Below are 348,576 nucleotides of genomic sequence, written 5' to 3' on the forward strand. Positions count from 1 at the left end.
AGCTTGAACCCATCATACTCATTTGATTGGCCACCAGGGTTGCTCCTGCATAGGAATCCTTTACATCACGAACATAATCGATGAAGCCTTGCGCATCTGCACCTTTTTTCATAACAACGGTATAGTCCACTAAGGTCTCTGAGCTGACACTCCCCCATTGTGCTGCGTCCGCACTATTCCCAGACTGCATGATCACTGTTTCTGCTTCTGGACGTTTCATCAGATCTTGCTCTAGCTGCTTTCCTTTTTCCAAAATCTCTTTAACAGGAACATCCTTCGGATAGTTCAACTGAACAGAGACATAGCTGGCATCTGAAGCATCAAGCGCACCTTTTGGCATCGTCACATAGGCTACGATGGAGCCAATCAGAAGCAGAAGACCTAGGGATAAAGTGATCCATTTTCGGCGAAGATTCCAATCAAGGAATCGGGTAAACCATTTAGATGGCTCATGTTCTTTCATAGAAGTTCTTCTGAGCAGCCATGAGCTTAACAATGGAACCACCGTCAAGGCTACAACGAGTGAAGTAAGCAATGAATACGTTACAGTTAAGGCAAACGGAAGCAGGAAAGCCTGCAAACTACCACGCAGAAGACCCATCGGCAGAAATACCGCTACCGTTGCAATCGTAGATGAAGTAATCGCTCTAGCCACTTCCCCAGTTGCACTTATGATCATTTCACGGGAGAAGGGTTCTTTTTGCAGCCTACGGTAAATGTTCTCAATGACTACGATACTATCATCCACCAAGCGACCGACCGCAACAGCCACACCACCGAGCGTAATAATATTCAGACTTATACCGGATATATCCAATAGATATAAAGTAACTGCTAAGGAAAGCGGGATAGAAACCGCCGTAATCAGAGTTGCCCGCAGGTTGCGCAGGAACAACAGAATCACGATCGTAGCGAACAACGCGCCAAGCAATACTTCACGCATCATACTGTTCACCGAGGTAACCACCATATCTGATGTGCTGAATACCACCGCTGCTTCTGCATTTGGAATGGTTTTATTAATATGAGCTACAGTATCTTGGATATGATCTCCGACACTTACTGCATTTGCGTTAGCTTCTTTGGTTACTATGGCGAAAAGAACATCTTTCCCATTCGAGCGGCTAACGCTTTCTTGATCCTGCTTCAATTCAACGGCAGCAATATCCTGCAGCTTAACGCCCGCGGAAACAGGAAGTTTTTTTAACGTATCGATACTATCTATCGCAGAAACCACGTTAACATTCCCTGTCTGACCCCCAATCGTCTGCTCGCCAAGGGATGCTGATACATTACGTCCTTGAAGTAACCCTAACACTTGAGGCGTCGTAATACCTTTTTCAGCCATTAATTTCGGATCTAGCTTCACTCGCACTTGCGGAGTTACTTTGCCATATAAGGCAACGTTGGCTACACCCTCTGCTTGTTGCATTTCTGGAATGATCGTTTCTTCCGCAAGCTTAAGGTTTTCTTTAGTCAGCCCTTCATCAAACGAAAGCGTAACCTGCGACACGGGAATCATGGAAGTATTCAATTGAAGTACAAAAGGAGCCATCACCCCTTCAGGGAACTGCAACGAATCTACAACCTTTTGTACCTCCCCAGCAGCATCCTTCATGTTCGTTTTCGAATCATAAAAAATGTTCACCTGTGCGTATCCGTCTCCGGAAGTAGACAATATTTCTTTCTTTCCCTTTACAAAAGCAGCCCCAGCCTCAATCGGCTTCGTAACCTTTGTCTCCATTGCATGGGCATCCTGACCCGGACCAAGCACCGTAACAGTCACTTGAGGATTATCAGCCTCTGGCATAAATTCCATCGGTAGTGAAGTATAGCTCAGCCCTCCCACTACAAGAGCCATGACCACTAAAAGTCCCACTGCTGCCTTGTTACCGAACGACCATTTGGTTAACCACTTCATTCTCGTTTCCCCTTCCACCCCGTATATTTCTGGTACTCCTTTTATGACTGCCCCATTATGTATTATTTTCCATCCCGAGATTTAGTTTAGACATTTTTAGCCGAAGTCAAAACAGCCCTACGGCTGGTTTTATACTCCGTCTTGAGGCGGGGAACTTTCTCCTTCTGAAGTACAGGAAACTAGAGCACAAAAAAAAGCGCCTCATAAGCCATGTAAATGACTTATGAGGCGCCTTTTTGTTTTGCTTTATTTCTCTCCAGCGCGCACTGGATCGCGGAACATATATTTTAAGAGTGGTGGTGTTACAAGTGTAGTTACAATGACAACAATAATTACCGAAGTAAAATACTGCTGCTGCAACAATCCGCTACTCAGACCTGTTGCCGCGATAATCAATGCAACCTCACCCCGTGAAATCATCCCTGAACCAATGATCGCCGACGAACGATTGTCAAAACCGGTAAGACGCGCACCCAGACCGCCACCAATCAGCTTGGTCAGAATGGCAATAACGGACAGCAAGAGGACAAACCCGATTTGACTGCCAACCCCTTCAAAGGAAACATTAAGTCCGATACTTACAAAAAAGACCGGAACAAAAATCGAATAGGCTACAGGCTCCAGCTTAGTTTCCACTTTGTGCTTAAAGGGGGTTTGAGAAATAGCAATCCCAGCCGCAAAAGCACCGATGATACCAGCCATCCCCATAATTTCAGCAAAATATGCGAACGCAAAGCAAATCATTAGCGCCGTTGCGATAACAGCCTCTGTCACCTTTAGCGGAGCCATCCATTTCATCACCCGCGGCACAACAAACCAACCCACAACAAGCGCTACAGCGAAGAACAGCACTTTTTTCGTAATTAAAAGACCAATGGATACTGATTCTCCTGTGCCGAAAAAGCTCATTAATACAGCGAGCAAAATAACAACCAGAATATCATCCACTACAGCCGCTCCCAGAATGGTAGAACCTTCCCGTGTATTTAGCTTATTCATATCCTTCAGCACCTGTACTGAAATGCTGACCGATGTTGCACTAAGAATGACGCCCATAAACATAGCATTATGATAAGCAAATCCAAACATTTCTCCGATGGCGAATCCACCTAGAAAAGGTAAAATAATACCTCCGACGGCTACTGCGAAAGCTGACTTCCAGTTCTTGCGCAGTTGCTCCAAATCCGTCTCAAGCCCTGCTATAAACATTAACAATAGAACACCGATCTCCGAAAAATAATGAATAAACTCTCCATTTTGAATCCAACCCAGTACCGCAGGACCCAGTATAATACCGACAATTAGCTTACCCAGTACCGACGGTTGTCCCAGTCGTACAGATAAATCACCAGCTAGCTTGGTGAATAGTATAATCAGCATAAGATATAGAACAAACTCCATGTTTCATCCACTCCCTTGTTGTATATAAGAACTGCCAACCAGGGACTTCTCCAAGCCAAAAAAAGACAAAGAGGAGCCCTTGTTGACAGGCTCCTCCAAAAAACAAAAAATTATTCAATTTAACATTATTAAATATATTATAACCGTAATATAAAAGACTGTAAACAAGATATGCCGATAATATACAATATGCAAATTTTGGGGAATGCAGAATCGTCTTCGTTATTTTAAGTAGAACACTTCGCGTAAAGGCAACATTGGCACCTCGTCATTGAAATCAAATGAGCCCTCAACCATCTTCGAGGTAATGGCATTCCATCGGTTGCAGGCGTCGCTTTTGGCAATATAATCGAAAGCTGCTTCCGTATCCTCACATTCAAAGCAATAAAAAAACTGATTCCCATTCTGAAAGATAGAATAGTTAGAAATACCAGCCTTACTGTGCTCTTCCAGAACTTCTGCCCAAGGATTTAAATGCATTGCTACATACGCTTCCAGACATTCTTCCTTCACCCGCCATGTCCAAGCCAATTTATTGCTGCTCATCTGTTCATCCTCCTAGAAATGTCCTCTACTGCACATTATAAGAATCAATTACATTGGATACCTATTATTGTACCTGAAGGTAACAGGCCAAGCTACGAATATCTCCCCTTCTGTTGCAAAATCGCTATGCATTAATTCCAGCTTCACTTGGGCGGAGAATGGCTGAACCTATCGCCAGCAGTACAGCCGCCATAAGGCCTAAGATGGCAAAAGGTAACCATAACTCATTCCAGCCCCCGCCGGTTGCAGCGATGTCGATCGCTTGAATGGCCCATTTTTGCGGAACAAAGTTAGCTGCCTTCTGCATATAGTCCGGCATAATGGATAAGGGCCAAAAGCAGCCGCCAAGCATACAAGTCGGTGTGATAATTAGGGAATTCAGCATACCCGCATTATTAGGATTTCGAATTAATCCTGCCACCGTACTCGCGATCCCCATGGACACCAGCATAAATGCCGCAAGAACGAGGAAATATAGATAGATTGGAACTTCATAATCATAATGCAGCACCCAGCGACCTAAAGCGAGCACTACGAGGATCTGAATCAATCCGACCATGAAGCTGCCCAGAAAATTACCAATCGCAATTTCATAAGAACGAACCGGAGCACTGAACATCCGCATCATGGTCCGGCCTTTTCGATCATCCATAATTAGAGATACAGAACTCGTGACGAGGCTCATGAGGAACATTAACGTTAAGCCTGTTACGACTCCCAGTCCCTCCCGAGGATATAAATTATAATCGGTTCGGATGCTGCCAATACTGTGCTGTTCCGCCCTTTGCATAACAGTAGTAAACTGTGCGTCATCGTCGCTAGATCCTTCATTAGCTGCTCCAATGATTGTGGCGGTACTCCGCATTTCATCCGCAATTGCGCTCGCTTTTAATTTAATCATAACGGAAGTTTCATTCGTCTTCAGCTCATACACACTAATTTGTGGCTCTTCTCCGGCAAGGAGTGCCGAGGTGAAGCCTGCTGGGATTAGAATCCCCGCTTCTCCATTCTGAGCAACTACGCCTTCCCTTAAAGCATTCTCGTCAGCTTTTTCTACAAATTTATATTCTCCGGAATTGTTTAAATCAGTGAGCAAGTGCTTACCTGCAGTCCCGTTATCCATATTGGAATACAGCACAACAGCTGGGTTCTCCCCTATCGTTCCAGTAACGGAAACAATACCGGCGAGCACAATACAAGGAAGCAAAATATATATGAGCACACCCTTCCTAGTACCAATGGTTCGTTTCACCATGTTCCAGCCAATTGTTAAGATTTTATCCATGATAACCCACCTTCCGGTACGAAATGGCCGCTGCACTGAACAACACAAGACAAATCAGCGATAACACTCCCAAATTCGGCATGATTTGCGATACATCGGCATGCAGCATCATTTTCAAGATTGCTTGCATGGCCCAATGATTAATCGTGAAAGCCCCTATAGAATTCACCCATGATTCTGGAAGAGGTGCCATGCCTCCACTAATAAAGGTCATACTTACTGTGAGCAGAGTTACGATACTCCTTGCGCTTGCTCCAGTCTTGCTGAACATAGAAATAACGATAGATAATGTCATGGAGGCCACGATCATCAGCAGGCAGAATAGGAACAATAAGCCCGGCTGATTCCCCCAATTTACCCCGAAAAGCACATTCGTTAGAATAATAATGGCTGCGCACTGCACTATACTTACAACACCTACGCCAAGCATTTTACCTATGAATAATTCAGATCCTTTAACGGGCATTGCGTTTATCCGGAAGAGGGTATGATTCTCTTTTTCATTAAAAAGAGAAGTACAAACCGTCAAGCCGCTATATAGCAGAAACATCAGCATCATGGACACCGCATAGAACTGTGAAGAAGTATACGAAACCCCTCCCTCACTCAGTTCTCCAAGCTTTACAGAAGGCAGATTACTCGTAGAACTAGATGCCATAACGTTCATAGCTGCCGGACCCAGTGTCATCGCCACAGACTGCTTATAATTAAGACTCCTCAGAAAATTATCGAATACCGTCCCAGCCACCAGGTTATCTGTACTTTTTTTGCCCAGTATAAATTCCAGCTGTGCTTCTCCACCGCTCTGTACCTTACTATCAAAGCCTGGCGGGACAATCACCGCATAACCATATTTTCCTGTTCGCAGACCGCTTTCTGCTGCATCCCGACTATTTACGGTAATCGGAGTAATGATTTCCTTAAGCTCAGATGATTTTAACAAACTGTCCATCATCGACGAGCTCTCGTAACCCTCCCCAGAAGGATTAACAACAGCCACTCGAACAACATCAATCGTAGAGGGACCGTTGTCACCAACGACACGGGAGAGGGAAGCACCTAAGAGAAAGATCAATAACAGGGGCAGCAAAAACATATTTAATATCATAGAACGTGAGCTAAATAGTCTTCGCAGCTCATAGATCATAATCGTCCAAGTATTCATCAGAATAATCCCCCCTTTAATCTCTTAAGGTCCTTCCGGTCAAGTTTAGAAACAACGTCTCCAGATCAGGTTCTTCAATATTTAGCGAGCCGATAATCCCTTTATGCTTAGCAAAAATAAAAAGGATGTCCTGTAGCTCCCCTTGTGAAGAAGGAAGATACAGCTCGACTACTTCTTCCTTTGCTTCTACGCGTCTAATTCTAGGGTGAAGCGTCAGCTCTTGGACAAGCTCTGGTGTGACATTAGTGGCTTTAATGACGATTTTTTCTTCCTTGGCAACGCGTTCCCGCAGTTCTTTTTCCGTGCCGCAAGCAATGATATGCCCTTTATCCATAATGGCTACCCGATCACAAATGGCCGCAACCTCCTCCATATAGTGACTGGTATAAATAACTGTTGAACCGAGTCGATTGAGCTCTTTAACTGATTCAAGGATATGATTACGAGATTGCGGATCAATCCCCACGGTAGGTTCATCCATAATAATCAGCTTAGGACGATGCATAATCGCGCAGGCAATGTTCAGACGTCTCTTCATCCCTCCGGAGAAGGTTGAGGGTTTCTCTTTAGCTCGGTCGCTAAGCCCTGTGAACACAAGAGCTTCTTCTACCCGTTCCTTCAAGAGCTTGCCACGCAAACCATACAATCTTCCGAAAAAGGTAACGTTATCCGCCGCTGACATCGTGTCGTATAAGGCTAACTCCTGTGGAACCAAACCAATTCTTTTCTTCACCTCAAGCGATTTCGAGGACACAGGCAGACCGTCGATCACAATGTCTCCTCCGTCAATCTTAAGTAGACCACAGATCATACTGATCGTTGTACTTTTACCCGCTCCGTTCGGGCCCAGCAAGCCAAAAATTTCTCCTTCTTCTATCGTCATATTTACATGATCTACTGTTAGCTTACCTTCATATCGTTTCACCACATCGGTTAATACGGCGATTGCCATCCGTTCATCTCTCCTGTCATTTACGCTTTTATAGTTCCAATTCTAGCTTAAAGCGAATGTTCAAGGAGGTACGAAAGGTCATCTTTTGAAGGTGACTTAAGTCATCTCCTGAACTATATTAGTTGAACTTAAGATTTTTCTATTAAGGTAAGTCCGTGACTGCGGTGAATGTTTTTTAGTTCAACTTATATAGTGAGAAAATATGCTAAGATTAGAAAAAAACATAAAGGATGACACAGGCGTGACTAGAGAGCTAGCCCTATTGCGTTACTTACTCATCATAGTTCCTTCATGTATTAGCATTTACATCTACCCATATGCCGACTATGGGATTTTCACGTTACATATTCTGATGCTTCTATTCCTTGTAGTCATGGTGCCAAAGCTGCCCCTGTCCTATCATGCCTTGATAAGCATTGTGGAAATACTGTTCACCGCCTGGTTATGTTACCAGTACGGCAGCATAATGATTTTCCCCGCGATTTCAGCATTGCTTTATTATTCTAGACTTCAGCCTCAAGCAGTGCCTCTCGTGTTTACGGTTGTGCATCTGATTACCTTAAACATCGCGCTCCGGGATTCCCCACAGCTTATAATCACTATCATCAACATTATGTTTCTGCTCATTGCTTATCTCAACGAATTGCTACAGAGGGCGGGGCGGGGCCGTGAGAACACCCTCCATCTATACGACGAGCTGCGAAAAAAGCATTTCGAGCTGGATGAAGCCCGCAACCGACTGCTGGAGTTTAACGCCCAAGTAGAAGATGCAGCCGAGTCCAAAGAACGGGTTCGTATCTCCCGCCAACTCCATGACGATATCGGCCACCGTCTCATTCGTATTAAAATGATGATGGAAGCTGCGTTACTTACCTTACCCACCTCCCCAGAGAGCGGGATGCAAATGATGGAGCTCATTCGAGATCAGTTGTCAGCCAGCATGGACGATATGCGCTCCGCAGTGAAGCGTATCAACTATACGCCACAATTAGAGGGCGCTTACGCGTTAGACCGACTGCTCGAAGAGACAGGGCGCGATACAGGAATTGAGACCTCATACCAAGTGCTTGGGATACCTTATCCGCTATATCCTAGTATTCAAGTGATCTTGTATAAGAACGCCCGGGAAGCCATAACCAATGCCCTACGTCATGGAAAAGCAACAGCCATTTGGATTGAAATCTACTTCAGCGATACTGGAGTTACTATGGAGGTCAGCAACAACGGGACAGTTCCCGAAGGCAGTAAGCTAAGCAAACTGCCGGAAAGTGGAGGGGTGGGAATGAAAGGAATGTTAGAACGAACGCAGCTGATTGGCGGAACCTTGGAACTACTGCAGGAGCCACATTTCACCATTGTTACGCGGTTGCCCATTTATAAGCAGGGAGAGATTGTATAGGGAACGTAGGACTCGAGGCAAAGATGAAATCTAAATTATGAAAAAGGAGCCACGCTAATGATTAAGGTGATGATTGTAGATGACGATCCTTTTATTCGTCAAAGTCTGCAAGTGCTGCTAGGGATGGACCCCGATATTGAAGTGATCGGAGCGGCAAGTGAGGGGAATGAAGCCTTGCGTTTGCTTCAAGCGGGGGACATAGCCGATGTGATTCTAATGGATATTCGGATGCCCGGCTGTGGTGGGGTTGAAGGGACAGAGAAGATTAAGCAGGCTTTCCCTCAAGTTTCGATACTGATGCTAACCACCTTCGATGACGATGAGTATATCATTGAAGCGCTTCGCAACGGAGCCAGTGGATATTTGCTCAAAAACATACCGCCAGACCGTATCATACAAGGCGTCAAAACAGTCCATGAAGGTAATATGCTGATTCACCCTGATATTGCGCGCAAGCTTGCCACCTTTCTACAGCCCGCTGCTCGCCCTGAATCTCCACAGGTACAGCCATTGGAATCTTTTGGACTAACCAAAATGGAACTGGCCGTTGTCGCCTCTATCGCTGAGGGGCATAGCAACAAAGAAATCGCCGGACAGCTGTTTCTTAGCGAGGGTACGGTCAAAAATTACATAACAGATATTCTGAGTAAATTAGAGCTGCGGGATCGGACGCAAATCGCTATTTTCTATTTGAAGGGTGGGCGGGGATAGAAGTTCTACAAAAAAAGCCCGGACTCCATATTTCCAGAGTCCGGGCTTAACTTTATCTATCCTTCTGCCGATTCCTTCTTGGCTTTATCGACTTTATCGGCTTTGTTCTGTTTGATTCGCCCAATCGGCAGATTCCGGCTGCGAGTACCTGTCTTCATTGCGATGATGCTGAAGATGCTAGAAGGCTTCGCCTCCGCTGTAACCGCTCCATCTGTCTCCGGTACCAGAATGATGCCGAGCTGATGATGGTCCCCGTCGTAGATCGGGCTCTGAAGGTATTTGCTCTCCCCTTCACGGTTCTGCACCTCCAGCTTGCAGAACGCTGGATTCATGCGCAGCGCCTCATGTAGCTGCGCGGCATCGGTCAACAGAACCCCGTTGACCTTCAGTAAAATCTCGCCGGGCAAGATGCCCAGCTCCTGCCCGGGACTGCTCGGCAGCACGGCCAGCACTTTGCGGCCGTGCGGTGGATGCACGAAGATGGGGCTGATGCTGCGCTCTTCCAGAGCGCTGTACCAGCTTAACCCTTCGTGCAGCACCATCGCTGCGAGCGCCGCGAGCAGGGTCAGCGGGCTCCACCAAGCGGCAAGCAGGCTTAAGCCCAGCAGGACGATGCTGTACATCAGCAGCCGTCCTGAAGTGCGGGCCGCCTTGCGCCCGGGCAGCATGCCCTGCGTCATCTCGCTGAAGCCGATGATGACGGGCAAAGAGACCATGCCAAGCCCGCCGCCCAGCAGCGGCTGCCATGGCAGATCCGTTCCTGCCCCCGAAGGGATCAGCAGGAACAGCGGCAGCGGCCAGAAAGCCTGCAGCTGATAGCCGCCGACAACCATGCCGCGCTTGCCCTTCAAGAAGAGGGGCGTCGCAAGCTTCGCTCCTTGCCAGCGGGCCAGCAGCGCCTCCGCCATGTGCAGTAGCGCAGCTAGCACTAGCAATGCGGGAATATCCATCTCCCGTATGGCTGTTGTAATATTCCCGACCATTCCGCTATGTAAGGCATCCGGAAAGAAAGACAGTACAAATTGAATCACACCTAGCAAACCTATAGAATAAGCGAAGCACAAATACCGTACACGCAATAGCGATAACAGGATACTGACTACCCAAATGCAGGCCACAGCTGTACCTGATAAGGATACTCCTAACAATGTGGCTGCAATAGAAACCACTAGTCCCATCACCAGCCCACTCCACACCGTTCGCCACGTTTCTTGACCCCAGCTATGCAGCTTCACATGAATTAGCTTACGTTCTAATGCCACCTGCCGACGGTAATACAACGCAATAAATATAATAGCAATATAGTAATATGGCTGGATCAATAAGTGTAAGAACGCAGTGCCCAAGCTTCCTAATAATTCCTGAATCACATTCAAACTGTTCGTCACACTCCTTTTCTTCCCTGAATATTAGCCCTTGCTCTTTTTAACAGAAAAAAAGAAGGCTGAATTCAGCCTTCTTACTTTTTCGACGCTGCCGCCTTAATTTCCTTCTGAATCTCAGCAATCCCTCTATTCCGTTGGTTGTCCTTGGCAGGGTCCTGAATCACTTTGATCAGTGCCACCTCCAGCGCCTCTGCGGTCTTGGCATCAATCATGCCTGTGACTTGAAGTTTCGCTTCACTCTGGAATTTCTTTACTGCATTCTTAGTGCCTGTATCGAAATAGCCATCTTTGCGACCAGGCTTGTAGCCTAAGCCATCCAGCATCGTTTGTGCACTCTTTACATCACCGTTGTTCATGTTATATTGCAGCGTCACGCTCTTGTTAATCGGAGCCACTGAGAAGTAATCCGGCTGCGATACCGCGATATCCGGTTTAATTCCCTTGCCGTGGATCCATGTGCCGTCCGGTGTAAGCCATTTAGCAATGGTAACCTTCAGCAAGCTGCCATCTCCAAGCTGTTTGTCAAAACTTGTCTGCACCGTGCCTTTACCAAATGAATTATCACCAATCAGCTTGGCTCCCGCTGACTGCTGCAAGGCACCCGCCAATATTTCCGAGGCGCTCGCGCTACCTTTATTCATTAGCACTACCACTGGATAAGCCTTGCTCGACCCCTTGGAGGTGCTAACTTCGCGTTTTTTATCTTTGTATTCTATTTGAACTATATTTTTACCAGCTGGAACGAACTCTTCAGCCATCTCAATAACAATCGGGAGGACACCGCCTGGATCATTACGGACATCAATGACCAACCCCTTCATGCCTTGCTTCTCCAGCTTCCCAAGCTCTTCCTTGAATCGTTCTGCGGTATTTAGGGAGAACTGAGTGACCTCGATTACCCCTACTCCGTCTTTTTCCATAGTTGAGTATACCGTCTCAAGCTTCACATCATCCCGAGTAAGAGCGAACTCCAGAGGCTCTACAGAGCCAGAACGTTGTATTTTCAAAGTGGCCTTACTGCCTTTAGGTCCGCGTATCTTCGCAACAGCAGCATTCAGATCCATGCCTTCTAACGATTCTCCGTTAACGGAAAGAATGATATCTTTGGCCTGAATTCCTGCTTTTTCAGCAGGTGAACCCTTGATTGGGGAGACCACGACTACCTTACCGTTATCCGAAGAGACTTCTGCACCAATACCTGAAAAGGAACCCTCAATGCTCTCTTCAAATTTCTCAGCAGTTTCTTTTCCCATATAGTTGGAATAGGGATCGCCTAGCGCTTCCATCATACCGTTGACAGCACCATCTATCAGCTTCTCCCGATCTACCGTCTCGTAGTAATTGCTCTCAATCAAACTGAGCGCAGTCCCAAGCTTCTGGGATTCCTTCTGCTGTAGACCTGCAACCTGCAACGCAGAGGCTAATCCTTGTCCTGCAGCTTGTCCAAAGACATGAGTATAACCCGTCACGCCCAAGGTTACTAAGCTACCGCATAGCAGGGCGGCGATAATCATAAACGCCGCGGTGCTTTTTTTTAACATGATGTTCCCACCGTCCCTTCTTGTCCATCTTGTAAACAACATCCTAAGTCCGTCCTGAAAGGTACGGTATCTCTTCCAGTATATGCCGTACAAGCAAATAATATGAGTGATAAGTTCGTTAAAAATTAGAGATAAGGCATAGGATTTACAATCTTACCGTCAATCCGTACTTCGAAGTGAAGGTGGGGACCCGTTGAATTACCTGTGGAACCAGATTCAGCAACCACATCACCGCGATTGACTTTATCCCCGGCACTAACTCTAAGACCGCCTTTACGTATATGTCCGTAGAGCGTCCAAACTCCGCCTCCATGATCAATAATTACACAATATCCGTAACCGCTCCACCATTCAGCCAAGATAACCGTTCCGGAATCCGCCGCATGAATATTGGTTCCTTGTGGAACCGCAAAATCGACGCCGGTGTGTACTTTCCCCTTCTCACCCGTGATTGGATGTGTCCGTGGTCCATAAGGGGATGAGATTCTTGCGGATCCTACAGGAAGTAGAAACGGCCCATCTCCACCTGAATATCCCGTATCACTAGAGCTGGAGCTAGAACTACTGCTTCCCTTACTAGCTGCAGCTGCAGCCTTCTTGGCAGCCGCCGCAGCTCTACGAGCCGCTTCCGCCTTAGCCGCTGCTGCTCTGCGAGCGGCTTCCTCTGCCTTAATCTTATCCTTTTGCGTTTCCAACGCAGAGCGTTCGCTTGCCAGTTTGACTAGCTTTTCATTCTGCTCTTCACTTAAATCATCACTTTCTTGAATTTGCTTATCATAGAATGCGATAAGCTCCTGTTTCTCAGCTTCTTTATCCTTCAGCAGACTTCTCTGTTGTTCCAAAGAAGTATACAGCTGCTTGGCTTGGGCATATTGCCCTTCAAGCTCTTGTTTCTTCTCTATCACCGTCTGCTTGTCCAACTTATGTTGAACTAACAGCTCCTGATCCTGATCCACAATCATCTTAAGTGAATCCGCGCGATCCAGAAAATCAGCGAAGCTTGTCGATGAGAGCAAAACATCCAAGTAAGAAACCGCTCCATCGGTATACATCAACCGAACACGGGACCCCAAGACTTCCTCTCTGGAGGCGACTCGCGCCTCTGCTTTATCCAATTCCGTTGCAGTAACATTCAAAGATTGTTCTGTATCGGAAATTTTAGTAGAGATTTCCGTCATTTTGCCCTTAACTTGATCCACTTGCTGTAAGACATACTGCAGATTAAGATTCGTTTTATTCTTATAATGCTGTGCTTCCTGCGTTTGGGACGCCGCTTTTTCCTGCTGCGCCTTAGCTTCCTGCACCTCTTTTTGCAGCTGCTTTAACTGCTTGTCGATTTCGGCAACACTTGTTTTTTTGGCATATCCGTCAGAGGGCTGGAATATAGTGACAGCTAGTAACATTACGGCTAGTCCGGCGGCAATCTTCTTCAACTCGCACTCCCCATCCTTCACTTTTTAGTATTAAACTTTCAAGAACCTACGAATAGAAACGGTACTTCCCCAGACGCCGATCAGCACGCCTAGTCCAACTAGTACACCAACGACCAGCATCCAAATACTATCGAACGGAATTAGCTGCAATTGGAGCATAGGATCTCCCTGTACAGTCGATTCCAAAGTGCTGTAACCCAAATACAAGACAATGGAGGTAATGAGCGATCCGATCAGACCGATCAGTGCTCCTTCTATAAAGAAAGGCCAGCGAATAAAATAGTTTGTCGCACCTACGAGCTTCATAATGCCAATCTCTTTACGACGAGCGAGAATCGTTACTCGAATGGTGTTAGAGATGAGGAACATAGACATGAGCCCCAGACCTGCTACAAAAATAAAACCAATGTTCCGTACAGCGCGTGTTATTTTGAACAAGGTTTCTATCGAGCCCTTGCCATATTTTACTTTGTAAATGGGCTGATCAGTATGTGTCTTGTTGAGTGCTTCAATCTTCTCAGCCACAAAGGATACCGTAGTAGGTTCGACCACTTCTACCTTAAGCGTATCTGGGAGAGGGTTATTGTCTTCATCGAACCCTTCCAGAAGCTCAGCCGCGTCCTCACCCATATCTGCACGGAGATCTTTAAGCCCTTGATCCTTAGAGATAAAAGTAATCTTGCTGACCTCCGGCATATTGCCAATTTCAGTCTGCAAAGTCTCACGCATCTTCTGATCTACATTTAGTGCCAAATGCACATTAATCTGTACCTGGCTGTCTGCCTCATCGGCTACAGCATTCACATTAAGAACAAGAAGAATAAATACACCTAAGACAAAAAGAGAGACGACGATGGAAGTGATGGAAGCAATCGACATCCAGCCATTACGGAATACGCTTTTGAAGCCTTCCCGCAAGTGTCGCAAGAAGGTCTTAAAACTCATAGCCATATTCCCCTCTCGCCTGGTCTCTCACAATGTTTCCGTTCTCAATCGCAAGCACCCGCTTGCGCATTTTGTTCACGATATCTCTATTATGGGTAGCCATTACAATGGTTGTTCCACGAAAATTAATTTCGTCCAGCAACTGCATAATGCCCCATGAAGTCTCAGGGTCTAAGTTTCCTGTAGGCTCGTCCGCAATAATAACAGATGGGTTGTTAACGATAGCCCGGGCAATTGCAATCCGCTGCTGCTCTCCACCTGAGAGCTGTGAAGGTTCACGATTTGCTTTATTTTTGAGTCCCACCAGATCGAGGACTTCATTCACACGTTTCTTGATGACCTTCTTCGGTGCTTCAATAACTTCCATGGCAAAAGCAACATTCTCATACGCTGTCATCCTTGGCAATAACCGGAAATCTTGAAACACAACGCCGATATTACGGCGCACATATGGGATTTTACGTTGTTTAAGCTTCCCTATGTTAAAGCCTCCCACAGAAATTTGGCCTTTAGTTGGCACTTCTTCTCTATAAATCAATTTCATAAAAGTAGATTTACCCGCGCCGGATGGACCGACAACATACACGAATTCATTGCGGTCAATTTTTACTGAAACTCCTTGCAGTGCGTGAGTTCCGTTAGGGTACGTCTTCCATACATCTTGCATTTCAATCATTTTCTCACTTCCCAATTATGACATTTTCCACTTGTGTGAATCGACAGAGTCCAGCTTAAGTTTCCATAAACTTCAATATTTCCGCAATGTATCTATTGTAACAAATCTGTAACCGATTGAGTACCCCGTAACTGCCCCACTATTCGAAAGTTTTGTAATGTCTGTACATATACATATAAAAAGCACCTACTGTGCTGCTCGCAGAAGCCATCCAGGAAGGAGATTATTCATGAAAAAAATCCATCTTACCCTCATAATAGTCATTGCACTCATTCTTATCGGCTCATTAATCTATGGGGGATTTCAACTATATGGCCATAAAAACACGCTTCCAAAAGGTACAACCCTTGCCGGATGGGAAGTGGGCGGGCTGAATATCTCAGAGGTACGTTCCGAACTGGAGAACAAGCTACAGGCCCTTGAATCTATCCCCCTTGTGTTGCAGGTCGAAGGGAATTCTGAGCTTACCCTCAAACTTAAACAAGCTGGAATGACCTATGAAGCCGCTGCTTTTGAGCAAGGTCTACAAGATCTTACAGAAGGGCGGCTATGGGATCGGGTAAAAACCCGGTACAACTTCCCCCAAAATTGGAGTCTTGAAGCCCATCTGGATATTGCTCAATTACAGTCCATCCTGAGTCCCGCTTGGGAGAGAGAATCCTTCGGAGATCCTGTGGATGCTACGCGGCGAATTACCGGAGATGATCGTGTAATATATACGTCTGAAAAGACTTCCCTTGAAGTGGACTGGACAGGAATGGTGACCTCACTATGGGCTGCTGCCCCCACACGGTTTAATCGTCTGATCACGCTGCAAGAAAAGGGGATTACACTGGAAGTTCCTTTAACCATATTACAGCCAGACATCACTCTAAACGCTTTAAAGGAACAAGGCATTGAGCGAAAAATCATGCAATTCAGTACTTCTCTCGGTGCAAGTGGCCCTGGGCGAATCTACAACGTTGAATCAGCGGCCAAAGCAGTGAACGGAACCGTGCTCCCACCTGGAGCCGTTTTTGACTATGGCAAGGCTATTGAAAAAGCAAAAATTGAATATGGCTTCCGAGAAGCGCCAGTCATTGTGAACGGTAAGCTTCAAGCCGGCATCGGCGGCGGAATCTGCCAAGTTTCCAGTACGCTGTACAATGCCGCTCTGCGCACCGGACTGGAGATTGTGGAGCGCCGCAATCACTCCTTGCCGGTCAACTATCTACCCAAAGGCCAGGATGCCACCTTCGCTGAAGGCTATATCAACTTCCGTTTTCGCAATACGACTGGCAAATATCTAGTCATTAAAGCGGCTGTGCAAGGCCGATCACTAACGATTAAGCTCTTCGGTACTTTTCCGAAAAATGTTACATATAAGGTCCATTCACAAATCGTAGAGGTGCTGCCTCCAGTAGACAAGTATGTAAACGACCCTTCCCTCCCTCGTGGCGGCTCACGCGTTATACAAAATGGAAAAACCGGATATGTTGTTGAGACTTACAGCACCCGGTTTGTTGACGGTAAATCCACTGAGGTAAAGAAATTATCGCGTGACGTGTATTACGCTCAAAAACGATTAATCGCTATCAATCGTGGAGGCGTAAGCAAATCTGTTATTCCAGAAACACCTAGAAAGCAGTTAGTAGAGGATGGCGTTCGAAGTGAATAAATTACCTACAAAAAAACGGTCAGACCTCGTGAGGTTCTGACCGTTTTTGCCTGTGCATCTATTTTACCTGTAGATGATCTTTGTCGCCTTTAAAATTTACGATTCGGGGGTACATTAGAAATAGACCTATAATCAGAAAGGATGAACATCATGTCAACAACTCTTGTAAATGATCTTTCTAATATTGTCCGCAGTGCCCCTGCTATTTTTGCCTCACGTACTTGCAGAGAAGCCCTTCGCGTCATGTTCCAGCATCCAGAATCTAAATGCATCGTCGTCTGTAACGCCACGAATGAACCGTTTGGATTGTTAATGAGCGAACGTTTCTTTTTAAAAGCCACAGGAAGATCAGGAGTAGATCTGTTCTACAGAGAACCTGCCATGAAGCTTATGAACAAAACTCCACTTATTTATGATATCTCCACTCCACTTGAAACTGTATTAGCTAATGCTATGAGTCGTCCAGATCCTATGAAGAATGACTGTGTCATCATTACCCGTAAAGGCAAATTCGCAGGTGTTGTTTATATCTCTGACCTGAAGCGCAGTTAGTTCATAGCCCCTGCCATCCTCTTTCCTCTAATACCTTCCCCTTTCCTCAGAAAAGAATATCCGGTGACGTGTCGATTCTCCAGTATCCCTCCACTTTCTTCAGCTTCACATACACCGACTCACTGCTTTCCTGCGCATCTGGATAAGGAACGGTCAGTTCAAATTCAGCGGTTGTTGCAGTTTTGGAGAGCATGCGGGCGGTGGCTTTTTCATACATCAATAGATTGCCCACATCTGCATTAACCTGCGACATTCTTCCGTTATACTCCAAAAATTGAGTCTGCACATAATATGCCGCTGCATTATGAGTGTAGGCTTTTTTTATGTAATTCATCAGCTTCGTCTTTGTGCCAATGTCACTGGACAGATAACGGTACTCCTGCGCTTTATACGTGAAGGTTTCTATCGGGAAGATGTTTCCGCCACGATTACTATAGAAATAAAGAGCTCTTGCATGGACTACCAGCGGAATGATGCTTTTCACCGTCAAATTATTGATGGTAGCAGGGCCCTCTTTCCCAGGCGCAGACACAGCCACCTTCTTGATTGCCGTACTTCCTGCTGACGGCGAAGCCGCCATAGCTCCCCCACTTGCTGAGATAAGGCCTATGGAAAGGGCCAACGAACCAATCATCCACTTTTTGTTCATTCGGAATTCCTCCTTTGTCATCCAAGCTAAAACGCCTTCGGCGTCCCTAAAGGACGGTAAGCGTTTATGCGAGAAATATAAAAATAATGTAAAGCGTGAAACGTATACTTTTTATATTTTGAAAAATGCAGGCGATAGCCACTGTTCCAGCTTATGCACCCCGCAAGCTAAAATACCCAATAAACAGAGGAATGAAAACGGATTTATAATTTATAGTAAAAAAAAAATTCCACCCTCCTGATTTACAGGAAAAGTGGAGTCTTATAATGGTGTTATTATAATGATGAGACCTAGTTCGATAATGGAGTGACAGCCTCATAATAAGCTGTGAAAGCTACGTTAGCAGTCAAAATACTTTCAGTTCTGTTCGCAGAACGCTCTTCATAGGATTGCTGGAAATTAAATGAGTCTACATTCACTATACGGGACAGCTTCTGCAACTCGTCCATCCATTGTCGTATACCCGTATACGTACCTTCTATTACTGCATTCATTTTAATCTGTTTAACCGTCGGGAACAGCACTTCAGCCGAGCCTGTCATTTGCTGAATCGGATTAGCCTCATCCAGAATAAAGCTGACATCCTTTAAGCGTGCTTCTGAGGAAGTGCTAACGCCCCATAAATCAACAATCAAGCCTTCGCTGTCATCGCCTTTCGGGAGTGCTGCCAGGAGCTCCTGTTGTTCCGAATCCACAGAAGTAGCACTGCTTTTTAGTTCATTAATTTTAGTTTGGAGAATCTCTGCTTCTTTTTCCAGCTGGCTGATCTCGGCGTTCTGTGCGGATATTTCCTTATTGGTCGGCTGAACACCTAACATATAAAAGGCAAACAGCATCAAGAACAGAATCAATACACCTAATACGATTGGAGAACGATACTTATTAATCTGTTCCATCGCTGTTCACCTCCTCTTGGTTTACATCTGTTCCAATTTCCTGCTGCTTATTTTCTACTAAGTTTACTTTATAAATGGCTGTATACATATTTAAGGAAGTGGCTGCATTCGTTGGCCCCGCACTCTGATCCACAGTTCCTTCTGTCAGCTTCGAAATAGAAGCATCCACAGTAAAGGACATCTGACGTAGTTGTCTTAAATAGTTAGAGGCATCTACCATAGTAGGTACATTTACAGTCAGGTCAATCGATGTCCGGTAGGTGTAGTTAATATCACGGAGAAAAGCACCCGGTGGTAACCCTTCGACTAATTCATCCAGAATCGGAACAGCAATTACCTTATTGTTCTGAATCTCTGCAATTGCCGTCTTCCGATCTAACTGCCCAGGTCCGCTGTTTTTAAGTTTCCCAAGCTCTACCTGTAGCATTAAACTGCGATCCTGTAAGCCTTGCAGCTCCTCTTTACCATTAGAGAGTTGACCCTTATTAGCCGAGAAATAAACCCCCGTCCCAATCGTTCCCACCAGCCAGATCGCCACAAGACCCATGGTCACATAAGGGAATAATAACGTCTCCCGATCCTCTCTTGGCAGTAGGTCAATCGTGTCCACGCTGATGATGCTTTTTAGAGCCGTCCCTGCGGCTACTCGGTAATCATTTAGCTCAAGATCAGATACAGCATCGTTACCCATCTGGTCTAGACTTATCGGTGTAATGTCGAGTTCTGCCAGCGACTGCTGAAGCTCTAGATCTAGCTGTTTACGAATGGATGGGGCACCTGTTATAACTAAGTTTTTAATACGAGTCGAGCCATCGTGCAAGCTGTATTGGTAGAAGCTGAGCATCCGTGAGATTTCCGCAGTGATTTCCACCATTTGTTCAGGTGATAATTGCTCTTCCACAGCAACTGCTGTTTCTGCCAAAACCTCACTGTCTGCCATGAACCCCAATGCTGCAACATTTCTACCCTTATGAAGATCAAGCAAGTTAATCGTACGAATGAACACCGGATTTCCGTTTCTGAACATGTAAACGTCCATGACGGATGGCTCTAAATTAATTAGCATCGTTTCTGCAAAGCTTTCCCCATGTCCAGTCGTTATACTGCGCGCCAAGGCGGTTGCCGAAATTTCAACACTGCTTATACGGAGGCCCGCACGCTCCAAAATTTCCACATAATCCTGTATCGATTTCCGCGGAGCGGCAAATACGAGTAAATGACTATGCTCCTCATCCACTTCGAGCGTCACATAGTCATAAACAGGATTTTCAAATGGTAAATGCAGCCCCGTCTCCACTTCCAGCTTCACGAGCTGCTCTACCTGCTTATCGTTGGTACTTGGGATGCTCATTTTGCGGATGATGATCTGCGAAGGTGGAATAGACAAGGAAACCTTACTGCCCCTTAACCCTTCCTTCTTCACCCACTGTCTTACCCGATCATAAAGCGCTTCGCTATCCGCCACCTGATTCTCAATGATCATGCCTGGAAGGAGCGGGAGAAACCGTTTTTTGCGGACTTCCCATGACTGTTTATTCTTAAAACTAATATAACGAATTCCGGTAGCTTCAATTGAAATTCCGGCCACTTTAGAGCCTAATCCAAGCATATAATCGATGTCCTCCTATCCGATGAGCGAGAGATACGCGCCAATGATATGTGAACCATATCCGAAACTAATTAAAGCCCCTATTGCTAACCATGGACCAAAAGGAATCGGTTGTTTTCGTTTGATGATTCCGAGCAGCATCAGCAGTCCTCCGACCACACTTCCAAGCAGACAAGCCATCAGAAAAGCCAGAATAACATTAGGAAATCCAATCACCAAGCCCAGCAGCGCAAATAACTTCATATCCCCGGCACCCATCCCTCCTAACAGAACAAAAGGAATAAGGGACCCTCCCCCAAGCACAGCTCCCAGCAAGTGATGCCATAACGGCCCCTCTGGAAAGAGCAATACAAGAATGAGCAGCAGCGGCAAAAAGAATAACAACACCTTGTTCGGAATCAGCATGTACTTCAAATCCGCAACCGTCACTATAACCGCTAAACTCACAAACACGAACCCGAGGATTCCCTTCCCCGTCAAACCAAATTGCAAATATACCCATAGAAAAAGCAAACCCGTCGCCACTTCTCCTAATGGATATAAAGGCGACACCTTTGTGCCGCAGTAACGACACTTGCCTCCTGACAGCAGGTAGCTTATCACCGGAAACAAGTCCCGCGCCTTCAGCCGCGTATTGCAGTTCGGGCAATGTGACGGTGGATTGAGCAAAGATTCCTTAGCTGGCACCCGCAGTGCCACTACGTTATAGAAGGAGCCTAGAATCAGGCCCAGTAAGGTGATGTAACTTGCGATGATTATCGTCATGGATGTCCTCTGTTGGCTTTTGGATTTTAAAAAAGGAATCGGGAAGTCCGATTCCAAGATGGAAAATATATTCTATGGATAGAAATAATTCTTATTTTTTAGCGCTTAAGACACTAACAGCTGGGAATTTTTTCAGATCCGGTGTTGTATTAGTTCCAACGTCTAACGTAACAGCGTCACCATCTGAAGTTGTAGTATCCACCAACTGACCTGTAGTAGTACTAAAATTAACAGTTCCCTTAATAATCTCAGCTTTTGTACTAGGAAGATAAATTTTATCTAAATAACCTTTAGTTATGATCTCTTCAACTTTTACCGATCCTGCAGTCTTAAAATCCCCATTATTCTCACCCATTACATATAACCTAGCAGCATCATAGACTTGACGAGCCGTTGCCACATCAGAATCCTTTTTTGCACCGGAAATTACATTTCCAATCAAAGGTATCGCAATAACCGCAATAATCCCCAAAATAACGATAACCGCCAGCAACTCGATCAGCGTGAACCCCTTTTGATTTTCCTCTTTACTTAATCTTCTTTTAATCGCTTGTGCTAACATTTGTTTTCCCCCTCTAAGTGGTGTGTGGTAATACAGTTTATATCTTTTATTTCCGTGAATCCCGCTACAATGCTCGTTCTTCCTTGTCTAGCGCCAACAAAAGCTCTGCAATCCTGCCCCGCCTCCCCGGCGACACCCCTCTCAATATCTTCAAGGAACCGTAAGGTTCACATATTGCCGTACAGACTGAACATCGGCAGCATAATAGCGGCCACAATCACACCTACAACACCTGCTAGAAAAGCAATCAGCAATGGTTCAAGCAGTGACTTCAGACGATCAACGGTATTCTCCACGTCCATCTCATAAAAATCAGCTACCTTAGACAACATTGTGTCGAGCGCCCCCGTCTCTTCACCAATCGCAATCATCTGAGTAACTAGCGGCGGGAAGACCCAAGCTTTTTTTAGCGGCTCAGATAGTGGATTTCCTTGTCGCAACGAATCGCCCGCACTTCGGATGAATTTCCCAATCACCTTATTTCCGGCTACTTCCTCTACAATCACCAAGGATTGCAGAATCGGGACTGAGCTAGCATAAAGAGAAGAAAAAGTACGCGTAAACTGAGCAATCGAGCCTTTTTGATTCAGCTTGCCGAACACCGGAATCTTAAGCTTGGCATAATCGAGTGCGTAGGCACCCTTTTCTGTATGTTTTGTAATCTGAAAAGCTATCACTAGGAGAAGAACTCCGAGTATCCAGAAATACCATTGCCCTTGAATGCTTTTACTCAGTGCCAATACCATCTTTGTAATCGCCGGAAGCTCTGCATTCATCGATTCGAACATCGTTACAAACTGTGGAACAATCGCCCAGAGTAGGTATATAACCGCTCCAATCGCCATGACCCCGACCGTAATCGGGTAAGTGAGCGCAGACTTGATCTTCTCTGTCGTGGTGTGCTGTTTCTCAAAAAACATCGCCAGCCTGTCCAAGGTTCCCTCAATATCACCGGATTCCTCACCTGCTCGGATCATGCTGACGAATAGCTGTGGGAAGATTTTTTTATGATCCTGAACGGCTTGTGAGAACGAGATCCCGCGCATCAGGCTAGCGTTCACATCTACTAGCGCTTTACGTAGTGGTTTACTCTCTGTTTGCTCTGCTAGAATACGCGTTGCATCCACAATCGACACTCCAGCACGCATTAGCGTGGCGAACTGCCTACAATAAATAATGAAATGAAGCGGCTTAACCGGATTACCGATATAAATGTCCATCGATAGAATCGTTGTTTTGCGTTCGATCAGCGAGAACACTGTAAGCCCCCGCTTACGCAGCTCTTCCATCGCCGTAGGCTTATCTGTTGCGGTTAGCTTTCCTTTAATGGACTTACCTGCAGTTGTCTTTACTTGATATTCAAAAAGAGGCATCAGTTACCCACCTCCGTCATAAATGCTTTTACGGTAGTCGAGTCAATCAGACCTTGAGATAAATAGTCGCGGATACTCATGTCCAACGTATGCATGCCTTGCGCGCGTCCGGTTTGCATTACATTTTTAATCTGATGTGTCTTTTCGGTACGAATGAGATTGGCTACGGCAGGTGTATTCACTAAGATCTCTGTTGCACATATCCGCCCCCGTCCCCCTGCTCTTGGAAACAACCGCTGACTGACAACTGCCAGTAATACTGAGGCTAGCTGTGAACGAATCTGTCCCTGCTGATGACCCGGAAAAGCGTCAATAATTCGATCAATTGTCTGTGGTGCGTCTGTTGTATGTAAGGTTGCCATCACAAGATGACCTGTCTCCGCGGCAGTAACTGCTGCTGTAATGGTCTCCAGATCCCGCATCTCTCCAACGAGAATAACATCCGGATCCTGACGTAACGCGGCACGTAGTCCGCTCGCAAAGCTTGCCGTATCGCTGCCCACTTCACGTTGATCGACTAAACAGGTTCCATGACTATGCAGAAATTCTATAGGATCTTCAAGTGTCACAATATGCTTGCTTTCGGTCTTGTTAATGTAATTCAGCATAGCTGCTAACGTAGAGGATTTACCGCTGCCCGTAGGCCCTGTAACAAGAATCAAACCTTGTGGTTTGATTGACAAAGTGGACAAAATCGGAGGCATCGACAGCTGTTCCAGACTCGGAATCTCTGCGGGAATTGCCCGGGCAGCGATACTAATCTCACCCCGCTGACGATAGACATTCACCCGAAATCTTACGCCGCCATCCAGCGGATAACAGAAATCTACCTCACCTGCATTTCGAAACACTTCATTTCGTTCACTGCCAAGCAGCGCTTCTGCCATTTCTGCCGCTTCATCGGCTGTTACTGGTGCACCCTCAAGTGGGTGAAGCGTTCCATCCATACGTATAACTGGAGGCGAGCCTACAGAAATATGTAAGTCGGAAGCTTTGGAGGAGTAAGCCGTCTGCAAAAGCTGTCTAATATCCCGCGTATACGTTGGCATCCGCTGCTCCCCCTATTTTAAAATGAAAAACACCTAACAGACCCTAATGTGAGACCGTCTCGCGCATGACCTCTTGTAACGTCGTGATTCCCTGACTTACTTTGAGTAGTCCGTCATCCATCAGTTGTACAAGTCCGCGCGCTTTTCCTGCGACACGCAGTTCTTCTACCGAAGCAGTGTTCGTAATAAGCTGCCGCAAATGATCGTCAATACTGAGTACCTCATGAATCGCTATTCGGCCACGATAACCGGAACTGCTACAGCTACCGCAACCTCGACCACGATGTAATTCGTCCGCTGGCAACCCCAAGCTACGTAACATAATCGCTTCCTGCTCAGACGGTTTGTAGGTTTCTTTGCAGTCGGTGCAGATTTTACGAACGAGCCGCTGCGCTACCACACCTATTAGTGAAGAGGCAATCAAGTAAGGCTCCACCCCCATATCTCGCAAGCGAGAGACGGAGCTAATCGCATCGTTTGTATGTAAAGTAGACAACACTAGATGACCTGTTAATGAGGCACGAACTGCAATTTCAGCAGTTTCTGCATCCCGTATTTCACCCACCATTACAATATTCGGATCTTGTCGGAGAATCGAACGTAGTCCCGCCGCAAAGGTTAACCCAATAGCCGAGTTTACGTGCACCTGGTTTACGCCCTCAAGCTGATATTCCACTGGATCCTCAACCGTGATAATATTTGCACTTTCTACATTGAGTTGATTCAGTGCTGAATATAAAGTCGTTGTTTTTCCACTACCTGTAGGTCCAGTGATTAGCAGAATTCCATAAGGACGAGCGATCATTTCCTTAAAAGCTTCCGCATTCCCCTCACTGAATCCCAAAGCATCTACAGATTTAACCCCAGTGCTTAAATCTAGCAACCGCAGCACAATCTTCTCTCCGTGCATCGTAGGTAATGAGGACACGCGAATATCTACCATTTTGAAATCAAACTGCATTTTGATTCGGCCGTCTTGTGGCAAACGCCGTTCTGCGATATTCAGTCGGGCCATTATTTTCAGACGAGCGGTTATAAAGCCCTGCATTTGCTTAGGAATAATCCGCTCTGTCCGTAAAGTTCCATCAATGCGGTAGCGGATGGTTAGATTATTTTCACCTGGATCCATATGTATATCAGACGCCCGCAGGGCAACTGCCTGCTGAATCATCTGATTGACCAAACGAACAATCGGAGAGTCCTCGTCTGTAATCTCTGTTTCTTCTATTTCTTCCTGTGTCGGGAGTTCTACTAGCATCTGATTCATAGAATCACGCATCCCATAATGACGCGCAATCGCCCGCTGCAGCTCATCCCTCGTAGAAATAGCAGGTTCGATCCGGAACCCTGTACTCATTCGTAAATCTTCTATCGCAAAATAATCCAGCGGATCAGCCATCGCAACCATCAGCTTACCGCCTTCTTTTAAGAAGGGAAGTACTTGATAACGCTTAGCCATACTTTCAGGAATAATCTGCGTAATCGCAGGATCAATCTGGTATTTAAATAAACTGACATGCGGAATACCGAGCTGGAATTCAAGCACTTCAATCAGCTGCTGCTCCGTGATATAGCCTTGAGAGATTAGCAGATCGCCAAGCTTACGCTTGCTTTTACGCTGTTCCGCAAGTGCTTCAAGCAGCTGCTCCTGCGAAATAATATTATTTTCTACCAGCAAATCTCCAAGTCTCTTTTTGGCGATAGCCATGTCCGTTCAGCTCCGTATGCCGTTATTGGTTATACTTTTACACTGACCTCAATAATGGATAATACTAGGAATAACCAAAGATAAATTACCAGTTCTATTTCTGCAAAATATGAAAATGATTTTTTCCATAATTACGGATTCATCATTTTTGTCAAACTAGCGTATTTTTCAATATACTTGGGACTTTAGTAATGAATTTATAGGTATATTTCAATAGATTTATGTTGTCTATCAATGCTGAATGTCCTAGAATGTATATAACATAGATTGGATAATTTTACAACGAATTCAGCTGAAAAGGCTGTCGGAAACTAGCATACACAACATACAATTCGACCATATCTACCAATAGTTAACAATCAGGGAGAGATGAACATGAAATTTTCCAGTAACAAATGGATCTATCTTTTTACAGTAACGATCTTGCTTCTCCTTCTGCTTGTTCTGCCACTCAAAAATCACTTCACGAATGTCGAAGCCAGTTCAAATGATTATCAGATTCGTATGCTTGAGGTTACTGAGAGTGGGGTTAGTGAGCTTGCGTCTCTAAAAACGGGAATATCTGGCCTTACCATTGATACGATGAGTATGAAGCGCTTTGTGGCGCTGCGGGATGATCTGGATGGAAAATACGATGCGATTTATATCGGAAAGGGGACTTACAATAAAAGTGGAGTTTCCGGAAAAGATCATAATACCAAAGCAGTTATGAATGACATAACTAATTTAAAAGCGAAAGAAATCACCGATTATTTTGTTAATAAAGGGTTATATGTAATTTTCCACAAGCAGCCCTTCTTAGCTCCAACACAGAACGGAATTTTATATAATACCTTTAATACATACCAGGCATTAACCCCAAAATCCAATGTTCTATTCTGTAATGACTCTGAGTTAAATGCCTTTATCTCCGAATTGAAAAAAAGTAATTCCACTTATTTATCCAAAATGAAGCAAAGACCTCAACTAGAGATTACTAACAAGAGTCAAATTATCGAATACGGTGCGACTGTGCCCAAGATCTATACGCCCGGCGACGAGCTCACATTCAAGTTCAATGTTTCAAATGTTAATTTAGGAACGAATCCTATACTTGTTAAGCTCTATCTGGGCTTAGATAAGTCCATAAAAATGACTGAAGATCAAGTCGTTGCAACCACCTCCTTAAGTACTTCGACAACCGGAGAAATAAAATACAAACTTCCCAAGACTTATTCAGGCCTACTTTATTGGAAGCTAGAAGCAGTAGATTCTCTGAATCAAAAATCTCTAAGCGATTTCACTACCGGTACTATTCAATTTAAGGGCAAGAAGACAGTGGTCAATGTATTGCAGATCTTACCAGATGGAAATAATGACAGCAAACTTATTAATAATGAATTAGTTATGGATCCTAGCTATCTACAAAACGTATCTAAGGACTACGAACTAGTTATCGAAACAAAATCAATGACTCAGTTCAATGAATACATTAAAAGTAAGGAAAACTCTACTCCAAAATACGGCTTGAATGGCACATATGATATGCTCCTGTTTGGATTCCGGGATGTATACAATGAAAAATCTCTAATTGATGAGCTCTCCTCGAATGCTGTATTAAATTTCATCAATGATACCAAGCAAAGTGTTATGTTCACGCACGATACTATTTATATTGCCAGCAACAACAAGAGTAGCCAATGGATTAATAAGTTCCAAGGAATCACAGGTCAAACCAGCCCTCAAACCAATTTGGGCTTAAATGCTCCGAGTATATCAACCTCTGTTACTCCTGTGAACGATGGATTGCTAACTCAATATCCTTTTAATTTAAGCGAGCAAGATGATAAGAATAAGGTAGCCAACACACATAATCAATACTTTACCCTTGACTTAGAAGATTCCACTGTCATTCCTTGGTACAACATTACTGGAAGTAATCGGGATATTAACGACAGCTGGAACCACTACTATACGTACTCTAAAGGGAGTGTAACTTACTCAGGAACCGGACACATCATCGGAACATCTTATAATAGAACTCAAGCAACCTCTTTCCCAAAATGGGAACAAAAGTTGTTCGTAAACACGATGTACCGTGCATTTACAGGTGCCAATCATGCTCCAGAAATTACTGTGCATACACCTATGGACAAAAGCATTAAACCTTCTTACCAGAACCAACTGGTCGTCAGCTATACAGTCGATGACTGGGATTTGAAAGACAAGAACCTATTTACCAGTATTAAATTTAAACAAAACGATAATGTAATTACCGGCTATACAATGAACGAGAAAGCAATTTTATCTGGAGAGACCGTTACGCAAACTTTTAACAATCCTCTTCCTGCAGGGGGAAATCTTCAAATTGAGATTACTGCCAGGGACAGACAAGGTGCAATCTCTACTAAAACTATAAATGTAACCGTTCAAAAAATCGAATCAAACCTTACGATTCAACGTACACAGTCTAACTCTACTGTTGAAAAAGGGAATCCGATCACTTTTACGTACACAGTAACGCCAAACGCTGTTCCTTATCTTGCTGTTGATCCAGGTGAGCAAGGGATTGAAGATCTAGTGATCTCAAACGTTCAATTTGAAGAGAAATTTCCGCCTAATCTGGAATTTAGTGATCCTCTTCCAGAAGGCATGAGTAAAAGCGGTACTTTAATCGAGGGATATACTCTATCTAAAAATTTAGGGAACATTAACTATAAGTTAACAGAAAGTAACAACGTCAAATCTTATACACCGATAAACAATTCTGCTAACACTTTTAGTCTTACTGCAATTCCACAAGAAAAGAAGACATACCTATTGGATAATTCTAAGATTTATTATGATGAAATCCATGCAGCGACATCTTCATTCCCTGGCTCCAATGCTCCAGTCTCATCACTGGGTATAGCTAATGATTATTCAATCTTTATGCTAGAGAACATTGATTTCCCAAACAATGGATTCACAAATAATTGGCGTATAGCAGCAGGTGGGAATATAAATATTGCATCATTTAGTTTAGGAGGTTCATTAACAAATGCCGATACTACTGCAACTGTTGTGGCAGGTAGAAACTTGACCTTAAATGGTGGTTCAATGAAAGGGATGGCCTATTACGGTGGCAATATAACGGCTCCAGCCTACCTTATTAATCAAACTCAGCATAAAGAAAACTATATTGATTTTACTGAGGTTGGGAAAAAACTTAAAAATCGTTCATTGTATTATGCAGCAATACCGGAGACGTCCAAATCAACCGATCTGTATCAGACCATTACTCTAAAGGGAACCGATCCTAAACTTAACGTATTTCATTTAAATCCAACCAATGGAAGTATTAATAGCCTGAGCATTGATACTCCAAGCACTTCCACTACTGTTATCAATATTTCCGGGGAAAATGTAACCATCAGCAATGGCACCAACACCCTTACAGGTGTAAGTAGTAAAAACGTGTTATACAATTTTTATGAAGCAACATCATTTAGCCTACACGGATACAATTTATATGGTACTGTTCTGGCTCCATTAGCAAATATATCTTTCACTGGTGATATTGTTGGCTCATTTATCGGAAAATCAATCTCAGGTTATAATGGTGGGCACAGTATCGATCTGTCTCCATTCACCGGAGATTTACCGAACCCTACACCAGTCACCCGAGAACGGGTAACAATAAGTTTCTCTCCGATTTCCTTTGAAGCTATCGTTAAAGTAGCGAACATTCAACTTCAAGATACAGTGATTCGGGTAGATAGTGAACTGAAACTGCTACCGGTCATAACACCTGAAGATGCCAACAATAAAGAAGTCAGTTGGTTGTCTAAACAGCCGGATATAGTCTCTATTAGTGACACCGGAGTAATAAGAGGTCTAAAAGCCGGAGAAGCAACATTAGTGGTTACAGCTAGAGATGTAAGAAGCGATGGTAGCCACGTCTTTACTACTGCAAAAGTAAAAGTCGTTTCAGCTGATTTAACGATTACAGGAGCTAAGGACGCTATAGTCGGTGAGAAAGTACCCTTCGAAGCTAGTTATGAGCCCTTTGATGAAACCATAATTGGCTACGAATGGTCCATCAAACCAGGGGCGAATTCAGCCAATGCTACAATAACTAAAAATACCGATCCATCTATTGGAAGTAAAGCAACCTTGCTGGCTAATCGATCTGGATCAGTGACAATTGTGGCCACAGTCAAAACTGATCGGAAGCCTAACGGTGCTATCTATTCAAAAGAACATACCGTTACAATTACAAATCCTGTTCGTGAGATACAAATTAATGGGGATTCTTTTGTGAACATCGGAAATGAAATACCGTTAAATGTGTCTGTCGTTCAACCTGTAGAGAATTCCGATCCGGTTGAATACGTGTGGAGCCTGGAAGGGAATGGAAGTAATTATGCAACATATGTCCCTACCCCTGATAACAAAACTATAAAGTTAAAGGGCAACGTGTTTACCAAATCAGTCAAGGTCAAAGTGATTGTAAAAGGATCCTCCCCTGTTATTGAAGCCTTTAAAGAAATAGCAATTGGCGTTAAATTAACTAACCTATCCTTACCCGCGCCATTCAAAATAGGAGTTGGACAGGATAATTCCAGAGATTTATTTAATAACGGTCTTGTACTTTGGCCAGAAAGCTTAATCAAAAATGACTTTAAAGATAAACTCCTCTGGACAAGCAGCAACACAGCCATCCTGACGGTTTCAGGTGATGGTAAAATAACCGGTCTAAAGAAGGGGAAAGCCACTATTACTGTTTCGTATATTGAAGACCCTAAAATCCAAGATTCTGTAGAGGTAATTGTAGAGAACGAAGATCGTTACTAAAAAGGCAAAACCCCCGATTCGCAAAGATACTGCGACTCGGGGGTTTTATATTCCACATTTATATCAAACGCTACTCCAACTGCATGTCTTCTACGCTAATATTCACTGTCTTCACACGAGGAAGTCCGGCCTTCTGATCTTCAAAGATCTGATCGTTATAAGCTGCCTTGAACCGGATTAAATTGCTGTTGCTGTCTATTACAATATTATTATCTTTGCCTATAGCTGTTCCCCGCACAGCATTTATAGTAAGATTCCCCTTTGCAAAGAATCCTCCGCTAAGCGAGAATATAGATCCTACACCATATAAATCCGCATCCGAATCAGTATAGAAAAAAGCATCTAACTGAGTAGGAGTGTTACTGAAGGCAGCCAAACGATTAATAAGTATTGGACCACGGGAGATCAATACTAGTTCCTTACCATCCAATCCTTGAAGTGTTGCATCTTCTACCAATGTAGTATGTTCGGGAATTCCATTAATAGTCGAGGGTTCTTTAAATACAAACATAGTGGAATCAATTTGAACATTCCCCCGAATTTCTACCTTTCCAGTCACTAAAATATTCGCTCGTATCTGTACTGGTTTTTCATTACCATAGTTATCAACGATTAGATTTCCGTCTACAATGAGCCACTTACGGGATGACGTTGAGTTTTTGTCATCTTCTGAGTATAAGACACCCGGAAAATCATCACTGCCGTCCAGATCCAGATTTCCATTATAAATAACAGATTTGGTTGGATGCTTTATAGTGTTTAATTTTTTAGTATATTCCCTCATTTCCTCCTTATAATCCTTCTGAGCCTCAGGCGAGTCATCCCTGAGAATTGGCTTGATCAAGCCAACCTGATCAATAGCATCAAAATTATATAGATTCATACCCGCTAAATAGGATGCTAGTTTGCCTTCAGCAAGCTTATTTCGAATCGTAGTTCTGTCGGCGGCCCCTGCCCCTATTGCTTCCGCCACTTTATCCACAAATGAACCCTCAACATTAACTTCTACGAATGTACGACGATTTCTAATTTCCACCTTATCATGAGGGATTTTCCCAGTCATGGAGGTTTCTTTAGTAATTTCAGAAGCCTTCAACTCACTTTTGCCTTCCTCTCGATATATCAGCTTATCAAGAGATTGAACATGCGCCTCACCATCTATTTCAAAGGGACTTGATACAAGTGTATGGAATTTTTTCTTATACGTGTACTCAGCCTTGTCGCTGATAATTAGTATGTCTCCTGCGTAAATGTTCCCAATAATTAAGGGTGCTCCATTAATCGTAAGATTCTTCTCTGACCCAATAGTGTATTTAAGAAAATCTGGAAAAGTGTCTATAAACACCCTTTGCTTAAGATTACGCTTGACCCCGTTAACTTCAGCCTCCGAGTTGATAGTCACTATGTATTTGACCAACGTTCCTGTTCCAATCGTCCCCTCTACCGCATATGTAATTCCACTTATTTTTCCAGTTGCGTTTGCCAAATCAGTACTTGTCTTAAGACCTGCTGGAAGTGTGGTTGGAAGTGCAGTCAAAAAATTCTTTATGGACTGATCCAGTTCTGCTTGGCTAATATCTATATTACTCTCTATTTTTTTATTTAAGCTCGATGTAATATACGCCACAGCCTCATCAAGCGTTTTTTCAGCTAAGTGTAGACTTTGCACATCATTTTTACGCGTCTCCGTCCGTTGTGCACCGCCCACTGTAGCACTAAGTACACTCAATCCAAGAATAGTAAGAAGTAGTAGAATGAACATTACCAATACAAGTGCCGAGCCTCTCTCTTCCTTTAAGCATTGCAAACTAGTATGAGCTATTCTGAAGCGGGTAGACCGTGATAATTGTCCTGTCATGGTGTGATTCCTCCTAAAAACCAAATTTGCTCACCATCTCCATATCATATGTCCTTCCATCGTAATGCTGAGTTAGAAGTAGTTTTATATCGACTAGTCCGCTTCTACAAGGTGCGTTAACCTTGCAACCCGTACCATTAGAATTGGTAGAAACAATCGTAGAACCAGAAAGATCGGAATGAATTGAGGTACGAGGATCGTTTATGACACTATTAATGGTAAGTGTAGTAATGCCACCTTTCCCGCCCTGAGAAGTAACAAATTGAATAGTTCGCGTAGATATCACACCATCTGAATCCTTTATCAAATTCAATCCACCTGTCGTATTCTCCACTCTAGTAGGCCCAAATACATATAATTCATTAATGATAGATGACATAATCAAATCTGCTTCCTCACGAAGTGAGTTCTCAATCGTTATTTTATGATAGCTGCGAAAACCGAACATCATCAACATAGAAATCATTCCTGCAACCATAGCGAAGAGGGTAATTGCGGCGATCATCTCAATCAGTGTGAAGCCCTGCTGGTATTTTAGGCGGTCAGCGAATCTTCTCATCCGTAATATATCCCTCCACCACCGTAGTATAAGCTGTTCCACCAGGCCCACCATTACCACTAACTTCTACCTCCACAGGGATAAGATAAGGTGCCATCTCGCTCTTACGGGTATCTCCCCCTCCACCACTGTTCTTTCCACCCTGCATCTCCTGATGTAATTGAAACTGGTATCGAATATTAATCTCATATTTGATGTTGTTAACGACTGGATTTAATACATCTGGTAAAGCTCCACCATTTACAAAATTATTGCTATAAACACATGTTATATTCGTCGTGCACTCAGAAGCCTTAATCATGGGCAGTTCCCCACCTGCATCTACAATCTTCTTATGCTCTAATGAATCTGTTACAAAAAAATTACTCATTTCCTCAAAATCCTGCTTCTCCACATAAAACAGCGCGTTCCGCGCCAGATTGACCATAATTGTCTTGTTCTGGTTCGATTTAGAGTAACTCATGGCGTTTGTAAAGTAAGACGTAAGTACCAGTGAAACTATCGATAAGATCACAATAGCGGCCAGCACTTCGATCAATGTAAATCCTTTTTCCTGCTTTAGGCCTGATTTCATCCTACTTTCTTCCTCCTGCCTACGAGAATGCTTTCATATTTGCACGTTTTTTCCTTAATTTTCTACTTCCATTATATTCTCTCATATCGAGCTACAGCAATCCTCAAAACCCTAATAATTCAGATATTTCTACAATATCTCTCACTTTTACTCTATGCTATCATTTGGAAAGAGAGGGGATGGATGAAATGGCTTTAATAGAGTGCAAATTTTATTCGGAAGTACTAGGATTGAATACCTCAATGACTGTAATTTTGCCGCAAAAAACAACCACACAAATCGGGATGAGCAACGTGACTAGAGGCGAACTTCACCCTACGCTTTATTTGCTGCACGGTTTGTCAGACGATGATTCGATCTGGCTGCGCCGGACTTCTATAGAACGATATGTAGCAGAGATGGGGATAGCTGTAGTAATGCCGAATGTACACCGCAGTTTCTATACAGATATGGCGGTTGGCGGTCGTTATTGGACCTTTATTAGTGAAGAGTTGCCGATGCTTGCACGCTCGTTTTTCCCACTGTCAGATAAACGCGAGGAAAACTTTGTAGCCGGGTTATCCATGGGTGGTTATGGAGCGATCAAGCTGGGACTGCGTAAACCGGAGTCTTTTGCAGCGGCAGCTAGTTTGTCGGGAGCACTGGATATGGTGCATAATTTTATGAACGGGGAAAATCCAAACGTCAGAAGCAAAGAATACGAAATGATTTTCGGAAAAGAAGATATCGCCGGAACGCCCGAAGACCTTTTATGGTTGCTTGAGGAAGTAAACCGCTCCACGGGACCAAAGCCAGCGTTGTATCAATGCTGTGGCACAGAAGATTTCCTATATACCGATAACTTGACATTCCGCGATGCCTGCCAAGCAACCTCACTTTCTTTAACCTATGAGGAAGGTCCAGGGACTCATGAATGGGGCTATTGGGATACCAAGATCCGCGATGTACTGGCATGGCTGCCGTTAAGTAATAATTAGCTTTTTCTAATAGACAACAAAAAGGTGCAGCCATAAGCTACACCTTAATATCTGTGCTATGCAGATTGCCCTCTTCGGAGGGTTCTTTTGTTGCCTTATGCCTTTTATTTAGTGATCTTTTTAAATAATCCTGTCTGTTCCGTAATTCCTTTTTCAGCAGCAAATCTTTCAATACTCGATGCACCAAAGAATCCGTCTATGCCTTCTGTCCGTTCAATTACGTACGCCGCATCTTCCGGCTCTGCAATCGGTCCACCGTGACAAATCACCATAATATCGGGATTTACTGCTTTCCCTGCTTTAATAATCGCTTCAATTCTTTCTACACAATCATCCAATGTCAGAGCGGTCTTAGCTCCAATCGTACCTTTGGTAGTTAAGCCCATATGTGCCACCAAAATATCTGCGCCTGCTTCTGCCATGGCTTTTGCTTGCTCAGGATCAAATACATAAGGAGTGGTGAGCATATCCAATTCATGTGCTGCTCTAATCATATCTACTTCTAAACCATATCCCATCCCGGTCTCTTCCAGGTTCTGTCTGAATACGCCATCGATCAAACCAACGGTTGGGAAGTTTTGCACGCCGCTAAAACCTTGATCCTTAAGCTGTTTCAAATACACCTCCATCACTCTAAAAGGGTCCGTTCCACACACGCCTGCTAGAACAGGAGTATTTTTCACAACAGGTAATACTTCAGAGCCCATTTCGACTACGATTTGGTTGGCGTCTCCATAAGATAGTAGCCCTGCCAATGATCCACGACCTGCCATTCTGTATCTTCCTGAATTATAAACAATCAGCATATCCGCTCCGCCAGCTTCACTGCTCTTTGCAGTAATCCCTGTACCGGCTCCCACGCCTAAAAGAATTTTTCCATTTGCTACTTCTTCTCTAAACTTCTCCATGATTTCAGTTCTTGTATTTTTGTTCATGTGAAACGCCTCCATCATTAATTAAATGTTCTGTGTTAGTGTTATTTGCTCATGAGATCTATTAGCTTCTGCGCTGCTGCTTCTGCAAACTCAACATCATTAATGGCACAATCCATTTCGATAATCTCAACAACATTTCTGTTTACGCCATTTCTTAAGGTATCAAATAACATTTGATCTTCCTCTACGCCATAAAAAGCTTCGCCTGCAACATCAATGCCGGATATCCCTTTAAGCGGCAGCATTAATACCGTTTTTTCTTTGGCCATATTTAGTTTCTCGACAAGCTTCTTGCCGATGGCTTCATTTTCTTCTACCGTGGTTCTCATCAAAGTAACTGTCGGGTTATGCTTATAGAACTTATGTCCAGCAAATTTCTCGGGTACCGTATCATAAGGGCCAAAGTTACACATATCAAGCGCACCTACCGACACAACCTGTGGAATATGATGTTTTCCAGCAGCTTCTAACCGATGAGGTCCAGCATTTAGCACACCGCCAATAATTTCGTCCGCCCATTCTGTTGTGGTCAGATCCAATACACCTTCAATAAAACCAGCCTCGATTAGTGCTTCCATGGACTGGCCGCCTACACCTGTTGCATGGAATACAAGCACTTCATATCCTCTAGCTTCAAGATAGTTACGGGCTGCCGTCACACAGGGGGTTGTTACCCCAAACATTGTTGTAGCTACTAATGGTTTTTTCTCTATCACTTGTTTATTCTCAAATTTAAGCATACCGGCGATGGCGAAGGCTGCATTCGTAAAAATCTTCGTCGAAATGGAGTTCAGTCCTGCAACGTCTACTACAGATGGCATCATGACAATATCACTAGTGCCTACATATGGAGCAGTATTCCCTGAAGCTACGGTCGAAACCATCACTTTTGGTACACCAATAGGCAGTGCCCGCATACCAGGAGTGACAAGCGAGGTACCTCCAGTACCCCCAAAGGAGATAATGCCATCAAACTTGCCTTGCTTATATAATTCAGGTACTAATTTTTCCATACCTTTAGCTAATAATTCTGTCGCTAACGCTCTATCTTTCTTGGCAACGAGCTCGTCTATACTTACACCCGCGGCTGCTGCTACTTCTCGGTTAGAGATATCCGGTGTAAAAGTGGGCTCAAACACACCCGTATGAATCGTAAACGTACCTAACTCCAAGCCTTCAAGCAAATTTTTAATGTAGAGATATTCTTCACCCTTGGTGTCAAAAGTTCCGGCAATGGCAATCGTCTTCATTTCTTCAACCTCCTCTTCAGATATCTGCAACAAGTATAAATGCCTTCGGCGTCCTTTTGAGGACGGCAAGCGTTTAAACGAGAAATATAAGGATAATGTATAATGTGAAACTTATACTTTCTTATATTTCAAAAAAGCATGATCAACTTATGAGTTAATCATACTTCTTTGAATTATGAATGAAAACGCTTTTATGTCTTATGTTTTTGTGTTTATGTTAGATTTATATTGTTTGGGAGAATAACCTTTATACTTCTTAAACATTTTGCTAAACTGCGCATAGTCTTGGTAGCCAACTAATGGCGCCAGCTCAGATAACTGGATAGGGTCTCTATGTAATATTTCCGCTGCCTTATCCATCCGAAATTGCACGAGATACGTTTGGAAGCTGCAGCCTACTTTTTTGGTAAACAAGCTACTTAAGTAACTTCGGGATACATGGGCCACCTTAGCTAAATCTGCAAACAAAATCTCATTCATATAATTTTGAGCTATGTATTCTTTTACAAATTCAACATAATCATAGTGCTTGGTGATGCCGTCTAACATTTTGACCATAAAATCATCTTCATCCAGCGTCCCCGATACTTTAAAAGCTTTGGTTATATTCGTAATGGACTTCTCCGAGGGAATTCTTTCAAAAGCAGAGCCCCCGATATACCCCATCAAGTTTTGATTATTACTGTACATATACTGCACATCAATTGGCGTTTTCACAGGACCACCATACACCAATTTAATTAAATCTGGCTTTAGCGCATTGCATCTATTAAAAATCTTGTCCGCCTTAGCCTTGGCAGCTTCCAGAGAGAATACTTTTTTGGCTCCTAATAATCCCCCTTCGGTTAAGCCTAAATGTGTACAAATAATATCTGCTCCTGCCTCGATCATCTGAGCGGCTTGGATTTCGTCAAATACAAAGGCTATGGTAAACAAATCTTTTTCGTGAGCTATTCTTATAGCTTCTACTTCGAGTAGATAACCATTCCCTTCTTCTTCGAGCGCTTCTCCAAATTGACCATCTATTAAGCCAACCGTGGGATAGTTATTAATTCCGGAAAATCCCTTATTCTTTATTTCACTGATATAGCTCTCCATATCTTTTGTCGGATCGGTTGCATTAAGGCCAAAAATAATAGGAATGTCTCTTACCAAAGGGATGATCTCCCTAGATGCAAAGTCCATCACCATATCATTGCTATTACAAAAAGGCAAAATCCCAGCAAGAGAGCTCCTCCCCATCTGGCGGAATTTACCCGAATTTAACATCAGTAGAAAATCAGCACCACCCTGCTTCGCATACTTTGCGGTTATTCCAGCACCTGTGGCTACTCCAATAATATGATTGCCCAGCTCTAATTGGGATCTAAGCTCGTCTAGGATTTGCTCTCTACTCATACTTACGCCCCCTCCTATCCCTACTCTAAGGATAACCGTAAAGAACACTGCGAATCCAGTTATGTTGTACTTAGAGCCCTTTTAGATAAAAAAATCCCGCCTGCGACCTATAACAGTCTGAGGCGAGATTCGGTATTGATACGGTTTACAATATAGCGTCACCGTGTTTTACAACCCATTCATTAGCTTCGTGCAGTGCCTGCTCCGCGCGTTCGATTGCAGCTTTCACCTGAACAGTAGCTGTGCCGCCATAAACGTTACGGGCGTTGACTACCGCTTCCGGTTGAAGAACAGCATAGATATTCTCGTCAAACAGCGGTGAGAATTGCATGAACTCTTCCAGCGTCAGATCCAGCAGGAACTTGCCTTCGTTAATGCAGTAGAGCACTGTTTTTCCGATGACTTCATGTGCTTGGCGGAAAGGAAGACCTTTGCCTACCAAGAAGTCGGCGATATTTTGGCTTGGCTGCCGTTGAAGAGTGTATAGTTCAGAGCTCGGGTACATCTTCATTTGATCATGATATCTGCCGATAATAAACCTACATGGCATTCTAAACATTAAGGGAGAAATTATCATGATAGAAAAAAAGCGCGTTGTTCTTGTGCCAGAATACTTAGAGAGGTTCTCTTGCATTGGATCTGATTGTGAAGATACTTGCTGCGTAGGCTGGCGAGTAGATATTGATAAAAAAACCTATAAGAAATATAAAAACGTAAACGATAGAGAAATGAAACCTCTACTAAACAAACATATAAAACGCAGACGTTCCAATGCATTAGAAATTAATTATGCAAAAATAGTGATGGATTCTAATACAGCTTGTCCCCTTCTAAATGAAGAAAAATTATGTTCTATTCAAAAGACACTAGGAGAGGACTATCTGTCTAATGTTTGTAGTACTTACCCTCGAACCACAAACCAGGTTAATGAAACATTGGAGAAATCGGCCACGTTGTCATGTCCTGAGGTGGCTCGTTTGGTATTGTTAAACCCAAATGGTATTCAATTTAATGAGATTGAAGAATCCATAGATGTCCGGAATTTTATGAATATGCAAATAAATACAAACCGAGAAATATCCTCAACAAAAATAGATAGTTATTTTTGGGATCTGAGAATTTTTACAATACAAGTCTTACAGAATCGAAGTTATTCCATTTCACATAGATTAATAATCCTCGGAATGTTCTACCAGAAAATACAGGGGTACCATTTAGAAGGACGACTAGATGATATCCCTCAGCAAATTTCTTCCTACAGTAGCTTGATCGAAGATGGAAGTTTCCATGATGCTTTGGCAGGTATCACTACATCAACAACTATTCAAATGCAGCTCTTAAAAGAACTGACTGATATTCGTGTGAACAAAGGGGTACAGAGTTTTCGATATATCGAGTGCTTTGGTGAATTACTTGAAGGTATTCAATATACAAACGATTCAACGGTTGAGGAGATTACAAAAAGATACCAACTGGCGTACAGTGAATATTATGCTCCCTTTATGACACCTAACGAATATATACTAGAGAACTATTTAGTGAATTATGTGTACAAAAATCTATTTCCAAGTACAAATACTATTACGGATGTTTTCGATTCCTATATTCTGCTTGTTGTTCACTTTTCTTTAATCAAATTACATTTGATTGGCATGGCAGGACATCATAAGGAAGATTTCGGAGTAAACCACGTGATCAAACTAGTTCAGTCTTTTGCCAAGACAGTTGAGCACGATTCCTTGTACTTAGATAGGGTCATTGAATTGCTTAAGAGAAATGAGTACACTTCTATGGCATATATGGCTATTCTAATAAATAACTAATCGATAGATTAACAAAAAAATCTCGCCTGGCGATACCTCAAAAGGTATTGCCAGGCGGGATTTATGTTGAAAATCACTTACAATATAGCGTCACCGTGTTTTACAACCCATTCATTAGCTTCGTGCAGTGCCTGCTCCGCGCGTTCGATTGCAGCTTTCACCTGAACAGTAGCTGTGCCGCCATAAACGTTACGGGCGTTGACTACCGCTTCCGGTTGAAGAACAGCATAGATATTCTCGTCAAACAGCGGTGAGAATTGCATGAACTCTTCCAACGTCAAATCCAGCAGGAACTTGCCTTCGTTAATGCAGTAGAGCACTGTTTTTCCGATGACTTCATGTGCTTGGCGGAAAGGAAGACCTTTGCCTACCAAGAAGTCGGCGATATCCGTTGCATTCGAGAAGTCCGTGTTCACGGCTTCACGCATACGCCCCTTGTTCACCTTCATGGTGGAAATCATCGGCGCGAACAATTGCAGCGCACCAGTCAGCGTAGTAACAGTATCGAACATGCCCTCTTTATCTTCCTGCATATCCTTGTTGTACGCTAGTGGCAAAGATTTCAGAACAGTCAGCAAGCCAATCAGGTTGCCGTATACACGACCTGTTTTGCCCCGTACCAATTCTGGTACATCCGGGTTCTTCTTCTGCGGCATAATGCTGCTGCCTGTACAGAAAGCATCATCCAGTTCTACAAAGCTGAACTCTGTACTGCTCCACAGCACCAATTCCTCACTAAGTCTGGAAAGGTGGGTCATTACAAGGGCTGCATTCGCCAAGAACTCAACAATGAAATCGCGGTCGCTGACAGCATCCAGACTGTTCTCATATACACTGTCAAAGCCCAGTTGTTCCGCTACAAAATGGCGGTCAATCGGGAAGGTCGTTCCCGCAAGCGCTCCTGCTCCGAGCGGCAGAACGTTGATCCGTTTGTAGCTGTCCGTCAAACGCTCCGCATCGCGGCGGAACATGGAGACGTAAGCAAGCAAGTGGTGAGCAAAGAGGATCGGTTGTGCCCGCTGCAAATGCGTGTAACCAGGGATGATCGTCTCTACATTGTCTTTAGCTTGCTCGATCAAAGCTTCCTGCAATGCATGCAGCAAGCTAACTAGCTCAACTACACGGCCACGTAAATATAGATGCATGTCCGTTGCCACCTGATCGTTACGGCTGCGTCCTGTGTGCAGTTTACCACCGACCGGACCGATTTCCTCGATCAGATGTTTTTCAATATTCATATGGATGTCTTCATCCGCTACGGAGAAAACAACCTCTCCAGCGTTAACCTTGTCCAATACTTTGTTCAGACCTTGCTTAATCGTCTCCACATCTTCTTGTGGAAGGATTCCGCATTTGCCCAGCATTGTGACATGCGCCAGACTGCCTTGCACATCTTCTTTAGCCAAAGCCTTATCAAATCCAATGGAAGCCGTATATTCCTCCACCAGCTTGTTTGTTCCTTTAGTAAACCGTCCGCCCCAAAGCTTGCTCACCTGTAGTTTCCTCCTCTTGGACGCCAGAGGGCCGCTCCTATCCTGACGGGAGGAACGGCCTTCGGGGTTGCCCGTTTAAGTTTATGTTATCGTTCTATTTCGAAGCTCCATTTACACCTGTAGAAACCTTAAGGCGCAATGCGTTCAAGTGGATAAAACCAGTTGCATCCCCTTGATCATAAGCTTGTGTAGGATCAGCTTCCATCGTTGCAATTTCAGGATTGTACAGGCTAACCGGGCTCTTCACTCCAGCGCCAATGATGTTGCCTTTGTAGAGCTTAAGACGAACAGTACCCGTTACATTTTGTTGGCTCTGTGTTACAAGAGCTTGCAGTGCAATACGCTCTGGTGCGAACCAGAAACCGTTATACACCAAAGTGCTGTAACGAGTGATCAGGCTGTCACGCAGGTTCATCACTTCACGGTCCATCGTGATGGATTCCATTTTGCGATGAGCGACGAACAGGATGGTTCCACCCGGAGTCTCATACACGCCGCGGCTCTTCATGCCGACAAAACGGTTCTCAACCATATCCACACGTCCAATACCGTGTTTACCGCCTAGCTCATTCAGTTTATCCATCACTTGCAGTGGGGATAAGGACTCACCATTCAGGGCTACGCAGTCTCCCTTAACGAAATCGAGTTCCAAATATTCCGCTTCATCCGGAGCATCTTCAGGAGCGTTGCTCAGCAGGAACATTCCTTTGTTCTCCGGTGCACTTGGATCAAACCAAGGATCTTCCAATACGCCGCTCTCATAGCTGATATGCAGCAGGTTACGGTCCATCGAATACGGCTTAGCCGCAGATGCTTGTACAGGAATATCATTAGCTTCCGCATAAGCGATCATTTCCGCACGGCCTGGGAATTGATTGCGGAATTCTTCCAGACGCCAAGGTGCGATTACCTTGATGTCTGGTGCCAAAGCAGCTACACCAAGCTCAAAACGGACTTGGTCATTCCCTTTGCCTGTCGCGCCGTGTGCGATAGCTGTTGCACCTTCAGCGATGGCGATATCCACCATGCGTTTAGCGATCAGCGGACGAGCAATACTAGTTCCAAGCAAGTACTGACCCTCATAGAGTGCGCCGGATTGGAACATTGGGTAGATGAAATCGCTAGCGAATTCATCGCGCAGGTCATCGATATATACTTTCGATGCACCGGTTGCTAGTGCTTTTTCCTCCAAACCGTCGAGCTCTTCCTTCTGGCCGATATCGGCTGTGAAGGCGATGATCTCCGCGTCATAGGTTTCTTTAAGCCATTTCAAAATAACAGATGTATCTAGTCCGCCTGAATAGGCGAGTACAATTTTTTCTTTAGCCATGGTGTGGCAACTTCCTTTCGTGTGGGAGGTATAAGATTCGCTAAAGTGCGCTTATAGAACTCCGGTGATAAGGTGCAACTGCGTGAAATGTTTGGACTTCCGGTCGCTGTTATAATCAGATTTCTATGATTTAAGTCTGCGTTTCGCAGATGAAATCTGATTATAAAGGCGAACGCTAACGCTCCTACAGTTCCAAACTTTCAATCCGTTGCTCCGCACCGAAATTCCAACGCTACTTAATAAGTTCATCTTATATAGTATTTTATATAATCTTAGACCAATATAAGTTCAATCCTAATTTTCTTTATGAATTTTTTATCTCATCAGCGCAGCCATTAAAGCCTTCTGCGCATGCAGGCGGTTCTCAGCCTGATCAAAGATGACCGAGTTAGGGCCGTCAATCACACCTGTGCTGACCTCTTCCTCACGGTGGGCTGGCAGGCAGTGCAGGAAAAGATAATCGCTCTTCGCGCCTTTTACAAGCTCCTCATTGACCTGATAGTCTTTGAATGCCGCTTCACGCGCCTTTTGCTCCTCTTCGAAGCCCATGCTCGCCCACACATCCGTATAGATGACGTCAGCGTCTTGCACAGCTTCTTGCGGGCTGTGAGTGACCACAATCTTCGCTCCGGTTTCCTTAGCGATCTCACGAGCTTCTGCTACAACCGCTGCATCCGGCTCATAACCTTCCGGTCCAGCAATAGATACGTCCACACCCAGCTTAGCTCCGCCAATCATCAGGGAATGCGCCATATTGTTACCGTCGCCGATATAAGCCAGCTTTAGACCTTTAAGCTTCCCTTTGTGCTCGTAAATCGTTTGGTAATCCGCCAGCACTTGGCAAGGATGTGCCAGGTCGCTTAGGCCGTTGATTACTGGAATAGAGGCGTAACGTGCTAGGTCCTCTACTTTGTCATGGCCGAAGGTACGGATCATAATGCCGTCGAGGTAACGCGACATTACTTGTGCTGTATCTCCAACGGTTTCACCGCGTCCAAGCTGAATGTCATTTTTGCTCAAGAAAAGGGCATGCCCTCCAAGCTGATACATACCAACCTCAAATGATACGCGAGTACGAGTTGAAGATTTCTCAAAAATAAGACCGATTGTCTTCCCTTTCAGCGGCTGGAATTCTTCGCCATTTTTCTGCTTCTTCTTCAGCTCAATCGCAGAATCTATTAAGTACGTAATTTCTTCCGGGCTGTAATCGTTCAGCTCCAGTAAATCACGGCCTTTCAGTTGCTGTGCAATGGTGATCTTATTACTCTGTACGCCCTGACTCATGAGCTTACCTCCCCGTTTGCTTGTTTAGCATAAGTATGAATGAGTTCGGATAGGATGTCCACCGCCTGGTCGATCTCCTCTTTGCTTACATATAGATTAGGCAGCAGGCGAAGGACATTAGGACCCGCTGTCACGAACAACAGGCCTTTCTTTTGTCCAGCCAATACAATATCGCCCGCTGGTGATTGACATTCAATCCCGATCAACAGTCCTTTACCACGGATATCCTTCACAAAAGAACAGTCTGCCAGCTTCTCTTTCAAAAGACCTGTCAGGTACTTACCCATTTCTTCGGCACGTTGTGGAAGCTCATCCTCCAGCATCGTTTCAATCGTCGCTGCCATAACCGCTGTTGCGAGCGGTGTTCCCCCGAAGGTGGACGCATGGCTGCCCGGTGAGAAAGCCTCACGCAAATAGCCTTTGCCAAGCATTAAGCCTGCTGGAAACCCACTAGCAATCCCCTTAGCCAAGGTGAAAATATCCGGTTCAATTCCATAATGCTGATGAGCGAACAACTTGCCTGTACGTCCCATACCGGTCTGTACTTCGTCTACAATTAGAAGCAGTCCGTGTTTCTCACATAGCGCCACAACAGCGTTCAAGAACTCAGGTTCTACCTCAAGCACGCCACCCTCTGCAAGTACCATCTCCAGCATAATAGCAGCTGTGTGATCGCCAATAGCAGCCTCTAACGCTGGGAGATCATGCAAAGGTACCGTCTTAAAGCCTGCTGGAAGCGGCAGGAAGCCTTCTTTTACCTTTTGCTGACCTGTAGCAGTCAGTGTAGCTAGCGTACGACCATGGAAAGATTGTTCAAACGTAATGATTTCATAACGATCAGCACCCTTTACCTTCTGGTGGTAACGGCGAGCCAGCTTAATAGCAGCCTCATTCGCTTCTGCCCCACTATTGCAGAAAAAGACTTGATCAGCGCAGCTATTCTCTGTCAAAAGATTTGCAACTTTGTCCTGTCCCGGAATATGGAACAGGTTCGAGACATGCCAGAGCGTGTCAATCTGATCCTTCAGCTTCGCACCGACTTTTTCAGGAGCATGACCTAGACTGGTCACAGCTAATCCACTTGTAAAATCAAGATACTTATTGCCCTTATCATCCCATACCCAGGTGCCCTTGCCTTTAACTAAGCTAAGATCATATCTGGCGTAAGAAGGGAATACCGCGCTAAGCTTGCCTGCTGCAACATCCGGTGTACCTGATCCTACGGTATCGGTCTGCTGTGCCCCTGCTTGCGAATCCAATTCCGTTTGTGTAAGCTTGCTCATTCTAAGTCACTCTCCCATCTTGTGCTCCTGTGTACCAGGCTGCACCTCTAAATGATATTCATCTATGATTCTACGAACGAATAATACGTGTGCCTATCGCTTCACCTTGCAGTACTCGGCTAAGCACCCGCGGTTCTTTTCCATCCACAATAATAACCTCTGAAACGCTGCCTTGAATGCAGTCGATAGCTGCCCGCACTTTTGGGATCATGCCGCCGTAGATTTCTCCACTTTCGATTAAGGCTTCAATTTCCTGTACGGTAACGGATGGAAGTACAACCTTTTGGCCTTCCACCGTACTCATAATGCCAGGGACATCTGTGACTACGATCATTTGGGGAGACTCTACATAAGAAGCGACTGCCCCTGCTGCTGTATCTGCGTTAATATTGTAGCGCTGACCTGCAGCATCAACTCCGATAGGCGCAATGACTGGGATATAACCCATGCCAATAATTCCTGTTACAATCTCAGCCTTTACTTCCGTTACTTCTCCTACCAAACCTACTTCAGCGCTATTAGCTACAGGTCTAGCAGTAATCATATTTCCATCAATGCCGGATAGCCCTAGAGCTAGACCGCCACTTTCTTGAATTCGTCTTACAATCGCCTTGTTAATACTCCCTGCCAACGTCATCTCAACGACATCTAGCACGGCTTCAGTAGTTACTCGCAGACCGTTCACGAAGCTGCTTTCAATGCCCAATTTTGCTAGATTCTCTGAAATAGCTGGCCCTCCGCCATGAACAATTACAGGCTGAATGCCTTCTTGCTGCAAATCTCGCAAATCCTCGAAAAAAGAATCCGGAAGCGCAGCTAACGTACTGCCGCCGCATTTCATCACAAACAATCCACTGCCATCTAATGCATCTATAAGTTCAAGCTCGCTGTTTAGCGTCATATAATCGATATCCTTCCCTTGTGGGCTTAAGCACGCCACAAATTAGGTACGATATGCAGCGTTAATCCGCACATAATCGTAAGTTAGGTCACAGCCCCAAGCTGTAGCCTTTCCGGTTCCATCATGCAAATCTACAGTGATCAGCACAGTTTCACTTTTTTGCAAATAGGCTAAAGCCTCTTCCTCGTCAAAAGCAACTGGCTTCGAGTGCAAGAGCACCTCAATCTCACCTAATGAAATATTTACATGCTCTGGCGATACCGGAACACCCGCACGCCCAACCGCAGCAATAATTCGTCCCCAGTTCGCATCCGCTCCAAAAATAGCAGATTTCACTAGACTAGAACCGACCACCGTCTTGGCAATCGCTGCCGCCGCCTCATCATGAACAGCACCATTCACTTGCACCTCAATCAGGTGAGTCGCACCTTCGCCATCCCGCGCAATAGCCTTGGCTAGCGTCTGACAGACATACGTGAAGCCAGCAGCAAAAGCGTCCCAATCCGGATGAAGCCGAGTCAGCTTCTCATTACCTGCAAGCCCACTAGCCATCGAAACTAGCATATCATTCGTGCTTGTATCTCCATCCACTGTAATCATATTAAAAGTAACGTTCGTAGCAGAACGAAGTAGACTGTGTAAATCCTCCGCTGAAATATCAGCATCTGTAGTCATAAAACCGAGCATGGTAGCCATGTTAGGATGAATCATCCCGGAGCCCTTCGCGGCTCCAGCAATAATAACTTCTACACCACCAACAAGCACCTTTACGGCAACCTCTTTTTTAACTAAATCAGTTGTAAGGATGGCCTGACAGAATTCTTCCGCTCCAGCAGCCCCACCGTCCAGCTTCTCTGGCAGTACAGTAATACCACTACGTACGCAATCCATCTTCAGCAGCTCACCGATCACACCAGTCGAAGCGACAGCAACATCATTAACCTCTACGCCCAAATGTTGAGCCGCAGCAGCGCGCATCTCATAAGCATCGGCCTCACCTTGTTCACCTGTGCAGGCATTAGCATTCCCGCTGTTCACGATTACCGCCTGCAACGTTCCGTTCACAAGACTTTCCCGTGTCACCTTCAGAGGAGCCGCCTGAAAAACATTCGTCGTATACACAGCCGCCGCCGTTGCCGGAACCTCGCAGACAATCACTCCGAGATCGTTACGATCTGTTTTTTTCAGACCACAGTGCAGACCTCCGGACTTAAAGCCTTTAGGTGAAGTAATGCTGCCACTATCCATGGTAGTAAATAATTCAATCTCGTTCATGTTATTTGTACCGCTGAACCTTATGGATACACAGGTGTGTAGCCGAGGCCAAGGGTTTCCTCCCATCCCATCATCAAATTAAGGTTCTGTATTGCCTGCCCTGCCGCACCTTTTACAACGTTATCAATGACGGAGACGATCGTCACCCGCCCTGTACGAGCATCTGTTGCAAATCCGATATCACAATAATTAGAGCCGCTAACTTCTTTTGTCGCTGGAATCACACCTGCATCGCGCACCCGCACATAAGGTCTGCCCGCATAATATTCACGATATAAATTCACAAAATCCTGCTCCGTATAATTGCCCGTCATTCCTGCATACATCGTACTCATAATACCTCGGCTCATCGGCACGAGATGTGTGGTGAACGTTACGGTTACCTTTTCTCCAGCAATCTCCGTGAGTGTCTGCTCAATTTCTGGTATATGTTGATGTTTATTTATTTTATAAGTTTTTAAGTTCTCGTTTATCTCTGCATAATGCACCATCAGACTCGTTCCGCGTCCTGCTCCGGTAACCCCTGATTTGGCATCAATAATAATACTGTCATGCTTAATCCAGCCTGCCTGAATGGCAGGAATTAGTCCAAGAAGTGTAGCCGTAGGATAACAGCCTGGATTAGATATAAAATCAACCCCAGCCGCGCGCTCTCCGAACACCTCACAAAGTCCGTATACAGCCTGCTCTAGGTATTCATCAGCCGGAGCCGGATGTTTATACCAGTGTTCATACTCTGCGCCATTCTTCAATCGGAAATCACCGGATAGATCTACGACCTTTAGTCCAGCTTCCAGCAGCTGCGGCACCAGCTTTGCACTTACACCAGACGGTGTAGCCGTAAAAACCACATCCGCCCGCTCAGCCATCTGAGCCGGATCAACGCCATCCAGCCTTCGGTCAATAATGCCCGTCAAATGAGGAAACCCTTCCTCTATTGCATCCCCTGCACTTGATGAGGAAATCACCGAAGTAATCTCTACCTTAGGATGACTTTGTAGTAGCCGAATCAGCTCTACGCCTCCATAACCCGTTGATCCAACAATCGCCGCCCTCAGCTTGCCTTCCACTGTCATCCCCACTTCCTGCTTATCATGAATATATTATTTAATATAATGCATACCGTCTTAGAAATATGTATTATTATACATCCCAATTAATATAAATACAACACAATATGTGAACTTTATTTCCTCCTAAATATAACCTCATTTACAAAAAAAGAGAAGCGCCGCCTCCCCCGTAGGTGAGATTACGCTTCCCTTTTAAACCCTTCGCCCAGCACTTCATGAGCTTCGGTAATAATCACAAATGCACTTGTATCTACAGATTGGACAATCGCTTTCAGTCTCGACACTTCATTCTGGCCTACCACTACCATCAGAACGGTACGTGCATCACCAGTATACCCGCCATGTGCGTCCAGCTTCGTCAGACCACGATCTAAATCATTTAATATCGCTTCAGATATTTCTTCCGTCTTGTCAGAGATTATGTACGCAACCTTCGTATAACGAAAGCCTACCTCTATCGCGTTAATGGCCTTACCTGTCACAAATAATCCGATCAGCGCATACAGTGCTTGCTCCATACCGAGTATAAATGCAGCTAACACAATGACTGTCCCGTCTAGCAGCACTACAGAAATCGAGAAGCTGAGACCGGATATCTTTTGAATAATCTGCGCCAAAATCGTGAGTCCACCTGTCGATCCACGTCCACGGAACACAAGACCTAGTCCCACTCCGACACAGATACCGCCATAAATGGAGGCTAAGAGTGGATTGGTTGTAGGTGCAGGTAAATCTTTCGTCACAAGGATGAACAACGGCAGTACAAAACTCCCAAGCAGTGAGCGTACTCCATATTGCTTACCTAGGAAAATTACCCCGAGCACAAACAGTGGAATATTAAGTGCCCATTGCGTGTAAGCCGGTTCAGCTCCAAACCAGGCTTCAGCCAATACAGACAGACCGGATACACCACCAGAAGCAATATGATTCGGCAGAAAAAAGAGATTAAACCCCAGCGCTGTCACTAACGAACCGAGCAGAATTAGCGTTGTATCCACTACATGTCGGAGTGGTCCATTTAGAGGAATTAGTGGGGGTTTATTACGTGAATTGATTTTTTGCATTTCAAGGCGCTCCTTAAAGTGTCATCTTGCTTTACGTAAGAAGAAACGGGTACACCATCCATATCAAAGAATGGGATCCGTTTCCTCAAAAAATCAATATAAAGATAGTATGGAGTTACCTTATACTTTCCTATATTCCCGAAAAAATCCCTTAGTCCGCCTCAATCTTGATCTGGCTACGTAAGTAACCATCAATGAATGCATCCAGGTCTCCGTCCATGACTGCACCCACATTCCCTGTTTCTACGGAAGTGCGGTGATCCTTGACCATGTTATACGGATGAAATACATAGGAGCGAATCTGACTGCCCCAGGCAATATCGGATTGCTCGCCGCGAATCTCATCCAAGTGCTGCTGCTGTTCTTGCAGCTTACGCTCATATAGCTTGGAACGTAGCATCTTCATGGCTTGTTCCCGGTTTTTGATCTGTGAACGTTCATTCTGACAGGTTACCACCACACCCGAAGGTAAGTGAGTAATCCGCACCGCAGAGTCTGTGGTATTGATATGCTGTCCACCGGCGCCGCTCGCACGATACGTATCGATCTTAAGATCCTCAGTCCGAATCTCAACGTCTACATCATCCGTGATTTCTGGAACCACATCACAGGATACAAAAGAGGTATGCCGTCTACCTGAAGAGTCAAACGGGGAAATCCGCACCAGTCGGTGTACACCCTTTTCGGCTTTCAGATATCCGTAAACATTGAAGCCTTTAATAAGTAGTGTGACACTCTTAATTCCAGCCTCATCACCAGGTAAGTAGTCTAGCACTTCAACCTTGAAGCCACGTTTTTCAGCCCAACGGGTGTACATCCGCAGTAGCATTTGGCCCCAGTCTTGGGATTCCGTTCCGCCTGCACCCGGATGAAGCTCTAGAATAGCATTCAACTTGTCGTATGGCTGATTAAGCAGCAATTGAAGCTCAAATTCATCCACTTTTCTGCCTAGGCTGTTAATTGTCTCCCCAATTTCCGCCGCCAGATCTGCATCGCCCTCTTCATCCGCAAGCTCTGCCATCATCGCAGCATCATCGTATTCCTGTTGAAGCTTCTCGTATTGATCTACGGAAGATTTCACAGCATTCATCTCGGCGATTACGCTTTGCGCTTGCTCACTATTATCCCAAAATCCTGGAGCCGCCATTTTCTCTTCAAAGTTAGAAATCATCTCTTGCTTAAGATCTAAGTCAAAGAGACCCCCTAAGGTCAGTTAGTTTCTTGCCTATTTCACGCAAATCCTGCTTTACATTTGGTTCTATCATAGGTCACTTCACCTTTCAAAATAGTGTTACGGTCGTCGCTCTATTGGAGATTTAGTGGGATATAGTGATCAAAGTTCGCTTACGCCTTGCGGATTATTCTTCCGATCGCTGTTGTTTCCAGATTCCTTGAATGGATAACCGCATCGCGGTTGGAATCTGGAAACAAAGGCGAACGCTACGCTTCTACAGAACAATTCCGCCTGCTCCGCTCCATGATCACCAAACTACTAAAGATCCAAAAAAGCGACTGGGCCGTAAACGGGGGATACCCCCGGGCCCAGCCGCTCTTTATGGATAGTATACCCATGAAAGCGATAATAAGGACTAGATAAAAGGCAAGAACAGAGAAAAACACATTCCAATACCAACTTAATCTATACCTTAACACGCTATTTATGCGTATTTCAAAACGTTTGTCTTATGCGTTTTGACCATGGCAATTCTTGTACTTCTTGCCGCTTCCGCAAGGGCAAAGATCATTACGGCCAGTCACAGCCTCAACATGAACCGGACGTTTCTCAACAGGTTCGCTGTTTGTAGAGATCTTGTCTTCATCAATAACGGATTGACGTTCCTGATTCGCTTCGATGTGAGCCTTCATAATATAAGTAGCTACTTCTTCTTGAATCGTAGCAGTCATAGTATTAAACATCTCAAAGCCTTCGAATTGATATTCACGAAGTGGATCCGTACCACCGTAGGCACGCAAGTGAATCCCTTGACGCAATTGATCCATTGCATCAATATGATCCATCCATTTGCTATCTACGGAACGAAGTACGATTACCTTCTCGAATTCACGTACGAGCTCTGAACCCAGACGTTCTTCACGTGCTGCATATTTCTCAAGCACACGCTCGAAAATAAACTCGATAATCTCCTCAGCTTCCTTACCCCATAGAATATCACGGGTCAAAGCACCTTCTTCAAGCAGCTTGCTGTTTACGTAATCAGCAACTTCTTGCAGTTCCCAGTTCTCAGGAATATCATCGCTACAGTGTGCGAGAACGATACGCTCAATTACAGGCTTGATCATTTCAAGCACGATATCTTTAATGTTATCGGACTCCAGAATCTCACGGCGTTGTTTATAAATAATTTCACGCTGTTGATTCATCACGTCATCATATTGCAATACGACTTTACGGATATCAAAGTTATTGCCTTCAACACGTTTTTGAGCAGATTCTACAGCACGCGTGATCATGCGGCTCTCAATCGGCTGATCTTCCTCGAATCCGAGACGATCCATCATAGTCAGAACGTTGTCAGCACCAAAACGCTTCATCAGCTCATCGCCAAGCGACAAGTAGAATTGTGTAGAACCAGGGTCACCTTGACGACCCGCACGACCGCGCAGCTGGTTATCAATCCGGCGCGATTCATGACGCTCTGTACCAATGATATGCAGACCTCCAAGATCTGTCACACCTTCACCCAGAACGATGTCCGTACCACGTCCAGCCATGTTGGTAGCAATCGTAACTGTACCTGGCTGACCTGCATGGGTAATGATTTCTGCTTCCGCAGCGTGATGCTTCGCGTTAAGCACTTGGTGCCTAACACCTTTGCGCTTCAGCATTTCAGAGACGAGCTCTGAATTCTCGATCGACACTGTACCAACCAGTACAGGCTGGTTCTTTTTGTGACGTTCTACGATTTCTTCCACAACAGCCTTGAACTTACCGTTCTCACTCTTGTAGACGACATCCGGCATATCATCGCGCTTGTTCGGCTTATTCGTAGGAACCTGAAGAACTTCAAGACCATAAATCTTCTTGAATTCCTCTTCCTCAGTCTTCGCAGTACCTGTCATACCGCCCAGTTTGCGATACATACGGAAGTAGTTCTGGAAAGTGATCGTAGCAAGAGTCATACTCTCATTCTGTACTTCGATTTCTTCCTTCGCTTCAATCGCTTGGTGCAACCCATCGCTATAACGACGACCTGACATTAGACGTCCTGTAAATTCATCGACAATAACGACCTCACCCTCGTTTACAACGTAGTCTACGTCACGACGCATAATTACATTTGCTTTTAGGGCTTGGACGATATGGTGATTCAAGGTTACATGACTGTGATCATACAAGTTCTCAATACCAAAAGCGCGCTCAGCAGTAGCCACACCTTTTTCAGTCAAGGCTACAGACTTCACCTTAATATCAACTGTGTAGTCTTCTTCAGCCTTAAGCTTTTTCACGAAACGGTCTGCTGAAAAATACAATTCTGTAGACTTCTCAGCTTGTCCGGAAATAATAAGAGGTGTACGTGCTTCATCAATAAGAATAGAGTCCACTTCATCAATAATACAGAAATACAGAGGGCGCTGAACCATTTGCTCTTTATAAAGCACCATGTTGTCACGCAAATAATCGAAACCAAATTCGTTGTTCGTGCCATACGTAATATCGCAGGCATAAGCAGCTTGTTTATCAGCATGGTCCATACCGCTTAGGTTAACCCCAACCGTCATGCCCAGGAAGTTATAGATTTGTGCCATTTGTGCGCTGTCGCGCTGAGCCAAATAGTCATTGACCGTTACAACGTGTACGCCTTTACCTAGCAAAGCATTCAAATACACTGGCAATGTACCTACTAGTGTCTTACCTTCACCAGTCTTCATCTCGGAGATTCGGCCTTCATGCAGAGCCATACCACCAATTAACTGCACATCAAAATGCCGCATACCAAGTGTCCGCTTGGAAGCTTCACGTACGGTTGCAAATGCCTCAGGAAGAATTTCTTCCAGAGTTTCGCCTTTTTCAATACGGGCACGGAATTCTGCTGTCTTCGCTTGTAACTGTTCATCAGATAGCTTTACAAATTCCGGTTCCAATCCATTAATTACATCGACTGTCTTCATGAGACGTTTAACGTCACGATCGTTGGTGTCTCCGAATATTTTCTTTACAAGTCCTAGCATGGTTAACCCCTTTCATGCAACACAGATGGTGGAACCGAGCCCATCCTCACAAAATTGAAAGGGCCATTTATAAATTCGATTCCGCTGCTTCATAAATTGTAACAGTTTGTAAGAGATGCCGCAATACAAGGTGTATCAGCCACATTTTTCAAATATAGTCGCTTATACGCACAAGAGCCCTATTCGCTGCAAGCGAATAGGGGCTCGGTTTAAATTTCTTAGGTTCTGACTAACTCTCGAGGCCCTTTATACTTAGAGCATAACTGGCATCATTGTATCTTAGCCCTGTTCAATCAATCCATATTTACCATCATCACGTTTGTAAACTACGCTTACTTCCGAGGTATCGATATTGGAAAAAACAAAGAAAGTATGTCCTACCATGTTCATTTGAAGAATAGCTTCTTCTACATCCATCGGCTTCATCGTAAAGCGTTTGTTCCGCACAACTTCTAAATCATCATAATCTTGTTCTTCTACAGCAACAGCGGTACTAGCTCCATCCACAAACAGCGTCTTGAGTCCCTCTTGACGGAACTTACGATTGATCTTCGTTTTGTGTTTGCGAATTTGACGTTCTAGCTTGTCCACAACGGCATCTATGGAAGCGTACATGTCATCGCTGCGGTCTTCCGCACGAAGCGTCACACCAGCAAGCGGAATGGTTACTTCCACCGTATGAAGGCCGCGAACTACGCCAAGCGTCACAGACCCTTCAGAGGTAGGGGGTGCTTCGAAATACTTCTCAAGTTTGCTGAGCTTCTTATCAACATACTCTCTCAAAGCGTCGGTCACGTCAATTTGTTGACCTCGAATGGTGAATTGCATGGCCACTCCTCCTTTAGTTACACCTTCATTATACCAAATTGTTAAGGCTAAGTAAAAAGTAATTCCTTACAGCCCTTACAATTAGATAACAAATATTGTCGTAGTGTTCACAAATAAAACAAGTCCGGTAAGAGCAACTATTCGCCTCACCGGACCAATTGTAAACCTGTCGTTATTATAGTACGAATTCCATTCTTATATTCCCAAACTGAGACAGTATAAGATTAAGTTACTTGGTATGAATTTGAATGATTTCGACAGGTGACAATTCTGTACCCGATCCTGTAATAACGTATACCTTATAGGCAGTATTGGCTGTCAATCCAGTCAAAGTATGCGTATGTTTTACACCAGGAGCGAACGTAAGCGTGTCCGTCCATGGAGCAGTCAACGCTGTACCAGTACTATTCTGTCCTAAAGAAATTTGTGCTGCGCTAGGTGCTTTTTCATTAGCTGGTAATACTACATATCTTACTGGGGTTGGAGCGTAACCTGTCACACCATATTTAACATATACATCGGCTGTAACAGTACCTACTTGTCCTGGTTCAAAAAGTGTAATCGACTTTTCAGTTGCCTGAGCAGTAGTTAATCGAACTGTTGTCACAGTAGACAGATTACCAGATGCATCCGCTGCTACGATATATGTTGCGTATTCTGTCCCAGGATTCAATCCGTAAACCGAGAATGTAACCGTTGTGTTCGGTACAGTTGCAACACTACCATGAATTTCGCTTGCAGTTCCATTGCTGATCTGTCCTTTTTCCACCTGCAATGCACTCGGTGCACTTACGTTAGCAGTATAAGGAGCTACAACATAGTACACTGAGCCTGTTACGGAAGATGTCAGGTATACATCGGCTGTTACCGAACCAACGTTACCATAGGTTGCCCCACTTACGGTTGGTGTAGTGACAGTTCCGCCATCACCGTTACCTCCACCAGATCCACCACCACTTCCTCCACCAGTACTACCACCTGGAGTAGCTGTTGGCGTTGGGGTAGCTGTTGGTGTCGGAGTTGGCGTTGGGGTAGGAATTACTCCACCACCTGTGCCGCTACCTGGGTAATAGATGACCGAGGTATTGATGATACCTACAGCCTCTGCACGTGTTAACGATCTCTTAGGACCGAAGGTTCCGTCCGGATAACCGTTAATAATCTTCTTATCTGCTGCAGCGGCTACTGCACCTTTTGCCCATGTTGCGATTTGTGCATTGTCTTTAAATTTGCTAGTAGTGGTATTAGTGCTCAATTTAAGTAATTTCGCAGCCATTACAGCTGCCTCTTGTCTTGTGAGCGGAGTATTGGGACGGAACGTATTGTCCTCGTATCCCCCGATATAACCAGCTTCCACGGCTTTAGCCACTTCACTGTAGTTCCAGTTTGTGCTTTTCATATCTTTAAAGCTTACAGTTGCTTTTGCTGTAAAACCGAACAGGCGATTTACCATAGTCACATACTCACCGCGCGTAATGGCCTTGTTTGGTTTAACTGTACCGTCTGGGTATCCTCCAAGGTATCCTCTATCTAGCCATTGCTGTAGCTGAGCTTGAGCCCAGTGACCTTGAATATCCTTAGGTACGGAGGCGGCAGATACGCTGCCAAGAGATCCTAATAACATACTAACTCCTAAAACTCCGGTCATAAGACCGCGCAACTTCTTTTTCATCCTGCTAATCATCCTCCTAAAAGTTTTGATAGCTTAGGCTATTTGAATCTCTCATGGAAGTGTTGGCCTAGGCTAACATAGTGTGCGTCGAGGTAAGATAAACAGCTCAACGTACAACTATTACCCACATTTCGAAGAGTTCTAACATTTTCCATATTATAAATTTACAAAGTGCGCTATTTTCTTTCTATTAACTGCATTGATAGAGCCTTATGAGCACACAAAATCTCCCCACAAAGTGGAGCCTAAATCGATGCATACTCAGGTACTTTGCGGGGGCCCCAAACACACAAAAAAAGGACCTTGGGAGAATTCCCAAGATCCTTGCTAGCGCTGTCTAAATTGCTAACCATCTACTTATATGTAGGTCGGCTTAGCCGTATGATTATAATTTGATTACGTTAGCTGCTTGTGGTCCGCGTGCGCCTTCAACGATATCGAATTCTACGGATTGGCCTTCATCCAAAGTCTTGAAACCGTCAGTTTGAATCGCGGAAAAGTGTACGAATACGTCGCCACCGTCTGCAGTCTCGATAAAACCATAACCTTTTTCTGCGTTAAACCATTTTACTTTACCTTCCATTGATTAAACATTCCCTTCGTCATCAGATGAACGTGAGTCTTGCTCACAAATCGACTATACCACCGTAACTTCTTCATTGTCAATTGGAAAAGTAAATGTTTACATGCAATAATTTACCACGTAAAATAGGACGTTTAATTTACCATAATCAAGAAATAGCTGCGGTGTAAAGATCAAAAAAAGAGCAGACGGTATTTAATACCCGTCTACTCCTATAGTGAAACACCGAAATAAATTATTTTTTGCGGTCCATTAGAAAACTATCTGGGGTGTAAGCAGCCTCGTAGGCGCTGCGCTGTGCTTTGGCTTGATTGCGCTTCTGTAACCAGTCTTGTGCTTCCAAACGAAGAGTGTTCATTCTGTCTAGGATCACATTGTCATACTCCAAAATTCGATTAATTTCTTGTTTTTGTGCAGTCGTCGACTTACAAATTTCGGCTTGTTCTGCAATAGAGTCGACAAGCTCCTGACGATCCTCGACAAAAAATTCTAACTCTTCATAGGTAGTCTCATAGAGTCTATCCGTGATATCTAAGGTTAGTTCCTTCAGGCTTTGAATTAACTCATCCATGAGCACTTTCAGCCTGTCCCTGGGCTGCAGCGATTTTGGATGCTTGTAGCCAAGTTTCCCGAAGTTCTGTAAGGTAGCCAATGGCCTCTTCCGCTTTTTCTGGGCTCTTGCGGATGTTGGCTTCAATTAATAGATGATTTGTATATTCGTAAAGTGAGAACAAGTTCTTAGAAACTTCATAGGAATGATCTAATGTAGACATCAGCTCACTCATAATTGTCTGGGCTTTCCCGAAATTAAGATTTGTTTTCTCAAAGTCTTGTTTTGTAAGTCCATCAATTGCCGTTCTTACAAAGCGGATTGCTCCGTCATACAGCATGATCACTAACTGCGCAGGGGTTGAGGTTTGGACTGAAGACTTGCGGTATGTCTCATATGGAGATCTAATCAAAAAACTCACCCTCTTTATAATAATTATATTAACTGGAGAACAGACTGGAAGATTGTGTCGTTAGTTTATTCATGGCTGTCTCCATCGCTGAGAACTGTTTATAATAACGTTTTTCAGTATTTGTTAATATTGTCAGCATGTTATTTATTCGAGAATTGTAGTCTTTGAGCTTTTTGCCCATAACACTCTCTTCTTTGAATGTACTAGTGACGTCAGCAGTATACTTGTTAGTACCCGCACGTATAGAGATACTTTCCAATGGTTTAGCTAATGTATCTCCTAATTTATCAAAAAGCCCCTCATTTGGCTGACTAGCAGAACCTTGGAATAAATCTATTACACTTTGGGGATTATTACTAATCGCTAGTTTGAGCTTCGCTTCATTAATTATTAATTTTCCGCCCTCTGAATAACTCCCCGTTGTAATACCCAACTCACTCAGTGTACCCATTTTCTCAGAGATAACCATACGCATGGACGATATGGTTGATCTTAAGATGTCATCATTTTTAAGAAGCCCGCTTTGGGCCTTCTGAGTCCAAGTTAGAATTTCACTTTCTTTCATTTCCTTCTTTTGTTCATCCGTCAGAGGAGTAAAATCACTATATTTAGCTTCATTCACTTTCTTGTTAAACAATCCCAGTAAACTGTTATAATCTTCGATAAAACTTTTTATTGTTTTAATAGAATTATCTGGATCGGATTGGTTACTGATCTTAGAGGTTCCATTTGTACCAGTTTCAGCGAGTAGTGTTAGTTGTACTCCATTTATAGTGAACGTATTACTCTTTTGTTTTATATCGTTTGAACCATTTATGCTAATAACAGCATCTTGTCCAGGTTTTGTGTCCGACAAACTTCCATCTTGATTGGTATATTGCTTTATGCCCTTAAATACTTCACTGAGTATGGTGTTATCTGATCCTAATACTATTTTACCGTCTACACTTGTCGGATCATCACTCGGAGCACCACTTGTCTTAGATCGAATTATCAACTTCCCTGTAATCTCATCAAAGCTAGCTATAACACCGGCTTTACTGTCAGCATTAATTGTTGAAACTAAAGTAGAAATAGAGGTAGCACCTGTGAATAAAGATTTCGTTGCATCATTCAAGCTACTGAAACTGACACCATTAATATTTATAGTATAATCTTTTTCCTTTTCTGCATCAGTAAGGTCACTGAAAGCTTTGCCTGTTGCCAGTTCTGCCAATGTTGTTTTCCCAGTTTTATTTAGCCCTACTCCATTTGTCTCCAACGTAGTACTTGTTGCTAACTGCTTTACTGTGACATCCATATCTATTCCGTTCGCGGTAGCTGTCGACTCAGCCTTTACTGCACCGGTATTACCAGTAACAATTGCTTTATTTGAGTTTAATGCAGATGACAAATTATATTTATCCGATAACTTATTAACTCGAAAATCATATAGTTTACTACTGATCTCACGGTAGCTATCTCTGGTCCAATTTAAAATTTCTTTTTGTTGGTATAGTTTGTCCAAGGGGGCACGCTTGACGGCCATCATACTCTTGACCATACTATCTATGTCCATCCCTGAAAAACCATTAATTCTTGTAACCAAATTAGTCCCCCCCTACATTATATTTTTTCGTCTACAAGAATACCTGCAATTTCCATCATTTTAGCCACTAAATCAAGAGTCTTCTCTGGTGGTACTTCACGAATAAGTTCTCCTGTTTCCTTATTAAGCACTTTGACAATAATATCATGCGTTTTCTCGTGGATACTGATTGCTAGCGCGGTTTGGGGACCCTGTAGAGATTTCACTGCTCGTTCAATGGTGCGGATAAGCTGTTCCTCAGCAACAGTTATGTTATCACCTTGCTTCTCTTTCAGACTGATATCTTTAGCATCGCGAATAATAACCGGATTACTTTGGACCTTTTCCGGTTCAGCGCCAGATGTTACCTCATGCCTGCTTTGTCCGACCGACATAGAACTAGCAGAAAAAGAAAACTGTACATTCATATACCCCGACCTCCAACAACGCTCATATTATACTTTATATATCGGTTAGTTTCAGGGATACTTTAGAACTTATCCTTGAGAATATAGAAATATATGTTTCTTTAGATTAGGGATCAACTTATAATCTCCGGATCGTCCAGTCTGAAATATTGGTAATATTGTCAAGGTTAGTAGTTTTCTTTATGGGAGTTTATTTTCGAACATAAAAACAAAACAAGCCTCTCCGAAGAGAAGCCATAAAAGATGAATAGATGTATAAATTTTAAATATAATATTCTCACAAAAAAACAATATACCTAATCCTTGTTCATCATCCACTCACACAACAAAAAATCTTCTTCGGTATCAATATCATAAGATCTGTTATTAGGCATAATAAATGCTGAAGTTTCTTCTGTTATAAATGACTTAACTTTAAACAGCCATTCTATCTCTGCAACATAAACCGCACCATTCAAAATATAAACTGGTGGTAAATCTTGGCGCCTGATCCCGATTTCTTTTTTTGTAATAATAGGTTTTATAGATCCATTATCTTGCAAAGTATACATCCAATAGGGTAATATTTCCGTCTCCGCCATACTGACGCATGCAGGTACCGCTGAATCTATTAGTTGTTCAATACAAGCATCAATATCCTCAGTTAAGCGCAATGGTGATGTCGGTTGTAGCAGAACTACAATATCATAGCCAGGTAACTCACTCAATGCATGAAACACCGGATCCAATCCTAAGGATTCATCCTCTGCAAGATGCTTCGGGCGTACAAAAGGGATCTCTGCTCCATATTCCTTCGCTACTTCGATTATTTCGGAATCTTCTGATGATACAATTAACCTATCTATATATTTAGATTTTCGCCCAGCCTCTATCGTCCATGCAATCAAAGGTTTCCCTGCTAATTCACGAATATTTTTTCTTGGAAGCCCTTTTGAGCCACCGCGTGCGGGGATAATGGCTAGTATTTTTTTATTTTTTATCATACTAAGCCTCCATAAAATTCATAGTTAGCCTTTTCATAATCGTCCAAGCGTCCTATATCAAGCCAATACTCTCTCAAGGGAAAAGCTGAGGCTTCTATTTGTTCATTCATCAATTTCTTAAAAAGATCCGGCATATCATAAAATTCATTTTGAGGAATATTTTTTAAAACCTCAGGACTTAAAACGTAAATACCTGCATTAACAAAACTTTTATGAAGCGGTTTCTCTTCAATTGATAACAAGCGGTGATTCTCCATCTCTAAAACACCATATGGTATCTGATACTCATACTCCCTTACACACATTGTCGCAACAGAATTGGTTTCACTATGAAAATTGAGTAGCTGCTCATAGTTAACTTTAGTCAAAAGATCTCCATTCATCACAAAAAAAGGATGCTCGGGCTTCTCCACTATAAGTGACAATGCACCTGCTGTACCGAGCCTCTTTGTTTCTTCTATATATGATATATTTACATCGAGATGAGATCCATCTTGAAAATAATCTTTAATTATTTCCTTCTTATAATTTACCGACAAAATGAAATTAGTAAATCCAAAACCTTTAAAACTTTCAATAATTGTTTCTAAAATAGGTTTGTCTCCAACTTTCAACATAGGTTTCGGCACATGATCCGTCAAAGGACGAAGTCTCGTCCCAAGACCGCCAGCCATTAATATAACGGTGTTCTCTTTTTGCGACGTTTCTACTACATTATCCACAAAAATAACATCTAGAATCTGCTTTTCTTGATTTACAATCGGCAGCTGCTTTAATTTCAACTTTTTCATTACTTCTTTATAATAAAACTGCTTCTTTCCAGCGTTTTCGTATATAGGAGTTTCATTCATGACTTTTTGAATTGAAGTATCTAAAGATAAACCCTTTAGGAGTCCTCGGCGAATGTCGCCATCTGTAACCGTCCCAAGTAAACACCTGTTTTCATCCACGACTATTGCGAATTGTAGTGCAGAATCATCAATTAATTTCATAGTTTGCAAAATCGTAACTTGAGGGCTTATCAAAATTTTTCTCCACTTTGTCATTATTCTACACTTCCTTAGCGGGAGTTCCGTATGCCTTGCTTCTATCCTTTATCGTTTGCAAAACTAGAGATCCTGCTCCAATTATTACTTGACTTCCAATCTGAACGTTTTGAATAATTGTCGATCCTGCTCCAATATGTGTTAAATCACCGACTATCACGCTTCCAGAAAGTGTAACTCCCGGCGCAATATGACAACTTCTTCCAACTGAGCAGTCGTGGTTGATACTTGAAGATGTGTTTATAATAGTATTATCGGCAACACTTGCAAAAGATTCAATAACAGCACTCGCCATAATTTGCACACCCTCACCTAATTTTGAGTAAGGAGAAATAATTGCATTTCGATGAATGACTGAGGAAAATGTATACCCCTTTGTTTTAAATTGCTGAAATATATCCGCTCTAATATAAGGTACTCCAATAGAACCTAAACAAAGTACAAGTTCAATATCAGAAATATTGTATGAGTCAATGACTTTATCTGTGCCAAGATATGAAAGTCCAAAACGATTCTCTTGTTTTTCAGGTGCTGTGAAACCCATAATTGAGCGTTTTTGCTGTAACAAAATATCAGTTATGACCGCGGCGTGGCCACCGTTTCCAATAAGGATAACAGGCTTACTCATCAATTAGCTCATCATCACTATAGCTTTTCGATGCTTTTTTACCGATTAGTGACCAATATTGTGAAGGAGCCATACCACTTCCCGGTCTTTTGACAGTTAAATTTTCTTTAGTAATAGTATCTCCAATCATAATTGACTTCGCAGCTACTAAGCTTTTACGAGCAGCGATTTGATTTGTCTGCTCCTTGATAGTTGGCTTTTTATTTCCATCTCCTAATGAGAGTTCAATAATGCGGATTGCCTTCACCATCTCTTGTAATTCATCTGGTTCTAAGGATGCGAGGTGGTCTGGTCCGGGTAAAAGCCTGCTAGTTGTAAAATGTTTTTCAATAACCAGAGCACCACGGGCAACCGCAGCTACAGGCACGTATATCCCCTCTGAATGATCAGATAAACCCACATCTAATTGGGTCTCTCTTGTTAAATGATCAATCGCCTGCAAATTAATATCTCTGTACGGAGTTGGATATTCAGTTGTACAGTGCAATACCGTTACATAATCCTTCAACCACTTCTTTGCCTCAGAGGAGGGGTAAAACTTTTGCACAGCTTCTATTTTCACTTCATCTGTTGGATACGCCAGACCGTAAGCAATAAAGGACAAAGATTCATGTATATCCTCAATAGTTGCCATACCTGTTGATAAAATTATTGGTTTACGTTTTGTAGCAATATAATGAACGAACGGTGTGTTTGTTAATTCACCAGACGAAATTTTCACAGTACGAATCGCGAGTTCATCTACTAAAAAATCGATACTTTCACGATCAAAGGGTGTAGATAGAAATTCAATTTTTTTCTCATCGCAATAAGCCTTAATTTGAAAAAACTCTTCATACGAAAGTTCTAATTTCTTTAACATTGCAAATTGTGATGTCTCTTCTCCAATGTTCTCCACTTGATACTCTGCCTGTTTTGCATTTTTGGTGACAAGATTTTCTGTCTTATAGGTTTGAAATTTTACCGCATCTACTCCAGCTTGCACTGCTGCATCAACTAGTCTAAAAGCAAGATCAAGAGAACCATTATGATTCACACCAGCTTCGGCGATTATATATACTTGATTGTTCATAAGTCATAAAACTCCTTCTGAATCAAATAGGAAGGTATTTCTTTAAGAATTTCCACTATTTTGCGAGAAGCATTTCCATCACCAAAGATCTGTTCATAAGGCCCAGCATATTGCAGAGCTTGTTCAATGCCATTTTTAATAGATTTTTCATCTAACTCAACATCAAAAACCGATGACGGTCTTTGTCTCCCCACCTGCCTATTACCACAATTTACAGTAGGCGTTTGTAGATAGGGTACTTCAATGAGCCCACTGGATGAATTACCAATAACAGAATCAGCATGTTTAACTGCACTCAAGTATCGCAATTGCCCTAGCGAATCAAACAAGAAGGCAGTCTCATTTTGTTTAGTATACTTTTCGATCTCTTCGTTAATATAACGTCCACCATTATCGGCATTCGCTTTTGTAAAGAGCAAGTTCACATTTGAATATTCGCTTAAAGCCCTTAATAACGGATGAATTCCATCCCTATCTCCATGTGTTTCAGGATGATATGTAATAAGCAAAAGTGACTTTTTTTTATCAAGACTTAACTGATTGTATAGCTCATCTTTTGATAAAAGTGGCACCTTTAAAATATTCTCAATTCCTAACGCACCAACATTCCACACTCGATCTGGTGATTCACCAAGTTGAATTACTCGTTGTTTATGTTCTTCGGTACTAGTGAAATGCCACGTAGCCAACTTCGTGATAGAGTGACGAATAGAGTCATCAAATGCGCCAAAGGTTAACTCTCCACCATGTAAATGTGCAATCGGGATACCGATGATTAGTGCAGCCTGTGACACAGCCAACATTTCAAATCGATCTCCTAAGATAACAATTAAATCAGGCTTTAATTGATCAAGTACATCCGCAAATCCTATTGTGGCAATTCCAATTGATTTAACTACACCTACAGAGGTATCTGATGACAAAAGTATCTCTACTTTTTTATCAATTTTAAATCCATCTTCCTCAATTTGCTTATAAGTTAGGCCAAACTCCGGAGATAAATGCATCCCAGTAACAACTAATTGTAGTTCCAATTCAGCATCAGAATGGATTTCTTTCATCAACCAATACAACAACCCATATTCAGATCGTGTTCCAGTGACAACACAAATTTTACGTTTATTCATAGTTGATTACCCCTTTCAAAGAGGAGTCGATGGAATGTTAATAACTCTTTTATTCAGCTCATTTGTCACTGTCAAATCCCCTTTTGGGCAATGCATATAAGGAGTTAACTCATTCATTGGCGTCCAAATTGGCCTTGCCATTGCTCCATCCTTATTCAATAAATCTAGCACGACATCACGACTATGTTGCTCCGAATCAAGGATAATGGTTTGAAGCCAGTAATTACTCGTTCCAAAAGTAGGTTCTACAAATAAATCCACTCCATCTATTTGCTCAAATAACTTTTTATAACTTTGAGTTAACGCTCTTTTTTTCGCAAGAAATACATCCATCTTTTCAATTTGAGCACATCCTAGAGCCGCATTAATATTTGGCATTCGGTAATTATACCCTATCTCATCATGACGGTATTCCCAACGATGCGGTATTTTGGCAGTTGTAGTAATGTGTTTTGCATAATCTGCAAGTTGTTCGTCATTCGTTAATATCGCTCCACCGCCACCAGTGGTCATGATTTTGTTACCATTAAAACTGAGCGCGCCTACAAGGCCAAATCCCCCCGTGTGCTTTCCTTTATAATAAGAACCCAGTGCTTCCGCTGCATCTTCGACAAGAACAAGATTATACCGTTTACAGATATCAATTAACGGATCAATATCTACAGGATGACCAAATGTATGCATGGGAACTATAGCCCGTATTACACGGCCCGTCATTTTATTAATGAGCTGATTATTGTGTATCTCACCAATCTCCCGAATATGTTCTTCGAGTTTTATCGGGTCAATACCTAATGTTTCCCCTGAAACATCAACAAAATGAGGAACTGCCTGTAAGTATGAAACTGCGTTTGCTGTTGCAATAAAGGTAAGCGCTGGCATAAAAACTTCATCATTCGCCTGCACACCAGCAATTTTAAGCGCAATATGTAAAGCAGCAGTACCATTAACAACAGCAACAGCTCGTTTCACACCTGTATATTCTACAAGCCTCTTCTCAAACTCATCGACATATTTACCAACAGATGAGACCCACCCTGTTCGAATACAGTCCGTTGCATACTCAACTTCTTTGTCACTGAAGGTCGGCTCATGTAAGGGAATAAAATCTTTACTACCATAAATTTCTTTTATGCCCTGAATTATTTCCTGCCACTGCTTGTTCATATGTTATATGCATCTGCCTTATATTTTGATAAATTCGTGGGATCTGTGAACCAATCAACTGTCTCTTTCAATCCGCATTTAAATCCTTCTATTCCACCGTATGATGGTTCCCAGCCGAGCAGTTCTTTCGCTTTTTGATTATCTGCCCACAATCGTTCCACTTCACTTTTTTCAGGACGAAAGCGAACTTCATCTGTTTCAATCTCAAGTTTTTTGCCCATTACATCAGCAATAGCCTTAACTGTATCTCCTATTGAAATCTCATAATTACTACCTATATTAATCACTTCACCAAGTGCTTTTTCACTATTCATGATTGAAATAAACCCACTGACAGTATCTTTAACATAATTAAAATCTCTCGTCGGACTTAAAGCACCCAGTTTAATTTTCTCCTTACCCGATGCAAGCTGTGTGATAATCGTTGGGATAACAGCACGCGCAGATTGACGTGGCCCATACGTATTAAACGGTCTGATAATTGCTACTGGCGTTTCAAACGAACGATAAAAAGATAACGCCATTTGATCCGCACCAATTTTCGATGCAGAATACGGTGATTGTCCCTGTAAAGGATGTTCTTCATTAATAGGTACATATTGAGCAGTACCATATACTTCACTAGTTGACGTATGAACTACTTTAGATACGCCAAGCTCACGTGCTGCTTGAAGTATATTTAATGTTCCTTTTATATTTGTATCTACATACGTATCTGGAGAATGGTAAGAATAAGGAATTGCAATTAATGAGGCCAGATGTAAAACCATATCACAACCCTTCATGGCTTTTTTTACCCCATGTGGATCACGAATATCACCTGAGAATACATCTAACTCTCTCTTAACATCATCTGATGATGAGTCAAGCCACCCCCACGAGTTGAATGAGTTATAATAGACGAATGCTCGTACATCATATCCTCGTCGTATAAGTTCTTCTACTAAATGTGAGCCGATAAATCCATCCGCTCCTGTTATTAATACCTTATTCTTCATTTACATTCACCCTTTGAATAAAACTTTTGAATCTCTTCATCGTTTAATAATAGTTCTAAATATTTCTTTAGTTTTATAAACAGTACGTGAATACTATCTCTCATTTCTTTTCTTTGATCATTTGTAGTCTGGGTCTCATTATAATTGTATTCAAAATGATTACTTATTCTTTGAACATCGTCTATTAGCTGATTTAATAAAGAACCTTCAACCAGCGGCTCTTTTCTTAACTTCTTCACGCTTTTCAACAATGTTCTTATATCGGAAATATTGACTACATTTTCACGTATTTTTTTCATTTTTCTTTCTTCTACTTTTACTAAATCAAGAATTTGATATAGATTTTTTATTACTTCAATTGCTTTTTCTTTTCCCTTGTTATTCTTTATGTTTTGATTAACAGAGAAATCCACATCTTTTACAAACCTTTGGTAATCAATCTTCTCGGCGTTGATATAAGGGACATGATTAATTTTTGCACCTTTTTTCGAAAGATTGTACATTTTTATATGATCTTTTATAAGATTCGTTAATTGATTGAATGAATCTATCTGTGCATATAATGTCTCAGAAGTTAATACCTTTCCTCCGTCATTACTATCCACCAATAATTCTTCTTCTATCGTTACCCCTTCGTGAACTGTTATACCTTCGGCATAGTACTTTTTATCAATATAAGACAAATCTTGCCCAACTAAGTACACCTCTTGAAATCCTAATTGACCAATTAGATTCAAAGTAGAAATAGCCACCGAAGCAACAGAAAAGAACCGCGTCATCTCAGGAAATAAGCTTCCTGTAATACCATCCATCTCACTTAACAATTTCAGAGCTTTTCCTTGATGGTTCTCCAAAATCAAATGATGGGTCATCGTGTCAAAAATAGCAATACCTTTGTAATCGAGTCCTTTGAAATGAGCTTCATAATTTGTTAAACTAGAGTCCATAGAGACCACAAAATCCGGATGTACGTCATATTTTAACAGCGCCCTTAAAGCAGAGCCTACACAAAAAACATACATATGATCTTGAACTTTTTTTATAAGATCAATATTTTCTGTTAATGATGGCCCTGAGGAAACTAATATTGCTCCTTTTCCTCGAAATTCTCCCATAAGTCTATCTATTGGATCCATTTCATAGGTGTAGATTAAATTCAGTATCGGCTCTATGATCCAATTTTTTTTAAAAAAATTCACTGTATTATTATTGATTACATACAAACTCAAGCTTTTCTCTATTAACTTTAAAGTATCATTTATAAGTTCCGAATTAGTTTGGTCATATTTAGGATGAATAATTATTTGCGAAGAAAGCCCTCTAAATTGCTCTAAAATAGAAGTTATCATTATTGGTAGTAAATCTTTTAAATAATGAAATTCAATGTTTTCACTTATTTTTATTTTATTTAATGTGAAATCGTTTAATACAACTTCTTGAAAGGGCTCAATAATAATTATCTTAGGAATATCTTGATACTCTGATTGAAGCGTTTCAACAATCTCACCATTTCCAATACCTATTACAAAAGTAATTTTATTTTTCTCCGATATTTCCTTATTTAATAGCTTAGCTATCTCCCTTTTAGGGGAGATTTTAGAATTTAACGGAATATTTATGCCCTCTGATTTATAAATGAATATCAAACTTCCATCATCGGCTGTTCCACTTGTTATTTCATATATACTCACTGAATAATTCCCTTTCTGGTTTCTAATTCCTCTATAAAATCCTCAATCCATTCTGAGTAGATTAGTTCGATAATCTCAACAACAGATGAGTAATCATTTTCCACTATTTTTTGTTCTGCTTGTCTCACAGTTAATTCTATATTTGTCTTGTTAATCTTATTGAAATTAAAATAACTATCTACATTCGATAACTCTAATAATGTGGCAGACAACTCAGAAAAGGCTGACAATATATCTTCAATGCTTTTCAAATTCAAGCTCTCAATTGTTAATAAAAGCTCTTTTGAAAACTGATGCACGTTTTGGAGTACTTCTTGTTCGTGATCTTTAATCAACTTTGTTTCGAATATTAAATTGTTATTTTGCACCAAGAGATCCTTTATCTCAATTTCATCTAGAGGTATCCCTGTATTATTCACAATAATAGATGAAATTTGATTTAGATACAAAACCAAATCTTGATAAGTTTCTTGGAGGCTTTCTTTCTGGTTAAACTTTTCTTCATTTATATAATATGTCATTTTTTTCATTCTCCTCATTAGCAAACAAGGTAGATAGCGATTACGCCATCTACCTCATTATAATCTTAACTCACACTATTATCTAAGAAGTTGAAGAACCCCTTGAGGTTGTTGGTTGGCTTGAGCCAACATCGCTTGTGCTGCTTGAGCTAAGATGGAGTTCTTAGTTTGGTTCATCATTTCTTTCGCCATATCAACGTCACGAATACGTGATTCAGCAGCCGATAAGTTTTCAGAAGATGTACCTAAGTTATTAATTGTGTGCTCCAAGCGGTTTTGAATCGCACCCAAAGATGAACGTTGTGCTGATACACGTGAGATTGCCTTAGCAATTGCGGTGATTGCTTTGTTTGCTGAAGATTGTTTAGACAAGCTCAACCCACTAATTCCGAGAGCTTTAGATCCCATAGTTGAGATTTTAATTGACAGGGTCTGCCCTTGGTTTGCACCGATATGAATTTGTTTACCTGTAAACTTACCGTCAAGCAAGTTCTGAGTATTGAATTCTGTAGTAGTAGAAATACGATCAATTTCAGCCGTAAGAGCTGTAACTTCTTTTTGAAGCTCTGTACGATCGGCATCAGTGTTCGTATCATTCGAAGATTGTACCGCTAACTCACGCATACGTTGCAGGATAGAGTGAGTTTCGTTCAATGCGCCCTCAGCTGTTTGAATCAACGAGATACCGTCTTGAGCGTTACGAGTAGCTTGATCCAAACCACGGATTTGTCCACGCATTTTTTCGGAGATTGCTAGACCAGCTGCATCATCACCTGCACGGTTGATACGAAGACCGGAAGACAACTTTTCGATGTTCTTACTAGTTGCAGCAGTATTCGCACCCAACTGACGGTGAGTGTTCATTGCAGCGATATTGTGGTTAATAATCATTTAATATTTCCTCCCTGAAATTAAGTTAGTTCCACATCCATGTGGTAAACGCCGAACCTTTAAGGTCGGCCGCCCTGCAGGTTCAACGTCTACTACATATATCGACGGCGTATGCCCAACAGTTTAGAGTAATTCAAAGTTTTTTTAAAATTTTCTTGAGAAACACCCCCAAAACAAATAAAAACCTAAGTCTGCCATTGGGAGCCTTAGGTTCTAGATTCAATGTATATAAATATGTTTGTTAGTCGTTCTTTTGCTCTTCACGAAAACGATGGATCAAGGCATTCAAATCAGTCTGTATAGGTGCAACAGACTCACGATTAGCCTCTTGTATAGAAAGATATACCTCTTTGCGAAAAATATCGACATGCTTAGGAGCCGAGATGCCCACCTTTACTGTATCACCTTCCACACTTAGGATTGTCAACTCTATCTGGTCCTGAATGACGATGGACTCGCCTTTTTTGCGGGTAAGTACAAGCATATCATCCACCATCCTTTCCATCGATAGCTGAAAGTTCCTGCAAGAGGCTATGCTTCGTATGATAAGGAGCTCTATGCAGAACGATCTGTTTCCCGGAATGCTTCACTGGATTCAATACAATGGGTGCCAGAAGATTAACCGTAGACTGATCAACTTGTTCCTTCAGAGTAATGATACAACGAACGATAACCTCTCTGTCGATCCCTAGCTCTTCCGCTTCATCATCTGGAAGATCAAATTCATAAGATGGATAAAATACAAATGGATCACTTAGCAAAAAGGACAATCCCTTTTCCTTCACAGACTGTAAGTACCAGAAAGGTGTCTCCTCCACAGCAATCAAAGCGAAGTCTGTTTCTACATCAAAACCGGGCAATCCTTTAGGGAAATGATATAACTGTTCCTCATCCACATCAATTTTGCCCCAAGATAGTGTTTCTATAATCAATGTTGTTCACTCCTCATAATAACCGGTATCATAAAAACACTACTACCAAACCATATATAGCACAAAAGCTATAGAGGCGCTTCCCAGCACTTCTATAGCTTAAAGACTTACAATTGAACGTTAATTTCAGGTAAAAAAAACTGTATGGTTGCATATTGCTGCATATATATATTTAACTTGCCTCGGGTATACTCAATCTCAGGACTACGTCTTTCAACCCGTATATCAACATGGGCAGCCCTAAAATTAACTTGAGGGGCTCTAGTCTCAAAATGAATATCCACATTATCGTACGATGCAGGCCCACGAGTCTCTGGAAATGAATTAGGTTCTGTATCTGTGCCGTACACTTCTGCAATCGTATTACCTGGTTTAAAAAACTCTGCCATCCGATTCCCCTGCTCAACCTTTTTAGCTATTCCCTGAAGATACAGCTGCTGGATCCCAGTATAGATTCGTTTGTTCATATCAAACATATTGCCGCCATTATAGGCTGCCCATGCACGAGATTGATCTATGGTAAGTTCAGGCTGAGTGGATTGAACCGTTAGTTGTCCTGGTGTCGTTGTTACATTGACTTCAGCTTTAGGCTGAGAAATCGAATAGGCACCCGGATCAGCATCAATTCCAATCACAGCAGGCGTCTGACGGATTTGCAATATCGGCTGAAGCAACGAGAACCACCTCCGTTATCTGATAAAGTCTACGAGAGTTGTGGATATTATCTTTGCACCCACGGACAAGGAAGCATTATAGATATTCTCTTGAATCTTGGAATTCATAATCAAGCCTTCATAGTCGGCATCTTCCGTCTTGGCTTGAAGATCCGTTAGGTTAATATTCAGATCACTAAGCCGTTCCTGCATCAATTCAACACGGTTAGTCTTTGCCCCTATTTCGGAACGTGCCGATAAAATAGTCTCCATGCGCGTATCGATTGCATCAAGTTGACCCGATACAGACTTGAGGTCACCAGCTTTTAACCCAGCAGAAATATTATTAATAATTACAAAAAGATTGTCTGCATCCCCAGTATTACCGAATACGTCATTGCCAGTCATACTGATTGGCATACGCACATCTTCACCTACGATAAACTGAATCTGCCCAGTATCCGTAGTAATTGGCTTAGATACATCGTATGAGCCATCTGCACCTTTAACGAAATCATAAGGTTTCGTGTTATATTGCTCGCCATTAAAGATATACTTACCGTTCAGCGTACTGTTCGCAATATCCACAAGTTGGTCTTTTAACTGCATCACTTCGGCATTAATACTGTCCAGTGCTGACTGTGGATTAGTCCCTGTCGCAGCCTGTACAGACAGTTCACGAATCTTTTGAACGACATCTCCGGCTTGACCAAGGACCGTATCATTATAATCCAGCCATGAAAGAGCGCTATCTACATTTTTAGTATATTGCTCGTTAGAAGAAAGCTCAGCGCGATAGCGCAGGGAATACGTAATCCCTACCGGATCATCGGAAGGCTTGTTGATTTTGCGGCCGCTAGAAAGCTGTAATTGTGTATCGTTCATTGTACGCGCGTTACGGTTTAGGTTAAGCAGAAGCTGTGAATTCATCATGTTAGAGGTTACTCTCAACATATGCTATATCTCCTTTTATCTGCCGACTGTGCCGGTGGAATTAATCAATTTGTCGAGCAGTTCATCAAAAGTAGTCATAAAACGCGCAGCGGCACTATAAGCATGCTGGAATACGAGCATATTCGACATTTCTTCATCCAGAGACACACCGCTAACAGATTGACGACGGGAATTAACCTGCTCTACCAGATAATCTGAGTTATCGGTCTGACGAGCAGCCTCCTGTGATTGAATACCAAGTTGGCCAACCATAGAGCCTAGAAGCCCACCCACAGTATTGCTAATTTTGCCGTCCGGCGTAGTGAATTTACTATCCTTCAGATTCGTAAGCAAGAGAGCCAAAGTGTTATTCCCTTTAACGACCTGTGTGTTGCCAGCTGCATCTACAGTAGTACGCAGTGAGGTTGCGAATAAGCTAACATCTGCAGCAATTTCCGGATTCAACTTGATCGTTCCAGCATCACCAGAGGTTACAAAGAAATCACGACCGGAGCTTCCATCCATCGCATAACCTAACTTGTGAAGTCCGTTCAAACCTTTGACAATGGTTTTAGCGTCCTCATACATCGTTGCTCCCTTAGGCATTGCTTGACCAGCGGCCAGAGTAACTACAGTGCCATCTGCTTGCTTAATCTTGGCATCATTTGTCAATATGGTACCCTCAGGAAGATTGGAACCTGCCGGTATTGTAATTTCAACGTCACCCGTAGCAATCGTACTAGCCATATCGTTGAGTTGTTTCTTGTAGTCGGTAACATAAGTATTTTTGGAGAAAATCATTCCGTAAGCCTCGCCGCCCTTCAAAGTTCCAGCGGCATAAGCATTATTAAGAAATGCACTATCTACGGTTGCAGTAACTTCTCCACCCTCTACCAGTGGCTGTCCACCTAGTGAAACGTTATAACCAGCTTCCGTCTCTACAACGGTAATATTAGCAATCTTAGATAGCTTGTCCGCCATCAGATCGCGTTGATCGCGTAAATCATTCGCCTGATCACCCATACCCTCAATCTTATAGATCGATTTATTCAGATCTGCGATAGCGGTCAGGTAGCCCTGAGCTTCTTTGGCTTTAACGTCAATATTAGTAGCTAGATCCCGATCGAGATTATCTAATTGCGTGCTCATATAGTTCATAGCATCAGTTAAAGATTGTGCGGTTTGTACTACAATTTTGCGCGCTGTTGGATCTTCAGGATTTTTACTAAGGTCAGACCATGATTTCCAGAAGTTGTCCAGCACCGTACGAATACCTGTATCCGATGGTTCATTAACAATCGCTTCTAGTTTAGAGAGGGTATCTGCTTGAAGTTTCCAGTTTCCAAATGCAGAATTCTCACCACGGTACTGATCATCCAGAAACATTTCCCGAATCCGATCGATAGATGAGAATTCCACCCCTGTGCCCATTTGACCAGGAACGGTAGATTTATTAAATCCGTACGCTTCAATAGGTAAAGCAGCCTTCATATTTACACGTTGACGAGTATAACCCTCGGTATTCGCATTTGCGATGTTGTGTCCAGTCGTATTAAGAGCTGCGGTCTGAGTAAAAAGGCTGCGTCTCGCCGTCTCTATTGAATGAAATGTGGATGTCATGCTGCTTACTCCTCCTTATGTTCTGCTCTGACAGAACACTTCATCAGTACAATTCTAGCCTCGTGCATCAAATATCCCGGACCGATTTACGCCATTGCCTTTGTCGGACGGACGATGATACGTGATATCCTGATTCGGTCTTCCGACCAGCAGATCCAAAGAATAATCTATAAAAGTAAGCGACTGCTCTATCAGCTTCTGATTAAGCTCATTTGCTTCTTTCAAGCGGTGCAAAGTGCCAGAAAGCTTCTGCTGAATATGCAGCAGTCGTGCCTTATCTTCAGGGTCAAATATAAGTCTGGACAGCTCAGTTAGGTTCAGGTTCAGGTTGGAACGAATACCTACGCCTTGCAGAACGGTATATGCTGCCGCGATTCGCTGTTCCTCGAGCTGTCCAATCAGCTTCATTAACTTGGACTCACGGTTCAGGATGTCGATTAAGGCATCCACCTTGTTGTCCATAATCGTCTGTTTTTTCTCAGCGGCCAGCTCCAGCATTTGGTTATGCACTTCGTCCAGCCGCTCCAATAGTTCTATTAATGTCGTCAATGCCATGGATGGTTTCACCTAATTCTCGGAGGATTGCTTAAAGTAAGGGGCGAGTTTCTCTGCTAGCTTAGCTGCATCTACTTGATAGGTACCTGCGGAGACCTGTTGCTTCAAACTGTCGATCTTAAGTGCACGTTCAGCATCATTACCAGAATTCTGTGCTTGCAAGAGCTGAATTGCTTCATCAGAAATCGAAACCTCATCCTTGCGTGAACTTTTCTTCATTTGTTCCTGCCTTTGCGCATCCGCGCTGCGTTGATACGGATTCATCGCGTTAATTCGTCCGGTCTCGTTAATTTTCATAACTTCACCTTCCTCCTAATATAAAAAAGCCGATAATCTTTACTAAGTTTATCGGCGTAGACTGAAACATACTTTATAGCTGCAAACGTTTTTTTGCAGATTTTATAGCTCACGCAACTTGTCTATGGCACGATATGCGCCGTCTGTTGTCTTTTTGGTAGTATCCTCAGCAGCATTATCCTTGGCGGCATTGGTGAGATCCTTTCTAAGCCGAGTACGGCAGCTATCACACATATGCCCATCGCGAATCAGTGTTCCACACACCTCGCAGGGATACATCATATTAGGAGCATTTGCTATAGATATCCGGCCCTCTCGAATAAAGCGAGTGATCTCCTTAATCGAAATCCCCGTAGCATCGGACAGCTCTTGAATGTTGGTTCCTTTGTTCTCCCGCAAATAATCGACGCAGATCTCATATTCATGCTCCAGCTCTTTGATGCAGGGCTGGCACAACCCCATAAGATTCTTAACAAACAACCGGCCGCACCTTGGACAATTGTCTAGATTCATAACAAGCAGCCGCTCCTCTCCGTACATTCTGTACAATGCATAATATCCTTATGCTCCTAGATTACATGATTGCAAAGAATTCGTCTATGGGACGGAAGAAACGCTATTACGGGCATGGATCTCTTCAAAAAGTGAATGGGCTGTTCACAATCATGCATTTCGCTCTCCTCAGGAACGTGCCCAAGTTAGGCTATATACCTCTATCGTATAACCATAATCTAAACCTATTTGTTGAATGATCTCAGCGCATGCACGAATGGTACTGCCCGTTGTATAAATATCATCAACAATAATAATCCGAACAGGACGATTTAGAGGTACCTCCCGTTTCATCAAATCCGCAAACTGTGTTGTTACTGCCGGATTCTCCGCAAAAGCGTGCTTCATATCCGCTAGTCGTTCCGCCCGGCTCTTAAAGCTTTGCTTTCCCGTATGATGTGTACGGATTAGCAGTGGAAGCTGTTGAACCTTTCTACGTCTAGACAGCACATCCGCCAATCTTTCTGCTTGATTAAACCCCCGCTCCATAAGCCGGGAATCACTGACAGGCACTGGCACTAACAAATCAGCAGACCAAGAGCGATGGATGATGGATGGTTCTCGGGATAAAAGAGTGCTCTGCTTCTCTTTTTTTAGGGTTAGATAGGCTCTATCCAGCATAAGGCCAAGTAAAAGGGCATATCGTTCATTTCCGCGATATTTATACTGACCTAGCCATTCTCGCATATCACTATTGTAAGCAACTGCACTCCTGTTACAAATAATCGGTGATGGTTCGGTGCTGCGGGTACAGTCAGGACAGCCCACATGCCGACCACATTTCAAGCAACGCGGGGAACGTATCCATGGAATAGATTCTGCGCAAATCCTGCAAACTCCAGGAAATGGTGAAGATCCAGAGATGCGCTTGCCGCAGGTTAAACATGGAGATGCCGAGGGGGAGAAGAGTGACTGAGCTTTGGTTAACCATGAGAACATAGCACTCATGTCGGCGTCTCCTTACTAATAAATCCTTTGCTACGAGCGATTTTGTTCATAGTACGGATCTGAGAGATCGCTCCGCGCTGAGATCGGGTCCACTGTGGAGAGGCGAATACAACACGCCCAGCAGGATCATCTTTAGATCGCCCGGCACGTCCCGCCATCTGAACCAATGAGGCTTCGTCAAAAAGATCACTGTCTGCATCTAAAATAAATACATCGCTGCGTGGTACTGTAACTCCACGTTCCAGGATAGTAGTCGTTACTAACAAGGAAACAGCGCGGTTACGAAAAGCAATTACTTTTTCTGCCCGGGATGGATCTTTGGAGGAAGTCCCCTCGATAACTACGCCGGGAAAGCTCCGGCGAAGCAGAGCCAGCAACCCGTCAATATGAGCGATACGAGAAATAAAACAAAAGATTTGCGCCTTGCGCTCGAGCGACTTACGAAGCGTATGTACGAGAGATCTAGGTAAATTCCCACGCTTTAGGCATGTATGAACGGATGTCATGGTCAAATGCTGCGGTACAGGCAAAGGATGACCATGGAAGCGAACAGGTACTCTGGCATGTGGAAGTCTACCTGAGCGTACCAACCGCTGCATTTCTTGTGGTGGTGTGGCTGATAAGTAGATAAAAGAGCCATCTACCTTACAGGCTTCTTCAGCGGCATAAGCCAGCATAGGATCATTGTGATAAGGAAATGCGTCCAGCTCGTCTATGATAACGAGATCAAAGGCTCGATGGAAGCGCAGCAGCTGATGGGTGGTCGCGAGCGTCAAGCGACCACTCACCCAGCGTTCTGTGCTGCCGCCGTAAAGCACGGCGAGAGTCTCCGCCGGGAAAGCTTTGGCGAGCCGCGGAGCGAGCTCAAGTACGACGTCGCGGCGCGGCGTCGCTACGAGCGCCCGCCCACCGGCGGCGAGCACGGCCTCTAGGAGCGGGAAGATCATCTCTGTCTTCCCGGCTCCCGTCACCGCCCAGAGCAGGAACCGCTCTGGGCACGAATTGGCGGAGCGCTCACGCCGCTCCGCCAGAAAACCCAGCGCAGCGCCAGCGGCTCCCGCCTGCGCTGGGCTAAGCCCCCACCGGCCTGCGGCCGCGGTGGGGTCAAGGGCGGCCGTGCACCGCACGGCCGAAAGCGCTGCACTGCGCAGCAGCAGCGCACAAGCCCGGCTGCGCCCAAGTGCGAGGCAGGCCTCGCAATAGGCGCAGCCCATAAGGCCGCACGCGGCGCATGCCGTGCGGCCGGTGGGGGCGCTGCCGCAGCGCAGGCAGCGCGAAACGGCGCGGCGGGCGACAGCGCCGCGCCACCACACGTGCGGCAGACTAGCCGCCGCACGCGCTAGAGCGCCAGCACCCGCAGGGAGCTGGCGGGCCCACGCCCCAAGCGTAGCCGGGGCGTGACTACCAACGGCGGCGGCAAACGTAAGCCGCCCCTGCAAATGCGCCAGTTGTGCCGCCTGGCGCCAACGACCTGTCAGCTCTGGCAATCCTTCTGCCAGCAGCGCTTCTATTTCCGGCTGCAGTAAAGAGCGGCCGGCCACCGCCCACGATAGTTGTTCTGCTTCCGATTCAAGTAAAGCATAATCGAGATCATTTCCTCCGCAATAATTTCCTCCTTCATTGTTCTTCTTATCCTGTTCAATAAAAATCTTTCTTAGTTCAGAAACCCGCCATAGCGATACCCCATCATTAGGCCACCCTTCCTTTCCCATTCCTCCCGCTTCCCTTTCCTCCCTCAACTCAGGCTCAAGAACAGTGCTTACGTATTCACCCCATTCCTTAGCTCCCCAGTTCCTCATTCCATCTCTTGGTTTAAAATAATCGCGCAGCTTCACCGCCCATCCCAGTGGCAGCGCAGGAGATAATAAAACCAGCTTGTCCTCCGTTATTAAGCCCCTACCTTGACTCTCTGATCCAGCCCCAGACCACCACCATACATCTACTGTAAGATCTAAAGAAATCCAAACACTCCAGATCCCTCTACATTCCAAGACATACACACCCACTCGCATAAAAACCGCCTCCTTAACTCTTAACTCTCACCATTAGTCGCTTTTGCCCACTCCACTTTCCCTGCCTCAAACGCAAAAAGCACACTCCCCCATTTCTTGGAGAGTGTGCTTCACCCGTTACTCACATATTCACTTAAAATCTGTCGCGCTTTGATTCGCATCCCCTACTTCCTGCCATCCCCATAAAGGGCAACGAAACAGATTGCCCTGACAACCGCAAGTCTACCACAATCCCTTGTTGCTGAAGCTCTTCTTCACTCATCTGAAAAGTGTACGTAGATGTTGCAAGATCGATAGAGCAGCCACTATCAGCCAGCCTGGAAACAATTCCAAGGGTTCCATCGCTCGAGCCATCATCCATGAACGTTACTCGAAATCGTTTTCCGGTTAAAAATGCTTGAAATGTCAGCGTCCGAATGTACCATTCCACAACAGATGCATGATTGCGAGTAATCAAAATATAATGAATCCATTTCACGGACTGCGGTGTCTGCCGCACCTTCTGCCGATTATGCAGCATATGAATAATCACTGCAGCGGATACATAAACAGCCGCAATCCATATCAACTGGGCTACCATGGAGATGCACCTCCTCTGTATACCAACACTATATGCCGGCTTTAAAAGGTCGGTGACTGCCCAGCGTTCCTATCAAGCATATACGCCTTCGGCGTCCTTGGAAGGACGGTAAGCGTTTAAGCGAGAAATATAAGACATAAAGTATGGTGTGAAACTTATACTTTCTTATATTTCAGAGGAACAAGCTGTGCTCTCCTTGATTTCATTCCTATATGTACCGTAAATCTGTAAATTTTTTTATAAAGTTACCCAACCATACTTGATCGAGTTGATTACTGCTTGGGTACGATCATCCACTTCCATTTTTTGCAAAATACTGCTAACATGGTTTTTGACCGTTTTTTCACTAATAAACAAATACTCACCGATCATTTTGTTACTCTTACCTTCCGCCATCAACCGCAGTACTTCTGCTTCACGACGTGTTAGAGGATTGTTGTCACCGGCCACAAACTTAACACCGGCTTCCTTCACTACCGTATCTGCAGCTACGCCAGTCTCATTAAGGTAAGTCATGCGCCGCAATTGATTGATTAGCTTTCCGGTAACCTTTGGATGAATAAAAGCGTGACCCTCACAGACCGAACGGATCGCATTAATAAGGGACTCGGCCTCCATATCCTTCAATAAGTAACCATTAGCGCCCTTACGAAGGGTTTCAAACACATAACTCTCATCATCATGAATCGATAAAATAATTACCTTAACCTCCGGGAACATTTCCCGCAGTTTTTGAGTGGCCTCCACGCCATTCTCAATAGGCATATTAATATCCATTAGTACGATGTCTGGTTTAGTTCCGTTACAGAACTCTAATACCTGGATACCGTCACCACATTCACCGATGACTTCGATATCCTCCTCCATGTTCAAAATACGTTTCAGCCCTTCACGAAAAAGCTGATGATCATCCGCCAAAAGAACTTTAATGGGCGTTTTAGTAGAGTTTAAGTTCTCCATCACATTACTCCTTCCCTTTCTCCACGTTCGTCGGAATGTGGATCACGATTGTTGTCCCCTGATTCTCGGCTGATATGATTTCCATTCTGCCTTCAAGCAGCTCTACACGTTCCCGCATACCTACTAGCCCGAAGCTTTCACGATTGCCCTGCGGATTTTTTAATTTCTGCACATTAAAACCTAATCCATTATCCTTAATCACAATCTTAATTAACTGCGCTTGGTAAGTAATCTCTACCAATACGAAACTCGGGTAGGCATGTTTAGCAGCATTAGACAAAGCTTCCTGGACCAATCGGTATACCGCTGCCTCCATGGCTGAAGATAGTCGATGTTCCTGACCTCTGGTTTCCAAGGTCGTCCTCAGCTTCGTCTTCTCCTCAAAATCATGCACATATTTCCGCAAAGTCGGAATCAATCCCAAATCATCGAGAGCCATCGGTCGTAAATTAAAGATGACCTTACGCATTTCTTCCAGGCTGTATCGAACCTGTCCTTTCAAATCTATTACTTCGTCCTGCACTAACCCAAATTCCTGCTTTACCAGCATTCTTTCTACAATTTCCGTCCTAAGGACTAGATTCGCCAGCATTTGAGCAGGACCATCATGAATTTCCCGGGCAATTCTCTTCCGTTCTTCCTCTTGAGCCAGGATTATCTTGAGTCCTATCATCTGTCTGTTCTTGGCAGATTCGACAATTCTCGTCACCTGACCTAGTTCTCCCGACAAATATTCGAGCACTACGCTCATTTGCGAACCAATTGACTCTGCACGTTCTACAGAATTTTCGACACTGCGCACTCGCATTTGTAATTCATCACGTCTTGATCGAAGATAAACCTCTCGCTCACGCGTCATCATGAGTTCGAGCTGTAGCTCCGTAGCCTTCTCATAGGCAATACGGATATCCTTCTCGGAGTAGCGGACAAAGTCCCGGCTGACCTCTGTCAGCCGGATTCTGGAGCGATGATACTGCAGCTCCAGCTTGTCTACTTTTTTCAATGTCTCATCCGTTTCGTCCATGACCCGCTGCAGTTCTTTGTTGAGTGCAGCAAGTTCATCACGCGCAACCTGCAATATTTCAAAAATCTGATACTTGCTGCTCTCCATCACGTCGATGGTATTTTTAATGACGCGATCAATCGCATCGGTTTGAAATTCCACGGATGCTTGCCCCTTTTCTATCGAATCGTTTTAAAGGTTTTCCTTTATATTAACATATCACGATTCGATAGTTACGGTCTTCGTTTTCTGTTCCCATTTTACAGTTAATCCTAGCTGTTCAGAAACTAGTCTTAACGGTACTAAAGTCCTACCTTGTAAAATGATTGGTGCTACTTCAGCACTCTGACGTTTACCGTTCAGCAGATATTCCTTTTTATTTACGGTAAGATCCAGTGCCTTGGCTCCGCGTAATACCATGATCTTCTTATTCACCTGATCCCAAGTAGCGCTGCCTCCGAAAGCATCAAGGACATACCGAATTGGCACATAAGTACTGCCGTCTTTAACAATTGGGGCTACATCAATAGCTTTCTTTGTTCCGTTTACGGTCATTGCTTTCGAGCCAATGCTCATGGAAGCCGTACCTTTCGGTAAGCCTGCATCACTAGAAAGCGATGGCATTGTAAACTTGATATTATCAACGGCAACTGTACCCGTCTTCGCCCGTTCATCTTGGCCTTCCTCTACGTTGACTACATAGAGTCTCTTCAGCGTTGCTGGGAATTTAATGCCTGAGCCTGACAAGTCAATGTTAATGTTCTTCCAACCATTCCAATCGATGATCTTCGCAAGATCCACATAAGCTGTAGCTCCACTGTTGTCTACAAATTCAGCACGCAGCCAATTCAAGCTCATATCGCCCATCACATCAACCGACATCGAAGTTGCAAGCGCTGGAACTGTTTTTCCGCTTGTACCATTAAGCTGAGCATAAGCATACATTTTGCCGCTGCCAGCCGTCATATCATAACTGAGTGACAGCACCTTGGACCCTACTCTTTCAGCCGTTCCATCCACTATTGTTGCAGTACCCTGTACCGCTGGAACATTGGTAGTAAAGTCGATTGGATAGCTTACCTTCTCGAAATCTTCCCATGTTGTAGCTGCTGCTGTTGATAATACAACCACTGCACTAAATCCATCATAACGGGCAATAGCATAACCTGTAGTAACCCCTGCATCCACAGCGTTTACAGTAAGCTTGCCATCTTTCACGGCTCCCTTAAAGCCTACAAACTCCCACTTCAATGCTGAATCCGGAACATTGATAGTTGTTCCACTCTTCGTTGCCGCTGTAACAGGGACAGACACAGTATTACCGGCTGTCAGTGGCGCTGTAGCTGTTCCTACACTCATACTGGATAGATCATTACCACCTAGAACTGTAACAGTTGTAGAGGCGCTTGCGGCACCGCTTTTAGCCGTTAAGGTTACGGTACCTGGCTTCACTGCCGTTACTTCACCTGCACTTACAGTCGCGCTTCCGCCGCTTGATACCCAAGTAGGATTACCTGCTGCTACATCAATAGGGTTGTAGTAAGTGTCATAACCTTTTAAAGAATACGTTGCCTTTTGTCCAACCAGCAGTGCGGAACTTCCGCTAATTTTGATTCCTTTCACTTCACCTTGCGGTGCGTTAGTGTAGACACCAAGCCCGTTAACGATGTTACGCTGCTCTGTGCCATACTCTGTATTAAAAGTGAGTGTAGTAGAGGTTTCACCGAGGGGCCGGTCTACCATCGTTGTAGAGCCGCCTCCATCGAGATTAAGACCTTTCCAGACTCCGATATTGGTCATAAATGATTGCAATTCGGTTAAAGACATCCCTGAACTATTACCATTTTTCTCAGCAGCTATGATATATACATAACGTCCGTCTTGAGAATATCCTAAAGCTGTGCGTGCACGATAGCCTCCAATGCTGCTAGTAGAACGAGAGAACGTTGCTGCTTTTCCGTTATTTACTAGAATCGTATGTCCGCCGATCATGGTTTGCAGATTCGCAGGGTCTAGCGATTGCTGTGTAGTCTTAGATTTCAGGGAATACACACTTGTTACAGGTTGTCCTACCGTCAAATGGGCAGTAACATATCGTGCGGCTAAGCCATGTGCCCGCAAAATATAAGCTCCCTTTGGAACCGCCGTAGGGAGTGCAGCATTTTCTGAAATTTGAGTAACTACACCATTCTCAACAAGTACCTCTGTTGGAGTGGTAGAGCTATTTTTAGGGCGGTCGAGTGCAGTCCATACATCTGTGTAGATATACATAGCATTAGCATGACTATAAGTCGAGCTTCCGCCTTCAGGGCTATAAGCACCTTTATTGATACCGGAGATCTCAAACTGTGCGCCATCTGGCGCGGTTACCATCCCCTCAAAACTGTACTCGTCAATAATAGGTTTGCGGTCTTTTGTCACTGCAAAGGCATACATTCCATCCAATTGTGAAGGGGTAGACACCAGTACTCCACCTGATACTTGTCCACCAATAGGAGCACCCTCTCCACCGGTATTAAAATAATCGCCATTTACTGCCGCCACGGCTCCAGTTTCCTTGGCCATTCCGCCTGTACTTTGCCGAGTAGTCAGGTTTCCACCTTTTCCAGTCATCACATCTAAAGAAACGTATGGATTGTTAAGATCTATACGAATGACATCCGCAAGCCCAGAAGCACTCGCCCCAGAACGTGTAGTAGTATATTTATATTTCATCATAATGGCGCCCGAAGTAATCACTTCTTCTCCCAGCTTACTTACTTTAAAAGGAGCTGTGGCTGCAGCTGCAATTGGTGCAGACCCCTGACCAAACAGCATCATACCTTCACTGCCGATTACCGGCATAATCCATAACACACCAGCCAATGAAGCAGCAATCCACTTTTTAGTGGAAGATAATCTTATTCCCCGTACAACCTCGCTACTCTTCTTCTCCAAAACTTCATTCATTTCAACGTAACTCTCCCATCTCTTTTGTACTCTATCAGTCCGTATCAGTGTCTGGAAACTGGTTCCTATTTTTCTAGTACTCTTTTAATAGACTGAAAATAAGCCAAAAAGTTGCGAAGTTGAGAGATTTCAAGCTTTATAGAGTCAAAACTGTCATTATTAAACGACAAAAAAAGCCCGGTATATTTACCGGACTTTACCAATTGTTTCATTGTTTATGAGAGTTGCTTACAAGTAATCTGCCTGTTTCAACATCCGCTGCAGCATCACAGCAGCTTGAGCACGTGTGGCATTTCCTTGGGGCTGGAATTCACTTGTTGTCATGCCCAGAATAATGCCAGATTGCACTGCCTTTGCGACGAACTCAGCGCTTTGATTCTGAATCTTCGACTTATCCTTGAATTTTGCAAGTGTTGAGGCAGAAGTGCCGCTTAGCGTAATCGGATGATTGGTATATTCCATCGCACGAATCATCATAATCGCCATCTGTTCACGTGTTATATTATCATTCGGACGGAAGGTCCCATCCGTATTCCCTGTAATAATACCGGCTTTAGCCGCTGCGCCAATATAGTCTCCAGTTTGTGTGGAAGGCTGCACATCCCGGAAGCGCTGTGCGGTCTCACGATCGCCCAGCAAACCTAGACCTCGACTGAGCATAATAGCAAACTCAGCACGGGTAATTTTTTTCTCCGGATTAAACGCACTACCGTAGCTGCTATCAATAATATTCTTTGCGTTAAGCTCAGCTACGATCGCATTACTCCAATGCTTACTCATATCCGTGAAGGCTCTGGTGGACAAGAAAGTCCCTAATATCTGATTGCCAGCGGTACGAGCACGGATAACTGTATAGTTGCCAACCGTACTGATTTTTGTAGGGAGATAAGCTGCATCGTAATAGGAAAGGTCTAATCTGGCCGCAGATGTCTGCGCACTATTCAATGAAGCAGTAGTCCGTACGGTATATTCTCCAGGTACATTCAGTGCCTTGGCATTTGAATAATTACCGCTAACGATCGCCGTCACCCGAACATCCATAAGGCTAGTAATAGTTCGCATACCCATTGTTTGCAGCTTTTGCTCAAAAGGTGTAAATGTACCTGCTGGGACTTTATCCAAGCGGAACACGAGCGAGATATTTTTACTATCCGAGATCAGGCTACTCGCCAGCCCATTCATATCAATATCATCGAGCCCTACGCTAAATAGGTTATCTCCATGACGAATCAAAAACTTAGTATTTTTATTACGGTTCACTGCGTCTAGTAATGGTTTTAAAGGAACAGTCACAAAAGCTGCTTGCTCCGTGGAAGGAACCTCAAATGCCAATACATCATTATTCATCTTATACAGATATTCATAACTGGCAGCTATTCGATCTGCGTTTAAAGTATATCTTTTTACAGATTGATTATATACAGAACGATCATCCACAATTTGCGAGGAATCGCTCTTTAATAGTGCATACTCTTTTCCAAACTCACTCGTTGCAAGTGTTCCTAGGTAGGATGGACGATTTCCAGTTCCACTGGTCACGCCAGTTAGATTCTGAACTGATAAAGCTGAGAATGAGGATAGTGTATTCCCACTCAAATCCTTAATCGTCCCGGTACCAGACATATAGGACAAGTCCACTGTTTGACCGGTCTTTACAACCGAGGATAACGTTATTTTTAGAATATTGCCTGAGATATAGTAGGATTGCACGCCCAAGCTGCTGCCATCTGCTCTAACTCCAAACTGGTTCGCGTAGAGGGAACCGGATGCCTGCATATTCTTTGCAAAAGTAACTGTTAACTCGTCACCTGAAACGGTCGCTGAATTAATCTCCGGTATAGTAGTGCCGCTGTTTTCTGAGATGGATACAGGCTGCAGGTTAATATACGCCGCTCGGTTTCCATTCAAATCACTTATCCCGGCAGAACCCGGCACATATGATATAGTCACATTCTGATTAACCGCGAGCGCTGTCTGAAGCGTTAAAGTGACCTGAGTGCCGCTGACCGATACATTAGTCACATAATTAGGCGTGCTGCCCACTAACACAGAGAATTGGCTATTCAGCGGGAGATTGGTTGTAGACAAGCCTTCATTATAATTCAGAATGATTTTAGTACCGCCTCCGGTTGCACTTTGAAACACTGGCGCAATCGTATCGTTACTGTTACGGATATTAAAATCAGTAAAGTCCGCAATATTTTGTCCATAAGAATTCAGCAAAGGATACGAACCTGCATAGTAGGACACCCGAACGTTCTGTCCATTCGATGCTTCACTGCCCAATGTTAAATATACTGTATTGCCACTGGAACTGATCGAGTTGACCCCGAGTGAGCTTCCATCTGCTGTCACTAGGAACTGGTTATGAGCGTAATAAGAAACCGGTTTTAGTGTATCGTTAAAATTTAACACTACGGATCTTCCCGTGATTCTCCCATCTTTAGGTGTCGGCATGGAGGACTCAATGGAGTTCGTGATCTGTTTAGAGCTAAAAGTGCTCGCTGCATTTCCGCTTGGATCCTGAATCGTCCGCAGTCCGCCATTATAGCTGACCTTAACAATCTGCCCAACAGCTACACCTGTACTCAGCACCAGATAAGCGCTGTCTCCCTGAATATAGACGCTTTCAATCGCTCGATTCTCGTCATTCACCGTAACTCCAAAGCTTGAGGTCAACAGCGCTATGGACGAATTGAGAGACTCATTATATTTCAGACGAATGGTTCGGTTGTTCTCAAGCTGTGCAGATGTGAGCTGTGGAGCAGTTTTGTCCAAAGACAAGGTCTTGAAGCTCCATGAATTCTTACCACTTAATCCGTCATATAGAACGTTGGCATCACTTGCATCTACAAAAGCCCCTTTAGCGATATCAATGTAATAAGTTGAATCACTATCTAACGCTACGGAAGGTGTGATGATATATTCTTTAGCTGTAGTGGTACTCCGGGTAACGTTAACCGGCACCTGAGATCCTCCGTTTTTATATAGAGCCACACCATTGGCCACTGCACTGTTGTAATTCACATCCCGATTAAAAGCGATCGAAAAGGATCTGTTGTTAGCAATAGATTCACTTCGATCAGATGGATTCAAAGCACTTACGCCAAGTCCAGTCAAAGATACCGTTGTGAAGGTCCAAGTGTACGGTCCCGAGGCAGGAAATACATTTCCATCTTGATCATAAAAAGCACCTTGGGGGATCGTAACTGTATATTGCGTGCCGTTTAGCAGAGGTGAGGCTGATGACGCTGGATTCAATGTTATGGTTCTGCTGCTTCCTCCAGTAACGGCTGGGGAGTTCACATTAAGCCATCTTGTTCTAGCATCGTTAGCTGCCCCTGGGGACACCGTAATTACACCAGATGCAGGCATCATAGGACGGTCAAAAGTGAGCTGTAGCGCTCCTGTGGTAGATATACCACCTGCACCGTTAGCCGGTGATGGAGTCATCGGAATTTCAGCTACACCTTTTGTAGAGAAACTCCATACATTGCCGCTAGAAATACCAGAGAACGTTCTATTATCAGCATCCTTAAAAGCGTAGACATCAATAAGAACATAGTAATTCCCTCCGGCTGCCAATGCTTTCTCCAACGTTAATTTAACTGTAGTAGAGTTAGCATCAGTCATAACGTTAACTCTAGTGTCATCATCCTTTGTTCTGAACTCTTGCACTGTTGTATTATCTACTGAGGACAGGATTCGGATAGAGCCCCCACCTTTTAACAGCTGCTTATTTAGTGTCAGACTAAGTTCCTTTAAACTCCCGGCATCTACTCTTGCATTACTAGCCGGTGAAAAATTGCCTGCCGTGATAGCCGTATTACTCTCAGGAGCGGTGGTAAATGCCCATGAAGTAAGTCCTGATTCATTCCCCTCATTATCCTTGAACAATCCTTTGGGAATTGTGACCGTGTATGCCTTATTCGGAGTGAATTGTTGGTTTGGCCCTAACTTAAGCTCGTAGTCTTTTGAACTACCAATTAAACCATAGCTACCAATAGGAATCGTCACAAAAGGTGTACTATCACCCTGACCCGTGATCGTAATTTCTCCAGCCTGCGGGTTTACTTGACGATCAAAGCTTAGTTTAAGAGATGATCCGATATTTACATAGGTTGCTCCAGGTGCTGGCGACACACTAATGCCAAATTCCGCTGCAGCATGTACTGCCGATATTCCAATTCCGATAGAAGGATACCCTGCTCCAAGTACCAGTTCTCCCGCTAGAAATAGTGCCGTCCATATTGAAATTTTTCTTTTCATGCCGTGATAGACTCCTCTCAAAACCATACTGACGTCTTTATGTATATTCTTATATTTCGGTTAAAGGGCTTACAAAGTTTAGTAGTCTACTTCTCTATGAATAGAATCAATAGCGATTACTGTCCATTCCATAAAAATAGCCCGCAGAGCTGACACTAAGTGCCAACTTGCGGGCTTAACGAATTATAAGAGCATATAATTAACTACAATCCTGCTTGACCTCTGAGTAATTCCGCTTTATCTACGCGTTCCCAAGGAAGATCAACATCAGTCCGTCCAAAATGGCCGTATGCTGCAGTCTGTCTATAGATTGGTTTACGCAAATCAAGCATGGAGATAATACCCGCAGGGCGAAGATCAAAGTTGTTGCTGATCAGTTGAACCATTTTTTCCTCGCTGATTTTACCTGTTCCGTATGTATCCACATTAATCGAGACAGGAGTAGCCACACCGATGGCATAAGCAAGCTGAATCTCACATTTATCAGCTAGACCTGCAGCTACAAGATTCTTCGCCACATAACGAGCTGCATAAGCCGCAGAACGGTCCACTTTAGTTGGATCCTTACCAGAGAATGCGCCGCCGCCGTGACGAGCATATCCGCCATACGTATCAACGATAATCTTCCGTCCAGTCAGACCGGCATCCCCTTGAGGACCACCAATAACAAACCGTCCTGTTGGGTTAATAAAATACTTAGTTTCAGCATCGAGCAGTTCCGCAGGAACAATCGGCATAATTACATGCTCTTTAATATCTGCTTGAATTTGTTCAAGAGAAATTTCTTCCGCATGCTGTGTAGATACTACGATAGCGTCTACGCGTACAGGCTTCTCATCTTGATATTCGATCGTAACTTGTGTCTTCCCGTCCGGACGCAAATATTCCAAGGTTCCGTTCTTACGAACTTCAGATAAGCGACGAGCAATACGGTGAGATAAAGCGATCGGTAACGGCATCAGTTCTGGTGTCTCATTCGTAGCAAAACCAAACATTAAGCCTTGATCACCCGCACCAATATTTGCTGTTTCTTCAGCCAATTGTGCTGGATCACGGTGCTCGAGAGCAGAGTTTACGCCTTGAGCAATATCAGCTGACTGCTCATTAAGTGAGCTCAACACTGCACAAGTATTATAATCGAAACCATATTTTGCACGTGTGTAGCCAATTTCTTTAATGGTATTGCGTACGATGGCAGGAATATCTACATACTCAGATTTGGTACTGATTTCCCCGATCACCAAAACAAGACCAGTTGCTACTGCTACTTCGCAGGCTACACGTGCATTTGGATCATTAGCTAAAAACGCATCCAATACCGCATCGGAAATTTGGTCACAGATTTTATCCGGATGCCCCTCCGTCACGGACTCGGAAGTAAACAAATGACGCCCTTTAATAGACAAGTATAACAACCTCCCTTATGGTTAGTCTGACACTGTATAAGGAGTTCCTTAATAATCACAGGCCAAATTAATAAAAAATATAAAACAAAGAAACTCAGGAGCCTGTTCTTTTTATGAAGGATGATTGCAGTATTTCATATTTATATTCACTAAACTCTTCAAAAAAATGAACCTTTCCCATATGGAAAAGGTCTAAGGCTTTCCTCAAAAGTCATATTATCTTATTTGGGAGGTGGTGTCAATTACTCCGAAGCCCCTCCATCACAGTATAAATATTGATTCTACGGTATTAAAATGAAATATCAGATAGGATTAATAAGAATTCCTTCACCCTGATATTATTAAAGAAGAGACTGTTCTGCTTGCTTAATGAGTCTCTTCGTGATTTCTCCACCAACAGAGCCATTATCTCTTGAGCTAAGATGTCCAAGATACTGGCTACGGCCAGAACCACTACCTCCGATTGCTCCTAATTCAGAAGCAAACTCTGTGTCTGCTCCGCCTCCATAATGCGCTCCATATAAACCAAATTCAGCTGCAATCTCATATTGCATTTGCTTTAGCATTGCCCGACTTTCCGGTACCACTGTACGATTGTTACGTGCCATGTTTCAGCACCTCCTGTGAATTTGTAAGATTACAGGAATATTGTGCGTCCAACATCTACTCTTCAATCGCGCCAATGATTTGTAACTTTGGAAATCAGTTTGCAGGTATGATTAAGTACTTTTACGGGCATTATGAATATATATTATTACAAATTATTTTAGTGTATATCCACCACGAACCATGACAACAAGGCCAAGAGTTTGTCCTGATTGCACAGTAATACCACGACCATCACGAGGGAAAGATAATAAATGGTTAGTCGGTGCAGCTACTCCATTGGCAAGATCCTTACCATCCGTTAAATCAGCAACACCATTTGTATCCTGAGAGTAGATAACTGCTTTACCCGCACGAACGATAAATTCAGCGCCTGCGGAAGCAATTAAGGTTTGTCCTGGTTTTACATCGACAATTACGGATTCATTACTGCTAGTAGTCGGATTTGTTGGAGCTGTTGGAGCTGAGCTAGGACTCGGAGTAGCTGTAGCTACTGGAGCTGTACTTGTACCACCTGTAAGTGCTTTCTGAATCTGCTGATCTACATAGCTTTTGGTAACCACTGGATCATCTGCTGTGCCAGGCTGTGAACCAACACCTGCACCTTCAGCAGTAACATTCAACAGTGACCCAGCCCATACACCACCAGCCAGTAATACAGCAGCTGTTGTTACTTTCCATACCGATTTCAATGAAGTTCCTCCTCTTATGGGGGTAAATGCCTATAAAAAAAGAATAGCCTCCGAAGAGGCTATTCTTGCTTCGTAAAGGAAGCTAATTATCTTACAACTTGTTTGTTACCACTAACAACTTTAAGACCATCTTTGTCGGTGGATTTAGCATCTGCCTTAACTTCAACAGTAAGGGAATCAAGAGTGTTCAAATCAGTGATGTCTTTACCGTCAACACTGATTTGCAACAATACTTTACCTTCTTCGCTACCAGTACCAACAGTCGCTTTTACTCCTACTTTTGCTGATGATGGTTCAGAACCATTCAAACCTACAACGACAACAAAGTCTGTAGGATCAACATTTGTAATTTTATTTGAGAATGTCAATGTCAGGTAAGCAGCATTGCTGTTAATAGCTGCTTCAGTCAATTTAGGAGCAGTTGTGTTCTTAAGTGCTTGAACTAACGAAGCTGAAGCAGTATTTTCCATTCCGTTACCAGCTGCATCAGAGATACCAACAACTTTGAATGTGTAATCTTTAGACTCTGTAATTCCGCCTACTGGAATGAATACTTTCACTTCAGCAGATGTTGGTTTAGTAGCAGTACCTACAACCTTAGTTGGATCAACAACAGCGTAAGAACCAGAAGGTAGAGCAGCACCGTTCAGGACATAGCTGCTAGCATCACGAAGCGAAGCTACATTCAAACCAATGTTATCAGTAGCTGTTACTGTAAATTGGTGGTAACCAGCTTCTGAAGAAGCAGCTGTGTAAACTACAGAAGTAACAGTAGGTCTCTTGTCATCGTTAGTGTTGATTTTTTCAGCTGTAAGAGCAACAGTTGCTGCGTCAGAAGCATTAGCTGTTCTTGCTTTATCTTTCACCAAGCCAGCAGTCAAACGAACTGTGTAGTCTCCGCTCAAAGCACTGTTAGTCTTAATGGTTACTTTTGCACCTTTTACAGTCATATCAGCTTGAGTAATCGCTGGACCAGTAACAGCACCAGTGGATTCATCAATGATGCTAACAGATCCAGTTGCAAGTACTACATCTTCGCTGAAAGTCAGTACAAGACCACTAGTACCATAAGTAGCAGATACTACAGTTGGTTTAGTAGTGTCTTTAACAAAAGTAACTGCTTGAGTCACAGTAGATCCAAGAGTGTTACCCAATGTATCACGTACAGATGCTGCGAATGAAAGTGTACCAGTGAAAGTTCCGGATGATGGGAAGTTGAAGGCACTAGGTACTTGCAATTTAATTGTGTCGCTATCGTCAGTTGTAATAACATTCATGTTACCAACTTTGTCGCCGTCAGCTTTCAGCAAGGAAACATTACCCTTGAAGGATGCAGCGTTAACTTTTTTGTTGAATTTAACTTTTACATAGTTGTCACTCTCAGGAGTAACGCTAACGATCGTTGGAGCAGCTGTATCAGCAACTACAGTTACACTTGTTTTAAGTGTGCTTGCAACGTTGCCAGCAAAGTCAGTAACTTTGTTAAGCACTACATCATTAGCTGTACCAGTTTTCAGTGCAGTATTTGTAGTCAATTTAAATGTATCAGCGGATTCTTTTGATACAGATACAGACGCACCGTTAACAGTAGCAGTAAAGCTGTATTGTTTTACTGGCTCGCTGAATTGTACGAATACTTCTTTAGTAGAATCTTTAGCTACGGCATTGATAGCCTTAACTGTAGGAGCTACTGTATCAGCAACAGTCAACAAAGTAGTGTAAGAAGCAACTTTAGTTCCAGCAGAAGTTAGAACAGCGTCGCTTACTACTACAGTGTATTGACCTTTCAGATAGTCAGTATCAACTTTATCCAAAGTGATAGTCAACTCAGTACCAGCTTCGTTCAAGCTTGCAGCTGCACCAACAACAGTTACAGCAGTTCCGCTTACAGGTACTACCTTAACAGTGTCAGCAAGCAATTTGCCATCTTCAATCACAGAATCAGCGCTAATTACACGGTTGAATTTAACAACCACTTGTTTAGCGTTTGGAGCTTCTACGGAAAGAACCTTAGGAGCTGCCAAAGTTACTTTAGTTGTGTAGTCGTGATTGTTGTGTTTGAAGGAAATTGAAGTTTCAACGCCTTCTACAAGTGCAGTAGTCAAAGTTACAGTAGTAGTAGTTTTGTCAGAGAAAGTTACAACTACGCTAGTTGGGCTTACTGCTTCAGCAGAAGCTACAGTAGGAGCTGCTTTCAATTGATCAACTGCATAAGCTGTTTCAACTACCAAAGAACGGCTAGCGTTAGCTTTGAAGTTAGTGTCTTTAGCAATCAGACCAGCATTGATTACCGCTTGAGCATAACCTTTAGCCCATGCAGATGCAGTGTTGTCAGTTGTAGTTGGTTGTTCCAGTTTCAAAGCGCGGAACAATACAGCCGCTACTTCTTCAACAGTTACTTTACCGTTGTAATCGAAGATACCTTTAACAGTATCTTTACCTTGCATCAAGTTAGCTGCAGTAACAGCTTCGATGTAAGGAACTGCCCAGTTACTAGCGTTGTAACCTTTGTCTTTGTAAGACAATTTGTTAGTTACTTCAGTAAGATCGAACAATTTAGTAACGATCTTCGCGAATTCAGCGCGAGTAAGATCTTTTTCAAGGTGAGCTTGACCATCTGGGTACCCATTGAGAATACCTTTTGCTGCCAAAGCGTCAAATTTTTGTTGCGGAGTTGCTGCTGCGTCACCAAACGCTACAGAGGCAAACATCGAGAATGCCATTGCTGTAGATAATGCTACGGATAAAATTTTCTTCATAACCTTTTTTTCTCCTCCTTGGACGTTCATAAACTTAGATTTTTCTTTAGTTGAGTAGCTCGTGTCACTCATTAGCCGATGCACCCCCTTTCCAGAGTTGAGCAAATTAAGTATAAATAATGTCTGTGACGGGTATCACAGAAACTGGTAAACAATGATCAGGACATGACAATACTAGATTCCTAATTATACCTAAGTATTATACAATGTGCCTCAAGTCACGTAAAGCTAATTTTTCCATTTTGTTAAATTCGCTTTACCACCGGTTAATTTCAACTGCCTGTGTAAATGACTCTACACCTTAAACGCAGAAGATTTGGAAAAGTTGCGGTTTCTCAAAAAAATTCTTTTCTTTTTTTGTTTCCCGGTACAATCCCAATAGAAGATACATATGTATGTTCTACTAACTATTGTTAATCTTGGGTTGCCACGGAAAATAGTATACCATAGTCGTTTTCTAAACGTCATTATGCAATATTTACTAAGTATCATTAACACTAGTGCCATTTATTTAAACATTCCTACAAATTTTGAGTATAAAGGGTCAGAAAGATCTGATTTCTCACATTCACCATAGGTTGTTTATATGGCAGCTCCCCTTCTGACCTACAGCTCATAAAGCTATAACCTAAAAACCTTCGCTTATAGGTTCGATTAAACATGTTCTTTTTTCGGGTCGCCTCCTGGTTCAATGCTTTGATGATTCGTAAGCTGATAGCTACTACTTACCGTCACCATCCGGAGATCCGCTTTATAGATAGTATCATGCTGAACGCAACAAAAAAGCGCCGTTGTCGGCGCTTGCTTCTATTACAGTAGGGTCTAACGAATCTTCATAGATAACTGGATCAATTCCTGACGCTTTTCAGGACTTGAGTTTACATTGTCGTACATTGCATCAATAGCTGCGCGATTCTCGCGGTAGCTCTTTTCATGCTTAATCGTAGTATGAGACCATTCGATAAGGGCATTCTCAGCCACAACAAGCTCGTTGTATGAATCATGGAATCCTGTAGCCTGCACAAGCTCCTCCATGACCTCTTGTGTAATTTCCTGTAGTGCCCGTTTAGCCGCGATTTCCTTCTCTAACACTTTTGCTCTATTCTCAAACATATTCTTGGCTTTCATGTAATCCAACTGTGCTTTTGCTAAAATCGGTTTCATGGTTGGCTTTCACCTTTCAGAAAATAATATTTTCTACGTTATTGTATCGTAAATCTAAGAAGAATACAAAATATATGTCTTTGGTAATTGCTCTCATTACATTAAAACACCGGTCTGCGAATATTTTTTCGCAGGCCGGTGAACATTTTATTTGCTTTAGTTAAAGTTCTTCGGGAAGATGCTTGTACTCTTTTGCAAGAGTGCAACTGTAATCTTTCCAGCCTCCGCTCTAGTCAATTTACCCTTTGGATTAAAGTTATATACAGGTTTCTTCTGTCCTGTAACCGTCACGGCGCTTCCTTCCATAATCTTAGCTTTAGACACAGCCTCAATGGCAGGGCGTGAATAGAAATCCATATTACTTGTATCAACAAACGATTTACTTAAGGTTGCCAAGAGTTTATTGTCATTCAAAGACATCTTCAACTTCAGCGCCCTAGCGATCATTACTGCCGCTTGTTCACGTGTTAAAGCTTGGTCAGGTCCAAAGAAGCCATCACTTAGTCCTGTAACAATACCCGCCCTAGCAGCAGTCTCAATATGTTTGAAATCCCAGGTAGCCGAAACCGCTTGTGGGACAATATCGAAGAATGTTTGCTTATTGGCATCATAGTTTAAAGGAATACTCAGAGATTTCACCAGTAATGTAGCGAATTCGCCACGTGTTGTTAAATCATCTGCGCCAAATGCATCTGCACGAAGATTAGTCATGAACCCTTTCGAATACAATCCATTCATAATATTTCTACCCCATGGGTGATTTGTAATATCAACAAAACCACGACGTAGCTTCATAACAGTGTAATAACCAAACTCATCAAATGGAACTGTGATGGTGTGCTTCTTCGTATCAACTTCTCCACCTATGTTTTCCCATTTCCCAGCATCGGTATAGCGGAATACTGTTATTGTCGACCCCACTTCATCCACAATGCTGGAGTTAAAAGTAAGCGTCAATTCACCGCGTTGAGAAGGTACAATTTTACGAGTTTGACTGTACTGCGTAAAATACCCCGTCTTCCCGCTAGCGTCCACAAAATGCGGAGTAACGCCATTGGTTTCAATATTAACACCATCTTCTCCTAGACCACCACTGAGCCAGTAGATATCAGATACTCTTGAAAAATTATTTGTAGAGACGGTTGATGTAAAGCGCAAAGCGAGATCCTGCGGGATCACAAGTTGGCCTCCCCCACCTTCTGTTCTGTCATCGCTACCAGTGACGTTAATTATATTCCCGTAATCATTCTTTCGTTCAACGACACCGTCAGCGGGGTCAGCAATACCAAACAATAATTTTGTATTAGGATAATATTTCGCAGCACCAGAGCTCGTAAATCCCTTCATAATAGTCCCTTTAGGGAAATTCAATTCCAGAGCTTTATTGAAAACACTATACTTCGTAGCTACCTTCTCTGCCATATACTGTGTATCGATCTGTACCGCACTGGCATAATAAACATCTATAGTATCGCTAATTGTAGAGTTAGCACGTACGATTTGTATCTTAATTGGCGTGGATTTGTCTGCCTTCAAACCTACATAATCATAGGTAAAACGATCTGAATTCGGAAAATCCGTACGTTTTTTGGCTTCATCCTTACCAATTATTACTTTGGTAGCGCCTTCTGCCTCAATATCAAAACGAACAAAGTTCTTGTTAACAACAATTTGTTTACCTACCGTTGGTACAGGTGAGAGAAGACGATATGGAGCTACTTCACGTACTACCTCAAGACGCTGTGTAGTTCTTGCCCCAGTCTTATTAATAAGCTCAAGGGTATAAACTTGACTTCCTGGAGCATCAAATTTAATGTCACGTAATCGTAAGATAAAGTTCTTAGCGCTACCGATGTACTCATAGTACAGGCCATTTGCAGTCAACTCATCAGGGTAACGTTTTGGACCAATAGGTCCCTCAGAATTATCTGTGAGGAGCTTATCTTGTCCCGTTGAAGTAAATACCAAAGTTGAGCCCTGATATAGATTTAACGTCGAAGCTCCGCTTCCTTGTAGCACCAAGTCAAATTTATCTTTGCTTGTTGTATATTTCTCGTCCTTATAAACAATTTCAGCTGGCAATGCAAGAATTGCATTACGCTCTACTTCATTAGTAAGAGTTGTTGTTGTAAAAGGTAGACGATTATCTCCTAAGGTTGGGTGGAACTGCTTCAACCCAGAAATGTTGGTATCAATGATATAGAGTTTCAGTTCTTTTTTAATAATCCGCTGATTCCCTGTACTATCTTTAGAGATACCTGTAAACACGATTTTATTCTCACCGTACACCAAAGGTCCCGACTGGCTAATTCCTAAATTAAAATTGAAGGTTGTCTTGTCACTAGTTGAACCATCCTTCACTACACCAAGTGCAAATTTATTTACAATAACTGTACCCGCTGAATTCTTGGTATCAGGTAAATAATTACTATCAATACCATTAATTTGAACTTGTGCACTCTCAATATTCTCAAATCCGATATATTCACCATTAACGTTTAGCGTTCTATCGATACTTGAATCGAATTCATAGGTTTGTCCATCCTGCAAGTTGCTTACGTAAATATAATTTTTAGATACATATGAAATATCAGCATTATAATAAGACTCTGATCCTGTATATCGGAACTGTACTTTCTGCTGACCGTTAGAGAAACCCGTTATTTTATAAACGTATTCGTTTGTACCGGTAACCGCTTCTGGAACAGGAGGTATACTTAACGGTTTATTACTCAAAGGTAAATAGTTAGCAGTTAAAATAGCTGAAGTTGATTTATTTGTTTTTGCTAAAATATAAAAGGTATCACTTTCTAATTGTTGACCATTTAAAGGCAATTTAGAGATATTAGTAAGAGCTCCTGAACCTGTATATCCAGGGAGATAGTACATTTCTGTTATAACAGTCTCATCTTTTAAGAATTTATAAGAATAGATATGAGAACTACTGTGGGTACCATAATCAACGGATAGCTTAAAGTCATTTACACCTGGGAGAATATCTAGATTTGTGTTAGTCGTAAATTTAACCAATTTGTACGTTGGAGTAACGCCATCAGGACCAGGAATAGTTAATTCCTCATCCACGCTTTTTATCGTAACAACTTTTTCAGTACTGGTAGTACCTTTGTTAAGAGTTAGTACAGCACTTGTTTTGAATGGAGCTACATTGTAAGGCACCAATATTTGTCCTGTAAAACCTGCAACACTAGGTGTCAGGTCAGCAGTTAATGTCGGTACTTTGTCATTTAGAATATTATAGTCGACTGAATTATGATTGATGTTCAAAGAAGCAAACGGTTGATCCTTATCAAAGAAATAAACCGATCTGTCTATGGTTATTGAATCCGAAGCATTTTGAATTACGATTTTAAGAGTACTTAATCCCGGATTCAAATTCAAAGCAGGTGTAAAAAATGTTCCGTCTTCCAATAAGGAGGTTTGCAGAGCTGTTCCGCCATTCACGGAGACACTAACTTTCGTTGCATTCGCTACTTTACCTTGGAGAGTAACTGTAGATACCGGCACAACTACTTGCGTTCCTTCATTTAAATTAAGTGCAGAAGGTCCACCCAATACTTTTAATTCGGTTACGTAAGGAACTTGATCATAGAGCACATAGAAAGATTCTGAGCGTTGGAGATTACCTTGCATACCAGAGAAAGTAATCTTATTAAAGCCTGTATACAAAACAAGACCAGACGCTACGAAGCGATTGTCCGGACTATTGTTATCTGTTGTAACTGTTCCCGTAGTCAATCGAGTCGAATCCGTTACCCATTTTTTAGATGAGCTATCCTGAGTCAACTGCTCAACAGTAACCTTCATTGTAGATGAAGTTACCTGTGAGTAAGTCCCTGTAATCGAAAAGGTAGGATTACTTATTTTGTAGACACTAAAACGACTAATTAACCCCTCTGGGTTTTGATTATCTGTTGTTGGCACAACGTCCTGCTTCAACAAAACAGTATTACGTAATGTGAGATCATCCGGACTGAAGAAAGTCGTAGAGCTCGTGGTAGCCGCTGCCGCTATCGGCGTGTATTTACCTGGGAACATAGAAACGATCAAAGCCGCCAGCATCAGCCAAACGAACGGTCTCTTAAAGCGTTGCATGTGTTATATCTCTCCTTTGATTATAAGTTCTCGTAAACCTTCACTTTGTTCTTTATCGGTCATAAGTAGCGATATTTTTAGGGAAAATAACAAAAAACTCATCCGAAATCGGATGAGTTTTGTTAAGTTTAGAAAATTTTAGAATAATTGCTTAGTCGTTTAAGACTTAGAGCCTCTTTCCGGATCAGCCTTCATGCGCATTCTTAAAAAGAAATCAATCAGTGGACGTTTAGTCTTACCAATCAAACCTGTGATTTCAGCACCGATCTGCAAGAAGAAGAGCATGATGCAGATAACCACGAATGTAACCCAGTTCGCTTCATAAAGAGCTGCGGATGATTGAATAACAGCTAAAATACCGAAAAATGCAGCAATACCATAAATAATGAGTACAGTCTGGCGGTGGCTAAAGCCAAGCTCGCGTAGACAGTGATGCAAGTGACCTTTATCTGGTGCAAAGATTGGTTTCTTCTGCAGCTTACGGCGCACGATCGCAAAGAACGTGTCCGACAAAGGTACACCGATAATAAGCAAAGGTGTAATAAACGAAACTACAGCGATCTGTTTAAATCCTAACAAAGCAAGTAATGCCAGGCAAAAGCCTAAGAACAGCGAACCCGTATCTCCCATGAAAATCTTAGCAGGATGGAAGTTAAAGAACAGGAACCCGATGATGCTACCCAGAAGCAACAGACACAGCATTGCTACCATGGTGTTTCCCATCACAAAAGCCATTGCCGCAATCGTAGCAATTGCAATTCCTGATACACCAGCCGCAAGCCCGTCCAGCCCGTCGATCAGATTAACGGCATTGGTAACACCGACAATCCAGAAAATCGTAAGCGGGATAGCAATCCAACTCTCCAGTGAGGAATACGTATTGTTAAATGGAATATTCACAAAATCTACAGTAATACCAAAGCCGAAAACAACGATACAGGCTGCGATAATTTGGCCCAGTAGCTTCACTTTTGCTGATAATTCGAATCGGTCATCAAGTGCCCCGATAAGTACAATCAGTCCGCCACCACATAGCAGCGCTTTGATGAAGTTGACCTCCCGCGGAGTGAACTCGTATGGAATAATCGGCAATACGGCAAGCAGGCCTAACACAAACGCTAGAAAAATAGCTAATCCGCCAAGGCGGGGCATAATTTTCGTGTGCACTTTACGAGCATTCGGCACATCTGTTGCACCAATCTTGATGGCGAATTTCTTCACCAAAGGTGTGAGGCCAAGTGCGAGTCCCATGCATACGATAAATCCAGCGATGTATATGATTAACATTTGATCAGTCGACCCCCATTTCTCTACCGCATTGAATTATACGCTGTTACAAAAACAAATTCCAATCCTTTATTTAGGCTATTTATCTCATTTTCTAGGTGAATATCGGCATTTTGCTAGACTTTTGTTACTTTATCTTTCTCACGCACCACTTTTAATGCAAATTTCGGCAGTGCAAGCATTCGTTTGTACCGTGTAGGTTCTTTTAGGAGACGGTACAACCATTCAATTCTCATTTTTTGGAACGCTATTGGCGCTCTTTTGCTCTTCCCAGAGATCACGTCAAAGCTGCCGCCGACCCCCATCATGATCGGAACGCCAAGTTTGGACTTATATTTAGCAATCCAAGGTTCCTGACTATCTGCACCTCTGGCCACAAATAATAAGTCAGGGTTAGTATTAACAATTTCAGCGATAACCTCTTCGTCCGCATCCGAACCAAAATAACCGTCATGATATCCTGCAATGATAACACCCGGATATTGCAATTGTAACCTTTCAGCGGTTTCCCGAATCACCTCAGGCGTAGAACCTAGAAGATATACCTTCCAGCTATATCTTTCACCCTGTCGCATCAATTCATGTAACAGATCATAACCTGCTACCCGTTCGGTTACCGGTTCATTACAATAATTAGAAGCCCAGACAACTCCTGTCCCATCGGGGACAACCAATTCAGCCGATTTCATAATATCCATATAAGCTGGATCTTCCAGTGCAGCCATAACCATAATTGGATTGGCCGTAATCACTTGATGCGGGATACGGGTCTGAACAGCCTCCGTCAAATAAGCAACTGTAGCTGCCATATCCACTTTCGAGACTCTAATCCCAAAAATAGGAACTGTAGGTACCGCGCTGTCTGCTTTCACTTTAGATCATCCTTTATGGTGAAAATATTCTACAATTTGCCGAGCTGGTGCCTCTGCTGCTTGAATCAACTTGGTGATGACCTCATCCCGTTCGGTTCTCCATTCCTTTGCGGTGTTCAAAAGATGGACAATCTCGTTAGCAACATGTTCAGCATCTAGTGTGTTTGTCGCTCCAACAGGATGGCACTGGATTCTCTTCAGAAAATGATCGATCTTCGGATCATAAGAAATACCTATCAGCGGAACACGTCTTCCAGCCGCATAAATCAAGCTATGAAGTCGCATTCCGATTAAAACATCACATTGTCCCACTTCCCGTAACATTTGCTGCGGGTGAATAGCATCCTCACAAATACTAACCTGCCCACCCTGCTCGGTTATACTTCCTTTCAGCTTCTCCATCACATAACGTGAAGCCTCATTATCCGAAGGAGTGTGAAAAGGGAGGAATCGCAAATGCAATGGAATCTCACGGTTGGCCTTAATCAGGCCTTGCGCAAGAGTATCCAGTTCTCTGCGATCTTGCTCCCAAAAACGTACTGATATCCCGATCACCGGAAGCGAGTCTGCTGATGCCGAAGATTGTACAGCAGCATCAGGGTCTTCCTCCGGTAGAGACAAGCCCATAACCGGATCGGGAACAACTTCTACGTTCTTCTGTTCTAGTCCCATAGATAGAAGAAGCTCGCGGGATTGTTCATCCCGCACAGATATATAGGTACATTTACGAAACACTGATTTGATAAAAGGGTAAAAAAGTTTGCGATTCACTGGCCCAATGCCTTGAGCATAGATAAAGGTGGGTCTCCCCATCCATTGAGCAAGCTTGATAATCCCTAAATAGTACGGAATACTCTTGCTACCTGTTACATCCTGCAACAAGCTACCCCCGCCACTAATCAGACCCGCGCTCTCATAAATCGCTTGACGGACTTCAACAAGCTTTATCCGGTGCACGGATTTGACTCCATAGGTCGCAGTTGTCCACTCAGGATCAATGGATAGTACTATAGGCTCAATGGATATACCCAAAGCTTGAGACTGTTTCTGCAGTGCAATTAGAATAGACTGCAATACCGCCTCATCTCCACTGTTACGAAAACCATAGAAACCAGAGATAACTATCTTTTTAGGAGTGGCGACCATCGTTTCCAACACCCTTCTGCAATCTGCCATACGATTACGGCAATTACACCAATGATCAGTCCGAGTCCAAGACCTAACAGTCCACGAACTAGCGAGATCAGAACTGGTGAATGAATATGTGCAAAGGTATCCACCATGGAGAGCTGACCAATTACGGCAATAATCATGATAAACGCTGCACTCCGGTATCTAAAGGCTAAGAATGCACCCAGAATTAAGAGTGGATGAGCTAGTAAAAATTCTTTATTACGTGGCCGGACGCCGACTGTATTCTCAAGGAATGTACGGAAGGCCATCTCTAAAGGTGTTACGTTGCCCCCATTTCCGGTTCGGCTCAAATAATACATACCCACTACTCCAAGAACTGCAGCGGCAATAACCCAAGCTAGTGTAATAGGTGTCCGCAGCAGCTTGCCCGTCTTGTTGAACACAAATTCCCCACGATACAAAAGTACATATAGTGCCACAAGGCCGATAGGTGCCATATGAAGCAGACTAACACCACGGAACTGGTCCAGCACTAGACTATAAGTTATGTTGTTGAGCAGTGCGATCACAAATGGCACGGCGCTCAAAGAAATTAATGAAGTCTTCAGATAAAGCACCAGACTATGTGTGAACCGACGTTGCGGGCTCATAGCCTTATAGGTAAGGTTATTGCTCCGTAGAGGAGGCCCCATTTCATTGACCTTACGAATGGCCAGTACAACAGCAAGAGTCGGCGCACTTATCGCTGCTGCTAGTGCCAGCCCCTGCTCAAACATTTCTGGTTTCAAGACCAGCAGTCCTGCACTTCCCAGTAATCCAAGTACCCATGCAGGAATCGTAAGCCATGGAATAAAGTAAGAAATCAGCAGCGCTACTAAAGAGACTGCACCAACTACCGCAACTAGCTTGAAGTAACGTTGATAAGACGAATCTACAACCTCAAATGCCGTAGCTTGTCCTAGTTTAAAGCCATTATCTTTGATCTGTTCAACGGCGCCTCCAGGTTCACTCAGACTGGTGACAAGGTTGTCTAGCGTATCTGTAATCTGTGCCTTTGCTGTATTCCGTGAAGGAATTGTATTTAAATAAATCATGCGAATATTGCGATCTTTTGTTGCCAAAGCGAAACGATCTGAGATCACTTTTGGATCTAAGGCAGAGTCCCCTTCGCTAAGGGAATACAACCGTGTTACGTTATAGTCCAGCAAATAAGCAAGCTTGTTAAAGCCCTTCTGCTGCTTCTTAATATTCTCAATCGCTGCAATCCCGATTCCACGTTCTTTAAGGAGATTTGCAAAGTCAGTGATACTAGCCGTATCGGCATCATCATTAAACCCTTTAACGGACTCTCCCTCGAATAGGATTCGTTTCACACCCAATTCTTCATAACGATCTAACAGCTTCTTAACGGTCGCTTTATTATAAGTCAGAGAATCCACCAGACGCGGCACAATGGTAAATCCTTTGTCATGCAACATCTCCAGTGTAAATGGATCTGGCTGAAGTGGCTTCAGTGTAGCATCTTCTATTGGAGTCTCAATAATAAGACCTTGTTGTCCGCGGAAACTCCATTCCTTCGAAGTAATCCCAAGATTACCGAATGCCTCTTTAATGACAGGCGCCAGGGCCTGGTAGTAATCAGGATTAGTAAAAAGAATATAAGTATAGTTCTCATTCACCGGAATAATTGTATCCGTAAGATTAGCGATATCAGCCGCTCCCCACATCATGAGACGACGTGCCTTACGATAATCTTCCAGCGTGCTTTCGTAAATCGCCATACTCTGAACACCAGCATCTTTTAGACGATCTAACTGTTCGGAAATATAATCCTGCGGATTTGCACGATAGCTTGCTACTTCAACTAAATCCCGGTAATCAAATACAAATTCCACTGTCTTGGAAGACTTCTCCGTCTGCAGACGGTCATAGACAACTGGCAAGGCAGCTAAAACGCCAACCACAACTATGATCCACAGCCACTTCCGGGAAGAAATATTCCAACGTTGCCATTTTTGCTGCACCAAAAGTACCTCCTCTTTCACTTCAAAACTCTTTTTACAAAAGTAGAAACGGATCGTCATCCTTTAGAGACGGTACCCGTTTCTATGCAAGCTTAAACGCGTTCGGCGTCCTTCCAAGGACGGTAAGCGTTTATGCGAGAAATATAAGATATAAAGTATGGCGTGAAACTTTTACTTTCTTATATTTTTAAAAATATAATTTCAAAATATAGAATGCGATCTATATTCTTATTTTATTGTTCCCCGTCAACGCGGGCCATAACCAGCTTGGATAGTGTAGCTACCTTGTCTTTAGCATTCTGCAAGGATTCACCCACAACCGCAAAATAAACTTTAATCTTTGGCTCGGTACCTGAAGGACGCAGGCAGAACCACGAACCGTCAGCCAGCAAATACTTTAGTACATTTTCCTTCGGCAGACCATTCAAGCCTAGCGAATAATCCAGCACCTCTGTAACGGCAGATCCCGCAATTTCTTGTGGTGCATTTGTACGCCAATCATTCATGATGCCTTGAATTTGCGCAACACCATCCTTACCTTTCAATGTACGAGACTCCAGGCTTTCCAAGAAGTATCCGAACTGCTCATACAATTCCTGAAGGACATCATATAATGTTTTGCCTTGAGCTTTGTAATAAGCACCTGCTTCAGCGATCAACATAGCCGCAAGAACGGCGTCCTTATCACGGGCATAGTTACCTGCAAGATAACCATAGCTTTCTTCATAACCGAAAAGATATGTGTAATCTCCGGATTGTTCGAATTGAGTCATTTTTTCACCAATATATTTGAAGCCTGTTAGCGTATTAAATACAGTTGCACCATAATGAGAGGCTACAGCAGCCCCCATCTCGCTCGTCACGATAGTCTTCACAACTGCACCATTGCTAGGCAACTTACCTTGTTCCTGTAAACGGCTCAAATAATAATGAATCATCAAAGCTCCAGATTGGTTGCCCGACAAAACAACAAATTTACCTTCATTGTCACGAACCACTGCCCCCATACGGTCTGCATCGGGATCTGTGCCAATTAAGAGGTCTGCATTCAACTCTTCGCCCAGCTTCATAGCCAGTGTAAAGGCTTCGCGTTCTTCCGGGTTCGGTGATTTCACAGTGGAAAATTCGGAATCTGGTTGTTCTTGCTCAGGCACAACATGCACCTGTGTGAAACCAATTTTCTCAAGCACTTGGCGGACTGGCAGGTTACCAGTACCATGTAGCGGGGTGTATACGATTTTGAAGTCTTTTCCAAGCGTAGAGGCGATCTCTTCACTTGCAAGACTAACCGCAGCGACCGTATCGGTAAACGCTTCGTCATCCTTCTCACCCAGCCAGTGCAGCAGGCCTTGACGCTCTGCTTCTTCTTGGGAAATCCGTTTCACACCATCAAAAGTGTCAACCCCTAATATGTAAGAAATGACCTTTTCTGCTTCGTCAGGAACAAGCTGTCCACCTTCAGAATTATAAACCTTATACCCGTTATATTCAGGCGGATTATGACTTGCAGTAATGACAATACCGCCCGTTGCCTTCAAATGCCGCACGCTGAACGATAATTGTGGTGTTGAGCGCAGAGAAGTGAATAAATGAGCCTCAATGCCATTAGCAGCCAATACAAGAGCAGCCTCAAGTGTGAATTCAGGCGAGAAACGACGAGAGTCATGAGCGATAACAACAGAAGGTCTTCCCTCTCCAGTATGCGTCTCCAGAATATATTTAGCGAAACCTTGCGTAGCTCTACCTACCGTATAACGGTTGATACGATTACTACCCGCACCAATTACACCACGTAGACCACCTGTACCGAATTCTAGATCTCTATAAAATCGTTCCTCTAGCTCCTGTGGCTCGTTCTCCAGCGCGCTTAGCTCCGCCTTCGTAGATTCATCAACGGAGGCGTTCTCCAGCCAGCGTGATAAGGTTTCTGCCGCTTTCGGGCTTAATTGAGTCATTTAGAATCTCTCCTTCTCCATGTATAATAAATAATTCAAAGTAATATTAGCTCAGAGCAAACATAATTTCCCCAGAGGCAACAACTTTCCCCTCAACCGACGCAGTAGCTTGTCCTTTTCCAATACTGCCCTTAAGGCGAGTAATCTCTACTTCAAGAGTGAGGGTGTCTCCCGGTACGACTTGACCACGGAAACGGAATCCATCAAGCCCGGCTAAAAAGCCAATCCGACCGCGATTCGCTTCCACCCCCAGAATAGCAACTGCACCCACTTGTGCAAGAGCTTCTGTAATCAGTACGCCCGGCATTACCGGATAACCCGGAAAATGACCTGCGAAGAAAGGCTCGTTGATCGTTACATTTTTAATGCCGACTGCTCGTTTACCCATTTCGATCTCAGTGATTTTGTCCACCAGCAGAAATGGAGGCCGATGGGGGATGATTTCTTGAATTTGATTGATATCCAGCATTATAAATAAAACTCCTTTCGGATGTTACTTCATATTATTCTTCGCCGAAATGCATAAATTTAGGCAGCTTCGGTAAAAACTATATTATCCTTCACCACCTGCAGAAGTGGAGGTTGAGATAAGGGGCTTTCTCCACCAGATGCGATAGCATGGCGGAGAGGGCCCTTTTTGCTGCCCGCGGCCCCCCACCATTATACATTTATCCGTATAAAAAAGAAAACTCCCTTAAGCAAGAAGGGAGTCGTTATCCTTTTAAATTATGGAGCAAAAACCAAATCATAGACATGTCTCCATGTGCTCCATTGTAGAACATCGCTAAACTCTTTTTTGCCAAGGACAACGTAACCGACGACCAGCCCGCCTCCAAGTGCAACTACGAGAAGCAAAGGAATAAGAATCCACTGGATAAGTGTCCATTTTGATAATCCTCGCCGCTTCGGCTCTTTCTTGTCTTCTGGTTTGTCTTCCGACTTCACCTTTTTCTGACGTTCCATTCCTTCACCTCTACCCGCGCATGTTATTGGCCAGACCTAGCATCTGATCACTGGAAGAAAGCGCCCGAGCTGCGAGTTGATACGTACGTTGAATCTGCATCATTTCTGTCATTTCTGTGGTCATATCGACATTTGACTGCTCCAGCCACCCTGAGCGTACTCCAATTCCAGACGCCTCACCCGCCGCTCTTTGTACAAAAGCCTGCTGTGCTGTAACTCCATCGGCAAGCATATAGAAATTCCCGTCCACTGCCTTTAAAGCATTCTGTGTCTTAGGTTCTACAATCATTATAGTACCTGCTACCCGAACAGGTCCATTCTCTGACTGTTTCGTTAATACACGACCGGATTCATCAATAGCTGCATTCACGCCCACAGGGACCGTTAAAGGATTACCTGTTGTATTCAGTACCGGATTCCCCGTATTATCTACAAGAACCATCTTCGTTGCATCGGTAGTGTCAGGCGTAAAGTGAAAGTCACCTTGTCTTGTATAAGCTGTAGTTCCATTGACCTGAACGCCAAACAGCCCATTACCCTGAAGTGCCAAATCGGTTGGATTACCCGTTTCTTTAAGGGGGCCTTCTTCCCAATTAGTCGTAATCGAAGGCACATATGTCCCAAATCCAATATTAAAGCCTAAGGGTGTAGCGCGACCCGGCTGATCATAGTCATCCGATTGCTGCTGCACACGAGTAAGCACATCCTCAAAGGAGCCCTTCTTGCTCTTATAACCATTTGTATCCATATTGGCTAGGTTATCCGCTATAATATCAAGCCGCTGCTGAAGGCTGGACATGGAGACTGCTGCACTAATAGTTGAGTTATTCATAGATCAAACCTCCTATAAGCTTTACCTGTAAAGCTCATTTCATAAGCAGTGCCTATACCCTGCCAATTTCAGTTACAGCCTTCTGCAAGCTGCTATCATAGTATTGAACGATCTTTTGGTTCGCTTCATAAGCCCTATATGCGGCATTCAAATCTACAGTTACCTGAGTAGGGTCAACATTGGAGCCCTCTAAATATCCTTGACGCACCTGTAAGTTATCAGTTGCATTGGAGTAACGAATGTCCGCTGCCGCTATATCATCAGCATGAAACACACCCTTACCATCACGCACAAGCTCCTGCGGCTTTGTAACTACACTCACACCAATTTTGGTCCCTGTCGGAAGTCCTGTTTCTGGATTTAATACATTGCCCTGCCCGTCCACTTTAAGGGTGTCCTGATTTCCTGTCAAGACGAGAGGTTTGCCAGTGGAATCAAGAACCTTGAAGCCTCCACTGCTCAATACTTCTCCCGTAGCTGCATTTACTGAGAAGCTTCCATTTCGGGTAAATAGGTTATTGCCATCAGTATCCTGCACAGTAAAGAAAGCCTGCGGACGGTAAATAACCTCACCCTCAGGACTTACATATTTCCCTGAACCATCAAAAGCTATATTCTGACCCGTCACAGGGTCGGCGACTTGCAAATCCGTAGATAAAGCAAAATCCATAGATTTGCCGCTCTCCCTTAAATCACCCTGTAAATATTGGGAAATCGACTGTTCTGCAAAAACCCCTGTATTAAGGCGCCCAACCGGTGTAGTGCTGCCATTACTCATAGCTGAGATCAAGACATCCGGAAAAGCATGATTAACACTATCAACCTGCTTATATCCCGTTGTATTTAAGTTAGCGATGTTCTGTGTTGCCGTATCGTGTCTACGTTGCTGCGCAACCATACCTGCGGCGGCCGTATATAATCCTCTTATCATGAAGGTAGTCTCCTTCCGAATCTAATGCTACCATTTATATCGGCTGCTTAGAACTTTTTCTTTACGACCTTGTCCAAATTGTCCAGCATAATTCCTGTTCCTTTTACCACACAGTGCATAGGGTCTTCCGCTACCCAGACAGGTACATGTAATTCTTCTGAGAGTAGCTCGTCCAATCCGTTAAGCAAAGCACCTCCACCAGTGAGAACCACACCCCGGTCAATGATGTCCGCAGACAATTCTGGTGGTGTACGCTCCAGTACCGATTTAGCTGCAGCCACAATGGATGAAACCGGATCCCATAATGCTTCCTTTACCTCTCCCGCCGTAATAGTGAGCGTCTGGGGAAGTCCGCTTACCATGTCCCGGCCACGAATGTCCATTTCGGATTTCATCAAACCAGGTCGAACCGTACCAATAGTAACCTTAATATCCTCTGCTGTCCGTTCACCGATCAACAATTTATACTTTTGTTTAATATATCTTAAAATGGCATCATCGAACTTGTCTCCAGCGACTTTAATCGAAGAAGCGGTAACGACGTCGCCCATTGAAAGTACGGCTACATCCGTCGTTCCGCCACCGATATCGACGACCATGTTTCCACTTGGCTGATAAATGTCCATTCCCGCTCCAATCGCAGCGGCCTTTGGCTCTTCTTCCATAAATACTTCCTTAGCCCCGCTACGTTCTGCCGCTTCCCGAATGGACTTTTGTTCCACAGATGTAATATTTGTAGGGGCGCATATCAGAATGCGAGGCCGTGAATACCAGGTACGACCGCCAACACGGTCAATAAAATACTTCAGCATCATTTCCGTGACTTCAAAATCTGCAATGACACCATCCCGTAAAGGACGGATCGTTGTTATATTTCCGGGTGTACGTCCAACCATGCGACGTGCCTGTTCTCCCACCGCAAGGACTCTCTTCGTATCACTTTCAAGTGTGACCACGGAAGGTTCATCCAGAACGACTCCCCTTCCCTTAACATGTATGAGCACATTGGCCGTGCCGAGGTCGATTCCGATATCCTTGCTAAACATAATGAAAGAGCCCCCAAAGTGTTATTTTAATTGAAAAACAGCAGTTAGTACTAAATTTAAAAATAACATACTTTAGGGGAACTACACAATGTTTTAAAGCTTAATATTTCCTTAAATTTCCGAAAATCTCATGGCTTTGATGCTACAGCAACCTCACGTTTTTTCCCCGTCGTTTTTTTATATTTAATTTTTGTGGCTTCTCCCCCCCGAAGATGTCGGATGGATTTGTGATATTCAAGAATGTGCTTCACCTGATCGGCCAGATCAGGATTGATCTCTGGCAGACGCTCCGTCAAATCTTTGTGCACCGTGCTCTTTGAAACGCCAAATTCCTTGGCTATGGTCCGGACCGTATGCCTGGTTTCCACGATGCAGCGTCCGATTTTGATCGTACGTTCCTTGATGTAATCGTGCACGCTCCCGCCTCCCAACTGTGGATAGTTTGGTACATTATATGAGGGGCGGGCTTATATATTCGCGCTTTCAAGACATGACAAGCCTCCGAGGGCTCATTTTATTTAATGGACAACCCAAGAAGCCTTGTTATTCGCATGACGGAACGTCGTTAGTCCTTTAAAGACATAAACCGTTTCTCATAGAAAAATAAGGCTCTTTATAAGCATACTGCTTACGAAGAGCCTTATTTACACACAAAAACAGGGGGCGAAGGCCCCCTGTTATAAATTTTCTTATCGTCCTGGCAGTAACTCTGATGGATTAACTACTTTGCCATCCTTGTACACTTCAAAGTGTACATGATTGCCAAGATCCTTCTCGATTTCACTACGACCTGCGGTTGCAAGCGTATCTCCTTGCTTCACAACATCGCCTTGTTTCACTTTTGTGTCACCAAGACTTTGGTACACGGTCTTCATGTTACCTTGATGGGTAATCTCAATGACTTTACCTAACACTGCAACATCTTCCACTCTAGTAACTTCACCGCTAAGCGCTGCTTTAACGTCGAACGTATTGTTGTCTTCACGGGCAAGATCGATACCGACATTAGGAATAAATTTGTCGTTATACTGCACCATTGCGGCAACGTGATTGTCCTCTGTACCATTTTCATCATAATACGGTTTGACTACTTCTACTTCACCTGGATTGGCTACTGGCCAAACCAGGCTTTCCGCTGAAGCAAGAACTTCAAGGGCATCTGGATTACTGTTTGCAGTACCAGCTTCATTGGTCGAAGCTCCTACTTGCTGTGATGTGGCGGCGGTGTCCTGTTTAAGCGGTTTTTGGCCGGCATCCTGATAGACCCACACCAAAGTTAGTATAATTGCCGCTGCCGCCGTGTAGACTGCTGGGAACACCCAACGTTTAGATAACATCTTGCTCCATGAAGAAGGTTTAGCACCTAAATCTCCCTGCGATTTTTTGAGAGATTCATCATGGTTTGTTTTGTTTTTGTCTTGTTCATTCATATGGTTATCACCTCAGTAACCAGTGTTACCGGGCTTCTATCTTTTATACGTATCTTTCAAGTTATTTTTTCAGAAGAGTTGAGATTTGCGTAAAAGAGATACCACTGTAATAGTGTTTGAGAATTTGAGTAGCCGTTCCGCCTTCCTTCGCCATCCCATTTGCTCCCCACTGGCTCATTCCCACACCATGCCCATTTCCGAAAGTAGTTATATAGATTTTGTTCCCTTTTCGCCCCCAACTAAATTGGCTGGAACGTAACCCTAGCTTCTCTCGCACTTCTCTTCCAGTAAAAATAGTACCTCCAATAGAGATTTGCTTAACCCTATGTCCAGTGGTGAGAGACAAGACTTCTACCGGCAATTCAGAGGAAGTAGAGATATTCTTTGTCATGCCTGATTGGGTAGTACCTTTTGATGCAGGGATTACTCTGTCGTTTAATCCAAGTCTAGTAAGTATTTCCGAGATGGTGAATGTAGATGTCACCGCATAGTTCGGGGTAATCTCTTTCTCCCAAGGACTAGTTACACTGCGCAGATAGGGGATCGCTGCATTCCAGTATTCTTCAGAGTTCTCGGTATATCCTCCACTGGAGGCGAAAAAGGAGGCCGTAATCGGCTGCCCTTTATAGGTCATAATTACACCGCGCGTCTCAAGAACCGCGCGCTGAAGCTTTGCGAGGTCGGCGCTTCTTCCGCCGAGCTTCCACTTCCGTTCCAGCGTATCCTTAGATACGTAAGCCTGATGGCTTACCGTATCTGTTACATCCGCCCCCGGAACGGGGACGCCGCTTCTGTCGCCAGCCAGCAGGCGGCGAAGGATAAAGGTGCGGGCCGCTACGGCCTGCGCTTTGAGCGCTTCAAGCTCAAAGCTGGCCGGCATCTCGGCCGCAAGCACGCCGCTGACGTATTCCTCCAGCGGCAACGTCTCTATTTGTCCGCTACGCGACAAATAGACAGAGACCTTCGGCTGCGGAGCTTCCTGCGCAGCTGCCTCCGGCCCTGCTGGTGCGGCTGGTGAGGCCGTTACCACCGGCAAAGCCGGAGGCGCCGGTTGTCCCCGGTGCTGCGGGACAACCACCAGTGGAATCAGCAGCGCCGCCAGAATAGGCGCTGCGAGCCAGGCGACGGGACCGAGGCGCCTGAGCCGGAAAGCAAGGGGACGCGAGTGCCAGCGCGTTGACTTGTTACGTCGCAAGTAGCGGAAATCTTTCATCTCTATGGCTCCTTCCGTGAGTCACTGTTGATTCTTATAGATATGAATTTACAGCAACTACTAGAACAATATTTGAGAGAAAGAGAGTCCCCTTCTCGTATCTATCACTATGCCCCGCGTTAAACAAAAAAAATCCCCATTAGATGAGGATTCAAATTTACTTTCTAATAATACAAGCAAAAACGCCTTCGGTGTCCCTATAAGGACGGTAAGCGTTTATGCGAGAAATATAAGGATAGTTTATAGCGTAGAACATATAAACTCTTATATTTTAAAAAAGAACAGGCCGCATCACTGCAGCCTGTTCTCATCTAACGACTGATATTATACCCAAGTCGCTTGAACCTGAAAGCGAGGTTTAACCTCTTCGCTTTTGCTTGATTCGCTCTTGGCCACTTCTGGTATAAGAGTTTCATCCTTCACTGTTTGCACCGCTGTGTCTTCCATGGAGATGCGCCAAATTTCCGCACCTAGTCCGGACAGCTTCTCAGCCAAATGTACGTATCCGCGGTCGATATGATGAGTTCCGCTTACCTCAGTAGTGCCTTCAGCAACAAGACCTGCCAAAATAAGCGCAGCTCCCGCACGTAAATCCGTAGCACAAACCTTGGCTCCGACCAATTGCGCATTACCTGTAACGATTGCTGAGCGACCTTCAATCTTAATCTCAGCATTCATGTTGTGGAATTCATCCACATGCATGAACCGGTTCTCGAATACAGTCTCTGTAACGACACTAGTGCCTTCAGAGCGCAGCAATAATGCCATCATTTGTGACTGCATATCCGTTGGAAAGCCTGGATACGGCAAAGTCTTCAAATCAACAGCTTTAAGTGGTTTGTCACTAATGACACGAACCCCATTCTCATCAGGAATAATGGTCACACCCATCTCTTCCATCTTAGCAATAACAGGTCCCAAGTGATCCGCGATTGCGCCTTCCACATATACGTCCCCACCTGTAATTGCTGCGGCAGCCATATAGGTACCAGCTTCAATACGGTCAGGAATCACATGATGTTTAACACCATGCAGACGTTCTACGCCTTCAATACGGATAACACCTGTACCCGCACCGCGAACGATTCCGCCCATACCATTCAAATAATTGGCCAGGTCGACAATTTCAGGCTCCTTAGCCGCATTCTCAATCACGGTCACGCCTTCGGCGAGTGCCGCTGCCATCATTATATTTTCGGTCGCACCCACGCTAGCTACATCCAAATACACTTTGGCTCCGCGCAGGCGACCGTTACTTTTCGCTTCAATGTAGCCCTGGCCGAGACTAATCTCCGCACCAAGCGCTTCAAATCCTTTCAAATGCTGATCAATCGGTCGTGTGCCAATGGCGCAGCCGCCAGGCAAAGAAATTCTTGTATGACCAAGCCGTGATAACAGAGGGCCCATGACTAGAAAAGATGCCCGCATTTTCCGTACCCATTCATAAGGTGCTTCACAGGAAGTGATGTTTGTAGCATCCACCTGGATAATATCGTTTTGATATGTAACCCCTGCACCCAGAGATTCCAACATTTTTGATATCGTCATTACATCATCAAGCGGAGGTGCGTCCACAATGACGCTTACTCCTTCTTCTGCCAATAGAGAGGCGGCTATGATCGGTAATACGGAATTTTTTGCGCCGCTAACTTTCACGCTCCCGGTCAATCTGTTGCCACCGCGGACGATAAATTTGCTCATTTTCGGTTTCCCTCCGCGTCCATTATTTCTTAAATTATTTTTTAGATTAAAAGTAATTGCAAAAAAATTCGCATACTCCATCGATATGCCCATTCAGCCGGGCATGTTCCTTAAAGTTCAGTGTTGACATAATAAAACCTTATTATTCGACACTTTTTGACCATTGCGACCTATGACACTTATAACCAAACTACATATTCCTAAAACATATAGCGGATCATCCCACTCCAGCTAAGGTAATCCAGAAAGAATCCTGCAACAAAACGACCAAGTACAATAGCCAGAAGCAAGTGCAGCAGCCTTCCTTGAGGACTCTTGGGATATCTTATGACCAAATCCAGCTTAAGGTTCTGCAATGCCCACCAAGATAATACAACACTGAGCAAAGAAACAATCATTGAGATCATGCTGCTGGTCCCAGCGGCACTAGACCATCCATTGGACAATATATCCCCCATGTTAACCCTCCGTGTTCGTATTACTCGGAAATCGACTCTTATATCATACTTGCGTAGGGCAAAAGAATCCAGTACTTTTACAAATTTTTAAACAATTCAATGCCATTATCCAAAAAAATGAAGAAATCTTAACCTTTACTACATAGATTACTATAACAAAAAAAGCAGTCAAGCTTAGAGCTTGACCGCTTATATCCTACTGTTGTCCTTTACCAGTGGACACTTTAATCCGTGTAACAGCGCGTTGCAGCGCCAACTCCGCACGGCGGTGATCGATATCATCTTGTTTGCTACGAGTCTGGAGACGGCGCTGAGCGCGTTCTCTAGCAGCTTCGGCACGTTCAACATCAATATCCGTTGGCAGCTCGGCACTTTCGGCCAGCACTGTTACTTTATCCTTATGCACTTCAACGAAACCGCCATGAACGGCGATGGAGATCGTAACACCGTCCGATTTGACGGATAACGGAGCAACCTGAAGTGGAGTCACAAGCGGAATGTGTCCCGGCAAAATACCCAACTCGCCTTCGACTCCCCGTACTGTCAAGCTATTCACTTGTTTCGAATAGACGAGATGCTCCGGCGTGACAATTTCCAACAAAAAGGTGTTCACTTCCATTCCTCCTTAAAGCTTTACGAAGTAAAGCTCTCATCGAAAGCATACACTTAGCTTTACGAAGTAAAGCTCGCTTCGAAAGCATTCACTAAGCTCAGTGTTACATCGATTTCGCTTTTTCAACCGCTTCTTCGATTGTACCCACAAAAAGGAACGCTGCTTCTGGAAGATCATCATGCTTACCGTCCAGGATTTCCTTAAAGCTACGTACAGTTTCTTTGATTGGTACGTATTTACCCTTGAAGCCGGTAAACTGTTCAGCTACGTGGAAAGGCTGTGACAGGAACCGTTCAACTTTACGGGCACGGGCTACGATAACCTTATCATCCTCACTCAATTCATCCATACCCAAGATGGCGATGATGTCTTGAAGTTCGGTATAACGTTGCAGCAATTGTTTAACACCTTGTGCTACATTGTAATGCTCTTCACCAACAATTTCCGGAGCTAGCAGACGCGAGCTGGAAGCCAGTGGATCAACCGCTGGGAAAATCCCCTTCTCGGAAATCTTACGCTCAAGGTTAGTTGTTGCATCCAAGTGAGCAAACGCCGTTGCCGGAGCAGGGTCAGTGTAGTCATCCGCTGGTACGTAAATTGCTTGAATGGAAGTAACGGAGCCTTTTTTGGTAGAAGTGATACGCTCTTGCAACTGCCCCATTTCAGTAGCCAGGGTTGGTTGATAACCTACTGCGGACGGCATACGTCCGAGAAGAGCGGATACTTCGGAACCCGCTTGGGTAAAGCGGAATATATTATCGATAAAGAGCAGCGTATCGCGGCCTTCTACATCACGGAAATATTCCGCCATAGTAAGACCAGTCAAAGCTACGCGCAGACGCGCGCCTGGGGGCTCATTCATTTGTCCGAACACCATTGCTGTTTTCTTAATAACGCCGGAGTCCGTCATTTCGTGATAAAGGTCATTACCTTCACGAGTACGTTCACCCACACCTGCGAATACGGAAATACCACCGTGTTCTTGGGCAATGTTATTAATCAATTCTTGAATTGTTACGGTTTTACCTACACCGGCACCGCCGAACAGACCAACTTTACCGCCCTTAGCATAAGGTGCAAGTAAGTCGATAACTTTAATACCCGTTTCCAGAATTTCGGCTTGTGTTGACAATTCATCAAATGTCGGAGCCAAACGGTGAATCGGGTTCTTAATTTCAGCAACAACTTCACCAGCGTTATCAATTGGATTTCCAAGTACGTTAAATACCCGGCCTAATGTCGCTTCCCCTACAGGTACCGAAATAGGTCCACCTTGGTCAATCGCATCCAGTCCACGAACCAGACCATCTGTAGAAGACATCGCGATACAACGTACCAAATTGTCTCCCAAGTGGTTGGAAACCTCAAGCGTTAGGTTAATCTGGCGACCATTGTCCAAGACGGTTTCAATTTTGATAGCGTTGAAAATCTCGGGCAACTGGCCGCGTTCAAATTCAATATCGACAACCGGACCCATAATGCTTACAACGCGTCCTTTGTTCATCTTCATTTCCCTCCTCGAAAGCTATTACATCAAGAAGAAACAACGTTGTCACCTTAAATGATGACAACCGTTTCTCGTAGAAATATAAGTGTTTTGTATAGTGTAGAACCTATACTTTCTTATATTTTAAGATTTTTAAGACTGAGCATTCGCTCCGGCCACGATCTCGGTAATTTCCTGCGTAATTGCCGCCTGACGGGCACGGTTGTACGTAAGGGTAAGTTCTCCGATCATTTTCGACGCGTTCTTTGTTGCACTGCCCATCGCTGTCATTTTCGCACCCAGCTCACTGGCCTTGCCATCCAGAATTGCGCTATAAATCAAAGTTTCGGCGTATTTCGGAAGTAGCACTTCGAGCACGCCTTCTGGTGAAGGTTCATATTCGTAATTTGCAGACGCTTCATGATGCTCATGATTTCCTACGCCTTCCATAGGCAACAGTCGATCAACGGTTGGGATCTGGGTAATCGCATTGACGAATTGGTTGTAACAAACGTACAACTCGTCATACGTACCATCTACAAACTGTTGTACTGCCGAATTAGCGATAGACTTAATATCAGCAAACTTCGGCGCATCCGATAGCTCAGTAACTTCCTGTACAATCGGATATTCACGGCGGCGTAAGAAGTCACGGCCTTTACGACCGATAACGAACAAGGCGTATTCATCTTTGGATTTATGTCGCTCCGCGATGAGCATCGTCACCTTACGTAAAATATTAGCATTGTACCCTCCCGCAAGCCCTCTATCAGAGGTCACGATAAGATAACCAGTTTTTTTCACAGGGCGACTGACCAGCATGGGATGCTGAACGCCTTCTGTACCAGCAGCAATGCTCGATACAACCTCTTTCAGCTTCTCAGCATAAGGACGGGCGGCAATAGCCTTCTCCTGAGCTTTTCTCAGCTTGGAGGCGGCTACCATTTCCATCGCTTTTGTGATCTGTCTTGTGTTTTGAACACTCTTAATTTGACGTTTAATATCACGCATGCTTCTTGCCATGATTTCACCACCTTAAAGCTTTGACGAAGTCAAAGCTAACTTCGTAAGCATCTTCTTGGCTTTGACGAATTCAAAGCCAACTTTATAAGTAATAGCCTGAGCTTCGGCAGAGCCAAAGCTCACTTCGTAAGATTCGTTTAGGTACGATCTATATTAGCTAGTAGCAAAGCCTCTTTTAAATTTATCAATTGCTGCTTTAAGAGCGGCTTCGTTATCTGCTGTCAAATCCTTGGTATCTCTGATGGATTGAGCAACTTCAGCAGCACTGCTATCCATGTAAGCAAGGAATTCCTTTTCAAAACGCTTTACGTCTTTAACAGGAATATCATCCAAGTATCCTTTTACAGCTGTGTACAAGCTAAGCACTTGATGCTCAACAGATAGCGGCTGATTTACACCTTGTTTCAGAACTTCCATCATACGTGCTCCGCGATTCAGACGAGCAAGCGTAGATTTATCAAGATCTGAGCCGAACTGTGAGAAAGCTTGAAGTTCACGATATTGGGCAAGATCCAAACGGAGCGAGCCAGCTACCTTCTTCATCGCTTTAATCTGAGCGGAGCCCCCTACACGGGAAACGGAGATACCGACGTTGATCGCCGGACGCTGACCAGAGTAGAACAGATCGGATTCAAGGAAGATTTGACCATCTGTAATCGAGATTACGTTCGTAGGAATGTAAGCCGATACGTCAGATGCTTGTGTTTCGATGAACGGAAGTGCGGTTAATGAACCACCACCAAGCTCATCACTAAGCTTAGCCGCACGTTCCAAAAGACGGGAGTGCAAGTAGAACACGTCACCAGGGAACGCTTCACGACCCGGTGGACGACGAAGCAGCAAGGACAATTCGCGATAAGCCGAAGCTTGTTTTGAAAGGTCATCATAAATAATCAGTACGTGTTCGCCCTTGTACATAAAGTACTCGCCCATTGCGCAACCTGCGTATGGAGCAATGTACAACAGTGGGGATGGCTCGGAAGCCGAAGCAGTTACAACGATTGTATATTCCAACGCGCCATGACGACGGAGAGTTTCTACAACCTGTGCTACTGTTGATTGTTTTTGTCCAATGGCAACATAAATACATTTCATTCCGTTGCCTTTTTGGTTGATAATCGCATCGATTGCGATTGCAGTCTTACCTGTTTGACGGTCACCAATGATAAGTTCGCGTTGTCCACGACCAATTGGTACCATCGCATCAATCGCTTTAAGGCCAGTTTGCATTGGCTCATGAACCGATTTACGGTCGATAACACCAGGAGCGTTATTCTCAACCGGACGGAATTCCGTCGTTTGGATTGGGCCTTTACCGTCAAGCGGCATACCGAGTGCGTTAACAACACGACCCAGAAGGGCCTCTCCCACTGGGACTTGCATGATTTGTCCGGTACGTTTTACTTGATCGCCTTCACGAATTTCCTTGTACTCACCTAGAATAACAACACCGACGTTGCTTTCTTCCAGATTGAGCGCCATGCCCACTACACCGTTGGAGAACTCTAGCAACTCGCCTGCCATTGCGTTTTCCAGACCGTAGACACGAGCGATACCGTCTCCGACTTGAATGACGGTGCCCACTTCGGCAACTTCGATATCGGCTTTATATTGCTCAATTTGACTTTTGATCAAAGTGCTGATCTCTTCAGGTCTGATGCCCAATATCCTCACCCCTATCTTCTATGCTTATCATTAAAGGATTTCTCGAGACGTTCCAATTTACTAGACAGACTGCCGTCATACAGCGTATCGCCGATATAAACTTTCAGTCCTCCCAGCAGGCTTGGATCCACCACATTCGTAACCCGGATTTTACGGTTTACGAGCTGGCCGAATTCTGCAGCTACAGCCGCTTGTTCTTCTTCACTTAAAGAATAAACGGAGTATACCTTAGCATCACCAATGCCAAGAGCGTCTCCTTCAATCTTGATATACGTATCCAGCAGTTCGGCAAAAATATCGGTTCTGCCTCGCTCTACTAACAGTTCTACAATGTTCATCACGATAGGAGAGATCTTATCTTGAAGTGCTGTGCGCAGCACTTTCAACTTGTCGGACTCCGAGATGCGCGGTGCAAGAATAAACCGCTTAACCTCTTGGTCAGAATGTAATACTTCGACCACTGCCTTGAGCTCTTCTTCTACTTCAAGGGTAATCCCCTTCTCTACCGCTGCACTGTACAATGCTTTAGCGTAGCGCTTGGCAACTACCGTATCGCGGCTCATGATCGGCCTCCTACCTCATTGAGGTATTGGTTCACAAGCTGCTCCTGCTCACTGCTAGCACTAACTTCTTTTTTAAGAAGTTTAGAAGCAATACGAACAGATGCCGTTCCAATTTCGCTGCGCAACTCTTCCACTGCTTTATTCTTCTCGTTCTCGATATCGCGCACGGCCTCTTCTTTGACACGTGCAGCTTCAACTTTGGCTTGAGCCAAAGCTTGTTCTACCTGTTGATTGCTAGTAATTTGCGATTGTTGAATAATCTGTTGAGCTTCCTGGCGTGCACTGTTCAGCGCTTGCTTCTGCTCTTCCACATACGCGACCGCTTGCTCTCTAGTCTTCGCAGCTTCATCCATTTGCTGCATTACCAGCTCACGGCGCTTCTCCATAACTGCGAACAGTTTGCTGAACGCATACTTACTGAGCAAGAAATATAGAATCCCAAAGGCTACAATTGAAAATACGATGTTTGTCCAAACAATATCCACTGAGGTCACTCCCTTCCGTTACCGCGTCATGCGGACGTATACAAAAGTAAGGCGCGGATGGCATCGGCCGTCCCCGCCAAACCGTAAATACGGTTTATTAAGAAAACATGATCAGGAATGCGATAACTGTTGCTGCGAGCGGAATAACTTCGACGATACCTACACCGATAAACATTGTTGTTTGAAGCGCGTTACGAGCTTCTGGTTGACGAGCGATAGACTCAACTGTTCTACTAACGATCATACCGTTACCAAGACCTGCGCCAAGTGCACCCAATCCAACCGCTATTGCTGCTGCTAAAAATTCCATTTGTAAATATCCTCCTTTAATTTCGGTTCATAATGTGTTTAATGATATAAGATATCTCCCGCGAAAGAAAATCAGACGATAGCCGTTCTCTTCGCAGCAGTTCATTAATGTGCTTCTTCTTCGTGAATCGTCATCTGTGCGATATAAACCATCGTCAGAATGGTAAAGATAAACGCCTGTAGTGCCCCGACGAAAATACTGAAGCCTTGCCATACAGCCAGGAACGGAATACTGAGAATGCCCAGTTTCAAAATGACTGTAATCAGTACTTCTCCGGCAAAAATGTTAGCAAATAGACGAATAGCCAGCGCTACTGGTTTTGCCAAGTTCTCGATAATGTTCAGTGGCAAAAAGATTGGAAACGGCTCAATATAGTGTTTGAAATAATGCTTGCCGTTGAGCTTGATGCCCAGGAAGTTCATCAGTATAAACACAATAATTGCCAATCCTGCAGTGATATTAATGTCAGCAGTCGGCGACTTGTACCATAAGATCTCAACATGATCACCATGCGCCAAGTTCTTGGTTGCTTCAATCACATGGCCAAACACGGTTACAGGTCCATGTGCTTCAGTTACAACTGAGAAAGGCAATCCAAGAAGGTTGGAAACAAAGATAAACAGAATCAATGTTAGCCCCAAAGATATGTAAGGTTTTCCTTTCTTCAGGTCCATGGCACTGCTTATGACACCTTCAACAAATTCTACAACCCATTCCATAAAATTCTGAAGCTTAGATGGATTCTCAACCGAAAGCTTACGAACCGAAAGCATCACCAGTACAAATACTACTGTACAACTGATCAGAAGCATCAATACGGCTGATATATCTATCGGTATTCCCCCGACAAAGATCTTCGGCATCTCATGCATAGTATCATCCCCCTTTCTCTTTAATCTGGTTAAAGTTTGTTCTTCACACTCAGATATATCCCCGCAGGAATGGCGAGAAGCTGAGGAATGAACACGCCCGAAACAGTTGCTACCAGGGAGAAATGCTCAATCTTGACCGCGAACATGGTGACCAAAATTGCGAAGCTAATCCGTGTAACAAAACCGAGGCTGAAGGCATTCCCTTCGTTGCTCGCAATCGACTGCGTTACCCGTCGAACCTTGACGGCCAGATAACGAAAGTTTACCAATCCCGCCACCAGACCCAGAGTCATGCCCAGTGTAATATCCCTGGTCTCATGATGAAGCGCCCAGCCCATTAAGAGTCCTGCCATAAGGACGAGCGTAACTCTAGTGACGGTATTGATCATGGGAGTCATATTATCCATTCTGCTCCCCCAAAAATTTTTTAATTAACAGGACGACGTTCACAATTCCCAGAATCATTCCGGTTATAGTGCCAATAGCGAGCCAATATTTCGGACCCTCCATTAAGTCTTTCAGCCACCTTGCCGCAAAAAAACCAATAACAATGTAAGCGGCGAGTATAGTGCCTGCACTTCCAATGATAAGCGCGGTCTGTAACAAGCTGTCCCTGCTATTTTGTTCTTTCATGGGCTACAATCCCAACTAATTTTACTGAATTTCTGGAGTCTTTGTCAATTCATTGAACATTGCCCAAAAACCCTTGAAAACATGAAAATAATCACAGCAAAATGTTCCAAAACCATATAAACCGTACAGTTTGACTGTATGTTGATTTTAATCAGATCAGATATTACTTTAAATGAAATTATTTATTTTTTGTGAACATTCTGTGAAACTCTTCAGGACGTTCCTTATTTACACCGAAATGGTGCAAAATAGCATTGACAATTCGTTGGGAGGCTTTGCCATCTCCGTACGGGTTGGCGGCCCGACTCATCGACTGATAGAGCTCATTATCAGTCAAAAGAGCATGTGTCCGTTCATACACCTTCTCCTCGTCCGTGCCCACAAGCTCTAACGTTCCAGCGTCTATCCCTTCAGGACGCTCCGTCGTATCACGAAGCACAAGTACAGGAACTCCGTATGAAGGAGCTTCCTCTTGTAAACCGCCGGAATCGGTCAATATCAAGTGGGTATGCGGATAAAAATTATGCAAATCCACGACATCCAGCGGATCAATCAGCTTAATTCTTGGATGTCCACCCAGAATTTCATGTGCAGGTTCCTTAACTGCCGGACTCGGATGCACAGGATAAACAATGGCTACATCTTCGAATTCATCAGCGATTCTTTTGACAGCTCGGAAGATATTACGATGCGGTTCACCTTGCGATTCTCTGCGGTGAGCAGTCATCAAAATAAGTCTTTTTCCTGAAGCAAAATCCAAAACAGGATGCCGGTAATCCGGCTGTACGGTATATTGAAACACATCAGTTACGGTGTTGCCTGTGATATAAATACTTGATTCTTTTTTGTTCTCGTGTTTCAAATTGCTAGCTGACCAATCGGTTGGAGCGAAATGCAGATCGGCCAAAACACCTGTTAGTTGGCGGTTCATTTCCTCAGGATAAGGAGACAGTTTGTTCCATGTCCGAAGACCTGCTTCTACGTGCCCAACCTGAATTTGCTGCAGGAAAGAGGCATAACTAGCTAGAAACGTCGTTAATGTATCCCCATGCACCAGCACGATATCAGGCTTAACCTCTCTCAGCACAGGCTCCAAACCTTCAAGCACACGAATAGTAATCTCGTTCAGTGTCTGACGGTCCTTCATCACATCCAAATCATAATCAGGAGTGATTTTAAACACTTCTAACACTTGATCAAGCAGTTCTCTATGCTGTGCTGTGACACAAACAATGGATTCGATGTGCTCAGGATGCTTCTCTAGTTCAAGAACTAGAGGAGCCATCTTGATCGCCTCGGGGCGCACTCCGAAAATAGTCATCACTTTAATTTTGGACATAACCCCTACCCTCTCATCAAAAAATTCAAAAATTTCGTATCCTAATCAAGAATTACTATTTACTTAGTTCCGTACAAACGGTCCCCAGCGTCGCCAAGTCCCGGAACGATATATCCATGCTCATTTAAATGATCATCAAGCGCAGCTACGTAAATATCTACATCTGGATGAGCTTCTTGAACTGCAGCGACACCCTCTGGAGCTGCAATCAGGTTCATCATTTTAATTTGTGTACAACCACGCTTCTTCAACGAGGTAATAGCAGCAATCGCAGATCCCCCTGTAGCTAGCATTGGATCAATTACGATTAGCTCACGTTCCTGTACATCTGTAGGAAGCTTGATGTAATACTCGACCGGTTGAAGTGTTTCCGGATCACGGAACAAGCCAACATGTCCTACTTTAGCAGCAGGGAGAAGCTTTAGAACGCCTTCAAGCATCCCTAGACCCGCACGAAGAATAGGAATAAGCCCAAGCATTCTTCCCGAAATCACTTTACTTTCCGTTTCAGTGACCGGCGTTTGTACCGTAATGGTCTCTAGAGGAATATCACGTGTAATCTCATAAGCCATCAATGTGGCTACTTCGTCAACATGCTCTCTAAAATCCTTTGTGTTTGTTCTTACATCGCGAATAAATGTTAATTTGTGTTGAATTAAAGGATGATCGCAAATCACCAATTTTCCCATTTTAATGTCCCTCCGGTAATTGTAAGTCTTGTCTATAACCTCAGAAAGCGCTTTTGCTTCTCAGTGGCTAAATCCTGTCTATTATAGCATTCCCTTCGCTTCATTTCACCTAGAAAGGCACTTGTACTTACATTGAATACTTTCCTATTGTATATCCTTGACCTGAAAGGTAATGATTGGCTGAAATACGCAACCTTCCACTTATAAAACTTAGATTATGTTGTGCAAGTTTTGGTTTTTCATACTATTCACACTCTTTTCACTATTGTTTATGAAAATTCCATGAACTTTCATAAACAATTTCATCAGTTTTCCATCCTTTCCCCTATATAATTATGTGAACAATAAACAACAAAAAACCTCCATCAAACCCTAAAATCAGGACTCGATGGAGGTGAACTCATTCATTAATACAAATAAGAACTAGTATTTCAGTTCTGGATAAAGCGGGTACTGGTCCGTCAAATCAGCAACTTGACGAGCTGCCTCAGCCAATTTCGCTTCATCCTTCGGATTCTTCAGAACATTAGCAATAATACGGCCAATAACCACCATTGCTTGCTCGTCCATACCACGGGAAGTAACTGCAGGTGTACCAATACGAATACCACTTGTTACGAAAGGACTTGTAGGATCAAATGGAATTGCGTTTTTATTCACAGTGATTCCAATGGAATCTAGTACTTTTTCCGCATCTTTTCCGGTAATGTTCAGGTTACGCGTATCCAGCAACATCAGGTGGTTATCTGTGCCTCCGGATACAATGTTAATCCCTTCGCTGATTAGCGTTTCCGCGAGAACATTGGCATTTTTCACTACATCCTCAGCATAAGTCTTAAAGGATGGAAGCAAAGCTTCGCCGAGCGCCACTGCTTTTGACGCAATCACATGCATCAATGGTCCGCCTTGGGAACCAGGGAATACGGCTTTATCGATAGCAGCGGCCCATGGCTGTCTGCACATAATCATACCGCCGCGAGGGCCGCGTAAAGTCTTATGTGTAGTAGTTGTAACGAAATGAGCATGAGGAACCGGGCTTGGGTGAAGGCCAGCAGCAACAAGACCTGCGATATGGGCCATATCTACCATAAACAAAGCACCGACATCATTGGCGATAGCACCAAGTTTTTCGAAATCAATAATACGCGGGTACGCACTCGCACCAGCAACAATCATTTTAGGACGATGTTTGAACGCTGCTTTGCGCACTTCGTCGTAATCAATAAGGAAAGTATCTTCTTGCACACCATAAGCAACAAAGTTATATAGCAAACCGGAAGCATTGACTGGACTACCATGTGTTAAATGTCCGCCATGTGCCAAGTTCATACCAAGAACCGTGTCGCCCGGCTTGAGCGCCGCCAAATAAACAGCCATATTCGCTTGTGCTCCGGAATGCGGTTGTACGTTAACATGCTCCGCACCGAACAATTCTTTTGCACGATCGCGTGCCAGATTCTCAACGATATCAACATCTTCACAACCACCATAATAACGTTTGCCGGGATAGCCTTCAGCATATTTGTTCGTAAGCACCGAGCCCATAGCTTCCATTACGGCTTCGCTAACGATATTCTCTGAGGCAATAAGCTCAATGTTGGCACGCTGACGTTTCAGTTCCAATTCCATCGCTTCCAGTACTGCCGGGTCACTCTTACGTAATTGTTCCATGTTCTTATTTCCTCCCTAGTGTGTGTAGATATGTTGTATTTAAGTAGAAACGATTTACCTGCTAGACAGAAGCTAAGGTCAATGTTTCTGCAAAAAATATAAAAATAAAGTTCATTAATCGCAAACCTGTGAGCCGCTTTGTTCTGGGGCGCGATATACCGCACGTTCACCGCCAATAAGTGGAGGTCTGGTCCATGCCGCATTCACTCTGGCTGCTCCAATGTATCTTAGAGACGGACGAAAAGGAACAGCTACCCGTCTTAAATGCATTCCTATCAGCGTCTCACCAATGTCTAGACCAGCATGAGCATCAATCGTTTCCGCCAAAACAGGATCTTTCATAGCGTGATAGGCAGCCGCAGCCATCGAACCGCCTGCACCTGGTATAGGTACAGCTGAAACTTCATTTAACCCAAGTGACTCTAGCAAAGAGCGTTCCATTACAAGCGCACGATTCAGATGCTCGCAGCACTGATAAACGAGATGAAATCCTTTTTCCGCTGCGACCAAACGAGCCCCTTCAAGCAGCTGCTGTGCGACTTCAAGCGCACCACCGGTTCCAATCCGGACACCAGCAACCTCACTTGTACTAACTCCAAGGACAACAATTTTACCAGATCCGAGGTTACCAGCTTCCGCTAGCTCCCTTAACACAGTGACAGTAGCTTCAGTTAAAGATAACTCCACAACTTTGTCCATCACCTTACCTCCTCAAGCTTCAAACAAGCTTCATTTAAACAAAAAAGAGCAGTCCGCAGGTAGCTGCGGATTTGCTCTTTTGCCCAGGCGACCGGCCGTTTATTCCGATGCTCCATCGTGGTTTGATCCACATTTGTCGCCAGTTACATCGGAACCGATTAGTTATAACTTCATCTTAAAGCAAAGCGGACTGAAAATCAACCATTTACAAATGGCGTAAGGATTCCAGTTTATCTAATAAACTAAACAACGAAGTGCGAATCTCTGCAGCAGTAAGCTCATAATCTTCACGCGTACCCCCGAATGGATCAGAAATATCAAAGCTTGGGATACGCTGGCGGATTTCAATCATTCGTTGTAGATCTGTTGCGCTCGGTTCACCACCTAGAGCTATGCTTAACTCAGCATCCGCGTATAGGCTGTCCAATTCTTTAATATCCTTAGTCACAGCTTCTTCATTATGCACATATTCCTTCAATGTATATGTTTTCGATACGGCATCCGGAAAATACTGCAGCAAATGCTGCTTATGTCCACTGGTCAAGGTAAGCACAAGATCGGCCCAAGCAACGGATTGCCCCGTTAATTGCGACGACTCTAAATGATCATGAATGCCTTCTTCCTGCAAAATAGCTGCAGCATGTCTCGATATAGAAGTACCAGAAATGGCAGATACACCTGCAGACCGCACTTCCAGGTCGATTCCACGTTCCTTCGCGAGCTTTCGTAAAAGCCCCTCAGCCATAGGACTACGGCATGTATTACCGGTGCAGACGAATAAAATATGCAGCATGCTTTTGCACCCCCATGAAATTAAAATATGGTAATGCCGTTATTGTATCAAAAGATGAATAACAAGCCAAACCCTAATAAAATAGCCCCGCCCAGCGCTTCTCCATATTCCCCGAGTCCACGACTGACATGCCGCCCAAGAAGTAAGCCGACAATGGACATTAGACCTCCACAGACACCAAAAGCCAGTATGGTCAGAAGCACACCATTCACAAACATCCCTAAGGATACCCCAACAGAAAATGAGTCTACACTAACACTGAGTGAAAGAAGCAGCATTCCCCATAAGGTTCGGTGATTCATAGCTCGCGTACCTACCACTTCCGGACGAAAGGAGTTATACACCATATGTCCGCCTAACAGCACAAGCAGCCCTCCGGCGGCATAAGTCGTTACTTGACCTAGCAAATGTCCGACATAACTTCCCGTTAATAAACCCAGAAGAGGCATCAGCATATGAAAAAAAGCAATGAGCACACTCATTTGTAGAATGTGCAACAGACGAATCCCCTTCATCCCAATGCCTACACCGAGGGAAAATGCATCCATCCCTAATGCAATCGCCATTATAGCAATCGTAACCGTCTGCCCCCAACCGGCATATACATCTCCTATGCCCATGCTTAACCCCCCAAGTCCGAAATATCTTGTACAACAACGATATGCGGACAAGGGGGTAATCATGACTTCATAGGAGATTTCAAATTTGAAGAACCGGTGTTAAAGCTGTAAAGAAGGGGCGCCGTGGCTATCCGGCGTCAATGACAGAACCACCGGCTGCCTTCATAAGCCGGTTCATAATGGCAGCGCCGAGGCCTGTATACGGACAAGCCTCGGCCAAGATGTATGTCGCTCCCGCTTCATCGAAGCGCCTCAGCGCGGCATATAGGGAGCGTGCCCCTTCCTCCGGCGAGTATAACGAGCCGAGGGAAAGGACACAGGCGGCAGGGGCGGCGGGATAAAGGGACTTATGCTCCTCGAAGAGGAGCAAGCCCGTTACCTCGCCGCTCAGCTGCGCCGCCTGAAGTAGACTCGCGGCTTCATCCGCAACACGTTGCGGAGAAGATCCGCTCACCACACCGAGCCAGCCGCGCGGCGCATAGTGCGTGTACTTCATGCCCGGTGCGCGTGGCGCCAAGCTGTCGGAAACAGCTTCTGCACCGTGGTACACCCCCGGTTCATTGGCCGCTGGAGCTTCCGCTGCTGCGGAAGTTCCGGATTCTTTAACCACAGCTGGCTCAGCAGCAACGGCTTCCGCCCCCACTACAGCAGCTAACTGCTCCGTAGTAATCCCACCAGGGCGCAGCACGGCAACCTTTCCATCAGGTTGCACCTGAACCACAGTTGACTCCAGTCCGACTCCAGCGGCGCCGCCATCAAGTACACCGTCAATGTATCCGGCCAAGTCTTCCATCACATGTGAAGCTAAAGTCGGACTCGGACGACCTGAACGGTTAGCACTAGGTGCCGCAACGGGACAGCCCGCTGCACTGATCAGCGCCAAAGCTACCGGATGGTCAGGCATACGCACACCTACCGTGTCCAGCCCTGCCGTCACACAGGGTGACAAAACACCCTCACGAACAGGAAGCACGACTGTCAGTGGTCCAGGCCAATAAGCATCCATCAATACCGCAGCCGTAGGATGCACTTCTGTAACCAGCTCGTCCAAAGCTCCTGAATCGGCAATATGAACGATTAGAGGATTATCAGACGGTCGCCCTTTTGCCGCAAAAACAGCCTCAACTGCCGCAGTATTCCGTGCATCCGCACCAAGTCCATAGACCGTTTCGGTCGGAAAAGCGACCGTTCCACCTTCACGAAGCATGGTTGCCGCCTCCACGATGGCTAACTTATTCTCCTCATTAGGCTGAAGTACAACGGAATCCGAAGCTGCATCTTCCAACAAATCCAGTTCCCAATATACAGTCTTATTCCTATTCCCACTCCGCCGTTGAACGGCGAATAAAGGGTCATGTGGTTCATTCATTCTCATCACAGGCTTTCTACAGGATATACATTGAACAATAGCTTTTCTTGCAATCTTAGGATAAATACTCTGGATATTCATTAACTCTGATCTTACCAAAAAGCGGCCCCAATGAAGGCGCCGCAGTCGATCTGCTTATGAAATAGTAACATATCTAGGTTCAAAACTATAGACCATTTCCACAAAACCAAAGGGCTAGCATCAGCATTACGACCATAATCCGCTAATCCAGTTCCAAAGGTTTTGCAGCAGTTCCCAAACGAAGAACCGTACCTCTGGCTCTGCGGAATCTGCTGCCGCAGCATCCTTTGCCGAAGAATCTGCTTGTACAGCTGTCCCTACTGCTGGTTGTGCCTTAGCTCCACTCTCTGCCCCGGCAGCCGAAACCGTCTTCACCGCTTTGTTAGCAGCAGGTGCTGCCGCATCTCCGGAACCCGCATCGATAAAGCATAGTGGCGGAAACAGTACACACCACCAATTTTGTCCCTTGCCTTCACCCAGTGTAACCCGCACAGCCTCGTACTCTCCGGCAGGGTAGACCGTACCACCGTATAATTTAGTCGGAAAAGGAACTACACCGAGCTCCACGTTATAGGAATACTGAATGCCTCTTTTCTCCAGCTCCGATCCAACCAATGCATTTAGCTCTGGTAGATGAGTTCTAATTAAAGCGCGTGCCTGCTCTAAGCTCTGCGGGTCCTCAAGTGCAGTTACCCACTGGTTCATTTGCTCCACGATTGTATCGCGGATCTGCCGCTTCACTAACTGATCCTGCGTTCCATCCGAATTCGCCAAAATACGCAGCCGGATAGAATCCTGTGGAATCGTTACTTCGGCTACTGCTGCATCGGTTTTTTGACCTTCCCAGGCCATGATAACGATCATGAAAAAACAAATTAAAATGGCAGTATACTTAAAAGTTACACGTAAGGAATCTCTTTTATCCATATGATTATCGTTCATTTGTAGCAGCCCCTCTCCTCTTAACACTCATGCTAGTAGTATGTCCAGAGATGAGAGACTACAAACCTATGAATCTATTAAATCTATAACTTCATGGGAATCGCGTTAGGCAATTGCAAATCATCCTCAACATCCCGTCCATATAGATGCACACTCATCACAATCCCCATGCAGGCCATATTGATTAAAAGTGATGTGCCTCCATAACTGATGAACGGAAGTGTAATTCCAGTAAGCGGCATTAGGCCGATAAAAGCTCCAATATTCTCTAAGATTTGATATAGCAGCATAGCTGTAATTCCAATAATTAAAAACGGACCGCTGCGCTCCCTACTCTCTAGAGCAATCAGTATCATCCGATGGAGCAAAATAAAGAAGAGCAGCAGCAGCAGCGCTGAACCTACGAATCCAAACTCCTCTGCAACCTGCACGAATATGGCATCCGAATACGTATATGGAACACGGTTACTCTGCACAGAGCTTCCTTGCATGTACCCCTCGCCGTTCATCCCTCCGGAGGCAATAGCCACTTTAGCATTTTTCGTGTGATAGCTTGCATCATCTGACGCCAAATCAGGTACGAGCCAAGGATCAAAACGATCCACTAAATGCTTCCTGCCAAGGGTCTCCTCAAAGAAATATACCGCTTCATCATGATAGTGAATATAGCTCAGAATTCCTGCAAGACCCAATCCGCCAACGATTAGTAATCCGATGAGTGCATGTGAAATTTTGATATTCCCGATCCATAGAAGACCGATTAATATTACGATGTAGCTTAGCGCATTTCCCAGATCATTCTGTACAATAACTATCGTAAAGGGGAGCAATGTAAGAAGCGCCAGTGGGACGACTCCCTTCCAGAAGGTTAGCGTGGCTCCTTGTTTACGGACCAGTATGGATGCGAGTAAAAGAATCAATATCAACTTAAAAAGCTCCGCAGGTTGAAAACTAAGTCCACCTATCTCTAGCCCTAATTGCGCACCGTTCTTTACCTTTCCAAAAAAACTAACCGACACTAGCAGACCAATACCGAAGATATAAATATAAAGAGCATATTTAACAAATATCCTATAGTCCACGAAGGTAAGCACAAAAAACGCTACAAACCCTACAATGTAGTATTTAAGCATTTGTAGATGGAACCCATCTAGCTTCTGAACTAATCTACCATTAGTCACGCTGTATATCGAAAGAATACTAATGACCATGAGCATAACTAGAACAATAAGAATCACGCTATCGATCTTCTTGAGCTTTTCAAGCATACGCAAACTCCTTACTCTATTAAGGTTCCAACCATCCTCACCTGAGGAAAGTCTCTCCTTTCTATTGTAGAGCATTCAAGGCCGCAATTCCAAATTTATGTAATACATCCGATATCAGAGATTCACTTCCCAAAATAAAAAACCGCCAGTTCCCATCCTTAAAAGATGAGTTTCTGACGGTTATATTGTGATTTAGTGATTAAACCTGTTTGGCGGCTGCATAAGGAGTAGGCTTAGGTAAATCTTCCTCTACATCTTGCCCATGCAGACGCACACTCATTACCAGTCCAATGCTGGCCATGTTGATAAGCAGAGAGGTACCTCCGAAGCTGATGAAAGGCAACGTGATACCTGTCAATGGCATCAGACCAATAAACGCGCCAATATTCTCAAAAATCTGATACAGCATCATCGCGACAATGCCGACGATCAGAAATGGACCTGCTCGATCTCTGGCTTCCAGCGCAATCAGGATCATTCGATGAATCAGGATAAAATATAGTAGCAGCACAAAGGCAGATCCTACGAATCCAAATTCCTCGGCAATCTGTACAAAGATGGAGTCTGAATACGTATAAGGCACGCGATCCGTCTGTACAGAGCTACCATTCATGTAGCCCTCGCCACTCATCCCACCTGAGGCAATCGCAAGCTTGGCGTTCTTGGTATGATAAAGAGCTTTCGCTGTCGCTTTATCCGGAACAAGCCATGGGTCGAAACGTTCAATCCAGTGCGACCGGCCAATATCATTAAGGAATGTTTTAATTTCGTCATGATAATGAATATAACTCATAATCCCCGCAATCGCAGAGCTTGCTACAATCACCAGCGCGATTAATGCGTGAGTGTACTTAATATTTCCAATCCACAACAGACCTGCAAGAATCACAATGTAAGACAAGGCATTCCCAAGGTCATTCTGTGTAAGCACAATAAGAAACGGAAATAAGGTTAAGAGGCCGAGCGGCACAACATCCCGCCAAAACAAGAGTTTACTTTTATTCTTACGCACAAGCATTGCTGCCAGAAATAGAATCAATATTAGTTTGAATAGCTCGGCAGGCTGAAGGCTCAGTCCTCCAGGGAGGGACAACCAGCCTTGGGCATTATTCTTGGTCTCGCCCAAAAAGCTAACGAGGACCAGGATACCTATCCCAAACAAATAAATATATAGCGCGTATTTCACTAAAATTCTGTAATCTAAAAAGGTCATTCCAATAAAAGCAATAAAGCCAATTGCATAATACATCATCATACGGATATGATGTCCGTCCAGCTTTTCTCTTCCATGAGTCACACTATATATGGCGAAGATGCTGACAGTCATGAGTAATAACAGAACGACTACGATAGCACCATCAATTTTTTTAATCTTCTGAAGCACGTTCTGCCTCCCTACTCTAAATCTGGGCTTTCTTTTATGGTTCACCAAGAAGTCCGGTTAAATTCTATTGTAAAGGAAGTCGGGTTGAAAATACAATTTTACTCCCCGATCAACAGGAGTCCCTTGCACAGCAGGCAGTATTATCGTGCTATACCTAGCACATGACGTGGAATTCCAGCCAGATCATTAATGGTGATGATCTCTTTCCAATGGCCCGCCGCTTCAAGTAGCGCGGCCACTTGCTCGGCTTGCCCGAAGCCGAGTTCAAAGCCAATCAGGCGCGGCGGTGCCGGGAGCAGCGCCAGCTGCTCCATCATGCGGCGGTACGGGTCCAGCCCGTCCGCTCCGCCATCCAGCGCAGTGCGCGGCTCATGGTCGCGCACCTCACGCTGCAGCCCGGCGATATCCTCGCCGGGAATGTACGGCGGGTTGGAGACGAGAATTTCCGTCTCCATCCCCGCGAACGGCTCGAGCAGATCGCCGAGCCGAAAGTCCACGGCTGTGCCGGAGCGCATCGCATTGCGCTTCGCCACAGCTAGGGCCTCCGGCGAAATGTCGCCGGCGCAGACCCGCCACGCCGGCGCTTCCGCCGCCAGCGTGACGGAGATCGCTCCGCTGCCGGCGCCGATATCGACGGCGGTCAGCGGCCGTACGGCGCGTCCACTTTCCGCGCCGCCCTCACGATCTTGCGCTGCTGCTAACGAAGCAGCGCCTTCTTCCTGCGCCAGTTCACTCGGCGCAACCGTACCGTCCGGCCAGAGCTCCGCGCCGTACCGCAAAATCGCCTCGACGAGCAGCTCCGTCTCCGGCCGTGGAATAAGCACATCCGGCGTCACTTCAAAGGGACGCCCGTAGAACTCTTGCTCCCCGATAATATATTGCACCGGCTCACCCTTACTCCGGCGGGTAACTCCCGCCTCCCATTTTTCCTTGACCGCAGCTGGAAAAGAATCCGCCAGCGCCATATAATACGCTGCCCCGGACAAGCCAAGCACATGCTCAAGCAGTAATTGCGCACTACGCTGCGGTTCATTACAACCGCTCTGGCTCAAAAAAGAAGAAGCCTCCGCAAAGGCTTCCCGGATGCTTTTCACTTCCGACATGACAAATACGCCATCGTTCAAAGCATTATTATCCATTGTCCATACTATCCATCAAATCAGCTTGTTCAGCAATTGAAAGAGCCGAAATAATTTCAGTGATTTCTCCGTTCATAACCTGCTCCAAACGATGCAGTGTCAAGCCAATACGATGATCTGTAACCCGGCTCTGCGGGAAGTTATACGTCCGAATACGCTCACTACGATCACCCGTACCTACTTTGCTCTTCCGTTCACCAGCATACTTCGCTTCTTCTTCCTGCCGTTTCATATCAGAAATACGGGCACGAAGCACTTGTAACGCTTTATCCTTATTGGAGTTCTGTGACTTACCATCCTGACAGGTAGCAACAATGCCTGTAGGTACATGGGTTACACGTACTGCAGATTTGGTTGTATTTACAGACTGTCCGCCTGCACCACTTGAACAGAAGGTATCCACACGAATATCTTTATCATGGATCTCAATCTCAAATGCCTCAGCTTCCGGCATCACCGATACGGTAGAAGTAGAGGTATGAATACGTCCTCCGGATTCAGTCGCTGGGATACGTTGTACGCGATGCGCACCACTTTCATATTTCAGCTTACTGTATGCACCGCGGCCGTTAATAAGGAAGATTACCTCTTTAAATCCACCAAGGTCACTCGCGTTGACATCCATTAACTCCACGCGCCAGCCTTGTGAATCTGCAAACCGGGTGTACATCCGGTAAAGATCGGAAGCAAACAATGCTGCTTCATCTCCGCCCGCTGCACCACGAATTTCGACGATTACGTTCTTATCATCATTCGGGTCTTTAGGCAGCAGTAATACTCGGATTTGCTCTTCCAGCTCTACCTGACGTTTGGAAAGGTCGTCAATTTCCGTCTTGACCATTTCCTTCATCTCATCATCAAGCTTTTCGCCTTGCATCTGCTTAGCAGCTTCAAGCTCTTCCATTACATTCTTATATTCAGTATACGCCTCAAATGCAGGCTGTAGGTCTGATTGTTCTTTGGAATAATCCCTCAGTTTCTTACTGTCGTTTGCAACATCCGGATCACAAAGCAGTTCACTGAGCTTCTCATAGCGGTCCGCCAGGGATTGCAATCGGTCCAACAAGGGAATTCACCTCTCCTAGTTCAATTTCAAATTCGCAAATAAAGACATTAAAACACATATCATAAAATTAGATATACGACTTTATATTATACCAAAGATATTGTGAAATGGCTACAGTTCGGTACGCGAAAACATCTTAATAAATGACTTATATTTTAAAAAAGACCATCCCAGCAGTAGATACCCTCTACCGACTGAGATGATCCTCTTATTCTTGGTAAACTTTAGTCCTCTTAAACGTTGAAACGGAAATGCATAACGTCGCCGTCCTGCACCAAATATTCTTTACCTTCTAGACGCAATTGACCACGTTCTTTCGCACCATTCATCGAACCCGCTGCCACAAGATCTGCGTAAGCCACTACCTCAGCACGGATAAATCCACGTTCAAAATCTGTGTGAATTACACCAGCAGCGCCGGGTGCTTTAGTTCCCTTACGAATGGTCCACGCACGAACTTCTTGAACGCCTGCCGTGAAATACGTATACAAGCCTAGCAGCTTGTAAGCTGCTTTGATCAAACGGTTCAAACCAGATTCTTCTAGCCCAAGTTCTTCTAGGAACATCGCTTTATCTTCGCCCTCAAGCTCGGCAATTTCAGCTTCTACCTTTGCGCTGATCGGAACAACTTCAGCACCTTCAGTTGCTGCAAATTCACGCACTTGCTGCACATAAGGATTGTCCTCTGCACTTGCAACTTCTTCTTCGCTTACATTCGCCGCATACAGCACTGGCTTCAATGTTAACAAATGAAGATCACGGATAATAAGCTTCTCGTCATCGGACAATTCAATACTACGTGCAGGTTTGTCTTCGTAGAGAACTTCTTTGACACGTTCAAGCAGTTCAACTTCTTGAGCGTATTTCTTGTCGCCGCCTTTGATGTTCTTACGGGAGCGCTCAATCCGCTTCTCAATGCTCTCAATGTCAGCAAGAATCAGTTCCAAATTAATGGTCTGAATGTCGCTGATCGGATTTACTTTTCCATCCACGTGGGTAACGTTCTCATCTTCAAAGCAGCGAACGACATGAACGATAGCATCCACTTCACGAATATGAGCTAGGAACTTGTTGCCTAATCCCTCACCTTTACTTGCACCGCGCACAAGGCCAGCGATATCAACGAATTCAAAAGCAGTAGGTACAGTCTTGTTAGGTTGTACCAGCTCAGTCAGTTTATCAAGACGTTCGTCCGGAACTTCAACGACACCAACGTTAGGATCAATCGTGCAAAAAGGGTAGTTTGCGGATTCTGCTCCCGCTTGCGTTATTGCATTAAACAATGTGGATTTTCCTACGTTAGGAAGACCGACGATTCCAGCTTTCAAAGCCATTTATATGACAACTCCTATTTTCAGCTAAATTGATCATCCGAATAAGTAATACGATCTAAACCATTATATATTAGAACATATTCTCCAGCAACACCGGATGTCTTACAGATGTGTCAATCCAGCCTTATCCAAGCGCGTCCATTTCAATGGGATTTGGCAAGTTGCAATACCTTTTGCACCGCCGGCTGATCCAATAGGGGCTTTGAGCTATCGGGGTCAACCTCCAGATCAGGGACTGTCTTGACTTCTTCGTTGCAGCTTCCATCAGAGTTAAGTCCCAACTGGAGGGAGAACCTGAATACATAACCGCTATTAGGCAATGCAGCTAAAAGTGGATCTGTCCCCAGACCGTCTCCCCCTGTTCTTCCACCTACTACCGTAGCAAACCCGGTCCCTTTGGCGAATGCGGCGAATCCTTCTGCGGATGAATATACAGATCTATCTACCAGCAAATAGATTTTCCCTCTGAAGCCAACAGATTGATTTGGGGTTACGTTATCAACATTTTTGTTATAGTTTTTAAACATTGTTAGCGCTTCTGGCGGTATATTAGGCAACTGCTCATCTTTAAGGTTAGCAATTGGCTGTAACCCTTCTGTCAGCCGGCGTGACTGCATAAAGGCCTCGACATATTCGCCTCCCCTATAAAGATCATATGTATTATAAGTAATCGGTTTATTAATCAGTAGAGGAACTATATTCATGCTCCAGTAATCACTGTTTCCTCCGCCATTTCCACGGATATCTAGAATTAATGTTTTATAATCTTTTACTTCTACCAGAAAATCATGAATTTCTGAACTGTCCATCTCCATCAGACTTCCATTAAAGCTTCTCATCCCTAGATACGCTATTTGATTAGGTTCTATAATGACCTTTTTTACATTCCCAGAAGTTACTCCTGACTGGCTTCCCACCTCCCCACTATTCCCAGTGTTATTGTTTTCATTAACGCTTTGCTGCTCTGCTAAAGATTTCTGGTTGTAACGGGCCAATACATTAGGCTGCTGCAACACGTTCACCCAAGGTTCAAAACCAACACCTGCTCGAACATAGCTTTTTAGAAACCATGGGTAATCTTCCTTGGAAATAAAGTGCGTGTGCCCGTTGTTCAACTGGCTTAGTACAAAGCCCATTCGTGTCAAAAACTCATCATCCGTCTTTGTGGCTGCAATTTCATTGCAGTGCTCCTCTTTGTTCGCAAGCCAATCCACTCCGTTCAGACGCTTGTTCACCTCCAGGAAAGGATAATTCTCCTCAATAATCTTCCACATGTAATCAAAGTCTTCTAGTCTCTGCTTCACTGTCAATGGAGACACCGCTGCTTCAGGCAGTTTTTCCGCTACCTTTGAAGAGACTACCGGCGCATTCGGACTTGCCTGAACTTGCTCAGACTCCAATTGCTTTCTCCCTGGCAAATCTCCACTGTTACAACTAACCATTAACAGTATTACAGTCGCAGATATAACCACCGACAATACAAACCTTGGTCTCACCTTAATCCCCCTTCTAATATTTCATATCACCGAATCCATTTTCAGGAATTTATTTAATAATCATATTTTTCTACTCCTCCTAATTCAAATATATTTATCACAATTATTTACATTGTATTTCTTAGAACAACAAAAAAAGACCTCTTTCGAGGTCTGCACGGATAGTATTATAAATCTTTAGACATCGTAATGTCGGTTACGGTATATCCCATTTTTTTGTACAGTTCAAATGCACGATTGTTCTGACCGAAGACATGTAACCCGATTCTTGTGACGTTCATTTCACGAGCTTCTTCATCAAGTGCGATCATAGCCTGCTTGCCATAACCTTTACTCTGATACGGTTCGAAAATGTAGAAATCATATATAAACGCCTCTCGCCCACCGCGGCCTTCACTTACATTAAACCAGATATATCCCACTTGGATATCACTACTTATTTCTACTATGGAGTATAGATAAGCGCCATCTGTATTTAACCCTTTGGGCAGAGATTGTGTTATTGCTTCTTCCGATAGCTTCATCGCGATTTCAGGATCCCAAGCGCCTGCTTTAATCTTGTCTTCAGCGTAGTCACGGGTAGCTTGACCCAAGAAAAATTGAAAGGCGGACTCATCCATATGAACCAATTTAATCATTTTCTTTTTTCACTTCCTCGCTTCTATATTTACCACATTCATTTATTTACGTATTAAACGGGGAGTCCCACGTAAAGTTGCTAAATCGGGAGCTCCGATACCGAACATTGCTATCTTTAGCTCCAGCTCTACCTGAGCCAGTGCAGCTTCTAGCGCCTCTTCGGAATCTACTGCTGGCCCTAACAGATTGCGTCCAAAACCTGCTAAATTAGCACCGAGAGCTAATGCCTTCGCCGCATCCACGCCATGCTTCAAGCCGCCGCTGCCAATTAAAGCCCCTTTCGGGGAGACAGCACGCACTTCTGCAATGCATTCCGCGGTTGGAGTACCCCAGTCCGCGAAAGCTTCAGCCGCTGCACGCCGTATAGGGTCTCTACTCCGAAACTTCTCGACCTGACTCCATGATGTTCCACCTGCACCCGCTACATCAACAAAAGCTACCCCTGCATTATAAAGATGCGCTGCTGTATCACCGTCAATGCCCCAGCCGACTTCTTTTACACCTACAGGAACCTCAAGTGCACGGCATACGTTTGCTATCTGCGATAGTAAGGAGGCAAAGCCAGTATTCCCTTCCGGTTGAAAGACCTCTTGCAGACCATTGAGATGCAGGACAAGAAAATCTGCACCAGCAATATCCACAGCCCGGCGGCATTCCTCAATCCCGAAACCATAGGACAGCTGTACGGCGCCGATATTAGCGATAACCGGTATATCAGGTGCCTTGTCCCGCACATAAAAGGTTTCGGTTAGCTCAGAGCGCTCCACCGCCGCCCGCACAGAACCAACACCCAGCGCCCATCCACGACGCTGTGCTGCCTCTGCTAATCGGGCATTGATGGCTCCGGTAGCGGCACTTCCACCTGTCATCGAGCTGATCAGCAGCGGTGTACGCAGCTCACGTTCCAGAAAGGTAGTCTGCAAGGATATATCATCAAAATTCAGCTCTGGAAGAGCATTATGCCGAAATCGGTATTGTTCAAACCCCGTAGTCACACCGACGCCACCGACTTCTTCATTTAGACAAAGGCGTACATGTTCTATTTTGCGTTCACCTGTCCTTGATGCAGGCAATAAAGACTTCTTGTCCGAAACCTCTACAATTGGTAGGCCATTGTCATGATCCGCGCCAGACTGCCTATTCGCATCATATGGTACGGCCTCTTCTGGCGTATGATTCATGCTCCGTTCCTCCTATTCCTAAACTGCACTTATTATAACATATCCCTAGACTTGAATTTACAATATGAGGTTAGTGAAAAATACGGAGGCTGCTTCATTTCTCCCCACTAAGTGTTAATAGGTTGGTAACATGCCGGTGCATATTAACTTAAAGAAATGCGCACTGTAATACTTTCAGGAGGATTTACTAATGAAATCAGATCACGAACAATCCGTTCAGCCTCAAATCATTCAAGATCAAACCCATTCTCCTGATCCAAAGAAATGCACCTCTTCACGACGCCGCAAACGAGTGATATGGGCTTGCATCATTCTAATTCTCTGGTTAATCGGCGTCATGATATACCAGACACATAAACCTCTTCCCGCAGGGATTTCTTATGAAAGTCCCATATACAAAGTGAATAATGTAGCTTTCTGGCATGACCTAACCTATCCAGACGGTACCGATACTGGCAATCAAGAGAGTGAAATTTTCCCTAGAATTATACAGATTATCGAGGAGTCCAAGGAGTTCTTAGTCATTGATCTATTCTTATTTAATGATTATACCCATAAGGATCAGTCATTTCCTCCAGTCAGCCGGATTTTGACAGATAAGTTAATCTCACAGAAGCAAGCTTATCCTGACATGGAGATTGTCTTCATTACTGATGAGGTCAACACGAATTACAACTCAGCACCCAATCATCTTCTCGAAGAAATGAAGGCTGTAGGGATTCGAGTCATCATGACCGATGTTAATGCGCTGCGAGATTCTACACCTGCTTATTCGGCCGTCTGGCGAACCTTCATCCAATGGTTTGGACAGTCCGGTAAGGGCTTTATTCCCAATCTTATGGCCAGTGGCGGACCGGATATTACCGCTCGATCTTATCTGAAGCTGCTGAATGTGAAGGCGAACCATCGTAAAGTAATTGTCAGTGAGAACACTGCACTAATTTCCTCTGGAAATGTTCACGATGCCAGCGCCTACCACTCCAATATTGCTTTAGAGGTACAAGGTCCAATTATTGCTGATATTCTCCAGACCGAGCAAGCAGCAGCCAATCTTTCCGACGCAGGCCCTCTGCTGGTTCATAAGCCCAAATTCACCCAAGAAAAGAGCGTACCGTCAGCTGAGCCCCTGGAGGTTCGCTATTTAACAGAAGGAAAGGTGTACAAGTATGCGCTGCAAGGCATCAGATCCGCCCAGAAGGGGGATACCGTATGGATGGGTATGTTCTATCTTGCTGATGATGCCATTCTGGATGCGTTGGTGGAGGCGACTTCACGCGGGGCTAAGGTAAACCTAATTCTGGATCCCAACCAGAACGCCTTCGGGCGTGATAAAATCGGGATCCCTAACCGTCCAGTTGCCATGGACCTGAACAAGCGCACGAATGGCGAAATCTCTATTCGCTGGTACAATACAACCAAGGAGCAATATCATCCGAAGTTGCTCTTTATCGCCAAACAAACCGGCAGTTCCATCCTTCTTGGCGGCTCTACTAACTTTACCAAACGTAATCTGGATGACTACAATCTGGAGAATGATCTGTGGATTTCTATGAAGCGTGATCAGCCGCTGTTCACAGAAATGGAAGCCTATTTCAATCGGCTATGGAATAACGAGGGGCATGTGTTCACTTTACCCTTTGAGGCCTATCAGAGCGATGTGACCTGGTTTAAGTACATCCTGTTCCGATTGCAGACCAACCTGGGCTTTACTACTTTTTAAGTGAGAAATATAAAACATAAAGTATAGGTACTAATCTTATACTTTCTTATATTTCAAAAAAACCACCGTAGAGAAGGCTACACCCTCTACGGTGGTTTTTCTGTTATAAGGCTATAGCAGCGGAGACATTAGTCTGGCCGCAGATTCCAGCATACGTACCACCATGCGTTTATTCATAAAGGTCTCCTGCACAATCTGAGTGGTAGATAATAAATCCCGTTCAAAATCAGCAACGATTCGGGTAACACTCTCTGTTTGAAGCAATAGTGCGTTAACTTCAAAGTTAAGATGGAAGCTCCGCATGTCCATGTTTGCTGTACCAATAGTAGCTATTTCACCATCCACGATTAACAGCTTAGAGTGTATAAAGCCCTTCTCGTATTCATAAATCTTCACCCCAGCCTCCAGCAATGCCGGGAAATAAGAATGCGAAGCCAGAAACGGAATCCATTTATCCGGCTTAGCAGGGAATAATAATCGAACATCTAGACCAGATATAGCCGCTACACGTATCGCAGTCAGGATATCCTCGTCCGGAATGAAATAAGGGCTGGCAATCCAAACTGATTTCTCAGCTGAGGTGATCATGGAGAAAAATATATTTTTGAGTGCACGGCGTTCATTGTCCGGCCCACTCGCAATGATCTGTACAGCTCCGTCCCCTGTCATAAAGTGTAGCTGTGGTGTGAGATAATCCTGCTCCAATATTTTTTCACCTGTAGTATGCATCCAATCTTGCAAGAAGATGATTTGCATCGTCCGTACCGCTTCACCTCTAACTAACATATGGGTGTCACGCCAGAATCCATAAGTTTTACTACGGCTTAGATATTCATCCCCCACATTGAGTCCACCCATGAACCCGACATCACCGTCGATGACGACGATTTTTCGGTGATTCCGGTAATTGACCCGGCTAGAGAAAAAGGAGGTGGAATTACCGTACGAAGCCACCTGTACTCCAGCGTCAACTAACTCCTTCAAAAAGGCTCTGGAGAGTTGAAAGCTACCTACAGCATCATACATAAATCGGACAGACACTCCCGCACGCGCCTTCGCGATCAGAATCTGTTGAATACGCGTTCCAATGTGATCTGCACGGAAGATGTAATACTCCATATGTATATGGTGCTTCGCTTGTCTCAGCTCTAGCAGTAATGTCCCAAACGTCTCCTCACCATTGGTTAGGATACGCGTCTCTGAAGCAAAGGAAATAGGAGTACGTGCTAGAGTCTTGGATAATAATAGTAGTTTTTGACGCGAGGGGTCAAAGACCGACCAATCTTGATGCGTACGCAAAGCGTCATTCTCAATTCGCTCATAAGCCATAAGATCTCTTTGTGCTTTTTTATCATATTTACGACGTTTAAACACATTCTGACCAAATAGAAAATAGAAGACCAGTCCGAGCACCGGGATCAACGCAAGCAAAAGAATCCAAGACATCGTAGTGGAAGGATTACGGTTCTCCATAAAAATAGCCAAGCTAATCGAAATGACCGTCAGTGTGGAGAAAATACTAATAATCGTTCCTGCAGTACTCCCAAAAATACCAAAACCAAAATAATAAAATGCTATAAATGCCCCAATGATAATTATAGATTGAAGTCCTCTTCTCATATTGTACCTACCTTCTTATTCATACAAACAACACTGAAATGACACATTTATATATTACATGAAGAACCTATTTCTTCCTAGCTAATTACTATGTAAAAATCTATTTACAACAAAACTGTAACCCTTCTGTGGTGAAATTTGTAATGACAGGATGGATCGAATATAATTATTTTGACCGATTAGTCAATTATAGAACTGAGTAGTCAGAAAGGAGGTTATTCCCCAATGAGTGATAAAACGATGGACAAGCAGGAACAGATTATTAAGATCGCCATGCAATTATTCGCTGTGAAAGGCTCGTCCTCCACGTCTATGCAAGAGATCGCCGAATTATGCGGAATTTCGAAGGGAAGCTTGTATCTAGTATTCAAATCAAAAGAGGAGCTGGAACGCAGCATTTTTCTCTATTGTTACCGAATGATTCGTGATCCCTTATTACGTGAAGAACAAGAAACCCAAAGAACACCGCGTGAGAAGCTTAGGAATCAAATAGAAATTCTACTGAGTCATGTGTACGAATTACGTGAGTTCTTGCAGCGTCAGATCCAGGAGGTTGCCGGAAAAGGGTTTGATACTGAAGTACCGGAATGGCTGCGCAGAAACAATGCTTCCTTCTTGCGCTGGTTTCAGGTGAAGATGGAGAGCCTTTATGGAAAAGAGATCGTTCCCTATACCGGAGATTTATGTATTGTAGGTCATGGTCTAATCAAATCCTATATTGCGGTTATTTTTCGTCAGGACACCCATTTGTCCCTTGCTGTTATGGCTGATCATCTAATGAATCTATTGGATATTATTGTAGCTGGTCTTCTTACAAGTAAGCAGGCTCCACTCATCAACTCGACTATTTTAGCAAGCTGGATGGAAGAGAATGAGGAGAGTAAGCGAAAAAACCCACTACAGATCATTAAGGACATGAAGACTCTGGTCAGTAAATTAGATAGTATTGTTCCCGAAGAGTCAGCCGATTTACTGGAATCACTCAACATTCTAGAAGGCGAGGTTCTCTTACCACACCCACGCAAAGCAATCATACAGGGGATGTTGTCCAACCTCCAATCCTGCTCAGAGCTCACTACACCATTGGAAGAATTGAGGAAGCTGGTTACCTCTTTTTCAAATCATTCATGCGTATTTCGTTAATTGCTCTATAAAGAGTTCGTGAGAGAGAAGAAAATGGATAGTGAGTATTATAAATTTTCAAAATGGCGCCCTATTTCGTAAAGATAAGGCCCGAGAGGAGCAGAAACAAAACTTATGAAAAACTTAATTAATTTCTCGCTCAGAAATAAATTTGCCATTTGGCTTCTGACGATAATTATTGTATTTGCCGGTTTGTACAGCGGACTGACAATGAAGCAAGAAACCTTACCTAATATTAGTATACCCTATCTTAGCGTAACAACCATCTATCCGGGGGCTGCACCAGAAGGCGTTGTTAATGATGTCAGCAAACCGTTAGAGCAAAAACTGCGCAATGTGGATGGCGTAAAGACAATCACCTCTACTTCTCTGGAGAATGCCTCCAGTATTCAAATTGAGTTTGATTATGGAACGAATCTGGATAATGCTACAGCAGCAGTTCGCGAAGCGCTAAATGAGGTCTCATTGCCGGACAATGTGCAAAAGCCTTCCATTTCCCGGTTTAGCCTTAGCTCAATGCCTGTAGTCTCCCTTAGTCTATCGAATGGGGATTCAGAAGATCTCGAGGAACTAACCCGTATTGCCGAGAACGATATTCGCCCCGCCCTTGAAGATGTTGAGGGTGTTGCTTCTATTCAAATCTCTGGACAATACGTCAAAGAAGTTTCGCTTAAGTTCAATCAAGAGAAGCTCAAGCAATACGGACTGACAGAAGATACGGTTAAAGGGATTATTCAAGGCTCTTCCCTCCGCGTTCCACTAGGACTGTTCGAGATGGACAAAGCTCAAAAGGCAGTTGTCGTGGATGGCAACATCACCACCGTTGAGGATCTTAAAAATGTGACTATTCCAGTAATGCCAACTGGTACTGCTGGTGCTGGAGCTCCTGGAGCTGGAGCTGGCGCTGCCGGTGCAGGCGCTGCTGGCGGAGCTGCAAATATGGGCTTGCCGACCGTGAAGCTGGGAGAGCTTGCTACAATTGAGGTTGTTGGGAATTCTGAATCGATCTCCCGTACGAATGGTAAAGAATCGATCGGTATCCAGATTGTCAAAGCCAACGATGCCAACACTGTTGATGTCGTAAATGGTGTTAAGGACAAAACTGAAGAATTAAAAGCACAATATAAAGGCATTGACCTTACAGTTCTGCTTGACCAAGGTAAGCCGATTGAGGACTCCGTAAATACAATGTTGTCCAAAGCGGTATTTGGCGCCCTTTTCGCAGTCATTATTATTTTGGTCTTCCTGCGGAATATTCGTTCAACGATCATTTCTATCATCTCTATTCCTTTATCATTACTGATCGCAGTGTTATGTCTGCGTCAAATGGACATTACGCTTAATATGATGACCCTTGGTGCGATGACCGTTGCCATCGGACGGGTAGTCGATGACTCGATTGTAGTCATAGAGAACATATACCGGCGACTCTCTTTATCCGGCGAGAAACTAAAAGGCCGGGAATTAATCAGTGCAGCCACACGTGAAATGTTCGTACCTATCATGTCCTCTACAATTGTAACCATCGCGGTATTCTTACCACTTGCTCTAGTTAGTGGTATGGTCGGCGAGTTATTCTTGCCTTTCGCTTTAACTATGGTCTTCGCCCTACTCGCTTCGTTGGTAGTTGCGATTACCCTAGTTCCTGCAATGGCGCACTCCCTGTTCCGGAACGGATTGAAAGGCAAGAAGACGCATAGTGAGAAACCAGACAGAATGTCTGCCGGTTACCAAAAGATTCTGAACTGGTGTCTTTCCCATAAACTCGTTACGTTCGGAGTAGCCGTTCTGCTCCTTGCGGGTAGCTTGTTCCTGATCAAGCCTATCGGCGTTAGCTTTATGCCTTCCCAAGAGGATAAAACGGTTATGCTAACCTACTCACCGAAGGCTGGGCAAAGAACTGAAGAAGTCCAAGAGCAAGGTCTGAAAGCAGAGAAATATATTTTAGCGCAACAGCATGTAGATAAAATGCAATATTCCATCGGCGGCGGCGGCCCTATGGGTATGGGCGGATCGAGCAATTCGGGACTTTTCTTCATCGTTTATGATAGCAAAACTCCTGATTTCGAATCCGTGAAAGAGAAGTTGATCGAGGGCTTAACCGCAGAAGTCCCAGATGGTGTGTGGGGCGATATGTCTGCGATGATGAGCGGAGGTATGGGTGGAAGCTCACTAACCGTGAATGTATTCGGAGATGATTTAGATCAAATCAAGCCAGTCGCAGATGAGATCGCCAAAATCGTGCAGGCTGATACCACTAATTTCAAAGATGGGGAAACAAGTCTCAAAGAAGCTTACGATCAATATACGATTGTAGCGGACCAAGAAAAGCTTAGCTCCCTCGGGCTTACAGCGGGACAAATTGCGATGAAGCTTGCTCCTGCAGGTACACGTCCAGTACTCACAGAAGTAGAAATGGACGGCAAGAACTATAAAGTCTATATCGAAACTGATAAAGAAACGTATAAGAGCATTAATGAAATGGAAGAAGCTACATTGACTTCCCCACTAGGCATCTCCGTGCCCATCGGGCAAGTCGCTAAAATTGAAAATGGGTCTTCCCCAGACTCGATTACTCGGATGGACGGTAAAATGAAGGTGGATGTCACTGCCGAGATTATTTCAAGTGACGTCAACAGTGCTTCTAACCTCGTGAAGGAAAAAGTAGATGCTATGGAATTACCTGATGGCGTGACGGTTAGCTTCGGTGGTGTAACCGAGCAGATCAATGACACATTTGGTCAATTAGGTATTGCTATGGCGGCGGCTATTGCCATCGTATACTTCGTGCTTGTGGTTACGTTTGGCGGTGGATTAGCTCCATTTGCTATCCTGTTCTCACTTCCTTTCACCATTATCGGGGTACTCGTAGCCCTTCTGATCGCTGGGGAAACCTTAAACGTCTCCTCCCTTATGGGTGCGCTGATGTTGATTGGTATCGTAGTCACGAATGCCATTGTCCTCATCGACCGCGTTATTCATAAGGAAAAAGAAGGAATGACCACACGTCAAGCCTTGCTTGAAGCAGGCGGCACACGTTTACGTCCAATCCTGATGACTGCACTTGCAACGATTGGCGCATTGCTGCCACTGGTTACAGGACTTGAAAACAGTGCAGGGATCATCTCCAAAGGACTAGGCGTTACCGTTATCGGCGGTTTGATCAGCTCCACGCTACTGACACTTGTAGTAGTACCAGTCGTGTATGAGTTCCTGATGAAATTCCGCAGTAAAAAGGTAATTGACTAGAACACTTGATGCATATCAAGTAAACATGCTAAATGAAGAAGCTGTCTCCATAGTAGTTAATACTACTTATGGGGCAGCTTCTTTTTTACTTGAACCATCATTTAAATCGCTATTTACACTTCCACAACAAGAAAAACCCGACCTAATTTATAGGCCGGGCTCTGTATTATAGTGTTCTTATAGCATTGCTGTTGCACTGCTCTCTATTGAAGCTCTCCAGGAACGCAGCATTTGCAGATCAAGGGGCAGAAATTCTGCTAGCATATGGGAAAGCCCCAGATACAACGGACTATCTGTTGCTGCATTCAATTTGTCGCAGAACTGCGGGGTCCATTGCAGTAAATGTTCTTCCAAAAAGACTTCCTGAATATCAAGCAGCTCCATAGCACTTCTAATGGAAAAGCTATTATACAACATACGCTCATGCATTACTGCCATAAATTCCAGCTCAATAGCAATATGATCATCAGCTTCACCATTACATTTGTTAAAAACAATTCCTGCGGAAGTATACACATCAGCAAGCACGTTGCAGAAATCTTCAGAACGACCCAGAATAGCAGCTTCACGTAATTTAAAAGAGCTTACTGTCTGTTCGTGCATAAGGCGTTTATACTCCAGGCACTCTTTCTCGCATATCTTCAGGAGCTGGTTCGGTTCCTGACTCAGATAACGCTTCAGTTCCCGCCCGCCTTCCGTCATTTCTGCAGCAACACTCATCTTGCGATTGCGGCTCCACTGAGCCACAAGGGAGAGTGATGGTTTTCTACCCAAAAAATCCACTAAAAGCTGATATATTAATCCCCGACTTTCCAACCAATGGCTAAATGCCTCCGGCACGGCGAGCGATGGAACAGTTTGCATAGTCATTTTGCAAATCCTCCTCATTGGGTTTCCCGGTCACACACCGTCACATTACGATGTGAAGTTCCCGGTATCCTTTCTGTTTTCGCAAAAGTGAAAGAATAAAGTAATCCGCACCTAGATTATATCGGATATTTAAAACGCTTTCCGTGAGCATTCTATGACTAATCACATCATTTGTCGTACTTTTGTCACATTTTCGCAAGACTATTTCGGCTTTATCATTCTATTTAGTTTGTCCATAATTATGCAATAAAATCATAACCTTCCTTATTTAATTAGGGGGTGCTTAACACGTCCACTACTTTGCTCATTGACGTACCCCCAAGTGATCTTTAAAATTCTAAACAAGTATAACAGCCCTCATCACCTCTTAAGGAGAAAAGCATTCACTATACCGACAATTGAAGGGAGCAACGCTATGGAGCCGCTGACGGACCCTTTTGGGCGTTTACACGATTACATCCGCATTTCGGTTACCGACCGCTGCAACCTGCGTTGCATTTATTGTATGCCAGCGGAAGGGATGGAATTCCAGCCACAGGACGAGATTCTGAGTTATGAGGAAATCACCGCAGTGGTGGATTCGCTAGCCCCTCTCGGGTTACGTAAAGTAAGGTTAACCGGTGGAGAACCTCTTGTACGCAAAGATCTCGAAAAGCTAGTGGCTATGATATCTGCCATTCCGGGGATCGACGATATTTCACTGACTACAAATGGATTAATGCTACCAGCTAAAGCAAAGTTGTTAAAACAAGCCGGACTAACACGTGTGAACATCAGCCTAGACTCATTACGGCAAGATCGCTTTGCTATGATTACACGCGGCGGTGAGGTCTCCAAGGTACTAAAAGGGATTGAGGCAGCACAAGCTGCTGGGCTGGCGCCGATCAAGCTTAACGTTGTACTAATGAAAGGGATTAATGATGACGAGATCAAGGATTTCATCTCCCTTACGCTGAACAGTCCACTAAATGTACGCTTTATTGAATATATGCCTATCGGAAGTGCTACTGATTCTTGGCGCCAATCCTATTTGCCGCTGGAGACCGTTATTGATGCCTGTACTGAAGCTGGATGGAAAACCGTGGAGGCAGAGATGCCCTCTGGCAATGGTCCCTCCCAGAATCGGCGGGTTATTGGAGCGCAAGGAACGTTCGGATTAATTCATCCCGTAAGCGATCACTTTTGCGATAACTGCAATCGTCTAAGACTAACTGCAGATGGCCATATCAAAGCTTGTCTGTATTGGGAAGACGAGTACAATGTCCGTCCCCTAATAAGCGATCCTGCAGCAGTGCAGGCCTTATTCCGCAAAGCTCTTGGTAACAAGCCGCATAACCACGAAATGGCATTAGCCTTGGAGAAAAAAGCACAAAGCCACACGCCGACGACTCGGCGTATGTCTCAAATCGGAGGTTAGTCTGTCTTATTAAAAACGCCGCTTTCCCCAAAACAATTGGGAAAAGCGGCGTTTCAATTAGAGATTAAAGGATGGCCTCGCCATCCATATTTTATAGATACAGGGCCTCGAGCAGCTTGTAAATGGTCGCTGCTGCTTCCGCTCTTGTAGCATGGTTCTCAGGTCGGAACGTATGATCCTCGAATCCACCCAAAATACCAGCTTCAACACCCGCTTTTACAGATACCTGTGCCCATTGTGGAATGGAGGTAAGATCCGCGAAGTTCCCCTCTTTATCCGTTTGCTTATGGGCATTAGCGTTCAAAGCATTGGCGAGCATAACTGACATTTCAGCACGGGTAATTTTCTCCAAAGGCTCGAAGAACATTTTGCCATTTACCTCATATCCACGAAGGATTCCGGCATTTACCGCCGCTGCTACATCATTTGCAGCCCAAGATGGAATCGCACTTTGATCCGCGAATTTCATCGTGCTGCCCATAGATTGCAAACCTAGCGCCCGTACAATCATAGACGCAAACTGTGTGCGGGTAACCTCCTCATTCGGACGGAAGGTATGATCCTCATACCCTTTCATAACACCCATTCCGATTAGACGGTCTGTAAATGTAGAAGACCAATGATTATTCAAATCAGTAATCGATGGAGCCTGATAATTAAATACAGCATATTTAGCGAACTGATTCACATTTGCAGTTATAATCCCAGCCGTTTGGCTTTGACCACCCACGTAAATCCATTTTTTAAGCTGTTCGTTATAATAGTAGATTGCCGCTTTATGACCTGATGTAATCTGAGCAGCATCGTAATTCAGAGACAATTCTACAGGTTTATTGAGCATGCCCGTCTTGCCGCTAGTAAGCTCAACGGCTACACTCACAGCCTGAAGATCGCCTTTAGCTGGTGTCTCACCAGTAGCAACAACCGAAAAGGAAATTTCGCTGTTACCAGACAACGCTCCAGCCGGAATCGTAAAGCTGCCCACGTCTTTAAGTGTGCCCGTTCCTCCCTGCTGTGCTTTTACCTCCAATTCCACACGCGGAGTTGTAGCGGGCTGCCCTGTAGGAGATGGCGTCGCGGTAGGAGCTGGAGTTGGAACTGGTCCGCTGCCCCCTCCGTTATTATTTCCCCCTCCACTGCCAGTGCCCGCGGTTACAACTACTGTGCGTACAACCTCAGTAGCCGCATTACCAGCCAAATCTGTGGCATTGTATTTCAGTTTATAGGTTCCTGGAGTCTGCACATCCACTGTTCCTGTCACCAGGATAGCCCCCGCAATCCCAACCTTGTCCGCAACCTCTGCGCCCGGGTCCTTGAAGCCATTCCCTTGGGTCAGATTCAGATGACTATCCCCCTTCAGGGTAATCACAGGTGCTGTACGATCGATATTCACAGCAATGGGCAGTGTTGTAGTATTTTCTAAAGAATCCGTTGCTTTAAATTGCAGTTGATGTTGGCCTTCTTCCGAAATCTCAACCACTTTCCCACTTTCATAGGGTAGGAAATTGCCGTTTACATCGTTCGCCAATTGAATGGATACATCCGCACCAGGAATATATACGCTAGCATACACGCTTACAGAAACACTGTGATTCGTCCAGTCACCACTTAAATAAGATTGTCCGTTCTCAGTCTTTAATGTGCTATGAAGGGCCAATGGGGTGATACGATCATCTCCGCTCAGCGTTACTTCAAAAGCCTTCGTTTCCGTAGCTAATCCCCGCTGGATTGTAGCTGTTAAGGTCAGCTTCGTATCCTTCTTAGGTTGGAAGGTGATTTTACCTGCATTCGTCATCAGGACCGGATTGGAGCTTTTCCACACAATACTTGTCCCGTGTTTGCCTTCTGTAGGCAACGTTAGATCAGAAGTTACTGCGCTTGTATCTCCTAGATCTAATTCAGTCATAGTATCATTAACTGCCTGCTGATCGCTGTACGACTCCACATCCACAAAAATCGGATTGGAATAAAACCACATATCACTATAATTACGGGCATTGATTTCTTCGAAACGAGTCAGGTTATCCACAGTATTATTTTTCGGATCAATCTGCGGTTCGCCGTTAACCGTTTCTCCTGCAACATCAGTTCCCAGGTTAGTTCCTCTTAACCGGAAGTAACGATCCTTGTCCACTGCCTCTACCTTATACTTAATAACATTGTAGCCTTCGGAATCGGTAGTCCAGTCCTCGCTTGTGAAACGTTTCAACACTTGTGTTGAATCGTTAGTCGCTTTGGTGTAATCAGGTGTGCCTGGATCAACCTTGCCATGGACTTCACCGGAGATTAAATCTACATGATCTACCTTAACAGCGTCGCCATTATTATTTTGCTGTGGACTTTTGAAACGGATCGTAAGCTCTAGGTCGTCCCCTTGTTTTACGTCCAGTTCGCCGCCCATTTCTTCCTCTTGTCCATCTCCAGACACGTTAAACTCTAATGCGTTGATGAGATCCCCAAAAACAGAGAAGGATTTCCCTGACCGCATGCCATCTACGACAGCGTTAATATCGGAGCCATCCACCCAGGTATAGTTCTTGGAATATTCACCAGGCCAGTAACCGCTAGAAAATTGATCATTTTTTGTTTTGAAATGAAAGTCTGAGTTAGCAAAATTCCAAAATCTGCGTCCCTCACCCAGCAGTGCGTCCCACATTCCTCCAAGCTGTGCAACTTTGACGTCTGTACCTCCGTAAGTCTCAGGCGTCTCTCCCCGATCACTCGCCATCTGATTGCCCAGCATACCTTCAAAGCCGAAGACAAGATTCGGATCGATATTGTTAAAATCACGGATATCCTCTATTTTAAGCTCCGAGCTTGTACCATTTTTTCTGGAGGGGTGATTGATCAGTACATAGCTATCTGGATAATGACTACTTAGCCATTTCATTGCTGTGCGAGTATCTTCTTTTGTAGAAAAAGATCTCTTATCTGCCGCACTCCACTTAGCCACATCTGCCGGATCAAACATACTTACATCCCGATTAGTAAATAAATATTCAAATTGATTAATAGCCTTCAAAGCTTCTGCAGACCCTGGATGATCTGTAACAATCCCAACCGCAGCATGATCATATTGGGGCATATCCCACTCAAAGCCGGAAAAAATGATTTTACCAGCGTATTTGCCTTCTGCCTGTAACTTCTTAATTTTCTCATTCTGATAATCTATAATGCCTTGAGACATCGGAATGGAGCCGCCGGGGAGATTCACCCCTTCATCATCCCGGTCAGATACCCGAAGGTGGTCAGCCAGTGCCATCCAGTCAAAACCATTTTGTTCAAATGCAGCATCGAGGACACTCTTCAGTGACTCCTGAGCATCATTCGATTCAAAAGTATGTGCGTGATATTCACCTGTCATCCACTTGCCTGAATGTTCAGAAGCTGTTGTCGTGAACTCAGGCGTTGATTTAGCAGAAGCACTGTATGCTGCCTGCGTTAGGTTAGGGCTCAACAATAATACGGCAAGCGAACTAGTTAAAAATACGCGAACTTTTCTCTTTTTCAAAATGATTTAACCCTCCGATGACTTTTTAATTTTCTATTATTCTATATTTAGAATAGTAGAAGATTGTAAAGACATGTCGGAAGTTGTTACATGTTTGTGTAAACCTTATTTTATTCGAACTGGCAGGCTTACCGTGAACGCCGTTCCTTCCCCAGGACGACTAGCTACAGTTACCCTTCCTTCATGCAGCTCAACGATTTTTTTAACCAATGATAGACCCAGTCCGCTGCCGCCACCGCTTGCAGTTCTAGCTTTGTCCGCCTTATAAAAACGCTCGAAGATCCGAGGCAAATCTTCCTCCGAGATACCAATCCCGCTATCTTGAATCTCTACCTCTACCCGTTCATCCACCATACGAAGCCTAATATGAATACAACCGCTCTGTGGAGTAAATTTGATGCTGTTATGCAGGAGATTGGTCCAAACCTGCCTCATCAAATCTTTAACCGCATTGATGTTTACTTCTTCCAATTCGGCCTCTACCTCTATATTTTTCTCCAGCCATTGGGGCTCGGAAGCCAGAATGGTATCACGAAGCTGCTTATCCAGACGGTAAACCTGATTTTCAAACGGGAAATTGCCCGATTCAAGCGCGGACAGCTTCAATAAATTATCACTGAGCCCAGATACACGGGTACTCTCAGCCACAATAATATTAAGATAATGCCTTCTACTCTCCACACTTACAGTCTCATCCTGAAGTGCAAGAGCAAACCCCCGAATCGAGGTTAGCGGAGACTGGATTTCATGCGATACATTGGAGATAAAATCCTGACGCATAGTCTCCATCTGGCTCAGCTCGCTGGCCATTACGTTGATACTCTCTACAATTTCACCGAATTCCCTGTAGTCCTTTTTATTATCCAGTACCACATCGAAATCACCCTTAGCAATACGCCCTAAACCTTCGATGATCGAGTTATAGAAAACACGTTCCCAGCCCCGAAAAAACTTTGAGGTTAATAATGCCATCAGGAACAAGATTACAATACCGACCATCACACTGATTAATTGAACAACATACTCCGAGGAGGGACGCCCAACCCTGCTATATATCCAGTTCATCAGGAAATAAGCTGCACTCCAGCTAATCCCAACGCCACCAAAATACACAAAAGTCATCCCAATCCGCTTAAGAATCTCCTTAAACTGATTCATACTCAGCCTCCAGCCGATACCCTAGTCCGCGGATCGTACGAATAACGAAACCATAGTTATCCTGATTGAACCGTTCACGCAAACGATTGATATGCACATCGAGCGTCCGCTCATTCCCTTCAAAATCATAACCCCAAATTTCTTCGATCAGCCTGTCTCTTGTTAATGTTTGCCCCGGATAGCTGCCCAGCTTAAACAACAGCTCAAATTCCTTAAGCGGCAAGGTGATTTCCCCATACTCTGAGGAGACCTCGTAGGTTTTACGATTCATACGCAAGCGGCCTACGGTCACACTTTGCGCGGCCGAAATCTGATATCGTTTAAGCAGCGCTTTTACTCTCGCAATAAGTACAACCGGCTCAAATGGCTTGACCAGATAATCATCACTACCCAGCTCAAAGCCTTTTACAATTTGTGAGGTTTCCCCTTTGGCTGTCAGCATTAAAATCGGGAAATCATAGTTGTGGCGCATCCGCCGGCATAGCTCCCAGCCGTCCATGTTGGGCATCATTACATCAATAATAGCTAAATCTATGTTATTACCTTCCAGAATCTGAAGAGCCTCCAGTCCATCGGATGCTCCATAGATCTCATCCATTCCTTCAGCTCTCAGAAATACTTCTACCAATTCGCGGATGTGCGGATCGTCGTCCACTACTAGTATTTTTGTCATACAGCACTGGAGCCTCCTCTTTAATGTCCTGAATCTCGGGGTTATTCATCTGTAGCTGCTGGGTGGCAAATTCACGATATAATTCATGGTTTTCCAGTAGCTCCTCATGACTTCCCATTCCGGTAATTTGACCCTTTTCCATAAAAATAATCTGCTCTGCATTTACAACTGTAGCCAAACGGTGCGCTATTACAATCGTAGTCCGACCCTCCATCAAATTGGACAGTGCCTTCTGCACCACGGCTTCCGATTGGCTATCCAGACTGGAAGTGGCTTCATCAAGCATAAGAATCTTCGGGTTCCGCAGCAGTGCTCTAGCAATAGCAATCCGTTGCCGCTGTCCACCAGACAGCTTCACGCCTCTTTCGCCGACATCCGTATTATAGCCTTCAGGAAGTGCATCAATAAAGCCATCTGCATAAGCCATTGCTGCTGCTGCGTGCATCTCCTCCCTGCTAACGTCACGATCCAATCCGTAGGTTAAATTCTCAGCAATCGTACCTGAAAGCAGTGGACTTTCCTGCGAGACATACCCTATAAGCTTCCGCCACGAACGCAGTGAGAATGTAGATACTGGCTTGTCACCCAGCTTAATCAGGCCTGACTGAGGCTCGTAAAAACGTTCTAGCAAGGAGAACAACGTGGTCTTACCGCCTCCACTCGGTCCGACAATAGCCGTCACCTGACCAGGAAGCATCTGGAAACTTACATCATTCAATACCTTCTCACCATTTTTATATCCAAAGCTTAATCCCTCTACTGAGATCGGACCTTCTTCGCCATTTGCCTCTTCCTGTCCTTCATATACTTCCTCTTCTGCTGCCAAGGTCTCAATAATACGCTCAGAGGCACCCTTAGCTTTCTGAATCTGTGTGAAGAACGTAGTCAGTTGAGTAAGTGGCATAATAATCTGAATAAGATAAAGAATAAAGGCGACTAGTTCTCCAGCCGTCAAGACGCCGGAAGATACCTGCATCCCACCATAACCGATAATGACCACAAGCAGCATCATAAAAACAAAGGAAACAAGTGGACTGATCATCGCGCTAATCTTGCCTTCACGAATACCAAAAGAAAGCAGGTTCATAATTCCAGCCTTGCCTGCCTCGTACTCTTTTTTCTCTGCGCCTGAGGATTTGACCAGACGGATCTCAGATAAAACACCACTAAGTGTAGCAGTAAAAGAAGCTGTCTCGTCCTGCATACCCTTCGAGATTTTGTACATCTGCCGCCCAAGTGGTACTAGTATCAGCGCAGAAAGTGGAAGAACAGTGAATAGAACAAGTGTCATTTTCCAATTTAAAAATAGTAGAACTGAGATCGAACCTACAATGGAAATCACTCCGGTAAATAAGCTGGCTAGATGTTCAGAAATTAGCGTTTTGATAATCCCTGTATCATTCGTCATGCGGCTGACACTTTCTCCCGTTCGGTTGTCATTATAATAAGCCACAGGCAGAACTAGAAATTTACGCCACAGTCGGTCCCGCAGACCTGCAACCATCTTCTGACCTGCATAATTGAGCAGATAGATAGAGATCCCTCCCGCAATGGTCTGCGCAATAAATGCAGCTGCTATACCCGCAATTTGCAGCTTGCTCACGGAGGCCAGAGAAAAGCCATCCACCAAGTTCTTAGTGAACATCGGGATGACCAGACTGACCAATGTCGATATCATGCTTAACGCAATGGCTATAGCCAATAAGCCGTATGAAGGCTTGGTTTCTCTTAATAACGTCAAGAATGGCTTCAGCGCCATCTTTCGCTTGGATTCGGATTTCTTCATGACAATGACTCCCCTTTTCTTAATAGCTCTACGAAAAAAGCATAGTAATATCTTTCTCGCCTTACACCCATCCTATCTGCAGATTGTAAACTGAAGTTAAACGCGCCGATCAGACAATAATGCCTTGTCAGTTCTCATTCTGCGGGAATAGTCACAGGCCAAAATAACGCCCGTTACACTTAGCGTTTGTACCTTCTACGCACGCATTCACGCATTTTTTGTCGCTTAGCGTCTCAAACATAAATAAAACCCAAAATAATGAAAAAAAGTAAAAAAGGGTGTTTGTATCCCTTTTCAACACGTGTTACAGTGATAGAAGGGCCTACTATTGGCCACTCTACTCCATGCAAGATATTTAGTGAGAAAGGAGTGAACCATTTGCGAAAAGGCGTTATTCCATCTTCTATCACGTCTTTAAAATGGTTCAATTTTTTTGTATATGGAACCATGGTCCTCTTCACCAGCTTCTTTCAACTATACCTGCTGGATGTAGGGATGAACAAATTAGAGATTGGTGTCTTATTCTCTATGGGAGCGCTAGTATCCATATTTGCAAATCCATTTTGGGCGTTCTTAACAGACCGTTCTCAGAATATACGGCGTATCGTTTTGCTAATGTTATTCGGAACGTTAGTGTGCTCACAGTTTATGTTTCGAGCAAATACATATGAGACGATCTACAACGCCATTATTTTGTTCTATTTCTTCCAAGGACCACTATTTGCTCAAAGCAACACGATGATTCTCAGCTATATTGATGGAACTAATCAGCGCTTCCGTTCTTTCCGGCTTTGGGGTTCAATAGGGTGGGCACTGATTGCGATTGTCGCCGGCTTTATCCTGGATTGGGCTGATGTATCCATCTTGACCTATCTGCTTACAGCGTTACTAGGTGCATCAATCCTTTCCGTTCTTGTATTACCTAAAATAAACCATACCATTATGAGAGCTCCGATGCCGTATAAGGGCTTAGGTAAGTTGATTTTCAATCCTTTTTTCTTGTGTTTTTTAGTGTTTGGTATTCTGGTATCCATACCAAACACTATGAACACTACATTTATATCCTTGTATATTACGGATCTGGGCGGTTCTAAAAAAATGATTGGTCTTGCCGTATTCCTCTCCTCCATTTTGGAGGTAGGCGTATTCGTTCTCTGTGACCGGTTCCTGAAACGTAAAATTTCTGTTCTGCTCGGCTGGCTTGCATTGGTCAGTGGTTTGTTCGTTCTGCGTTGGTGGTTTATGGCTGATGCGACTACTGCCCTTCAAGTGGTGTTCATTCAAATTTTACACTGCATAACGTTCGGCGGCTTTTTCTATGTAGGCACCCAATTGACGATGCTCCTGATTCCACGTCCTTATCGCTCTTCCGGACAAGCACTCTACACCCTAAGCTGGAGTGGGATATCCGGTTTCATTGGAGGTATTCTCGGAGGTTGGATGTATCAGTATCTGGGTGCACAAAGCATGTATCAGACAGGTGTATTCTTGACGCTTATTGGAACGCTTGGCTTTGGTTTCATGTGGCTCTTTGTTAGCCGCGGCGGGTATCGTCCCCCTTCAGAGGAAGATGAAGAGATCTTCGACATTGAAGCATTATAATCAAGTATAAACGCCTTCGGCGTCCTTATAAGGACGGTAAGCGTTTAAGCGAGAAATATAAGACATGAAGTATAGGTGCAAAACTTATACTTTCTTATATTTTCAACAAAAAGCAGGCTCAAACGTACCTATTCGGGACGTTTGAGCCTGCTTTGTTGTTACCTTAATTAAATTATCTGTTTAGCCTTGTTTAGGAGGCTGAAATGAACTCTTCAGTGAAACGATAAGATTGAATACAAGATGTCCAGGCGCCGAATATTTGCTATCCACATTAAAATAGCCATGACGGAAGAACTGGAATTTATCCTGAGCCACGCTATCCTTAAGCGCAGGTTCAACAAACCCTTGCAGGATTTCAATGGACTTAGGATTTAGCTGATCTAAGAAACTAGGCTCCGATTTCTCTACCGAGGAATCCAAACCTTCAACCTCCACAGCTTCATCCGCTTCTTCAGCAGAAATCAGAGGCTCATATAGACGGAATTCCGCAGGAACCGCTTGGCTAGCTTCAACCCAGTGCAACGTACCCTTTACCTTGCGGCCTGTAAACCCGCTTCCACTCTTCGTTTCTGGATCATACGTACAATGCAGCTCCACTACCTCGCCATTCTCATCCTTAATAACATCATTACATTTAATGAAATAAGCATGCTTCAGACGTACTTCATTGCCAGGGAACAACCGGAAATATTTGTTCGGCGGATTCTCCATAAAGTCATCACGTTCCACATAAATTTCACGCGAGAATGGAATTTGGCGTACACCCATTTCTTCATTCTCTGTATTATTCTCCGCTTCAAGCCATTCCGTTTGACCTTCTGGATAGTTGGTAATTACAACCTTAAGCGGTCGTAACACAGCCATAGTACGCGGTACAGTTAGCTTAAGATCCTCACGAATAAAGTGCTCCAGCATTTGCAGGTCCACCAGACCCTGACTCTTGGAGATCCCTGCTTCATATACGAATTTACGAATCGCTTCCGGTGTATATCCTCTGCGGCGCAGACCAGAAATCGTAGGCATCCGTGGATCATCCCAACCGTCTACATGTCCTTCGTCTACAAGCAGCTTCAGCTTACGCTTACTAGTCATCGTTTGAGCCAGATTCAGACGACCAAATTCATATTGATGAGGGACAGCTGGCATCTCACATTCAGCTACAACCCAGTCGTAGAATGGACGTTGATCTTCGAATTCAAGTGAGCAAAGGGAGTGGGTAACCCCCTCAATAGCATCTTCTAACGGATGAGCGAAGGTATACATTGGATAGATACACCATTTATCGCCTGTGTTATGGTGATGTGCATGTGTAATCCGATAAATGACAGGATCACGCAGGTTAATATTCGGTGACGCCATATCGATCTTGGCGCGAAGAACCTTCTCACCGTCCTTGAATTCGCCTGCACGCATACGCCGGAACAGATCCAAATTCTCTTCGATGCTACGATCGCGATGCGGACTATTCTTTCCTGGTTCCGTCAGCGTTCCACGCAATTGACGAATTTCATCCGCACTGAGGTCATCGACATAGGCTTTGCCCTTTGTAATTAATAATTCGGCACGTTTGTACATTTCCTCAAAATAATCAGATGCAAAACGCAGCTCTTCCCATTCATAACCGAGCCACTTTACATCTTCCTGAATGGAGTTTACATACTCCATATCCTCTTTGGCCGGATTCGTGTCGTCAAATCTTAGATTAGTCTTACCACCGAACTCGTCCGCCAGTGTAAAGTTAATCCAGATCGCCTTGGCATGTCCGATATGTAAATAACCGTTCGGCTCCGGCGGAAAGCGTGTGACAACTTCCTTTACTTTACCTGTACGGAGGTCTTCGGTAATAACATTTTTAATAAAATTGGAGGGGGTAGTACGGTTCTCCACAGCTATCAACCTTTCATTTTGTAGTGTTACACTACTTCTTGTATAAACATGTTTCCTACTAATATACCCGTTAACTCTAGATTGTTCAATAAAAGGGGGCACAAGGTCAGGATCATTTTTTAGCGTCTTTAGACCTTTTGACTTCTCTGCGGGCGATAGAGTAGCATGATAATCATAAGAAATAATCCATAATCATACATAAGGCCTTGTGCCGAAAAGGAGGCAACCGCTTGTTTAATTATGTCATCGATGAAGAGCTGATGTTAAAGCCGCTCCTGCCTGAGCATGCTAGGCACATATTCGCGTTAGTGGAGCGCTCGCGGGAACGGCTTAGGCAATGGCTTCCTTGGGTGGACGCCGTTACGGAACAGGATCACAGCCTTAATTTCATCAAAAATGCTACAAAACAAGGCACCGAAAATGGCGGCTTCACCGCCGGGCTTTGGATTCGCGGCGAGCTGGCTGGCATCATTGGGTATCATCAAATTGACTGGCATAACCGCTCCGTAGGGATTGGTTATTGGCTAGGTGAAGGTTATGAAGGCAAAGGTTATATGACCAGCGCCTGTCGCGTCCTAGTGGACTATGCACTATTGGAAATGGAGCTGCAACGTGTAGAAATTCGCTGCGCGACCGGAAATGTTTCCAGCCGGGCGATCCCGGAACGACTTGGTTTTGTTCTTGAGGGTGTGATTAGACAGGCAGAGAAACTGCCTGATGGCTACGTCAACCATGCCGTATACGGTTTATTGCGTAGTGAATGGCAGCTGCTCGGCTAAGTTAGGCTAAGCCATGCAACACACATAAGCTCATAAATCAAAATAAACCTGGAAGGCATACGCCTCCAGGCTTATTTTGATTTGTAGATAGTGTTTAGCTCTCCGGCAGACCCAGCTGTTTTCGAAACTTGTTCCGAACTACGGCGGAGAGAGTTCCTAGCTCCGCAAGAACTGCCAGTGCAGCTTCCTCTTGCAGCCCTACTTGCATTAAATGTAGTACATGCGCCACGGACGCACCGCCAGCTCCACTTTCTTTTTTGACAATAGCATCTCCGGTTGAAATCTTTCCTTCACGAAGCACACGCAAGTAAAATCCGCTATATCTAGTGTCCAGCACTTGAGCCGGGAGATCTGCGGGGCCATGCTTTTGTGAGATTTTGAAGCAAGGATAACGCGGCTGACTGACCTGTAGCACAGTGGTACCTATTTCGTACACATCGCCAATGCACACGTCTGTCTCTAATAAGCCTGACGTTGTTATATTTTCTCCAAAGGCAGAGTAATCCAGTTTCTTCCCAAGCTGCCGCTGCCAGTAGGGATAATGCTCGATGGGATAGGCACAAACTGCCTTATCAGGGCCCCCGTGATGTTTCAGGTCCGCCTGACCATCTCCAACAAAACCATTGGCATGTAGCTGAACTGATCCTTCTACAGGCATTTTATAAATTCCAGTCTCCAAAGGTTTCCCCCGATAATCCACTGTTACCGGCCGCCCCACATTAAGCGAGATGATCTCCATATCCTTCTCCTCCTGCCAGCATACAGCACATAAATATTTCATCCACATATCGACCGCCAAGATAAAACTCCTCCCGCAGACGTCCCTCTTCCACAAACCCGCATTTACGATAAAAAGAAAGCGCTGATTCATTACAGGATAATACGCGTAGACGCAACTTACGAATGGCATTATCTGCGGCATGTTCCTTAATAGCCTCTATGAGCTGCCGGCCAATACCTAAACGTTGATAATCCGGATGAACAGCAATATTGACCTCGCACACATGCCTGTTACTCTCCATTCGACTAGAGCAGCCAAACCCAACATATCCGCATAGCTTGTCATCCTTTAGCGCTACTAGCTGCGAACCCGGGGGAGCATTCAGTAGGTAATCCTCTTGGGAACGCCAGATTAATGGCCCCGGGCTAGTGTCCTCCGTCCAGATCATATGATCCAGATGAATCAGTTCCCGCACGTCTTTAATTTCTGAGAACCTTATTATAAACCTGTCCCTGTTGCTAAGTTTCATAAAGATGTACACCCCTTGCCTTGCACCTCTATAGAATTCACAGTAGATCATTTGAATCCACTATGCTCAACTATCCTATTGACCGCTCCAATGAATTTCCTCGGCGGTTGATATACGCATGAACGATAAAGAATCCTACGGACAGCAGTGCCATCGCACATGCCAACCATGCGGTAGGCGCTAGACCTCCACTGTCGTATAATCTACCCATTAAGTATGGCCCAATCACCCTACCGACTGCCCCCATTCCTCCACTTAGACCTAGATAGAAAGGAGCACTGCGACCTGCATGATCTGAAATAAAGGAAGGCATGGCCGGAGATATCAGCATTTCCCCAAGTGTAGCGAGTACCATCCCAAGCACTAAACCTGAATAAGTCGGCATCCATAAAAGAACTGCATACCCTCCTAAATAAAATAGAGCACTTACTGTCATTTGCGCCGTTGAGGTAGATGCGAACCAACGTTTAATTACTGTTACTAGCGGCTGAGCCGCAAAAATGAGAATTCCGTTAAGCGTCCAGAGAAAACCATAAGTCTTCTTAGGCCAGCCCTCAGAAATAATGAAAGGAGATACTCCTGTATTCCAGATAGAGTTACCTAGCAGTAAGAACATCGAGGCAATACCCATATAAAAATAAATTCGTGTGTGCCCCATTAGCTTCCAGGTGGATTGTTTGTCAGGACCAGCCTTCTGATGTTCTGCGACCTCCTGCGAAGAATCTCCTCCGACTTTCTTGAGATATACAAAAAAGAATACCGCAAATACCGCAGAAGTTACGCCGTTCATCACAAAGCTGAGCATATAAGAAATATCGGCCAAAAAACCACTTAACGCCGTACCCAGTGCTACACCAATATTATTGGCGACATAAATAACATTAAACAGCTCTCCGCGCTGCTTCGTAAAACGAAAGCCGATAAATGCCTGAATCGCAGGTAATGACAGTGAATTAAAGAGCCCTACCAGTCCCATCGCGACCATAAATAACGTCCAGTTGTTACTTGCTGCCGGCAAAGTGAACAGTGCAAGTGCATTCATGCCCAGCGCTCCAACAATCAGCCGGTTAACGCCTACCTTATGATAGAGTGAGCCTCCGAGTAGTTGACCCACAATCCCTCCAACCGATTGAATAAGAATCACTAATCCAGCATCCGACATGCTGCGTCCAAGCTCATCAAAAACATACATCGTAACCAGTGGCCACATCAGTGCACTACCCGTTGCATTAATAAGGCTAGCAATTAAAAATATCTTAACTTCTTTAGGATAATTCTGTAAAAACTTCATAAGTAGTGTACATCCCCTGTAATATATGTGTCATTATTCCATCCAGTATTATCCCAAAACAGGGTTCAGGGCAAGCAGACGCATTGACGTGCTATCGTGATAAAGTATTAGTATACTTCACTTCTTATTTAGGGCTAACTTCTACCGTCGCTGAGAAAAAAGCGGCACCGTTCACGTCCGCTGTCCGCCCTATTTTTATTATCTATTTATATTTTATAGTTGCCGCTGTCGTCCGTAAAGTAGACTGAACGATAATGAAGTGTTTCGTTATTACAAAGCCGGGGTAATAGAGCCTAGAAACACTCCCCCTTTTAAAATTCGCCGTGCATCCGATTTCGTTCCCCCGAGCTCGGATACATCACGGCGGATTTTATTTGTCTATACAGCAAAAAGCACCCCTCGACTATTCTAAGGAGTGCTCTATAAGATAGGTTTAGGCGTGTTTCTTTACACCGCTGCCGGACATGCTGTCCACGGACTGAATGGATGCAGGCTCTTTACGCAGGTAAGCCATCCAATAAGCTGCCGCAACAAAGATTGCACCACCCGTCAAGTTGCCTAGCCATACCGGAACAAAATTGTTAAAGTACTCTCCCCATGAAAAATAACCTTCAAAAATAGCTGCGGGAATTAAGAACATGTTGGCTACAACGTGCTGGAAGCCGATAGCTACAAAAGCCATCGTCGGGAACCAGATGCCGAGGATTTTGCCACTGAAGTTATCTGCTCCATAGGAGAGCCATACAGCCAAAGCTACGAGCCAGTTACAACCTATACCAGAAACAAATGCCGGAAAGAAGTCTGCTTCAAGCTTATGTCCTGCCATCTCCACTAATTTTTCCAAATACACACCGTCAGAGGTTAAACCAACCACGTGACCGAAAAAGTAAGCTACAAACAAAGCTCCCGCCAGATTGCTTAGGGTAATCAATACGAGATTCTTAACAACCTCCCAGAAGGATATCTTCTTAGCCATAAAAGCAAGTGGCACAGCCATCATATTGCCTGTCAGTAGTTCTCCCCCTGCAAGCAGTACTAGAATCAACCCAACAGGGAAGACAGCTGCTCCAATAAAGTTAGCGATGGATCCCCATTCATGTGGTGCGCCAGCAATAACGCGAATATCCAGTAAAAATCCGAGCGCGATAAACGCTCCTCCCAGAAAGCCCAGAATTAGTACGGTGCTTAAAGGATTATGCGCCTTTTTTATGCCGTTCTCGACCGTGACTGCGGCAATCTGCTGCGGTTTATTATAAGCCATGATTCCTATCCCCTTCATCTATTTACTTAAAATTTGTTCCTTTACGACCATTGTAGCGTGTCATAAAACACATTAACGTGATAATTATCACTTAATGAAAAACTAAGTGAAACTTTTCACTGACATGTCAAATTTAACGAAGCGCATCCATAATTACATTTATAAGAATAAGCTCCATATTATTTTAAAGGTAAATAGTACCAGCTTCAATCACAAAAAACCGGAGCCATATATGGCTCCGGTTTACCCTTTATTGTTCACAGGCAATTAAATTATACGGTTACTGCCTCTTTGCTTGGTACTGATGCTGGTAGCGATTCGAGGCCAACTGTATTCAGGAAGTTCCAAGGCTTGTTGTAATGAGGTTGGAAGAAGAAATCGATAAAGGCAAGCTGATCGATTGTCATTTTATTTTGAATACATACAGACACTGTGTTGATTGATTGCGTCAAATCCGTCTTGGACAAGATTTGCGCTCCGAGAATGCGGCGTGTGGCGCGATCAAATACCACTTTTAATTGCACCTGCTCGAAGGTTGGCATAAATTCTGGACGGTAGTTGTCAATAATCATGGTAGTTTCTACATCCATCCCTTCAGCCTTAGCCCCTTCTTCAGTAAGACCTGTAGCAGCGATATTATCTTCATAAATTTTAATGCCCGAAGTCCCTTGAGTGCCCATATAAGGAATCGTCTCTGTCACTAAGTTACGTGCAACCAATGTGCCCATCCGTACTGCATTGGTTGCCAGTGGAATATAAGCGTGCTTACCTGTAGGGTTGTAATGAATCGCACAGCTGTCACCAGCGGCATACACATCTGGGCAACTGGTCTGCATATAATCATTGACCAGAATTGCGCCATTTGGCAGCATATCCACTTGACCTTTTAACAGCTCAGTATTTGGACGGAAGCCGATGCAGAGAATTACAAGATCCGTCTCATGCTCCCCTCCACTTGTGATAACCTTGGTAACTTTACCACCTTCACCAGCAAAAGAACTTACCTTCTCATTCAGCGCTAATTTAATACCATGGTCCTTAAAGGATTGTTCGATCGGCGCAGTAAACTCTGGGTCTAAATATTTATTCAAAATACGATCCTCACCATCAATAAGCGTAACTTGCTTTCCGTTCATTTGGAAGGCTTCCACCAACTCAACGCCGATATATCCAGCACCTACAACTGTGATTTTATTTGCTTGTTTAGCTTTTTCTATAATGGTATTGGAATGGTCATAGTTCTTGCAAAGTAAGACACCTTCCAGCTCAATCCCTTCGAGCTTCGGCACAATAGGCCAAGATCCCGTAGTCATAATCAGCTTATCGTAGGTATCGTCAAACTCCTGTCCGGTTGCCAAATTGCGAACACGCAATGTTTTGGACTTCGTATCCACAACAGTCACTTCATGACGCATGTTGGTCTTTACACCAAGCTCAGCAAGCTTCTCAGGGGAAGAATAGAATAGCCCGTGTGGGTCCTTGACCACTCCACCTACATATAAAGCAATTCCACAGGATAAGAAAGAAATATTATCATTACGCTCATACACCGTAATCTCGGCTTCCGGGTGAAGCTTAGCAGTATTTACAATTGCGGCAGTTCCGGCATGGGTACATCCAATGACAGCTACTTTCATTATTTTCTTCCTCCTTCAAATGGACAACCTGGTTATATATTCGAATTGCTTGACTGACCAAATTAGATATCTGATCACCGATGAGTTAATTGTGATTTATTTCACTTTATAAACTGATTATATTGTGATATTTATCACATTACAAGTCTTTTCGCCTATATTCTCAGATTGTTCACAATTTTAAGCATTTTCCGTCACTGCTGCCGATTGCGACCTCGTTAGCTTTGCCATGGGCGTAGAACATTATGTTCTGCCCCCTCAGGATATACTTTCTTATAACGCGCAAAAAAGGCTTCCCCCTAAACCACAGGGAAAAGCCTGATCATAAAATAAATCTACACCAAACCGTGAATTACGCCATCCTCATCCATCCATAGTGCCTCAGCAGCAGGCTTAGCCGGTAGACCTGGCATCGTAACAATATTGCCCGTAATCACTACAGCAAACCCTGCACCGAGCGAAAGGGTAATATCACGGATACCTACCGTGAATCCTTCTGGAGCGCCAAGAAGTCTAGGCTGATCTGAGAAGGAATAAGGGGTCTTCGCCATACATACTTGAAGATTATTTAACCCAAGGCGCTCAATCACCGCTAGACTGCGTTTAGCCGCAGGGGAAAAGTTAACCTCCGCACCACGGTAAATTTCACGAACAATCTTGGTGATTTTGGAAGAGATGTTGAGTTCATTCTCATACAGAGGAGCAAAACGTTCAGTATCTCTCTGGTCCAGAAGTTTCTTTAGTTCCGAAGCCAACTCTTGTCCGCCCGCACTACCTTCTGCCCACACCTTGGATATTGCCGCAGGAACGTTCAATCGTCGACAAGCTTCCACAACGTCATTAATCTCTTCTGGGCTATCCCCTTCAAAATGATTAATAGCAACAAGAACAGGTACTCCAAATTTGCCGAGGTTCTCTACATGGCGCTCCAAATTAGACAATCCAGAGCGCAGCGCCGTCCGGTTCTCGGTTTGGAGCTCATTCTTAGGTACACCACCGTTATATTTCAAGGATTTCACCGTCACGACAAGCACTGCCGCTGAAGGGGTTAGACCCGCTTGCCGGCATTTGATATCCATGAATTTCTCTGCACCAAGATCCGCTCCGAAGCCTGCTTCTGTAACAACAACATCTCCCAGCTTGAGTGCATATCGAGTACCGATAACACTACTGCAGCCATGGGCGATATTCGCAAATGGACCACCGTGTACAATAACAGGAGTGCCCTCCAGGGTCTGCACCAGATTAGGCTTAACTGCTTCCTTCAGCAGCGCTGTCATCGCTTCAACTGCCCCTATTTGCTCGGCCGTTACAGGCTGTCCTTCTTGGTCATATCCAATCAAAATACGGTTCAGACGCTTTTTGAGATCACTCAGATTATCACATAGGCATAATACAGCCATAATCTCAGAAGCTGTTGTAATCTGAAATCCACTTTCCCGCACAGCTCCATTTCCATCTCCGAGTCCTGTCACGATATTCCGCAGACTACGATCATTCATATCCATCACGCGTTTCCAAACGATACGCTGCGGATCAAGACCCAGCTCATTACCTTGGAAGATATGATTGTCAATCATCGCAGACAATAAGTTATGTGCAGAAGTCACCGCATGAATATCACCCGTAAAGTGCAAATTAATCTCATCTGCCGGAATGATCTGTGACTTGCCGCCGCCCGTGGCACCACCTTTCATGCCTAAGCATGGTCCGAGGGATGGTTCACGCAAGGCAGCCACTGTTTTTACTCCTGCTGCGTTCAATGCCTGTGCCAGCCCAATGGTTGTTAAGGTCTTCCCTTCGCCCGCAGGGGTTGGATTCACCGCAGTGACCAATACCAGCTTGCCATCTGGTTTGTTCTTCATGTCTTCCCATAAGGACGGTGATAGTTTACTTTTATATTTGCCGTATAGTTCCAGATGCTCTTCGTCAATTCCCGCTTGTGCTGCTACCTCTGTAATTAACTTCATGCTCGTATTGAACCCTCCTGCCGTTATTATCCTGCTGTATTCCACGCTTTATGCATATTTTGCATGGGCATTACATTCTCTTCAAAGGATACATGGTCTCTGTAAAGCGTCAAGTATAATTTATCACAACAAAATTTAAGGCGCCTATTCTATATTCCTATGTAAAAAAAGAAAATCCCGTCGAAGCTCGGCCAAAGACCGAGATCGAAGGGATACTTGTAAAAGAACAATTCATCAGTCCCTAAATAATCTACAATAAGGACTCAATCTGTTCTGACATCGTTTCTGGTGATTCCTTAGGCTCAACCCGAGCGACAACACGGCCGCTACGATCTATAAGGAACTTCGTGAAATTCCAGCTAATGTCGCTGCTGTCTCCAGCACCGGGTTGCTGCTCTTTTAAATAATTAAAAAGAGGGCTGGCGTCCGGTCCATTCACATCCACTTTGGCAAACACAGGAAATGTAACGCCATAATTAATCTGACAGAATTCTTCTGCCTCTTCACTTGTACCCGGCTCCTGACCCGCAAATTGGTTACAGGGGAATCCTAATACTACAAGTCCCTGATCCCCATACTGCTCGTACAGCTTTTGGAGATCTCCATACTGCGGTGTAAGCCCACATTTGCTCGCCGTATTGGCAATCAGCAGCACCTTACCTTCATACTCCGTGAATGACACTTCTTTACCCGAAGGCGTAACACCGGAAAAATTGTAGATCGACATCGTTATTCCCCTTCCTTCCATGTACTTAGACTACACTACGTATCTTACCCGAACTGTAATAGAATGCAACTTATCGAAACTCTCTAACCACAAAGAAAGAAAAAAGCAGCCCTATATATTGCTTAGGACTGCTCTCTATGATTCTGTTATTTGGATACCGGTACAACATCATAATATTCTTCCAGTGTAATATCTTTATCCACGATATAAGTAGCTATATCCTTGCCTACATAACGGATATGCCAAGGCTCATACTTATATCCTGTAATGTCCTGCTTACCTTCTGGATAGCGGATGATAAAACCATATTCCGCTACATGCTGTGCCAGCCACTCCGCTTCCTTCGTCCCACCGAAACAGCTCTCCGCAGCACATTTTCCATCACTTCCTGAGACATCGATAGCAAGTCCTGTCTGATGCTCACTGTAGCCCGGTACGGCACTGTATGTGCGGGCCATTTCTTCTCCGTCTTTCTCTACATAACGATTATACAGTGTCGTCTGGGTTTTCTGAGAACGGTAAGCTGAGACACCAGCCAAATAAATTCCGTCGTCCTCCGCACCTGCGAACATTTTCTCTAAAGCTTTGGCAGCTTCACTGCGCATCATACGTTTTTCAATTTTCTCTTTAAATGTAAACCGTACATCCGGGTAGACAAGATCGGCTGGTTTATAATTATCAGGCAGTCCATACTCCTTATTTACCATCACAGCTATGCTGTCAGGCCCTTTAAAAGAATCATCAGTGCTATTTCCCTTGCCGTTACTATCCGGTTCGGACGGATCAGAGGGATCCGTTGTATTAGATGGATTAGCTACCACTGGGTCTGTTATGCCCTCTTCAGTGCTATTACCATCTTCACCAGGCTTAGCTTGAAGATCATCCTGCACATTTATATTGGAACCGCTACTATCTGAAGCAGAAGGAGAAGGCGTCGTATACTTCCCAATCCCCCACCCAACAGCAATAACGACAATTAACAAGACTAATATTTTTAATTTTTTAGACATCTGCAAGTTCTTCCTCCTCGAAGTCGAAACACTATATTTATCTATTAGACAGGCTTTCCTTCAAAAATGTTACACTAAGATCCTTTTTTAGACAAATATCGCTCAAATCTGCCCACAAAATAAAGTTACCATAGGTGATTAGCTTGTCTGCTAACTTCCCTATGGTAACAAGTTTTAGCTATGAAATTCCACTTACTTTATCTGGATGTGCCTCTGCCGCCGCTTTTAAAGCCGCCGGAGCTGCCACGTCCACCGCGTGAGGAGCCAGAGTTTCCGCCGTTGCGGCCACCTTTACCAGCGCCACCCTTGGCACCACCGTAACCGCCTTTGCTACCTTTTCCACCTTTACCGCCGCCTCTAGACGGGCTTGCACCGTAGCCGCTGCCTAAGCCGCCTCGTGGCGTGCCTCCAACGTAGGCACCACCGTCTGCACCTCTGGCTACGTTCTCGCTGTAGCCAGTGCTTGGTCCGCCCTTGCGGTTCGCAACGCGCGAACCAGTGCTAGGCGCTGCCGCGTTGCCGCTGGCGGGCGCCTCGCCTCTGGAGGCGAAGGCGCCATAGCCGCCGCCTACTCGCACTACGCCGGCAGCCTTGCCGCCGCCCTTTGGAGCGGCAGCGTCATAACCGCTGCCGCCACGCTTGCCAGCCGCCGCATCAGAACGGCCGCCGCGGCGACCTTCTGCAGGCGCACCCCAGCCGCCTGCTTCCTTACCGCGGCCGCGGCCACCTTGCCGCGCTCCGCCTTCGCCGCGCGGAGCTCCGCCGCGGCCAGAGCCGCCGGTCTTTGGTCCGCGGCCCGTACGCGCTGCCTCAGCACCACCGCTTTGACGACCGCCGTGGCGTCCGCCGCTTTGTACTGCAACGAATTCGCCAACGCCGAATTCATCCTTGTCGTAACGGCGACGATCCAGGCGCTGCGATATGCCGTGCTCAATCAAATCTAGTCCATCTTGCTCACGTGGAGAAGTGAACGTGATTGCAAGCCCTTTACCTCCGGCACGGCCTGTCCGGCCGATCCGGTGAATATAGCTATCCACATCAAGTGGCATATCGTAGTTAAAGATATGGGTGATACCTTCGACATCCAGCCCCCGAGCCGCTACATCTGTAGCTACAAGAAGCTGCAGCTTCGCATCACGGAATCTCTTCATTACACCTTCACGTTTACCTTGAGACAAATCGCCGTGCAGCTCATCACAATCATAACCTGCTGCTTGGAGTGCTTCGTTCAGCTTGGACACCCGACGTTTAGTCCGGCAGAAAATAATAGCCAAGTAAGGACGATCCCGTTCAATCAATGCTTTGAGTGCCTCTTCTTTATTACGATCTGAGACTTCTACGACTTGCTGTTTGATATTATCCAGCGGAATCGGAGAACCACTCTTAATAATGATATCCAGAGGCTCTTTCATGTAATTAGCTGCGAGACGTTTAATCGGATCTGGCATCGTCGCAGAGAACAACATCGTTTGACGGCGATAAGGAACAGCCGTAATAATGGTCTCTACATCCTCCAAGAATCCCATATGCAGCATTTGATCCGCTTCGTCCAGAACGAGCATCTTAACGCCACTAAGATCGAGCGTCTCCCGGCGCATATGATCTAGCAGTCTACCCGGTGTACCGATAATAAGATGTCTGCCGCCTTCGAGCTTACGCAGCTGCTTCTCAACATCCTGACCACCATAAACGGCCAGGATTTTGATATCCGTATGACGCGCCAGCTTTCGTGCCTCTTCTGTAATCTGCAAAGCGAGCTCACGAGTTGGAGCCATAATTAGCGCCTGCGGATAAGCTCGCTCCGTGTGGATCTTGTCCATAATTGGCAGCAAGAAAGCTAATGTCTTCCCTGTACCTGTCTTCGCTCTTGCAATTACATCCAGACCCTGCACCAATGGCGGTATTGCTTCCTGTTGCACTGGTGTAGGCTTAACGATGCCTTGACCTTGAAGCAATGTACACAGTAATTCTGAAACACCTAATTCTTTAAATCCCGGCAAATTCTCCACCTCACTATTTTCTCAGTTAAATTTGATTACATCTCTTACTTAACTTCCGTCTTCCAAAGCCCTATTCAGGCAGCCCCTACCCGACTGTCCTTTTGGGGGCGTATGCTTCCGATTCAGCTATATTCAAACAAAAGCGGAAGAACCCCGTCACCGGCATTCTTCCGTCCCATGTATCCCTTGACCCGTTAAAAGAGTGCGGTCAAAGTTCGGTTTCTGGGCAGCAGCGATCCACCGGACGTTTAGACGGCACTCCATTTGCGTTCCATTCCACTTTATACAATAGAAGTAAAGTTAAGCTTAGAAAGTTATCTTTTATATTGTACTTGATAGAACGGCATTTGTGTGAAACTGCAGAATAATAATTATTCTATCCTGTAGTTGTAGGTTAGAACCTTCCTGATTTAAAAATCGCAAAGATCAACCATAAGAACATCAGAAGCGCTACTACGCCGCCAATCTCCACTGTAGGGAAATTCCATAACACTGAAGGCTGACCGCGCATTGCAGTGCCAATAATGAGTCCAACCATGATGATACTGAACGCAAGCATCACAATACTAAACGCTAAGCGGTTCCCAACCCGGTCCAGCTTTCGCTCTAAATTCTTTATCTCAGGTGCCACTACCTCCACCTTTATTTTCCCCTTACTAATTAGCGCGGATAACTGCCTTGCCTGCCCAGGAAGCTCTAGAAGACTCTCCGTTAAATCGGCTACGCCTCCAAGGAGCTTGCGCTGCAATCGGGGACCACTAAATCGCTGCTTCACAAGTTCCCGTCCAAAAGGCTCTGCCATCTCTAAAATGCTAATCGTTGGATCCAAGTTGCTAATGACACCCTCAAGCGTCAGCATCGTCTTACCAAGCATCGTTAGATCCGGCGGAAGGACTAATCGATGCTTGCGAGCAATGCCAAACAAATCATTTAGCGCTTTACCTATGCTCATCTTACTAAACGGAACATCATAATACTCTTCGCGAAGTCGATCCATATCATTATGCAACGCCGTTCGATCAGCATCCTCAGGGATGACTCCGAGACGCAAAATTGCCCGGACCATCGCATCCGTATTCTTGCGCATTAGTGCGATGACAAGCGCAGACAGCTGCTCTTTCATCTCTTCGTTCAGCCGACCCATCATGCCAAAATCAATCAAAGCCAGCTTCCCATCAGCCATTCGTATAACATTCCCGGGATGCGGATCCGCATGAAAAAAGCCATGAATGAAGATTTGCCTTAGCATCATTTCCACGAGCTGCTGAGCGATAACCTTAAGCTTAACTCCGTTACTCAATAACTCATCGCGACGACTCAGCGTAATTCCTACCACATATTCCATCGTCAGCACCCGTGCTGAAGTGTAGTCCCAATAGATATCCGGGATGTATACTCCGTTATAATCCATCTGTTGAGCAATTTTCTCTGCATTGCGGCCTTCTTGGCCGTAATCCAGCTCGCCAAGCAGAGATTTCGAGAATTCCTCTACCATACGGGACAACTGATATTGCCTTGCCCAGCCTAGCTGCTTCTCAGCAAGAGCACTTAGATCTTTGAGAATTTCCAAATCTCTACTCATCGTTCGCAGTATGCCAGGGCGCTGAACTTTAACAGCCACCACCTGCCCACTATGAAGAACAGCTCTATGCACTTGACCGATCGACGCAGCCGCAAGGGGAGTATCCTCAAAGGAATTAAAGATTTCATCCATCCGTTGATCGAGTTCATGCTCCACAATCGTGCGCACGCGCTCCACAGGGAACGGGGGGACATTATCCTGTAGTTTTACCAATTCTTGAATAATAGAATCAGGCAGCAGATCCGAACGGGTACTGGCGAGTTGTCCAAGCTTAATAAAGGTTGGACCCAAATCCTCCAATACGAGCCGAATCCGCTCCCCGAGCGTAAGACTTGTATGAGCTTCTTGCGTTACAAGACGGCGTGGAAGGGATAATAAATGATAGAGCCCCAGCTCCTCCACCATATAGCCAAAACCATGGTGCATAAGCGCCATGGCAATGGACCGGTATCGTCCGGCATGTCTAATACGTACTGCCATTTAGTCCGTACGCGTTTCCGCCGATGTTCCTTCTAGATGGGAAATGCCCTCCAGCTCGGCCAATCGACGCTCCAATACAGCAATTCGGCCTTCCAGCTCATCAATATCACTTTGTGCAGGAACCTTCATTTCCTTTAACACGCGTTGTACTTGTTCTTGTACAACAGACTTGAGCATACCTCGCTCTTCTTCACCGCGTTCAATCAGACGGTCAACTAGGGCCTTAGACTCCGAAGGAGCAAGCTCCCCACGCTTCACTAGTTCCTCAACAACCTTTTCTACTTTTTCCTTACTAACAATGGTGAGGCCCACTCCTAAAGAGATCGCTTTTTTAAACAAATCACTCATAGTACTTCCTCCCAAAGATTCCGTTTCGTTACAAACGGAGTTGATGATTAAAGTATACCTCACTGTGTGCGTATTTCAAAAAAATGCGATATCACTCAGTTGCTTACCGGAATGCGTGCAGCCCAAGTAGCTGCCTGCAAGATCAGTTTACGCAGTGCTGGATGGCGGAAGGATGGCTCATGATGCCCAGGCATAAGGAATACTACTCGTCCTAAACCATAGCTGTGGCACCATGCAGCTGGAAGCCATTGCCCCTCCGATTCATACTGAAGAAGAATAGTCCGATCTGTGAACGGATCAAATTCGAAATGATAAGGCTCTTCATCCAGCTGGAAGTCTTCAACGCCCTCAGTAATGTCATGCTCCAGCACCTTAAAATTCATTGGCTCGTAAGCGGTGTGACCATTAAAGCGGCCCCCGATCAGCTGAGCTAATTCGTTACGCTTCGTCAATGAAGCACCTGTATGAAGAACAATTAGTCCTCCACCACCGCTCACGTAGCTGAGTAGGCCAGCGGTTTGCTGAGGAGATACCGTTTCATTCCATAATTCGTTGTAGGCAATGCATAAGTCATAACTTCCCAAATGCTCAATGCGCATCATTTTTTTATTTTCTGAACACTGAACGGTTAATAAATCATTTAAGATCTCGCTAATTTGTTGGTCCACTCCTTGAAGTGGATGGAAACGGGGATGGGTATAATCACCAAGTAACAGACATTTTCTTTTGTCCATGGGGATCCTCCTCCTTATTCATTGTTATTATTCATCACATGTTGCCTATATTCTAAGGAAAACTGCTGCGAATGTCCATGCAGATGGCAGGTTTACTACTCTTAAGGCATTCTCTTCCGGGTAAAAAAGCATCCCCACCCATTGAACCCGGCGGGAATGCTTCTGTGTGGTAACGTCGATCTTGTAAAGCTGCCGCACATTGTGGGCTAGCGATTCGCCCCCACATATTTGCCCAGCTCTACAATCATACTCCCCATCCGTTCATGCTCAGGCATGATGATACGCTGTACGCCCTCTTCCTTAAGTGCCTCAGAGGTAATACGCCCTACAGAAACAGCAAGCACTTTATCCTCGAAAGACTTCAGCATCTCCTCCAGCTTACCCTGTTCCCGAGCAAATTGAGAGAGGAAACGAAATTGTGGCGCACTCGTAAAAGCCACGGCATCAATCTTACCTTCTATGATTTCTGTAAGCAATCTTTCAAGCTCACCCGGTTCTGGTAGAGTATGACGATACGGCAGCACTTGGCGGGTATTCGCCCCAGCCTCCTGCAGCCATTCGAGCATACGAGGCGCTGGATCGCCGTGCAGCTGCAGTACGACCTCCTTGCCCTGCAAATCCAGAGATTGAAGCCCACGAATCAATCCGATCGTACTTCCGTCGTCGTCACGAACCTCCGGCGTAAGTCCTCTTTTTTTCAAAGCATTCACTGTCTTATAACCCCGTGCAGCAATAATAGAACCAGAAAGGACTTCTAAGAAACGCTCAGCGATATTCAGGCGTTCAGCCGTTTGGAAGAGAGCATCCAGTCCCATGCCTGTGGTAAGGATCACCAAATAAGGCGGATCACTAATCCATGAATTCAATCCTTCCTCCAACGCCTCATCATCAAGAAAGACTGTACCTTGAGCAGGTCGGCATAACGCCGTCCCCCCCATATTTTGCACCAGCTTGGCCATCTCTTCCGATTTGCGCGGACCCGCCAAGGCGACCGTGAACCCTTTCAGTTGCTCTGCCATGTACTATTATCTCTCCTCTCTCCGTTGCCTAACCCAACATTATTGTTTATCAGTATACTTGCAAAGGGCTGCAAAAGGGAAGATAAAAGCATCGTTTTCCTATATGAAATATATATTATTACTTGGAGGAGTGTATTTTAAAGCTACTCACAAGCTTTTGCAGTTCCTCTGCAAGATGGCTAAGATCGGTAGATGAAGATGCCATCTCCTCAACAGAAGCGAGCTGCTCTTGCGCTGCCGTTGCGATGGTCTCTGTATTCACAGCCGCTTCTTCAGAAATGCCACGAATCTCTCCTATAGCCTTCTCCATGTGATCTGATTCCACCAATAAGGTCTGTACAGCCCCACCCATTGCCTCAATCTTCTCTGCGGCACTCTTGACCGCTCTACGAATACGGGAGAAAGAACGTCCGGAAGTATCCACGGCCTCAATCCCTTCGGTTACGCGCTGCTTTGTGTCTTCCATCGTATGGGTCACCAGTGTCATCTCACTATTAATGGCGGTAATCTGCTCAGCAATCAAATGCGCTGATTTCTCTGATTCCTCTGCCAGCTTACGCACTTCAGCAGCAACAACGGCAAATCCACGGCCATGCTCTCCAGCTCTGGCCGCCTCAATAGATGCATTGAGAGCTAACAGATTGGTCTGACGGGCAATCCCTGTGATGACGCCGACAATGCCCTCAATTTGACCGGTCCTTTCATTTAGCTTGTCGATTACACTGCCAAGCTCACCCACCGTTCTATCGATACCATTGATCTTATCCACCACGCTGATGACAGAATCATTTCCTTCCGAAGCAGAGAGTGAAGTCTTGTCCATCATCGCAGAGACCTGCTCCATATATACAGAAATATGATCCACTTCGCTGGTCGTCGCCGCTGTACTTTCCATTCCTTTTCGTACACCAATTACCTGCCGTTCAGTCCCTGCTGCTACCTCCTGAATTGCTATCGTCATTTGTTCGATCGTTTGAGCATTCTGCTCCGCACTGGCAGTTAGCTCTTCGGCTGAAGAGGAGACATTACTCGTCATCTCCTGCACACCTATGATCATCTCGCGCAGGCTGAGCACCATTAATTGAAAGTTCTCTGCTAGCATACCAATCTCATCTTTACGGAAAGCCCCCATGTCTTCGGACAGATCCCCTTTAGCTATCACTGCAGTTGCTTTGCGCAGACGGGTAAGCGGCTTCAGAATAGATTGAATATTAAAATAAACCACGATCAGTGCAAGTAAAACGGAAACTACGATAACAAGCAGCGCTGTATCGCGAATCCCGCTTGTTGCCGAAGTCACTTCATCTATGCTTATCGTACCGCCGATTCTCCAGCCCGTAAGCTCATTCACCATAAACGTCATCTTTTTGTGCGTATCCTTGTAAACATAATCAAAGGTACCTTGTTCTTCCTTGAACATTTCTTTTACAAAATCAGCCGATGATTCCTGCCCAATAACCTCTGTTGGATGAACAAGATATTTCTTGCTGTTATCAAGGATAATAATATATCCTTCCTTGCCAACCTTAGCCGAGGTCAAAGCTCCTAAAGTGGAGAGATTGAGATTCAAGGTAACCACCCCGTCTCCGCTCTTCAGGACCGTTGATATGGCAACTGCCGTTTCCTGATTTACGGTTTGAAAGGCCGGAGAGATCACCACACCCTTCCCGTGCTTCAGAGAATTCACATAAGCACTTTCCTTCCTTGGATCGTAGCCTTCAGGTAGCTTGGCTTCCGAAGCATGGATGGATTCCCCTCTGCTTGTACTAACATAGATGTCTAGAACATCAGGATGCAGCACAGCATATTCCTTCAGTCTGGATTCCATAGAAGCTGCCGTCTGCCCTGTTGCCTCCCTGTTGGCACTCTCAGCAGTGAACTCAGCGGCAAAATAAGAAATAGCATCTATTTTGGATTGAATATTCGAGTTGATGATTTCATTTACTGCCACAACACTTTCAGTAGCATTGCTCACCAGATGATCTTCCACTTCATGGCTGGCAGATTGATAGGTACGCCAACCTATAATGATACTGGGTAAGAGCAGAACTAGTAGGTATGTAAGAATTAATTTGGTTCGGATACTCATACCCGCTTTTTTGTTCATAGTTGTCATCACACTCTCTCTCTTCGAGTCTTAAAGAAGGACTTATTTACCAGACTTACTATATAATTATATATCCTCCTTTGGAACCGATTTTCCTCCTATCTTTCTTCATTTTTCTCATCATTCTTAAGAATTGTCATATAAACGCAACAAAAAGACCGCCTCAAAGAGAGCGATCTACTCAAATAAGCCTATTTCTTATCATTACCGCAGCAAAAGGCTCCGGTTCTTTCATCCCTAGTTCACGTTCTTGTTCTTGCAGTTCGGGCAGACGCCTCCGAATACCACATGAGCATGACCAATCGTATAACCTGTATCCTTGGCCACTGTGTTCATCCAGTCTCGTGGAACTTGGTTCATTACCTCATCAACCGCACCGCAAACCTCACAAATGATATGCTGGTGATCGTCCATGCGGGCATCATATCTGCTGGCAGCCTCACCGAGCTTGAGCTCACGAATCATTTGTTTATCTGAAAGATAACGAAGAGAGTTATATACAGTACCGTATGCTAAGCTATGACCTTGCTCTACTAGCCGGTTCATCACTTCCGCGGCTGTGGGATGGTCATGTGAATTAAGGACGATATCGTAAACGGCTTGACGTTGGGAAGTCAAATTTAGACTTTTCATTGCTATCATCCTCTAACTTATTTTTAGATCAAGTATAAATCGCGAACGTAAGAACGTCAATCCCACTTTTATCCACTGTTTACTCTCTCAGCTACTTAATCAATCCAGAATATTTGATGTCAACGTCAGCTTTGACCTGAAAATCGAGACCCGCATAAAGCCCCTTCCACACTTCCATTTCGGTATCATTATTAAAATGCCTGGCTCCATAGTGCAGACCCCACCCAAATGGATCCAGACCACTAGCTTGAATTTTAGTCAATAACGATAATATATCTTGTTCCAGTTCTCTTCCCCCGGCTGCCGCAATCCCCTCCAACTTACCATTAGTCACCAGATCCGGACTGCTACTTTCTTCGAGAATCCCTCTAATCTTAATATGATATCGAATAGTAGCTTTCCCGTGCTCTGGCGTCAGAATTTTGTAGTCTGAGGACGATCTCTCTGTGTAGTACTGATACATAACTCCCTCTGAATGGGCCGGCAAATTAGTTCGTAAGTTCGAGCGCGACAGCAGATTATATAACCGTGTTTCGTTGGGAGTAAGAACCATTTTAATTTTCTCATTATTAAGCAGAGCAATTTTATTTATTAAAAACTCCTTATCCCCTCTTGCCTCGATAATCGGTAGAATCGGATCAATTCCCTTCTCATAAATATTTCTCATCAGCTGAAAGGAATATACACTAGAAATAAATGGAGACTCCGTGCCTTGTCCACTCATCGCCAGAATAAGAGAATTTGATGGGATCCGCTCCGATTGGGGTCTTACCTGTAGAACCTGAAGTGCTTCCGGACGCCCTATTGCGAAATTAAGAATAAGCTGCATATCTCTACGTCGCACAGCCCAATCCATAACATGTAGAATGTCTTTACGCGCAACCCCCTCCCCCAAAATAATCGATTTACAATGGGAGTAATCAAGCTCCTTTTCCACTCTGGATTTCATTCTACGAAGCGCTTCCGAAATGCTCGGAGACTCCTCAGTCAATATTTGCATCTTCTCATCAATCTTGGTAACATCCCCTTGAGGGATGGCAAGCTTCAAGCTAATCTTAAAATTGCCTTCTTCTGCACCTTGATCAACGCCGATCGCCAGCACAAAAATCCGCAAATCAATCTCCTTGAAGTCACAACCAGAAAGAAGAAGGAATAAGGTAATCCCAATTCCGGCAAGGAATCTTCTCACAGGTTCCCCCTCCTAACTTTGCGATAACAATAAAATAACAGAGCGATGATGAACATCTCACCAAACCAGCGAATTTGCAGAAACCAGGCACCAAACATGTTAAGTTGATATTGATTCAGCCCCATTAAGGACAGAACCATTGCGCTAAACAAGACTAGGATGCTCCACTCTTTCCATTGCTCTGCTTTTGGGGACTGTTTTTTTACAGATGAAACGGCACCTTTAAAAAGCTCTAGACCTCCATGCCAATGAACAATTACACTCACCAGAGATAAACTCAAATAGGCGAAATAAAAAATAAACAGCATCCGTTCAATAATAAAGGATTCCATCCGAATACTATCGGCCGTCGAGAACCATGTATACACATGTCTATCAATTGCAATGGTTCCAAAGTAACCGATGGGGACCAAAAAGGTTAAGAGAAGTACGAGCAGTCCCTCCACCCCTAAAATCCAAACATGCTTTAGCTTCAGCCCATGAAATACCCGATTAAATATAGCAAGGTTTAAGTAACCACTAAAAGAAAAGGTAGCTGCCGAAAGGCTCATTAGGTCCGGCTTATGCCAGAAGTATGTTAAGACCTGCAGAACAGAATCCCAATTGAAGTCCGGATTGGTCAATGCTTTTACGAGGCCATAAATAATTAACGGTAAGGTTACGCTGAGAATGATTTCAAGCCCATACAAGATGGATAGAGAATCGAAACGACAGCAGATGCAGACCAGGACTAAAAAACTGATCACAACAGTATAAGGACTCGAATCCGGACTGATAAACCGCAGCGTGATATCTACAAAAGAAAGTAGCGTAACCCCACCGGCCATACACCATAAACCAGCAAAAAGGAGTAGCAAGGTTCTGGCTAACTTCTTAGGAAGCAAAGCGTAAAATATTTCTGGAAAACCCTCTCCGGGGAACTTAGCAATCAATACAGTAAATATATAAACAAACAAAGTGCCAAAGATCGTTCCAATTAGTATGGATATCAAAGCACCTGAAAAACGTCTGTCTATTAGTTCCCTAGGAACAAAATTAATGATATTAATCAAGCTGTTCATCAGAAAAAGACAGTAGAAATAACGGCTTTTGGCCATCAATATTTCCCGCCCTTCTTCTTACCAAAGTTATCAAGAAAAAACAACCTGAAATAGGGTTGTCCAAAACTCCGTTGATTGCATAAATACATCGCGAACCCCACCACACAGATCACTACACCAACCATTCCTAGAACAGCGGCAGCTATAAGAAAAATGTACTTCAGCACGCGTATCGACAAGCTCATCATATTCAATGGAATCAGAAAATTGGATATTGCAACGGCCGAGACCAATATAATCATAATGTTACCTACAAGCCCTGCAGCCGTAGCTGCTTGACCCAAGATTAGACCTCCGACCGTCGTGGCCGTAGGACCAATCGCCTTGGGAAGCCGTAAACTCGCCTCGGTCAGAAATTCCATCATCATAAGCATTAAGAGCACTTCTACAAAAGATGGATAGGGCACAGTCGCACGACTACCTGAAATGAGCAGTGCAACCTGTACACGAATAATCTCGGGGTTATAAGAGGTAAGTGTTACATAGATCGCAGGCAGCCACAACGTCATGCACACACCGATAATCCGGAGTAGCTTTAAGAACCGACCCACAATAGGAAATTGGATTTTATCATCCATGGATGTAAAGAAATCGTTAAATATGGAAGGCAGCACTATCGCATATCCCGTTGTATCCAGGAGTATCGCTACTTTTCCTTCAGACAAATTAAATACGACTCTATCAGGCCTTTCGGTCACAATGGACTTGGGCAATATTCTCAGACTGTCACTACTTATAAATTTCTCAAGTTCTCCCATTGCCTGTAAAATATCAACCTTTAGGGTACTCATCTTCTCCCTTAATTCCTCTAACACATTATGATCAACACGCTTAGTATCATATAGGATTGCCACCTTTGTTTTGGAGACATCGCCGATGACCATGGTTTCCATTTTGAGATTAGTGGATTGATAGCGCCGACGAATCATGTTCAGATTCACCGCAAGATCCTCCGTTAGCGCATCTGAAGGTCCCTGAGAAATGCTTTCTGCAGACGTTTCACTGACACCACTACTTTCCGTACTCATTGCGTCATAAAAACAAATCACATCATTTATGCTAAGAAGAACATATCCGCTAAGCAAAAGATTGATCGCTGTTTCCTTCGTAGTCTCTTCTTCCGTGCCCGGATACGTCGTAATGTAATCAAGGTAAGCGTTAGTATCGCCCATCTCATAAAATGGTGTAATCACATGGCGACTGAGTGTCTGCGAATCTGTAACGCTTTTAATATAAATTAAGTTGATCTGCCCAAAAGGCGCTACGAGCGTCCTTTCGATTAAATCGGCGAATCCGTCCAATTCACCCTTGATCCATTCCAGAAAAACATCGTGCTTATCCTGTTGAACTGACATGGATCATCCCTCCTATTTATCCTGCGCTTCCCGGATGCCACCTTATTTTGGCACTATTTCTCTGAATTCATGCACTACACATATGAACACAGAGTTTCTTTTAACGGGTCTGTGGTAATAAATGAAATGAGTATTGTATAGATGGAGGGATAATAAGATGGATCCACATCGTAAAATAACGCAAGGTCTCCCGCAATTTCCTGAATCATTATGGAGAGACACTACGGATTTACCGACTTTTCCAAAGCTGACTGAAAATATTACTACAGATGTCGCAGTGATCGGCGGCGGGATTACAGGCATTACTACAGCCTATCTCTTAAGCAAAGCTGGATACAAGGTCACGCTATTGGAGGCAGGGGAAATTCTCAGCGGTACTACGGGGTTTACAAGCGCCAAAATCTCTGCCCAGCACGGATTAATCTACAATCATTTGATGAAGCATTTCGGAAAAGAGAACGCCCTTCTCTATTATCAATCAAATCATAGGGCTATGAATTGGATCATAAATACAGCTGAAGAACTTGAAGTGTCTTGCGGCATGAAACGTGAAGCAGCCTATCTATACGCGGATGCTGAAGATCATAAAACGCTTAAAGAGTTGGAAGAAGAGTATAAAGCCTATGAACAATTGGGTCTGCCCGGTGAATGGCTGGATAACGTATCTATCCCTCTGATGGCGAGCGGTGCGATTAAATTACCAGGACAAGCTCGTTTTCACCCCCTGCAATATCTGAAGGCCTTGTTGAAGGTTATCGTGGAAAAAGGTGGCGTGATCTATGAGCATACGATGATGACGGACAAGGTGGAGAAGAACGATAAGCTTACGCTTTTTACAGAAAAGAATGACCACCGCATCACCTGCCGTTACGCTGTGTCGGCTTCTCATTTCCCCTTCTACGATGGAGGTGCGTTATATTTCTCGCGACTTCATGCTGAACGTTCCTATTGTATGGCGATCCAGCCCGAAACGGATTTTGAGGGTGGAATGTATTTAAGCGCCAGCGAACCAACCCGTTCTCTGCGTGCTGTGGAGTGGGAAGGACATCCTCTGGTTATCGTAGGTGGGGAGAATCATAAGACAGGCCAAGGCATCTGCACGATAGGTCATTATGAGAATCTGGAACTGTTCGCAGGTCACTTGCTGGGCATCAAATCGATCCCTTACCGCTGGTCGGCACAGGATTTAATTACCCTGGACAGGGTTCCCTACATCGGCAAGATTTCAGACAACGAAGAGATTTATATCGCTACGGGATTCGGAAAATGGGGCATGACAAGCGGTACCTTGTCCGCTCAAATCATCTCGGATCAGATTCAGCGCAAAGATAATCCATATACAGAGCTATACGATCCATCCCGCTTCAAAGTTGGCGCCAGCCTAAAGAGCTTCTTCGTTCAAAATGCCAATGTGGCAAAAGAGCTTGTAGCGGGAAAAGTTGAGATCGTCCACAAAAAGACAAGTGACCTGGAGGCAGACGAAGGAGCCGTTGTCTTCCATGACGGCAAACGGGTTGGCGCCTACAAAGATCCAGAAGGTAAACTTCATCTGGTGGACAGAACTTGTACGCATATGGGCTGTGAATGCGAATGGAACGACGGCGATCGTTCTTGGGATTGCCCTTGCCACGGCTCCCGTTTCTCCTATGATGGAGAAGTATTGGAAGGACCTGCATCGGTGCCACTGACGAAGCTTTACGAATAAATTGAGGTCCTTTGGCAGGGGCGGTTGTGAATGCCGTATAGCATTCAGGTATAATAGGACATGAATGAAGCATTAGCTTCAAAAATGTTTAAAGGAGCGTGACGTTAGAGATGGATTTGAGAGGAAAGAGTGTTGTGATTACGGGTGCGGGCAAAGGGATCGGCAAATCCTTAGCCATGGCACTAGCTAAGGAAGGTGCTAATTTGGGCCTGATCTCCAGAACTTCAGGCGATCTTGAAGCGTTAAAATCAGCCTTAACGGAAGTATACGACGTGAAAGTCAGCATTGCCGTAGCGGATATCGCTGTACGCGAAGAGGCTGAACGTGCGGTTGCTTACCTGCAAAATGAGCTAGGAACATTTGACGCATTGATTAACAATGCCGGAATTGCAAAATTCGGCACATTAGTAGAAATGGACCCCGCCGATTGGGAAAGCCATATCCAAGTCAATCTTTACGGGACCTATTATGTAACTCGCGCTGCACTGCCAGCTATGATTGAGAAAAATGGTGGAAATATCATCAATATCTCTTCTACCGCGGGAGAGCGTGGCTTCGCGACAGGCTCGGCTTATTGCGCATCCAAGTTTGCACTGATGGGCATGACCGAAGCCCTCGCACAAGAGGTGCGTAAGCACAACATCCGCGTCGTAGCCTTGACTCCAAGCACTGTAAACACTGGACTAGCTTCCAACGCTGGACTTAAGATCGGTGACGAAGACCGCATGATGCAGCCTGAGGATGTAGCTGAATTGGCCTTAACAGCCTTGAAGCTCCCGGATCGTGTCTTCCTAAAAACAGCAGGACTCTGGACCACGAATCCGCAATAAAACAGAGCTGGCTGGTTCTACGCCAGCCGTACTTTGTGGAGAAGAAAACCTCAAGACTGCTCTTCTCCATCCTCTGATTACACTTTGTGCGATAGAATGCCTCTATACCTCGAACTCTGGATACTATTTGACGTTCGAATGACGTTCGAATAACGTTCGAATAACCGATAGTTGCACTTTGTACATCTATTCAGCGTAAAAAGAGGCTCCGTCACACTTTAATTGCACTCTGTGCAACTAAAAGTAGGAAATTCTCGACCATTGGCCAGATTCATCTAATTTAGTTGCAGAGAATACACTTATTGCTTCTTTTCTAACGAATCAGAGCTTTTAAGTGTATAAAGTGCAATTATATATTCAGCCTAATGTTTATGTATGGATATCACACTACTGAACGGAGGTTTTCCTAACATGCTGGTAGTCACAAATACTATTAAAGTTAAAGAAGGTCATGGTGAAGCCATTGCTCAACGTTTTGGAGGAAATAATGGTGTACAGGATATGCCAGGATTCGTCCGCATGGAGGTTTGGCAAGGAAGTGCCAAAGAAGGTGTTGAGGAATTAAAAATCTGTACCATGTGGGAGAATGAGGAGGCATTTAAAGGCTGGACCTCCAGTGACTCCTTCCGTCAATCACACCGCGGTGCTGGTGGGAATGAAGCCATTCTTGGTGCTTCGATCGACAAATATAAGCTGATGATCAGCCGAACACCTGGCACCAGCAATTAAGTGTAGAGATTGGACGACTAGTCCCAATAGCTATTCGTATAACTTACGTCTACAATTAACAAAAGTACGACTGCCGCGACAAAAACAACAGGGATGCCCTAAGCCGATATGGCTTTGAGACATCCCTGTTGTTTTTTACAGTGTGTCGCTTATTGCTCACTAACATGAGGCAAAGCTTGCTCCACCTCTTGATGTTTCCCCGGCCAGAATGCCCACCGGCCAAAAAGTGTCGTAATAGCGGGCACAAGGAACGGACGAACTACGAAGGTATCAAGTAGGATACCTAGAGCGGTGATGATACCAAATTGCACAAGCACCTGAATCGGTAAGCTAGCTAATACAGCAAAAGTACCTGCCAGAATGAGGCCTGCCGAGGTAATTACTGAGCTGGTCTCATTCACGCCTTCCGCGATCGCCTGCTTAAGCGGCATGGTCTTACGCTTTTTCCAAATATTCGAGATCATAAAGATATTATAATCTTCTCCAAGTGCCACCAGGAATACAAAGGAATAGAGCGGGATCGCTCCTTGAATAGCATCTGCACCCATCACATAGTGAATGATAATCCAGCCTAAGCCAAGTGCAGAGAAGAAGGAGAGAATAACTGTTCCGACCAGATAAATAGTTGCCACTATCGAACGCAGATATATCAACAACAGCAAAGTGATCAACCCGATAACAACAGGGATAATCAGATCGGTGTCGCGATCTCCGATTTTTTTGGTATCATACTGAGTCGCTGTCTGACCACTTACCCACACATGATCTGAAGGACTCTCTACCCCTACATCAATCAGCGCTTGCTCTGCCGTTTCTAAAAGGGCTGGAATATGCCCCATCGCTTCAAGTGAATAAGGATTGTTCTTAAATTCGATATCAAAACCCAGAATATCCTTGTTCACAGCGCCCTGCTGCGGATCAGAAACCGTATCCACATACGTGAGCCCTCCGAGAATGACTTTAAGGTCCTCTCCACTCGCTTGCCCCTTAGTATTAATAATCAGTTTAGCGGGAGCTAGTTCGCCCGGTGAAAACTGCTTACCGATGAGGTCAAACCCTTCGCGGGACTCCATATTTTTAGGAAAAGAAGAGAGAATATCATACGTAAACTTGATTCCACTGGAGAATGAAGCCAGAATCCCCAGTCCGATAACGGTCACTCCTACGATAGCCCAAGGCCTGGAAACTACAAATCCGCCAATCCCTTTTTTATGGGAGACTTTAAGTTCTGGAACTGGTTTCCCTTTAGCCTTAGCCCGTTCAACCTCCATTTGCGGCGTACGCGGAATGAATGGGAAGAACGAGGTCCGTCCGAAGATCGCCAAAAGTGCAGGTACAAGCGTTAAGCTAGCAATTCCCATAATGAAAATCGAAACACTGAACGGTATTGCAAAGCGATGATATGCTCCATACTTAGCCAGTAATAGCGCGAACAGTGCAAGCACAACGGTGAAACCACTCATTGCAATAGCCCCTGAAGAATCGGTAATGGAACGAAGCAGGGCACGAGTTTTGCTTTGCTCTATCTTCAGAAGCTGACGGAATCGCGAAATCAGGAACAAACAATAGTCCGTACCCGCACCGAACAACAGAACCGTCATGATGGAGACTGCCTGCGAATCCACGGTGATCCAGCCTTCTTGCGCCATTTTTCCAAGGATCGGGCTAGTAATACCATAAGCGAATCCAACAGCAATAAGCGGAATAAACGCCAAGATAGGCGAACGATAAATCACCAATAAGAACACCAGCACAAGCACAACCGTAGCAATCAGCAAGGAAACGTCTGCGTTCTGGAACAGTCCAGTAGCATCGATAGATATACCCACTGGACCCGTAACACGTAAACTCAGGTCTTTTCCATCCGCCTTAGCAGTGGACGGATCTCCACCGGTCTCCGTGTTTATGATCTTTTTCATTTCTGTCACAGCTTCGCCGAGCTGATCACTATCTGCCGTTTTATCAAAAAGCACCGGGGTTACCAGCGTACTAAGATCCTCGGATAACGAGGCCTGTAGTGCTTGTGGCGGCAGCTGTCCTAATGGAGGGACAAAATTCTGATGGGGCAATGGTTGCTGCTCCAACTTCTTGTACACAGCAGTGATATGTACTAAATCATCTTGTGAAAGCCCACCTTCTCTATGCCATACGAGCAGCGCAGGCACTCCGCTTCCACTAGGGAATTCCTGCTCTGCAATAGCTGCTGCCTGTACCGACTGTGCATCATCTGGGAGGTTAGGCGCATTATTAGCAACCTGAGAATTCACTGCAGGCCATAACAGGGTAAGTGCACCTACAAGCACTATCCACACGAGAAGAGTAATCCACTTCGTCTTTTTTCCTGCCACCCATTTTCCGTAGCCTGACATTCCCTTCATCCTCTCCTTTACCCTGCAGCCTTAGAAATGAGCCGCGGGTCATTTTTAATTCTATCATATATATGCTTTAATTTTTAATCAAACTTTTTTTATTTTTCCGAAAAATCAAAACACCTCACCACATATAAAATACCCCTCTCTTCACATTGAAAATCAGCAACATGTGAAAAGAGGGGTTTATGGTCTGCTACACTTTTTTCTTTACTTCAATTTAGATTTAGCCTGCGTCCAAATCTCCTTCAGAGAACTGACTGTTATAGAGATCAGCATAGAATCCGCCTTGTGCCAGCAGCTCCTCATGGTTGCCCTTCTCGATTACACTACCTTGATTCATAACAAGGATAAGGTCGGCATCTCGAATCGTAGAAAGACGGTGGGCAATTACAAAGCTGGTTCTGTTTTGCATCAATGCCTTCATTGCTTTTTGAATCAACAATTCGGTCCGTGTATCGACACTGCTTGTTGCTTCATCAAGAATGAGGATCGATGGATCAGCCAGAATCGCACGGGCAATCGTGATCAGCTGCTTTTGTCCTTGTGAAATATTAGAAGCTTCTTCATTTAACACCGTATTATAGCCAAGCGGAAGTGTGCGGATAAAGTGATCGGCATGGGCAGCCTTGGCCGCACGCACCACATCAGCCTCTGAAGCACCTTCACGTCCGTAAGCAATGTTATCGCGGATCGTACCATTGAACAGCCAGGTATCCTGAAGCACCATACCAAATTTGCTGCGCAGGTCACTCCGTTTCATATTGGTAATATTGACGCCATCAATGATAATTTCCCCATCGTTCAGCTCGTAGAAGCGCATCAACAGGTTAATCAAAGTGGTTTTACCAGCACCGGTAGGACCGACAATCGCTATAGTCTGACCTGGACTAACCTCAATGTTCATGTCCTCAATCAGAATCGCATCTTCTTTATATCCGAATTTCACATGACGGAACTCAACGGAGCCTTCCGGAGTACCATCATCAAGCTTCGCAACTGTAGTAGTAACTTCCTTAACTTCCTCTTCTTCATCCAGAAGTTCGAATACCCGTTCTGCAGAAGCAATCGTGGATTGAATAATATTAGCAATATTAGCCGTTTGTGCAATCGGCTGGGTGAACTGACGGGAATACTGAATAAAGGCTTGAATATCCCCGACATCGATCATTTTTTTAGTAACAAAGATACCGCCGACTACACAAATCATTACATAACCCAAGTTACCAATAAACATCATGAGCGGCATAATCATACCGGACATGAATTGGGCACGCCAGCCAGAGTCGTAAAGTTTATCGTTAATTTCATCGAAATCCTTAAGGGACTGCGGTTCACGACCAAATGCTTTAATAATCCGGTGACCGGTATACATTTCCTCTACATGACCATTCAACTGACCAAGTGATTTCTGCTGGCCCACAAAATAAGTCTGCGAGCGCTTGGAGATAGCCATAATCACAACGAAGCTGAGTGGCAATGTAACAATTGTAATCAAAGTCAGCCATGGGCTGATGGTAAGCATCATTACGATGACACCGATAATGGTGACAATAGAAGTAATCAATTGAGTTAAGCTCTGCTGCAGCGTAGTACTGATGTTATCCACATCATTCGTAGCACGGCTTAGAATTTCCCCATGGGTACGGGAATCAAAATATTTCAAAGGCAAACGTTCCAGCTTGCTGTTGATTTGCTCACGCATGTCGTAGACGACCTTCTGAGCTACGCCAGCCATTACATACTGCTGGATATAGCTAAACAGAGCACTAAGCAAATACAGACCCGCAAGGATGATCAGGATATCATTAATGTATCCAAAATCAATGGAAGCTCCCTCAACACCCATTAATTTACCATAAGCACCTTCAAACAGTTTAGTTGTTGCTTTACCCATAACCTTAGGACTGAAAATACTGAACACCGTACTGGCAATAGCCATAACTAGAACGATGATTAATTGAACCATACGAGGTCTTAAATATTTAATCAGACGACGAAGTGTACCCTTAAAGTCTTTAGCCTTTTCTGCAGGCATCCGCATGCCAGGGCCGCCACCAGGTCCAGGACCTTTATGGGCGCGTGGAGCTGCAGGCTTATTGTTTTGTTCACTCATGCTATTTCCTCCTCTGACAGCTGCGAGGATACGATCTCGCGGTACACATCACTGCTCGCGAGCAGTTCACGGTGAGTGCCCATTCCGGCGATTTCACCCTCATCAATAACAATAATCCGGTCGGCATCCATAACGGTACTAACCCGTTGAGCTACGATTAGAACAGTGGATTCCGTGGTTTCATCTTTGAGTGCCGCGCGGAGCTTAGCATCTGTTTTGAAATCAAGCGCTGAGAAGCTGTCGTCAAACAGATAAACTTGAGGTTTTCTCACAAGCGCACGTGCAATGGACAACCGTTGTTTCTGACCACCGGAGACATTACTACCGCCTTGAGCAATTTCCGAATCAAACCCATCTTTCATGGCTGAGACGAAATCGTAGGCCTGAGCTACCTTGGCTGCATGAATGATTTCTTCATCGGTAGCATCCTCTTTACCGTAGCGAATGTTTTCGTTAATCGTACCTGTGAACAATACCGCTTTTTGAGGGATGTAACCAATTTTGCTCCGTAGCTCTTCTTGTGTCATCTCACGTACATCTACTCCGTTCACACGTACAGCACCTTCGTTAACATCATAGAACCTTGGAATCAAACTGAGCAGGGTAGATTTACCTGAACCTGTACCACCGATAATCGCCGTAACTTCACCTGGACGAGCACTAAAGCTAATTTTCGAAAGTGCAGGTTGTTCCGCCCCAGGATAAGAAAAGGAAACATTATCGAATTCAACAAAACCACGCATATGATCGCGGCCGTCTTTTTTAGTAGCTTGAGCCGTTGTTTGCAATTCACTCTCTGATGGATCTGTGAACTCCGGACGCATATCGAGCACTTCATTGATACGTAAGGCTGAAGCTGAAGCACGAGGAATCAGCACGAACATCATCGACACCATAATCAGGGAGAACATGATTTGCATCGCATATTGAATAAATGCCATCAGTGAGCCGACTTGTAAATCGCCATCGCCAATTCGAATCCCACCAAAGTAAAGAATTGCGATCATGGAAAAGTTCATAACAATCATCATAAGCGGCATCAAACCGGCCATGATTTTATTTACTTTGATCGCTGTGTCTGTCAGATCACGGTTAGCCTCGGAGAAGCGTTTGTTCTCATGATCAATCCGGTTAAATGAACGGATAACACGGATACCCGTCAAATGTTCACGTAACACCAGATTTAATTTATCCAGCTTGATCTGTATCGCTTTAAACAGTGGTAATCCCTTCATTCCGATAAAGAAAATTGCGCCAACGAGTACCGGAATAACTACTACAAAGATCAATGATAATTTCGCATCTTCAGATACCGCCATGATGATACCACCAATCATCATCATCGGTGCACCGATCATCATACGCAGCATCATAGTAAGTACCGTCTGTACCTGCGTAATATCATTCGTTGTACGGGTAATTAAAGATGCGGTACCGAGTTTATCAAATTCATGCAGCGTGAAATTCTCTACATGGTTAAACACACGAGCACGGGTAAGTTTACCGAATCCTGCTGCCACTTTTGCCGATAAATAGCTGGCAATGACTGAACATATAGCCCCGCCCCCTGCAACTAAAAGCATGAAGCTACCTATTTTCCAAATAAAACTACGATCTCCCTGAACAATTCCTTTGTCGACGATGTCGGACATCAGCGTTGGGAGGTATAAGTCGCCCATGGACTGTAAGAACACAAGAATTAATACAGCACCAATAGCTACTCGAAATGGCTTCAGTTGTTTAAATAATTTAATCAAGCTTCTCATCTCCGTTCATTTGTAGCCTATCCCAATTAGGTGGTGGATTATCCTCAACAAAAGCATGTACCTTCAGCAATAGTTCTGTGAGCTGCTTAGTCTCTTTTTCACCTAAGTACTGTACGAGCTCATCCAGCATTGCATCTCTATATTGCTCTGCTCTTCGTGTGAGTTTTTTTCCACTCTCCGTCAATTTTACGCGTACGACTCTTCGGTCCGAAGGATCTGCGTGTCTTTCCACCATCTGTTTCGCCTCAAGACTATTAATCAACTGCGTAATAGTTGGAGGTGTGAATCCGAGGAGTCGGCTGATTTCAGATATCTTTAGACCCTCATCATCAGAATGATTCCATTTTTCAATGCATATCATTAAAGTCATCTCACTCGGCTTATGGCCTTCAACACCCTTTTGCCATTGGCCTTTATGCAGCCGTTTCATCGCCGCGAAAAGCCCGTGTGCGACTGAATTTTCGGTATTTCCTGTATTTCCTCCGTTTATCCCAATTTCTATCACCTCTAATTTAGTTAGGTCAGCTAATTATTAAACACTGTATTATTTAGGCTACCTAATTATATTTTCGGCACAACGCTTTGTCAAATTTTGAATACGGTATCAATTATTACGAAATAAAAAACTCCCAACCAGAGAGGTAAGGAGTTCAATAAGCAGATATGTAACTATATATATTATAATGTCCAACATAACTTTAATATTAGAATCCTACTCCGTGCTCCATAGTCGTAATGCCTCCATGGCCGCCACCAATGGTCGGTTGACCAATAACGATGAAGCTAAACAATACTAAAATGCCGGCCATCATCAATAGTGATTTTTTCATCTTTTCTCACCTCCCTTATTAAATTTCTGTATTTCTCCTGTTGATTCTGAGTTGCGTAGTCCCTGTTGGTCTCAAATAAAGTTACACACTTTATGAAGTCTATTCCATTATTCGTCTTGATAGATAATTCTAAAGACTGAATAGTATACTCCACACCTGTAGTATATTGTTTGTTTCTTATTTGATATATGGCTATTTGATAATACAACCGGTATAGTCGGTCGATATTAATAGGATCTTCAAACTGTTCAAATCGCAACATCTCCCGTGAGAACCTTGTAAGCACATTGTCTACAGAAAATTTGTGAAGATTAGCCGATTCCATAATAATAATGAGACCTGGCAATATTTCACCGGGATGATCAGCCAAGAAGGCTACATAATCCGGCACGACATTAACATTACCTTCCAACAACTCCAATGTAAAGTTATTGCCGATTGCAAATAATCGGAATTTATCTACGGCTTGATGACCTGCTTCGTCCAACATTTCAAACCAACTAAGGTCTGCGTAACCTGCAGTATATTTCTTCGCCGCTTCGTATTCACCTTGTTTTGTCAACGCAGTTGCTTTGAGCAAATATCCATGACCATAATAGACGACGAGCGGGCGTTCAGTACAGAGTGTTTCTGTTCGTTTATCTTCACTTCTTCGCAGTTCTTGGCGGTAAACTGCATTGGCTAAGGCCCTCAACTCATCTGCGTAGCTTTCCATTTCTCCCCATCTACGAAGGGTGAAACATAACTGCGTCAGCATTAATAAACCATCCAATTGCATGTTTTCTGGAAGACGCCTCCTGAATGGACTAAAACTAATGACTGCGCTCAGTTTCTCCTCCATATCCAGCGTTTGTAAATATTTAAAAATACGATAATGACTGATCGCGAGACGTTCACTGTAACTATCAGACTCGTTCTCTACTACAATCTTGTAAAAGAGGATTGATTCCTGTGTTTTTCCCTTGTTAAACAATTTATCAGCTACCGAATAAACGATATCTAGCGATTTCGGATATTCCAATAACCTGTTTAATGTTTCATCAATGCATTGCTGCTTGCCCAACTCAGCACAACGTATTAAAAAGGGCTCTACCCTGCGGCGTGAGACCTTCTCCTCATTGAAGCATTCATCTACATAAAGTGGATACAGCCATCCATCAGGAAAACCAAAGGCTTTAATGATTGCATCTATTTGTCCCAGGGACATAGGCTTCGGTGGATTCCCGTGCAGGATTGCACTGAGACTTCCTCGATTCAGACCACAAATTTTTGAAAATGAGGCGAGATTATGGCCGGAGCGGGACAGATTTTTCTCAATTTCTGAGCGTATAGTTGTTAACTTTCCCTCCACTCGGCACCCCCAAAGTTTGACTTGAAAAGATTCTATTAATTGACATTATAGGTGAAAGTTATGGATTGTACAACCAATAGATTGTACGACAAAAAGAGGAGCGTATTTCTCTCCTCTTTATCGGTTGGATCTTCGTAATAGTGTAATTCTATGGATGTATCGAAGTTTAATTTATGGTATTAGCGGCTTTTGAGCTTCAGCAGTAAGCTGTTGCACTCGCCTTGCGACTGCGCAAGTTCTCCATCATCTTATGTTGTGCCAGCAAAATATAACCGTCTAATCGCTCGCTTAGCTCTAGGACAGCATGGTCACTAAGACTCCGTTTCTCCGCGACTTCCAGCAATTCGCATCTAAGGCTCTCTATAGTCACAAACAGCTCATCTTCTCTGTAGTCTCTTCTATAAGCTTTCTCGGAAGAACCTTGATATAGTGTCACAACTCTCTCCTTCTCTCTATCAACATCTCCTCCTATCATAATCCATGATACCAAAAAACATATTTTCAAAAAAAAAGAAAAATTTGCAGAACATCCACAAAAAATAAAACAGTTATTATTTCGGATGTTCTATAGACTCGTAGGGAAGTCATTTGGGTATTGTTCTCTCAATAGACCCTTTGCAAAAGAAATCCATTCCCGTGCTGCAAAGGATAAATAACGATCTCTACGCCACGCCATAGCGAGCTGCCAAGGGATTACTGGATCTGTCAAAGGAATAACTACCAATCGTGAGCGGTCCATGTCGCGGCAAATGGTTTCCGGCAATAATGCGATTCCCATTCCCGCGGCGACCATCTTGCTGATTAAGTCCCATTGTGAACTCTCATATATAACCTTTGGCTGAAATCCAGCTTTTACACATTCCGTAATGATCCGATCATGCAGCGTAAAATCCTCTCGAAATAGCACGAACTCCTCTTCTGCCAGTTCACTTAGCGGAACAAGCTCTGCCTCGGCCAGCCGATGTCCCATAGGTAAAATAAGATTCAGCGTCTCTTCAACAAAGGTAAAACAATGAAGTTTGGCTGTATCTACAGGCAATACGACCATTCCAATGTCCAGCAGTCCGGTTTCTACATCTTCCTCCACTTTTTTGGCCCCATCCTCATGCAGACGAATCGTAACCTGTGGATATCGCTTATGAAATTGACCAATTACTGAAGGAAAAAAACTCGCGCCTACCATAGGAGGCAAACCGATACGGATGTGACCCTGCTCCAGATTCCGTAAGTTATCCAGTTCAGAAGACAAGCTGGCGAAAGACTCCACGATATTTTGCGCTTTGGTGAACAAAATTTCCCCTGCGTCTGTAAGCCTTACACTCTTCCCTTCACGGTAGAACAAGTCTGCCTCCAGTTCGACCTCCATATTCCGAATCATTTTACTGATCGTGGGCTGTGTTATATATAATGATTCAGCAGCTCTGGTAAAGCTTTTCATTCGTGCCGCTTGAACGAAATATTCTAATTGTCGGATATCCATTTATGTGCCCCCTAATCCATAGACAAAAGGAATGTCATTTATTCGATCTATTCATTTTACCTATGAAAACAATTGATGTAAACTTTCATTATCATGAAAGGAGCGAAGCCTTATGAAAAAGATTGTTATAGGCTTGCTGCAGGTAGCGGGACTTATGTTATTCTCTTTACTTATCAACGCTTTGACCCCATTATTGCATATCCCTATTCCCGGAAGCATACTCGGAATGATTATATTGTTTCTCCTGCTTGAGTTCGGTGTCATTCGTCTAAATTGGGTAGAAATGGGTGCTTCTTGGCTACTCGCCGAGCTCCTACTGTTCTTCATTCCATCTGCTATAGGTGTAATGAAATACGCTAATATTCTGGAAACGGATGGATTACGTATTCTTGCCGTTGTCGTCTTAGGCACATTTGTTGTGATGGCTAGTTCCGGATTACTTACCAGTAGAATTTATAAAGCGAAGGAGCGGAAAGAATCATGTTAAACGCTCTGCTATTCTTTGGTCTCACGGTCGCGGTGTATTTACTCGCGAAACGTATCTACGCTTCTACTGGTAAAGTCTACACCTCTCCATTAATCATCACACCAGTGATTATGATCATCTTTCTGCTTATAACAGGCATTACTTATGACTCATACAATGCGGGAGGAAAATGGCTGACGGATTTGCTGCAACCAGCAACCATGGCCTTTGCCATCCCTTTGCATAAGAACTTCAAGGTACTCAAAAAGCACGCCGCCGAAATTGCGGCAGGCGTGCTATCAGGGACGATAGTTGCGGTGATCTCTTCCATTCTGCTCGCCAAATGGCTGCATGTTAGCGGCGATCTGGCAGCAAGTCTGGTCCCGCGTTCGGTAACCACACCGATCGCTATGAGCATCTCGCAAAGTATCGGCGGTGTACCGAGTATCACAGCAGTCTTCGTCATTATTACCGGGATACTGGGTACAATGATGGGCCCTACTGTACTTCGTATCTTCCGCATTGAGAATGAAATTGCGCGCGGTGTATCGCTGGGAACCGCTGCACATGGTACAGGAACATCCAAAGCCTTCGAGCTTAGTTCACTGACCGGAACCATCTCCAGTATTGCGATGATTCTGTCCGCGCTGTTATCTATAGGTGTGGCGCCAGCTTTGCTCGCGATATTCCTCCACTAGGCTAACCCAGCTTGGGCCAAGGGCATGTCACTTTAGTACATCTAAAGTAGCATGTCCTTTTTCTATGAATCGAACCTTAGAGCTTAACAGGCAACCCGCTTTGCGCTGAATCGTAGGCCGCACAGGTGACTTTGAGGGTTTTGTATCCATCCTCATAGTCGCATAAAATGCGCGAGCGATCCCCCGTCCGTACAGCATGTATGAAGGCTTCACTTTCTACTAAATATGGGTTTCCTGTATTCTCAAATTCGGTACTATTGCCGCTTCGCACTTCCAAGAGACGATCCGGGTTCCAGTCCAATAGTCCCCGATCATTATAGAAGCTTAGACCTACACTGCCCACCTCATCAGGTAAAACGCATGTATTTGAAATATTAGCAATAATCCCATTTTCAAGCTTCAGGGATACCGTACCTACATCTGCCACGCTCACACCTTCATGCTGCTCATGCATAATCCGGTTTCCAAACATGCCGTAGACTTCCTTTACTTCTCCGGCTAGATAGCGCACCAAATCGACGATATGTGTAGTTTGCTCTGTGAATTGTCCTCCGGATTGCTTCTGATCACGCCACCAAGCTACGCCTGGCATGCCGCCCATCCATTGCCCCATAATCATACCAACCTTGTCATCACGCAAAGTTTCTTTCAGACTCTTAATGTTCTCCTGATAGCGGAAATGATATCCTACCGAGGTTAACAAATGATGTTCTTTAATATCCTGAAGTAGGCTTGCGGGAATTTCAGTAGTCATACTAAGCGGTTTTTCTATAAAAAAGGGAATATCCCTCTTGATTAATGATCGTTCGATCGCACCATGAGATTGTGGAGGCACACAAATATAAACAGCATCGAGCTTCTCCGCATCCAGCATCTCTGTAATATCACCATATCCAGCAGCATCGTATGGTCGTGCCATATCTTCGCCTTTAGCCTTACTGCTTCCGCAGACCGCCTGCAAACGGACATCATCCATCTCTGCCAGTAAATCAGCATGTACCTTAGAGAACCAACCCGTACCCACAATACCCACTTTTAATGTCATACTTTTTCCTCCTGCCGATTGATTATGAATACCTTTTCATAGATTATGCCCTCTTATGAGCGGATAAGATAATCTCTCCATTCTTCGGGAAGCAAATGCATATAAGGACGCTGCAAAAAGCGATCATCCGCAAGCACAATAATGCCTGTATCTGTCTCACTTCGAATCAGCCTGCCTCCAGCTTGCAATACCTTGCACATTCCCGGGTAGACATAAGCATAATCAAAGCCGTTTTTACCTCTGGCATTAAAATACTGCCGCAGTAGATTACGCTCAAGACCAAGCTGTGGCAGGCCAACACCAACAACCATCACCCCGTTGAGACGGTCTTCTGGCAAATCTACACCTTCCGAAAAAATCCCTCCGAGTACAGTAAAGCCTAACAACGTCTCGTCATTATCTGGACGAAAGGATGCTAAAAAAATCTCTCTAGCCTGCTCACTCATGCCTGTATCCTGCATCAAAGTCCGTACTTCGGGGTAATTCTCCGTAAAGGCCTGATATACGTTTTGTAAATAGAGATATGAAGGAAAAAAGACCAGATAATTGCCCTTCTTTGAAACCATTTGATGCAATGCCTGAGTTAACGGGATGAGAGAAGCTTCCCGGTCATGATAACGTGTGGAGACAGGCAGCACGGTCACCTCCCATTGCTCCTTCTGAAAAGGAGATGAGACCGTTAAACTGTAATCTTCCTCCACCGCACCAATCATATCCCGATAATACGATAATGGAGAAAGCGTAGCAGAGAACAGAATCTGACTTCGAAAGCTCTTAGACATTTGCCCCAGCAAATGCGATGGATCCAAATTAAATAACTTCAAATACACATCACCGCGCCGGACCTCAGCATAGGTTATGTAGCGTTCATCATAGGTCTTAAAGGTGCGAAGCATCCCTTGAACTGCAAAATAGGTATCCAGGAGAACATTTTCTCCTTCTCCATTCTGAGGAACAATGCTGGCGCTAGGGTGAATAAGTTCCTGTTCCGCCTCCAAAGAAAATATCTCAAGCAAGGCTGGCAGCTCCTCCGGGAATGAGGCCCACTGCCCTTGCCCCTCTTCATTACAAATTTTGCGAAGGGAGATGAAAAAAGCATTCACCGATTTACCTGCAGCACTCAAATTACGGTTTACTTCCTTGTACTGACGCTGGATTTCTAGAAAGGGGGCCTTCAGCAAAGAGGCAGAGAACATCTCTCGTCCCCGGTCTACCAGATTATGCGCTTCATCTACTAGAAGCACCGTTTCTCTCTTTCTCTCCTCCGTTAGCCGTTTCAGGCTGATCCGAGGATCATATATATAATTGTAATCGCAGATCACCGCATCACAGGCATAGGCTGCATCCAGCGAGAACTCAAACGGGCACACTTTATGTTTGTGAGCATACAGTGCTAGGGTGTCTCTGCTCATCAGCGTCTCATGCTCTAACAGATCCATTACTGCATCATTAATCCGATCATAATAGCCATCCGCATAGGGACAGGAATCTTTACCGCAAATCCCTTCATCATGAAAACAGCTCTTTTCTTTAGCAGTAAGTGTGATGACATGCAGCTGAAGTCCCTGTGTCAGCAGTAGAGAAATGGCTTCCTGCGCGGCAAAACGGGTAACCGTCTTAGCCGTTAAATAGAACAATCCTTTAGCTTGTCCATCGCCCATTGCTTTAAGGACCGGGAACAGCGTTGACATTGTTTTCCCAATACCTGTGGGCGCCTGAGCGAACAGACTGACCTTTTCTACGATGGATTTGTATACCGCTCCGGCAAAATGGCGTTGTCCCTTTCGATAAGAAGGAAACGGGAATTGTAACTCTCGAAGGCTCTGCTCCTTCTTAGCCTCATGACGAACCATCATCTCAGCGTACGGAGCATATCTGGCTACAGTATCATTAGCAAATGAGATCAGTTCATCTAAAGACAACGTTCGGTACAAGCTTTTTTGCTCATCAGTAGCCCGGTGGACATAGGTAAGCTTTACTTGAATAGAAGAAAGCTCCTGCTCCAGCGATACCATATATGCGTACATCAGCGCCTGAGCCCAATGAACCTCATGTCCCTCTTCCAGCATATCCAGCAGTCCGGAGGTTGATTTGATTTCTTCGACCGTTAGGCTCCCATCCTCCGAAGCAAGCAGTCCATCACAGCGTCCATCTACTATATAGAGTAAGCTACCATAAGGGATCTCAGTTTTCAGATAGACCTCTTTGCGGTCGCCCTCCTTATATTGCTTTTGGATTTTCTGATGTATTCGTGTTCCTTCAACCATGGAGGAAGTACCATGAAATCCAGGCTCAATACTACCGCTGCGAAAAACATACTCGACGAGCGTTCTAACGGATAGGGTTACAGTACGATCCAACTATTCTCACCTCCCTTAATTAGCCATATATCCTTTTTGTTCCCAATGTCTATTTCGGTCCTTTAATCGCTGTATATCCCCATAGGATAGCATAAACATCATCTTTCACCCATGCGTGTTTAACTTTACGCACTCCACAAAGCTTATACTTACGCTTTCGGTTTTTGACTTTCTTCTGCTAGCCCTGCATAATAAATTTTATTACTATGGAATCAATTTGTCTTGGTGCTGTTTCGTCCTGCTTGAGAAATGGCGTTTTATCATGTAGAAAGAGGGGGAAGCTGTGTCATCCTTTAATATTAAACGTTGGATCATTAAACCTTTTGTGTTTTTCACAATACTTTTTATCCTAAAAGCATTTCTGGCTTGGGGCGTCATTTTTGATGATGTGCTGCCTTGGAAATCATTATTGACAGAAATCCCTTTTGCCTGGGCGCTCTTCTGTATTATTGAGCGGTTCGCCTCCAAACGAAAGCTTGGATATTACATGACAGTCAACTTATTAGTGACAGCCATCTTTTTCGCAGCCATTATGTATTTTAAATATTATGGTGTCATTGTAACTTACCATGCCGCTGAGCAGGTGAATCAAGTCACAGCCGTCAGCAACAGCGTATTCTCACTCATGGACCCTTACTACCTGCTAATCTTTACAGATATCATTGTCCTAGGAGGCTATTTCTTCTTTAATAAGAAAGGCCGGATCTATAAAAAGGAAAATATCAACCGTCGTAACGGAAAAATAAAGTATAGCGTAATATTCGCAGTCTCACTTGGCTTATGCTTGTTCAATATTTTGCCTAATAAGGCCAGTATGAACGAAATTAAAAAAGCTCAGGAGATGGGTATTCTTAATTATGAAGCCTATACGATCTTTGCTAAAGAAGAACCAGAACTTGTGCAATCAAGTGACATTACACAAGATGCCATCAACAAAGTGAAGGGAATTAATACTGCAGTTAGTTCTCCACTTCATGGCACGGCTAAAGGCAAAAATCTTATTATCATTCAATTGGAATCCTTCCAGAGCTTTTTGATGGGTCTTCAGCTAGACGGGCAAGAGATTACACCGAACCTGAACAAGGTAATGAAGGATAGTCTCTACTTCCCTAATTTCTATCAAATGGTCGGTCAAGGGAATACGTCGGATGCAGAGTTCGTAGTGAACACTTCAGCCTACATCCCTCCACGCGGAGCAGCAACCATGTCCTATGTGGATAAGGTGCTTCCAAGTCTGCCACGCTTGCTAAAAGACAATGGTTATCAGACCGCAACCTTCCACACCAATGTCGTAGAGTTTTGGAACCGCGGTGAGCTGTACGAATCGCTGGGCTTTGATCATTATTATGATCGTAAATTTTTTGGGGAAGATGATGTCTTCTTCTTCGGTGCTTCTGATGATACGCTTTATAGTAAAACAGCCGACAAGCTGAAAGAAATGAGCAACGAGGGTCAACCTTTCTACGCTCAGGTCATTTCGATGTCAGCGCATCATCCATTCACAATCCCTGAGGAAAAATACCGTATGAAGCTTCCAGAGCGTTACGAAGGTACTTTTGTGGGTGACTATATCCGTTCCCAGAACTATGCGGATGATGCCTTCGGACATTTCGTAGAAGAACTTAAAGCGAATGGCGTATGGGATAACAGCGTAATCATGATTTATGGAGACCATATGGGACTGCCTATTTATTCTCTCGATCATGATGATAAGCAATTAATGACTGAAATTTATGGTCATGAATATTCCTATGCGGATATGTTAAACATTCCTCTGCTCATCCATACAGGAGACAGCACAGCACCACAGACCTTAGAGCAAGTCGGTGGCGAAGTGGATATTATGCCAACTGCTGCTGGTCTTCTTGGAATTTCATTAGAGAATAACCTGGTTTTCGGTCAAGATCTACTCAGTCAGACTTATAATTTGCTGCCAGAGCGATATTATTTACCTTCCGGTTCTTTCATTTCCAGTTCAGGACTGCTTATTCCGGGTAACAGCTTTGAAGACAACACTCAATATTCAATCGATAAGAATGGAAAAGCACCGTCTGCCACTGAGGATGAATACAACCGAGCATTGAGACTTTTACAGCTCTCCCATAGCTATATTACGCAACTGCCAGACAAACCAATTGAACCATAAGCCATTCATAAAATAAGATTTCAAAAAAGGCCACCTTCCGGAGAAGGTGGCCTTTTCTGTATCAATATACTAAACCTGGAGATTTACCGTTCCTGATCCTCGATCATACGGTAGTACTCTGCAAAATTTTGCAGCTCTTCCGGTTTCAGTATAGATAAATGTTCAGCAAGCAGCTGTTTTGAACGGAAATGTCCTTCTTCAAGTGTCCGCTGGCCTAGCTCGGTGATGGTTACGACAACCGCTCTCCGATCTTTTCCATCCGTCTCACGCTTAATGAAACCCAGCACTTCCAGACGATCCAACATCACTGTAATGGCACTCGATTTGACCTCCATAGACTCCGCCAGTTGTACAACCCGCGACTGCTTCTCTTTCGCTACTATATTTAACAGACCCATCTGAGGTACGGTAAGTCCGAGTTCTTTGTGCAATGACATTTGTGACATGATCTTACGTTGTACTCTCCACATAGATAATCCAAGACGCTCTATTAACGGATCTAATTGATGCGGCATCCTTGTTTCAACTCCCAATCCGTTTTTAATAACTCAAGCGTACCACTAGAACTGGTTAGGATTCAATGCTTTTGTCTACTAAACATTTCATAATCACGTTTATTTCCATAAACATTCCACCAATTTACAATTTCCGACACAAAAATACTATATTCTATGTAAGGTTCTAGGCTTAACGATACGCTATAATCGTAGCAGTGAGATCGATTGTCATCGAAAACATAATTTGTCAAGGTTGGTGCAAAAAATGAAATTGGCAACTAAATTAACTTGGATGATGTTTATCGTGTTACTTCTTGTTGGATCATCCATCGGGTTCTTCGGATACCGTACTGCTTATAAGCAAGTAGACGAAGCAGCAGGTATCGAATTGGTAGGCTGCGCCAATATTACAACCGGGCTGATTGACCCCTCAGACATTACCGCCTTAATTGCAGGAGATCAAAGCAAACTGGAGGTTGTCGAGGACCGGATCGGTTGGATTGTGGCACATAAGGCTATTTTTAAAGAGGCGTTCATTTTATCGCTAGACGGCAAGATACTCGCCGCAGATTCAAGTTTCAAAGCAAGAGGTTATAAAGCAGGCGGCACTTTTTATTTCTCAGATGAAGAGAAGCAAATGATCACTAAATTTAAGCATTCCGCTTACTCCAAGGTTTATACATACGAAGGTACCTCACTTAAGACGGGTTACGGCCCCATCTATCAGGATCATGATCCGTCCAAGCCTATAGTTGCGCTAATGGCTATTAACTTTGATGGACCTTTAATTCAAGAACGGACCCGGGACATCATTGTTCAGCCTTTTATTATCGGGACTTCCATTCTAGTTATTGCTATTGTGGCAGCATATCTCTTAATCCGCCGAATGGTAAGTCCACTAACAAAGTTATCCAGAGGCGTAAATCTTGTTGCACAGGGTGATCTTACTCATGATCCTATTTCATTCAACAGCAAGGATGAAATTGGTACATTAGCTCGAAATTTCAACGGCATGACACAGAGCTTGCGCATGCTCATTACCGAGGTCAATGAAACCTCCATGCAGGTAGCATCTTCATCTGAAGAGCTCTCTGCCAGTGCGCAAGAAACTAATCGTGCTGGTGAGTACAGTGTGAACGTTTCGATTGAGCTTGCTGATGGAGCTAATACACAATTGCAAAATTTGGAGGGTGGTTATAAGTCTGTACAAGATTTGTCACACTTCATTACAGAGATTGCAGGAAATGCAGATAACGCAATGAATAATGCTACCAGTAACGCTGAAAAGGCTCGTACAGGTCGAGAAGCAATGGATTCTACTACGCAGCAGATGAGCGTCGTCAGTGACAGCATCACTGATTTAGCTGTCATTATTGAAACCTTGGGCGGCTACTCCAAGGAAATCGAGAATATCGTGGGCACGATTGCAAGTATCGCAGAAGAAACCAATCTGCTGTCGCTGAATGCAGCCATTGAAGCTGCAAGAGCCGGAGAAGAGGGAAGAGGCTTTGCGGTAGTTGCACAATCCGTACGCAAGCTTGCCGAACGTTCCTCCCAATCCGCTGCTCAAATCGGTCAACTCGTAAACATCATTGTAAATCAGATGGACCATGCAGGAGAAACCATGAAGCGCTCTACAGAAGAGATGGAGCAAGGCCGGGAATTAATCGTAACGGCAGGTCAATCCTTCTCCGAGATTGAAATGTCTGTCTCTGGGATGGCTTCACAAAGTCAGCAGATTTCCGGTACAGTCCGCGAACTAGCCTTCATCTCCGATGGTCTCGTTACTACTCTACAGAATATTGTAGACGTCGCTAATCAGACAGCAAGTGGTGCGGAAACATTATCCGCCTCCTCACAAGAGCAGCTTGCAGCCATGGAAGAAGTGGAGTCAGCTGCAGGTTTCCTGTCCTCGCTAGCTGAGAAGCTACAGATTCTAATTGAACGCTTCAAAGTATAATCCTTCTCATCCATGTAAGTTCTTAAACTTAAAGGGGCTAGCGACCAAGCAGAGAAATTCTGCTTGGTCGCTAGCCCCTCTTCTATGTATTGAGATCACGACGCTGCCGTATTCGCTAAAAACCACTCACCCAGCTCATGTACAGGCATCGGCCGACCGTAATAATAACCCTGCATGACTCTACAGCCCAGTGATTTCAGCAGTTCAATCTGCTCTGGTGTCTCCACACCTTCCGCCACGACTTCCATATTAAGATGAGTCGCAATCGCAATAATATTGCTGATAATAGCTTTCTTGGAGTGCATCTTGCTGTTACGAATAAATACTTGGTCAATCTTGAGTGTGTTCACTGGGATCTCATCCAAATTACCAAGGGAGGAAAAGCCTGTCCCAAAGTCATCCAGCGATACTCTTACCCCAAGCATTCGAAGTCTAGACAGCTGTGCAACCGTCTCTTTCATGTTATGCATCGCAATGGACTCTGTAATCTCCAGTTCGAGAAAGTGTGGCTCTAATTCTGAACATGTGAGTGCTTCCGCTACAACATCGTATAGACTTCCATCCTCAAACATCCGTGCGGACATATTAATAGAGACCGGTACGTTAGCTATCTCTTCCTTATGCCAGAACCTGTTCTGGCTACACACATCATGTAACATCCAATAGGTAATCGGAACGATCAGTCCGGTCTCCTCTGCAATAGGAATGAACTCTCCTGGTGAAATAATCCCATGTTCTGGGTGTCTCCAGCGCAGTAACGCTTCAAGCCCCACCGTAACATTCATATAAGAGTCCCATTTCGGCTGATACACAACCATAAACTCAGAACGAGCCAATGCTTTTCGAAGATCCTTCTCTAGCGACATCCGCCGCAACTGATTGCGATTTACTTCTTGGTCGAACACACTCCATTTATTCTTACCTGAATCCTTAGAAGTATAAAGAGCCGTATCCGCAGCCTTCATTAGCGCTGAGCGGTCAGTCCCATGCAAAGGAGTCATACTAATTCCAACGCTTGCAGTAACATATAGCTCGTTGCCCTGAATACGATAGAATTTCTTAAGTTCATGCATAATATGCGCCGCCTCTTCCTGCGCATCCTCCAGCGTGCAATCTGGCAGAGCAATCAGGAATTCGTCACCGCCTAAACGGAAGGTCTTCCCTTTATCTCCTACAGAACGGATTAATCTAACAGCAACCTCCTGTAGTAACATATCACCTATATCATGTCCCAGCGTATCATTAATTGACTTAAAGCGATCTAAATCCACAATAAAAACTGCACCAGATCCACTTTCAAAAAATTCATCTTTAAAATAGCGTTCTAGTCCATGTCGATTCGGCAGCTCTGTTAGTGGATCATGATATGCCATTCGTTCAAGCACATGGCGATCCAGAAATACGGCGCCAGCAGAAACTGCGAGCATAAGTAACGCTGCCAGCGAAAATGCCATTAACAGTATAACATCCGTCTCCACAAAAAAAGGTTTGCTTCCAGGCAAGTTGTTATATTCAAAATGACTAGCCTTTACACTTGTGTAATGCAATCCGGTAACTGAAAATCCAATAAACAACGCCGAGTATAGCTTCCATCGCTGAAACCCTGCGCATTCTTTAAACTTGTGAAACATCAATAATCCGATATAAGACGAAACCAAAACCAGAATTACAGCAGCGGCTTGAATCCATATATCATAATGAATCCTCGTCACAATCTTTATAGAAGACATTCCGATATAGTGCATAGCCGAAAAGCCGCTTCCCAAGAGAATACCACCTACTACTAAATTCCATATCCTTAATTGAGGAGCAGATGTGATCCGGAATGCCAAATAGCAGAATAACACACCCACCAATAGTGATATTATAGATCTGCCTGGATAATAATTGACCTCCGCTGGAAAGCGATTCGCCATTATCCCAACATAATGTATTGCCCAAATACCGCAGCCTAACACACATGCTCCCGAGATCAACCACAGACGTCGGATTTTGCCAGTAGAACGCGAAACTTGCGAAATCAGATTCAGTGCAGAATAAGTAACTGTCGCCGCTAGTACAAATGATAGTAAAACAATCCATACATTATAGTGGATTCCCATTTTATCCATTAATTAACCTCTTCACCGGTTTTGAATCCCGTAATCACTCAGCGTATTTCTCAAGTAAAAAATCAGTACACGAATATCAGATATGGAAGAGTGCGTAAAGATTATAGGTTATCCATAAAAAGAAACTTTAGATGTATTCTACTCTGTATTCAGAAGATTGTCTAAGTAAATACTGGAATTTATACCCTTTTTTTATTTCGCGAAAAATGTCCATATTTGACACATTACTCAACCCGGAAAACTTGAATTATGACCTGTTAATGATATATTTTTTGGAAAGGTAATTCGCCAAATCCATAGATTCAAAACTACCAGTACCAACAGGTAGATATAAATTCCACCCATAAACAAAGTAAAGACATAATGAATACCTGCCATCCCCATCAGCAAAAATAATAACCCAAAGGAATTTGCAGTGTAATCCTTCTGTTTAGCTGCCTCATAACGTTCTGAGAAAGGTAGTACCGGAGGATAAGAACGGAAACAAATGACTCCATAGATCAGCATTGCAAACAGCACAACTGCCAAGTCTGGTATAATTCGCAGCCCAAACAACCAAAGATACACTATCGCTTCTATAGCGAATAAAGGTAATAGCAGGCGAACAATCGCTGCCTTAAGCATTCCACGATAGATGGGTGCGGTGTTCGGCAGAGGAATCAGCTTATAAATCCAAGAGCCTTTATAACCCGCAGAGTACCTTAGCATTAGAACAACCGTCTGAAGTAACGTCGCACCGAAATAAATCATCAGGAAAGTGTTTGAATCCTTGATAGACGATGCATTTCCATCCCAAAAGATCCCAAATATAAAAATGAACGGGAAGACAATGGAATAACCGATTGCCGGATATACCTTTAACTTGAAGTCACGCTCATTCTTCATCATTGACCAGCTAAAACGAAAGAACATTCCCTCTAACGGGTTCTTACAAGTTATTTTCGACAACCAGTCCACCATTCGGGCGTTACTGTTGCCAACATTCCCTTGCTCTGAAAGCTTCTGTAAGCTCTTTTCGAATAGAGGCATCAGCTTAACATACGCCACAATCAGCAGAACCGGAATTACTAAAGCTAGTACTGAAAGCACGACGAAGTGTGTATCTCTGGCCCCGCCAATCAACATCTCAAAGGGAGCCGCAAACCAAATCGGAGAAATCAGATACTGCCACCATGCCGGCTTAAAAGAGAGGCTCAATTCAGCAATATCGAACAATCTAACTACGAGCTGATACCCTACTGTAATCCCTATAGTCAAAATGATCTGTACATAATTAATAATATCCTTGAGCTTCTCCCCGTCGAAAAACTTCATGATCAGTAAATAAAGCAGCGCCGTAATAACGAGGATAAAGCAGTCCATCAGAATGATCTCAAAAGCATATATTAGAAAAAATAGTACTCCCTGTTTAAACAGGCACAAAATCAGCGAAGGTCCGGTCAATGTCAGCGTCACTGAAAATAAATAAATGAGAATGTGAATGCTCTTCGCCATGTTCAAGGTACGGCGGTTCACTGGCTTTGAAGCAAGTATGTTTTTGTCCCGAAGATCAAGCATCACGGAAGAGAAATCAGAGATCAGCGTGGTCGTAATCATAAACATCACTACACCAAATACAAGGCTCATTTGTAGCATATAATTGCCCGTTAACATCATAAGAGGAACTAACATGACGCCAAAAAGTAAATAAATCCATTGCACACGCAGCGGCGAGCCTTCTTTCTTCTCCTCCTTTTTCTGCATTCCAGCCAGCACTGTCGGTGTTCTTCTTCCGTCCATCGTCAGTTTGACCTGCAGAATACTCCGCATCACATCATAATCAACTCCGATTCGGCTAAACCCACCTCGCAGCTTATCCAGAAGCTTCAGCACATAGAAATCAGTCATGAGAAGATACCTCTTGCATGACCGCAACAAATTCCCCAGCAATATCACGGTATTTATCAAATCCAGTTAACTGATTAAAAATATCCTCAAGCGACCCTTCGCGGCCCCTCTCTCTTAACTCAGCAAAGCTCCCATCCGCCACGATATCTCCACCATCGATCAAAACAATCCGGCTACTGATCTTCTCAACCACATCCATGATGTGTGAAGAATAGAAAATGGTCTTGCCCCTTGCCGCCAAAGATGCAAAAATCTCCTTTACTACCATTACGCTATTGGCATCCAGACCGCTTAACGGTTCATCTAGGAACAGAATATCGGGATCATGAAGCATGCTGGAGATCAGCAGTACCTTTTGTTTCATCCCTTTGGAGAAGGTTGCGATCCGCGAATCATAAGCCTTCTCAAGACCTAGTAAGGCCATTAATTTTCCAGCTTTGTAGTCCACATCACTACGCTTCATGCCATACAACTCACCTACAAAGGTTAGATACTCTCTAGCGGTGAGACTATCATATAATTCGGCCACCTCCGGCACGTATCCTATTCTTTTCTTGTAAGAAACATCTCCATCAGCAATATCCCTACCGAAAATCTCTACTTTGCCGTTATAGCCTTCTACCAGACCGAGCATAATCTTAACAGTTGTGCTCTTTCCTGCCCCGTTAGGGCCGATATAGCCAATAATTTGTCCTCTGTATACCTTAAGGTCAATGCCCCTTAGCACCATTCGGTCCGTGTAGTTCATCCATAAACCAGAAATCGCAATGACTGGATCATCAGCAAGGCCCATATCCTAATCCCCTCTCTAGCGACTAATTGACGATGTTAGGAATTACCATTCCATGAAATTACAATAATTGTATCATTCAACTGAATCCCACTCCATAATTTAACTCACTAATCTTATATTTATGAATGTTAATGCCTTTTTCAGCACAAAAGGGAGAACCATTGATTCCCCCTTAGAGTGAAGAGATCGTCCCTCGCAAATTATCCATGACATAGTCCCTTGTCATTTTTTTTATTTTTCACATGGTTTTTGTCGGGATTAATTATTTTTAACATATTATTACATTGACTTTACTATAAATTCTATATAGATTGATCTCAATAGGATTAATCACATTAAAAAACTAGGTTTAAGGGGGTATTGGTAGTGAACATAGATAACAACTTGTTATCCGCCATCGAAACGAACTGGTATGGATTTGTTGCTTCCATATTTGTTTTTGCAATTTTGTTTCTACTGGCACGTAAACGAATCGGGTTTGGTACTCGGGTACTCATCGGACTTGGCATCGGACTTATTGCCGGAATATTCTTTCAATACTTCGATTTAGAGACCAAAGCTATCAGTACATTCGGCAGCATTTATGTAAGCTTGATTCGCATGCTCGTTATTCCTTTAGTCTTCATACTCGTATTGAACAGCATTTCTTCCTTAACTAATCTGGAGTATCTACGTAAAATAGGGATCAAAACCTTCGCCTGGTTCCTCGGTACGACGGGTATTGCTTCTATTATCGGCCTATCCGTGGCATTGCTGTTCAATCCCGGCCAAGGGATTCAGCAGGATGTACCCGCAGATTTCGCTGCTCGGGAAATTCCGACCTTCTCACAGGTTATTCTAGATCTCGTTCCATCTAACCCTGTGAATGAAGCAGCTACGGGAAAAGTTGTGCCTCTGCTCATTTTCGCTATCTTCCTAGCAGTAGCTATCATCAAGATTGGTTCTAAGAAACCAGAAGCCGTGAAACCTGTACGTGATCTTATTGAGTCATTGACACTGATACTGCATCAGGTCGTGAAATTCATTATTCGCCTGACACCTTACGGCGTATTCGCACTGATTGCCGGAATTACTGCTCGGTATGGCTGGGAAACGCTGCAGGAGCTGGGCAGTGTTATTATCACCTCATATGTAGCAATGATTATACATTTTGTGCTTATCTTTGGCGGGTTGGTTCTATTGGTAGCGAAAGTGAACCCAATTCGTTTCTTCCGCAAAATATATCCAACCATTACTGTTGCCTTCACAACCAGAAGCAGCTACGCAACACTTCCTGTCAATCTTGAAGTCATTACGAAGCGTCTGCATGTCTCCCCACGGATCGCGAGCTTTATCGCCCCATTAGGAGCATCGGTCAACTTTAATGCTTGCGGCGGGATTTGGCCGGCAATTGTGGCTGTGTTTACCGCCCAAGTATTCGGTATTGATCTGAACTGGACGGACTACATTACGCTGGTCTTAGTAAGTATTATCTCTTCTATTGGTGTAGCTGGCGTACCTGGACCAGCCGTAATCTCCACTACGGTAGTATTAACCGCTCTTGGTCTGCCGCTTGAAGGAATCGCTATCGTTGCAGGTGTAGAAGCGCTCATCGATATGGGTCGTACCGCTGTAAATGCAACGGGAACAGCTGTAACCGCGTTGTTGGTCGCAAATTCAGAAGGTGAATTTGACCGCGAAGCCTTTAATAGCAATGACGACGAAGATGATATTCTAGTGGGTACAGTTTAAACGCTGAACACGCAAGCAAAACGCCTTTCTTATATTTTAAAAACCTCCGGCATCTGCTTATAGCAGAAAGCCGGAGGTTTTTTTGTAGATTCATATAAGATTCAGCTATTACTGCATGCTAATTCTTTGGCGTTGTTTAGCTGAAGCAAGACAGGTTTCAACCAGCCGCATACTTAGCACTGGATCCTCCGGTGCAATGAGTCTCTTTCCTGTTAACACAGCAGCTGCAAAATCATCCACCTGCCGAATGTACGGATTAGCCCCTGTGGCATCAACCCGTCTCATCTCATCGCCAGTGTACACAAAGAATTCCGCATCCTCGTCTCTAGCGTTGAAAGGCATAGGCACCTCAATTCGTCCCTCAGTCCCAAGAATCTCCAAGAGCTGGCGGTTATATGCCCACATACCGCAATCAAAGATCAAGCTTAAACCATTTGGAAACTCTACCAGCCCTGAAGCCATCATATCTACATTATCATGCTCAGGGGAGAACTTCGCATGCACGGTCACAGCTTCCGGCTCCGTCCCAAACAAAAGTCGTGCTGCACTTAATGGATAACAGCCCACATCATAAAGCGAGCCGCCGCCCCAAGCCGATTTAAAACGAATATTTGAAGTGTCTGTAGCATCATTGTAAGTAAATGTACCTCGAATCGAGCGTAATTCTCCGATTTCACCGCTAGCGATAATGTCCTGGAGTTCAGCAATCCGTGGATGATGCCGATACATGTATGCCTCTGCTAAGTGGACGCCTGCATCGTTGCATGCTTTCACCATCGCTGCAGCCTCTGCACTGTTCAGCGCGATCGGTTTCTCACACAACACATGCTTACCCGCTTCTGCCGCACGGATCACCCATTCTCGATGAAGATGATTCGGGAGCGGAACATACACCGCATCGATTTCTTTATCTGCAAGTAACTCTTCATAACTGCCATATGCTTTCTCTATTCCGAACTCTGCGGCTACAGCGCTGCTTTTTTCCAAGCCACGACTCGCTATCGCCTTAATCATTCCCGAATCTGAATTCATGATAGCTGGCATCACTGAACCTGTCGCAATCTGCGCACAGCCTATGATCCCCCAGCGAAGTTTTTGCACCATAACGGCACACCTCTTCCCTTGGTCTAGTTACTATACTTTAAGACACCTTATCATAAAATGAAACGCAGCACTAATCAAAGAGAACAGTCAGAACGCAAAAAAAGCAGCACCCAAAGGAGCCTCGACTCCGATAGACACTGCTTTTTAATTCGATGGAGTAGCTACATGATCATATTTAACAGGACAGCCGCACCAAGCACAACTATACGTGCCGTGCTCATCAACACAAAATTTTTGACAGCAAGAATAAAGGTACTCGCCTTCTCCTGCTTCTGTGTGAACAAATAGATATTTCGGTGCAATGGGATCAGTGTAAGTAGAATCGCCAAGACAAGAATAGGGTTAACCCCCAAGATCAGCAACACTACAAGATCCAGATAAGAGACATAGTAAAGATATTTAAACAGCAAGAGCGCATTGCGGCGGCCAATATAGACCGGAAGCGTGTACCTGCGGTTCTCCATATCTTCATCAATATCACAGATATTATTAGCGAGCATAATCCCTGCAATCCCTAAAATGGCGGGAACAGAGAACCAGAACAGGTATAGCACTTCCACAATGTTAATATTCAGGCTGACCCAGCCGTTCTGAAGCAGCAGCGACACCACATGCTCGTCGGTATGGATATAAGCAGAGATAAAAATAATAACAAAACCCATAAACAAACCTGAGAACAGTTCACCTAACGGCATCCGCGAGATCGGAATTGGTCCGAACGAATAAAGGATACCTATTAAGAACGACAGTCCACCCAGCAAAAAGACCAGCAAACCTGTCTGAGTAACAAGGGCGATCCCTCCCCCTGCAGCCAACACTAGCAAAATAACAATGGTCGCCACGACGGTGCTCTCTTTTAGCTTAAAATGTACAATTGCATTATGCGTTTCATAGCCATAGCCGTGGGTTTTGGAAGCTTTTTTAAAATCGTAATAGTTGTTAATCGCTGTCGTTGCCATATCAAAACTTAGTAAGGAAACGAACATCAAACCAAAACGCAACACATAAAAATCCTCAAACCGGTACAGGGCATACAGCGTCCCCATTAGGAAGGGGATCATACTGGCTACTTTTGTCGGCAACTCCACAAATCTTAGAAAGCTTTTAATATTCACACCATACACCCTTATTTATCAATTGAGCCTGCAAGGTATTACTGTTCAGTCGTTGTAATCTTTACTGGGGACCATTCAGCAATAACCGTTTGTCCATGCACAGACACGCTGCCTTCAGGACTCAGATCCTTCTCTGTCATAATTCCGAGCGCCACTGTAAAGTTGTTGAATTTGAGCGGAATATTTTTCTCGCGGCGTACCTCTTTGCCATTCAAATAGAATACAGCCTCATCCTTGCCACGGTGGTACGTAATGCGGTAGGTATTAAATTCACGTGGCTGGAAATCCGTATCTTCTTTAAAGATGCAGAAATATTTCATTCCTTTGCTCTCTGGTACTTGTACGCCCGGGAACGGCAGAATACCATATACACTAGCATATTTATCATTTCCCGCAAAAAAGTCTAACGCCGCACCTGTCGTAAAATCAAGCAAGTTCAGCGATACATAACCGTCGTACAAGTCTCCAGGTGCTGTTCCTTGTGTGCGGCAACGAATTTGCAGCTCGAAGCTAATCTCTCCAGCCTCAGGAATTTCCACTGGCTCCGCGGAGTAATACATATGCTTAGCATTATCTAGAATTTGCACTTGATGATTCTCACGAGATAATTTGGCACGTACATACAAGGTATCATTACGAACAATAACTACCGCTTCCGGTTCACGATAAGCCCAGAACGATCCATCAGGCAGTGTAAATCCGCCTGTTTTCCAAACCTTTCCTTCTTCTAAAATAGAGTGGAAGTCTCCAAGCACCATTTGGATACTTTTAGCGTTTGGTTCTTCCTTCATCAATTCCTTGTCCTTCTTTTCCATGAAAGCTCACTCCTTCTGTATGTTAATTATTAGTACAAGCAGAAACGCCTTCAGCGTCCCTAATGGACGGTAAGTGTTTATGCGAGAAATATAAGGATAATGTATAACGTGAAATCTATATATTCTTATATTTTCAGAATAATCCTTGAATTAGTAATGCTGCTGCCATCACTACACCGCAACGCACGGAGGCCTTTTGTGAAGCACCCATGAGTGGGATATAGGCTGGCGAAGCATTATGTGGCTTCAGTTCACGATAAATACGAATCGGCCAGAAAGCTGTAACTAGCGCCAAAAGCGCATAAACTGGAAGTACGCCCATCAGCACACAGACCACCACAGAGGCGTAACCAGTGAAGAGAAGTACACGCGAAAATACAAGTGCCTTCTGCTCCCCCCACACTACAACAAGCGTAAGCTTTCCAGCCTGCTCATCCGCTTTCCAATGTAGGAAATGGTGATTAAACAACAATAAGGTAGTTAAAAATCCAACTGGCAACGAAAGAATAACAGGCTTCATGCTGAATTGACCCGTTTGTACGAAATAAGAGCCCAATACCGGCATAATACCAAAAGCAATAAAGATGGCCAGCTCACTGTACCCTTTGCCTCGATATCCATAACGCAGTGGCGGAGCCACATAGAAATAAGCGATTAAAGCACCTACAAGTACAAACCAGAGGATATTCCAACCGCTATATATACTAAGGATTCCACCGCAGATAAGAGCAATCCCCAGCATACTCCAGGTCATCCTTGCATAAAAAGACTCCGAGAGGATTCCACCTGTCAGTAGCCCGGAGTTTGTGCTGATTTCACCAGCGGAATTCTTTGCTTCTGTATCGGTTCCGTTGCGGAAATCCCACAGATCATTCACCATATTGGAGAATAAATGCGCCGAAATTGCCCCTATTAAGGTAAGAATAAATAAAACCGGATGGAATGCCCCTTCCCATACATATGCCCCAACCGTACCCAAAACAATCGGGATGAGCATAACAGAGAAACTCCAAAACCGGGTCGCCTTGGTAAATAATGTCCATTTGTTCACTTCAAGCTTACCGCCTTTTTCATTTGATTTGATAATAATTATCACTGACTATTATACATCAATTTTCGATAGATTGTGAAGATTATCACTGCATATAATGTCTAATCTTGACATAATAACTCCGTTTGTTCGGCTAAAGGATATATCAATAGATGATAAACGTGTAAATACCCTCTTATTGGACATAAGACCACCCTTTCTCAACAAAAAATGAGTGTTGTTTTATAGGCAAGCCCATACCGATATGATATGATAGGCAAGCCTATGAACAGCGCTCCCTGAGTGCTGTTTTTAAGAGCGTAAAACTATATATAATAATGGAGGCTTTTACTGTCATGTCAGCGCAATCCCCTAACACCCAATCTGTCAAAATCGTCACCGCAGACCCTAGCGCCATCGGGCTATTCGGACTGGCTATTGTCACATTGGTTGCTTCTTCGCAGAAGCTTGAGTTTACAACAGGACTTAGCTACGTCATTCCTTGGGCTATCTTCCTGGGAGCATTCGCTCAACTATTTGCCGCAATTCAAGATGCTAAGCACAACAACACCTTTGGTATGACCGCCTTTGGCGCCTACGCTTTCTTTTGGTTCGGCATGGCTAGCAGCTGGCTGATCAAGCTCGGCGTATTCGGCCCAACGCTTGCAGAGGCTGTAGATCCTAAGCAGCTCGGATTTGTATTTCTGGGTTATTTGATCTTTACAATCTTTATGACCATTGGTGCGGTTGAGGCTAATAGAGTTTTGCTTATCATTTTTGTATTGATAGATTTCCTTTTTATTGGACTAACCTTCGATTCCTTTGGTATCGCTCCAGAATTCTTCCATAAACTTGCTGCTTGCGCCGAACTTGGAATTGGTATCGTATCCTTATACGGATGTGGCGCTTCTGTGCTAAACGCTCATTTCGGACGCACTTTCTTACCGATCGGAGCTCCGCTAGGTATTTTCAAGAAATAATAATTCACCTTTTTTGAATCCTAACTTTTGCAAGCTGAAAGGATGCCTGAGACTATGCATGTCCTATCCTCTTCTGAATTAGCCGTAACCGCTATATTTGCGCTTATTCTCGCAGTTATTGCCTATTTGATCATTCGGAACATCCCAAAGATGACTGGTGATATCCCGGCTTTTCGCAAAAGAACACTGGTTTGGACCCAGGTTTCGCTTGTACTAACCGTACTTCAGCTGAACTTCAAAGCAGGTGACTGGCGATTTTCTATCGTTCTTGGACTTATCGTATTATTTACCGGAAGCATTTGGCTTTCCGCCCGTTACCATGACATCCGCAGCACCTTAGATCCAGAATCCAAAGATTCTGAAGTACATTAGTAGAAGCTAGGTAACAAAATAAAGGTGATGAGCTCCCGTAAGGGAGCTTTTTTTTGTGAATTCGGAAGGTCCCTTCGCATACTTCTCCCCTCCATAACCATACTAATGACATTCTAAGCTAAAACGCCTTCGGCGTCCTCTTAAGGACGGTAAGCGTTTATGCGAGAATTATAAGGATAACGTATTTCGTGAAACTTATACTTTCTTATAATTCAAAATATGTAACGGGAGGCCTATGCAGGTGAGTAAAAAAATAAATCTTCTGATGTTCAGCGGAGAATACGACAAAGCCATGGCAGGACTGATTCTAGCGAATGCTGCGAGAGATATTGATGTAGAGGTTACGATGTTTTTCTCTTTCTGGGGTTTGTTTCTAGTCCGTGATCCGGAGAAGATGACGCTAGAGGATAAGAGTATTTATGAGAAGCTGATGGATGTCATTACGCCAAAAGGTCCTAACCAGCTGCCACTCTCCCATTTGAATTTCAGCGGGCTGGGCCGGATGATGTTAGAAGAAATGATGGAGGAGCAAGGTGCCCCGAAGCTGATCCATTTTCTAAAAGGGGCTCGTAAGAAAAACATCAAGTTCTATGCCTGCAAGCTCTCCGTCGAGATTATGGGCTTTAAAACAGAGGAGCTACTGCCAGAGGTTGAGATTATAGATGCTGCGTCGTATTTAAAAGATGCACTAGAAAGCGATGTTCAATTATTTATTTAAATGAATCAACTAGGCTTTAACCCAATTCCCAAAGCAAGCATATACTGGTGGCATAGAAACTACTGGTACGCCGATAACACACTTATAACCTTAGAATAGACGGTGTACGGGCTGGAGGGAAATCCGTGCTAAACATCATCCACGCCTCTTCTGCAGAGACGCCCGCTTCACTACAAAACCATTTCGAGACTTTTCGTGAGCACACCATTGGTATTCGGCATCAGATCACCACTCCCTATGGTAGACAGCCACTGCTGTATGCCGATTGGACTGCAAGCGGACGCTTATATGAACCGATTGAGCGGAAGCTTCAGGAAGCCTTCGGTCCATATGTTAGTAATCCACATACAGACTCCAACATGACCGGATTAACCATGACACTGGCTTATGATGAAGCACGACAAATTATTAAAAAGCATGTAAATGCTGGCCCCCAGGACATCCTGCTCTACTGCGGAAATGGAACAACGGGAGCCGTAAACAAGCTCCAGCGTATCATGGGCTTAAGGCTCCCTGAATGGCTTCAGGACTATAGCTCCCATTCGATGGAGGAGCGTCCTGTGATCTTCACCAGCCATATGGAGCATCATTCCAATATCCTTCCCTGGCAGGAGGGGATTGGTGACGTCGTGACTGTTCCTCCCGGAGAAAATGGAAATATAGATCTTCAGCAGCTTGAAGCCCAGTTGAAATTGTATCAGCATCGCCGCTGGAAAATCGGTTCATTTACGGCTTGCTCCAATGTAACCGGAATTCAGACTCCCTACCAGAAGCTTGCCGCGATTATGCACCGTCACGGAGGCCTTTGTTTTGTAGATTTTGCCGCCAGTGCTCCTTATGAGCCTATCGATATGCATCCTGTCTCACCACTGGAGAAGCTGGATGCAATCTTTTTTTCTCCGCATAAATTTCTGGGTGGACCGGGCACGAATGGCGTTCTAATTTTTGATAAGGCTCTAAGTAATGGACGTATTCCTGACGAACCGGGTGGAGGTACAGTGGCTTGGGTCAATCCTTGGGGAGGACGCCGCTACACCAATGAAATAGAGATGCGGGAAGACGGGGGAACGCCGGGGTTTCTGCAAGCTTTTCGGACAGCACTTTGCGTGAAGCTAAAGGACCAGATGAATGGAAACGGTCAATATATGGTGATTAGAGAGCATGAGCTATGCCAGCAATTAATGAACGGGCTCCGTAGCATACCCGAATGCTCGCTGCTAGCTGGAGATCATACAGAACGACATGGCATTGTCTCTTTTACACTACGTGATATTCATTATAATCTTGCAGTTCAACTATTGAATGACCGCTTTGGTATACAAGCCCGGGGGGGTTGCTCTTGTGCGGGTCCATATGGGCATTACCTGCTCGGATTAGGATGGGCGCAATCTTCTCAGATCGCTGAGGCAATTACTGTAGGAGACCAGTCGCTTAGACCAGGTTGGATCCGCATCTCTCTACACCCTATTATGACGAATCAGGAGGTAGAGAGAATTGTATCCGCTGTACGAAATATCGCAATCCATTTCCAGCAATGGAAACAGGACTATTTTTATGACGCTTCCACGAACAGTTGGACCCATATCTACGAGGAGAATCCAGCCGAGGCGAAGGTTAAGGAGCTTTTTTCTGTGTAGGCTCCAGCTTATTGTGTGGAACCCTTCACCATATCCAGATCAGCAGCACTGGCGTTGGAGATGACTTGCTCTACATTTTTACAACCTGGAATTACACTGGTTACCGCGGAATGCTGAAGGCACCACGCCAGGGCCCACTGCGCCATATCGAGACCAGAAGGCACTTCGTTCGCTGCAATCTCAGCTACAGCGCGTAGCTGTTTTTGTCTTACATCTTCTTTATGATTAGCTCGCACATCACCCTGACCAAACACCGCATCCGGCTTATACTTGCCGCTTAAATAACCACTCGCCAACGGAACACGCGCCAACACACCCAATTTATGCTCGATGCAGAGCGGAAGAATCTCTTCCTCAGGTTGACGATCCAGCCGATTATATACTACTTGTATGGCCTCTGCTTGAACATCCGCTGCTGCAGAGGTCTGATGTACACCCGAGCCTGATGCACTTATCGAGACACCTAAATGACGGATTTTTCCTGCCTGCTTCTGTCTGTCGAGCATACTCCACAGCTTGTCATTATCGAATTGTTCATCTGTGCCCGAGTGGAATTGATAAAGGTCAATGTATTCTGTCTGGAGTGCACGCAATGAATCATCTAGCTGCTTAAGTACATCCTCAGCACGCCATAACTGTTCCCTCTGCAAATGTCCCTGAAAATGATGTCCGAATTTCGTAGCCACAATCCAGTCTTCTCGTTTCCGGCGAGCCAGATAGCCCCCGATGAACTTCTCTGATAAGTGGTCTCCATAACATTCAGCCGTATCAATCAAATTAATACCCAGCTCTCCTGCCTTATCCAGCATGGCATCAACTTCAACCTGAGTGAAATCCTTGCCCCACTCTCCACCGAACTGCCAAGTACCCAAGCCGATCACTGATACATTCATTCCTGTACTGCCAAGCTTACGATATTTCATCATCATTTCCTCCTTCGTTCTATTTAAATAGTTGATTCGCAATACTAAGCGCTCTTATTTCCATCCTGTACGGTTCTAGCGAATCGCGCCTCGATGGCTTTAACACCCCATAGTGACAGTCCAATAAATGCCAACACATAGAGGATCTCCCACGGCTGGCGGATGAACCGTTCCAGATCATTTCCAATATATGAAACCGCAAATACCATGATCGCTTTCCCTACAGTGAGCGCTAGGAGATACGACCGAAACCTCATACCAGCCAGACCAGCAGCCATATTAATTACAACGAAGGGCCCTACCGGAAATATACTAAGCAGAAAAACATAGCTGAATCCACTTTGCCGCACCCATGTCATGCTTTTGGCTACTTTGGGGCGCTCAGCCCATTTTCGCAGATAACGATGGGACGCCACTTTGCGAATAATCCAAAATGTAGTCACACAGCCCGCAACCAGGCCGATCCAAGAATACAAAAAACCTAACCATAACCCATATACTGCTCCATTTAACCCTACGATCGCAATCGTTGGTAGTGGTGGTATAAATGATTTCATAAACGTCAATGCAATGCCCGGAAAGGGCCCAAACGAACGATATTGTTCAAGCAGATGCCGCAGATTATCCTCTGTCAGCCAAGACATAATATCAAGAAAGTACATAACCAGCTGATCTCCTCATCCGATTGGAATTCTTAACACCTGGTCTCAATTATACACGAAGTTGCGAGCATTCCTACTACATGAATGACAGCGAGTAAATCGTCAGTTACCATAGATAAAAAGTACATATGAGACAGGGGCGTATGGTTATGATCATCCATTCAGAAGCCTTGGTTTTACAACGTACCACTGTGCAGGATTTAGCGTTCGTTCTAGCCATTGAACAAAGCGAAATAAACCGCGTCTATATCGGTCAATGGAATAAAGAAGATCTTACAGTTTGGGACAGTTCAGGAAAAAGAGTCGGTTATATCATCATTACAGGACTTCAAGACACTCATCTTACCGTTTGTATTAAAAGAATCGTCATCCATTCCAAGGGGTTTGGGTATGGTAAGCTGTCGCTTTGTCTCGTGACCGACTGGATCTTTCGCCACACTGAATCACATCGCCTATGGTTAGATGTTAGAGACCACAACCACAGAGCACGCCATGTCTATGAAAGCTGTGGCTTTACACTGGAAGGTACTCTACGTGACTGTATAAAAGTAGGGGAACACTTTGAATCTCTGCATATCATGTCCATATTACGGCATGAGTATATGGAGCATGAACAGAAGCTGTAAATTAGATAAAGGAGTAGATATAGGGAAAGTCTCCCTATATCTAGGTCTTACAAGAGATAAAAACCAATATAAAGGGAATAGCTCCCTTTTATTTACCGGAATCGTTCAATATCAGGGATATCATAGTGATTTATAGGGAGGTATTCCCTTTAATATCTATTTCATAACCGTAATCGGCTAAATATACGGAGATTTTCCCTATAATCGTCCTCCCAGAGCAATTACGCAAAATAACGTCACATTTCAGCACCCGCTTTACAAGGACACAATAAAAAGCCGAGCACCAAGCTCCCTAATCCAGAAGCTTACTACTCGGTTTTCAACTCATACACCTCAAACCTCTCCACTGTAACAACCGGTCTGCTCACCTGCCTCCATCTGCCCTGCAACCACAAGAGTGGTCACGTACTTACGGGCATCCGCTGTCAGCAACAATAACTCTATTGTGCTTTTGGCAGGTTCTCCTCTAACAAACTTTATTCGGGCACCGTCCAAGTCCTCTTGGATACTGGCAATGGTATATCCTTTAAAGAGCAGCCCGTCGATCTCTTGCTGTTCTTTGGCATATTCCGCATAAGCAGACACTAGACTACACCTCCGCTAATTTCTGCCTTGGACGGAAGGGGAGCCTCCGCTGCAAAACGCTTGCGTTTTAAATATTTTCCCGAGCCCGCCTTGCCAACAAATTGCTTGTCGCGAATCACAAACTCACCTCTACTGAGGACAGAAACGGGCTCTCCCTTTACTTCAAAGCCTTCAAACGCATTATAATCGACGTTCATATGATGCGTGTCCGCAGAGAGTGTTCGTTCTACAGCTGGATCAAAAATAACCAAGTCAGCGTCGCTGCCTACTGCTACTGTGCCTTTTTGCGGGTACAATCCAAACAGCTTGGCACTGGAGGTCGAAATAATATCCACGAATTTATTTAACGAGATCCGCCCCTTCTGCACACCTTCCGAATAAAGAATCGTAAACCGATCCTCGATGGTCGGTCCACCGTTCGGGATTTTGGAGAAGTCGCCAAGTCCCAGATCCTTTTGCCCTTTGAAATCAAAGGAGCACTGATCCGAGCCAATCGTCTGCAAGCTGCCGCTCCACAGCGCATCCCATAACACATCCTGATTCCACTGCTCACGCAGCGGCGGAGACCATACGTATTTGGCACCTTCGAAATTTGGCTTCTCTAGCGCCGTCTGATCCAGAACTAAATACTGCGGACAAGTCTCGCCGTAAACACGCAGTCCTTTTTTACGTGCTTCAGCAATCTTCCAAGTAGCTTCTGCACAGGTCACATGTACAACATACAGCTGTGAATCCGTCAGCTCGGTCAAATAAGCCGCACGCCCCGTAGCTTCACCCTCCAGCTCTGGCGGACGAGTCAGCGCATGAAAGATCGGATCGGTGTTGCCTGCAGCCAAAGCCTGCTCCACCAAATATTCAATGACATCCCCATTCTCCGCATGCACCATTACGAGCGCGCCTTCTTTTTTCGCGGCTTGCAGTGTCTTAAAAAGTGTACCGTCATCCGCCTGAAAAGTGTTCTTATAGGCCATAAATACCTTAAGTGAGGTAATGCCTTCATTCTCAATAATTTCCGGAAGCTCGCCCAGTACTTTATCGTTTAATTCTGAGACCATCAGGTGGAAGCTGTAATCAATCACCGCTTTATCCTGCGACTTATGATGCCATGTATCTACGGCTTGCTGTAGCGGTTGTCCTTTGGTGGTTAAGCAAAAATCAATGACTGTGGTCGTTCCGCCATATGCAGCCGCAATGGTTCCCGTCTCGAAATCATCGGCTGTAACTGTGCCGCCAAAAGGCATATCCAGATGCGTATGAGGATCGATGCCTCCAGGAAAAACATAACACCCAGAGGCATCTATAATCTCCGCACCCGGGACCTCTAGATGAAGGCCAATCGCTGTAATAACCCCGTTTTCAATCGCCACATCGCCTGTATACGTATCTGCTGCGGTAACGATGATGCCATTTTTAATAATCTTCTTCATCCTTATCCCACCTCCACTTCTGAATAAGAGCCATTTAAGCTACCGATCACCTTCTGACGCTCATTCCAAGTCAGAGGGGCAACCCCAGTGTCGACTGGAACCATATCGATCGCGCCGTCTGCTGGACAGACAATAGAACAAAGATTACAACCTACACAGTCCTCCTCACGAACCTGTAAAATAGCTTTCCCATCTGCATTAGTTAACATATCAATACATTGATGTGAAGCATCTTCGCAAGCAATATGGCATTTATTGCAGTTGATACAGTTCTCCTCATGAATGCGGGCAACGACCTTATAGTTGAGATCCAGATCGCCCCAATTGGAGTATCGGGATACCGATTTGCCGATTAGTTCAGTTACGGAAGCCAGCCCTTTGTCATCCAAATAGTTATTCAGCCCATCGATCATTTCCTCCACAATCCGGAAGCCATGATGCATGACCGCGGTACATACTTGAATGCCCGTAGCGCCCATAAGCATGAACTCCACAACATCCTGCCAGGTAGAAATTCCTCCAATGCCGGAGATTGGAATACCTACTCCCCGGTCACGAGCACACTCAGCCACCATGCTAAGCGCAATAGGCTTCACAGCCGGGCCGCAATAACCGCCATGAGCGCCCTGACCCCCAACATTCGGAATCGTATTCCAGCTATGAATATCTACGCCTGCAAGACTGTTGATAGTGTTGATCATACTAATCGCATCCGCTCCACCCTTAACGGCATGACGGGCAACGACGGTGATATCGGTAATGTTGGGTGTCAGTTTTACTATCACCGGGGTGGTCGCCACTTCTTTTACCCAAGTGGTCTGCGCCTGCACCAGATCTGGTTGCTGCCCCGAAGCAGCGCCCATTCCCCGCTCAGCCATACCATGCGGACAGCCAAAGTTAAGCTCTAGGCCATCTACGCCCACATCTTCTACCCGCTTAACAATCTCATGCCATTTATACTGTGAAGGTTCTACCATCAGGGAGGCGATAATCGCATGATTCGGGAATCTTTTCTTCGTTTCGTAGATTTCCTTCAGATTGACCTCAAGCGGACGGTCGGTGATCAATTCGATATTGTTAAAGCCCGCAACCCGCTGCCCATTGAAGTTCACTGCCGCAAACCGCGATGAAGTATTAATAATCGGATCACCGAGCGTCTTCCACACCGCCCCGCCCCATCCTGCTTCAAAGGCCCGCTGCACTTGATAGCCTGTATTCGTAGGCGGCGCGGAAGCCAGCCAGAATGGATTCGGTGATTTGATTCCTGCGAGATCAATACTTAAATCTGCCATTGATGTTCCCTCCCTGTCTTATAAAATCCAATTTAATTCCTAAGCTCAGCCCACAGATCTAACGGCAGGCTCCTGCAGGCCTGAGAACTGTTTTACAATTGCATAGGCTGCGTCTTTTCCCTGCTGGGCTGCTGATACTACCATGGCCTCCCCTTTGCCTGAACCAAATATGATATCGCCAGCAGCATAAATTTGCGGATCAGAGGTTCTACAGGTGGCCTCATCCACCCTCACAACCCCGCGATCATGCGCAAGACCTAAAGAATCGATCAGATCTAGGCGACGCTTTTGACCAATAGCTATTACAACCGCATCTACCGGAATCAAGAACTCCGAACCCTCTATCGGCATAGGCACTGGGCGTCCATCCTTGCCCGGCTCCTCTGTCAGCTTCATCTGCACACATTCCAGTGCGGTTACATTCCCAAGCTCATCACCCACGATACGCTTCGGCAAAGTAAGCCAGTTAAACTCCACACCCTCCTGCTTCGCAAATTCATATTCAAAATCGTAAGCCGTCATCTCTTCGCGGGTCCGCCTATAGATCATTTTTACATTTGTGGCTCCCAGACGCACTGAGCATGTAGCCGCATCAATAGCTGTATTGCCCGCACCAATAACTGCGACCCGCTGGCCCATCAGCTCTAGCAGAGGAATGGCGGTCTTTGTGGATTCCACGAGGGCAATGGCATCATAGACGCCAGCCAATTTTTCACCTTCAATTCCTAACGGAGGTACATAACCCATGCCTGCTGCCAAGACGATGGCATCATAGCCCGATTTCAACTCTTCTACAGAGACATCTGCTCCGACTTTTACACCTGTACGTATTTCCACACCCAGCTTCTCTACCTGCTCTACTTCCCAAAGAGAGATTGACTGTGGAAGCCGAAACGACACAATCCCATGTGTATCCAGTCCACCAGCCAGTTCCTTGGCTTCGTAAATTACAACAGCAAAGCCCTCACGGGCAAGCTCCCTAGCCGCAGACAACCCCGCAGGACCGCCGCCGATTACAGCTACCTTTTTCCCATTAGGAATGCCTGCTTTAAATAATTGAACTCCGCTGTTCATCGCCCAATCTGTCGCATAACGCTGTAACAATCCGATTTGGATCGGCGCCGAGGCACCATTTAACACACAAGCTCCTTCGCATAGTTCATCTGTAGGACAAACGCGGGCACAGCTGGCACCCACAGGATTGGAATCCATAATCGTCTGTGCCGAGCCTTTCAAATTGTCAGTCGCAATCCGTTTGATAAAGGAGGGGATATTAATGCTGGTCGGACAAGCTTTTATACAAGGGGCATCGTAGCAATATAGACAGCGATTAGCCTCATCCATAGCACCCTTATAGGTCAGAGGCGGCTCAGCCTCGGCAAAGTTACGCATGAACATCTCTGGTGTAAATGCTGTTAACGGAGAAGAATGCTCCATCACTAGTTCCTCCTTATGGATAATTCTCATCTTTATGTTATATAACATAACATATTTTCCATTTTATTCTGAATATTTTGCTTACATCTTCGGATTATTGTAGTAATATAAGCATTAATAGAAATTATCTCTCAACGTCCTGCCTGATAAGGTTATATATACTGACATTCTTTAATCAAACTATAGTCATTTCGAATTTTCGTTGCATTAGACACTTTGTCTAATTTCAAAACTGTATTTTTTACATGTGAGAATAGGCTGAGAATAACAGGACGTTAATGGCTGGGTTGAGTACAGACGATCGAGGGGGAATAACTATGGATTGGGAGCTTGTATTAACCATTCGCGATGCTCTAACAAGACCACTATTCGCAGAGGCCGAAGTCATCGGCGGCAAAAGCGGCTTGAGCCGTGCCATTCGCTGGGTCCATGTACTGGAAAGTGCCATTTTCGATACACTTATTCACGGGGAAGAAATGATTCTGACTACGGGGATTGGCGCAAGCGTCGATCTGCCCGCCTCCTTGGAATTCATGCAGAACCTAATCGATAAAAATGCAGCTTGTTTGTGTATTGAGTTAGGTACGTATTTCAGCACCATCCCACAAGAGATGATCGACTTAGCTAACGCAAATGACTTCCCGCTGATCATCTTCACCCGCACGGTTCGCTTCGTGGATATCACCCTAGACCTTCATTCCATCATCATCAATCGGCATCACCGGATGCTGCAAGAACTCGAAAGCATCTCGCGTGAATTTCACCGCCTAACTTTAACCTCACAAGGAACCTTGAAGGTACTACAATTATTGTGTAAAAGCACACGCACACAAATTATCTATATGCAGCTGCAGGGTAAGCCATTGTTCTTCCCCGCACTTTCGCCGGAGGAGCAAACACCCCTGCTGAATTTCTTCACCGCTTTCGGCGACGAAATGGAAGGTGTTCAGCCTGACGCTGCGCCATATATCCGAGAATATGGACAAAAGACTATTGCAATAAAACCTGTAGGCGCATTGGATCAGACCTGGGCTTATATCTTGATGGTCTGCAATCATAAGCCACAAGAATTCGATTGTCTGCTGCTGGACTCCGCCTCACTGTCCATCGCTCAGGAGCTGCTGCGCACCCGTTATATGGAGGAACGCAAGCTTTTTTCAGAGAATCTTTGGGTCGACGAGCTGATCAACGGTCGCATGGAGGATGACAACCGCTTAAAAGGTCTGATTGGTTCCAATTTCAACGTGGTCAACGAACTCCCTTACCGTGTATGCCTTATAGAAATCAAGAACCCCAGAGACGTAAAATGGAACAGCTCGGAGAACGAATGGGAATCTATCACCTTCCATCTTTCGCTCATCCTGCGTTCCATCTTCGAGAAATATTCCCTACGTCCGCTGATCACACTCAAGAACAATCGCCTCACCGTCATCGCACTCGACATTCAATCAAAAATGCCCGGCAAAATGCGGCTTCAGCAAGCACTCGAGGCCCTTCAGCATATCCGCTCTGATGAGAAGCTCAAAGATTTGCAGCTGGTTATCGGAGTCAGTAAATCGCATAAGCGTCTAAAACGGGCCAATTCTGGTTATCAAGAAGCCCTGCAAGCCTTATCGTTATACTCTTGTTATCAGAAGTCACTGCTGTTTTACGATGAGCTTGGCGTTTTTCAATTACTACTTAGCTTAAATGACGGGAAAACGTTGCAGAACTTCATTCGCAGCTATCTTGGTCCATTAATCGACCACGATCAAACTAAGGGCTCCGAGCTGCTTCTCACACTGCGAGTCTACCTTGACCATGATGGTTCTAAACAGATTGCCGCGCGAAATTTGTTCATCGTTAGACAGTCACTGTATTATCGTCTGGACAAAATAACAGAACTGCTGGGCGAAGACTTCATGCAGCCGGAGAACCGGATCTCCATTCAGGTTGCCCTGCGTGCCTACCAATTCCTATACCCGGACAAAATCACTTTGCCCAGCCCCCGCTCAGTACAGATTTAAACGTATTAATAATAAACTCTATATCTTCATCTGTGGAGGATAAGGGCGGAGCGAAGGTAAGCACATTGTTGAACCCAGCTACCGTATCGCCATTCTTGCCGATAATAAGTCCTTTGGATTTGCATTCAGCAATAATGCCTTTCACAATACTCAGATCAACCGGTTTCTTACTGGCCTTGTCTTCAACCAGCTCAATCCCTGTCACCAAGCCAAAGCTGCGGACATCACCTACAAGCTTGTGATCCAGTAACTCGGTGAATGCAGTGTTCAGTCTTTTGCCCAAAAGCTCTGCACGTTCCACCAGCTTCTCCTGCTCGATAATTTCCAGATTGCGTAACGCTAGTGCACACGAAGCTGGATTACCACCAAACGTGTTCACATGACGGAAATGACCGTAATCATCACTATTGTCCTTAAATACCTCATAGATATCCTTACGAACAGCTGTGGCGGACAGGGGAAGATAAGCACTGGTCAATCCTTTAGCCATTGTCACGATGTCCGGCTTCACATGATAGTTGTGATGACCAAACTTACGTCCAGAGCGTCCAAATCCACAAATCACCTCATCTATAATAAGCAGCACGCCGTGTTTGCGGCAGATTTCCTGCACCCGATTCAGATAGACTTGATGCGGCACGATGACGCCACCGCCCGTAATCACAGGTTCCATAATCACCGCAGCTACCGTCTCTACGCCTTCCCAAAGGATCATATCCTCTATTGACTGTGCACATTGGAGGTTGAATTCTTCCACAGAAATCCCTGCCGGGCGGCGATAGCTGTCCGGGGGAGCTACATGCAGAAACCCACCCGTCAGCGGTTCATACTTATATTTGCGCTGAGCCTGACCCGTCGCAGATAACGCACCAAGCGTGCTGCCGTGATATCCACGGTAACGGGCAATAAATTTATGGCGATAATGCTGGCCGATTTGCTGCTGGTACTGGCGGGCTATTTTAAACGCAGCTTCGTTGGCCTCTGACCCACTGTTGGAAAAGAAAATCACGTATTCGTCTCCAAGCCACTCATTCAGCTTCTCCGCCAGCGCAATAGCCGGGAGGTGACTTTGCGTCAGCGGAAAATAAGGCAACGTCAGCAATTGGTTGTAGGCTGCTTCCGCCAGCTCCTTGCGGCCGTATCCCACGTTTACACACCATAACCCAGACATTCCATCCAAAAAGCGATTACCCTGTATATCCGTAATCCACGATCCACTTGCCGAGGCGGCAATCATAGGCGGATTTTTTTCACTGTAAGGCGTAATGTTGTGCCATAAATATTGCTGATCCTTCTTCAACGCAAGCTCGCTATCATTCCCAAGACGCTGCATAAGTTTTTCTCCTCTCTAGTAGCTCAGTTTCTCTAATAGCGGGCCGTGATCATCTTTTTACGTGTATAGAATTCCACCCCATCTCGCCCATTGGCATGCAGATCTCCATAGAATGATTTCTTATAACCCGAGAAGGGAAAAAAGGCCATGGGTGCAGGCACGCCCAGATTCACACCCAGCATCCCTGCATCAATTTCTTCCCGGAATTCACGGATCGCCTTTGCGCTATCTGTATAAATACACGCCCCATTCGCGAATGGGGACTGATTCGTTACCGCAATCGCTTCACTCAGACTTTTCACACGAATCACAGACAATACTGGCGCAAAAATTTCATCCTTCCAGATGGTCATTCCCGGCTGTACATAATCAAAGATCGTCGGCCCGATAAAATAACCCACACCGCCCGCAGCCGGATCTTTCCGTCCGTCTCTCACAAGCTCGGCTTGTTCAGCCTTTCCAGTCTCAATGTAATCGAGCGTACGCTCCTTATTCGACTGACGGATGACCGGACCCAGAAATACCCCGTCAGCGGCACCATTACCAATCTTAAGCTCATCCGCACCAGCTATCAGGCGATCAACTAGCTCGTCAGCGATGGCCTCATGGACTACCACAACCGAGCAAGCCATACACCGCTCACCCGCAGAGCCAAAGGCCGCCGCAATAATATTTTTCACCGCATTGTCCAGTTCCGCGTCAGGCAGAACAATGGAATGATTCTTAGCTCCTGCTAAAGCCTGCACCCGCTTGCCCTGCGCCGTCCCTGTCTTGTATACATATTCCGCGACCGGCTGCGAGCCCACGAACGAAATCGCCTTCACTTCCTCATGTTCCAGCAGCCCGTTCACCACCTCATGTGCTCCATGAACAACATTCAGCACACCTGGCGGAAAACCCGCTTCGGCAAATAGCTCAGCCAACCGATTAACGAGCAGTGGCGTACGCTCAGAAGGCTTCAGCACAAAGGAATTCCCACAAGCAATGGCGAGTGGAAACATCCAGCAAGGGACCATCATCGGAAAATTAAACGGGGCAATCCCCCCAATAACCCCCAACGGATAACGGTACATCCCGGATTCAATTCCGGTAGCGATATCAGGAAGCTGGCTGCCCATCATTAATGTGGGGATGCCTGCGGCAAATTCCACACACTCAATACCGCGCTGCACCTCCCCCTGCGCCTCTTCCAGACTCTTCCCATTCTCCAGCGTAATCAGCTCAGCCAGCTCATGCCAATGCTCTACCAGCAGCTGTTGATATTGAAAGAAATAACGTGCGCGACGGGGCACGGCGACTCTTTTCCACAATTGAAATGCTACAGCAGCCGCATCGACCGCCCTACCCAATTCTTCTTTGCTTGATAGGGGCACGTAGGCAATTACTTCACCAGTCGCCGGATTATATACCTCTTCTTCCTGCCCAGATGACGACGCTACCCAAGCGCCATTCACATAATTCTTAACCTTTCCGACTTGTGTCACTAGGAGAGACATAACTCGCACCTCTTTCTCTATTTCAGATGCACAGATAGACTGCTGATTATAATAGATGACCGCCAGAACGGGCGGTCATCTATTATAACTATAATTTCGACTTCTTACTTTGCCGCCATTTCTACGATTTCGTTCGTGTAAGCTGCATCTACCTTAGCCGGTTCTTTAATAACACCGAACTTTTGCGAAATATCAGCCGTTTGCTGGAACGCTGCTGCATCGGTGAATCCCATTTTGGCACTATCAAAGCCCTCAGGCAGAATCAGCTTGGCAACCTCGGTCATCATCGTTAGTTGATGCTCTTTAGTCGTACTGCCATCTTCCGCTTGCTTCATTACACTGTCCACCGCAGCCGCTGGATCGGCAATGGCGTCTTTCCAGCCCTTCAAAGAAGCGCGAACAAACTTGGCCGCAGTCTGCTTGTTCTCTGCAAGCCATTCCTTATTGGCAAACAGGTTATCCTCCAGCATCGCTACACCTTCTGTATTCATATCGATCACATTCAGATCCTCTGCCTTGATGCCCGACTCAAGTACAACTTGATATTCGTTATAAGTCATCGCCGAAGCCGCATCAATCTGATCCCCTAAGAACTGATCCATCGTAAAACCTTGCTTCGTAAAGCTTAGATCCTTATTCGGATCGAATTTATATTTATCAAACAGGGCTAATAGCTCAAACTCATTGCCACCCATCCAGTTCCCAACCTTTTTACCTTTTAGATCGGCTGCGGAATTGATGCCTGCCGATTTTTTGGAGACTAGGACCAATCCGCTCTTTTGATAGATTTGCGCGATTTGCACCAGCGGCATACCCTCTTCCAGACTCGGCAGTAGACTGGCTACCCAACCAACACCAATATCCGCAGAACCACCTGCCACTTGCTGTTCTGGAACAATATCCGGCCCACCCGGCAAAATCTCTACATTTAGTCCCTCTTCCTTGTAATAACCTTTATCCTGCGCCACAAAATACCCGGCGAATTGCGCCTGCGGCACCCATTTCAGCTGCAGCTTCACAGTTACCGGATCAGCCGCTGGTTCAGCCGCAGCACTTGCCTCAGGAGCTGCTGAAGTTTCAGGAGCAGTCGTAGCTTCAGCTGCCGGGTTATTATTATTGCCCCCGCAACCCGCCATTAAAGAAACACTCAACATCATCACGATCGCCAACAAACCACCACGAAATTTGTGTTTTTTGCCGTTCATCAATGAAACTCCCCCTACCGTAATTTAAGTTTGTACCAAGCATAAACGCCTTCCGCGTCCTTATAAGGACGATAAGCGCTTAAGCGAGAAATATAAGGAATGATGTATAGTGTGAAACTTATAGATCCTTATATTGTAAGACAGCACAGTATGGACAATCATCGTGGTACGCGCTATGCAGACAGCCGCGGGCGGTTTCTCTATTCCATTCCCACATCACTGGATGTAATGATCATTAGGTTAACGCTGCGAAGGATGCCACTTGATGAATACTTTCTCCAGTCGCTCAACCACCAGGTAGAAAAGTACACCTGCAATGGCAGCCAGAACAATGCAGGACCAGCCTAGCGGCATTTTGGCGACCTTTATGGAATTGGAGAGCAGATACCCAAGCCCTTTGGAGGAGAAAAAGAATTCCCCAACAATGGCCCCGATCATGCTGGCAGTGGCGTTAATCTTCAGCGCCGTAAATATATAAGGCAGACTGCTCTGAATCCGCAAATAACGAAATACTGCCGGCTTACCCGCCGCGTAGGAATGCATCAGATCCAAAGCCAATGGATCGATCGCCGCCATGCCTTTATAGGCATTGATCGCCATTGCTGCCATCGTAGTCGCCGTTACTATGGCAATTCGCGAGCCTATTCCATCCCCGAACCACAGATTCATAATGGGCGCGAGGGCGACGATGGGCACAGCATTTAGAGCAGCAACCAGCGTTAAGCTTCCGCTACCCCAACGCGGCCACGCAGTAGCGGCTAATGCAATCAGAAATCCAATTGCAGAACCAACCAACATTCCTAACACAGCCTCAGTAAGGGTGTATCCGGTATAGGACAACAACAAGCTGAAATTATCTCTCATGGTCGCAGCAATGGCTGTAGGCAGCGGCAGCTGATATTTTTTCAAATCAAAGATCTTATGAAAAAATTGAAATTCCCATAGGGCAAGGAACAACACACCCGCTAACATAGGCAGTAATACCCTTGTGTTAAAGATTCTCTTCAGCATTCGTGAACCGCCCCAACGCGCTGGTTCAGCCGTTTCATTACTTACAGGGCCAATAAACGGGATCTCCCGAACAGAGTTGGTCTCCATTAGCCACCGCCTCCTTTCGGACGATATTCAGGCTGCCACGGTGCTACCAGACGTTCGATTAGACTAATCAACCAATAGCTCGCAATTCCCAACAAAGCGCCAACAATCACCGTAGACCAGAACATATAGGTATGAGAGCTGCCATAGTAGAGATTGCGCAGCATGATTACACCAATCCCGTGCTGTGCACCCATCAGCTCTACCAGAATAGCACCAGTGACAGCAAGCGGAGCAGCTATTTTAAGTCCCCCGAACAAACCAGGCAGAGCTGCTGGAAATCTCAGTTTCCAATAGACTGCCCACGGCTTCGCTGCGTAAGAATGCATTAATTCAAGCGCTGAAGGATCTACACTTCGCAAACCGCGTAGCATGTTCAATGCCACCGGGAAAAAGGTGATATAGCCCGAAATAATAATCCGTGAGGTCTGTTCATCGCGCACAATCCCATAGATGATTGGCGCCAGCCCTAGAATCGGAATCATTTGTGAGGCAATCGCATAAGGAAAGGTTAACTGCTCTATTGTCTTCGATAAGCTCATCAGCACTGCTAATGAGGCACCAGCCACAGCCCCAATCAGGAAACCAACACCCGCATTGCCGAAGGTCGCGGCTCCTTCCTTCAAGAGTGTGCCTCCATACTGCCACAAGGTGGCTAACACCTCATGCACATAAGGCAGTTTGGACTGTGCTAGCGGCGTCTCCACCACATGGAGCAGCATCCAGGAGGTTCCTTCCCAGAGCAGCAGCAGACCCACAATCCAGACAAACAACGGCAGCAGGCGACCTCGTATGAAGATACTGCCCCCTCTCATCCTCACACCCCTTCGAAGCTGTCGCGAATATTTGCGATCAGTTCGAAAAACGCTGGGCTGTTTCTCATTTCCGCCGTTCGTGGACGTGGCAGAGGAATATCAACCACAGCGGACAAGCGACCTGGATGCGGGGAAAGAACAAACACCCGGTCAGAAAGGAATATAGATTCAGGAATACTATGCGTTACAAAGACAATGGTGTTCTGCACCTTACTCCAGACGGACAGCAGCTCTTCATTTAGACGCTCACGCGTAAATTCATCCAGCGCAGAGAACGGCTCATCCATCAGCAGAATTTCCGGCTCCATCGACAACGCCCTGGCAATCGCCACACGTTGCTGCATCCCTCCACTTAGCTGCCATGGATATTTATCTGCAAAGCTCTGCAGCCCCACTAGATCAAGCAGCTCCATCGCCTTTTCCTCTCGGATCGACTTCTTGACGCCCATCAGTTCCAGTGGCAAGGTAATGTTATGCTTCACCTTCCGCCAGTCATACAGCACTGGACTTTGAAAAACAATGCCATATTTCTGGGCCAGCCTTGCTTCTCTGGCACTTTTTCCAGCGACTACAATATTCCCGCCCGTTGGCACGATGAGATCTGCCATCAGTCTCAAAAGCGTTGTTTTGCCACATCCTGAAGGTCCGAGCAGTGAGACGAACTCCCCCTTGGCAATATCAAGACTCACCTGATGCAGCGCAAGCACTTCTGCAGCTTCTGTACGATAGCGCATTTCAACATTTTCCAGCTGAATTTCCGGAATATTGGTCGCGAGTAATGACATCCTCAGCCCCCCTTATCAAAATAAGCTCTGCATTTAATGTTAGTTAATCTAACTCATAATTGAGTGAATTGAGTTAATTCTTCTGTCGTGTAGTATTAACTAACATGTTACACCCTGCTCGCTACACTCTCATTAGACAATTAGTAAAATAGCTCCTGTGAATTTGCGTCATTTTGTCTATGAGACATTTTTCGAGTTGCGAATCAGAACTTATTTTTTTATATCCGTAAATATGTGGTAATATTTATCCAATATCTCTCCTTAGTAGGTGACAATAGACCCATGGGATCTGTAATTTCGAATTATATTGTTATTGTTGCTATATCAGGTGTGCTGAGCGTACTACTAGCCCTTTTCGCCTATTATAAAAAAACCGATTTCTTAGGCATCAGAGCTTTTGTTATAAGTTCCTTTGCATCTGCTATTTACACCTTCGGTTTTGCTTTAGAGCTATCAGGAAAAACACTGGAGGAAATCAGTCTCTGGATTAAGCTAGAGTATCTGGGGATGCCCTTTATTGCACCGGCAAGCCTAATTATGGTGATACATTTCGTTGGGCTGGAGGGTTTGTTTAAAAAAGGCATGCGGGTGGCATTATTTATCATTCCGTTCATTTCAACACTGTTGGTATGGACTAACGATTATCATCATCTCTTCTATAAATCCATTTATTTACGAGACAATACCCCGTCCCCACTTGTTGATGTAGTGATGGGACCTTGGTATATTGTTCACGGCAGCTTTACTTTTGGCTGTCTGCTGGCAGCCATTTGCCTTATGATCTGGCAGTGGAACCGAATGAAGCGAGTATACCGCAGGCAAATCATTACGATCATCATCGGACTAAGCCTTCCCACCCTTGGCTCATTTTTATATCTAATGGGCTTAACGCCTTACGGTATGGACCCGGTCCCCATCATTATGAGCTTGACTTCATGCCTATATATTTGGGCTATTTTATCCCGGGGAATGTTAACTGCCGCACCTATTGCTCGTGAGAATCTGTTCGAAAGCATGCGAGAAGGCGTGCTTGTCACCGACCGTTCGGACATGCTAGTCGATTACAATCGTGCAGCTGCGGATATGATAGAGGGGCTGAACTCCTCATCGATTGGCAGACCCTTAGCGCAGCTGTTTCTTAACGCAGGCAAAGACGCCTTGTCCTATGTAATGGATGCCGAGCCGCTGTTGTGCGAAGAACGGGAAGTGGCTTGGAACAAAGCTGGTGAAATCTGTTATTATCAAATCCGCTCCTCTCCGGTACAAAAACAAGGGGGAAACATCGCGGGCCAGATGATTATGCTGATCGACGTGACTGAACAAATACTGCTTCGGGACAAACTGCGTCAATTGGCTACGATGGACAGCTTAACGGGGATATATAACCGCACCTATTTTTTGGAGCTCAGTCGAGCGCTGCTTACACAGTCCGCCAGCCTGCGCAGTTCATTCTCCATGATTTTACTGGATGTAGACTTCTTCAAGAGCATTAATGACCGCTACGGGCATCAATATGGAGATCAAGCTCTCCAGCATATTGTTCAGGTGTGCAGCAGACATCTACGAGAAGGAGATCTCTTCGGTCGTTATGGCGGCGAGGAATTCGTGATCTGTCTACCAGATACGTCGTTGAAGCAAGCTGCAAGGCTCTGTGAAACTATCCGTGCCGATATTGAACAAAGCATCTTGTACACGCTTATCGGGCCCATTAACGTGACCGCCAGCTTCGGAGTAGTAGAAGCCCTAAGTCTTGAAGCCACTCTAGAAGAGCTGCTCTCAGAGGCTGATCATGCCCTGTACAGTTCGAAAAGAAACGGACGAAACGCTGTTCACCTCTCCCAGAGGTCAGAAATCACCCTTTTCAAACCTATATAAATGCATTCTTGTCCCTAATAGCGCATTCCTCAACCGTCCTAATTTTTCATAGTCTGTTTTTAGGTTTAATAGGAGTTATCTGAAAATTTAATCAGAGTGTAGGAAAAATTCGCTTTATGGATATGGGAGGCGCAAGAAATAATGAGGAACCATACAATGATGCAATTTTTTGAATGGCATGTTGCTGCGGACGGCAAACACTGGGATCGCTTAAAAGAAACAGCTCCCGCGCTAAAGGCCGTAGGCATTGATTCTGTTTGGGTACCTCCTGCGACAAAGGCCGTCTCCGCTGACGATACAGGCTATGGCGTGTATGATCTATACGATCTGGGCGAATATGACCAAAAAGGTACGGTACGCACCAAATATGGCACCAAGCAAGCACTGATCGACGCCATTTCGGAATGTCAAAAAAATGGTATAGCGGTGTACGTTGATTTGGTCATGAATCATAAGGCAGGCGCGGATGAAAAGGAAATCTTTCAGGTTATCGAGGTCGACCCTAATGACCGGATGAAAGAAATCTCCAAGCCTTTCGAGATTGAGGGCTGGACTAAGTTCACTTTCCCCGGCCGCGGGAATGAACACTCTTCCTTTAAGTGGAATCACAATCATTTCAACGGCACTGACTTTGATGCTAAATCGGGGCGAACAGGAGTATTTCGTATCGTAGGCGAGAACAAAACATGGAACCAGAATGTGGACGACGAGTTCGGCAACTACGATTATCTAATGTTTGCAAATATTGATTACAGTCATCCAGAGGTCAAAAAGGAAATGATCCAATGGGGAAAATGGCTGGTGGACACGCTCCACTGCAGCGGCTTTCGCTTAGATGCCATCAAGCATATTAACCATGAGTTTGTAAAAGAATTCGCGGTAGAAATGTTTAATAAATGTGAGAAGGATTTCTATATCGTGGGTGAGTTTTGGAATTCGGATTTAGAATCCTGCCGACAATTTCTAAATACCGTGGATTATAAGATCGACCTCTTCGATGTCTCCCTTCACTACAAGCTGCATTCAGCTTCCTTGGGGGGTAGAAACTTTGATTTAACTAAAATCCTCGACGACACACTGGTGCAGACCCATCCTACCAATGCTGTAACGTTCGTTGATAATCATGATTCTCAACCCCATGAAGCTCTGGAATCTTGGGTAGATGATTGGTTTAAGCAAAGTGCTTATGCACTTATCCTACTGCGACGCGATGGATATCCGGTTGTATTTTATGGCGATTATTATGGAATTGAAGGTCCTACACCTGTACCGGGTAAAAAAGATGCCATTGATCCGCTATTATACACCCGCTATCACAAGGCTTATGGTGAACAGAAGGATTATTTCGATCATCCCAACACGATTGGCTGGACGCGGCTCGGCGTGAAAGACATCGAGCGCTCCGGTTGTGCGGTTGTGATTAGTAACGGTGAGAACGGCCAAAAAAGAATGTTCGTAGGGGAAAAACGCGCTGGTGAAGCATGGGTGGATTTCACCCATAATCACAAGGCGACTATAACGATTGAAAAAGATGGCTGGGCGACCTTCCCGGTCAACGGCGGCAGCGTATCTGTTTGGGCGCTACCCGATGCAGGGACTGACAAAAAGTAATTATGTTGTATATAAATAGGGTGCTCATCGCCATTTTTCAGCGATGAACACCCTATTTTAGTTGTTGTTTGGAGTATTTTCTGGATGACGGGATACTAGCCTTACCAGATCCAGTGTAAGGATGGGCAACGTTACGGAAGCTGGATAGGCCAAGTAACGCGGCTCCCACTCCGGGCTGAACTTTTCTTTATAGCGACGCAGTCCGGCAAAGCCGTACCAGTGTCCACCTCTTTTAAACACGAGATGAGCCAGTTTTTCCTCTCGTAGTGCTCCGGCATTCTGACCCACACTGGATAGTGGAGCATTGCCAAGATTAAAGCGGTGATACCCCTCCGACTTCGCCCATTCCAGCAAACGAATGAATAAATAATCCATCGTACCATTCGGTGCGCCCTTTCGATGGCGCATTAAATCAATAGACAGGGTCTCTCCCCGGTCATACCCCGGTGCAATCGAAGCAAAAGCCAGTACCATCCCTTCGCTGTTCCGCAGAATCGCAATGGGCGCTAGCTGTAGATAATCTTCCTTGAACCATCCCAGCGAATATCCTTTTTCGACTCGCCTGCTCAACCATTCATCCGAAACCGACCGCAGCTCTCGCAGTGAATTTTCAGCATGTGGTGCAGCTGCAATTTCAAAAACATAACCTTCCCGTTCAAAACGATTGCTTACACTGCGCAAATCACTATTCTTTTTGCCACTTAGCGTAAAGGTATTGAGCGTTACCAATGCCTCTTCACCCAGCTTGAAGAAGCGATAGCCCTGCTCATGATAGATGGATAAGAAGGCAGGCGTAGCTTGATAGAAAACGACAACCAGCCCAAATTTATCCGCAGCTTGTCTGAATTCATTGATAGCTTCGTTCATTAAGCTTTTCTCACCTAGCGGATCACCTAGGACAACGAGCTTGTCTCTGACTCTGGAAAACGCGAGAAGCACTTTGTCATTCTGCGCCCAGAAGAAGCTTTTATCCCCTAAAAACAGCATATGAGTCAAGGCATTGCCTTGAACGCCCTCTAAAAAGCGCTTCAGCTTGGCTATATCAAAAGCACCGAAAAGCTCCTCCGCCTTATGATGCGGCCGAAGGGTTACCAGCATAGTGAGAATGATCCAGGAGAAGGCTAGCCCTCCGATTGCCGTAAAGGCGACATGACTATGCCGCTGAAGCCATTCAGGCTGCACTCCGGGAGGCAGATGCTTCAGAAATCCACGATGTACATAACTGCCCATCAAATAATAAGTAAGCGCGATGACAGACGTTAGGGCAAACCACCAGATCGTGCTCTGTTTACTGACTTGGGCACTGATTCGATAAAACCGAGATCTGGATACCCACAGGATGAGAGCTACCAGAAGCAGAAAAAGTGCCTCTTCATAATCAAACCCCTTAGCCACAGCAAACACCGATCCAGTGAACAGAAGTATGCTAGTCCATACATATGCACTATGCACTCGCAACGTAATCCCCCGTGACAATATAATTAGCATGAAACCAATAAGTACAGACAGATGATGCGACAATTGCATCACTGGAAAGGACAATATCTCCTCCGTAATCTTCAACCTATACAACAACCCCGGCGTTGCAGTAGATAACAAGAGAATCAGACCGCTTGCTAATACTAACTTACCGAGAGCCCACACCCCTAGATCGCTCAGAAAGGAATACTGACCCGGCCACCCCCAAATCTTTTGCCATAGATTAAGAGAGGGTTCGAACCCTGGAGCTGAACGATCTAGACCCTTTTTTCCTTGCAAACCAATTTCCAGTGCAGCCAGCACCAATCCAATCAACCAAGGAATGACATAATAAAACAATCTAAAGATAACAAGTACCGCCATCGCCTTATCGCTCTGGTATCCAAGCTGTGTAAGTCCAAGCAAGGCGATAAGATCAAATGCACCGATACCGCCGGGGGCCATGCTCAATATGCCTGCAATGGCGGCAATCGTAAACACACCAAAGATAGCTATGAAATGGACCTCGTCCAAAAGATGGCTGCTGATGGTCCAGAAAGTCACGCCTGCAAAGCTCCATTCCAAAAAGGAAGCACCCACAGAAGCCACGACTGTAAACCATGGTGTTCTGCCTTCTCCACGGTTAATCCACTTTGCATAAAGTGCTGAGCGCTGTACAAACACAAATATCGGCAAATAAAGCGCCATCCCCCATACTGCGAATACGAGCCAGCGATGTTCTTCCAGCAAAGCCGTTGCCGGGAGTAAGCCAAAGATATTAGCCCATGAAAGCAAGGATAACCCAGTAATCATAAGTGGGGATAGAAATACGATGGCCGGGGTTAGCACAGAGGTTGGCACTCCACTTTTTTTATACAGCAGCGTCCTTAAACCCACTCCAGCCAGACCCGCAAAGCCAATCAAATTATTAAATGTATTAGCAATCCATGCATACCGAAACGTACTCCATAGCCCTACTTTTAAACGGAAATGTGCCCGAATCAAATAGTCATAGGCACTCATTACAGCTACTGCGAGAAGGGCAAAGCCGACCATTTGAAAAATAGCGGACGTGGGCACGCGCCTAAGTTCACGCATAATAAGCCCTAAATGAACCTGCTTCAGCTCATGTTGCCCCTCCCAGTATACGAACGCAATAATAGCGACTGGAAAAAGAGCTCTGACCGCCCTGATCCGATAGATAGATAGGATTAGCCTTACAATTTTGAATCTTTCTAATGTCTGTTGCTTAGAATGCATGAGCCCACCTGCCTTTACCGCTGACACATGTTGTGCTAGACAATTTTTACAACTAATTCATTATAGCAATACTTGGAATAGAAGACCCGTGATAATCAACACCTAATCCATTAGACTGCCAACAGTGCCTTTACCCCTGCAATAATTAAAGAATTTATGGGAAAAGTGGAGTAATCATAATAAATATATTACGAAGATGGACAGGTTATTATGACGGAACTTTACTTAAGGGTGCTTTGTCAGTATTGGCAAACAATGCGTTAAAAGAACATGTAAATTAAAGTTTAAACCTAAAAATACATAACAAAAAGGACATCCCTCACGGCAAAGGATGCCCTTTTTATTATGTAATGCGGTTTACAATAGGTTATACACGGATATCAAATCTGCCTTTGCTATCCGTTGTTGCGGTAGCTATCTCTTGCGGACTTGCTGCAGCAGGCTTATTGTTCGCAGGTTTGGCAGGTGCCTCAACAACACTGTTAGCGGAGGAAGCACTGCTCTGAGACTTCTGCGAGATTTGTGCCTCGATGGTCTTAATCTGTTGTTCAATTTGCTTCGTTTTCGTTTCCTTGGTCTTGTCATCGTCTGCGCTGGTATTAATCTTGTCCAGTTCAGCTTCTAGCTTCGCTTTTTGTTTCTCAAGCGTACTGGTATCTGTAGTGCTAGATGTCGAGGTAGTATACGATGTGGAACCTGAGACTGCTGATATACTCATGGTTATCCCTCCCTTCCTTACCTCCAATATAATCCTTTTGCAAGTAAGGAACGTTAAGACCCGCTGAAAGTTTGCTGAAAATACTACTTGCTGGTTGTAAGGATGGGCTGCTAGGCGCTTGCTTTTCCTCGTCTAATGAGCAGCATATAAGAAAGAATCGAGAGAAGTCCGGTCCCTGCTATCACAATCGCCATCGGAAGTGCTGATTCAACTCCCCCAAGACCAACAAGTGGCGCCACACAGCTACCTAGCAGCAGGGGAATTAATCCGATTAACGCTGAGGCACTGCCTGCCGCTTCACCTTGATCCTGCATCGCCAATGAGAAGCTGGTCGCACCGACGATCCCCACACTGGAGACAACTGCAAATAAACAGATCAGAATAGGGATCAGCCCTCCTCCTACCAGAATCGTCAGCAGTAGTAAGAGGCCTCCCGTCATACAGAGCAATAGTCCGCTAAGTAGCAATTTAGTCTCACTTACCTTGCCAGCAAGTCTGCCGGCAATTTGGCCTGTAATAATAATTCCAATCCCATTCACAGCAAAGATCAGACTGTATACCTGCGGTGTAACCGCAAAAATATTTTGCAATACAAAAGAAGAACCTGAGATATAAGCAAACATGGATGCCGTAACAAAACCTTGCGACAAGGCATAGCCCATAAACTTACGATTGCCAAGCAATACCCGGAAGGTAAGCAGTGTCCCCTTCAGTCCACTCTTAGAGCGTCGCTCCTTCGGCAGTGTCTCTGGCAAGCGCAATAAAATGGTTAGGCAAAAAATAATTCCGGCAGCAAATAAAACTAAGAATATCCCCTGCCATGTAGTTACTCTTAACAGTTGGCCCCCAATAACCGGAGCCAAAATCGGTCCGAGACCATTCACAATCATCAATAGTGAGAAGAACTTCGTGAGTTCAGAGCCACTATATAAATCACGAACAGCCGCTCTAGAGACAACCACGCCTACTGAACCAGCAAGCCCCTGAATAAACCGTAAAGCAACCAGCAGTCCAATCGACGGACTAAAAGCACACAGCACTGATGATATGGCATAGATGAACATTCCTATAAGCAGCGGACGGCGACGGCCATACACATCACTCAGCGGTCCAGCGACCAACTGTCCTGAAGCTAGTCCAAGCAAAAAGAAGGTCAGACTAAGCTGTACTAAAGCAGCAGTCGTACCGAAATCCGCGACAAGCGTAGGCAGTGCAGGCAAATACATATCAATCGACAACGGGCCGATCGTTGTAATGGAACCGAGAATCACAGCCAGCTGTAATCTCTGCTTCCGTGAGGGTCCACCTGCGGCAAGCTTATTACCATTTTGCATTCCAATCATAATCCTTACTTCAACCTTTCTAAAGCAACCCATAGGCCTTTTTTTGTATTCTTCATACTAACGTAAAGGAAGTGAATTGATCAATCCTTTTATGGAGGGCTGCTAGCGCCTGTGTAACAAAAATAACCGCCTTCCGGCGGTTATTCTGATTGTTTTATGCATTTGTAGATGTGCTGCGCATTTGCAACCAATCTCTAGCGGCTTCAGCCTCAGCAACACTCAGGCGATGACCTTGGTTGCCCCAGTGTGTTGTCACCTCTGCGCCTGCCTTCTGTAAAATAATCTCCAAATCCTCAGTCTCCGAAGAAGCGATAAGCGGATCATTTGTACCTGCTCCAATGAAGATAGACACCCCTTCAAGAGAAGGAAGCTCTACATTCCGCAGCGGCACCATCGGATGCAGTAGAATTGCGGCGCGGAAAACCTCCTTATAGTGGAACAGCAAGCTGCCGGCAATGTTTGCACCGTTAGAGTAACCCACGGCTACCAGATTGTTGGCATCAAATCCGTACTGCGCTGCGGCATCGTCCAGAAACTGCTTAATCTCGTGAGTACGGAAGATTAGATCGGCTTCATCGAACACCCCTTCAGCCAGCCGCCGGAAGAACCTCGGCATACCATTCTCTAGAACATTCCCTCTGATACCCAGAACTGATGAATCTGGAGATAATAACCCCGCAAGCGGTAGTAAATCTTGCTCATTGCCCCCCGTACCGTGGAATAATACAAGCGTGGGCTTCGTTATATCCTTACCTTTATGAAATACATGAATCATCCCTGCTTCACCTCAATTTCTCTTATTTGAATAGGACTTAAATTTTCTTCGATAGCCGTACGATGCGGTTCATACCAAGAAGGCAGCATCAGTTTCTCGCCCAGAGCATCCGGTGCCTCATCTCGAGCAAAGCCTGGAGGGTCTGTAGCAATCTCGAAGAGGATCCCCCCTCTTTCACGGAAATAGATCGCATTGAAGTATTGGCGGTCTTGAACCGGTGTTGGATGATGTCCATGGCTCTGTACATGTTGCCCCCATTCCAGCTGCTCAGCATCATCTTTTGCACGCCATGCAATATGGTGAACCGTACCTGTACCTCCTGCACCTAGCGGGATTGGCGTTGTCTTCAGATCAATAATATTACCCAAATCGCCAGTGGTTCTGTAACGACTATATCCGTCTCCATCCGCGATATGCTCCATTCCCATCGTATGGACAAGCGTCTCTGCCGTTTGCAGCGGATTGTTGCTGTAGAGCACAGCGCCACCGAACCCTTTGATCGCATGCTCGGTAGGAACCCCTCCGAAAGACCACTTACTAAGCGCTCCTTCCTCACGTTCCACAAGGTCAATACGTAAACCGTCATAATCAGTGAAGGATAGATAGGTTTCCGAGATTCTATTGCTGAGGGTGACCGAAATTTGATATGCAGCAAGACGTTGTTTCCAGAATGCCAATGAGCCCACAGGTATTGCATAAGTGGTTACACCGACCTGTCCAGCGCCGATTCTACCTTTACGCCCCATGGAAGATGGAAAGAATGTAATTATCGTCCCCGGTGCACCCTGTTCGTTCCCAAAATATAAATGATAAACTTCCGGAGCGTCAAAATTAATCGTTTTCTTCACCAGCCGTAGTCCTAGAATACCGGCGTAAAAATCAACATTACGCTGAGCATCGCCAACAAAAGCTGTAATATGGTGGATTCCTGCAGTTTGAAGTGTCATTATTATAAACCCCCTTCTTAGTTAAAAATCAAGGCATCCAGAGAAATCGAACCCGGCCCCGTAAGTGCTATACCTACCGCAACCACAAGTACTGTGAGTGGAAACTCAATACCGTTTGCAGTAGACCAGAAGCCATTTGGCGCATGAACCTTAATGATGGCTCCAAGCATCGTAGCAGCGATTAACACTGCTGCAACAGGAGTTAGTAGCCCTGCCGCGAACATAAATCCACCCGCCAGCTCTAGAATACCTGCTAATACCGCCATCGTAACGCCTGGTTTAATGCCTATGGACTCCATCCAGCCGCCTGTACCCTTCGGGCCATATCCGCCAAACCATCCAAATAGCTTTTGTGCGCCATGTCCGATAAACGCAATCCCGATCACTAATCTCATCAATAATATTCCTACACTTATCATGGTTAATCCACTCCAATTTTCTTTGATTTAATTATCTTAACATTAAGATATATGGTAAATTTTTTTGTCTACCAGCGGCAAGAAGCAGCGAACTGCTTCTAACCTTATAGAGGCGCTCTTCCTAATGATATTTCAGCGCTCTATACACCTTTACCTAACTTCTTCAGTAAATCGATAGCCTGGCCCTTCTCTTCCTTATCCAGTCCATGCATTAGATCATGAATCGAAGCCACATGACGCGGGAAAATCTTATCGAACAGCTCACGCCCTGCATCCGTAATCTCCGCATAGGTCACGCGTCTGTCCTCGCTACACGGCACACGTTTCAGCAGACCTTTCTTCTCCAGCTTGTCGATATTATAGGTGATGCTTCCACTCGTAACGAGAATCTTCTCCCCGATCTGTTGCAGTGGAATACGGGTCCGGTGATACAGCACCTCAAGCACCATGAATTCGGCAGACGCCAGCCCGTAACTCTTCATATCCTTCACAGCTTGATCCATCAAGCTTCTGTAAGCCTTAGATAATACAACAAATAACTTTAAAGAAGACGCCTGATCCATCTCCGTAGTATTCTCTGTATTACGAACATTCTCTTCGGTATTACTCATCAATTCCACCTCCAGTTTGACAGCGATGTTGTACAATCTAAAGTAAATGTCTTTATGTTAAATATCTTTAAGTTAAGATAACTATACTTCCTCACACTACCTTTGTCAACCTCGCCACTTAAAAAAGATAACATAAGGTGCTTAACGAGCTATTAATGTTCTTTCTACGAATTTTTAAGAGCGTGATGAAAATCACTCTAAGTTTGACCTGACCCTTAAAACGGCGTATTCTTGTCTTTACGAATGACTATTTAGTAAGCGATTTCACTTCTCTCAAAGGAGGCAACCTGATGGTGGAGGAACATGCTGGTGCGCGGCGCGTGCTGATCGTAACAGCCGTAGCCGCAGAGCGAGACGCGGTCCTGCGCGGCCTGCAAGGCAGCGACAGGTTCCATGTGATTGCTGCCGGCGCAGGTACGGCAGCAGCGGCGGCGGGAACCGCCGCAGCACTCGCAGCCGGATCTTACGGCTGCGTAATTAGCGCCGGGATCGGCGGCGGGTTCCCGGGGGTGGCCCCTTTAGGCTCGCTGGTCGTTGCCAGCGAGATGATAGCCGCCGACCTCGGGGCCGAGACGCCGGAGGGCTTCCGCAGCGCTGCCGAGCTTGGCTTCGGCAGCGTGTCCGTGCCGGCTGACCGCGGCACGGTACAGGCGGTTTCGGCCGCGCTGGCAGCGGCCGGACTGACCGTAAGCACGGGCACCGTGCTTACGGTCTCGACGGCGACCGGCACCGCGGAGACGGCCGCCGCTTTGATCGCGCGGCATCCCTATGCCGTCGCGGAGGCGATGGAAGGCCACGGGGTTGCCGTGGCCGCTGAGGCGCTGGGGCTCCCGGTACTGGAGCTCCGCGCCATTTCGAACCCGGTCGGTCCCCGCGACCGGTCCGCCTGGAAGATCGGCGATGCAATGGAAGCATTAACGGCGGCAGCCGCTATACTATTGGAGGTGCTGTAATGACAACTGAGCTTAATATCGCTTTTTCCCCTTGCCCTAACGATACCTTTGTATTCCATGCCTGGGCACACGGGCTTGTCCCGAATGCACCACAACTGAATGTAACCTATGCCGACATTGATATTACCAACACACTTGCTGCTAATGGAGAAGGCCCAGAAGTCCTTAAAATCTCCTATGCCGCCTTACCATGGGTTCTTGAGCGTTACAAACTGCTGCCATGCGGCGGCGCACTGGGTCGCGGCTGCGGGCCGTTGCTCCTTACCGCAAGTGGCCCAACAGCGATCAAACGTCCCGAAAAGCTAGCTGGACGCCGGATTGCAGTGCCTAGCGAACGCTCTACGGCTTATCTACTTTTCAGATTATGGGCAGCACAGCATATAACGGGAGGCATCGGTGAAATCGTCGTCATGCCTTTCGATGAGATCATGCCTGCTGTACGTGATGGCCATATCGATGCCGGACTTGTAATTCACGAAGCCCGCTTTACTTACGCATCTTATGGTCTTAATATGCTGACTGACCTAGGCAGCTGGTGGGAAAGCGATACTGGCCTGCCGATTCCACTCGGCGCGATCATTGCTCGCCGCGATCTGGATACCGATGCAATCACTGGCTCGATTCGCAGCTCTCTTCAATATGCATGGGATCATCCTACTGACTCTAGAGACTATGTGCTTAGCCACGCACAAGAGTTAGCTCCAGAAGTGGCAAAATCTCATATTGATCTCTATGTGAATGAGTTCTCGATGAACTTAGGCGATGACGGCTACGCTGCAATCTCTGCCTTACTAAATCGTGCTGCAGCAGAAGGACTTGTACCTGCCATCGACCCAGAATTACTTCGGTAGCATGCACTAGGTATTCTTAACACACTCTAAAACTAGACATAGCCTAAAATCCCCGGTTACACACATAAGGTGTCCTCCGGGGATTTTGTTTATTCTAAGCAGCAGTTGTTGCGATTGCCTTCAATCCATTATTTGGCATAGCGGAGCGATGGCTATACAATAGGCCTATAAATAGATTCTATGAAGGAGGATCACATGATACCTGAAAACAATAGCAAGCAAAACATCGATCGATTTCTCGGCTTTCAAGCGGACTATGACCGCTACCGTCCTGAAGCTCCTCCCCTGATCATCAAGCTGCTGACCGACTACTTAGGCAGCACACCTTCAGTCGTCGCAGATATAGGCTGCGGCACGGGCTTGTCTACTTTTCTGTGGAAGGATGTCGCGGACCACGTAATAGGCATTGAACCGAATCCAGATATGCTGGGAAAAGCAATCGATAAATTAAGCCGGATAGAAGATCCTCAATCCATCACTTTTGTACAAGGTTATTCTAACCAGCTTCCACTTGCAGTGGACAGCGTAGACATAGTGACCTGCTCACAGTCATTCCACTGGATGGATCCTGAAAGCACACTTCGAGAAATCTCCCGGGTCTTGAGAACAGGTGGTGTCTTCGCTGCCTACGATTGCGACTGGCCTCTCCCCCTTCAACAGAAGGTAGAAGAACGTTACAACCAACTGATCTCCAAATCCGAGGAACTGCTCGCCTCACTCTTACCTGATGCTGAGAGAGCACATAAATGGGACAAAGAAGGGCATTTGTCACGGATTCAGGCTAGTGGAGCTTTCTCTTTTGCAAGAGAGATCGTATTTCATAATCTTGAATCCTGCGATGCGCAGCGCTATGTAGGACTCGCTCTAAGTCAAGGCGGAATACGAACCGTGTTGAAACAGGACGCTACCTTGCTCGATCAGGACATTGCAGACTTCACAACTGCGGTTGAACAACATTTTCAAGGACGCACCCTAGAGGTTCTGGTCAGCTATCGGATGAGAATCGGCATCAAATAATCTCAGCACTTAAGCGCAAAGAACGCCCCGATTTTCCTTATAGGAGGAAAGTCGGAGCGTTTTTTTATTTTATTTGACTTCTTCCATGAACAAATTTAGGTTCTCAACGATTTCCTTAGATCTGGAATGGTGTAAATAATGTCCGCCCTCGAATGTCATCACTTTTCCATGCACAGATTCCTTAACTTGCCCTTCATGCAGAGGAATCCAATCTTTCACGGTTGTATTATTCGCTTGTATAAAGAATATAATGGGAAGATTCTTGTCGAATTTCAACCCTCTGGCTGCGACAAAGTTAGGATATATATGTTCCATTTCATTTAAGGTAGTGGAATTATTCATATTTTTGAGCGATATTAATTTCATTTGTTTTTTGGTCTCATCATCAAATGGCAGTCCATCATAAGGGTCACCGCTTAATTGCAATCCCAATCTAATGATACCTGAGTCTTTGAGCAGCTTTAATTTTTTTATCGGGAATTTAACATCCATACCGCCTTGCTCAGGAACACTACTATCAACCCCTACAAATGCACTCACTTCGTTTGGATATTTCTTCGCATATTCCAATCCGTAAATACCTCCAATGGAGTGACCCATTAGAATATATTGGTCAATGTTTAGATTCTGTACGGCTTCATGAACCTCACTTATGATATTCGCTGTAGTTCGTTCCTTATCGGTCTCATCACTTAATCCATAACCAAACGGCTCAACCGCGACCACTTTGTAAAATGGTGATAACTCATCAATCAACGGCTTAAAATCAAGTGCTGGCGCTCCAGTTCCAAAGCCCGGGATAAGTACAATAGTCTGCTTCCCTTGTCCTTGGATCAAAACATTCATACTTTTTCCGTCAACAGGAACTAACTGACCATATTGATGTATTTTTTTCTGATCAGATTTGTTGCTAATCACATTAACTGTATAAACAACAGCTAGAAAAAGCACGATCAAAATCACTATTGCTCCTAATATTTTTAGCAACAAGTTACGTACTTTATGCTTTTTCTTTTCATTCCCCGTTTTTATTACCACTGTTTGTGTCACCCTCATCTTCTCCTGTCCTATTCTATTTATTATGTCGCCTTAACATTTCGCTAATGAGATCTTAACCAACAATGATGTACTCCTCATGACCACAATATGAACTAAATATGAATAGGCAAAAAAAATACTACGGCAGCGCAAGCAAGAAATCTTACCTGTGCTACCGTAGTATGAACAATGAGGCGCGCGTTCAACCCCTCGCAAAATATCCTTGAACGCTAATTATTCTGTGGGCGCTATAATTGGTAAGGTGACGATGAAGGTCGTTCCTTGGCCAGGTTCACTTTCCACTCGGATATCCCCTTTATGAAGCGATACGATCTGTTTAACAATGGCTAGTCCCATCCCACTCCCGCCATACTTGCGACTGTGGGAACGATCAGCCTTAAAGAAGCGTTCAAATATACGCGCTTGGTCCTCGGGAGAAATACCAATGCCAGTGTCGGATATTCGGACGGATACATTGTTCAAATCTTGTTTGATGCTGACGTTAATCACACTGTCATCCTTGGAGAATTTGATACTATTTCCAAGGAGATTCGTCCACACCTGACTTAACAAATCATGGTCAGCCCATACGACTACTGGTTTCAAATCAAGCTCAAAACTGATGTTGCGCGCCGACCATTGGGGCTGTATCGCCACAATTACTCGTCTGATCTGTTCGTCAAGACTGAACGTGATAAGTCGCAGTTGTTGGGATTGTGATTCAAGCACACTCAGCTTTAACAGACTATCGCTCATCTTGGACATCCGCTCCGCTTCAGCAATAATAATATCGAGATAACGATTCCGTTCATCCTCTGTGAGGGCAACTTTCTTGAGCGCAATAGCATAACCAGATATGGAGGTGAGCGGAGACTGAACCTCATGTGACACATTCGTTACGAACTCCCTGCGCATTTGCTCAAGGTGCTGAAGATCGTGCATCATTTCCTCGAAGCTATTAGCCAAGGTACCTAGCTCACCCATCTGCTTAATATTCAATTCGACATTAAAATCCCCAGTTGCTATACGCCTAGTTGCCTTTGTAAGCCTTTTGATCGGTCTCACTAAGAACATAGAAGCGACCAAAATTAATACGCTTCCCGTTATTAACGAATACGCCAAAAAATTAAATAGCAGATTCCTCGTAGAAGACAAAGTAGGAGGCACAAGCGGCTCCACAAACATCGCCTTCGTTCCCATTTCAGTTTTCAAAGGTAGTCCTAAGAGGTTGGAAGAACCTATACTCGGTTTTACTTGAACAGCTTCACCAGCCAATACTTTCTTTAGTTGCTCCCTAGTCACGGTAGCAGGGCTCTCTCCATTAAGCTCTCCGTAGGACCGGTAATGGCCGTTCTTATCGTAAATTCGAATATGATAGGAATCCAGCTGCTTCATTCCACTAACAAGAGCATCCGCTTCATGTAACGGTAAGGTTTCGTATATCCGGGCGATGTCCTGACCAAAGCGAAGTAAGGGAATTCGCAGGTTTTCGTTTAATTTATCTTGGAATACCCAAGTTGTCACAAATAGAGAAATCAATGTCCCTCCAATCACGGAGACCAGAAAGGTCAGAACAACACGTGTATATAAGGATTTGATCATTCGTAGACCTCAAACCGATAGCCAAGCCCCCGTACCGTTTCGATTCGAAAATCAGTTGCAGACGCAAATCGTTCACGTAGACGCTTAATATGTACGTCTATCGTTCGATCATCTCCAGCATAATCAATTCCCCAAATCTGATCGATTAACTGCTCGCGCGTATAGACTTGCCCGGGTGTTCCAGCTAGCTTATACAGCAATTCGAACTCCTTAAGCGGCAACGCGAATGACTCTGTTCCTCTCATCACCTTATAGGTTTGCCGATCAAGGACGACGTTGCCGAACTGGATCGTCTGGGTGGAACCAATCTTGTATCGCTTCAATAAGGATCTAACACGAACCGTCAACTCCAGCGGATCGAATGGCTTCGTCAAATAATCGTCTGTTCCCAGTTCGAAGCCCTTCACCTTCTCCCAGGTTTCACCTCTGGCAGTTAGCATAAGTAAGGGAAGATCTGGATTGGCTTTTCGTAGCTCTTTGCATAACGTCCACCCATCCATAACCGGCATCATGATATCGAGTACAACAAGATCGACCTGCTTTGAGGCGTAAACGGCTAACGCTTCTTTGCCGTCTGCAGCTTCGGCTGTATCAAATCCGTCGTTACGTAGAAATAAACAGACGAGTTCGCGAATGTTAGCGTCGTCGTCAGCAACTAGTATAGTAGGCATTCGTACCCTCTTTTCCTGTTATCCATCTTAGTCATTATACTACAATATACTTCCAGCCAAGAAGGAACGCGTTAGGCATCATTTCAAGGCCGATGATCGTTTCGCAAAAAATAGAAGGATCATGTATAGCGCGAAGCTTATACTTTCTTATTTTGTCAAAAAAAGAGCGTCTAACACGGTAATCCGCATGTAGACGCTCTTGGAGTCGTTTGACTTCACCTTCAAACAACCTACTTCTTATTCATCTTAAACTTCAGGAAGAGCTCATTGTAATGAGCAAGCATCCGTTTCCCAAGGTTATCATACACCTCAAGCCGATCCGTAATCTCGGCAGGCGGGTAGAACCGGGTATCCTCGGAGGTTTCCTTCGGAAGCAGCTCCAGCGCAGGAATGTTAGGTGTGGAATAACCTACGTATTCTGCATTCTTAGCTGCTACATCTGGGCGAAGCATGAAGTTAATGAACTTATGTGCTCCATCCACATTATCCGCCGTTTTTGGAATGACCATGTTATCGAACCACTTGTTCGAGCCTTCCTCAGGCACTACATAATCAAGCTTATCATTCTCGTCCATGATCTCTGAAGCATCGCCGGACCATACAATTCCGACAGCAGCCTCTTCATTGGCAAGCAGCATCTTGATCTCATCTCCGACAATCGCCTTAACGTTAGGAGATAGCTTATTCAGCTTGGTCAGCGCTTCTTGCAGGTGAGCTTCATCCCGGTCATTAACGGAATAGTGTAGGCTGTTCAAAGCCATACCCATTACTTCGCGTGCTCCATCCACCAAGAAAATGTTGTTCTTCAGCCTGCTGTCCCAGAGGGAATCCCAGCTGGTGAAGTCCATCCCCTTGGTCATTTCAGGGTTGAAGATAATCCCGACAGTTCCCCAGAAGTAAGGCACGGAATATTTGTTACCAGGATCGAAGGAAAGATCCATAAACCGCGGATCAATATTCTTTAGATTCGGAACCTTGCTATGATCCAGCGGTATTAGCAAATTTTCTTCTTTCATCTTGGCGATGGCGTAATCCGAAGGAATGACTACATCAAAAGTAGTTCCACCCTGCTCCACTTTTGTTAGCATGGCTTCATTAGAGTCAAAGGTTTGATAAATGACCGTTAATCCGGTTTCCTTTTCAAATTCCTTGAGCAGATCAGGATCGACATAGTCGCCCCAGTTATAGATAGTCAGTGTATTCCCTCCGGAATAGCCCTCCCTTGAGTTCATCCAGGAACCTAAGTACATTAGCGCAAATGCCGTGATTACAATCGCCAAAAAAGCATTAATCAACTGTTTCATCTAGGCACCCCCGCTTCCGCTACAGGCTCCGCCACGGCCTCCGAGGTATTGGATCGGTTCTTCTTAAGAGTCAGGAAGTAATAACCGACAACGAGCAATATCGTGAACAGGAAGATCAGTGTCGACAACGCATTAATGGATAGTGACACCCCTTGCCGGGCTCTGGAATAAATCTCAACTGATAGCGTCGAATAACCATTACCCGTTACGAAGAACGTAACTGCAAAGTCATCCAGTGAATACGTAAGTGCCATGAAAAATCCACTAAAGATCCCCGGTTTGATAATCGGCAGAATAACCTTAGTCAGAACATCCTTGCGGCTTGCGCCGAGATCACGTGCGGCATCCGTTAGTGAAGGACTCATATCCTGTAAATGCGGCAGAATCATCAACACGGCAATCGGTACACTGAACGCGACATGCGAAAGCAGGACGGACACGAAACCAAGCTTGATGCCTGCAATGGTGAACAGGATCAGGAACGATGCACCGATAATGACATCCGGACTAACGATCAATACGTTGTTCAAAGATAACAAGGTATTTTTAGCACGGCGGTTTTGTACACTCTTAATGGCCAGTGCACCAATAATAGCGATAAGAGTGGCGATAGCCGAGGACAGAAGCGCGATGACAAGCGTGTTGATCATGATGATAATCAGACGTGTATCCTGAAGGACCTCACGGTAGTAATCCAGTGTAAAGCCCTCGAACTTGTGCATCGTCCCCCCACTGTTGAACGAATAGTACATCAAATAGAAGATTGGCGCATACAGAACAGCGAACACTAGCACTAGGTACAGATTGGAGAACCCGTTTTTATTTCTCATTCCGCACCCCTTTCCGCGATCCGCCGGTAATAATCATGAACAGCGCCATAATAGCAATCAGAAACACTGCAACCGTGGAGCCCATGCCCCAGTCCTGTGTGACCAGAAAATGCTGCTCAATCGCAGTGCCGAGTGTAATCACCCTATTGCCGGCAATCAGACGAGTAATCATAAACAGGGACAGCGCTGGTATGAATACCGCCATACATCCGGAACGCACACCCGAAATGGTCAATGGAAAAATAACGCGCCGGAACGTCGTCCAGCCCGAAGCACCCAGATCACGTGCCGCATCCAGCAAGGATAAATTAAGATCCTCCAAAGCGCTGTATATCGGCAAGATCATGAATGGGATAAAGATATACACAGATACAAATACAAAGCTGAAGCCCGTAAATAAAATTTGCTGTTCACCGATTCCAAGCAGATCAAAGAAATTGTTGATCGGTCCGAACGTACCAAATATGCCGATAAAGGCGTAAGTTTTCAGCAGCAAATTAATCCAGGTCGGTAAAATAATCAGCAATAGCCATAGCTGCTTATGCTTCGTTCTCGTCAACAGATATGCTGCCGGGTAGGCGACCAGCAAAGAGAATGCTGTAATCAAAAACGCATACCAGAATGAGGTCAGCGTCATTTTTAAGTACACAGGTGTAAAGAAGTTCACGTAGTTATCTAGCGTAAGATGCCCATCCAGATCAAATAGAGAATAATAGATGACAAGCAGCACGGGTGCGATTACAAACAAGGCGATCCAGAGGTAATAAGGGATGAGATAATACGATCTGCCCTTATTCTTCATGACTCTCCACCTCGGCGTAAGCTTCCAGACGTTTGTCGAACTCTTCCTCCGTTTCACCAAAACGCATAACATGAATCGCTTCCGGATCAAAATAAAGGCCAATTTCACTGCCTACAGTCGCTTTACGTGTAGAATGCACAAGCCATTCATGTCCGGATTCATCATAACAACTGATTTCATAATGGACACCCCGGAACAACTGGGAATCCACTCGCACACGTAGCTTACCCTGTTCCAATGTTGAAATTTCCAAATCCTCGGGGCGTATAACAATCTCCACAGATTCGTTTGGTTTAAGACCGGCATCAAAACATTCAAAGCGGCGCCCGTTAAACTCCACCAGATAGTCTTCAATCATTACACCCGGAACAATGTTGGACTCGCCAATAAAATCAGCCACGAAACGGTTAATTGGCTCATCATAGATATCGTTAGGCGTGCCGCTTTGTTCGATTTTTCCTTTGTTCATGACAAAAATCCAGTCGGACATCGCGAGTGCCTCTTCCTGGTCATGTGTAACAAAAATAAAGGTAATGCCAAGCCGTTGCTGCATTTCTCGCAGTATGTACTGCATCTCTGTTCGCAGCTTCAGATCGAGCGCAGATAGCGGCTCGTCCAGCAAAAGAACCTGCGGCTCGTTCACAATCGCACGAGCAATGGCCACGCGCTGCCGTTGACCACCGGACATTTCGTTAATAGCACGCTGCTCGTAGCCCACAAGGTTAACGAAACTTAGCGCTTCCTGCACCTTCTTCGTGATGACGTCTTTCTTAAGCTTCTTAATGCGCAGTCCGAAAGCCACATTCTCGAATACGTTCAGGTGTGGAAACAGTGCGTAATCCTGAAAGACCGTATTGACCTGCCGCTCATTGGCTGGAATGTGGTTGATCACTTTACCGTTTAAATAGATAGACCCGCTTGTTGGCTCTGCGAACCCAGCGATCAATCGTAGAATAGTCGTTTTACCACAGCCTGATGGACCAAGTAGTGTATAGAATTTGCCGCGCTCTATCTCAAAGCTGACTCCTTTTAACACCGGATCTTCGTCGTCATATTGCTTGGTAACCTCTTCAAATGAAATAATGGTGCCTTCCTGAATAGCTATAGCTAACAACCTCCCTGCCTAAAGTATCACAATACTATTTTACCCGCATCTCGCGGAGAACAATCGAATGGGCATGCTCAGCGCTAATAAGCGACAATTCCTCCTCTCATTCGACACTCCAATAGATATAACATATTAGATTGTACCATTATATGCGATAGCTTACATGGATAAGGAATGCGTAAACTTAACAACTTTGTAAAATATCCAGTCCTCCAAGCCTTTTTCAAGGTGTTATAATGAAAACGAACTGAAAGACCAGACAGTTTTTTCATTTTTTTCCGAAAGAAGATGAATGATAATGAACGAGGGGTTACAAGACCGCCTTGAAAAATATGGTTTCTCACTTTACATGATACGAATTACGCTGGCTGCTTCACTCTCATGGGTGGCCGTACACAGCATATATGGTAGCCAATATTTATACTTTGCACCCCTTGCGGCTATCCTCATCACCCAAGCCAGTGTTAAAGCATCGCTAGAAAAAGGAATCTACCGCCTGATCGGCATTATTCTTGGCGGGATCGTTAGCCTAATTGTTGGCCAGTTTTTTGATGTAGGCGGGCTTTCTATCCTGCTCATTCTACTCATCGGGATTGGCATCGCTACGGCCTGTAAGATGAACATTCAAGCTGTTTCACAGGTGGGTGTTACTTCCGTTCTAGCACTTACTTTTTATCAGAATGACTACGTGCTTTGGAGAATAGGGGAAACATTTATCGGCGTGCTAATCGCCCTGGCCATCAATATGATTATCGTGCCGCCGAACAGGTTCGTCAAGGTAAAAGCATTGGCATTCGAAGGAAGTCTTCTACTTGCGGATGCATTAAAAGATCTCGTAGGCGTAAGACGCGATTCTCCGAAAGACAATTTGCTGGAGGAAGCAGGTAAACTCCTGTCGAATAGCAGCCGGGAACAGAAGGAAATGTTCTATACCCTCACACATTATCAGTGCCGGGGTGAACTGAAGGGGCTCATACAGGCTACCTCACACCTAAAAAGCATTCATTCCTACGTCAAAGACATTGCCGACGATATTCGTCTTCTGCCAGCGCATCATGCCTCTTCGGACTGGATGAAGGATGTGCTGGAGTCAACCGCAGATTGTATTGCTCTTTATGGAACCAGAACCTTATCAGAGGCCGAATGCCAACGTTCTCTTGCCGATTGTATAGAGCGTGCCCGTGACCTGCAATTGGCCAGTTTCTCTGAACTACAAGGGAATTGTTCGCTATCAAGCATTCGTGATCTTGGTGCGGTCTTCAGTCACTTAAACCGGGTGTTGGAGGAAGTAGAGCGTGCTAAATCTGCTACTTATGCTGTAGCCACTCGGCCCTCAACAGCTGAAGCCGCACGCGCTTTACGTTTTATTAAAAAGGGACTCTCCCAGAAGCTATAAGCTCCAGGAGTGTCCCTTTTGTTATTGCTCTATTAGACATAATGCCCTCTTACGTTCCTGATTACTACAACCATTGCACAAGTTAACTAAACCGACTGCTTCGCGGCACGCCCTATCCTCACATTCACCAGAACAATGCTGCTAACAATAAGGAGTAGACCAATCACAAGATTTAAAGTAATCTGCTCATTTAAAAAGACTACGCTAGTACCTATCGAGATCAGTGGAATTAAAAAAGTAAATGATCCGACCTTCCCTGCCTCTCCCTCGTTAATCAGCTTGAAATAAATCAGCCAGCCTAGCGCAATCACAAAAATAGCGATAAATAAGGTATCCACGATAAACGTTCCACTCCAGGTGATATCCGACCACTTCTCCGTAGCAGATCCCGAGAGTAGCAAAATGATACCACCGATCGTTATTTGCATAGCGGTCATCCATAGCATATCCACGCGCACAGCATTTCGTTTCATATACACCGTTCCTAATGCCCAGCTCAAAGCACTGGCTAAAGCAAGCACAATTCCCCCTATAGAGATGCTTCCGTTAAGTCCTCCAATACTGAGGGAGCCTACTCCGATGAACCCTAGCAACAGACCGGCCATTTTGAGCCCGTACATGCTCTCTCCTAACCACAGCCATGAAAAAATGCCCAGCAAGACCGGCTGCAGAAATACAATGGACGAGAATAATCCTGCGGGTACATACTGCAAGCCAATCGTCTGAAATCCATAGTAAAACACGATACTTAATATAGCCGAGGTCAGATAGATCGGCCATAGCTGCTTGAAGCGGAGCTCCTTCATCTTAGGAAGTGCAATTAGAATAAGAATGAATCCGCCGATGACGGTTCGGATACCTGCAAATAATAAGGGCGGAGCGTAGTCTAAGGCGATTTTCGATATAGGCCAATTTATGCCCCATACCATCACCAAAAATATAAGAAGGATGATGCTTTTCTTCTGCTGATTCATGTATTCACTCCTTGGTGTAGATTCATCACAAATGATACAATAATTAAGAATATAAATGAAATGAATAATACTCATAAGGGGCATATCATATTTGTTATGAACAATACTCAAATTCGTTTGTTCGTCAAAATCGCGGAAAGCGGTAGTTTTACCAAAGCTGGTGTAGAACTGAATATGACTCAGCCTGCTGTCAGTCGAGCAATTTCCTCTTTAGAAGCTGAACTGGATGTAAAGCTATTACTTCGGGATCGGCGTAACGGCCTAATGCTTACTGACATTGGCAAGCGCATCCTTGTTATCTTTCGTGAAATTCTAATGGGCTTTGATAAGGTCCATCAGGAGATTTCCGCCGAGAGGGGGCTTGAGAAGGGAAGCATTCGAATTGGGGCTTTTCCAGTGGCTTCTGCCTATTTTTTACCGAAAATTATTAGCTCTATCACTGAAAGATATCCGAATATTACGATTAGCCTGCAGGAGGGCTCTATCGCCGAAGTTAGAGAATGGCTGGAATCCAAAGAAATTGATGTTGGCTTATTGCTCGCTCCTTGCGAGGCGTTCGAAACCATCCCACTATATAGAGAAAAGCTGTACGCTGTTATCAGAGATGATCATCCTTTGCACGAGCGTTCGGTTATAGGTGTGAGTGAATTAGCGGGTGAGCCTATGCTGATCTGTAAAGCAGGCTATGAACCACCGGTAGTAGATTTATTCCGCAGAAGCAGCAGCTATCTGAATGTAAAATATGTGGTTAATAACTATGCAACAGCTCTTAATATGGTTCAAGAGGGGCTGGCTGTGGGTGTAATGTCTGAGTTGTCTTTGTTAGCTTTACCTCCAAATGTAGTTACCCGCGAACTGCAGCCCGACGCCTACAGAGATATACATATCGCAGTCAGCTCGCTTGCCGATACTTCCATAGCTGTAAAGATGTTCATAGAGACAGCTCTGGATCTTTTTACTAAGCCTAAAAAAATAGATGATGAGGAGTGCTGAGAATGAACTTTAAAAGACTTGGTAATAGCGGATTACAAGTATCCGCATTGGGACTGGGGACGAACGCTTTTGGTAAAAGGGCGGATCAAGAAACCTCCATTCAAATCGTACATGCTGCGCTGGATCATGGCATTAACTTTATCGATACCGCTAATATTTACGCCGGCTCCGAATCTGAGCGGATCATCGGTTTGGCCTTGGAAAGTAGAAGACATGAGGCTGTTCTCGCCACTAAAGCAGGTTTAGTTAAGAATGACGGACCTAACGGAAGCGGCTCCTCGAGGCGCCATTTGATGCAGGAGCTAGAAGATAGTCTTCGCCGCCTAAAAACGGACTATGTCGATCTATACCAGATCCACACCTTCGATCCCAATACGCCACTTGAAGAGACGTTACGGACCTTGGACGATATGGTATCTTCGGGCAAAGTACGCTATATCGGGGCTTCCAACTATACAGCATGGCAATTAATGAAGGCGATTGGAATTAGTGAGGCACGGAGCTTCGCCAAATATATTTCAATTCAGTGCAGCTATTCCTTAGCGGATCGGACCCCGGAGAATGAGCTTCTCTCCCTTTGTCTTGATCAAGGTGTAGGGATTATTCCTTATTTTCCTCTGGCGGGCGGAATTCTCACAGGCAAATATAATTCAAGCGGTTCTGCACCTTCAGGGTCCAGAGCAGATACCGATCCTAATTTCAAAAGATTCCTGAATCATGAACGGATCGAACTGGGGCAGAAAGTGGGGCAGATCGCTGAAGAACTGGGAACCTCTTCTACTGCACTTTCCTTAGCTTGGCTCATGAATCGTCCTGCCGTCTCGACAGTTATTGTTGGGGCTACCCGCGTAAAGCAGCTGGAGCAGAATTTGCATAGTACCTCCATTCAGCTTAATGAGGAAACTACGAGCAAGCTGGATGAGGCAAGTGATTCCTTCCGCTTTGGCGAACCTTTCGCCTTTTATCGGCTCCCATAATTTGAACTATTACAATGAAGGAGGGGAGTATTATGACATCACATACAACGGCAAGCATTCAAGTGATGCTTGAAGAACATAAGGATTTTTTTAATCGTGGTGTAACTAAAGAGATTGCTTTTAGACTTAGTCAGTTACAAAAACTTAAAGACAGTATTAAACGATATGAGAGTCGAATTATCACTGCCTTACAACAGGACTTAGGAAAAAGTGAGTTTGAGGCTTATGCCACAGAAATCGGCTTCACCTTGGACAGCCTAGGTTACATGATGAAGCATCTCAGACGTTGGGCGAAGCCCGTAAAGGTTAGATCACCACTGCATTTATTTCCTGCGAAGAGTTATATCTTAAGTGAACCTTACGGTACCGCGCTCATTATAGGTCCTTTTAATTATCCATTTCAGCTGCTGATCGAACCGCTTATAGGCGCCATTGCCGCTGGAAACTGCGCTGTCCTCAAGCCATCAGAGAGCACACCATCCATCACGGCTGTTATAGAGCAGCTCATTCAGGAGACCTTCGAACCCCAGTATATTCGCGTAGTTCAGGGGGAGAAAGAGACCACCAATCTGCTGATCCATGCCAAGTTTGATTATATTTTCTTCACGGGCAGTGTTCCGGTCGGCAAAATCGTGATGGAAGCCGCTGCGAAGAATCTAGTGCCTGTAACCTTGGAGCTTGGCGGGAAAAGTCCGGTCATTGTCGACACATCCGCCAATCTTGATGTTGCAGCGAAGCGAATCGTATGGGGAAAATTATTAAATGCCGGTCAAACCTGTATTGCCCCCGATTATTTGCTCGTTCATAAGGACATTGCTAATGAATTGATCACCAAAATCAAACATCAAATTACTGAATTCTATGGTCAGAATGCGTTGCCGAATACAGATTATGGCCGGATCGTAAATGAGCGCCAGCTGCAAAGACTCGCCAGTCTCATTGAACGGGATCAGAAAAAGGTGGTTATGGGCGGAACCGTCATTTCAGAAGAACGTTATATTGAACCTACACTAATCTATCCTGCGGCTTGGACTGACGCTTCTATGGAAGATGAGATCTTCGGTCCGATCCTGCCCATATTGGAATATCATCAATTGGATGAAGCGATCCGGAGTATTAACGAGCATCCAAAACCGCTTGCACTTTATCTGTTCACAGCCGATAAAAATGTTGAACAAGAGGTGCTTTCCCGAGTCTCATTCGGAGGAGGCTGCATCAATGATACGATCTCGCATGTGGCGAACGCTAGCTTGCCGTTTGGTGGGGTAGAGAACTCTGGAATCGGCAGTTATCACGGGAAACACAGCTTTGAAGTCTTTTCCCACCGTAAAAGCATCGTCAAGAGAGGCACACGAATCGATCTCGGAATTGTGTACCCACCCTATGGGAATAAGATCAAGCTAGTCCGGAAAGTATTGAAATAAACAAAGCAGTAAACCTCCCATGACTGGGAGGTTTACTGCTTTTCAGGGAACGAACTTTCACTATTTGAACAGCTGTACCAATTCCTCTACATGTAACTCCGCGGTAGAAGGAAACCATAGCTCAGCAATCTCTTTCAAGGATGGACTTCCGGCTCCAACGGACCTCATACCAGCGGCTATGATGGCGGCTATCCCCTCCGCTGTATCTTCGATAGCTACGCAGCAGTCAGGTGATATGCCCAGCATCTCGGTGACTTGTAAATAAATTTCCGGATCCGGCTTGCCCATACGGAGGTTTTTAGGGTCAGCAATCGCCTGAAACAAGTGTCCGATCTCCAAGCGTTCAAGAATCATCATCGCATTCTCATTGATTGAAGCCAGCCCGACAGCGATTCGCTTATCTTTCAAATCAGTTAGCAGATGATGGATACCAGGGTGCAAATCATCTGCTGTCATTTGTTGAATCAGCTGCTTGTACATTTCGTTCTTCTTGTTGCATAGCATTCCTTTTACCGGTTGGGGTAAATTCAGGCCGCTTCCCTCCAGTAGGATCTCTAAACATTCCATTCGACTATGGCCCTTCAGACGTACATGCTTCTCTCTATCAAAAGAAATCGCCAGCTCATCGGCTAAGGCTTTCCAGGCCAGATAATGATACTCACTAGAATCGGTAATAATCCCGTCCAGCTCGAAAATAACAGCTTCAAGCTGCTTCACATTTGAAAGGGACACCGGCTTCTTTACAGTTAACTGCACCAGGCTCCCTTTATGTAGAATTTCAACCACTTCACCTGTCAGTAGTGTATAGATCACTACCTTACTATCAACATAAATATCCAATAAATGCCCACCGCTTGTTATTTTAAACCGATAGCTGTCCCATTGTGCTGGCAAGGCAGGATTAAAGGATAGCATACCGCCACATAAGCGCATCCCACCAAATCCATTTACAATCGACAGCCAAGATCCTGCCATAGCAGCAGTATGCAGTCCGTCCTTCACATTGCGGTTGATATCATCTAAGTCCATCCGTACTGTGCGGTCAAAGTAGGCGTATGCCCCCGTTAAATCACCAATCTCAGCAGAAATAATACTGTGAATGCACGGTGACAAAGAAGAATCATGTGTCGTTAGCGGCTCATAGTAATTGTAATTCCGGATCTTATCCGCCAAGCTGAACTGATCACCTAACAGAAACATGGCCATTACCAGATCTGCCTGTTTGAGCACCTGATGGCGGTAAATCACCAGCGGATGGTAATGAAGCAGAAGTGGGTATTTATCCGCTGGCGTATGTTCAAAGTCCCACTTCTTCTTAGTCAGAAACGTATCATCCTGAGCATAGATGCCAAGCTCCTCATCAAAAGAGATATACATTTTTTCTGCGGCGACCAGCCAATCACCAGGCTCTTCCTCAGTCAGACCAATCTTGCGCTTCAGTCGTTCAAAAGGCTCCGGATACTGCTTTCCTAACAGTCTGGCTATCTCATATGCGTAATAGAGTTGATCCCTTACCATAAGATTAGTGTATGCATTATTGTTAACGATAGCTGTATACTCATCGGGACCCGTCACCGCGTCAATACAGAACGCACCCTCCCTGGCCGGATTAAAATGACCCAGATCCACCCAAAAGCGGGAGGTCTCAAATATCATTTCCGCCCCCTCCAGGACAAGAAACTCATAATCGCCAGTTGCCCGCACATACTGTTTAATGGCATAGGCTATATCCGCGTTAATATGCATTTGTGCCGTTCCTGCCGGAAAATAGGAGGAGTTTTCAGCCCCATCTATGGTGCGCCAAGGATATAGTGCTCCCTTCTGAGACATCACTGCTGCCCGTTCCCTTGCCTTATCTAACGTAGCATAACGAAACTCGAGTAGCTTCCGGCTAATCTCCGGCTGTGTAAATGTAAAAAAGGGTATCATATACATCTCGGTATCCCAGAAATAGTGACCTTCGTATCCTTCACCTGTCAGGCCCTTAGCCCCAATATTCGTAACCCCGTCACGTCCTACGGATTGCAGCAACTGAAAAGCATTAAAACGGATACCCTGTTGAAGCGCAAGATCGCCCTGAATCTCCACATCGGTATGTGCCCAGAAATGATCCAGAAAAGCCCGTTGTTCATGAACAAGCGCTTCAAATCCACAATTCTCCGCCAATCGTTGTACTTCTAAGCACCTGCTCAACAGCTCGTCTTCTATATAATCCTTAGAAGTGTGATACGAAATGTACTTGGTCAGGGAGATCCTTTCCCCCATCACCACTGGTACAACCCATTGCATGGATAATCGCTGATCTTCTAGCTGCATGAGCCTTTCATATCCAGAGCTACAATTCAGACTGTGACTTATCCCTGTTAAAAGAGCAAACCCGGTATGCCGCGTCCTCTGCTTCATCCACAAAAAGGACTGCTCGAGCTCATGACCGGTTTCGACTAGCAGCAAATTGGGTTCCTTACTCCCTGATCCCAGCCGGGGGTCATTCGTGACCTCCGGTCTTTGGATCTCACCATCGATCGATGAAGTAAACGTTAGGGTTCCCTCAAAATTCAATGCCTTGACCTCGTAATCTATGGCCGCTAAATGTTTATGCTGCATGGCCACCATCCGACGAATGTTCAGCTGTACCCTGTGTCCGGCAGGAGATTCCCATTCTACCTGCCGATGCAAGATCCCATTTCGCATATCCAGCTTCCGTTCATAACGGTGCACTTGCCCACTGTTCAACTGAAAGGTATGACCCTCAATGCTGAGCTCAATAATCTTGGCGTCCGTTACGTTCAGCATGGCTTGGTTGCGGGAAGGATACCCATAAGCTCCCTCTGGATAAACAATAGGCTCAGAATCAAAAAATCCATTCAAATAGTTCCCTGTTACAGATGAGCCCGAGTGGCCATGGTAACCTTCCTCGAAATTACCGCGCATGCCAATGTATCCATTACCAAGAGAAAATACACTTTCGCTTCTCTGATTGTTCTCTTCATCATAAGTCTCCTCATCAAGACTCCACTCCCGGTAAGGATACACCGCAGCCGGATGTACGTATGGTTTCATCTTCATCTCTCTATGCTCCTCCTGACACAGTTTTGTTCAAATCAACCTTTTATTGATCCACCCATAAGCCCTCTGACGAAATACTTTTGCAGCAGGAAAAAAATTGCGAGCGGCATCAGCATGGAGATAAATGCAGCCGAGGTGAGTAAATGCCAGTCGTTGCCTCGTGAACCTACTAAGTCGGCGATCTTCATCGACATGACCTGCACTGACGGTTGATTGCCGATAAAAATCAGCGAGACTAAATAGTCATTCCACACCCATAGGAATTGAAAGATTCCGATAGAAGCCAGTGCGGGCACAGATAACGGCAGAATCAGCCTACTGAAAATAGTGAAATGGCTCGCCCCATCCATAAAAGCCGACTCAAACAAATCCTTAGGAAGCTGACTGATAAAGTTATACATAAAGTAGGTAACTAGCGGTAATCCAAAGGCCGTATGCGCCAGCCAAATGCCCAAGTAGCTTCCGTTCAGTCCAAGAGCCGTATAATCTTTGAGCACTGGAATAAGTGCAACTTGTATCGGAATAACGAGCATAGCAATAATGATGACAAAAAGTGTGCGACGCCCAGGAAAACGTAGCCAAGCAAAAGCATAGGCGGCAAAAGAAGCGATCAACACCGGAATTACCGTCGCCGGAACAGCAATCGTCAGTGTATTCCAGAAGGCCTGCGACAATCCGGTACCCTTTTGCACCGTTTCACTGCCATCAGCTTGCTTGAGCTTGTATTCCTTGCCCGAAAGCACGTTATTATAGTTATCTAATGTAAGATCCGGTGTCATTTTCCAGCCTTGTTCTTGTTGATTTATGGTACGCGCTCTACGGTTCTCCCACATCAAACGGCTGCCATCGGCCTTCACACCCGCCTTCAGCTGCTCATCGGTATAAGTTTTACCGTTCACCTCGATCGGCTCCCGCAAATCCACATCCTTCGATAGCTGAAGGGTCTCTCCAGCCTTCCACTCCTGATGGGGAAAAGCTTTCCACCATCCAGTCTGCAGAATATCAGCAGCGGGACGGAAGGAGGAAATGAAGAGCCCAAGGGTCGGAAGCAACCAAATGAAACAAATCACACCCAGCACGATATTAACAATCGTCTTGCTGCCTTTTCTCTTCTTTTTCCCGGCCATTAGAATCCCCCTTGCTTACGGAACTGACGTAGATTAATTATGATCACAGGCAACACCGCGATCAGCAGAACAATAGCCAGCGTGGAGCCATAACCGAAATTCCGGTACATAAAGAACTGGCGGTAAAACTGTGTAGCCACTACCTCTGTATCGTATTGACCCCCAGTCATCACCATGACGACGTCAAATATTTTCAACGTAAAGACGATAATGGTTGTTGTCACAGTCAGAATGGTTGCTGAAATGTAGGGAATCATGATTCCAAAGAAAATCTTCACCTCATTTGCACCATCCACTCGCGCAGCTTCCAATATGTCATCAGGAACTCCCTTAATAGCTGCTGAGAATATCACCATCGCAAATCCAGTCTGCATCCAGATCAGAATGATGATGAGGAAAAAGTTATTCCACGGCTGAAGCATACTCGTCCACGCCTGTGGTTCTCCCCCGAAATAAGTAACGATGGCGTTCAAAAGTCCAATTTGTTCATCGCCGGGTTGATAGTAATATACAAACTTCCAAATAACGCCTGCAGCTACAAAAGAAATAGCCATCGGCATAAAGATGATCGATTTGGCTAGCTTCTCATAGCTGCTTCTGTCGGCAAGAATTGCGATCAAGAGTCCAAAAGCTACACATGCCAATGTACCAACGAATACCCAAAGTAAGTTGTTACGCAGTGCCGTTGCCATTAGATGGTCGCTAAAGATCGCTGCATAGTTGCTGAGACCCACAAATTTCTCTGAAGAGGCATTAAAAAAGCTTAAATACAGCGTCCGCAGCGCAGGCAGCACCAGTAGCCACCCCAATATAATCACTGCCGGACCAATAAAAATATAAGGCAATACCTTTCTGCGTACGTAATCAGGATATTGCTCGACTGCCCAGGTAAGTGTGTAATAGATCAGATAAACACCCAGAACCCCCCATAGAACAGCCAGAACCGCCGTTAGTAGCGGATTTAGCGTCGAATCCCGAAAGAATAAAAAGATCGAGCCATTAACAACAACATTGGCTATTAATACTAAAAGAGACAGCAATACCGCTCTAAGACTTACCGTCTGCTTGGCTTTTAATTGTGGCTTCAATTGTGGTTGTAGTTGTGATTGTCCACCCATATTAGCTCCAGCTCCTCCTATACTCGCGCTTTGGAAAACAAAAAGAGGGGCAGAGAACCTTCAAATCCCGCTGCCCCTCTTTTAACTGTGTGCTTTCAATATTAGGTTAGTTGTTCCAGCCAGACTGGATTTGTTCCAACGCCTGATCCAGCGTCGCAGTACCACTTACGTAGTCGGTCATGCCCTTCCAGAAGGTACCTGCGCCCACTTTGCCCGGCATCAGGTCAGAGCCATCAAAGCGCAGCGTGGAAGCATCCTGAACCAGCTTCGCCATCCGGCGATCGGATTCTGAGGTATACCAATCCAGGGAAGCATCGTTCATTGGAGCAATTACGCCGCCCGATTGTACCCAGCTCTTAATGGATTCTCCTGTAGTAAAGAATTCCATAACTGCACGCACTTCAGGACGATCGTTGAACATCGCGTAAATATCGCCAGCAACTAGCACTGGTTTACCATATTGAGGATCAATAGGCGGCAGGTAGAACCAATCATAATCTACATCAACCTTTGCCGTTTCAGGGAAGAAGCTCGTAATAAAGTTGCCGAGCATATTAAACCATGCTTTAGGAGGATTATTGAACATTGGCGCTGGGGCATCCCCGAACGATGTCGTCACGATGGATTTTGCACCACCATAGACATAATCCTTGTTGAGCCATATTTTGGACATGGTTTCAACTGCATTTTTCACTTCTGGAGAGGTAAATGGCAGCTCACCCTTTACCCATTTATCGTAATTCTCAGGTGTGGTCGTACGAAGCATTATATTTTCTACCCAGTCTGTTGCTGGCCAGCCTGTTGCAGCACCACTCTCGATACCAATAGCCCAAGCAGGATCACCGTCTTTCGCAATTTGTTCCGTCAGAGCCATCATCTCATCCCATGTCTCAGGAACCTTGTAGCCCGCTTCGTCAAATTGCTTTTTTGGATACCAGACCAAGCTCTTTACATTACTGCGGTTCCAAATCCCCGCCATGATCTTGCCGTCTTTCCCGTCCATATTAGACATATCAAGCCAGCTCTTGTTGTAATTAGCCGTCAATTTGGCTTGATCCAGTACGTTAGTTAAATCGATAACCTTACCAGTCTTAGCAATTGAGGCTAGGAGTCCCGGCTGCGGGAAATCAGCGATATCCGGAGCATTTCCACCGTCTACTCGAATGTTTATCGTAGCTTCGAACTCTTTTGAGCCCTCGTATTGAATATCAATTCCTGTCTTCTCTTCAAACTCTTTAATACTATTCTCAAATTTCACTTGGTCAGCATCTACAAAAGGACCGAACATCGTTACTTTAGTTCCTTTATAGTCGCCTTTCATGGCTAACTCTAACGGCGATCCCGAAGGCTCGGTGCTAGGAGCAGTTGTAGCTTCAGTGTTATCTGCTGTTGGGCTGGAAGTAGCCGCAGGCGGATCTGTAGCCGCTGCGTTGTTGTTATTGCCTCCGCCGCAGGCGCTCAGCATCATAGTGAAGGATAAACACAGTACTAATGCCAATGACTTTTTACGTCCTGAGGTTTTCTTCATCTTTTGTACATCCCCTTTAATGGTTTTAGAGATTGCTTCTGACTCAATCATCCGGTACCCTGGCATGTATAAGCAGCTTGTAGCAGATCACCCCCTTGCAAAGCTTTTCAGAATCTAAGGATTTATACTAAAAAAGAATCGAATCACCAATTCCAATTAATTGTAGCGCTTACATTTGTTATAGTATCACATAAAGTAAGCGTTTCCAATCTGTATTTGAAATGTTTTGGTAAAAATTATTTTGATTGTCCAAGCAAATATTCAAATGTTGCCTAAGACGAGCGCCGAATTCTGAAAAGCTTTTCAGAGGGTGGTACAAAAGTGAACTACTCCTATTTTTCTCGTGTAGATTCCCGCACAATCAGCTTATGCTCCATCTTCTCATTCAATACCTGCACTTCACCTGTTGTAAGCAATTCATGCAGCTTCTCGGCCGCACGATACCCTAACTCATAAATCGGCTGTGCAATCGTAGTTAGCTTCGGGATGAACATACCCGACATCCTTAGATTATCAAACCCAATCACGGATACCTGACCTGGAACAAGAATATTGCGATCCTTCAGATAAGAAATCGTCCCCATCGCGAATTCATCTGCAACACAGAAAATAGCAGTTAGCTCAGGGTAATCCGTAAATAGTTCATGTGCAGCTTGATAAGCATGTTCAAACCGATGACTGGCATATTTGCTCTTCACAATATTCTGCTGTAGCCCTGACTCTGTTAGCGCTCTTGCAAATCCCTCATAGCGCGGTGGTCCTGATACGGAATTATCATGGTTAAAACCAATCATACCAATGTCTTTATGACCTAAATCAATCAGGAACTTTACCGCATCATAGGCAGCCGCTTCATCATCCACTTCCACACTCGGAATGTCGAACTCATCGGAATGCGAGGACACTAGCACAAATGGAATTCTACAACCGACCAATTTATCATGATACTCAGGGTAAAGGACATCACTGGCAAATACAATTCCATCCACCTGTTTCTCGTGGAAGTTATCAATATAGGACAGTAGTCGTTCTTTGTCGCGGTCCGTATTGCAGATCATCAGACTATACCCAAGCTTGATGCAAGCATCCTGCATTCCCCGAATCACTCCTGCGAAATACAGGTTCTCAATATCCGGAATAAGCAGGCCCAGTGTAAAGGACTTCTTGTAAATCAAACCACGTGCAAATGAATTAGGTTGATACCGCAATCGTTCTACAGCCTCCATCACTCGATTCCGTTTGCTCTCCACTACCGAATTCGGTGCATTCATAACACGTGACACTGTGCTAATCGACACCTCGGCCATTCTGGCAACATCTCTTATGGTTGGCTTCATAATGATAACTTCCTTTTTTAGGGAACTTTTCGATGTGATTATAGCAAGCCCGATTGGAAATAACAATAGTTTTTTTGAAGCGCTTACATTATTTTAAAAAATTCATCTTTTCCTCCTCTTTCTTACTCGGAAGACAAACAACTTACTTAAAGTGTGTATATAGTTTTATTACATGGTATACTAATCGAGTAGCGATATTCGTAGCTACAAATACTGCTCTATGAGCATAGAGCATTTATTATAGGAGGGATAACATTGAAACAACCTCGTGACATTCGATTCTCCGTACTGGACCTGGCTTCTATTGTGGAAGGAGGGACCGCGGCAGACTCTTTTCATAACTCTCTAGATTTAGCCCGGCACGCTGAGAAGTGGGGCTATCATCGGTATTGGTTCGCTGAACATCATAATATGATCGGCGTTGCCAGCTCTGCTACCTCACTCTTGATCGGACATATTGCTGGTGGCACCCAAAGTATACGTGTTGGCTCTGGCGGCATCATGCTTTCCAACCACGCGCCACTTGTGATTGCCGAACAGTTCGGGACTCTCGAATCTTTATATCCGGGACGGATCGATCTTGGACTGGGCAGAGCACCCGGATCTGATCAACCAGCTTCCCGTGCGCTACGTCGTGGCCTAGGAAACGACGGTAGTGAATTCCCTGAGCAGCTAAGTGAGTTAAGAGCTTACTTCGACCCTGCAGGAGCAGGATCGCGCCCAGCCGGAGTACGCGCGGTTCCTGGGGAAGGCTTAAATGTTCCCATCTGGCTCTTAGGCTCCAGCGGCTTTAGTGCTGAGCTAGCAGCCAAGCTAGGGTTGCCTTTTGCCTTTGCCAGCCATTTTGCACCTGAGTATTTACTTCAGGCGCTGCACATATACCACAGTAATTTCCGTCCATCAGAAGTACTAGACAAACCTTATGTTATGATCGGACTCGGGGTTACAGCAGCCGATAGTGTAGATGAGGCAAGAAAGCTGGCTACCTCGCAGCAGCAGCAGTTCCTCAATATCATCCGCGGGCGGACAGGCAAGCTACAACCACCCGTTGAGAGTATGGATGGGCTATGGACGGTACAAGAAAAAGCAATCATGCTCGATAAGCAGCGTTATTCCTTCTCTGGCGATAAAGCAGCGATTAAAGAACGACTTCAAGACATTCTGAAAGAGACACAAGCTGATGAATTGATTATCTCCGCAGGGATTTATGATAATGAGGCTCGTCTTCGTTCCTATGAAATTGTAGCTGAGGCTATGAAAGAACTGTAAGATTGCAGTCCTAACAAGGCAGGACGTTATCTGAGTATCGGGAGTTCTCCCGTTTCAGATATCCGTCTTGCCTTTTTTGTTTTGTTTTCGAAACCGTTCTTAATAAAACACTACTAAGAAATGAAAAAACATAAAAATAAAGAGATATAGAGAGAAATCAACAGATAAACGGACTATACTCTTTTTATTTAAGCAAATATGATCTAATTAGTTGTAATACATCATTTTTCTTTGGATATCATTTTGATTATACTTTATATATTCGCTATAACGAACGATTTGTATTTTGGATACGCCCTCTCCTTCGTTCTTTCGGAAAGATTCCACCCATAATTGAAAGAGTGGTACTTCACAATACCACTTATTTCGACAATGTATAATGGAATAAGTGTTTAAAACGGAGGATTTTGCCGGAAGCCCGCAGATTTTGTTTTCAACAGCTACAAGCGGCTCAGGAGAAAGGAGCAAAGAAAGTGAAGAAGAAATACCATTCGGTCTTCATAGCTGCTTACGTTCTGATTATTCTGGTAGGAGTAATATGGCACGCTGGAGGGGTAAGCGCTCAGGATACCATTAAACTTACTGTGAATTCTCATACCACGAGCACAGCCACCATGAACAATATGAAGCCCGGTGACGAAATGAGCTCAGAGTACACGATTATTAATGATGGCACAGAAGGCTTCGATTACTTTGTGGACTTTAAATTCATCTCTGGAGACGTAGAGCTGTACAATATTCTCCAAATGACACTCGAAAAAGAGGGAGTAATCATCTATTCGGGAGTGATGAGCGAGGCAGCCGGCAGAGTAACCATCGGTTCACTTGCTGGAGGAGAGAAGAGTGTAATTCAAATGGATGTAACCTTCCCATGGGAAGCCGGCAACGAATATCAAGGAAAGGCTACGACCGTAGCTTTTGAATTCTCTGCTTCCGGAGAACCAGGTCCATCCGCCGAGCCTACTTCAACGCCAACGCCAACAGCGACGGTTGCACCTACACCTGATCCATCACCTACAGCAACGCCGGCAGCTACAACTGAACCGACTACAACACCTACGGAAACACCATCAGCTACACCTGAAGCTTCACCAACACCTACGGTTGCACCAACTACGACACCTACGGATTCACCAACGACTACTGCTTCACCAACTACGACACCTACGGATTCACCAACTACGACACCTACGGATTCACCAACGACTACCGCTTCACCTACAGCTGTCGTAACACCTGGTCAATCGGTGCCACCAACTGCTACACCAACAGCTACACCAACACCATCGCCAACACCTACAGCTTCACCGCCTGCTGTCGATGAAATAAGCGTTACGGAAGAACCGATTCCAATGGGCGGAAGCAGTAATGAGCCTACACCTGCAGCTTCAACAGGTGCTGGTAGTCAAACCACCAGTGCAACACCTCGGCCAAGCGATGAGGTAGCCTTACCTGACGGCGACATTCCTTTGGGCGCACCAGAGGCAGGCAACGAGCTTCCAAATACCGCCGAGCCTTGGTATAACTTAATTCTTGCCAGCTTAGCTATTGCGGTACTCAGCGTGATCATCATGCGCAGATTGAAATCGAAGAAAGAATAACGTTTAGTAATTTAAGTCTGGAGGAGAGAGTATGAAGAAGCGTAATGGTGTCTTATTAACCGTGAAGCTAATCTTCATACTCTCTTTAGTTGTGCTGATTTATTCGATCGTTCAAGTCGTCAAAGCGCCCATCGAGGCCAAGCAGGCCCTAACTGATTGGGCAAAAAAGAGGGAGGAAGCCCTCGCCCGGCCCCTTCCAAATGAAGAGAACCCTCTCCCCAAGGGAATGGTCAGTTCTCCAAAAGAACAACCCTCTTCTTCTCCCTCCTATAAAGAGGGTGAGGTGATTGGAGAAATCCGCTTCCCCACCTTAAATAAGAAGGTGGCTATTCTGGAGGGTACGGAAAGCCCAGAATTAAAAAAAGGAGCTGGACACTATATAGGTAGCGCAGCCATCGGTGCAATCGGTAATAGTGTGCTTGCTGGACACCGCGATACCGTATTTCGCAGTATAGGAGAACTTGTCGCAGGAGATCTGATCGAACTGGAAAGCATGGACGGTACGTTCACCTACGAAGTGACCGGCAGCACGATTGTAGACGGGAATGAACGCGGTGCAATAAAACCAAGCGATAAGGCTATTCTTACCTTGATCACCTGTTACCCTTTTTCATACGTAGGGTCAGCACCGGACCGGTATTTACTTTCAGCAAAGCTACTGAAGCAAGAAACATCGCCTCATTAAAGTTAATCTCACTCTTAATCTTCCTCCTCAGGGATGAGACCGGATATGGAAAGTGATACTATATAGATACAACAGTAATGAGGAGATGACCCACAGTGAAAAAAGAGGTTATAGAACGGTTTATTTCGTATGCTCAAATGGATACCCAATCGAACGAGGATAATGAAACTTGTCCGTCCACTCCGGGGCAGATGGTGCTGGCCCACAAGCTGGTCGAAGAGCTCAAGGAGATCGGCATGAATGAAGTGCAGGTGGACGAGCATGGGTATGTCATGGCTACACTCCCAGCCAATACGGAGAAGGATGTTCCAACCATTGGTTTTTTGGCGCATCTCGATACAGCAACTGATTTCACAGGAACGAATGTAAAGCCGCAGATCGTGGAGAACTACGATGGCAAAGATATTCTTTTGAACAAAGAATTAAATGTTGTATTGTCTACAACGAGCTTCCCAGAGCTGGCAGAATATAAAGGCCATACATTAATTACAACCGATGGTACCACCCTGCTTGGCGCAGACAATAAAGCCGGTATTGCCGAGATTATGACTGCCATGCATTATCTCATTCAACATCCAGAAATCAAGCATGGGAAGATTAGAGTCGCCTTCACACCGGACGAAGAAATTGGCCGCGGACCTCATAAATTTGACGTAGCTGCTTTTAATGCTTCTTACGCTTACACTGTGGACGGAGGCCCACTCGGTGAACTAGAGTATGAAAGCTTTAATGCTGCATCTGCCAAAATCTCAGTTTACGGAGTCAATGTACATCCTGGTACTGCCAAAGGAAAAATGATTCATTCTGCAAAAATAGCTATGGCGCTCCATCTTAGACTCCCTGCTGAGGAAGCACCTGAGTACACAGATGGTTATGATGGCTTTTATCACCTAAGCTCTATTGAGGGCACACCGGAATTCAGTAAACTCCAATATATTATCCGTGACTTCGACCGTGAGAAATTCGAGGCACGTAAAGCCTATCTTTCTGCCATCGTAGATGAATTCAAGAGCATCCATGGTGAAGAGAACATCGTACTTGAAATGAAAGACCAATATTACAACATGCGCGAAAAAATCGAACCGGTGCGTCATATTGTCGATATTGCCCATGAGGCGATGGAGAATCTGAGCATCACACCGATCATCCGCCCGATTCGCGGGGGAACAGATGGCTCACAGCTCTCCTATATGGGCTTGCCGACACCTAATATATTCACCGGGGGCGAAAATTTCCACGGCAAATTCGAATACGCCTCTGCTGACAACATGGAAAAATCGGTAAAAGTAATCGTCGAGATCGCCAAGCTGTTCGAACAAAAAGCCTAAATCATAATTTACATCACTCTATATTGAACACAAAAAATCCCTGAAAAGGTCGATTCAGACCTCTCAGGGATTATTAATGTTCACAGTCTATTATTAGCATCTATCTTCCGGCGGTGTGTCTTTCCAGATCACATTTTCCCCGTAATTCTTACCCCAATCATACATCAATCGAAGGACGGGAAGCAGACTCTGCCCATATGAGGTCAGGGAATACTCAACTTTTGGAGGAACCTCGGCATACACTTTCCGAAGCACCAACTGATCTTCTTCAAGCTCTCGAAGCTGATTAGTCAACATTTTTTGTGTAATATGAGGAATTAACTTCTTCAGCTCACTGAACCGCTTGGTCCCTTCAAGCCCAAGATGCCACAGAATTATCAGCTTCCATTTGCCTCCAATTACCGCAAGCGTCAGTTCCTTCTCGCAGTTAATTTCCTTCAAGTTGATGCGATCTTTAATCTCGGTTGCCATAACTAAAGCGCCTCCTCTCTCCTATTGTCATCCTACACACACCTATTAATTAGCTTGGAACGTTATTATTTCTATGCAGCTTGTAAACTTTTATATTAACACAAAAACGAATAACCTCCTTTCTAGGAAGGCATCCGTTTCTGTACTCTCACTCTAAATTAGCATGTTTGCCGAACATCATCTTAGTCGTCTGCCCCGTTTTCTCCATCATTCGCAGAATAACGGCATCATAGAAGACCAACATCGTCTGTTCAAATAAGGATGCCATCGGCTGGATTGTGTTGTAGCTTCCATCAGCCTGATCTTTTGGAGATCCTGGCAGCTTCACTGTATAGCTCGCTAAACGCCCTACAGTCGAATCTGGCGTGATCGTAACGGCAATAACCTCCGCACCCACTCCTTTGGCCTTCTCGGCCATAGAGATCAGCCCCTTCGTCTCACCTGAACCGGAACCGAGCACAAGCACATCACCAGGCTCGATACCCGGGGTTACCGTTTCTCCCACGACGTACGCTTCTTTACCGACATGCATGAGTCGCATTGCAAAAGCTCGTCCCATTAATCCTGATCTACCAGCCCCGGCCACAAATACCTTATTCGACTGAAGAAGGAGTTCAGCCATTCGCTCAGCCTCTTGATGATCAAGCTGAGAAATGGAGCGCTGAAGCTCCAATATAATTTGCTGCGCATATTTCATTGTGTCCATTGTAATCTTAAGCCTGACTAACTAGGCGTTTCATTTCTGCCGCAGCAGCCTTTTGATCAGTCTCGCCTGTGATGCCGCCACCTACAATTACAAGATCAGGATTCGCTGCGATAACTTCCGGAAGTGTACTTAGCTTGATTCCCCCTGCGATAGCGGTTTTAGCCTGCTTAACCACACTTTTAATTGCATTCAAATCTGCAAAGGAATTTTTACCTTCCGCTTGATGGTCATAGCCAGAGTGTACGCAGACATAGTCTACACCAAGTGCGTCTACTTCAGCCGCTCTAACTTTAATATCCTTCACATTAATCAGGTCAACCAGAATCTCTTTATTGGTTTTTTTTGCTTCCTCCACTGCACCTCTAATGGTAGCATCATCAGAAACACCAAGTACTGTAACAATATCCGCGCCTGCTTCCACTGCCTTCATCACTTCATAACCGCCTGCGTCCATGATTTTCAGGTCAGCCAACACTGTCAAAGAAGGAAAAGCTTCTTTGATAGCCTTCACTGCGTGCAGTCCTTCATTTATAACGATAGGCGTTCCAATTTCAACAATATCTATATATTCAGCAACCTCTGAGACAATCTCTTTCGCTCCCGCAATGTCTACAAGATCTAACGCTAATTGCAATTTCATATTTATGTGCACTCCTTATTTATATATTTTTGTAAGTCATGTACAAATTGTAGATCCTTACACTCCTTAAGGGAAGTAGGCACTTTATTGTGATGTAGTTACCTGGAGGATACTAATGTACTCCTACTGACTTTATTTCTGCTCTAATCCATAACCTTTTGTCATATTTTTGTAAAAGTACTGCATTTTCATGAAAGCTGTGCTAACATTACAGTTTGTTTATGGAATAACAGGAATTTAATCATGATGTAAGAAGGTGTACAATGAAGCACAATAATCACCAAGAATTTAACCTTGTAAAACTAACTTGGCCGATATTCCTGGAACTGTTCCTATTTATGCTCATGGGCAGTGTGGATACTTTTATGATTAGCTCCGTATCGGACGATGCCGTATCAGGCGTTGGCGCAGCGAATCAGATTATCACAATGGCTATTTTAGTTCTCAGTGTAATTGGTAACGGCGCAGCAATTGTGGTCTCCCAATACCTCGGTTCCAAAAAACCTCTGGAAGCCGCTCAAGTGACCGGCAATGCCATTACCCTAAACCTGTTAGTAGGAATTGTCCTAAGTACGTTTTTGCTAATATTCGGAGGAACTCTACTAACTGCTCTGAATGTAAAAGGGGATATTCTCGTTTATGCTAAATCCTATATACATATTGTCGGGGGCGGTATTTTTCTCCAAGCATTAATCAATGCTCTGGCGACCACAATCCGTACGCACGGTTTCACTAAACAGACCATGGTCGTATCCTTGCTGATGAACATCATTCACGTGGTGGGTAACTACTTACTCATCTATGGTCATTTCGGACTTCCAGCGTTAGGTGTCGAAGGTGCAGCTATCTCAACGGTTGTCAGTCGGTTTATCTGTCTTATTATTTTCTTCTTACTGCTCTACAGAGTGATGGAGGTACGGGTAAAGTTAACCTACTACATTCATCTTTCCAAAAAATATGTGCAGCAAATTCTTAAAATCGGCATCCCGTCCGCGTTTGAATCGATTATTTATCAATCTTGTCAGCTCGTATTCACACTGTATATTACCTATCTGGGCGCCGAGGCTATGGCCACTCGTCAATACGCGCTCAACATTTCCAATTACATTTATTTATTTAGTGTAGCCGTCTCCATGGGAACCTCCATTATCGTAGGACATCTGGTGGGAGCCAGGCGCCCCAAGGAAGCCTATAAGCGTGTATTCACCAGTGTGAAGTGGGCACTTCTGGTCACAGTAGTAATAGATGCTCTTGTGATCGTCTTCCGGGTACCACTATTTGGCCTCTTCACAGACAACGAGAACATTATTCTGATGGGGGCTCAGGTTATACTGCTTAGTTTCTTCCTAGAGACCGGTCGCACAACTAATTTGGTCATCATTAACTCACTACGCGCCTCGGGCGATGCGAAGTTTCCAGTATATATGGGACTGATCTCCATGGTCTGCATGAGCTTACCCCTTGGCTATTTCCTGGTATTCCAGCTTCATCTGGGATTGGCCGGTGTGTGGATTGCCACTGCGGCTGATGAGTGGACAAGAGCTGTCATTATGTATTTCCGCTGGAAGAGTCGAGCTTGGGAGAAACATGGACTGATTCAGCACGATGATGTAGAACATGTCACATCTTCCAATACCCCTGCAGCTGTAAATTAACGAATTTATTTAGGTGGTTCTCTAAGGTCAGACCAGATCTTAAGGGTCCACCTTTTTTAACGCTTCATGATTACATAAATTTTAGAATGAACGAAGCATTCTACGTTACAATAGATAGAACCTAATTAATTTAAAGGGGGAGAACCTCATGCCGGAAGAAACCGGAATCCACGAGTTATTGACGCTCAAGACGATTGCGGAGACCTTAAACAGTTCCAATGAGCTCAAACCGATGCTCGATACAGTTATGGGCAAGCTGTTAGATCTGACAGGAAATACGGCAGGCTGGATCTTCCTGAGTGAAGAGAATATGGAGTATGAATTCGCCGCAGATCGGGGTTTACCGCCAGCTCTGCAACGGGACAATAAACAGCCGATGCAGTGTGGAAGCTGCTGGTGCTTAGATCGCCTATGGGACGGACGGCTAGAGCAGGCTGTTAACATTCTAAACTGCAAGCGGCTCAGTAATGCCAGGCAAAATAACTGGGGCGATACATTAGGGATCACCCACCACGCCACTATCCCGCTGCATTCAGGCAATCGCTACTTAGGACTTATGAATGTAGCTGCACCGGGCAAAGCACATTACCCCGACAGCGAGCTGGCTCTACTGCAATCCGTGGCCTTGCAAATCGGCAGTGCCATTGAACGCATGCAGTTATATAGCACCGAGCAGCGCCGTGCCAATCTGTACGCCAAATTAGGTGAATTCAGCGCCGCTTTGAATCTAACGGCTAGTGAATGTACCTCCCCAAGCATTTTGGCGGAGAAAACCACCGCACTGATTGCCCAATATTTCGATTGGCCTTTTGCAGCGATTATTGGACAGCATGAGGGCAAATTCGAAGTACACGCAGCCGCTCATGCAGCTAATATAACACCTGAATTAGCTCCTTTTGAGCTCTCGGACTCCTTTAAGAATCGTCTAAGGAATATTGCGAAAGGACAGCGCTTCGAGGCATTAACCTCTGACGAAGAACAGGAAATTACGAACTCATGCTGTTCCGAACAGCCTGTTACAGAGCGAGTTGTAATGCTTGCCGCCCCCTTTCGGCAGATTACAGCACATGGCTCAGCCATTCTACTTATCACCTCGCCTAAAGCACTCGCCTCCGCTACCGCAGATGGAGAAGTACTCGAAGCGATTGCCGAGCACATTTCAGCTACACTGGAAAGTGTACAGCTCGGAGAGAAGCGCCGCGAAATCGCGCGTCTGGACGAGCGGAATCGACTGGCCCGTGACCTTCACGACTCGGTGAACCAGATTCTGTTCTCCCTCTCGATGACGGCTAAAGGTGTAGAAAGGATACTAAAGCAAGAGCACACCTCCCATCCGGCTGCTGAGGCTGTCCGCGATATTCAAGAGCTCTCTCAATCTGCACTCAAAGAAATGCGCGCTTTAATCATGCAGCTTCGCCCTGCAGGACTGGAAGCCGGGTTATTGACCGCGCTGCAGGCTCATGGTCAGCAACTAGGGCTGTTGATACAGAGTCAACGCAGCGGTGTACTTGAACTTCCCCGCAATGTGGAAGAAGGACTCCTGCGCATTGGTCAAGAAGCACTTAATAATGTACGTAAGCACTCCGGAGCTTCTAAAGCTGAAGTATCTCTACATTTGAACGCTACCGAGGTGATACTGAGCATTTCCGATCAGGGTAAGGGCGGTGCCAAACGGCGCAGTAACACTGACACCAATGAATCTCTCGGCCTACATATTATGAAGGAAAGAGCTGAGGCACTCTACGGCCATATTCATATCCACAGCGTGGAGCATCAAGGCACAACGGTTGAGGTAACCATCCCTTTCCCCTCCAATCCACATGAAGTCGGGTGATCACAAATGACAATAGGTTTATTACTGGTTGACGATCATGCAATGGTTCGTCGAGGACTCCAAGTGTTTCTCTCGACACAACCGGACATTAAGGTTATCGGAGAAGCGTCGAACGGCCTCGAGGCATTAGAGAGAACGGCTGAGCTCCAGCCGGATATCATATTAATGGATTTGCACATGCCCGTTATGAACGGCATCGAGACAGCTAAGCAGCTGCGGATCTCCCATCCACAGGTCAAAATCATTGTGTTGACCTCCTTTTCAGATCAAGATCATGTACTCCCTGCTATCCGTGTAGGGATCAAAGGATATTTGCTAAAAGACATAGAACCAGAAGCGCTGGTTGTCGCCATCCGCAAGGTACACAGTGGTCAAGTTGAGCTGCATTCCGAAGCTGCCAGTCAACTGATGAATCTAATGGCAGCTTCTACACCAGAACAACTGGATGTTAGCAATCCGGATCTGAACGGTTCCAGTACAACATCAGCTATAACCACCGGATCTGAGCTTCTTACCCCGCGAGAGCAGGAGGTGTTAGACCTCATTGCATTAGGTATGAGCAACAAAGAGATTGCCAGCAAGCTGGTCATCACCGAGAAGACTGTTAAGACTCATGTCAGTCATGTACTTGGAAAGTTGAACTTATCGGATCGGACTCAAGCTGCCATTTTTGCATTGAAAAACGGCTACAACTCATAGCGCCACAGCTCATCTACAACTTTAGACTTAGACGCTCAGCACAATGGCTGAGCGTCTTTGCTATGCAGGTTCATTCCTTGTGCTGATGTTAACAGAGGTCGATTCAATTATCATTGGTTTATAGCAATTGACCTCACATAGGAGTGGATACCGATGAAAGTCATGATCCTGACAGGCAGCAATCGAAAAGAAGCGACCAGCACGAAGCTGGCAGAGCATGCCGCACATTTTATTAATCAGCAAGGCGAACAAGTTACCCTGTTTAATCTCTATAAACGCCCACTGCCCTTTTATTCACCAGATGAGTCTTACTCGGAGCATGAGCATCTAAGCGCCCTCCAGCAAGAGATACTAACTGCGAACGCAATCATCCTGATTACCCCGGAATACCACGGCTCCATGAGCGGCGTGATGAAAAACGCTCTCGACCATCTAGGCCAGACGCACTTCAACGGCAAAGTGGTATTGTCCGCTAGCTCTGCAGGTGGAGCTGTAGGTGTAAGCTCATTACTTCAATTGCAGGCGGTTGTACGCAACCTGCATGGGATTAATACGCCAGACTGGATCTCCATCGGCGGGATGCAGCGCAAGCGGTTCGAGGTTGAATACGACGGGTACGAGGGTGGTCAAGAAATTGAAGATCGCATTCGCCTAGTCTTAGAATCATTCCTAAATTTAGCTCGCAAAATCAGTAGCCCGGCAGGTGCCGCCCTATGATCAAAGGACTGTTTGAAACCCATCTGAACGTGACTAATCTAGAACAATCTGCTCATTTCTATGAACATGTTCTGGGACTACCCTTAGCCCATTCGGAGAATACTGAAGGCCGCAAACGGCGATTTTACTGGATTGGAGAAGAACGTAATCAGGCCATGCTGGGGATTTGGGAGAAGACGCCTTCCGAGGTTGTGCGTCAGCACTTTGCCTTCCAAGTAACGCTTGAGGATTTGAAGCAGTCAGTATCCTACCTTAAGGCAAAGGGGATTGAAGCCTCCAACTTCCTCGATGATGATAAGGGACAATTGTATGTATTTGGCTGGATGCCAGCCGTATCCGTGTATTTCAGTGATCCAGACGGTCATTCCTTAGAGTTCCTAGCTGTACTGCCTGATCCGCCCAGACCTGAGCTAGGAATGGTACCCTGGAAAGAATGGGAACTGATACACGGAAGAACCTGGTAGTTATTGATAAAATTCAGGCTAAGCCTGCACGAGGAGTCGAGAATATGATAAAAGGACTATACGAAGCACATTTACCAGTAAGTAATCTTGAGGTATCTATCGAATTTTATGAGCGATTGGGATTAAAAATGGCCTGGCGGGATGAGGAAACTGCATTCTTCTGGATTGAGAAAGGCCGGAGTTGGATCGGCATTTGGGAAGGAAAGGAAGTAGAAACGCCATACCACCCATCTTTAAGGCATATTGCCTTCCGCGTAACTTATGACGATCTGAAGCAATCACTGCAATGGCTGGAATCTATTGGGGTAGACGCTGTTCCGTTCCGTAATCGAACTTCTGTTGAGCCTTTTATTCGAGCTTATCAAGGAAATGCTTCTGTGTACTTCAATGACCCGGACGGAAACAGCCTGGAATTAATGTGCCATGTAGAGGTTCCTGAACATTTGAAACATCTTTCAGAGAACACCATCTTAACCGAGTGGGAAAAATTGCTCGAACAGAAATAAAATACTCTAACAAAAAAACAGCTGCCCACCATCAAGGGTCCAGCTGTTTGAGTATGTTAGCTGCTTCTATTTAACCATCTCTAGCATGGTTTTAGTAAAGGCTGTTACTTAATCGTGATGCCTTTCTTCATAGCCTTCATATCTGAATTCGTGTTCACAAGCATTGGCAGTATCTTCATACTTCTCGTCATGGGAGAGTTACATTGCCAGCAGGTAGGTACATACTGAAATGCAAAATTATCGCGCATCCAACCGGTGCAACCTTCCTTGGTACAAGACCAAATGGCTGTGTCTTCCTGCGGAAGATCCTCCAGTGCTTTTTTACGAAAATACATAAGTACCCCTCCTTGGATCGAATCGAGACGATTTCGCCACCCTATTAGGGGCAGATTCATAAGATGAAAATAAAAAAGCTGCCCTCAACTTGAGTTAAGGGCAGCCTAATTTTCGAATTACAGTTTTACAACGTTTTCGGCTTGTGGTCCACGAGCGCCTTGAGTTACGTTGAACTCAACGCGTTGGCCTTCGTCCAAAGATTTAAATCCGTCGCCTGTGATTGCGGAGAAGTGTACGAATACGTCGCTTCCACCTTCAACCTCGATAAAACCAAATCCTTTGTCTGCATTAAACCATTTAACTGTACCTGTTTGCATGATATTACCTCCAATATTTTATTTAACACATGTCCTTTTATTCCTACGTAGTGTACGAACAAATAAAAATTCACACATTGGAAAAGGACTCATACGCACAAATGATAACCTTTTACAATATGTGAATTAAGGGTTAAATTTATGATTAACTTCATTGTACCACACTAAATCATTGAATGCAATGTAAATGCCTACTTTTTTAATTCCGGCTCTATATCCTCTTATATTAAAGGCTTTAGAGCCGGAAATGTGCAAGGGTTAATCGATGTATCCTGCCAACCCTTTATCCATTAAGTAATCCATCTCCGCATCAAGAATCGTCTCCACTGTGATTTCATCCAGCTTCACATCACGCTGGGCAACAACATAGTCAACTAGATCATCATTGTCGATGTCTACCTCGCCTTTGGCATTGGCCTTGGCGTTATTGATAAAGGTCTGTTCATGCTTCAACACTAAACGAATTAGTTTAGGATCTAATTTGGTTTTGGCAGATAATACGGTTACTAATTCCTGCTCGTTTAATTTGTCACTCATTTTTTAAATTTCATCTCCCTACAATGATTACACATTCATTGTAGCATATTTCGCGCTTTAACGCGTCATTACGCGAAGTATACCACGGTTTGTTCACACTTTTCTTGCTACCACAGGCTCTACAACATTCCACTTCAAGTAAGTTATTTAATAAAAACAGTTGTGAGGAACATTGACTTGTGCCAAAATATAAAAAAAGTGTTGGACCAAATTGAATACTAGAAAAGGCGGTTGAATTCATGAGCTCTGTATCTACCCAGCAATTAGACACAAACAGCAACAAGGCACATCGTTATATTGAAGACGTATACGCACAGGTTGTTGCGCGTAATCCTTTCGAGCCCGAATTCCATCAGGCTGTAAAGGAAATCCTTGAATCTTTGCTTCCAATCCTGGCTGCTGAACCTAAGTATCAGGAAAATGCCATTCTGGAAAGATTGGTTGAACCAGAACGTTTGATTATGTTCCGTGTTCCTTGGACAGATGATCAAGGCAAGGTCAGAGTTAACCGTGGATATCGTGTACAGTTCAGCAGTGCCATTGGACCTTACAAAGGTGGACTTCGTTTTCACCCATCCGTTAATGCTAGTATTATCAAATTCCTCGGCTTCGAGCAAATCTTCAAAAACGCTCTTACCGGCCAACACATCGGCGGAGGTAAAGGTGGATCCGACTTTGATCCTAAAGGAAAATCCGAAGGCGAAATCATGCGTTTTGCACAAAGCTTCATGACTGAATTGCAAAATTACATCGGTCCTGACCAAGACGTTCCTGCAGGAGATATCGGTGTAGGTGGTCGTGAGATTGGCTACATGTACGGACAATACAAGCGGATCCGCGGAGGATATCCGGCTGGCGTATTGACTGGTAAAGGTATTGGTTACGGCGGAAGTCAGGCTCGGACAGAAGCTACTGGTTACGGTACAGTTTATTTCGTAAACGAGATGCTAAAAGCAAAAGGCCTTTCCTTTGAAGGAAGTCGCGTTGTTGTTTCCGGTTCTGGTAACGTAGCGATCTATGCGATTGAAAAAGCTGTACAGCTAGGTGCAACAGTCGTAGCTTGTAGTGACTCCGCTGGATATATCTATGACGAAAACGGCATTAACCTCGAAACTGTCCGCCGCCTGAAAGAAGTCGAAAGAAAACGGATTAGTGAATATGTGAATGAACACCCTAACGCTGTGTATACCGAAGATTCCACGCAAATTTGGACTATTCCTTGTGATATCGCCCTTCCGAGTGCTACTCAGAATGAGATTGATGAAGCCATGGCATTGAAACTGATTGAAAATGGTGTTAAAGCAGTAGGCGAAGGCGCCAACATGCCATCCACCCTTGAAGCTATTCACCAGTTCCAACAAGCTGGCGTGCTATTCGCACCTGCCAAAGCAGCTAATGCTGGCGGCGTAGCTGTATCTGCACTTGAAATGGCACAAAACAGCATGCGTATGTCCTGGAGCTTTGAAGATGTTGATACGAAGCTGCATGAGATCATGGTTTCCATTTATCAACAGTCTGTAGATGCATCCGAGCAGTATGGACAGTCCGGCAACCTCGTTGCAGGAGCAAACATCGCTGGATTTAAAAAAGTAGCCGATGCTATGTTGGCTGAAGGCGTAATCTAATCAAGTATAAACAAACGGCGTTGTGATCATACGAAGTCCCCGTAACCGGAGAGTAAGCAGCCGGGGACGGGGACTTTTTAATTCAACTATGAGTTCTAACCTCTACCCCTTAGTCACATTCTCCGTCGCTGCCTGCCCCTCCTCCATTTTGTTTGATACCTTTTGATAGAGATAGGAGATCCCGAGCAGGCAAATCCCAAAGCTGGCATAGGCGATAATCTTACTTCCGGTATTCAGTAGTCCCAGATCGTATAGCAGCAGCTTACCTGTCGCCAGAAGCGTTAATCCAAGGCCGAAGCGCCGGATATACACATATCTTTTGCGGAAGCCGTACATGATGAACAGAACTGCTATCAACAGATACACAAGACTAAATATTAATCCCGCATCACTTAATTGCAGCTGTACCCCCAGAAAAGCGGTGATGATTCCGAGCAGATATACCCCCATGAAGACAGGATAAATTTCCATACTTTTATACTCACGTTTAAGCAAGGTGATCAGCAGATCACGTCCGCTAAACCACACGAAAATATTGAAGATAATGAGTATACCCAGTGCGATATAATCAGCCCTGGTATTACGTGAAAGATCATTCTGCAGGCTTGGCAAGCCTACTGTAATCACCAAACAAATAGCATATCCGATCCCAAAGAGAAGTCTCACAAAATACTTAACAATCGTGTCATAAAGCACCTTCACCTTTGGCAATACATAGGCCAGAATAATAGTTAACAGAGCGGACAGCAGCAAATTATAGAAGGTTCTATGCGAGAAATCCTCCGGTACAGCGAGACGATACAGTCTTCTCGATTCATATAAACCATAGATCCAAAAATTCAATAATGCTGCGTATTTAAACCACAGGGCTAAGGTGATTTCGTAAGGCTCACTGCGCTGTAGGACATCCTTTCGATTATGCTGAACGGCGTACCATACGGCGATAATCAGCATGCCTGCAGTAATGAAAATATATTTTAGCGGAAAATAGGCGTCTGTGGTATTCAGCCATTCATTGGCTATACTGAGCTGCATCGGTACATTTAAACCGAAGAACACCACAAGGCACAATGTCAAAATCCCCCAGCCCGCTCTTTCCATCCCCTTAAACCGATTTAGATTACCAAACAGGGTAAGCACGACGCCTTCAATCAACCAGCCTATGGACCACCAAGCTGCTCCGAATTGGAACGGAATCATCAGAATACCGAAGGTCAGCGAAGTAGCGTAGAACAGCAGCATGCTTTCTTTTTCCTGTGGCATAAGCTTCTCAATTCCTCTTCCAAGGCCCAGATACAGCAGACAGAAGACCAGCGCTAACGCACCCTTGTAATCCTTCAGCCCTGCATCCAGAAATAGAAGATACAAGGTGAGGCAGCTAATAAACGTGTTGCAACCTAATAGAGAGAAATCCCACCAAGACAACTTGGAGCGATACTTGAACGGGTACCATAACGTAATGCCCAAATACATCGCAAAAGTCAGCACCGCATAAATCATATTCATGCCGTTGCTATCCGATAACGCTATTAATATCAGCATAGAGGGTGTATTAAATAAGTAGCTGATGTAATTGACCACGTTCCAGCGTTTGCGGAAGGAGATTAGGAGAATGAATAAATTCAGAAGAAACAAGTAGCCCATTGCCACATAAACCGCGTTGCCCGAAAGACCGAAAGCCCCAAGATAAGAATACAGTGGCAGGTACCCCCCGATTAAGCCCAAAGCACAAATACTTCGCGACTCATACCTTAAAGACAGGAGCACCGCAGTCAAAGTGACGAGCACGGATAAGGACAGCCCTACATAAATACTGATAATGTCCAGTAAAAAATAGCTATAGAAAATGGAGCCGTATAGTACTGAAATCCCGCCGCCAAGTAACCCTAAAGCGAACGTCCCTTTTCCTTTGCGATATAGCCACTCCCCGCCTCCTAACATCAGTAATCCCAGTAGAAAAAAGGCGCCTCCCTTCATATAACCGGTGAACCAGTTGGAATAGGAGTATCTGAATGCCGCTCCCACGGCCAAAATCAACAGCAGAATCCCAAGCTTGTTAATCCAACCTAGTCCAATTTTCATTTCGATCTGATTTTGTTTTCTTCGGCGTTCCAATACTTCTTCACTGATCTCTTCTGAGGCAAAATCATGTAATCCGTTATCCATTCTGGAGTTCAGAGCAATCTCGGATTCCCTCAGTCTTTGTCGCTGCGCTAGTACACGCTCATTTAACTCCGCCGACAACGCTCCAATCTGGCTGGATAAATCCGCTTTATCCTCACCCAGCTGCCTCGCGGCTGTTTGATACAGCTGCTGAATATGACGCTTCGTCTCCATCTCAAAAGCCGTCAGCCGGTCCGTATGGGTAAGGCTTTTAGAGGAAAAATAAGTCTGCAGCTTCTGTCTCGACAAGCTAAGAATACCAAGTTTCTCATTTAAGATTTGTTCCGTTAGCGTAACTTTTAGCTCTACATTCTCTTCTTGAAGCTTCCCTACCTGAGTCTTTAAATCTACTAGAGCAAGCTTATGTTTCTCATATTCCTTCTTCAAGTGTTCATTCTCGTTGACCAGATCGTGACTTTCATATTCCGCAATCAGAGCTTCATATTCCTTAATAAGCCCGTCCTGCTGGACCTTCATGAATCTAAGTCGATCTTTGAATGACTCCATAGCGCCTCCTAATGTGAGCGATTGTTAATAATTACATATTACTACAATTGGAAGGGTCTCTTATTCTTTTTTTAGGATTTGGGTAAATGAATATCACGAGCCAATTATAAAAAAGCTGCAACATATTGGAGGGATGTCCCGTCTGAATAATAACAAGACTAACAAAAGTTTTTTAAAAAAGGAGCTTACAACTATGAACAACATTTTAAAAACAAGCACAGTTCTTTTAACTTTGTCCCTAGCACTTTCAACTGGAGCAGCCTATGCTGCACCTACCACAACTTCTGCAAAAAATAATGCTGCTCAAACTACGGTTAGCGCTAACCAAAAAACATTTGCGATCGAAATCAACGGTTCCGCCCTGAAAGAAACAGGCTTCCAAACTACAAATGGCAAAGAGCCTATGGTGCCACTTCGTTCGGTTACTGAAGCACTGGGCTTTGAACTAACTTGGAATGGACAAACTAAATCCGTTGATCTTATCAATGGTGCTGTGTTCACTACAGTGAAAGCCGGAGAAGATCGCTATAGCATTAATAAAATGAATACTACGCTTGGAACTGCACCACAATTGGTTGACTCCATTTTATATGTTCCGGCTTCCTTTGTAAGTGAAATTATCCACCATAACATGACAGTGAAGGGAGATTCCATCGTGATCACTGCTGCTAATCAGGAAGAGCATATGACCAAGACTGGCGTGATTACAGCTGTCAATAATGAGGGCAAATACCAATCCGTTCAGATCCAGGGTGTAGGCACAGATGGCATCGTACTGAATGTAGGTGAGGATACGACTATCGAAATGGCAGACGGTACAAAGCTTGCGCTGAAAGATCTTCATATCGGTATGACCGTAAAAGCAGAGCATTCCATGATCATGACCATGAGCCTGCCACCTCAAACTCCAACTTACAAGATCACTGTTTTAGATGAGCAGAAACAGAATGATCTTTTGGGTACTGCAGGTACCATTGAAGAAGTTCAAAAAGACGATGAAGGAAACATCAGCATCACCGTTAAAGGCAGTGGCCTGAACGAACAGTCACAACAAGAAGTACTACTTCGCATTAGCAAAGATACCGCGCTAATCAATACCGATGGCAAAGCTGTAAACAGCAGCGAACTTGTAAAAGGTGCAAAGGTTGTAGGATTCTACAGCCCTATGCTGACTAAGAGCCTGCCACCAATCGGTACAGCTGCTAAAGTCGTAGTAGATTCCGTTCAACAATAAGAAGAATAACGTTATTAATGGACATTTGTCATAAACTAAACAAGCGCGCGCCAATGAAGTATTGGCGCGCGCTTGTTTGATTTTTCTAGAATCTATCACTCTATGAATCACTAGTTAAGAGCAATTGCATTAAAGCTAATAAACGGTCTAAGTTAATGGGCTTGCTGAGATAATCTGTTGCTCCCGCTTGTAAGATTTTCGCCTTATCTTCCTTCAGCGCTTTCGCAGTCAGCGCAATAATTGGAATTTCCTTCTTTGTTGGTATTTCTCTGATTCGATTGATAGCCTCATAGCCGTTCATTACCGGCATCATGATATCCATAAGAACGATGTCTATGGATACAGATTGCTCCAGCGCATGTATGCCTCTCTCTCCATCCGCAGCTGTAGTCACTTGCAGTCCACGCTTCCTTAACATGTTAGACAGCGCGAACAGATTCCGCTCATCATCATCCACAATTAGAACATGCTTATGATTTAGCGAGGTGAAATCGCTACTAATATTCTCACTGGTTGCAGCGGCAAGAGCAACCGAACCTTCTTCCTCATGACTAAGATCTACTACTTTCTCAGTGGTTTCTTCAAGACTAGGATTATCCTGAAGCTTCAATGGCAAATACACCGTAAAGACACTACCCATTCCTACCTGACTCTCCACTGTAATTCTACCGCCGAGCAGTATTGCCAGTTCTCTGGATATGGATAACCCAAGCCCAGTTCCACCATATTGACGTTCTGTATTTCCATCCGCCTGTTGAAAAGCTTCGAAAATAATAGACTGCTTCGCATAGGGGATCCCAATTCCAGTATCTTTGATGGCGAAAGCAATAAATAACCCTGTTTCCAAATTGCCTAATTTCACTAACTCGTCTTTAGTCGCTAAGCGTATTTCAAGAATTACTGAGCCTTTAGCTGTAAACTTAAACGCATTGGACAGCAGATTTATAATAATTTGCCGTACCCTTTGAGCATCCGAATAAAATAGTGTAGGCAAGCCCTCCCCGATTTGTATATGGAAAGGAATCTCTTTTTTTCGAGAAAGCCGGTTGAAGCTCTGAAGCATTGCCTCCGGGATCTCCGTTAGATTTATTGCTTCAATTTCAATATTCAGCTTCCCTGCCTCAACCTTGGACAAATCCAAAATATCGTTAATCAGCCTCAGCAGATCTTGTCCAGAAGAATGTATAGCTTGTGAAAATTCAATATCCTCCTCGCTTAAAGCTCCCGACTGATTCTCCATGAGAAATTCGGAGAGTAACAATATGCCGTTAAGCGGGGTTCGGAGTTCATGAGACATATTGGCCAAGAACTCCGATTTATATTGAGAGCTTTGCCGCAATAACTCCGCAGATTGAGCAAGCTCGATTTGAGCTTGTTCAGCCTCAAATGACTTTCGCTCGGCTAAGAGGTTCTTCTCCTCCAACTTTCTATTCGTTGCATGTAGCGACTCTGTCTGGATTTGCAGCTCCTCAGATTGGGTTTGTAATTCTTCGGTATACACCTGAAGTTCTTCATTTAAGCGCTGGGATTGTTCCAGAAGCTGATCAATCCTCATACTGCTGATCGTACTGTTGATTGCAGCGCCGAATGCATCTGAAATAGAATCCAAAAATTCAATCTGCCGCTCCGTAAGAGGAGAGAAGGTCGCAATTTCCACCACAGCAACTACTTCATCTGAAAAAGAAACCGGAAATAATAAAAGAGATTTCGGCGCAGAAACGCCCAGCCCAGACTGAATATTGATATAATTCTCCGGAAGATCCTGTATATGCATCAAGCGCGCCTCTTTAGCGCATTGACCAACCAAACCTTCTCCGATTTGAAATGTCCGATGATCTGTAATGTTGCTGCTTCCACCAAACGTGGAGGTTCTATTTAACAAGTCTTGATCATGTTCTTGTGTCCGTATATATAAGGCACTGTATGGATAATCAATAACTTCTGCCGTTTTACTTAAAAAAATGTCCCCCAGTTGTGAGACAAGTGTGATGCCCTGATACCTTGACAATAAATCGTTAGCATGATCCTGAATCCATATCCGCTCTTGTTGCATATCTATCAGATGATTCGTAGCGACGCTGAGATCCCTGATTTCATCATTCGTGGTAATCTCCACTCTTGTCTTCATATCAACAGAGGAATCTAAGCCAGCAATCGTATGGGTAACCTTGCGAATCGTACTAACGATAGCACGTGAAATGATCCACGAAGCGACCACGGAGGTAATAGCAATAATCGCCCAAGCAATATAAAGGAACTCTAGCAGCAATTTGTTTCGATCTGCCTGTTCAGCTATCAGAGTATTAGTGTTCTCATTCATCGTCTCACGGTAAGTACTGAACTGACTACGAATCTGGTCCATTTGATCCTTGCCATCATCCGAATTGAAATATCGTAAGATTTCCGCTTCCTGTCCCTCTTTTTTCAATTCTATTACATAATCCCCGGATTGCTTGATCCAATGCTGGATACTATTTTCGATGTCCACCAGACGCTGGAGTTGCAAGGAATCATTAGCATTCAGCAAAGAGAGCTTATCATAGCTCGCCTTCCATTGTGCTTTTCCCAAATCATAGGGCTCCAGATATTTGTCATCGCCGGTGATAATATAACCTCGTTGTCCAGTTTCCATATCAAGAATGTTCTTCTCGATCTTGTTAGCCAAACTAGCTATCTCTCGGTCCTGATGGGAAATAAAGCTGGTTTCCCGCTGTAGCGTATTAATTCTATCATGCATGATCATAACAAATCCTAATAGACAGATCACAATCAACACTGTAACGGATAGTATTTTATACTGCAAAGTAAATCGGTGCTTTTTCACAAAGTGCCTCCGTCCTGTCATCTAACTAGCTCTTTGCCTAAATCCTTGTATTAATAGCTCTTTCTCCTGCTCCAATACCCTATCGAGACATCTATGTGAATTTTTACTGCTTGTAAATTAAACACTTTTGGATACCGTTGAAACACTTTTTATTTGCCATAAAAAGCCTCCAAGTTCACTCGCTCCTCAATAGAATATGAGGGGAAATGGAGTGACTACTTGAAGGCGATACTACACTAGCTATATTAACAAATACAAGTCTTCTTCTTCACACCAAGCTTTCCAGCCTGTTCAACCTTAGCAATATAATCTACAGCCAGCGGTACTTTACATGCGGTTTGTCCCATTTGTACCTGGACCTTTCCAATGCTTGCAGCAATCTGCGTTGCCTCATCATGCAGTTCGGTTACGCTGCTGCCGGCAATAATTACAAACATATTCATAGTGTAACGAACTCGATTCTGTTCCTGATGAATGGTAGATTGTATTTGTTGTAGCAGCTCTCTAATCTCAGCAATATCTAGCAGATCATCCGGCGTAACTGAAATGTAATTCCCATAAGTACTCCAGCCACAGGCGGCCACCATTTCATCTGATGAAGAAATCCATTCTCTTGCAAGTTCTAGAGCGTAAGGGCTCTCTGCAGCGACAGACGCTACCGTATATTCCGCCAAAGCATAACAGTAAGCCGCTGACACCCAGTTCTGAAGCTCTTCCTTCGTAAGATGCTTAGGATCAACCGTAATTCCTGCCAGATACATTGCATCATAATTCCCCGTCTGGTACAAAGCCTTAACCAGACTCTGGTCTTTCTTCACGATCTTAACCAGCTTCTTCAGATCGCCTACCTTCACTCCGAATAAAGGCTCCTCAGCACCATGTCGTACGAAGGTGCGTTTCGTCTGCTCTGTACCCATCTCTTCAAGCTTACTCATCACTTCATCAATTGTCAGATTCATTAGAACACCTCTTTATCCCTTCACCGCTTCTCTTAAAATGGGCTCACGACCCAGCGTTACTCTATTCTTGCCCGATTTCTTGGAACGATATAACGCTTCATCCGCTTCCCGATACAAATCCTCGAAAGTCACCTCTCTACGCATTGTAAAAGAAATTCCGATGCTAGCGGTAAGCTGAATGCTATCGTGTTCATTCAAAATTATTTTATAATCACTCATCGTAGTGCGAAAACCCTCTGCTTCCATCAAGGCTGCACGTTTATCCTCAGCAAAAAAGCATACAGCAAACTCCTCGCCCCCGACTCTTCCGGCAATGCCCTTGTTTTGGTACACCTGAAGTATTTTATTCGAGAAATCAACTAATGCCTGATCTCCTGCTAAATGACCATAGGTATCATTAATTAACTTAAAGTCATCGATATCAAATAACAACAGTGCCAGTCCTAGTCCGTCCGGAATCGTTTGATTTTGCACCATTTGCATAAAATGCCTGCGATTATAAAGTCCCGTCAAATCATCTATCGTTGCTTGATAGACCAATTCACGTTCATACCGCTTCTTTTCACTATGATCACTAAAAACAATTAGCATCCCCTTGTTCTCTGTTGCGTGAAGTTCAGTCGCTATCAAGGAAACCCCATAACAAACCTCTCTTATTCCAGTACATACAATCTCAAACTGTCCTTCTGTCCTTTGACTATAATGAGCACCAATGTCCTTGTGAAGCCTCATAAAAAGATCAATATTTTTCCCCATCCAGGTCTCATTCGGTATCCCGGTAATCTCAAATAAAATGGAGGTTGCAGCCTCATTTATACCAATGATTCTATCATTCCGGTCTGTCAAAACTACGCCGTCTTTCATATGCTCCAGGATTTTGATTTTAGTTAAAGGATAGATCGTAGATTTGGAGTCAATGAATAAACACAAATAAGCCGCTATAATTGCGGGTAGATAAGTGAAGGCCGTAAAGCCTGTAAGCGTAATCTTCAACAAGGGAAGTAAAAAAACAGAGATGACCGGAACAAGCAGCCCAGCAAACAGTAAGAAAGCACGTCGTAAAAAAGCTCTCGGTCTATTCATTAAGGAAACAGCTAGCAAGCAGACCGCATATAGACCAAATAGCTGATCATAAGCAATAAAAGCCATGCTAAGAAGCGTAGGCTTTACAGTAATTCCACTAACTCCCGCAACAGTGGCCATGCCCACTTCACTACGCATTAGATGATGATAAGTATCCGTAAAAATAAGCAGTACGTCCAAAGCAATTGGAATCGAGAAAATAGCAAGCTTTACTGGCAGACGCTCCGCGGAAGGAGACACATATTCTTTAACGACAGCATAAGTAAATAACGCACTTAAAAAAAGCGGAGCCTGCTGCATATTCTTCCACCACAGCTTAGCCTGAAAAGAGGATGACAAAATCTCTCCCGCTGTTGCAATAAATATGAGGCTGACCAGCAGCATTAAGATCCATAAATAGCGTCTTCCTGCCGACTTTCGATGTCGATAGGAGCTGATGCCCATGTAAAAGCTTAGAACACTACCCATTAATAAGTAATACGGATATCCTTGAATCCACGGCATGCCATATTTCTCCTATTTTTCAAGTCGCTCCTATCATTATATCCTAATCAATCCTACAAATGAATCAACAAATACCAGTACATCTGTACACCTTACGATTTGAACTTCACTCGATGGGAGAACATATATTTTCTGGCTAAGTCCTTAAACGCTGTTTTATCTTGTACCGACTGAAAGTAACGTTTAGGGATAATCAGTGCTCTATTGGAAGACACAAAAAAAACGAACAAGTTCATTGTTTCACCTATTTTATGTATCTCTTCCCATTTCACTTGCCCGGAACCTGCCTCGGATACGTATTTTATGCCCTCATCTGATATGGAATAACTCTGAGGCTGCTGAGCCAGGCTGTCTGTAGCGAAGGCTTTTTTAGATTTTTTGGTCAAGCTTGATTTGGTCATATACCATAAAACAGCGGCAAGAATCACAGCAGTCCCAGCAAGGATTGAAATACTTGTAGTACTGTAATCCTTAGTAATTAACAGTAAAATCACAAAATAAGCAACCACACTGAAAGAGTTAAGTATAATTCGGCTATTTAAGCTAAACCATAGGTTAAACTCCAGAACGTCCTCGCTCTTCAGGACGGTATCTACTTTTATTTCATTTTCCACTACTGATCGCTCCCCTGCCACTATCGAAATTTATCAATGCCATTTCATTCTAACATGCCTGAACACAAAAAAGGGACATCCCTGAAGCGATCGCTTCTAAATGGGTTGTCCCTTTTTAAACCGTATGAATGCTTATTTCTTTTGTGCAAGACGTTGTTTGAACTTGTCAACACGGCCGCCTTGTTCTGTATCTCTTTGTTTACCAGTGTAAAATGGGTGGGATGCGGAACTTGCGTCCACGCGGATAACAGGATAAGTGTTACCATCTTCCCATTCCATTGTTTCATTGGATGATTTTGTAGATGCACTCAAGAATTTGAAGCCTACGCTTGCATCCATGAAAATAACCTTGTTGAACTTTGGATGTATGCCTTCTCTCATTCTGATCGTCCTCCTTCTGAACAAATTAGTGGAGCCTTTATGGTAAATTAACCAAATGATCTGTAGGTTTATCTATAAGTATAACCTAATAAACGTAGGAAAATTCGTAAATCTTACGATTTAGACCACCACTCCATCATACGTGAAATCGACATGTAAAGTCAACTAATATCCGATATTCCTTATATTCCCTTACGTTCAACTGACTTATACATCATACTCTAATTGTTTTTTAGCCTGAACAATAAAATCTAACGGGTTCTCAATAGTGCTGGCTTGATATTCTACAGCACCTATTTTGAGACCAAGGCTGACTTTATACTTTTTGACAAATTCAGTGTCATTAAGCTCTTGAAGCTTCAATTTAATCCGCTCAATTACAATTTTTGCTCCATCGCTGTCGGTGAACAGCAGAAGGCCCCATGTTGCGTCATCTTTGTCCAGTAAATACAATGCATCATTGGTACGAATGCTGGCCTGACTGAGCTGAGATACGTCATGAATGAATGGCCTCAGCCAGCTTATCTTCGGGAATAATACGTCTAATCTCATTCCAGTATTTCACTTTCACTACAAGCAGTGTGAGCGGAATCTGATATCGAGTCGAAATGCCTGTAAATAAGGCAGCATCCTTCTGAAAAGAAATACTGTTACGCAGATCTGTGTTCTCGTCGATGATGGCCATATTGGCAGTCTTTTTCTCCAAACGCTGATTCTCAGCCTGCAGCTCACGATTACTTAGTGTAAATATCCACAGTACCACTGTTAACAATGGGGTCATAATTAGCCAGAAGTAAGTATTCAGTTCAATTGTCTCTCCCAAAGATATCGTCTGATACATCGTGTAGAAGCCGTAAGTAAATATAAACACCAGGTTCAAGACCAGCCCTGCAGTTACCGTTGTAAAATACGTAACAATCGCCAGAATAAAGGCCACATTTAAAATGATAATATTCTGGATATAATCATCGGGTGCCCCTGAAATGAAGACAATACAAATAAAAAGAAGCACCAGGAACGATAAGAGAGCGATATCTGAAACTAACCCGCTGCGATTACGTCTCACGCTTATCACCACGTTTCTTCATATGTTTACGAAGCAGCAGGATCAGCGATAGAATCACCAGTGCCAGAACCAGCATAATTACGATTATGAAACTCAGCACGTCCGTTCGTTCCGTTATTTTTTTGACCACGGAATCCTCTGCTGCTCCAGTAATGATCTTGAAACGGTGCGCATTGACATTACCGTCCTTATCAACAATTACCCCATCGCCAAACACCTTCCATTTGTCCCGCTCTGTTGCAATCAACTTCGACGCCAAATAGTACTCTTCAGAGCCCACTCCCGTAACAGCAAGCAGCCCCCGTCCCGCCTCAAATGGCGATTGAATCAGCTGCAGTGTACCGATTTGAGCACCGTAATGATCTTCAATACTCATCTTCTCATTGGAGCGAATCGCTGTTCCGTTCCCGTTATATTGAAAATAGAGCTTATCATTATGATCACGGATGATCTTATTATTCTTATACGTGCCTATGGCGATAACATTATTATTCTTCAAATGATCCGCGCTAATGTTATCCGTGTAGAACTGAATGTTGCCTATATTTCCGCTAGCGTATTTTCCCAGAAGATTAAATACATTAGCTAAACTCAAATATGCGTAATCATCCATTTCTTGCGGCAGCACAACTGCTACTTGATTGTAAAGCCCGTCGCGTATGAACGGATACGGATAGTTATTAAACAAAAGATCCGTACGATCCTTAGTATTAAGACGCATTACAGAATCTTTACTGATATACGCCCACGGCATTTGTTCCTTATCTAAAGTACATTCGGCTCCCTTCAGCTCCAAATCAAAGGCTACAGTTACCGTGAAATTACCAGAGATATTCAAGCTTTGGGGAACTGGAAGATCCAGCTTATCGCCATTCGCCAGCTCTTTGGTCAGCTTCTTGCTGCCAATGGGTGTGTTGTTGATGCTGACAGTCACTAATGAACGGTCGAAATCTAAATTCTGTGCATAACGGAAATCCAATCTGATTCTGCCTGAATCTGCAATCGAGCGGTTAGAGGGCAGTGAAACAAAGTATGTCTGCTCCTGATGACGTGCCCCAGTGAGTTTATCACCCGTTTCTGTAAACGTAATATTGGAGCTAATCGAAAGGGGGGGTGCAGATACTTCTGTAGCATCATCGACCACCTTTAAATCACTGCTGATTTGACCCAATAACTCTTCATTCGCAACAAAACGGCCTGCTTTAATCAGTAAGTTCTCATCCTTCGAGGTTACGACAAGTGTGGGCTGAGTATCCTTATTCACTAACTGCAGCAGTGCATGTGTACTTAAATCTTCAGAGGTGCTTAGCTGAGCCTTTAGCCCGCTTGGTACTCGGTCATACATAGCTACCAGTACAACCGCAGCTTTATTCTTCACCGCATCTGACCGGTAGGGAAGCATTGGAATCGTTCTATTGTCCAATGTATTGCCCTTCACAAGTCCGGAGAGCGCATAAGTAGCCGACTCCAATTCTGCCCCTGTGCTTTTATCCGGTACGGTCAGAACACTATGATTCTTCGTTAAGGTATCAACGCCAGAGAAGCGCTCGCTAAAGTCACTAATCCCCCCAGTCAAGGGCTTCGGCGTATACATCACACTAATACTGGATGTATTAAACAGATGCAGCCAATTATCAAAATCATAATCGACAGAACAAGATTGTTCATCTGAATAGTTTGACTGCAAATACCCCTGAATGCCAAGCGTATTGGTTCCTTTTTTTAGAAACCCTTTAGGTGCCTGAAGGACCAGCTGTTGCTCGCCATTATCTTTTAGAGAAGGTCTAAATGTGTAGAATGGGCTGCCATTTAGCGTTAAGGTAACGCTAGACATCTGCTCCTTGGTAATTTGCGAAATTTGAAAGTGCAGGTTAATTCTGATCTCATTCACATTCCAATAATCCATGACCTCAAAATATTGCTGCTGGGCACTTGAACCCTTTAACGCAGTATCTGTTCCTGTGAAAGAGGTTGTGTAGGTTAATCTAGTATCCTGAGACGGAGCCTCGGCGGCTGCAACATTCAATTGAATTAGAAAAAGAGAGAGGCAGGTTAACAGTATAACCATTTGTTTTTTCATCATCATGTTCTGTTTCTCCTGTGATCACATATTTCTCATAGTACTTCTTTGTTCGTTATTAATAGCGTTCAGTCTTATACCACTTTGCTTCTCTTTTGAAGATGAGATCTTTGGCGTAAAGATATAATCCGTAAGCCGCGACAACCATCCACAGCTGACAATAAGAGATGTACATCAACATTACGATCCATAAATTGGACAAGCTCATCTCGCCCTTCTCTGTCGTCAGCGTTATGAAAGTACCTACAACGAACAGAATGATGGCGAGCAGCCAGAGAAAATTGCTAAGCCCAGCAATAGTAGTATGTACATAGCCCAAAGCATGCAGGATGAGCAGCACATCCGAGGTGATTAATGACATCAGCAATAAGAAATAAATAGCTAAAAAATAAAGAATATCGAACCGGACTTTTGCGGCGGATTTATCGAACAGCAGGGGGATATTTTTGACAATGACATAAATGTTGCCCTTAGCCCAGCGCGTTCGCTGCTTGAACCAGACTTTTAAGGTCTGTGGCTCTTGCTCCCATGTGACCGATTTCGGCTGGAACTTGATCCGATAACCCATCATATATATTCTGAAGCTGATTTCTGTATCTTCGGCTATCGCTTTAACATCCCAGCCACCGATACTTTCTACGATAGACCTGCGCATAATAAAATTAGTGCCGGGAATTGTGCATAACTTGAACAGCTTCCAGCGTCCCGCTTGCGCCATCCATTGAAAGGACAACGTCTCAATATTAATAAACCGGGTAAGCAGGCTTGCGTTACGGTTACGGGTTCTAAACTTACCGATTACTGCGCCTAGGCTAGAATCATTCATGATCTCAGCGACCAGATAACGTAAAGCCGTTTTTTCAGGCGTGTTGTCTGCATCATAAATCGCAATGAACTGCCCTTTGCAATGGGTGAAGCCTATATTCAGCGCATTCGATTTCCCTTTGCCACCAGTAATCGCATCCGTATTAATGACGATCAGCTGACGCCCCGGATTTCGGTTTTGAATACCGGCCAGCAGTTCAGCACTGTTATCAGAGGAATTATCATTAATCACAATAATCTCATATCGATCTTCCGGATAATCAAGCGCTAGCAGAGACTCCACCGTCTTACAGATTACTACCCCCTCATTGTGAGCAGGAACCATAATTGAAACCAAAGGATATTCGCCCTCTATCTCTGGTATGTCCTCATTTTCAGATTTAATGTAATATAAATAGCCTGCGATAATGAGGGTTACATTCACCAGCAATAAAGACCAGATACAGATCACTGCAATTACCATCAGTATGTCTGAAATCGTCATAGGATCCTCCAAATCACAATTAGTTGTCTCATTTCAAATACTTTTTCCTATACATTCGGTATCCGATGATCATTAATCCGCCAAATAGCAACAGAGAAATCATTATCGCAACTATAAAGAACTGATTCTGTATATTAAAAAGCGTCGTAAAGCTCTTCTTCTGCTCTTCTGTATACCGATAATCGCTATTCACTGTTTCTGGCGTATAATTCAGACTCAGGGGTTGTCCATTGATAGAAATCACTCCTTCTGATGAAGTGATCGTATTGACGTCTGTAACAACCTCATGCCTTTCTTGTTTATAATCTGCAAAAGAAACCCAGTATTGTTCCAACGTCTTCAGCAGTGCCTCAAGTTCTTCCTTATCCTTAGGCATATCCACAGTGATTACCGTGTCCATCGGCAGTTCTGGCATCACATTATTGGATGTTTGCAAATCCTGCAAAAAATTAATCGGCACACTATATAAAGAGGATGGAAAGGACTTGGAGGTGTCGCTCTGCTCCATATAATCAACATTTTCATCCGGATACAGGATCACAGAATCGAAAAACCCCATCCCCGCCTCCGAGTATTCCTTGTCATACGCCCAGTGCATTTGTGCTCCGATTCCAAGCGGCCCAATCTTGTTGTGCACCAGCAGATTAATGAACGCGTCCATCTTCGCCTGAAGTGAATGATCCTTATTACTAGTACTCGTTGAATGCATCGCAATAGGGGCATTGACCAGAATGCTGCCATTATTCGATTGCACTCTTTTGATGGCTACCAAATAACGCTGCATTGCCGGATAATCGGTATTGCTGAACACTGGCCGCACACTTGCGAGAAAAGGAATCCCCTTTTGATACAGCCGCTCCGCAGTCTCTGTCAGCAGTCCCAGATCAGAGAAGGGATAGATCTCTTTGATCGCAAGATACACTTTAGGCGTTGCGTTGATATGAAGCCAATCCTTCAGAACATACCCCATCGCCAGTGCACTGACATTCCCTTGTTCAAAATACGGAACATAAGCAGCATCCTCTTTACTCACAGCATAAGGTGCTTGCAGGCTATCATCCTGGAAGATCAGCTTTCCAAGGGACTGGGTTCCCTGACTTCCGGCTATATAGAGCATATCCTGTACCTGAAGTGAAATTCCCGAGAACTGTCCGATCTGGAGATCTGGATTCGCGTCATACATGACATCTGTGGTTAACTGTAGTTTCTTTTTCAGCGAGGCTGGAGGACTGTACCCGATGTGCAAATACTGTCCCTGATAATGCTCCCAATCCTCATCATAGATTGGATTAGTCATCACAATGTCCGCTGCATTACGGACCATAATCACTTTGGAGTAATGCTCCAGCATCCCTTGCTCATATTGATCCAGACTTCTAAGTGTGACCTTCATGGAATAGGCCGCCAGCAGTCGCTGGAGTTCAGTCACGTTGCCTTCCTTCGTTGTCCCCTTAGCGAGGCTGTCATAGAGTAGTAGGACCTGCTGTGGCGAAGCAGCAGATTGGACAGGTGTGACGGGAATCAGAAGGGCTGTTAGGGTCAACGTCAGTAGCAATATACCGTTTAAAACTCCTCTGATGCTCACACACTCACATCCTTTTGAGGCTTTGTATACGGGCTAGAAGGGGTGCTCTTGCTAACCTGCTTAACCTGATTGCTGTTTTTAGAAATTCTACGTCCAATCACACTGGATAGGGTCAGAAAAGTGACTAAATCAAAGGATAATGTAAACAAGAACTCATGCTTGGAAATATCGGCATCGCCTGCCCCGATAATCGATACAAAAATACCCGAAAGCCCAATGCCAATCGAAGCGACAATCAATACCATTCGCTGCATACCTCTGAAATCACGGGACTTAATCGCCCTTACAAAGGAAGGCATGTAGAGACCGATGACAAGCACCATCCAGAGGAAGATGAACCCGAATGTTCGCGGGGCCAGTGTTTGTTTCAGTTGGCTGTATCCGGTGAAAAAGTGACTCTGTGCTCGAAACTCCTTACCAACGGAATGCTCGAAATTCCCCATAGCCGCAGGCTTAATCGAGAATGCACTTTGAGCAGCCACATTAAGAATCGAATTAAGCTGGTCAGGGTTCGTTAAATAATATTTAAGGATGGATACAAATCCATAACGACTGTAGAAATTCTCCTCGAGAAGTGGTGAATTCACGTCTATGGTCACGTACTTCTCATAGTGAATGCTGTTCTTCAGAATGGCGAATTGCTCGTCCATCCCTAACGCTTTTAAAGCGGCTTCTGGATCAGGTGATTCCTTCAGCACCCCTCGGGTCATGGCATGGAACTGGTTAATGTTTACGAACTCATTTGAGATATTCAAATACGTGAACACACCTGCGAACAGCATCAGAGCAAGAGACGCCATTGTCAGGATCCGAAATATCTTGTCTCTACGAATCCAAAGCAGTGAACATGCCAGAACAGCAATGATCATACCCACTGGCGCATTCTGCTGCTTAGAAGTAGTCAGGATCAGCGTGCTAATTACGAATAAGGCCAGCATCGCGTAGTCATTGAATCTTTTTCGATATAACATCAGCCATGAAGCGAACATGAAGATCGTCGTAATCATCACAACGCTTTCGCCGTAAAAGGAGTTAAAATAAGCCGTATAACCGGTATCTCCGAATATAAAAATAGCAATACCTGCAATGATGAATCCCTGTGTTCGGGACATCTTCCATGTAATAGCCTCTATTAATAAGTAAATTGCGATTACATATAGAATCGTATAAATCGCCGCTTGAAAGCGGATGTCGAATACCTCACTACTGAAGAACAACTTGTTAAGTCCTATAGCCAGCTTGATAAATAAGGACTGAGAGGAAAATAACATTGCACCATTCTCATTAAAATATTGAAAGATCCCATATTGCTTCACAAAATAACCAAAGTACTGACTATCATAATCCGGCAGATTGAAATAGAGTCCATTACTATAAATGCTACGGAAAAAGTCACCGTTATCCGCCACTCCGACATACGGAGCTGTGAACAGCGCGATGATGGTAATAAGCAGCACTCCAAATGCAGCAAGAAATGCAGGAGAAACCGATAAATTAGCAAGAGTTAACTCCTGCCTTAGAGGTGTTTTTACCGTGTTGTCCATCATGCAGGTTCACCTTCAATACATTAAGTTTAAGTTAATAGACATAGGCCAGTAATGCCATCAGGTTGTCAAAAGAATAAGCTTGGCCGCTAGCCACATCACCGAATCCTCCGTACAGTGGGCTATCCACATCTGTTACTCTGAACTCGTTCATTCTTTCAATGCTTTTGTGGTGGAGAGATTCATCGCCGATTTCTGCGCCGATCATAGCCGTAATGGCATAAATGGCTGTGGACCGGATATCGCTCAGTGGCTTACCTTCTCTCGAATATTGCCCATACAACGTTCCAGCTTCGACCTGCCTTTTGATAAAATCAATGCTGGTGGCTTTCTGCTGGCCCACCTCAGCTAAGGCTAGAATGGATAAAAGCGACTCTACTGTATTGATGTTTTCCGAACTATATTTTCCGGTCTCATAATTAAACCGTGTCTCATAAAAGGGGAATTCATCCGATAAATATCCGTTTTCCAATATTACGTTCATATCATTCGTCAGTTTCTTACTAAATTGGCTAGGAATCGACAATTTTCGCAAAGTGCCCAAATTAATATAACACAAAGTGACGAATGTGTTTGTTGAAGAATATTCCATATCGTAGAAATCATAAAGTTTTCCGTCTTTTACATTATAATCATAAAATCTTTGGCCATATTTATCCGCTTCAGCTGTATAGCGTTTATCGCCGAACTTCTCCCCTGCCTCATAAAGAGCTTGAATCATACGCAAATCATCAACGGCAGCATTCAAGGGGTATAGCTTCTGCTGTTTAGGACTATAACGGTAGCTGAAACCGCTCTTGATATCAAAGGTTTGCTTGGCTAGTTGCCATTGTTCTGCAAATCTCTCTTGTTGGCCGCTACGCACAGCTGCCAGCATCCGGAGAGATGCCGATTCACTCAGAACTTCGTATCCACTCGCCGCTTCCGCCGACTGATCTGTTTCAATATGATTAGTATATACACCGTGCTCACCTGTGAGTTTCGAGATAATAAATTGCTCTAAGTCAGTTACTTCCTGCGTCTGGGTTACCTTGGTATCATTTTCTGAATCTACTGGTGCTGGAGAATTAGTATGAGCACTATTGGACGGATTCGGTGCTGCCGTTTTTTCGCATGCCGTTAACCCTATAATGCCTGCAAATATCGCTAGTGCAGCAATGATTATTTTCCTCAAGTGATCACCTCCTTTTAATATTCTCCTATTCTGTTTACTGCCTAGTATTATCTATAACGGTAATATACAACAAAATGTTAAATCAACTGTAAGCGTTATGTATCTATTCTTGGACAAAAAAGAGATATCCTTACGCCTTTGGCGAACGGGATATCCCCTCTGTATCAGTTATTTATTCAATCATACGTTCCCAAAAACGATGGGCAGTAATTGCCGCGACAAGGCTGGCAGCAAACACCTCTCCGCCATCTCCAATGATTACACCCGGACTGCTTCTATGCTCGGCCGTTTCAAGTAGTTTAGCATTCTCAGTAGTCACTGCGATGGGCTTAAAGTGAGAATAGGCTTGGTTCAGGAATTGCGCCGTATCCTTATGGAATTTCTTACGTTCCGAATTTCCACCAGCTGCATAAATCGCATCAAAGAGGACCGAATCTGTCGTGGATAAGGTATGAATGACTTCAAGCTCTGTCCCCTTTGAGCCTTTAATAAATCCAAGCTTATCGCTAATTATTTCCGGCTGGATCCCGGCTCTCATAAGCGTATCCAGGACAGGCATCACCAAGACTTCATCAAATCCGTCGCCTATAATCACCCCTATTTTACGTGTGTTTGGGTGCTTCTTCGTATTTACCTGGCTTAGTGCCGGGGAGGCTTGAGTCACCTCGGAACCGCCTGTTATCGGAGGCTTCGCCCCAATAGCCTTTGCTACAGGCACAGCAAGCTCTAACGTAACGTTCCCAAGCATATCTACAACCTGCTGCCGGACTGACTTACTCTTTACCTTCCCGAGCTCGAATGAATAGGCTTCAATAATATGCGTTTTTTCTGGAGTACTCATGCTGTTCCAGAACAGCTTGGCTTGTGAAAAATGGTCTTCAAAGCTTTTGCTCCGGCTACGCACCTTACGACCTTCCACCTTCTCCTGATAATGTACATAACCACCTTCAGCCTCTGTTGCAGGTGCGGGCGTATTGTTAGCAAGCGAATTATTATGATAGCTCACTGAACCCTGATTAATCGTCTGCCGTCCATACCCGTCACGCTGGTTGTTATGGAAAGGACATACCGGTCTATTGATCGGCAACTCATGGAAGTTCGGGCCGCCAAGCCGAATTAGCTGAGTATCCGTATAAGAGAACAATCTGCCCTGAAGCAGCGGATCATTGGTGAAATCGATGCCTGGAACCACATGTCCAGGGTGGAAAGCTACCTGCTCCGTTTCGGCGAAAACATTATCCACGTTGCGGTTCAAGGTCATTTTCCCAACAATCTGTACAGGTACTTCTTCCTCTGGCCATAGCTTTGTAGGATCCAGCACGTCAAAATCAAACTTAAATTCATCTTCTTCACTTAGAAGCTGAATGCCCAGCTCATATTCCGGAAAGTTGCCGGCTTCAATCGATTCCCATAAATCACGGCGATGAAAGTCAGGGTCCACACCCGATATTTTCTGAGCTTCGTCCCACACCAAAGAGTGTACACCGAGCACCGGTTTCCAGTGGAATTTAACAAAGTGGGCTTTTCCTTGCTCATTAATCAACCTGAAAGTATGCACCCCAAACCCTTCCATCATTCTGAAGCTTCGTGGAATAGCACGGTCCGACATCAGCCACATTGCCATATGGGCCGATTCTTGGTTATTGGCTATGAAATCCCAAAAGGTATCGTGAGCCGATGCGGCCTGAGGCATTTCATTGTGCGGCTCAGGTTTAAGCGCATGTACTAAATCTGGGAACTTGATCGCATCCTGGATAAAAAAGACGGGCATATTATTTCCGACTAGATCGTAATTTCCCTCCCCAGTATAAAATTTGGTAGAGAATCCGCGGGCATCCCGCACCGTCTCGGCTGATCCCCGTGATCCGGCTACCGTCGAGAACCGGACAAACACCGGTGTCTTCACGGAGGGATCTTGAAGGAATTTCGCCTTCGTATATTCTTTCAGTGATTTATATAATTCAAACTCACCATGAGCAGCAAATCCACGTGCATGCACGATTCGCTCAGGGATTCGTTCATGATCGAAATGCGTCATTTTTTCCCGGAAATGAAAGTCTTCCAATAAGGTTGGGCCCCGATCACCCGCTTTTAAGGAGAACTCGTCCTCTGATACTTTTAAACCCTGGTTCGTTGTTAAGGTGTGACCTTCATCCTTACTGCGAAACTGTTCCAATTGCTCATTCTTGCTGTTTCCGTTCACTTTTTGATGTTCACTCATTAACAATGGCTCCTTCCAAAGGTAAAGTAGATATTATCATGTATCTCTTACCCTTAAGGAAAGATTGGCAAACAAAAAAAGACAGAATTCCGCGAAGCCTCAGCTCCCGAAAATCCGCCTATTCCATCTAATTCTGACCTAACCCTTAATCCTACGATACGTCGCTTCATCGGAAACAACATACAATCTAGCATCCTTAGGAATAGCCTGATCCAGCTTTCGATTGATACTTAGATCGCTACGATCCGCCAATAAGGTTGCACCTTGCAGAAGCAGGTTCTGAAACGCGTCCCCATAAGTCTTCCACGTAGTATTCACTGGAATCTCATAAATATCATCACCATATTTACGGCTCAGCAGCTGCGTTATCACCTCAGAGTTGCCCTCTTGCAGTGCAGAACGAACAGCCAGTCTGGAGATGGCATCATGCGAAAGAACGAACTCGTTTACCTGAACATGCCTGAAATTCTGTATATTCTTCTCTTGCATTATTTCTACAGTCGTATGTACTTGTGACGCAATGCGCTCAATGCTAGAGGCTATTAATAAAGATTTGCCGTCGATCAGCGATGCTTCATCAATCCTTGTATCCCCGAACACAATGGCTGCTCTTGCTTCATGGATGTTAGCCTTAAGCAGAATGTCATCACTGGAGGCATCACCACTTATAAAGTGGACTTGCTCCATATGCTCCAAGGGATGCGCGCCTACCTCATCAATGATAACAATATGGCATTTCGGCGAATAGCATAGAATCTCCTCTACGGCAGCTTGTGCTTTCTTACTCCAATTAATTAGAATCACATGACCCTTTCCCCGAAAGCTCAACGTTCCCGCTCCTCTCCTTCTCTGCACCTCCGCAATGGAGTCAATGACCTTACCAATAACCAAGCTGAGGAGACCGATACCAAAGATATATAGAAACATGGTAAACAGCTTTCCAACTACGGTCTCTGCAAAATAATCCCCATACCCTACAGTCGCCATCGTTGTCATGACCCAATAAAATGCATTAAACCAACTATGAAACGTACCCGGTTCGATCAGGTAAGCAATCGACGCACTAAGAATTATAAAGATCAGAATGATTAACCCTATCGTCCGTTTACGTAACCGCATCATCTTGGTGGAAATTCTCAGAAACAGATGCATCTGCCACCCCTTCTTCACATCAAGCTAACACGCCTTCGGCGTCCTTCAAGGACGTAAGCAAGCGTTTATGCGAGAAATATAGGCTGCCGCTCGACGGATGGATCGGGGCAACCTATATCATTATCCCTTTTCAAGTTGAAACTAAACAATCAAACTGCTAATCGCAAATGCAGTCCCAATAAATACCAAGCAAAGCATAGTGCCTACAGCCACATTCCCTTTCTCCAGATGCTCTGAAATCTTAAAGGTTGGGGTTGCCAATTCAAAGATCCAATAAGCCGCTATCAAGCACACATAACCTACCGCAAACCAAATGATCATGTGCAGAATGGAGGTATTCGTATACGCCGCTACACCAATAATAATGGCTGTTGCCAGAAACTTGCCGCCTAAAGCCAAAGCTACAGCCACATTGCCTTTCTTCAGCTCCTCCATATCTTTAAACGGAGTCATCAAACCAAAGATCACCATGCCTAACACTTGCAAAAGAATAATCACAAACACACTCACTACCAAATTAACCACCATCGTCACTTCGCCCACCCCCGAAATTTCGCATACGCCGAATCATAATCGGCAAAATCATGTACTTCCTCAAGGACTACGGAAGCGGTCTTCTTTTTCTCTAATGCAGTATAGCGTTCATCATCAATCGGCTGCTTAATCCGATTACCTGAAGGGAGCTCAAGCACCGCAAAGTTTCTTGTCTTATCCTTATACTTAGTCTTGTATACTCCTACAAGATCAACATCAGTGGTTACCGATACTTTAAGATTAGTAAGATCCTCTGCTGCCGTTTTTTCATCTGCATAAGACTTAATCGTGCTCCATGAAGACAGGCGAACTTCATTCTTCTGATCAGCATCCGTGATTAACTCGGCGTCCATGAACTGAAGTGTCCAAATTTTATCGCCAGTAGCATAATTCCCATCATTCGGGAGCAGTTCATTATCCGGCAAAACCGTCATGTCACTCCCAATTAAATCCCCTACGGTACTCTCTACCACCCGATAGTCCCACGGTACCCGTGCTACACTATCTGAGGTTCCAGCTGTTCCTGAATCAAATACACTGCCCTGATTACTGGAACATGCGCTTAGTAACAGTACCGTCAAAAGCATCATACATAAGACTCCGATTCGGGCTTTCTTGCTCTTATCCAATTATCTCACTCCCAACGCAATAAAATGACTGGCATTGCCTGTAATCAATCCGCCCGCTCGGCCGAGCAACCCACAAGGCTCCCCGTTAATCACGAACATGCCTGTCAGCAGATGAAATTCACCCTTTGAAGTCGTTATCCGTGCTAAATCGGCTCTTTTTTGATACACAGTGGGGAAGAGCTGACTACTGTCATAACCGTCTTCATCTTCAAGCTCTAGCGCACCGCTATCATCAAACATGCGCACCGAACCCCCTTCACGACCAAAAACAGATTTGGACACAAAGTTCCCTGAGAATACAGGCTTATTATAAGTAGGTAAAATATAGCGCGAGATCGTCTCCCGCTCTTCCTTGTCGAATAACAGGCCCAGCTCATACATTCCCCACACCGCTGCAACCAGCCCCTTGGATTGGAGCAATATACTGTGAGGACCATTAAAGAGCTGAAGATTTCCTTGCTCTACCGCATAGGCGAGGGCATCCCCGCCTTCATCAACAGCCATCCACTCTTTAGGATATAAAGCGAACATCCGCTCAATCACGCGGTCTTCCCCATCCTTGAGAATTCCATTATCGACCCATAAACCAAGGCAATCCACACACTGGATATCGAGACCACTGTGCTTCACTAATGCTTCGATCGTACCTGAATCTTCAAGATGAGACCCATAAGCGACACAAGCTGCGGTATCCGGACGTTCTACCTGCCAGGCTGCCGCAACCTGTTCCTTCATCCCTTGATTAGGACTCTGCATTCCAGCTTGCTCACAGATCCATGGTGTAGCTATCGAGGCTTCCACATAACCTGTTGGGGTATCCGCATTCAGTTCGAGCAGCTTAATCGTCCCATCATGGGCTATGGCAAAGTCGAATCTGGCATACCGACTAATGAATCCTTCTTCTGGCATCGGACAATCGTCAAGCATCTCCCAAAGTACAGGGGGAATCCCAAGCAGTTCATACAAATCGCGCTTTAGATGAACATAGCGAACCGCTTTATCGAGGATAGCCCAAAGTTTTGATGAGGCATCTTCAAGCTCCTTATAAGTGTCCCTTTGCATTAGAGCAATCGCATCCAACCAGTACTCTTCATCCTCAAGATCCGCCCAAGTGAACCCAAGCTCATACAACGCTTTGACCCGCGGACCTCTTTCAAGCTCAGACTGATCTAGAATTTCAAATACACTCTGCTGCTCACTCATCCGCCAAAACCACTCTTACTTGAGCCTGATCTCGAAGAGGACTTCGATCCTGAGCTGGATTTAGAGTTCTTCGAAGAGTTTAATCCGCTGGATGTGCCACCGATTCCATTCTTTGAAGAAGAACCTCTTCTCGTAATGGAGCCTGTGGAGGAAGTCGATGTTTTAGGCTTTACAACCGAACCGGGAACCTTCTTATTCTGGAACTTTTCACTGCTATAGGTAGGCGGCTTATAAGTTGTTCTCGTTCCACCATAATAAGTTGGACGGTCCTTAGACCACCCTCTGGAAGAGTAGTTGCCACCACTATTAAACAACATGTGATACAACAGCAAGTCATCCCATCCAAAACCTGAATGATATCCACCATAGTTATTCACTACCGTCGTTCCATTATTGGTTACAACACCTTGGCCTTCCTGTTCTACCTCTTGTGCACCTTCCGGATATGGAATATTCCAATCCACATTTTTGTCAAAATAGGCTTTAACCTCTTCGGTAGACCAGGACACTAGCTGTGGTTCATCTCCAGAAGTATTTGCGCTAGCCCCTGCGCCGCCAGGAATAAACATAGCATTCGCTAACAAAGCTATGCCTAGCGAAGTAGATAATACTCGAATGGGCTTACCCTCAGAGGTGAATAGTTTGGATACCGCTAATTCCTTATCCTTTTCATCTTTAGACATCGTAAGGTTCTCCTTCCCTTATCTCAATCATTCGTTGTGCATCGGAACAAGTAAAAGCTCCAGCTTACCTTCATCTACATTCAGCCGTCCTTCAACCGTTTCATATTCAACACTGTCAACCACAATATAATTGACATGCTCTAGTGCTGCAATCATATTCATGCTCCACGTGCGTTCCTCAATGACTCGCAGCCCGCCTTCCGGCATTTTTTCAAATAAGATTACATTCATCCCATTGTCCATTATTACCATTCCTTCCTTAGTTCTGCTATAGCATCTGATACGTCTTTATTACCTTTTCGTTTCAGTTCTAGGCGTGCGTAGACTGCCCAACCTTACTCTTGGCGTTAGAACGTCTATATAAAAGAAGAATTCCTAACGAGCACAAGCTAACGAGGAGCAACACGCCGTATACATGCTGATATGCTTTTGCAGGGGAGATATCACGCTGAGCATGCAGTAAAAGCCCGCAGACTGCAACAGATACAGAGCCTCCGAAGAATTGAACCAGTTGTAAAAGCCCCATGCCAGAACCAATCCAAGTCCTTGGAAGAACGATAGAAGCTTCATTATTTAAGGATGCCATCGTAGCTGAGAAGGCGGGAGAGAAGCATAGATAACCTAGCAGTAGTACTTTAGGTGATACAGAAAGATTCATAGCAAACACAGCCATAACGACTGCAAGTATACAATGTCCAATCAATAAGAAGCGGATATTACCGTAACGATCAATAAAACGTCCCACATACCGGGTCAGAAATGCAGATAATAGCGCTCCCGGTGCGATATACAAACCAATCATCAGCGCTGATTTACCGAACAGATTAGCGAGCGCAAGCGGCATCAGGAACAAGTTCCCCAGGTTCAGCACCAGAATACAAAAGCCTACGGCAACCAGTTTCAAGTAACCTGGCATGGCAAGCAGCTGCGGATTAATGAATGATTCCTTGGCCTTCTTCAGATGTACGGCATGCACGATAATAGACGCTACACCCACCACTAGCCATACAAGCGACTGGGTAGTTACAGCTACCAGTAAACTTGCCGCATTTACAACGGTCAGCGCCGCTCCTAGGATATCAAAGCTTGCAGGCTGTGGCTTTTCCTTAGGCAATAACCGCAGCAGCACCGGCAGCACGATAAGCACTAGGCAAGTAATTCCGAACAATCCATTCCAGCCAAAGTACTGGCTGATCACGCCTCCGACAATAGGACCTAAACCAAAGGCCATTGCACTACCCGCCGAGATCATCGCAATAGCAGCGCCGCGTCTTTCAATCGGAACATAGCGGCTGGCCAGTACAAGCCCCAATCCTGCCATAGATCCGGCGCCTGCAGATTGCACGATTCTCGTAATTAATAGCATATTAAAGTCATGTGCGAACAATCCAAACACGGATGCCGTCCCAAGCGTAATTAAACCAATGGTCAAGAGCTTGCGAACCGGCACCAAGTCGGATAACCGGCTATAAATCACCGTCGACAACGCATATCCAATCGAATAGCTGGAAATGACCCATGAGCCTAGGTCAGCAGAAATTTGGAGATCCTGAATAATAGATGGAAGCGATACATTAAACATCGTTGTGTTCATCACTACAATAAAGAGGCACATCGTCCATAATGGCATGACAATTTTATCATTCATTACTACTTTCTCATTCATTCCTACTCCATCCCTGTCCTAATTTATCTATACCTGCTCAACTAATTTTATGCCTATAAAAAGAGGTTGGCAATTAGAATAGGGGTTTATTTCCGCCACATCATTCCACATACCAGTTCGATTATGATCTCCATTCTCCGCAATATATACTAGTAGTGTTTCAATCAAGCTCATCTTGTGCTAATGATAAGATCTTAAAGGTATATTATATCGCGCATGAAATTAACAAGGACTCGCATAGAGACTTTCTAAATAGGGGGTAGTAGCCATGAGGGGCTTGACCAAAGAAATCGCGATGGAAATTGTTCGACGTACGATGCATGTGATTGGGTACAACGTCAATGTTATGGACAAGCGAGGACGAATTATTGGATCTGGAGATGGTAAGCGATTAGGGCAATCACATGAGGGAGCATTACTCGCGATCGAGCGTCGTGGCAGATTCGAGATTGATCAGGAGAGCGCTGCTAGATTGCAGGGGGTATTGCCTGGAACGAACCTGGTTATTGAGTTTGAGAATGAGATTGTTGGTGTTATCGGGATTACAGGGGACCCCAAAGAAGTGACGAAGTATGGTGAATTGGTGAAGATGACGGCAGAAATGTATCTTGAGCATATGAAGCTGTTAGAGCAGGCACAATGGGACAAACGAATGAAGGAGAATTTCCTGCTCGCGGTGATGAATGGCGCTGAGGCGAACGTGCAGAACTTGCGACATCAAGCACAGCAGATTGATTTTCAAGTGGATAAGCCACATATCGCATGCATCATTGAATTCATTGATCGTAATGAAGAGGAGCTCATGGTGACAATGAAGCGGGTAGCTGATGTATTGGAAGGACGCCCGGCTGTTCAATTGATTACCATTCGTAATGCCAGACAAGTTATTCTGATCAAGGACCATCTCCACGAGCGGAAGCCACATACAGATATATGTGAAGGCATTCACCAGATAAGACGTTGGTTAGATGTAAAGGAGATTTCTCCACTACGTATCGCTGTAGGCAAACCTTTTACAGGGATTCAAGGGATGATGAAGTCCATTCAATCCGCAGAAGATACGATGCGTGCAGGCTATGCAATATATCCGGATGAGCCGGTTTATTATGCAACGGATCTGCAACTGGAGACGATGGCCGTTCCAAGTGTGCAGAATTGGATGTCGGAGGAGCTGCTGCAGCTATGGGCGCATTTTATGGAGGAGGATCGTAGTGGCGAGCTTCAGCAGACATTAGTTCTATTTTACCTCGAAAATGGAGAGCAACAGCATATAGCTGAACGACTGCGTATTCATCGGAATACCTTACGTTACCGACTCCAGCGTATAACCGAGCTCACAGGGAAAGATCCAAGAAATTATCAGGAGCTATTCCTACTCATGAGTGCGCGTTGGTTATATTTGTTGGATCATTCTGGTATGTCCCGTGATGAATAGGAGGCAATATGTTCATTTGCACAAAAAAAGACATTAACCATTGCGAAATGTTTATTTGTCCGCCTAATGAAACGCTTACAAAATATCGCTAAAGTATAGGTATGAGCTCAAACCACATATCTACCTATACATTCTGTGTAAAACTGGGAGGAATTACTCATGACAGTGAGTGTAAGCGTTTTAGGTGCTTTAGCTGCATTGGTTGTGGCAATCGTTCTAATATTGAAAAAAGTACCGCCAGCCTACGGCATGATGATTGGTGCGCTAGTAGGTGGTTTAATCGGCGGTGTGAGTATGGTGGATACCATTACGCTGATGATGGATGGTGCCAAAGGGATGATTCCTGCTGTGCTTCGTATCTTGGCAGCAGGTGTGTTAGCAGGTGTATTGATTGAATCAGGCGCGGCGAAAAAGATTGCAGAGACGCTGGTTCAGAAAGCCGGTGAGACACGAGCATTACTCGCATTAGCCTTAGCAACAATGGTTCTTACAGCGGTCGGCGTATTCGTGGATGTAGCTGTTATTACTGTAGCGCCCATTGCATTAGCTATTGCACAACGTGCAAATCTTTCGAAATTGGCAATCCTGATCGCTATGATTGGTGGCGGGAAGGCCGGTAACATCATGTCACCAAACCCGAATGCAATTGCAGCATCAGATGCATTTCACATTCCGTTAACTTCGTTGATGGCAGCAGGTATAATCCCAGCCGTGTTTGGAATTATCGTAACCTACTTCATCGCAAAACGTTTAAACAATAAAGGTAGTAAAGTAGAAGCTTCTGAGGTCACGGATAATCTGAATGACCAGCTTCCAAGCTTCTTCACAGCTATTCTAGCTCCACTTGTAGCCATTATCTTGTTATCCCTTCGTCCAATTGCAGGCATCGTAGTCGATCCAGTTATTGCACTTCCAGTTGGAGGTATCGTAGGTGCTATTGCAATGGGAAGAATTAAGAAGTTAAATGAGTTCGCTGTATTTGGTCTTGGTAAAATGACTGGTGTAGCCGTTATGTTAATCGGGACAGGGACACTAGCTGGTATTATTGCAAATTCGCAATTGAAGGATGTTATTATCGATGGCCTTACGGCATCAGGCTTACCGGCATACTTGCTTGCTCCAATCAGTGGTGCGTTGATGTCTCTTGCAACAGCATCGACAACAGCAGGTACAGCCGTAGCAAGCTCTGTGTTCGGCTCCACGATTATGGGACTTGGCGTAGCTTCATTAGGAGCGGGGGCAATGATTCACTCTGGTGCGACGGTATTCGACCACATGCCTCACGGTAGCTTCTTCCACGCAACAGGGGGTAGTGTGAACATGCAGATGAAAGAACGCCTCAAATTGATTCCTTATGAAACTGCAGTTGGTCTAACACTAGCCATCGTATCGACCTTAGTATTCGGAGTATTCCAATGGTTCGTATAACACTTTTGAAGCATGAACAACATAAAAGGAAGTGGAGAGCATGAAGTTTGTATTGGCGCCAGATTCATTTAAAGAAAGTATGACAGCAATGGAAGCCTGTGAGGCCATAGAACGAGGACTCCGCTCCTCTTTTCCGGATGCAGAATATATTAAGGTTCCGATGGCGGATGGCGGCGAAGGTACGGTTCAATCGCTCGTCGATGCGACAGGCGGACGAATTATACAATGTAACGTAACAGGGCCGCTTGGTCACCCTGTGAATGCATTTTATGGCATTATGGGAGATGGAAAAACCGCGATTATCGAAATGGCAGCTGCTTCTGGACTTGAACTTGTAGCGAAGGAAGATCGTAATCCGTTGATCACCACAACAAAGGGTACCGGGGAGCTCATCGTTCATGCGCTGAATGCAGGTGTACGTTCCATTATTATGGGTCTCGGTGGCAGTGCGACGAATGATGGTGGTGTAGGCATGGCACAAGCACTTGGATTCCGCTTCTTGCGAGAAGATGGAACGGAGATTGGATATGGTGGAGGGTCGCTGAGTGAAGTTACTCGTATTGATAGTGCTCATATAGATCCGAGGCTTCAAGGTCTCCAGGTAGTAGCTGCATGTGATGTGGACAATCCGTTAACTGGGGAGCGTGGAGCATCCGCCATCTTCGGCCCGCAAAAGGGGGCAACACCTGAGATGGTGAAGCAATTGGATGCAAATCTTGCACATTTCGCAAACATCATTGCACGCGATCTCGGTAAAGAAGTGAACGATACAGCAGGTGCCGGTGCAGCAGGTGGACTAGGTGCTGGCGTGATGGCCTTCCTAGGAGCCCAGTTGAAGCGAGGCGTAAACATCGTCGTCGATGCCATGAATCTTGCGGATAAAGTGAAAGATGCGGATTATGTCATCACAGGTGAAGGTGGGATGGATAGCCAAACCGTCTATGGCAAAACACCGATTGGTGTTGCCAAGGTAGCACAAGCCGCTGGTGTACCTGTTATTGCCTTAGCGGGTTCTCTAGGTACTGGCGTAGAAGCTGTGTACGAGCATGGTATTGATATGTTCTTCTCCATCGTTCCAGGGGTTTGTACGCTTGATAAAGCGCTCACCGATGCTTCCTTCAACATGGAGCGCACCGCGCGTAATATAGGGATATTAATCAAACATAGTAACCGTTAATCGTTTCTGGAGAAAATATAAGGATTTTTTTAAGCGTGGAATAATATATTATTATATTTAAAAAAAGATCTGACCCGTGCATGAAGCCGGGTCAGATCTTTTATTTCGTTTTTGCAGGTAGTCTAGGTTTGTACTTCACCTAGTCTGAGCCTTTTCATCAATCCAATAAAGTTTAGGAGACTTGAGACTCCTTAGTAAGAACGGGTACGGTGTTATCCTTTACCTGCACATCATCCTTTGTCTTCGAGAGGAAGATGTTCAGCACAATCGCTGTAAGCGAACCAGAAACGATACCGTTTTGCAGAAGCATCCGAGCGAATTCAGGCAGCTCTGCGAACATTGCTGGAAGTGTCGCTGAGCCTAAGCCAACAGCAATACTGCAAGCCGCAATCAGTAGATTACCGTCCTTACGCAAATCCACATCAGATAGAATGGATATTCCGGAAACGGCCACCGAACCGAACATGACAATCATAGCTCCACCAAGTACGGCATTCGGTACAATCGTCGTCAAGGCAGCCAGCTTAGGCAATAGTCCTAGTACAATCATGATCCCGCCAGCGGCAAAAATAACATTACGAGTCTTAATGCGAGACAGCGAAATCAAGCCTACATTTTGAGAAAAAGCAGTGTATGGGAAGGCATTGAAGATTCCGCCCAGCATAATAGCTACACCTTCGGAACGTAGTCCGTTCACGATCTGCTTCTGTTCAACCTTCTGATCAATTACTTTACCTACGGCAAAATAAACCCCAGTAGACTCCACCATACTAACAATATTAACGATGATCATGGTGAAGATTGCAGTAAGACTGAACTCAGGCCATCCGAAGTAGAACGGCTGTGCGATGCTCACCCAAGAAGCTTCACCTACTGTAGAAAAGTTAACGATGCCCATTCCATAAGCAATCGCAGTACCCACCACTAAACCTACCAGAACAGATATGGAGCGTAGAAATCCTGTTGCGAAACGGTTAACTGCTAGAATGACAAGCAGTGTAATTAGGGCAAGCAGCAAATTGCGCGGTTGTCCAAAATCAGCGCTGCCTTCTCCGCCAGCAACGTTATTCATGGCTACTGGAATAAGAGATAGGCCGATAATAGTCACGACAGAACCTGTTACAATGGTTGGGAAGAACTTCAGCAGCTTCCCATAAAGCGGAGCCGCAAGTACAACGAACAGACCGGAAATAATGATCGCACCGTACGCAGTCGCCAGATTATGTGTCGAGGCAATCGCGATAATCGGACCAACCGCTGTAAAGGTACATCCAAGAATAACCGGAAGCCTGCTACCAAAATACTTGGTGCCCATAATTTGCAGTAGGGTAGCCAATCCGCAAGTGAACAAATCGGCTGCGATAAGGTAGGCCATCTGAGTCCCATTCAGCTTCAAGGCGCCCCCAACAATCAGCGGTACGATAACTGCTCCGGCATACATGGCTAGTACATGCTGAAGGCCTAACGTAAATACCTTTTGCTTGCTTAACATCCCGCACTCTCCTTGATTTTCTCTAATGAGCTTTCATTATCAATGAAGTGAATTTCACCTGGTGACATAGATGCAATACGGGCCAAGGCATGGACTTCTATGCCTCTGTTCTCCAGAAGGCTCCGACCTTCTTGGAAGCTCTTTTCAATCACACAACCGACACCAAGGAGCTCTGCTCCAGCCTCTTTCACGATATCAACCAGTCCTACAAGTGCAGCACCAGTAGCGAGGAAATCATCCACAATAAGCACTTTGTCATCCGGTCCAAGATATTTCTGAGAGACGCTGACCAGATAGTCCTCTTGGCGTGTAAAGGAATGTACAGGCGCTGAATAGACCGCCTCCGCGAGGGTGACTGCTTTCTTTTTCTTCGCATAAATAAACGGTACATCTAATGCAATCGCAGTAGCCATGGCGAACTGAATTCCACTAGCTTCAATAGTAATTACTTTTGTGATCGGTTGATGACCGAACAATTTTTTGAACTCTTGACCGATTTGCAGCGCAAGCTCCGTATCGACCTGATGATTCAGAAATGAATCTACCTTTAGTACCGTATCTGATAAAATAAGACCCTCTTGTCTAATGCGCTCTTGAAGTACTTTCATCGTGAACTGATCTCTCCTTCTTCATTAAAAAAACAAAAAAAGGACAAATCCCTTGAGTCGTTTCTCTCAAGTGAATCTGTCCTTCTGGGCTTTTGTCCCTTAGTGGTGTAACACTGCATAGTGTCCGCATCGCTCGGTCCAGACCTTTCCTCCAAAGAAGAAAGCGGAACCCTAGATGCGCTATTTCACTCATAGTCGGATAATTACGATGGTTATCCGGTAGAAACTTATGGGCCATATTCCCAAGATTATATGAGTTTGTTGTTAATGTTCGATATGAATACCTTGTATATCTTACACGCTCTGTCGGGTGCTTACAAGCAAAATTTTCAGTATTCCGCATACCATTTTCAGGTTATTTCACGAAATTCAATGGTTTACATTTAGTAGTGGTTACTCCAAGATCTTCTGCGCCGTCTCTTCAGTTGTTACGAGTACATTCATATACCCGCCATTCAGCGCGCCCAAGATCCCCGAGACTTTCTCTAGCGATTCCGCTACACCAATAGCGTACCTCGCCCGCTTAATCTGCTCCAGCTCTATGGTCAGCGTTCGATCCGATATTGCTGTACGCACAGGCAATCCATTGCCATCATAGAAACGTGAGCAAATATCACCTGCTACTCTCCCGCTCTCCAGCTCATCAATCACAGCATCGCCATAAAATCCACGCCAAGCCTCTTCACCTTTAATTTCCGGTGATCCAATGCCGAATACAGCGATGTCCAGCTGATCCCATGCCTTGGCAATGGTCTGGTAATACTGCGAACGCATCAACTGATCCCGGGTCTCCTTTTGCTCCGTGATAGCTGGGACGTCAATCATTAATGAGCGTGCACCCCACTTTAAAGCTGCTTGATAGCAGATATTATTTACATGGTATCCGCTCTCCATCTTTCCAGATGGACCGCCCACCGTAGGTACACAGGTTACAAAAGGTCTCTGTGCGAGGGTCAGATTCTCTACAACCGCAGCTAAGCTGCTTCCCCAAGAGAAGCCTATCATATCTTTTGGTTGAAGCACTTTCTCCAGCCATTTTGCACAAGCCCGTCCAATAGCTTTGCGTTTGATCACCCCGGATTGGGCTGGATCTACCTCTACAACAATGGCTTCCTTCAGCCCGAATCGTTCTTTCAGTTCCTGCTCCAGTGTACAATGATCGCCGATATCATAATTGATGGTGATCGTAACGATACCTTCTTCACGGACTCTCTTCAGCATCCTACTAATGGTAGTGCGATATATGCCAAGTTTATTCGAAATTTCACTTTGCGTTAAATTCTGCTCATAATACATTTGTGCAATCTTAATGAGCAGCTTCTTGTCCTCTTTTCGATCCATGATAGTACTCCCCGCTTTCTACAAGGATTTGACGGATTCAGAACCCCTCGTTATACTGTAGACGATTATTTTTGCACACTTTTTATTATATTGCACAAATGTGCTATATATATCAATTTTTTAATCAAACAATCAAAACAGGAGAGGTGCTATCCATGAACAATCTGAAATGGGCCATCATCGGCCCGGGAAGTATCGCTACTGAATTTGCGGCTGCTCTAAATGACATCGGCGGAACTTTATATGCGGTAGGATCACGGACCTTAGAGAAAGCCCAGGCGTTCGCCAGCCAATATGGAGCGGAGAAGGCTTATGGCAATTACAACGAAATGCTGCAAGATCCAGAAATTGATGTCGTCTACATCTCTACACCACATAGCAACCACTACGAATACATCATAGAAAGCTTGCAGAATAACAAACATGTCCTCTGTGAAAAAGCGATCACCGTAAATAGCAAACAACTGCAGGAAATCGTCGAGCTCGCTAAACAAAAAAGCTTAGTCGTCGCAGAAGCTATGACCATCTACCATATGCCCCTGTACAAAAAGCTAAGACAAATCGTTGACGAAGGTAAGATCGGACGCCTCAAAATGGTGCAGGTCTCCTTCGGCAGCCATAAAGAATATGATGTGAACAACCGTTTCTTCAGCAAAGATCTAGCGGGGGGAGCACTGCTGGATATTGGGACGTATGCCTTATCCTTCACAAGATTCTTTCTGTCCAAACAGCCACATGAGATTCTTACGACGGTGAAACGTTTCGAGACAGGTGTCGATGAACAATCCGGAATCATTCTGAACAACGATGCGGATGAAATGGCAGTCATCTCCCTTACGATGCGCTCCAAAATGCCTAAACGGGGCATCGTTGCTGGAGAACTTGGCTTTATTACCGTAGACAATTTTCCGCGGGCCTCTACAGCTACAATTCATTATTTAGATGGCACCCTAGAAACGATCCAAGCCGGCGATACATCCAAAGCGCTGCAATACGAAATCGAGGATATGCAGCGCTATATCGCGGCAAACAGCAACCAAGAAACCCTCAATCTCTCCTTAGATGTCATGGACATTATGAGTAATGTTAGAGAACAATGGGGAATCAAATACAGCTTCGAATAACATCCTGAACAACACAATAGATCAATCATCAAAGCGTTAGCATTCCCTTCAGCTGAAGGGGGCCTAACGCTTTTTTTTAGCGGATAATTTCCCAGGAATGGATGACAATATCCTTAGGTGATTTCTTATAGGTACTTTTTAGTACCTATAGCACTTTAAAGTACGTACTATACTTAAATGACTCATGCCTTCATAATTGCACTTACCGGCCGGTGATTATCAGAGTGTAGGAGTGAGAGACATGTTGTTAAACCAAAAAAGAAGTACCCTGGCACTCCTGGCTTTAGCCATTAGCGCCTTTGCGATCGGAACCACCGAGTTTATCAGTGTAGGGCTGCTGCCTTTAATCGCTGATGACCTGAATATACCGCTGACCACAGCTGGATTAACTGTTACTTTGTACGCTTTAGGGGTAACTTTTGGCGCCCCAATCTTAACGTCGCTGACCACCGCGGTATCGCGCAAAACATTATTGCTTATCATTATGATTGTATTTATTATCGGCAATAGCCTTGCCGCGGCTGCCGACAGTATTACAATTCTGCTAATAGCTAGAGTAATATCTGCCCTTTCGCATGGTCTGTTCATGTCGATTGCTTCGACCACTGCCGCCGACCTCGTGCCTGAGAATCGTAAAGCCAGTGCTATTGCGATCATGTTCACAGGACTTACCGTAGCTACTGTTACTGGTGTGCCACTGGGTACCTTTCTAGGGCAACAGTTAGGCTGGAGGGCTGCATTCATTGCCATTATTGCCATCGGTCTTATAGCGCTCATTGGCAACCTGTTCTTGGTCCCTGCCACAGGACTGCGCAAAGGAACCCGAACACCGCTTCGTGAACAAGTCAAACTCGTGACGAACGGACGGTTACTACTCGCCTTCGCAATCACTGCTTTAGGGTATGGAGGTACCTTTGTAGTCTTTACTTATTTATCTCCACTTCTTAATGAAATCAGCGGTTTCAAAGAGAGTACCGTTGCCATCATTCTTCTTGTCTATGGTATAGCGATCGCCATCGGCAACGTCATTGGAGGCAAATTAGCTAACCGTAACCCTATGAATGCCTTGTTCTACATGTTTGCTATACAAGCTGTTGTACTGTTCGTCTTAACCTTTACCGCTCCCTTTAAAGTGGCTGCACTACTTACGATTTTCTTTATGGGTCTGTTAGCCTTCATGAACGTACCTGGGCTACAAGTACACGTAGTTACACTTGCAGATCGATATGTACCGAGTGCGCGAGATGTAGCATCTGCGCTGAATATTGCTGCTTTTAACGCCGGTATTGCCATTGGGGCCTATCTTGGCGGTATCGTCACGGATCATATGGGACTGATTCATACCACCTGGGTGGGTGCTATAATGGTTCTATCCGCTGTATTCCTAACCGCTTGGAGTCGTGCGCTGGAGAAGAAAGATGAGACTCTTCTCCAGTCGGAGGCTGCTTAATCAACCTTGCATTAACATACCAATCAAACTTTTAAATATCTCAGGAGGTAATTTTATTATGGCTCAACATCTACAGGACACAACTACATTACACAACGGGGTAAATATGCCTTGGCTAGGACTCGGCGTATTTAAAGTTGAAGAAGGCTCTGAGCTGATCCAAGCAGTCAAATCTGCTATTGCACATGGCTACCGCAGCATCGACACAGCAGCGATTTACGACAATGAGACTGGCGTCGGTCAAGCAATCAAAGAAGCTTTGCAGGACAACAACCTGTCCAGAGAAGAGCTCTTCGTAACTTCAAAGGTCTGGACTGCAGATATGGGCTACGAAGAAACCATTGCCGCCTACGAGACTAGCCTAGCTAAGCTTGGACTTGAATACCTTGATCTATATCTTATCCACTGGCCTGTAAAAGGAAAATATAAAGAGACATGGAGAGCACTTGAAACCTTGTATAAAGAGGGACGCGTAAAAGCGATTGGGGTCAGCAATTTCCAGATCCATCATCTTGAAGAGGTGATGAAGGATGCGGAAATTAAGCCGATGGTAAACCAAGTGGAGCTCCACCCTTATTTGAGTCAGCAAGCACTCCTTAGCTTCTGCCAGGAACAAGGAATTCAATTGGAGGCTTGGTCTCCATTAATGCAAGGGCAATTGTTGGATCAGCCTGTACTGAAACAAATAGCAGCTAAACACAGTAAATCCGTAGCTCAAGTGATTATCCGTTGGGACCTGCAGCGTGGAATTATTACCATTCCAAAGTCTACTAAAGAGCACCGGATCATCGAAAACGTAGATGTGTTTGATTTTCTGTTAACAGAAGAGGATATGAATCTAATCAACGCTCTGAACCAAGATCAACGGGTAGGTCCAGACCCTGATAACTTCGACTTCTAAGAGATCAACCACTAGGTTAAGTAACAGTAAGAAAGACCCTATCTTTCATTTCTGAAAGATAGGGTCTTTTTTGTCTTTACGCACCTTGCACTAGCACAATAAGGATCGGCAACACAAGAAACGAAGCAAGCGTCGTCCATAAAATACATTTGGATACCAGCTCTGGAGAGGCTTCAAATCGCTCCGCTAATACCACAGCGTTGACGGCAACTGGCATGGAGGCCAGAATCAGCAGTACAGAGAATAAAATACCATCCATATGCAGAATAGATAATCCGAGGTATGCCACTAGTGGAGCTAAGATTAATCGAATGATCATCCCTGTCCAAAAAACAGACTGGCCCTTGCGTTCAGATGGCATGGTTCGTACTTTGACCATCTGTGCTCCCAGAATCGCCAGTACGACTGGTGAATAACCTCCGGCAACCATGGAGACCCCTGTAGCAAGCTCAGAAGGTAAATGCAGGTCAAATATTCTAAGAAAAAGTGCTAGCATAGCTGCATAGATGGCAGGAAGAGAGAACACGGACTTTACAGCATTTTTCACCGAGAACTGCGATCTAGCCGCAAAATAAACGCCCACAGTATTCACGATAATCATCTGCCCAATCACATACACAGAAGCTTTATCGAGCCCAAGCTGTCCGAAAGCCAGCAACACCAAGGGAAGTCCATAATTCACACTATTCGTAAATGTCGAGACCAGAGTCAATCCCGATATTTCAGAGGGGCCGAGCTTCAATAATTTCCCGATGATATTTGCAATCGCCCATAAAAAGCACAAATTTAGCAGCGAAAAGGCTAGCGTCTTGTAAATATCATCCATAGAAATTTCGGCCGTAGCCAGTGTATTAAGAATAATAGCCGGCGTTAAAAAGTATAAATAGAGCGTCAATAACGGCTTGGTATCCAGATTCTTAAACCGTCCAAGCAGTGCACCGACAATGACTGGAATGGATAATGGCACGATGACTTGATACAACGTTGTTAACACGCTCTGGATCATGAACAGTACTCCTCTGCTCTAAGTTAATCTAAACTATAAGCGCAACTTAGCAAGACGTCTAAGATATGAAATCAATATACACAATAGCCATTACCTATAATTAAAAAAATCCCAACCCCTGAGACGGAGTTGAGACTTTTTTATCATGTGTTACATCATTTTGATTTCAAGCAATTCATATTTGATGATACCCATCGGTGCGTTTACACTAACGATATCCCCGACTTTTTTACCCAGCAATTCCTTGCCCAGCGGACTTTCATAGGAAATCTTGTTGTTTAGGACATCTGCTTCAGCAGCCCCTACAATTCTATATTCAATCTTCTCGGAGTATTCGATATCGTTCAGGGTAACGATACAACCCATACTAACCTTTGACAAATCCATCTGACTCTCATCTACGATCTTGGCTTTGGTCAGCATTTTCTCCAAAATCATAATACGAGTCTCCATGAACGATTGGTCGTCCTTGGCCGAATGGTACTCGCTATTTTCCTTCAAGTCTCCATAGCTGATCGCCAATTTGAGCCGTGCTGCCAATTCCTTGCGCCCTGGGCCCTTCAATTCCTTCAGTTCTTCCTCTAATTGAGCCAATCCTTCTTTGGTCAAGAACACTTCTTCATTAGACATGTATACAACTCCTATTTTGGATGCTTTATAATAGTTTAACCTATATTTCACATTCATGCGTAAATAAAAATCCCTGCCACAATTGAACATTGGGCAAGGATGTCAATGCTGCATCATTATTCTGGCAAATGCTCTTTACAGAAAAGAAGTAATGCTGCTTCCTCGTCCTCTTCCATATCAAAATCAAGCAACTGACCTGTTGTTGTCTCTTGTAGATCATAACTCACGATGCTTACTTGATCTTCATCCACTTTAATAATCGCCCTAGCAGAAACTCCATTCTCTATATAGAGCTCATCATCTTCTGGAACATCCAGTTGAACCACGAATTCATACCGTTTACCGGTTAGTATACCAAAAGGATCTTTAACATTCTCCACGTTGTAGCTTGTAAATGTCAACATTGCTCATTCAACCTCTTTTCCTAATACCTGCCACGTCATTGTATCACAAAAAGCTGCGTGAAGGGGTCGCCCCGTCCCTCAAGCCATAGCTTTCGATTTCTTGATCTGTTTGCTTCGCAATTGTCCGCAGGCAGCATCAATATCCACACCATGCTCCAGACGAGTGCTTACACTCACGCCCTGCTTCTTCAAGGTATCAAAAAAGGCTCGTACGGTCTCCCGCTCACTTCTTTGATATTGACTGTGCTCATCGACTGGATTATAAGGAATCAAGTTCACATTAACGAGCTGGCGCCGGTCGCCGATTAGCTCGGTCAGCTCAAGCGCGTGCTCCTTGCCGTCATTTACATCCTTCATCAGAATGTATTCTAACGTAATTCTGCGATTTGTTTTTTCCAAATAATAATCTATGGACTCCATAAGCTTCTCAATAGGAATGGCCTTGTTAATCTTCATAATCTTCGTCCGCAGCTCATTATTAGGCGCGTGAAGCGAAACTGCCAAGTTCACCTGGGTATTCGCATCGGCAAATTCAACGATTTTGTTAGCAAGCCCACTCGTCGATACAGTAATACCTCTTCCTGCAATGGCTAATCCCTTGTGATCCTTAATAATCGATAAGAAATTGAGCAGGTTCTTGAAGTTGTCGAACGGTTCGCCAATTCCCATGACTACAACGTGACTAACCTTTTGTTCGAGGTTTGCTGCATCCAAATGCTGCTGAACCTTCATAATCTGCTCTACAATCTCACCGCTGCTAAGATCGCGACTCTTCGCTAACAGTCCACTAGCGCAAAAGCTGCAGCCGATATTACATCCAACCTGAGTAGTGACACATACGGACAAACCGTATTTCTGTCTCATGAGTACCGTCTCAATCAGGTTGCCATCCTTCAAACGGAACAGGAACTTAATCGTCCCATCCGCAGACTCCTGCTTCACATGTTCTTCCAACGTATGGATCACATAGTGCTGCTCCAATAATTCTACACAATCTTTATTTACATCGAGCATTTCCGTGAATTCTGTAATCCGCTTCCGATAAAGCCAATCCCAGACCTGCGTAGCTCGAAATTTTTTATGTCCACGTTCTAACAGCCATGCCGCCAGTTGATCAAAAGTTAATCCATAAATGGATTCCATATTCATTCGTTATCCTCTTTTCAAAACATTAAAGTTCAGTCCATCACTACTCATTGTCTCAAATTTTTTTTATTTAAACAAGGGGAGTTGTGGCGAAGCGTCGAAGTTTACATCATTAGAAGTCCGTTCTATGAAATCACATCTGAGGAGAGATCGAATTAAATGAGCTCAACCACAATAAAAATCATCGGTTTTGCCCTTCTAGCTGCCGTCTTAATCTTTGGTGGCTTTTTACTGTATATTACCATTACCGATTATAAGCCGAAGGAGACTACTCCACTAACGGTAAACCATAATCAGGAACAAATGATGAAGCAGGGAGAGCCTTTTGTAATAACAACCTTTAATATTGGCTATGCCGGGCTGGATAGGGGGCAGGATTTCTTTATGGATGGCGGGACCCATTCACGTTCAAGCAGCGAGGAACAAACGAAGACAAATCTTGAGGCAATAGCCTCTCTAATGACCACTTCAGGCTCGGATCTATTCATGTTGCAGGAGGTGGACATCAATTCTTCCCGTAGCAACCGTATTGATGAAGTCTCCTTCTTATCGAATACCTTCTCTGATTACAGCAACGTATTCGCAACGAACTACAAGGTGCCTTGGGTACCGATTCCCGTTCTTGATCCGATGGGCTCAGTAAATAGCGGTTTATTAACCTTATCTAAATTCAGTAGCACAAGTAACGTTAGATATGATCTTCCGGGAAAAGAAAGCTGGCCTCGTCAACTGTTTGAACTTGACCGCGCCTTTATGGAGAGCAGATTCCCCGTCGATAACGGGAAAGAACTGATCCTGATCAATCTTCATTTATCAGCCTTTGATCAAGGGGGAACGATTCGTAAACAGCAATTAGAATATCTTTCTACTTATATTCAGAGAGAGAATGATAAAGGCAATTACCTCATCTTAGGTGGAGACTGGAATCATTCTTTACCGGGCACAACCCCTGAGGCCTTTGAGACTACACAAGCTTGGCCAGAATGGCTACAGCAGTTTCCTGAAGATTTCAAACCGGAGGGCTTTCAATGGGCTGTCGATGCTCAAGTGCCGTCCGTCCGGACACTTGATGTAGCTTATTCAGAAGGTGTAAATTTCCGTGCTGTAATTGATGGCTTCCTAGTCTCTCCGAATATCACAATAAGTGGCGTTCAGGGCCATGACCTATCCTTTGAACACAGCGATCATAACCCTGTAACAGCTACTCTTATTCTAAGATAGGACCCAATCATGGATCATAGATGTTATTTAAAAATGACGAATTTCATGTTTTTCCCTTTTAGATACTGAATGATAGCAGGCAATGCCTCCACGGTAATCTTCTTTTCGTGAAAGAGATATACTGCACCGGACGGATCAGTATGATGAACAAATTGAATGACGTCTTCTGGGGTCTTTCGTTTCCAATCCTCAGAATCACGATTCCATAACAATACCTTCATCTGCTGTTCTGTCACATTGGCTGCTAACTTATCATTAATCGCGCCGTATGGCGGCCGAAAAACAGTAATCGGCGATTGAGTGATTTGCTCCAATGCCTGATTAGCCTTAGCCAAATTATTCTGATTCTCCTTAACCCCATTGTCGGTCATCTTGCTATGATCCCACGAATGACTTCCAATCGACATCTGATGCTCGCTCGCATACTTAACCGCTTCCACATTACGAGAGACCTTATTCCCTACAAATAAAAAGGTGGCTGCCACCTCATGCTCTACTAGAATATCTACGATTTCTTTCGTATATTTCGACGGGCCATCATCAAATGACAAGGCTACGTAACCCTTCGGCAGGCTATAGGTGTATTTATCCCCGGTTAATTTAATCTCCTCATACCGCTTCATCTGCTCTTGAGGAGGCTCTGAAGGTTCTGGTGTAGGCTTAGAAGTTTCTGGCGTAGGCGCAGGTTCCTCTTGCTGACTAGGGGTCGTTTCTATCTTACCAATAGGGGGAATGAACGGTAGAGAGACCATTTTCTCGATCCCCTCAGCGCTGGTGCCTAGTGAGGGACCTTTCAACCCTTCTGCACGATCCATAACTTGACCACCCATTCGAAGAGACAATACAACTACTAAACAAGAAGCGAGCACAATACTCTGCAGTCCAAGTCTTCCAAACCGTTTTTTGTTTTTCTTTCTTAGCCTACGTGCTGGAGGTATAGAGGGTGATGTCGTTTCAACAGCAATCTCTTCATGTACATGGGGATCGTCTAATTCCTTTAACTGAAGAAGCTGCGATACATAATATTCAGAGCAAGCAAAATACAGGGTTTCGCTGAAGGTCTGGTTCATAATGACCAGTGTGCTGTAGTAACTATTACGAAAAGGATCCCACTTCGGATACAATGACAATCTCATTCTTTCCCCAAAATAGGGAGCCAACGCATTTAGTTGTTCATATGTAAATTCATCTATGGTTAGCATGCGTCTGGCATACCCGATATCACGGGTTAAACCTATCTCAATCTGATAACCAGCCTGTTCATGCTCAAGCGACAGCAACTCAATCATTAGAACAGCGCCCGGTTCATTCATTGCCATGAATCTTATGTATCTCCGTTGTCTTCATTTCTTCCCGCCAGCGTGCTTCCATTCCCAAAAGGGACGGTCATACGATTGGTAAAATCGCTGATCATACCGGAGAGGTAGGCTTTTTCTTGGCGGATCGTATCGTATTTCTGTCTTAAATGCGCATTCTCAGTTTCAATCCGTCCGAGCTTCTCTTCCAGATCGTTCATCTTTTTAAGCTTCTCTGCATGAGCTTCGTTATGCTTTTGGATCAGATTTACATACTTTTGATGCTCCAGATCGATCGTACTTTTTAATTCTTCAATCTCTGCGGTGAGGGTGGTCTGAAGCTCCCGATAATCTTCCAGCACTTGATCGACCTTTAGATTCTTCTCAATCAATTTATGCTCAAGCTCTCGAACGTTCTTCTCTCTTTCCTCAATCACTTTATTGAGATTCTTCATGTCCCGGTTCAAACGTTCAACATGGCTGCTGGAATGCGTCAACCGATCCTGAAGTTCATTAATATTTGTCTCGGCATGCTGTCTGGCCTGAATAATCTGCTCCACGGAGAAGATTAGATCGAGTGATTTTTTATCAAGCGGAGCTTTTCCCGTAGTTACCACTCCTGCTAAAGTCTCGCCAGCGATCTGTTCCTCTACTTCCTCGCCCTGCTCTTCTGATAATTGCACCTTTTGAACCATACCCGGTTTGGACTGCTTATCCACGGAATCTTTCTTTTTAAAAAAGGGAGAAATCATTGATCTTATCACCTCAATTATAAAAAAATGTCAAAAAATGTCGAGTGCCCACGAGTCTATTATAGTTTACTTGCCTTGTCTGTAAGTGAGCCTTTATATCTAACTTTTTGAATTGGATCAAAAGACCTAAATGGTTGCCTATAACAAGAAAAAAGCACCCTTGCGGGTGCTCTGGTTCTAATTGAATTTATCAGGGAATTGTTTAACAATACCCACGGTTAGTAGATCTCCAAACATATTTATATGCTCAAGCCCTTTATCGAAGGCGACGACTTCGGCATCCCAATCCTTTTTAACTCTAGCTGTCACATCATCCGTTATTAGCTCCAAATGTTCATGAAGCATCTCTTTCAATTGTTCATACGAATATTTGGGATTCTGTGCGCTAAGGAACTTTGCAATGTCGTCAGCGTTGTCGTACCACTCTTTATTGTATTTCTCCAAGTCTGACTGATTACCTGCTAGTGCAGCAGCAACTACCTTTCCGGCAATCAGGATATGCTCCCGCAATAATTGAGCTAGCTTATCCCCTACTGCCTTACCGTAATACGGCTTATAAACATCCCCTATCTCCTGCTGATTCTGTAGCAACCTTGCCAGTACCTTCTCTTTATCCTCGGAATTCGCAAAAGCGCTAACTATGTAGTTTTTTGTCCATATCACATGATCGCTCCATAGTTTCCTGAGATTATCCTTAAGCTCTATTACAGAGGGCGTAAAGCATAGCTTGTGTGAGCTCTTTTTCTCTTTAGCTGCAGCATCGGCAGTTACTGGCATTACACTAACCACAAGAAACATACACAGTAAGGTTAGCTTCAATATCAAAAACTTAGTCTTCAATATGACCGATCTCCCTTTAAGGATATTAACTATCTTTTATAGTGTGTTCCGATGCTCTTATTTCATTCCTAGCTTTCTTCAAGCATAAAAAAAGCACCGTCATTAGACGGCGCCTCTTCTTTATATTTATCTGAACATTACTTTGTCTACATTGTATTTAGATTTCAGCTCATTAATGATATAGGTTTCGTATATCTCTCTATGAACTGGACTTTCGATTAAACATACATCAATTCTGGTGACCTCGTCCCGATGCAGCTTGATATCAGATACGGTATCTTCAAAATGTTTTTTGATTCTGGGTCTTAGCTTTCTCGCTTTACCTACAAACAACAACTCATCTTGGTCATTGTAGAACATGAAGATGCCGCCGTAATCTCTTGGAATCAGATGGAAATCAGTGAATCCGTAAATATTGCTTAGCTGCGGGTTGATTTGTTTAGTAATTCGAACATCCACATTGGGCATAGTTATGTTGATCATTTTAGCTCACGTCCTCTTTCTATATAGGAGTAAATAGTATCATAAGTTTGCCTTTTATTCTATCTTTCACAATGACCGTTGTTCTTTATTCTCCCCTGACCTGACGACTCATCAGAGCAAGCACCGTCTCAGTTATCCCTTGCTCAAAAGGAGTAGTGGGAATTGGACCCACATTACGCTCATATTTACCACCGCTTAGGATCACTGGTTCCTGGGTTAAATACAGCATCTCCACGATCTCTTTCATGACTGGAACGAATGTGCCGAGCAGCGATAATCCAATCCTTCCTACAGAGATAACGGGCTTCTTGGAACCTTGTGCTACTTGCGCTATTTTAACGATATCTCGACCTGAAATTGTGCCTGTCCCCGGAATATTCCAATTCTGACCATAAGCCTCTTCTCTGCAAGCGAGCTCAACAATCATGACAGCCGCATCCGGCAAATATACATACTCACGGGGAACGTTCATATTGCCAATGAACATTGCAGGTTTACCCGCAGCGATGGACTCTAGGGTCGATCCTAAATAAGAAGCCTCATTGGCAGTAGGTCCATAATAATCCGGTAATCGGACAATGAGTCCCTGTGTATTACTCCAACGCCGGCTAAAAAACATTCGTTCAAACTCAAGTTTCACTTTTCCTTTTTTTGTATGCGGATTCTTCGGATATTCCTCGTTGATCGGCTTGTCATTCTGTCTTCTCCCATAAGGATAAATGCCATCCACTGCGACAACCTTTATTCCCAGCGTATTAGCCGCCTCCATGACCGCCTCTCCCATGGGTAACAGTCGCGTGCTCATCTCATTATATGGAACAGATGCACTATGAAAAATAACATCCACATCCTGTGCAGCTGCTAATATATCCTGCACATTAAATACGTCTCCTGCCATTAGCTTAAGCGCGGCGGGATTACCCAGCTTTGTTGCAAGCTTCTCCAGCTTTGGAATCGATCGTCCAAAGGCCACCGTTTCTATCCCTCTCTTTAACAATTCAGCGATAATAACAGTCCCTGTTCCCCCGGTTGCACCAAGCACGAGCGCTTTTGTTAACATAAATCATTCCTCCTATTATTGTTATTGATCAATCACTACCTTATAATCATACATCTAGGAGCCTAAGCTCTTAGATGTTACAACGTATCTTCTTCTCTACACCTATTTCCGATGTTTCGGCTTCAGCTCAGGCATTCCAAGGGCCATAGAAATATTGCACAGCATACCATTGGCCATAAAGGTGCTTACCTCTACTTCAGGCTGCTCGATCCCGGCGGCGACAAACTTCTCGTGCACAAGGTTGATAATTTCCAGCATTCCCTTTTGCATGGTTTCACGAATGACTTCATCGCGAATCCCTAACCCCTGAATTTGCAAAATAATCTCATTCGGATGCGTCTCCATCAACAACTCATATACCTTAATACTTTCCTTCAACACTTGATCTGCTGGGGCTTCTACTCCTTTAAATGAATGAATAATCCGCTCAAAAGCCCGTTCTAAGGAAGCGACAAACAATTCTTCTTTGTTCTTGAACACCTTGAATACATAGGGCTGAGAAATACCTACCTTTTCCGCAACCTGTGCTGTTGTAGCTCGGTAGTATCCATTCTCGGCGAACACAATAACCGCTGCCTCCAAGATTTGTTCCCGGCGGTTTACAGTGACCGATTCATCCGATTTCTTGTGACCGGAACTAGATTCTGTTGTCATGATAATCTCCTTACGCAACCTAATCTTATTAGGTTATTGATCAATCACTTTCTTGTTCAGAGTATATGCTCATCTCCGAAATAATGCAACTCCAAACAATATAATATTCAAAACTCAATTGTTTTGGATGACATTCACAATAAAAGTTAATTCATAATCCACGCTGGAAATATTACTAAAAAATATGACATTATTCAGAACCTTCTTACCAAAGGGTTGTGATTTTCCTCATGAGGGTATTATAAATATTAAGGTAGTGTAGAGTTGTGTTAACTTCATGAAAAGAGCAATTAGCATCTAGGAGGATTTGATTCATGTCAGCAACAGACAGGCAAAAAATTGTAGATAGTGTCCCGCAAACCGGATTTTTCGGACATCCTAAGGGACTATTCACACTTTTCTTTACAGAATTTTGGGAACGTTTTTCCTATTATGGCATGAGAGCGATCCTTGTTTACTACATGTATTATGAGGTAAGCAAAGGCGGGCTCGGATTTCCAGAGGATATGGCCCTTTCAATTATGTCTATCTACGGATCACTCGTATATATGTCTGGAATTATAGGTGGATGGCTTGCGGATCGAATTTTCGGGACTTCCAAGGCTGTCTTTTACGGCGGCGTTCTAATTATGTTCGGGCATATTTTACTGGCGATACCGGGAAATGCCACGCTATTCTTTGCTTCGATGATTATGATCGTGCTCGGAACCGGACTTCTTAAGCCCAATGTATCAAGTATTGTAGGCGAAATCTACAGCGAACAAGATAACCGCCGCGACGCTGCTTTCAGCATTTTTTATATGGGTATTAATCTCGGCGGATTCATCTCTCCACTAATTGTAGGCGCGGTAGGTATGAATAATTTCCATCTCGGTTTCTCGATTGCCGCAGTGGGCATGTTTATTGGATTAGTTGTTTACGTAGTGACTCGCACCAAAAATCTAGGTCTGGCAGGTACGATTGTACGCAACCCGATTCCAAACGAAAAAAAGAAAAAATTGTTTACTTGGATTGGGATTGGATTAGTTGTGCTTGCTGTATTAGTTACGATAGGCATTCTTACTGGAGCACTTACTTTTGAGACATTCATTAAAATTGTAGGGGTCTTAGGGCTGCTTATTCCTACCATGTACTTTATTGTGATGTACCGCAGTCCCAAGACAACTGCTGTAGAGCGATCACGGATTCTCGCATACATTCCTTTATTTATGGCTTCGATTATGTTCTGGGCGATTCAGGAACAAACTTCAACGGTTCTAGCAAGCTTTGCTGATAAGCGCACCCAGTTGGATTTTGCAGGCATACACATTTCTCCTGCTTGGTTCCAGTCGCTTAACCCACTGTTTATTATCGCCCTTGCACCTGCATTTGCCTGGATTTGGTTAAAGCTCGGTAACCGCCAACCAACGATTCCCCAAAAGTTCTCGCTTGGTTTATTGTTTGCCGGTCTGTCCTTCCTAGTGATTCTGGTACCGGCTTACTTCGGTGGAGCCCATTCACTGGTGAATCCATTATGGCTGGTTCTCAGCTACTTTATCGTCGTCATTGGGGAACTATGCTTGTCACCTGTTGGCCTCTCGGCAACAACCAAACTGGCACCCGCTGCTTTTACAGCTCAGATGATGAGCATGTGGTTCTTGTCCAATGCTGCTGCGCAAGCTATCAATGCTCAGATTGTGAAGTTCTATACCCCGGATACTGAAATGCTGTACTTCGGAGTCATCGGCGGAGTCGCCATTGTGCTCGCGTTAATTCTCTTCCTGTTCTCTTCGAAGATTCAGAATTTCATGAAGGGTATACGATAAACATATAAGGCTGCCGGGAATATTCTCGGCAGCCTTTTTTTGAATTCCATCATGTTTTAAGCTGGGTCTACACCAGAAACATAGCAACAATTGTAGTAACTATCAGTCCAATTAGTACCGGTTTAACATTGCGTCTAGCGAGCTCAAACGGGCTTACACCGCAGATCGCAGCGGCTGGGATCAATGCCCATGGGATTAACGTACCCCCACCCACCCAAATGGCAGATACCTGACCAAGTGCAGTTAAAGTAGCTGCGTCAGAATGAGTGGCCACCGCGAATAATTTTCCGATGGACCCCGCAAGTGAGATTCCCGAGAACCCTGAACCATCAAGACCCGTGATGGCTCCTGTTATGGTGGCGGTCACAGCACCTACAGCACCATTCAGTGGCACATTATGCGCTAGAGCAACCCCAAGATCATTAACAATCCCCTGAGATGCAGCAGGTAAAACTTTTCCAAACAATTCAGCAAAGGCCGAATCACCCAAATAGAAGAATGCAGCAATCGGAATCACTGGACCGAATACTTTAAAGCCAAATGTAAGTCCATCGATTAGATAGGCGGTAACTTGCTCCAATCCTTTATTACGATGTGCGAGCAATGTTACTACGACCAAGATAAATACAGCAGTCCCGCCAACTAAAGCAGTTGCGTCTCCCCCCTGTAAATCCAGCAGAAACATGCCCGCTACATCAGCTAGAAACAAGAGTGGGATCAAGATAGCCAACCATTTCTTCAGTGTGGGCGGAATGACGGCTTGATCTTCTACCGCATCACTCTCTGCAGCTAGCGCATTCCCGGCATTTTTCCCCGAGATAAGTCCATCCCGCCAAGTACCATTCTTCTGATCCCGCCGCATCATCCAATAAGCTGTTACCGTAGTGACTATACCCATCACGATCACAAGTGGAATACTCGCTTCCATGACACTGCTTACCGGCAGCCCTGCCGCATCTGCCGTCAATTTAGGTGCCCCTTGAATAATATAATCACTCGACAACGCAATCCCATGACCGAATAGATTCATCGCCATCGCTGCTCCAAGTGCAGGCAATCCCACACGAATAGCAACGGGCAGTAGCACAACCCCTATCAAGGCAACGGCTGGCGAAGGCCAGAAGAACCATGATGTTACCATCATAATGAAGCCAATGCCCCAAAATGCCATAAACGGCGTACGTAAAAAACGGGTAAGCGGAGCAACCATCGTCTCGTTTATTCCGGTACGTGTTAATACTCTGCTCATGGCTACAATGATCGAAATAATCATAATCGTACCCATTAGCTCCTTAGTTGCATATACAAAAGAGTTAAATACGCCTGTGACCGAACCACTAATCGTTTCTGTCGCGAGCCAGCCTAGTACAAAGATGCCTGCAATACAGATCATCGTTGTATCCCGCCGCTTAATCAGAAGTGCCATAATGAACACGATGAATGCCAGATATACATAATGGAGCGCTGTTAACTGGATGCCCATCTCCGAACCACACCCTTCTCCTACTTACAAGTGCTATATGTTATGCAGGGTTGTAGGCTAATGTTCGGTAGAAATGGGTGCAAAAAAGCCGCCCTACGCATAGACAGATTCTACGCATGAGACGGCTTTCTTAGTGTTTCCTATTTATAAATTTATTATTTAGCTACCACTCCGCCATCAACTGGCAGCTCAACACCTGTAATGTATGAAGCTTCATCAGAAGCCAAGAACAATACAGCTTCAGCTACTTCAGAAGCACGTCCAACGCGTGGCAATGCAGTCTGGGACATAAAGAAGCTATGCATTCTTTCGTCATTTACAAATTCAGCACTCATTGGGGTTTCAATAAAGCCTGGGTGAACAGAGTTCACGCGAATGTTATCTTTACCAAAGTCTACAGCTGCTGCTTTACTCAGCATACGAACGGCACCTTTAGAAGCTGTATAAGCGCCAGCACCGCTGCTGCCCGTCAAACCTGCGATGGAGGAAATATTGACGATGGAACCGCCTTTATTGTTCTGCATTTGAGGAACAACATGCTTCATGCCTAAGAATACGCTGCTCACGTTAATGTTCATTACCTTGTTCCATTGATCAACAGTGGATTCAAGCAATTGAACAGGGAAAGAGATCCCTGCGTTATTTACCAGGATATCGATTTTACCAAACTTGCTAACCACATCTTCTACAACCTTAATCCAATCTTCTTCAGAAGCTACATTATGTGCATAAGCTGCTGCTTGTCCACCATTGGCTTCGATTTCCTTCACAACTGCTTGTACGGCAGCTTCGTTAATATCTGTTGCTACAACTGTAGCGCCCTCTTTGGACATCAAAAGCGCTTCTTCACGACCCATACCGCTGCCTGCACCTGTAATGATTGCTACTTTATTAGTTAGACGATTCATAATTAAGTCTCCTCTATAATCGTATTGTGATATAATAATTCGAGTGATGATAGTCACACTATCACTGTGATATACATCATATCATTATTATGAAACAACTACAACTACTCCTTGCTTAATCCAATAAACGGTGGATATAATACTAATAATTAAAGAACCTAATCAAAAAATGGAAGGGTCTATCCCTCATGAATCCTAAAACACGCTACGAAAAAGAAAGATCCGATGGTAAGCAGCAAAGATTATTGGATATCCTCGAAGCCGCAGAACAGGTATTTTCGCAAAAAGGAATTGAAAAATCAACGATGCAGGATGTCGCGAGTGAAGCAAATATAGGGATTGCGACGTTGTTTCGATATTTTCCTAGAAAAGAAAAGCTCATCGTGGCTGTGGCCACCCGAATGCTGGAGCCTATGCTCGATTATTTTAAATACGTGGCTGACTTGCCACTTACCTGTCTTGAAAAGATCGAGAAATTATTTGATTTCTTTATACTGGATCAGAATCATCTAAGTATTATCTTTATGGTCAATTTCGAAAGCTACGCCTCACACTCGAATGAGCCTGTGGAGGATGTGCTGAATTTCAATGCACTCAATCGTAAGATCTGGCATGAATACTCCAGAATCATTCAAAATGGAGTAGAAGACGGTTCTATTCGTGCCGGTCTCCCTGTGAAAGAGACCTTGATCACTCTTATGAATAGCTTTGCCCTCTTTTCCAGAAAACTAACGATGAAAAAGAATATTCTCCTCCTGGAATCGGACCTAGACTCCGACGATCAGCTTGAGCTTCTCAAACGAATTTTCCTGGATCATTTAAAAGCCTAAAAAGCGCCAGTTTCCTTATAAGGGGAACTTGGCGCTTTTTTGATCATAAATTCGATGGCTAGTGAAAAGGGCAGGTGGCCACAGGTGATCGCTGATAAAGGAAACGAGGGCTGTAATCATATTCTTTCAGCTTACTGTCATGCCAAATCGGTGTAGACGACGGAGACATAGGGGGGATCAGCCATGACCAGCGTCCCGAAACCTGACGTTCATGTCCCTGCTCCTGCTCTTGGAATCTCACAAATTGATCGGCTGCTGTATGGTGATCAACGATACTGACCCCAGCTTGCTTAAAGGAATGCAGTACTGCACGATTCAACTCAAGAAGCACCCGATCCTTCCAAAGCGTTGTGTTACTGGAGCGGTCAAGTCCCATCAGATCAGCTACAGCCGGCAAAGTGTTATATCGTCCAGTATCCCCTAAGTTACGTGAGCCTATTTCAGTCTCCATGTACCAGCCGTTAAAAGGAGCCGCGGGGTATAGAATTCCCCCAATCTCCAACTGCATGTCCGAAATGATCGGTACAGAATACCAGCGAAGCTGAAGCTCTGCAAAACGTTCAATTTCGGGATGCGTTAACGGTACCTCCTGAATGAGGTATTGAGGAATAGGAAATACATGGGGACGCCCATTACCTATGCTGATCACTAGCGGCAATACATCAAAATCGCCCCTTGTTCCCTGCCAGCCTAGTTGTTGGCACAATTTCGTAAATTCATCCGATGCCGGATCACCAGCGCGTTCATGTTCAGCATCACCAGGATATCCCGCGTAACGAATCAATTGATGGTTCCAAATCCGGATTCTCCGGTCAGGATCTACCCCGCTGCGGAAGACCGTGATAAGTGGACGAATGCGTCCTCCATTATTCGCCTTTTCCAGATGGCGCAGCAAAGCTTCAGCAATATCCTCCTCGGTCTCTGCCAGACGTTCATCCATCAGCTCAATGGATTGCCAGAAGAGGCGGCCAATGCAGCGGCTATTATTTCGCCAAGCCATTCTTGCCCCATGAGCCAACTCTTCCGTTGTATGTGTGTAACTCCCGGATTGATTAATTTCTTCTCGTACGGCTTGGATGCGATGATCCATCTCAGCTTCAGTCTTATCAAGTTCAGCGTAACATTGTCGAACGAAAGCCTCCGCCTGCCGGGTTAACTCTTCAATGTCCTTACCATTCATATCGTTTATCCCCCATCCAAGCTCTTGCCAGAACCTTCAATCCAGTATACCATCCTCAATCCTAAGCTACACCCTTAAAGAAACAGTGCATGAGAACAACCCGTGAAGCTTAGTCGCCTCACGGGTTGTAGCAGGAACATCTAGCGTTCTGAACGTTTCCCTTGCGTCTTCAATGCAGCAAGCCTGCTCTTATCCTCGGCCAGCAGTTCTTCAGCCAACTCCACACCTTGGGGGCCTAACCAGGCCTGAGCTTGCTCCACCGCCTGTTCGGTATGCGCCAAACGGTTCTCAGCCTGTGCCAAAGTCTGTTCTGTTGGATGACTAAGCGCCTGAGAGACAGAGAAATGAAGTTTGCCTAAAGCATTTTTGGCTTGAGTTACATTGTCGTTCGCTTGCAGACTGGAATCGGGTTGTTTCATAAATGAAATTCGCTCCCTTCTGAAATGCGCCTGTCTCTTCTAGCATGGTTTAGGATAAGTAACTTTATGCATACACCCTACTGGATGATGGATTGCATGAAAGTAGTCATTTCTTTGCTGGCCTTATTCAAGCGTTCAATTACCCCGCTGAATTCGGTGACAAGTTCTGCTTGTGCGTGTGAAGAAGCGGAGATCGCTTCAATTTCCAGCTCCATTTGTTTAATGGACTTTTGAACATCACTGAGTGATTTTTCAATATTATGGGTTGCTTCTTTGGTATTTACAGACAGTTTGCGTACTTCCTTAGCCACAACGCCAAAGCCCGCCCCCTGCTCTCCTACACGCGCAGCTTCGATGGCCGCATTTAGTCCTAGCAGATTCGTCTGCTCAGAAATTTCACGAATGAAGCTAGTAACCTTATTTACTTCTTGAGACTCCGTTACCGCTCTACGTGTATTATCTAATATTTGTTGAGAGGTGGCCGATAATTCTTCAGATTGGGCAGCTACGCTCTGAACCATATCCATTAGGTGATTGCTTATCCCATTAATCTCTTCTGTAAATACCTCAAGCTTATTCTCGTTCTCCAGTGTGTAAGCAATTGCGAACACGCCCACTACCTCGTTATCTGTTCCATATATAGGAACACATGTTGAAATCACAGGAGCTCCATAAATTTCTGCTGGGATTCGGTTAGAGCTTGCTATACCTTTCAGTCCATTTGAAAGCGACAGATCTTCAGGAGGGATAGGGTTACCCTTAACCAATCCGAGATCAATAACTTTACTTGGTGCGTAATACTGGAAGATTTCCCTGTCCGTAATACCGATCATAATATCTTGCGAGTGAAGCTTTTTGAAGTAAGGTGCTGCGAGGACTAAGGCATCGATAATACTCATCTGTTCATCTCCCATTAAGTAAATGTATATGTAAGTTTATCGACACAATGGGTGACATAATGAATATTGTCATATTAAAGTAACAATTCTACCGTAGGATGGATTCATGAATACTAAACCTATTAGCAGACGCCAATTTCTGAAGAAAAGTGCTCAAGTGTCGCTCGGGCTGCTTGGAACCGCTAGTGCGACCGGCATTTATTCTCACTGGGTCGAGCCCTACTGGCTTGAAGTTAAACATATAGATATAAAGCTTCCTCTACTCCCTCCAACATTCGATAGATTTCGTATCGTTCATTTCAGTGATTTACACTTAGGCGTGTATACGAAGTCCGAGGCCTTAACAGAGTTAGTACAGCAAATTCAACATGTAAGTCCAGATCTGATCTGCTTCACTGGGGATCTACTAGATCATTCAACCGAATATATTTCTGAGGCTGTAGACTTATGTTCACAGTTGCGGGCACCCTTTGGACAATATGCTGTATTAGGTAACCACGATGCTTTTGGTACTAGGAAAGCTGTAACGAAAGGGTTAGCGCAATCTGGCTTCCACGTGCTTCATAATGAACATATTGTCTTAAAAAAAGATGCGGAGGCGCTTTATCTAGCTGGAGTAGATGATCCGTGGGTCGGCAAAGCAGATATTCATCAGGCGCTACGCCATATCCCTGATAAGGCATGTACCCTACTCCTTGCTCACGAGCCTGATTTTGCCGATGAATATAGTGATCTTCCCATAGATCTGCAATTGTCCGGCCATAGTCACGGAGGACAGGTGCGTCTCCCCTTTGTAGGTGCCTTGTATACTCCGCCTCACGGCAGTAAATATTCAAGCGGACTATACCAGCTCCCAGATAGTCGACTCCAGATCTATACCACACGCGGGATTGGAGTGACTCGTATGCCTATACGTTTTAATTGCCGCCCCGAGCTTACCGTAATTACTTTAAAGTCCTTATGATTGTGTCAAAAATTAATAAATGGTTAAAAAGTATATACCTTTTGCACGTCTATGCAACAACACTGTAACCCTGTTTGTAATCAAATCTATTGGGGGCCTAGGTATAATTGTAGGAGTGATAGACAACATCAAAAATCATAATGAACTACATAAGCCCATCATTGGAGAGGAGAAATTAAATCATGAACAAAACTATGAAATGGACGTCTGCTGTATTAGCAACTGGAGTATTACTTGGAGGTACTGGACTCATCGGAGGGAATTCTGTTCAGGCTGCAACGACCACGAAAACGGTTAATCAAGCCGTTCAGCAGCCTTCTGTGGTGCTTAAATATAAAGGCCAAGTCTTAACGCAGCAAGGAAAAATCGTAGATGGAAATACCATGATCCCTTTAACCGTATTGCGTGATGCCTTCGGCCTTGCTATTCAATACAATTCAACCACAAAGACTTACAGTGTAGGTAGTGACTCGGCGAAGCTGAACATGGAGGTCTCTGACTATGGCGTCAGTACCGATTTAAACGGATATTACATTTATAGCATGACCGGAAATCATGAAGTGAAGATGATCAATGACCGCTTATATGTTCCTTTCAAGCTGTTAAATGATTATTTAGGTGTTCAAGGCGTATATAATCCAGCTCAGAAATCGCTTGAGTTTAGCAATAAGGTGATGAATGACATCAAGATCACCTCTGTTGCCTTAGACAAGAGCAATAAGAATGCTAGTATTAAAGTACAATATCCAAAAATCAGCGGTCTAACCGATGAAGTGCAAAATACGATTAATGCTACCTTCAAAAAAGAGGCTGAACTATTCGTGTCAGAGGCTGAGAAAGAGTCTAGCCGTAGAGATGGTACGATAGAGAATAAATATGACTATTCTCAAAATTATGTTGTCACCTTTAACCGTGAAGGCATACTTAGTATTGTAGTCGATCAATATGGTTACAGCGGTGGAGCACACGGCGGTACCATGCGCGAGGGACATACCTTCTCGCTGAAGGATGGTAAGAAGATAGAGCTTAAAGACCTGCTAAAGGCAGAACCAAACTACAAACAAAAGCTAGATAAAATGTTGAAGGCAAGCACTAAGGATATTGCTTTTCCGGAGTCAACGGGTGGGCTCACAGATAAACCAGCCTTCTACGTCAGTGAAAGTGGCTTAGCTATCTTCTATCAACAATATGAAATCGCACCTTATGCAGCTGGAATTCCTACCTACACCTTTAATTTCAGTTCAATATTGCCTAAAGGCACCGATCCATTTGCTTCTTTCAAATAAATACTAACGCAAAACAAAAAGCGCTTCAGCCAATCGGCTGAAGCGCTTTTTGTTATATATTATTCTTCTAAACTGCCGGCAGGGCCAAAAAATTCAAAATGAATTCTGTCATCAGGTACCCGCCATTCCTTGAGCGCCTTATATATGACCTTCATAAAAGGGGTCGGCCCACAGAAATAGAATTCAGAGTTCACATCTGCTATTTCTTGAAGCCAAGAAAGATCAATATAACCAGATCTATTGTACTGTTCTTCTTCGTTTGGAGATTCATAACATACATAGGACCGAAGAGAAGAATGAGATTGCGCTAAATCTGCCACCCTATCTTTCATAGCATGCAAACTTCCATTGATGGCTGCATGAATATAGGTTACCTCGCGTTCTGGCTGTGCAGCAATTATTGTCTCCAGCATACTTACCATTGGGGTTAAGCCCACACCCCCACTGATTAGAACCACCGGAGTATCACTACGCTGATCCAGTACAAAATCGCCCGCTGGAGAACCCACTTCTAAAATAGAGCCCACTTGGACGAAATCATGCAGATAAGTAGATACGACGCCTGCGGGTCTGTCTAACCCTTCGCCTTCCCGTTTAACAGTGATACGGTAATACATCTGTCCCGGAGCACTGGACAAACTGTAGTGGCGAATATGGGAATATTCTTCGCCCTTAGGCTGAACACGAACCGTGATGTACTGACCCGGGGCATAAGAGGAGATCTCCCCTCCGTCCTCAGGAGACAGGTAAAAAGAAGTAATAAGCTCACTTTCTCTAACCTTCCGAGTGACGACAAAGTTTCTGAATCCACTCCAGCCCCCCGGAGCTTCCGCAGCTTCACGATACTTTTGCGCTTCCACACCAATGAAAGCATCTGCGATCACACCATAGGCCTTGGCCCATGCATCTATAATTTCCGGTGTTGCCGCATCGCCAAGCACTTGCCCAATCGCAGCTAACAAGGTCTCACCCACAATCGGATAATGCTCAGGCAATACACCTAGCGCGCGATGCTTCTCAGCAATCTGTTTCACCACTGGTAAGATATTCTCTAGTTGATCAATATTCATAGCCGCTGCTAGGACTGCATTAGCAAGCGCTGTCTGCTGTCTGCCTTGCCGCTGATTGGCATGATTAAATATATTTAATAGCTCTGGATGGTTTTCAAATAACATGCCATAGAACGTCGTAGTAATGGTGGTTCCATGAACCTGTAATACAGGAACTGTTGATTTTATAATAGCAATCGTTTGTTGATCTAACATATGAATAACCCTCTCTCCTGCAATTAGATAATGCCTCTATAACAAGCATATAGAAGCTGCAAATGAGCGAGTGTGCGCTGAATCACTTTAAAATTTAATAAAATGTGAACAAACAGAAAACGCAATGATATCTATCACATTCGAATACCCAACCAAAAAAAAAGCCGCCCAAGCAGCTCAGGTAGCTACCGGACAGCACTCTAACTCTTATTTTGCCAGTTCCACAAAGCCTTCCCCGAACACATCTCTTACATCGTGAATGGCGATAAAAGCCTCTTTATCAATCGATCTTACGATTTTCTTAAGCATGGTCACTTCCTGTTTGCTAATGACAATGTAAAGCAGCTCTTTGGGTTCTTTAGTATAATATCCTCGGCCATAAATGACTGTGACCCCTCTATCCATGATTCGATTCACTTGTTCAGCAATTTTGTCCTGCTCCTTGGATACAATCGTAATGGCCTTCTTAGGATTCACTCCCTCAATAATGAAGTCCATCACCTTAGTCGCTATATAGAGCATCACAATCGTAAACATCAGACTTTGAACACCAATGATGAAATACGAAGCAAATACCACAACTAAATCGACCAGAAGAAGAGCGTAGCTAACGTTCCAATCCAAAAATTTATGCAAGATTCTGGCGATAATGGTTGAACCTGCGGTCGTCCCACCCACGCGTATGATCATTCCGATACCCACACCAGACAAGATGCCTCCAAATATTGCATTGATGATCAACTCATCGCTGGCGATATGCCAATTCTTCGTAAGAATCAAGAATAACGAGTTAAAAAACACCGCAATAATCGTGTATACCGTCGTCGTTTTGTCCAAAAATTTATAACCCATAATCAATAATAAAGCATTAAGAATTAAGCTAACAATACCCGGTGACCATTGATACAAATAGTATGTAATCATAGTCAGTCCCGTTACCCCGCCTTCACCGAATTCGTTCGGAATCACAAACAAGTTAACGGCCAAGGAGAACAGCAATGCTCCTACAATGATGGAAACAATATCCGAAATACGTTTTTTCATACCATGCCCCTTCTATTTCCTGTCTATATCTACCATCCACAAATACTAACACCGCTTCGATATAGTTGTAAACAATCCAGAAGAAACCAGCATTCTATACATGGCGTAACCGACTACCCCACCGCAAGTATTTAAGATCAGATCATCTACGTCAAAGGTGCCGATATACAATACTAATTGTGTAACTTCAAAGCTCAGACTCAGCGCAAAAGAGAGCATGAAGACCTTTTGGAATAACCTTTCTTTTTGCGATAACAGCATAGGTACAATGACTCCAAAAGGAATAAACGCCAGAAGATTGCCCACTAAATTAAGTGATGAAAAAGGATCTGAAAGTGACAGATGTTCTATCCCCCGCGAGATCTCTTTAAAAGGTATATAGTTGCCCTGTCGATTAAAAATTCTGTCGGGATGCTCAAGCATACGCCCAGCCTGTTCCCAAAGTGATGGCAAGCTAAAAGGTGCGCCTTTAAATACAATAATTCGGATCAAGAAATACATATAGACAATAAATACGGCTGCCAGCAATAATTTCATAGTAGACTCGCTCTTAGGCTTCGTACTCATCAAAATGTAGTGACAATTACGCCGTCCATATTATCGCCCGACGTTTTATATTGCCCTTCCTTTGGAATCTTAATACTTGTATATCCGGATACTGGATAATAGTTCACCGTATATGTTTTGCCGTCTACAACCGTTGAAATTTCTCTATTCTCCTTCAAAAGATCTAAATATTGTTCCAGCACAATTCCCTTCTCATAAATGATCGCACTATGCGGTAAGCCGACATAACGGAAGTGCCAAGGTTCATATTTTATCCCCGTAATCTCCGTTTTGTCTTTCGGATAGCGAAGAATAAAGCCGTATTTCCACGCATTCTTTTCCAACCATTTGCCTTCAGGTGCTTTGCTCATTTCCGATTGGGACGACCCGATGTCCAGCGATAATCCTAGATTATGTTCGCTATATTGTGCTGGCAGAGCATAGTCTGAACCTTTTTCCTTATACAATTCCTCTTGCTCCTCAAAGTCTCTGTACCCGCTGCTAATTAAAAAATGATTCACGCCATCCTTCTCAGCAGCCTTAATCATCTTAATAAATTTATGGGTTACACTTTCAGACAACCGAATCGAGGTATCTAGTAATCCGTAGCCCTGAACCAGTTCCTTCTGATCAGATAAGGTTACAATATCGGACTTCACACTGTCCTCATGTACCGGATATTGTTTGTTCACCAGCAATAAATCTCCTTGATATACCTGATCTTGCGTAACTACCTTTAAACTATCGCTATTTCTAATCGATCCTTTTTGAATCTTATCATTCTTATCAGCTAAATTACCCGTATCTGGTAAATAACGAGCTGCAGCGTAACCAAGAAATAACACAACAATCACCAAAAAGCCCCACTTTTTCATCCGTAATGTCCTCCCATTTCCTTAAAGCGTTTATGCTTGATAGGAATAGAATAACGAAGACACTTTAAAGAAAAGGCAGGACAATTATAAAGTTTTTCTTAAAATGTATAAGAGCTCAGTAGTCTTACCCAGTAAAGGTATATCCTACGCCCCAGATCGTCTTAATAAATTTGTTCTTATTGATGTCTTCACCGAGCTTTTTGCGTAAGGTACGGATATGCACCATGACCGTGTTGCCACTTTCATAATAAGCTTCTCCCCATACCTGCTGGAAGATACTTTCCGCGCTAAACACCTGCTTAGGATGGCTTGCCAATAAATGCAGAATATCAAACTCTTTCGGAGTTAGGTCTATTATCTCGCCGTAAAGAGTGACGGTATGCTCATCTGGTGAAATCGTCAGCCCACCTACTTCAAGGACCGACTTAAGAATGGCTGCGGGCTGACTGAATTGTATAGAGCGCCGTAGTTGAGAATTAACGCGGGCTACTAGCTCCATGGGATTAAACGGTTTGGTCATATAATCATCTGCGCCTATGACAAGTCCCGTGATCTTATCGAGATCAGAAGTTTTCGCACTTAAAAAGATAATCGGCAGATGATGCTGCTCCCGGATGTGACGGGTTACCTCATAGCCATCCAGCCCTGGCATCATAATATCGAGAATCGCCAAATCTATCGTTTGGGAGTCAATAGCTTGCACCGCTGCCCGCCCATCGGATACTTTAATGATATGATACCCTTCTTTTTGCAAATGCAAAGCCACAAGATCCGCAATCTCCGCCTCATCATCCGCAATCAAAATCGTAATGCGCTTCATCTATATTTCACCCCTGTAGGTTTATACTATATGATCTACATCCATTATACCCCAAATTTAAAAGGGGCTGTCTCAAAAGTAGATTTTCTACGACATGAGACAGCCTTCTTTTTCCTAAATAGCACAAAAAGTGAACAGAGCAGCGATTCTCCTGT

At 44.6% G+C, this 348,576-nt stretch carries 297 protein-coding genes, 2 pseudogenes and 2 riboswitches (1 of these 301 cut by a window edge); of the genes and pseudogenes, 59 read left to right on the plus strand and 240 right to left on the minus strand.

What is annotated here, in order from left to right; all coding sequences use genetic code 11:
* From M2444_RS13740 to M2444_RS13765, 6 genes are all read right to left on the minus strand, one after another.
* Window positions 1–1,921, minus strand: the 5' portion of a protein-coding gene (locus tag M2444_RS13740; protein ID WP_280787233.1) for an efflux RND transporter permease subunit. It extends 1,094 nt beyond the left edge of the window; the window shows 1,921 of its 3,015 coding nt (coding positions 1–1,921); the start codon lies at window positions 1,919–1,921; its stop codon lies beyond the left edge, outside the window.
* A gap of 246 nt (window positions 1,922–2,167) precedes the next feature.
* On the minus strand, window positions 2,168–3,322 hold the full coding sequence (locus M2444_RS13745) for a cation:proton antiporter (protein ID WP_280787234.1): 1,155 nt from the start codon (window positions 3,320–3,322) through the stop codon (window positions 2,168–2,170).
* Window positions 3,323–3,544: 222 nt separating this feature from the next.
* Window positions 3,545–3,868, minus strand: a complete 324-nt coding sequence (locus tag M2444_RS13750) for an L-rhamnose mutarotase (RefSeq protein ID WP_094876529.1) — start codon at window positions 3,866–3,868, stop codon at window positions 3,545–3,547.
* A gap of 124 nt (window positions 3,869–3,992) precedes the next feature.
* Window positions 3,993–5,153, minus strand: coding sequence for an ABC transporter permease (locus tag M2444_RS13755; protein ID WP_280787235.1), 1,161 nt, complete (start codon window positions 5,151–5,153; stop codon window positions 3,993–3,995).
* The gene (locus tag M2444_RS13760; RefSeq protein ID WP_280787236.1) at window positions 5,146–6,318 is read right to left on the minus strand and encodes an ABC transporter permease; all 1,173 of its coding nucleotides are present in this window, start codon (window positions 6,316–6,318) and stop codon (window positions 5,146–5,148) included. Before M2444_RS13760 ends, M2444_RS13755 begins: the two co-directional genes overlap by 8 nt.
* Before the next feature lie 16 nt (window positions 6,319–6,334).
* Window positions 6,335–7,270, minus strand: coding sequence for an ABC transporter ATP-binding protein (locus M2444_RS13765; protein ID WP_094876531.1), 936 nt, complete (start codon window positions 7,268–7,270; stop codon window positions 6,335–6,337).
* Between the two features lie 241 nt (window positions 7,271–7,511).
* Here M2444_RS13765 and M2444_RS13770 point away from each other — a divergent pair, with 241 nt between their 5' ends.
* Window positions 7,512–8,669, plus strand: coding sequence for a sensor histidine kinase (locus M2444_RS13770; RefSeq protein WP_280787237.1), 1,158 nt, complete (start codon window positions 7,512–7,514; stop codon window positions 8,667–8,669).
* 57 nt (window positions 8,670–8,726) lie between these two features.
* Window positions 8,727–9,380 carry a response regulator gene (locus tag M2444_RS13775; protein ID WP_094870877.1) on the plus strand — a complete coding sequence of 218 codons (654 nt, stop codon included), beginning with the start codon at window positions 8,727–8,729 and terminating at the stop codon, window positions 9,378–9,380.
* A gap of 56 nt (window positions 9,381–9,436) precedes the next feature.
* Here the strand turns inward: M2444_RS13775 and M2444_RS13780 are convergent, their stop codons facing one another.
* From M2444_RS13780 to ftsE, 5 genes are all read right to left on the minus strand, one after another.
* Window positions 9,437–10,756, minus strand: a complete 1,320-nt coding sequence (locus M2444_RS13780; RefSeq protein ID WP_280787238.1) for a PDZ domain-containing protein — start codon at window positions 10,754–10,756, stop codon at window positions 9,437–9,439.
* Between the two features lie 83 nt (window positions 10,757–10,839).
* Window positions 10,840–12,306 carry a S41 family peptidase gene (locus tag M2444_RS13785; protein ID WP_280787239.1) on the minus strand — a complete coding sequence of 489 codons (1,467 nt, stop codon included), beginning with the start codon at window positions 12,304–12,306 and terminating at the stop codon, window positions 10,840–10,842.
* A gap of 125 nt (window positions 12,307–12,431) precedes the next feature.
* Entirely contained in the window at window positions 12,432–13,739 is a 1,308-nt protein-coding gene (locus tag M2444_RS13790) for a murein hydrolase activator EnvC family protein (RefSeq protein WP_280787240.1), read from the minus strand.
* Between the two features lie 30 nt (window positions 13,740–13,769).
* Window positions 13,770–14,684 (minus strand): permease-like cell division protein FtsX, encoded by a 915-nt coding sequence (ftsX, locus tag M2444_RS13795; protein ID WP_280787241.1) that lies wholly within the window; start codon window positions 14,682–14,684, stop codon window positions 13,770–13,772.
* Entirely contained in the window at window positions 14,674–15,360 is a 687-nt protein-coding gene (gene ftsE, locus M2444_RS13800) for a cell division ATP-binding protein FtsE (protein ID WP_094870886.1), read from the minus strand. The genes ftsX and ftsE overlap by 11 nt, the downstream gene beginning before the upstream one ends.
* Before the next feature lie 229 nt (window positions 15,361–15,589).
* Between ftsE and M2444_RS13805 the strand changes: the two genes are divergently transcribed.
* The gene (locus tag M2444_RS13805) at window positions 15,590–17,017 is read left to right on the plus strand and encodes a VanW family protein (RefSeq protein ID WP_280787242.1); all 1,428 of its coding nucleotides are present in this window, start codon (window positions 15,590–15,592) and stop codon (window positions 17,015–17,017) included.
* Window positions 17,018–17,167: 150 nt separating this feature from the next.
* Complete coding sequence (locus tag M2444_RS13810) at window positions 17,168–17,569, plus strand: CBS domain-containing protein (RefSeq protein WP_280787243.1); 402 nt, start codon at window positions 17,168–17,170, stop codon at window positions 17,567–17,569.
* Between the two features lie 46 nt (window positions 17,570–17,615).
* Here M2444_RS13810 and M2444_RS13815 read toward each other — a convergent pair whose 3' ends face one another.
* The 8 genes from M2444_RS13815 to M2444_RS13850 all read right to left on the minus strand — a co-directional run bounded on the left by M2444_RS13815 (window position 17,616) and on the right by M2444_RS13850 (window position 26,180).
* Complete coding sequence (locus tag M2444_RS13815; RefSeq protein WP_280787244.1) at window positions 17,616–18,218, minus strand: DL-endopeptidase inhibitor IseA family protein; 603 nt, start codon at window positions 18,216–18,218, stop codon at window positions 17,616–17,618.
* A gap of 290 nt (window positions 18,219–18,508) precedes the next feature.
* Entirely contained in the window at window positions 18,509–19,114 is a 606-nt protein-coding gene (gene pilO, locus M2444_RS13820) for a type 4a pilus biogenesis protein PilO (RefSeq protein ID WP_280787245.1), read from the minus strand.
* Entirely contained in the window at window positions 19,101–20,723 is a 1,623-nt protein-coding gene (gene pilM / locus M2444_RS13825) for a pilus assembly protein PilM (protein ID WP_280787246.1), read from the minus strand. The genes pilO and pilM overlap by 14 nt, the downstream gene beginning before the upstream one ends.
* 15 nt (window positions 20,724–20,738) lie before the next feature.
* Window positions 20,739–21,488, minus strand: coding sequence for a prepilin peptidase (locus M2444_RS13830; RefSeq protein WP_280787247.1), 750 nt, complete (start codon window positions 21,486–21,488; stop codon window positions 20,739–20,741).
* Window positions 21,489–21,579: 91 nt separating this feature from the next.
* Window positions 21,580–22,050 (minus strand): type II secretion system protein, encoded by a 471-nt coding sequence (locus M2444_RS13835; RefSeq protein ID WP_280787248.1) that lies wholly within the window; start codon window positions 22,048–22,050, stop codon window positions 21,580–21,582.
* Window positions 22,051–22,217: 167 nt separating this feature from the next.
* A complete protein-coding gene (locus tag M2444_RS13840) occupies window positions 22,218–23,423 on the minus strand; it encodes a type II secretion system F family protein (protein ID WP_094871959.1) in 1,206 nt (401 codons plus the stop codon).
* The gene (locus tag M2444_RS13845; protein WP_280787249.1) at window positions 23,423–24,472 is read right to left on the minus strand and encodes a type IV pilus twitching motility protein PilT; all 1,050 of its coding nucleotides are present in this window, start codon (window positions 24,470–24,472) and stop codon (window positions 23,423–23,425) included. The genes M2444_RS13840 and M2444_RS13845 overlap by 1 nt, the downstream gene beginning before the upstream one ends.
* 43 nt (window positions 24,473–24,515) lie before the next feature.
* Window positions 24,516–26,180, minus strand: coding sequence for a GspE/PulE family protein (locus tag M2444_RS13850; protein ID WP_094877554.1), 1,665 nt, complete (start codon window positions 26,178–26,180; stop codon window positions 24,516–24,518).
* Window positions 26,181–26,555: 375 nt separating this feature from the next.
* Here M2444_RS13850 and M2444_RS13855 point away from each other — a divergent pair, with 375 nt between their 5' ends.
* Window positions 26,556–30,995, plus strand: coding sequence for a choice-of-anchor A family protein (locus M2444_RS13855; RefSeq protein WP_280787250.1), 4,440 nt, complete (start codon window positions 26,556–26,558; stop codon window positions 30,993–30,995).
* Window positions 30,996–31,065: 70 nt separating this feature from the next.
* On the opposite strand, the gene M2444_RS13860 is transcribed toward M2444_RS13855, so the two are convergent.
* The 3 genes from M2444_RS13860 to M2444_RS13870 are packed head-to-tail and all read right to left on the minus strand — an operon-like array spanning window position 31,066 to window position 33,986.
* Complete coding sequence (locus tag M2444_RS13860) at window positions 31,066–32,853, minus strand: hypothetical protein (RefSeq protein WP_280787251.1); 1,788 nt, start codon at window positions 32,851–32,853, stop codon at window positions 31,066–31,068.
* A gap of 13 nt (window positions 32,854–32,866) precedes the next feature.
* Complete coding sequence (locus M2444_RS13865) at window positions 32,867–33,412, minus strand: prepilin-type N-terminal cleavage/methylation domain-containing protein (RefSeq protein ID WP_280787252.1); 546 nt, start codon at window positions 33,410–33,412, stop codon at window positions 32,867–32,869.
* Window positions 33,396–33,986: a type IV pilus modification PilV family protein gene (locus M2444_RS13870; protein ID WP_280787253.1), complete on the minus strand. Its 591-nt coding sequence runs from the start codon at window positions 33,984–33,986 to the stop codon at window positions 33,396–33,398. Before M2444_RS13870 ends, M2444_RS13865 begins: the two co-directional genes overlap by 17 nt.
* 188 nt (window positions 33,987–34,174) lie before the next feature.
* On the opposite strand from M2444_RS13870, the gene M2444_RS13875 reads away from it, so the two are divergent.
* Window positions 34,175–34,963 carry an alpha/beta hydrolase gene (locus M2444_RS13875; RefSeq protein ID WP_280787254.1) on the plus strand — a complete coding sequence of 263 codons (789 nt, stop codon included), beginning with the start codon at window positions 34,175–34,177 and terminating at the stop codon, window positions 34,961–34,963.
* A 104-nt stretch (window positions 34,964–35,067) separates the two neighbouring features.
* On the opposite strand, the gene M2444_RS13880 is transcribed toward M2444_RS13875, so the two are convergent.
* The 4 genes and pseudogenes from M2444_RS13880 to M2444_RS13895 form a co-directional block, all read right to left on the minus strand.
* The gene (locus M2444_RS13880) at window positions 35,068–35,898 is read right to left on the minus strand and encodes a phosphoenolpyruvate hydrolase family protein (RefSeq protein WP_094871945.1); all 831 of its coding nucleotides are present in this window, start codon (window positions 35,896–35,898) and stop codon (window positions 35,068–35,070) included.
* A gap of 41 nt (window positions 35,899–35,939) precedes the next feature.
* Window positions 35,940–37,148 (minus strand): Tm-1-like ATP-binding domain-containing protein, encoded by a 1,209-nt coding sequence (locus M2444_RS13885; protein ID WP_280787255.1) that lies wholly within the window; start codon window positions 37,146–37,148, stop codon window positions 35,940–35,942.
* 198 nt (window positions 37,149–37,346) lie between these two features.
* Window positions 37,347–38,546 carry a phosphoenolpyruvate hydrolase family protein gene (locus tag M2444_RS13890; RefSeq protein ID WP_280787256.1) on the minus strand — a complete coding sequence of 400 codons (1,200 nt, stop codon included), beginning with the start codon at window positions 38,544–38,546 and terminating at the stop codon, window positions 37,347–37,349.
* A 145-nt stretch (window positions 38,547–38,691) separates the two neighbouring features.
* Window positions 38,692–39,003: pseudogene (locus M2444_RS13895) on the minus strand (argininosuccinate lyase); the annotation flags it as partial.
* A 118-nt stretch (window positions 39,004–39,121) separates the two neighbouring features.
* On the opposite strand from M2444_RS13895, the gene fliB reads away from it, so the two are divergent.
* The gene (gene fliB, locus M2444_RS13900; RefSeq protein ID WP_280787257.1) at window positions 39,122–40,369 is read left to right on the plus strand and encodes a flagellin lysine-N-methylase; all 1,248 of its coding nucleotides are present in this window, start codon (window positions 39,122–39,124) and stop codon (window positions 40,367–40,369) included.
* 77 nt (window positions 40,370–40,446) lie between these two features.
* On the opposite strand, the gene argH is transcribed toward fliB, so the two are convergent.
* From argH to fni, 89 genes are all read right to left on the minus strand, one after another.
* Window positions 40,447–41,862: an argininosuccinate lyase gene (gene argH / locus M2444_RS13905; protein WP_280787258.1), complete on the minus strand. Its 1,416-nt coding sequence runs from the start codon at window positions 41,860–41,862 to the stop codon at window positions 40,447–40,449.
* Between the two features lie 94 nt (window positions 41,863–41,956).
* Entirely contained in the window at window positions 41,957–43,192 is a 1,236-nt protein-coding gene (locus tag M2444_RS13910) for an argininosuccinate synthase (RefSeq protein WP_094871939.1), read from the minus strand.
* Between the two features lie 315 nt (window positions 43,193–43,507).
* Window positions 43,508–44,476 (minus strand): ornithine carbamoyltransferase, encoded by a 969-nt coding sequence (gene argF / locus M2444_RS13915; protein ID WP_280787259.1) that lies wholly within the window; start codon window positions 44,474–44,476, stop codon window positions 43,508–43,510.
* A complete protein-coding gene (locus tag M2444_RS13920; RefSeq protein ID WP_094871936.1) occupies window positions 44,473–45,759 on the minus strand; it encodes an aspartate aminotransferase family protein in 1,287 nt (428 codons plus the stop codon). Before M2444_RS13920 ends, argF begins: the two co-directional genes overlap by 4 nt.
* Window positions 45,760–45,829: 70 nt before the next feature.
* Entirely contained in the window at window positions 45,830–46,660 is an 831-nt protein-coding gene (argB, locus tag M2444_RS13925) for an acetylglutamate kinase (RefSeq protein WP_094877544.1), read from the minus strand.
* Window positions 46,661–46,702: 42 nt separating this feature from the next.
* A complete protein-coding gene (argJ, locus tag M2444_RS13930) occupies window positions 46,703–47,935 on the minus strand; it encodes a bifunctional ornithine acetyltransferase/N-acetylglutamate synthase (protein ID WP_280787260.1) in 1,233 nt (410 codons plus the stop codon).
* 20 nt (window positions 47,936–47,955) lie between these two features.
* Window positions 47,956–49,011: an N-acetyl-gamma-glutamyl-phosphate reductase gene (gene argC / locus M2444_RS13935; protein WP_094877542.1), complete on the minus strand. Its 1,056-nt coding sequence runs from the start codon at window positions 49,009–49,011 to the stop codon at window positions 47,956–47,958.
* A gap of 176 nt (window positions 49,012–49,187) precedes the next feature.
* Window positions 49,188–50,072 carry a YitT family protein gene (locus tag M2444_RS13940; protein ID WP_094871927.1) on the minus strand — a complete coding sequence of 295 codons (885 nt, stop codon included), beginning with the start codon at window positions 50,070–50,072 and terminating at the stop codon, window positions 49,188–49,190.
* A 151-nt stretch (window positions 50,073–50,223) separates the two neighbouring features.
* Window positions 50,224–51,337 (minus strand): peptide chain release factor 2 gene (gene prfB / locus M2444_RS13945; protein WP_280787261.1). Its coding sequence is split into 2 segments (ribosomal slippage): window positions 50,224–51,264 and window positions 51,266–51,337, totalling 1,113 coding nucleotides; the frame shifts between segments, so codons are not numbered across the junction.
* A 418-nt stretch (window positions 51,338–51,755) separates the two neighbouring features.
* Window positions 51,756–54,263: a preprotein translocase subunit SecA gene (gene secA, locus M2444_RS13950; protein WP_076285677.1), complete on the minus strand. Its 2,508-nt coding sequence runs from the start codon at window positions 54,261–54,263 to the stop codon at window positions 51,756–51,758.
* 279 nt (window positions 54,264–54,542) lie between these two features.
* Window positions 54,543–55,091, minus strand: a complete 549-nt coding sequence (gene hpf / locus M2444_RS13955; protein ID WP_094871923.1) for a ribosome hibernation-promoting factor, HPF/YfiA family — start codon at window positions 55,089–55,091, stop codon at window positions 54,543–54,545.
* A gap of 229 nt (window positions 55,092–55,320) precedes the next feature.
* Window positions 55,321–56,763, minus strand: coding sequence for an S-layer homology domain-containing protein (locus tag M2444_RS13960; RefSeq protein WP_179283711.1), 1,443 nt, complete (start codon window positions 56,761–56,763; stop codon window positions 55,321–55,323).
* A 385-nt stretch (window positions 56,764–57,148) separates the two neighbouring features.
* Entirely contained in the window at window positions 57,149–57,346 is a 198-nt protein-coding gene (locus M2444_RS13965; RefSeq protein WP_019915069.1) for a cold shock domain-containing protein, read from the minus strand.
* 235 nt (window positions 57,347–57,581) lie between these two features.
* Window positions 57,582–57,917, minus strand: a complete 336-nt coding sequence (gene fliT / locus M2444_RS13970; protein WP_280787262.1) for a flagellar protein FliT — start codon at window positions 57,915–57,917, stop codon at window positions 57,582–57,584.
* On the minus strand, window positions 57,910–58,308 hold the full coding sequence (gene fliS, locus M2444_RS13975) for a flagellar export chaperone FliS (protein WP_280787263.1): 399 nt from the start codon (window positions 58,306–58,308) through the stop codon (window positions 57,910–57,912). Before fliS ends, fliT begins: the two co-directional genes overlap by 8 nt.
* A 28-nt stretch (window positions 58,309–58,336) precedes the next feature.
* A complete protein-coding gene (gene fliD, locus M2444_RS13980) occupies window positions 58,337–59,896 on the minus strand; it encodes a flagellar filament capping protein FliD (RefSeq protein ID WP_280787264.1) in 1,560 nt (519 codons plus the stop codon).
* 17 nt (window positions 59,897–59,913) lie between these two features.
* Window positions 59,914–60,303: a flagellar protein FlaG gene (locus M2444_RS13985; RefSeq protein WP_280787265.1), complete on the minus strand. Its 390-nt coding sequence runs from the start codon at window positions 60,301–60,303 to the stop codon at window positions 59,914–59,916.
* Window positions 60,304–60,599: 296 nt separating this feature from the next.
* Entirely contained in the window at window positions 60,600–61,286 is a 687-nt protein-coding gene (locus tag M2444_RS13990; protein ID WP_280787266.1) for an acylneuraminate cytidylyltransferase family protein, read from the minus strand.
* Window positions 61,283–62,332: a nucleotidyltransferase family protein gene (locus tag M2444_RS13995; protein ID WP_280787267.1), complete on the minus strand. Its 1,050-nt coding sequence runs from the start codon at window positions 62,330–62,332 to the stop codon at window positions 61,283–61,285. The genes M2444_RS13990 and M2444_RS13995 overlap by 4 nt, the downstream gene beginning before the upstream one ends.
* Before the next feature lie 4 nt (window positions 62,333–62,336).
* On the minus strand, window positions 62,337–62,960 hold the full coding sequence (locus M2444_RS14000; protein ID WP_280787268.1) for an acetyltransferase: 624 nt from the start codon (window positions 62,958–62,960) through the stop codon (window positions 62,337–62,339).
* Window positions 62,953–64,032, minus strand: a complete 1,080-nt coding sequence (gene neuB, locus M2444_RS14005; RefSeq protein ID WP_280787269.1) for an N-acetylneuraminate synthase — start codon at window positions 64,030–64,032, stop codon at window positions 62,953–62,955. Before neuB ends, M2444_RS14000 begins: the two co-directional genes overlap by 8 nt.
* On the minus strand, window positions 64,029–65,159 hold the full coding sequence (gene neuC, locus M2444_RS14010) for a UDP-N-acetylglucosamine 2-epimerase (protein WP_280787270.1): 1,131 nt from the start codon (window positions 65,157–65,159) through the stop codon (window positions 64,029–64,031). Before neuC ends, neuB begins: the two co-directional genes overlap by 4 nt.
* Before the next feature lie 15 nt (window positions 65,160–65,174).
* Window positions 65,175–66,326 carry a LegC family aminotransferase gene (locus tag M2444_RS14015; protein WP_280787271.1) on the minus strand — a complete coding sequence of 384 codons (1,152 nt, stop codon included), beginning with the start codon at window positions 66,324–66,326 and terminating at the stop codon, window positions 65,175–65,177.
* Window positions 66,323–67,324 carry an NAD-dependent 4,6-dehydratase LegB gene (locus M2444_RS14020; RefSeq protein WP_280787272.1) on the minus strand — a complete coding sequence of 334 codons (1,002 nt, stop codon included), beginning with the start codon at window positions 67,322–67,324 and terminating at the stop codon, window positions 66,323–66,325. Before M2444_RS14020 ends, M2444_RS14015 begins: the two co-directional genes overlap by 4 nt.
* Window positions 67,321–69,015, minus strand: coding sequence for a motility associated factor glycosyltransferase family protein (locus tag M2444_RS14025; RefSeq protein WP_280787273.1), 1,695 nt, complete (start codon window positions 69,013–69,015; stop codon window positions 67,321–67,323). The genes M2444_RS14020 and M2444_RS14025 overlap by 4 nt, the downstream gene beginning before the upstream one ends.
* Window positions 69,012–69,545, minus strand: coding sequence for a hypothetical protein (locus tag M2444_RS14030; RefSeq protein WP_280787274.1), 534 nt, complete (start codon window positions 69,543–69,545; stop codon window positions 69,012–69,014). The genes M2444_RS14025 and M2444_RS14030 overlap by 4 nt, the downstream gene beginning before the upstream one ends.
* Before the next feature lie 69 nt (window positions 69,546–69,614).
* Window positions 69,615–70,427, minus strand: coding sequence for a flagellin Hag (gene hag / locus M2444_RS14035; protein ID WP_280787275.1), 813 nt, complete (start codon window positions 70,425–70,427; stop codon window positions 69,615–69,617).
* A gap of 241 nt (window positions 70,428–70,668) precedes the next feature.
* The gene (gene csrA, locus M2444_RS14040; RefSeq protein WP_280787276.1) at window positions 70,669–70,911 is read right to left on the minus strand and encodes a carbon storage regulator CsrA; all 243 of its coding nucleotides are present in this window, start codon (window positions 70,909–70,911) and stop codon (window positions 70,669–70,671) included.
* 1 nt (window position 70,912) lies between these two features.
* Window positions 70,913–71,359 (minus strand): flagellar assembly protein FliW, encoded by a 447-nt coding sequence (locus M2444_RS14045; protein ID WP_280787277.1) that lies wholly within the window; start codon window positions 71,357–71,359, stop codon window positions 70,913–70,915.
* A gap of 107 nt (window positions 71,360–71,466) precedes the next feature.
* Window positions 71,467–72,033 (minus strand): DUF6470 family protein, encoded by a 567-nt coding sequence (locus tag M2444_RS14050; RefSeq protein ID WP_280787278.1) that lies wholly within the window; start codon window positions 72,031–72,033, stop codon window positions 71,467–71,469.
* Between the two features lie 15 nt (window positions 72,034–72,048).
* Window positions 72,049–72,966: a flagellar hook-associated protein FlgL gene (gene flgL, locus M2444_RS14055; protein ID WP_280787279.1), complete on the minus strand. Its 918-nt coding sequence runs from the start codon at window positions 72,964–72,966 to the stop codon at window positions 72,049–72,051.
* 15 nt (window positions 72,967–72,981) lie between these two features.
* Window positions 72,982–74,565: a flagellar hook-associated protein FlgK gene (flgK, locus tag M2444_RS14060; protein WP_280787280.1), complete on the minus strand. Its 1,584-nt coding sequence runs from the start codon at window positions 74,563–74,565 to the stop codon at window positions 72,982–72,984.
* 54 nt (window positions 74,566–74,619) lie between these two features.
* Window positions 74,620–75,120, minus strand: coding sequence for a flagellar protein FlgN (locus M2444_RS14065; RefSeq protein WP_042192416.1), 501 nt, complete (start codon window positions 75,118–75,120; stop codon window positions 74,620–74,622).
* Between the two features lie 12 nt (window positions 75,121–75,132).
* The gene (gene flgM, locus M2444_RS14070) at window positions 75,133–75,417 is read right to left on the minus strand and encodes a flagellar biosynthesis anti-sigma factor FlgM (protein ID WP_042192418.1); all 285 of its coding nucleotides are present in this window, start codon (window positions 75,415–75,417) and stop codon (window positions 75,133–75,135) included.
* Between the two features lie 102 nt (window positions 75,418–75,519).
* Window positions 75,520–75,930 carry a TIGR03826 family flagellar region protein gene (locus M2444_RS14075; RefSeq protein WP_280787281.1) on the minus strand — a complete coding sequence of 137 codons (411 nt, stop codon included), beginning with the start codon at window positions 75,928–75,930 and terminating at the stop codon, window positions 75,520–75,522.
* Between the two features lie 168 nt (window positions 75,931–76,098).
* Window positions 76,099–76,917, minus strand: coding sequence for a ComF family protein (locus M2444_RS14080; RefSeq protein ID WP_280787282.1), 819 nt, complete (start codon window positions 76,915–76,917; stop codon window positions 76,099–76,101).
* Entirely contained in the window at window positions 76,914–78,929 is a 2,016-nt protein-coding gene (locus M2444_RS33560) for an ATP-dependent helicase ComFA (RefSeq protein ID WP_280787283.1), read from the minus strand. The genes M2444_RS14080 and M2444_RS33560 overlap by 4 nt, the downstream gene beginning before the upstream one ends.
* Before the next feature lie 133 nt (window positions 78,930–79,062).
* The gene (locus M2444_RS14090) at window positions 79,063–79,509 is read right to left on the minus strand and encodes a glycosyltransferase family A protein (protein WP_094871889.1); all 447 of its coding nucleotides are present in this window, start codon (window positions 79,507–79,509) and stop codon (window positions 79,063–79,065) included.
* Window positions 79,510–79,746: 237 nt separating this feature from the next.
* A complete protein-coding gene (locus M2444_RS14095) occupies window positions 79,747–80,469 on the minus strand; it encodes a response regulator (RefSeq protein WP_042131342.1) in 723 nt (240 codons plus the stop codon).
* Between the two features lie 4 nt (window positions 80,470–80,473).
* Entirely contained in the window at window positions 80,474–81,634 is a 1,161-nt protein-coding gene (locus tag M2444_RS14100; protein WP_042192427.1) for a sensor histidine kinase, read from the minus strand.
* Window positions 81,635–81,691: 57 nt separating this feature from the next.
* Complete coding sequence (locus tag M2444_RS14105) at window positions 81,692–84,421, minus strand: stalk domain-containing protein (RefSeq protein WP_280787284.1); 2,730 nt, start codon at window positions 84,419–84,421, stop codon at window positions 81,692–81,694.
* A 228-nt stretch (window positions 84,422–84,649) separates the two neighbouring features.
* Window positions 84,650–88,690: an Ig-like domain-containing protein gene (locus M2444_RS14110; protein ID WP_280787285.1), complete on the minus strand. Its 4,041-nt coding sequence runs from the start codon at window positions 88,688–88,690 to the stop codon at window positions 84,650–84,652.
* A 203-nt stretch (window positions 88,691–88,893) separates the two neighbouring features.
* Window positions 88,894–90,096, minus strand: a complete 1,203-nt coding sequence (gene metK / locus M2444_RS14115; protein ID WP_280787286.1) for a methionine adenosyltransferase — start codon at window positions 90,094–90,096, stop codon at window positions 88,894–88,896.
* Window positions 90,097–90,437: 341 nt separating this feature from the next.
* Window positions 90,438–90,704 carry an alpha/beta-type small acid-soluble spore protein gene (locus tag M2444_RS14120; RefSeq protein ID WP_076285662.1) on the minus strand — a complete coding sequence of 89 codons (267 nt, stop codon included), beginning with the start codon at window positions 90,702–90,704 and terminating at the stop codon, window positions 90,438–90,440.
* A gap of 153 nt (window positions 90,705–90,857) precedes the next feature.
* Window positions 90,858–91,394 carry a hypothetical protein gene (locus M2444_RS14125; RefSeq protein ID WP_280787287.1) on the minus strand — a complete coding sequence of 179 codons (537 nt, stop codon included), beginning with the start codon at window positions 91,392–91,394 and terminating at the stop codon, window positions 90,858–90,860.
* Between the two features lie 86 nt (window positions 91,395–91,480).
* A complete protein-coding gene (locus tag M2444_RS14130) occupies window positions 91,481–94,225 on the minus strand; it encodes an Ig-like domain-containing domain (protein ID WP_280787288.1) in 2,745 nt (914 codons plus the stop codon).
* Between the two features lie 750 nt (window positions 94,226–94,975).
* Entirely contained in the window at window positions 94,976–95,317 is a 342-nt protein-coding gene (locus M2444_RS14135; RefSeq protein WP_042131350.1) for a hypothetical protein, read from the minus strand.
* 156 nt (window positions 95,318–95,473) lie between these two features.
* Window positions 95,474–99,430: an S-layer homology domain-containing protein gene (locus M2444_RS14140; protein ID WP_280787289.1), complete on the minus strand. Its 3,957-nt coding sequence runs from the start codon at window positions 99,428–99,430 to the stop codon at window positions 95,474–95,476.
* Between the two features lie 159 nt (window positions 99,431–99,589).
* Window positions 99,590–100,717, minus strand: coding sequence for a glycosyltransferase family 4 protein (locus tag M2444_RS14145; RefSeq protein WP_042131352.1), 1,128 nt, complete (start codon window positions 100,715–100,717; stop codon window positions 99,590–99,592).
* Between the two features lie 116 nt (window positions 100,718–100,833).
* The gene (locus tag M2444_RS14150) at window positions 100,834–101,589 is read right to left on the minus strand and encodes a WecB/TagA/CpsF family glycosyltransferase (protein ID WP_256990645.1); all 756 of its coding nucleotides are present in this window, start codon (window positions 101,587–101,589) and stop codon (window positions 100,834–100,836) included.
* Window positions 101,590–101,595: 6 nt separating this feature from the next.
* Window positions 101,596–102,735, minus strand: coding sequence for a polysaccharide pyruvyl transferase CsaB (gene csaB / locus M2444_RS14155; protein ID WP_280787290.1), 1,140 nt, complete (start codon window positions 102,733–102,735; stop codon window positions 101,596–101,598).
* Window positions 102,711–104,747 (minus strand): DUF5693 family protein, encoded by a 2,037-nt coding sequence (locus M2444_RS14160; protein ID WP_094871157.1) that lies wholly within the window; start codon window positions 104,745–104,747, stop codon window positions 102,711–102,713. Before M2444_RS14160 ends, csaB begins: the two co-directional genes overlap by 25 nt.
* A gap of 233 nt (window positions 104,748–104,980) precedes the next feature.
* Window positions 104,981–106,702 (minus strand): phospho-sugar mutase, encoded by a 1,722-nt coding sequence (locus tag M2444_RS14165; RefSeq protein WP_280787291.1) that lies wholly within the window; start codon window positions 106,700–106,702, stop codon window positions 104,981–104,983.
* A 46-nt stretch (window positions 106,703–106,748) separates the two neighbouring features.
* Window positions 106,749–107,171, minus strand: a complete 423-nt coding sequence (fabZ, locus tag M2444_RS14170; protein WP_042192447.1) for a 3-hydroxyacyl-ACP dehydratase FabZ — start codon at window positions 107,169–107,171, stop codon at window positions 106,749–106,751.
* Between the two features lie 257 nt (window positions 107,172–107,428).
* Complete coding sequence (locus M2444_RS14175) at window positions 107,429–107,665, minus strand: DNA-directed RNA polymerase subunit beta (protein ID WP_094871153.1); 237 nt, start codon at window positions 107,663–107,665, stop codon at window positions 107,429–107,431.
* A 10-nt stretch (window positions 107,666–107,675) separates the two neighbouring features.
* Complete coding sequence (locus M2444_RS14180) at window positions 107,676–108,497, minus strand: flagellar hook-basal body protein (protein WP_094871151.1); 822 nt, start codon at window positions 108,495–108,497, stop codon at window positions 107,676–107,678.
* A gap of 52 nt (window positions 108,498–108,549) precedes the next feature.
* Window positions 108,550–109,428, minus strand: a complete 879-nt coding sequence (locus tag M2444_RS14185; RefSeq protein ID WP_280787292.1) for a flagellar hook-basal body protein — start codon at window positions 109,426–109,428, stop codon at window positions 108,550–108,552.
* A 47-nt stretch (window positions 109,429–109,475) separates the two neighbouring features.
* Window positions 109,476–110,474, minus strand: a complete 999-nt coding sequence (gene mreB / locus M2444_RS14190) for a rod shape-determining protein (protein WP_094871147.1) — start codon at window positions 110,472–110,474, stop codon at window positions 109,476–109,478.
* 128 nt (window positions 110,475–110,602) lie between these two features.
* Entirely contained in the window at window positions 110,603–110,890 is a 288-nt protein-coding gene (gene spoIIID, locus M2444_RS14195) for a sporulation transcriptional regulator SpoIIID (protein WP_019915029.1), read from the minus strand.
* Between the two features lie 273 nt (window positions 110,891–111,163).
* Window positions 111,164–111,904 carry a M23 family metallopeptidase gene (locus tag M2444_RS14200; RefSeq protein ID WP_094871146.1) on the minus strand — a complete coding sequence of 247 codons (741 nt, stop codon included), beginning with the start codon at window positions 111,902–111,904 and terminating at the stop codon, window positions 111,164–111,166.
* A gap of 61 nt (window positions 111,905–111,965) precedes the next feature.
* The gene (gene spoIID / locus M2444_RS14205) at window positions 111,966–113,117 is read right to left on the minus strand and encodes a stage II sporulation protein D (RefSeq protein WP_280787293.1); all 1,152 of its coding nucleotides are present in this window, start codon (window positions 113,115–113,117) and stop codon (window positions 111,966–111,968) included.
* 324 nt (window positions 113,118–113,441) lie between these two features.
* The gene (murA, locus tag M2444_RS14210; RefSeq protein ID WP_280787294.1) at window positions 113,442–114,818 is read right to left on the minus strand and encodes a UDP-N-acetylglucosamine 1-carboxyvinyltransferase; all 1,377 of its coding nucleotides are present in this window, start codon (window positions 114,816–114,818) and stop codon (window positions 113,442–113,444) included.
* 200 nt (window positions 114,819–115,018) lie between these two features.
* Window positions 115,019–115,276: a DUF1146 family protein gene (locus M2444_RS14215; RefSeq protein ID WP_076285651.1), complete on the minus strand. Its 258-nt coding sequence runs from the start codon at window positions 115,274–115,276 to the stop codon at window positions 115,019–115,021.
* Window positions 115,277–115,472: 196 nt separating this feature from the next.
* The gene (locus tag M2444_RS14220; protein ID WP_042131365.1) at window positions 115,473–115,889 is read right to left on the minus strand and encodes a F0F1 ATP synthase subunit epsilon; all 417 of its coding nucleotides are present in this window, start codon (window positions 115,887–115,889) and stop codon (window positions 115,473–115,475) included.
* 103 nt (window positions 115,890–115,992) lie between these two features.
* Window positions 115,993–117,393, minus strand: a complete 1,401-nt coding sequence (atpD, locus tag M2444_RS14225) for a F0F1 ATP synthase subunit beta (RefSeq protein ID WP_042192466.1) — start codon at window positions 117,391–117,393, stop codon at window positions 115,993–115,995.
* Between the two features lie 135 nt (window positions 117,394–117,528).
* A complete protein-coding gene (gene atpG / locus M2444_RS14230) occupies window positions 117,529–118,398 on the minus strand; it encodes an ATP synthase F1 subunit gamma (protein WP_094871140.1) in 870 nt (289 codons plus the stop codon).
* Between the two features lie 153 nt (window positions 118,399–118,551).
* The gene (gene atpA / locus M2444_RS14235; protein ID WP_042131369.1) at window positions 118,552–120,063 is read right to left on the minus strand and encodes a F0F1 ATP synthase subunit alpha; all 1,512 of its coding nucleotides are present in this window, start codon (window positions 120,061–120,063) and stop codon (window positions 118,552–118,554) included.
* Window positions 120,064–120,074: 11 nt separating this feature from the next.
* Window positions 120,075–120,626 carry a F0F1 ATP synthase subunit delta gene (locus tag M2444_RS14240; RefSeq protein WP_094871138.1) on the minus strand — a complete coding sequence of 184 codons (552 nt, stop codon included), beginning with the start codon at window positions 120,624–120,626 and terminating at the stop codon, window positions 120,075–120,077.
* Window positions 120,623–121,111 carry a F0F1 ATP synthase subunit B gene (gene atpF, locus M2444_RS14245; RefSeq protein WP_094871136.1) on the minus strand — a complete coding sequence of 163 codons (489 nt, stop codon included), beginning with the start codon at window positions 121,109–121,111 and terminating at the stop codon, window positions 120,623–120,625. The genes M2444_RS14240 and atpF overlap by 4 nt, the downstream gene beginning before the upstream one ends.
* A gap of 97 nt (window positions 121,112–121,208) precedes the next feature.
* Window positions 121,209–121,421, minus strand: a complete 213-nt coding sequence (gene atpE, locus M2444_RS14250) for a F0F1 ATP synthase subunit C (RefSeq protein WP_039877624.1) — start codon at window positions 121,419–121,421, stop codon at window positions 121,209–121,211.
* Window positions 121,422–121,525: 104 nt separating this feature from the next.
* Entirely contained in the window at window positions 121,526–122,293 is a 768-nt protein-coding gene (gene atpB / locus M2444_RS14255; RefSeq protein ID WP_042131372.1) for a F0F1 ATP synthase subunit A, read from the minus strand.
* 29 nt (window positions 122,294–122,322) lie between these two features.
* Window positions 122,323–122,700 (minus strand): ATP synthase subunit I, encoded by a 378-nt coding sequence (locus M2444_RS14260; RefSeq protein ID WP_094871134.1) that lies wholly within the window; start codon window positions 122,698–122,700, stop codon window positions 122,323–122,325.
* Window positions 122,693–122,926 carry an AtpZ/AtpI family protein gene (locus M2444_RS14265; protein WP_042192476.1) on the minus strand — a complete coding sequence of 78 codons (234 nt, stop codon included), beginning with the start codon at window positions 122,924–122,926 and terminating at the stop codon, window positions 122,693–122,695. The genes M2444_RS14260 and M2444_RS14265 overlap by 8 nt, the downstream gene beginning before the upstream one ends.
* A 178-nt stretch (window positions 122,927–123,104) precedes the next feature.
* A complete protein-coding gene (gene wecB, locus M2444_RS14270; protein WP_094871132.1) occupies window positions 123,105–124,265 on the minus strand; it encodes a non-hydrolyzing UDP-N-acetylglucosamine 2-epimerase in 1,161 nt (386 codons plus the stop codon).
* Window positions 124,266–124,324: 59 nt separating this feature from the next.
* Window positions 124,325–124,954, minus strand: coding sequence for a uracil phosphoribosyltransferase (upp, locus tag M2444_RS14275; protein ID WP_094871130.1), 630 nt, complete (start codon window positions 124,952–124,954; stop codon window positions 124,325–124,327).
* A 423-nt stretch (window positions 124,955–125,377) separates the two neighbouring features.
* Entirely contained in the window at window positions 125,378–126,625 is a 1,248-nt protein-coding gene (locus M2444_RS14280) for a serine hydroxymethyltransferase (protein WP_094877959.1), read from the minus strand.
* 114 nt (window positions 126,626–126,739) lie between these two features.
* Entirely contained in the window at window positions 126,740–127,324 is a 585-nt protein-coding gene (locus tag M2444_RS14285; RefSeq protein WP_094871126.1) for a TIGR01440 family protein, read from the minus strand.
* Window positions 127,325–127,398: 74 nt separating this feature from the next.
* Window positions 127,399–127,481: riboswitch (ZMP/ZTP riboswitch) on the minus strand.
* A gap of 48 nt (window positions 127,482–127,529) precedes the next feature.
* A complete protein-coding gene (locus M2444_RS14290) occupies window positions 127,530–128,117 on the minus strand; it encodes a low molecular weight protein arginine phosphatase (protein ID WP_280787295.1) in 588 nt (195 codons plus the stop codon).
* Window positions 128,118–128,164: 47 nt separating this feature from the next.
* Window positions 128,165–128,737, minus strand: coding sequence for a manganese efflux pump MntP (locus tag M2444_RS14295; protein WP_094871122.1), 573 nt, complete (start codon window positions 128,735–128,737; stop codon window positions 128,165–128,167).
* A gap of 127 nt (window positions 128,738–128,864) precedes the next feature.
* Window positions 128,865–130,106: an L-threonylcarbamoyladenylate synthase gene (locus M2444_RS14300; protein WP_280787382.1), complete on the minus strand. Its 1,242-nt coding sequence runs from the start codon at window positions 130,104–130,106 to the stop codon at window positions 128,865–128,867.
* Window positions 130,107–130,313: 207 nt separating this feature from the next.
* Window positions 130,314–131,069 (minus strand): stage II sporulation protein R, encoded by a 756-nt coding sequence (gene spoIIR / locus M2444_RS14305; protein WP_256989867.1) that lies wholly within the window; start codon window positions 131,067–131,069, stop codon window positions 130,314–130,316.
* Window positions 131,070–131,152: 83 nt separating this feature from the next.
* A complete protein-coding gene (locus tag M2444_RS14310; protein ID WP_094877957.1) occupies window positions 131,153–132,337 on the minus strand; it encodes an FtsW/RodA/SpoVE family cell cycle protein in 1,185 nt (394 codons plus the stop codon).
* 199 nt (window positions 132,338–132,536) lie between these two features.
* Complete coding sequence (locus M2444_RS14315) at window positions 132,537–133,721, minus strand: FtsW/RodA/SpoVE family cell cycle protein (RefSeq protein ID WP_042192492.1); 1,185 nt, start codon at window positions 133,719–133,721, stop codon at window positions 132,537–132,539.
* Between the two features lie 140 nt (window positions 133,722–133,861).
* Window positions 133,862–134,860: a peptide chain release factor N(5)-glutamine methyltransferase gene (prmC, locus tag M2444_RS14320; protein ID WP_280787296.1), complete on the minus strand. Its 999-nt coding sequence runs from the start codon at window positions 134,858–134,860 to the stop codon at window positions 133,862–133,864.
* Window positions 134,853–135,926 carry a peptide chain release factor 1 gene (prfA, locus tag M2444_RS14325; protein WP_094871115.1) on the minus strand — a complete coding sequence of 358 codons (1,074 nt, stop codon included), beginning with the start codon at window positions 135,924–135,926 and terminating at the stop codon, window positions 134,853–134,855. The genes prmC and prfA overlap by 8 nt, the downstream gene beginning before the upstream one ends.
* A 233-nt stretch (window positions 135,927–136,159) precedes the next feature.
* Window positions 136,160–137,260 carry a redox-regulated ATPase YchF gene (ychF, locus tag M2444_RS14330; RefSeq protein ID WP_042131387.1) on the minus strand — a complete coding sequence of 367 codons (1,101 nt, stop codon included), beginning with the start codon at window positions 137,258–137,260 and terminating at the stop codon, window positions 136,160–136,162.
* Window positions 137,261–137,403: 143 nt separating this feature from the next.
* On the minus strand, window positions 137,404–138,756 hold the full coding sequence (locus M2444_RS14335) for a S41 family peptidase (protein ID WP_280787297.1): 1,353 nt from the start codon (window positions 138,754–138,756) through the stop codon (window positions 137,404–137,406).
* A gap of 167 nt (window positions 138,757–138,923) precedes the next feature.
* Window positions 138,924–139,394, minus strand: a complete 471-nt coding sequence (locus M2444_RS14340; protein ID WP_256989866.1) for a GNAT family N-acetyltransferase — start codon at window positions 139,392–139,394, stop codon at window positions 138,924–138,926.
* A gap of 42 nt (window positions 139,395–139,436) precedes the next feature.
* Window positions 139,437–140,576 (minus strand): type 2 isopentenyl-diphosphate Delta-isomerase, encoded by a 1,140-nt coding sequence (fni, locus tag M2444_RS14345; RefSeq protein WP_094871109.1) that lies wholly within the window; start codon window positions 140,574–140,576, stop codon window positions 139,437–139,439.
* A 190-nt stretch (window positions 140,577–140,766) separates the two neighbouring features.
* On the opposite strand from fni, the gene M2444_RS14350 reads away from it, so the two are divergent.
* Window positions 140,767–142,296 (plus strand): phospholipase D family protein, encoded by a 1,530-nt coding sequence (locus M2444_RS14350; protein WP_280787298.1) that lies wholly within the window; start codon window positions 140,767–140,769, stop codon window positions 142,294–142,296.
* A 111-nt stretch (window positions 142,297–142,407) separates the two neighbouring features.
* Here the strand turns inward: M2444_RS14350 and cls are convergent, their stop codons facing one another.
* Window positions 142,408–143,916, minus strand: a complete 1,509-nt coding sequence (gene cls, locus M2444_RS14355; RefSeq protein ID WP_094871105.1) for a cardiolipin synthase — start codon at window positions 143,914–143,916, stop codon at window positions 142,408–142,410.
* 225 nt (window positions 143,917–144,141) lie between these two features.
* Here cls and M2444_RS14360 point away from each other — a divergent pair, with 225 nt between their 5' ends.
* Complete coding sequence (locus M2444_RS14360; protein WP_094878622.1) at window positions 144,142–145,059, plus strand: TetR/AcrR family transcriptional regulator; 918 nt, start codon at window positions 144,142–144,144, stop codon at window positions 145,057–145,059.
* 114 nt (window positions 145,060–145,173) lie between these two features.
* Window positions 145,174–148,308, plus strand: coding sequence for an efflux RND transporter permease subunit (locus M2444_RS14365; RefSeq protein WP_280787299.1), 3,135 nt, complete (start codon window positions 145,174–145,176; stop codon window positions 148,306–148,308).
* 177 nt (window positions 148,309–148,485) lie between these two features.
* Here M2444_RS14365 and M2444_RS14370 read toward each other — a convergent pair whose 3' ends face one another.
* Window positions 148,486–149,178: a TorD/DmsD family molecular chaperone gene (locus M2444_RS14370; protein ID WP_280787300.1), complete on the minus strand. Its 693-nt coding sequence runs from the start codon at window positions 149,176–149,178 to the stop codon at window positions 148,486–148,488.
* Between the two features lie 415 nt (window positions 149,179–149,593).
* Between M2444_RS14370 and moaA the strand changes: the two genes are divergently transcribed.
* Window positions 149,594–150,595, plus strand: a complete 1,002-nt coding sequence (gene moaA / locus M2444_RS14375; RefSeq protein ID WP_280787301.1) for a GTP 3',8-cyclase MoaA — start codon at window positions 149,594–149,596, stop codon at window positions 150,593–150,595.
* Window positions 150,596–150,686: 91 nt separating this feature from the next.
* Here moaA and M2444_RS14380 read toward each other — a convergent pair whose 3' ends face one another.
* The 4 genes from M2444_RS14380 to M2444_RS14395 form a co-directional block, all read right to left on the minus strand.
* A complete protein-coding gene (locus M2444_RS14380) occupies window positions 150,687–154,106 on the minus strand; it encodes an S-layer homology domain-containing protein (RefSeq protein WP_280787302.1) in 3,420 nt (1,139 codons plus the stop codon).
* A 105-nt stretch (window positions 154,107–154,211) separates the two neighbouring features.
* A complete protein-coding gene (locus tag M2444_RS14385; RefSeq protein WP_094874786.1) occupies window positions 154,212–155,264 on the minus strand; it encodes a HAMP domain-containing sensor histidine kinase in 1,053 nt (350 codons plus the stop codon).
* A complete protein-coding gene (locus M2444_RS14390; protein ID WP_094874785.1) occupies window positions 155,251–155,937 on the minus strand; it encodes a response regulator transcription factor in 687 nt (228 codons plus the stop codon). Before M2444_RS14390 ends, M2444_RS14385 begins: the two co-directional genes overlap by 14 nt.
* Entirely contained in the window at window positions 155,867–157,723 is a 1,857-nt protein-coding gene (locus M2444_RS14395) for an ABC transporter ATP-binding protein (RefSeq protein WP_094874784.1), read from the minus strand. Before M2444_RS14395 ends, M2444_RS14390 begins: the two co-directional genes overlap by 71 nt.
* A 369-nt stretch (window positions 157,724–158,092) precedes the next feature.
* Here M2444_RS14395 and M2444_RS14400 point away from each other — a divergent pair, with 369 nt between their 5' ends.
* Window positions 158,093–159,325 carry an MFS transporter gene (locus M2444_RS14400; RefSeq protein WP_373455852.1) on the plus strand — a complete coding sequence of 411 codons (1,233 nt, stop codon included), beginning with the start codon at window positions 158,093–158,095 and terminating at the stop codon, window positions 159,323–159,325.
* A gap of 180 nt (window positions 159,326–159,505) precedes the next feature.
* Here M2444_RS14400 and M2444_RS14405 read toward each other — a convergent pair whose 3' ends face one another.
* Complete coding sequence (locus tag M2444_RS14405) at window positions 159,506–161,212, minus strand: glutamine--tRNA ligase/YqeY domain fusion protein (protein WP_094872105.1); 1,707 nt, start codon at window positions 161,210–161,212, stop codon at window positions 159,506–159,508.
* Window positions 161,213–161,442: 230 nt separating this feature from the next.
* Between M2444_RS14405 and M2444_RS14410 the strand changes: the two genes are divergently transcribed.
* Window positions 161,443–161,991: a GNAT family N-acetyltransferase gene (locus M2444_RS14410; protein WP_094872103.1), complete on the plus strand. Its 549-nt coding sequence runs from the start codon at window positions 161,443–161,445 to the stop codon at window positions 161,989–161,991.
* Window positions 161,992–162,085: 94 nt separating this feature from the next.
* On the opposite strand, the gene M2444_RS14415 is transcribed toward M2444_RS14410, so the two are convergent.
* The 18 genes from M2444_RS14415 to M2444_RS14500 form a co-directional block, all read right to left on the minus strand.
* Entirely contained in the window at window positions 162,086–162,730 is a 645-nt protein-coding gene (locus M2444_RS14415; RefSeq protein WP_094872102.1) for an MOSC domain-containing protein, read from the minus strand.
* On the minus strand, window positions 162,711–163,241 hold the full coding sequence (locus M2444_RS14420) for a GNAT family N-acetyltransferase (RefSeq protein WP_280787303.1): 531 nt from the start codon (window positions 163,239–163,241) through the stop codon (window positions 162,711–162,713). The genes M2444_RS14415 and M2444_RS14420 overlap by 20 nt, the downstream gene beginning before the upstream one ends.
* 70 nt (window positions 163,242–163,311) lie before the next feature.
* Entirely contained in the window at window positions 163,312–164,532 is a 1,221-nt protein-coding gene (locus M2444_RS14425; RefSeq protein ID WP_094872099.1) for an MFS transporter, read from the minus strand.
* 433 nt (window positions 164,533–164,965) lie between these two features.
* Window positions 164,966–165,793 (minus strand): formate/nitrite transporter family protein, encoded by an 828-nt coding sequence (locus M2444_RS14430; protein ID WP_094877329.1) that lies wholly within the window; start codon window positions 165,791–165,793, stop codon window positions 164,966–164,968.
* A 272-nt stretch (window positions 165,794–166,065) separates the two neighbouring features.
* Window positions 166,066–167,430, minus strand: coding sequence for an FAD-dependent oxidoreductase (locus tag M2444_RS14435; RefSeq protein WP_094877330.1), 1,365 nt, complete (start codon window positions 167,428–167,430; stop codon window positions 166,066–166,068).
* Between the two features lie 335 nt (window positions 167,431–167,765).
* Entirely contained in the window at window positions 167,766–169,400 is a 1,635-nt protein-coding gene (locus M2444_RS14440; RefSeq protein WP_094877331.1) for a formate--tetrahydrofolate ligase, read from the minus strand.
* A gap of 250 nt (window positions 169,401–169,650) precedes the next feature.
* A complete protein-coding gene (locus M2444_RS14445; RefSeq protein ID WP_094872092.1) occupies window positions 169,651–170,127 on the minus strand; it encodes a glutathione peroxidase in 477 nt (158 codons plus the stop codon).
* A gap of 146 nt (window positions 170,128–170,273) precedes the next feature.
* Window positions 170,274–171,137 (minus strand): M15 family metallopeptidase, encoded by an 864-nt coding sequence (locus M2444_RS14450; RefSeq protein ID WP_094872091.1) that lies wholly within the window; start codon window positions 171,135–171,137, stop codon window positions 170,274–170,276.
* 197 nt (window positions 171,138–171,334) lie between these two features.
* Complete coding sequence (locus M2444_RS14455) at window positions 171,335–173,137, minus strand: DEAD/DEAH box helicase (RefSeq protein ID WP_481857500.1); 1,803 nt, start codon at window positions 173,135–173,137, stop codon at window positions 171,335–171,337.
* A 394-nt stretch (window positions 173,138–173,531) separates the two neighbouring features.
* The gene (locus tag M2444_RS14460) at window positions 173,532–175,199 is read right to left on the minus strand and encodes an ABC1 kinase family protein (protein WP_280787305.1); all 1,668 of its coding nucleotides are present in this window, start codon (window positions 175,197–175,199) and stop codon (window positions 173,532–173,534) included.
* Window positions 175,200–175,547: a phasin family protein gene (locus M2444_RS14465; RefSeq protein ID WP_094872086.1), complete on the minus strand. Its 348-nt coding sequence runs from the start codon at window positions 175,545–175,547 to the stop codon at window positions 175,200–175,202.
* Between the two features lie 95 nt (window positions 175,548–175,642).
* A complete protein-coding gene (locus tag M2444_RS14470) occupies window positions 175,643–176,281 on the minus strand; it encodes a ThuA domain-containing protein (protein ID WP_042192549.1) in 639 nt (212 codons plus the stop codon).
* Window positions 176,282–176,487: 206 nt separating this feature from the next.
* A complete protein-coding gene (locus M2444_RS14475; protein WP_094877336.1) occupies window positions 176,488–177,300 on the minus strand; it encodes a uroporphyrinogen-III synthase in 813 nt (270 codons plus the stop codon).
* Between the two features lie 118 nt (window positions 177,301–177,418).
* Entirely contained in the window at window positions 177,419–179,416 is a 1,998-nt protein-coding gene (locus tag M2444_RS14480; protein WP_094872083.1) for a methyl-accepting chemotaxis protein, read from the minus strand.
* Between the two features lie 228 nt (window positions 179,417–179,644).
* A complete protein-coding gene (locus M2444_RS14485; RefSeq protein ID WP_042131422.1) occupies window positions 179,645–180,040 on the minus strand; it encodes a Fur family transcriptional regulator in 396 nt (131 codons plus the stop codon).
* Window positions 180,041–180,131: 91 nt separating this feature from the next.
* Entirely contained in the window at window positions 180,132–181,229 is a 1,098-nt protein-coding gene (locus tag M2444_RS14490) for a Ger(x)C family spore germination protein (protein ID WP_094872082.1), read from the minus strand.
* Entirely contained in the window at window positions 181,226–182,326 is a 1,101-nt protein-coding gene (locus M2444_RS14495; protein WP_280787306.1) for a GerAB/ArcD/ProY family transporter, read from the minus strand. The genes M2444_RS14490 and M2444_RS14495 overlap by 4 nt, the downstream gene beginning before the upstream one ends.
* The gene (locus M2444_RS14500; RefSeq protein WP_280787307.1) at window positions 182,326–183,684 is read right to left on the minus strand and encodes a spore germination protein; all 1,359 of its coding nucleotides are present in this window, start codon (window positions 183,682–183,684) and stop codon (window positions 182,326–182,328) included. The genes M2444_RS14495 and M2444_RS14500 overlap by 1 nt, the downstream gene beginning before the upstream one ends.
* A gap of 157 nt (window positions 183,685–183,841) precedes the next feature.
* Between M2444_RS14500 and M2444_RS14505 the strand changes: the two genes are divergently transcribed.
* From M2444_RS14505 to M2444_RS14515, 3 genes are all read left to right on the plus strand, one after another.
* Entirely contained in the window at window positions 183,842–185,389 is a 1,548-nt protein-coding gene (locus tag M2444_RS14505) for an FAD-dependent oxidoreductase (protein ID WP_280787308.1), read from the plus strand.
* A gap of 110 nt (window positions 185,390–185,499) precedes the next feature.
* The gene (locus M2444_RS14510) at window positions 185,500–186,219 is read left to right on the plus strand and encodes a 3-ketoacyl-ACP reductase (protein WP_280787309.1); all 720 of its coding nucleotides are present in this window, start codon (window positions 185,500–185,502) and stop codon (window positions 186,217–186,219) included.
* 411 nt (window positions 186,220–186,630) lie between these two features.
* On the plus strand, window positions 186,631–186,948 hold the full coding sequence (locus M2444_RS14515) for an antibiotic biosynthesis monooxygenase (RefSeq protein ID WP_042131428.1): 318 nt from the start codon (window positions 186,631–186,633) through the stop codon (window positions 186,946–186,948).
* Window positions 186,949–187,097: 149 nt separating this feature from the next.
* Here M2444_RS14515 and M2444_RS14520 read toward each other — a convergent pair whose 3' ends face one another.
* From M2444_RS14520 to cidR, 8 genes are all read right to left on the minus strand, one after another.
* Window positions 187,098–189,326, minus strand: a complete 2,229-nt coding sequence (locus tag M2444_RS14520) for an MMPL family transporter (protein ID WP_094872074.1) — start codon at window positions 189,324–189,326, stop codon at window positions 187,098–187,100.
* 217 nt (window positions 189,327–189,543) lie between these two features.
* Window positions 189,544–191,433 (minus strand): ABC transporter ATP-binding protein, encoded by a 1,890-nt coding sequence (locus M2444_RS14525; protein WP_094872073.1) that lies wholly within the window; start codon window positions 191,431–191,433, stop codon window positions 189,544–189,546.
* On the minus strand, window positions 191,430–193,190 hold the full coding sequence (locus M2444_RS14530) for an ABC transporter ATP-binding protein (protein WP_094872072.1): 1,761 nt from the start codon (window positions 193,188–193,190) through the stop codon (window positions 191,430–191,432). The genes M2444_RS14525 and M2444_RS14530 overlap by 4 nt, the downstream gene beginning before the upstream one ends.
* Window positions 193,183–193,629 (minus strand): MarR family winged helix-turn-helix transcriptional regulator, encoded by a 447-nt coding sequence (locus tag M2444_RS14535; RefSeq protein WP_094877343.1) that lies wholly within the window; start codon window positions 193,627–193,629, stop codon window positions 193,183–193,185. Before M2444_RS14535 ends, M2444_RS14530 begins: the two co-directional genes overlap by 8 nt.
* Before the next feature lie 274 nt (window positions 193,630–193,903).
* Window positions 193,904–194,029 carry a hypothetical protein gene (locus tag M2444_RS14540; RefSeq protein WP_256990535.1) on the minus strand — a complete coding sequence of 42 codons (126 nt, stop codon included), beginning with the start codon at window positions 194,027–194,029 and terminating at the stop codon, window positions 193,904–193,906.
* Window positions 193,983–195,380, minus strand: a complete 1,398-nt coding sequence (locus M2444_RS14545) for a DNA-binding protein (RefSeq protein ID WP_280787310.1) — start codon at window positions 195,378–195,380, stop codon at window positions 193,983–193,985. Before M2444_RS14545 ends, M2444_RS14540 begins: the two co-directional genes overlap by 47 nt.
* 196 nt (window positions 195,381–195,576) lie before the next feature.
* Window positions 195,577–195,816: an aspartyl-phosphate phosphatase Spo0E family protein gene (locus M2444_RS14550; RefSeq protein ID WP_256989909.1), complete on the minus strand. Its 240-nt coding sequence runs from the start codon at window positions 195,814–195,816 to the stop codon at window positions 195,577–195,579.
* A gap of 129 nt (window positions 195,817–195,945) precedes the next feature.
* Entirely contained in the window at window positions 195,946–196,860 is a 915-nt protein-coding gene (gene cidR / locus M2444_RS14555; RefSeq protein ID WP_094872065.1) for a cidABC operon transcriptional activator CidR, read from the minus strand.
* A gap of 112 nt (window positions 196,861–196,972) precedes the next feature.
* Here cidR and M2444_RS14560 point away from each other — a divergent pair, with 112 nt between their 5' ends.
* Together M2444_RS14560 and M2444_RS14565 are read left to right on the plus strand one after the other, a co-directional pair.
* Window positions 196,973–197,347 carry a CidA/LrgA family protein gene (locus tag M2444_RS14560; protein WP_094877345.1) on the plus strand — a complete coding sequence of 125 codons (375 nt, stop codon included), beginning with the start codon at window positions 196,973–196,975 and terminating at the stop codon, window positions 197,345–197,347.
* Window positions 197,341–198,024: a CidB/LrgB family autolysis modulator gene (locus M2444_RS14565; protein WP_042192587.1), complete on the plus strand. Its 684-nt coding sequence runs from the start codon at window positions 197,341–197,343 to the stop codon at window positions 198,022–198,024. Before M2444_RS14560 ends, M2444_RS14565 begins: the two co-directional genes overlap by 7 nt.
* A gap of 76 nt (window positions 198,025–198,100) precedes the next feature.
* Here M2444_RS14565 and M2444_RS14570 read toward each other — a convergent pair whose 3' ends face one another.
* Together M2444_RS14570 and M2444_RS14575 are read right to left on the minus strand one after the other, a co-directional pair.
* Window positions 198,101–199,069 (minus strand): Gfo/Idh/MocA family protein, encoded by a 969-nt coding sequence (locus M2444_RS14570; RefSeq protein WP_280787311.1) that lies wholly within the window; start codon window positions 199,067–199,069, stop codon window positions 198,101–198,103.
* A gap of 53 nt (window positions 199,070–199,122) precedes the next feature.
* The gene (locus M2444_RS14575) at window positions 199,123–201,429 is read right to left on the minus strand and encodes a helicase C-terminal domain-containing protein (protein WP_280787312.1); all 2,307 of its coding nucleotides are present in this window, start codon (window positions 201,427–201,429) and stop codon (window positions 199,123–199,125) included.
* Between the two features lie 283 nt (window positions 201,430–201,712).
* Here M2444_RS14575 and M2444_RS14580 point away from each other — a divergent pair, with 283 nt between their 5' ends.
* Window positions 201,713–203,575: an LTA synthase family protein gene (locus M2444_RS14580; RefSeq protein WP_094872060.1), complete on the plus strand. Its 1,863-nt coding sequence runs from the start codon at window positions 201,713–201,715 to the stop codon at window positions 203,573–203,575.
* Window positions 203,576–203,658: 83 nt separating this feature from the next.
* Here the strand turns inward: M2444_RS14580 and M2444_RS14585 are convergent, their stop codons facing one another.
* On the minus strand, window positions 203,659–204,090 hold the full coding sequence (locus tag M2444_RS14585) for a MarR family winged helix-turn-helix transcriptional regulator (RefSeq protein ID WP_094877348.1): 432 nt from the start codon (window positions 204,088–204,090) through the stop codon (window positions 203,659–203,661).
* Window positions 204,091–204,337: 247 nt separating this feature from the next.
* On the opposite strand from M2444_RS14585, the gene M2444_RS14590 reads away from it, so the two are divergent.
* Window positions 204,338–206,032: a methyl-accepting chemotaxis protein gene (locus M2444_RS14590; RefSeq protein ID WP_280787313.1), complete on the plus strand. Its 1,695-nt coding sequence runs from the start codon at window positions 204,338–204,340 to the stop codon at window positions 206,030–206,032.
* Window positions 206,033–206,127: 95 nt separating this feature from the next.
* Here the strand turns inward: M2444_RS14590 and M2444_RS14595 are convergent, their stop codons facing one another.
* From M2444_RS14595 to M2444_RS14605, 3 genes are all read right to left on the minus strand, one after another.
* Window positions 206,128–208,143: a bifunctional diguanylate cyclase/phosphodiesterase gene (locus M2444_RS14595; RefSeq protein WP_094877350.1), complete on the minus strand. Its 2,016-nt coding sequence runs from the start codon at window positions 208,141–208,143 to the stop codon at window positions 206,128–206,130.
* A 228-nt stretch (window positions 208,144–208,371) separates the two neighbouring features.
* A complete protein-coding gene (locus M2444_RS14600) occupies window positions 208,372–210,030 on the minus strand; it encodes a hypothetical protein (RefSeq protein WP_280787314.1) in 1,659 nt (552 codons plus the stop codon).
* Window positions 210,023–210,823 carry an ABC transporter ATP-binding protein gene (locus tag M2444_RS14605; protein ID WP_094877352.1) on the minus strand — a complete coding sequence of 267 codons (801 nt, stop codon included), beginning with the start codon at window positions 210,821–210,823 and terminating at the stop codon, window positions 210,023–210,025. The genes M2444_RS14600 and M2444_RS14605 overlap by 8 nt, the downstream gene beginning before the upstream one ends.
* A gap of 372 nt (window positions 210,824–211,195) precedes the next feature.
* Here M2444_RS14605 and M2444_RS14610 point away from each other — a divergent pair, with 372 nt between their 5' ends.
* A complete protein-coding gene (locus M2444_RS14610) occupies window positions 211,196–212,554 on the plus strand; it encodes a dicarboxylate/amino acid:cation symporter (protein ID WP_094877356.1) in 1,359 nt (452 codons plus the stop codon).
* A gap of 108 nt (window positions 212,555–212,662) precedes the next feature.
* On the opposite strand, the gene M2444_RS14615 is transcribed toward M2444_RS14610, so the two are convergent.
* From M2444_RS14615 to M2444_RS14630, 4 genes are all read right to left on the minus strand, one after another.
* Window positions 212,663–213,658, minus strand: a complete 996-nt coding sequence (locus M2444_RS14615) for a Gfo/Idh/MocA family protein (protein ID WP_280787315.1) — start codon at window positions 213,656–213,658, stop codon at window positions 212,663–212,665.
* Between the two features lie 161 nt (window positions 213,659–213,819).
* Window positions 213,820–214,773, minus strand: a complete 954-nt coding sequence (locus tag M2444_RS14620; protein ID WP_094877354.1) for a 1,4-dihydroxy-2-naphthoate polyprenyltransferase — start codon at window positions 214,771–214,773, stop codon at window positions 213,820–213,822.
* 38 nt (window positions 214,774–214,811) lie between these two features.
* Entirely contained in the window at window positions 214,812–215,588 is a 777-nt protein-coding gene (locus M2444_RS14625; protein ID WP_280787316.1) for a DUF6081 family protein, read from the minus strand.
* A gap of 133 nt (window positions 215,589–215,721) precedes the next feature.
* On the minus strand, window positions 215,722–216,639 hold the full coding sequence (locus M2444_RS14630; protein ID WP_256990090.1) for a prenyltransferase: 918 nt from the start codon (window positions 216,637–216,639) through the stop codon (window positions 215,722–215,724).
* 335 nt (window positions 216,640–216,974) lie between these two features.
* On the opposite strand from M2444_RS14630, the gene M2444_RS14635 reads away from it, so the two are divergent.
* The 4 genes from M2444_RS14635 to M2444_RS14650 all read left to right on the plus strand — a co-directional run bounded on the left by M2444_RS14635 (window position 216,975) and on the right by M2444_RS14650 (window position 220,325).
* Window positions 216,975–217,598: an acetate uptake transporter gene (locus tag M2444_RS14635; protein ID WP_042192624.1), complete on the plus strand. Its 624-nt coding sequence runs from the start codon at window positions 216,975–216,977 to the stop codon at window positions 217,596–217,598.
* A 54-nt stretch (window positions 217,599–217,652) separates the two neighbouring features.
* On the plus strand, window positions 217,653–217,970 hold the full coding sequence (locus M2444_RS14640; protein WP_280787317.1) for a hypothetical protein: 318 nt from the start codon (window positions 217,653–217,655) through the stop codon (window positions 217,968–217,970).
* Between the two features lie 241 nt (window positions 217,971–218,211).
* On the plus strand, window positions 218,212–218,688 hold the full coding sequence (locus M2444_RS14645; protein WP_094868316.1) for a DsrE/DsrF/DrsH-like family protein: 477 nt from the start codon (window positions 218,212–218,214) through the stop codon (window positions 218,686–218,688).
* 125 nt (window positions 218,689–218,813) lie between these two features.
* Complete coding sequence (locus M2444_RS14650) at window positions 218,814–220,325, plus strand: aminotransferase class V-fold PLP-dependent enzyme (RefSeq protein WP_094877299.1); 1,512 nt, start codon at window positions 218,814–218,816, stop codon at window positions 220,323–220,325.
* A gap of 8 nt (window positions 220,326–220,333) precedes the next feature.
* Here the strand turns inward: M2444_RS14650 and M2444_RS14655 are convergent, their stop codons facing one another.
* Together M2444_RS14655 and M2444_RS14660 are read right to left on the minus strand one after the other, a co-directional pair.
* A complete protein-coding gene (locus M2444_RS14655) occupies window positions 220,334–221,248 on the minus strand; it encodes an aldo/keto reductase (protein WP_094868318.1) in 915 nt (304 codons plus the stop codon).
* A 44-nt stretch (window positions 221,249–221,292) separates the two neighbouring features.
* Window positions 221,293–221,910 carry a TVP38/TMEM64 family protein gene (locus M2444_RS14660; protein ID WP_094868319.1) on the minus strand — a complete coding sequence of 206 codons (618 nt, stop codon included), beginning with the start codon at window positions 221,908–221,910 and terminating at the stop codon, window positions 221,293–221,295.
* A 149-nt stretch (window positions 221,911–222,059) separates the two neighbouring features.
* On the opposite strand from M2444_RS14660, the gene M2444_RS14665 reads away from it, so the two are divergent.
* Window positions 222,060–222,536: a GNAT family N-acetyltransferase gene (locus M2444_RS14665; protein WP_280787318.1), complete on the plus strand. Its 477-nt coding sequence runs from the start codon at window positions 222,060–222,062 to the stop codon at window positions 222,534–222,536.
* A gap of 333 nt (window positions 222,537–222,869) precedes the next feature.
* Here M2444_RS14665 and M2444_RS14670 read toward each other — a convergent pair whose 3' ends face one another.
* Genes M2444_RS14670 through M2444_RS14685 form a run of 4 tightly spaced genes read right to left on the minus strand, consistent with a single transcriptional unit; the run spans window position 222,870 to window position 227,277 of the window.
* Window positions 222,870–223,121, minus strand: coding sequence for a hypothetical protein (locus M2444_RS14670; RefSeq protein ID WP_094877297.1), 252 nt, complete (start codon window positions 223,119–223,121; stop codon window positions 222,870–222,872).
* Window positions 223,121–224,548, minus strand: coding sequence for a dihydropyrimidinase (gene hydA / locus M2444_RS14675; RefSeq protein ID WP_280787319.1), 1,428 nt, complete (start codon window positions 224,546–224,548; stop codon window positions 223,121–223,123). Before hydA ends, M2444_RS14670 begins: the two co-directional genes overlap by 1 nt.
* A gap of 2 nt (window positions 224,549–224,550) precedes the next feature.
* Window positions 224,551–225,840 (minus strand): NAD-dependent dihydropyrimidine dehydrogenase subunit PreA, encoded by a 1,290-nt coding sequence (gene preA / locus M2444_RS14680; protein WP_094877295.1) that lies wholly within the window; start codon window positions 225,838–225,840, stop codon window positions 224,551–224,553.
* A 45-nt stretch (window positions 225,841–225,885) separates the two neighbouring features.
* Window positions 225,886–227,277: an NAD(P)-dependent oxidoreductase gene (locus M2444_RS14685; RefSeq protein ID WP_280787320.1), complete on the minus strand. Its 1,392-nt coding sequence runs from the start codon at window positions 227,275–227,277 to the stop codon at window positions 225,886–225,888.
* A 278-nt stretch (window positions 227,278–227,555) separates the two neighbouring features.
* Here M2444_RS14685 and M2444_RS14690 point away from each other — a divergent pair, with 278 nt between their 5' ends.
* On the plus strand, window positions 227,556–229,283 hold the full coding sequence (locus tag M2444_RS14690; protein WP_280787321.1) for a PucR family transcriptional regulator: 1,728 nt from the start codon (window positions 227,556–227,558) through the stop codon (window positions 229,281–229,283).
* Here the strand turns inward: M2444_RS14690 and M2444_RS14695 are convergent.
* The 6 genes from M2444_RS14695 to M2444_RS14720 all read right to left on the minus strand — a co-directional run bounded on the left by M2444_RS14695 (window position 229,249) and on the right by M2444_RS14720 (window position 236,012).
* Window positions 229,249–230,616 (minus strand): aspartate aminotransferase family protein, encoded by a 1,368-nt coding sequence (locus M2444_RS14695; RefSeq protein WP_094868326.1) that lies wholly within the window; start codon window positions 230,614–230,616, stop codon window positions 229,249–229,251. The genes M2444_RS14690 and M2444_RS14695 overlap by 35 nt on opposite strands.
* 32 nt (window positions 230,617–230,648) lie before the next feature.
* Complete coding sequence (locus M2444_RS14700) at window positions 230,649–232,112, minus strand: CoA-acylating methylmalonate-semialdehyde dehydrogenase (protein ID WP_280787322.1); 1,464 nt, start codon at window positions 232,110–232,112, stop codon at window positions 230,649–230,651.
* Between the two features lie 104 nt (window positions 232,113–232,216).
* Window positions 232,217–233,317, minus strand: a complete 1,101-nt coding sequence (locus tag M2444_RS14705; protein WP_280787323.1) for an ABC transporter substrate-binding protein — start codon at window positions 233,315–233,317, stop codon at window positions 232,217–232,219.
* Window positions 233,318–233,557: 240 nt separating this feature from the next.
* A complete protein-coding gene (locus M2444_RS14710; RefSeq protein WP_280787324.1) occupies window positions 233,558–234,415 on the minus strand; it encodes an ABC transporter permease in 858 nt (285 codons plus the stop codon).
* The gene (locus M2444_RS14715; RefSeq protein WP_094868330.1) at window positions 234,415–235,227 is read right to left on the minus strand and encodes an ABC transporter permease; all 813 of its coding nucleotides are present in this window, start codon (window positions 235,225–235,227) and stop codon (window positions 234,415–234,417) included. The genes M2444_RS14710 and M2444_RS14715 overlap by 1 nt, the downstream gene beginning before the upstream one ends.
* A gap of 2 nt (window positions 235,228–235,229) precedes the next feature.
* A complete protein-coding gene (locus M2444_RS14720) occupies window positions 235,230–236,012 on the minus strand; it encodes an ABC transporter ATP-binding protein (protein WP_094877289.1) in 783 nt (260 codons plus the stop codon).
* 282 nt (window positions 236,013–236,294) lie between these two features.
* Here M2444_RS14720 and M2444_RS14725 point away from each other — a divergent pair, with 282 nt between their 5' ends.
* On the plus strand, window positions 236,295–237,887 hold the full coding sequence (locus tag M2444_RS14725; RefSeq protein ID WP_280787325.1) for a histidine kinase N-terminal 7TM domain-containing diguanylate cyclase: 1,593 nt from the start codon (window positions 236,295–236,297) through the stop codon (window positions 237,885–237,887).
* A 138-nt stretch (window positions 237,888–238,025) separates the two neighbouring features.
* Window positions 238,026–239,498 carry an alpha-amylase gene (locus M2444_RS14730; protein ID WP_094868333.1) on the plus strand — a complete coding sequence of 491 codons (1,473 nt, stop codon included), beginning with the start codon at window positions 238,026–238,028 and terminating at the stop codon, window positions 239,496–239,498.
* A 57-nt stretch (window positions 239,499–239,555) separates the two neighbouring features.
* On the opposite strand, the gene mprF is transcribed toward M2444_RS14730, so the two are convergent.
* The 7 genes from mprF to M2444_RS14765 form a co-directional block, all read right to left on the minus strand.
* Window positions 239,556–242,216: a bifunctional lysylphosphatidylglycerol flippase/synthetase MprF gene (mprF, locus tag M2444_RS14735; protein WP_280787326.1), complete on the minus strand. Its 2,661-nt coding sequence runs from the start codon at window positions 242,214–242,216 to the stop codon at window positions 239,556–239,558.
* Between the two features lie 367 nt (window positions 242,217–242,583).
* On the minus strand, window positions 242,584–242,934 hold the full coding sequence (locus M2444_RS14740) for a FlxA-like family protein (protein WP_094868335.1): 351 nt from the start codon (window positions 242,932–242,934) through the stop codon (window positions 242,584–242,586).
* A 110-nt stretch (window positions 242,935–243,044) separates the two neighbouring features.
* Window positions 243,045–244,268, minus strand: a complete 1,224-nt coding sequence (locus M2444_RS14745) for a multidrug effflux MFS transporter (RefSeq protein ID WP_280787327.1) — start codon at window positions 244,266–244,268, stop codon at window positions 243,045–243,047.
* A 163-nt stretch (window positions 244,269–244,431) separates the two neighbouring features.
* Window positions 244,432–245,052 (minus strand): alpha/beta hydrolase, encoded by a 621-nt coding sequence (locus M2444_RS14750; RefSeq protein WP_094868336.1) that lies wholly within the window; start codon window positions 245,050–245,052, stop codon window positions 244,432–244,434.
* On the minus strand, window positions 245,049–245,999 hold the full coding sequence (locus tag M2444_RS14755; protein WP_094868337.1) for a ring-cleaving dioxygenase: 951 nt from the start codon (window positions 245,997–245,999) through the stop codon (window positions 245,049–245,051). The genes M2444_RS14750 and M2444_RS14755 overlap by 4 nt, the downstream gene beginning before the upstream one ends.
* A 17-nt stretch (window positions 246,000–246,016) precedes the next feature.
* Window positions 246,017–246,418: a DoxX family protein gene (locus M2444_RS14760; protein WP_094868338.1), complete on the minus strand. Its 402-nt coding sequence runs from the start codon at window positions 246,416–246,418 to the stop codon at window positions 246,017–246,019.
* Between the two features lie 140 nt (window positions 246,419–246,558).
* The gene (locus M2444_RS14765; protein WP_280787328.1) at window positions 246,559–247,029 is read right to left on the minus strand and encodes a MarR family winged helix-turn-helix transcriptional regulator; all 471 of its coding nucleotides are present in this window, start codon (window positions 247,027–247,029) and stop codon (window positions 246,559–246,561) included.
* A 290-nt stretch (window positions 247,030–247,319) separates the two neighbouring features.
* Between M2444_RS14765 and M2444_RS14770 the strand changes: the two genes are divergently transcribed.
* From M2444_RS14770 to M2444_RS14780, 3 genes are all read left to right on the plus strand, one after another.
* Window positions 247,320–247,982 (plus strand): futalosine hydrolase, encoded by a 663-nt coding sequence (locus M2444_RS14770; protein WP_280787329.1) that lies wholly within the window; start codon window positions 247,320–247,322, stop codon window positions 247,980–247,982.
* Complete coding sequence (locus tag M2444_RS14775) at window positions 247,982–248,833, plus strand: 1,4-dihydroxy-6-naphtoate synthase (protein WP_094868340.1); 852 nt, start codon at window positions 247,982–247,984, stop codon at window positions 248,831–248,833. The genes M2444_RS14770 and M2444_RS14775 overlap by 1 nt, the downstream gene beginning before the upstream one ends.
* Before the next feature lie 195 nt (window positions 248,834–249,028).
* Window positions 249,029–249,850 (plus strand): class I SAM-dependent methyltransferase, encoded by an 822-nt coding sequence (locus M2444_RS14780; RefSeq protein ID WP_280787330.1) that lies wholly within the window; start codon window positions 249,029–249,031, stop codon window positions 249,848–249,850.
* 69 nt (window positions 249,851–249,919) lie between these two features.
* Here M2444_RS14780 and M2444_RS14785 read toward each other — a convergent pair whose 3' ends face one another.
* The 7 genes from M2444_RS14785 to M2444_RS14815 all read right to left on the minus strand — a co-directional run bounded on the left by M2444_RS14785 (window position 249,920) and on the right by M2444_RS14815 (window position 257,196).
* The gene (locus M2444_RS14785; RefSeq protein WP_280787331.1) at window positions 249,920–250,906 is read right to left on the minus strand and encodes an alpha/beta hydrolase; all 987 of its coding nucleotides are present in this window, start codon (window positions 250,904–250,906) and stop codon (window positions 249,920–249,922) included.
* 216 nt (window positions 250,907–251,122) lie between these two features.
* Entirely contained in the window at window positions 251,123–252,490 is a 1,368-nt protein-coding gene (locus tag M2444_RS14790) for a sensor histidine kinase (protein WP_280787332.1), read from the minus strand.
* Window positions 252,487–253,161, minus strand: coding sequence for a response regulator transcription factor (locus M2444_RS14795; RefSeq protein ID WP_280787333.1), 675 nt, complete (start codon window positions 253,159–253,161; stop codon window positions 252,487–252,489). The genes M2444_RS14790 and M2444_RS14795 overlap by 4 nt, the downstream gene beginning before the upstream one ends.
* Before the next feature lie 230 nt (window positions 253,162–253,391).
* A complete protein-coding gene (locus tag M2444_RS14800; RefSeq protein ID WP_094868344.1) occupies window positions 253,392–254,465 on the minus strand; it encodes an ABC transporter substrate-binding protein in 1,074 nt (357 codons plus the stop codon).
* Window positions 254,462–255,295, minus strand: coding sequence for an ABC transporter permease (locus M2444_RS14805; RefSeq protein WP_094868345.1), 834 nt, complete (start codon window positions 255,293–255,295; stop codon window positions 254,462–254,464). The genes M2444_RS14800 and M2444_RS14805 overlap by 4 nt, the downstream gene beginning before the upstream one ends.
* Window positions 255,285–256,097 carry an ABC transporter permease gene (locus tag M2444_RS14810; protein WP_042192705.1) on the minus strand — a complete coding sequence of 271 codons (813 nt, stop codon included), beginning with the start codon at window positions 256,095–256,097 and terminating at the stop codon, window positions 255,285–255,287. The genes M2444_RS14805 and M2444_RS14810 overlap by 11 nt, the downstream gene beginning before the upstream one ends.
* Window positions 256,087–257,196 (minus strand): ABC transporter ATP-binding protein, encoded by a 1,110-nt coding sequence (locus tag M2444_RS14815; RefSeq protein WP_094868490.1) that lies wholly within the window; start codon window positions 257,194–257,196, stop codon window positions 256,087–256,089. Before M2444_RS14815 ends, M2444_RS14810 begins: the two co-directional genes overlap by 11 nt.
* A 307-nt stretch (window positions 257,197–257,503) precedes the next feature.
* Between M2444_RS14815 and M2444_RS14820 the strand changes: the two genes are divergently transcribed.
* Entirely contained in the window at window positions 257,504–258,601 is a 1,098-nt protein-coding gene (locus tag M2444_RS14820; protein WP_280787334.1) for an FUSC family protein, read from the plus strand.
* Between the two features lie 86 nt (window positions 258,602–258,687).
* Here M2444_RS14820 and M2444_RS14825 read toward each other — a convergent pair whose 3' ends face one another.
* Complete coding sequence (locus M2444_RS14825) at window positions 258,688–259,575, minus strand: DMT family transporter (protein ID WP_094868347.1); 888 nt, start codon at window positions 259,573–259,575, stop codon at window positions 258,688–258,690.
* 96 nt (window positions 259,576–259,671) lie between these two features.
* Between M2444_RS14825 and M2444_RS14830 the strand changes: the two genes are divergently transcribed.
* The 3 genes from M2444_RS14830 to M2444_RS14840 are packed head-to-tail and all read left to right on the plus strand — an operon-like array spanning window position 259,672 to window position 262,969.
* Complete coding sequence (locus M2444_RS14830) at window positions 259,672–260,568, plus strand: LysR family transcriptional regulator (protein WP_280787335.1); 897 nt, start codon at window positions 259,672–259,674, stop codon at window positions 260,566–260,568.
* A 2-nt stretch (window positions 260,569–260,570) separates the two neighbouring features.
* Entirely contained in the window at window positions 260,571–261,545 is a 975-nt protein-coding gene (locus M2444_RS14835; RefSeq protein WP_280787336.1) for an aldo/keto reductase, read from the plus strand.
* Between the two features lie 32 nt (window positions 261,546–261,577).
* Entirely contained in the window at window positions 261,578–262,969 is a 1,392-nt protein-coding gene (locus M2444_RS14840) for an aldehyde dehydrogenase (protein ID WP_280787337.1), read from the plus strand.
* 60 nt (window positions 262,970–263,029) lie between these two features.
* On the opposite strand, the gene pgmB is transcribed toward M2444_RS14840, so the two are convergent.
* The 5 genes from pgmB to M2444_RS14865 form a co-directional block, all read right to left on the minus strand.
* Complete coding sequence (gene pgmB / locus M2444_RS14845) at window positions 263,030–266,035, minus strand: beta-phosphoglucomutase (RefSeq protein WP_280787338.1); 3,006 nt, start codon at window positions 266,033–266,035, stop codon at window positions 263,030–263,032.
* A 35-nt stretch (window positions 266,036–266,070) separates the two neighbouring features.
* Window positions 266,071–267,162 (minus strand): carbohydrate ABC transporter permease, encoded by a 1,092-nt coding sequence (locus M2444_RS14850; protein ID WP_094868352.1) that lies wholly within the window; start codon window positions 267,160–267,162, stop codon window positions 266,071–266,073.
* On the minus strand, window positions 267,162–268,280 hold the full coding sequence (locus M2444_RS14855) for a carbohydrate ABC transporter permease (protein WP_094868353.1): 1,119 nt from the start codon (window positions 268,278–268,280) through the stop codon (window positions 267,162–267,164). Before M2444_RS14855 ends, M2444_RS14850 begins: the two co-directional genes overlap by 1 nt.
* 106 nt (window positions 268,281–268,386) lie before the next feature.
* Window positions 268,387–269,808: an ABC transporter substrate-binding protein gene (locus M2444_RS14860; RefSeq protein WP_094877302.1), complete on the minus strand. Its 1,422-nt coding sequence runs from the start codon at window positions 269,806–269,808 to the stop codon at window positions 268,387–268,389.
* A 332-nt stretch (window positions 269,809–270,140) separates the two neighbouring features.
* The gene (locus tag M2444_RS14865; RefSeq protein WP_094868354.1) at window positions 270,141–271,145 is read right to left on the minus strand and encodes a LacI family DNA-binding transcriptional regulator; all 1,005 of its coding nucleotides are present in this window, start codon (window positions 271,143–271,145) and stop codon (window positions 270,141–270,143) included.
* 255 nt (window positions 271,146–271,400) lie between these two features.
* On the opposite strand from M2444_RS14865, the gene M2444_RS14870 reads away from it, so the two are divergent.
* The 4 genes from M2444_RS14870 (at window position 271,401) to pepT (ending at window position 276,028) form a co-directional block, all read left to right on the plus strand.
* The gene (locus M2444_RS14870) at window positions 271,401–272,414 is read left to right on the plus strand and encodes an LLM class flavin-dependent oxidoreductase (RefSeq protein ID WP_280787339.1); all 1,014 of its coding nucleotides are present in this window, start codon (window positions 271,401–271,403) and stop codon (window positions 272,412–272,414) included.
* Between the two features lie 473 nt (window positions 272,415–272,887).
* The gene (locus M2444_RS14875) at window positions 272,888–274,015 is read left to right on the plus strand and encodes a hypothetical protein (protein ID WP_280787340.1); all 1,128 of its coding nucleotides are present in this window, start codon (window positions 272,888–272,890) and stop codon (window positions 274,013–274,015) included.
* 31 nt (window positions 274,016–274,046) lie between these two features.
* Entirely contained in the window at window positions 274,047–274,700 is a 654-nt protein-coding gene (locus M2444_RS14880) for a sortase (protein ID WP_280787341.1), read from the plus strand.
* 95 nt (window positions 274,701–274,795) lie between these two features.
* Window positions 274,796–276,028: a peptidase T gene (gene pepT, locus M2444_RS14885; RefSeq protein ID WP_280787342.1), complete on the plus strand. Its 1,233-nt coding sequence runs from the start codon at window positions 274,796–274,798 to the stop codon at window positions 276,026–276,028.
* Window positions 276,029–276,121: 93 nt separating this feature from the next.
* On the opposite strand, the gene M2444_RS14890 is transcribed toward pepT, so the two are convergent.
* The 3 genes from M2444_RS14890 to hxlA form a co-directional block, all read right to left on the minus strand.
* Window positions 276,122–276,499, minus strand: a complete 378-nt coding sequence (locus M2444_RS14890) for a winged helix-turn-helix transcriptional regulator (RefSeq protein ID WP_094878633.1) — start codon at window positions 276,497–276,499, stop codon at window positions 276,122–276,124.
* A 148-nt stretch (window positions 276,500–276,647) separates the two neighbouring features.
* A complete protein-coding gene (hxlB, locus tag M2444_RS14895; protein WP_094878632.1) occupies window positions 276,648–277,205 on the minus strand; it encodes a 6-phospho-3-hexuloisomerase in 558 nt (185 codons plus the stop codon).
* 7 nt (window positions 277,206–277,212) lie between these two features.
* A complete protein-coding gene (hxlA, locus tag M2444_RS14900; protein ID WP_094868359.1) occupies window positions 277,213–277,845 on the minus strand; it encodes a 3-hexulose-6-phosphate synthase in 633 nt (210 codons plus the stop codon).
* Window positions 277,846–278,108: 263 nt separating this feature from the next.
* On the opposite strand from hxlA, the gene M2444_RS14905 reads away from it, so the two are divergent.
* The 6 genes from M2444_RS14905 to M2444_RS14930 all read left to right on the plus strand — a co-directional run bounded on the left by M2444_RS14905 (window position 278,109) and on the right by M2444_RS14930 (window position 283,720).
* Complete coding sequence (locus M2444_RS14905) at window positions 278,109–279,500, plus strand: MATE family efflux transporter (RefSeq protein WP_094878631.1); 1,392 nt, start codon at window positions 278,109–278,111, stop codon at window positions 279,498–279,500.
* 148 nt (window positions 279,501–279,648) lie between these two features.
* On the plus strand, window positions 279,649–281,334 hold the full coding sequence (locus M2444_RS14910; RefSeq protein WP_280787343.1) for a GAF domain-containing sensor histidine kinase: 1,686 nt from the start codon (window positions 279,649–279,651) through the stop codon (window positions 281,332–281,334).
* Between the two features lie 6 nt (window positions 281,335–281,340).
* On the plus strand, window positions 281,341–282,033 hold the full coding sequence (locus M2444_RS14915) for a response regulator (RefSeq protein ID WP_280787344.1): 693 nt from the start codon (window positions 281,341–281,343) through the stop codon (window positions 282,031–282,033).
* Window positions 282,034–282,186: 153 nt separating this feature from the next.
* Window positions 282,187–282,750: an NADPH-dependent FMN reductase gene (locus M2444_RS14920; protein ID WP_280787345.1), complete on the plus strand. Its 564-nt coding sequence runs from the start codon at window positions 282,187–282,189 to the stop codon at window positions 282,748–282,750.
* Complete coding sequence (locus tag M2444_RS14925; RefSeq protein ID WP_280787346.1) at window positions 282,747–283,214, plus strand: VOC family protein; 468 nt, start codon at window positions 282,747–282,749, stop codon at window positions 283,212–283,214. The genes M2444_RS14920 and M2444_RS14925 overlap by 4 nt, the downstream gene beginning before the upstream one ends.
* A 44-nt stretch (window positions 283,215–283,258) precedes the next feature.
* Window positions 283,259–283,720: a VOC family protein gene (locus M2444_RS14930; protein WP_094878628.1), complete on the plus strand. Its 462-nt coding sequence runs from the start codon at window positions 283,259–283,261 to the stop codon at window positions 283,718–283,720.
* 104 nt (window positions 283,721–283,824) lie between these two features.
* Here the strand turns inward: M2444_RS14930 and M2444_RS14935 are convergent, their stop codons facing one another.
* The 3 genes from M2444_RS14935 to M2444_RS14945 form a co-directional block, all read right to left on the minus strand.
* Window positions 283,825–284,055, minus strand: coding sequence for a cold-shock protein (locus M2444_RS14935; RefSeq protein ID WP_042131520.1), 231 nt, complete (start codon window positions 284,053–284,055; stop codon window positions 283,825–283,827).
* A 117-nt stretch (window positions 284,056–284,172) separates the two neighbouring features.
* Window positions 284,173–284,373, minus strand: a complete 201-nt coding sequence (locus M2444_RS14940; RefSeq protein ID WP_019914790.1) for a cold-shock protein — start codon at window positions 284,371–284,373, stop codon at window positions 284,173–284,175.
* Between the two features lie 258 nt (window positions 284,374–284,631).
* The gene (locus M2444_RS14945; protein ID WP_094868365.1) at window positions 284,632–284,910 is read right to left on the minus strand and encodes a hypothetical protein; all 279 of its coding nucleotides are present in this window, start codon (window positions 284,908–284,910) and stop codon (window positions 284,632–284,634) included.
* A 239-nt stretch (window positions 284,911–285,149) separates the two neighbouring features.
* Between M2444_RS14945 and gdhA the strand changes: the two genes are divergently transcribed.
* Complete coding sequence (gdhA, locus tag M2444_RS14950; protein ID WP_094868366.1) at window positions 285,150–286,535, plus strand: NADP-specific glutamate dehydrogenase; 1,386 nt, start codon at window positions 285,150–285,152, stop codon at window positions 286,533–286,535.
* A gap of 102 nt (window positions 286,536–286,637) precedes the next feature.
* Here the strand turns inward: gdhA and M2444_RS14955 are convergent, their stop codons facing one another.
* Complete coding sequence (locus M2444_RS14955; protein ID WP_280787347.1) at window positions 286,638–289,205, minus strand: DUF2339 domain-containing protein; 2,568 nt, start codon at window positions 289,203–289,205, stop codon at window positions 286,638–286,640.
* A gap of 193 nt (window positions 289,206–289,398) precedes the next feature.
* On the opposite strand from M2444_RS14955, the gene M2444_RS14960 reads away from it, so the two are divergent.
* Complete coding sequence (locus tag M2444_RS14960) at window positions 289,399–290,439, plus strand: copper amine oxidase N-terminal domain-containing protein (RefSeq protein WP_280787348.1); 1,041 nt, start codon at window positions 289,399–289,401, stop codon at window positions 290,437–290,439.
* Window positions 290,440–290,539: 100 nt separating this feature from the next.
* Here the strand turns inward: M2444_RS14960 and M2444_RS14965 are convergent, their stop codons facing one another.
* From M2444_RS14965 to M2444_RS15060, 20 genes are all read right to left on the minus strand, one after another.
* Complete coding sequence (locus M2444_RS14965; protein WP_280787349.1) at window positions 290,540–293,263, minus strand: CHASE3 domain-containing protein; 2,724 nt, start codon at window positions 293,261–293,263, stop codon at window positions 290,540–290,542.
* Between the two features lie 245 nt (window positions 293,264–293,508).
* Window positions 293,509–294,216 (minus strand): DNA alkylation repair protein, encoded by a 708-nt coding sequence (locus M2444_RS14970; protein WP_094875420.1) that lies wholly within the window; start codon window positions 294,214–294,216, stop codon window positions 293,509–293,511.
* Between the two features lie 18 nt (window positions 294,217–294,234).
* Window positions 294,235–295,809 carry a sensor domain-containing diguanylate cyclase gene (locus tag M2444_RS14975; RefSeq protein WP_280787350.1) on the minus strand — a complete coding sequence of 525 codons (1,575 nt, stop codon included), beginning with the start codon at window positions 295,807–295,809 and terminating at the stop codon, window positions 294,235–294,237.
* Between the two features lie 92 nt (window positions 295,810–295,901).
* Complete coding sequence (locus M2444_RS14980) at window positions 295,902–296,423, minus strand: YcxB family protein (RefSeq protein WP_094868371.1); 522 nt, start codon at window positions 296,421–296,423, stop codon at window positions 295,902–295,904.
* A gap of 132 nt (window positions 296,424–296,555) precedes the next feature.
* Window positions 296,556–296,804: a type B 50S ribosomal protein L31 gene (locus M2444_RS14985; protein WP_094868372.1), complete on the minus strand. Its 249-nt coding sequence runs from the start codon at window positions 296,802–296,804 to the stop codon at window positions 296,556–296,558.
* Window positions 296,805–297,011: 207 nt separating this feature from the next.
* Window positions 297,012–297,356, minus strand: a complete 345-nt coding sequence (locus tag M2444_RS14990) for a nucleotidyl cyclase domain-containing protein (RefSeq protein WP_280787351.1) — start codon at window positions 297,354–297,356, stop codon at window positions 297,012–297,014.
* Window positions 297,301–297,870, minus strand: coding sequence for a hypothetical protein (locus tag M2444_RS14995; RefSeq protein WP_280787352.1), 570 nt, complete (start codon window positions 297,868–297,870; stop codon window positions 297,301–297,303). Before M2444_RS14995 ends, M2444_RS14990 begins: the two co-directional genes overlap by 56 nt.
* The gene (locus M2444_RS15000; protein ID WP_280787353.1) at window positions 297,860–299,956 is read right to left on the minus strand and encodes a cellulose biosynthesis cyclic di-GMP-binding regulatory protein BcsB; all 2,097 of its coding nucleotides are present in this window, start codon (window positions 299,954–299,956) and stop codon (window positions 297,860–297,862) included. The genes M2444_RS14995 and M2444_RS15000 overlap by 11 nt, the downstream gene beginning before the upstream one ends.
* Before the next feature lie 52 nt (window positions 299,957–300,008).
* The gene (locus tag M2444_RS15005) at window positions 300,009–301,259 is read right to left on the minus strand and encodes a glycosyltransferase family 2 protein (protein ID WP_094868374.1); all 1,251 of its coding nucleotides are present in this window, start codon (window positions 301,257–301,259) and stop codon (window positions 300,009–300,011) included.
* Between the two features lie 28 nt (window positions 301,260–301,287).
* Window positions 301,288–302,844, minus strand: coding sequence for a hypothetical protein (locus M2444_RS15010; protein ID WP_280787354.1), 1,557 nt, complete (start codon window positions 302,842–302,844; stop codon window positions 301,288–301,290).
* The gene (gene wsfD / locus M2444_RS15015) at window positions 302,841–304,391 is read right to left on the minus strand and encodes a glycan biosynthesis hexose transferase WsfD (RefSeq protein ID WP_280787355.1); all 1,551 of its coding nucleotides are present in this window, start codon (window positions 304,389–304,391) and stop codon (window positions 302,841–302,843) included. Before wsfD ends, M2444_RS15010 begins: the two co-directional genes overlap by 4 nt.
* Before the next feature lie 31 nt (window positions 304,392–304,422).
* Window positions 304,423–305,562, minus strand: a complete 1,140-nt coding sequence (locus M2444_RS15020; protein ID WP_280787356.1) for a glycosyl hydrolase family 8 — start codon at window positions 305,560–305,562, stop codon at window positions 304,423–304,425.
* Window positions 305,563–305,734: 172 nt separating this feature from the next.
* The gene (locus M2444_RS15025; protein WP_280787357.1) at window positions 305,735–307,783 is read right to left on the minus strand and encodes a catalase; all 2,049 of its coding nucleotides are present in this window, start codon (window positions 307,781–307,783) and stop codon (window positions 305,735–305,737) included.
* Between the two features lie 138 nt (window positions 307,784–307,921).
* Entirely contained in the window at window positions 307,922–308,935 is a 1,014-nt protein-coding gene (locus tag M2444_RS15030; protein WP_280787358.1) for a potassium channel family protein, read from the minus strand.
* A gap of 141 nt (window positions 308,936–309,076) precedes the next feature.
* Entirely contained in the window at window positions 309,077–309,469 is a 393-nt protein-coding gene (locus M2444_RS15035) for a DUF350 domain-containing protein (protein ID WP_042192771.1), read from the minus strand.
* On the minus strand, window positions 309,466–310,059 hold the full coding sequence (locus M2444_RS15040) for a hypothetical protein (protein ID WP_179283576.1): 594 nt from the start codon (window positions 310,057–310,059) through the stop codon (window positions 309,466–309,468). The genes M2444_RS15035 and M2444_RS15040 overlap by 4 nt, the downstream gene beginning before the upstream one ends.
* A gap of 39 nt (window positions 310,060–310,098) precedes the next feature.
* Complete coding sequence (locus tag M2444_RS15045; RefSeq protein WP_280787359.1) at window positions 310,099–311,301, minus strand: glutathionylspermidine synthase family protein; 1,203 nt, start codon at window positions 311,299–311,301, stop codon at window positions 310,099–310,101.
* Window positions 311,298–311,984, minus strand: coding sequence for a hypothetical protein (locus M2444_RS15050; RefSeq protein WP_094868381.1), 687 nt, complete (start codon window positions 311,982–311,984; stop codon window positions 311,298–311,300). Before M2444_RS15050 ends, M2444_RS15045 begins: the two co-directional genes overlap by 4 nt.
* 27 nt (window positions 311,985–312,011) lie before the next feature.
* Window positions 312,012–312,227: a hypothetical protein gene (locus M2444_RS15055; protein ID WP_280787360.1), complete on the minus strand. Its 216-nt coding sequence runs from the start codon at window positions 312,225–312,227 to the stop codon at window positions 312,012–312,014.
* Between the two features lie 67 nt (window positions 312,228–312,294).
* Window positions 312,295–313,650 carry an MFS transporter gene (locus M2444_RS15060; RefSeq protein WP_280787361.1) on the minus strand — a complete coding sequence of 452 codons (1,356 nt, stop codon included), beginning with the start codon at window positions 313,648–313,650 and terminating at the stop codon, window positions 312,295–312,297.
* Between the two features lie 268 nt (window positions 313,651–313,918).
* Here M2444_RS15060 and M2444_RS15065 point away from each other — a divergent pair, with 268 nt between their 5' ends.
* From M2444_RS15065 to M2444_RS15075, 3 genes are all read left to right on the plus strand, one after another.
* Complete coding sequence (locus tag M2444_RS15065; RefSeq protein WP_094868382.1) at window positions 313,919–315,085, plus strand: sugar diacid recognition domain-containing protein; 1,167 nt, start codon at window positions 313,919–313,921, stop codon at window positions 315,083–315,085.
* A 159-nt stretch (window positions 315,086–315,244) separates the two neighbouring features.
* Complete coding sequence (locus M2444_RS15070) at window positions 315,245–316,513, plus strand: GntP family permease (RefSeq protein ID WP_280787362.1); 1,269 nt, start codon at window positions 315,245–315,247, stop codon at window positions 316,511–316,513.
* Between the two features lie 40 nt (window positions 316,514–316,553).
* A complete protein-coding gene (locus M2444_RS15075) occupies window positions 316,554–317,690 on the plus strand; it encodes a glycerate kinase (RefSeq protein WP_280787363.1) in 1,137 nt (378 codons plus the stop codon).
* Between the two features lie 172 nt (window positions 317,691–317,862).
* Here the strand turns inward: M2444_RS15075 and M2444_RS15080 are convergent, their stop codons facing one another.
* The 3 genes from M2444_RS15080 to M2444_RS15090 form a co-directional block, all read right to left on the minus strand.
* Window positions 317,863–319,182: a nucleobase:cation symporter-2 family protein gene (locus M2444_RS15080; protein WP_280787364.1), complete on the minus strand. Its 1,320-nt coding sequence runs from the start codon at window positions 319,180–319,182 to the stop codon at window positions 317,863–317,865.
* On the minus strand, window positions 319,176–319,790 hold the full coding sequence (locus tag M2444_RS15085; protein WP_280787365.1) for a xanthine phosphoribosyltransferase: 615 nt from the start codon (window positions 319,788–319,790) through the stop codon (window positions 319,176–319,178). Before M2444_RS15085 ends, M2444_RS15080 begins: the two co-directional genes overlap by 7 nt.
* 172 nt (window positions 319,791–319,962) lie before the next feature.
* Window positions 319,963–320,066, minus strand: a riboswitch (purine riboswitch).
* Window positions 320,067–320,183: 117 nt separating this feature from the next.
* Entirely contained in the window at window positions 320,184–321,131 is a 948-nt protein-coding gene (locus M2444_RS15090; RefSeq protein ID WP_094875389.1) for a sugar-binding transcriptional regulator, read from the minus strand.
* A gap of 155 nt (window positions 321,132–321,286) precedes the next feature.
* Between M2444_RS15090 and M2444_RS15095 the strand changes: the two genes are divergently transcribed.
* The 3 genes from M2444_RS15095 to M2444_RS15105 all read left to right on the plus strand — a co-directional run bounded on the left by M2444_RS15095 (window position 321,287) and on the right by M2444_RS15105 (window position 324,606).
* Window positions 321,287–322,255, plus strand: a complete 969-nt coding sequence (locus M2444_RS15095; protein ID WP_280787366.1) for a Gfo/Idh/MocA family protein — start codon at window positions 321,287–321,289, stop codon at window positions 322,253–322,255.
* A gap of 241 nt (window positions 322,256–322,496) precedes the next feature.
* Window positions 322,497–323,705, plus strand: coding sequence for an MFS transporter (locus M2444_RS15100; RefSeq protein WP_094868389.1), 1,209 nt, complete (start codon window positions 322,497–322,499; stop codon window positions 323,703–323,705).
* Between the two features lie 58 nt (window positions 323,706–323,763).
* On the plus strand, window positions 323,764–324,606 hold the full coding sequence (locus M2444_RS15105; RefSeq protein WP_280787367.1) for an aldo/keto reductase: 843 nt from the start codon (window positions 323,764–323,766) through the stop codon (window positions 324,604–324,606).
* 76 nt (window positions 324,607–324,682) lie between these two features.
* Here the strand turns inward: M2444_RS15105 and M2444_RS15110 are convergent, their stop codons facing one another.
* From M2444_RS15110 to rlmN, 4 genes are all read right to left on the minus strand, one after another.
* Entirely contained in the window at window positions 324,683–325,612 is a 930-nt protein-coding gene (locus tag M2444_RS15110; RefSeq protein ID WP_280787368.1) for an AEC family transporter, read from the minus strand.
* 150 nt (window positions 325,613–325,762) lie between these two features.
* A complete protein-coding gene (gene greA / locus M2444_RS15115; protein WP_042131553.1) occupies window positions 325,763–326,242 on the minus strand; it encodes a transcription elongation factor GreA in 480 nt (159 codons plus the stop codon).
* A gap of 116 nt (window positions 326,243–326,358) precedes the next feature.
* A complete protein-coding gene (locus tag M2444_RS15120; protein WP_094868392.1) occupies window positions 326,359–326,646 on the minus strand; it encodes a DUF6509 family protein in 288 nt (95 codons plus the stop codon).
* Window positions 326,647–326,724: 78 nt separating this feature from the next.
* On the minus strand, window positions 326,725–327,795 hold the full coding sequence (rlmN, locus tag M2444_RS15125) for a dual-specificity RNA methyltransferase RlmN (protein ID WP_280787369.1): 1,071 nt from the start codon (window positions 327,793–327,795) through the stop codon (window positions 326,725–326,727).
* Window positions 327,796–327,951: 156 nt separating this feature from the next.
* Here rlmN and M2444_RS15130 point away from each other — a divergent pair, with 156 nt between their 5' ends.
* Window positions 327,952–329,013: an endonuclease/exonuclease/phosphatase family protein gene (locus M2444_RS15130; RefSeq protein ID WP_280787370.1), complete on the plus strand. Its 1,062-nt coding sequence runs from the start codon at window positions 327,952–327,954 to the stop codon at window positions 329,011–329,013.
* Between the two features lie 23 nt (window positions 329,014–329,036).
* On the opposite strand, the gene M2444_RS15135 is transcribed toward M2444_RS15130, so the two are convergent.
* The 6 genes from M2444_RS15135 to M2444_RS15160 all read right to left on the minus strand — a co-directional run bounded on the left by M2444_RS15135 (window position 329,037) and on the right by M2444_RS15160 (window position 334,097).
* Window positions 329,037–330,332, minus strand: a complete 1,296-nt coding sequence (locus M2444_RS15135; RefSeq protein WP_280787371.1) for a polysaccharide deacetylase family protein — start codon at window positions 330,330–330,332, stop codon at window positions 329,037–329,039.
* Between the two features lie 5 nt (window positions 330,333–330,337).
* On the minus strand, window positions 330,338–331,060 hold the full coding sequence (locus tag M2444_RS15140; RefSeq protein WP_094868396.1) for a hypothetical protein: 723 nt from the start codon (window positions 331,058–331,060) through the stop codon (window positions 330,338–330,340).
* Between the two features lie 177 nt (window positions 331,061–331,237).
* A complete protein-coding gene (locus M2444_RS15145; RefSeq protein ID WP_094868397.1) occupies window positions 331,238–331,900 on the minus strand; it encodes a glycosyltransferase in 663 nt (220 codons plus the stop codon).
* Window positions 331,901–332,026: 126 nt separating this feature from the next.
* Window positions 332,027–332,383, minus strand: coding sequence for a nucleotide excision repair endonuclease (locus tag M2444_RS15150; RefSeq protein ID WP_094868398.1), 357 nt, complete (start codon window positions 332,381–332,383; stop codon window positions 332,027–332,029).
* A gap of 85 nt (window positions 332,384–332,468) precedes the next feature.
* Window positions 332,469–333,443 carry an NAD-dependent epimerase/dehydratase family protein gene (locus tag M2444_RS15155; RefSeq protein ID WP_280787372.1) on the minus strand — a complete coding sequence of 325 codons (975 nt, stop codon included), beginning with the start codon at window positions 333,441–333,443 and terminating at the stop codon, window positions 332,469–332,471.
* A 102-nt stretch (window positions 333,444–333,545) separates the two neighbouring features.
* Window positions 333,546–334,097: a TetR/AcrR family transcriptional regulator gene (locus M2444_RS15160; RefSeq protein WP_280787373.1), complete on the minus strand. Its 552-nt coding sequence runs from the start codon at window positions 334,095–334,097 to the stop codon at window positions 333,546–333,548.
* A gap of 314 nt (window positions 334,098–334,411) precedes the next feature.
* On the opposite strand from M2444_RS15160, the gene M2444_RS15165 reads away from it, so the two are divergent.
* Entirely contained in the window at window positions 334,412–335,902 is a 1,491-nt protein-coding gene (locus tag M2444_RS15165; protein ID WP_280787374.1) for a peptide MFS transporter, read from the plus strand.
* 67 nt (window positions 335,903–335,969) lie between these two features.
* Here the strand turns inward: M2444_RS15165 and M2444_RS15170 are convergent, their stop codons facing one another.
* Entirely contained in the window at window positions 335,970–337,385 is a 1,416-nt protein-coding gene (locus M2444_RS15170; RefSeq protein ID WP_094868402.1) for a hypothetical protein, read from the minus strand.
* A 155-nt stretch (window positions 337,386–337,540) separates the two neighbouring features.
* Window positions 337,541–338,293: an SDR family NAD(P)-dependent oxidoreductase gene (locus tag M2444_RS15175; RefSeq protein WP_094868403.1), complete on the minus strand. Its 753-nt coding sequence runs from the start codon at window positions 338,291–338,293 to the stop codon at window positions 337,541–337,543.
* 188 nt (window positions 338,294–338,481) lie between these two features.
* Between M2444_RS15175 and M2444_RS15180 the strand changes: the two genes are divergently transcribed.
* A complete protein-coding gene (locus M2444_RS15180) occupies window positions 338,482–339,123 on the plus strand; it encodes a TetR/AcrR family transcriptional regulator (RefSeq protein ID WP_280787375.1) in 642 nt (213 codons plus the stop codon).
* Between the two features lie 58 nt (window positions 339,124–339,181).
* Here the strand turns inward: M2444_RS15180 and M2444_RS15185 are convergent, their stop codons facing one another.
* The 3 genes from M2444_RS15185 to M2444_RS15195 all read right to left on the minus strand — a co-directional run bounded on the left by M2444_RS15185 (window position 339,182) and on the right by M2444_RS15195 (window position 341,621).
* Window positions 339,182–340,303 (minus strand): nitric oxide synthase oxygenase, encoded by a 1,122-nt coding sequence (locus M2444_RS15185; protein ID WP_280787376.1) that lies wholly within the window; start codon window positions 340,301–340,303, stop codon window positions 339,182–339,184.
* Between the two features lie 140 nt (window positions 340,304–340,443).
* A complete protein-coding gene (locus M2444_RS15190; protein WP_094868406.1) occupies window positions 340,444–340,722 on the minus strand; it encodes a hypothetical protein in 279 nt (92 codons plus the stop codon).
* Between the two features lie 77 nt (window positions 340,723–340,799).
* Entirely contained in the window at window positions 340,800–341,621 is an 822-nt protein-coding gene (locus M2444_RS15195; RefSeq protein WP_280787377.1) for a methyl-accepting chemotaxis protein, read from the minus strand.
* Between the two features lie 106 nt (window positions 341,622–341,727).
* Here M2444_RS15195 and M2444_RS15200 point away from each other — a divergent pair, with 106 nt between their 5' ends.
* Entirely contained in the window at window positions 341,728–342,585 is an 858-nt protein-coding gene (locus M2444_RS15200) for a metallophosphoesterase (RefSeq protein ID WP_094868408.1), read from the plus strand.
* 182 nt (window positions 342,586–342,767) lie between these two features.
* Window positions 342,768–343,871, plus strand: coding sequence for a PdaC/SigV domain-containing protein (locus M2444_RS15205; RefSeq protein WP_280787378.1), 1,104 nt, complete (start codon window positions 342,768–342,770; stop codon window positions 343,869–343,871).
* Between the two features lie 59 nt (window positions 343,872–343,930).
* On the opposite strand, the gene hmpA is transcribed toward M2444_RS15205, so the two are convergent.
* The 5 genes and pseudogenes from hmpA to M2444_RS15230 all read right to left on the minus strand — a co-directional run bounded on the left by hmpA (window position 343,931) and on the right by M2444_RS15230 (window position 348,421).
* Entirely contained in the window at window positions 343,931–345,136 is a 1,206-nt protein-coding gene (gene hmpA / locus M2444_RS15210; RefSeq protein WP_280787379.1) for an NO-inducible flavohemoprotein, read from the minus strand.
* Between the two features lie 207 nt (window positions 345,137–345,343).
* Window positions 345,344–346,180, minus strand: a complete 837-nt coding sequence (locus tag M2444_RS15215) for a YitT family protein (RefSeq protein ID WP_094868411.1) — start codon at window positions 346,178–346,180, stop codon at window positions 345,344–345,346.
* A 45-nt stretch (window positions 346,181–346,225) separates the two neighbouring features.
* Window positions 346,226–346,717 carry a VanZ family protein gene (locus M2444_RS15220; RefSeq protein ID WP_179281470.1) on the minus strand — a complete coding sequence of 164 codons (492 nt, stop codon included), beginning with the start codon at window positions 346,715–346,717 and terminating at the stop codon, window positions 346,226–346,228.
* Window positions 346,718–346,943: 226 nt separating this feature from the next.
* Window positions 346,944–347,601 (minus strand): annotated as a pseudogene (locus M2444_RS15225) (M15 family metallopeptidase); the annotation flags it as partial.
* A gap of 124 nt (window positions 347,602–347,725) precedes the next feature.
* The gene (locus M2444_RS15230) at window positions 347,726–348,421 is read right to left on the minus strand and encodes a response regulator transcription factor (protein WP_094868414.1); all 696 of its coding nucleotides are present in this window, start codon (window positions 348,419–348,421) and stop codon (window positions 347,726–347,728) included.
* Between the last annotated feature and the right edge of the window lie 155 nt (window positions 348,422–348,576).

This window comes from Paenibacillus sp. PastF-3 (assembly GCF_029893135.1).
GTDB lineage: Bacteria > Bacillota > Bacilli > Paenibacillales > Paenibacillaceae > Paenibacillus_AQ > Paenibacillus_AQ nitricinens.

What these genes read in the sequence shown, in the direction of transcription:
- hag (WP_280787275.1), bottom strand. Translation starts at nt 70,427, where the DNA reads ATGATTATTAACCACAATATCGCTGCAATGAACACTCACCGTCAGTTG.
- M2444_RS15140 (WP_094868396.1), bottom strand. Translation starts at nt 331,060, where the DNA reads ATGATTTCTCCCTTTTTTAAAAAGAAAGATTCCGTGGATAAGCAGTCC.
- M2444_RS14000 (WP_280787268.1), bottom strand. Translation starts at nt 62,960, where the DNA reads ATGAGTAAGCCTGTTATCCTTATTGGAAACGGTGGCCACGCCGCGGTC.
- M2444_RS14090 (WP_094871889.1), bottom strand. Translation starts at nt 79,509, where the DNA reads ATGGTAGCCCAGTTGATATGGATTGCGGCTGTTTATGTATCCGCTGCA.
- M2444_RS14470 (WP_042192549.1), bottom strand. Translation starts at nt 176,281, where the DNA reads ATGGACAAAAGAAAATGTCTGTTACTTGGTGATTATACCCATCCCCGT.
- M2444_RS13750 (WP_094876529.1), bottom strand. Translation starts at nt 3,868, where the DNA reads ATGAGCAGCAATAAATTGGCTTGGACATGGCGGGTGAAGGAAGAATGT.
- prmC (WP_280787296.1), bottom strand. Translation starts at nt 134,860, where the DNA reads ATGGATAATAATGCTTTGAACGATGGCGTATTTGTCATGTCGGAAGTG.
- M2444_RS15030 (WP_280787358.1), bottom strand. Translation starts at nt 308,935, where the DNA reads ATGCATCTGTTTCTGAGAATTTCCACCAAGATGATGCGGTTACGTAAA.
- pilO (WP_280787245.1), bottom strand. Translation starts at nt 19,114, where the DNA reads ATGGAACAGATTAATAAGTATCGTTCTCCAATCGTATTAGGTGTATTG.
- M2444_RS14665 (WP_280787318.1), top strand. Translation starts at nt 222,060, where the DNA reads ATGATCATCCATTCAGAAGCCTTGGTTTTACAACGTACCACTGTGCAG.
- M2444_RS15005 (WP_094868374.1), bottom strand. Translation starts at nt 301,259, where the DNA reads ATGACGATTTCAGACATACTGATGGTAATTGCAGTGATCTGTATCTGG.
- M2444_RS14860 (WP_094877302.1), bottom strand. Translation starts at nt 269,808, where the DNA reads ATGAAGAAAACCTCAGGACGTAAAAAGTCATTGGCATTAGTACTGTGT.
- M2444_RS13995 (WP_280787267.1), bottom strand. Translation starts at nt 62,332, where the DNA reads ATGACAAAGTGGAGAAAAATTTTGATAAGCCCTCAAGTTACGATTTTG.
- ftsE (WP_094870886.1), bottom strand. Translation starts at nt 15,360, where the DNA reads ATGATTGAAATGCAAGATGTATGGAAGACGTACCCTAACGGAACTCAC.
- M2444_RS14795 (WP_280787333.1), bottom strand. Translation starts at nt 253,161, where the DNA reads ATGCCTACTATACTAGTTGCTGACGACGACGCTAACATTCGCGAACTC.
- pilM (WP_280787246.1), bottom strand. Translation starts at nt 20,723, where the DNA reads ATGCTTGGATTAGGCTCTAAAGTGGCCGGAATTTCAATTGAAGCTACC.
- M2444_RS14775 (WP_094868340.1), top strand. Translation starts at nt 247,982, where the DNA reads ATGACAACTGAGCTTAATATCGCTTTTTCCCCTTGCCCTAACGATACC.
- M2444_RS14625 (WP_280787316.1), bottom strand. Translation starts at nt 215,588, where the DNA reads ATGGAAAAGAAGGACAAGGAATTGATGAAGGAAGAACCAAACGCTAAA.
- M2444_RS14365 (WP_280787299.1), top strand. Translation starts at nt 145,174, where the DNA reads ATGAAAAACTTAATTAATTTCTCGCTCAGAAATAAATTTGCCATTTGG.
- argB (WP_094877544.1), bottom strand. Translation starts at nt 46,660, where the DNA reads ATGACGCTAAACAGCGAGCTTGAACTTATAGATGCATTAGATGGCAGT.
- M2444_RS14755 (WP_094868337.1), bottom strand. Translation starts at nt 245,999, where the DNA reads ATGACACTTCAAACTGCAGGAATCCACCATATTACAGCTTTTGTTGGC.
- M2444_RS14180 (WP_094871151.1), bottom strand. Translation starts at nt 108,497, where the DNA reads ATGAATAACTCAACTATTAGTGCAGCAGTCTCCATGTCCAGCCTTCAG.
- M2444_RS14825 (WP_094868347.1), bottom strand. Translation starts at nt 259,575, where the DNA reads ATGAATCAGCAGAAGAAAAGCATCATCCTTCTTATATTTTTGGTGATG.
- M2444_RS13775 (WP_094870877.1), top strand. Translation starts at nt 8,727, where the DNA reads ATGATTAAGGTGATGATTGTAGATGACGATCCTTTTATTCGTCAAAGT.
- flgK (WP_280787280.1), bottom strand. Translation starts at nt 74,565, where the DNA reads ATGACATCCACATTTCATTCAATAGAGACGGCGAGACGCAGCCTTTTT.
- M2444_RS14835 (WP_280787336.1), top strand. Translation starts at nt 260,571, where the DNA reads ATGAACTTTAAAAGACTTGGTAATAGCGGATTACAAGTATCCGCATTG.
- atpB (WP_042131372.1), bottom strand. Translation starts at nt 122,293, where the DNA reads ATGCATGAGATGCCGAAGATCTTTGTCGGGGGAATACCGATAGATATA.
- M2444_RS14285 (WP_094871126.1), bottom strand. Translation starts at nt 127,324, where the DNA reads ATGGACAAAGTTGTGGAGTTATCTTTAACTGAAGCTACTGTCACTGTG.
- M2444_RS13845 (WP_280787249.1), bottom strand. Translation starts at nt 24,472, where the DNA reads ATGCCAACGTATACGCGGGATATTAGACAGCTTTTGCAGACGGCTTAC.
- M2444_RS14540 (WP_256990535.1), bottom strand. Translation starts at nt 194,029, where the DNA reads ATGAAAAAATCACTATTGATGATGGCCGGCATTTTAGTATTGTTTAGC.
- M2444_RS15085 (WP_280787365.1), bottom strand. Translation starts at nt 319,790, where the DNA reads ATGAAAGTACTTCAAGAGCGCATTAGACAAGAGGGTCTTATTTTATCA.
- neuC (WP_280787270.1), bottom strand. Translation starts at nt 65,159, where the DNA reads ATGAATAAACGTAAAATTTGTGTTGTCACTGGAACACGATCTGAATAT.
- M2444_RS14360 (WP_094878622.1), top strand. Translation starts at nt 144,142, where the DNA reads ATGAGTGATAAAACGATGGACAAGCAGGAACAGATTATTAAGATCGCC.
- M2444_RS13990 (WP_280787266.1), bottom strand. Translation starts at nt 61,286, where the DNA reads ATGATAAAAAATAAAAAAATACTAGCCATTATCCCCGCACGCGGTGGC.
- M2444_RS15130 (WP_280787370.1), top strand. Translation starts at nt 327,952, where the DNA reads ATGAGCTCAACCACAATAAAAATCATCGGTTTTGCCCTTCTAGCTGCC.
- preA (WP_094877295.1), bottom strand. Translation starts at nt 225,840, where the DNA reads ATGGCAGATTTAAGTATTGATCTCGCAGGAATCAAATCACCGAATCCA.
- M2444_RS14660 (WP_094868319.1), bottom strand. Translation starts at nt 221,910, where the DNA reads ATGTACTTTCTTGATATTATGTCTTGGCTGACAGAGGATAATCTGCGG.
- flgL (WP_280787279.1), bottom strand. Translation starts at nt 72,966, where the DNA reads ATGTTGAGAGTAACCTCTAACATGATGAATTCACAGCTTCTGCTTAAC.
- M2444_RS15090 (WP_094875389.1), bottom strand. Translation starts at nt 321,131, where the DNA reads ATGGATCGAAAAGAGGACAAGAAGCTGCTCATTAAGATTGCACAAATG.
- M2444_RS14695 (WP_094868326.1), bottom strand. Translation starts at nt 230,616, where the DNA reads ATGCAGCGTCTTGGGAATGATAGCGAGCTTGCGTTGAAGAAGGATCAG.
- M2444_RS15160 (WP_280787373.1), bottom strand. Translation starts at nt 334,097, where the DNA reads ATGACAACAGAATCTAGTTCCGGTCACAAGAAATCGGATGAATCGGTC.
- M2444_RS14420 (WP_280787303.1), bottom strand. Translation starts at nt 163,241, where the DNA reads ATGAAACTTAGCAACAGGGACAGGTTTATAATAAGGTTCTCAGAAATT.
- M2444_RS14175 (WP_094871153.1), bottom strand. Translation starts at nt 107,665, where the DNA reads ATGGAACGTCAGAAAAAGGTGAAGTCGGAAGACAAACCAGAAGACAAG.
- greA (WP_042131553.1), bottom strand. Translation starts at nt 326,242, where the DNA reads ATGTCTAATGAAGAAGTGTTCTTGACCAAAGAAGGATTGGCTCAATTA.
- M2444_RS14340 (WP_256989866.1), bottom strand. Translation starts at nt 139,394, where the DNA reads ATGATTAAATTGGTTCATATGGATGAGTCCGCCTTTCAATTTTTCTTG.
- M2444_RS14925 (WP_280787346.1), top strand. Translation starts at nt 282,747, where the DNA reads ATGATCAAAGGACTGTTTGAAACCCATCTGAACGTGACTAATCTAGAA.
- M2444_RS14750 (WP_094868336.1), bottom strand. Translation starts at nt 245,052, where the DNA reads ATGATTCATGTATTTCATAAAGGTAAGGATATAACGAAGCCCACGCTT.
- M2444_RS14700 (WP_280787322.1), bottom strand. Translation starts at nt 232,112, where the DNA reads ATGTCTCTCCTAGTGACACAAGTCGGAAAGGTTAAGAATTATGTGAAT.
- M2444_RS14910 (WP_280787343.1), top strand. Translation starts at nt 279,649, where the DNA reads ATGCCGGAAGAAACCGGAATCCACGAGTTATTGACGCTCAAGACGATT.
- M2444_RS15095 (WP_280787366.1), top strand. Translation starts at nt 321,287, where the DNA reads ATGAACAATCTGAAATGGGCCATCATCGGCCCGGGAAGTATCGCTACT.
- M2444_RS14810 (WP_042192705.1), bottom strand. Translation starts at nt 256,097, where the DNA reads ATGAAGAATAAGGGCAGATCGTATTATCTCATCCCTTATTACCTCTGG.
- M2444_RS14800 (WP_094868344.1), bottom strand. Translation starts at nt 254,465, where the DNA reads ATGAAACAGTTGATTAATGCTTTTTTGGCGATTGTAATCACGGCATTT.
- M2444_RS14435 (WP_094877330.1), bottom strand. Translation starts at nt 167,430, where the DNA reads ATGAAAGTAGCTGTCATTGGATGTACCCATGCCGGAACTGCCGCAATT.
- M2444_RS14495 (WP_280787306.1), bottom strand. Translation starts at nt 182,326, where the DNA reads ATGGCCAAAAGCCGTTATTTCTACTGTCTTTTTCTGATGAACAGCTTG.
- M2444_RS14960 (WP_280787348.1), top strand. Translation starts at nt 289,399, where the DNA reads ATGAACAACATTTTAAAAACAAGCACAGTTCTTTTAACTTTGTCCCTA.
- M2444_RS15000 (WP_280787353.1), bottom strand. Translation starts at nt 299,956, where the DNA reads ATGATGATGAAAAAACAAATGGTTATACTGTTAACCTGCCTCTCTCTT.
- M2444_RS13840 (WP_094871959.1), bottom strand. Translation starts at nt 23,423, where the DNA reads ATGCCTCTTTTTGAATATCAAGTAAAGACAACTGCAGGTAAGTCCATT.
- M2444_RS14295 (WP_094871122.1), bottom strand. Translation starts at nt 128,737, where the DNA reads ATGGGCATAGGAGATGTATATGCCGGTTGGGGGCAGACGGTTACGATT.
- M2444_RS14805 (WP_094868345.1), bottom strand. Translation starts at nt 255,295, where the DNA reads ATGAGAAATAAAAACGGGTTCTCCAATCTGTACCTAGTGCTAGTGTTC.
- M2444_RS13835 (WP_280787248.1), bottom strand. Translation starts at nt 22,050, where the DNA reads ATGTTAGCACAAGCGATTAAAAGAAGATTAAGTAAAGAGGAAAATCAA.
- M2444_RS14200 (WP_094871146.1), bottom strand. Translation starts at nt 111,904, where the DNA reads ATGAATGAACAAGACAAAAACAAAACAAACCATGATGAATCTCTCAAA.
- M2444_RS14890 (WP_094878633.1), bottom strand. Translation starts at nt 276,499, where the DNA reads ATGGCAACCGAGATTAAAGATCGCATCAACTTGAAGGAAATTAACTGC.
- M2444_RS14840 (WP_280787337.1), top strand. Translation starts at nt 261,578, where the DNA reads ATGACATCACATACAACGGCAAGCATTCAAGTGATGCTTGAAGAACAT.
- M2444_RS15075 (WP_280787363.1), top strand. Translation starts at nt 316,554, where the DNA reads ATGAAGTTTGTATTGGCGCCAGATTCATTTAAAGAAAGTATGACAGCA.
- M2444_RS15185 (WP_280787376.1), bottom strand. Translation starts at nt 340,303, where the DNA reads ATGAATGGTAAGGACATTGAAGAGTTAACCCGGCAGGCGGAGGCTTTC.
- wecB (WP_094871132.1), bottom strand. Translation starts at nt 124,265, where the DNA reads ATGTCCAAAATTAAAGTGATGACTATTTTCGGAGTGCGCCCCGAGGCG.
- M2444_RS14605 (WP_094877352.1), bottom strand. Translation starts at nt 210,823, where the DNA reads ATGGGCCTTGCTGATGATCCAGTCATTGCGATTTCTGGTTTATGGATG.
- spoIID (WP_280787293.1), bottom strand. Translation starts at nt 113,117, where the DNA reads ATGAAAGATTTCCGCTACTTGCGACGTAACAAGTCAACGCGCTGGCAC.
- M2444_RS14510 (WP_280787309.1), top strand. Translation starts at nt 185,500, where the DNA reads ATGGATTTGAGAGGAAAGAGTGTTGTGATTACGGGTGCGGGCAAAGGG.
- M2444_RS14095 (WP_042131342.1), bottom strand. Translation starts at nt 80,469, where the DNA reads ATGGAGAACTTAAACTCTACTAAAACGCCCATTAAAGTTCTTTTGGCG.
- secA (WP_076285677.1), bottom strand. Translation starts at nt 54,263, where the DNA reads ATGCTAGGACTTGTAAAGAAAATATTCGGAGACACCAACGATCGTGAC.
- M2444_RS13830 (WP_280787247.1), bottom strand. Translation starts at nt 21,488, where the DNA reads ATGACGATAATCATCGCAAGTTACATCACCTTACTGGGCCTGATTCTA.
- M2444_RS14615 (WP_280787315.1), bottom strand. Translation starts at nt 213,658, where the DNA reads ATGGTGCAAAAACTTCGCTGGGGGATCATAGGCTGTGCGCAGATTGCG.
- atpG (WP_094871140.1), bottom strand. Translation starts at nt 118,398, where the DNA reads ATGGCAAGAAGCATGCGTGATATTAAACGTCAAATTAAGAGTGTTCAA.
- M2444_RS15110 (WP_280787368.1), bottom strand. Translation starts at nt 325,612, where the DNA reads ATGATCCAGAGCGTGTTAACAACGTTGTATCAAGTCATCGTGCCATTA.
- M2444_RS15100 (WP_094868389.1), top strand. Translation starts at nt 322,497, where the DNA reads ATGTTGTTAAACCAAAAAAGAAGTACCCTGGCACTCCTGGCTTTAGCC.
- M2444_RS13810 (WP_280787243.1), top strand. Translation starts at nt 17,168, where the DNA reads ATGTCAACAACTCTTGTAAATGATCTTTCTAATATTGTCCGCAGTGCC.
- M2444_RS14880 (WP_280787341.1), top strand. Translation starts at nt 274,047, where the DNA reads ATGAAGAAGCGTAATGGTGTCTTATTAACCGTGAAGCTAATCTTCATA.
- mreB (WP_094871147.1), bottom strand. Translation starts at nt 110,474, where the DNA reads ATGTTTAGCAAGGATATCGGAATCGACCTCGGCACGGCCAATGTGCTC.
- M2444_RS14280 (WP_094877959.1), bottom strand. Translation starts at nt 126,625, where the DNA reads ATGGAACAATTACGTAAGAGTGACCCGGCAGTACTGGAAGCGATGGAA.
- spoIIR (WP_256989867.1), bottom strand. Translation starts at nt 131,069, where the DNA reads ATGAACGATAATCATATGGATAAAAGAGATTCCTTACGTGTAACTTTT.
- M2444_RS15170 (WP_094868402.1), bottom strand. Translation starts at nt 337,385, where the DNA reads ATGGGCATCCAGTTAACAGCGCTCCATTATGTATATCTGGCATTCATC.
- M2444_RS14985 (WP_094868372.1), bottom strand. Translation starts at nt 296,804, where the DNA reads ATGAGAGAAGGCATACATCCAAAGTTCAACAAGGTTATTTTCATGGAT.
- M2444_RS14640 (WP_280787317.1), top strand. Translation starts at nt 217,653, where the DNA reads ATGCATGTCCTATCCTCTTCTGAATTAGCCGTAACCGCTATATTTGCG.
- M2444_RS15205 (WP_280787378.1), top strand. Translation starts at nt 342,768, where the DNA reads ATGAACAAAACTATGAAATGGACGTCTGCTGTATTAGCAACTGGAGTA.
- M2444_RS14655 (WP_094868318.1), bottom strand. Translation starts at nt 221,248, where the DNA reads ATGAAATATCGTAAGCTTGGCAGTACAGGAATGAATGTATCAGTGATC.
- M2444_RS15070 (WP_280787362.1), top strand. Translation starts at nt 315,245, where the DNA reads ATGACAGTGAGTGTAAGCGTTTTAGGTGCTTTAGCTGCATTGGTTGTG.
- M2444_RS14425 (WP_094872099.1), bottom strand. Translation starts at nt 164,532, where the DNA reads ATGAAGTTTTTACAGAATTATCCTAAAGAAGTTAAGATATTTTTAATT.
- M2444_RS15180 (WP_280787375.1), top strand. Translation starts at nt 338,482, where the DNA reads ATGAATCCTAAAACACGCTACGAAAAAGAAAGATCCGATGGTAAGCAG.
- M2444_RS14385 (WP_094874786.1), bottom strand. Translation starts at nt 155,264, where the DNA reads ATGAATCAGTTTAAGGAGATTCTTAAGCGGATTGGGATGACTTTTGTG.
- M2444_RS14430 (WP_094877329.1), bottom strand. Translation starts at nt 165,793, where the DNA reads ATGGCTTATAATAAACCGCAGCAGATTGCCGCAGTCACGGTCGAGAAC.
- M2444_RS14185 (WP_280787292.1), bottom strand. Translation starts at nt 109,428, where the DNA reads ATGATAAGAGGATTATATACGGCCGCCGCAGGTATGGTTGCGCAGCAA.
- M2444_RS33560 (WP_280787283.1), bottom strand. Translation starts at nt 78,929, where the DNA reads ATGCGAGTGGGTGTGTATGTCTTGGAATGTAGAGGGATCTGGAGTGTT.
- M2444_RS14110 (WP_280787285.1), bottom strand. Translation starts at nt 88,690, where the DNA reads ATGAAAAGAAAAATTTCAATATGGACGGCACTATTTCTAGCGGGAGAA.
- neuB (WP_280787269.1), bottom strand. Translation starts at nt 64,032, where the DNA reads ATGAACAATCAAGTATATATAATCGCCGAAGCTGGTGTGAATCATAAT.
- M2444_RS14720 (WP_094877289.1), bottom strand. Translation starts at nt 236,012, where the DNA reads ATGTCATTACTCGCGACCAATATTCCGGAAATTCAGCTGGAAAATGTT.
- M2444_RS14600 (WP_280787314.1), bottom strand. Translation starts at nt 210,030, where the DNA reads ATGACTGATTTCTATGTGCTGAAGCTTCTGGATAAGCTGCGAGGTGGG.
- fliT (WP_280787262.1), bottom strand. Translation starts at nt 57,917, where the DNA reads ATGGATGAGTTAATTCAAAGCCTGAAGGAACTAACCTTAGATATCACG.
- M2444_RS14635 (WP_042192624.1), top strand. Translation starts at nt 216,975, where the DNA reads ATGTCAGCGCAATCCCCTAACACCCAATCTGTCAAAATCGTCACCGCA.
- M2444_RS14905 (WP_094878631.1), top strand. Translation starts at nt 278,109, where the DNA reads ATGAAGCACAATAATCACCAAGAATTTAACCTTGTAAAACTAACTTGG.
- M2444_RS14585 (WP_094877348.1), bottom strand. Translation starts at nt 204,090, where the DNA reads ATGCCGCATCAATTAGATCCGTTAATAGAGCGTCTTGGATTATCTATG.
- M2444_RS14065 (WP_042192416.1), bottom strand. Translation starts at nt 75,120, where the DNA reads ATGGCATTGACGACATTAATAGAACTATTGGAGCGGCTGGACGAAGTG.
- M2444_RS13910 (WP_094871939.1), bottom strand. Translation starts at nt 43,192, where the DNA reads ATGGCTAAAGAAAAAATTGTACTCGCCTATTCAGGCGGACTAGATACA.
- M2444_RS14565 (WP_042192587.1), top strand. Translation starts at nt 197,341, where the DNA reads ATGTTAAACGCTCTGCTATTCTTTGGTCTCACGGTCGCGGTGTATTTA.
- flgM (WP_042192418.1), bottom strand. Translation starts at nt 75,417, where the DNA reads ATGAAAATTAACGAGACCGGACGAATTAACGCGATGAATCCGTATCAA.
- M2444_RS14120 (WP_076285662.1), bottom strand. Translation starts at nt 90,704, where the DNA reads ATGGCACGTAACAATCGTACAGTGGTACCGGAAAGTCGGGCAATGCTA.
- ftsX (WP_280787241.1), bottom strand. Translation starts at nt 14,684, where the DNA reads ATGAGTTTTAAGACCTTCTTGCGACACTTGCGGGAAGGCTTCAAAAGC.
- M2444_RS14745 (WP_280787327.1), bottom strand. Translation starts at nt 244,268, where the DNA reads ATGCAAAATGGTAATAAGCTTGCCGCAGGTGGACCCTCACGGAAGCAG.
- gdhA (WP_094868366.1), top strand. Translation starts at nt 285,150, where the DNA reads ATGAGCTCTGTATCTACCCAGCAATTAGACACAAACAGCAACAAGGCA.
- M2444_RS14710 (WP_280787324.1), bottom strand. Translation starts at nt 234,415, where the DNA reads ATGGAGACCAACTCTGTTCGGGAGATCCCGTTTATTGGCCCTGTAAGT.
- M2444_RS14390 (WP_094874785.1), bottom strand. Translation starts at nt 155,937, where the DNA reads ATGACAAAAATACTAGTAGTGGACGACGATCCGCACATCCGCGAATTG.
- M2444_RS13940 (WP_094871927.1), bottom strand. Translation starts at nt 50,072, where the DNA reads ATGCAAAAAATCAATTCACGTAATAAACCCCCACTAATTCCTCTAAAT.
- wsfD (WP_280787355.1), bottom strand. Translation starts at nt 304,391, where the DNA reads ATGATGGACAACACGGTAAAAACACCTCTAAGGCAGGAGTTAACTCTT.
- M2444_RS14790 (WP_280787332.1), bottom strand. Translation starts at nt 252,490, where the DNA reads ATGATCAAATCCTTATATACACGTGTTGTTCTGACCTTTCTGGTCTCC.
- M2444_RS13755 (WP_280787235.1), bottom strand. Translation starts at nt 5,153, where the DNA reads ATGGATAAAATCTTAACAATTGGCTGGAACATGGTGAAACGAACCATT.
- M2444_RS14770 (WP_280787329.1), top strand. Translation starts at nt 247,320, where the DNA reads ATGGTGGAGGAACATGCTGGTGCGCGGCGCGTGCTGATCGTAACAGCC.
- hpf (WP_094871923.1), bottom strand. Translation starts at nt 55,091, where the DNA reads ATGCAATTCACCATTCGAGGTCAACAAATTGACGTGACCGACGCTTTG.
- M2444_RS15055 (WP_280787360.1), bottom strand. Translation starts at nt 312,227, where the DNA reads ATGGACAATGGGATGAATGTAATCTTATTTGAAAAAATGCCGGAAGGC.
- M2444_RS14240 (WP_094871138.1), bottom strand. Translation starts at nt 120,626, where the DNA reads ATGAGCCGCGATACGGTAGTTGCCAAGCGCTACGCTAAAGCATTGTAC.
- M2444_RS15220 (WP_179281470.1), bottom strand. Translation starts at nt 346,717, where the DNA reads ATGAAATTATTGCTGGCAGCCGTATTTATTGTCTATATGTATTTCTTG.
- M2444_RS13855 (WP_280787250.1), top strand. Translation starts at nt 26,556, where the DNA reads ATGAAATTTTCCAGTAACAAATGGATCTATCTTTTTACAGTAACGATC.
- csaB (WP_280787290.1), bottom strand. Translation starts at nt 102,735, where the DNA reads ATGGTCGCCACTCCTAAAAAGATAGTTATCTCTGGTTTCTATGGTTTT.
- M2444_RS14465 (WP_094872086.1), bottom strand. Translation starts at nt 175,547, where the DNA reads ATGAGTGATTTGTTTAAAAAAGCGATCTCTTTAGGAGTGGGCCTCACC.
- M2444_RS13920 (WP_094871936.1), bottom strand. Translation starts at nt 45,759, where the DNA reads ATGAGCAAGCTTACACAAACGGAATTGGATTCGCAAGCAGGGGCACAG.
- M2444_RS15215 (WP_094868411.1), bottom strand. Translation starts at nt 346,180, where the DNA reads ATGAAAAAACGTATTTCGGATATTGTTTCCATCATTGTAGGAGCATTG.
- hmpA (WP_280787379.1), bottom strand. Translation starts at nt 345,136, where the DNA reads ATGTTAGATCAACAAACGATTGCTATTATAAAATCAACAGTTCCTGTA.
- M2444_RS15120 (WP_094868392.1), bottom strand. Translation starts at nt 326,646, where the DNA reads ATGTTGACATTTACAAGCTACAACGTGGAGAATGTTAAAGATCCTTTT.
- M2444_RS13850 (WP_094877554.1), bottom strand. Translation starts at nt 26,180, where the DNA reads ATGGCTATCGCCAAAAAGAGACTTGGAGATTTGCTGGTAGAAAATAAT.
- M2444_RS15175 (WP_094868403.1), bottom strand. Translation starts at nt 338,293, where the DNA reads ATGAATCGTCTAACTAATAAAGTAGCAATCATTACAGGTGCAGGCAGC.
- M2444_RS14450 (WP_094872091.1), bottom strand. Translation starts at nt 171,137, where the DNA reads ATGTCTAAAAAATTAAAAATATTAGTCTTGTTAATTGTCGTTATTGCT.
- M2444_RS14690 (WP_280787321.1), top strand. Translation starts at nt 227,556, where the DNA reads ATGGCTGGGTTGAGTACAGACGATCGAGGGGGAATAACTATGGATTGG.
- mprF (WP_280787326.1), bottom strand. Translation starts at nt 242,216, where the DNA reads ATGCATTCTAAGCAACAGACATTAGAAAGATTCAAAATTGTAAGGCTA.
- M2444_RS15230 (WP_094868414.1), bottom strand. Translation starts at nt 348,421, where the DNA reads ATGAAGCGCATTACGATTTTGATTGCGGATGATGAGGCGGAGATTGCG.
- M2444_RS14080 (WP_280787282.1), bottom strand. Translation starts at nt 76,917, where the DNA reads ATGAGTGCTATGTTCTCATGGTTAACCAAAGCTCAGTCACTCTTCTCC.
- M2444_RS15080 (WP_280787364.1), bottom strand. Translation starts at nt 319,182, where the DNA reads ATGTTAAGCAAGCAAAAGGTATTTACGTTAGGCCTTCAGCATGTACTA.
- M2444_RS13870 (WP_280787253.1), bottom strand. Translation starts at nt 33,986, where the DNA reads ATGAAATCAGGCCTAAAGCAGGAAAAAGGATTTACATTGATCGAAGTG.
- M2444_RS14105 (WP_280787284.1), bottom strand. Translation starts at nt 84,421, where the DNA reads ATGAATGAAGTTTTGGAGAAGAAGAGTAGCGAGGTTGTACGGGGAATA.
- M2444_RS14715 (WP_094868330.1), bottom strand. Translation starts at nt 235,227, where the DNA reads ATGAGAGGGGGCAGTATCTTCATACGAGGTCGCCTGCTGCCGTTGTTT.
- M2444_RS13890 (WP_280787256.1), bottom strand. Translation starts at nt 38,546, where the DNA reads ATGAGTAGAGAGCAAATCCTAGACGAGCTTAGATCCCAATTAGAGCTG.
- M2444_RS14820 (WP_280787334.1), top strand. Translation starts at nt 257,504, where the DNA reads ATGAACGAGGGGTTACAAGACCGCCTTGAAAAATATGGTTTCTCACTT.
- M2444_RS14760 (WP_094868338.1), bottom strand. Translation starts at nt 246,418, where the DNA reads ATGATAAGTGTAGGAATATTATTGATGAGATTAGTGATCGGGATTGCG.
- M2444_RS14505 (WP_280787308.1), top strand. Translation starts at nt 183,842, where the DNA reads ATGGATCCACATCGTAAAATAACGCAAGGTCTCCCGCAATTTCCTGAA.
- M2444_RS14260 (WP_094871134.1), bottom strand. Translation starts at nt 122,700, where the DNA reads ATGGATAATATGACTCCCATGATCAATACCGTCACTAGAGTTACGCTC.
- M2444_RS13805 (WP_280787242.1), top strand. Translation starts at nt 15,590, where the DNA reads ATGAAAAAAATCCATCTTACCCTCATAATAGTCATTGCACTCATTCTT.
- M2444_RS13815 (WP_280787244.1), bottom strand. Translation starts at nt 18,218, where the DNA reads ATGAACAAAAAGTGGATGATTGGTTCGTTGGCCCTTTCCATAGGCCTT.
- M2444_RS14020 (WP_280787272.1), bottom strand. Translation starts at nt 67,324, where the DNA reads ATGAAGAATAAGGTATTAATAACAGGAGCGGATGGATTTATCGGCTCA.
- fabZ (WP_042192447.1), bottom strand. Translation starts at nt 107,171, where the DNA reads ATGCTGGATATCAATCAAATTCAAGAAATCATCCCCCATCGGCCTCCA.
- M2444_RS15165 (WP_280787374.1), top strand. Translation starts at nt 334,412, where the DNA reads ATGTCAGCAACAGACAGGCAAAAAATTGTAGATAGTGTCCCGCAAACC.
- cls (WP_094871105.1), bottom strand. Translation starts at nt 143,916, where the DNA reads ATGAGAAGAGGACTTCAATCTATAATTATCATTGGGGCATTTATAGCA.
- M2444_RS14830 (WP_280787335.1), top strand. Translation starts at nt 259,672, where the DNA reads ATGAACAATACTCAAATTCGTTTGTTCGTCAAAATCGCGGAAAGCGGT.
- M2444_RS14485 (WP_042131422.1), bottom strand. Translation starts at nt 180,040, where the DNA reads ATGAAAAGTCTAAATTTGACTTCCCAACGTCAAGCCGTTTACGATATC.
- M2444_RS14215 (WP_076285651.1), bottom strand. Translation starts at nt 115,276, where the DNA reads ATGGGGGATATATTGTCCAATGGATGGTCTAGTGCCGCTGGGACCAGC.
- M2444_RS14475 (WP_094877336.1), bottom strand. Translation starts at nt 177,300, where the DNA reads ATGGCAGAGCAACTGAAAGGGTTCACGGTCGCCTTGGCGGGTCCGCGC.
- M2444_RS14850 (WP_094868352.1), bottom strand. Translation starts at nt 267,162, where the DNA reads ATGGCCGGGAAAAAGAAGAGAAAAGGCAGCAAGACGATTGTTAATATC.
- M2444_RS13885 (WP_280787255.1), bottom strand. Translation starts at nt 37,148, where the DNA reads ATGAAGACGATTGCCATTGCCGGAACTTTTGACACCAAGGGTGAAGAA.
- M2444_RS13785 (WP_280787239.1), bottom strand. Translation starts at nt 12,306, where the DNA reads ATGTTAAAAAAAAGCACCGCGGCGTTTATGATTATCGCCGCCCTGCTA.
- M2444_RS14290 (WP_280787295.1), bottom strand. Translation starts at nt 128,117, where the DNA reads ATGCTGCATATTTTATTCGTCTGCACCGGTAATACATGCCGTAGTCCT.
- M2444_RS14130 (WP_280787288.1), bottom strand. Translation starts at nt 94,225, where the DNA reads ATGAGTGACACGAGCTACTCAACTAAAGAAAAATCTAAGTTTATGAAC.
- fni (WP_094871109.1), bottom strand. Translation starts at nt 140,576, where the DNA reads ATGAATCATACGCCAGAAGAGGCCGTACCATATGATGCGAATAGGCAG.
- M2444_RS15105 (WP_280787367.1), top strand. Translation starts at nt 323,764, where the DNA reads ATGGCTCAACATCTACAGGACACAACTACATTACACAACGGGGTAAAT.
- argF (WP_280787259.1), bottom strand. Translation starts at nt 44,476, where the DNA reads ATGAGTCAGGGCGTACAGAGTAATAAGATCACCATTGCACAGCAACTG.
- M2444_RS14570 (WP_280787311.1), bottom strand. Translation starts at nt 199,069, where the DNA reads ATGACATTAAAAGTGGGTATTGTGGGTACGGGTTGGTTCTCTAAGGTA.
- M2444_RS14350 (WP_280787298.1), top strand. Translation starts at nt 140,767, where the DNA reads ATGAAATCAGATCACGAACAATCCGTTCAGCCTCAAATCATTCAAGAT.
- M2444_RS14855 (WP_094868353.1), bottom strand. Translation starts at nt 268,280, where the DNA reads ATGGGTGGACAATCACAACTACAACCACAATTGAAGCCACAATTAAAA.
- M2444_RS13965 (WP_019915069.1), bottom strand. Translation starts at nt 57,346, where the DNA reads ATGGAAGGTAAAGTAAAATGGTTTAACGCAGAAAAAGGTTATGGTTTT.
- M2444_RS13760 (WP_280787236.1), bottom strand. Translation starts at nt 6,318, where the DNA reads ATGAATACTTGGACGATTATGATCTATGAGCTGCGAAGACTATTTAGC.
- M2444_RS14515 (WP_042131428.1), top strand. Translation starts at nt 186,631, where the DNA reads ATGCTGGTAGTCACAAATACTATTAAAGTTAAAGAAGGTCATGGTGAA.
- csrA (WP_280787276.1), bottom strand. Translation starts at nt 70,911, where the DNA reads ATGCTTGTACTTACCCGCAAAAAAGGCGAGTCCATCGTCATTCAGGAC.
- M2444_RS13745 (WP_280787234.1), bottom strand. Translation starts at nt 3,322, where the DNA reads ATGGAGTTTGTTCTATATCTTATGCTGATTATACTATTCACCAAGCTA.
- argC (WP_094877542.1), bottom strand. Translation starts at nt 49,011, where the DNA reads ATGACAGTGGAAGGCAAGCTGAGGGCGGCGATTGTTGGATCAACGGGT.
- M2444_RS13860 (WP_280787251.1), bottom strand. Translation starts at nt 32,853, where the DNA reads ATGACAGGACAATTATCACGGTCTACCCGCTTCAGAATAGCTCATACT.
- M2444_RS14785 (WP_280787331.1), bottom strand. Translation starts at nt 250,906, where the DNA reads ATGAGGGTGACACAAACAGTGGTAATAAAAACGGGGAATGAAAAGAAA.
- murA (WP_280787294.1), bottom strand. Translation starts at nt 114,818, where the DNA reads ATGAGCAAATTTATCGTCCGCGGTGGCAACAGATTGACCGGGAGCGTG.
- M2444_RS14500 (WP_280787307.1), bottom strand. Translation starts at nt 183,684, where the DNA reads ATGTCAGTTCAACAGGATAAGCACGATGTTTTTCTGGAATGGATCAAG.
- atpE (WP_039877624.1), bottom strand. Translation starts at nt 121,421, where the DNA reads ATGGAATTTTTAGCAGCAGCAATAGCGGTTGGATTGGGTGCACTTGGC.
- M2444_RS14395 (WP_094874784.1), bottom strand. Translation starts at nt 157,723, where the DNA reads ATGAAGAAATCCGAATCCAAGCGAAAGATGGCGCTGAAGCCATTCTTG.
- M2444_RS14535 (WP_094877343.1), bottom strand. Translation starts at nt 193,629, where the DNA reads ATGAAACGGCTGCATAAAGGCCAATGGCAAAAGGGTGTTGAAGGCCAT.
- M2444_RS14165 (WP_280787291.1), bottom strand. Translation starts at nt 106,702, where the DNA reads ATGACTCAATTAAGCCCGAAAGCGGCAGAAACCTTATCACGCTGGCTG.
- M2444_RS13865 (WP_280787252.1), bottom strand. Translation starts at nt 33,412, where the DNA reads ATGAGAAGATTCGCTGACCGCCTAAAATACCAGCAGGGCTTCACACTG.
- atpD (WP_042192466.1), bottom strand. Translation starts at nt 117,393, where the DNA reads ATGAACAAAGGACGCGTTGTAAGCATTATGGGTCCGGTTGTCGATATT.
- M2444_RS14520 (WP_094872074.1), bottom strand. Translation starts at nt 189,326, where the DNA reads ATGAAGGGAATGTCAGGCTACGGAAAATGGGTGGCAGGAAAAAAGACG.
- M2444_RS14930 (WP_094878628.1), top strand. Translation starts at nt 283,259, where the DNA reads ATGATAAAAGGACTATACGAAGCACATTTACCAGTAAGTAATCTTGAG.
- M2444_RS13875 (WP_280787254.1), top strand. Translation starts at nt 34,175, where the DNA reads ATGGCTTTAATAGAGTGCAAATTTTATTCGGAAGTACTAGGATTGAAT.
- M2444_RS14990 (WP_280787351.1), bottom strand. Translation starts at nt 297,356, where the DNA reads ATGAGATTAGACGTATTATTCCCGAAGATAAGCTGGCTGAGGCCATTC.
- M2444_RS14440 (WP_094877331.1), bottom strand. Translation starts at nt 169,400, where the DNA reads ATGAAGTTAATTACAGAGGTAGCAGCACAAGCGGGAATTGACGAAGAG.
- M2444_RS14975 (WP_280787350.1), bottom strand. Translation starts at nt 295,809, where the DNA reads ATGCCGTGGATTCAAGGATATCCGTATTACTTATTAATGGGTAGTGTT.
- M2444_RS14595 (WP_094877350.1), bottom strand. Translation starts at nt 208,143, where the DNA reads ATGGATAAAATGGGAATCCACTATAATGTATGGATTGTTTTACTATCA.
- M2444_RS14030 (WP_280787274.1), bottom strand. Translation starts at nt 69,545, where the DNA reads ATGAAAAAAATGACATATTATATAAATGAAGAAAAGTTTAACCAGAAA.
- ychF (WP_042131387.1), bottom strand. Translation starts at nt 137,260, where the DNA reads ATGGCTTTGAAAGCTGGAATCGTCGGTCTTCCTAACGTAGGAAAATCC.
- M2444_RS15040 (WP_179283576.1), bottom strand. Translation starts at nt 310,059, where the DNA reads ATGATGCTTTTGACGGTACTGTTACTAAGCGCATGTTCCAGTAATCAG.
- M2444_RS14865 (WP_094868354.1), bottom strand. Translation starts at nt 271,145, where the DNA reads ATGAAGCCAACCATAAGAGATGTTGCCAGAATGGCCGAGGTGTCGATT.
- M2444_RS14525 (WP_094872073.1), bottom strand. Translation starts at nt 191,433, where the DNA reads ATGAGTGAACAAAACAATAAGCCTGCAGCTCCACGCGCCCATAAAGGT.
- M2444_RS14780 (WP_280787330.1), top strand. Translation starts at nt 249,029, where the DNA reads ATGATACCTGAAAACAATAGCAAGCAAAACATCGATCGATTTCTCGGC.
- M2444_RS15155 (WP_280787372.1), bottom strand. Translation starts at nt 333,443, where the DNA reads ATGTTAACAAAAGCGCTCGTGCTTGGTGCAACCGGGGGAACAGGGACT.
- M2444_RS15065 (WP_094868382.1), top strand. Translation starts at nt 313,919, where the DNA reads ATGAGGGGCTTGACCAAAGAAATCGCGATGGAAATTGTTCGACGTACG.
- cidR (WP_094872065.1), bottom strand. Translation starts at nt 196,860, where the DNA reads ATGGATATCCGACAATTAGAATATTTCGTTCAAGCGGCACGAATGAAA.
- M2444_RS14765 (WP_280787328.1), bottom strand. Translation starts at nt 247,029, where the DNA reads ATGAGTAATACCGAAGAGAATGTTCGTAATACAGAGAATACTACGGAG.
- M2444_RS13960 (WP_179283711.1), bottom strand. Translation starts at nt 56,763, where the DNA reads ATGAAAAAGAAGTTGCGCGGTCTTATGACCGGAGTTTTAGGAGTTAGT.
- pgmB (WP_280787338.1), bottom strand. Translation starts at nt 266,035, where the DNA reads ATGAAGATGAAACCATACGTACATCCGGCTGCGGTGTATCCTTACCGG.
- M2444_RS15195 (WP_280787377.1), bottom strand. Translation starts at nt 341,621, where the DNA reads ATGAGTATTATCGATGCCTTAGTCCTCGCAGCACCTTACTTCAAAAAG.
- M2444_RS15190 (WP_094868406.1), bottom strand. Translation starts at nt 340,722, where the DNA reads ATGAAACAACCCGATTCCAGTCTGCAAGCGAACGACAATGTAACTCAA.
- M2444_RS14015 (WP_280787271.1), bottom strand. Translation starts at nt 66,326, where the DNA reads ATGAACAAGCAGTGGCAGGAAATAATTCAGGGCATAAAAGAAATTTAT.
- M2444_RS14740 (WP_094868335.1), bottom strand. Translation starts at nt 242,934, where the DNA reads ATGAGTATATCAGCAGTCTCAGGTTCCACATCGTATACTACCTCGACA.
- M2444_RS14480 (WP_094872083.1), bottom strand. Translation starts at nt 179,416, where the DNA reads ATGACAACTATGAACAAAAAAGCGGGTATGAGTATCCGAACCAAATTA.
- M2444_RS14920 (WP_280787345.1), top strand. Translation starts at nt 282,187, where the DNA reads ATGAAAGTCATGATCCTGACAGGCAGCAATCGAAAAGAAGCGACCAGC.
- rlmN (WP_280787369.1), bottom strand. Translation starts at nt 327,795, where the DNA reads ATGAATATGGAATCCATTTATGGATTAACTTTTGATCAACTGGCGGCA.
- M2444_RS14935 (WP_042131520.1), bottom strand. Translation starts at nt 284,055, where the DNA reads ATGTATTTTCGTAAAAAAGCACTGGAGGATCTTCCGCAGGAAGACACA.
- M2444_RS13985 (WP_280787265.1), bottom strand. Translation starts at nt 60,303, where the DNA reads ATGAATGTACAGTTTTCTTTTTCTGCTAGTTCTATGTCGGTCGGACAA.
- M2444_RS14955 (WP_280787347.1), bottom strand. Translation starts at nt 289,205, where the DNA reads ATGGAGTCATTCAAAGATCGACTTAGATTCATGAAGGTCCAGCAGGAC.
- M2444_RS14310 (WP_094877957.1), bottom strand. Translation starts at nt 132,337, where the DNA reads ATGCTTGAAAAGCTCAAGAAGATCGATAGCGTGATTCTTATTGTTCTA.
- fliB (WP_280787257.1), top strand. Translation starts at nt 39,122, where the DNA reads ATGATAGAAAAAAAGCGCGTTGTTCTTGTGCCAGAATACTTAGAGAGG.
- M2444_RS14445 (WP_094872092.1), bottom strand. Translation starts at nt 170,127, where the DNA reads ATGTCGATCTACAATTTTTCCGGTGTTACGCCTTCGGGTAAAGAAGTG.
- M2444_RS15150 (WP_094868398.1), bottom strand. Translation starts at nt 332,383, where the DNA reads ATGATCAACATAACTATGCCCAATGTGGATGTTCGAATTACTAAACAA.
- M2444_RS14415 (WP_094872102.1), bottom strand. Translation starts at nt 162,730, where the DNA reads ATGGAGATCATCTCGCTTAATGTGGGGCGGCCGGTAACAGTGGATTAT.
- M2444_RS14075 (WP_280787281.1), bottom strand. Translation starts at nt 75,930, where the DNA reads ATGAATCTAGACAATTGTCCAAGGTGCGGCCGGTTGTTTGTTAAGAAT.
- hydA (WP_280787319.1), bottom strand. Translation starts at nt 224,548, where the DNA reads ATGAAGAAGATTATTAAAAATGGCATCATCGTTACCGCAGCAGATACG.
- M2444_RS13880 (WP_094871945.1), bottom strand. Translation starts at nt 35,898, where the DNA reads ATGAACAAAAATACAAGAACTGAAATCATGGAGAAGTTTAGAGAAGAA.
- hxlB (WP_094878632.1), bottom strand. Translation starts at nt 277,205, where the DNA reads ATGGACACAATGAAATATGCGCAGCAAATTATATTGGAGCTTCAGCGC.
- M2444_RS15045 (WP_280787359.1), bottom strand. Translation starts at nt 311,301, where the DNA reads ATGAGTGAGCAGCAGAGTGTATTTGAAATTCTAGATCAGTCTGAGCTT.
- M2444_RS14725 (WP_280787325.1), top strand. Translation starts at nt 236,295, where the DNA reads ATGGGATCTGTAATTTCGAATTATATTGTTATTGTTGCTATATCAGGT.
- M2444_RS14590 (WP_280787313.1), top strand. Translation starts at nt 204,338, where the DNA reads ATGAAATTGGCAACTAAATTAACTTGGATGATGTTTATCGTGTTACTT.
- M2444_RS14300 (WP_280787382.1), bottom strand. Translation starts at nt 130,106, where the DNA reads ATGAATGAACCACATGACCCTTTATTCGCCGTTCAACGGCGGAGTGGG.
- M2444_RS14140 (WP_280787289.1), bottom strand. Translation starts at nt 99,430, where the DNA reads ATGCAACGCTTTAAGAGACCGTTCGTTTGGCTGATGCTGGCGGCTTTG.
- M2444_RS14145 (WP_042131352.1), bottom strand. Translation starts at nt 100,717, where the DNA reads ATGTTAATCATATACATCGCTGGATTTATCGTATGCATGGGACTCGCA.
- M2444_RS14940 (WP_019914790.1), bottom strand. Translation starts at nt 284,373, where the DNA reads ATGCAAACAGGTACAGTTAAATGGTTTAATGCAGACAAAGGATTTGGT.
- M2444_RS14945 (WP_094868365.1), bottom strand. Translation starts at nt 284,910, where the DNA reads ATGAGTGACAAATTAAACGAGCAGGAATTAGTAACCGTATTATCTGCC.
- M2444_RS15060 (WP_280787361.1), bottom strand. Translation starts at nt 313,650, where the DNA reads ATGAATGAGAAAGTAGTAATGAATGATAAAATTGTCATGCCATTATGG.
- M2444_RS15025 (WP_280787357.1), bottom strand. Translation starts at nt 307,783, where the DNA reads ATGAGTGAACATCAAAAAGTGAACGGAAACAGCAAGAATGAGCAATTG.
- M2444_RS15200 (WP_094868408.1), top strand. Translation starts at nt 341,728, where the DNA reads ATGAATACTAAACCTATTAGCAGACGCCAATTTCTGAAGAAAAGTGCT.
- hxlA (WP_094868359.1), bottom strand. Translation starts at nt 277,845, where the DNA reads ATGAAATTGCAATTAGCGTTAGATCTTGTAGACATTGCGGGAGCGAAA.
- M2444_RS14705 (WP_280787323.1), bottom strand. Translation starts at nt 233,317, where the DNA reads ATGAACGGCAAAAAACACAAATTTCGTGGTGGTTTGTTGGCGATCGTG.
- argJ (WP_280787260.1), bottom strand. Translation starts at nt 47,935, where the DNA reads ATGAACGAGATTGAATTATTTACTACCATGGATAGTGGCAGCATTACT.
- M2444_RS14370 (WP_280787300.1), bottom strand. Translation starts at nt 149,178, where the DNA reads ATGACTATGCAAACTGTTCCATCGCTCGCCGTGCCGGAGGCATTTAGC.
- M2444_RS14915 (WP_280787344.1), top strand. Translation starts at nt 281,341, where the DNA reads ATGACAATAGGTTTATTACTGGTTGACGATCATGCAATGGTTCGTCGA.
- M2444_RS14135 (WP_042131350.1), bottom strand. Translation starts at nt 95,317, where the DNA reads ATGAAACCGATTTTAGCAAAAGCACAGTTGGATTACATGAAAGCCAAG.
- M2444_RS15135 (WP_280787371.1), bottom strand. Translation starts at nt 330,332, where the DNA reads ATGGCAATGAATGAACCGGGCGCTGTTCTAATGATTGAGTTGCTGTCG.
- M2444_RS14560 (WP_094877345.1), top strand. Translation starts at nt 196,973, where the DNA reads ATGAAAAAGATTGTTATAGGCTTGCTGCAGGTAGCGGGACTTATGTTA.
- upp (WP_094871130.1), bottom strand. Translation starts at nt 124,954, where the DNA reads ATGGGAAAATTGGTGATTTGCGATCATCCTTTAATTCAACACAAATTA.
- M2444_RS15050 (WP_094868381.1), bottom strand. Translation starts at nt 311,984, where the DNA reads ATGTCTAAAGATGAAAAGGATAAGGAATTAGCGGTATCCAAACTATTC.
- M2444_RS14685 (WP_280787320.1), bottom strand. Translation starts at nt 227,277, where the DNA reads ATGGAGCATTCTTCTCCGTTAACAGCATTTACACCAGAGATGTTCATG.
- M2444_RS14460 (WP_280787305.1), bottom strand. Translation starts at nt 175,199, where the DNA reads ATGGCAGTACGTATTAGACATGCCGGACGATACCGGTCCATTGCCATG.
- M2444_RS13765 (WP_094876531.1), bottom strand. Translation starts at nt 7,270, where the DNA reads ATGGCAATCGCCGTATTAACCGATGTGGTGAAACGATATGAAGGTAAG.
- moaA (WP_280787301.1), top strand. Translation starts at nt 149,594, where the DNA reads ATGGAGCCGCTGACGGACCCTTTTGGGCGTTTACACGATTACATCCGC.
- M2444_RS14265 (WP_042192476.1), bottom strand. Translation starts at nt 122,926, where the DNA reads ATGAAAGAACAAAATAGCAGGGACAGCTTGTTACAGACCGCGCTTATC.